Source organism: Castellaniella ginsengisoli (genome assembly GCF_040955415.1).
GTDB lineage: Bacteria > Pseudomonadota > Gammaproteobacteria > Burkholderiales > Burkholderiaceae_B > Castellaniella > Castellaniella ginsengisoli.
Genome location: NZ_CP158257.1, coordinates 616,035 through 1,065,827, shown reverse-complemented (window position 1 = coordinate 1,065,827; position 449,793 = coordinate 616,035). Strand labels below are relative to the sequence as shown.

404 protein-coding genes, 4 tRNA genes, 3 pseudogenes and 2 riboswitches (2 of these 413 running past the window's edge) are annotated in these 449,793 nt (G+C 66.9%); of the genes and pseudogenes, 224 read left to right on the top strand and 187 right to left on the bottom strand.

The window, feature by feature from the left end; translation table 11 throughout:
* Positions 1-588, top strand: partial view of a TRAP transporter large permease gene (locus ABRZ00_RS04955; protein ID WP_343837517.1) — the final stretch only. Its footprint begins 690 nt before the window's first position; 588 of the gene's 1,278 nt are visible here — the last part of the coding sequence; its start codon lies off the left edge, out of view; its stop codon occupies positions 586-588.
* 83 nt (positions 589-671) lie between these two features.
* Here the strand turns inward: ABRZ00_RS04955 and ABRZ00_RS04950 are convergent, their stop codons facing one another.
* The 4 genes from ABRZ00_RS04950 to ABRZ00_RS04935 are packed head-to-tail and all read right to left on the bottom strand — an operon-like array spanning position 672 to position 4,075.
* Positions 672-1,706 (bottom strand): TRAP transporter substrate-binding protein, encoded by a 1,035-nt coding sequence (locus ABRZ00_RS04950; protein ID WP_343837520.1) that lies wholly within the window; start codon positions 1,704-1,706, stop codon positions 672-674.
* A 28-nt stretch (positions 1,707-1,734) separates the two neighbouring features.
* Positions 1,735-3,015 carry a TRAP transporter large permease gene (locus tag ABRZ00_RS04945; RefSeq protein WP_368640917.1) on the bottom strand — a complete coding sequence of 427 codons (1,281 nt, stop codon included), beginning with the start codon at positions 3,013-3,015 and terminating at the stop codon, positions 1,735-1,737.
* Positions 3,016-3,027: 12 nt separating this feature from the next.
* The gene (locus tag ABRZ00_RS04940; RefSeq protein ID WP_368644531.1) at positions 3,028-3,519 is read right to left on the bottom strand and encodes a TRAP transporter small permease; all 492 of its coding nucleotides are present in this window, start codon (positions 3,517-3,519) and stop codon (positions 3,028-3,030) included.
* Positions 3,506-4,075, bottom strand: a complete 570-nt coding sequence (locus ABRZ00_RS04935) for a gluconokinase (protein WP_368640918.1) — start codon at positions 4,073-4,075, stop codon at positions 3,506-3,508. The genes ABRZ00_RS04940 and ABRZ00_RS04935 overlap by 14 nt, the downstream gene beginning before the upstream one ends.
* Before the next feature lie 132 nt (positions 4,076-4,207).
* Here ABRZ00_RS04935 and ABRZ00_RS04930 point away from each other — a divergent pair, with 132 nt between their 5' ends.
* Positions 4,208-5,272, top strand: coding sequence for a LacI family DNA-binding transcriptional regulator (locus ABRZ00_RS04930; protein ID WP_368640919.1), 1,065 nt, complete (start codon positions 4,208-4,210; stop codon positions 5,270-5,272).
* A gap of 8 nt (positions 5,273-5,280) precedes the next feature.
* Here ABRZ00_RS04930 and ABRZ00_RS04925 read toward each other — a convergent pair whose 3' ends face one another.
* Complete coding sequence (locus ABRZ00_RS04925) at positions 5,281-7,902, bottom strand: DNA topoisomerase III (RefSeq protein ID WP_368644530.1); 2,622 nt, start codon at positions 7,900-7,902, stop codon at positions 5,281-5,283.
* A 311-nt stretch (positions 7,903-8,213) separates the two neighbouring features.
* Here ABRZ00_RS04925 and ABRZ00_RS04920 point away from each other — a divergent pair, with 311 nt between their 5' ends.
* From ABRZ00_RS04920 to ABRZ00_RS04895, 6 genes are read left to right on the top strand one after another with little or no spacing between them, the layout of a single operon-like run.
* A complete protein-coding gene (locus tag ABRZ00_RS04920; protein WP_368640921.1) occupies positions 8,214-9,461 on the top strand; it encodes a branched-chain amino acid ABC transporter substrate-binding protein in 1,248 nt (415 codons plus the stop codon).
* 26 nt (positions 9,462-9,487) lie between these two features.
* On the top strand, positions 9,488-10,429 hold the full coding sequence (locus ABRZ00_RS04915) for a branched-chain amino acid ABC transporter permease (protein ID WP_368640922.1): 942 nt from the start codon (positions 9,488-9,490) through the stop codon (positions 10,427-10,429).
* Between the two features lie 4 nt (positions 10,430-10,433).
* Entirely contained in the window at positions 10,434-11,717 is a 1,284-nt protein-coding gene (locus tag ABRZ00_RS04910; protein WP_368640923.1) for a branched-chain amino acid ABC transporter permease, read from the top strand.
* Positions 11,714-12,472: an ABC transporter ATP-binding protein gene (locus ABRZ00_RS04905; RefSeq protein WP_368640924.1), complete on the top strand. Its 759-nt coding sequence runs from the start codon at positions 11,714-11,716 to the stop codon at positions 12,470-12,472. Before ABRZ00_RS04910 ends, ABRZ00_RS04905 begins: the two co-directional genes overlap by 4 nt.
* A complete protein-coding gene (locus tag ABRZ00_RS04900) occupies positions 12,469-13,188 on the top strand; it encodes an ABC transporter ATP-binding protein (protein ID WP_368640925.1) in 720 nt (239 codons plus the stop codon). Before ABRZ00_RS04905 ends, ABRZ00_RS04900 begins: the two co-directional genes overlap by 4 nt.
* A gap of 44 nt (positions 13,189-13,232) precedes the next feature.
* Positions 13,233-14,174, top strand: coding sequence for a 3-keto-5-aminohexanoate cleavage protein (locus ABRZ00_RS04895; protein WP_368640926.1), 942 nt, complete (start codon positions 13,233-13,235; stop codon positions 14,172-14,174).
* A 52-nt stretch (positions 14,175-14,226) separates the two neighbouring features.
* On the opposite strand, the gene ABRZ00_RS04890 is transcribed toward ABRZ00_RS04895, so the two are convergent.
* The gene (locus ABRZ00_RS04890) at positions 14,227-15,018 is read right to left on the bottom strand and encodes an SDR family oxidoreductase (RefSeq protein WP_368640927.1); all 792 of its coding nucleotides are present in this window, start codon (positions 15,016-15,018) and stop codon (positions 14,227-14,229) included.
* Position 15,019: 1 nt separating this feature from the next.
* Positions 15,020-15,760 carry a 3-oxoacyl-[acyl-carrier-protein] reductase gene (fabG, locus tag ABRZ00_RS04885; RefSeq protein WP_343837537.1) on the bottom strand — a complete coding sequence of 247 codons (741 nt, stop codon included), beginning with the start codon at positions 15,758-15,760 and terminating at the stop codon, positions 15,020-15,022.
* A gap of 131 nt (positions 15,761-15,891) precedes the next feature.
* Between fabG and ABRZ00_RS04880 the strand changes: the two genes are divergently transcribed.
* The gene (locus ABRZ00_RS04880; protein WP_368640928.1) at positions 15,892-16,938 is read left to right on the top strand and encodes an AraC family transcriptional regulator; all 1,047 of its coding nucleotides are present in this window, start codon (positions 15,892-15,894) and stop codon (positions 16,936-16,938) included.
* Between the two features lie 11 nt (positions 16,939-16,949).
* On the opposite strand, the gene ABRZ00_RS04875 is transcribed toward ABRZ00_RS04880, so the two are convergent.
* Positions 16,950-17,888: a 3-hydroxyacyl-CoA dehydrogenase family protein gene (locus ABRZ00_RS04875; protein ID WP_368640929.1), complete on the bottom strand. Its 939-nt coding sequence runs from the start codon at positions 17,886-17,888 to the stop codon at positions 16,950-16,952.
* 104 nt (positions 17,889-17,992) lie between these two features.
* Between ABRZ00_RS04875 and ABRZ00_RS04870 the strand changes: the two genes are divergently transcribed.
* The gene (locus ABRZ00_RS04870) at positions 17,993-20,524 is read left to right on the top strand and encodes a GDYXXLXY domain-containing protein (RefSeq protein ID WP_368640930.1); all 2,532 of its coding nucleotides are present in this window, start codon (positions 17,993-17,995) and stop codon (positions 20,522-20,524) included.
* A 55-nt stretch (positions 20,525-20,579) separates the two neighbouring features.
* Here the strand turns inward: ABRZ00_RS04870 and gluQRS are convergent, their stop codons facing one another.
* The 8 genes from gluQRS to ABRZ00_RS04830 all read right to left on the bottom strand — a co-directional run bounded on the left by gluQRS (position 20,580) and on the right by ABRZ00_RS04830 (position 30,444).
* Positions 20,580-21,506: a tRNA glutamyl-Q(34) synthetase GluQRS gene (gene gluQRS / locus ABRZ00_RS04865; RefSeq protein ID WP_368640931.1), complete on the bottom strand. Its 927-nt coding sequence runs from the start codon at positions 21,504-21,506 to the stop codon at positions 20,580-20,582.
* A 35-nt stretch (positions 21,507-21,541) separates the two neighbouring features.
* On the bottom strand, positions 21,542-22,009 hold the full coding sequence (locus tag ABRZ00_RS04860; protein WP_368642781.1) for a DUF494 family protein: 468 nt from the start codon (positions 22,007-22,009) through the stop codon (positions 21,542-21,544).
* A 60-nt stretch (positions 22,010-22,069) separates the two neighbouring features.
* Positions 22,070-24,088, bottom strand: a complete 2,019-nt coding sequence (locus tag ABRZ00_RS04855) for a biotin carboxylase N-terminal domain-containing protein (RefSeq protein WP_368640932.1) — start codon at positions 24,086-24,088, stop codon at positions 22,070-22,072.
* A 10-nt stretch (positions 24,089-24,098) separates the two neighbouring features.
* Positions 24,099-25,700: a carboxyl transferase domain-containing protein gene (locus tag ABRZ00_RS04850; RefSeq protein WP_368640933.1), complete on the bottom strand. Its 1,602-nt coding sequence runs from the start codon at positions 25,698-25,700 to the stop codon at positions 24,099-24,101.
* 78 nt (positions 25,701-25,778) lie between these two features.
* Positions 25,779-26,960: an acetyl-CoA C-acyltransferase gene (locus ABRZ00_RS04845; RefSeq protein ID WP_368640934.1), complete on the bottom strand. Its 1,182-nt coding sequence runs from the start codon at positions 26,958-26,960 to the stop codon at positions 25,779-25,781.
* Between the two features lie 15 nt (positions 26,961-26,975).
* Positions 26,976-28,838, bottom strand: coding sequence for a bifunctional isocitrate dehydrogenase kinase/phosphatase (gene aceK, locus ABRZ00_RS04840; protein WP_368640935.1), 1,863 nt, complete (start codon positions 28,836-28,838; stop codon positions 26,976-26,978).
* A gap of 23 nt (positions 28,839-28,861) precedes the next feature.
* Complete coding sequence (locus ABRZ00_RS04835; RefSeq protein WP_368640936.1) at positions 28,862-30,040, bottom strand: isovaleryl-CoA dehydrogenase; 1,179 nt, start codon at positions 30,038-30,040, stop codon at positions 28,862-28,864.
* Complete coding sequence (locus ABRZ00_RS04830; RefSeq protein WP_343837561.1) at positions 30,037-30,444, bottom strand: MerR family DNA-binding transcriptional regulator; 408 nt, start codon at positions 30,442-30,444, stop codon at positions 30,037-30,039. The genes ABRZ00_RS04835 and ABRZ00_RS04830 overlap by 4 nt, the downstream gene beginning before the upstream one ends.
* Before the next feature lie 120 nt (positions 30,445-30,564).
* Here ABRZ00_RS04830 and ABRZ00_RS04825 point away from each other — a divergent pair, with 120 nt between their 5' ends.
* The 3 genes from ABRZ00_RS04825 to ABRZ00_RS04815 all read left to right on the top strand — a co-directional run bounded on the left by ABRZ00_RS04825 (position 30,565) and on the right by ABRZ00_RS04815 (position 34,042).
* On the top strand, positions 30,565-31,641 hold the full coding sequence (locus ABRZ00_RS04825; RefSeq protein ID WP_343837564.1) for an MBL fold metallo-hydrolase: 1,077 nt from the start codon (positions 30,565-30,567) through the stop codon (positions 31,639-31,641).
* Between the two features lie 103 nt (positions 31,642-31,744).
* The gene (locus ABRZ00_RS04820) at positions 31,745-32,959 is read left to right on the top strand and encodes a PLP-dependent aspartate aminotransferase family protein (protein WP_343837566.1); all 1,215 of its coding nucleotides are present in this window, start codon (positions 31,745-31,747) and stop codon (positions 32,957-32,959) included.
* 12 nt (positions 32,960-32,971) lie between these two features.
* The gene (locus ABRZ00_RS04815; protein WP_368640937.1) at positions 32,972-34,042 is read left to right on the top strand and encodes a metal-dependent hydrolase; all 1,071 of its coding nucleotides are present in this window, start codon (positions 32,972-32,974) and stop codon (positions 34,040-34,042) included.
* A gap of 1 nt (position 34,043) precedes the next feature.
* On the opposite strand, the gene ABRZ00_RS04810 is transcribed toward ABRZ00_RS04815, so the two are convergent.
* The 6 genes from ABRZ00_RS04810 to ABRZ00_RS04785 all read right to left on the bottom strand — a co-directional run bounded on the left by ABRZ00_RS04810 (position 34,044) and on the right by ABRZ00_RS04785 (position 43,616).
* Positions 34,044-35,636, bottom strand: coding sequence for an Eco57I restriction-modification methylase domain-containing protein (locus tag ABRZ00_RS04810; protein ID WP_368640938.1), 1,593 nt, complete (start codon positions 35,634-35,636; stop codon positions 34,044-34,046).
* 2 nt (positions 35,637-35,638) lie between these two features.
* Positions 35,639-36,601 carry a XamI family restriction endonuclease gene (locus ABRZ00_RS04805; RefSeq protein ID WP_368640939.1) on the bottom strand — a complete coding sequence of 321 codons (963 nt, stop codon included), beginning with the start codon at positions 36,599-36,601 and terminating at the stop codon, positions 35,639-35,641.
* Between the two features lie 135 nt (positions 36,602-36,736).
* Entirely contained in the window at positions 36,737-37,366 is a 630-nt protein-coding gene (locus ABRZ00_RS04800) for a thiol:disulfide interchange protein DsbA/DsbL (RefSeq protein ID WP_368640940.1), read from the bottom strand.
* A gap of 22 nt (positions 37,367-37,388) precedes the next feature.
* A complete protein-coding gene (locus ABRZ00_RS04795; RefSeq protein WP_343837570.1) occupies positions 37,389-38,042 on the bottom strand; it encodes an SPOR domain-containing protein in 654 nt (217 codons plus the stop codon).
* A 4-nt stretch (positions 38,043-38,046) separates the two neighbouring features.
* The gene (gene argS, locus ABRZ00_RS04790) at positions 38,047-39,729 is read right to left on the bottom strand and encodes an arginine--tRNA ligase (RefSeq protein ID WP_368640941.1); all 1,683 of its coding nucleotides are present in this window, start codon (positions 39,727-39,729) and stop codon (positions 38,047-38,049) included.
* A gap of 41 nt (positions 39,730-39,770) precedes the next feature.
* Positions 39,771-43,616 (bottom strand): phospholipase effector Tle1 domain-containing protein, encoded by a 3,846-nt coding sequence (locus ABRZ00_RS04785; RefSeq protein WP_368640942.1) that lies wholly within the window; start codon positions 43,614-43,616, stop codon positions 39,771-39,773.
* A gap of 92 nt (positions 43,617-43,708) precedes the next feature.
* Between ABRZ00_RS04785 and ABRZ00_RS04780 the strand changes: the two genes are divergently transcribed.
* Together ABRZ00_RS04780 and ABRZ00_RS04775 are read left to right on the top strand one after the other, a co-directional pair.
* Positions 43,709-44,053, top strand: coding sequence for a DUF1840 domain-containing protein (locus tag ABRZ00_RS04780; RefSeq protein ID WP_343837576.1), 345 nt, complete (start codon positions 43,709-43,711; stop codon positions 44,051-44,053).
* Positions 44,054-44,082: 29 nt separating this feature from the next.
* Complete coding sequence (locus ABRZ00_RS04775) at positions 44,083-44,400, top strand: hypothetical protein (RefSeq protein WP_368640943.1); 318 nt, start codon at positions 44,083-44,085, stop codon at positions 44,398-44,400.
* A gap of 149 nt (positions 44,401-44,549) precedes the next feature.
* On the opposite strand, the gene leuA is transcribed toward ABRZ00_RS04775, so the two are convergent.
* A complete protein-coding gene (gene leuA, locus ABRZ00_RS04770) occupies positions 44,550-46,253 on the bottom strand; it encodes a 2-isopropylmalate synthase (protein WP_368640944.1) in 1,704 nt (567 codons plus the stop codon).
* 384 nt (positions 46,254-46,637) lie between these two features.
* On the opposite strand from leuA, the gene ABRZ00_RS04765 reads away from it, so the two are divergent.
* Positions 46,638-47,654 (top strand): hypothetical protein, encoded by a 1,017-nt coding sequence (locus ABRZ00_RS04765; RefSeq protein WP_368647852.1) that lies wholly within the window; start codon positions 46,638-46,640, stop codon positions 47,652-47,654.
* Positions 47,655-47,737: 83 nt separating this feature from the next.
* Here ABRZ00_RS04765 and ABRZ00_RS04760 read toward each other — a convergent pair whose 3' ends face one another.
* Both ABRZ00_RS04760 and ABRZ00_RS04755 read right to left on the bottom strand, forming a co-directional pair.
* Complete coding sequence (locus ABRZ00_RS04760; RefSeq protein WP_368640946.1) at positions 47,738-49,906, bottom strand: TonB-dependent receptor plug domain-containing protein; 2,169 nt, start codon at positions 49,904-49,906, stop codon at positions 47,738-47,740.
* 224 nt (positions 49,907-50,130) lie between these two features.
* Positions 50,131-50,673, bottom strand: a complete 543-nt coding sequence (locus ABRZ00_RS04755; protein WP_368640947.1) for a hypothetical protein — start codon at positions 50,671-50,673, stop codon at positions 50,131-50,133.
* A 21-nt stretch (positions 50,674-50,694) separates the two neighbouring features.
* On the opposite strand from ABRZ00_RS04755, the gene rpoN reads away from it, so the two are divergent.
* The 3 genes from rpoN to ABRZ00_RS04740 all read left to right on the top strand — a co-directional run bounded on the left by rpoN (position 50,695) and on the right by ABRZ00_RS04740 (position 54,974).
* The gene (rpoN, locus tag ABRZ00_RS04750; RefSeq protein WP_368640948.1) at positions 50,695-52,041 is read left to right on the top strand and encodes an RNA polymerase factor sigma-54; all 1,347 of its coding nucleotides are present in this window, start codon (positions 50,695-50,697) and stop codon (positions 52,039-52,041) included.
* Between the two features lie 61 nt (positions 52,042-52,102).
* Positions 52,103-53,494, top strand: a complete 1,392-nt coding sequence (locus ABRZ00_RS04745; RefSeq protein WP_368640949.1) for a DUF2868 domain-containing protein — start codon at positions 52,103-52,105, stop codon at positions 53,492-53,494.
* On the top strand, positions 53,487-54,974 hold the full coding sequence (locus ABRZ00_RS04740; protein ID WP_368640950.1) for a DUF3482 domain-containing protein: 1,488 nt from the start codon (positions 53,487-53,489) through the stop codon (positions 54,972-54,974). Before ABRZ00_RS04745 ends, ABRZ00_RS04740 begins: the two co-directional genes overlap by 8 nt.
* Positions 54,975-54,980: 6 nt before the next feature.
* Here ABRZ00_RS04740 and ABRZ00_RS04735 read toward each other — a convergent pair whose 3' ends face one another.
* Both ABRZ00_RS04735 and ABRZ00_RS04730 read right to left on the bottom strand, forming a co-directional pair.
* Positions 54,981-55,895, bottom strand: coding sequence for a YgcG family protein (locus ABRZ00_RS04735; protein WP_368640951.1), 915 nt, complete (start codon positions 55,893-55,895; stop codon positions 54,981-54,983).
* A complete protein-coding gene (locus ABRZ00_RS04730; protein ID WP_368640952.1) occupies positions 55,892-56,506 on the bottom strand; it encodes a LemA family protein in 615 nt (204 codons plus the stop codon). Before ABRZ00_RS04730 ends, ABRZ00_RS04735 begins: the two co-directional genes overlap by 4 nt.
* A 233-nt stretch (positions 56,507-56,739) precedes the next feature.
* On the opposite strand from ABRZ00_RS04730, the gene ABRZ00_RS04725 reads away from it, so the two are divergent.
* From ABRZ00_RS04725 to ABRZ00_RS04710, 4 genes are all read left to right on the top strand, one after another.
* A complete protein-coding gene (locus ABRZ00_RS04725; RefSeq protein WP_368640953.1) occupies positions 56,740-58,182 on the top strand; it encodes a DEAD/DEAH box helicase in 1,443 nt (480 codons plus the stop codon).
* A 28-nt stretch (positions 58,183-58,210) separates the two neighbouring features.
* Entirely contained in the window at positions 58,211-58,843 is a 633-nt protein-coding gene (locus ABRZ00_RS04720) for a LysE family transporter (protein ID WP_368640954.1), read from the top strand.
* Positions 58,844-58,862: 19 nt separating this feature from the next.
* The gene (locus ABRZ00_RS04715; protein ID WP_343837606.1) at positions 58,863-60,461 is read left to right on the top strand and encodes a peptide chain release factor 3; all 1,599 of its coding nucleotides are present in this window, start codon (positions 58,863-58,865) and stop codon (positions 60,459-60,461) included.
* Between the two features lie 102 nt (positions 60,462-60,563).
* Positions 60,564-61,199, top strand: a complete 636-nt coding sequence (locus tag ABRZ00_RS04710) for a hypothetical protein (protein WP_368640955.1) — start codon at positions 60,564-60,566, stop codon at positions 61,197-61,199.
* A gap of 76 nt (positions 61,200-61,275) precedes the next feature.
* On the opposite strand, the gene bfr is transcribed toward ABRZ00_RS04710, so the two are convergent.
* Both bfr and ABRZ00_RS04700 read right to left on the bottom strand, forming a co-directional pair.
* A complete protein-coding gene (gene bfr / locus ABRZ00_RS04705) occupies positions 61,276-61,740 on the bottom strand; it encodes a bacterioferritin (protein ID WP_343837610.1) in 465 nt (154 codons plus the stop codon).
* Positions 61,741-61,866: 126 nt separating this feature from the next.
* Positions 61,867-62,118 carry a (2Fe-2S)-binding protein gene (locus ABRZ00_RS04700; RefSeq protein ID WP_343837612.1) on the bottom strand — a complete coding sequence of 84 codons (252 nt, stop codon included), beginning with the start codon at positions 62,116-62,118 and terminating at the stop codon, positions 61,867-61,869.
* A 238-nt stretch (positions 62,119-62,356) separates the two neighbouring features.
* Between ABRZ00_RS04700 and ABRZ00_RS04695 the strand changes: the two genes are divergently transcribed.
* Genes ABRZ00_RS04695 through thpR form a run of 3 tightly spaced genes read left to right on the top strand, consistent with a single transcriptional unit; the run spans position 62,357 to position 66,241 of the window.
* Entirely contained in the window at positions 62,357-63,805 is a 1,449-nt protein-coding gene (locus ABRZ00_RS04695) for a chloride channel protein (protein ID WP_368640956.1), read from the top strand.
* Positions 63,792-65,630, top strand: a complete 1,839-nt coding sequence (locus tag ABRZ00_RS04690) for a cation:proton antiporter (protein WP_368640957.1) — start codon at positions 63,792-63,794, stop codon at positions 65,628-65,630. The genes ABRZ00_RS04695 and ABRZ00_RS04690 overlap by 14 nt, the downstream gene beginning before the upstream one ends.
* Positions 65,627-66,241 (top strand): RNA 2',3'-cyclic phosphodiesterase, encoded by a 615-nt coding sequence (gene thpR / locus ABRZ00_RS04685; protein WP_368647851.1) that lies wholly within the window; start codon positions 65,627-65,629, stop codon positions 66,239-66,241. Before ABRZ00_RS04690 ends, thpR begins: the two co-directional genes overlap by 4 nt.
* Before the next feature lie 34 nt (positions 66,242-66,275).
* Here thpR and ABRZ00_RS04680 read toward each other — a convergent pair whose 3' ends face one another.
* Entirely contained in the window at positions 66,276-67,328 is a 1,053-nt protein-coding gene (locus ABRZ00_RS04680) for a cytochrome-c peroxidase (RefSeq protein WP_368640959.1), read from the bottom strand.
* 70 nt (positions 67,329-67,398) lie between these two features.
* Positions 67,399-68,556, bottom strand: coding sequence for a S1C family serine protease (locus ABRZ00_RS04675; protein ID WP_368642782.1), 1,158 nt, complete (start codon positions 68,554-68,556; stop codon positions 67,399-67,401).
* Positions 68,557-68,648: 92 nt separating this feature from the next.
* On the opposite strand from ABRZ00_RS04675, the gene ABRZ00_RS04670 reads away from it, so the two are divergent.
* The gene (locus ABRZ00_RS04670) at positions 68,649-69,428 is read left to right on the top strand and encodes a Nif3-like dinuclear metal center hexameric protein (protein ID WP_343837626.1); all 780 of its coding nucleotides are present in this window, start codon (positions 68,649-68,651) and stop codon (positions 69,426-69,428) included.
* Positions 69,429-69,463: 35 nt separating this feature from the next.
* Here ABRZ00_RS04670 and mscL read toward each other — a convergent pair whose 3' ends face one another.
* Positions 69,464-69,913, bottom strand: coding sequence for a large conductance mechanosensitive channel protein MscL (gene mscL / locus ABRZ00_RS04665; RefSeq protein ID WP_343837628.1), 450 nt, complete (start codon positions 69,911-69,913; stop codon positions 69,464-69,466).
* Between the two features lie 150 nt (positions 69,914-70,063).
* On the opposite strand from mscL, the gene petA reads away from it, so the two are divergent.
* From petA to ABRZ00_RS04630, 7 genes are all read left to right on the top strand, one after another.
* Positions 70,064-70,708 (top strand): ubiquinol-cytochrome c reductase iron-sulfur subunit, encoded by a 645-nt coding sequence (petA, locus tag ABRZ00_RS04660; RefSeq protein ID WP_343837630.1) that lies wholly within the window; start codon positions 70,064-70,066, stop codon positions 70,706-70,708.
* A 47-nt stretch (positions 70,709-70,755) separates the two neighbouring features.
* The gene (locus ABRZ00_RS04655) at positions 70,756-72,141 is read left to right on the top strand and encodes a cytochrome bc complex cytochrome b subunit (protein ID WP_368640960.1); all 1,386 of its coding nucleotides are present in this window, start codon (positions 70,756-70,758) and stop codon (positions 72,139-72,141) included.
* A 31-nt stretch (positions 72,142-72,172) separates the two neighbouring features.
* Entirely contained in the window at positions 72,173-73,021 is an 849-nt protein-coding gene (locus tag ABRZ00_RS04650; RefSeq protein ID WP_368640961.1) for a cytochrome c1, read from the top strand.
* 140 nt (positions 73,022-73,161) lie between these two features.
* The gene (locus ABRZ00_RS04645) at positions 73,162-73,770 is read left to right on the top strand and encodes a glutathione S-transferase N-terminal domain-containing protein (protein WP_343837637.1); all 609 of its coding nucleotides are present in this window, start codon (positions 73,162-73,164) and stop codon (positions 73,768-73,770) included.
* 4 nt (positions 73,771-73,774) lie between these two features.
* Entirely contained in the window at positions 73,775-74,203 is a 429-nt protein-coding gene (locus ABRZ00_RS04640; RefSeq protein WP_368640962.1) for a ClpXP protease specificity-enhancing factor, read from the top strand.
* A 32-nt stretch (positions 74,204-74,235) separates the two neighbouring features.
* A tRNA-Thr gene (locus ABRZ00_RS04635) sits at positions 74,236-74,311 on the top strand.
* Positions 74,312-74,574: 263 nt separating this feature from the next.
* The gene (locus ABRZ00_RS04630; RefSeq protein ID WP_368640963.1) at positions 74,575-76,065 is read left to right on the top strand and encodes a diguanylate cyclase; all 1,491 of its coding nucleotides are present in this window, start codon (positions 74,575-74,577) and stop codon (positions 76,063-76,065) included.
* 38 nt (positions 76,066-76,103) lie between these two features.
* Here ABRZ00_RS04630 and hemB read toward each other — a convergent pair whose 3' ends face one another.
* Together hemB and yihA are read right to left on the bottom strand one after the other, a co-directional pair.
* Entirely contained in the window at positions 76,104-77,120 is a 1,017-nt protein-coding gene (hemB, locus tag ABRZ00_RS04625; protein WP_368640964.1) for a porphobilinogen synthase, read from the bottom strand.
* A 65-nt stretch (positions 77,121-77,185) separates the two neighbouring features.
* Complete coding sequence (gene yihA, locus ABRZ00_RS04620; protein WP_368640965.1) at positions 77,186-77,809, bottom strand: ribosome biogenesis GTP-binding protein YihA/YsxC; 624 nt, start codon at positions 77,807-77,809, stop codon at positions 77,186-77,188.
* Positions 77,810-77,961: 152 nt separating this feature from the next.
* On the opposite strand from yihA, the gene ABRZ00_RS04615 reads away from it, so the two are divergent.
* From ABRZ00_RS04615 to ccsB, 3 genes are all read left to right on the top strand, one after another.
* Positions 77,962-78,651 (top strand): c-type cytochrome, encoded by a 690-nt coding sequence (locus ABRZ00_RS04615; RefSeq protein ID WP_343837647.1) that lies wholly within the window; start codon positions 77,962-77,964, stop codon positions 78,649-78,651.
* A gap of 190 nt (positions 78,652-78,841) precedes the next feature.
* Positions 78,842-80,833, top strand: a complete 1,992-nt coding sequence (locus tag ABRZ00_RS04610) for a cytochrome c biogenesis protein ResB (protein ID WP_368642783.1) — start codon at positions 78,842-78,844, stop codon at positions 80,831-80,833.
* Positions 80,823-82,175, top strand: coding sequence for a c-type cytochrome biogenesis protein CcsB (ccsB, locus tag ABRZ00_RS04605; protein ID WP_368640966.1), 1,353 nt, complete (start codon positions 80,823-80,825; stop codon positions 82,173-82,175). The genes ABRZ00_RS04610 and ccsB overlap by 11 nt, the downstream gene beginning before the upstream one ends.
* A 66-nt stretch (positions 82,176-82,241) precedes the next feature.
* On the opposite strand, the gene ABRZ00_RS04600 is transcribed toward ccsB, so the two are convergent.
* The 4 genes from ABRZ00_RS04600 to ABRZ00_RS04585 all read right to left on the bottom strand — a co-directional run bounded on the left by ABRZ00_RS04600 (position 82,242) and on the right by ABRZ00_RS04585 (position 89,163).
* Positions 82,242-85,154 (bottom strand): putative bifunctional diguanylate cyclase/phosphodiesterase, encoded by a 2,913-nt coding sequence (locus ABRZ00_RS04600; RefSeq protein WP_368640967.1) that lies wholly within the window; start codon positions 85,152-85,154, stop codon positions 82,242-82,244.
* An 84-nt stretch (positions 85,155-85,238) separates the two neighbouring features.
* Positions 85,239-86,510 (bottom strand): diaminopimelate decarboxylase, encoded by a 1,272-nt coding sequence (lysA, locus tag ABRZ00_RS04595; RefSeq protein ID WP_343837654.1) that lies wholly within the window; start codon positions 86,508-86,510, stop codon positions 85,239-85,241.
* Between the two features lie 5 nt (positions 86,511-86,515).
* Positions 86,516-86,710: a hypothetical protein gene (locus tag ABRZ00_RS04590; RefSeq protein ID WP_368640968.1), complete on the bottom strand. Its 195-nt coding sequence runs from the start codon at positions 86,708-86,710 to the stop codon at positions 86,516-86,518.
* Entirely contained in the window at positions 86,710-89,163 is a 2,454-nt protein-coding gene (locus ABRZ00_RS04585; RefSeq protein WP_368640969.1) for a penicillin-binding protein 1A, read from the bottom strand. Before ABRZ00_RS04585 ends, ABRZ00_RS04590 begins: the two co-directional genes overlap by 1 nt.
* 158 nt (positions 89,164-89,321) lie before the next feature.
* Between ABRZ00_RS04585 and ABRZ00_RS04580 the strand changes: the two genes are divergently transcribed.
* The 3 genes from ABRZ00_RS04580 to ABRZ00_RS04570 are packed head-to-tail and all read left to right on the top strand — an operon-like array spanning position 89,322 to position 92,161.
* Entirely contained in the window at positions 89,322-89,909 is a 588-nt protein-coding gene (locus tag ABRZ00_RS04580; protein ID WP_368642784.1) for a shikimate kinase, read from the top strand.
* 5 nt (positions 89,910-89,914) lie between these two features.
* Positions 89,915-90,994, top strand: a complete 1,080-nt coding sequence (gene aroB / locus ABRZ00_RS04575; RefSeq protein WP_368640970.1) for a 3-dehydroquinate synthase — start codon at positions 89,915-89,917, stop codon at positions 90,992-90,994.
* Between the two features lie 30 nt (positions 90,995-91,024).
* Positions 91,025-92,161: a deoxyguanosinetriphosphate triphosphohydrolase gene (locus ABRZ00_RS04570; RefSeq protein ID WP_368640971.1), complete on the top strand. Its 1,137-nt coding sequence runs from the start codon at positions 91,025-91,027 to the stop codon at positions 92,159-92,161.
* Positions 92,162-92,501: 340 nt separating this feature from the next.
* On the opposite strand, the pseudogene ABRZ00_RS04565 reads toward ABRZ00_RS04570, so the two are convergent.
* Positions 92,502-92,786: pseudogene (locus ABRZ00_RS04565) on the bottom strand (response regulator); the annotation flags it as partial.
* 99 nt (positions 92,787-92,885) lie between these two features.
* Between ABRZ00_RS04565 and ABRZ00_RS04560 the strand changes: the two are divergent.
* On the top strand, positions 92,886-95,600 hold the full coding sequence (locus ABRZ00_RS04560) for a diguanylate cyclase (RefSeq protein ID WP_368640972.1): 2,715 nt from the start codon (positions 92,886-92,888) through the stop codon (positions 95,598-95,600).
* Here ABRZ00_RS04560 and uvrA read toward each other — a convergent pair.
* Positions 95,597-98,515, bottom strand: a complete 2,919-nt coding sequence (gene uvrA / locus ABRZ00_RS04555) for an excinuclease ABC subunit UvrA (protein WP_368642785.1) — start codon at positions 98,513-98,515, stop codon at positions 95,597-95,599. The genes ABRZ00_RS04560 and uvrA overlap by 4 nt on opposite strands.
* A 147-nt stretch (positions 98,516-98,662) precedes the next feature.
* Between uvrA and ABRZ00_RS04550 the strand changes: the two genes are divergently transcribed.
* Together ABRZ00_RS04550 and ssb are read left to right on the top strand one after the other, a co-directional pair.
* On the top strand, positions 98,663-99,856 hold the full coding sequence (locus tag ABRZ00_RS04550) for an MFS transporter (RefSeq protein WP_368640973.1): 1,194 nt from the start codon (positions 98,663-98,665) through the stop codon (positions 99,854-99,856).
* A gap of 129 nt (positions 99,857-99,985) precedes the next feature.
* On the top strand, positions 99,986-100,471 hold the full coding sequence (gene ssb, locus ABRZ00_RS04545; RefSeq protein ID WP_343837685.1) for a single-stranded DNA-binding protein: 486 nt from the start codon (positions 99,986-99,988) through the stop codon (positions 100,469-100,471).
* Between the two features lie 47 nt (positions 100,472-100,518).
* Here ssb and ABRZ00_RS04540 read toward each other — a convergent pair whose 3' ends face one another.
* A complete protein-coding gene (locus ABRZ00_RS04540) occupies positions 100,519-102,696 on the bottom strand; it encodes a TonB-dependent receptor (RefSeq protein WP_368640974.1) in 2,178 nt (725 codons plus the stop codon).
* Between the two features lie 43 nt (positions 102,697-102,739).
* Positions 102,740-103,837 carry a YncE family protein gene (locus tag ABRZ00_RS04535; RefSeq protein WP_368640975.1) on the bottom strand — a complete coding sequence of 366 codons (1,098 nt, stop codon included), beginning with the start codon at positions 103,835-103,837 and terminating at the stop codon, positions 102,740-102,742.
* Positions 103,838-104,087: 250 nt separating this feature from the next.
* Between ABRZ00_RS04535 and ABRZ00_RS04530 the strand changes: the two genes are divergently transcribed.
* The 11 genes from ABRZ00_RS04530 to ABRZ00_RS04480 all read left to right on the top strand — a co-directional run bounded on the left by ABRZ00_RS04530 (position 104,088) and on the right by ABRZ00_RS04480 (position 117,996).
* Complete coding sequence (locus ABRZ00_RS04530; protein ID WP_368640976.1) at positions 104,088-105,017, top strand: patatin-like phospholipase family protein; 930 nt, start codon at positions 104,088-104,090, stop codon at positions 105,015-105,017.
* A 158-nt stretch (positions 105,018-105,175) separates the two neighbouring features.
* Entirely contained in the window at positions 105,176-106,384 is a 1,209-nt protein-coding gene (locus tag ABRZ00_RS04525; RefSeq protein ID WP_368640977.1) for a PLP-dependent aminotransferase family protein, read from the top strand.
* On the top strand, positions 106,381-107,334 hold the full coding sequence (ubiA, locus tag ABRZ00_RS04520) for a 4-hydroxybenzoate octaprenyltransferase (protein WP_368640978.1): 954 nt from the start codon (positions 106,381-106,383) through the stop codon (positions 107,332-107,334). Before ABRZ00_RS04525 ends, ubiA begins: the two co-directional genes overlap by 4 nt.
* A gap of 100 nt (positions 107,335-107,434) precedes the next feature.
* A complete protein-coding gene (locus tag ABRZ00_RS04515) occupies positions 107,435-109,048 on the top strand; it encodes a GMC family oxidoreductase (RefSeq protein ID WP_368640979.1) in 1,614 nt (537 codons plus the stop codon).
* 32 nt (positions 109,049-109,080) lie between these two features.
* Complete coding sequence (locus tag ABRZ00_RS04510; RefSeq protein WP_368640019.1) at positions 109,081-110,358, top strand: putative Na+/H+ antiporter; 1,278 nt, start codon at positions 109,081-109,083, stop codon at positions 110,356-110,358.
* A gap of 51 nt (positions 110,359-110,409) precedes the next feature.
* The gene (locus ABRZ00_RS04505) at positions 110,410-110,685 is read left to right on the top strand and encodes a zinc ribbon domain-containing protein (RefSeq protein ID WP_343837699.1); all 276 of its coding nucleotides are present in this window, start codon (positions 110,410-110,412) and stop codon (positions 110,683-110,685) included.
* 11 nt (positions 110,686-110,696) lie between these two features.
* Entirely contained in the window at positions 110,697-111,347 is a 651-nt protein-coding gene (locus ABRZ00_RS04500) for a DUF502 domain-containing protein (RefSeq protein WP_368640980.1), read from the top strand.
* 31 nt (positions 111,348-111,378) lie between these two features.
* Positions 111,379-113,172 carry an aspartate--tRNA ligase gene (gene aspS / locus ABRZ00_RS04495; RefSeq protein ID WP_343837703.1) on the top strand — a complete coding sequence of 598 codons (1,794 nt, stop codon included), beginning with the start codon at positions 111,379-111,381 and terminating at the stop codon, positions 113,170-113,172.
* 16 nt (positions 113,173-113,188) lie between these two features.
* Positions 113,189-114,040, top strand: coding sequence for an endonuclease/exonuclease/phosphatase family protein (locus ABRZ00_RS04490; RefSeq protein ID WP_343837705.1), 852 nt, complete (start codon positions 113,189-113,191; stop codon positions 114,038-114,040).
* Between the two features lie 112 nt (positions 114,041-114,152).
* The gene (gene rpoH / locus ABRZ00_RS04485) at positions 114,153-115,058 is read left to right on the top strand and encodes an RNA polymerase sigma factor RpoH (protein ID WP_343837708.1); all 906 of its coding nucleotides are present in this window, start codon (positions 114,153-114,155) and stop codon (positions 115,056-115,058) included.
* 355 nt (positions 115,059-115,413) lie between these two features.
* Positions 115,414-117,996 (top strand): cation:proton antiporter, encoded by a 2,583-nt coding sequence (locus tag ABRZ00_RS04480; protein ID WP_368640981.1) that lies wholly within the window; start codon positions 115,414-115,416, stop codon positions 117,994-117,996.
* 51 nt (positions 117,997-118,047) lie between these two features.
* On the opposite strand, the gene ABRZ00_RS04475 is transcribed toward ABRZ00_RS04480, so the two are convergent.
* From ABRZ00_RS04475 to ABRZ00_RS04450, 6 genes are all read right to left on the bottom strand, one after another.
* Positions 118,048-119,064 carry a papain-like cysteine protease family protein gene (locus tag ABRZ00_RS04475; RefSeq protein ID WP_368640982.1) on the bottom strand — a complete coding sequence of 339 codons (1,017 nt, stop codon included), beginning with the start codon at positions 119,062-119,064 and terminating at the stop codon, positions 118,048-118,050.
* Between the two features lie 160 nt (positions 119,065-119,224).
* On the bottom strand, positions 119,225-119,836 hold the full coding sequence (locus tag ABRZ00_RS04470; protein ID WP_343838385.1) for an SCO family protein: 612 nt from the start codon (positions 119,834-119,836) through the stop codon (positions 119,225-119,227).
* 89 nt (positions 119,837-119,925) lie between these two features.
* Complete coding sequence (gene cyoE, locus ABRZ00_RS04465; RefSeq protein ID WP_368640983.1) at positions 119,926-120,837, bottom strand: heme o synthase; 912 nt, start codon at positions 120,835-120,837, stop codon at positions 119,926-119,928.
* A 34-nt stretch (positions 120,838-120,871) separates the two neighbouring features.
* Positions 120,872-121,939 carry a COX15/CtaA family protein gene (locus tag ABRZ00_RS04460; protein WP_343837716.1) on the bottom strand — a complete coding sequence of 356 codons (1,068 nt, stop codon included), beginning with the start codon at positions 121,937-121,939 and terminating at the stop codon, positions 120,872-120,874.
* Positions 121,939-122,550: a hypothetical protein gene (locus ABRZ00_RS04455; protein WP_343837718.1), complete on the bottom strand. Its 612-nt coding sequence runs from the start codon at positions 122,548-122,550 to the stop codon at positions 121,939-121,941. The genes ABRZ00_RS04460 and ABRZ00_RS04455 overlap by 1 nt, the downstream gene beginning before the upstream one ends.
* Entirely contained in the window at positions 122,547-123,326 is a 780-nt protein-coding gene (locus ABRZ00_RS04450) for an SURF1 family protein (protein WP_368640984.1), read from the bottom strand. The genes ABRZ00_RS04455 and ABRZ00_RS04450 overlap by 4 nt, the downstream gene beginning before the upstream one ends.
* 35 nt (positions 123,327-123,361) lie before the next feature.
* On the opposite strand from ABRZ00_RS04450, the gene ABRZ00_RS04445 reads away from it, so the two are divergent.
* On the top strand, positions 123,362-123,559 hold the full coding sequence (locus ABRZ00_RS04445; RefSeq protein ID WP_368640027.1) for a twin transmembrane helix small protein: 198 nt from the start codon (positions 123,362-123,364) through the stop codon (positions 123,557-123,559).
* Positions 123,560-123,659: 100 nt separating this feature from the next.
* Here ABRZ00_RS04445 and ABRZ00_RS04440 read toward each other — a convergent pair whose 3' ends face one another.
* From ABRZ00_RS04440 to coxB, 5 genes are all read right to left on the bottom strand, one after another.
* Positions 123,660-124,535 (bottom strand): cytochrome c oxidase subunit 3, encoded by an 876-nt coding sequence (locus tag ABRZ00_RS04440; protein ID WP_368640985.1) that lies wholly within the window; start codon positions 124,533-124,535, stop codon positions 123,660-123,662.
* A 29-nt stretch (positions 124,536-124,564) separates the two neighbouring features.
* Positions 124,565-124,759: a DUF2970 domain-containing protein gene (locus ABRZ00_RS04435; RefSeq protein ID WP_343837727.1), complete on the bottom strand. Its 195-nt coding sequence runs from the start codon at positions 124,757-124,759 to the stop codon at positions 124,565-124,567.
* Positions 124,756-124,872, bottom strand: a complete 117-nt coding sequence (locus tag ABRZ00_RS04430) for a cytochrome oxidase small assembly protein (RefSeq protein ID WP_343837729.1) — start codon at positions 124,870-124,872, stop codon at positions 124,756-124,758. Before ABRZ00_RS04430 ends, ABRZ00_RS04435 begins: the two co-directional genes overlap by 4 nt.
* A gap of 10 nt (positions 124,873-124,882) precedes the next feature.
* Positions 124,883-126,493 carry a cytochrome c oxidase subunit I gene (gene ctaD / locus ABRZ00_RS04425; RefSeq protein WP_343837731.1) on the bottom strand — a complete coding sequence of 537 codons (1,611 nt, stop codon included), beginning with the start codon at positions 126,491-126,493 and terminating at the stop codon, positions 124,883-124,885.
* An 84-nt stretch (positions 126,494-126,577) separates the two neighbouring features.
* Complete coding sequence (gene coxB, locus ABRZ00_RS04420) at positions 126,578-127,738, bottom strand: cytochrome c oxidase subunit II (RefSeq protein WP_343837733.1); 1,161 nt, start codon at positions 127,736-127,738, stop codon at positions 126,578-126,580.
* Between the two features lie 389 nt (positions 127,739-128,127).
* Between coxB and ABRZ00_RS04415 the strand changes: the two genes are divergently transcribed.
* The 4 genes from ABRZ00_RS04415 (at position 128,128) to ABRZ00_RS04400 (ending at position 132,135) form a co-directional block, all read left to right on the top strand.
* Complete coding sequence (locus tag ABRZ00_RS04415) at positions 128,128-128,970, top strand: NUDIX domain-containing protein (protein ID WP_343837735.1); 843 nt, start codon at positions 128,128-128,130, stop codon at positions 128,968-128,970.
* Between the two features lie 61 nt (positions 128,971-129,031).
* Positions 129,032-129,631, top strand: coding sequence for a PhaM family polyhydroxyalkanoate granule multifunctional regulatory protein (locus tag ABRZ00_RS04410; protein WP_343837738.1), 600 nt, complete (start codon positions 129,032-129,034; stop codon positions 129,629-129,631).
* A 59-nt stretch (positions 129,632-129,690) separates the two neighbouring features.
* Positions 129,691-131,058 carry a bifunctional UDP-N-acetylglucosamine diphosphorylase/glucosamine-1-phosphate N-acetyltransferase GlmU gene (gene glmU, locus ABRZ00_RS04405; protein ID WP_368640986.1) on the top strand — a complete coding sequence of 456 codons (1,368 nt, stop codon included), beginning with the start codon at positions 129,691-129,693 and terminating at the stop codon, positions 131,056-131,058.
* Between the two features lie 21 nt (positions 131,059-131,079).
* The gene (locus tag ABRZ00_RS04400) at positions 131,080-132,135 is read left to right on the top strand and encodes a glycosyltransferase family 4 protein (protein ID WP_368640987.1); all 1,056 of its coding nucleotides are present in this window, start codon (positions 131,080-131,082) and stop codon (positions 132,133-132,135) included.
* A gap of 6 nt (positions 132,136-132,141) precedes the next feature.
* Here ABRZ00_RS04400 and ABRZ00_RS04395 read toward each other — a convergent pair whose 3' ends face one another.
* Complete coding sequence (locus ABRZ00_RS04395) at positions 132,142-132,663, bottom strand: gamma carbonic anhydrase family protein (RefSeq protein WP_343837745.1); 522 nt, start codon at positions 132,661-132,663, stop codon at positions 132,142-132,144.
* Positions 132,664-132,792: 129 nt separating this feature from the next.
* Here ABRZ00_RS04395 and waaC point away from each other — a divergent pair, with 129 nt between their 5' ends.
* Entirely contained in the window at positions 132,793-133,797 is a 1,005-nt protein-coding gene (gene waaC, locus ABRZ00_RS04390; protein WP_343837747.1) for a lipopolysaccharide heptosyltransferase I, read from the top strand.
* Between the two features lie 42 nt (positions 133,798-133,839).
* On the top strand, positions 133,840-135,189 hold the full coding sequence (locus tag ABRZ00_RS04385; RefSeq protein ID WP_343837749.1) for a 3-deoxy-D-manno-octulosonic acid transferase: 1,350 nt from the start codon (positions 133,840-133,842) through the stop codon (positions 135,187-135,189).
* 15 nt (positions 135,190-135,204) lie between these two features.
* Here the strand turns inward: ABRZ00_RS04385 and galU are convergent, their stop codons facing one another.
* Both galU and ABRZ00_RS04375 read right to left on the bottom strand, forming a co-directional pair.
* Entirely contained in the window at positions 135,205-136,044 is an 840-nt protein-coding gene (gene galU, locus ABRZ00_RS04380) for a UTP--glucose-1-phosphate uridylyltransferase GalU (RefSeq protein WP_368647850.1), read from the bottom strand.
* A complete protein-coding gene (locus ABRZ00_RS04375; RefSeq protein ID WP_343837753.1) occupies positions 136,044-136,217 on the bottom strand; it encodes a hypothetical protein in 174 nt (57 codons plus the stop codon). The genes galU and ABRZ00_RS04375 overlap by 1 nt, the downstream gene beginning before the upstream one ends.
* Positions 136,218-136,419: 202 nt before the next feature.
* Here ABRZ00_RS04375 and ABRZ00_RS04370 point away from each other — a divergent pair, with 202 nt between their 5' ends.
* Positions 136,420-137,691, top strand: coding sequence for an alanine racemase (locus tag ABRZ00_RS04370; protein WP_343837755.1), 1,272 nt, complete (start codon positions 136,420-136,422; stop codon positions 137,689-137,691).
* Here the strand turns inward: ABRZ00_RS04370 and ABRZ00_RS04365 are convergent.
* Both ABRZ00_RS04365 and ABRZ00_RS04360 read right to left on the bottom strand, forming a co-directional pair.
* Positions 137,663-138,511 (bottom strand): type III pantothenate kinase, encoded by an 849-nt coding sequence (locus tag ABRZ00_RS04365; protein WP_368640988.1) that lies wholly within the window; start codon positions 138,509-138,511, stop codon positions 137,663-137,665. The two genes, ABRZ00_RS04370 and ABRZ00_RS04365, sit on opposite strands and share 29 nt — an antisense overlap.
* On the bottom strand, positions 138,508-139,380 hold the full coding sequence (locus ABRZ00_RS04360) for a biotin--[acetyl-CoA-carboxylase] ligase (protein WP_368640989.1): 873 nt from the start codon (positions 139,378-139,380) through the stop codon (positions 138,508-138,510). Before ABRZ00_RS04360 ends, ABRZ00_RS04365 begins: the two co-directional genes overlap by 4 nt.
* 46 nt (positions 139,381-139,426) lie before the next feature.
* Here ABRZ00_RS04360 and ABRZ00_RS04355 point away from each other — a divergent pair, with 46 nt between their 5' ends.
* The 8 genes from ABRZ00_RS04355 to ABRZ00_RS04320 all read left to right on the top strand — a co-directional run bounded on the left by ABRZ00_RS04355 (position 139,427) and on the right by ABRZ00_RS04320 (position 145,865).
* Positions 139,427-140,071, top strand: coding sequence for an alpha/beta hydrolase (locus ABRZ00_RS04355; RefSeq protein WP_368640990.1), 645 nt, complete (start codon positions 139,427-139,429; stop codon positions 140,069-140,071).
* 167 nt (positions 140,072-140,238) lie between these two features.
* Positions 140,239-141,471: a D-alanyl-D-alanine carboxypeptidase family protein gene (locus tag ABRZ00_RS04350; protein ID WP_368640991.1), complete on the top strand. Its 1,233-nt coding sequence runs from the start codon at positions 140,239-140,241 to the stop codon at positions 141,469-141,471.
* 7 nt (positions 141,472-141,478) lie between these two features.
* Complete coding sequence (locus tag ABRZ00_RS04345) at positions 141,479-141,754, top strand: DUF493 family protein (RefSeq protein WP_343837768.1); 276 nt, start codon at positions 141,479-141,481, stop codon at positions 141,752-141,754.
* Between the two features lie 9 nt (positions 141,755-141,763).
* Positions 141,764-142,468: a lipoyl(octanoyl) transferase LipB gene (gene lipB, locus ABRZ00_RS04340; protein ID WP_368647890.1), complete on the top strand. Its 705-nt coding sequence runs from the start codon at positions 141,764-141,766 to the stop codon at positions 142,466-142,468.
* Positions 142,434-143,225, top strand: a complete 792-nt coding sequence (locus ABRZ00_RS04335; protein ID WP_368640992.1) for an enoyl-CoA hydratase — start codon at positions 142,434-142,436, stop codon at positions 143,223-143,225. The genes lipB and ABRZ00_RS04335 overlap by 35 nt, the downstream gene beginning before the upstream one ends.
* A 161-nt stretch (positions 143,226-143,386) precedes the next feature.
* Positions 143,387-144,235 (top strand): formylglycine-generating enzyme family protein, encoded by an 849-nt coding sequence (locus tag ABRZ00_RS04330; RefSeq protein ID WP_368640993.1) that lies wholly within the window; start codon positions 143,387-143,389, stop codon positions 144,233-144,235.
* 195 nt (positions 144,236-144,430) lie between these two features.
* Entirely contained in the window at positions 144,431-145,495 is a 1,065-nt protein-coding gene (nirK, locus tag ABRZ00_RS04325; RefSeq protein ID WP_343837775.1) for a copper-containing nitrite reductase, read from the top strand.
* 52 nt (positions 145,496-145,547) lie between these two features.
* Positions 145,548-145,865 carry a c-type cytochrome gene (locus ABRZ00_RS04320; protein WP_343837777.1) on the top strand — a complete coding sequence of 106 codons (318 nt, stop codon included), beginning with the start codon at positions 145,548-145,550 and terminating at the stop codon, positions 145,863-145,865.
* Between the two features lie 90 nt (positions 145,866-145,955).
* On the opposite strand, the gene ABRZ00_RS04315 is transcribed toward ABRZ00_RS04320, so the two are convergent.
* From ABRZ00_RS04315 to ABRZ00_RS04300, 4 genes are all read right to left on the bottom strand, one after another.
* Positions 145,956-147,278 carry a type III secretion system effector BopA family protein gene (locus ABRZ00_RS04315; RefSeq protein WP_368640994.1) on the bottom strand — a complete coding sequence of 441 codons (1,323 nt, stop codon included), beginning with the start codon at positions 147,276-147,278 and terminating at the stop codon, positions 145,956-145,958.
* A gap of 42 nt (positions 147,279-147,320) precedes the next feature.
* Complete coding sequence (gene sicP / locus ABRZ00_RS04310; protein ID WP_343837781.1) at positions 147,321-147,707, bottom strand: chaperone SicP; 387 nt, start codon at positions 147,705-147,707, stop codon at positions 147,321-147,323.
* 95 nt (positions 147,708-147,802) lie between these two features.
* Entirely contained in the window at positions 147,803-148,837 is a 1,035-nt protein-coding gene (locus ABRZ00_RS04305; protein ID WP_368640995.1) for a C45 family autoproteolytic acyltransferase/hydolase, read from the bottom strand.
* Positions 148,834-149,679: a MurR/RpiR family transcriptional regulator gene (locus ABRZ00_RS04300; RefSeq protein WP_368640996.1), complete on the bottom strand. Its 846-nt coding sequence runs from the start codon at positions 149,677-149,679 to the stop codon at positions 148,834-148,836. Before ABRZ00_RS04300 ends, ABRZ00_RS04305 begins: the two co-directional genes overlap by 4 nt.
* Positions 149,680-149,782: 103 nt before the next feature.
* On the opposite strand from ABRZ00_RS04300, the gene ABRZ00_RS04295 reads away from it, so the two are divergent.
* On the top strand, positions 149,783-151,108 hold the full coding sequence (locus ABRZ00_RS04295) for an aspartate aminotransferase family protein (protein ID WP_368640997.1): 1,326 nt from the start codon (positions 149,783-149,785) through the stop codon (positions 151,106-151,108).
* Positions 151,109-151,169: 61 nt separating this feature from the next.
* Positions 151,170-151,697 carry a carboxymuconolactone decarboxylase family protein gene (locus tag ABRZ00_RS04290; protein WP_368640998.1) on the top strand — a complete coding sequence of 176 codons (528 nt, stop codon included), beginning with the start codon at positions 151,170-151,172 and terminating at the stop codon, positions 151,695-151,697.
* Between the two features lie 10 nt (positions 151,698-151,707).
* Here ABRZ00_RS04290 and ABRZ00_RS04285 read toward each other — a convergent pair whose 3' ends face one another.
* Positions 151,708-152,256 (bottom strand): cob(I)yrinic acid a,c-diamide adenosyltransferase, encoded by a 549-nt coding sequence (locus ABRZ00_RS04285; RefSeq protein WP_368647849.1) that lies wholly within the window; start codon positions 152,254-152,256, stop codon positions 151,708-151,710.
* A 31-nt stretch (positions 152,257-152,287) separates the two neighbouring features.
* Complete coding sequence (locus ABRZ00_RS04280; protein WP_368641000.1) at positions 152,288-152,794, bottom strand: N-acetyltransferase family protein; 507 nt, start codon at positions 152,792-152,794, stop codon at positions 152,288-152,290.
* 51 nt (positions 152,795-152,845) lie between these two features.
* Here ABRZ00_RS04280 and ABRZ00_RS04275 point away from each other — a divergent pair, with 51 nt between their 5' ends.
* A complete protein-coding gene (locus ABRZ00_RS04275; protein ID WP_368641001.1) occupies positions 152,846-153,214 on the top strand; it encodes a copper-binding protein in 369 nt (122 codons plus the stop codon).
* Positions 153,215-153,249: 35 nt separating this feature from the next.
* On the opposite strand, the gene hslU is transcribed toward ABRZ00_RS04275, so the two are convergent.
* The 7 genes from hslU to ABRZ00_RS04240 all read right to left on the bottom strand — a co-directional run bounded on the left by hslU (position 153,250) and on the right by ABRZ00_RS04240 (position 158,874).
* On the bottom strand, positions 153,250-154,584 hold the full coding sequence (gene hslU, locus ABRZ00_RS04270) for an ATP-dependent protease ATPase subunit HslU (RefSeq protein WP_343837792.1): 1,335 nt from the start codon (positions 154,582-154,584) through the stop codon (positions 153,250-153,252).
* Positions 154,585-154,594: 10 nt separating this feature from the next.
* Positions 154,595-155,128, bottom strand: coding sequence for an ATP-dependent protease subunit HslV (hslV, locus tag ABRZ00_RS04265; RefSeq protein ID WP_343837794.1), 534 nt, complete (start codon positions 155,126-155,128; stop codon positions 154,595-154,597).
* Positions 155,129-155,291: 163 nt separating this feature from the next.
* Positions 155,292-155,732 carry an RNA polymerase-binding protein DksA gene (dksA, locus tag ABRZ00_RS04260; RefSeq protein WP_368641002.1) on the bottom strand — a complete coding sequence of 147 codons (441 nt, stop codon included), beginning with the start codon at positions 155,730-155,732 and terminating at the stop codon, positions 155,292-155,294.
* A gap of 77 nt (positions 155,733-155,809) precedes the next feature.
* Positions 155,810-156,919 carry a GTP-binding protein gene (locus tag ABRZ00_RS04255; protein ID WP_368641003.1) on the bottom strand — a complete coding sequence of 370 codons (1,110 nt, stop codon included), beginning with the start codon at positions 156,917-156,919 and terminating at the stop codon, positions 155,810-155,812.
* Between the two features lie 151 nt (positions 156,920-157,070).
* Positions 157,071-157,367, bottom strand: a complete 297-nt coding sequence (locus ABRZ00_RS04250) for a hypothetical protein (protein ID WP_368641004.1) — start codon at positions 157,365-157,367, stop codon at positions 157,071-157,073.
* A 68-nt stretch (positions 157,368-157,435) separates the two neighbouring features.
* Entirely contained in the window at positions 157,436-158,224 is a 789-nt protein-coding gene (locus ABRZ00_RS04245) for a molybdopterin-dependent oxidoreductase (RefSeq protein WP_368642787.1), read from the bottom strand.
* A complete protein-coding gene (locus ABRZ00_RS04240) occupies positions 158,218-158,874 on the bottom strand; it encodes a cytochrome b/b6 domain-containing protein (RefSeq protein WP_343837805.1) in 657 nt (218 codons plus the stop codon). Before ABRZ00_RS04240 ends, ABRZ00_RS04245 begins: the two co-directional genes overlap by 7 nt.
* A gap of 95 nt (positions 158,875-158,969) precedes the next feature.
* On the opposite strand from ABRZ00_RS04240, the gene ABRZ00_RS04235 reads away from it, so the two are divergent.
* Positions 158,970-159,686 (top strand): response regulator transcription factor, encoded by a 717-nt coding sequence (locus ABRZ00_RS04235; RefSeq protein ID WP_368641005.1) that lies wholly within the window; start codon positions 158,970-158,972, stop codon positions 159,684-159,686.
* On the top strand, positions 159,680-161,176 hold the full coding sequence (locus tag ABRZ00_RS04230) for a sensor histidine kinase (protein WP_368641006.1): 1,497 nt from the start codon (positions 159,680-159,682) through the stop codon (positions 161,174-161,176). Before ABRZ00_RS04235 ends, ABRZ00_RS04230 begins: the two co-directional genes overlap by 7 nt.
* 21 nt (positions 161,177-161,197) lie before the next feature.
* Here ABRZ00_RS04230 and ABRZ00_RS04225 read toward each other — a convergent pair whose 3' ends face one another.
* A complete protein-coding gene (locus tag ABRZ00_RS04225) occupies positions 161,198-161,665 on the bottom strand; it encodes a Fur family transcriptional regulator (RefSeq protein WP_343837810.1) in 468 nt (155 codons plus the stop codon).
* Between the two features lie 59 nt (positions 161,666-161,724).
* Here ABRZ00_RS04225 and ABRZ00_RS04220 point away from each other — a divergent pair, with 59 nt between their 5' ends.
* From ABRZ00_RS04220 to ABRZ00_RS04210, 3 genes are read left to right on the top strand one after another with little or no spacing between them, the layout of a single operon-like run.
* Positions 161,725-161,868 carry a hypothetical protein gene (locus tag ABRZ00_RS04220; RefSeq protein ID WP_368641007.1) on the top strand — a complete coding sequence of 48 codons (144 nt, stop codon included), beginning with the start codon at positions 161,725-161,727 and terminating at the stop codon, positions 161,866-161,868.
* Positions 161,859-162,599: an ABC transporter ATP-binding protein gene (locus ABRZ00_RS04215; protein ID WP_343837815.1), complete on the top strand. Its 741-nt coding sequence runs from the start codon at positions 161,859-161,861 to the stop codon at positions 162,597-162,599. The genes ABRZ00_RS04220 and ABRZ00_RS04215 overlap by 10 nt, the downstream gene beginning before the upstream one ends.
* The gene (locus tag ABRZ00_RS04210) at positions 162,599-163,501 is read left to right on the top strand and encodes a metal ABC transporter permease (protein WP_368641008.1); all 903 of its coding nucleotides are present in this window, start codon (positions 162,599-162,601) and stop codon (positions 163,499-163,501) included. The genes ABRZ00_RS04215 and ABRZ00_RS04210 overlap by 1 nt, the downstream gene beginning before the upstream one ends.
* A gap of 30 nt (positions 163,502-163,531) precedes the next feature.
* On the opposite strand, the gene ABRZ00_RS04205 is transcribed toward ABRZ00_RS04210, so the two are convergent.
* The 5 genes from ABRZ00_RS04205 to ABRZ00_RS04185 form a co-directional block, all read right to left on the bottom strand.
* Positions 163,532-164,554: a tyrosine-type recombinase/integrase gene (locus ABRZ00_RS04205; RefSeq protein ID WP_368641009.1), complete on the bottom strand. Its 1,023-nt coding sequence runs from the start codon at positions 164,552-164,554 to the stop codon at positions 163,532-163,534.
* Between the two features lie 22 nt (positions 164,555-164,576).
* Positions 164,577-165,257 (bottom strand): DUF484 family protein, encoded by a 681-nt coding sequence (locus ABRZ00_RS04200; RefSeq protein ID WP_368641010.1) that lies wholly within the window; start codon positions 165,255-165,257, stop codon positions 164,577-164,579.
* Positions 165,254-166,150 (bottom strand): diaminopimelate epimerase, encoded by an 897-nt coding sequence (gene dapF, locus ABRZ00_RS04195; protein WP_368641011.1) that lies wholly within the window; start codon positions 166,148-166,150, stop codon positions 165,254-165,256. The genes ABRZ00_RS04200 and dapF overlap by 4 nt, the downstream gene beginning before the upstream one ends.
* 66 nt (positions 166,151-166,216) lie before the next feature.
* A complete protein-coding gene (locus ABRZ00_RS04190) occupies positions 166,217-167,107 on the bottom strand; it encodes a lysophospholipid acyltransferase family protein (protein ID WP_368641012.1) in 891 nt (296 codons plus the stop codon).
* A gap of 49 nt (positions 167,108-167,156) precedes the next feature.
* Positions 167,157-168,029: a lysophospholipid acyltransferase family protein gene (locus ABRZ00_RS04185; RefSeq protein ID WP_368641013.1), complete on the bottom strand. Its 873-nt coding sequence runs from the start codon at positions 168,027-168,029 to the stop codon at positions 167,157-167,159.
* Between the two features lie 288 nt (positions 168,030-168,317).
* Between ABRZ00_RS04185 and metK the strand changes: the two genes are divergently transcribed.
* A complete protein-coding gene (gene metK, locus ABRZ00_RS04180) occupies positions 168,318-169,481 on the top strand; it encodes a methionine adenosyltransferase (protein WP_343837829.1) in 1,164 nt (387 codons plus the stop codon).
* Between the two features lie 73 nt (positions 169,482-169,554).
* On the opposite strand, the gene ABRZ00_RS04175 is transcribed toward metK, so the two are convergent.
* Positions 169,555-170,187: a TetR family transcriptional regulator gene (locus tag ABRZ00_RS04175; protein ID WP_343837831.1), complete on the bottom strand. Its 633-nt coding sequence runs from the start codon at positions 170,185-170,187 to the stop codon at positions 169,555-169,557.
* Positions 170,188-170,379: 192 nt separating this feature from the next.
* On the opposite strand from ABRZ00_RS04175, the gene ABRZ00_RS04170 reads away from it, so the two are divergent.
* The 6 genes from ABRZ00_RS04170 (at position 170,380) to metF (ending at position 178,896) form a co-directional block, all read left to right on the top strand.
* Positions 170,380-171,513 (top strand): efflux RND transporter periplasmic adaptor subunit, encoded by a 1,134-nt coding sequence (locus ABRZ00_RS04170; RefSeq protein ID WP_368641014.1) that lies wholly within the window; start codon positions 170,380-170,382, stop codon positions 171,511-171,513.
* Positions 171,510-174,638 (top strand): efflux RND transporter permease subunit, encoded by a 3,129-nt coding sequence (locus ABRZ00_RS04165; protein ID WP_368641015.1) that lies wholly within the window; start codon positions 171,510-171,512, stop codon positions 174,636-174,638. The genes ABRZ00_RS04170 and ABRZ00_RS04165 overlap by 4 nt, the downstream gene beginning before the upstream one ends.
* Positions 174,635-176,089: an efflux transporter outer membrane subunit gene (locus ABRZ00_RS04160; protein WP_368647848.1), complete on the top strand. Its 1,455-nt coding sequence runs from the start codon at positions 174,635-174,637 to the stop codon at positions 176,087-176,089. The genes ABRZ00_RS04165 and ABRZ00_RS04160 overlap by 4 nt, the downstream gene beginning before the upstream one ends.
* A 32-nt stretch (positions 176,090-176,121) precedes the next feature.
* A riboswitch (S-adenosyl-L-homocysteine riboswitch) is annotated at positions 176,122-176,219 on the top strand.
* Between the two features lie 62 nt (positions 176,220-176,281).
* The gene (gene ahcY, locus ABRZ00_RS04155) at positions 176,282-177,688 is read left to right on the top strand and encodes an adenosylhomocysteinase (RefSeq protein ID WP_343837839.1); all 1,407 of its coding nucleotides are present in this window, start codon (positions 176,282-176,284) and stop codon (positions 177,686-177,688) included.
* A gap of 27 nt (positions 177,689-177,715) precedes the next feature.
* Entirely contained in the window at positions 177,716-178,051 is a 336-nt protein-coding gene (locus tag ABRZ00_RS04150) for a phage holin family protein (RefSeq protein WP_343837841.1), read from the top strand.
* On the top strand, positions 178,048-178,896 hold the full coding sequence (gene metF / locus ABRZ00_RS04145) for a methylenetetrahydrofolate reductase [NAD(P)H] (RefSeq protein WP_368641017.1): 849 nt from the start codon (positions 178,048-178,050) through the stop codon (positions 178,894-178,896). Before ABRZ00_RS04150 ends, metF begins: the two co-directional genes overlap by 4 nt.
* A gap of 48 nt (positions 178,897-178,944) precedes the next feature.
* On the opposite strand, the gene ABRZ00_RS04140 is transcribed toward metF, so the two are convergent.
* Positions 178,945-179,574: a 5-formyltetrahydrofolate cyclo-ligase gene (locus ABRZ00_RS04140; RefSeq protein ID WP_368641018.1), complete on the bottom strand. Its 630-nt coding sequence runs from the start codon at positions 179,572-179,574 to the stop codon at positions 178,945-178,947.
* 118 nt (positions 179,575-179,692) lie between these two features.
* Between ABRZ00_RS04140 and ABRZ00_RS04135 the strand changes: the two genes are divergently transcribed.
* Positions 179,693-181,747, top strand: a complete 2,055-nt coding sequence (locus ABRZ00_RS04135) for a transglycosylase SLT domain-containing protein (RefSeq protein ID WP_368641019.1) — start codon at positions 179,693-179,695, stop codon at positions 181,745-181,747.
* The gene (locus ABRZ00_RS04130; RefSeq protein ID WP_368641020.1) at positions 181,744-182,889 is read left to right on the top strand and encodes a CCA tRNA nucleotidyltransferase; all 1,146 of its coding nucleotides are present in this window, start codon (positions 181,744-181,746) and stop codon (positions 182,887-182,889) included. The genes ABRZ00_RS04135 and ABRZ00_RS04130 overlap by 4 nt, the downstream gene beginning before the upstream one ends.
* Here the strand turns inward: ABRZ00_RS04130 and ABRZ00_RS04125 are convergent.
* Together ABRZ00_RS04125 and ABRZ00_RS04120 are read right to left on the bottom strand one after the other, a co-directional pair.
* Positions 182,886-184,949: a TRAP transporter permease gene (locus ABRZ00_RS04125; RefSeq protein WP_368647847.1), complete on the bottom strand. Its 2,064-nt coding sequence runs from the start codon at positions 184,947-184,949 to the stop codon at positions 182,886-182,888. The genes ABRZ00_RS04130 and ABRZ00_RS04125 overlap by 4 nt on opposite strands.
* Before the next feature lie 24 nt (positions 184,950-184,973).
* Positions 184,974-185,933 carry a TAXI family TRAP transporter solute-binding subunit gene (locus ABRZ00_RS04120; protein WP_368641022.1) on the bottom strand — a complete coding sequence of 320 codons (960 nt, stop codon included), beginning with the start codon at positions 185,931-185,933 and terminating at the stop codon, positions 184,974-184,976.
* 306 nt (positions 185,934-186,239) lie between these two features.
* On the opposite strand from ABRZ00_RS04120, the gene ABRZ00_RS04115 reads away from it, so the two are divergent.
* Both ABRZ00_RS04115 and murI read left to right on the top strand, forming a co-directional pair.
* The gene (locus tag ABRZ00_RS04115; RefSeq protein WP_368641023.1) at positions 186,240-189,272 is read left to right on the top strand and encodes an autotransporter domain-containing protein; all 3,033 of its coding nucleotides are present in this window, start codon (positions 186,240-186,242) and stop codon (positions 189,270-189,272) included.
* 76 nt (positions 189,273-189,348) lie between these two features.
* A complete protein-coding gene (gene murI / locus ABRZ00_RS04110; protein ID WP_368641024.1) occupies positions 189,349-190,155 on the top strand; it encodes a glutamate racemase in 807 nt (268 codons plus the stop codon).
* A 46-nt stretch (positions 190,156-190,201) separates the two neighbouring features.
* On the opposite strand, the gene ABRZ00_RS04105 is transcribed toward murI, so the two are convergent.
* The 3 genes from ABRZ00_RS04105 to ABRZ00_RS04095 all read right to left on the bottom strand — a co-directional run bounded on the left by ABRZ00_RS04105 (position 190,202) and on the right by ABRZ00_RS04095 (position 193,809).
* The gene (locus ABRZ00_RS04105) at positions 190,202-191,383 is read right to left on the bottom strand and encodes a class I SAM-dependent methyltransferase (RefSeq protein ID WP_368644472.1); all 1,182 of its coding nucleotides are present in this window, start codon (positions 191,381-191,383) and stop codon (positions 190,202-190,204) included.
* Between the two features lie 56 nt (positions 191,384-191,439).
* Positions 191,440-193,053 carry a DEAD/DEAH box helicase gene (locus tag ABRZ00_RS04100; protein ID WP_368644471.1) on the bottom strand — a complete coding sequence of 538 codons (1,614 nt, stop codon included), beginning with the start codon at positions 193,051-193,053 and terminating at the stop codon, positions 191,440-191,442.
* A 279-nt stretch (positions 193,054-193,332) separates the two neighbouring features.
* Positions 193,333-193,809, bottom strand: coding sequence for an Lrp/AsnC family transcriptional regulator (locus tag ABRZ00_RS04095; RefSeq protein ID WP_343837867.1), 477 nt, complete (start codon positions 193,807-193,809; stop codon positions 193,333-193,335).
* 239 nt (positions 193,810-194,048) lie between these two features.
* On the opposite strand from ABRZ00_RS04095, the gene glmS reads away from it, so the two are divergent.
* A complete protein-coding gene (glmS, locus tag ABRZ00_RS04090) occupies positions 194,049-195,881 on the top strand; it encodes a glutamine--fructose-6-phosphate transaminase (isomerizing) (RefSeq protein WP_368642788.1) in 1,833 nt (610 codons plus the stop codon).
* Between the two features lie 39 nt (positions 195,882-195,920).
* Here glmS and ABRZ00_RS04085 read toward each other — a convergent pair whose 3' ends face one another.
* Entirely contained in the window at positions 195,921-196,838 is a 918-nt protein-coding gene (locus tag ABRZ00_RS04085; protein ID WP_368644470.1) for a LysR family transcriptional regulator, read from the bottom strand.
* A 166-nt stretch (positions 196,839-197,004) separates the two neighbouring features.
* Between ABRZ00_RS04085 and ABRZ00_RS04080 the strand changes: the two genes are divergently transcribed.
* The 5 genes from ABRZ00_RS04080 (at position 197,005) to maiA (ending at position 201,613) form a co-directional block, all read left to right on the top strand.
* A complete protein-coding gene (locus ABRZ00_RS04080; RefSeq protein WP_368641028.1) occupies positions 197,005-197,565 on the top strand; it encodes a TRAP transporter small permease in 561 nt (186 codons plus the stop codon).
* Complete coding sequence (locus ABRZ00_RS04075) at positions 197,562-198,839, top strand: TRAP transporter large permease (protein ID WP_368641029.1); 1,278 nt, start codon at positions 197,562-197,564, stop codon at positions 198,837-198,839. The genes ABRZ00_RS04080 and ABRZ00_RS04075 overlap by 4 nt, the downstream gene beginning before the upstream one ends.
* Before the next feature lie 40 nt (positions 198,840-198,879).
* Complete coding sequence (locus tag ABRZ00_RS04070) at positions 198,880-199,860, top strand: TRAP transporter substrate-binding protein (protein WP_368641030.1); 981 nt, start codon at positions 198,880-198,882, stop codon at positions 199,858-199,860.
* Between the two features lie 68 nt (positions 199,861-199,928).
* On the top strand, positions 199,929-200,948 hold the full coding sequence (locus ABRZ00_RS04065) for a fumarylacetoacetate hydrolase family protein (RefSeq protein WP_368644469.1): 1,020 nt from the start codon (positions 199,929-199,931) through the stop codon (positions 200,946-200,948).
* Between the two features lie 23 nt (positions 200,949-200,971).
* Positions 200,972-201,613, top strand: a complete 642-nt coding sequence (maiA, locus tag ABRZ00_RS04060; protein ID WP_368642789.1) for a maleylacetoacetate isomerase — start codon at positions 200,972-200,974, stop codon at positions 201,611-201,613.
* 62 nt (positions 201,614-201,675) lie between these two features.
* Here the strand turns inward: maiA and ABRZ00_RS04055 are convergent, their stop codons facing one another.
* Positions 201,676-202,806 carry a homogentisate 1,2-dioxygenase gene (locus ABRZ00_RS04055; RefSeq protein ID WP_368641032.1) on the bottom strand — a complete coding sequence of 377 codons (1,131 nt, stop codon included), beginning with the start codon at positions 202,804-202,806 and terminating at the stop codon, positions 201,676-201,678.
* Between the two features lie 79 nt (positions 202,807-202,885).
* Here ABRZ00_RS04055 and ABRZ00_RS04050 point away from each other — a divergent pair, with 79 nt between their 5' ends.
* Entirely contained in the window at positions 202,886-203,647 is a 762-nt protein-coding gene (locus tag ABRZ00_RS04050) for an IclR family transcriptional regulator (RefSeq protein ID WP_368641033.1), read from the top strand.
* A 15-nt stretch (positions 203,648-203,662) separates the two neighbouring features.
* On the opposite strand, the gene ABRZ00_RS04045 is transcribed toward ABRZ00_RS04050, so the two are convergent.
* Entirely contained in the window at positions 203,663-204,202 is a 540-nt protein-coding gene (locus tag ABRZ00_RS04045) for a cytochrome b (RefSeq protein WP_368641034.1), read from the bottom strand.
* Positions 204,203-204,309: 107 nt separating this feature from the next.
* Positions 204,310-205,068, bottom strand: coding sequence for a phosphatase PAP2 family protein (locus ABRZ00_RS04040; protein WP_368647846.1), 759 nt, complete (start codon positions 205,066-205,068; stop codon positions 204,310-204,312).
* Between ABRZ00_RS04040 and ABRZ00_RS04035 the strand changes: the two genes are divergently transcribed.
* Positions 205,052-205,891 (top strand): undecaprenyl-diphosphate phosphatase, encoded by an 840-nt coding sequence (locus ABRZ00_RS04035; RefSeq protein WP_343837894.1) that lies wholly within the window; start codon positions 205,052-205,054, stop codon positions 205,889-205,891. The two genes, ABRZ00_RS04040 and ABRZ00_RS04035, sit on opposite strands and share 17 nt — an antisense overlap.
* Before the next feature lie 16 nt (positions 205,892-205,907).
* Here the strand turns inward: ABRZ00_RS04035 and ABRZ00_RS04030 are convergent, their stop codons facing one another.
* On the bottom strand, positions 205,908-207,293 hold the full coding sequence (locus ABRZ00_RS04030) for a nucleobase:cation symporter-2 family protein (RefSeq protein WP_368644467.1): 1,386 nt from the start codon (positions 207,291-207,293) through the stop codon (positions 205,908-205,910).
* 319 nt (positions 207,294-207,612) lie between these two features.
* Here ABRZ00_RS04030 and ABRZ00_RS04025 point away from each other — a divergent pair, with 319 nt between their 5' ends.
* Positions 207,613-209,082 carry a diguanylate cyclase domain-containing protein gene (locus tag ABRZ00_RS04025; RefSeq protein ID WP_368644466.1) on the top strand — a complete coding sequence of 490 codons (1,470 nt, stop codon included), beginning with the start codon at positions 207,613-207,615 and terminating at the stop codon, positions 209,080-209,082.
* 30 nt (positions 209,083-209,112) lie between these two features.
* Here the strand turns inward: ABRZ00_RS04025 and ABRZ00_RS04020 are convergent, their stop codons facing one another.
* Positions 209,113-209,730 (bottom strand): FmdE family protein, encoded by a 618-nt coding sequence (locus ABRZ00_RS04020; protein ID WP_368641038.1) that lies wholly within the window; start codon positions 209,728-209,730, stop codon positions 209,113-209,115.
* A gap of 237 nt (positions 209,731-209,967) precedes the next feature.
* Between ABRZ00_RS04020 and acnA the strand changes: the two genes are divergently transcribed.
* Together acnA and ABRZ00_RS04010 are read left to right on the top strand one after the other, a co-directional pair.
* On the top strand, positions 209,968-212,643 hold the full coding sequence (gene acnA, locus ABRZ00_RS04015) for an aconitate hydratase AcnA (protein WP_368647845.1): 2,676 nt from the start codon (positions 209,968-209,970) through the stop codon (positions 212,641-212,643).
* 120 nt (positions 212,644-212,763) lie between these two features.
* Positions 212,764-214,158, top strand: coding sequence for an MFS transporter (locus tag ABRZ00_RS04010; RefSeq protein ID WP_368644464.1), 1,395 nt, complete (start codon positions 212,764-212,766; stop codon positions 214,156-214,158).
* Positions 214,159-214,198: 40 nt separating this feature from the next.
* Here the strand turns inward: ABRZ00_RS04010 and ABRZ00_RS04005 are convergent, their stop codons facing one another.
* On the bottom strand, positions 214,199-215,038 hold the full coding sequence (locus ABRZ00_RS04005) for an aldo/keto reductase (protein WP_368641041.1): 840 nt from the start codon (positions 215,036-215,038) through the stop codon (positions 214,199-214,201).
* A 92-nt stretch (positions 215,039-215,130) separates the two neighbouring features.
* Here ABRZ00_RS04005 and panB point away from each other — a divergent pair, with 92 nt between their 5' ends.
* The 4 genes from panB (at position 215,131) to ABRZ00_RS03985 (ending at position 219,640) form a co-directional block, all read left to right on the top strand.
* On the top strand, positions 215,131-215,958 hold the full coding sequence (gene panB, locus ABRZ00_RS04000) for a 3-methyl-2-oxobutanoate hydroxymethyltransferase (protein WP_368644463.1): 828 nt from the start codon (positions 215,131-215,133) through the stop codon (positions 215,956-215,958).
* A gap of 100 nt (positions 215,959-216,058) precedes the next feature.
* A complete protein-coding gene (locus tag ABRZ00_RS03995) occupies positions 216,059-217,030 on the top strand; it encodes a LysR family transcriptional regulator (RefSeq protein ID WP_368644462.1) in 972 nt (323 codons plus the stop codon).
* A 103-nt stretch (positions 217,031-217,133) separates the two neighbouring features.
* Entirely contained in the window at positions 217,134-218,585 is a 1,452-nt protein-coding gene (locus ABRZ00_RS03990) for a DNA recombination protein RmuC (protein ID WP_368644461.1), read from the top strand.
* A complete protein-coding gene (locus ABRZ00_RS03985) occupies positions 218,582-219,640 on the top strand; it encodes a 5'-methylthioadenosine/S-adenosylhomocysteine nucleosidase (RefSeq protein ID WP_368644460.1) in 1,059 nt (352 codons plus the stop codon). The genes ABRZ00_RS03990 and ABRZ00_RS03985 overlap by 4 nt, the downstream gene beginning before the upstream one ends.
* A 26-nt stretch (positions 219,641-219,666) precedes the next feature.
* On the opposite strand, the gene ABRZ00_RS03980 is transcribed toward ABRZ00_RS03985, so the two are convergent.
* A complete protein-coding gene (locus tag ABRZ00_RS03980; RefSeq protein ID WP_368644459.1) occupies positions 219,667-223,083 on the bottom strand; it encodes a DUF748 domain-containing protein in 3,417 nt (1,138 codons plus the stop codon).
* A 255-nt stretch (positions 223,084-223,338) separates the two neighbouring features.
* Between ABRZ00_RS03980 and ABRZ00_RS03975 the strand changes: the two genes are divergently transcribed.
* From ABRZ00_RS03975 to ABRZ00_RS03965, 3 genes are read left to right on the top strand one after another with little or no spacing between them, the layout of a single operon-like run.
* Positions 223,339-223,728, top strand: a complete 390-nt coding sequence (locus ABRZ00_RS03975) for a helix-turn-helix domain-containing protein (RefSeq protein WP_368641047.1) — start codon at positions 223,339-223,341, stop codon at positions 223,726-223,728.
* 5 nt (positions 223,729-223,733) lie between these two features.
* Entirely contained in the window at positions 223,734-224,837 is a 1,104-nt protein-coding gene (locus ABRZ00_RS03970) for a carboxynorspermidine decarboxylase (protein WP_368640094.1), read from the top strand.
* A gap of 39 nt (positions 224,838-224,876) precedes the next feature.
* Positions 224,877-226,151, top strand: a complete 1,275-nt coding sequence (locus tag ABRZ00_RS03965; protein ID WP_368644458.1) for a saccharopine dehydrogenase family protein — start codon at positions 224,877-224,879, stop codon at positions 226,149-226,151.
* On the opposite strand, the gene ABRZ00_RS03960 is transcribed toward ABRZ00_RS03965, so the two are convergent.
* Positions 226,141-226,692: a pseudouridine synthase gene (locus tag ABRZ00_RS03960; protein WP_368644639.1), complete on the bottom strand. Its 552-nt coding sequence runs from the start codon at positions 226,690-226,692 to the stop codon at positions 226,141-226,143. The genes ABRZ00_RS03965 and ABRZ00_RS03960 overlap by 11 nt on opposite strands.
* 245 nt (positions 226,693-226,937) lie before the next feature.
* On the opposite strand from ABRZ00_RS03960, the gene ABRZ00_RS03955 reads away from it, so the two are divergent.
* A complete protein-coding gene (locus tag ABRZ00_RS03955; RefSeq protein WP_343837930.1) occupies positions 226,938-227,270 on the top strand; it encodes a hypothetical protein in 333 nt (110 codons plus the stop codon).
* 3 nt (positions 227,271-227,273) lie between these two features.
* On the opposite strand, the gene ABRZ00_RS03950 is transcribed toward ABRZ00_RS03955, so the two are convergent.
* Entirely contained in the window at positions 227,274-228,251 is a 978-nt protein-coding gene (locus tag ABRZ00_RS03950) for a serine hydrolase (protein ID WP_368644457.1), read from the bottom strand.
* 77 nt (positions 228,252-228,328) lie between these two features.
* Entirely contained in the window at positions 228,329-229,195 is an 867-nt protein-coding gene (locus tag ABRZ00_RS03945) for a DMT family transporter (RefSeq protein WP_368641051.1), read from the bottom strand.
* 103 nt (positions 229,196-229,298) lie between these two features.
* On the opposite strand from ABRZ00_RS03945, the gene queG reads away from it, so the two are divergent.
* The gene (queG, locus tag ABRZ00_RS03940; RefSeq protein ID WP_368644456.1) at positions 229,299-230,378 is read left to right on the top strand and encodes a tRNA epoxyqueuosine(34) reductase QueG; all 1,080 of its coding nucleotides are present in this window, start codon (positions 229,299-229,301) and stop codon (positions 230,376-230,378) included.
* An 11-nt stretch (positions 230,379-230,389) separates the two neighbouring features.
* On the opposite strand, the gene arfB is transcribed toward queG, so the two are convergent.
* From arfB to ABRZ00_RS03920, 4 genes are all read right to left on the bottom strand, one after another.
* On the bottom strand, positions 230,390-230,800 hold the full coding sequence (gene arfB, locus ABRZ00_RS03935; RefSeq protein ID WP_368644455.1) for an alternative ribosome rescue aminoacyl-tRNA hydrolase ArfB: 411 nt from the start codon (positions 230,798-230,800) through the stop codon (positions 230,390-230,392).
* Between the two features lie 281 nt (positions 230,801-231,081).
* On the bottom strand, positions 231,082-231,399 hold the full coding sequence (locus ABRZ00_RS03930) for a cupin domain-containing protein (protein WP_368641054.1): 318 nt from the start codon (positions 231,397-231,399) through the stop codon (positions 231,082-231,084).
* Positions 231,399-232,274 (bottom strand): restriction endonuclease, encoded by an 876-nt coding sequence (locus tag ABRZ00_RS03925; protein ID WP_368641055.1) that lies wholly within the window; start codon positions 232,272-232,274, stop codon positions 231,399-231,401. Before ABRZ00_RS03925 ends, ABRZ00_RS03930 begins: the two co-directional genes overlap by 1 nt.
* A 262-nt stretch (positions 232,275-232,536) precedes the next feature.
* Positions 232,537-232,612, bottom strand: a tRNA-Phe gene (locus ABRZ00_RS03920).
* A gap of 134 nt (positions 232,613-232,746) precedes the next feature.
* On the opposite strand from ABRZ00_RS03920, the gene hemA reads away from it, so the two are divergent.
* The 6 genes from hemA (at position 232,747) to ABRZ00_RS03890 (ending at position 238,337) form a co-directional block, all read left to right on the top strand.
* On the top strand, positions 232,747-234,024 hold the full coding sequence (gene hemA / locus ABRZ00_RS03915; RefSeq protein ID WP_368641056.1) for a glutamyl-tRNA reductase: 1,278 nt from the start codon (positions 232,747-232,749) through the stop codon (positions 234,022-234,024).
* An 82-nt stretch (positions 234,025-234,106) separates the two neighbouring features.
* On the top strand, positions 234,107-235,186 hold the full coding sequence (gene prfA, locus ABRZ00_RS03910; protein ID WP_368641057.1) for a peptide chain release factor 1: 1,080 nt from the start codon (positions 234,107-234,109) through the stop codon (positions 235,184-235,186).
* A 66-nt stretch (positions 235,187-235,252) separates the two neighbouring features.
* Positions 235,253-236,083, top strand: a complete 831-nt coding sequence (gene prmC / locus ABRZ00_RS03905; protein WP_368641058.1) for a peptide chain release factor N(5)-glutamine methyltransferase — start codon at positions 235,253-235,255, stop codon at positions 236,081-236,083.
* Positions 236,084-236,094: 11 nt separating this feature from the next.
* Positions 236,095-236,436, top strand: a complete 342-nt coding sequence (grxD, locus tag ABRZ00_RS03900; protein WP_343837948.1) for a Grx4 family monothiol glutaredoxin — start codon at positions 236,095-236,097, stop codon at positions 236,434-236,436.
* Between the two features lie 22 nt (positions 236,437-236,458).
* Positions 236,459-237,073 carry a UbiX family flavin prenyltransferase gene (locus ABRZ00_RS03895; protein WP_368644454.1) on the top strand — a complete coding sequence of 205 codons (615 nt, stop codon included), beginning with the start codon at positions 236,459-236,461 and terminating at the stop codon, positions 237,071-237,073.
* A 34-nt stretch (positions 237,074-237,107) separates the two neighbouring features.
* The gene (locus ABRZ00_RS03890) at positions 237,108-238,337 is read left to right on the top strand and encodes an HD-GYP domain-containing protein (protein WP_368641060.1); all 1,230 of its coding nucleotides are present in this window, start codon (positions 237,108-237,110) and stop codon (positions 238,335-238,337) included.
* Here the strand turns inward: ABRZ00_RS03890 and ABRZ00_RS03885 are convergent.
* On the bottom strand, positions 238,327-239,559 hold the full coding sequence (locus tag ABRZ00_RS03885) for a CynX/NimT family MFS transporter (RefSeq protein WP_368641061.1): 1,233 nt from the start codon (positions 239,557-239,559) through the stop codon (positions 238,327-238,329). The two genes, ABRZ00_RS03890 and ABRZ00_RS03885, sit on opposite strands and share 11 nt — an antisense overlap.
* A gap of 6 nt (positions 239,560-239,565) precedes the next feature.
* Entirely contained in the window at positions 239,566-240,756 is a 1,191-nt protein-coding gene (locus tag ABRZ00_RS03880) for an MFS transporter (RefSeq protein WP_368641062.1), read from the bottom strand.
* 245 nt (positions 240,757-241,001) lie between these two features.
* Between ABRZ00_RS03880 and ABRZ00_RS03875 the strand changes: the two genes are divergently transcribed.
* The 3 genes from ABRZ00_RS03875 (at position 241,002) to ABRZ00_RS03865 (ending at position 244,498) form a co-directional block, all read left to right on the top strand.
* Positions 241,002-242,090 carry a TRAP transporter substrate-binding protein gene (locus tag ABRZ00_RS03875; RefSeq protein WP_343837960.1) on the top strand — a complete coding sequence of 363 codons (1,089 nt, stop codon included), beginning with the start codon at positions 241,002-241,004 and terminating at the stop codon, positions 242,088-242,090.
* A 114-nt stretch (positions 242,091-242,204) separates the two neighbouring features.
* The gene (locus tag ABRZ00_RS03870) at positions 242,205-242,816 is read left to right on the top strand and encodes a TRAP transporter small permease subunit (protein WP_368640101.1); all 612 of its coding nucleotides are present in this window, start codon (positions 242,205-242,207) and stop codon (positions 242,814-242,816) included.
* Between the two features lie 2 nt (positions 242,817-242,818).
* Entirely contained in the window at positions 242,819-244,498 is a 1,680-nt protein-coding gene (locus ABRZ00_RS03865; protein WP_368641063.1) for a TRAP transporter large permease subunit, read from the top strand.
* Positions 244,499-244,606: 108 nt separating this feature from the next.
* Here the strand turns inward: ABRZ00_RS03865 and ABRZ00_RS03860 are convergent, their stop codons facing one another.
* Positions 244,607-247,201, bottom strand: a complete 2,595-nt coding sequence (locus ABRZ00_RS03860; RefSeq protein ID WP_368641064.1) for an EAL domain-containing protein — start codon at positions 247,199-247,201, stop codon at positions 244,607-244,609.
* Between the two features lie 280 nt (positions 247,202-247,481).
* On the opposite strand from ABRZ00_RS03860, the gene ABRZ00_RS03855 reads away from it, so the two are divergent.
* Together ABRZ00_RS03855 and tdh are read left to right on the top strand one after the other, a co-directional pair.
* Positions 247,482-248,711 carry a glycine C-acetyltransferase gene (locus tag ABRZ00_RS03855; RefSeq protein ID WP_368642791.1) on the top strand — a complete coding sequence of 410 codons (1,230 nt, stop codon included), beginning with the start codon at positions 247,482-247,484 and terminating at the stop codon, positions 248,709-248,711.
* A 66-nt stretch (positions 248,712-248,777) separates the two neighbouring features.
* Complete coding sequence (gene tdh / locus ABRZ00_RS03850; RefSeq protein WP_368641065.1) at positions 248,778-249,818, top strand: L-threonine 3-dehydrogenase; 1,041 nt, start codon at positions 248,778-248,780, stop codon at positions 249,816-249,818.
* A 129-nt stretch (positions 249,819-249,947) separates the two neighbouring features.
* On the opposite strand, the gene ABRZ00_RS03845 is transcribed toward tdh, so the two are convergent.
* On the bottom strand, positions 249,948-250,913 hold the full coding sequence (locus tag ABRZ00_RS03845; RefSeq protein WP_368641066.1) for an asparaginase: 966 nt from the start codon (positions 250,911-250,913) through the stop codon (positions 249,948-249,950).
* Positions 250,913-252,202, bottom strand: coding sequence for a Glu/Leu/Phe/Val dehydrogenase (locus ABRZ00_RS03840; RefSeq protein ID WP_343837977.1), 1,290 nt, complete (start codon positions 252,200-252,202; stop codon positions 250,913-250,915). Before ABRZ00_RS03840 ends, ABRZ00_RS03845 begins: the two co-directional genes overlap by 1 nt.
* A 212-nt stretch (positions 252,203-252,414) precedes the next feature.
* Between ABRZ00_RS03840 and ABRZ00_RS03835 the strand changes: the two genes are divergently transcribed.
* From ABRZ00_RS03835 to ABRZ00_RS03800, 8 genes are all read left to right on the top strand, one after another.
* Positions 252,415-253,188, top strand: coding sequence for a phosphoadenylyl-sulfate reductase (locus ABRZ00_RS03835; protein WP_368641067.1), 774 nt, complete (start codon positions 252,415-252,417; stop codon positions 253,186-253,188).
* Complete coding sequence (gene cysD, locus ABRZ00_RS03830; RefSeq protein WP_368641068.1) at positions 253,185-254,096, top strand: sulfate adenylyltransferase subunit CysD; 912 nt, start codon at positions 253,185-253,187, stop codon at positions 254,094-254,096. Before ABRZ00_RS03835 ends, cysD begins: the two co-directional genes overlap by 4 nt.
* Positions 254,097-254,117: 21 nt before the next feature.
* Entirely contained in the window at positions 254,118-255,416 is a 1,299-nt protein-coding gene (locus ABRZ00_RS03825) for a sulfate adenylyltransferase subunit 1 (RefSeq protein ID WP_368641069.1), read from the top strand.
* A 122-nt stretch (positions 255,417-255,538) separates the two neighbouring features.
* On the top strand, positions 255,539-256,450 hold the full coding sequence (locus tag ABRZ00_RS03820; RefSeq protein WP_368640107.1) for a LysR substrate-binding domain-containing protein: 912 nt from the start codon (positions 255,539-255,541) through the stop codon (positions 256,448-256,450).
* Positions 256,451-256,593: 143 nt separating this feature from the next.
* On the top strand, positions 256,594-257,808 hold the full coding sequence (locus ABRZ00_RS03815) for an ABC transporter substrate-binding protein (RefSeq protein WP_368641070.1): 1,215 nt from the start codon (positions 256,594-256,596) through the stop codon (positions 257,806-257,808).
* Positions 257,809-257,913: 105 nt separating this feature from the next.
* On the top strand, positions 257,914-258,789 hold the full coding sequence (locus tag ABRZ00_RS03810; protein WP_343837990.1) for a branched-chain amino acid ABC transporter permease: 876 nt from the start codon (positions 257,914-257,916) through the stop codon (positions 258,787-258,789).
* Positions 258,790-258,796: 7 nt separating this feature from the next.
* The gene (locus tag ABRZ00_RS03805; protein ID WP_368641071.1) at positions 258,797-260,734 is read left to right on the top strand and encodes an ATP-binding cassette domain-containing protein; all 1,938 of its coding nucleotides are present in this window, start codon (positions 258,797-258,799) and stop codon (positions 260,732-260,734) included.
* On the top strand, positions 260,728-261,447 hold the full coding sequence (locus ABRZ00_RS03800; protein ID WP_368641072.1) for an ABC transporter ATP-binding protein: 720 nt from the start codon (positions 260,728-260,730) through the stop codon (positions 261,445-261,447). Before ABRZ00_RS03805 ends, ABRZ00_RS03800 begins: the two co-directional genes overlap by 7 nt.
* A 7-nt stretch (positions 261,448-261,454) precedes the next feature.
* Here the strand turns inward: ABRZ00_RS03800 and ABRZ00_RS03795 are convergent, their stop codons facing one another.
* Positions 261,455-262,129 (bottom strand): Crp/Fnr family transcriptional regulator, encoded by a 675-nt coding sequence (locus ABRZ00_RS03795; protein WP_343837998.1) that lies wholly within the window; start codon positions 262,127-262,129, stop codon positions 261,455-261,457.
* A 148-nt stretch (positions 262,130-262,277) separates the two neighbouring features.
* On the opposite strand from ABRZ00_RS03795, the gene ABRZ00_RS03790 reads away from it, so the two are divergent.
* From ABRZ00_RS03790 to ABRZ00_RS03755, 8 genes are all read left to right on the top strand, one after another.
* Positions 262,278-264,239, top strand: coding sequence for a long-chain fatty acid--CoA ligase (locus tag ABRZ00_RS03790; RefSeq protein WP_368647844.1), 1,962 nt, complete (start codon positions 262,278-262,280; stop codon positions 264,237-264,239).
* Between the two features lie 9 nt (positions 264,240-264,248).
* Positions 264,249-265,070 carry an ABC transporter ATP-binding protein gene (locus ABRZ00_RS03785; RefSeq protein WP_368647889.1) on the top strand — a complete coding sequence of 274 codons (822 nt, stop codon included), beginning with the start codon at positions 264,249-264,251 and terminating at the stop codon, positions 265,068-265,070.
* A 28-nt stretch (positions 265,071-265,098) separates the two neighbouring features.
* On the top strand, positions 265,099-266,028 hold the full coding sequence (locus ABRZ00_RS03780; RefSeq protein WP_368647843.1) for a branched-chain amino acid ABC transporter permease: 930 nt from the start codon (positions 265,099-265,101) through the stop codon (positions 266,026-266,028).
* A gap of 16 nt (positions 266,029-266,044) precedes the next feature.
* Positions 266,045-267,106 carry a branched-chain amino acid ABC transporter permease gene (locus ABRZ00_RS03775; RefSeq protein WP_343838004.1) on the top strand — a complete coding sequence of 354 codons (1,062 nt, stop codon included), beginning with the start codon at positions 266,045-266,047 and terminating at the stop codon, positions 267,104-267,106.
* Positions 267,107-267,186: 80 nt separating this feature from the next.
* Positions 267,187-268,518 carry an ABC transporter substrate-binding protein gene (locus ABRZ00_RS03770; RefSeq protein WP_368641074.1) on the top strand — a complete coding sequence of 444 codons (1,332 nt, stop codon included), beginning with the start codon at positions 267,187-267,189 and terminating at the stop codon, positions 268,516-268,518.
* A gap of 55 nt (positions 268,519-268,573) precedes the next feature.
* Complete coding sequence (locus ABRZ00_RS03765; protein WP_343838008.1) at positions 268,574-269,401, top strand: ABC transporter ATP-binding protein; 828 nt, start codon at positions 268,574-268,576, stop codon at positions 269,399-269,401.
* A 14-nt stretch (positions 269,402-269,415) separates the two neighbouring features.
* The gene (locus ABRZ00_RS03760) at positions 269,416-270,687 is read left to right on the top strand and encodes a phenylacetate--CoA ligase family protein (protein ID WP_368641075.1); all 1,272 of its coding nucleotides are present in this window, start codon (positions 269,416-269,418) and stop codon (positions 270,685-270,687) included.
* Positions 270,688-270,843: 156 nt separating this feature from the next.
* Positions 270,844-271,863 carry an amino acid ABC transporter substrate-binding protein gene (locus tag ABRZ00_RS03755; protein WP_368642792.1) on the top strand — a complete coding sequence of 340 codons (1,020 nt, stop codon included), beginning with the start codon at positions 270,844-270,846 and terminating at the stop codon, positions 271,861-271,863.
* A 91-nt stretch (positions 271,864-271,954) separates the two neighbouring features.
* On the opposite strand, the gene ABRZ00_RS03750 is transcribed toward ABRZ00_RS03755, so the two are convergent.
* The 3 genes from ABRZ00_RS03750 to dprA all read right to left on the bottom strand — a co-directional run bounded on the left by ABRZ00_RS03750 (position 271,955) and on the right by dprA (position 274,676).
* Entirely contained in the window at positions 271,955-272,428 is a 474-nt protein-coding gene (locus ABRZ00_RS03750) for a hypothetical protein (protein WP_368641076.1), read from the bottom strand.
* Between the two features lie 83 nt (positions 272,429-272,511).
* Positions 272,512-273,414: a hydroxymethylglutaryl-CoA lyase gene (locus ABRZ00_RS03745; RefSeq protein ID WP_368641077.1), complete on the bottom strand. Its 903-nt coding sequence runs from the start codon at positions 273,412-273,414 to the stop codon at positions 272,512-272,514.
* Between the two features lie 62 nt (positions 273,415-273,476).
* Complete coding sequence (gene dprA, locus ABRZ00_RS03740; RefSeq protein WP_368641078.1) at positions 273,477-274,676, bottom strand: DNA-processing protein DprA; 1,200 nt, start codon at positions 274,674-274,676, stop codon at positions 273,477-273,479.
* Between the two features lie 123 nt (positions 274,677-274,799).
* Between dprA and msrP the strand changes: the two genes are divergently transcribed.
* From msrP to fmt, 4 genes are all read left to right on the top strand, one after another.
* Positions 274,800-275,765 carry a protein-methionine-sulfoxide reductase catalytic subunit MsrP gene (gene msrP / locus ABRZ00_RS03735; RefSeq protein ID WP_368641079.1) on the top strand — a complete coding sequence of 322 codons (966 nt, stop codon included), beginning with the start codon at positions 274,800-274,802 and terminating at the stop codon, positions 275,763-275,765.
* A gap of 9 nt (positions 275,766-275,774) precedes the next feature.
* Positions 275,775-276,419 (top strand): sulfite oxidase heme-binding subunit YedZ, encoded by a 645-nt coding sequence (locus tag ABRZ00_RS03730; RefSeq protein WP_368641080.1) that lies wholly within the window; start codon positions 275,775-275,777, stop codon positions 276,417-276,419.
* Between the two features lie 71 nt (positions 276,420-276,490).
* Positions 276,491-277,015, top strand: coding sequence for a peptide deformylase (gene def / locus ABRZ00_RS03725; RefSeq protein WP_343838024.1), 525 nt, complete (start codon positions 276,491-276,493; stop codon positions 277,013-277,015).
* A 55-nt stretch (positions 277,016-277,070) separates the two neighbouring features.
* Positions 277,071-278,015, top strand: a complete 945-nt coding sequence (gene fmt / locus ABRZ00_RS03720; RefSeq protein WP_368647842.1) for a methionyl-tRNA formyltransferase — start codon at positions 277,071-277,073, stop codon at positions 278,013-278,015.
* A gap of 30 nt (positions 278,016-278,045) precedes the next feature.
* On the opposite strand, the gene ABRZ00_RS03715 is transcribed toward fmt, so the two are convergent.
* The 4 genes from ABRZ00_RS03715 to rsmB all read right to left on the bottom strand — a co-directional run bounded on the left by ABRZ00_RS03715 (position 278,046) and on the right by rsmB (position 283,097).
* On the bottom strand, positions 278,046-278,762 hold the full coding sequence (locus tag ABRZ00_RS03715) for a response regulator (protein WP_368647841.1): 717 nt from the start codon (positions 278,760-278,762) through the stop codon (positions 278,046-278,048).
* Positions 278,763-278,780: 18 nt separating this feature from the next.
* Positions 278,781-281,102: an ATP-binding protein gene (locus ABRZ00_RS03710; RefSeq protein ID WP_368647888.1), complete on the bottom strand. Its 2,322-nt coding sequence runs from the start codon at positions 281,100-281,102 to the stop codon at positions 278,781-278,783.
* Entirely contained in the window at positions 281,102-281,671 is a 570-nt protein-coding gene (locus tag ABRZ00_RS03705) for a DUF4390 domain-containing protein (protein WP_368641082.1), read from the bottom strand. The genes ABRZ00_RS03710 and ABRZ00_RS03705 overlap by 1 nt, the downstream gene beginning before the upstream one ends.
* A gap of 103 nt (positions 281,672-281,774) precedes the next feature.
* On the bottom strand, positions 281,775-283,097 hold the full coding sequence (rsmB, locus tag ABRZ00_RS03700) for a 16S rRNA (cytosine(967)-C(5))-methyltransferase RsmB (protein WP_368647840.1): 1,323 nt from the start codon (positions 283,095-283,097) through the stop codon (positions 281,775-281,777).
* Positions 283,098-283,199: 102 nt separating this feature from the next.
* Here rsmB and rimO point away from each other — a divergent pair, with 102 nt between their 5' ends.
* A complete protein-coding gene (gene rimO, locus ABRZ00_RS03695) occupies positions 283,200-284,522 on the top strand; it encodes a 30S ribosomal protein S12 methylthiotransferase RimO (RefSeq protein ID WP_368647839.1) in 1,323 nt (440 codons plus the stop codon).
* A 20-nt stretch (positions 284,523-284,542) separates the two neighbouring features.
* On the opposite strand, the gene ABRZ00_RS03690 is transcribed toward rimO, so the two are convergent.
* Positions 284,543-285,499, bottom strand: coding sequence for a methyltransferase domain-containing protein (locus tag ABRZ00_RS03690; protein ID WP_368641085.1), 957 nt, complete (start codon positions 285,497-285,499; stop codon positions 284,543-284,545).
* A gap of 74 nt (positions 285,500-285,573) precedes the next feature.
* Here ABRZ00_RS03690 and ABRZ00_RS03685 point away from each other — a divergent pair, with 74 nt between their 5' ends.
* Both ABRZ00_RS03685 and ABRZ00_RS03680 read left to right on the top strand, forming a co-directional pair.
* The gene (locus tag ABRZ00_RS03685; protein WP_368647838.1) at positions 285,574-286,338 is read left to right on the top strand and encodes a ComF family protein; all 765 of its coding nucleotides are present in this window, start codon (positions 285,574-285,576) and stop codon (positions 286,336-286,338) included.
* Between the two features lie 40 nt (positions 286,339-286,378).
* Complete coding sequence (locus tag ABRZ00_RS03680; RefSeq protein ID WP_368647837.1) at positions 286,379-286,849, top strand: tRNA (cytidine(34)-2'-O)-methyltransferase; 471 nt, start codon at positions 286,379-286,381, stop codon at positions 286,847-286,849.
* A 30-nt stretch (positions 286,850-286,879) separates the two neighbouring features.
* Here ABRZ00_RS03680 and ABRZ00_RS03675 read toward each other — a convergent pair whose 3' ends face one another.
* The 4 genes from ABRZ00_RS03675 to ABRZ00_RS03660 form a co-directional block, all read right to left on the bottom strand.
* A complete protein-coding gene (locus ABRZ00_RS03675) occupies positions 286,880-287,920 on the bottom strand; it encodes an NAD(P)H-dependent glycerol-3-phosphate dehydrogenase (protein ID WP_368644450.1) in 1,041 nt (346 codons plus the stop codon).
* A gap of 19 nt (positions 287,921-287,939) precedes the next feature.
* Positions 287,940-288,449, bottom strand: coding sequence for a protein-export chaperone SecB (gene secB / locus ABRZ00_RS03670; protein WP_343838044.1), 510 nt, complete (start codon positions 288,447-288,449; stop codon positions 287,940-287,942).
* A 63-nt stretch (positions 288,450-288,512) separates the two neighbouring features.
* Positions 288,513-288,770 (bottom strand): glutaredoxin 3, encoded by a 258-nt coding sequence (gene grxC, locus ABRZ00_RS03665; protein WP_343838046.1) that lies wholly within the window; start codon positions 288,768-288,770, stop codon positions 288,513-288,515.
* A gap of 15 nt (positions 288,771-288,785) precedes the next feature.
* Positions 288,786-289,196, bottom strand: a complete 411-nt coding sequence (locus ABRZ00_RS03660) for a rhodanese-like domain-containing protein (protein WP_368641089.1) — start codon at positions 289,194-289,196, stop codon at positions 288,786-288,788.
* 144 nt (positions 289,197-289,340) lie between these two features.
* On the opposite strand from ABRZ00_RS03660, the gene gpmA reads away from it, so the two are divergent.
* The 4 genes from gpmA to ABRZ00_RS03640 all read left to right on the top strand — a co-directional run bounded on the left by gpmA (position 289,341) and on the right by ABRZ00_RS03640 (position 293,894).
* Positions 289,341-290,093 (top strand): 2,3-diphosphoglycerate-dependent phosphoglycerate mutase, encoded by a 753-nt coding sequence (gene gpmA / locus ABRZ00_RS03655; RefSeq protein ID WP_368644449.1) that lies wholly within the window; start codon positions 289,341-289,343, stop codon positions 290,091-290,093.
* Between the two features lies 1 nt (position 290,094).
* Entirely contained in the window at positions 290,095-291,468 is a 1,374-nt protein-coding gene (locus ABRZ00_RS03650) for a murein hydrolase activator EnvC (protein ID WP_368641090.1), read from the top strand.
* 108 nt (positions 291,469-291,576) lie between these two features.
* Positions 291,577-293,097, top strand: a complete 1,521-nt coding sequence (locus ABRZ00_RS03645) for a S41 family peptidase (RefSeq protein ID WP_368644448.1) — start codon at positions 291,577-291,579, stop codon at positions 293,095-293,097.
* Positions 293,098-293,114: 17 nt separating this feature from the next.
* Entirely contained in the window at positions 293,115-293,894 is a 780-nt protein-coding gene (locus tag ABRZ00_RS03640; protein WP_368642794.1) for a ThiF family adenylyltransferase, read from the top strand.
* Here ABRZ00_RS03640 and ABRZ00_RS03635 read toward each other — a convergent pair.
* From ABRZ00_RS03635 to ABRZ00_RS03610, 6 genes are all read right to left on the bottom strand, one after another.
* On the bottom strand, positions 293,824-294,573 hold the full coding sequence (locus ABRZ00_RS03635; protein WP_368641092.1) for a pyrimidine 5'-nucleotidase: 750 nt from the start codon (positions 294,571-294,573) through the stop codon (positions 293,824-293,826). The two genes, ABRZ00_RS03640 and ABRZ00_RS03635, sit on opposite strands and share 71 nt — an antisense overlap.
* A gap of 46 nt (positions 294,574-294,619) precedes the next feature.
* A complete protein-coding gene (gene argB / locus ABRZ00_RS03630; protein ID WP_368644447.1) occupies positions 294,620-295,525 on the bottom strand; it encodes an acetylglutamate kinase in 906 nt (301 codons plus the stop codon).
* Between the two features lies 1 nt (position 295,526).
* Positions 295,527-296,021: a TlpA disulfide reductase family protein gene (locus ABRZ00_RS03625; protein WP_343838059.1), complete on the bottom strand. Its 495-nt coding sequence runs from the start codon at positions 296,019-296,021 to the stop codon at positions 295,527-295,529.
* Positions 296,018-296,731, bottom strand: coding sequence for a BON domain-containing protein (locus ABRZ00_RS03620; protein ID WP_368641094.1), 714 nt, complete (start codon positions 296,729-296,731; stop codon positions 296,018-296,020). The genes ABRZ00_RS03625 and ABRZ00_RS03620 overlap by 4 nt, the downstream gene beginning before the upstream one ends.
* On the bottom strand, positions 296,731-297,324 hold the full coding sequence (locus tag ABRZ00_RS03615) for a phosphoheptose isomerase (RefSeq protein ID WP_343838064.1): 594 nt from the start codon (positions 297,322-297,324) through the stop codon (positions 296,731-296,733). Before ABRZ00_RS03615 ends, ABRZ00_RS03620 begins: the two co-directional genes overlap by 1 nt.
* Before the next feature lie 143 nt (positions 297,325-297,467).
* Positions 297,468-297,953 (bottom strand): YraN family protein, encoded by a 486-nt coding sequence (locus ABRZ00_RS03610; protein ID WP_368641095.1) that lies wholly within the window; start codon positions 297,951-297,953, stop codon positions 297,468-297,470.
* A gap of 36 nt (positions 297,954-297,989) precedes the next feature.
* Here ABRZ00_RS03610 and rsmI point away from each other — a divergent pair, with 36 nt between their 5' ends.
* Positions 297,990-298,928 carry a 16S rRNA (cytidine(1402)-2'-O)-methyltransferase gene (rsmI, locus tag ABRZ00_RS03605; RefSeq protein ID WP_368641096.1) on the top strand — a complete coding sequence of 313 codons (939 nt, stop codon included), beginning with the start codon at positions 297,990-297,992 and terminating at the stop codon, positions 298,926-298,928.
* A 34-nt stretch (positions 298,929-298,962) separates the two neighbouring features.
* Here the strand turns inward: rsmI and ABRZ00_RS03600 are convergent, their stop codons facing one another.
* From ABRZ00_RS03600 to ABRZ00_RS03555, 10 genes are all read right to left on the bottom strand, one after another.
* Positions 298,963-299,916, bottom strand: coding sequence for a septal ring lytic transglycosylase RlpA family protein (locus ABRZ00_RS03600; protein WP_368647836.1), 954 nt, complete (start codon positions 299,914-299,916; stop codon positions 298,963-298,965).
* Complete coding sequence (gene rapZ, locus ABRZ00_RS03595; protein ID WP_343838073.1) at positions 299,913-300,788, bottom strand: RNase adapter RapZ; 876 nt, start codon at positions 300,786-300,788, stop codon at positions 299,913-299,915. Before rapZ ends, ABRZ00_RS03600 begins: the two co-directional genes overlap by 4 nt.
* 28 nt (positions 300,789-300,816) lie before the next feature.
* Entirely contained in the window at positions 300,817-301,755 is a 939-nt protein-coding gene (hprK, locus tag ABRZ00_RS03590) for an HPr(Ser) kinase/phosphatase (protein ID WP_368641098.1), read from the bottom strand.
* A complete protein-coding gene (locus tag ABRZ00_RS03585) occupies positions 301,727-302,224 on the bottom strand; it encodes a PTS sugar transporter subunit IIA (protein WP_368640129.1) in 498 nt (165 codons plus the stop codon). The genes hprK and ABRZ00_RS03585 overlap by 29 nt, the downstream gene beginning before the upstream one ends.
* A gap of 104 nt (positions 302,225-302,328) precedes the next feature.
* Positions 302,329-302,652: a ribosome hibernation-promoting factor, HPF/YfiA family gene (raiA, locus tag ABRZ00_RS03580; protein WP_343838079.1), complete on the bottom strand. Its 324-nt coding sequence runs from the start codon at positions 302,650-302,652 to the stop codon at positions 302,329-302,331.
* 247 nt (positions 302,653-302,899) lie between these two features.
* The gene (gene lptB / locus ABRZ00_RS03575) at positions 302,900-303,679 is read right to left on the bottom strand and encodes an LPS export ABC transporter ATP-binding protein (RefSeq protein ID WP_368641099.1); all 780 of its coding nucleotides are present in this window, start codon (positions 303,677-303,679) and stop codon (positions 302,900-302,902) included.
* 5 nt (positions 303,680-303,684) lie between these two features.
* On the bottom strand, positions 303,685-304,284 hold the full coding sequence (gene lptA, locus ABRZ00_RS03570; RefSeq protein ID WP_368641100.1) for a lipopolysaccharide transport periplasmic protein LptA: 600 nt from the start codon (positions 304,282-304,284) through the stop codon (positions 303,685-303,687).
* The gene (gene lptC, locus ABRZ00_RS03565) at positions 304,281-304,898 is read right to left on the bottom strand and encodes an LPS export ABC transporter periplasmic protein LptC (protein ID WP_343838086.1); all 618 of its coding nucleotides are present in this window, start codon (positions 304,896-304,898) and stop codon (positions 304,281-304,283) included. The genes lptA and lptC overlap by 4 nt, the downstream gene beginning before the upstream one ends.
* Complete coding sequence (locus ABRZ00_RS03560) at positions 304,895-305,497, bottom strand: phenylphosphate carboxylase subunit delta (protein WP_343838088.1); 603 nt, start codon at positions 305,495-305,497, stop codon at positions 304,895-304,897. Before ABRZ00_RS03560 ends, lptC begins: the two co-directional genes overlap by 4 nt.
* The gene (locus tag ABRZ00_RS03555; protein WP_368641102.1) at positions 305,497-306,483 is read right to left on the bottom strand and encodes an SIS domain-containing protein; all 987 of its coding nucleotides are present in this window, start codon (positions 306,481-306,483) and stop codon (positions 305,497-305,499) included. The genes ABRZ00_RS03560 and ABRZ00_RS03555 overlap by 1 nt, the downstream gene beginning before the upstream one ends.
* 89 nt (positions 306,484-306,572) lie before the next feature.
* Between ABRZ00_RS03555 and ABRZ00_RS03550 the strand changes: the two genes are divergently transcribed.
* Positions 306,573-307,136: an adenine phosphoribosyltransferase gene (locus tag ABRZ00_RS03550; RefSeq protein ID WP_343838093.1), complete on the top strand. Its 564-nt coding sequence runs from the start codon at positions 306,573-306,575 to the stop codon at positions 307,134-307,136.
* A 53-nt stretch (positions 307,137-307,189) separates the two neighbouring features.
* Here the strand turns inward: ABRZ00_RS03550 and ABRZ00_RS03545 are convergent, their stop codons facing one another.
* The 3 genes from ABRZ00_RS03545 to ABRZ00_RS03535 all read right to left on the bottom strand — a co-directional run bounded on the left by ABRZ00_RS03545 (position 307,190) and on the right by ABRZ00_RS03535 (position 312,786).
* Positions 307,190-311,122 carry a DUF3683 domain-containing protein gene (locus tag ABRZ00_RS03545; RefSeq protein WP_368641103.1) on the bottom strand — a complete coding sequence of 1,311 codons (3,933 nt, stop codon included), beginning with the start codon at positions 311,120-311,122 and terminating at the stop codon, positions 307,190-307,192.
* A 123-nt stretch (positions 311,123-311,245) separates the two neighbouring features.
* The gene (locus ABRZ00_RS03540; RefSeq protein ID WP_368647835.1) at positions 311,246-311,833 is read right to left on the bottom strand and encodes a YqaA family protein; all 588 of its coding nucleotides are present in this window, start codon (positions 311,831-311,833) and stop codon (positions 311,246-311,248) included.
* 56 nt (positions 311,834-311,889) lie between these two features.
* Entirely contained in the window at positions 311,890-312,786 is an 897-nt protein-coding gene (locus ABRZ00_RS03535) for a diguanylate cyclase domain-containing protein (RefSeq protein ID WP_368647834.1), read from the bottom strand.
* 1,024 nt (positions 312,787-313,810) lie between these two features.
* Between ABRZ00_RS03535 and ilvA the strand changes: the two genes are divergently transcribed.
* Positions 313,811-315,319, top strand: coding sequence for a threonine ammonia-lyase, biosynthetic (gene ilvA, locus ABRZ00_RS03530; protein WP_368642795.1), 1,509 nt, complete (start codon positions 313,811-313,813; stop codon positions 315,317-315,319).
* Between the two features lie 17 nt (positions 315,320-315,336).
* Here ilvA and phoR read toward each other — a convergent pair whose 3' ends face one another.
* On the bottom strand, positions 315,337-316,674 hold the full coding sequence (gene phoR / locus ABRZ00_RS03525; protein ID WP_368641106.1) for a phosphate regulon sensor histidine kinase PhoR: 1,338 nt from the start codon (positions 316,672-316,674) through the stop codon (positions 315,337-315,339).
* Complete coding sequence (phoB, locus tag ABRZ00_RS03520; RefSeq protein WP_368641107.1) at positions 316,671-317,366, bottom strand: phosphate regulon transcriptional regulator PhoB; 696 nt, start codon at positions 317,364-317,366, stop codon at positions 316,671-316,673. The genes phoR and phoB overlap by 4 nt, the downstream gene beginning before the upstream one ends.
* 266 nt (positions 317,367-317,632) lie before the next feature.
* Between phoB and ubiE the strand changes: the two genes are divergently transcribed.
* From ubiE to rfaE2, 5 genes are all read left to right on the top strand, one after another.
* Positions 317,633-318,409 (top strand): bifunctional demethylmenaquinone methyltransferase/2-methoxy-6-polyprenyl-1,4-benzoquinol methylase UbiE, encoded by a 777-nt coding sequence (gene ubiE / locus ABRZ00_RS03515; RefSeq protein WP_368641108.1) that lies wholly within the window; start codon positions 317,633-317,635, stop codon positions 318,407-318,409.
* Positions 318,410-318,586: 177 nt separating this feature from the next.
* Positions 318,587-319,564 (top strand): Tim44 domain-containing protein, encoded by a 978-nt coding sequence (locus ABRZ00_RS03510; RefSeq protein ID WP_368644442.1) that lies wholly within the window; start codon positions 318,587-318,589, stop codon positions 319,562-319,564.
* A 243-nt stretch (positions 319,565-319,807) separates the two neighbouring features.
* Positions 319,808-320,434 carry an SCP2 domain-containing protein gene (locus tag ABRZ00_RS03505; protein WP_368644441.1) on the top strand — a complete coding sequence of 209 codons (627 nt, stop codon included), beginning with the start codon at positions 319,808-319,810 and terminating at the stop codon, positions 320,432-320,434.
* On the top strand, positions 320,428-321,993 hold the full coding sequence (ubiB, locus tag ABRZ00_RS03500) for a ubiquinone biosynthesis regulatory protein kinase UbiB (RefSeq protein WP_343838117.1): 1,566 nt from the start codon (positions 320,428-320,430) through the stop codon (positions 321,991-321,993). Before ABRZ00_RS03505 ends, ubiB begins: the two co-directional genes overlap by 7 nt.
* Positions 321,993-322,478, top strand: a complete 486-nt coding sequence (rfaE2, locus tag ABRZ00_RS03495; RefSeq protein WP_368641111.1) for a D-glycero-beta-D-manno-heptose 1-phosphate adenylyltransferase — start codon at positions 321,993-321,995, stop codon at positions 322,476-322,478. The genes ubiB and rfaE2 overlap by 1 nt, the downstream gene beginning before the upstream one ends.
* Before the next feature lie 7 nt (positions 322,479-322,485).
* Here the strand turns inward: rfaE2 and ABRZ00_RS03490 are convergent, their stop codons facing one another.
* The 9 genes from ABRZ00_RS03490 to ABRZ00_RS03450 all read right to left on the bottom strand — a co-directional run bounded on the left by ABRZ00_RS03490 (position 322,486) and on the right by ABRZ00_RS03450 (position 332,150).
* On the bottom strand, positions 322,486-323,166 hold the full coding sequence (locus ABRZ00_RS03490; RefSeq protein WP_368642796.1) for a protein-L-isoaspartate O-methyltransferase: 681 nt from the start codon (positions 323,164-323,166) through the stop codon (positions 322,486-322,488).
* A 75-nt stretch (positions 323,167-323,241) separates the two neighbouring features.
* Entirely contained in the window at positions 323,242-324,066 is an 825-nt protein-coding gene (gene thiD / locus ABRZ00_RS03485; RefSeq protein WP_368640141.1) for a bifunctional hydroxymethylpyrimidine kinase/phosphomethylpyrimidine kinase, read from the bottom strand.
* Positions 324,067-324,127: 61 nt separating this feature from the next.
* Entirely contained in the window at positions 324,128-324,931 is an 804-nt protein-coding gene (locus ABRZ00_RS03480) for a thiazole synthase (RefSeq protein WP_343838125.1), read from the bottom strand.
* Positions 324,932-325,047: 116 nt separating this feature from the next.
* Positions 325,048-326,397: a CsgG/HfaB family protein gene (locus ABRZ00_RS03475; RefSeq protein ID WP_368647833.1), complete on the bottom strand. Its 1,350-nt coding sequence runs from the start codon at positions 326,395-326,397 to the stop codon at positions 325,048-325,050.
* Between the two features lie 6 nt (positions 326,398-326,403).
* A complete protein-coding gene (gene lpoB, locus ABRZ00_RS03470; RefSeq protein ID WP_343838131.1) occupies positions 326,404-327,018 on the bottom strand; it encodes a penicillin-binding protein activator LpoB in 615 nt (204 codons plus the stop codon).
* Positions 327,019-327,058: 40 nt separating this feature from the next.
* Positions 327,059-328,408, bottom strand: a complete 1,350-nt coding sequence (locus tag ABRZ00_RS03465) for a hypothetical protein (RefSeq protein ID WP_343838134.1) — start codon at positions 328,406-328,408, stop codon at positions 327,059-327,061.
* Positions 328,409-328,671: 263 nt separating this feature from the next.
* Entirely contained in the window at positions 328,672-329,571 is a 900-nt protein-coding gene (locus ABRZ00_RS03460) for a helical backbone metal receptor (RefSeq protein ID WP_368647832.1), read from the bottom strand.
* 56 nt (positions 329,572-329,627) lie between these two features.
* Positions 329,628-331,574 (bottom strand): TonB-dependent receptor domain-containing protein, encoded by a 1,947-nt coding sequence (locus tag ABRZ00_RS03455; protein WP_368647831.1) that lies wholly within the window; start codon positions 331,572-331,574, stop codon positions 329,628-329,630.
* A 101-nt stretch (positions 331,575-331,675) separates the two neighbouring features.
* Positions 331,676-331,831: riboswitch (cobalamin riboswitch) on the bottom strand.
* 163 nt (positions 331,832-331,994) lie between these two features.
* On the bottom strand, positions 331,995-332,150 hold the full coding sequence (locus tag ABRZ00_RS03450; protein ID WP_343838140.1) for a hypothetical protein: 156 nt from the start codon (positions 332,148-332,150) through the stop codon (positions 331,995-331,997).
* Between the two features lie 268 nt (positions 332,151-332,418).
* On the opposite strand from ABRZ00_RS03450, the gene metH reads away from it, so the two are divergent.
* Positions 332,419-336,192, top strand: coding sequence for a methionine synthase (gene metH / locus ABRZ00_RS03445; RefSeq protein WP_368641116.1), 3,774 nt, complete (start codon positions 332,419-332,421; stop codon positions 336,190-336,192).
* Positions 336,193-336,228: 36 nt separating this feature from the next.
* Positions 336,229-337,023: a helix-turn-helix transcriptional regulator gene (locus ABRZ00_RS03440; protein WP_368641117.1), complete on the top strand. Its 795-nt coding sequence runs from the start codon at positions 336,229-336,231 to the stop codon at positions 337,021-337,023.
* 13 nt (positions 337,024-337,036) lie between these two features.
* Here the strand turns inward: ABRZ00_RS03440 and ABRZ00_RS03435 are convergent, their stop codons facing one another.
* On the bottom strand, positions 337,037-338,464 hold the full coding sequence (locus ABRZ00_RS03435; RefSeq protein WP_368644438.1) for a DHA2 family efflux MFS transporter permease subunit: 1,428 nt from the start codon (positions 338,462-338,464) through the stop codon (positions 337,037-337,039).
* Between the two features lie 72 nt (positions 338,465-338,536).
* Here ABRZ00_RS03435 and ABRZ00_RS03430 point away from each other — a divergent pair, with 72 nt between their 5' ends.
* The 4 genes and pseudogenes from ABRZ00_RS03430 to ABRZ00_RS03415 form a co-directional block, all read left to right on the top strand.
* A complete protein-coding gene (locus ABRZ00_RS03430; protein WP_343838404.1) occupies positions 338,537-338,728 on the top strand; it encodes a DUF3460 family protein in 192 nt (63 codons plus the stop codon).
* Positions 338,729-338,737: 9 nt separating this feature from the next.
* Positions 338,738-339,610, top strand: a complete 873-nt coding sequence (locus tag ABRZ00_RS03425) for a ScpA family protein (RefSeq protein ID WP_368647830.1) — start codon at positions 338,738-338,740, stop codon at positions 339,608-339,610.
* 25 nt (positions 339,611-339,635) lie between these two features.
* Positions 339,636-340,478 (top strand): pantoate--beta-alanine ligase, encoded by an 843-nt coding sequence (panC, locus tag ABRZ00_RS03420; RefSeq protein ID WP_368641120.1) that lies wholly within the window; start codon positions 339,636-339,638, stop codon positions 340,476-340,478.
* Positions 340,479-340,570: 92 nt separating this feature from the next.
* A pseudogene (locus ABRZ00_RS03415) lies at positions 340,571-340,780 on the top strand (LuxR C-terminal-related transcriptional regulator); the annotation flags it as partial.
* A 103-nt stretch (positions 340,781-340,883) separates the two neighbouring features.
* Here the strand turns inward: ABRZ00_RS03415 and ABRZ00_RS03410 are convergent.
* Positions 340,884-341,561 (bottom strand): hypothetical protein, encoded by a 678-nt coding sequence (locus ABRZ00_RS03410; RefSeq protein WP_368641121.1) that lies wholly within the window; start codon positions 341,559-341,561, stop codon positions 340,884-340,886.
* A 58-nt stretch (positions 341,562-341,619) separates the two neighbouring features.
* Between ABRZ00_RS03410 and ABRZ00_RS03405 the strand changes: the two genes are divergently transcribed.
* From ABRZ00_RS03405 to ABRZ00_RS03375, 7 genes are read left to right on the top strand one after another with little or no spacing between them, the layout of a single operon-like run.
* Positions 341,620-342,339 (top strand): prepilin peptidase, encoded by a 720-nt coding sequence (locus tag ABRZ00_RS03405; RefSeq protein ID WP_368641122.1) that lies wholly within the window; start codon positions 341,620-341,622, stop codon positions 342,337-342,339.
* A gap of 43 nt (positions 342,340-342,382) precedes the next feature.
* Complete coding sequence (gene coaE, locus ABRZ00_RS03400) at positions 342,383-343,015, top strand: dephospho-CoA kinase (protein WP_368641123.1); 633 nt, start codon at positions 342,383-342,385, stop codon at positions 343,013-343,015.
* A gap of 12 nt (positions 343,016-343,027) precedes the next feature.
* Complete coding sequence (gene zapD / locus ABRZ00_RS03395; RefSeq protein ID WP_368642797.1) at positions 343,028-343,780, top strand: cell division protein ZapD; 753 nt, start codon at positions 343,028-343,030, stop codon at positions 343,778-343,780.
* 8 nt (positions 343,781-343,788) lie between these two features.
* Positions 343,789-345,054 (top strand): efflux RND transporter periplasmic adaptor subunit, encoded by a 1,266-nt coding sequence (locus tag ABRZ00_RS03390; RefSeq protein ID WP_368641124.1) that lies wholly within the window; start codon positions 343,789-343,791, stop codon positions 345,052-345,054.
* Positions 345,051-348,131 carry an efflux RND transporter permease subunit gene (locus tag ABRZ00_RS03385; RefSeq protein WP_368647829.1) on the top strand — a complete coding sequence of 1,027 codons (3,081 nt, stop codon included), beginning with the start codon at positions 345,051-345,053 and terminating at the stop codon, positions 348,129-348,131. The genes ABRZ00_RS03390 and ABRZ00_RS03385 overlap by 4 nt, the downstream gene beginning before the upstream one ends.
* A 1-nt stretch (position 348,132) precedes the next feature.
* The gene (locus ABRZ00_RS03380; RefSeq protein WP_368641126.1) at positions 348,133-351,243 is read left to right on the top strand and encodes an efflux RND transporter permease subunit; all 3,111 of its coding nucleotides are present in this window, start codon (positions 348,133-348,135) and stop codon (positions 351,241-351,243) included.
* Positions 351,236-352,693 (top strand): efflux transporter outer membrane subunit, encoded by a 1,458-nt coding sequence (locus ABRZ00_RS03375; protein WP_368647828.1) that lies wholly within the window; start codon positions 351,236-351,238, stop codon positions 352,691-352,693. Before ABRZ00_RS03380 ends, ABRZ00_RS03375 begins: the two co-directional genes overlap by 8 nt.
* On the opposite strand, the gene ABRZ00_RS03370 is transcribed toward ABRZ00_RS03375, so the two are convergent.
* Positions 352,686-353,681 (bottom strand): Nudix family hydrolase, encoded by a 996-nt coding sequence (locus ABRZ00_RS03370; protein ID WP_368641128.1) that lies wholly within the window; start codon positions 353,679-353,681, stop codon positions 352,686-352,688. The two genes, ABRZ00_RS03375 and ABRZ00_RS03370, sit on opposite strands and share 8 nt — an antisense overlap.
* Before the next feature lie 122 nt (positions 353,682-353,803).
* Positions 353,804-354,643, bottom strand: a complete 840-nt coding sequence (locus tag ABRZ00_RS03365) for an ATP-binding protein (protein ID WP_368642798.1) — start codon at positions 354,641-354,643, stop codon at positions 353,804-353,806.
* A gap of 114 nt (positions 354,644-354,757) precedes the next feature.
* On the opposite strand from ABRZ00_RS03365, the gene ispB reads away from it, so the two are divergent.
* Together ispB and ABRZ00_RS03355 are read left to right on the top strand one after the other, a co-directional pair.
* Positions 354,758-355,723 (top strand): octaprenyl diphosphate synthase, encoded by a 966-nt coding sequence (gene ispB / locus ABRZ00_RS03360; protein WP_368647827.1) that lies wholly within the window; start codon positions 354,758-354,760, stop codon positions 355,721-355,723.
* 67 nt (positions 355,724-355,790) lie between these two features.
* Positions 355,791-355,867: transfer RNA gene (locus tag ABRZ00_RS03355), tRNA-Pro, on the top strand.
* Between the two features lie 564 nt (positions 355,868-356,431).
* On the opposite strand, the gene ABRZ00_RS03350 is transcribed toward ABRZ00_RS03355, so the two are convergent.
* Positions 356,432-356,884: a MarR family winged helix-turn-helix transcriptional regulator gene (locus ABRZ00_RS03350; RefSeq protein ID WP_368644433.1), complete on the bottom strand. Its 453-nt coding sequence runs from the start codon at positions 356,882-356,884 to the stop codon at positions 356,432-356,434.
* Between the two features lie 115 nt (positions 356,885-356,999).
* Between ABRZ00_RS03350 and ABRZ00_RS03345 the strand changes: the two genes are divergently transcribed.
* The gene (locus tag ABRZ00_RS03345; protein ID WP_368641131.1) at positions 357,000-357,401 is read left to right on the top strand and encodes a nuclear transport factor 2 family protein; all 402 of its coding nucleotides are present in this window, start codon (positions 357,000-357,002) and stop codon (positions 357,399-357,401) included.
* 9 nt (positions 357,402-357,410) lie between these two features.
* Here ABRZ00_RS03345 and ABRZ00_RS03340 read toward each other — a convergent pair whose 3' ends face one another.
* Entirely contained in the window at positions 357,411-358,571 is a 1,161-nt protein-coding gene (locus tag ABRZ00_RS03340; RefSeq protein WP_368644431.1) for a PQQ-dependent sugar dehydrogenase, read from the bottom strand.
* Between the two features lie 180 nt (positions 358,572-358,751).
* Here ABRZ00_RS03340 and ABRZ00_RS03335 point away from each other — a divergent pair, with 180 nt between their 5' ends.
* On the top strand, positions 358,752-360,194 hold the full coding sequence (locus tag ABRZ00_RS03335) for an NAD-dependent succinate-semialdehyde dehydrogenase (RefSeq protein WP_368642799.1): 1,443 nt from the start codon (positions 358,752-358,754) through the stop codon (positions 360,192-360,194).
* 48 nt (positions 360,195-360,242) lie between these two features.
* Here ABRZ00_RS03335 and ABRZ00_RS03330 read toward each other — a convergent pair whose 3' ends face one another.
* From ABRZ00_RS03330 to ABRZ00_RS03320, 3 genes are all read right to left on the bottom strand, one after another.
* The gene (locus tag ABRZ00_RS03330) at positions 360,243-360,473 is read right to left on the bottom strand and encodes a glutaredoxin family protein (RefSeq protein WP_343838186.1); all 231 of its coding nucleotides are present in this window, start codon (positions 360,471-360,473) and stop codon (positions 360,243-360,245) included.
* A 69-nt stretch (positions 360,474-360,542) separates the two neighbouring features.
* A complete protein-coding gene (locus ABRZ00_RS03325; RefSeq protein WP_343838189.1) occupies positions 360,543-361,661 on the bottom strand; it encodes a ribonucleotide-diphosphate reductase subunit beta in 1,119 nt (372 codons plus the stop codon).
* A gap of 98 nt (positions 361,662-361,759) precedes the next feature.
* Positions 361,760-364,225 (bottom strand): ribonucleoside-diphosphate reductase subunit alpha, encoded by a 2,466-nt coding sequence (locus ABRZ00_RS03320; RefSeq protein ID WP_368641133.1) that lies wholly within the window; start codon positions 364,223-364,225, stop codon positions 361,760-361,762.
* A 252-nt stretch (positions 364,226-364,477) separates the two neighbouring features.
* On the opposite strand from ABRZ00_RS03320, the gene ABRZ00_RS03315 reads away from it, so the two are divergent.
* Positions 364,478-365,599, top strand: coding sequence for a hypothetical protein (locus ABRZ00_RS03315; RefSeq protein ID WP_368641134.1), 1,122 nt, complete (start codon positions 364,478-364,480; stop codon positions 365,597-365,599).
* A gap of 56 nt (positions 365,600-365,655) precedes the next feature.
* Here ABRZ00_RS03315 and ABRZ00_RS03310 read toward each other — a convergent pair whose 3' ends face one another.
* A complete protein-coding gene (locus tag ABRZ00_RS03310) occupies positions 365,656-366,174 on the bottom strand; it encodes a GAF domain-containing protein (RefSeq protein WP_368641135.1) in 519 nt (172 codons plus the stop codon).
* A 127-nt stretch (positions 366,175-366,301) separates the two neighbouring features.
* Here ABRZ00_RS03310 and ABRZ00_RS03305 point away from each other — a divergent pair, with 127 nt between their 5' ends.
* Complete coding sequence (locus tag ABRZ00_RS03305) at positions 366,302-369,433, top strand: EAL domain-containing protein (protein WP_368644430.1); 3,132 nt, start codon at positions 366,302-366,304, stop codon at positions 369,431-369,433.
* A gap of 97 nt (positions 369,434-369,530) precedes the next feature.
* Positions 369,531-370,130, top strand: a complete 600-nt coding sequence (locus ABRZ00_RS03300; protein WP_368641137.1) for an NUDIX domain-containing protein — start codon at positions 369,531-369,533, stop codon at positions 370,128-370,130.
* On the opposite strand, the gene ABRZ00_RS03295 is transcribed toward ABRZ00_RS03300, so the two are convergent.
* The 8 genes from ABRZ00_RS03295 to ABRZ00_RS03260 all read right to left on the bottom strand — a co-directional run bounded on the left by ABRZ00_RS03295 (position 370,115) and on the right by ABRZ00_RS03260 (position 378,469).
* Positions 370,115-370,753 carry a carbonic anhydrase gene (locus ABRZ00_RS03295; RefSeq protein WP_368647826.1) on the bottom strand — a complete coding sequence of 213 codons (639 nt, stop codon included), beginning with the start codon at positions 370,751-370,753 and terminating at the stop codon, positions 370,115-370,117. The two genes, ABRZ00_RS03300 and ABRZ00_RS03295, sit on opposite strands and share 16 nt — an antisense overlap.
* Positions 370,735-371,691 carry a LysR family transcriptional regulator gene (locus ABRZ00_RS03290; protein WP_368641139.1) on the bottom strand — a complete coding sequence of 319 codons (957 nt, stop codon included), beginning with the start codon at positions 371,689-371,691 and terminating at the stop codon, positions 370,735-370,737. Before ABRZ00_RS03290 ends, ABRZ00_RS03295 begins: the two co-directional genes overlap by 19 nt.
* A 155-nt stretch (positions 371,692-371,846) precedes the next feature.
* Positions 371,847-373,415, bottom strand: a complete 1,569-nt coding sequence (locus ABRZ00_RS03285; protein ID WP_368641140.1) for an aldehyde dehydrogenase (NADP(+)) — start codon at positions 373,413-373,415, stop codon at positions 371,847-371,849.
* 19 nt (positions 373,416-373,434) lie between these two features.
* Positions 373,435-374,379 carry an aldose epimerase gene (locus ABRZ00_RS03280; protein ID WP_368641141.1) on the bottom strand — a complete coding sequence of 315 codons (945 nt, stop codon included), beginning with the start codon at positions 374,377-374,379 and terminating at the stop codon, positions 373,435-373,437.
* Positions 374,376-375,272 carry an ABC transporter permease gene (locus ABRZ00_RS03275; RefSeq protein ID WP_343838220.1) on the bottom strand — a complete coding sequence of 299 codons (897 nt, stop codon included), beginning with the start codon at positions 375,270-375,272 and terminating at the stop codon, positions 374,376-374,378. The genes ABRZ00_RS03280 and ABRZ00_RS03275 overlap by 4 nt, the downstream gene beginning before the upstream one ends.
* Before the next feature lie 5 nt (positions 375,273-375,277).
* Entirely contained in the window at positions 375,278-376,153 is an 876-nt protein-coding gene (locus tag ABRZ00_RS03270; RefSeq protein ID WP_368641142.1) for an ABC transporter permease, read from the bottom strand.
* The gene (locus ABRZ00_RS03265) at positions 376,150-377,229 is read right to left on the bottom strand and encodes an ABC transporter ATP-binding protein (RefSeq protein WP_368641143.1); all 1,080 of its coding nucleotides are present in this window, start codon (positions 377,227-377,229) and stop codon (positions 376,150-376,152) included. Before ABRZ00_RS03265 ends, ABRZ00_RS03270 begins: the two co-directional genes overlap by 4 nt.
* A gap of 67 nt (positions 377,230-377,296) precedes the next feature.
* On the bottom strand, positions 377,297-378,469 hold the full coding sequence (locus ABRZ00_RS03260) for an extracellular solute-binding protein (RefSeq protein ID WP_343838228.1): 1,173 nt from the start codon (positions 378,467-378,469) through the stop codon (positions 377,297-377,299).
* A gap of 331 nt (positions 378,470-378,800) precedes the next feature.
* Between ABRZ00_RS03260 and ABRZ00_RS03255 the strand changes: the two genes are divergently transcribed.
* Complete coding sequence (locus ABRZ00_RS03255) at positions 378,801-380,075, top strand: glucarate dehydratase family protein (protein ID WP_368641144.1); 1,275 nt, start codon at positions 378,801-378,803, stop codon at positions 380,073-380,075.
* A 94-nt stretch (positions 380,076-380,169) separates the two neighbouring features.
* Here the strand turns inward: ABRZ00_RS03255 and garD are convergent, their stop codons facing one another.
* Positions 380,170-381,690, bottom strand: coding sequence for a galactarate dehydratase (garD, locus tag ABRZ00_RS03250; RefSeq protein WP_368642800.1), 1,521 nt, complete (start codon positions 381,688-381,690; stop codon positions 380,170-380,172).
* Between the two features lie 208 nt (positions 381,691-381,898).
* Here garD and ABRZ00_RS03245 point away from each other — a divergent pair, with 208 nt between their 5' ends.
* The 4 genes and pseudogenes from ABRZ00_RS03245 to ABRZ00_RS03230 all read left to right on the top strand — a co-directional run bounded on the left by ABRZ00_RS03245 (position 381,899) and on the right by ABRZ00_RS03230 (position 385,543).
* Positions 381,899-382,663 carry a FadR/GntR family transcriptional regulator gene (locus ABRZ00_RS03245; protein WP_368641145.1) on the top strand — a complete coding sequence of 255 codons (765 nt, stop codon included), beginning with the start codon at positions 381,899-381,901 and terminating at the stop codon, positions 382,661-382,663.
* 218 nt (positions 382,664-382,881) lie between these two features.
* Complete coding sequence (gene kdgD, locus ABRZ00_RS03240) at positions 382,882-383,787, top strand: 5-dehydro-4-deoxyglucarate dehydratase (RefSeq protein WP_368641146.1); 906 nt, start codon at positions 382,882-382,884, stop codon at positions 383,785-383,787.
* A gap of 16 nt (positions 383,788-383,803) precedes the next feature.
* Positions 383,804-384,619, top strand: a pseudogene (locus tag ABRZ00_RS03235) (NAD-dependent epimerase/dehydratase family protein); the annotation flags it as partial.
* Between the two features lie 51 nt (positions 384,620-384,670).
* Entirely contained in the window at positions 384,671-385,543 is an 873-nt protein-coding gene (locus tag ABRZ00_RS03230; protein ID WP_368642801.1) for an SMP-30/gluconolactonase/LRE family protein, read from the top strand.
* Between the two features lie 3 nt (positions 385,544-385,546).
* On the opposite strand, the gene ppc is transcribed toward ABRZ00_RS03230, so the two are convergent.
* Positions 385,547-388,402: a phosphoenolpyruvate carboxylase gene (ppc, locus tag ABRZ00_RS03225; RefSeq protein WP_368641147.1), complete on the bottom strand. Its 2,856-nt coding sequence runs from the start codon at positions 388,400-388,402 to the stop codon at positions 385,547-385,549.
* A gap of 115 nt (positions 388,403-388,517) precedes the next feature.
* On the opposite strand from ppc, the gene ilvD (ABRZ00_RS03220) reads away from it, so the two are divergent.
* Positions 388,518-390,374: a dihydroxy-acid dehydratase gene (gene ilvD / locus ABRZ00_RS03220; RefSeq protein ID WP_368641148.1), complete on the top strand. Its 1,857-nt coding sequence runs from the start codon at positions 388,518-388,520 to the stop codon at positions 390,372-390,374.
* Between the two features lie 56 nt (positions 390,375-390,430).
* Here the strand turns inward: ilvD (ABRZ00_RS03220) and ABRZ00_RS03215 are convergent, their stop codons facing one another.
* The 4 genes from ABRZ00_RS03215 to ABRZ00_RS03200 are packed head-to-tail and all read right to left on the bottom strand — an operon-like array spanning position 390,431 to position 395,044.
* Complete coding sequence (locus ABRZ00_RS03215) at positions 390,431-392,548, bottom strand: TonB-dependent receptor family protein (RefSeq protein ID WP_368641149.1); 2,118 nt, start codon at positions 392,546-392,548, stop codon at positions 390,431-390,433.
* Positions 392,549-392,602: 54 nt separating this feature from the next.
* Entirely contained in the window at positions 392,603-393,274 is a 672-nt protein-coding gene (locus tag ABRZ00_RS03210) for an ATP-binding cassette domain-containing protein (protein ID WP_368641150.1), read from the bottom strand.
* Entirely contained in the window at positions 393,267-394,052 is a 786-nt protein-coding gene (locus tag ABRZ00_RS03205) for an ABC transporter permease (protein WP_368641151.1), read from the bottom strand. Before ABRZ00_RS03205 ends, ABRZ00_RS03210 begins: the two co-directional genes overlap by 8 nt.
* Positions 394,049-395,044 (bottom strand): ABC transporter substrate-binding protein, encoded by a 996-nt coding sequence (locus tag ABRZ00_RS03200; RefSeq protein WP_368641152.1) that lies wholly within the window; start codon positions 395,042-395,044, stop codon positions 394,049-394,051. The genes ABRZ00_RS03205 and ABRZ00_RS03200 overlap by 4 nt, the downstream gene beginning before the upstream one ends.
* Before the next feature lie 52 nt (positions 395,045-395,096).
* Here ABRZ00_RS03200 and ABRZ00_RS03195 point away from each other — a divergent pair, with 52 nt between their 5' ends.
* The 4 genes from ABRZ00_RS03195 (at position 395,097) to nadE (ending at position 400,479) form a co-directional block, all read left to right on the top strand.
* On the top strand, positions 395,097-395,807 hold the full coding sequence (locus ABRZ00_RS03195) for a Crp/Fnr family transcriptional regulator (protein ID WP_368640180.1): 711 nt from the start codon (positions 395,097-395,099) through the stop codon (positions 395,805-395,807).
* A 119-nt stretch (positions 395,808-395,926) separates the two neighbouring features.
* Entirely contained in the window at positions 395,927-397,639 is a 1,713-nt protein-coding gene (gene ilvD / locus ABRZ00_RS03190) for a dihydroxy-acid dehydratase (RefSeq protein WP_368641153.1), read from the top strand.
* A gap of 261 nt (positions 397,640-397,900) precedes the next feature.
* Positions 397,901-399,520: a patatin-like phospholipase family protein gene (locus ABRZ00_RS03185; RefSeq protein ID WP_368644427.1), complete on the top strand. Its 1,620-nt coding sequence runs from the start codon at positions 397,901-397,903 to the stop codon at positions 399,518-399,520.
* A gap of 152 nt (positions 399,521-399,672) precedes the next feature.
* Entirely contained in the window at positions 399,673-400,479 is an 807-nt protein-coding gene (nadE, locus tag ABRZ00_RS03180; RefSeq protein WP_368642802.1) for an ammonia-dependent NAD(+) synthetase, read from the top strand.
* 12 nt (positions 400,480-400,491) lie between these two features.
* Here the strand turns inward: nadE and ABRZ00_RS03175 are convergent, their stop codons facing one another.
* On the bottom strand, positions 400,492-401,478 hold the full coding sequence (locus ABRZ00_RS03175; RefSeq protein ID WP_368641155.1) for an LLM class flavin-dependent oxidoreductase: 987 nt from the start codon (positions 401,476-401,478) through the stop codon (positions 400,492-400,494).
* Complete coding sequence (locus ABRZ00_RS03170) at positions 401,475-401,924, bottom strand: PaaI family thioesterase (RefSeq protein ID WP_368641156.1); 450 nt, start codon at positions 401,922-401,924, stop codon at positions 401,475-401,477. Before ABRZ00_RS03170 ends, ABRZ00_RS03175 begins: the two co-directional genes overlap by 4 nt.
* Before the next feature lie 39 nt (positions 401,925-401,963).
* Here ABRZ00_RS03170 and ABRZ00_RS03165 point away from each other — a divergent pair, with 39 nt between their 5' ends.
* The 7 genes from ABRZ00_RS03165 to ABRZ00_RS03135 all read left to right on the top strand — a co-directional run bounded on the left by ABRZ00_RS03165 (position 401,964) and on the right by ABRZ00_RS03135 (position 411,695).
* Positions 401,964-402,902 carry an EamA family transporter gene (locus tag ABRZ00_RS03165; RefSeq protein WP_343838267.1) on the top strand — a complete coding sequence of 313 codons (939 nt, stop codon included), beginning with the start codon at positions 401,964-401,966 and terminating at the stop codon, positions 402,900-402,902.
* Positions 402,903-402,998: 96 nt separating this feature from the next.
* A complete protein-coding gene (locus ABRZ00_RS03160; RefSeq protein ID WP_368641157.1) occupies positions 402,999-405,278 on the top strand; it encodes an MFS transporter in 2,280 nt (759 codons plus the stop codon).
* The gene (locus tag ABRZ00_RS03155) at positions 405,275-406,336 is read left to right on the top strand and encodes an ABC transporter substrate-binding protein (RefSeq protein ID WP_368641158.1); all 1,062 of its coding nucleotides are present in this window, start codon (positions 405,275-405,277) and stop codon (positions 406,334-406,336) included. The genes ABRZ00_RS03160 and ABRZ00_RS03155 overlap by 4 nt, the downstream gene beginning before the upstream one ends.
* Complete coding sequence (locus ABRZ00_RS03150; protein WP_368641159.1) at positions 406,333-407,007, top strand: hypothetical protein; 675 nt, start codon at positions 406,333-406,335, stop codon at positions 407,005-407,007. Before ABRZ00_RS03155 ends, ABRZ00_RS03150 begins: the two co-directional genes overlap by 4 nt.
* Positions 407,004-408,131, top strand: a complete 1,128-nt coding sequence (locus ABRZ00_RS03145) for an alanine racemase (protein ID WP_368641160.1) — start codon at positions 407,004-407,006, stop codon at positions 408,129-408,131. The genes ABRZ00_RS03150 and ABRZ00_RS03145 overlap by 4 nt, the downstream gene beginning before the upstream one ends.
* Positions 408,128-408,874 carry a hypothetical protein gene (locus ABRZ00_RS03140; protein WP_368641161.1) on the top strand — a complete coding sequence of 249 codons (747 nt, stop codon included), beginning with the start codon at positions 408,128-408,130 and terminating at the stop codon, positions 408,872-408,874. Before ABRZ00_RS03145 ends, ABRZ00_RS03140 begins: the two co-directional genes overlap by 4 nt.
* Complete coding sequence (locus tag ABRZ00_RS03135; RefSeq protein ID WP_368641162.1) at positions 408,864-411,695, top strand: PP2C family protein-serine/threonine phosphatase; 2,832 nt, start codon at positions 408,864-408,866, stop codon at positions 411,693-411,695. The genes ABRZ00_RS03140 and ABRZ00_RS03135 overlap by 11 nt, the downstream gene beginning before the upstream one ends.
* A gap of 51 nt (positions 411,696-411,746) precedes the next feature.
* Here the strand turns inward: ABRZ00_RS03135 and ABRZ00_RS03130 are convergent, their stop codons facing one another.
* Both ABRZ00_RS03130 and ABRZ00_RS03125 read right to left on the bottom strand, forming a co-directional pair.
* Positions 411,747-412,172: an ATP-binding protein gene (locus ABRZ00_RS03130; protein ID WP_368641163.1), complete on the bottom strand. Its 426-nt coding sequence runs from the start codon at positions 412,170-412,172 to the stop codon at positions 411,747-411,749.
* 25 nt (positions 412,173-412,197) lie between these two features.
* A complete protein-coding gene (locus tag ABRZ00_RS03125; protein WP_368641164.1) occupies positions 412,198-412,725 on the bottom strand; it encodes a preprotein translocase subunit SecD in 528 nt (175 codons plus the stop codon).
* Positions 412,726-412,988: 263 nt separating this feature from the next.
* Between ABRZ00_RS03125 and ABRZ00_RS03120 the strand changes: the two genes are divergently transcribed.
* From ABRZ00_RS03120 to ABRZ00_RS03110, 3 genes are all read left to right on the top strand, one after another.
* Positions 412,989-415,784 carry an inositol phosphate phosphatase SopB gene (locus ABRZ00_RS03120; protein ID WP_368641165.1) on the top strand — a complete coding sequence of 932 codons (2,796 nt, stop codon included), beginning with the start codon at positions 412,989-412,991 and terminating at the stop codon, positions 415,782-415,784.
* Between the two features lie 45 nt (positions 415,785-415,829).
* Positions 415,830-416,312, top strand: a complete 483-nt coding sequence (locus tag ABRZ00_RS03115; RefSeq protein WP_368641166.1) for a type III secretion system chaperone — start codon at positions 415,830-415,832, stop codon at positions 416,310-416,312.
* Between the two features lie 134 nt (positions 416,313-416,446).
* Entirely contained in the window at positions 416,447-416,887 is a 441-nt protein-coding gene (locus tag ABRZ00_RS03110; protein WP_343838294.1) for a type III secretion system chaperone, read from the top strand.
* A 34-nt stretch (positions 416,888-416,921) separates the two neighbouring features.
* Here the strand turns inward: ABRZ00_RS03110 and ABRZ00_RS03105 are convergent, their stop codons facing one another.
* From ABRZ00_RS03105 to sctW, 8 genes are read right to left on the bottom strand one after another with little or no spacing between them, the layout of a single operon-like run.
* Complete coding sequence (locus tag ABRZ00_RS03105) at positions 416,922-417,188, bottom strand: EscF/YscF/HrpA family type III secretion system needle major subunit (RefSeq protein ID WP_343838296.1); 267 nt, start codon at positions 417,186-417,188, stop codon at positions 416,922-416,924.
* A 28-nt stretch (positions 417,189-417,216) separates the two neighbouring features.
* On the bottom strand, positions 417,217-417,474 hold the full coding sequence (locus tag ABRZ00_RS03100; protein WP_368641167.1) for an EscE/YscE/SsaE family type III secretion system needle protein co-chaperone: 258 nt from the start codon (positions 417,472-417,474) through the stop codon (positions 417,217-417,219).
* A gap of 14 nt (positions 417,475-417,488) precedes the next feature.
* Positions 417,489-418,856: a type III secretion system inner membrane ring subunit SctD gene (gene sctD / locus ABRZ00_RS03095; RefSeq protein ID WP_368641168.1), complete on the bottom strand. Its 1,368-nt coding sequence runs from the start codon at positions 418,854-418,856 to the stop codon at positions 417,489-417,491.
* A 49-nt stretch (positions 418,857-418,905) separates the two neighbouring features.
* Positions 418,906-421,002 carry a type III secretion system export apparatus subunit SctV gene (gene sctV, locus ABRZ00_RS03090; protein ID WP_368641169.1) on the bottom strand — a complete coding sequence of 699 codons (2,097 nt, stop codon included), beginning with the start codon at positions 421,000-421,002 and terminating at the stop codon, positions 418,906-418,908.
* Between the two features lie 11 nt (positions 421,003-421,013).
* Positions 421,014-421,403, bottom strand: a complete 390-nt coding sequence (locus tag ABRZ00_RS03085) for a hypothetical protein (protein WP_368641170.1) — start codon at positions 421,401-421,403, stop codon at positions 421,014-421,016.
* A 4-nt stretch (positions 421,404-421,407) separates the two neighbouring features.
* A complete protein-coding gene (locus tag ABRZ00_RS03080; protein ID WP_368641171.1) occupies positions 421,408-421,809 on the bottom strand; it encodes a hypothetical protein in 402 nt (133 codons plus the stop codon).
* A 13-nt stretch (positions 421,810-421,822) separates the two neighbouring features.
* A complete protein-coding gene (locus ABRZ00_RS03075; protein ID WP_368641172.1) occupies positions 421,823-422,206 on the bottom strand; it encodes a CesT family type III secretion system chaperone in 384 nt (127 codons plus the stop codon).
* Positions 422,206-423,309 (bottom strand): type III secretion system gatekeeper subunit SctW, encoded by a 1,104-nt coding sequence (gene sctW, locus ABRZ00_RS03070; RefSeq protein ID WP_368641173.1) that lies wholly within the window; start codon positions 423,307-423,309, stop codon positions 422,206-422,208. Before sctW ends, ABRZ00_RS03075 begins: the two co-directional genes overlap by 1 nt.
* A 280-nt stretch (positions 423,310-423,589) precedes the next feature.
* Between sctW and ABRZ00_RS03065 the strand changes: the two genes are divergently transcribed.
* The 23 genes from ABRZ00_RS03065 (at position 423,590) to sctC (ending at position 440,973) form a co-directional block, all read left to right on the top strand.
* Positions 423,590-424,216 carry a hypothetical protein gene (locus tag ABRZ00_RS03065; RefSeq protein ID WP_368641174.1) on the top strand — a complete coding sequence of 209 codons (627 nt, stop codon included), beginning with the start codon at positions 423,590-423,592 and terminating at the stop codon, positions 424,214-424,216.
* A gap of 79 nt (positions 424,217-424,295) precedes the next feature.
* A complete protein-coding gene (locus ABRZ00_RS03060; protein WP_368641175.1) occupies positions 424,296-424,916 on the top strand; it encodes a hypothetical protein in 621 nt (206 codons plus the stop codon).
* Positions 424,917-424,996: 80 nt separating this feature from the next.
* Entirely contained in the window at positions 424,997-425,617 is a 621-nt protein-coding gene (locus ABRZ00_RS03055) for a hypothetical protein (protein WP_368641176.1), read from the top strand.
* 15 nt (positions 425,618-425,632) lie between these two features.
* The gene (locus tag ABRZ00_RS03050; protein ID WP_368641177.1) at positions 425,633-425,920 is read left to right on the top strand and encodes a hypothetical protein; all 288 of its coding nucleotides are present in this window, start codon (positions 425,633-425,635) and stop codon (positions 425,918-425,920) included.
* 48 nt (positions 425,921-425,968) lie between these two features.
* Positions 425,969-426,472 (top strand): SycD/LcrH family type III secretion system chaperone, encoded by a 504-nt coding sequence (locus ABRZ00_RS03045; RefSeq protein WP_368641178.1) that lies wholly within the window; start codon positions 425,969-425,971, stop codon positions 426,470-426,472.
* A 102-nt stretch (positions 426,473-426,574) separates the two neighbouring features.
* Positions 426,575-427,465: a type III secretion system translocon subunit SctB gene (gene sctB / locus ABRZ00_RS03040; protein WP_368641179.1), complete on the top strand. Its 891-nt coding sequence runs from the start codon at positions 426,575-426,577 to the stop codon at positions 427,463-427,465.
* 30 nt (positions 427,466-427,495) lie between these two features.
* Positions 427,496-428,773, top strand: coding sequence for a type III secretion system translocon subunit SctE (gene sctE, locus ABRZ00_RS03035; protein WP_368641180.1), 1,278 nt, complete (start codon positions 427,496-427,498; stop codon positions 428,771-428,773).
* Positions 428,774-428,800: 27 nt separating this feature from the next.
* The gene (locus ABRZ00_RS03030; protein WP_368641181.1) at positions 428,801-429,277 is read left to right on the top strand and encodes a SycD/LcrH family type III secretion system chaperone; all 477 of its coding nucleotides are present in this window, start codon (positions 428,801-428,803) and stop codon (positions 429,275-429,277) included.
* 74 nt (positions 429,278-429,351) lie between these two features.
* Positions 429,352-429,738, top strand: coding sequence for a hypothetical protein (locus ABRZ00_RS03025; protein ID WP_368641182.1), 387 nt, complete (start codon positions 429,352-429,354; stop codon positions 429,736-429,738).
* A 15-nt stretch (positions 429,739-429,753) separates the two neighbouring features.
* On the top strand, positions 429,754-430,179 hold the full coding sequence (gene sctI, locus ABRZ00_RS03020; protein ID WP_368641183.1) for a type III secretion system inner rod subunit SctI: 426 nt from the start codon (positions 429,754-429,756) through the stop codon (positions 430,177-430,179).
* Between the two features lie 17 nt (positions 430,180-430,196).
* Positions 430,197-431,033 (top strand): type III secretion system inner membrane ring lipoprotein SctJ, encoded by an 837-nt coding sequence (gene sctJ / locus ABRZ00_RS03015; RefSeq protein ID WP_368642803.1) that lies wholly within the window; start codon positions 430,197-430,199, stop codon positions 431,031-431,033.
* On the top strand, positions 431,030-431,668 hold the full coding sequence (locus tag ABRZ00_RS03010) for a SctK family type III secretion system sorting platform protein (protein ID WP_368641184.1): 639 nt from the start codon (positions 431,030-431,032) through the stop codon (positions 431,666-431,668). Before sctJ ends, ABRZ00_RS03010 begins: the two co-directional genes overlap by 4 nt.
* Positions 431,638-432,276 carry an HrpE/YscL family type III secretion apparatus protein gene (locus ABRZ00_RS03005; RefSeq protein ID WP_368641185.1) on the top strand — a complete coding sequence of 213 codons (639 nt, stop codon included), beginning with the start codon at positions 431,638-431,640 and terminating at the stop codon, positions 432,274-432,276. The genes ABRZ00_RS03010 and ABRZ00_RS03005 overlap by 31 nt, the downstream gene beginning before the upstream one ends.
* A 13-nt stretch (positions 432,277-432,289) precedes the next feature.
* Positions 432,290-433,627: a type III secretion system ATPase SctN gene (sctN, locus tag ABRZ00_RS03000; protein WP_368641186.1), complete on the top strand. Its 1,338-nt coding sequence runs from the start codon at positions 432,290-432,292 to the stop codon at positions 433,625-433,627.
* Positions 433,624-434,130, top strand: coding sequence for a type III secretion protein (locus ABRZ00_RS02995; RefSeq protein WP_368641187.1), 507 nt, complete (start codon positions 433,624-433,626; stop codon positions 434,128-434,130). Before sctN ends, ABRZ00_RS02995 begins: the two co-directional genes overlap by 4 nt.
* A 2-nt stretch (positions 434,131-434,132) precedes the next feature.
* Complete coding sequence (locus ABRZ00_RS02990; RefSeq protein ID WP_368644426.1) at positions 434,133-434,705, top strand: type III secretion HpaP family protein; 573 nt, start codon at positions 434,133-434,135, stop codon at positions 434,703-434,705.
* Positions 434,706-434,718: 13 nt separating this feature from the next.
* A complete protein-coding gene (gene sctQ, locus ABRZ00_RS02985) occupies positions 434,719-435,801 on the top strand; it encodes a type III secretion system cytoplasmic ring protein SctQ (RefSeq protein ID WP_368641189.1) in 1,083 nt (360 codons plus the stop codon).
* Positions 435,791-436,471 (top strand): type III secretion system export apparatus subunit SctR, encoded by a 681-nt coding sequence (gene sctR / locus ABRZ00_RS02980; protein ID WP_368644425.1) that lies wholly within the window; start codon positions 435,791-435,793, stop codon positions 436,469-436,471. Before sctQ ends, sctR begins: the two co-directional genes overlap by 11 nt.
* A 7-nt stretch (positions 436,472-436,478) precedes the next feature.
* Entirely contained in the window at positions 436,479-436,745 is a 267-nt protein-coding gene (sctS, locus tag ABRZ00_RS02975; protein ID WP_368641191.1) for a type III secretion system export apparatus subunit SctS, read from the top strand.
* Positions 436,746-436,786: 41 nt separating this feature from the next.
* A complete protein-coding gene (gene sctT / locus ABRZ00_RS02970; protein ID WP_368641192.1) occupies positions 436,787-437,587 on the top strand; it encodes a type III secretion system export apparatus subunit SctT in 801 nt (266 codons plus the stop codon).
* Entirely contained in the window at positions 437,584-438,636 is a 1,053-nt protein-coding gene (gene sctU, locus ABRZ00_RS02965; RefSeq protein ID WP_368641193.1) for a type III secretion system export apparatus subunit SctU, read from the top strand. Before sctT ends, sctU begins: the two co-directional genes overlap by 4 nt.
* A 4-nt stretch (positions 438,637-438,640) precedes the next feature.
* Positions 438,641-439,039 (top strand): CesT family type III secretion system chaperone, encoded by a 399-nt coding sequence (locus ABRZ00_RS02960; protein WP_368641194.1) that lies wholly within the window; start codon positions 438,641-438,643, stop codon positions 439,037-439,039.
* 71 nt (positions 439,040-439,110) lie between these two features.
* Complete coding sequence (gene sctC / locus ABRZ00_RS02955) at positions 439,111-440,973, top strand: type III secretion system outer membrane ring subunit SctC (protein WP_368642804.1); 1,863 nt, start codon at positions 439,111-439,113, stop codon at positions 440,971-440,973.
* Positions 440,974-441,034: 61 nt separating this feature from the next.
* On the opposite strand, the gene ABRZ00_RS02950 is transcribed toward sctC, so the two are convergent.
* Both ABRZ00_RS02950 and ABRZ00_RS02945 read right to left on the bottom strand, forming a co-directional pair.
* Positions 441,035-441,616: an RNA polymerase sigma factor gene (locus ABRZ00_RS02950; RefSeq protein WP_368641195.1), complete on the bottom strand. Its 582-nt coding sequence runs from the start codon at positions 441,614-441,616 to the stop codon at positions 441,035-441,037.
* 188 nt (positions 441,617-441,804) lie between these two features.
* Positions 441,805-442,383: a hypothetical protein gene (locus ABRZ00_RS02945; protein ID WP_368641196.1), complete on the bottom strand. Its 579-nt coding sequence runs from the start codon at positions 442,381-442,383 to the stop codon at positions 441,805-441,807.
* Positions 442,384-442,617: 234 nt separating this feature from the next.
* On the opposite strand from ABRZ00_RS02945, the gene ABRZ00_RS02940 reads away from it, so the two are divergent.
* A complete protein-coding gene (locus ABRZ00_RS02940; RefSeq protein WP_368641197.1) occupies positions 442,618-442,953 on the top strand; it encodes an STAS domain-containing protein in 336 nt (111 codons plus the stop codon).
* 62 nt (positions 442,954-443,015) lie between these two features.
* Here the strand turns inward: ABRZ00_RS02940 and ABRZ00_RS02935 are convergent, their stop codons facing one another.
* Positions 443,016-444,404, bottom strand: a complete 1,389-nt coding sequence (locus ABRZ00_RS02935) for an L-serine ammonia-lyase (protein ID WP_368641198.1) — start codon at positions 444,402-444,404, stop codon at positions 443,016-443,018.
* Positions 444,405-444,649: 245 nt separating this feature from the next.
* Between ABRZ00_RS02935 and ABRZ00_RS02930 the strand changes: the two genes are divergently transcribed.
* Both ABRZ00_RS02930 and ABRZ00_RS02925 read left to right on the top strand, forming a co-directional pair.
* Complete coding sequence (locus tag ABRZ00_RS02930; protein WP_368647825.1) at positions 444,650-445,639, top strand: GlxA family transcriptional regulator; 990 nt, start codon at positions 444,650-444,652, stop codon at positions 445,637-445,639.
* Between the two features lie 42 nt (positions 445,640-445,681).
* A tRNA-Leu gene (locus ABRZ00_RS02925) sits at positions 445,682-445,766 on the top strand.
* A gap of 118 nt (positions 445,767-445,884) precedes the next feature.
* Here the strand turns inward: ABRZ00_RS02925 and ABRZ00_RS02920 are convergent.
* Positions 445,885-446,847 (bottom strand): LysR family transcriptional regulator, encoded by a 963-nt coding sequence (locus ABRZ00_RS02920; RefSeq protein WP_368644423.1) that lies wholly within the window; start codon positions 446,845-446,847, stop codon positions 445,885-445,887.
* 133 nt (positions 446,848-446,980) lie between these two features.
* On the opposite strand from ABRZ00_RS02920, the gene chvE reads away from it, so the two are divergent.
* The 3 genes in view from chvE to mmsB are tightly spaced (at most 39 nt apart) and all read left to right on the top strand, a layout consistent with a single transcriptional unit that may run on beyond the window.
* Positions 446,981-448,033 carry a multiple monosaccharide ABC transporter substrate-binding protein gene (gene chvE, locus ABRZ00_RS02915; protein ID WP_368641201.1) on the top strand — a complete coding sequence of 351 codons (1,053 nt, stop codon included), beginning with the start codon at positions 446,981-446,983 and terminating at the stop codon, positions 448,031-448,033.
* A gap of 39 nt (positions 448,034-448,072) precedes the next feature.
* Entirely contained in the window at positions 448,073-449,593 is a 1,521-nt protein-coding gene (gene mmsA / locus ABRZ00_RS02910) for a multiple monosaccharide ABC transporter ATP-binding protein (protein ID WP_368641202.1), read from the top strand.
* Positions 449,594-449,600: 7 nt separating this feature from the next.
* A protein-coding gene (gene mmsB, locus ABRZ00_RS02905; RefSeq protein WP_368641203.1) for a multiple monosaccharide ABC transporter permease crosses the window boundary here: on the top strand, positions 449,601-449,793 show its beginning. It continues 998 nt past the right edge of the window; only the first 193 of its 1,191 coding nucleotides appear in the window; the start codon lies at positions 449,601-449,603; its stop codon lies off the right edge, out of view.

Genomic DNA, 449,793 nt, shown 5'->3' with positions numbered 1-449,793 from the left:
GGCGGCATCTTCACCCCCACCGAGGCCTCGGCCGTGGCGGTGGTGTATGCGCTGTTCGTGGGCGTCTTCATCTATCGGCGGCTGAGCTTCGCCACGCTGGGCCGCACGTTCCACCGCTCCGTGGTGTCCACGGCGATCATCATGTTCATCATCGCCAATGCCGGCGTGTTCGGCTTCCTGCTGAACCGGGCCGGGGTGCCGATGATGCTGGGCGAATGGCTCGGCCATCTGTTCGCCAGCGAATTCAGCTTCCTGATGGGGATGAACGTCGCCCTGTTCCTCATCGGCATGTTCATCGAAACCTCCGCATCCATCGTGGTGCTGGCGCCCCTGCTGCTGCCTGTGGCGATGCAGTTTGGCGTTGATCCGGCGCACTTCGGCGTGATCATGGTGGTGAATCTGGCCCTGGGAATGGTGACGCCGCCCTTCGGTGTGAACCTGTTCGCCGCCTGCACCGTCGCCAACGTGCCCATCGAACGCCTGATCCGGCCGCTGCTGCCCTTTGTCGGCGTGGTGCTGCTTTGCCTGATGGTGATCACCTACTGGCCGGACCTGTCACTCTATTTCCGCGACCTGGTGTACCGCTGAGCGGCGTGCCCCGGGCCGCCCGATGCGCAAAGCCCCGGACGGGTCTGCATCCGTCCGGGGCTTTGTTTGGGCCGGGGCCGGGCTCAACCGCGAGGGCGGTCCGTTCCCTGGCGGATGGCCTTCAACTGGTTCTGCACCGCCTGCCAGATTGCGGGGCCGACGTTCTGCTTGATCTGCTCGTTGACGGGCTTGATCGTTTCACGCATGCGCTCGACTTCTTCGGGTGACACTTCGTTGACCTGCATGCCCTCCGCCTTCAACTGGGCCAGCGCCTTTTCGGCTTCCTGGCGGGTGTCTTTGCGCTCGAAGTCGCGGCTGGCGACGGCTGCCTTGAGCAGCACATCGCGCTCGTCGGCGCTCAAGGTGTCCCACCATTGCTTGCTGGCGAGGACGATCCAGGGGCTGTAGACGTGGTTGGTGACGCTCAGGTATTTCTGGACCTCGTAGAACTTGCTCGACAGGATGGTGTTGTAGGGATTTTCCTGGCCGTCCACCGTCTTGGTCTCCAGCGCGGTGAACAATTCCGAGAAGGGCAGCGGCACGGCATTGGCGCCCAGGCGCTGGAAAGTATCCAAGAAGATGTTGTTCTGCATGACCCGCAGCTTCAGGCCGTCGAAGTCCTCCACCCGGGTCACGGGCCGCTGGCTGTTGGTCAGGTTGCGAAAACCGTTCTCCCAATACACCAGCCCGACCAGCCCTTTGTCGTCCAGTTTCTCGATGAGCATCTGGCCCGCCCGGCCGTCGAGGATCTTGTCGGCCTCTTCACCGGAGTTGAACAGGAAAGGCGTGTCCCACATGGCCATTTCCGGGGTGATCCCCACCAGGGTGGCGGTGGAGCCCACCATCATTTCCTGGGCCCCGCCGATCAGCGCCTGCTGCATCTGGATGTCGGACCCCAGGGCGGCTGCGCCGATGGCGCGGATCTTCATCTTGCCGTCCGACAGCTTGGCGACTTCGTCGGCGAACACCTGGGCGGCGCGGCCCTGGTTCGAATCCTGGTTCAGACCGTAGCCGAAGCGGATCAGGCGGGTCTGGATGTCGGCGGCCTGCGCCTGCGGGGCGATGCCCTGCAGGCCGAATGCCAGCCCCGCGGCGAGCAGGATGGTCTTTATCTTCATGGTAAGTCTCCTTGGTGGATGAATGGCTTCAATAGAGCCAGCGGGCCGGAACAATGACCAGCTCCGGAAAGAGGATGAACAGGGCGAGCAGCGCCAGGTAGACGCCCAGGAAGGGATTCACGCCTTTGACAACGGTTTCCATGGGGACCTTGCCGACCCCGGCCACGACGTTCAGGACGGTGCCCACCGGGGGCGTGATCAGGCCCAGACAGCCGGTCAGCACGAAGATGAAGCCGAAATAGATGGGATCCACGCCGGCCTTGACCGCCAGCGGCAGGCAGACCGGAGCGAAGATCAGGATGGTCGGCGTCAGGTCCATGGCGGTGCCCACCAGGATCAGGAACAGCACCATCAGCACCATGAACAGGATCTGGTGGTCCATGACCGGGCCGAACAGGTCGGCCAACTGATTGGGCAGATCGGCGAGCGTGATCATGTAGGCGGCGGCCGTGGCGGCGCCGCACAGGAACATGACGATGGCGGTGGTCTTGCTGGAACTGATCAGCACGCGGTAGCAGTCGGCCCAGCGCATTTGCCGGTAGACGACCGTGGCGACGAACAGCGCATAGACGGCGGCCACTACGGCGGCCTCGGTGGGGGTGAAGATGCCGAAGCGGATGCCCCCCAGGATGATGACCGGCATGAGGATCGCCCAGGTGCCGTCGGCGATGCTGCGGGCGCGCTCGGCGGCGCTGGCGCGGGGCATGGCGGGCAGGTCGCTGTTGCGCGCCATCCAGCGCCAGGCCAGCAGCAGCGCCGCGCCCATCATCAGGCCGGGGAATACGCCGCTGATGAACAGCTTGCTGATCGAGGTGTTGGTGGTGACGCCGTAGATGATGAAAGGCAGCGAGGGCGGGATGACCGGCGCGATGATGCCGCCCGAAGCGAGCAGGCCGGTGCTGAAGGTGTCCGGATAGTTCTGCTGGCGCATCATGGGCAGCAGGATGGTGGACAGCGCGGCGGTGTCCGCAATGGCCGAACCGCTCATCGAAGCCAGCAGGATGGCCGCGAATACGGTGACGTAGCCCAGGCCGCCGGGGATATGGCCGACGAAGGCGCGCGCCATGTCGATGATGCGCTGGCTCAGGCCGCCGGCGTTCATCAGTTCGCCGGCCAGGATGAAGAACGGCACGGCCAGCAGCGGGAAGCTGTCGAAGCCGGCCATCAGGTTCTGGGCCAGGAGCTGGGTGTTGAAGAAGTCCAGTTGCCACATCATGGCGATGGCGGACAGGACCAGGGCGATGGCGATCGACAGGCCGATCGCCATGCCGCCGAACAGGGTGCCGAGAAAGATGAGGGTCGTGATCATGGGAAGGGCCGCCTATCGGTGGAACCCGAAGAGGGGCGCGGCCTCTTTCAGGAGCAGGATCATCATGACGGCGGCCATCAGCAGGATGGCGGCCGAGCCCAGGGCCAGCGGGTAGCCCATCACCGGGCTGAAGCTGTGCATGCCGGCCAGGACCTGGTCCCAGGCGCCTTTGGCGATCATGCCGAGGATGGCCAGGCCCAGGGCGCTGGCCAACCGGCGGCAATGGCGCAGCATGCGCGGCCCCAGGCGGTCGACCACCAGCGTGAAGGCGAGGTGCTTGTCTTCGGCGGCGGCGACGATGGTGCCGATGCAGACCAGCCAGACGAACAGCAGGCGGGACAGCTCTTCGTAGATCACCAGCCCTGTGTCGAAGGCGTAGCGCAGCACGACGTTGCTGAACACGGCGATCACCATGAGGGCGAGCGTGATGGCCATGAAGGCTTCGGCGGCTTCGACGAGCCGGGATTTGCGCGGCGCGGCCTCGGGGGTGTCAGGCGTGTGCATGGGGGTTCCTTTGCAGCCATTCGGCGGCTTGTACAAGCAGTGCTTCCAGGGGGTGTTCACTGTCCAGATGGAGCAGCCCGGCCTCGTCGTGGGGCGGCTCCAGCGCGGCGAACTGGCTGTCGATCAGCGCGGCGGGAAAGAAATGGCGCTCGCCCCGGCTGGCGACGCGCTGGCGGGCTTCGTCGCGGCCCACTTCCAGCCAGATGAAGGCCAGATCGGGGACGTGCGCGCGCAGCCGCTGGCGGTAGGCGCGCTTCAGGGCCGAGCAACTGAGGACGACACCGGCGGCGGCGTGACGCGCCAGTTCCCGGCCCAGGGCTTCCAGCCAGGATTCCCGGTCTTCGTCGGTCAGGGGGGTGCCGGCCTGCATCTTGGCGTGGTTCTGTTTGCTGTGGAAGGCGTCGCCTTCGATGAAGATCCAGCCTTGGCGCAGCGCCAGCCTCTCGCCGACCGTGGATTTGCCGCTGCCGGAGACGCCCATCACGACCACCGCGCGGGGCGGACAATCGGGTGCGCCGGTATCGCCGACGAGAGAAGATAGCGCTATCTTTTGCATTGAAAAAAAACGGCCCTTACGTAAAATGGTGCCCGAAGTATCGGTTCCGGCATGTGCCGGCCGGTATGCCCGAAGGCGGTGAGACGCAAAGATAGCGCTATCCCGTTCTGGCCGACATTAGGGAATTCCTGTATGAACGATTCTTCCTCCACCGGCGGGGGCGCCGCCCGGGCTCCCGCAGCCCGGAGCCGTCGCCGGGCCACGGGCCGGACCACGCTGGCCGACGTGGCGGCCCTGGCCGGCGTCAGCCCCATCACGGCATCGCGCGTGGTGGCGGGCAAGACGACGGTGCGCCCGGAGCTGGTCGAACGGGTGCGCGCGGCGGTGGAGCACCTCGGTTACCGGCCCGACCCCTCGGCCCGCGCGCTGGCCTCGGCCAAGAGCAGCCACGTCGTGGTGCTGATTCCCCTGCTGTCCAATACGCTGTTCACGGAATTGCTGGAGGCTGTCCAGGACGTGATGTGGGACGCCGGCTATCCGATCTTTGTCGGGATCACCCAGTACCGCCCCGAACGCGAGGCCGCGCTGCTGGACAGCTATCTGTCGCACCGGCCGGCGGGCCTGATCCTGACAGGCTTCGATCGCAGCGAGTCCCAGCGCCGCCTGATCGAGTCCAGCCGCACGCCCTGCGTGCACGTGATGGAGCTCAGCGACGATCCGGATGTGCATTGCGTCGGTTTTTCCCAGGTCGGCGCCGCGCAGGCGGTGGCCCGCCACCTGCTGGAGCGGGGACGGCGGCGCATCGCCTTCGTCGGCGCGCAACTGGATCCGCGCACGCTGGAGCGTGCCGAGGGGTTCCGCAGCGTGTTGCAGGCGGCGGGCTGCCATGATCCCCGGCTGGAAATTCTTGACTCCCGGCCTTCGTCGGCCGCGCTGGGGGCCGAAGTGTTTCGCCGTCTGATGGCGGCGCATCCCGACCTCGACGCGGTGTTCTTCTGCAACGATGACCTGGCCCATGGCGGCCTGCTGGAAGCCTTGCGGCTGGGCGTTCCTGTGCCCGGCCGGGTCAGCGTGGTGGGCTTCAACGACCTGCCGGGCAATGCCCAGATGCTGCCCGCGCTGAGCAGCCTGCGCACGCCGCGCCGGGAAGTCGGCGACGTGGCGGCCCGGATGCTGCTGCGGCTGATGCGCGGCGAGCCCGTGGACATGCCCGCCGTGGATCTGGGTTTCGAGTTGAAGGTCCGCGCCAGCAGTTGACCGCGTCTTCAGAAGGCCGGGCCGTCGTCCTCCGGGGCGGCGGGCGCCGCCTTCTTTGCCGCAGCCTTCTTGACGGCGGTTTTCTTGGCTGTGGCTTTCTTTGCGGCGGTTTTCTTGGCGGCCGGCTTGGCGGCGGTCTTCGACGCGGTCTTTGCGGCGGTCTTGGCGCCCGCCTTGGACGGGCGCGGCTCGAACTCGAAACCGACCTTGCCGTCGGCCTGGCGCACCAGGAAGGCCTTGAACTTGCGGTTGGTGCGGCTGGACACGAAGCCGTCGAGCAGGTCGGTCTTGCCGGTGGCCAGCAGCTTGCTCATTTGAGCGGCGGGAATTTCCTGCTGCAGGATGACCTTGCCGCTGCGGAAGGTGCAGGATTTTTCGGGCCCCACGGCGCGCTCGCAGACGTAGTTCATGCCGTGTTCGAAGACGCGGCCGCCGCATTTGGGGCAGGCGCCCAGCGGGGTGTGGCCGGAGAAATCCACGGGCTCGGCGTCTTCGTCGTCGCGTTGGCCGAAGTCGAATTCCAGTTTGTACTCGTCGGTGATGCGCAGCACGGCGGCGAAGGGCCGGCCCATTTTGCTGATGAACCCGGTCAGCGGGCCCAGTTCGCGCCTGGTCAGCAGTTCCTCGACCTCGGGCACCTCGAAGGTGCGCCCGCCGGGATGCTTGCCGATGGAGAAGTCGCACGCCGTGCAGGCGTAGCGGCGGTAGTTTTCCTTGACGACGCCGCCGCATTTGGGGCAGGGCACTTGCAAGGTGGCGTAGTCGCCGGGCACGGTGTCGCGCTCGTATTCCTTGGCGCGCTTGACGATCACCTGCGTCATCTGGGCGATCTCGCGCATGAAGGATTCGCGGTCCAGTTGGCGCTGTTCGATCAGCTTGAGCTGATGCTCCCATTCGCCGGTGAGTTCGGGCGAGGTCAGTTCGTTGACGCCCAGGCCGGCCAGCAGGGTCATCAACTGACGGGCCTTGGCGCTGGGGATCAGGTCGCGGCCTTCTCGACGCAGGTAGCCTTCATTGAGCAGGCCTTCGATGATGGCCGCGCGGGTGGCCGGGGTGCCCAGCCCCCGCTCGGACATGGCTTCCCGCAGGGCTTCGTCGTCCACCAGCTTGCCGGCCCCTTCCATGGCCGACAGCAGCGTGGCTTCGTTGAAGCGGGCCGGGGGCTTGGTGGCCAGGCCGCGCGCCTCGATGTCTTCGGTCCGCACCCGTTCGCCGTCGGCCACGGCCGCCAGCGAAGCCTCATCGCCCTGGGATTCGCGGCCGTAGATGGCCAGCCAGCCGGGCGACACCAGCACCTTGCCCTCGGTCTTGAAGTGATGGCCCGAGACCTGGGTGATGCGGGTCGTGAGGCGGAACTCGGCCGCCGGGAAGAATACGGCGAGGAAACGGCGCGCGACCAGCTCGTAGATCTTGAATTCGGCGTCGCTCAGTTCGCGCGGCACCTGCAAGGTGGGGATGATGGCGAAGTGATCGGAAACCTTCTTGTCGTCGAAGATGCGCCGGTTGGGTTTGACCCAGGCCTGCTTGACGACCTGGGCGGCATAGGGGCGCACCGAACGGGCCACGCCCGAGTCGCTGTCGGCCAGCACGTGCATGGTCTGCTCGACGGTGCCGACGTAGTCCTGGGGCAGGTAGCGCGAATCCGTACGGGGATAGGTCAGGGCCTTGTGGCGCTCGTACAGGGATTGAGCCAGGGACAGCGTGGTCTTGGCGGAAAAGCCGAAGCGCGAGTTGGCCTCGCGCTGCAGGGTGGTCAGGTCGAACAGGGCCGGGGACAACTGCGTGCTGGGCTTGGATTCCTCGGTGACGCTGCCGGGCTGCTCGCGGCAGGCGGCCACGATGGTCTGGGCGGCTGACGCGGACCACAGGCGCGAGTCGCGGGCGTCGGAGTCCTGTTCGTTCTTCTTGAAATCGGGATCGAACCAGCGGCCTTCGTACAGGCCGGCGGCCGCGACGAAGGTGGCGTGGACCTCCCAGTAGTCGCGCGACACGAAGCGCCGGATCCGGTCCTCGCGCTCCATCACGATCGCCAGGGTGGGCGTCTGGACGCGGCCCACCGGCGTCTTGAAGAAGCCGCCGTCCTTGCTGTTGAAGGCCGTCATGGCGCGGGTGCCATTGATGCCGACCAGCCAGTCGGCCTCGGCCCGGGAGCGGGCGGCGGCTTCCAGCGGCTTCATGGTTTCGTCGTCGCGCAGGTTGGCGAAGGCTTCGCGGATGGCGGCCTGGGTCATGGACCGCAGCCACAGGCGCTGGATGGGTTTCTTGACCCCGGCGTATTGAATGATATAGCGGAAGATCAGCTCGCCCTCGCGGCCTGCGTCGCAGGCGTTGATGACGGCGCCGACATCCTTGCGCTTGAGCAGCTTGACCAGCAGCTTGAGCCGCTCGGCGGAACGCTTGTCGGTCGGCCCCAGCTCGAATTGCGGCGGGATGACCGGCAGGTGGGTGAAACTCCATTTGCCGCGCACCGGGTCGTTGGGCGCTACGAGGCTGAGCAGGTGACCGACGCTGGAGGACAGTACGTATTGCTCGCTTTCGAAGTAGTCGCCTTCCCGGGTGAAACCGCCGAGCGCTCGGGAAATGTCCAGGGCGACCGACGGTTTTTCAGCAATGATCAGAGTTTTTGTCATGAGGTTCCAGTGGCGGCCGTTTTGCGACCACGATAGCGCGGATCATACGAGGGGGCACCGCCGCATGCAAGTCGCGCACGCTCGACGGGTGGCCGGTCTCGCCATTCTGGCAGGCCGGATTCGGGTTCCGGCACCCGGCGTGCCAGGGGCCGGGAAGGAGGAATGCCCTTAGGGTAAGCCATAGGATGGCATGTCCGTTAAAGATAGGGCGATGTCCTGATTTGACCTGTAGAGGAGCCAGGCCAGTCTCTAACATGGTTTCAGCCGGCGCATGGATACGCCGGTTGATTGCTCTCATGGAGGAGACACTCATGAAAAAGTCGCATGCTGTGTTGAAGGGGGCGTTGCTGCCCGGCGCGCTGCTGGTTTCGGCGCTGGCGACCGCCGCGCCGGTCAAGATCGCCATCGTGGAGACGCTGTCCGGCCCGCAGGCATCGACGGGCCTGACCTACCGGGCCGCCGTGCGCTACGCGGTGGACCGCATCAATGCCGAGGGCGGCTGGCATGGACAGCCGCTCGAATTGATGGAATACGACAACCAGGGCGGGCCGGCGGGCGCGGCCGCCAAGCTGAAGGCGGCCATTTCCGACGGCGCGCAGGTCGTCGTACAGGGGGCGTCTTCCGCCATCGGCGGCCAGATCACGGAGGATGTGCGCAAATGGAATCTGCGCAATCCCGGGCGCGAGCTGATCTACCTGAACGTCGGCGCTGAAGCGCAGTCGCTCACGGGCGACAAATGCCAGTTCTACCATTTCCGCGTCGCCGGCAATGCGCCGATGCGGGTCAAGGCGCTGGTGGCCGGCATGAAGCAGGATGGGGCGTTGGGCCGGCGGGTCTATTCCATCAATCAAAACTATTCCTGGGGACAGGACATGGAACAGGCCATCGTGGATGCGGCCGGGCCGGGCGGCTATACCGTGGTCGAGAAAACCCTGCATGACGTCGGCAAGATCCAGGACTTTTCCCCCTATGTGAACAAGATCGCGGCCGCGCAGGCGGATACGGTGATGACCGGCAACTGGGGCAGCGATCTGTTGCTGCTGATGAAGGCCGCCAAGGCGGCCGGCCTGAAGACCCGCTTCGGAACGGTCTACCTGGACCAGCCCGGCAACATCGCCAATGCGGGCGAGGTGGCGCTGGGCGGCTACGTCGCGCAGGCCTTCAACCCCGAGGCGGCGGGAGAGGCGGGGGCTGCATTCGTGAAGGATTACGAAGCCAAGGTGGGCCACGCGCCGACCTTCATCGAGCCGCAGACGGTCTTCGGGGTGCTTCTGGTGGGCGAGGCATTGAAGCAGGTGCCGGCCGGGGACGGAAAGCTGGACGTGCGCAAACTGGCGCAGCGGATCGAGCAGGTTTCGATCGAGACGCCCATGGGCACCCTCAGCATGCGGGCCGAGGATCACCAGGCGCTGCTGCCGCTGGCCGTGTCGGTCGTGTCCCGCGAAGCCCGGTACAAGGCGGATGGCACCGACCTGGGCTTCAAGCCGGTGAAACGGTTCACGGCTCGGGAAGCCGCCGTGCCCGTCCAGGCCACCTGCCGGATGCAGCGCCCCGGCTGAGCGTCGCGTGACACCAGGGGAATCTCATGGAACATCTCGCCACCCCGCTGCTCAATGGCGTCGTCTACGGCCTGCTCCTGTTCATGGTGTCGGCCGGCCTGACGCTCATCTTCGGCATGATGGGGATACTCAATTTCGCGCATGCTTCGTTCTACATGCTGGGGGCTTATTTTGCCTATGCCTTGCAGGCGTCGATCGGCTTCTGGCCGGCGGTCATCGTCTCGCCCGTGCTCGTCGGGATCCTCGGCGTCCTGGTCGAGCGCTATATCCTGCGGCGCGTGCACCGGCATGGGCATGCCCACGAATTGCTGATCACCTTCGGGCTGTCGTTCATCATCGTCGAACTGGTCAAGCTGTTCTTCGGCGACTACCCCGTGAACTACCGCGTGCCGGCCGACCTGGATTTCGCGGCCTTCACGCTGGGCGGCCTGGACTACCCGGCCTACCGGCTTTTCATGGGGGCCGTGGCCATTGGCATGTTCGGGGCGCTCTACCTGCTGCTGTCGCGCACCCGGGTGGGGATCATCGTGCGTTCCGCCATCCACCGGCCGCAGATGGCGGAGGCGCTGGGCCACAATGTGCCGCGCGTCTTCATGGGGGTCTTCGGCGTGGGCGCCGTCATGGCCGGGCTGGCCGGCGCGGTCGCCGGCGCGTTCTACACCACCAGTCCGAACATGGCGCTGGAGTTGGGCGTGCTGGTATTCGTGGTGGTGGTCATCGGCGGCCTGGGATCGCTGGAAGGCGCGATGCTGGCTTCGCTGCTCATCGGGGTGGTGACGTCGGTGGCGGTCGGCGTCGACGCCACGCCCGCCGATCTGCTGGCCTGGCTGGGGCTGGGGGGGCTGGCGGAGGATGCCGGCGGCATCCTCGCCCTGAAGGTCTCCAGCCTGGCCGCCAGCTTGCCGTTCGCCCTGATGCTGCTGGTGCTGCTGGTGCGCCCCAGCGGGCTGATGGGCGAGAAGGAGTGAAGCCATGAACATCCGCACGATTCTGCTCGCCGGTGGCGTGGCGCTGCTGATCGCCGCGCCCCTGGCGCTTTCGGACGGCCTGGTGAATGCGGCGATTTCCATGTTGATCGCCGCGCTGTTCGCCTGCGCCTACAACCTGCTGTGCGGCCATGCCGGCATGCTGTCCTTCGGACATTCGGCTTATTTCGGCGTGGGCGCCTTCGCCACCATCCACGCCATGAATGCGCTGGGGGGCGCGGGTCTGCTGCCCACGCCATGGATGCCGCTGGCCGGTGCGGCGGGCGGCCTGCTCGCCGGCCTGGTGGCGGGCTGGTTCTCGACCCAGCGCACAGGGGCGTATTTCGCCATGATCACGCTGGCCATCGCCGAACTGCTGCACGCCATCGCACCGCAGCTCAAGGGCGTCTTCGGCGGCGAAGCCGGTATTTCTTCGATGCGCATGCCGGCCTGGGGCCTGACGTTCGGCTCCACCGTGGAAGTCTATTACCTGACCCTGGCCTGGGTTCTGGCCAGTCTGGCGCTGCTGTATCTGCTGACACGCACGCCGCTGGGTCGCCTGGCCCTGGGGCTGCGGGAAAACAGCCACCGTCTGCGCTTCCTGGGTTATGACGTGCACCGCATCAGCGTCCTGATCTTTGCGCTGTCGGGCATGTTCTCGGGCATTGCCGGCGGTCTCCAGGTCCTGAGCAATGAATCGGCCAACTACGTCATGTTCGACACCTCGCTGTCGGCCGCCGTCGTGCTGAACACCTATATCGGCGGCGTGCATGCCTTTCTAGGCCCCGCCCTCGGGGCGGCCCTGGTGACCTTCTTCGGCTATGCGGTCTCGGACCTGACCCAGTCCTGGCTGCTGTACCAGGGGGCGTTGTTCGTGCTGGTCATCATGTTCATGCCGACCGGGCTGGCGGGCCTGTTGGAACTGGCCGGCCGCTTCATGAAACAGCATGGAGGCCGCGCCGTGGCGCCGGGCGCCGGCCTTTACCTGCTGGCGGGCCTCAGCTTTGCGGCGGCCGTCGTTTTCCTGACCGAGTTGCTGCAGCGTCTGTTTTCGCAGGACTACCGGAATCTGGCCCGGGCCACGGACGCCTGGCCATGGCCTGCGGTCGAGTTGTTCGGAGGCGCCTGGCGGCCCACGGACGTACTGACGTGGCTGGTTCCCGCCGCGTTGACGGCGCTGGGGTGGGGCTGCTGGCGGGCCGCGTCGGCCGCCATCGGCCGCCTGCGCGAGACGGCTGCCGATGCGTCTGGGCCGCAGGCGGGCACGCTTGCGGAACGGAGGCTCACATGACGCATACAGCCGTTCTTTCCCTCGAAGGGGTCCGCAAGTCCTTCGGTCCGGTGGAAATCATCCGCGGCGTCGGCCTGGAAGTGGGCCCGCACGAGCGGCACGCCATCATCGGCCCCAATGGCGCGGGCAAGTCGACGCTGTTCCATCTGGTGTCGGGGCACCTGCGTCCGAGCGCGGGCGACATCCGGCTGGCGGGCCGGCCCATCGCGGGCTGCAGCCCGCAAGCGGTCAACCGGCTGGGCCTGGCGCGTTCGTTCCAGATCACCAACCTCTTTCCGCAACTGACGGTCTTCGAGAACATCCGCCTGGCGGTGATGCGCTCCTACGGCCTGCAGTATTGCTTCTGGCGGCTGGTCGACCGGTACGGCCCGGTGCGGGAACGCAGCGAATACCTGCTCGAAAGCGTCCGCCTGGGCGGGCGGGCGGGCGCCCTGGCCGGCGAGCTGTCCTATTCCGAGCAGCGCTCGCTGGAAATCGCCATGACGCTGGCTTCGGAGCCCCGGATCATCCTGCTCGACGAACCCATGGCCGGCATGTCGCGCGAAGAGACCCGCTACACCACCGCGCTCATCCGTGAGGTCACGGAAGGCCGCGCGCTGCTGATCGTCGAGCATGACATGGAGGTCGTGTTCGCCTTGAGCGATCGTATCAGCGTGCTGGTGTACGGCGAAATCATCGCCAGCGGGACACCCGAGGAGATCCGCCGGGATCCCCGCGTGCGGGAAGCCTATCTGGGCGAGGAGGCCATGGCATGAATACAGAAGCACCGGTGCTGCGGGTCGGGGACCTGCACGCCTATTACGGCAAAAGCCACGTCCTGCGCGGCGTGACCCTGGAGGTGCGGCGCCGCGAAGTCGTCGGGCTGGTCGGGCGCAACGGGTCGGGCCGGTCCACCGCCCTGAAAGCCATCATGGGGCTGGTGCGGCCTTCGTCAGGCCGGGTGGTGCTCGATGGCCGCGAACTGGCCGGGCGGCGCCCGTATGAGATCGCCCGGGCCGGCATCGCCTATGTGCCGGAGGAGCGCGAAATCTTTGCCAATCTGACGGTCGACGAGAATCTGCGCATGGGCATGCAGCCCTGCCCCGAAGGGGTGCCGGCCTGGACCGCGGCGCAGATGTTCGATTATTTCCCCCGCCTGAAAGAGCGGCGCGGCACGCTGGCGGGCAGTCTGTCCGGGGGCGAGCAGCAGATGCTGACGATCTGCAGATCCCTGCTGGGCAATCCGCGGGTGTTGCTGATCGACGAACCCACCGAAGGGCTGGCGCCGCAGATTGTCGCCGCCGTCAGCGAGTGCATCGCGGACGTCCATCGGCAGGGCGTATCGGTCGTTCTGGTGGAGCAGAAGCTGACCATCGCGCTGCGCGTGTCCACGCGCATGTGCGTGATGGGCCACGGCCGGGTCGTGCGCGAGGGCACGCCGCAGGAAATTGCCGGAAATGAGGAACTGCTGGCGCAATGGCTGGCGGTTTGAACCCCGCGGCCCGGCGGGCCGCGCAGATGCCTGGATACATGGATATGAAACACGCGACTGACAAGGTCATCATCACTTGCGCCATCACGGGCGGCATCCATACGCCGTCGATGTCGCCCCACCTGCCCCTGACGCCCGAGCAGATCGCGCAGCAAGCCATCGCGGCGGCCGAGGCGGGCGCCGCCATCCTGCATCTGCATGCCCGCGATCCGGCCGATGGCCGGCCCACGCCCGACCCGGAGGTCTTCCAGCGGTTCGTGCCGCGGATCAAGGCGGCCACGGATGCCGTCATCAACATCACGACGGGCGGCACGACGCGCATGAGCCTGGCCCAGCGTCTGGCCTATCCGCTGCTGGCCAGACCCGAGATGTGTTCTTTGAACATGGGATCGATGAACTTCTCCATCCACCCCGTCGCACGGCGCATCGGCACCTGGAAGCACGCCTGGGAAAAGCCCTATGTCGAAGGCATGGAAGACCAGATCTTCCGCAACTCGTTCAAGGACATCGCGCATATCCTGCAGGCCCTCGGGCAGACCCATGGCACGCGCTTCGAGTTCGAGTGCTACGACGTGGGGCATCTCTACAACCTGGCCCATTTCGTGGACGAGGGCCTGGTGCAAGGCCCCTTGTTCATCCAGTTCATCTTCGGCGTGCTGGGCGGCATCGGCGCGGATGCCGAGAATCTGGCGCATATGCGCGGCGTCGCCGATCACCTGTTCGGCCGGGATCGCTACCGGTTTTCCGTCCTGGGCGCAGGCCGGCACCAGATGGCCTTGTCCACCCTGTCGGCGGTCATGGGCGGCAACGTGCGCGTGGGACTGGAAGACAGCCTGTTCCTGTCCCGGGGCGAGCTGGCCCCTTCGAATGCGGACCAGGTGCGCAAGATCCGCCGTATCCTGGAAGAACTGTCGCTGGAGATCGCGACGCCGGAGGAGGTGCGGCGGATGCTGGATCTCAAGGGTGCCGGGGCGGTTGGATTCTAGACGTTGGATTTCAGGAGAGCGCCCGGCGCTGCGCGCCGCCCTGAAGAGCGGGCTACAGGTATTCGACGTGGCCGTCCACGCTGATGGCCTGGCCGGTGACGTTCGCGGCGGCCGGGGTGGCCAGGAACAGGACCATGGCGGCAATGTCTTCGGCCGAGACCATGCGCCGCAGGGAAATCCTGTCGAGGTATTGTGTCCGTACGGTCGCATCGTCCAGCCCCAGGGCCTGGGCGCGGGCGGCGATGACACGGTCCATGCGCGGCCCGGCGACGGGGCCGGGCAGGACCGCGTTGATGCGGACTCCCTCGGGGCCGAGCTCTGCCGCCAGGGATTTCATGAGCCCGATGATGGCCCATTTGGATGCGGCGTAAGGCGTGCGCAAGGGATAGCCGAGGCGGCCCGCCACAGAGGACATCGCGACGATGAGCGGGTTGCGGCTGGATTGTTTCAGGTAAGGGATGGCATGGCGCAGAAAATAGAATTGGCTGTTCAGGTTGGTCTGGATCGTCTGTTCCCAATCCGGAACGGACAGGGTTTCGATGCCGCCGGCCGGGCCGGCGATGCCGGCGTTGTTCACCAGCACGTCCAGGCCGCCCAACGCCTGGGCCGCCTCATGCACCGCCTGGGCGGCCGCGTCTTCCCGGCCGACGTCGGCGGCGGCGCCCAGGCAGCCGGGGTGGCGCGCCTGGAAGGCCGCCAGCGCCTGCGCATCGATGTCGCACACATAGACCCGGGCGCCCGTTTCCAGAAAGCCCGCCGCGATGGCGGCGCCGATGCCGGCCGCGCCGCCGGTGACCAGTACGTTCAGTCCCTCGGGGACCTGCAGGCGTTGTGTGATCGACATGTCAGAGCCTCAGTCCGCCGGTGACCTCGATCACCGCGCCGTTGATGTAGCTGGCTTCGTCGCTGGCCAGGAAAGCGTAGAGATTGGCGACTTCTTCGGGCTGGCCCAGGCGGCGCAGCGGGACTTGCTCGTTCATGCGCGCCAGAACGGTCTCGGGCACGCTGTCGAGCATGGGCGTCTGGATGAAACCGGGCGCCACGGCATTGACCCGGATGCCCTTGGGGCCCAGTTCGCGGCACCAGGTCCGGGTGAAACCGATGACGCCGGCCTTGGCGGCCACGTAGTTGGTCTGGCCGAAATTGCCGTACAGCCCGACCACCGAACTGGCATTCAGGATGACGCCCCGGCCGCGCTCGATCATGCCGGGCACGACGGCCTGGGCGGCGTTGAAGATGCCTTTCAGGTTCACATCGATCACTGCGTCGAACTGCGCTTCGGTCATGTTCACGAGGCGTGCGTCGCGCGTGATGCCGGCGTTGTTCACCAGGATGTCGACCCGGCCGAACTGCGCCAGGATCGTGTCGACGGCCTGGCCGAAGCCGGGGCGGTCCGTGACGTCGGCGGCGAGGCCGATGGCGGCGGCGCCGGCGGCGCGGCAGTCTCGCAGCGTATCCTGCACGGCGTCTTCGTGGATGTCGCAAGCGACGATTGTGGCGCCCTCCCGCGCGAATTTGAGGGCGGTGGCTGCGCCGATGCCGCGCCCGGCGCCCGTGATCAGTGCGACCTTGTGCTGTAGTTTCATGCCGATCCCTGTCTCCCAAGAGGGGGTGTCGCGGGCCTGATGAGGCCGCCGGAAAAGAGTAATCGAGTCCCGGATGGATGATAAGATCAATTCCGGACGACTGCAGATCATCATCGGAAGCACCACGACGTATGCGGCACCGCCCTCCTACCTATAACGAACGCATTTACGCGCCCTACAAGATCGCCGCGCTGGTCGAGGTGCTGGCCGAGCAGGGCATCCCGCCGCGGCGCAGCCTGCAGGGCACCGGGGTGGACGAAGGCGGCATCTACGATGCCGCGGCGCTGACCTCGATCCGGCAGTACGTCGAGGTCTGCGGCAATGCCTTGGCCCTGGGCGCCGATCCCGCCACGCCGTTCCTGACCGGTGCGCGGCTGCACCTGTCGGCCTACGGCATGTACGGCTACGCGCTCATGTCATGCCTGCAAATGCGCGATTATTTCCTGCTGGGCGTGAAATATCATTCGCTGGCCACGCCGACCCTGGCCATCGAGTGGACCGAGCGCGACGACCGGGCGGTCTGGTCCTTTCCCGACGCCCTCGTGTGCAACGAATCGCCGGACATCCGCCGCTTCCTGATCGAGCAGCAGTACATGCAGCACGTGACGCATCTGCAAGATGTGTTCGGCCGCCCCCGCTTTCCCATCAGGGCGTATTTTTCGTATGCCGCGCCCGCCTATGCCGAGATCTACGAGCGCTTCCTGGGCTGCCCCTGCGAGTTCGACCACCCGCAGTGCGAACTTCACTATGACGCCGCCATTCTGGACCAGCGCCCCTTGCTGGCGCATCGGTTGACGGCCACCGTGCTGCAGCAGACCTGCGAAGGTTTGATCAGCAATGCCAGAACCTTGTCGGGCATGGCCGGCGAGGTCTATCGGCGTCTGCTGCGCCGGCCGGGCGAGTTTCCCGGCATGGAGACAATCGCGGCCCAGTTGGGCATGACCTCGCGCAATCTGCGGCGGCACCTGAGCGCGGAGGGTACGTCTTTTTCAGCGATCCTGGACGATGTGCGCAGTTCGCTGGCGGTGGAGTATGTGCGGACCACCCGGATGAACGGCGATGATATCGCCTTGCTGCTGGGGTTTTCGGAATCCACGAATTTTCGCCGCGCCTTCAAGCGCTGGACGGGCAAGACGACGCGTGACTATCGGCGGGCGGGCGAGCCCGGCCAGGGGTAGGCGCCAGCGGCTCAGGTATCGGGGGATGCGCCGGCCCGCAGGGCGATCAGGTGGCGCGCCAGCCGGTCCCGCACCGCATCGGCCTGTTCGGGGGGCCAGTCGAGCAGGCCCTGGCCGGCCCGCATGCCCGAGCGGCCCTGGTCCAGCAATTCGGTCAGCAACGGCGAGGGCGTCGCGCTGCCGTCCAGGTCCGGAAAAAGCAGCTGATGGACGCTGCGGATCAGCTCAAGCCCCACGAGGTCGGCATTTTCCATGGGGCCCAACACGGACATCCGCAGGCCAAAGCCGCGCTTGACGACCTGATCGATGGTGCCGGCATCGCACACCCCCTGGTGCACGAGCGAGAGAGCCTCGCGCCACAAGGCGTGCTGCAGCCGGTTGCCGATGAATCCCGGCACGTCCTTCAGAACCTTGACCGGCTGTTTGCCGGCGGCCCGCAGCAGTGCGATGGTGTGTTCGAATACCGCGTCGGTCGTGAAGGCGGTGCGCACCACTTCGACCAGCGGGATGAGATGCGGGGGGTTCCACCAATGCGTGCCCACGAGACGCGCGCGGGCGGCCGGATCGAGATCGCGTCCGATCCGCGTGATCGGGATGACGGAGGTGTTGCTGGCCAGGATCGCCGTTCCGGGGGCGGCCGCCGCGATGTCGGCGAAGAGCTGCTGTTTGAGTTCGATGCGTTCGGCCGCCGCTTCGATGACGAGCCCGGCATGCGCGACGGCGCGTGCCAGCGAGACCTCCAGGCGCAGCTTCGCGAGGACCTCATCGGGCGCCATGGCCATTTGCTCCAGGTTGCGGGCGATCTGCCTGGGCGCCGCCCGCAGGGTGTCCGCATGGATGTCGGTGAGGGTCGTGGCGTGGCCGGCGGCGGCGAAGACCTGGGCGATGCCGTGCCCCATGAGGCCGGCGCCGACGACGGTGACGGGGAGTTTTTCCTGAGAAGTCTTCAAGGCCGTGTCTCCGGTCATGGATGCGTGAGCCTATGCTACGGGGGGGCACTGCCCGCGATAAGATCATGAAAGGACATTTCCGTATGCCTACAGGACATCACGACATGCACGCTGCCGATTCCGTGCCCGGGCGGGCCTTCGAGACGACCGGGTGGCGTCTTCCGCTGAGCCGGGCGGCGGTGCTGCTGGCCGTGGTGCTGGCGGCTACGGCCCTGGTGTTCTGGGTGGCGTCGCAGTGGGGGCGGCTGGGGCCCGATGCCCGCCTGTGGCTGGTGCGCGGCGCGCTGGCCGGCTCCGCCCTGGCGGCAGCCGTCCAGGCCTGGCGCGGGCGGCGGGGAGCCGCGCCGGCGGCGGGCCTGTCGGCTTTCTGCACAGGGGCGCTGCTGGCGCTCGTGGGCCAGATCTATCAGACCGGGGCCGATGCCTGGCCGCTGTTCCTGCTCTGGGCTGCGTTGACCCTGCCTTGGGTGGCTTTGCTGCGGTCTGTGTCCCTGTGGCTGCTGTGCGCCGCTTTGCTGAATGTGGCCCTGGGGCTGTACCTCTGGGCCGGCGCCCCCGTCTGGCTCGGGCCGGACGAGCCCTGGGCCTTGCTCGGGCCAGCCGTCCTGAACGCCGGTTTGCTGGTGCTGGCCGAGCGGGCTGGCGACTGGCTCGGAGACCCTTGGCGCCTGGCCCGGCGAAGCGCCGCGGCGGCGCTGCTGGGGGCGTTGTGGAGCGCCAGTTGGCAGGTCTGGCTGCAGACGGCTCCCCGGATGTCGGCCGACGGTTCGATGCTCTGGCTGACTGCGCTGTCGGTGGGGGTGCTGGCCATGCTGTACTGGGTCTACGTCCGCCGGCGCCGCGACTTGGCCGTGGGCGCGCTGACGTTGTTCACGGGCCTGGGGCTGTTGTGGCAATGGACCTGGCCCCGTGTGGACGATGGCTGGGCGATGCTGGGCGTGATTCTGCTGCTCTTGGGGCTGGGGCTGGCGGCGCTGCGCCACCTGAGCGGGATTTGGCGGGCGGTGCGGCCCGGCCCCGGCGAGGCCGTGGCGGATCTTGCCGGTATTCCGGAGACGCATGCCGCAGCGCCCGTGCCGCAAAGCGCCGCGCATCGCGATCCCTGGTTCCTGACCCTCCTGCGGGCAGGCATCCTGGGCTTCATCGTGCTGTTGCTGGTGATATGGGTGGTGTTCGTCGGAGGCATCCAAGAGGCGGAAGGCGCCCTGCTGCTGGGCGCCGTTCTGCTGCTGCCGGGGCTGTGGCTGGCGCGCGGGCCTCGGGGCGCCCTGCGCAGCCAACTGGGCGAAGTGCTGGCCTGCGTCGGGCTGGTGCTGGCCGGTGGCGGCTTCCTGTTCCTGCAGACGCCCGCCGAAGGGCCGTTGCCGTCGCTGGCCGCGATCCTGGTCCTGGGGGCCGTGATCTTTCGCGCCAGCGCCTTGCCGGTCTTGCGCCTGGCCACCGCACTGGTGGTGCTGGCGGTGGTTTTGTGGTTGACCTGGCCGGCCGTGGCTGGCAGCCGGGGCCTGTTCGATCCCCTTGAGCCGGGAGACTGGCCTCCGGGCCTGATGTTGCGCCTGTGGTGGTGCCAGGCCGGGGCGGTGCTGGCCTGGGTGCTGTCGCTGCGGGCCGGGCGCCGGGCGGTGTGGCGGCCGCTGGCCTGGGCCCTGCTGCTGTGCACGCCGCCGCTGGCCTGGCTGGCCACGGCCTTCGGGGCCGGTGCCGTCTGGGCGCTGCCGCCGGCCGACCGGCTGGCCGGCCTGGCGTGCGCCTTGCTGCCCGGCCTGATCCTGGGCGCCTGGTTGGCCGCGCGCCGGGCCTTGCCGGCGCGGGGGTGCTGGCTGGCCGCCGGTGTCCTGTGTCTGGCCAGCCTGGGGTGGCTGGAGGCGCCGGGCCTGTCGGTGGCCCTGACCTGGATCCTGCTCGGCCGTCTGGCCGGACACCGGCCGCTGCAATGCCTGGGAGCCGCCGCCGTGCTGGCGGGGCTGGCTGTCTTCTACCTGGACCCGCTCGTACCGCTGGCGCACAAGGCGGCCGGCCTGGGGCTGGCCGCACTCTGGCTGGCGGCGGCGGCCGGGCTGGCCGCCTGGCCGGACCACCGGAGTGCCCTGCGCCCGCCTGCCCGGCTGGCGGCCTGGCCGCGGCCGCTCGGCATGTTGGCCGCCGGCGCGCTGGCACTGGGCGCGGCGCAACTCCAGATCCACCAGTATCGGTCGATCCTGGCCGAGGGCCGGCCGATCGTGCTGCAGTTGGCGCCCGTGGACCCGCGCTCGCTGATGCAGGGAGACTACATGGCGCTGGATTATGCCGTGCGCCGGCCCGTGTCCGGCTGGCTGGCCGGGCACCCCGCCGTGCGCGAGCAATTGGCGGCTGCGGGGCGTGGCTGGCTGGTGCTGCGGCCCGATGCGCAGGGGGTCTGGCAACTGGCGGAGGTGACGGCTGTGCCCCCGGACGCGGCCGCCGGCCAGGCAGCCGGGCGGACGGCGCTGGCGTTTCATTGGCGTTCGGGCGAAGCGGATTGGGGCGCCCGGAGCTGGTTCTTCCCCGAGGGCGAAGGCGAGCGCTATGCGCAGGCCCGCTATGGCGTGCTGCGGGTGGCGGCGGATGGCACCGCGCTGCTGGAGTCTTTGTTGGACGAGCACCGGACACCGTTGTAAGGCCTTGGGTCCGGTGCGGCGTTTGGGCCCCGCGCCGGCTTGCGCGGGGGGCGCATCAGGCGCCGCGCGCCGGAGGCGGGCCGAAGCGTTGCGCCCAGCCGGCGGTCGCCGCCGACAGGAAAGCCTGCGGCGTGGCCGCCGGCAGCGCGGCGAAGCCCAGGGCCCGCCAGGCCTCCCGCAGACAGTCCAGAGGCCGCGAGACGTCCAGCGCGGGCGCGTGGTTCTGTTTGGACAGCTTGTGGCCGGCGGCGTCCAGGATCAACGGCACGTGCAGGACGCGGGGCGGGGCCAGGCCCAGGGCGCGGGCAAGCTGTCGCTGGCGGGCCGTCGAGTCCAGCAGGTCGGCGCCGCGCACCACGTCGGTCACGCCCTGTGCGCCATCGTCCACCACCACGGCCAGTTGGTAGGCCCACAGACCATCAGCCCGGCGCACGATGAAATCCCCGACTTCGGCAGCCACGTCCTGGGATTGCGGCCCCAGCCAGCGGTCGGTGAAGGTCTCCAGACCCGGCGCGACCCGGAAGCGCCAACTGCGGACGGGGCGGCGCCCGGCGGGCGGGGGGGTGACCGCGCCGGCAGGCATCGAAGCGCCGTCCGGCGGCCGGCAAGTGCCGGGATAGGGGCCGGGAGGCAGTTCGCGCCGCGCGCAGGCGCAACCGTAGATGAGTCCGGCGGCGCGCAGCCGGGCGAAAGCCTGTTCATACAGGGCATGGCGCCGGGTCTGCCAGACCGGGGCCTCGTCCCAGTGCAGGCCGAGCGCCTGCAATTGATGCAGGATGATCCGGTCGGCGCCGGCCACGGCGCGGGGCTCGTCGATGTCCTCGATGCGCAGCAGCCAGCGGCCATGGTGCGCCCGGGCGTCCAGGAAGCTGGCCAGGGCCGCCACCAGAGACCCGGCGTGCAGGGGGCCGCTGGGGCTGGGCGCAAAGCGGCCCGCATAGGCCTGGCGGGCGGGGGGGACGGACGGGATCGGGCGGGACACGCGGACCACCGGGCCAGGCGCTAGTGGGACGGCCGCTAGTGGGACAGCCGGCCTTCGTCGTCGGTCAGCAATTCCTCGAAGACCAGATGGTCGACCTCGGCCTCCTGGCTCCAGAGGACCATCAGCGCCAGGACCTTGATTTCGGCCAGGGACAGGGGCGAGTGGTCTGCCGCCTGGGCCGCCTCGATCAGGATCTCGCGCAGGACCGGGGGCAGGCTGCCGGAGTTTTCCAGGAAGCTGATGAAGCCGATGGCCTCGGTGCCCAGGGAGGCGTATTCCGCATGGGTGTAGATACGCGCGGCATCGCGCTGGGCGTCGCGCATGACGGCCAGCGGCAGGCAGCGCTCGGTGGTGCTGGCCAGATCGCGCAGCCAGTTCAGCGCGTCGTCGATGTCTTCGTGCTCGAACCCGGCGGCCGCCAGCTTGTTGGCCAGGACCTCGGCGCGTGGGCAGGCCTGGGGCGTGTAGTAATTCTCGAACAGATAAACCAGGATGTCGTACATGGCGGTCATGAAGCGGTTGCCATCCAGTGTACCGGATTCCCCTCCGGATGCGGTCGGCGCTCAGGCGGTTTCGGTGGCCTCCAGGTCGATCAGCGTCACGCCTTCGGTCACCTGATCGCCGACCGCATAGAAGACCTCCTTGACCGTCCCGTCGTGGGGCGCCTCGATGGTGTGCTCCATTTTCATGGCTTCCATCACGATCAGGGGCGCGCCCCGCGTCACGGCCTCGCCCGGCGCGACCAGAACCGACAGGATCTTGCCCGGCATGGGGGCGGTCAGCCCGCCGGCCTCATCGGCGGCGCCGGCCGCCGCCAGAGCGAGCGGATCGCGCCACTCCAGGGTCTGGCGCCGGCCGTCGGCGAAGATGTCCAGGCGGGCGCCGTCGCGGTGGACATCGCCGCGCGCTTCCGCGCCGCCCAGGCGGATGCGCACCCGGGCCGGGTGGCGGCCTTCGGCCTGCCAGCGGAAGGCCTGTGCGGGGTGCTCGTCCACCGCCAGGGTCCAGTCGCCGCCGTCGCGGCGCAGGCGCACGGCGCGCTCGCCGCACGCGTCCCTCAGGGTCAGAGTACGCGCGTAGCGACCGCCGACGCGCCAGCCATCGGCCTGCTGCCAGGGGCCGGCGCCGCCCGCCCCGTCGGGGCGGGCCAGGCCGTCGTGGTGCAGCAGGGCGGCGGCGGCCAAGGCCAGCGTGCCGTCCTCGCTGGCACGGGGAGCGGGAAACAGGCGGTCATGCCCGCGTTCGATCAGGCCGGTGTCCAGATCGGCGGCGGCGAAGGCCGGATCGTCCATCAGCCGGCCCAGGAAAGCGATGTTGGTCTGCACGCCGGTGCAGCGCACCGCGCCCAGCGCGCGCAGCATCCGCTGCCGGGCCTGTTCGCGGTCCTGGCCGTGGACGATCAGCTTGGCGATCATCGGATCGTAGTGCGGCGTGATCATGTCGCCTTCGCGCACGCCGCCGTCCACGCGCACCGGTCCGGTCTGGAAGATCACGTGCGGCGGCCATTGCAGGGCGTCGAGACGGCCGATGCTGGGCAGGAAATCCTTGTCCGGGTTCTCGGCGTAGATGCGCGCCTCGATGGCATGGCCCTGGATGCGCAACTGGTCCTGGCGCAGCGGCAGCGGCTGGCCGGCCGCCACGCGCAGTTGCCATTCCACCAGATCCTGGCCGGTGATGGCCTCGGTGACCGGATGCTCGACCTGCAGCCGGGTGTTCATCTCCATGAAATAGAAGCGTCCGTCGGGTTCTGCGATGAACTCCACCGTGCCGGCGCCGACGTAGCCGACGGCCTGGGCGGCCGCGACGGCCGCGCGGCCCATGGCCTCGCGGCGTTCGGGCGTCATGCCGGGCGCGGGGGCTTCCTCGATGACCTTCTGGTGGCGCCGCTGCACCGAGCAGTCGCGCTCGAACAAGTAGACGCACTGGCCGTGGGTGTCGGCGAAGATTTGGATTTCGATGTGGCGCGGCTTGAGCAGATAGCGCTCGATCAGGACCTGGGCGTTGCCGAAGCTGCTGGCGGCTTCGCGCTGGCAGGAGGCCAGGGCCGCCGGGAATTCGGCATCGGCGTGGACGATGCGCATGCCCTTGCCGCCGCCGCCCGCGCTGGCCTTGATGAGCACGGGGTAGCCGATGGCGCGGGCCTGGTCCTGGAGGAAATCGGCTTCCTGGCGCTCGCCGTGATAACCCGGCACCAGGGGCACGTCGGCGCCGGACATCAGGGTCTTGGCGGCGGATTTGCTGCCCATGGCGGCGATGGCGTCGGCCGGCGGCCCGACGAAGACCAGGCCGGCGTCGGCGCAGGCGCGGGCGAAACCGGCGTTTTCGGACAGGAATCCGTAGCCGGGGTGGATGGCCTGGGCGCCGGTGCGGCGGGCGGCCTCCAGGATGGCGTCGGCGCGCAGGTAGCTCGCGGCGGGTTCGGGACCGCCGATGTGCACCGCGCGGTCGCAGGCCTGGACGTGGCGGGCGTCGGCATCGGCGTCGGAATAGACGGCGACGGTGCGGATGCCCATGCGTCGGGCGGTGGCTGCGATGCGGCAGGCGATCTCGCCCCGGTTGGCGATCAGGAGGGTATCGAACATGGTGGTTTCCTTACATTCTGAACACGCCGAAGCGCGTGGCTTCGGCAGGCGCGTGTCGGGCGGCGGCCAGGCCCAGGCCCAGCACCCGCCGCGTGTCGGACGGCGCGATGATGCCGTCGTCCCACAGGCGCGCGGTGGAATAGTAGGGATGGCCTTCGCGCTCGTACTGGTCGCGGATGGGAGCCTTGAAGGCGGCTTCCTCGTCGGCGGACCAGGCGCCCCCCTTGCGTTCGATGCTGTCGCGCCGCACGGTGGCGAGGACGCTGGCGGCTTGTTCGCCGCCCATGACCGAGATGCGCGCGTTGGGCCACAGGAACAGCAGGCGCGGCCCGAAGGCGCGGCCGCACATGCCGTAGTTGCCGGCGCCGAAGGACCCGCCGATCAGCACCGTGAATTTCGGCACCGAGGCGGTGGACACGGCGGTGACCATCTTGGCGCCGTGGCGGGCGATGCCTTCGTTTTCGTATTTGCGGCCCACCATGAAGCCGCTGATGTTCTGCAGGAAGACCAGGGGGATGTTGCGCTGGCAGCAGAGCTCGATGAAATGCGTGCCCTTTTGCGCGGCTTCGGAGAACAGGATGCCGTTGTTGGCGATGATGCCCACGGGCATGCCGTAGATCCGGGCAAAGCCCGTGACCAGGGTGGTGCCGAAGCGCGCCTTGAATTCTTCGAAGTCGGAACCGTCCACGATGCGTGCGATGACTTCGCGCACGTCGTAGGGCTTGCGCGTGTCCTGGGGGATGATGCCGTCCAGCTCGGCCGGATCGTACAGGGGTTCGGCCCAGGCGCCGGCGTCCGGCGGGACCGGGCGGTTGAGCCGGGCCACCGCGTCGCGCGCCAGGCGCAGCGCGTGGGTGTCGTTCTCGGCCAGGTGGTCGGCCACGCCCGAAAGGCGGGTATGCACGTCGCCGCCGCCCAGGTCCTCGGCCGAGACTTCCTCGCCGGTCGCGGCCTTGACCAGGGGCGGGCCGCCCAGGAAAATCGTGCCCTGGTTGCGCACGATGATAGATTCGTCGCTCATGGCGGGCACGTAGGCGCCCCCGGCGGTGCAGGATCCCATCACCACGGCCAGTTGGGCGATGCCCATGGACGACATGACGGCCTGGTTGTAGAAGATGCGGCCGAAGTGGTCGCGGTCGGGAAAGACCTCGTCCTGGTTGGGCAGGTTGGCACCGCCCGAGTCCACCAGATAGATGCAGGGCAGGTGGTTCTGCTGGGCGATTTCCTGGGCGCGCAGGTGCTTCTTGACCGTGAGGGGATAGTAGGTGCCTCCCTTGACCGTGGCGTCGTTGCAGACGATCACGCATTCGGTGCCGCCCACCCGGCCGATGCCGGTGATCAGGCCGGCGCCGGGCGAGGCGTTGTCGTAGACGTCCAGCGCCGCCAGCGGCGACAGTTCGAGAAACGGCGTGCCGGGGTCGAGCAGGCGCTCGACCCGTTCGCGCGGCAGCAGCTTGCCGCGCGCCAGGTGCCTGGCCCGGGCCGTCTCGCCGCCGCCCTGGGCGGTCTGGGCGATGCGCGCACGCAGATCGTCGATCAGCGTGCGCATGACGCGGGCGTTGTCCTGGAATTCCTGGGATCGCGGGTTGACGCGGGACTCGATGGCCGGCATGTCGGTTCCTGTTCTGGTGCCTGGAAAGCGCAGGCCGGTCGCTCGTGACGGCCGGGCTGCGGGGACTGCGAAGGGTGCTTACGGCATTTCGATGGCCAGGGCCACGGCCTCGCCGCCGCCGATGCACAGCGAGGCGATGCCGCGCTTGCCGCCGGTCTTGCGCAGGGCGCCGATCAGGGTGACCAGCAGGCGCGCGCCCGAGGCGCCGATGGGGTGGCCCAGCGCCGTGGCGCCGCCATGGACGTTGACACGGTCGTGCGGCAGGTTCAGTTCCTTCATCGCGGCCATGGTGACCACTGCGAAGGCCTCGTTGATTTCATAGAGGTCCACGTCTTCGGCTTTCCAGCCGGTCTTGGCCAGCAGCTTCTGGATGGCGCCCACCGGCGCGGTGGTGAACCACTCGGGTTCCTGGGCGTGCTGGGTATGGGCCACGATGCGGGCCAGGGGGGCGGCGCCCAGTTCCCGGGCCTTGGACTCGCGCATCACGACCAGCGCCGCGCCGCCGTCGGAAATGGAGGAGGAATTGGCCGCCGTGACGGTGCCGTCTTTCTTGAAGGCGGGCTTCAAGGTGGGAATCTTTTCCGGCATGGCCTTGAAGGGGGCTTCGTCGGTATCCACGATCGTGTCGCCCTTGCGGCCGGTGATCGTCACCGGTGCGATTTCCCATTTGAAGCTGCCATCCTCGCTGGCCTGGCGGGCGCGTTTCAGGGATTCCAGCGAGAAATCGTCCTGCTGCTCGCGCGTGAAGCTGTATTTCGACACGCAGTCTTCGGCGAACACGCCCATGGCCGTGCCGCGCTGGTAGGCGTCTTCCAGGCCGTCCAGGGCCATGTGATCGTAGACCGTGGAGTGGCCGTAGCGGTAGCCCTGGCGGCCGCGCAGCAGCAGGTAGGGGGCGTTGCTCATGCTTTCCTGGCCGCCGGCGACCACCACGTCGGCCGATTCGGCCTTGATCAGGTCGTGGGCCAGCATGACGGCCTTCAGGCCCGAGCCGCAGACCTTGTGCAGCGTGCTGCACGGGACGCTCTTGGGCAATCCCGCGCCGAGCGCGGCCTGGCGGGCCGGCGCCTGGCCCTGGCCGGCCTGCAGCACGTTGCCCATGATGACTTCCTGGACGGCGTCGCCGGGGATGCCTGCGCGTTCGACGGCGGCCTTGATCGCGATGGCGCCCAGTTCATGGGCGGCCAGGCCGGACAGGCTGCCCATCATGCTCCCCATGGGGGTGCGGGCGGCGGATACGATGACGATGGACTCGGACATGAGGTGCTCCTTGGTTCAGGGGGTGTCCCGTGATTCGGGCGGGTTCGGCCGCGCGAGGCCGGTCTGCGGCTGCAGTCTGCGCGCGTGATCGTAGGGGAAGATGTCTTCGATGCGGCCCTGGGCGGCGCGCGCCCGGCAATCCTGCCACCATTGTGCATCCAAAAGCGGCGCGTGGTGCTTCATGAAGGCGGCGCGCACACGGGCATCGCCCAGCAGGAACCGTTCGAATTCCTCCGGGAAGACATCGTTGGCCCCCACCGGGTACCAGGGTTCGCCGGACAGCTCGGCTTCTTCGTTGGGGGCGGCCGGAATGCGGCGGAACTGCATTTCCGTCATGCGCTGGATTTCGTCGTAGTCGTAGAAGACCACGCGGCCCAGGCGGGTGACGCCGAAGTTCTTGTACAGCATGTCTCCGGGGAAGATGTTGGCGGCGGCCAACTCGCGGATGGCCTGGCCGTACTGCTGCACGGCGGCTTCCAGAGCGGTGTCGGAGGCGCCGGTCAGGAAGATGTTCAGCGGCGTCATGCGGCGCTCTATGTAGACGTGGCGCAGGACCACCAGGTCGCCGGTTTCTTCGAGCAGGCTGGGCACCTCGCGGCGCAGGCCTTCGAGCAGGCGCGGCGAGAAGCGCGCGCGCGGCAGGGCGACCTGGGAATATTCCCAGGTGTCGGCCATGCGGCCGACGCGGTCGTGCTTCTTCACCATCTGGTATTTGCGCCGCACCGTGGCCTCGTCCATGCCGTCCTTGGCGATGCGGTCGCGGATCAGCTTGAACACATACGGGTAGGACGGCAGGGTGAACACCGTCATCACCATGCCCTCGATTCCCGGGGCGTAGTCGAAGGCGTCGCGCGAGTGCGACAGATGGTGAAGAAAGTCGCGGTAGAACAGGGTCTTGCCCTGCTTCTGCAAACCGATGGTGGTGTAGATCTCGGCCTTGGGTTTGCGCGGAAATAGCGAGGACAGGAAATCAACGTAGGCCGCCGAGGCTTCCATGTCGACCAGGAAGTAGGCGCGCGTGAAGCTGAACAGCGTGCTCAGGTCGTCGCTGGTGTGCAGCAGGGCGTCGAACTGGATGCGGCCCGACGGGGTGTGCAGCAGCGCCACGGCGAATGGATGGATGGCGGTCTGGTTGATCAGGCGTCCGACGATGTAGGCGCCCTTGTTGCGGAAGAACAGGGTGTTGAGCACCTGGATCTGGCAATCGGGCGCCAGGCGCTTGCCCTGGCCGCGCGGCAGGGTCCGGCGCAGGTGGCGCAGGCCCATGCGGGCCATGCGCCGCACATCGGCCGGCAGGTCATGATAGGGCGCGGCCAGACCGAAATCGGCGGCCATGCGGATCAGGCTGGGCAGCAGGCCCTCGGTCAGCGGGTAGTAGACCCGGTAGGACGGATGGTCGCCATCGAGATAGTCGGTCGCCACGGCCGGGCGCACGAACAGGAAGTCGTTGTTGAAATAGTTGCGGTGCAGAATGCGGCAGGAGACCGAATTGAAGAAGGTCTCCGCGCACTCGGGCTGGCGATGGCCGGTCAGCAGCGTGATGTAGCAGATCTTGGCGGCTTGCCAGAATTCGATCTGCTCGTCGGTCAGGGCCGTGTCGGGGGCGGTGCGGGCCGGCGTCGTGCCGCGCAGCGCCTGACCCAGGGCGGCCGCGCATTCGCGCACCCGGGTGTCGTAGTACTCGATGCGTTCGCGCGAGAGTTGCTGGATGCCGTGCCAGTCGCCCGACTCGAATAGGGATTTGGCCCGTTGCGCGCTGTAGCGAAACAACGCGTAGTGGCGGTCGAACCCGGCCAGGATCATGCGCGCCACCGCCTCCGGGGACTGGCCCCGGGGCGTGACGGGTTCGATGTGGCGGTGATCGCCGGTGTCGTTCATGGCGGCGCGGTTCGCGAAGCGGGCTAGGCGGTTTCGCCGAAGAGTTCGCGGCCGATCAGCATGCGGCGGATCTCGCTGGTTCCGGCGCCGATTTCATAGAGCTTGGCGTCGCGCCACAGGCGGCCGGTGGGGTAGTCGTTGATGTAGCCGTTGCCGCCCAGGATCTGGATGCCCTCGCCGGCCATCCAGGTGGCCTTTTCGGCGCAGTACAGGATGACGCCGGCGCAGTCCTTGCGCACTTGGCGCACGTGGCCGGCGCCCAGGCTGTCCAGGTTCTTGCCGACCGCGTAGCAGTAGGCGCGGCAGGCCTGCAGGGTGGTGTACAGGTCGGCCAGCTTGCCCTGGATCAACTGGAACTCGCCAATGGCCTGGCCGAACTGCTTGCGCTCGTGCACGTAGGGCACGACCACATCCATGACCGCCTGCATGATGCCCAGGGGGCCGGCCGCCAGCACGGCGCGTTCGTAGTCCAGGCCGCTCATCAGGACCTTGACACCGCCGTCGACCTGGCCCAGCACATTCTCGGCGGGCACCTCGCAGTCCTGGAAGACCAGTTCGCCGGTGTGAGAGCCGCGCATGCCCAGCTTGTCGAGCTTCTGCGCCACGGAAAAGCCGGGGAAGGTCTTCTCGACGATGAAGGCGGTGATGCCCCGCTGGCGGGCCTCGGGGTTGGTCTTGGCATAGACCACCAGGGTGTCGGCGTCGGGCCCGTTGGTGATCCACATCTTGGTGCCGTTGAGCACGTAGCGGTCGCCGCGCTTTTCGGCGCGCAGCCGCATGCTGACGACGTCCGAGCCCGCGCCGGGTTCGCTCATGGCCAGGGCGCCGATCTGTTCGCCCGAAATCAGGCCGGGCAGGTATTTCTGTTTCTGGGCTTCGGTGCCGTTGCGGTGGATCTGGTTGACGCACAGATTCGAGTGCGCGCCGTAGGACAGGGCGATGGAGGCGCTCGCGCGCGAGATTTCCTCCATGGCGACCATGTGCGCCAGGTAGCCCAGGCCCGCGCCGCCGTAGGCGTCGGATACCGTCACGCCCAGCAGGCCCAGCTCGCCGAACTTGCGCCACAGGTCCATGGGGAACTGGTCGTCGCGGTCGGCCGCCGCCGCGCGCGGGGCGATTTCAGCTTGGGCGAAATCGCGGACCGCCTCGCGCAGCATGTCGAGGTCGGCGCCGAGATCGAAGTTCAGGCCGGGCAGGTTCATGGAGTGGTCTCCTGGTGTCGTGGGTGACGGGCCAGCAGCAGGGCTTCGCAATCGGCCTGCTGGCGGCGGATTTCTTTCAGGGTTTCGTCCAGATCGCGGCGCTGCCGTTCGAGTTTTTCGCGGTGGCTGGCGAGCACCTCGGCATACTGCCGCAACTGGGCGTCGGTGCTGTCGCCGCCCTGGTCGTACAGGTCGATCAGGGTGACGATTTCAGCCAGTTGCAGCCCCAGCCGCCGCCCGCGCAGGGCGAGCTTGAGCCGCGTGCGGTCGCGCGGAGCGTAGACGCGGTTGCGGCCTTCGCGCGCCGGGCTGACGATGCCCTGATCCTCGTAGAAGCGGATCGTGCGCGGCGTGATGCCGAATTCGCGGGCAAGCTCGGAAATCGTCCAGGTGGCTTGGCTCATGGGAAAAGCGCGGAACGAAGGATGGAATCAATCCCTATTATGTATGACGTTTACGTTAACGTAAAGCATGAATTCTGACATAATGATGAGAGAAAACCCGCATCTTCATGGAGACACGGCATGAATCCGTTGGAGCAGGAACTGGATTACCCCTGGGGCGATGTCCTGCCCGAAGCCGGCTGCGCCCTGGACGTGGCCGATGGCGTGCGCTGGATCCGCATGCCGCTGCCCTTCGCCCTGGACCACATCAATCTGTGGCTGCTTCGCGACCGGATCGGGGGGCGCGACGGCTGGACCGTGGTCGATTGCGGCATCGATCGAGCCGAAGTCCGCGCTTGCTGGGAACGCGTGTTCACGCAGGCGCTGGACGGCCTGCCGGTGCTGCGCGTGCTGGTGACCCACATGCATCCGGACCACGTCGGCCTGGCCCACTGGCTGTGCGGCCGCTGGCAGGCGCCGCTGTGGATGTCCATGACGGACTACGCGCTGGCCCGGCTATGGGCGGGCGCGTCGGTGCCTGATTCCTCGGTCGAGGGCAGCGGCCCGGCCGGCGGCGCGGCGGTGCGGCATTTCGCGCGTCACGGCCTGGTCGACCCTCAGGCGCAGGACATGATCCGCGCCCGCCATGATTACTATGCCCGCCTCGTGCCCGACATGCCGCCGCGCTTCCACCGCTTGCTGCACGGCCAGGAAGTGTCCATCGGCGGCCGCGGCTGGCGGGTCATCGTCGGCTACGGTCATGCGCCCGAGCACGTCTCGTTGTGGTGTCCGGACCTGGCCGTCCTGATTTCGGGCGACATGGTGCTGCCGCGCATTTCCACCAACGTCAGCGTGTTCGACCAGGAGCCGGAATCCGATCCCCTGCGCCTGTACCTGGAATCGCTCCATGGCTACGACGAACTGCCCGGGGATGCCCTGGTGCTGCCCTCGCATGGCCGGCCTTTCCGCGGCCTGCACCGGCGCATCGCCCAGCAGCAGGCGCACCACGCCGAGCGCCTGGCCGAGGTGCTGGCCGCCTGCGGACAGCCGCGCAGCGCCCACGACCTGCTGCCGGTGCTGTTCCGCCGTACGCTCGACCTGCACCAGTTGTCCTTTGCCATGGGCGAATCCATCGCCCATCTGCACGCCCTATACTTCCAGGGTTCCTTGCAGCGCATCCTCGGCGAAGACGGGGTATACCGCTTCCAGAGAATTTAGGCCTGCGCGCGGCCCGGGTTCGCCCGGCGCGAAATCGTCCGCCGCGACGGTTTCGCGTCCTGGCGCGTCCCGTCGGCGAGCCGGCGACTCTATGGCAACCATCATGACTTCTCACGCTTCCGACCGTATCGATACCCTGCTGCAGCACATCGGCCAGGCGCCCCTGGATCCCGACACCGGCGCCGGGCCGGTGGCCCTGCCTTCCTACCGCACCAGCACGGTGCGCTTCGCCTCGATGGACGTGCTGGACCGCGCCCAGGCGGCCAAGCAGCGTGGCGAACGTGTGCCCACTTATGGCCGGGTCGGCCTGCAGACCCATGAAGCCCTGGAGACGATGCTGTGCCGCCTGGAAGGCGGCGACCGGGCCTTTCTGGCGCCCTCGGGCATGGCCGCCATCAGCATGGCGCTGATGGCCCTGCTGGATCAGGGCGAACATGCCCTGGTCGTGGATTGCGTCTACGGGCCGGTGCGCTATCTGCACAAGGCCATCCTGTCGCGCATGGGCGTGTCCATGGATTTCGTGCGCGGCAACCTGGCCGCCCTGCAGGCCGCCCTGCGCCCCGAAACCCGGGTGCTCTACCTGGAATCCCCGGGATCGCTGCTGATGGAAATGCTGGATCTGCCCGCCCTGGCGGGCTGGGCGCACGAGCACGGCCTGACCGTCGTGGTGGACAACACCTGGGGTTCCGGCTACATCTACCGGCCCCTGGCGCTGGGCGCCGACGTCTCGGTGATCGCGGCCACCAAGTATATCGGCGGGCATTCCGACCTGATGCTGGGCGCGGCCGTGGCGCGCGACCCGGGGTTGATCGGCAAGCTGCATGCCACCCATTACGCCCTGGGCAACACGGTCAGCGCCGACGATGCCTGGCTGGCGCTGCGCGGCGCGCGCACCCTGGGCGTGCGCCTGCGCGCCTGCGCCGGCCACGCCATGGAAGTCTGCCGCTGGCTGGATGCCCAGCCCCAGGTGTCGCGGATCTTCTTTCCCGCGTGGCCGGGTGATGCGGGCCACGCGCTGTGGCGGCGCGATGCGACGGGTTCCAATGGCCTGCTGTCGGTGGCCGTGGATTTCGACGAGGCGCAGGTGCGCCGCCTGATCGACAGCCTGCGGCTGTTCGGGATCGGATATTCCTGGGGAGGCTACGAGAGCCTGGTCACGCAGGTCGAGCCCGGCGCCCTGGCCGTGCACGGCTACTGGGCCGAGGTGGCCGATGCGCGCATGAAGGCCGGAACGGTGCTGCGCCTGCACATCGGGCTGGAAGACCCCGCCGACCTGATCGCGGACCTGGCGCAGGCGTTCGCGGCGGCGCGCGGATAGCGGCCGGCCGGCATGGATTCCCTGACCCAGGTTGTGCTTGGCAGCAGCGTGGCTGCGCTGGCGGTGCCCGGGCGGCATCGGCGCGCCGCGCTGGTCGCCGGCGGTCTCCTGGGGACTTTGCCGGACCTCGATGTGTTCTGGTTCAGTTGGGCGGGCAGCGATGTCGTCACCCAGGTGACGTGGCATCGGGGGCCCTCGCATTCGCTCCTGGTGCTGACGGGCGTCGGGTGGCTGCTGTGGTGGTGCATAAAGCGGTGGAGCATCCCGGTCAGGGAGGCGCCCCGGCGCTGGCTGGGGGCGATCTGGCTGGCCTTGCTGACGCATCCTTTGCTCGATGCCTTTACGGTCTACGGCACGCAGTTGCTGTGGCCCTTGCCGATGCCGCCCGTGATGTGGTCATCGATCTTCATCATCGATCCCGTGTACACGCTGCCCCTGCTGGCCTGCGTGATCGCCGCCTGGAGAATGTCTCCGGGCCGGGCGTCCGCAGGCCCGGATGCTGCCCGGCGGGATGCCGCGGCGCGCCGCTGGCTGGTGATCGGCGTGTCGGTCAGCTCGGCCTATCTGGCCTGGAGCGTGGCGGCCAAATATTGGGTGGATCGCGTGGCGTCGCACGATCTGGCGGCCATGGGTCTGCAGGATGCGCCCCGTTTTTCCACGCCGTTGCCGTTCAATACCTTGTTGTGGCGCGTGATCGTGATGGCGCCGGACGGCTATTGGATCGGCGACCGCTCGCTGCTGGCGGATCGCGGCAAGATGCGGTTCACCTTCCAGCCCAGCGACCGCAAGGCGCTGGAGCCATTGGCCGCCGTGCCGCCGTTGCGGCGCCTGCTGTGGTTTACGCATGGATTCGTCGGGGTACGGACGCTGCCGCGTGGCGACGGCGAATCCCGGCTGATTTTGTCGGACCTGCGGATGGGCCTGGAACCGAACTATTTCTTCCGCTATGACATTGCCGGCCTGGATGCGGGCGGGCGCTGGAGGGCGGCGCCCGAGATTGTCAGGCTGCCCGCGCCCCCCGACCGCATGGCGGGGTTGGGCTGGGTCTGGCGCCGCCTGTTCGACAGTGACGCCCGGCCTTGAGTCAGGGAGCCGTCATTACTTCAAATTCCATCTGCATCTTAGGGTTTTTGCCATTGAGTCCGACCATGGCGGCAAGATCGTCAGCCGGCACGTTGGACAGTTCGCGGGGTTCCAGCTTGTGCATCCCTCCGCCGTATACCCGGCCATTATCCAGCAGCACAGTATGATCAAGAGTGTTGAGTGCATGCCATAGTGTGCGCAGCTTGGTGGGGTCGGTTTGCAACCTGTTCATCAGCAGTGAAGACGGATACAGCATGAGATAAACATTAGTTGCCGTCGCTTGGCTGTGATTCAGCAGAAAACGAAAGGGTTTGCCGTCGTGGTCGCTGCGGCCAATGTAGGTACAGACTATGGGCGCCGCAGGGCGGCGCTCTTGGGCATACCAGTAACGTCGCGAGCGACAGAGATAGCGTTGCGCGACTTGTTCGCGCCCAGTTTGAAGATAAGCCCAAAGAGACGGGTGTTCGTGCTGAACCTCATGTTCTGGCAGGACGCAATCAAGCAGAAACAGGCGCTTTTCGAGCAGAGGAACTCCGTGGCTGTCGGCCATGATTTCATCGCCTTTCACATATCGGGCACTAGGCAATATCGGGCGTAAAAACTGTGATGGAATATTAAGTTCGAGGGCGCGTTTTTCATCCAGAATGAAGAAATTGTTGTCTCCCGTGGCAAGCCCCCGCTTGATGGTGAACAAGTCGCCAAGTCGGTAACCTGTGTGCGTAGATTCGGCGCCTCGTTTGGGGTATCTGGACCACTTGTTTGTGCGTCCCAGTTCGTCTGTGTTGATTTTCCTGATCAGTGCGGGTTGCCGCAGAGTGCCGCCGAAGGAAAATGTGACTTGATGACTCGCGGGCGGCTTCTGTTTTTTGAACCAGATGACAGCAGAGGACACCAATGCATCATCGAATTGGACGTCGTTAGGGTCGAAGCGGTGGATATGCAGCAGCGTAACTTCTCGCAGTAAGTAGGCCTTAAGAGCCTTGCCATAGTTCACGTCCATGAATTCGCTGGGAATAAGCCATCCAGCGATTCCGCCCTCGCTCATCCATTTGTGCGATAACGCCAAAAAGTAGCAATAAAGCCCTGATAGCCCGGAAGCCTCAATGTTGGCAGCATCTCGAGCGGCGTTTTGCAGTCGACGCTTGTCGATGCTATCAATGTGATGATGTCGCACATAGGGAGGGTTGCAGATGAGCAGGTTGGACTTTGCTTCATCGTGCGTTGGCGGCTCTTGCCGTGTGAAGTCTGCGAGCGTCAGGTCAAGAGACGTTGTCTTCCAAAATTCTTGGGCTGGCTCGCCATAGTGGGGATCGATTTCGAAGCCGCAGGCCCAAGCCACAGGGCGCTGGCCGTGCGTTGCTCTCAAGGCTGAATAGAACGAACCTGTGCCGATCGCCGGGTCGAGAAATCGAATCGCTTTGTTTTCGGGGAGCAGACTCAGGCCATAGGCAAGTATTTCTTGGGCAAGTCGGGTGGGTGTGGCGAATTGACCAAATTTGTTCCGCTCGATCTGGGTCTTGTGGCGGTCGAGTTCTGTTTGGAGAGTCAGGCGCCGGTCTTCCACGAGGTCGTGTGTTTCGGTTGTGCGGATCATGGTCATATTCCGAACAATGCGAGATCGTCGATGCGGTGTTCCCATACCCAGTCGATACCTTCCGCAGCCTCATAGCCCAGATAGCCGCTATCAAAATAGCCGCACAAGAACAGGTTGAAGCGCACGTCGGGGCCATAGGTATGGCGAAGTTGGGCCATCTTGACCGCTTCTTCTTTACGACGCTTGTTGGTGTTGGTGAAGTCGCCTGCGGATTTTGCCTCGAAGAACAGCGGTAGATCCCCGTGCTTTGCCGTTTTCGGCATGATGACGACATCAACAGGGATGTTGATGGATCGCGTGCCGGTCGTTTGCGTGATCGGGACGTTCATTCGGAAGCTGAACGTCCCGGGAGACATGATGTCGAACCTGGCGCCATCTCCGGGAGGAAGCCACTTGTAGCCGTGCTGCTCTAGGTAGGCTTGGATCACGGCAAGTTGCCGTTGCTCTTGGGCGTTTCGGATGATCGGATTCGTCACGGCGCCGCACAGTCTGTCGGCGATGATGGTCGCTGCTCGATGAGTTTCGGCTTTGGTGGCTGGCGCCGCGCGGTTGAGCCAGACGAAAATATCTGGGTCCGCCAAGCTTTCAATCACGGCGGCGATCTTTCCAAGCTCATGATCAGCCCTGGCGCTGGACATTCGCACCGGCAACCGTTGCTCTTTCTCCATGCATTTGACGAGGTTCGGTGAAGCGCCGGATAAGCCGATGAGCCGGTCTACGGCGAGTGGAGGGCACATCGACATCCGGAGTGTCGGCAGGATTTCGGGGCTTTGGCGCAGCAGGGCAGGTTGAACGTTGGTCAGATAGGCGGTGGCGCGGAGCGCTTCTTGCACGCTTAGAGTGGTTCGGACACGCGTGTCGCGAAAGGCGGCTGGCGCAAAATCTATGAACCAGCGGTTGTACATATCGACGGACGTTGCCACGTCAGTCTTCCAGAGGTGCGGCTTGTCGAGGTTGACGGGCATATTGCAGATCGCCTGGATTCGTTCCGAGTACCCCGAACGGGGCCTCACAGCAACCTGATTGTACTGGCGAGTGAATTCCGGCTCCATGTGAAGCCGGACAAAATAGCCAAGGTGAGAGGCGAGCTCTGGTCCGCCTTACTTCTTTTTCGCCAGCACTTGCTTGACCAGCTTGTCGGCCTCGTCGATGGCGCCTTGATAGGTGCCGGTGTTCGAGGGTGAAGTCAGATAGCGGCCGCCGATGGCCAGGGTGGGCGTGCCTTCTATGCGGTAGGACTTGGTCAGTTCGTCGGCGCGGACGACCTTGGTCTGCACGCCGAAGGAATTGAACGTATCGGTGAATACCTGGCGGTCCAGCCCCTGCCCGACGGCCCAGTCGATGATCCCCTTGGCCTGGGTCAAGTCCTTGCCCTGCTCGTGGATGGCCTTGAAAACCTGCGGGTGCAGGTCCAGGCGATCCAGCGCTTCCAGGGTGTAGTACAGCTTTTGCATGTCGCGCATGCTGGCGTTGAAGGCCACCGGCACGCTCTTGAAGACCACGTCGTCGGGCAGGGTCTTGCGCCATTTCTCGACCAGCGGCTCAATGCGATCGCAATGCGGGCAGGTATAGAAGAAGAACTCCAGCACCTCGACTTTGCCCGGGGTGTCCGAAGGCTGGACCGGATCCAGCGTATCGTAGGGTGCCGCCTGGACCGCAGGCGCCATGGCCAGTGCAGCCAGGCCCAGGACCAGGCCTGGCAGCAGGCGGGAAAACAGCGTGATTTTCATGGAATCTCCTTCGAGAGAGGGTTCAGGGACGGACGACCGTCGATTCGATCTTCTCGTCGCCCAGCCGGGCCCGGGCGCGGTTCATTTCATCGATGCCCTTGAAGGGGCCGACGCGCACGCGATTGATGGGGGCGCCGTTGGACTCGCCGGCCTCGATGCGCACCGGCAGGCCCAGCAGCACGACCCGGGCCAGCATGGCCTGGGCTTCATCCTTCGACCGGAAAGCCCCGGTCTGCAGGTAATAGGTGGTCTGCGTGCCGGGCGCCGGCCGGGCGGCGGGCGGCGGCGGGGGCGGTGGAGGAATCGGCAGGCTCGTCTGCGGTGCGGGCGGGGCCTTGTCCAGCCCGGCGATGATCTGGCTGATGCCGTCGGCCGGCGCCGGGCCGGGTTCGGGCGCAGGAGCGGGCGGCTGGGCGCCGCTGCCGCCCTGGGCGGTCGAGCGGGTGCCGGCCGGGCCATCTTTGCCGTACAGGGCGATGTTCGGGTCCGGGGCGTTCTTCACGTCCGGCAGCAACGTGGCCGGCGCATTGCGGCTGGCCTTGTCCTTGAAGGGCATGGGCGCCTGGGTGACGAACAAGGCCACAGCCACGGCGGCCGCGACCCCCAGCACCATGCCGAGGATCAGGCCGAACCAGGCGCTGCCGGAACGAGCGGGTTTTTTCTTGCGTGTGGCCATGGCGTTACATGCGCTCCGGGGCGCTGACCCCAAGCAGGCCCAGGCCGTTGGCGATCACCTGGGCGGTGGCGCGGGCCAGGCGCAGGCGGGCGGCGCCCAGAGCGGGGTCGTCCACCAGAATGCGTTCGGCGTTGTACCAGGCGTGGAAATCGGCGGCGCAGTCGCGCAGCCAGAAAGCCAGTTGGTGCGGCGCCAGCTCGCGGGCGGCCTGCGTGAGCACGCCCGGGTATTCCGCCAGGCGCTGGAGCAGGGAGATTTCAGTGGACGCGGTCAGCAAGGAAGGGTCTGCCGCCTGCGTCTGGCTGCCCGCGTCGTGCTGGCGCAGCAGCGAGTGGATGCGGGCGTGCGCGTACTGGATGTAATAGACCGGGTTTTCCTCGCTGTGCGACAGGGCCAGGTCGATGTCGAAGACGAATTCGGAATCGGCCCGGCGCTGGGCCAGGAAGAAACGCACCGCATCGCGCCCGACCCAGTCGATCAGGTCGCGCAGCGTGACGTAGCTGCCTGCGCGCTTGGAGATCTTGACTTCGGCGCCGTCGCGCATGACGCGCACCATCTTGTGCAGCACGTAGGCTGGATAGTCGGCCGGGATGCCCAGCCCCAGCCCTTGCAGGCCGGCGCGCACCCGGGCGATGGTGCCGTGGTGGTCGGTGCCCTGGATGTTGATGGCCTGGTGGAAGCCGCGTTCCCATTTGGCGACGTGGTAGGCGACGTCGGGGACGAAATAGGTGTAGCCGCCCTCGGACTTGCGCATGACGCGGTCCTTGTCGTCGCCGGTGCCCAGCCCGGTCGTGCGCAACCACAGCGCGCCGTCCAGCTCATAGGTGTGGCCGGCGTCGATCAGGGCCTGGACGGTGCGTTCGACGCGGCCGCTGGTATAGAGCGAGCTTTCCAGGTAGTAGTTGTCGAAACGCAGATCGAAGGCCTGCAGATCCAGATCCTGCTCGCGGCGCAGATAGGCGACGGCGAACCGCCGGATGGCGTCCAGGTCGTCGAGATCGCCGGACGCCTGGATGGGGTCGCCGTCGCTGGCCTGGACGGTGGCGCGGGCGAGGTAGTCGCGCGCGATGTCCTGGATGTATTCGCCCCGGTAGCCGTCGGCGGGAAAGGCCGGGTCATCGGGCTCGATGCCGCGCGCCCGCGCCTGGACGCTGATCGCCAGGTTGTGGATCTGGTTGCCGGCGTCGTTGTAGTAGAACTCGCGCGAAACCTGGGCGCCCTGCGTGGCGAACAAGCGGCAGATGGAATCGCCCAGCGCGGCTTGGCGCGCATGGCCGACATGCAGCGGACCGGTGGGGTTGGCGGAGACGAACTCCACCAGCACGCGCTGGTCGTGGGCGGGACGATGCCCGTAGCGCTCGCCCTGGGCCTGGATGGCGTCCAGGACCGCCTGGTGGGCGGCCGCCGACAGGCGGAAGTTGATGAACCCCGGCCCGGCAACCTCGGCCGAAGCGATCAGTCCGGCCGCATCGGGATGCGACAGGACGCCGTCTGCGACCGCCTGGGCCAGCTCGCGCGGATTGCGCCGGGCCGCGCGTGCGGCCTGCATGGCCACATTGCTGGCCACGTCGCCATGGGCGGCGACTTTCGGTCGTTCGAGAGTGATCTCCAGGGAATGGTCCGGGATCAAGGTATCCAGGACGGCGCGCAAAAGGGCGGTGAGCCGGGTATGTTGCTCGGGTAGCATGGTGTCCGTATCTGAGGGTATCCCGAAATGATAGCCCGATTTCAGGGCTGTCGTGCCGGGCCGGCCATGCCGGGCAGGCCGTAAGTCGTCTCCAGCCAGGCGCCGTAGGCCGCCATGTCCACGGTGCCGGCGACGGCATCCGGGCCGCCGGCGGCGCTGTCGGCGCGGCGGATGAAGGCTTCCATGATCCGCCGCTGCGCATCGCCCAGACGTGGATCGCTGCCTTGCGGGCCGATCGTTCGCAGAGAGGCGTCCTGCAGCATCCGGTCGCCGGGCGGCAGATGGCGCAGGGCCCGGCTGCGCTCGTCGTGCAACAGCGGGTTCGTCACAGTCCGGTCGTCCGCCGCCGGTTCCGCCAGGGGCACCAGGGCGGCCTGGGCCTGCCAGCGCATCCAGTGCAGGGCCACATCCGACAGATCGCCGTCGGGAACGGGCCGCAACTGATCGTCCAGCAGCAGGCCGCCGCCGATGTCGGCGTGGGCGCCGATGAAGGGCGTCTCGACCGTATTGAGCGTGTCGCCGGCGGCCGACACCAGGGGAAACAGGGCGCGCAGTTCGTGCAGCGCCACAGCGTGCGCCACCCAATGCCAGGCGCCGGCGATGCCCAGGTCGAAGCCGGCGTTGGCCGCGCCCAGCAGACCGAATTGCGCCACGGTGTCGAACAAGCCCAGGAAGCGCAGATCCACGCACAGGCCGATGGCGCCGCGCAGCGGGTCGTCGTAGGAAAACCAGCCGTTGCGGGTGTGCCGGGCGATGCGGTTGGCGAAGTCGCGGGCCAGGGCGGCCCCGCGCGAATACCCCAGGATATCGATGGGCACGGGCGCGGCGGCGCCTTGTGCGCGGACCAGCGCGTTCAACAGGGACTGCCACTGGTTGCTCAGGATCTGGCGGCTGCCGGCGGCGGTGACCGCGTTCCAATCGGGGTAGTAGCTGTTGCCGGGGCCTGCGTGATAGTAGGCCGGGCCGTCCTCGTAGGCCTGGGCGAGCTTCCAGACGTTGCCCTGATTGCGCGGGCCGTAGCGCGTGCCGTCGAAGGCCAGCAGGATCAGGCCCAGGGGATCGACATGGCGCAGCGGCTGCTGGGCGGCGTAGCCCAGGGCCTGCTGGCCGGGCAGCGGCCCCAGAGGGTCGGGTTCCAGGTAATGGCCGCGTGCCGGCAGGAACGTGCGAAAGACGTTGTCGTGCCAGCCGGTCGCGGGGTCTTCGTCCTGGCCGGGTCGGCGCAGCATCAGCCGCAGGTCGCCGCGCACCTGGGTGGCATATCCCAGCGCATCGTAGGCGGCGGCCCAGCGCACCGCGCGGCTGTCGTCGGTCGCCAGGACGGGGGCGCCCAGCAGGTCGGAATGGAGGTAATACAGGCGGGTGCGGCCGTCGGCCTCCGTCTGCAACAGACCGACCGGCACCTCCTGGGCATACAGATAGCGCTGGGTGACGCCGAAGGCCCGCGGCCGGGGCGGCCCGCCGGCTGTGGCGGCAGACGGGTTCACGTTCGCGGGCGGCGCGGCGGGTGCGGGCCGCCGCCAGATCGCCGCCAGGCGGTTGTCCAGGTAGTAGCGTTCCGTCTCCACGCCGTCCAGGACGCGGCGGATCTGCTGGCCGCGGGCGTTGTAGGCGTAGCGGGCCGTTGTCCGGCCGCCCTCCTGGATCTCGGCCAGCCGGCCCTGGGCCTGGTAGCGCAGCGCGCGGACTCCAATGGCCAGCGGCCGTCCGGCGACGTCGCGCAGGATGGCGTGCAGGGCCGGTCCGGCGTCCGGAGCGCCCGCCGTGCCCGGAGCCGGCTGGTCGCGGCGGGCGCGCAGGTGGCCATCCTCGTCCCAGGCCAGCCAGGTCCGCACGGCTCCGTCCTGGATGCCGATCAGCCGGTCCCTGTCGTCGTGGGCAAGCGCCTGATGCCGCCAGGCGGCAGGCATGGCGCCGGCGGCGCGGCGGTCCGTGCCGTGCGCCAGGAACGTGCTGCGGTGCACGACCCGGCCGCGCGTATCGTGGCGCCGCCGTTCGCCCCACAGTACGCGCGGTCCGTCGGACAGGACCAGAGTGTCGGCCCGCCCATCCGCGCCGATGGCGGTGCCCAGCCACAGGCCGTTGCCGTAGCGGTAGCCGGCCAGGCCAGGCGTCGAGTCGATCACGGTGCGGCGCGTGCCGTCGGCGGCTTCCCACTCCAGGCGGCGCAGGCGGCCCGCTCCGGACCAGGCGTAATGCAGCGCGCCGCCTTCAGGCAGATCGTGTCGCGCCAGTCGGCCGTGCGGGTCGTAGGCGAATCGTTCCCGGTAGCCGAGGGCGCCGCGGGGGTGGGGGCGATGCAGGGTGCGGGCCGTTACCCGGCCGTGCGCGTCGTGTTCCAGGTATTCGGTTTCCTCGGGGTGCGTGAAACGGATCGGCCGGTCGCCTCGCCAGTGCAGGCCGATCTCCAGCGGCGCCTGATCCGGCGCCGTATGCGTCAGCCGGTCTGGGCGGCCGACGGCGTCGCGGCGGATGTCCAGGCGGCCGCCGTGCGCCTGCTGGCGGCCGATCAGGCGGCCCTGCGCGTCGTGCGTCAGCCGGACCATGCCCGTCAGCCGGCTGGCCCAATGCGCGAGCCGGCCATCGGCGCCGTAGTCCAGACGCAGGCCGGGCCAGCCGCCGCTGGCCTGCGTCAAGGCGAGGATCCGGCCGTCCGGCGCGCGATGGATGCGCAGATCGCCGAGCGCGCTCAGCCGGCCTTGGGTGTCGTGGCCGATGCGCCAGGCGGTGACGGGGCAGGCGGGGCAGGCGGCCGAGCGAACCGAGTGCGGCACGGCCTGGCCGTTGCGGACGATGAAATCGAGGCCGGCGAGACCGCCGGCTGCGCGGATCCGGGTCTGGCCGGTGCCGGGCGGGCCGTCCGGGTAGTGCAAGTCCAGCCTGCCCGCCGTCTCACCGGGGGCGCCGGGGATCGCCTGGATGACACGGCCGCGCGTATCGTAGGCCCAACTGCGGGCGCGCCAGCGGCGCCCGTCGCCGGTTTCCAGGGTGATCCCCGTCAGGGCGGCAGGATGCCCCGCCTGACGCCCGGATTCGTAGTGGTAGTGCCGGCGCATGCCGTCGGGGCGCCGCACGCCGGTCAGCAGCCTGGGCGCGGGGCCGGTTCCGGCGAGGGTTTTGTCCCCGCTGCTTGCGGGCGTTGCGGGGGCCTGGATATAGCGGAACACCCCCAGCGGGGTGTCCAGCGTGTGCAGCCAGGGGCGCGGGCCGGACACGTCGTAGCCAAGCCGCAGCGCGGCGGCGCCGCGCCGGATGGTATGCATCAGGCCGTCGAGCGGACCGTGCGCATGGTAGTCGATGGTGATGTCCGTCCGGCCGGGCGCGGCGATCGTCCGCAGCCGGCCTCGCGAGTCGAAGACCAGCCGGTTGCCGCCGGCGCCCAGCCAGGCCGCGCGGCCATCTCCGGCCTCCCGGGCGGGCGCCTCGAGGCGTCCGTCCATGGGTCCGGCGCCCCGGCCGTCGCCATCGAAGCGCACGCGGCGCCCATCGGGCAGATCCAGCCGCCAGCCGTCCGGAGTCCGGTGCAGCCGGACATCATATTCGCTGCTCCAGCCCCGGCCCAGCGGACCGTCTTCGGCGGACCCCGAGCGATACAGGCGAATGAAGGACGGCCGTTGGCCTGAGACGGCTTCCGGCAGATCGATGTCCCGCAGAAATTTTTCGCCGGTGGCCAGGTGCACGGGATTGGCGATGCCCGGGTCGAGGGCGGGCTCGGCCGCCGGCCCCCGGGCCGAGCCCGCGCCGCAGGGTATCCGGGCCTGTGGGACGGGGCAGCTCAGGGCGGGTGCGGCGGTCTGGGCCGTGACCGCCGCGGGCCAGGGGGCGAGGGCCAGCGGCAGGCCGGCCAGCCAGGGCGGCAGGCGGCGCCGGACAAGGGTTTCGGGCATGGGCGGACTCCTGTCGGAGCGTCCATTGTGCGGCTTGGCAGGGGGGGTGAGATGGGTTAGTGTATGAATGTGTCCATTGCGGGAAGCCCATCATGCTTATCTTGTTCCAGTCGAAATCCGCAGCGGAAATCCTGATGTTCGCCCAGCATGCGCGGCCCATTCTGCAAGCCGCCGGCAAGACCTTCGACGAGCCCGGCCTGCCGGTACGCGGGGTCATCACCCGGGCGCAACTGGATGTGGCCATCGCCGGCATCGAGGCGCTGGTGGCCGCCGACCCGGGTCATGACGACGCGGCGGGCGATCACGACGATACGGTCGAGCATCCCATTGCCCAGCCGGTCGGCATGCGCCGTCGGGCCTGGCCCTTGCTGGCCATGCTGCGCCTGGCCCGTGAAAAGGGCGAGGACGTCACCTGGGAACCCGCCCCCGCCTGGTAAATTCACGTTTTTCACCCGGAGAACTTCCCATGCAGGGTCATGTGATCGTGATTTTCGATGCCCACCGTTCGCTCGAGCTGTCCGTGGACGCGCCGGTGGATCCCGAGCGGGCGCGCGCGGCGCGCGAATGGTTCGAGACGACCTGGGAATCCCTGGGCTGCGAGCCCCTGCGGGTCAGCGGCAAGGTTCTGCTGCTGGACAAGATCCTGGGCGTGGCCGATGCGCTGGGCCACGCCCGCCTTGCGTCGCAGCCCGAGCTGGCGCAGGAATTCGCGGGCCATGCCATCCAGGCGCTGGAAAAGCCCCGGATTACGGTGGATCTGCCCGGCCTGTCCATCGTGTACTGACGAAAAAACCTCGCCGGGTAGGGCGAGGTTCGGTGAGGCGGGCGCTTGTGGTGCCAGGTAAAACCCCGGGGTACGGGGGTGGCGCTGCCCGCGGGCGCTGAAGCTCCGGAGAGCGGGCGTTCCGGATGGAACGCCCGGACCGTTCTGGATCAGGCTGCGGCCGAGGCGCGGGGCTGGATGCTGCCGCCTGCGGCCGCGTGGCGGTTGACTGCGCTCAGGATGGCCAGGAAGGACGACGTCACGATGTCTTCGTGGATGCCGACGCCGTACCCGTTGGCCGAATCCTGGATCCGCATTTCGATGTAGGACGCCGCACGGGTGTCGGTGCCGGTGCCGATGGCGTGTTCCTGGTAGTCCATCACGCGGGCATCGATGTCCAGCGCGCAGAGGAAGGCCGAGATCGCGCCGTCGCCCTGGCCCGAAAGATGGCGGACCTCGCCATTGATCTCCAGCTCGACTTCGATCATGAATTGCTTCTGGCCGGTTGTCTTGGGGCTGCCGGTGATGCGGTGCCGGATCAGTTTGATCGGTGTTTCGCGGTCCAGGTATTCGCTGGAGAAGACCTCGAACACGTCGTGCGGCGTCACCTCGCGACCGGTCTCGTCGGTGACGCGCTGGATGGCGCGGCTGAATTCGATCTGCAGGCGGCGCGGCAGGATCAGGCCGTGCTCCTGTTCGAGCAGGAAGGACACGCCGCCCTTGCCGGATTGACTGTTGACGCGGATGACCGCGTCGTAGCTGCGGCCCAGATCGGCCGGGTCGATGGGCAGGTAGGGCACTTCCCAGAAGGTGCCTTCCTGGCGCACCGCGAAGCCCTTCTTGATGGCGTCCTGGTGCGACCCCGAGAAGGCCGTGAAGACCAGATCGCCGGCATAGGGATGGCGCGGATGCACGGGCAACTGGTTGCAGTATTCGACGCAGCGGCGGACTTCGTCGATATCCGAGAAATCCAGGCCAGGATGGATGCCCTGGGTGTACAGGTTCAACGCCAGGGTGACCAGATCCACGTTGCCGGTGCGTTCGCCGTTGCCGAACAGGCAGCCTTCGATGCGGTCGGCGCCGGCCATCACGGCGAATTCGGCGGCCGCCACGGCGGTGCCCCGGTCATTGTGCGGGTGAACGCTGAGGACGATCTTGTCGCGCTGCGCGAGATGGGTGTGCATCCATTCGATCTGGTCGGCGTACAGGTTCGGCGTGGTGGCCTCGATCGTGGCCGGCAGGTTCAGGATGATCTTGTCCTGGACGGTCGGCTGCCAGGTTTCGACCACGGCATTGCAGACCTCCAGCGCGAACTCGGGTTCGGTGGTGCTGAAGACTTCGGGCGAATATTCGTAGCGCCAGTGGGTTTCCGGGTGCTTGGCGACTTCGGCCTTGACGAGCTTGGTGCCTTCGACGGCGATGGCGCGCACCTCGTCGCGGCTCATGCGAAAGACGATCTTTCGGAACGCCGGCGCGCAGGCGTTGTACATGTGGATGATGGCGTGCTTGGCGCCCGCGCAGGCCTCGACCGTGCGCTGGATCAGATCCTCGCGGGCCTGGGTCAGGGCGATGATGGTGACGTCGTCGGGAATGCGCTTGTCGTCGACCAGCTTGCGCACGAAGTCGAAATCGGTCTGGGATGCGGACGGGAAGCCGACTTCGATTTCCTTGAAGCCGATCTTGATCAACTGCTCGAAGAAGCGGAGCTTGCGCTCGACGCTCATGGGCTCGATCAGAGCCTGGTTGCCATCGCGCAGGTCGGTGCTCATCCAGATCGGCGGGGTTTCGATGCGGCGGCTGGGCCAGGTGCGCTCGGCAAAGTCGCGCGTGAAGGGCGCGAACGGAACGTATTTCTCGGCGGGGTTCTTGATCATGTCGTTACCTGTCTGGGCGGGTGCGCCCGGATCACGGACGCGGAAATGCATGGGTGTGGCGAAACAGGTTGCCGAACTGCCACGCGGCGCTAGGCCCGGCAACCGATCGCTAGCAGCAGTAGACCCGACAGGGGAAGAGAGAGCGACGCGCGCGCGCGCCCGGCAGCGGCGGGCTGCGGGGATTCACGAAAGGAGGCGCGCGGGGTGTTCATAGCTGCAAGTCAAACATATTTTCCGTGTTTCCGCAAGTGCCAGCGCTAATATATTTAGGCACAATGGCGCGGTTTATCCAACGTTTTGAGACGTCCGGCGGGCCGGTCCGGCCCGTGAGGGGTGTGTGAGGACATCATGAATCGACAGGTTCTTCAGTTAGCTTCCGCGTACATGAGCGTGATCATCGGCGGCGGGTTCGCTTCCGGACAGGAAGTGTTGCAGTTTTTCACGCACTTCGGTCTCTGGGGCGTGGCGGGCACGTTGGTGGCGGGGCTGCTGTTCGCCTTTCTGGGTATGCAGGTGGCGCGTATCGGCACCCAGTTGCAGGCCCATTCGCACAAGGTCGTGCTGAACGCGATCTTCGGCGACAAGCTGGGATCGCTCATCGACCTGGCGCTGATTTTCTTTTTGTTCGGCGTGGGGGTGGCCATGCTGGCGGGCACGGGCTCTCTGTTTCAGGAGCATTTCGGTCTGCCGAAGCTGGCCGGCGGTCTGTTCATGGCCCTTCTGGTGTCTCTGACGCTGTGCCTGAACGTGCAGCGCATCGTGGATCTGATCAGCGCGGTGACGCCGCTGCTGCTGGCCCTGGCGATCGTGCTGGTGACCTATGCGCTGTTCCGCAGCGATACGGACGTCGAGACGCTGAATGCCCTGGCGGCGCAGCAGCAGGACCGCGCCGCGCCCAACTGGTTCCTGGGCGGTGTGCTGTACGCGTCCTTCAACATCGCCGTCGGCTTTCCGCTGCTGGCCGTCTTGTCCGGCGGCAGCACCAATCTGCGCAACACCACGCGCGGCGGGGTGTTGGGCGGGCTGGGCCTGGGCGTGCTGATCCTGCTGCTGAACGTCGGCCTGTTCGCCACGCTGGATCAGATCCAGGGCGCGGAGATGCCGACCGTGATGCTGGCCAAGGGCCTGAGCCCCTGGCTGGGCTGGCTGATGATGGTGTCGTTGTGCTGCATGATCTACAGCACGGCGGTGGGCATGTTCTTTGCCTTCAGCGCACGCTTTGCCGATCCCGAGACGCCGAAATTCCGCCTGATCAGCGTGGTGTCCTGCTTCGTCGGCCTGGGGCTGAGCTTCGTGGGTTTCACCACCCTGGTCGGCACGGTCTATCCGTTGCTCGGTTATCTGGGGATCGCCCTGATCGTGGGCGTGGTCGTGTACTGGTGGCGGCATCGCCGCGCGTGATCGTCACGTGTCATCGCCGGCGGCCGACAGGCGGCATGCGCCTGCCGGTGCGGTCTCAAGAAGGATCGGCGGCGCACCCCGGATCAGAAGGTCGTGCGCAGGGTGACTTCCACGCTGCGGCCGGTGCCCGGCAGGGAATCGAGGGCGGAGCGGTATTCCTTGTCCAGCAGGTTGTTGAACTGCACGCCGACCTGCACTTTGCGCGCCTTGCCGTGCGTGCCGCCGAAGGCCAGGTTCAGCGTGCCCCAGCCCGGCAGGCGCTCGGTCGTGAGGGTGGCGCCATCCAGACTGGTCTGCCGGACCGGCGTGGCGGCCCGCACGAACAGGTCGGCCCAGAGGTCGGCGCCGTACAGCGTCGTGTCGTAGCGCACTCCCAGACGGCCCGATAAGGCCGGCACGCCGCTGTCCGTGGTCGAATAGGTCGCGTATTTCAGCTTGCGCTGCATCCACGCGCCGGTCACGTAGGGTGTGAAGTTCGTGCCCGGCAGCGCGTATTCGGCGGCCATCTCGAAGCCGTGGGTGTCGGCGCGGTCGGTGTTGATGTAGGTGCGGTCGCTCGCGGCATGGCCCGCCGGGCAGGTTCCCGCGGAGGCGCACGGCGCCGTGCCGATGTAATCCTTGGCTCGGGTGTAGAAGGCCGCGACGTCCAGCACCACGCCCGCGTGCTGGTAGCGGGCGCCGAGCTCATAGTTCTGCGAGGTCTCGGGTTTCAGACCGGGATTGGCCCGGATCAGATTGCCGCTGCCGGCCGTGGTGTCGGTGTACATCTGCGCCAGGGTTGGCATGGTGTAGCCTTCGGAATACAAGGCGCGCAAGGTGGCGTGCTCCAGGCCGGACCAGGTCAGGCCCAGGGACTTGACCAGGCGGTTGGTGGTGCTGTCGCTCTGGCCTGCGAGGGCGGGATTGGTCGTTTTGTCCAGGTTCGAACGCACGTGGTAGTAGCGCAGGCCGGCGGTCAGCTTGAAGTCCTGAGAGAAAGACCACTCGTCCTGGGCGAATATCGAAGCCGTTTCGAGCGAGGCGCGGGTGTGCGTCGGATTGGCCCTCACCGTGGTGGCGGGAAACGGTATCGTCCTGTACGTGGTCGTGATGCTGTTCTTGCGGGTGTCCAGATCGTCCATCAAGTATTGCACGCCGGCGATCGTGTAATGGTCGGGATACAGCGCCAGATCGACCTGTGCGGAGCCGCCGTAGTTCAGGTTGCGGTCATCCGAGGTGGCGGTGTTCTTGACGTTCATGAAGAAGGTTGGCTGCACCTCCACACGGTTCTCGAACAGCCGGTCCACGGTCTGATGATAGGCGTCCACGTGGATCTTGCGCACCACCGGGCCCAGGTCCTTGGCATCGTAGTACAGGCCGACCTTGCGCAGGTCGCGCTTGGGCAGGTCGATTCCGAAATCGCGGATCGGGGCTTGCAGGTACGCCGGATCCGTCCAACTGTCCGTGCTCAAATTGTGCTGTTCGGCCTTCAGCGCCAGAGAGTGATTGCGGTTCCGGCCGAAGGCATAGCCCAGATGCAGCGAGACGTCGCTGTCGCGGTAGCTGGAGCCGTCCAGATATCCGGTCCGGGTGTAGAGGCCCATGGGCACCTTGCGGTCGTGGTGGCGGTCGGCGCTGCCCGAGAGACGGTAGTCGAAATCGCCCACGGTGCCGGACACGGCGGTCCAGCCTTGCCAGCCGCGCGAGCCGGAATAATAGGTGCCGCCCACTTCGAGCTGGATGGGTTTGGGTGCGCCGCGCTTGGTGATGATGTTGACCACCCCGCCGATGGCTTTGGCTCCGTACAGCACCGAGGCCGGTCCGCGGATGACGTCGATGCGCTCGACGTTGGCCGGATCCACCAGGATAGGCGTGCCATAGTCGCTGTGGTCGGTGATTTCCTGGCCGTCCACCAGGATGGTGACGCGGTGCGATGATTCGCCCCGGATGCGCAGGCGCTGCATGCCGGGGGCGGATGCGTCGATGACCTCGACGCCCGGCACGTCGCGGACCAGGTCGGCGATGCTGCGCGGCGCCTGACGTTCGAGTTGCGCCTGGCCGATGACCGACACCGAGGCAGGGTTGTTCATGACGGAGGTTTCGGTGCGCGTGCCCGTGACGGTGATGGTGTCGAGCCAGGTGGCGTTCGGCGTGCCGGCGGCCTGGGCGAAGACCGTGCCGGTCAGCGGCAGACTGAATGCCAGCGTAAGTGCGCGCGCGCCAAGGCGCCGCCCTGCGGATGCTTCTCCCCGGCCCATGATCGCATGGTTCATTTTTGAATTCCTGTGTGATTCAGTAACAGGAGTGTCGCAAGGCGGTCATGACTCGAGGGGTGGGAGAAAAGCAAATGGCGTGGATCGTCCGGCGCGGGCCTACTATAGAGAAACCAATCGCATTTATCAATGATTATGATAATTATTCTCATGCGTAGTCAGAGCGGGGCATATCCAGACCCGGATGGCGTGGGCCTGCGTGCGGGCGGGGATGGCCCCGGGGGCTATTGCCGCTGGCGAGCGTTTTCCAGGATGGCGAGCTGCTCGGCCGCGCGATGCAGCCGGGCGGCGCGGCCGGCGGAGAGTTCGTCCCGGGCCAGCATCAGGTCGCCCACGCGCAAGGGCTCGTCGCGCGTTTGCCAGGCCCACAGGAGCACGTCCAGGGTGGCGCCGGAGAGTTGATCGGCCAGCAGGTGGAAAGAGGCCGGATCGACGGGCCGCAGGCGTGCGCGCGCCAGGATTGCGCGCACGGCCAGCCAGGTGAGATAGGCCAGCAGCAGAGAGCAGAGCGTGACCACCGCGCCCCAGAAGTAGGGGTTGTAGCGCTGAAGCAGCGCAGTGGCTTCCGCCCCCATGAGCCGGTTTCCGGCATAATCGATGCCGTTGCCAAAGGCCAACAGCCGATTCAGTACGTCGTACCAGATCAGGGCGACGGCCGCGACCAGCGCGGCCGCGATGATCTTGGACGTGGCTGTGAGCTTGAGCAGGACCCTGCGCAGCAAGGCATGGTCTCGACGGCTGGGGGCTTCGTTTCGTTCCGGTTTCATGACCCGTATTCTAGATTGAACATGCGCGCGCAACCATCCCTGGAGCTGGGCCAGCATCAACACCTGACGCTGACGCCACAGTTGCGCCAGGCGCTGGCGCTGCTGCAATGCTCGTCCCAGGAGCTGGACCAGGAGATCGCCCAGGCGCTGGCCGACAATCCGCTGCTTGAAATCGCCGATCCAGAGCCGGCGGTCCAGGCCGAGCAGTTGGACCGCCTGTGGTCGCAGCCCTCGCGCGCCGCCCTGCCAGAGGATCTGCCGGAACCGGGGCAGCCGCTCGGCCTGATCGATCATCTGCTGCAGCAATTGCACACCACCCGCGCCACGGAGCGCGATTGCCTGCTGGTCATCCGGCTGATGGGCGAACTCGATGAGCGCGGTTACCTGGAATTCGATCCGGCCGCGCTGGCCGACGGCCTGCCGCCGGGCCTGGAGGTCGAGGACGAGGAGTGGCTCACGGCGCTGAGCTTGCTGCAGTCCTTCGATCCCGCCGGGGTCGCCGCGCGGGATCTGCCCGAATGCCTGCGGCTGCAGTTGCGCGCGCGTGCCGATGAATGGCCGCCGGACGTGCTGGCCTGTGCCCGGCGATTGACGGAACACCTGGAGGATCTGGGCGCGGGCCGCTGGGGCCGGTTGTGCGCGGCGCTGGGCTGCGAACGCGCATTGCTGGATGCCGCCCATCGGGTTCTGCGGTGCCTGGACCCCCGCCCGGCGGGCGCCTGGCGCACCGACCCGGTGCATTACGTTGTGCCCGATGTCCTGTTCCATCGCGCGGCCGGCGGCTGGCGGGTCAGCCTGAATCCCGCCGTCGAACCCCGCGTGCGCCTGAATCCCGAACTGGCCGATGGCCTGGAGGGGCAGGCCTTGTCCCCCGAACTGCGGGACAGGGTGCGCGAGGCGCGCAGCTTGATCCACAATCTCGATCAGCGTCGGCAGACGATCCTGCGGGTGGCGGAATACCTTGCGCAGCATCAAAGAGCCTTTCTGGAATCCGGCGTGGCGGCGCTGCGACCGCTCACACTGAGGGAAGTCGCCCAGGCGCTGGAATTGCATGAGTCGACGATTTCCCGCGCCACGCGCCTGAAGTATGCGCAGACGCCTTGGGGCGTTCACGAGTTGAAATTCTTCTTCGGGACCGTGGTGCAGACCCGCTCGGGCGAGGAGACGTCGGCGCTGGCCGTGCAGGAACTGATGCGCGGGCTGCTGGCGGCGGAGCCGGCCGGCAAGCCCCTGTCCGATATGCGGCTGGCCCAGATGCTGAGCGAGCGGGACGTGGTGATTGCGCGGCGCACCGTGGCCAAGTATCGCGAAGCCATGGGCGTGCCCCCCGCCAGCGTGCGCAAGGCACGCGGCGCGGCCGATCGCTGAGCCGCCCCGACCGGGCCCGGTAAAACTCGGTATCATCCTGTTTTCACCCGCACGCGTCCTCATGTGGCATCGTTCGTCCTCTTTCGCGCGTCCCGCTAGCCCGCTGCTCCGGTATTGGCAGGCCGAGGCCGTGCGCCTGCGCGAGGCTCACTGGGGGCCGCTGGAAGACCGCGCCGCCTGCCAGGCCGCCCTGCGCCAGCCCGCCGATCTGCAGGCCCGCATCCTGGCGCGGGCCGCCTGGCTGGCCGAACACGACAATCTGCATGAACGCCTGATCCAATGGGCTGCCGGCGCCCGCTGGGCCTTGATCGCCGTGTGGCTGGCCGCGTGCCTGGCGGGCATCGGCACCGCCGCCGCCGTTCTGGGCCAGGGCCAGGTCAATCTGGCGCTGGCGCTGCTGGGGCTGCTGGGCCTGCACGTGCTCACCTTTCTGATCTGGCTGGCCGGCTGGCTGCCGGGGGTGTCCGGCTCGACCGCCTTGTCGAGCCTGTGGCTCTGGTTCACGCGGCGGCTGGTCCGGGGGGCCGATGGCGCTCTGGCGGCCCAAGCTTTTCTGTCCATGCTGGGCCGGGCGCGGGCCTGGAAAACCGCGATCGGGCTGATCAGCCACGGGGCCTGGACGGCCGCGTTCCTGGGGGCGGTGCCGACGCTGCTGCTGTTGTTGAGTACGCGCCGCTACACCTTTCATTGGGAAACCACCCTGTTGTCGTCGGATGCCTTCATCCGTGTGACGCGCCTGCTGGGCCATGTGCCCGGGCTGCTGGGCTTCCCTGCACCGGACGACGCCCAGATCGCCGCCAGCCTGGGCGCCCGGCCGGCGGCGGCCGGCATCCAGGCCGACTGGTCGTTATGGCTGATCGGCTGCATCGTCGTCTGGGGGCTGCTGCCCAGGCTGCTGGGTCTGATCGCCTGCGCGCTGCATGTGCGCCGCCGTCTGGCGCGCCTTGCGGTGGATCCGAATCTGCCAGGCTGGCTCGATCTGCGCGACCGCCTGATGCCCACGCATGCCAGCCTGGGCATCGACCGTCCGGCGCCGGCGCAGGGCGGCGGCGCCGGCCCGGCCATGCCGCCGGCCGCCATCGTCGACCAGACGGCGGTGCTGGCCTACGAACTGGGACCCGGCCTGGACTGGCCGCCGGCCGGTCTGCCGGCCGGCGTGGTGGATCTGGGCCGCTGCGACAGCCGCGAGGACCGTGCCCGTATCCGCGCATGGCTGAGCACACCGCCTGCGCACCTGCTGTTCGTCTGCGATGCGCGTCTGACGCCGGACCGGGGCGCCGTGGCCTGGCTGGACGAATTGCGCCGATCATGTCTCGACTTGCGCGCTCTTTGCCTCGAGGGCTCGCCGGCACGTTTGCAGGCCTGGCAGGATATCCTGTCGCAGCAGGCCGTTCCCCGGGTCGCCAGCCTGAGCGGCTGGCTCGAACACATCGGAAGTCTTCGCCATGACTGACGTCTCGCATCCCATCGACCTGGCGGTCGTCGGCCATACCAACACCGGCAAGACCTCGCTGTTGCGCACGCTGCTGCGCGACGAGTCCTTCGGCGAAGTCGCAGACCGCCCCGGCACCACCCGGCACGTCGAAAGTGCCCAACTGCTGGCCGAGACGGGCCAGGCCATCCTGGTGCTGCGCGACACACCGGGCCTGGAGGACGCCATGGGCGTCCTGGACTACCTGGATCAATTATCCCCGCCCCAAGAAAGACACGAGGGCCCGGATCGCATCCGTCTCCTGCTCGACAGTCCGGAGGCGGTCGGACGCTTCGAGCAGGAATGCCGGGTTCTGGATACGGTGTTGCGCACGGACGCCGCCCTGTACGTGATCGACACGCGCGATCCGGTGCTGCCCAAGCACCGCGACGAGCTCCTGCTGCTGGCCGCTTGCGGGCGCCCCATCCTGCCGGTGCTGAATTTCACCCGCGCGCCGTTGGCGGATCCGGCCGCCTGGCGCGACGCGCTGGCCCGGCTGGGCCTGCACGCGACCGTGGATTTCGACACGGTCGCGCCCGCGCTGGATGGCGAGGGGCAACTACTGGACCGCCTGGCCTTGATGCTGGATCAACACGCCTTCGCCCTGCAGGCCCTGCGCACGGATCTGGCCCGGCAGCGCTTGCGCCGGCTGCAGGACGCCACGCGCCTGATCGCCGAACTGCTGGTGGATGCGGCGGCGCTTCGGCTGCCGTGTTCGCAGGATCCGACCGACATGGCGGCGATCACCCTGGGACTGCGCAAGCGCACCCGCGACCGTGAGCAGGACTGCGTGCATGCCTTGCTCAAACGCTACCGCTTCAGCAAGGCGACCTTTCCCCACCATCCTCTGCCGCTGGAAGGCGAGCGCTGGGGCATGGATCTCTTCAATCCCCAGGCGCTGCGCACTTTTGGCATTCAGGTCGGGAAGGGCATGGCCACCGGCGCCATGGCGGGAGCCACCATCGACGTGCTGACCGGGGGGCTGAGCCTGGGCGCCGCCGCACTGCTGGGGGCAGCCATCGGCGGCGCCTGGCAAGGCGCCAGCCAATGGGGCAAGCGCCTGGTGGGCCGGCTGGCGGGCAATACGGAAATGACCGTGGATGATCCGGTGCTGCACCTGCTGGGGCTGCGCCAGTTGGCCCTGGTGCGGGCGCTGGAATGCCGGGGGCATGCCGCCATGCGCCCCATCGACGGCGATCTGCTGGCGCAGATGGAGGCGCCCGAACCCGCGTCGGCGGCCGAGGCGGACGCGCCGGAGGCCCGGGATCCCGACGAAGGAGAAGCGCCGGCGCCTGAAGCGCCTCCCGAGCCGTTGCGGCGCCTGCCGCCTGCCGTGCAGCGCCTGCTGGACGAGGCGCGTGGCCATCCGGGCTGGTCGTCGATCGGCGAAGAGCCCGTGCCGGATGCCCGGCGGGAAGCGCTGGTTGGGGCGATGGCCCAGGCGCTGTTCGCTGCCCTGTAGGCTTCGCTACCAGCTTCCGGACGCGCCTCCGCCGCCGCCCCGGCCGCCGCCTCCGCCTCCCGACGAGCCTCCGCCGAAGCCGCCTCCGCCGAAGCCGCCTCCGCCGAAACCACCGCCTCCGCCACCGCCTCCGCGCGGCAGGCGGTCCGCGATGTGCAGCACCCGGCCCAGGATGCCCAGGGCCAGGCCGGCCAGCACCCCGGCGCCGGCCCACAGCAGGCTTTCGGTCAGAATCAGGACAAAGCCGCCCATCAGCAGGGCGCCGAGCAGCGGCGGCATCACCAGGGAGAAAAGCGTCAGGGGCAGGAACATGAACCATTCATCGCTGTCGTCCTCTTCGGCGGACTCGGGCGGCGGCAGGGGTTCGCCCGCGATCAGATCCGACAGGGCCGAGACGCCGGCCTCCACGCCGCCGAAGACATCGCCTTCGGCGAAGCGCGGTGTGATCCGCTCGCGGATGATCCGCCCGGCGTCCACGTCCGTGACGGCGCCCTCGAGGCCATAACCGACGTCGATGCGCAGCCGGCGGTCTTGCAGGGCGACCAGCAGCAGCACGCCGTCGTCCACCCCTTTGCGGCCCACGGCCCATTGGTCGAAGACCCGGCGCGCGTACTGCTCGATGGAATCGTTGCCGGTGCCGGGGACCAGCAGCACGAACAGTTGTGCGCCGTGTGCCTGCTCCAGGGCCCGGACCTGTTCCGTGAGGGCGCGGATCTGTTCGGCCGTCAGCACGCCGGCCAGATCCATCACCGGCCCGGTCCAGGCCGGGACGGGGACGAGATCGCCCTTGTCCGGCGCGGCGGGCGCCGGGGCGGCCGCCGCCCCCGCCGCCTGGGCTGCGGCGGCGCCTGGCGCCAGGCTCGCGCCGGCCAGCAGGCCCATCGCCAGCAGGCTGCCCGCGAACCAGCGGCGCAGGCTCATTTCGCCTGCCCCTGGGGCAGGTCGAATTTCACCTCGGGGTCGCGCGTGACGGCGTCGGCCTTGTCCAGGCCGTACTGGGCCTTGGGCTGGTAGCCGAACGCGCGCGCCGTGATCAGTGTGGGAAATTCCCGGATCGTCAGGTTGTAGGATTGCACCGCGCCGACGTAGCGTTCGCGTGCCACCGCAATACGGTTTTCCGTGCCCTCGAGCTGTGTCATCAAGTCGCGGAACAAGCCGTCGCTTTTGAGCTGGGGGTAGTTTTCCGAGACCGCCAGCAGGCGCGACAGGCCGGAGGACAGGGCGCCTTGCGCCTGCTCGAAGCGGGCCATCAGGGCCGGGTCGTCCAGGTCGTCCGCGCTGACGCGGATCTGGCCGACCCGGGCGCGTGCTTCCGTGACCTGCTGCAGTACGGCGCGCTCGTTCACCATGTAGGCATTGACCGAGGACACCAGCTTGGGGACCAGGTCGGCGCGGCGTTCGTACTGGTTCAAGACTTGGGACCAGGCCGCCTTGACCTGTTCGTCCTGGCGCTGGATTTCGTTGTAGCCGCAGCCCGAAAGCAGCAGCGTCAAGGCTGCCAGCGCAGCCAGATTCAGGTAACGTCGGAACATCCGGGCCTCTCGTGTGGCGCCCCTGCGGGGCGGATCGGTTCATTTTAAGGGCGCGGGAGCGGCAGTCACGTTATAATGGGCCGCTTCGCGCAGCCTACCAGTCGCTGCGCGGTTTCTTTTCCGCCACGGCGGGCGTTCGCGCGCCGGAGGCGTCCCTTCCTGACATTCTTCATACGTCGGCCTCGATTGGTATCTCTCGGCTCGAGCGATAGGCGGTCGCTGGAGTCATTTTCTTGAACACTTCGATTACTTTTGCCTCGCTCGGCCTGGCGGAACCCTTGCTGCGCGCCGTTCACGAAGCGGGCTATACCCATCCCACCCCGATCCAGGCCCAGGCCATCCCGCGCGTGCTGGAAGGCGGCGACCTGCTGGCCGCCGCCCAGACCGGGACGGGCAAGACCGCCGGCTTCACGCTGCCGATCCTGCACTATCTGCTGAGCCATCCCGCCGCGCCGCGCCCGGGTCGCCCCCGCGTGCTGGTGCTGACCCCGACGCGCGAACTGACCGCCCAGGTCGAGGAGTCCGTGCGTCTGTACGGCCAGCATACGGCCGTGCGTTCGATGGTGATGTTCGGCGGGGTCAACATCAATCCCCAGATCGCGGCGCTGAGAAAGCCCGTGGACATCCTGGTGGCCACGCCGGGCCGCCTGCTGGATCATGCGCAACAGAAGACGCTGGATCTGTCCGGCATCGAGATCCTGGTGCTGGACGAGGCCGACCGCATGCTGGACATGGGTTTCATCCACGACATCCGGCGCGTGCTCAAGCTGCTGCCGGCCAAGCGCCAGAACCTGCTGTTCTCGGCGACGTTCTCCGACGAGATCCGCAGCCTGGCCCAGGGCATCCTGAACAACCCCGGCGAGGTCTCGGTCGCCCGGCGCAACACCGCCTCCGAGTTGGTCAGCCAGCGCGTGGTGATGACCAGCCAGTCGCACAAGCGCGACCTGCTCAGCCACATCATCCGTGAAAGCGGCTGGCACCAGGTGCTGGTGTTCACGCGCACCAAGCATGGCGCAAACCGCCTGGCCGAAAAGCTGGTGAAAGACGGCCTGACCGCCGCCGCCATCCATGGCAACAAGAGCCAGGCTGCGCGCACCAAGGCCCTGGCCGGCTTCAAGGATGGCAAGGTGGCCGTCCTGGTGGCCACCGATATCGCTGCGCGGGGTCTGGATATCGACCAACTGCCTCAGGTCGTGAATTTCGAACTGCCCAACGTGCCCGAAGACTACGTGCACCGCATCGGCCGCACCGGCCGCGCGGGCAGCGCCGGCGCCGCCCTGTCGCTGGTGGACTCCTCCGAGGTCAAGCTGCTGCGCGCCATCGAGCGCCTGATCAAGCAGACCATCGAACCGATCACTGTGGAAGGCTGGAATCCGTCCGCCATGGTGACGGCCGATTCCGCGCCCGATGCCCGGGAAAAGCGCGCCATCGCGCGCCTGCAGGACGACTTCGGCGGCCGGCGCAATGACGGCGGCCGGCGCGAAGCGTCCGGCCGTGACGGTCGCCGGCCGGGTTCGCCCGCGGCCGACCGCCGTTCGGGCCCGGATGCGCGCCGCGGCGGCGGCCGCGCGCCGGGCAGCCGCCCGGCCCGCGAAGGCGGCACGCATCAGGCGCCGCGCCGGGATGCGCGTCCGGCCACGTCCGGGCGCCCCGCGCTGCTGCACAAGGGCGATTGATCGGGGCCAACGACGCAGGAGCATCCCTATGGCCTGGTCCACCTGGCTGGCTTTCTTCGCGGCGTCCTGGGCGATTTCTTTCTCGCCCGGCCCGGGCGCCGTCTGCTCCATGGCCTCGGGGCTGAAATACGGCTTTCGCCACGGCGTCTGGACCATCGCCGGCCTGCAGGCCGGCATCATCTGCCAGCTCGTCATCGTGGCGCTGGGCGTGGGCGCCCTGCTGGCCACGTCCGAACTGGCCTTCACGATCGTCAAGTGGATCGGTGCCGTTTATCTGGTCTACCTGGGCGTGCGGCAGTTCCGCACCGATGCGGCGCCGGTGGCGGTCGAGGCCCGTCCGCCGCAAAGCGTGCATCCGGTCCGCGACCAGTTGCTGCGCGGCTATCTGGTGAACATCACCAATCCCAAGGGCACCATGTTTCTGCTGGCCGTGGTGCCGCAATTCCTGGACCTGGGCCGACCGTTGCCGCTGCAGTATTTCCTCATCGGCGCCACGCTGTGCCTGACCGATCTGGTGGCCATGAGTTGCTATACTTCGCTGGCTTCGCAGATCCTCCGGATGCTGCGCAAGCCAGGCCACATCCGCTGGCTGAACCGAGGTTTCGGTTCGATGTTCATCCTGGCCGGCACCGTCCTGGCCTCCTTCAGTCACAAGCACTGAAGCCTATCCGACCCTTCCCATGAATTTGAACGACGAAGTCGCCCGCCGACGCACTTTTGCCATCATTTCCCACCCCGACGCGGGAAAGACGACGCTGACCGAAAAACTGCTGCTGTTCGCAGGCGCGATCCAGATCGCCGGGAGCGTCAAGGCGCGCAAGGCCAGCCGCCATGCGGCGTCGGACTGGATGGAAATCGAGAAGCAGCGCGGAATTTCGGTGGCGTCCTCGGTGATGCAGATGGAATACCGCGACTGCGTCATCAATCTGCTGGATACGCCGGGCCACCAGGACTTCTCCGAAGACACCTACCGGGTGCTGACGGCCGTGGATGCCGCCCTGATGGTGATCGACGCCGGCAACGGCGTCGAGCCCCAGACCATCCGCCTGCTGCAGGTCTGCCGCGCCCGCAACACCCCCATCATCACCTTCATCAACAAGCTCGATCGCGAGGTGCGCGAGCCCCTGGACCTGCTCTCGGAGATCGAGGGCCATCTGGGCATGGATGCGATCCCTTTTTCCTGGCCGGTCGGCATGGGGCGGAGTTTCGGCGGGGTGTTCGATCTGCGCCACGACCGGATGCGGGTCTTCCGGCCGGGGGCGGAGCGCCATCGGGATGATGACGAGACCATCGAAGGGCGGGACAATCCGGCGCTGGCGTCCCGCTTTGGCGACGCCCACGCCAAGGCCGCCGAGGAAATCGAGCTGATCACGGGGGCCATGCCCGCGTTCGACCAGGCCGCCTTCCTTGCCGGCCGCCAGACGCCCGTGTTCTTCGGGTCGGCCATCAACAATTTCGGCGTGCGCGAGGTGCTGGACGCCCTGGTGGAACTGGCGCCTGCGCCCGGGCCGCGCGCGGCCCTGGAGCGCAGCGTGCTGCCGGCCGAGCCCAAGTTCACCGGCGTGGTCTTCAAAGTCCAGGCCAACATGGATCCGGCGCACCGCGACCGCGTGGCCTTCGTGCGTGTCAGCTCCGGCCGGTTCGAGCGCGGCATGCGGCTGAAAGTCGCCCGCAACGGCAAGGAAATTCGGCCCAACAACGTCGTATCCTTTCTGTCGCAGCGGCGCGAGATCGTCGAGGAAGCCTTTGCCGGAGACATCATCGGCATTCCCAACCATGGCATTTTGCAATTGGGCGACGTGCTGACCGAAGGCGAATCGCTGACCTTTACGGGGCTGCCGTTCTTCGCGCCGGAGTTGTTCCAGGCGGTCGAGGTCAAGGATCCCCTGCGCACCAAGCAGTTGCGCACCGGGCTGACGCAACTGGGCGAAGAGGGCGCCATTCAGGTGTTCCGCCCCGAAGCCGCCGGCGGTGCGCTGCTGCTGGGCGCCGTGGGCCAGTTGCAGTTCGAGGTGGTCGCGCATCGCCTGAAGACCGAATACGGCGTGGACGCGCGCCTGATGCCGTCGCGCTACAGCCTGGCGCGCTGGATCACCTGCCCGGACGCCAGGATCCTGAAGAAATTCATGGACGCCAACGCGGCCAATATCGCCTATGACGTCGTGGACGCGGTCGCCTTCCTGGCCGGTTCGCCTGCCCAACTGCGGGTTGCCCAGGAGCGCTACCCCGAGATCGAGTTCCACACCATGCGCGAACATGCCGGCCAGGTCTTTGCGTAAGCCCGCGCGGTCGGCCCGCATCCGGACACACGCCGTATCCGGATGCGCCAATCGCATCCTATACAATGCAGAATCCGCATTGATCGACGAGGCGATCCGTCCATGTCCTGGCGTCTGATTTTCGCTTTTCTGCTGGTAGCCGCAGGCGCATCCGCCTGGGGCGGCCTGCAGTTGGGCGACTGGCTGATCGCGCATGGGCCGTCCCAGATCCAGGCGCCGGCGCCGCACCCCGAGCTGGACCAGGACGTCGTGCTGGGCGCCGACGGCAAGCCCTACGTGGCGTCCGCGCCGCAGGTGCTGCCGGACGGCCGCCAGGGGGTGCCGCAACTGGCGCCGCCCGTCGACTGGAAGATCCCGCAGGTCTCCTTGATGGAATCCGGCGGGCCGATCGCCCTGGCGACCACCACGATCTCCATGGACGAAGCCATCGAGCTGGCTTCCCGGAACCAGTTGGGCGACGGTTTGCAGGGCATTGCGCAATTCGGGGGGCTGGGCGGCAGCCAGGTGGTTCAGCCCATCGACGTCACCACGCCGCCGCCGGCGCCGCCGCAGCAGGCCCAGGCAGCCTCCAGCGGCTCCCAGTGGCAGGCGGCTTTCCAGGCTGAACTCAAGGCCTGCGAGTCACTGGGGTTCTTCTCGCGGCCCTCATGCGCCTGGGCGGCCCGCAACAAATACTGCGAGCCCAACGCCGCCTGGGGCCGTGTGCCCGATTGCCCGGCGAAAAAATCCACATTCTGACCTAACCCGGCGAACCAGATCCCGGGCGGGCGGGGCCGCACCGGCAGGCGGATGCGTCCTCACGCCGCCGGCGGGATCACATCTGCGATTGCAGGTAGTTCTGAAGGCCGAGCTGCTCGATCAGGCCGATCTGCGTCTCCAGCCAGTCGATGTGTTCTTCGGTGTCGTTCAGGATGGTCAGGAAGAGATCCCGCGAGGCGAAATCCTGCACCGATTCACAGTAGGCCATGGCTTCCTTGACCGTGGCCTGGGCGCTGGTTTCCAGCTTCAGGTCGCAGGCCAGGATCTCGGGAACGGTCTCGCCCACCAGCAGCTTGTGCAGATCTTGCAGATTCGGCAACCCGTCGAGCATGAAGATGCGCTCGATCAGCAGGTCGGCGTGTTTCATTTCGCCGATGGATTCCTTGTATTCATGTTCGCCCAGCTTGTCCAGCCCCCAGTGGCGCAGCATGCGCGCATGAAGGAAGTACTGGTTGATGGCCGAGAGTTCGTTCTTCAGCTGCTGGTTCAGATAGCGGATGACGGTTTTATCGCCTTGCATGGCCTGTGCTCCTTGGTGCGAGGCCCGACCGGAATCGGACAGGTCAAATCACAAGGCTAGCACGACCCGCGCCCCTCGGGAACCAAGGGGCGGAAAGAATGTGCCGCCGATCAGCGCGGCTAGACCCTAGGCGACGCGGCGGGCGGAGGCGCGCGACAGAACCGTGACTTCGAGCGGCCCGGTCAGTCCGGCAGCGGCAGGGCCGACGTCAGCCGCATAGCGGCCGCCCGGCAGGTATTCCGTCGCGGTGTCTGCGCAGTGGCCGCAACAGGTCGCCACGCCCAGTTGGGCTTGGAGGTCGCCCAGATCCGCCGCCCCCTGGGCGATGGCATCTTGGACCTGGCGTTCGCTGATCGCGTTGCATACACAAATATACATGAGAATGATTATCATATTTTTTAATATGGATGGCAAGCGCTATTTTGACCGGCGGAGCCGGTGCAAGCGCCTGACGGGGCGGAGCCCGCGGCCGCCTCGGCTATACTGCCCGGGACCAGGCCTGCAACGGGTGTGCCGGGCGGTTCGCGTCCCTTTCGTGTGACGCGCATGTCTCCATCCGGTCTGCCGGCCGCGTCCTGATCGAGGGCTTCGTGGCCCCCGAGCGCCGTCCGCTCCCATGAAACTGCCCCCCGCGCCCCGTATCGATCTGCTGGAACCCGCCGTGATGCTGGCGACCGTGCTGCAATGGCTGGTCCTGGCCTCGTTGACGGGGCTGGTCGTCGGCGCCGGCACCAGCCTGTTCCTGCATACGCTGTTCTTCGCGACGGGGCATGCTCAAGCCATGCCCTTGTGGGCCTATTGGCTGCTGCTGCCTCTGGCGGGGCTGGCCAATGGCTTGCTGATGGGCCACATGCGTCGCCGCCTGGCGGCATCGGGCCTGAAGGACTCCATCTTTGCCGCCGTGCACGAGCAGGACGGGCGCATGCCCTGGAAAACCCTGTGGATCAAGCCGGTGGCGGCCATCATCACGCTGGCCAGCGGCGGTTCGGCCGGCAAGGAAGGCCCGTGTTCCCACCTGGGCGCGTCCCTGGGCGCTGTGATCGGTCAGGTGTTCCGGCTGAACGCCGACCTGCGCAGGCGGATCGTGGCCTGCGGCGTCAGCGCCGGCTTCGCCAGCGTGTTCGGCACCCCCATCGCCGGGGCTTTGTACGGCGTGGAAATGCTGATCATCGGCCGCATCCGCCACGATTTCCTGTTTCCCGCCCTGATCGCGGGGGTGACCTCGTACCAGGTCAGCAAGGCGCTGGGCATTCCCTACGACCAGTACGCCGTCGATGTGCTGCCGGTGTTTTCCGAGTCGCTGTTCCTGCGCACCATTCTGGTCGGCATGTTGTGCGGTCTGGTGGCGCGCGTGTTCGTGGACCTGATCTATGCCGTGCGCAACGCCTGCCAGCGGCTGCAAGCCCGCTGGAACGTGTGGCCGCCGCTGATGCCGCTGGCCGGCGGTCTGACGCTGGCGCTGCTGGTGTCCGTGGCCATCCCGACGGACTATCTGGGCCTGAGCCTCCCGCTCATGGACCGGGCTCTGGCGGGCGAGGCGATGCCCTATACCGGCTTCTTGTGGAAAACACTTCTGGTGGCGGTCACTTTGGGCTCGGGCTTCTACGGCGGCATCGTCACGCCGCAGTTCGTCATCGGCGCAGTGGCGGGCAATGCCTTTGCCCATCTGTGCGGCATCAGCCCGGCATTGGGGGCCGCCGTGGGCTTGGTGTCGGTCGTGGCGGCCGCGTCCAATACGCCGCTGGCCGCCATCCTGATGGGCGTGGAACTGTTCGGCGGCGCGGTCGGCACGCTATACGCGGCCGGTGCGGCCATCGCCGCCTACCTGATCATCGGCCATCGCAGCGTGTACCCGGACCAGCGTCTGGGCCACGCCAAATCATCCTGGATGCGCGTGCGGACGGACATTCCGGTCGGCCAGGAAAAAACTCATCTATCCTACGGGCTGCTCAAGGGGTGGCGTCAGTGGCGGGCGCGCAAAGAACGGTCCGAAGCGGATGCGCGGCGGCAAACAGGCGATGGACGGGCCCCCGACGGAGGAAACCGCAACGATGCACAACCCTGAACTGATGCTGGCCGGAATCGGCCTGGTGGCCATGGGCGCCCAGTGGCTGGCCTGGAGTCTGCGGGTGCCGGCGATCCTGTTCCTGCTGCTGGCAGGCATTGCCATCGGGCCGCTGGCCGGCTGGCTGGATCCGGATGCCTTGTTCGGCGACCTGCTGTTTCCCCTCGTCTCGCTGTCGGTGGCCGTGATCCTGTTCGAAGGCAGTCTGACGCTTGAATTCCATCAGACGCGCGGCCTGGCGCGGGTGGTGCGGCGACTGGTGACGGGCGGCACGCTGATTGCGTGGTCGGTCGCGGCCGTGGCGGTGCACTTCTTTTTGGATTTTCCCTGGGACCTGGCGATCTTGTTCGGCGCCATCACGGCCGTCACCGGGCCGACGGTCATTGCGCCGCTGCTCAAGACCGTGCGCCCCGTGGCGCCCGTGGCTCACGCGCTGCGCTGGGAAGGCATCCTGATCGATCCGATCGGCGCCCTGCTGGCCGTGGTCGCCTACGACCTGATGGTGGCCTTGCGCATGACCCACGAATGGGGCCATGCGCTGTGGGCATTCGGCGCCACGCTGGCGACCGGGGCCTGCATCGGCGTGGCGGCCGGCTGGCTGCTGGGAACGCTGCTGCGTCGCAACTGGGTGCCGGATTCCCTGGTCAATCTGTCGGTGCTGGCGCTGGTGTTCACCGCCTTCGCCCTGTCCAATTCGCTGCAGCATGAGTCCGGCCTGCTGGCCGTGACCCTCATGGGGATCTGGCTTGCCAATCAGCCCGGCGTGCCGGTCGACGACATCCTGGAATTCAAGGAGACCCTCAGCCAGATCCTGCTCTCGGCCTTGTTCATCCTGTTGGCGGCGCGCGTGGCGCCGGGCCAGATACTGGACCTGGGCTGGCCTGCGCTCGCCGTGCTGGCGGTGATGCTGTGGGTGGGGCGGCCGTTGAAAGTCCTGTTTTCCACCTGGGGATCGACGTTGAACTGGCGCGAACGCGGCCTGCTGGCCTGGATTGCGCCGCGCGGCATCGTGGCGGCGGCGGTGTCTGCGCTGTTCGCCCTGCGCCTGGAGAAAATGGACGTGCCGCATGCCGAACGGTTGCTGCCGATGACCTTTCTGCTGATCATCGGCACGGTGATCTGGCAAAGCCTGACCGCGCGTCCCGTGGCGCGCCTGTTGAAGGCGGCCGAACCGGACCGGGTGGGCTTTCTGATCGCGGGCGCCAATCCCGTGGCCCGCGCCATCGGCCAGGCGCTGCATGAGCAAGGCGTGCCGGTGCGCCTGTGCGATAGCGACTGGTACAGCCTGTCGCAGGCCCGGATGATGGGGTTGCCCACCTATCACGGCAGCCCGGTGTCCGCGCATGCCCAGCGCAACCTGGACACCACCGGCCTGGGGCGCTTGCTGGCCCTGGGCGTGCGCGACGACGTCAACCAGTTGATCACGGCGCGAGGCCGCGATGAATTCGGTAAAAGAAAGGTCTTCAGCCTGCCCCGCTCCCAGGATGTCGGCCAGGCCGAGAAACACCTGCTGGACGCCGCCTATCGCGGCCGCACCCTCTTCGCTCAGGATCTGGGCTATTGGAAACTGTCCGCCCGACTGGCGGCCGGCGCCCGGGTCAAGGCCACGCGCCTGTCGGACAGCTTCAACTTCGAGCAGTACCGGGCCGAGCGGCCGGGCCACCGCGTGGTGCCCTTGTTTGCCATCAATCCCAAGGGCTATGCGCAGCCGTTCACGCTGGACCAGACGCTGCAGCCCCTTGCGGGATGGACTGTCATCGGGCTGCACGAGGACGACGCGGACGGAATCGAACTGCCCGCCATGCCGGCGCGGGACGCCGCATGACGGCCCAGTCTGGCGCTTCGCGGCGCCCGGCCGCTTCCCCTGGCGCCGCTGCCGGCCCTTCTGGCCGGCGCGTATTTTTCGCCCTGTGGCCAGACCGCGAGACCGCCGGGCTGCTGTCCGGCTGGGCGCGGCATGCCCATGCGGCGTTCGGCGGGCGCATCATGCGGGCCGACACCCTGCACCTGACGCTGGCGTTTCTGGGTTCCGTGCCCCATGACCGGGTGGCGGAGTTGGCGGCCCTGCTGGACGAAGCCGAACTGACCGGAGGCACGCTGCGCCTGGACCGCTATGGGCGTTTTCGCGGCCCGCAGATCGTCTGGGCCGGCCCTTCGGCCCCGCCCCCCTGGCTGGAGGCGATGCATGGGTGGTTGTGGCGCGCTTTGGCGCGCCGGGGGTTTGACCGCCCGGAAGAGCCCTTCCGTCCGCACGTATCGTTGTTGCGCCGGGCGGCGCCGGGCGATCCGGCCATGCTGCCGCCGCCCCGGCCGCTGGACTGGACGCCGCGCCGCTGCGTGCTGGCGGCCTCGGCGCCGCGTCCAGAGGGTTCCTTTTATGAAATCCTGGCCGAATCCGCCCTGCGCGGGCCGGACCCCGGGGTGCAAAGGGAGTGACCGCCCCGGGGTCCGGTCCGCGCCGGCGGATGGGCTACTTCTGCGGCCGGGGGGTGGCGGCCGTGCTCGGCGGCAAGGTGGGGTAGATCACCTGGGGCTGTTCGCCGGTCAGGGTGTGCAAGAAGCGGGTGATGGCCTTGACCTCGGCGTCGTCCAGTTCCTGGCCCAACTGGCTGGTTCCCATGATGGCCACGGCCTGTTCGAGTGACCAGACGTCGCCGCTGTGGAAGTAGGGGGCGGTCAGGGCGATGTTGCGCAAAGGCCCCGCGCGGAACACGTATTCATCGCTGGCGGTATGGGTCACCGTGAAGCGGCCCTTGTCGTCCGGCGGCAGGATGTCCGCGCCGGGTTTCTTCACCACGCCGAAGGGAAAGTAGCCCTGGCCGCCGACGTTGACGCCCCGGTGGCAGGCCACGCAGCCCTTGTCCATGAACAGTTCCAGGCCCTTGAGTTCAACCGTATCCAGGCTGTCGGCGCCGTTCAGGAACTGGTCGAATTTCGAGTGGGGCGTCACCAGCGTGCTCTCGAACGCCTCGATGGCGTGAGCCATGTTCTCGAAGTTGACCGGGTCCGGATCGTCCGGGTAGGCCTTCTGGAACAGGGCGACGTATTCCGGCAGGCTCTTGAGCGTTTCTTCGACCTGGGCCGGGGTGTTGTTCATCTCGACGCTGGCCTGCACGGGGCCTTTGGCCTGTTCTTTCAGGTCGGCGGCGCGGCCGTCCCAGAATTGGGCCTCGTTGAACAGCGCATTGAGGACGGTCGGCGAGTTGCGGGGCCCGTGCTGCCAGCCATGGCCGATCGAAGTCTGGATGTTGTCCGCTCCGCCGGTGCCGACGCTGTGACAGCTATTGCAACTGATGATGTGGCTGCGCGACAGGCGCGGCTCGAAGAACAGCCAGCGGCCCAGCTCCAGGCTGTCCGCGGAGATGTTGCGCTCCTTGATGACGGTCTCTGCCGTGGGGATGGGCTGGAAGTGTTGCCGTGCGGCTTGACGCACGGCATCGGCGGCCGGCGCCCCGGCGGCCAGGGCCGCCGATCCGCACAGGGCGAGGCCGGCGGCCAGGAGACGAATCGCGTGCTTTCTCATGACGTTCCCCTTGTGGAGTGGTTATATCCACTATGGGAACATGGTTATTGGGCCTCGGTATTGATGGGGGTCAATGAACCGTCCGCCGCGCGGCCGGGCGCACGCCCACCGGAACGTCCAGCGTCGTGAGCCTGCCATTGCGCCAGACGTCCAGGCGGGCGGGGCTGCCCGCCGGCAAGGGCGCCAACCGGTTGACCAGGTCGTAGGCGTCTTCCACCGGCTGTCCGTTCAGCGTACGGATGACGTCGCCCACCCGCAGGCCGGCGCGTGCCGCCGGGCCGTGCGGCAGCACGCGGGCGACGATGGCGCCGCGCGTGTCTTTCAGATGGAAGGCCCGCGCCAGATCGGGGGTGAGATCCTGGGGTTCCAGGCCCAGCCAGCCGCGCCGGACGCGGCCATGGGCCAGAATCTCGTCCAGGATGTGGTGCGCCGCCGCCGCCGGGATGGCAAACCCGATTCCCAGCGATCCCCCCGTCTCGGAATAGATCGCCGTATTGATGCCGACCAGTTCGCCCCGGGTGTCGATCAGCGCGCCGCCCGAATTGCCCGGATTGATGGCGGCGTCGGTCTGGATGAAGTCTTCGTAGGTGTTCAATCCCAGGCGGTTGCGCCCCACGGCGGAGACGATGCCCTGGGTCGTGGTCTGGCCTACGCCGAACGGATTGCCGATCGCCAGCACCACGTCGCCCACCCGCACCGAAGGGGTCGGGTCGAAGGCAATCGCGGGCAGGTCCGGCAGGTCGATCTTCAGCACCGCCAGATCGCTTTCCGGGTCGGCGCCGATCAGTTTTGCGGACGCGCGGCGTCCGTCGCGCAGGCGCACTTCGATCGCATCGGCCGCCTCGATCACGTGGTAGTTGGTCAGGATCGCGCCATCGGCGCGCACGATCACCCCCGAGCCCAGGCTGGTGGTGGCCTCACGCCGCGTGAATCCTGGCAAACCGCGCAGGAACTGCTCCAGCCGGGGGTCGGCGGGCAGCGGCACCAACGGAACATCCACATGCTTGGCGGTGTAGATGTTGACCACCGACGGCGCGGCCCGCGCGACGGCGGCGGCATAGCTGACAGGCGCCGTGCCGGAAACGGCGGACGCCGCCGGGGAACCGTCTGCGATCCGGGGAGCCGGCGTCCCGCCAGGCAACCATTGGGGCCGCAAGGTGGCCACCAGGAACAGGATGCCCAGGCAGACCGTGACGGCCTGGGCGAAAATCAGCCACAATCGTCTTATCAGCATGGGATGACTCGATTTTTCTCGGGTGCGCCTGCCGTCTTGCGGCGTGGCGAATACGAATGGCAAAAAGACATACTAAAGGAGATCATATGAATGCGCCCCTGTCTCGCCAGGTCTTGGCGGATTGGCTGAACGATGCGCTGCAGCCGGGACGCTTCCGGGATTATTGCCCGAACGGCTTGCAGGTCCAGGGGCGCGATGAAATCCGCCGCATCGTCACCGGCGTGACGGCGTCTCAGGCCCTGATCGAGGCCGCCGCCGACCGTGGTGCGGATGCCATCCTGGTGCATCACGGCTGGTTCTGGAAGAACGAAGACCCCTGCATCCGGGGGGTCAAGCACCGCCGGCTGTCTGCCTTGATGGCGCATGGGATCAATCTGTACGCCTACCACTTGCCCCTGGACGCCCATCCCGAATGGGGCAACAACGCGCAATTGGCGCGCGTCATGGGCTGGACGCCGGACCTGGATGCTGAAGGCGCGCCCCGGCGTTGCGGCCCCGATGACCTGGTCTGGCTGGGCGCGCCCGTCCATGGCTCGACGGTGGGCGCGCTGGCCGCCGACATCGCCCGGCGGCTGGGGCGCGAGCCTCTGGTGATCGGCGACCCCGGCCAGACGGTGCGGCGGCTGGCCTGGTGCACCGGCGCCGCGCAGGGCATGATGGATGCCGCCCTGGCGGCAGGCGCGGATTGCTACATCAGCGGGGAAATTTCCGAACCCACTGTGCATCTGGCCCGGGAAACGGGCGCGGCCTATATCAGCGCGGGTCATCATGCCACCGAGCGTTACGGGGTCCGCGCCCTGGGCGAGGCCGTCGAAGCCCGTTTCGGCGTGCCTTGCGAATTCGTGGACATCGACAACCCCGTGTGAGGCCCGCCGCGCACCCCCGCGGGGCGGTGTGCGGCCTACTTCTTGAGGGCGTCGCGGATTTCTCGCAGCAGCAGGATGTCTTCGGGGGTGATGTCGGCGACGGGGGCCGGCGGGGCCTCGAAGCGCCGGCGGGCGCGGTTCACCAGCTTGACCATCAAGAACACCACCAGGGCCAGCAGCAGGAAGTTGACGAAGATGGTCAGGAAATGCCCCCAGGCGAACACGACCGCGCCCGCTTTGCTCAGCTCGGCCGCCGTCATGGCGCCCGCGTAGCCTTCGGGCAGGCGCAGCACCCAGAACAGATTGTCGAAATTGACGTCGCCGCCGAGAATGAAGTTGATCAGCGGCATGAACAGATCGGCGACGATCGAGTCGATGATCTTGCCAAAGGCGCCCCCGATGATGACCCCGATGGCCAGGTCCATCATGTTGCCTTTGATGGCGAATTCCTGGAATTCTTTGATGAAACCCCTGGTTGCGCTCATTTCGGTCTTCCTCCATCCATTTACCCCACTGGGCGTAACGCTATAATACGCGGTTGAAGACCCTCGCGGGGAGACGGTTTCACGGCCCCGCATACAGGCAGATCACGTTCAAAATGCTCCGCCCGCCGGGCGGCAACCAGGGATAACAGAATGAGTCAGCATCCGACACAGTCCGACGAGCAGGGCGCAGTCGACCCGAACCTGCCCCCCGATCCTTCGCGCCGCTTCTGGGTCGCTTCGGCCTGTACGCTTGGCGGCGTCGCCGGCGTCGCGACGGCCGTGCCTTTGGTCGGCTCGTTCGCTCCCTCCGAAAAGGCCAAGGCGGCCGGCGCCCCGGTCGAAGCCGACATCTCGGGCCTGGCCGAAGGCGAAATGATGACCGTCGAGTGGCGCGGCAAACCCGTCTGGATCCTGCGCCGCTCGAAAGCCGCCCTCGAAAACCTGCCCAAGCACGATGCCGAGCTCGCCGATCCCCAGTCCGATCGCCCCGGCTATACGCCGGAGTGGGCCAAGAACGAATACCGTTCCCGCAAGCCCGAATACTTCGTCTGCATCGGCATCTGCACCCACCTGGGCTGCTCGCCGACCTCGCATTTGCAGGCCGGCGCCCAGCCGGGCCTGCCCGGCGACTGGCCCGGCGGCTGGCTGTGCCCCTGCCATGGTTCCACGTTCGACCTGGCCGGCCGGGTGTTCGCCAACAAACCGGCCCCTGACAATCTCGAAATCCCGCCCTACGTCTTCTCCGCCGACGGTACCCGCATCACCATCGGCGTCGAAGAAGACAACAAGGCCTGATGGACGCCCCGTTCATCTTTTTGCGATATTGAATCTAGGAGCCTTCCATGGCCGATAAAAACGTCGAGACGACCGGGTTGCTGGGTTGGGTGGACAACCGCTTCCCGCTCACCAAAATGTTCAAAGAGCATATGTCCGAGTACTATGCTCCGAAGAACTTCAACTTCTGGTATTTCTTCGGTTCGCTGGCCCTGCTGGTGCTGGTGATCCAGGTCGTCACCGGGATTTTCCTGGTGATGAACTACAAGCCCGACGCGCGCTTCGCCTTCGAGTCCGTCGAGTACATCATGCGCGAAGTGCCGGGCGGCTGGTTCATCCGCTACATGCACTCCACCGGGGCCTCGATGTTCTTCGTCGTGGTCTACCTGCACATGCTGCGCGGCCTGTTCTACGGCTCGTACCGCAAGCCGCGCGAGCTGGTCTGGATCTTCGGCGTGGCTATCTTCCTGTGCCTGATGGGCGAGGCCTTCTTCGGCTACCTGCTGCCCTGGGGCCAGATGTCCTACTGGGGCGCCCAGGTGATCGTGAACCTGTTCTCGGCGATCCCCTTCATCGGCCCCGAGCTGTCCCTGTGGATCCGCGGCGACTACGTCGTGTCGGATGCCACCCTGAACCGCTTCTTCGCCTTCCACGTGATCGCCATCCCGCTGGTGCTGATCGGCCTGGTCGTGGCGCACATCATCGCCCTGCACGAGGTGGGTTCCAACAACCCCGACGGCGTCGAAATCAAGAAGGGCCCGAAGGATGCGCACGGCCGTCCCGTGGACGGCATCCCGTTCCATCCCTACTACTCGGTGCATGACATGGTCGGCGTGGCGGGTTTCCTGATCGTGTTCGCGGCGATCATCTTCTTCGGCCCCGAGATGGGCGGCTACTTCCTGGAGTACAACAACTTCATTCCGGCCGACCCGCTGAAAACCCCGCCGCACATCGCCCCGGTCTGGTACTTCACGCCGTTCTACACCATGCTGCGCGCCACCACCAGCGACTTCACCTGGGTTCTGGCCGCCGGCGCCCTGCTGGCCGCCGCGGCGCTGTTCGCCAAGGGCAAGCTCTCGGGCGTCTGGCGCCTGGCCGTGCCCGGCATCCTGGTCGTGGTCGCCATCCTGCTGAAGGTCCTGGACGCCAAGTTCTGGGGCGTGGTGTCCATGGGCGGCGCCGTCGTCATCCTGTTCTTCCTGCCGTGGCTGGATCATTCTCCGGTCAAGTCCATCCGTTACCGGCCCAATTGGCACAAGGTCCTGTACGCGATCTTCATCATCGACTTCCTGATCCTGGGCTGGCTGGGCACGCAGCCGGTTTCTCCGGCCGCCACGCTCGTCGGGCAGGTCGGCACGGTCATCTATCTGGCGTTCTTCCTGGCGATGCCCGTCTGGAGCCGTCTGGGCACCTTCAAGCCGGTTCCCGACCGCGTCACCTTCCGGGCCCACTGAAGGCCGAACCACTGACTGTCACGGAAAGATCATGCTGAAAAAACTGCTCGGTGCCCTGGCCCTGTCCCTGACCTGCTCGCTGACCCTCGCTGCCGAGGGCGGTGCGCACCTGGACCGCACGCCTGATCGCATCACCGATATGGCCGCTCTTCAAAACGGCGCCAAACTGTTCGTCAATTACTGCCTGAACTGTCACAGCGCGAACTCCATGCGCTACAACAAGCTCATGGATCTGGGCCTGTCCGAGGACGACATCAAGAAGAATCTGCTCTTCACCCGCGAGAAGGTCGGCGATCTGATGACGATCTCCATGACCCCCGAGGACGCGAAGAAATGGTTCGGCGCCGCGCCGCCGGATCTGTCCGTGATCGCCCGCGCCAAGAGCGCCAATTTCGGTCCGTCCGGCGTGGATTACATCTACACCTACCTGCGCACCTTCTACCGCGACTCGACCAAGAAGACCGGCTGGAACAACGTCGTCTTCCCCAGCGTCGGCATGCCCAACGCGCTCTGGGAGCTCGAAGGCCCGCGCACCTTCACGGATATCGAAGTCCACCAGGTCGCCGACGACCAGGGCAATACGCACTGGGAGCGCACCACCACGGTCTACGACGCCGATGGCATCCCCACCGTCAAGAGCGAGGTTCTGCAGGGCTACACCGGCGGGGCCACCCGCGTCACCCGCTTCGACTCCGACGACGCCAAGGCTTTCAGCAAGTTCGAAAGCGACGTCGCCGACCTCAGCAACTTCCTGGGCTGGATGGCGGAGCCCGGTCAACTGGCGCGCAAGCAGATCGGCGTCTGGGTGATGCTGTTCCTGTTCCTGTTCCTGTTTGTCGCCATCCGCATGAATGCGGCATACTGGAAGCATGTCCGTTAAGGTCGGACGCGCCCTCCGGGGCGCATGACCCTCTTCCGGCCGCGCGTATGCCGGGATGCCAGCCAGGCGTTGCCACGCCTGGCTTGGCGTTTTCCGGCTTCCCGCGCGTTCTTCGAATTCTTTGCATTGGAACCCACGACATGATGGTGCTCTATTCCGGGACGACCTGCCCTTTTTCGCAACGCTGCCGCTTCGTGCTGTTCGAAAAAGGCATGGATTTCGAGATCCGCGACATCGACCTGTACAACAAGCCCGAAGACATCGCGGTGATGAATCCTTACGGTCAGGTGCCCATCCTCGTCGAGCGCGATCTGGTTCTGTACGAGTCGAACATCATCAACGAGTACATCGACGAACGCTTTCCGCATCCGCAATTGATGCCGGCCGATCCGATCATGCGGGCGCGCACCCGCCTGTTTCTGTACAACTTCGAAAAAGAGCTGTTCGTCCACGTCTCCACCCTGGAAAGCCGCAGCATCACCGATGAAAAGGTCCGCGATGTGGCCCGCGCCAACATCCGCGACCGCCTGGCCCAACTGGCTCCGCTGCTGGTGAAGAACAAATTCATGTTGGGCGAGGAATTTTCCATGCTGGACGTGGCCGTCGCCCCGTTGCTGTGGCGCCTGGGCCACTATGGGATCGAACTGCCCAAGAGCGCGGCGCCGATCCAGAAGTATGCCGAACGCCTGTTTTCGCGTCCGGCCTACATCGAGGCGCTCACCCCTTCCGAAAAGGTCATGCGCCGCTGAGCCTATGCAGGAATCTTCGACCAAACCGTACCTGATCCGTGCCCTGCACGAGTGGTGCACGGACAACGGCTACACCCCCTACCTGGTGGTGACCGTCGATGAAAACACCGTGGTGCCGCCCGCCCATGTCCACGACGGCCAGATCACGTTGAACATCAGCCACCTGGCCACCAATCGCTTGACGCTGGGCAACGACTACATCGAGTTCGAGTCCCGTTTCAACGGGGCGGTGGAGCATCTGTTCATTCCCGTGGGGGCGGTGTCGGCGGTGTATGCCCGCGAAACCGGTGCCGGCATGGGCTTCGAGGTGGTGGCCTCGCGGCCCTATCCGGGCGGGGAAGATGCGCCGGAGCAGCCCGCGCCGCCCGCAGGGCCGCCGCCGGACGATGGGCCCGATGCGCCCAAGCCGTCCCACCTGAAAGTCGTCAAATAGGGCGCCCGCGTCCTGTAGAATGACGATCCTTGGCCGGCTTAGCTCAGTTGGTAGAGCAGCTCACTTGTAATGAGAAGGTCGGGGGTTCGATTCCTCTAGCCGGCACCAATGCGATCCACATCGCACTGTTTCATTGCCATTGCCCCGCAGGCCGGATGCCATCCGCACTGCGGGGTGTTTTTCATGGCGCGCCGTGCAATGGCGGGAGCTCCTCTCTGTGGCTGGGAATGGCGCGGCCGGCTACATGACGAATGTGGTATCACCTGAAGCCGAAACCGGCTATCATGCACAGCTACATTTGAGTCGAGGCGATCCCGGCGCTGAGGAGGTGGGCCGCCGGCCTGCGGACGACACTCGGACAGCATGCGGACATGAGCCAGACCATTTCCCTTGACACGAACCCTTCACGGCCGATGCTCCAGGCGGCATGGGTCTCGGCGGCCGCATTCTTGCTTGCGCTGGTCAGTCTGCTCGTACAACCGGCGTTCGCCGGCGCATTCCTATGGCCGGCCAATGCGATTCTGGCCGGGCTGCTGCTTCGCCACACCAAACCGATCCGCTTTCTGGCGTGGGTGCCTCTGGGCGCCGCCCTGGCCGTTGCCCGTTTCAGCCTGGGCATCGCCTGGCCCCGGGCCTTGGCGGACGGCCTGGCCGATCTGGCGGGAATCTGGGTGATCTGGCTTATCCTGGCGCGTTTCTGGCCGCTCGACAATCTGCGGACGCCCAGGGCGGTGCTCCGGATGCTGTTGGCCGGGCTGGCGGCGGCGGTGGTGACGGCGGCGGCCGGGCTGCCCGCCCGTTTCCTGCTGCAGGCCGCGCCGGCTTCCTGGGAGGCGGTCGCCAGCGGCTGGCTCGGCCAATGGCTTGGCTACTGCATCTTCCTGTTGCCGGTCCTGCTGTTGCCCAAGATGGAAATTCCCGGAATCGATCGCCGCCACCGCGAGCACGGCCTGCTGCGCGGGCCGGGTGCATGGGCCGCGCGGATGCCGGCGCTGCTGCTGGCGGCCAGCCTGGTGCTGTGCTTCCTGCTGGGCGGGCCTGGCGCCCTGCTGCTGCCTTTCGCCGCCTTGCTGTATTGTGCGCATGCCTATCAGCAATGGACTTCGGCCTGGCTGGCGCTGGCGTCCGCCCTCGGAGTCCTGCTTGCCTTCGGCGCCGGCTGGACCCTGGCGCCGGGCGATCCGTCGGCGCAGTGGCCAGTCTGGACCCGGATATCCCTGCAGGTGGGCGTCCTGTTGCTGATGACAGTGCCGTTGCTCATGTCCAGCGCGCTGGCGGCGCGCGGCGATCTGATCGTGTCGCTGAACCGCGCCCTGGATCACGACGATCTGACGCAGGCCTTGTCCCGCCCGGCTTTCACGCGAGGCGCCCAGGAGTATCTCCGGCGGATTCCTCCGGCGCCGTACGGCAACGGGCTGATGATGCTGGACATCGATCATTTCAAGCGGCTCAACGACCGGCACGGCCATGCGGCCGGAGACAACGTGCTGTCCGAGTTCTCCCGCACCATCCGGGAGGCCATCCGCCCTGAGGATCTCTTCGGGCGGCTGGGCGGCGAAGAGTTCGGCGTCGTCCTGCCGGATTGTTCTCTCGAAGACACCGCCGAGATCGCGGAGCGGCTGCGGGTGTGTGTGGAAAAGATCCGTCTTTACTACGACAGCGACGAGCCCCTGAGAATCACGGTCAGCATCGGTATCGCGCACGACAGGCAGGGGCCGTCCCCCAATCTGGAAACGCTGCTGTCGCATGCGGATCAGGCGCTCTATCAGGCCAAGCGCCTGGGCCGCAACCGCTTTTGCACCTACAGGGCCGATGCGGATGACGCGGCCGAAGGCTGTCTGACGCATGCCGTCAGGGCTTGACGCGGTCCCCCGGGGCGGGAGGCCGCCCGGAGGGGGGCTCAGCCGCAGTCGCGCAGGATCTTGGCCGCCGCGATGGCGAAATACGTCAGGATGCCGTCGCCGCCGGCGCGCTTGAAGGCGAGCAGGGATTCCATCATCACTTTGTCGTGATCCAACCAGCCGTTGGCGGCGGCGGCCTTGATCATCGCGTATTCGCCGCTGACCTGATAGGCGTAGGTGGGCATGCCGAAGGCATTCTTGACCTCGCGCAGCACGTCCAGATAAGGCAGGCCGGGCTTGACCATCACCATGTCCGCGCCTTCGCGGATGTCGGCCGCAACCTCGCGCAGGGCTTCCAGGCGATTGGCGGGGTCCATCTGGTAGGTGGCTTTGTTGGACGCGCCCAGGTTGGCGGCCGAGCCCACCGCGTCGCGGAAAGGGCCGTAGAAGGCGCTGGCGTATTTGGCGGAGTAGGCCATGATGCGGGTGTGGATGCGGTCCTGGGCATCCAGCGCCTGGCGCACGGCGCCGATGCGGCCGTCCATCATGTCGCTGGGGGCGACGATGTCCGCGCCTGCCTGGGCGTGGGTCAGCGCCTGGCGCACCAGCATGTCCACCGTGGGGTCGTTCAGCAACTGTCCGTCGGCGTCGATCAGGCCGTCCTGGCCATGGCTGGTGTAGGGGTCCAGGGCCACGTCGGTCAGCACGCCCAGCTCGGGGAAGTTCGATTTCAGCAGCGCCACGGTGCGCGGGATCAGGCCGTCGGGATTGGCGGCTTCCCGGCCGTCCGGTGTTTTCAAGGACGGATCGATGTGCGGAAACAGGGCCAGCACGGGAATGCCCAGCTCCAGGCATTGCTCGGCCGTGCGCAGCAGGATATCGGGGGATTGCCGGGCCACGTCGGGCATCGAGGCCACGGGGTCGTGCACGTCGCGGCCCTCGCAGACGAACACCGGATAGATCAGGTCGTCCACCGACAGGCGGGTCTCGCGCACCAGGCGGCGGGAGAAATCGTCGCGCCGGTTGCGGCGCAGGCGCGCGGCGGGAAAGTCGACGGGAGGCAGGAAGGCAGTCATGCGGAACTCCGGAAAACCCCGGCCGTACGCGGCGGGGCGATGCTGGATGGCAGGGGGCGGTGCGCTCAGGGCACGGCCTGGGGCGAGATCCAGTTTTCGATGTGGACGGCGGCCTCGTCCAGGCCGATGCGGTGGGTGGCGGAAAAGGGCAGCGCGGTCAGCGTGCCGATGTCGGCCAGTTCTTTGCGCACGCGGGCGGCGGCCTGAACGCGCTGGCCGTAGGGCAGTTTATCGGCCTTGGTCAGCAGGGCCAGGGTCGGCAGCCCGCGCAGCGCGATCCATCGGGCCAGGCGCCGGTCCAGGTCGGTGACACCCCGGCGGATGTCGATCAGCAGCACGACGCCCGCCAGGCTGGCGCGTTCGTGCAGGTAGCCGCCCAGAACCTCGGCCCATTCGTCGCGCGAGGAACGGTCCACGGCGGCGTAGCCGTAGCCGGGCAGGTCCACCAGGAAGCCGAGCCAGGCGTCCGGCGTGATCGGATCGGGGATGCCGAAGAGGTTGATCAGGCGGGTGCGGCCGGGCGTCTTGCTGGAAAAGGCCAGGCGGCGCTGATTGGCCAGGACGTTGATGGCGGAAGATTTTCCCGAGTTGGAGCGGCCGACGAAGCAGACTTCGGCGGTGGTCGGGGCGGGCAACTGATCCAGCCGGGCGGCGGACACCGTGAACTGGGCGCGATGGAGAAGAGACACGGAGGCGGGCTCGACAAGAAGGGCGGGTGAAGCCTATTGTATAATTTCAGATTGAATGTTGCGCCGCGCATCGCGTGTCCCGGGCGGATCCGGTGTCGGCCTTGTCAGGCGCCGGTCCCCGGCGTCGCGAACGAATCACCACCGAGGATCTCATGAAGCGTGCGCTTTCCAGTGTGTTCATGGCCGGCAGCCTGATTCTCGCCGGCGCTCTGCCCGGCCTCGCCCATGCCGAAGACGCCCCGAAACCCGATGCCAAGGCCGGCGAGCAACTGTTCGTCAACGGCGATCCCGCGCGCGGCGTGCTGGCCTGTGTCACCTGTCATGGCGAAGGCGGCAACAGCACCATTCCCATGAATCCCAATCTGGCCGCGATGCCCCACGAATACATCGCCAAGCAGTTGCGCGACTTCGCGCCGCAGGGCGACAAGCCCGCCGTGCGCACGGGCGCCGAGGGCGCGCCTTCGATCATGACGGCCATCGCCGCGGCCCTGACCCCCGAGGACATCCAGAACGTGGCGCTGTACCTGTCGCATCAGAAGATGGATTGGGACAAGGCCGCCACGGCCACGAACGAAGACACCACGGAGCGCGGCCAGACCATCTGGCGCGCCGGCATCGCCGATCGCAAGGTTCCGGCCTGTGCCGCGTGCCACTCGGCGAACGGCGCCGGCCTGCCGGCCGAATTCCCGCGGCTGGCCGGCCAGCATCCCGAATACCTGCTGGAACAGCTCAAGCTTTTCCGCTCGGGCGACCGGGTCAACGCGATCATGTTCGACATCGCCGACCGCATGAACGACAAGGATCTGGCCGCCGTCGCCGATTACGCCGCCGGCTTGCGCTAGGCGGATTTCCCGGTCGCGCGCAGGGTCTTGAGGGGGGCCTGGCGCCGGCCGGTGTATCGTTAAAACATAAAGTATTTGAACCGAGGGGGCGCGCACAAGCGAACCCTCATTTTTTATGAGCCGGGCTGCCGTGGCGTCTCTTTCCCGTTCCCGCGCTTTGGGCGCTGATCTCATCGAACTCCTGGGTTCGATGCGCTTTGCAATCAGCCTGCTGGTGTTCATCTGCGTGGCCAGCTTGATTGGCACCGTACTGCCCCAGAACCAGGGCGCCAACACCTACGTCGATCAGTTCGGGCCCTTCTGGTTCGCGGTCTTCGACCAGTTCTCCATCTGGCACGTCTACAACAGTGCGTGGTTCCTGCTCATCATGGCGTTCCTGGTGGTGTCGACGACGCTGTGCGTGCTGCGCAATGCGCCGAAGATGCTGCGCGACATGCGTTCGTTCCGGGAATACGTGCGCGGCTCCAGCCTCAAGGCCTTCCATCATCGGGTCGAACTGAGCAGCGGCCGCACGCCGGACCAGGCCTGCGCCGAGGTGGGCGCGCTGCTGCAGGCGCAGGGCTTCCGCTACCGGGTGCGCGAAGACGGCGAGAGCCGCATGGTGGCGGCCAAGAAGGGCGCGGCCAATCGCCTGGGATACATCTTCGCGCACGTGGCCATCGTCGTGATCTGTCTGGGCGGCCTGCTGGACAGCGAACTGCCGGTCCGGGTGCAGACCTGGTTGTTCGACAAGCAGCCCGTGACCGGCAACATGCTGATTTCCGATGTGCCTGAATCCGGCCGCCTGTCCGCGCGCAATCCCAGCTTCCGCGCCAACATGCTGATCCCCGACGGCAAGCAGAGCAGCATGGGCATCGTGGCGGCGGACCAGGGCGTGCTGCTGCAGCCCCTGCCGTTCACGCTGAAGCTCAATAAGTTTCACATCGACTATTACGACACCGGCATGCCCAGCGATTTCCGCAGCGACGTGACGGTGACCGATCTGGCGACCGGCGAGTCGTTCGATCAGACGATCCAGGTCAACGAACCGCTGCGCTATCGCGGCGTGACGGTCTACCAGTCCAGCTTCGACGATGGCGGCAGCAGCCTGCAACTGAAAGCCTGGCCGCTGCGGGGCCCCGCCGCGCAGCCCGTGGATATCTCCGGCACGGTCGGGCGCGAGGCCAGGCTGCCCGACGCGCTGGGCGGGCTGACGGTGGACTACACCGGCCTGCGCGTGATCAACGTCGAAAACATGGGCGACGGCCAGGATCCCCAGCCGTCCGACGTGGTTGCGCACGTGGCCGCCGTGACCGGCAGCGCGGCCCGGCAGCGCAACGACGATCTGCGCAACGTCGGCCCGAGCGTGCAATACCGGTTGATCGGCGCCGACGGCCAGGCGCACGAGTTCAATCAGTATCTGCTGCCGGTGATGCTCGACGGCTTGCCGACATTCCTGCTTGGGGTGCGCGATACGGCCTCGCAGCCGTACCGTTATCTGCGCATCCCCGCCGACGGGCAGGGGTCGATGGCGGAATTCATGCGGTTGCGCGCCGCACTGGACGACGCCGGCCTGCGCGAGCAGGCCGCGCAGCGCTTTGCCGACCGCAATGCGCCCGCCGGCGAGCAGCGCGATCTGATGTTCCAGGCCGCGCGCGGGGCGCTGCGCACCTTTGCGCGCGATGGGTTCAACGGCATCATCGACGCCGCGCCCGCCGAGCAGCGGGAAAAGATCCTGAACTTCGCCGTACCCATGATCCAGCTCAGCCTGACCGAGCTGCGCGATCTGGTGCGCTCCAGGCAGGGCGAGCCTGCGCTCGACCTCCAGGGGGCCGAGGCGGAACGCGCGCGCCAGTGGATGCGCCAGGCCGTGCTGGCGCTGGCGTCGCTGCCGGACTATCCTGCTTCTGTCGCCCTGCAACTGACCGGCTTCGAGCAAGTCCAGGCGAGTGTCTTCCAAGTGGCCCGCAGTCCGGGCAAGGCCGTCGTCTATTTCGGCTGCCTGCTGTTGGTGCTGGGGGTGTTCTCGATGTTCTACATCCGGGAGCGCCGCGTCTGGGTGTGGATCCGGCCGCAGGATGGGGGCAGCGCCTGGCTGGCCGCCATGACCACCCAGCGGCGCACCCTGGATTTCAACCACGAATTCGAGCGGCTGCGGGATGCCCTGCGCCGCCTCTCCGGAGAACCCGATCATGACGCCTGATTCCGTTGCCGCTGCCGCCTGGCCCCAGAGCATGAATGCCAGCGGCGATCACCGGGGCCGCCGGGGCCGGCCCGACTGGACCGATTTCGGTTTCTTCCTGCTGCTCGCGGTGGGCGCGGGCCATGTGCTGAGCGAATACGGCACATTCATGGATGACTACGAAAAACTGATCCTGATCGGCGCGGTCGGCCTGTTTAGCTGGATGGGCTGGCTGTGGCGGCCCTTGCGCACCCTGATGCTGGCCAGCGGCCTGACGGCGCTGCTGGCGATCTGGCTCTACAGCCCCACGGGCGTTCTGCTGCAGGGCGACCTCTCGCTGGCCGAAGACCGCTTCTTGCTGAAATACCTGATTTCCTCGCAGTCGGCCATTTTGTGGATGTGCGCCCTGTTCGTTCTGGCGACGGTCTGCTACTGGGCGGGGTTCGCCAGCCGCACGGCTGCCTGGCTGGGCACCATCCTGACCTGGGCGGCGGTCTACGCCGGCGTCACGGGACTGCTGGTGCGCTGGCGCGAAGGCCATCTGCTGGGGCCCGACATCGGCCACATCCCCGTCAGCAATCTGTACGAAGTCTTTGTCCTGCTGTCCCTGGTCACCGCCCTGTTCTACCTGTACTACGAGCGCCGCTACGCCACGCGCGCCCTGGGGGGCTTCGTGCTGCTGGTCATCAGTTCCCTGGTGGTGTTCCTGTTGTGGTATTCCTTCACCCGGGACGCCTACCAGATCCAGCCTCTGGTTCCCGCCTTGAAGAGCTGGTGGATGAAGCTGCACGTGCCGGCCAACTTCATCGGCTACGGAACCTTCAGCCTGGCCGCCATGGTGGGCTTCGCCTACCTGGTCAAGTCGCACGGCGAGACCCGCACCTGGAAGCCGTTGGTGCCGGTGTTCGTCCTGGGCGCGGTCCTGTGCGCCGAGCCGCTGATCTTCGGCTCGCGCGAGCTGTCGGCCACCTGGATGCTGTATTTCGGCATCGGCGCATTGATCGTGGGCACGATCCTGGCGTTCCGCGCGCCGATCGCCCGGAAATTGCCCGCCCTGGAAATTCTCGACGACATCATGTATCGGGCTATCGCGGTGGGCTTCGCTTTCTTCACCGTGGCCACGATCCTGGGGGCGCTGTGGGCGGCCGATGCCTGGGGCACCTACTGGCAATGGGACCCCAAGGAAACCTGGGCGCTGATCGTCTGGCTGAATTACGCCGCCTGGCTGCACATGCGCCTGATGAAAGGGCTGCGCGGCGCCATGGCCGCCTATTGGGCGCTGTCGGGCCTGCTGGTGACCAGCTTCGCCTTCCTGGGGGTCAATATGTTCCTGTCGGGCCTGCACTCGTACGGCGAGCTGTAATCCCGCCAGGCGAACCGGGCCGGGCAAACGTGCCGCCGCCCGGCTTGCGCCCGTAGCGGGCGCATTCTACGACAGGCGCCGGCCGCTGATTTCTTCGATATAGGCGCGGACGGCAGGGTCTCCGACCAGCGGCAGGATGTTGTCGCAGGCCAGGATGTCCATCGGCGGGCGTGATCCCGAAATCACATAGCCCTGGACGTAATCCACGCCCATGTCGGTGAGCGCGCGCAAGGTGGCGACGTCCTCGACCCATTCGGCGATGCACTCCATGCCCAGGTTATGGGCCAGATCCACGATGCTGTTGACGATCGCGATGTTGGCTTCGCTGGCCAGCATGTCGCGGATCAGGGTGCCGTCGATCTTGATCATGTCGGCCGGCAATTCCTTGAGGTACGAGAACGAGGTATAGCCGGCGCCGAAATCGTCCAGGGCCACGCGCGCGCCCATGCGCTGCAGGCGCCGCATGAACTGGCGGGTGCGCTCCAGGTCCTGCAGGGCGACGCCTTCGGTGATTTCCACGCACAGGCGCCGGGTGAACTGCGGCTGCTGGTTGAGAATGCCGAACAGGACGTTGATGAAGCGATCATCGTTCAGCGAGACGCCGCTGAGGTTGACGTTGACCTGGCGGGTCTGGCCGAGCTTCAGGTGGTGCTTGGCCATCCACTCGAGCAAGGTGGTGAAGACCCATTTGTCGATGGCGGTGACCATGCCGCTGTCTTCCGCCGCCTGGATGATCTTGCCGGTCTGGAGCGGACGCGCGCCGGTCGTGCGCACGCGCAGCAAGGCCTCGAAATTGAGAGTCTGCAGTGGGTGGCGCAGCGACATGATGGGCTGCATCTCCAGGTAGATGTCTTCTGAGGTGCCGGTGCTCTCGAGCTGCTCGAACAGGTGCATCTCGTCGATGTGGTCGAACAGCTCGCGGGCGTTTTCCTCATACAGGACGACGTCCTGGTGTTGCTTGCGAGCATCGCGGCAGGCGCGGCTGGCGGCGGCGATGGCGTCCTTGGGGCTCATGGTGCGGTCGATGTCGATCAGCCCCATGGCGCTCTTGAGCTGGAAGGCCCGCTCTCCGACATACAGGGCCGAGCTGTTCAGGCTTTCGATCATGTCCTGCGCCACGCGGCGGACTTCGCTGGCCCGCTTGCCCGGGAACAGGATGAGGAATTCGTCGTTGCCGATGCGGCCCAGATGCTGGTCTTCCGTGATGGAGTATTTCAGCCGTTCGCAGACCATCTGCAGCAGCGTGTCGCCGGTGGAGTGGCCGAACAGGTCGTTGACGCGCTTGAGGTGGTCCAGATCCAGGAAGGCCAGCGCGCAGGGCGTCTTGGTCTGCTGCAGGTCTTCGATGGCCGTCTGCATGGTTTTCTCGATCCCGCGCCGGTTGAGCGTATCGGTCAAGGGGTCGTTGTCGGCCATCAGGCGCAGTTTGCGGATGGTTTCGGTCCGGGCGCTGATGTCTTGCAGCGAACCTTCGATGCGGCTGCCGACCAGCGTGGCGCGCAGCAAGAAGCTGCGGGGCGTCGCGTCGGGCGAGGCCTGGATGCGCTGGATCTCGGTGTCGCGGCCCTGTTCCGTGGCCACGGAGATGGCCAGCCAGTCGACCTTGGGAAAGAAGTCGTTCCAGGCAAGCGCGTGCAGGTCCGCCTGCCTGCCGATATCCAGGATGTCGCGCGCGTTGGGGCTCAGGTGCTCGAAATGCCGCGTGGCCCCCAGCGTGAACAGGCCCAGCGGCGTGAGCGTGTCATGGGCGATCAGGTCGTTGCGTTGGCGCAGGCGCAGTTGGCGGTCTTCGCGCATCCGGTCGGCCGCCGCCAGGGCAATCAGCAGATTGCACAGCAGCAGCGCGCCCGCGCCCGGGAAGGGGGAGATCAAGGACGTGCGCCCCAGGCCCGCCAGGATCAGGCCGGTCAACAGGATCGCCAGGGCCAGGCAGACGCCGATCGTATGCCAGAGCTGGGAGCGCGTATTGAACCGGAACAGGCCATAGGTCAGGGTGACCGCGACCAGGGCCGTTGCCAGCCAGGCGGTGAGGAAGGTGATGAACTGGACCCAATCGGCGGGCAGCGCCAGCAGCGCCAGGAACAGGGCGATTGCGCTGATGCGGCCGACCCGGCGCAGGCGGCGCGTGATGGCGGCATCCAGGCTGGGCTGGAACAGCATGGTGAAGAGCTGGACCGTCAGAATGTAATGAAGCAGGATGGTCAGCTTGCGGACCCAGGCCAAGGCGTCGGGCGGGATGATGGCGCCCAGGAACTGGTGGTCCCATCCCAGCGCCCAGGCGCCCAGGCGCATGCTGCAGAGGATCCAACAGGCCAGCACCAGATAGGGCGGCTCGCGCATGGTCAGGGCGATGATGGCCAGGAAGGCGGCCAGGGCCAGCAGGCCGCCTTCGAGCAGGCCGATGGCCTGGGCGGTGTGCGCGGTGGCGCCGGCCAGCGCAGGGCGCGGCCATTGTTCGATGGACAGCCGGGCCGGTATGGACAGATCCAGGCGGCACAGAACCTGATCGGCCGCTGGGGGATGCGGCAGGCGCATCTGCTGCCCGAGCAGGCCATTCTGAACCGAGAGCGCCGTCAGGGGCTCTCCGGCGGAGGCCAGCCAGCACGCGGGCGCTTGGGCCGTATGGACGGGGAGCAGCAGGGCGGATCGCCGGGTTGCGTCGGCGGAATGATCCGCCGGCAGATCGGCCAGCAGCCAGACCGGACCGGCCGGAACGGATTCCGCCAGTCGGGTGGGGCGGCTGCGTAATTGCGCCAGGGCCTGCTGCGTGGACAGTGCGGAGGCCGCCGGCAGGAAGCGGGCCGTCAGCGGCTGGCCGGTGGCGTCTGTGTAGCGTGGCTGCAGCAGCAGCGAGGCCGCCAGGGTCAGGGCGATCAGCAGGGGGATGCCGATATACAGCAGGAACGACCAGATGCGCCCAGTGGCCGGGTGGGGGGGGGTGGGACTGGACGAGCGGGAAAAAAGCGTCTTGATCGCCATGCAGCAAGGAGGAGGAACGACCTTCCGGTGCGTCAGTGCCCAAACCGGGGCGATGGGTGATTGACGTCCCGGATGGGTCGAAGTTTAGGCCCGGTGGGGAATACGCTCCTGAGCATACAGTTCCTGGAGGGTTTCGCGGGGGCGGATCAACCAGGAATTCTGCCCATCCACCAGGACTTCCGCCGCCCGGGGACGGGTATTGTATTGACTGGACATGGAAAAGGCGTAGGCGCCGGCGGACTGGATGGCCAGCAGGTCTCCTTGCTCCAGGGGCAGTGCGCGGCCGCGGGCCAGCCAGTCGCCGCTTTCGCAGATCGGGCCGACGATGTCATAGGTTTCGATGGGCGTGCCGGTGCGCGGAGCGACCGGCACGACGCCATGCCAGGCCTCGTACAGGGCCGGGCGCATCAGATCGTTCATGGCCGCGTCCACAATGGCGAAATTGCGCGCTTCGGTCCGTTTGAGGTATTCGATCCGGGTCAGCAGCACGCCCGCATTGCCAACCAGGGACCGGCCCGGCTCCAGGATGAGCTGCAGGTGGCCCATTCCCCGGGCGGCGAGCGCGGCGAACACCGGGGTCAGCAGTTCCGCCGGGTCGGGCGGGTTCTCGTCGGTGTAGCGGATGCCCAGGCCGCCGCCCAGATCCAGGTGCCGCAAGGCGATGCCGTCGGCCGCCAGGACGTCGATCAGGTCCAGCAGCTTGTCGAGCGCATCCAGGTAGGGGGCGATCTGGGTGATCTGGGAGCCGATGTGACAGTCCACGCCGACGATTTCCAGGCCGGGGTGCTGCAGCGCCTGGCGGTACAGTTCGGGCGCCTGGCGGATGTCGACGCCGAATTTGTTTTCTTTCAGGCCGGTGGAGATGTAGGGATGGGTGCGCGCGTCGACGTCGGGGTTGACGCGCAGGGACACCGGCGCGCGCACGCCGAGTTCGCGGGCGATGTCGGCCAGGCGCTCAAGCTCGGCGGCGGATTCGACGTTGAAGCATTTGATGCCCGCGGCGAGCGCCTTGCGGATTTCCCAGCCTTGCTTGCCCACGCCCGAGAACACGACGAGGCGGGGATCGGCGCCCGCCGCCAGGATGCGTTCGAGTTCGCCGCCCGACACGATGTCGAAGCCGGCGCCCAGTTGCTGGAATTCGTGCAGCACGGCCAGGTTGGAGTTGGCCTTGACCCCGTAGCAGATCAGCGCGTCGTGCCCGGCGATGGCCCGCGCGTAGCGGTGCCAGGCGTCGTGCAGCGCCGCGCGGGAATAAATGTACAGGGGGGTGCCGTAGCGGTCGGCGAGTTCGGGCAGCGGGATGTCTTCGGCATGCAGGATGCCGTCCCGGAGGGGAAACTGGGTGTCTGCGGTCATGAAGATCAAGGGCGCGGAGCGGAACGAGGGTCCGGCGCGGGCGCCGGCGCGAGGGTGGGCGGAGCCGCCAGCGCGGCGTCGGCCGGTGGCGGATCGGGCAGGCGCAGTTCGCCTTTCATGCCGCAGCCCGCCAGTGCGAGGGCCAGGCCGGCACCGGCCAGCAGGCGCGTGAAGGGCAGCAACGTGGAATGGGTCGTCATCAGAAGGGCACGCGGACGGGTTGGGGAATGGCGGCGCCGGAGTCTGGAGCGGTATCGTCGTTGCGCAGTTGGTCCAGCAGGCTGCCGATGCCATCCAGGCCGTCGGCGGGCGCGCCCGGGACGGGATCGCCAGGCGCGGGCAGGCCGACGCGGGCGATGGCCGTGCCCGGAGGGAATTCGGCGAAGTAGAAATCACCGTTGATGCGCGACAGGCCGCTGGGCACGGGGCCGGGCGGAATTTCCGGCTGGTCCGCCAGGGCCGTGCGCATGTAGTTCGCCCAGATGGGCAGGGCGGCGCCGCCGCCGGTCTCGCCCTGGCCCATGGACTTGGGCTGGTCGAAGCCCATCCAGGCGACCGCCACCAGCTTCGGCGTGAAGCCGGCGAACCAGGCGTCCTGGGAGTCGTTGGTGGTGCCGGTCTTGCCGCCGATGTCGTTGCGTTTGAGTTCGCGGTGGGCGCGCGCGCCGGTGCCGACGGTGGCGACGCCGCGCAGCATGTCGTTCATGACATAGGCCGTGCGTGGATCGATCACGCGCGCCAGCGTGTCGCCCGCCACGGTGGGGCGCGAGCGCATGATGATCTTGCCGGAGCTGTCGGTGACGTAATCGATCAGGTAGGGCGGCACGCGATAGCCGCCGTTGGCAAAGACGGCATAGCCGCCCGCCAGTTGCAGCGGCGTCACGCTGCCGGCGCCCAGGGCCAGCGGCAGCACGGCCGGCTGGCGCGAGCGGTCGAAGCCGAAGCGGGTGACGTAATCCTGTACGTATTGGGGCCCCACGGCCTGCATGATGCGGATCGAGACCATGTTCTTGGACTTGTACAGCCCCTGGCGCATGGTCAGCATGGGCTCATAGGATCGACCGTAGTTCTTGGGATTCCAGGCCTTGGAGCCGGTCTGCTCCGCCGTTAGGGAGAAGGGCTCGTCCGAAATCTGCGTCGCGGGCGTCAGCCCCCGCTCCAGGGCGGAAGCGTAGATGAAGGGCTTGAAGGACGAGCCCGGCTGGCGCCAGGCCTGGGTGACGCGGTTGAACTTGCCTTCGTCGAAGTCGAAGCCGCCCACCATGGCCCGGACGGCGCCGTCCTGGGTGGCGACCGAGACGAGGGCGGCCTGGATGGTGGGTTTGTTGATGAGTTCCCAGTATTCCGGCGTCTTGTGCACGTAGACCACCGAGCCGCGCCGGATGCGCACGGCTTCCTTGGCGTTGGGGACCAGGCCGCGCGCCACGATACGCAAGGCGCGCTTGTCGGTGATGTCGATGATCTGCTTGGCGGTGCGGGCGACCCGGATTTCGGTCGGACTGGCCGACAGGACGATGCCGATGAGCAGATCGCCGTTGTCCGGATGTTTGTCCTGCTGCTCGTCGAGCAGTTCGTTGAGCGCCTCGGGATCGGATTCGATGCCCTGGGGCAGGTCGATGTTCTCTTCGGGGCCGGTATAGGGCGCGCGGCGGGTGTAGTCCAGGATGCCCTCGCGCACGGCCTGGTAGGCGGCCTCCTGGTCCTTGGAGTGGATGGTGGTGTAGATATTGAAGCCGCGCGAATAGATATCGTCCTGATAGACGCCGTACAGCAACTGGCGGGCGAGTTCCGCGGGGTAGTCGCCATGCACACCATAGCGTCCGCCGGGGGTGTTGGCCGCCGAACGGATCACGATGGGCTGCTCCTGGGCCTGCTGGTATTCGGCATCCGTGAGATAGCCCAGGGAGCGCATGCGGCCGAGGACGTAGGCCTGGCGCGACTTGGCGCGCTCGAAGTTGGCGATGGGGTTGAAGCGCGACGGGGCCTTGGGGATGCCGGCCAGCATGGCGGCTTCGGCCGGGGTGATTTCGGACAGCGGCTTGCCGAAGTAGGTGCGGCTGGCTGCGGCGAAACCGTACGCGCGGTGCCCCAGAAAGATCTGGTTCATGTAGAGATCGAGGATCTGGTCCTTCGTCAGGGTGGCCTCGATCTTGAAGGTCAGCAGCAGTTCGTAGAATTTGCGCGTGTAGGTTTTTTCCGACGACAGGTAGAAGTTGCGCGCCACCTGCATGGTGATGGTGCTGGCGCCCTGCGTCTTGGACATGTGGATGGTATTGGCCAGGGCGGCGCGCAGCACCCCTGCCCAGTCGATGCCGCCGTGCTGGTAGAAGCGGTCGTCTTCGGCGGCAAGGATGGCGGATTTCATGACGTCCGGGATCTCGTCGAACCGCAGGACGTTGCGGCGTTCTTCGCCGAATTCGCCGATCAGGACCTTGTCGGCCGTGTAGATGCGCAACGGCACCCGGGGCCGGTAGTCGATCATCGCCGTCAGATCCGGCAGATTGGGCCAGGCCAGCGCCAGCGCCAGACTCATGAGCAGCGCCCCGCACAGGCCCAGGCCTGCGAACAGCACAAACGCTTTGAGGACCAACCGCGTGAACCAGGAGCGTGCCGCCGGGGCCTTCTGCTTGGAAGAGGTAGTGGTGGATTTCATCAGAGGCGATTGTAAGCCCTGGCTGGAGCGGGCCAGGAGGCGGTGCAGAAGTCTGTGTAACAGGATGATGCGTCCATGGCGCGGGCGGACGAGGCTGGCCGGGGGACGGCTGATGCGATAATACACGTAAACGAACAGCCCGATGCCTTGCCATGACGATGGAATGCGCCCCCGATTCGACCCGGAGTCCCCCTGAGGGGCTGGACGAGGCGCGGCCGGTTTTCCTGGTCGGCATGATGGGTGTGGGCAAGACCACGATCGGCCGCCAGTTGGCGACGGCGCTGGGGCGGGAATTCGTCGACCTGGATCATGTCATCGAGGCGCGGTGCGGCGTGCGCATCGCCACCATTTTCGACATCGAGGGCGAAGAAGGGTTCCGCCGCCGCGAAACGGCCGCCCTGGATGAATACACGCGCCGGCCCGGCCTGGTGCTGGCCACGGGCGGCGGCGCCGTACTGGCCGAGGAAAACCGCCGCATGCTGAGCGAGCGCGGCTGCGTCGTCTATCTGCGGGCCGGGGCCGACGAGCTCTACCGGCGCGTGGCCCGCGACCGCAACCGCCCGCTGCTGCGCACCGCCGATCCGCGTCAGCGCATCGTCGACCTGCTGGCCTGCCGCGAACCGTTGTACGAAAGCGTGGCCGCCATTACGCTGGACACCGGCGACCAGCCGGTCGCCCAGGTGCTGCGCAACCTGTTGCCGCAGTTGCCGGTCCGGCCGGCGGTCCAGGTTCCTTTTACGGAATGACCCCCATGCATACAGTCCAGGTTGAGACGCCCGGCGGACACTATCCCATCCATATTGGCGCAGGCCGGCTGGACGCCGTCGCGCACAGCATTCCGCCCGACGCCACGGCGATTGCGGTCGTCACCAACACCACGGTGGGCGCCCTGTACGGCGCGCGGCTGCGCGCCGCCCTGGAAGCCGCCGGCAAGCCGTTGCTGACCATCGAGCTGCCCGACGGCGAGCAGTACAAGACCTGGGAGTCCCTGGACCGCATCTTCGATGCGCTACTGGAGGCGGCCCTGGACCGCAAAGCCGTGCTGGTGGCCCTGGGCGGCGGGGTGGTGGGCGATGTCTGCGGCTTCGCGGCGGCGTGCTACATGCGCGGCATCCGCTTCGTCCAGGTGCCTACCACGCTGCTGGCGCAGGTGGATTCCTCGGTGGGCGGCAAGACGGCCATCAATCACCCGCGCGGCAAGAACATGATCGGGGCGTTCTACCAGCCCCTGGCCGTGGAAATCGATCCGGGTGTCCTGGCGACGCTGCCGGCCCGCGAGATCTCCGCCGGCCTGGCCGAAGTCGTCAAGTACGGCATGATCGCCGACCCCGGGTTCTTCGATTGGTGTGAAGCGCATGTCGATGCCCTGCGCGCGCTCGACGGCGAGGCCATCCGGCACGCCGTGCGCCGTTCTTGCGAACTCAAGGCCTGGGTCGTTTCCCAGGACGAGCGCGAATCGGGCGTGCGCGCCATTCTCAATTTCGGCCACACGTTCGCGCATGCCATCGAATCCGGCCTGGGCTACGGCCAGTGGCTGCACGGCGAAGCCGTGGGTTGCGGCATGGTCATGGCGGCCGAGCTGTCCGCCCGGGTCTGCGGCCTGGAAGCCGGGGCCGTGGAGCGCATCCGCGCGCTGGTGCAGGCCATCGGTTGCCCGACCCTGCCTCCGGGGCTGGGCGCCGGCCGCTGGCTGGACCTGATGCGGGTGGACAAGAAAAATGAAGGCCGCCACATCCGGTATGTATTGTTGCCAGCCCTGGGACGGGCCGAAGTCCGGGCGGTCGACGACGAGATCGTGCGGCCGCTGCTGCCGGATGTTCCGGAGGCGTAGAGTCCGCTTGCACCAAGGAGTCGCGAAGGCATGAAGAATCGGATCGAACCGGCCTCATACGCCAGCCGCCCGGAGGGTTCCCGGGGGCGCCGCCATCCAGAGCCGCCGCCGGCCGGCCGCACCGATTTCCAGCGCGACCGCGACCGCATCATCCATTGTTCCGCCTTCCGCAGGCTGGAATACAAGACACAGGTTTTTCTCAACCACGAAGGCGATCTGTTCCGCACCCGCCTGACGCACAGCATCGAGGTGGCGCAAATCGCGCGCACGCTGGCACGCAATCTGGGCGTGAACGAAGACCTGACCGAAGCCATTGCCCTGGCGCACGATCTGGGCCATACGCCTTTCGGCCATGCGGGCCAGGATGAGCTCAATGCCTGCCTGCGCGAGCTGGCGCCCGCCGCCGGGGGCTTCGAGCATAATCTCCAGAGCCTGCGGGTGGTCGACGAGCTTGAAGAGCGCTATGCCGGCTTCAATGGCCTGAACCTGTGCTTCGAGACCCGCGAGGGCATTCTCAAGCACTGCTCGCGCAGCCATGCGCGGCGGTTGGGTGAAGTCGGCGCGCGTTTCCTCGACGGCACCCAGCCTTCGCTGGAGGCGCAACTGACCAATCTGGCAGACGAGATCGCCTACAACAACCACGATGTGGACGATGGCCTGCGCTCGGGGTTGATCACGGTGCCTCAGTTGCTGCAATTGGATATTTTTGCCTCGCATCACGAGCAGGTTCTGCGCCGCTATCCGGATGCCGAGCCCAAACGCCTGGTGTCCGAGGTCATCCGCGCCATGATCAATACGCTGGTGCAGGATCTGACGCGCACCACGGCGGACCGCATCGCCCGGCTGCGCCCGCAATCGGCCGATGAGGTCCGGGCAGGCCCGCCGCTGGCGGCTTTCTCGGACGAGATCCGCGCCCAGGCCGATGCGCTCAAGCAGTTCCTGCTGAAAAATCTGTACCGGCATTCGCAAGTCATGCGCATGACCTACAAGGCGCGGCGCATCGTGCGCGACCTGTTCCGCGTTTTCCTGGACGATCCCCGCTTGCTGGCCGACGAATACCGGCGCGACGACGCGACGGCGCAGGCCCGCGCGATCGCGGACTACATCGCCGGCATGACGGACCGCTACGCCATCCGCGAGCACCGCGCAATCAACAGAATGGATTAGCCTGGCACGCGACAGTCCCCTGCGGACTGTCGCGTGCCAGGCTAATCCGAGCGGCGTGCCAGCCGCGAGGTGGAGAGCTGCTGCGGCATGAGAAGTCCCCTGCGGACTGTCGCGTGCCAGGCTAATCCGAGCGGCGTGCCAGCCGCGAGGTGGAGAGCTGCTGCGGCATGAGGGGCCCTGGATTGGAGGACGCGCAATGACACACCTGATGTCGCCTTCGGATCATGTCGGCATGCTGGAGTCCATGTTGTCCGCGATAGGCGTGGAGGCGCCGCCCGGATCGGTGTGCGTGGCCGGCCGGGCCGGGTTGGCCTCGCGTTATCCGGTCAGTGGCCTGGCCTGCGCCGCGCTCGGTGCGGCCGCGCTCGGGCAGTGAATCGCGCGCGGTCAGCACCAGCACCGGACAGCGGTCGTCGCGCCCGCGCAGGCGGCGCAGGAACTCATGGCCGTCCATTCCCGGCAATCCCAGGTCGAGGATCAGCGCATCGAATTCCTCGACCGCCAGGCGGTGTTCGGCCAGTTCGGCGTCGTCGGCCCAGTCGACCGTGAACCCGCCGTGGCGGGCCAGGCCGCGAGCCAGCCACGTGGCCAGTTCGGATTCGTCTTCGATCAACAGGATGCGCATGCTGCACATCATAAGGTCCGCTATCCGGGTTTCATAGTGGCGGGAATTGTGTGTAAATGCGAAACTGCCGGCAACAGGGCTTGGGTGCCGGAGGACTGGGTGAAGCGTACGTTGTCCGTCGTGGTCCTGCTGCTTCTGGGCATCGCCGTGGTGCTGGGCGCGGAGCGTCTCGACCGCGCCCGCAGCGATGCGCGGGCCATGGCCGACGTGAGCCGGCAGCTTGACGACCGCGTTCTGCGCTTGCAGGCCGATCTGCGCGTGCTGCAGGACCTGAACGGCCAACTGGCCGGCGCGCTGGCGGCCGAGCCCGGCGCGGAGGAAGGGCCGTTTTCCCGGATGGCGCCGCGCATGGCCCAGGAACGGCCCGACATCCGCAGCATCGTGTTCGTCCGCAAATTACGGATCGAACGCGTCTATCCGATCGCCGGCAATGAGCCCATTCTTGGGCTGGATTACAGCCTGCGGCCCCAGTTCATGGCCAAGATCACCCACATGATCCGGCACCGCGTGCCCGTGATCGACGGCTCCACGCGCCTGGTGCAGACTGGCCGGACCGGCCTGATCTTTCGCATGCCGATCTTCGATGTCGCGCAGGGCGACGACCGCGATTACCGGGGCATGACGGCGCTCACGGTCGATCTCGAAGAGATCCTGCGCCGCGCGGGGCTGCTCGGCGCGGAAGCGGGTTTCGATGTGGCGATCCGCAGCCGCGAAGCCGCACAGCCCCTCTATGGGCTTTTCGGCGACAGCCGGCTGTTCGAGCAGCCGCACGCCGCCGCGGTGATCGAGCTGCCGGATGCGGTCTGGGAATTGGCCGCCGTGCCCAAGAAGGGGCTAGCCGATGATTCCGCGCGCGCCTGGCTGATCCGGGGAGGCGGGGCCGCCGTGACGCTGGTTCTGGTGCTGGCGGTGCTCTATCGCAGCGGCGGCTGGCGATGTCCCCGGCCGGGCCGCCGGGATGGCCTGGCGTCCCTGCGCACGCTGTTGCTGGCCGCCACTTTGGCGCCGATGCCGCTGATGGTCGGCCTGGCGGGCTGGCTGGTGTTCACGGCTTCGATCGAGGCCGTCCAGGATCTTGAACGGGGGCAGGTCGATGAACTGGCGGATCAGCTCAAGAACAAGGTCGTCGATTTCTTCGAGGTGCCGCGCGCCGCTGCGACGTTCAATGCCGGCCAGGTCCAGAGCGGGCTGGTCGGTCTGGACCAGCGGGAAGCCCTGTTGCGCAGCTTTCTGCTGCAACTGCGCCAGCAGCCCCTGCTGACGCTGCTGTCCGTCGGCACGGCCGAGGGCGGCTACCTGGCGGCGGGCCGGCCGCCCACCGGGGCCGAACACAGCCTGCACGTCCTGCAGGCCGACCCCGGCGATGGCGGCGTGTTGCGCGTCGACCGCGTGGGCGACGACAACCGGCGCAGCACGTCGGTGGCGGGCAGCGGCAGTCTCCGTTTCGATCCGCGCAAGCAGCCGTGGTTCGAGTCCGCTGTGCGGACCGACACCCTGGGCTGGTATTCGGCCGATCGCTACGCCTTTCACCACCAGGACAATTTTTTCGAAGGTATGGGCATGGGCATGTCGGTGGCCTTGCGCGGAGCGGATGGCCGACTGGCTGGTGTCCTGAGGGCCGACGTGGCGCTGTCGCAGATCAGCCGGTTCTTGCATGCGGAAATGAGCCGTACCGGAGGCATCGCCTTTCTGGCGGAATCCGGCGGAGCGCTGCTGGCCAGCTCAGGTCTCGAGCCGGTCTACCGCCTGGAGGGCGATGAAACCCGCCGGGTGTCTGCGGATCAAAGCGAGGCGGAAGGCACCCGCTTGCTGGGGGCGCGCATTCTGCAGTCGGGTCTGAGCCAGGGGCGCCAGGCCCTGTCGTTCGAAGGCCGCCGGTTCTTGGCCCGCTGGCAGTCGATCCAGTTGCCGGATGGCCCCAGGCTGATCATCGCCCTGGCGTTGCCGGAAAGCCGCTATGCGGAACCGGCCGAGCGGGCCTTGAACCGCATCGGTTTGCTGATCCTGGGCTTCTGGGTGGTCGGGGTCGTGACCGCCTTGCTGGCGGCGTGGTGGCTGTCTCGACCTTTGCTGTCCCTCAGCCGCTGGGCCGAGGAGCTTGCCGAAGGCGCAGGGCACGACAGCCCCTCGGTCCGCAGTCCGGTGCGCGAGATCGTCGTTCTGGCGGATGCGCTGGACCGCATGGCCAGCCGGCAGCGCAGCCACGCCAGGGATCTCGAACGCCAAGTGGCCGAGCGCACCCAGGCGCTCGTGGAGGCCAACCAGCGCCTGGTCGGCCTGTCGCTGACCGATGGCCTGACCGGGCTGGCGAACCGCCGCCATTTCGACGAGGTGCTGGCGCGCGAGGGCGACCGGTCCCGGCGCGAGCGCCGGCCGATGAGCCTGCTGATGCTGGATGTGGACTGGTTCAAGTCTTACAACGACCAGTACGGGCATCCGGCGGGCGACGTCGTCTTGTGCCAGGTGGCCCGCATCCTGCTCGAATCCGTACGCCGCCCCGGGGATCTGGCGGCGCGTTACGGCGGCGAGGAATTCGCCGTGATCCTGCCGGGCCTGGACGTCGAGGCGGCGAGAAACCTGGCCGGGCAGATCCGCGCCCGCGTCGAGGCGCTGGCCATCACGCATGCGCATGGCTTGTCGGGCCGGGTCACGATCAGCATCGGCGTGGCGGAGATGGACCTGGACGACGCCCATGCGGCCGAAACGCTGGTCGGCCAGGCCGATGCGGCGCTTTATCGGGCCAAGGACAACGGCCGCAACCGTGTCGAGGCCGCCCGCGCGGCTTCGGCGCCTTTGGCGGCGGAGCCCTCCTAGGCCCCGGGCTGCTGCGCCAGCACGCTTTTGAGCCAGCGGCCCGTGTGGCTGCCGGGCGTGGCGGCGACGGCTTCCGGCGTGCCCTGGGCAATGATCCGGCCGCCGCCCGCGCCGCCCTCGGGGCCCAGGTCCACGATCCAGTCGGCGGTCTTGATCACGTCCAGATTGTGCTCGATCACCAGAACGGTGCTGCCCGCATCCACCAGGCGCCGCAGCACGCCCAGCAGCACTTCGATGTCGTGGAAGTGCAGGCCGGTGGTGGGTTCGTCCAGCACGTACAGGGTGCGCTCCGAGCCGCGCCGGGACAGCTCCTGCGACAGCTTGATGCGCTGCGCTTCGCCGCCCGACAAGGTCGTGGCGCTCTGGCCCAGGCGGATGTAGGACAGGCCCACGTCCGCCAGGGTCTGCAGCTTGCGGGCCACGGCCGGCACCGCCTGGAACAGATCCAGGGCCTGGGCCACCGTCAGGTCCAGGATCTCGCTGATGGACAGACCCCGGTAGCGGATGTCCAGGGTTTCGCGGTTGTAGCGGCGGCCTTCGCAGACTTCGCAAGGCACGTACATGTCGGGCAGGAAATGCATTTCGACGCGCACCACGCCATCGCCCTGGCAGGCTTCGCAGCGTCCGCCCTTGACGTTGAAGGAAAAACGCCCCGGATCGTAGCCGCGCAGGCGGGCTTCGGGCACCCCCGCGTACAACTCGCGGATCGGCGTGAACAGGCCGGTGTAGGTCGCCGGGTTGCTGCGCGGCGTGCGGCCGATGGGGTTCTGGTCGACGCTGATGATCTTGTCGAACGCGCCCAGCCCTTCGATGCGGTCGTGCGGCGCGGGATCGGCCTGCGCCCGGTTCAAGGCCTGGGCCAGGGCGGCCACCAGCGTATCGTTGATCAGGGTGGATTTCCCGGATCCCGAGACGCCGGTGATGCAGGTCAGGCGTCCCACCGGGATGGCCAGGTCGACCGATTGCAGGTTGTTTCCCCGGCATCCCAGGGCGCGCAGCCAGACCTGGTCGGGTCCGACCGGCCGGCGCGGCGCAATGGCGATCCGCCGGGCGCCCGACAGGTACTGGCCGGTCAGCGACTGGGGGTCCGCCATGATTTCCGCAGGGGAGCCCTGGGCGATCACGCAGCCGCCCTGCTCGCCCGCGCCCGGCCCCATGTCCAGGACGTGGTCGGCGGCGCGGATCATGTCCTCGTCATGCTCGACCACGATCACGCTGTTGCCCAGGTCGCGCAGTTGCCTCAGGGTCTCGATCAGGCGGTGGTTGTCGCGCTGGTGCAGGCCGATGGAGGGCTCGTCGAGCACGTACATGACGCCGGTCAGGCCTGAACCGATCTGGCTGGCCAGGCGGATGCGCTGGGCCTCGCCGCCGGACAACGTGTCGGCGCCCCGGTCCAGGGCCAGGTAGCCCAGGCCGACGTTGACCAGAAAATCCAGCCGCGCGCGGATTTCCTGGATGATGCGGTCGGCGACCTCGCGCCGGGCGCCGTCCGGCGTCCAGTCGAGGAACCACTGCCGGCAGTCGGCCAGCGACAGGGCTTCGATTTCGTACAGGGCGCGGCCGCGCCGCGGGCCCGGATCCGTGGGGGCCTCCGAGCCGGCCGCCCCGGCGTCCGCCTTGCGCTCGACGTGTTCAGAGATTCCCGGACCGATGAAGACGTTGCGGGCTTCGGCGCACAGACGGGCGCCGCGGCATTCCGGGCAAAGAACCAGATGCCGCAGCCGGCCGAGTTCCTCGCGCACGGCGTTGGAATGCGTTTCGCGCCAGCGCCGCTCAAGGTTGGGGATGATGCCTTCGAAGGCATGCCGCCTCAGGGTGGGGACGCCGCCTTCGCCCAGATACTGAAAGGCGATTTCCTGGCCGTCGGAGCCGTGCAGGATGTCGTGCCGCACGGCCGGGTCCAGCGCCTGGAAAGGGGTATCCAGGTCGAAGCCGTAATGTTGCGCCAGGCTCACCATCATGGCGTAGCTGAAGGCGTTGCGGCGGTCCCAGCCGTGGATGGCGCCGGCCGCCAGGCTCAGTTCCGGGAAGGCGACGACGCGCGCCGGATCGAAGGATTCCACCTGGCCCAGCCCATTGCAGGTCGGGCAGGCGCCGGCCGGGTTGTTGAAGCTGAACAGACGCGGTTCCAGCGTGCCCATGCCGCGCGCGCAGACCGGGCAGGCGTAGGCGGCGGAAAAGGCTTGCTCCTGCTCCGTGTCCAGATCCAGCGCCAGGGCGCGGCCGTGCGCCAGTTCCAGGGCGGTCTCGAAGCTTTCGGCCAACCGCTGGCGGCTGTCGGGGCGTACGCGCAACCGGTCCACGACCACGTCCAGATCCCAGGGGCGCTCGGACGCGGCCGGCGGCGGGCCGCCGTCCAGCGACTGGATGACGCCGTGGATGCGCACCCGCACGAAGCCCAGCGCCTGCAGGCGGCGGCATTCGGCCGCCAGGTCGTCCTGGCGGGCGCGCGCCACCGGCGCCAGGATGGCCACGCGGGCGTCCTCCGGCCGGGACAGGACATGGTCGACCATCTGGCTGACGCTTTGCGCTTGCAGTGGAAGAGCGTGATCCGGGCAGTAGGGGGTGCCGACCCGGGCGTATAGAAGACGCAGGTAGTCGTGGATCTCGGTGACCGTGCCCACGGTCGAGCGCGGATTGTGGCCGGCGGTCTTCTGTTCGATGGCGATGGCGGGCGACAGGCCGGTGATGACGTCCACGTCGGGCTTGTCCATCATCTGCAGAAACTGGCGGGCGTAGGCCGACAGGCTTTCGACATAGCGGCGCTGGCCCTCGGCGTACAAGGTGTCGAACGCCAGGGAAGACTTCCCGGATCCGGACAGGCCCGTCAGCACGACCAGTTGCCGCCGGGGCAGGTCGACCGAAATATTCTTCAGATTGTGGGTGCGCGCGCCGCGGATGCTGATGGCGTCCATGCTCTTGTGCTTTGTGCCTGATTCGTTCATGTGTCCTGGATTCCCGGACTCGCATGAGGCTTGCCCAGAGGGTCTCTAGGGGAGTTCAGGTTTTTCAAAGGCCAACTTGATACTATAACGCGCAGCACCTCTTCTTTTGGCGTCTCCATGTCCGCATCTTCCCGTCCGCGCACGCCCCCGCTTCGCCTGACCCCCCTGGAACGACGCAGCAGCATCGCTCTGGCGACGCTGTTTGCCGCCCGGATGCTGGGGCTGTTCCTGCTGACGCCCATCTTCGCCGTCGCGGCGGGCGCCCTGATCGGGGGCGACGATCCGGTCCGGGTGGGGCTCGCGCTGGGGGCGTACGGCCTGACCCAGGCGGTCATGCAAATACCGCTGGGCATGGCCTCCGACCGCTACGGTCGGCGCCCCGTGATCGTATTCGGCATGTTGCTGTTCGTGGCGGGCGGGGTGATCTGCGCCCTGACCAACGACGTCGACTGGGTGACGGTCGGGCGCGTGATCCAGGGCCTGGGGGCGGTGTCGGCCGCCATCACCGCCTGGATCGCCGATGCCACCCGCCCCGAGGTCCGCACGCGCGCCATGGCCATGGTGGGTGGGTCCATCGGGCTCTCCTTTGCGCTGTCGCTGGTGCTCTCTCCGCTGCTGGTGGGCGAGTTCGGCCTGTCGGGGCTGTTCTGGGCCATCAGCCTGCTGGGCTTCGTCTGCCTGCTGATCGCGATGTTCTTCGTCCCCGATGTGCCGCGTTCCGAAGCCGACATCGTCCAGGCGACGGTGCGCGACGTGCTGGGCCATCGCGACTTGCTGCGCCTGAATTTCGGCGTCTTCTGCCTGCACTTCATCCTGATGTCGCTGTTCATGGTGGCGCCCGGCCTGCTGGGCAGCCTGGGGGGCTACGATTCCGCCACCCTGTGGCAAATCTACCTGCCGGTCATCCTGGCGTCCTTCGTCCTCATGGTGCCGGCCGTCTTCTACACCGAGACGCACAAGGCGCACAAGCCCGCGCTCGAGTGGGCGGTGCTGGGCCTGGCCGTGGTGCTGGGCCTGCTGCCCTGGCTGACGGGCTCCTTCTGGCTGGTCGTGGCGGCCTTCATCGCCTTCTTCGTGGCCTTCAATATCCTCGAAGCCCTGCAGCCCTCGCTGGTCTCGCGCGTGGCGCCGCCCGCCTACAAGGGCCTGGCGCTGGGGTTCTACAACACCGCCCAGTCCCTGGGCGTGTTCGCCGGCGGGCTGCTGGGTGGATTCCTGGCGCGCAGCGGCGGCGCGTCTCTGGTGTTCTGGGCCGGCGCCATGCTGGCGGCGGTGTGGCTGTTTACGGCGCGCGGATTCAAGGGGTCCTGAGCTGGCGGGGCTGCTTGTAGGGGTTGACCCGCGTAGGCGATAATGATCATTTGATGCATTTCGATGTGCCCAGGGCGGCTTCAGTCTCCGATAATGGCAGCCACATCGTTCACTACAGGATTTTCCGCCATGGCCTCCGTCAATAAAGTCATTCTCGTCGGCAACCTGGGGCGCGACCCCGAAGTCCGCTACAGCCCGGACGGCGCCGCCATCTGCAATGTCTCCATCGCCACGACCTCCCAATGGAAGGACAAGGCCTCGGGCGAGCGCCGTGAAGAAACCGAGTGGCATCGCGTGGTGTTCTACAACCGCCTGGCCGAGATCGCCGGCGAATACCTCAAGAAGGGCCGCGCGGTCTACGTCGAGGGGCGCTTGAAGACCCGCAAATGGCAAGACAAGGAAACCGGCGCCGACCGCTACAGCACCGAAATCGTCGCAGACCAGATGCAGATGCTGGGCGGCCGCGATAGCGGCGACTCGGGCGGCGATTCGGGCGGCTTCTCCCAGCCGCCGGCCCGGCGCGCGCCGCAGCAGCAACAGCAGCCCCGTCCCGCCGCTCCGGCGGCGGCTCCGGCCAGCAACCTGTCCGATATGGACGACGATATTCCGTTCTAGAACCCGCTTGGCTCAGGAATACGTCGCCATCGAACGGACGCGGGGCTTCAGAAATCCACGGAGGCGGAGAGCATGACCGTGCGGCCGGCGCCGTTGGTGGCGAACGTGCCGCTGGCCAGCCAGTAGCGCTCGTTCGTCAGGTTGTCGACGTCGGCCCGCAGGACGACCGCCTTGCCTGCCACCTTCGTGCGATAGCGGGCGCCGAACCCGAACGTCGTCACACTGGGGAGCTCAAGAGTATTGGCGCTGTCGAGGTAGATCGACGAGGTGTGGGCCACCCGGCCGTTCAGGCTCAGGCCGTTGAGCCAGGGGGCATCCCAATCCAGCCCCAGGTTGAATGCCTGGCGGGGCACGCCCGGCGCTGAATTGCCCTCATGCAGGCCGCCGGGGGTCTTGGTCAGACGGCCTTGCACGAAAGCGGCGCTGGCCAGCACGCGCAGGCCGGGCCGGATTTCGCCGTACGCGGATAATTCCAGGCCGCGATTGCGCTGTTCGCCGAAGTAGCCGTAGACATTCCCGGCATTGGCCTGGGCCGAGGGGCGGGCCAGTTGATAGACCGCCAGCGTGGTCGTCAGGCGGCCCCAGTCCATCTTGACGCCAGCCTCGTATTGCTTGGATTTGTAGGGGGCGAGGATTTCGCCGGTGTTGGCGTAGCCCGGGCCTACGATGCGGCCGCTGGTCAGGCCCGCCGTGTAGTTGCCGTACAGTGAGAGATCGTCCAGCGGCTTGATGACGAATCCGGCCACGGGGGAGACCGCGCTGGCCTTGTAGCGGCTGGTCCGGGCTTCGGTCGTCGTGTCGTAGCCGTCATTGATGACGGTCTGGCGGCGTGCGCCCAGCGTCAGCAGCATCCGGTTCTGGGCGAAGGAAAGCGTGTCGGCGATCGCCAGGCTTTCCAGCGTCGTTTCCGCGGCGCGCCGCATGTCTTGCCGCACCGCCGCGCTCGGGGGCAGAGGCGAGGGATCGTAGATGTTGGACGGGACGATCACCGTGCCCGGAGAATAGGCATTGCCGGCCTCCTGATCCAGGCGGGTGGCGCCGAGCGTGAGGGCGTGCCCGATGCCCGCCGTGGTAAAGCGCGCCTTCAGGCCGATGTCGCCGCTCCAGGTCTTGGAGTAGGAGTCGTAGTACGTGTTCATCACGTTGAAGTCGCCTTCGACCGTACGCGGCGCGAGGGAAATGGGGAATTCCTGCTTGACGGTGTTGTCCCGGTAGCCCAGGCCTGCATAGACCGTCAGGGCATCGGTCAGGTCGTACTCCAGCCGGGAGGCGACCGTCCGGTCTCGCTGGAGCAGTCTGGCGTCCGGGTAGAAAGTGATCCGGCCATCGGGGGCGTCGGGTACGGCTGGCAAGCCGGTGAAAGACATCTGCCCCCGGAAACCATCGATATCGTCGTCCTGGTAGAGGGCGTCCAGCGACCAGCGCAACCGGCTGCCCCGATAATCCAGCGCGAGCGCGCCCAGACCTAGTTTCTGGCCGCCCCCGTTGATGGACGCCTCGCCGCCGCGCAGCACGCCATTGAAGCGCACGCCCCAGGCATGATCCTCGCCAAACCGCCGGCCCACATCCAGGTGGGAGGACAGATTGGCCTTGCTGGCATAGGTTGTGGTCAACCGGGTCAGCGGCTCGTCCTGCGCGCGTTTGGTGACGATATTGACGCTGCCGCCGATACCGCCGTTGGGCGGAATGCCGCGCATCAGGGTGCCGGGCCCTTTGAGCAGTTCGACCCGCTCGACCATTTCCATGGGAATCCGGTTGGCCGGGAGCAGGCCGTACAGGCCATTCAGGCCTGTGTCGCCCGTGGTGATCGGAAAGCCCCGGATCGTGAAGTCTTCGCCGAATCCCCCTGTGGACGTCGTGGCGCGGACCGAAGCGTCATTCACGATGACATCGGCCAAGGTGCGGGCCTGGATGTCTTCCAGCATCTGTGCGGTGTAGTTGACCGTGCTGAAAGGCGTGTCCAGGGCGTCGGCGGTGCCCAAAATGCCCAGGCTGCCGCCCCGGGCGACTTGCCCGCCGGCGTAGGGCGGGGGCAGTTCCGATGAGCCCCGTTCGCCCTGGATGGTGATGGGCGACAGCGTGGCCGTCGCCGCGGTTTGCGCCGCGGCGCTCGACGCCAGCAGGAGGCTTGCGGTGGCGGCGCCGCACAGCAGCGGCCGCAATGTGTCGTTGAGGCGCGGGTTGCGGATCGGGAGGAGTGCGGGAACAGGCCTGGAATCGGTCATTGGATAGGGGATGGCGTATTGGCGGGAGGGAAATGGGGGCGCCTCAGGGCAGCGTGATGCGGGCGATGCTGCCGTCGCCGGCGGCGGAGTAATCTTTCTGATGCGGAGTCTTGATCGTGACGTAAGCGGCCTTGCCGTCGGGGCGCAGCAGGATGCTGTTGGGCAACTCGGGCAGCGCGTAGGTCTTGGTGACGTGCAGGCTGCCGGCGTCGATGGCGCTGAGGGTGCCCTGTTGGCGGTGCGTGACGTACAGAGTGTCGCGCTGCCGGTCGAAGGCGATGTCCAGCGAGTCTCCGATGTCGATGCGGCCGGTCAGCTTGCCGGTGCGGGTGTCGAAGATCGCCACGGTCTTGGACTTGGAGTTGTCGGTCACGAACAGGCGATGGCGTGCGGCATCCAGCGCTACGTTCAAGAGCAGCCATTCCTTGCCGTCGCCCGGAGTCCAGCGGTCGGCGATTTCGTTTTTCCGGGTATCGACGACGACGATCTCGCCGTCGCCATTGGCCGCGTATAGGCGGTGGGCCTGCGGATCGAGCGCCAGTCCCGTGACCCATTTGCCCGCATTGTCGATGGTGGCCCTGGTGTCCAGCGTCTTGGCGTCGAGCAGCCAGATCTTGCCGGGGTTGCCCACGGCGCCGACATAAATGCCGTCTTGCTGTGCATCGTAGATGACCTGACGAGGACCGTAGGGGAATCCATCCTTGCCGATTCCGGGGAATGTCGTGCGCGCGGTGATGCGGCCTGTCCCGGTGTCCATCGCACTGACTCCGTGGCCGAGACTGTTCGTGATGTAGAGCGTCTTGCCGGCCGGATCGGTTGCCAGCCCGAAGTTCTTCTCATCGGTGTGGGTGATGCCCAACGTCTGGAGCGTATCCGGGTCGATCTTGTAGATCATGCCGCCGTTGACGCCCGTGACGGCTTCCGCAGAGGCGATGTAAAGCGCCTTGGCGGCCGGACTGTAGGCCGCCTCGTAGATGCCCGGGGCCACGGGGCGCCGGGTGGCGCCATCGGCCGTGATGATCACGGGCTGCACGCCGGTCAACTCCGCAAGGGTCGCTGCGCGGGCGGCTCCGCTGCAGAACAGGGCCAGCGTGAGGGCGGCGGCGAAAGACACGGTTGAAAGAAGTGAAGATGAGCGCATGGAGAGCCTGAGGAGGACGATGGGGGCCTTCCGACGGAAGGCGGGCCGGGCGCAGGGAAGCAGTGCGCCGGATAGATATTGAATAGAATTGATTTAACTAATGAGAACGATTATCAATATTTAAGGCTTGAGCGAAGTATAGGGATGCGGGCGAGGCTTGGTCAAGAATCGGTTTCAGCGCGATGCCGGGCCTTCACGCCTGTGCTACAACGTGAGCGATGACCACTCGGCGCGCCCAGCGAGGATTTCCATGAATGCACCCCGGCCCCGGATCGGACTGGCCCTCGGCAGCGGGTCGGCGCGCGGCTGGTCGCACATCGGCGTGATCCGCATTCTGGAAGAGGCCGGCATCGTGCCGGACATCATCTGCGGAACCTCGATCGGCGCCCTGGTCGGGGCGGTCTATGCGGACGGGCAACTGGAGAAATTCGAGGCCTGGGTGCGCAGCCTGACTTGGCAGGGCGTCGTGGGCCTGCTGGATTTCACCATCACAGGCGGCTTGATCCACGGCGAAAAACTGTTTTCTTTTCTGCGCTCGCACCTGGATGACAAGACCGTCGACGCGCTGCCCAGGCCCTACGGGGCGGTCGCCACCGAATTGGCCACGGGGCGCGAAGTCTGGCTGCGCGAGGGTTCCGTCATCGACGCCGTGCGCGCTTCCGCAGCCTTGCCCGGGCTGTTCACGCCCGTGCGGCGCGAGTCGCGCCTGCTGGTCGACGGCGCGCTGGTGAATCCTGTGCCGGTCTCCCTGTGCCGCGCGATGGGGGCGGATGTCGTGATTGCGGTGGATCTGAATTCGGAGCTGATCGGGCGTCACTTCAAGCCGGACGAAACGCCCGCAGCGGCCCCCGAGGCCGCGCCTTCCGGCGCCCTGGCCTCGGTGCTGAGCAGGCTGCCCCTGGGGTTCGGGGGCGCCCGGGGCGGGGCGTCCGAAACGCCGGGCCTGCCGTCGATCTTCGATGTGCTGAGCATGAGCCTGAACATCATGCAGGTGCGCATTACGCGCAGCCGCCTTGCAGGCGAGCCGGCGGACGTGCTGATCCGGCCCCGGCTGGCCGATTTCGCCCTGATGGATTATCACCGCGCATCGATCGCGATCGACGAGGGCGAGCGCGCGGCGCGGCGGGCATTGCCCGAGTTGCGGGAGATGCTCGGGCAGGAGACGAGGCCATCCCCGTGAAGGCCGGTTTTCCGGGGTTTCTGAAAACCCTCATGGCCGCCGGGTCGCGCGTGATTTAATATAGCCAGCTTCACCTGCGCCGACCGCCCGCGGATCCGGGTAGGCCGGCAATTTCCAATCAGTCGGCCCACAAGGCAGGCTCCCATTCGGAATCAATCATGGACACGTCCGTCTCCCGCACGCTTTTTTCCCATCGCGCCAATCAGCTGACCAGTTCGGCCATCCGCGAAATCCTCAAGATCACCGAACGGCCCGAGGTCATCTCGTTTGCCGGCGGCTTGCCTTCGCCCGAAGGGTTTCCGATCCCCGAATTGCGGGCGGCCTTCGACCGGGTGTTGTCCACCCAGGGCGCCACGGCGCTGCAGTACGGCCGCACCGAGGGCTACACGCCGCTGCGTGAATGGGTGGCCCAGGATCTGTCGCGTCCGGGCCTGGCCGTCGATCCCGAGGAAGTCCTGATCGTATCGGGCTCTCAGCAAGCGCTGGACATGCTCGGCAAGCTGTTCATCGACCAGGGCTCGCCCGTTCTGGTCGAGGCTCCCAGCTATCTCGGGGCGCTGCAGTCGTTTTCCCAGTTCCAGCCGGAATACCGGGCCGTCCCCACCGATGAGCGCGGCCTGGTGCCCGAGGCCTTGAGCGATGGCCTGGTCCGGGATGCGCGGTTCATCTACGTGCTGCCCAATTTCCAGAATCCCACCGGCCTGACGCTGGACCGCGCGCGCCGCCAGGCCCTGGTCGAACGCTGTGCCGCCGTGGGCTTGCCCATCATCGAAGACGATCCCTACGGTGAATTGCGCTACGCGGGGGAACCGCAGCCAGGCCTGCTTGAGCTCGGCCGCCCGGCGGGCGCCACGGTCATCCGCCTGGGGACGTTCTCCAAGGTTCTCGCGCCCGGCATGCGCCTGGGCTATGTCGTGGCGCCGCGCCACATCATTTCCAAGCTCGTGCAGATCAAGCAGGCGACCGACCTGCACACCGCGACGGTCACCCAGATGGCGGTCTACGAGGCTGTGCGCAACGGCTTCTTGCGCGAGCACCTGCCCAAAGTGCGCGAACTCTACCGTCGCCAGTGCGGCTACATGCTCGACGCCCTGCAGGAATACTTCCCCGCCGACGCGCGCTGGACGCGCCCGGAAGGCGGCATGTTCATCTGGGTCACGCTGCGCCCATCCATCGACACCACGCAATTGCTGCAGGCGGCGATCCAGCGCAACGTCGCTTTTGTGCCGGGCGCGCCGTTCTATGCCGGCGCCGATGCGCCGTCCAACACCCTGCGGCTGAGTTTCGTGACCGTGCCTGAAGACCGCATCCGCCACGGCGTGCGCACGCTGGGCGAGCTGATCGGTCCGGCGCCCGCGCGAGAATGACGGCGGGCGGCACCCCCTCCGGTCCGGGGCAGGCCGGCTCCGACCTCTCGGACATGCGGTTCGACGACTGGGTGGCCCGCTGGCTGCCCGCGTCCTGGGGGCCGTATGCGCGCCTGTGCCGGCTGGACCGGCCCGTCGGAACCTGGCTGACCTTGTTGCCGGCGCTGGCCGCGCTGGTCCAGGCGGCCGACGGCCTGCCCACCCTGTGGCGCCTCGTGGTGTTCTCTCTGGGGGCGCTGCTGCTGCGCGGCGTGGGCTGCACCTTCAACGACATCTTCGACCGCGATTTCGACCACCGGGTCGAGCGCACGCGCTTCCGCCCCCTGACCAGCGGCCAGATCACCTTGCGGGCGGCGCTCTGGTTCGTTTTCGCGCAGTTGCTGGTCAGCGCCACGCTGTTGCTGGCCATCAACGCCACCAGCCGCTGGCTGGCGCTGGCGCTGATGCCGCTGGTGGTGATCTATCCCCTGTGCAAACGTTTCACCTATTGGCCGCAGGCCGTGCTGGGCGCGGCCTTCAACTGGGGCATGCTGATGGCCTGGTCCGACACGCGCGATGCGGTGCCCTGGTATGCCGTGGCCATGTGGCTGGGGGCGGTGCTGTGGCAGATCGGCTACGACGCCATCTATGCCTACATCGATCTGCGCGACGACCGCATGCTGGGCCTGAAGTCGGTGGCGATGCGCTTTGGCGACCGGGGGCGGGTCTGGATCGGCGGCATGTATGCCGCGACGGCGGCCCTGTGGCTGGCGGCGGGCTGGGGCATGGGCATGGATTGGCCCTACTACCTGGTCATGGCCGCCATCGCCGGCCATTTCATCTGGCAGATGCGGGTGTTCGACGTGCGCCATCCGGAGCGCGGGCTGCGCCTGTTCCGCTCCAATATGCAGGTCGGCGTGCTGCTGATTGTCGCCGCCCTGGCCGGAACGGTGCTGCGCCCCTGGCTGTAGAAAATCCGGGGCGGGGCCTCGCGATGGCGCCGGTCTGGCGTTCCCGCTAGACTGAGGGCAGAAAGGGGCCGCTCGAAGACCCCGCTGGAGACCATCAGCCATGAGCGCAGGAACACCGGATGCCGACGCATTGGAATTCGATTACGTCATCGTGGGGGCCGGTTCGGCCGGTTGCCTGCTGGCCAACCGCCTGTCCCGTTCGCACCGCGTCCTGCTGCTCGAAGCGGGCGGTGTCGACGACTGGCGCTGGATCCATATCCCGGTCGGCTATCTGCATTGCATCGGCAACCCGCGCACGGACTGGTGCTACCACACCCTGCCTGATCCAGGGCTGAACCATCGTTCTCTGGGCTATCCGCGCGGCCGGGTCCTGGGCGGCTCGTCCTCGATCAACGGCATGCTCTACTTGCGCGGTCAGGCCGCCGACTACGATGGCTGGGCGGCGCTCGGCAATCCCGGCTGGGCCTGGTCCGACGTGTTGCCGTTGTTTCTCGACGTGGAAGACCACCATGCGGGGGCCAGCGAATTTCACGGCGCCTCGGGCACCTGGCGGGTCGAGCCCCAGCGCCTGCGCTGGGCAGTGCTCGATGCCTTCCGCGAAGCGGCGGCGCAGGCGGGCATCCCGAGCACCGACGACTTCAACCGGGGCGACAACACTGGCTGCAACTATTTCGAGGTCAACCAGCGGCGGGGTGTGCGCTGGAATGCCGCCAAGGCCTTCCTGCGTCCCGTCATGCACCGGGAGAACCTGCGCGTGATGACCGGTGCCCGGGTGGAGCGCATCCGCTTCTCGGGGCGCCGGGCCACCGGGGTCGACTGCGTGGTCGACGGCGGCCGCCTGCAAGCCGTGGCGCGGCGGGAGCTCATCCTGTCGGCCGGGGCGATCGGGTCGCCCCAACTGCTGCAGGTCTCGGGCGTGGGCTCCGCCGAGCGCCTGCGCAAGCTCGGCATTCCGATGGTGCTGGATCTGCCCGGCGTGGGCGAGAATCTCCAGGATCATCTCCAACTGCGCATGATTTACCGCCTGCGGAGCGCCCGCACCTTGAATACCCTGGCCAACGCCTGGTGGGGCAAGGCCTGGATGGGGCTGCAGTACGCGCTGTTGCGCAGCGGCCCGCTGTCCATGGCGCCCTCGCAACTGGGCGCCTTCACGCGTTCGGATCCGTCGCGGCAACGGTCCAACCTGGAATACCACGTCCAGCCTCTTTCGCTGGACAAGTTCGGCGATCCCCTGCACGACTTCCCGGCCCTGACGGCCTCGGTCTGCAATCTGCAGCCCGGCAGCCGCGGCTATGTGCGCGTGACGTCGCCCAATGCCGCCGATGCGCCGGACATTCTCTGCAATTATCTGCAGACTCCCGAGGACCGCGCCGTGGCGGCCGACGCCCTGCGCCTGACGCGGCGCATCATGGCCCAGCCCGCGTTGGCGCGCTACCAGCCCAGCGAATACCTGCCGGGCGACGCGGTCCAGACGCAGGCCGAACTGGAGGCGGCGGCGGGCGATATCGGCACCACCATTTTCCATCCGGTGGGGACATGTAAAATGGGCGTCGATCCGTTGGCCGTGGTGGACCCGGAACTGCGTGTCCGGGGCCTTGAGAACCTGCGGGTGATCGATGCATCCATCATGCCGGTCATCACTTCGGGCAATACCAATTCGCCGACGATCATGATTGCCGAAAAAGGCGCTCACCTGATTCTGGGCGGTGCCTGACTCCCCTTTCAGTCTCTCCACAGGACCCGGACATGGTCAGTCATACCGAGGTTGTGGCAAGCATTCTATTTGCCATCGCCATCATCCATACGTTTTCCGTTCCCGTTTTCGCGCGCCTGGCCAACCGGGGCGGACCGCACGCGGGCCTGTGGCACCTGTTGTCCGAGGTCGAGGCCGTGTTCGGTGTCTGGGCCTGTGCGCTGTTCGTCTGGATGGGCCTGACCCTGGGCGTGAAGGACGCGGTCGAATACCTCGATACACGTAACTTCACCGAGCCGGCCTTCGTGTTCGTGATCATGGTGGTGGCGGCCAGCCGGCCCATCATCGAGCTGGTCCGCCTGCTGGTCGACCTGGTGTCGCGCCTGCTGCCGGTGGCGCGCGAGCTGTCGCGTTTCTTCGTCATCATGACGCTGGTCCCATTGGCGGGCTCACTGATCACGGAGCCGGCCGCCATGACCCTGGCGGCCCTGCTGCTGCGCCAGGCGTACTTCCGCCGGCCCGGCCAGGACGGGTTCAAGTACCTGACCGTCGGCGTGCTGTTCGTCAATGTGTCCATTGGCGGGGTGCTGACGGCCTACGCCGCGCCGCCGGTCTTGATGGTGGCCCATACCTTCGGCTGGGATACGGCCTTCATGGCGACGCATTTCGGCTGGCGCGCGGCGCTTGCGGTGCTGGTCAACGGGCTGGGGCTGACGCTGATCTGCAGGCCGTTCCTGCTCAACGGCAGCATCGGCGTGCCGGAAGACGAGGGCGAGCGCCGCCCGCCGGTATCGCCCGTGGTCATGGCCGTGCACGTGCTGTTCCTGCTGGGCGTCGTGCTGTCTTCGCATCATATGCAGATCTTCATGGCCCTGCTGGTGCTGTTCATCGGCTATGCCCATGCCTACAAGCGGCATCAATCGCCCCTGCTGCTGCGCGAAGGGCTGATGGTCGGTTTCTTCCTGGCGGGCCTGGTGGTGCTGGGCGGCCTGCAGCAATGGTGGCTTCAGGATCTGCTGGGCGGTCTGTCTCCCTATATCTTGTTTGTGGGGGCCACGGCCCTGACGGCGGTCACCGACAATGCTGCCCTGACCTATCTGGGGTCGCTGGTCGAAGGCACCGGCGATCTCTGGCGCTACATGCTGGTGGCCGGGGCCGTGACGGGCGGCGGCCTGACCGTGATCGCCAACGCCCCGAATCCGGCCGGTTTTTCCATCCTGAAGGGGTGCTTCGGCGACGGAACCATCTCGCCGTTGCGCCTGCTCGGCGCCGCGGCCGTGCCGACGCTGATCGCGGCCGTGATGTTCCTGCTGCCCAATTCGTTTGGTTGACGCGGCTTGGGATTAAAATCCAGACGGTCGATCTTTTTGGAATGAAGTGCTGTGCCTATCTATGCCTATCGTTGCAGCCGCTGCGGTCATGAGCAGGACGTGCTGCAGAAGCTCTCCGATCCGTTGCTCAAGACCTGCCCGGCTTGCGGGCAGGACGCCTACGAAAAGCAGGTGACGGCGGCCGGGTTCCGCCTGAAGGGCTCCGGCTGGTATGAAACCGATTTTCGCGGGGGCGGAAAACCCGCGCCGAAAGCCGCCGATGCGGCGGGCGGGGCCTCGTCCAGCAGCGGCAGCGCCCCCGCCACGCCCGCGGCGACGTCGGGCTGACACCCGGACCCATGCGATTTCTAAAACGCTATTTCATCACCGGCCTGCTGATCTGGCTGCCGTTGGTGGCCACCCTCTGGGTGCTGGCCGTGCTGGTCAGCACGCTCGGTTCGCTGGTGCCCTCGTTCCTGTCGCCCGAGGCGCTGTTCGGAGTCGCCATTCCGGGTTTCGAGTTGGCGCTGGTCCTGGCGATCATCCTCGTCACCGGCTTGTGCTGCGCCAATTTCATCGGCCGCGCCCTCTTGTCGCGCTGGGAATCCCTGCTGGGACACATCCCTTTAGTGCGCTCCATTTATAATTCGGTCAAGCAGGTCAGCGACACCGTGTTCGCGCCCAACGGTCAGGCCTTCCGCGAGGCCGTGCTGGTGCAGTATCCGCGCCAGGGCGCCTGGACCATCGGTTTCCTGACCGGCACCCCTTGTGCCGAGGTCGCCGCGCTGCTCGACGGCGATTTCGTCAGCGTCTATGTGCCGACGACGCCCAACCCGACGTCGGGCTTTTTCCTGATGATGCCACGCGCCGATGTCCGGGTGCTCGACATGCCGGTTGAAACGGCACTGAAGTACATCGTGTCCATGGGCGTGGTGGCGCCGCCCGCCCTGCCACCCCAGGCACAGATGGATCTGCCGGCCGTGGAATCCCCCGACCGGCGGCCCCATTGAATCTCGAACAATTCCTCTGACGGAGCCATTCTTGAACCGCACTTGCTATACCGGCGAGGTGTCCAAAGCCCACCTCGACCAGACCGTCACCCTGTTTGGCTGGGTGCATCGCCGCCGCGACCATGGCGGCGTGATTTTCATCGACCTGCGCGACCGCGCGGGCCTGGCCCAGGTGGTGGTGGATCCGGACAATCAGACCGCGTTCGAAACCGCAGAGCGGATCCGTAACGAATACTGCCTGCGGATCACCGGCCTGGTTCGCCTGCGCCCCGCCGGGACCACCAATCCCGACCTGCTGTCGGGCGAGGTCGAAATCCTGTGCCGCGAGATCGAGATCCTCAACGCCTCGGTCACGCCGCCGTTCCAGTTGGACGACGACAATCTGTCCGAGACCACGCGCCTGACGCATCGGGTGTTGGACCTGCGCCGCCCGCAAATGCAGCGCAACCTGATGCTGCGCTATCGCGTATCCATGGTGGCGCGCAATTACCTCGACGCCCTCGGCTTCATCGACATCGAAACCCCGATGCTGACCCGCAGCACGCCCGAAGGCGCGCGCGACTATCTGGTGCCCTCGCGGGTGAATCCGGGCGAGTTCTTCGCGCTGCCCCAGTCGCCGCAACTGTTCAAGCAGATGCTGATGGTGTCGGGTTTCGACCGCTACTACCAGATCACCAAGTGCTTCCGCGACGAAGATCTGCGCGCCGACCGCCAGCCCGAATTCACCCAGATCGATTGCGAAACGTCCTTCCTGGATGAAGTCCAGATCCGCGAGATCTTCGAGGGCATGGTGCGCGAGATCTACCGCCAGGTGCTGGACGTGGCCCTGCCCGATCCCTTCCCCACCATGAGCTGGGAAGAAGCCATGCGCCGCTTCGGCTCGGACAAGCCCGACCTGCGCGTGAAGCTGGAATTCACCGATGTGGCCGACCTGATGCGCGACGTGAGCTTCAAAGTCTTCGCCGGCCCGGCCAATGATCCGGCCTGCCGTGTGGTGGCCCTGCGCGTGCCCGGCGGCGGCAGCCTGCCGCGCAGCGAGATCGATGCCTACACCCAGTTCGTCGGCATTTACGGTGCGCGCGGCCTGGCGTACATCAAGGTCAACGACGCCGCCTCGATTCCCGAGGGCCTGCAGTCGCCCATCGTCAAGAATATCCATGCCGACGCGCTGCGCGCCCTGATCGAGCGCACCGGCGCACAGAACGGCGATCTGATCTTCTTTGGCGCCGACCGCGCCAAGGTCGTCGCCGATGCCATCGGCGCCTTGCGCGTGAAAATCGGCCAGAGCGAGTTCGGCCGCGCCAACGGGCTGTTCGAGCCGGGCTGGAAACCGCTGTGGGTGGTGGATTTCCCCATGTTCGAGTACGACGAGGGTGAAGGCCGCTATACGGCGGCGCATCATCCTTTCACTTGCCCCAAGCCCGGCCACGAGGATCTGCTGGAAACCGAACCGGGCAAGGCCCTGGCGCGCGCCTACGACATGGTCATGAACGGCTGGGAGGTCGGCGGCGGTTCCGAGCGCATCCACCGCGCCGATGTCCAGCGCAAGGTCTTCAAGGCCCTGAAGATCGACGAGGAAGAAGCCCGCCTGAAATTCGGCTTCCTGCTCGATGCCCTGCAGTACGGCGCGCCGCCGCACGGCGGCCTGGCTTTCGGCCTGGACCGCCTGGTGACCTTGATGGCGGGGGCCGAATCCATCCGCGACGTGATTGCTTTCCCCAAGACGCAGCGCGCCCAATGTCTGCTGACGCAGGCTCCGTCGTCCGTGGATGAAAAGCAGTTGCGTGAACTGCACATCCGGCTGCGCCAGACGGAAGCCAAGTAGGGCGGAGGAGCCGGCCATGCCCGTCCTGCGGGTCGTCAGCTACAACATCCACAAGGGCCGCTCGGCCACGGGTGGGCGGGAGTCGTTGGCCGACCTGCGGCTGGGCCTGTACGGCTTGCAGCCTGATTTGTTGTTCCTGCAGGAAGTCCAGGGCCGCAACCAGGTGCGCGGCAGCCTGGACGCCCAGCACGAATCCCTGGCCGCCGCCCTGCACATGCAGGCCGCCTACGGGTGCAACGCCGTGCACCAGGCGACCGACCACGGCAATGCGCTGCTGTCGCGCTACCCCATTCTGTACCACGAGAACCAGGATGTATCCGACCACCGCCTGGAGCAACGCGGCCTGCTGCATGGCGTGGTGCAGGTCGGCGATGTGCAGGTGCATTGTCTGGTGGTGCACCTGGGCCTGCTGGCGGGTGGCCGGTCGCGCCAGGTACAGGCGCTGGCTGATCGCATCCAGCGCCTGGTGCCCGCGCACGAACCCTTGTTGATCGCCGGCGATTTCAATGACTGGACCAACCGCTTGGCGCCGCTGTTCGTCGAGCAACTGGGGCTGGTCGAGGTCTTCGCCGCCGCCCCTCAGGGCTCGGGCGAGATCTATCGGTTGCGCCGCACCGTGACGCGCTTGCGCGAACGCATGGCCTGGCGGCCGGGGCAGGCCATGCACCCCTTGCCCGAACTGTCCATCAACGGCCTGGCGCGCCTGACGCCACCGCCGCGCACGTTTCCGTCCGTGTTCCCCTGGCTGCGCCTGGATCGCATCTACCAGCGCGGCTTTGCCGTGCGCCGCGCGCGGGTGCTGCACGGTTCGCCCTGGAAAAAATTGTCTGATCACGCCCCGCTGGTGGCGGAGCTCGAACTGCCCTGAAGCCAGCGGAACTTCCCGCTCCAGGGCAAGTCTAATGTTTGTTACCTTGGAATTAGCACTCTTTCACGAGGAGTGCTAACATGAATTCATTCAGTACGAGGACATTGTCACGATGAGTTCTTCTTCGTCCGCCCTGTCGCTCGCGCCGTCCCAGTTGTCGCTGGCGATCGCCAATCCCGGAGCGCTCGGCACCATCGATGCGTACATCGGCGCCGTAAACCGGCTGCCGATGCTGACCGCGGAGCAGGAAACCGACCTGGGCCGCCGCCTGCGCGACGAAAACGACCTGGGCGCCGCGCGCGATCTGATTCTGTCGCACCTGCGGCTGGTGGTTTCCATCGCCCGCCAGTACCTGGGCTACGGCCTGGCGCACGCCGACCTCATCCAGGAAGGCAACATCGGCCTGATGAAGGCCGTGCGGCGCTTCGATCCTGATCGGGGCGTGCGGCTGGTGTCGTTCGCCGTGCACTGGATCCGCGCCGAAATCCACGAGTACGTGATCCGCAACTGGCGGCTGGTCAAGGTCGCCACCACCAAGGCGCAGCGCAAACTGTTCTTCAATCTGCGCCGCATGCGGCCCGATGGCCGCAGCCTGGGGCCGGATCAGGTGGCCGACATCGCCCGCGAACTCAATGTGCGCCCCGAGGACGTCACCGAAATGGAAGTCCGCCTGTCAGGCGGCGATTTCGCCCTGGATGCGCCCTCCGACGACGAGGACCGCTACGCGCCGTCCGACTGGCTGGCCGACGAGGCCCAGGCGCCCGATCAGGTGCTGGCGCGTCGCAGCATGGATACGCTGCAGGGCGAAGGCCTGGAGCACGCCCTGTCGTCCCTGGACGCGCGTTCCCAGCACATCGTGCGCGCCCGCTGGCTGGCCGACGAGGGCGGCGCCACGCTGCACGATCTGGCCGCCGAGTACGGGATTTCCGCCGAACGGGTCCGCCAGATCGAGGCCGCCGCCCTGAAGAAGCTGCGTACCGCGCTGAGCGGCCGGCAAGCCGATTTTCAGGCGGCCTGAGCCTCGTTGCCTGCCCGGCGCCAGGCGAGGCCGGAACCCGCTCGCACCGCTGCCCGGTGTCGTGTGGAATCGTTTCGTGCGCCGCGCACCGGCCAGTCATACTCTCTTGCATCTTTCCCGCTGCGGACGTGAACTTTTGGCTCGGCGGACGGACCAACACTCCATGAACGTACGCCGGCTTCGCCGGCTCCCGCGTTCTGTCGTCCGCTTCTGCTTCTCCTCTTCCCCTCCCTATCGAAGCGGATGTTCACGGGATGCCGCCAGGCATCCCTTTTTTTTGTGCGAATTTTTCTGGGAAACCGGGTTTCCAGGCCTGTAACATATCACCCGGGCGTTCCAATCTCATCCTCCCATCATGAAAATCGGCCTTTTAGTGTTCGGCCTGGCTGGCCTTCTGGCCCTGGTCTCTTTCATGCCGCCGCTGGCGGGGCGGTTGCGCCTGCCTTATTCCGTTCTGCTGGCCATCGTGGGTTTCATCCTGGGCGTCATCATCCACGTGCATGGCTGGGCGCCGGGCCTCGTGGCCGACTTTCTGGATACGCTGCAGCATTTCGAGATTTCTTCGGAGACTTTCCTGTTCGTCTTCCTGCCGGTGCTGCTGTTCGAGACGGCGCTGGCCACGAACCTGAGGCGGCTGATGGACGACATCAGCCCGATCCTGGTGATGGCCATTGTGGCCGTCGTGGTCTGCACCGTGGCAGTCGGGTTCTCGCTGGCCGCGATTTCCACCTATGGACTGGTGATCTGCCTGATGCTGGGCGCCATCGTCGCCACCACCGACCCGGTGGCGGTCGTGGGCATCTTCCGCGAAGTCGGCGCGCCGCGCCGCCTCACGACATTGGTCGAGGGCGAGGCCTTGTTCAACGATGCGGCTTCGATCGCCCTGTACTCGGTGCTGCTCAGCGTCCTGCTGGGCGGCACCACGCCCGCGGTGACGGATATCTTCCGCAGCTTCATGGTCAGCTTCCTGGGCGGCGGGCTGGCCGGCTTCGTCATGGGACGGGCGGCCATCGAGCTGTTCCGCTGGCTGCGCGGCTGGCCCACGGCCGAGGTGACGCTGACCGTGGCGCTGGCCTACCTGACTTTTTTCGTCGCGGAGCACTACCTGGGGGTTTCGGGGGTGGTGGCCACCGTGATCGCCGGGCTGGTGGTGGGCTCCAGCGGGCGCACGCGCATGTCGCCCACGACCTTCGAGCAGCTCGAGGGTTCCTGGGCGCAGTTCGGCTTCTGGGCCAATTCCCTGATCTTCCTGTTCGCCGCCATGCTGATTCCGCGCATGATGGCGGAAATCACCTGGATGGAAGTCCTGCTGATCCTCGTCGTGTTCATCGTGACGTTGTGCGCGCGCGCGGTCATTGTCTATGGCTTGCTGCCCTTGCTGGGGCGCGTGCGGCTCAGCACCGAGGTCAGCCCATCCTACCGGGCCGTGATGCTGCTGGGCGGCTTGCGCGGCGCCGTGTCGCTGGCCCTGGCCCTGGCCGTCACGGAGCAGCCGGCGGTGCCGCACGAGGCCCGGCAGTTCATCGCCGTGGCCACGACCGGGTTCGTGCTCATGACGCTGTTCATCAATGGGTTGACTCTGCGGCCCCTGATCCACCGGCTGGGTCTGAACCAGCTTTCGCCGGTGGACCGCGCCCTGCGCGATCAGGCCCAGGTCGTGGAGCTCGAAGCGCTGCGTCTGAAGATCGACGAGATCGCCCACAACGAACACGTCGGCGGCGAAGTCCTGGATCGCTTGCATGCGGTGTTCGACGCCAGTCAGACCGGCGTGGATGCGGCGCAGGTGCATCAGTTGTCCCTGGACCAGAAGGTTGCCGTTGGCATGGGCATGCTGGCGGGCCGCGAAGAGAAAATGTTCTTCGAGACGCTCAAGGCCCAGGTCGTGGACTGGCGGACGGCCGAATCCCTGCTGGCGCGCGCCGAGCGGCTGGGCGATGCGGTGCGCTCCGGGGGATTGCGCGGTTTCGAGGCCGCCGTCGAAGGCGATCTGCGGTATTCGCTCCCGCTGCGCCTGGGACTGCGGCTGCACTACCTGACCGGCTGGCAGGGCCTGCTGGTGCGCGAACTGGCCCAGCGGTTCACGAACCTGATGTGCAAGTGGTCGGTGGCGCGGCGTCTGATCCAGTTCGCCCGCACCGACGTGCAGCCGCTGCTGGGGGCCGAGGTCACGGAAATCATCATCGCCGCGCACCAGCGCCGCCTGACGCTGCTGGAAGGCGCGCTGCAGGCATTGGCGCTGCAGTATCCCAATTACGCCCAGCATCTGCAGGAAGCCTATCTCGCGCGCATGGCGCGCTCCATGGAACGCATCCGCTATCGCGACATGCTGGCGCACAATCTCATCAGCGGGGAAACCTATTCCGACCTGATCCAGCAGGCCGATGCGCGCTGGAGCACCATGGAAAGGCCCGGCGCGCTGGACATCACCATGAGCGCGGCATCCCTGGTGCAGCGGGTGTCGATGTTCGAAGGTATGGACGCGCGGACCATGGCGGCCATCCGCCGCGTGCTCAAGCCCCGGTTGTTCATGCCTGGCCAGGAAATCCACACTCGTTCCGGGCGCAGCCGCGCCATGTATTTCGTGGCTTCGGGCGCCGTGGTCCTGGATCTGCCGGACGGCACCACGGCGGAACTGGGCAGCGGACAGATCTTCGGGGAAATGGCGCTGGCCATGGATGATGATTTCCAGGCGCGCGCCCGGTCGTTGGGCTATAGCCGTTTGCTGATGCTGCAGGAACGAGATTTCAAGCGCCTGCAGCAGCGTTATCCCATGCTGCGCGAGAAGATCGATCTGATCGTGCGTCAACGCCTGCGGGCGATGGAGGTCTGGCGGCAGTTCGAGTCCGGTGAGCGCCAGCACGAACCGCTGCCGGACCTGGGACGGGCGGCGGCGCCGCTGGTGCAAGGCGATGGCAGCGGCGAACCCGCATGTCCGTGAGACCGGCGTCCGCAAGGGCGTGCCCAATCTGCGGAACAGCCCGGCTCGGGCTTACAGCGTTTTCTCGAAGGCTTCCGGTGTCTTGAGCCAGCCATTGCCGATGCCATAGCCGGTTTTGAGCACCTGAACCCCTAATCGATCAATGATGCCTGGACGAAAGTCTGGATCCAGGCTTGTCCCCTGCGAGGGCGAGGTCGTATCGGTCTTATTCAGCTGGAACCCGATCAGAGGCAGCGTATCGTCGTCCCAGTCGAGATGTTCGTTGAGATCCTGTATGCTGCAGCAGCGCTCGCCGAGCAGGGGGCAGTAGATGTCGACCCGACCTTGCGCCTGGTTGACGCCGTAGACCACGACGAAGTGTCCGGTCAGGGTGCAGAGAAGCGGGCCGTTTTTGAGTCCCGTGCGGATATCGTCGCATGAATAAGATTGGTGGTGTCGCGGTTGCACCTCTTGTGGCCGTAACTGCTGCTTGCCCAGTGTCTCAAGGACTTCATCTTTGTAGCGGCCTTCGAGCAGGGGGCGGGAGTTCGTGGCTGGGGCGTAATCCTGCCCGTGATATTTCAGAATCATGCTGATGCTGGCATCGCCGCATGCATTGGCGCGTTCCTGACGCATGCCGTGCAGGTCTACGCGAACGGAGGAGTCGCGAGCCATCCGTTGCTCCATCGCTTCGAAGAAGTCCTGGTGATGCATCAGATCGGAGAAAATCGTCGTGCGGATGTCTTTCAGGCTCAGGCCATCGATCTCTTTGGCGCTGCCGGTGCGTGTGTCCAGAATCCGTACGCTGTTCGATGCAGTATCGGATAGTTCGTATGACTTGCCCCGGATCTCGATGGACAAGGGGAGGTCGGGACGCGCCGGATCCCATTGCAAGAATGCCTTGCCCAAGTCAAGCAGTTCGTTGCGTGTCTTTTCTTCCGCGCTGCTTTTGTAGAGCGCGTAGATGCCGAACGTGACCACGCTCAGGAAAATATCCATGCCGCTTTTCTTGGGCTGAATCAGGTTTTCAGTGGAAACGGATTCGGGCTTCAGTGCACCCACTGTGCTGCTTAATGACTGTAGGCTCATGTTTGTGTCTCCGACAAAAGGAGGTTTGACATTGAGGGCAGAAATTTACGATTGCGCCTCTGGGCACTACATATGTTACTTATGGGTCAGGTCGGTTCCATAAACCCGATCAGTCGGAGAATGCGGTGTCGCGCGGCCTGGCTCTGGGCCGCCGCGCCGCCTACAGCAACAACTGGATGTCGTGGGCCATGTCCTCGGGCGTGAGGGAGGGGCCGAGCAGGGCCCGCGCCTCGCCTTCGCCGTCCATCAGGTAGAAGGCGGACGAGTGGTTCATGGCGTAGTGCTCGGGCGAGGGGCCGGGCTCTTTGGCGTAGAAGGCCTTGAAAGAACGCGCGGTCTTGTCCAGTTGCTCGGGCGTGCCCGTCAGGCCGATGAAGGACGGATCGAAGGCCTGCACATAAGCGCCCAGGATCTCGGGCGTGTCGCGGGCGGGATCGACCGAGATCATGATGACGCGCACGTCGCGGGCCTGGTCGCCCAACAGCTCCAGGGCCTGTGCGGCTTGCGCCATGGCCGTGGGGCAGACGTCCGGGCATTGCGTGTAGCCGAAGAACACCAGCAGAACCTTGCCCTCGTAGTCGGCCAGCGTGCGCCGCTGGCCCGTGGTGTCGATCATGTCCAGGTCGCGTCCCAGGTGGGAGCCGGTGATGTCGTTGCCTTCGAAGGGCAGGGGTTCGGCTTGAGAAGTGCACGCTGGCAGGGCCAAAGCGAGGGGAAGGGCGGCAAGCGCGCCGGCCAGGAGCCTGCGGCGCGGGAGTGAGAACGGCATGATTCCATCTTCCAGATCGGTCAGTCGGCCGGGGCGGCGCCGGGGCGCCGTCCGGGTCGGGCATTCGCCGGGTCGGACGGGGGAGGTTCCGGTCAGGCGGTTCCCAGGGCCAGGCCGACCCAGTGATCCAGCAGCAGCGCGGCGAACAGCAACGCCAGGTACAGGATCGAATAATGGAATAGTTTACGCGCCCTGGCGTCCGAGTAGTTTCGATATAGAGCAAGGGATTGCCACACGAAGCGGCCGCTGAGCAGGCAGGCGGCGGCCAGGTAGGCCGGGCCGCTCATGCGCACGACGTAAGGCATGACCGATGCGGCGAACAGCGCAATGCTGTAGAGCAGGATATGCAACTGGGTGAAGTTCTGGCCGTGGGTGACGGGCAGCATGGGCAGGCCGGATTTTTCGTAGTCGTGGTGGCGGTACAGGGCCAGCGCCCAGAAGTGGGGCGGCGTCCAGATGAAGATGATCAACACCAGCAGCCAGGCTTCGGCCGGCACGGCGTCCGCCATGGCGGCCCAGCCCAGGGCCGGGGGCATGGCGCCCGAGAGGCCGCCGATGACGATGTTCTGCGGCGTCAGGGGCTTGAGGATGGCGGTGTAGATCAGGGCGTAGCCGACGAAGCTGGCGAAGGTCAGCCACATGGTCAGCGCGTTGACCTGGGTGTACAGGATCCACATGCCGGCGCCGCCCAGCACGCCGGCCATCATCAGCACCTGATGGCTGCCGATCTGGCCGGAGGCCGTGCCCCGCCGCGCGGTGCGCAGCATGCGCGCGTCGGTTTCGCGCTCGACCAGGCAGTTGATAGAAAAGGCGGCTGCCGACAGGAGCCAGATGCCCGCCGTGGCGTTCAACGCCAGCCAGGGATCCGGCAGCCCCGGCGTGGCCAGGAACATGCCGATCACCGCACAGAACACGGCCAGTTGCGTGACGCGCGGCTTGGTCAGCGTCAGGTACTGGCGCAGCAGGGAGGGGGGGCGGTGCGGTGCGGCGGCTGTCGTGGGCATAGTGGCATTCTAGGCGCTTCGGAACGCGCTGCGGTTAATGGGTTTCCCTGCTTGCGACGGCGGGTTTTCCGGCCCGGGACAGGCGCCACAGCAGGGTGACGCCCACCAGGACCAGGCCGGCGGCGCCGCCGTTGTGCATCACGGCGATCAGCAGCGGCCATTGGAAGAAGATCGTGGTCAGGCCCGTCAGCAGTTGCAGCGCCAGCAGGGCCAGCAGCAGGCGCGCCGGACCGGCCAGGCCGGGCGTGCGCCGCCAGCGCCAGGCCAGGATGCCCAGCAGCGCGATGACGAGGAAGGCAAAGTTGCGGTGAGTCCAGTGAATGGCGGTGAGCGCGTCCTGGGAAATGAGCTCGCCCGTCGAGAGCTGGCCCAGACCGCGCAGCAGGGCATAGCCCTCGCGGAAATCCATGGGCGGCACCCAGGCGCCGTGGCAAGTGGGGAAATCCATGCAGGCAAGCGCCGCGTAGTTGGTGCTGACCCAGCCGCCCAGCGCCACTTGCAGGAACAGCACCGCCAATCCAAGCGCCATCCAGGCGCGGCCCGCGCCCGGGTCTTCGGGTACGGGGGCGTGGGTTTTTTCCCGGGCGGCCAGCCAAGTCATCAGGGCCAGCAGGCCCATGCCCAGCACCAGGTGCGTGGTCACCACCAGCGGCATCAGCCGATGGGTGACGGTCCAGGCGCCGAAGGCGCCCTGCACGCACACCATGACCAGCACGCAGCCGGCCAGCACCGGGCTGCGGCCCGGCAGACGCCGCAGGCGCCAGGCGCATACGGCGATGGCGATGATCATCAGGCCGAGAAAAGCGCCCGCGTAGCGGTGGATCATCTCGACCCAGGCCTTGAAGGCGCTGACGGGGCCGTAAGGCATGGCCTCCAGGGCGGCGCGGATGTGTTCGCCGGCGCCCAGGGGGCTGAGATGGCCGTAGCAGCCCGGCCAGTCGGGGCAGCCCAGCCCGGAATCGGTCAGGCGCACGAAGGCGCCGAACATGATTAGGTCCAGCGTCAGGAACCAGGCCAGGAACACCAGCTTGCGGTAGCGCGCGAGCAGGCGCTGGCCGGATCCGGTGCGCGCGGCGGAAGACGGTGCGACCGAGCCGTCCATCAGCCGATCCTTGAGTTTTTCAGCAGCGTGCGGATGTCGTCGCGCACGTCTTCGGGTTGCTGGGCGTCGGGAAAGCGCATCATCAGGTGGCCCAGGGGATCGACGATCCACAGCCCTCGCGCCAGCGCTTCGACGGGATCCTCGGCCTCGGGCGCCAGCCAGGCCGCCAGGCGGGCGGGGTCGGCGCGCAGGATGTGCGTGCCGGCGTAGGCTTCGCCGACCACGGGCGCGGCCGGCGCATCGTCGATGATGAACCAGACGCGTTCCAGGCGTTCGACGGCCTTGCCTTGGCTGGCATGGGAATTGCGCAGCACGAACAACCCGCGCACGCAGGATTCGGGGCAGGCGCCCGGGCCTGCGCTGATCAGCAGCCATTGGCCCTTGAGCTGGTTCAAGTCGTAGGGCCGGCCCTGCTCGTCCCGCAGCGCCAGGTCGGCGGGAATGGGGCGCTGCGGGTTGACCAGCTCGCCATAGTGCGTGCGCGATTCGGGCCGCAGCCCCAGGGAGGGCACGTAGTAGGCCAGCAGGGCGAGCACGACCGGAGCCAGGCAGACCAGGAGGATGGCGATGAGGGGGCGGATGGAGCGGGTGGGAGCAGGTGCGGTCGTCATGCGTGGGAGGCCGGTGAGGGCCGGCGCAGGATGCGCCAGGCCGTGATGCAGGCCGCAATCAGTGCGATCGCGGCAAAGCTGAACCATTGCAGGGCGTAGTTGTAGTTCTGGCCGGCGTCCGTCGAGGGGCCGGGCCAGTCCTGGATCAGGCCGGAGTCGCGCGTGGGGGCCTGTTGCAGTACGACCGGCAGCAGGCTCAGGCCGGTGGCCGTTTCCAGGGCTTCCAGCGGCAGGTTCTGTACGCGCGGCGGCTGTCCGTCGCCTGTGGGGAAAGGCCGGGGCAGGACCGTATCGGCCGGGCCGGTGAGGCTGCCCAGGTCGAACAGTCGGGGCACCCGGTGCAGCAGCGTGCCCTCGACCTGGACGAGGCCGGCTTCGGCGTCCAGGTCGGGCAGCCCGGCGGGCGGCATCGGGCGTGCGATCCATCCTCGCAGCACCAGCACGGCGGTGCCGGGGCTGTCCTGCAGCTCCAGCGGGGTGGCGACCCACAGGCCGGGCTGTCCTTTGAGATTGCGATTGTCGAGGAGTACAGTAAACGGATTCAGCCAATGTCCGCGTGCGTTGGCCGGATGCCAGTCGGGGCCGTCGCGGTGCTGGGCATCGAGCGTCAGGGCCGGCGCCCGGCGACCCGCCTCGATGGCGGCCTGCAGCGTTTCGCGTTCATGGGCGCGGCGCAACTGCCACTGGCCGGCGCCGATGCAGACCGCGCCCAGCAGCACCAGCAGGACCAGGGCCAGGAAGGCCTTTGTGCGGGGTGCGGGCTGCTGCGGGGTCATACGATGCTTACATCCTGGTGTTGCGGGGAACGCCCATGAAAATTCTGATTGTCGTGCTGTTCCTGGGGGTGCTGGTCAGCCTCGGATCGGCCATGAAGTATCTCATGCAGGACCGGGGCCGTACCGACCGGATGGCCTGGGCCCTGACGTGGCGGGTGGGGCTGTCGATCCTGCTGTTCCTGTTTTTATTGCTGGCGTACGCCCTGGGCTGGATAAGCCCGAACATGGGATAGCCCCTGCGGACGATCCTGTGTCGGGCGAATCCGGGCGGCGTGCAAGCCGCGGGGCGCGGGGGTGCCCCGGCTGGAGGCGAAACCCGCTTTCTCCTGGCGCCTACAGCCAGTACACGAAGAGATACAGGCCCAGCCAGACCACGTCCACGAAGTGCCAGTACCAGGCGGCGCCTTCGAAGCCGAAGTGGTTTTCGGCGGTGAAGTGCCCGCGCACCAGACGCAGCCAGATCACGGTCAGCATGGTGGCGCCCAGGATCACGTGGAAGCCGTGGAAGCCGGTCAGCATGTAGAACAGTGCGCCGTAGGCGCCCGACGTGAAGCGCAGGTTCAGCTCGGTGTAGGCGTGGTGGTACTCGTAGGCCTGGCAGGCGACGAAGGTGAAGCCCAGGACGACCGTGAGGCCCAGCCAGAAGATGGCCTTGGAACGATGTGCCGCGCGCAGGGCATGGTGGGCGATGGTCAGGGTGACGCCGGATGACAGCAGCAGCGCGGTGTTGATGGTGGGCAGCCAGAACGGCCCCACGGTCTCGAAGGGCGCGATGGTGCCTGCCGGCCCCAGATTCGGCCAGGTGCCGCTGAAGCCCGGCCACAGCAGCGTCTGGGTGTCCAGGCTGCTCAGCCACGGCGTGGTGACTTCGCGGGTGTACCAGAGCGAACCGAAGAAGGCCGAGAAGAACATGACCTCGGAGAAAATGAACCAGGCCATGCTCCAGCGGTAGGAGTGGTCGATGCGCTGGCTGTTCATGCCGCCTTCGGATTCGCGGATGGCGTCGCCGAACCAGCCATAGAGCACCACGAACATGCAGAGGATGCCCGCCAGGCAGAGCCAGGGGCCGATGGCGTAGCTGTTGACCCACAAGGCCGCGCCGACCAGGGTGGCCAGCATGCTCAGGCTGGCCCGGATCGGGTGCACCGAATCGGGCGGGACGTAATAGTAGGGGGCCTCGCCGGCATGGGCTATCTGGGCTGTCGTCATTGTTGTCTCTCCTCTGGATCTTCCGTCTTTCAGGCCGTCGCCAGGCGCACGGCCAGTATCAGCAGCAATACGAACACCACCCCGCCGATCAGGCCCGCCACGATCAAGTGCGAGGGGCGGATGTGCGACAGGTCCTCGTCGTGGCCGGAGCGCTTTCGCAGCCCCAGGAACGCCCAGGCGACCGTGCGCATCGAACGCAGGAAGGTGTTGCGCGGTTCCGTCATGAATCGAGTCCGTACAAGTTCGCGCGCACAAAGGTCCAGACCAGGATGGCCACGGCGAACAGGGCCAGGATCCATCCGGTGCGGCGGTTGCGGCGGCGTTGCTCGGGCGTCATGTCATGCATCTCAGTGGCTGGCCTCGTACTGGGGCGGGGTCACGAAGGTATGGTAAGGCGCGGGCGAAGGCACCGTCCATTCCAGGCCCTCGGCGCCTTCCCAGGGGTTGGCGGCGGCCGGCGCGCCGTTGCCGCGCGCCGCCTTGATCACGATGTAGGCGAACAACAACTGCGACAGGCCGAACCAGAAGGCGCCGATCGTAGCGATCTGATGGAAGTCGGTGAACTGGGCGGAGTAGTCCGCATAACGGCGCGGCATGCCGGCCAGGCCGAGGAAGTGCATCGGGAAGAAGGTGATGTTGAAAGAGATCATCGTCATCCAGAAGTGCCACTTGCCCAGACGCTCGTCGTACATATGGCCGGTCCATTTGGGCAGCCAGTAGTAGGTGGCGCCGAACAGAGCGAACAGCGACCCGGCGACCAGCACGTAGTGGAAGTGCGCCACCACGTAGTAGGTGTCCTGGACCTGGATGTCGATCGGCGCGACCGCCACCACCAGGCCGGTGAAGCCGCCGATGGTGAACACGAAGATGAAGCCGATGGCGAACAGCATCGGGGTCTCGAACGTCATGGAGCCGCGCCACATGGTGGCCGTCCAGTTGAAGACCTTGACCCCGGTGGGGATGGAGATCAGCATCGTGCCGTACATGAAGAACAGTTGGGCGGTGACCGGCATGCCGGTGGTGAACATGTGGTGCGCCCACACCAGGAACGACAGGATGGCGATGGCGCAGATGGCATACACCATCGACGCGTAGCCGAACAGCCGCTTGCGCGCGAAGGTCGGCACGATCTGCGAGACCATGCCGAAGGCCGGCAGGATCATGATGTAGACCTCGGGGTGGCCGAAGAACCAGAACACGTGCTGGTACAGCACCGGGTCGCCGCCGCCCGCGGCATTGAAGAAGTGGGTGCCGAAGTGGCGGTCGGTGAGCAGCATGGTGACGGCGGCGGCCAGCACGGGCATCACGGCCAGCAGCAGGTAGGCCGTGACCAGCCAGGACCAGCAGAACAACGGCATCTTCATCAGCGACATGCCCGGGGCGCGCATGTTCAGGATGGTGACGATGATGTTGATCGCGCCCATGATGGACGAGGCCCCCAGGATGTGCACGGCGAAGATGGCGAAGTCCATGCCCGGACCCATCTGCAGCGACAGCGGCGCGTACATCGTCCAGCCCGAGGCGTTGGCTCCGCCCGGCACGAAGAAGGATGTGGTCAGCAGGATCGCGCCCACCGGCAGCAGCCAGAAGCTGAAGTTGTTCATGCGCGCGAACGCCATGTCCGAGGCGCCGATCTGCAGCGGGATCATCCAGTTGGCGAAGCCCACGAAGGCGGGCATGATCGCGCCGAAGATCATGATCAGCCCGTGCATGGTGGTGAACTGGTTGAACAGTTCGGGCTGAAAGAACTGGATGCCGGGCTCGAACAGTTCCGTGCGCAGCAGCAGGGCGAGCGTGCCGCCCTCCAGCAGCATGCAGAACGAGAAGATCAAGTACATCGTGCCGATGTCCTTGTGGTTCGTGGCGAACACCCAGCGCCGCCAGCCTTGCGGGGCGTGGTGGGCGTGTTCGTCATGCCCGGCTTGGGGCGGAATGTGGTCGACCGTGACGCTGCTCATTGAATGCCTCCTTCCTGGAGCGCGCCGCCTGCGGGGCGGCGCGAGGGAATATCGTGTGAATTCGCGTGTGGATTGCGGCTCGGATCAGCGCAGGGCCTTGACATCCGAGGGCTGGACGACGGGGTCGGGGCCCTTGCCGGCATTGTCCCACGCGTTGCGCGTATAGGTGATGACCGCGGCGATCTGCGTGTCGCTGAGCTGGTCGCGGAAGGCGGCCATCGCCGTCCCCGGATGCCCGTTCAGGACGGTCAGGATCTGGTCCTTCATCGGCGCCAGCACGAATTTGGTGTCTCCGTTCAAGGCGGGGAACGTGCCCGGGATGCCCTGGCCGTTGGCCTGGTGGCAGGCCACGCAGGTGGTGGAGAAGACTTCCTTGCCCTTGGCGATCAGCTCGTCGGCGGACCAGGTCTTGTTCGGGTCTTCAGCGGCGGCCGCCATGGCGACTTTTTGCGCTTCAGCCCATTTGGCGTAGTCTTCCTGGGTCTTGACCTCGACCACGATCGGCATGTAGGCGTGGTTCTTGCCGCAGAGTTCGGCGCACTGGCCGCGGTAGGTGCCCGGTTTTTCGGCGCGGAACCAGGTGTCGCGCAGGAAGCCCGGTACGGCGTCCTGCTTGACGCCGAGCTCGGGCACCATCCAGGCGTGGATCACGTCGGCGGCCGTCAGCACGATGCGGACCTTCTGGTCGACCGGCACCACCAGGGGGCGGTCGACTTCCATCAGGTAAGTATTGCCGATGGGCGCCTGGCCATCGATCTGCTCCTGCGGCGTGGACAGATTCGACAGGAAGTGCACGCCTGTCGCCGGGCCGTCCAGGTATTCGTAGCCCCACTTCCATTGGTAGCCGGTGGCCTTGATGGTGAGGTCTGCGCTGGTGGTGTCCTTCATGGCGACCACGGTGCGGGTGGCGGGGATGGCCATGCCGACGATGATCAGGAAGGGGATGACCGTCCAGGTGAGCTCCAGGCCGAGGTGCTCGTCGAACTTGGCGGCCTTGTGGCCCTTGTCCTTGCGGTGGCGGATGATGGAATACAGCATCACGCCGAACACGCCGATGAAGATCAGCGTACAGATGATCAGCATCATCCAGTGCAGGGAATAGATATCCCGCGCGATGGGCGTCACCCCGGTGGGAAGATTCAGTTGATTGACTGCCGGCCCTCCGGGCATGTCTTGAACCTGTGCCCCGGCTGCTGTCGCCCATGACAGCGCGATCATGCCCAACGACCCTCTGACCATCTTCATGTTGTCCCTTTGGTTGGCGTGTATTTTTTTCCAGGACGGTTTGACCTTCGTCAAAGAAAGGCGAGGGCGCGACCGGATCCTGCACACATGGCTGGATCGCCAGACCGTACAATGAACTGCGGGTGCTGCGGCCTGAGTATCCTTATAAACCTGAAGGGATTATAGCCACTGGCTGCGGCTTGTGTAGCCGCGTTCATGTCCTGTTCATCCGCTTTCGGGGTTTCCACCAATCCTTGCCGCGTGCGGACGACTGCGGATTGGCCGGGCGCGCGGCATCCCCGGCCATGGCGTCTCCCCTGCCTCGCGCCTTGCTAGGCGCCCGGATTCGTCCCGCACGAGCGGGCCGCAGGGACTGCCCCGAGTCCGGACTCATCCACTACAATCCCCGGATGAATTTCTCTTCAGCGGCCTTTGCCTTGGACGACCTCCTGGCGCGCAACGCGCGCCTGGTCCGTCGCGCCCAGCAGTTGCCGCCCGCCGGCGCCCGGCCGGCCACGATTTCGGGCCGGGTCGGGGGCTGGATCGGCCCCGCCGCCTTGCAGGCCGTCACCGGTCTTCCGGGCGTGCGCATCGAGCCCGAGGCCGTGCATTTCACCGCCGCGCCGGCCGCCCGGCTGAACCTGAACGCCGTGCTGCGCGGGGCGGCGATGGCCTTGCAGGCCGCCGGCTGCATCCGCACCTGGCGCGATGAACTGCTGGACGTCATGGCCGAAGGCCGGCCGCTGGCGCGCATCGAACGCGGCGCCGTGCGGCCCCTGGGCCTGTTGACCCAGGCCGTCCATCTGAACGGCTGGTCGCCGGACGGCCGCCTGTGGGTGGCGCGCCGCGCCCTGAACAAATCCACCGATCCGGGCCTATGGGATACCTTGTCGGGCGGCCTGGTCGCCGCGGGCGAAGACCCTGAAGCCGCGCTGCTGCGCGAAACCCTTGAAGAGGCCGGCCTGCCGGCCGTGGCGTTGGCGGGGCACGGCCCCCTGCGCACGGTGCTGCGCATGCACCGCCGCCTGGACGACGGCTACCAGGTCGAAAACGTGCTGCTCAGCGATTGCGTGCTGGACGCCGGCGCCGCGCCCAGGAACCTGGACGGCGAAGTCCTTGAATTCCGATGCCTGGCGATGCCAGAGCTCTGGGATATGATCGTTCACGGAGCCTTCACGCTGGAGGCCGAGCTGGCCATCCTGGATTCGCTGAGGCACCGCTTTCTGGCGGCTTCCGGTCGAACGGCCCCCTGAGGTCCGGCGCGCAGACCGCCATTCAATCATTCCGGCATGATGCCGGCGGAGGCAATCCATCATGGTCCAAGACTCCACCAATCCTTTTGTGCTCCCCGGCTTCGGCCAGCAGGGCGAAGCCGCCCACAATCCGTTGTTCGCCGGCCTGGACATGATGCGCCAGGCCTGGCAGAACATGGCGGGCGCCGGCAGCCTGGATTCGGCATCGCTGGCGCCGATGTCGCTCGAAGATCTCGACCGGCGAATCCGCGAATTGCAGACGGTCCAGAATTGGCTGCAGTTGAATGCCACGATGCTGGCCAACACCATCCAGGGCCTGGAAATCCAGCGCAGCACCCTGAGCACCCTGAAATCCTTCGCCGGCGGCGCGTTTCCGGGCGGGACGGCGGCCGGTGCGGCCGAGACGGCGGATGCGGCCGGCGCGGACTACGCCCGTGCGGCGGGCGACTGGTGGGGCCTGGTGCAGCAGCAGTTCGAGCAACTGGCGAGCGCGACCGCGGCCGGCCTGCAAGGGATGGCGGAATCCGCCGGGCAGGCCGCACCTCCCGCCGCCAAGCCCAAGCGCGCTGCGGCGCGCGAAAAGCCGGCCGCCCCGGCCCGCAAGGCCGCCGCCAAGAAGGCCGCCGCCAAGAAGACGCCGGCCCGCCGGTCCCGCAACTGATCCGTCCGTGTCCGGCCTGAGCGGCCGGGCTTTCCGATTCAATCTCCACGCGTCATTTCATGCTGAACATCATCATTCTGGCCGCCGGACTGGGCAAGCGCATGCAGTCCGAACTGCCCAAGGTGCTGCATCCGATCGCCGGCAAACCCATGCTGGCCCATGTCCTGGATTCTGCGCGCGCCTTGTCTCCCGACCGGATCGTGGTCGTCACCGGCCATGGGGCCGAGCGAGTCCAGGCGGCCTTTGCGGAGCAGGATCTCCGCTTTGCCTTGCAGCAGCCCCAGTTGGGCACAGGCCATGCCGTGATGCAGGCGTTGCCCCAACTGCTGGAAGGCGGTGCGGACGACGTCAGCCTGGTGCTCTATGGCGATGTGCCCCTGGTGCGCGCGGACACCCTGCGGGCGTTGCTGCGCGCGCGCGGCACGGGGCTGGCCCTGCTGACCGAGACCCTGGCCGATCCCGCCGGCTACGGACGCATCGTGCGCGATGGTCAAGGCCGCATCTGCCGCATCGTCGAGCATAAGGATGCCGATGAGCAAGAGCGTGCCATCCGCGAGGTCAATACCGGCATCCTGGCCGCGCCCACGGCCGCGCTGCGGGATTGGCTGGGCCGGATCGACAACCGCAACGCCCAGCAGGAATACTATCTGACCGATGTCGTCGGCCTGGCCGTCGCCGACGGCGTGCCCGTGTCGCACGCCCAGCCGTCCGCCGGCTGGGAAACCCTGGGGGTCAACAGCCGCGTCCAGCAGGCGCAACTCGAACGCGTCTGGCAAGGCGAGCAGGCCCGCGTGCTGCTGGAGCAAGGCGTCACGCTGGCGGACCCGGCGCGGTTCGACTTGCGCGGGACGCTCACCTGCGGGCGCGACGTCTTCATCGACGTGGGCTGCGTATTCGAGGGCGAAGTCCGCCTGGCCGACGGCGTGCGCATCGGGCCGCATTGCGTGATCCGCGAAGCACGCATCGGCGCGGGTACCGTGCTGGATGCCTATAGCCACGTCGACGGCGCGCAGGTCGCCGAGGACGCCCGGATCGGGCCTTACGCCCGCCTGCGGCCGGGCGCCGACATCGGGCCGCAGGCCCACGTGGGCAATTTCGTCGAACTGAAGAAAACCCGCCTGGGCCGGGGCTCCAAGGCCAATCATCTGGCCTATCTGGGCGATGCCGAGATCGGCGAGCGCGTCAATGTGGGCGCGGGCACCATCACCTGCAATTACGATGGCGTCAACAAATTCCAGACGGTCATCGAAGACGAGGCCTTCATCGGCTCGGATACCCAGTTGGTGGCGCCCGTGCGGGTGGGCAAGGGCGCCACGCTGGGCGCCGGCACGACGTTGACGCGGGACGCGCCCGCCGGCGAGCTGACCTTGTCGAGAGCGCGGCAGCAGACCGTGCCGGGCTGGAAGCGGCCGACGCGCAAGTCGTGATGGCGTAGGCGCGAGACCGTCGTGCGCATCCTGCATCTGAATCTGGAGAAAGGCTGGCGGGGCGGTGAGCGCCAGACCCTGCTGACGCTGCGCGGCCTGCGCGCCGGCGGCCACGAGGTCGCCCTGGCGGCGCGGGCCGGCGGGCCGCTGGCCGGGTGTGCCGCGGCCGAAGGCATTCCGGTGCTTGGCTGCGGCGGTGCGCCGGGCCTGGTACGCATTTTGTTGATGGCCGGGTGGCGCTACGACGTGTTGCATGCGCAAACGGCCCAGGCCATGAGCCTGCTGGCGGTGCTGCGCCCGGTGCTGCGCGCCGCACTGGTGTTCACGCGTCGCACGGCCTTCGATGCCTCGGGTGCCGAAGGCCGCCATCGCTGGAAGTGGGCGCGAGCCGATGCGTTGGTGGCGATCAGCGAAGCGGCGGCGGCGGCGCCCCGTGCGCTGGGCCTGCCCGTGACCGTCATTCCCAGCGCGGTCGAGGCCGTGCCGGCCAATCCTCAGCGCATGCGCGATCTGCAGGCGCGCTTCAGCCTGCAAGGCCGGCGGGTGCTGGTCACGGCGGCTGCGCTCAGCCCCGAAAAGGATCCGCTGACCCTGATCGACGCGATCGGCATTCTGCGTCGCGATCATCCCGATGTGCTGTGCCTGCACTGCGGCGCCGATGGGGCGGCCGCCGATGCGGCGCGCGCGCGCGTGGCCGGTCTGGGCCTGGAGAACCATTACCGGTTCGCGGGTTTCCAGCCCCATGTGACCGACGCATTGGCGTTGGCCGATGTCTACGTCAGCAGTTCGCGATTCGAAGCGCTGGGCACCAGCGTGCTGGATGCCTGCCTGGCCGGGCTGCCGGTGGTGGCCACGGACGTGGGGGGGCACCGGGAAATCCTGGCGCCGGACCGGGGGCTGCTGGCGCCGGCGGGCGATGCGGCGACTCTCGCGCGGCGCCTCGCCTGGGTGCTGGAGCACCCAGAAGCCGCCCGCGCCATGGGCGAACGGGCGCGGGCGATGGCCGCACGGGAATACGCCGTGCCTGCCATGGTGGCGCGCTATGAGAGCCTGTATCGCGGACTGCAGCGGATCTAGGGGGCGTTACAGCGGCCGCAGGGTTTCGCGGTACCGCTGCGCCCGTTCGGCGTAGCTGCGGGCGCTTTCTTCCAGGCCGGCGATTTCCTCGTCGCTGAGCGTGCGAACCGCCTTGGCCGGCGCGCCCAGGATCAGGGAGCGCTCGGGAAAGATCTTGCCTTCGGTCACCAGGGCGCCGGCGCCGACCAGGCTGTGGCGGCCAATCACGGCGCCGTTCAGGACCACGGCCTGGATGCCGATCAGCGCGCCGTCCTCGACGGTACAGCCGTGCAGCATGGCCTGGTGGCCCACCGTGACGTTGCGGCCGATGTGCAGCGGCTTGCCGGCATCCACGTGCAGGACGGCGCCTTCCTGGATATTGGTGTTCTCGCCGATGGCGATGGGCTCGTTGTCCGCGCGGATCGCGGCGCCGGGCCAGACGCTGGCGCCGGCCTGCAGCGTGACGGCGCCGATCAGGGTGGCTTCGGTCGCCACGAAGGCGGAGGGGTCGATCTGCGGGGTCAGATTTCCCAGGGCGTAGCAAGTCATCGGGGGTCTCCGGGCGGGGCACCCGACAGCGTTGCGGCCTGCGGACAGGTGGCGCCGATGCGGGTGGCGGGGCATCGCTTCGATGGTAGCACGCCCGTCCGGACGCCTGCCCGGCCCTATAATCGCGCCATGACGACCCGCATCCTCATCGTACGCACGTCCTCGCTCGGGGACCTGGTGCACATGCTGCCCGCCATCAGCGACATCGCCCGGCACGTGCCGGGCGCGTCCATCGACTGGCTGGCCGAGGAGTCGTTCGCCGATATTCCGTCCTGGCACCCGGCCGTGCGCGAGGTCATTCGGGTGGCGCACCGGCGGTGGCGCAAACACTGGTGGGCGGCCGAGACCCGGCGCGAGCGCGCCGCGCTGCGCGCCGCCCTGGGCGTGCGCCGCTACGATGTCGTCCTGGACATGCAGGCCTTGATGAAATCCATCTGGCTGGTCCGCCAGGCGCACGGCGTGCGCCACGGGCTGGATTGGAAGTCCGCCCGCGAGCCGTTGGCTTCTTTGTTCTACGATGTGCGCCACCGGGTGGAGTTCTGGCAGCCCGCCATCATTCGCCAGCGCGCCCTTGCCGCAGCCGCGTTCGGCTACACGGTCGAGGGCGAGCCGGATTTCGGCCTGCAGGCCCTGACCGATGGCGTGGAGATCGAGCCGGCCGCCCTGATCATGCCCTCCGCCAGCCGCGACGACAAGCTCTGGCCGCAGGCCGACTGGCAGCAGGTTTTCGACGATCTGCAGGGCCGCGGCCTGGCCTTGCGGCTTCTGGCCGGCAACGAGGCCGAGCAGGCGCGCGCGCGGGCGCTGATCCGGGGACGGGCCGATGCGCTTGTCCTGCCCCGCATGAGTTTGCGCCAGGTGGCCGATCAGCTTGCCAGGGCGCGCATCATGGTGGGGCTGGACAGCGGTCTGACGCACCTGAGTGCGGGTCTGGGCCGTCCCACCATCGGTATCTACAAGGCATCGACCCCGGTGCGTACGCCGTTGCAGGGGCCGGCCTATACCGCCAGCCTGGGCGAGCGCGGCCAGGCGCCCGATGCCGGGCGCGTACTGGCCGCCATCGACGAAGCGCTCGACGAGGCGCGCGCCGGGGGGCTTGCCCCGGGCGCCCCGGCGCCGGCCGGCGCGGCCTGAGATGGGCGGCGCGCCAGCGGCAGCCGGGACGGACGAGGGGATGTGATGCGCAGGCTGTATTCCTTATTGTTGTATCTCTTGTCGCCGTTGCTGCTGGGCTGGATGGCCTTGCGCGCCCGCCGCGCCGGCGGCCGGTGGGCGGTGCTGGACGCGGCGCGGTTCGGCCGCTACGGGCGGACCCGGGGCGACTCCGGCGCCGTCTGGGTCCATGCCGTCAGCCTGGGAGAAACCCGGGCCGCCCAGCCATTGATCCGGGCGCTGCTGGATCGCGGGCATCGTGTGCTGCTGACACACCTGACGGCCACCGGCTGGGCCGAGGGCGAACGCGCCTATGCGGCGGAGCGGGCCGACGGCCGGCTGCGCCAAGCCTGGCTGCCGTACGATTTTCCGGGCGCCACGGGCCGTTTCATGCGTCATCACCGCCCGGCGGTGGGCGTCTTGATCGAACGCGAGGTCTGGCCCAACCTGGTGCATGCGGCCTTGCACGCAGGCGTGCCCCTGGTGCTGGCCAGCGCCCGCATGTCGGACGCCTCGTTGCATCGCACCTTGCGCCTGGGCGCGCTCCTGCGTCCCGCCTACGGTGCATTGACCCGGACGTACGCCCAGTCGCTGGAGGATGCCAGGCGGCTGGAGCGGGCCGGTGCGCGGCAGGTCGCCGTGTCGGGCAATTTCAAGTTCGATGTGCAGCCGGATCGCGGGCGGATGGCCCGGGGTGCGGGTTTCGCCGCCCGGCTGGCGCGGCGGGTCGTGGTGATCGCCAGCACCCGGGAAGGCGAAGATGCGCCCTTCATCGAAGCCATCCGTCGAGCGACCGGGCAGCGGCGCGCCCGGGGCGACGATGCCTGCCCGCCGCTGCTGTTCATCCTGGTGCCGCGCCATCCGGAGCGCTTCGAGCCCGCCGCCGGATTGCTGCAGGCGGCCGGCCTGGCGTATGTGCGGCGCAGCCACCTGCTGGATCTGGGCGACGACAGCAGCACCGCCATCGAGGCATGTCGTGATGTCGCCGTGATGCTGGGCGATACGCTGGGCGAAATGGCCTGGTATTACGCCTGCGCCCAGGTCGCCGTCGTGGGCGGCAGCTTTGCGCCCCTGGGGGGACAGAACTTCATCGAGGCCAGCGCCCAGGGACGGCCTGTTCTGGTGGGGCCGCATACGGCCCATTTCGAGCAGGCGGTCAACGATGCCCTGGCCGCAGGCGCCATCGCCCGGGCGGCTGATCCGGCCCAGGCTGTACGGCAGGCACTGCAGTGGCTGGATGATCCCGCCGGGTTGAACCGCATGGGAGAAGCCGCACGCGACTGGGTCAGGCGGCACGCAGGCGCCGTGGCGCGCGTGGTCGATGGGGTCGAAGCCCTGCTGCTGCAGGCGCCGCAGCGGCCTCCGGGGGGCTGAGGACTGCCCCGTGGATCAGGCCGGTGTCAGGCCGTGGTATTTCCCGCCCAATGCCAGCGTCGCCTGGAAGAAGCCTTCTTTGCTGCCGCAGTCGTAGCGGACACCGTCGTAGCGGTGCGCCATCACGCGGCGTTGCTTGAGCAGTTCGGCAATGGCGTCCGTGAGCTGGATTTCGCGGCCGGCCCCGGCCTGAGTGCGGCGCAGGTGATCGAAGATCTCGGGTTCCAGGATGTACCGGCCGACGACGGCCTGATTCGAAGGCGCGTCCCGCGGTTCGGGTTTCTCTATGATCCGTTCCACGCGTGTGTTGCGGGCGTCGACGGCGGTGCCGGCGATCATGCCGTATTTGCGGGAATCGGCCGGGTCGATGGTCTGGATGGCCAGTACGCTGCCGTCATGCTGGTGGGCGGCGTTCACCAACTGGCGCGTGACGGAAGTGTCGGCGTCCAGCAGGTCGTCGGCCAGCAGCACGGCGAACGGCTCATTGCCGACGATGGGCTCCGCGCACAGCACGGCGTGGCCCAGGCCCAGCGGCTGGGCCTGGCGGGTGTAGATGCAATGGACGTGCGGCGGCAGGATCGTGCGGATCGCCTCCAGCAGGGCCTGCTTGCCCTTGGATTCCAGCTCGGCCTCGAGCTCTGGCATGCGGTCGAAGTGATCCTCGATGGCCCGCTTGTGGCGGCCCGTGACGAAGATCAGCTCGGTGATGCCTGCGGCCAGGGCTTCTTCGACGGCATACTGGATCAGGGGCTTGTCGATGACCGGCAGCATTTCCTTGGGCATGGCCTTGGTGGCCGGCAGAAAGCGGGTGCCCAGGCCCGCGACGGGGAAGACGGCCTTGCGGATCGGTTTCATCAGGGAGTGACGACGGGAGGGATGGGGGCGCCCAGGGACAGGGTCTGCTGGTTGTGCTGCGACAGCGGCCGGGGCGTGCGCCCGGCTTCGGCCGGCGGCGGGCCGAAAAAGCCTTGTCCGTAGGCCAGCAGCGCCAGATTGGCGATGACGGCGAGGGTCAGCAGAAAACGCATGCGACGGCCCGTGGGGGGTGAAAAGATACTTGTCAGTATATCAGCGGGGCGTGGGGCGTCCGGGCGATGGCGCTGCGCGATACTATGGTCGCTGTGCGTTTCGCCTTGCCGCTGGAATCCGTCCGGCGGTCTGCGCGTTCCGCCCCCGCCGCGGCCTGCGGAAAGCCGGTGCGGCAGGCTGGCAACGAAAGGGACCGACACCATGCATCCGGATTTTTTGATCGATGGCACGTACAAGAGCTTCCCGCCGGCGGCCCAGCCCGTGCGCGCCTCCCGGATCGCCGAGCGGGGCTGGAATGTGCTTGCGGATGATCTGCCCTATCCGCTGGCGGTGATCCGCCGGTCGGCGCTGGAGCATAACGTGAGCTGGATGCAGGACTATGCCCGCCGCCGCGGGATTGCGTTCGCGCCGCATGGCAAAACCACCATGTCGCCGCAGTTGTTCGAGCTTCAACTGCAAGGCGGCGCCTGGGGGTTGACCTTCGCAACGGTCTACCAGCTTGCCGTCGGGGTGGAGGCGGGCGCACGCCGCGCCATCATTGCCAATCAGGTCGTGGCGTCCGCCGACCTGGATGGGCTCGATGACTTGCTCGCCCGGCATGATGGCCTGCGCGTGTGGTTCCTGCTCGATTCCCTGGCGCAACTGCGCGGCATCGAGGATTGGGCGCGTGTGCGCGGCAATCGCCGCGTCTTCGATGTCCTGCTGGAGGTCGGCATCCCCGGTCAACGCACCGGTTTGAGGGATGCCGGCGATGCGCTGGCGTTGGCGCAAGCCGTCCAAGCCAGCCCATCGGTGCGCCTGGGGGGCATCGAATGTTACGAAGGCGGACTCGCGCAATGCGACAGTGCGCATGATGCGCCTGCGGTGACCGGACTCGTGCACCGCGTGGTCGAGATCGCCCGCGCCTGCGATGCGCAAGGGCTGCTGCCGGCGCAGGAGCCGATCCTGAGCGCGGGCGGCTCCGCCCTCTTCGATCTGGTGGTGCCGCTGCTGCAGAGCGCGGGTTTGTCGCGGCCCTTTCTGGGCGTGCTGCGTTCAGGGTGCTATGTGACGCATGATCACGGCCACTATCGGCGGCTGCTCTCGTTGGTCGAACAGCGCGGCGGCCTGCAGGATTCGTTGCAGGCCGCGCTTGAGGTCTGGGCCATGGTGCAGTCCGTGCCCGAGCCCGGTCTTGCGCTGCTGACCTGCGGCCGGCGCGATATTTCCCATGACCTGGAACTGCCTTCCGTTGAGCGTTGGGCGCCGCGCGGCGCCGTGTCGGCGCAGGCGGCGCCCGCGTCCTGGAAGATCGGCGCCCTCAATGACCAGCATGCCTACCTGCGGTTCGATGCGGCGCAGGCCGGCCCTGCGGTGGGCGACCGGGTCGCGCTGGGTATTTCCCATCCCTGCACCACCTTCGACAAGTGGCGCTGGCTGCCGGTGGTGGATGATGCCTGGACGCTTACCGGGGCCGTCGAAACCCGGTTTTGAAATCCTCCTGATTCGCCAGGCAGGCCAGGCCATCCAGGACGGGGCTGTCCAGCCAGCGCGGCGGTTGCGCCGCCGGCCCGGGATCGGTGTGCTCCAGTGCCGTCCGCAGTTCTTCCTGGACGCGCGGCCAGTCGCCTCCGCTGACGAACAGCAGCGGAGGCACGCCGGGATAGGCGCGTGCAGCCCGTTGCCGCTGGCGCAGCAAGGCCCCGATCTGGGCGGCGGCGATGCCGCTGGCGATGGCGGCCTCGGTGTCGGTCGGAAAATCGACGGGGTCGCCCTGGGCCAGGGGCAGATCGGCCGTGCCCTGGGACAGGCTGCGGGCCATCAGGGCCGCGCCCGGCAGGATCAGACCGCCGATGAATGCGGCGCGGCGTGTGCCGTCGGGTTGGATCTGCCAGGCCAGGGTGTCGAGGGTGGTGGCAGTGCCGAAGCTGGCCAGGATGCAGGGTGCGCCCGCTTGCCAGGCCGGATCGCCCCGCAGGTGCCGCAGCAGGCCCAGCAGGCCCAGCCAGCGGTCGGCACCCAATCGGGCCGGCTGGCGGTAGCTGTTCAACAATTGATCGTGCCCGTCGCGGGCGTCGTGCCACTGGATGGGCAGGCGCCAGGCCGTCTGGCAGATGCGCTCCAGTGCGTCGCGCATGGCGCCGCCGGCCACATTGGAGGCCAGGATGCGGCGCGGGGTGAAGTCCAGGCGCGCGGCGAGGCCGGGCAGTTCCGCGTGCGTCAGGCTCAGGGGCGCCGCGCCGCGCCACTGCGACCCCGGGGCCAGCCAGGCGATCTTGACCCGGGTGTTGCCCGCATCGATCAGCAGGATCATCGCTGCAGCCGTACGGAGATCTCGCCGACGGAGATGGCCTGCACGCCGTCGGCGTTGCGCAGCAGCAGGCGGCCGTCGGTATCGATGCCGCAGGCCGCGCCCGTGTGGCGCAGGTGGCCGTCGTCGAGCACGTCGAGCATGCGGCCCGTCAGGGCGTCGACCTCCGCGTAGCGGGCGGGCAGGTCGGCGAAACCCCGGGCGGTCGCGTCGTTCAAGGCGTCGTACCAGGCGCGGGCGGCGCAGGCCGCCAGGTCGGCGGCGCCAATGCGGGCGGCCGCGGAGTCGTTGGCGGCGATCTCGGCCCAGTCCGCGATGCGCCGGTCCAGGGATTGCGAAAGAGCGCGGGCATCGTCCAGGTTCAGGCCCATGCCGATGATGATGAGGTGGTGGTCGGCGGCCTGGGCTGTGCCCGAGCGGGTGGATTCAATCAGGACGCCCGCCAGCTTGGCTTGATCCCAGAGCAGGTCGTTGGGCCACTTCATGGCCAGCCGCTGGCGGTGGCGGGGTTCGAGGCGCGTGCGCAGGGCCAGGCAGGTTGCCATGCCGATCAGGGGAGCCAGGGTGGGTAGCTGGCGGGCCGGCAGGAAGACGTCGAATGCGCAGGAAAACATCAGGTTGGCGCCGATGCGGTTCTGCCAGGTGCGGCCGGCGCGGCCGCGGCCCTGGGATTGCAGATGCGAGCCCAGCAGCCAGGGGCGGTCGGGAGGGCCGCCGGCGCGGCGCGCGCGGGCCAGCAGGTCGGCGTTGGTCGAGCCGGTGCGTTCGAGCCAGTCCACCTGGCGGAATCGCGGCAGGGCCTCGCGCAGGGCGCCGGTCATGGCCTCGTGCGACGGCAGGATACAGGCGGGATCGGGGCATGGGCCGGTCATATGGGTAGAATGGGCTTTGTAGCAGACAGGAGGCATCCGCGCAGCCATGAGTTTACGCACAGAACAAGCCACGTGCCAGGGGCCGGCGGGCCTGATCGAGTACACCGCGGACCACCCGGAGGGCGAGCCGTCCGGGTGGTCCCTGGTGCTGCATCCGCACCCCCTGCACGGCGGCACCCGGGACAACAAGGTCGTCACCACGGTCTCGCGCGCCTGCGTGCAGCATGGGTTGCTGGCGATCCGCCCCAATTTCCGGGGGGTGGGCGCATCGCAGGGGGCGTTCGATCAGGCGGTCGGCGAGACGGCCGATATGGTGGCCGTCGTCGAGCATATCTTCCAGGCCTGGCCACGGGCCGCCTCGGGCCCCTGGGTGTTGGCGGGTTTTTCGTTCGGCTCTTCGGTGGCTGCCCAGTTGTACGCCGAGCTGGCGGAGCGGGAACTGCCGCTGCCGTCCCGCCTGATGCTGGTCGGCTGCGCGGTCGAGCGGTTCCGGCACCGTTCTTTGTCCATGCCGCCCGACACGCTCATGATCCATGGCGAGCACGACGAGGTCGTGCCGCTGTCCGAGGGCATGGATTTCGCCCGGGCGCATCAGTTGCCCATGACGGTCGTGCCGGATGCGGGTCATTTCTTTCATGGGAAGCTGCTGATCCTGCGCCAGATCGTCCAGTCCGGGCTGGCAGGCCTTTAGCCCGCCGCCGCTCCAAGGGCGCCTTGACCGGCCCCCCGCATGGGCCGGGCGCTATGTTTCAGTTGCTTTCGTTTTGTCTCGAATTGCCCGGGCCGTGCGGCTGTGACGGTTTTTTACGCTGCCTATAATGGGCGCTTGTCGTCTTTTCCCGAATTCTTCCGCCGCCTATGCCCATGAATGCCCTTTCGCTGTTTCTTCGCCGTTCCCGTCTGGCGCCCCTGACGCTGGCCTGCTCGCTGCTGGTGTCCGGCGCGGCCTGGTCGCAGACGGCGCCCGAACCCGCCGCCGCAACCGCGTTGGCGCCGGCGGGGATCGATATGGTCAACACCCTGTCCGGCATTCCCGCCCCGACGCTGGGCGCCAAGGCCTGGCTGACGCTGGACGCCACCAGCGGCCAGGTCATCGCGGCGCAGCATCCCCAGGAAGCCGTTGAACCGGCGTCCTTGACCAAGCTGATGTCCGCCTATGTGATCTTCGAGGCCTTGGAAACCGGCCGCCTGCAGCTCGACCAGAAGGTCCGCATTTCCGAGAAGGCCTGGAAGACCGAAGGTTCACGCATGTTCGTCGATCCGAACACGGAGGTGGCGGTAGACGATTTGCTGCAGGGCATGCTGGTGCAGTCGGGCAACGACGCCACCGTGGCGCTGGCCGAGGCCGTCGCCGGCAGCGAGTCGGCCTTCGTCGCGCTGATGAACCAGCAAGCCAAGGCGCTGGGCATGAAGCACACGCATTTCACCAATGCCCCCGGCCTGCCCGATTCCGACCACATGACCACGGTCGAGGATCTGGCGATCCTGGCGCAGGCGCTGGTTCGGCGCTTTCCGCAATACCGGCACTACGACAGCCAGAAAGAATTCACCTATAACAATATCAAGCAGAGCAACCGCAACCGCCTGCTCTGGGCCGACTCCACCGTCGACGGCCTGAAGACCGGCCACACCCAGTCGGCGGGCTATTGCCTGGTGGCCACGGCGCTGCGCGACGGCCGGCGCGTGGTCACGGTTCTGGTGGGGGCTGCCAGCGACGCCGCCCGCACCGAAAGCAGCCTGAAGCTGCTGAACTGGAGCTTTAAGAATTTCGATACGGTCAAGTTGCTGGACAAGGGCACGCCGGCCGTGTCCGCACGGGTCTGGGAAGGCGCGACAGAGACCGCCGAGCTGGGCTTGTCCGAGGCGCTGTGGGTGACGGTGCCGCGCGGCCGCGCCGCCGACATCAAGACCGAGGCACGCTATGCCCAGCCGCTGATGGCGCCCCTGATCGAGGGCGGTCAGGCCGGGACGCTGGTGATCACCCTGGACGGCAAGGAACTGGAGCGCAAGCCGCTTCTGGTGCTGCATTCGGTGGACGAAGCCGGGTTCTTCGGCCGGCTGCTGGACAAGATCCGCCTGATGTTCCAATAATGAGCGCATGAAGCCGATCCGCCCCGAAGACTCGCTGATCAAGTACCCGTGCGACTTTCCCATCAAGGTCATGGGGCGTGCGCACGACGATTTCGCGCGCGTCATGGCCGAAGTGGCGCTCGGCTTCGATCCCGCCTTCGATCCCGCCACCATTGAAATCCGGCCCAGCGCCAGCGGCAATTATCTGGGCCTGACCCTGACGGTGCGCGTCACGTCGCGCGAGCAACTGGACGACCTGTACCGCGCATTGCACGGACACGAGATGGTGTCCGTGGTGCTCTAGGCCGTGACGATGCCGGACATGCAGGTGCGCTGGCTGGACCGTCCGGCCCCCTACCAGCCCGTCTGGCAGGCCATGCAGGATTTCACCGAACAGCGCGACGACGAAACGCCCGACACGCTCTGGCTGGTGGAACACGCCCCCGTCTATACCTTGGGCCAGGCCGGCAAACCCGAGCACATCCTCAACCCTCATGGGATCCCGGTGGTGCATTGCAACCGGGGCGGGCAGGTCACTTACCACGGGCCCGGCCAGGTGGTGCTCTACACGCTGGTCGATCTGCGCCGCCGGGGGGTGTTTGTGCGGGAGTTCGTCACCCTGCTCGAACAGGCCGTGCTCGACCTGCTGGCCGAGGCGGGCGTCGAAGGCGCGTGCCGCAAGCCCGGCGCGCCAGGCATCTATGTGCCCCAGTCGGCGCTGAGGCGGCCACGGGGCGAGGCTTTGGCCAAGATCGCGGCGCTGGGCGTGAAAATCCGCAACGGCCGCGCCTATCACGGGGTGGCCTTGAATGTCGCCATGGACCTCGACCCTTTCCTGGGCATCAACCCCTGCGGTTACGAAGGCCTGCAGACCGTGGATCTGCAAGCCTGCGGCATCGAGGCCGATCTGATCCCGACCGGCGACCGGCTGGCGGAGATTTTTTCGGCGGCCTGGAAGGCCGCCGGACATCAAGGAGACGGACATGACGCAAACCCCGACGGATCTGGTGCTGGATGAGCGCCGCGAGGGCGTCCTGACGCTGACGCTGAACCGGCCCGATCAGTTCAATGCCTTGTCCGAAGAAATGCTGGCGGCGTTGCAGTCCCGCTTCGATGCGTGCCTGGACGACACGGACCTTCGGGTCGTGGTGCTGGCCGCGAACGGGCGCGCCTTCTGCGCCGGCCACGACCTGAAGCAGATGCGCGGCCGTGCCGGCGACCAGGCGTACTACCGCGATCTGTTCGCCCGCTGCGGTCGGCTGATGCAGTCCATCGCACGCTGTCCCGTGCCGGTCATCGCGCGGGTTCACGGCACGGCGACCGCCGCCGGGTGCCAACTGGTGGCCAGTTGCGACCTGGCGGTGGCCGCCGAAAGCGCACGGCTGGCCGTGTCCGGCATCAATGTCGGCCTGTTCTGCGCCACGCCGGCCGTGGCGCTGACGCGCAACGTGCCCTTGAAGAACGCCTTCGAGATGCTGGTGACGGGGCAGTTCATCAGCGCCCGCCAGGCCGCCGAGCACGGCCTGGTCAATCATGCGGTGCCCGATGCCGACCTGGATCGAGCCGTCCAGGGGCTGGTCGGTGCGATCCTGTCCAAGAGCCCGGTGGCGGTGCGCGCCGGCAAGGCCATGGTCTACCGGCAGTTGGGCCTGCCGCTGGACCGAGCCTATGACTATGCAGCCGACGTCATGGCGCAGAACATGATGGCCGAGGACGTGGGCGAGGGCATCGATGCGTTCATGCAGAAACGCCCGCCGCACTGGCGAGGCCGCTGAGTCCCGCGCCGGGACGACGCGCCGGCGTCGGGCGTCCGGGATCCCGGCATTCCTGGATTGCCTGGCGGACGTGTTCGGCACGCGGATGATTTGAGCCTGGACAAGGCGCCGCGTCGCGCTTGCGTGTCCAATGAAAGGCATCCTGCAACGGAGCCTTTCCCATGACCGTCACTTCAGGCGCATCCCCCGCCCCGGCCACTTCCTTTGATCGCGCGATGCACGCCGGCCTGCTGGCGGTTTCGCTGGCCTTCGGCGCCGCGGTCTGGCCGGCGGCCGGCGCCGCTACCGCCGCGGCGATCGACGTCGTCCCCATCCCGGCGGGCGAATTCACTTACCAGGCCGCCGGCGAATTCCTCGATCGGGGGCGTCCGGTGGATGCACCGCGCGTCCAGGGACGGGTCGAGGCCGGCCGTGTCATCATGCGCCGGCAGGTCAGCCAGGCGGAATATGCGCGTTGCGCGCAGGCTGGCGCCTGCAAACGCCTGGACAAGGGGTTCCGCCACCTGGATGCCTCCGACCGGCCGGCGGTGGGGGTCAGTTGGGCGGATGCCACCGCCTATGCGGACTGGCTGTCGCGGGAGACCGGGCAGCGCTGGCGGCTGCCGGCGTATGCCGAATGGGTGCGCGCCGCCGCTGATCGCTATCGCGAAGAGGGTGCCCTGCCCTCGGATCCGGCCAACCCCGCCGTGCGCTGGCTGGCCGAATATGAGCGCGAGATCGCCCGCAGCCGGGGACGGATCAAGCCCGCGCAGCCTTTCGGGCATTTCGGCGTCAATGCGCTGGGCGTGAGCGACATGGGCGGCAATGTCTGGGAATGGACCGATACGTGCTTTGCCAGCCACAGCGTGGGCGCGCTGCCGCTGGCGCCACGCGAAAACTGCGGCGTGCGCATTCTGGCGGGCGCCCATATCGCCGCCATGGCCGATTTCATCCGCGATCCGCGCAATGGGGCCTGCTCGATCGGTTTGCCGCCGGCCAATCTGGGTTTTCGCCTGGTGCGCGAAGAGTGAGCGGGCGGCCGACCGTCCGGGCCGCGCGCCGCCCCGATTTGCGGCATATCAAGACTTTTCACAAAACCTGAATGAGGGCTGAATCGGGTTGATCCAGCGCAACAAGGGTAAACCCGAGCCATGACAAGATGGGTACGTCGAAACAAGACGACACATTAAATCAGGGAGTTGAACATGAAGGTATTTCGTCTGTGTATGGCTGCCACCGCTCTGGCGTCCTTGCTGGCCGGCGGTGCCGCGTTGGCTGATCCGGCCGACAAGCTGGAACACATCAAGCCCGTGCTGGTTGCACCGCCCCATGTGATGGCGCACGAGCAGGCGACCAAAGCCAAGCCGCGCGTGGTCGAGTTCACGCTGACCATCGAGGAAAAGAAGATCGTCATCGACGAAGAAAACGGCACGACCCTGCAGGCGATGACCTTCAACGGCACCATGCCGGGTCCGACCATGGTGGTGCATGAGGGCGACTATGTTCAGCTCACCCTGATCAATCCGGCCACCAACGCGCTGGAGCACAACATCGACTTCCACGCGTCCACCGGGGCGCTGGGCGGTGGCGGCCTGACCAAGATCAAGCCGGGCGAGCAGACCGTGCTGCGCTTCAAGGCGGACCGCACGGGTACGTTCATCTATCATTGCGCCCCCGAAGGCATGGTGCCCTGGCACGTGGTGTCCGGCATGAGCGGCACCCTGATGGTGCTGCCCCGCGACGGCCTGAAGGACGAAAGCGGCAAGCCGCTGCACTACGACAAGGTCTACACCATCGGCGAGTTCGACCTCTACATTCCGAAGGATGAGGAAGGCAACTACAAGTCCTACGACACCGCCCTGGAAAGCTACGGCGACACCACCGAAGTGATGCGCGGCCTGATTCCGTCGCACATCGTGTTCAACGGCAAGGTCGGCGCGCTGACCGGCGAAGGCGCGCTGCAGGCCAAGGTGGGCGAGACCGTGCTGTTCATCCACTCCACGGCCAACCGCGACACGCGTCCCCACCTGATCGGCGGCCATGGCGACTACGTCTGGGCCACGGGCAAGTTCATCAACCGGCCCGAACGCAATCTGGAGACCTGGTTCATCCCGGGCGGCACGGCCGGCGCGGCGCTCTACACCTTCAAGCAGCCCGGTATTTACGCCTACGTCAACCACAACCTGATCGAGGCCTTCGAGCTGGGCGCCGCCGGCCACGTCAAGGTCGAAGGCAAGTGGGATGACGATCTGATGAAGCAGGTCGCCGCCCCCGGCCCCATCAAGAAATAAACCCTGTATCCGGGGCGGCCGAAACGGCCGTCCCGACTCTGGAGAGTGACAAATGTTGAAGATCGTGAGTGCGACCGCCCTGTCCCTGGCTTTGCTGCCGGCCCTGTCGATGGCCAGCGATGCCGGCACCTTGAAGACGGGTGAGAAGCTCTACAAGTCCGCGTGTGTGGCGTGCCACAGCACCGGCGCGGCCAACGCCCCGAAGCTGGGCAACAAAAAGGCCTGGGAGCCGCTGATCGCCAAAGGCATGGACGAAATGATGAATGTGGCGTTGCACGGCAAGGGCGCCATGCCCGCGCGCGGCGGCACCAAGGCCGATGACGCCACCCTGCGCGCCGCCGTGGAGTACATGGTCAGCCGGGTGAAGTAAGCCTCAGCCCGCTTCGTGACGGACCGGGCATGCTGCAAGGGCGATGAAGCCGGCGGTTGCGTCTTCATCGCCACGAGGCGGATGCCGGGCTTATGCTTCTGAGCCTGAGCCCTCGTCAGGCTCCATAAGCACTTTCTGCTTCACGGAAAAACCGATCAGTTTGGCCTGCTCCTTGGGGCCGGGGCCGGCGCATGCGTGCACTGTGCTGTCGTCGTGCCGCACCCAGTCGCCGTCGTCCTTTTTGGCATACATGTAATAGTGGCCGGCGTTGGCGCTCCCTTGTTGGATGACGATCTCTTTCGGCTCGAAGGTGACCCTCCATTTCCGGCCGGTTTTTTCGTCCAGGACACTGAGCGTGACCTCGTCGGTGAAATTCGCTTTCTCCAGGGTTGCCTTGCGCAACTGGAAGGTTTCGAGGTCATATTCCAGGGTGTTTAGGTGGAGGTTGAATCTGTGAAGCGTGGACACGTCCGGCACAGTCCATTGCTTGACCTTGGTGACCTCCGTGTTCTTTTGATCCGCGGGGTCCCATTTCAATTCCATTTTTTCCGCCCGGTGGGTTTCATCCACGATGTCTTGCAGCGTGAATTTCGGGTTTGTCGCAGTGATGTCGTGGCAATAGGCCGGCTCGCTGGATAAGGAGCGGTGCAGCTTGCCGTTGACCACCGATTCCTTGCACTCCATGGCGCAGCCATCGATTTGGGAAAGGTTGAATGCTTCCGTCAGCTTCGCCAGGAATTCTTGCGCATCATTCTGCGTGCCCACGATATTGAACGAAAATTGACCGTTTTCGTCTTTATTGCTGAACATGTCCAGCTTCTGCAGGCTTGAAAACAGCGCCCGAAGCTCCTTTTCAAGCGGCTTGTCCATGTCGAAAGACGCTTTGACGACATGCATGAATTTTTCCGCAGCATCACGCTTGCCTGCGTCTGCGGTGGTCTTGCTGAAGTTTTCAAGATGCCCGAGCAGACGGTCGGGCCCCAGAGAGCAAAGCAAGAGTTTCAGCGTGGAGTTGGCGTAGCAGGTATTTCCGAGGTTCCTGAATCCGCAAATTTGAGAGCTTTGGGCGTCATTGATGATCTGCGCGACGATCCGTCCCTGGAGCGGGGTTCCGCCCGACAAGTCCACGTTGTTCTTCGTCAGGGCGAGTTCTGTCGCCCTGCCGCCGAATTTCTGCGATAGAGCGAACAAAAACAGCCCCAGCGCCTGGGCATTGTCGGTCCTGACCTGCTGGCGGTATTCCTCGACGGCGTGCAGGTTCCTGAGGAAGGGCACGTGGCTGAGCGCCGATAGTATCCTTCCCTTGAAGCTTTGCGGGGCGGCCTGCAGCACCGGTACGCCTTCATCATTGTCGCGGACCGCGATTCTGTGCCCAAGACTGGCCAGATCGGAAAATTTTTCCAATTGAATCATGATTTTTCCTTTCCCGGATAAGGGGAAGATGCCTGGTTCTTTTTACTGGGAATGGAGATGAGTTCTTACTTTTTCGAGTTGATTGGCGAACGCCCCCAGAAACTCATAGGCATCATCGACATCCAACTGGGCGGCGGGGAGGCGATGCGTATACAGCAAGGCATCCGATGCGGGCTCATAGGCGATCGCGCCGGCCTGCTGCTCGGCCAGCGAGAGGTTGAGCGCCAGCAAATCCCGCCAGAAATCTTTTTCTTGCCAGCCGGCGCTGCTTTGCAGCAGCCCATAAAACAGCCAGCCCGACGATTTGCTCTCGATCGAGATGATCAGGGTCTGGTCCAGCAAAAGGCAGCACTTTCCGTTCTCGCCAAATGACAGATTCAACCCCAGCCGGTCCCCCAGCCTGGACAAAATGTCGTTCTGTTCTTCCATGCCCATGTCTCCTTGTGCGGTGCGAGCCCCGGTCGATGGAGCTAAGTAACCTGGGCGTGTGCAGGGTTCCGCCATCGGCGGGCGGGAGGGCGCGTTTACAGGCGCCGCAGGCCCTCGAAGCGGTGATGGGGGGCTGCCGCCCCGGGCGCGTAGACCGCCCAGCGGACAATCGGCCCGGACAGGTCGATGTCGGCGGTGGCCAGGGTGTTTTCCTGGTCGGTGTCGGCAGGAGACCGCCGCAGGATGGGCTCGGCGGCATCTCCCGTATCAGCCAGGATCGTCAACGCCGGAATGTCTTGCGCCAGCAAGGCTTCGCCGCGTGCCTGCCGATGCGCCGATGAAGCGGTGATCACTTGCGGCAAGGCTTGCTGCGCTTCGTGGATGGCGTGGTTGGCATGCAGCAGGGGGGCGCCGGCCACCAGACGCACGGAGACGGTTGTCCGGCTGAACTCCACGCTCCAGGTTTGCGCGTGCCCCGCTTGACCCAGGCCCAGGTGAAAGGCGCCCATGCGGGGGTGCGCCTGCAGGATCGAGACGGCCTCGCGCGCCGATCCGGCGGCCAGCAGTGCGCGCGTCAGGGCCATGCGGGGCATGCCGGCCTCGGCCCGGCGGGCGCGGATATTGTTGACCGTCATCGCCAATCCCGACGCATTGACGGCGAAGGTGTGGCCCGGCAGCGAGCCCGGATAGACGAAGGCGGCGAAAGCGGGCGCGTCGGCGGGCTGCGCCTCGAGCAGGCCGCAGGCCCCGGCAAAGCCGGGATCGCCATCTTCGTTGTGGCTCAGGCGCCGCGGCGCCAGCACCGTGGTGCAGCCGTCGGGCGCCAGCGCCCACAGGTCGCCTCGGGAATTCCACAGGAAAACCTCATCGGGAGGCAGTTCCAGGCCTTCGGCCAGGCCCGCCAGCTCTTCTTCGATCCAGGGGAAAGCCGCGTGCAGCAGCGCGCGCATGGCCGGAATTTCAGGGCGATCGCGGCATGCCATGACCTGCGCCCAAGCGTCTGAGCGGACCAGGTGGCGATGGCAGGCCTCGGCGCCCCAGCGCCCCAGCGCGCGGCCCAGATCGCGGTGGGCGCCCCGGGCCTGAACCCGGTGCAGTTCAAGGAATCGGGAATCAATGGCGTCGTTCATCGGTAGGCGCCGCTGGCATGGAGCCTGGCTTCGGTGTGGTTGAGTTCGGACAGCGCGTGGTCGCCGGAGCGCACCAGCAGAAGCTGGGCCAACATTTCCGCCAGGGCCTGGATGGCGACGGTGGAGGGAAAGAACGAATGTCCCTCGGTGGAGAAGGTCAGCACGCAGTCGGCATGCAGAGCGATCGGCGCGAGCTGGCTGTCGCACAGGGCCAGCACGCGGCAGCCCTGGGGCTGGATGGCGTCGGCCAGTTCGACGATTTCACGGGAATACGGCGCGTAGCCGATCAGGACCGCCGTGTCTTCGGGGCGCAAGTGGTGCGCGTCCAGGTTCAAGGTGCCGCCGGTGTTGTCCAGCAGGTGGACGTCGGGGCGAAACAGGTTGCACAGATAGCGCAGGCTGAAGGCCGCCGGATGGCAGGACCGGAACCCGGCGACCATGATGCGGCCGGCGTCGGCCAGCAGGGCAACCGCTTGATCCAGGGCGGCCGGGTTGATCGCTTCCAGCGCTTGCAGGTTGAGGATTTGCCGGTGGAGGGCGCTCTGGCGGGAGGCCTGGGCGGATTCCGGGCGGTGGAGCAGGGTCCGCGCACGGGCCGCGTAGGTGCCCGGCGGGTGCAGTTCCTGGGTAAAGACGGCTTTCAGCGCATCCCAGCCGGCGTAGCCCAGGTGTTGGGCCAGCCGCACCAGCGTGGCCGGTTGCACGCCGGCCAGGGCGGCTAGCTTGCGTGCGGACAGGGTCGATACCTGGGTCGGGTGGTCGATCAGATAGCGGGCCCCCGTCTGGAACTGAGGGCTGAGGTCCGGGTAGCGGGCCTGGATCAAACGGGTGAGTTCATCCAACGAGTGTGGTGCCGACATAACGTCTGTATGAAAAGAATCTGCCCGGATATTGCATTATATGTTTCATGTTCTATGATACACGAAACGTTTGTTGGATCGTGTCATGACCCATGTCTTCCATCGCAATCCTCAGCATACGCTGAACCGCGCCGTGCGCGCCCAGGGGATATCCCTGTTCGACCAAGACGGGCGCCAGTACCTGGACGCCTCGGGTGGCGCGGCCGTGTCCTGCCTGGGACATGGCCATCCCGACGTGATTGCCGCCATCAAGGCGCAGCTCGACCAGGTGGCCTACGCCCATTCATCCTTTTTCACTACCCAGGCCTGCGAAGAGCTGGCGGACTTCCTGGCCGTCCGGGCGCCGGGCGATCTGGACCACGTCTATTTCGTGTCCGGCGGGTCCGAAGCGATCGAGGCGGCGCTGAAGCTCGCCCGGCAGTATTTCGTCGAGCGCGGCGAAACCGAGCGCAGCCAGTTCATCGCCCGACGCCAGAGCTATCACGGCAATACGCTGGGCGCGCTGGCGATCGGCGGCAATGCCTGGCGGCGCCAGCCCTTTCTCCCGTTGCTGGCGCCCGCGCATCATGTGTCGCCCTGCTATGCCTATCGGGATCAGCGGCCCGGCGAGACCGAGGAGCAGTATGCCGCCCGCCTGGCCGATGAATTGGAGCATGCGATTCTCGAGATCGGGCCGGGCCGCGTGGCGGCCTTCGTGGCGGAAACGGTGGTGGGCGCCACGGCGGGTGCGCTGCCGCCGGTGCGTACCTATTTGCAGCGCATCCGTGAAGTCTGCGACCGGCATGGCGTGCTGCTGATCCTGGACGAAGTGATGTCGGGCATGGGACGCACCGGCTACCTGTACGCCTGCACCGAGGACGGCGTCGCGCCGGACATCCTGGCCATCGCCAAGGGCCTGGGGGCGGGCTATCAGCCCATCGGCGCCATGCTGGCCAGCCGCCGCATCTACGATACGCTCGTCAACGGCAGCGGGTTCTTCCAGCATGGTCACACGTACATGGGCCACGCCACTGCCTGCGCCGCCGCGCTGGCGGTGCAGCGGGTGATTGAGCGCGATGGTCTGCTGGCCAATGTCCTGGCGCGCGGCGAGCAGTTGCGGGCGCGCCTGCGCGAGGTCTTCGCCGATCATCCCCATGTCGGCGACGTGCGCGGACGCGGCCTGTTCGTGGGGGTGGAGTTCGTGCGCGACCGGGCCGACAAGTCGGCGCTGGATCCGGACCTGAAAACGCATGCGCGCCTGAAGCGCCAGGCGATGGAAAACGGTTTGATGATGTACCCGATGGGCGGCACCATCGACGGCATCCATGGGGATCACGTGCTGCTGGCGCCGCCTTTCATCTGCACGGCGGCCGAGATCGACGAGATCGTCGCGCGCCTGGATCGCACCGTGCGCCAGGTGCTGCCCGCCTGAACGCGCCGCCTTCACGCTTATCGCTCCGGTCCGCGGGCCTGAGCCCCTCACGGAGACTTTCATGGCACGAATCGAGTATGCCGACCTGAACCGGGGCGAGGCCGCCGCCCTGGCCCGCCGCATCGAAGCCGAGCGCGGCAGTGTCCTGCATCTGTACCAGATGTTGCTGCACAGCCCTCCGGCGGCCGAAGGCTGGCTGACCTACCTGACCTCCATCCGCCATCGCTGCCTTCTGGACGGCGCGATCCGCGAGCTGGTCATCATGCGCATCGCGCACCTGAACCGCGCGTCCTACGAAGCCGACCAGCATGCGCCGATCGCCTTGCGCGAGGGGCTGCGCCAAGATCAACTGGATGCGCTGGGGCGGGATGAAATCCCGGCGGACCGGTTCGATGCGCGCGAGCGGGATGTGCTGGCCTATGCGGATGCGATGACGCGCACCGTGCAGGTGCCCGATGCCGTATTCCAGGCGGTGCGGCGGCATTTCCAGGATCGGGATCTCGTCGAGCTGACGGCCACCATCGCAGCCTACAACATGGTGTCGCGTTTTCTCGAGGCCCTGCAGGTGCATTCCGACGACCGCCGTTGAGGCGTCGGTTTCAGGCGTCGCGCCGGTTCCATAACGTATTGGCCATGCCGGCGGCGCGGTTCAGGAAGCGCGCCAGGACGAAGCACAGGTCCGAGAGGCGGTTCAGGTAGTGCAGGACGGGCGGATTGACCGTGTCCGCCCGGGACAGTGTCACCACGGACCGCTCCGCCCGCCGGGCGAGGGTGCGGGCCATGTGGGCATGGGCGGCGGCCGGGCAGCCCCCGGGCAGGATGAACTCCTGCAGCGGGCCCAGTTCGGCGTTGTAGTGCTTCAGTGCGTCGTCCAGGCGCAGCACGTGTGCGTCCTTGAGCGCCGTCCAGCCCGGAATGCAGAGCTCTGCGCCCAGGTCGAACAGATCGTGCTGGATGAGGTCCAGCAAGGTATCGATCTCGGCCGGCAGCGGCGCCGTGCGCCACAGGCCGATGGCGCTGTTCAGCTCATCGACGTCGCCCAACGCCATGATGCGCGGCGCGTCTTTGGGCACGCGGGTCTTGTCGCCCAGGCCGGTGGTGCCGTCATCGCCGGTGCGGGTGGAAACGATGGAAACGCGGATCGACATGGCAGGCTCCGGCAGGTGAAGGGACGGCGGCTCAGGCCTGGCTGGCGAGCCGCTGCAGGGCTTCGCCCGTGACGCGCACCACCCGCCAGTCGTCCAGGATTTCGCCGCCATGGTGCTTGTAGAATTCGATGGCGTTCTCGTTCCAGTCCAGCACCACCCATTCGAAGCGGCCGCAGCCCAGTTCCACGGCCAGCGCCGCCAGATGCTTGAGCACCCAGCCGCCCAGGCCGCGTCCGCGGTGGGCGGGCGTGATGTAGACGTCTTCCAGGTACAGGCCGCGCCGGTCCAGGAAGCTGGAATAGTTGTGGAACCACATGATGTAGGCGATGGCCGTGCCTGGGTCTTCGAGGGTCGTGATGACCAGGCAGCGGGCGGCCGGCTCCGGGCTGAAGAAGCTGTGCGTCAGGCTGGCGTGCGTGGCCTGGAAGATATCGGTGAGTTTCTCGAATTCGGCCATTTCGCGCATCAGGGCGTGGATGGCGGGGATGTCGGATTCGGTGGCGGGCCGCAGATCGTAGCCGGGGACGGAGGCAGGCAAGGGAGTCTCTGTTTCGCTGTATGCTTGGATCAATCAACAGGAGTGTAGCCCATGCTTTTTCGTGCTCAGCAGGTTCGGCATCCGATGCGTTTCGGCGCCCTGATCCTGGCGGGCGGGATGGTGGCAGCGCCCGCCGTGCCGCCGCTCGCGGCCGTGGGCGCCTGGGCCCTGCCAGGCGTGGCGCTGGCGGCGGCGCCCGCGCAGGCCCGGGCCAGCGGCGAGGTCGTGCGCGTGGATGCGGCGGCCGGCAAGATCGCCATCCGCCACGGCGCCATCCCCAAGCTGGATCTTCCCGCCATGACGCTGGTCTACCGCGTCGATCCGTCGCGCCTGGCGGGGATCGCGGTGGGTGACCGGGTCGATTTCACGGCCGAGCGGGCCGGCGGCCAGTACCGGCTCGTCGAACTGGAGAAAGACTAGGCGGCCGCCTCCGCCCGACGCGCCGGGGGCGGACGCTACAGCACGTAGCGGGCCAGATCCTGGCTGCCGGCCGTTTCCGCCAGCTTGTCCTCGACGTAGGCGGCGTTGACCACGACGGTTTCCGCCCCGGGGCTGGCCGCTTCGAAGGACAAGTCCTCCAGCAGTTTTTCCATCACCGTGTACAGGCGCCGTGCGCCGATGTTCTCGGTGCGTTCATTGACGTCGAAGGCCAGTTCGGCCAGGCGCCGGACGCCGTCTTCGGTGAAGTCCAGCGTCACGTCCTCGGTGGCCAGCAGGGCGGCGTACTGCTTGGTCAGCGAGGCGTCGGTTTCGCTCAGGATGCGCACGAAGTCTTCGGCCGTCAGGGAATCCAGCTCCACCCGGATCGGGAAGCGCCCCTGCAGTTCGGGGATCAGGTCCGACGGCCTCGACAGATGGAAAGCGCCGGAGGCGATGAACAGGATGTGATCGGTGCGCACCATGCCGTACTTGGTGTTGACGGTGGTGCCTTCGACCAGCGGCAGCAGATCGCGCTGCACGCCCTGGCGCGAGACGTCGGCGCCGCCCTGCTCCTGGCGCGCGGCGATCTTGTCGATCTCGTCCAGGAAGACGATGCCGTGCTGCTCGGCCAGCGTGACCGCGTGAGCGCGCAGCTCTTCCTCGTTGATGCGCCGCGCGGCTTCTTCCTCGACCAGCAGGCGGAAGGCTTCCTTGACGGACAGCTTGCGCGATTTGGTCTTGCCCTGGGCCAGGCCGGCAAACATGCCGCGCAATTGTTCGGTCATTTCCTCCATGCCGGGGGGCGCCATGATTTCCATGTGCGGCGGCGTCTGGGCGATCTCGATATCGATCTGCGTGTCGTCCAGCTTGCCCTCGCGCAGGCGCTTGCGGAAGATCTGGCGGGTGTTGTTTTCCTCGCGCTCGGGTTCGCCATGGGCGTTGCGCGGCGGCGGCAGCAGGGCGTCCAGGATGCGGTCTTCGGCGGCGTCCTCGGCCTGGGTGCGCACGCGGCGCATCTCGGTCTCGCGCGTCTGCTTGATGGCGACCTCGACCAGGTCGCGCACGATCGTGTCCACGTCGCGGCCCACATACCCCACCTCGGTGAACTTGGTGGCCTCGATCTTGATGAAGGGGGCGTTGGCCAGGCGGGCCAGGCGGCGGGCGATCTCGGTCTTGCCCACGCCGGTCGGCCCGATCATCAGGATGTTCTTGGGCACGATTTCGTGGCGCAGGGGCTCGGGCACCTGCTGGCGGCGCCAGCGGTTGCGCAGCGCCACGGCCACCGACCGCTTGGCCTTGTCCTGGCCGACGATGTGCTTGTCCAGCTCCGAAACGATTTCCTTGGGGGTCATGGGGGTGGCATCAGACATGGGGATGGGCCTAGAGCGTTTCGACGATGTGGTTCTGATTGGTGTAGATGCAGAGCTCCCCGGCGATTTCCAGGGATTTCTTGACGACCTCGGCGGGAGAGAGTTCCGTGGCGTCCAGCAGGGCGCGCGCAGCCGACTGGGCATAGGCGCCGCCCGAACCGATGGCCGCGATGCCGTGTTCGGGCTCCAGGACGTCGCCGTTGCCGGTCAGGATCAGGGTGTGTTCGCGGTCGGCCACGATCAGCATGGCCTCCAGCCGGCGCAGCACGCGGTCGGTTCGCCAGTCGCGGGTCAGCTCCACGGCGGCGCGCATCAGGTGGCCCTGGTGTTTTTCCAGCTTGGCCTCGAAGCGTTCCTGCAGGGTGAAGGCGTCGGCCGTGGCGCCGGCGAACCCGGCCAGCACCTTGTCGTGATAAAGCCGGCGGATCTTGCGGGCCGTGCCCTTGATGACGATATTGCCCAGGGTGACCTGGCCGTCGCCGCCCAGGGCGACGTCATTGCCGCGCCGGACGCAGACGATGGTGGTGGCGTGAAATTGTTCCATGCGGTCCTCTTGGGTGGAGAGAACTACATGGGGGCGGGAGCGGGAACTTCAAGCGCCTCCTGGAATTTGGCCGTCCGGGCGTGCCGGGTGGAGTGCGCATCCCGCGAGGGGGCGATGATTGCGCGAGGTGCCGCGCGGTACACGGTGAGGCCGTGCGCCCCCCTCAATCCCCGTAGAGTTTCTGGCGCATTTCGCGGCGCTCCTGCGCTTCGAGGGAGAGTGTGGCCGTGGGCCGGGCCAGCAGGCGGGCGATGCCGATGGGCTCGCCGGTTTCCTCGCACCAGCCGTATTCGCCGGAGTCGATGCGGGCGATGGACTGCTGGACTTTCTTCAGCAACTTGCGCTCGCGGTCGCGGGTGCGCAGTTCCAGTGCGTGTTCTTCTTCGATCGTCGCGCGGTCGGCCGGATCGGGCACGTACTGGGTTTCGCGCAGGTTCTCGGTCGTGGCGCCGGCATTGGTCAGGATTTCGTGTTCGAGCTGGTGCAGGCGTTCACGGAAGAACGCCAGTTGGGCTTCGTTCATGTAGTCCTTTTCAGGCATCGCCAGCAGTTCTTTTTCCGTGAGCGGTTTGCCCGGAGACTTGATGCTGGATTTGGTAGCCATGTTGCGTCCTCTTTTTTATGTGCCTGGGCCTGTCTGCCGCGATCGTAGGGTACGGCGGGGCAGCGGTGTCGCGGTATTCAGGCCAGGCATTGTTCGAGCCCCTGGGTGAAGATGTCCTGGGGCAGTTTACGGCCGATGAAGACCATGCGGGTATTCGGTTTTTCACTGGCTGGCCAGGGCCTGCCGGGTTCGGCGCCGAACATCATGTGAACGCCCTGGAACAGCATGCGCCGATTGATGCCCTTGATGTACAGGATGCCCTTGTAGCGCAGCAGATCGGGGCCGTAGACCTGGACGATGCCGCTCAGGAAGTCTTCCAGGCGTTCCGGATCGAAGGCGCAGTCGGAGCGGAACACGAAGGCGCCGATCTCGTCGTCGTGATGGGCATGATGATGATCGTGGTGGCCATGGCCGCATGCGGGGCCGCAGTCGTGGTGGCCGTCCTCGTCGTCGTGATCATGATCGTGGTGATCGTGCCCATGCGGGCCGTGGTCATGGCCGGCGGCGTCCTCGGCCAGGAACGCCGGGTCGATGTCCAGGATGGCGTCCAGATCGAAGCCGCTGACGTCCAGCAGGGCCTTCAGGTCGGTTTCCCCGAAGTGCACGGGCATGATGGCGGCGCGCGGATTGATCCGAACCAGGCGGGCGCGCAAGGCCTGGTAGTCGGTTTCGTTGACCAGGTCTTTCTTGGAAATCAGGATGCGGTCCGCGAACCCGACCTGGCGCTGGGCCTCTTCCTGGCGGTCCAGGGTGGCCATGCCGTGCTTGGCATCCACCACCGTGACGACGGCATCCAGCCGATAGGCGGCGGCCACGTCGTCGTCCATGAAGAACGTCTGGCAGACCGGGCCGGGGTTGGCCATGCCCGTGGTCTCGATGATCACGCGGTCGAAGCGGACTTTGCCCTCGGCGCGCCGGCCGGCGAGGTCGTTCAGGGTACGGATCAGGTCGCCGCGCACGGTGCAGCAGACGCAGCCGTTGCTCAGTTCCACGACCTGCTCTTCGCTGTCCTGGATGATCAGGTCGTTGTCGATGTTTTCTTCGCCGAACTCATTTTCGATGACGGCGATGCGCTGGCCGTGGAATTCCGTCAGAATGCGGCGCAGCAGGGTGGTCTTGCCCGCGCCCAGGAAACCGGTGAGCACGGTGACCGGGATCAGGGCGTCGGCGGATGGAGCAGTATTCATGATGGCCTCGAATGCGATGCGACGTTCCCGCCCTTGTGCTGGCTGCGTCGGGTGCCGGTGGACGTGACCGTCCCGGCAGCGGGCAGGGTGCGGCGATCAGCATGCGATTACATCATAGGCTCGGGTTTAGGGCAAACCCGGGATCCGGAACTTATTTCTGCATGCTGCCTTTGTCCATCGATCCCTTGTCCATGGGCGTTTTGCCCATGTGGTCCATGGCGGCCTGATGCGTCATGCCTTCCTTGGCCATCGATGCCGGCGAGGTGCTCGTTTTGTCCATGCCCATCTTGTCCATGCCCATCTGGCCCTTGTGCGTGGCTTGCCCGGCCATCGGGGTTTTGTCCATGACCATGTGATCTTGCTGGCCCATCGGACCGGCGGCGAAGGCCGGGAAGGCTCCCAGTGCGAGGCATGCGGAGAGTGTGGCGGTGGCGAACGTGGTTTTCATGATGTTTCCTTTTTCAAGGTTGGTCAAAATTGCGGCGGGCGCCGCAGGGAAAAGAGGACGCGCTCGTGTCAACTGCCGCCGAACCAGTTGTAGCCCTGGTCTTCCCAGTAGCCGCGGTTGAAGGTGTTGCTCACGAAAATGGCCTGGATGTGCTTGGGGTTCTTGTAGCCAAGCTTGGTGGGGATGCGCAGCTTCATGGGGAAACCGTATTTCGGCGGCAGCGGCCGGTCGTCCCAATCCAGGGCGATCAGCGTTTGGGGGTGCAGGGCGGTCGCCATGTCGATGCTGGTGTAGTAGTTGTCGGCGCAGTGGACGCCGACGTAGCGCGCACTCAGGTCGGCGCCGATCATGCGCAGGAAGTCGCTCAGGCGTGGGCCTCCCCATTTGCCGACCGCGCTCCAGCCCTCCACGCAGATGTGGCGCGTGACCTGCGAGTATCGGGGCAGCGTGCGCAGGTCGGCCAGCGACCACGGCTGTTTGCGGGCGACCAGGCCGGAGACCTCCAGCCTGAAATCCCCGGCATCGATGCGCGGCGCCTGGTCTTCTCCGTAAAACGCATTGAACGGAAAGGGGCGTGCGATCATGGAGTCCGGGTAGGTGGGCGCGAGTTGCGAAGGATCGAACAGCCGGCCCTGAACCCAGTCGTTGATCCGTGAGATTCGCGTCAATGCCGCCTCGGCCGTCGTGTCGTCGTCGATGACGCAGCCGCTGAGCAGGGACAGCCCGCCCAGTGTCAGTCCGCGCGTCAGGAACCGGCGGCGCGCCGCCAGCGGCAACCGCTTGCGCAGCAGGTTCTGCGCCTCGGCCGTGACGGCCTCGGCGTGGTCCTTGTGCCAGAAGGTGAAAGGCTTCACGATGCGCTCTCCTTGTCGCAATGGGGCGGGCGAGGCCCGCCGGATATCATGGCGAGCAGGGATCTGGGCACCAGCACGGCCATGCCGACATGGCCGGCTGCGAAGGCGACGAGGGCGGCCATGCCGTAAAAGTGCATCCGCCGGGCGGCGTCATAGCCGCCGAAAAGCTCGCGCAGTGTCGGGAATTGCACGGATTTCCAGACGGCCAGGCCGCTGAGCACCGCCAGGACGAGAGCCAGGATCGCGAACAGATAGGCGGCGCGCTGCACTTGGTTGTAGCGGCGCGGGTCCGAGTGATCGAGGCGTCCGGCCAGCGCACGCCGCGCGTCGTCCAGCACGCCGCGCGGCGTCACGGGAAACAGGCGCCGGGCCAGCCGGCCCGTGACCAGACCGAGACCCAGGTAGAGCAAACCGTTGAGGACGAGCAGCCACATGCCGGCAAAGTGCCACTGCAGCGCCCCGCCCAGCCAGCCGCCCAGCGTGATGTCGGCCGGAAACGTGAAATCGAACAGGGGCGATGCGTTGTAGATGCGCCAGCCGCTCATGGCCATGATCAGCAGGGCCAGGGCGTTGAGCCAGTGCGTCGTGCGCAGCCACAGAGGATGGGGCGGGCCATCGTGCGCGGGGAGGAAAGAAGCGGGAGCGGATTTCATGGACGCAGTATGGGAGGGCGGCGATCCCGGAATCCTCGCCGAAAGTTCAAAAAAACGTGATAAACCGGCGCGCCGTCCTGTCGGATAATGGACGAATGGACACGCCCAAACGGATTCTGATCGTCGAGGATGACGATGACATCGCCGAACTTCTGCGCATGCACCTGAGCGACGAAGGCTATGACGCCGTGCGCGTTGCCGACGGCACCCAGGGCATGGCTGCGCTCGGGCAGGGGGGCTGGCATGCCCTGGTGCTCGATCTGATGCTGCCGGGCGTGGACGGCCTGGAGATCTGCCGTCGGGCGCGGGCCATGGCCTACTACATCCCCATCATCGTGACCAGTGCGCGGTCCAGCGAGGTGCACCGCATCCTGGGGCTGGAGCTGGGGGCCGACGACTATCTGGCCAAACCGTTTTCCATGCTGGAACTCGTGGCGCGCGTGCGTGCGTTGTTGCGGCGCAGCGACGCCCTGGCGCGCAATGCCCGGCTGGATGCCGGGGTGCTCGTGCTGGGCGGGCTCAGCATCGATCCGATCGCGCGGGAAGTGCGTCTGGACGGGCAGCCGGTGGAACTGACGCCGCGTGAATTCGATCTGCTGCATTTCTTTGCCCGCCATCCCGGCAGGGTGTTCTCGCGCCTCGACTTGCTCAATCAGGTCTGGGGCTATCGGCACGATGGCTACGAGCACACGGTGAATACGCACATCAACCGGCTGCGCATGAAGATCGAAGGGAATCCGTCCGAGCCCCGCCTGATCCTGACGGTCTGGGGGCGCGGCTATAAATGGGCGGAGGGCCCGGCGCCATGCTGATGCGTGAATGGTCTCTTTCGCAGCGCCTGTCGGCCGTGTTCGTCGTGCTGCTGCTGGCCTGCTGCGCCGCGTCGGTCGCCTTGCAGATGCGGGGCGGAGAACGCCATGAGCAGGAGGTCGTTCAGCGCCTTTCGCTTGCCTTGGCCCCGCAGATCGCGGGCTATCCGGAATTGGTGGCCGCCGGGGGATTCAACCCTCCGGCGGTGCGCGGCCTGTTCGACAAACTCATGGCGGTGAACCCCAGCGTCGAAGTCTACCTGCTGGACGCGACTGGGCGCATCATGGCCTACTCGGCCCCCGAGGGGGCCGTCAAGCGTACGCGGGTGGACCTGGCCCCCATTGAGTCGCTGCTGGGCGGCGGCACGCTGCCGATCTTCGGCGACGATCCGCGCAATCCCGGTGGGCGCAAGGTCTTCAGCGCCGCGCCGCTGGAATCGGCGAGTCCCGAGGCGGGCTTCGTCTATGTGGTTCTGCAGGGGGCGAGCCATGACTCGCTGGCCGCGCATGTGAATGCCGGCGGGGCGGCCAATGCGATGCTGTGGTCCATGGGGCTGGTGGCCATGCTGGGCCTGCTGGCCGGTCTGACGGCGTTCCATCTGATCACGCGCCCGCTGCGCACGTTGACCGAGGCCGTGCGGGGTCTCGAAGCCCACGGCATGTCCTGGCTGCCTCAGGCCCGGCCGCTACTCAGGCAGGCGGCGTACAGCGGCAGCGACTTGAGGCTGCTGAGCCGCAGCTTCGAAGATCTGGCGCAACGCATCGACGAGCAATGGCGCGCGCTGCGCGACCAGGACCACCTGCGGCGGGAGCTGTTTGCCAACCTCTCGCACGATTTGCGCACGCCGCTTACATCGCTGCATGGCTACCTGGAGACTTTGCGGATGAAGTCCGGCGCGCTGGGCCCGCGCGAACAGCAGCGCTACCTCGACATCGCCCTGGAGCAAAGCCGCAAGGTCGGCCGCCTGGCCCAGGAAATGTTCGAACTTGCGCGGTTGGAGTACGGCATGGTCAAGCCGCAGATGGAGCCCTTCTTCCTGACCGACCTGTTGCAGGACGTATTCCAGAAATTCGAATTGGCGGCGGAGGCGCGCGGACAGCGCCTGGTGGCCGACATCGTGCCCGGCTTGCCACAGGTGAGGGCCGATCTCGCCATGATGGAGCGCGTGCTGGTCAATCTGGTCGACAATGCGGTGCGGGCGACCCCGGAGGGCGGGGACATCACCGTGCGGCTCAGGCCGCATGGGCGCGATGGCATCGAGGTCATCGTGTGCGATACCGGGCCGGGCATTGCGCCCGCCTTGGCGCAGCATCTGTTTGAACGCCCGGCCTTCACGGGCTATGCGGCCGCCCAGGAATCGCGTTCGGGCGGGTTCGGGCTGATGATCGTGAGCCGCATCCTTCAATTGCACAAAAGCGCGATCCGGCTGTTGCCGCAATCCGGTGCGGGCGCGGTCTTCCAGTTCGTGTTGCGGTGCGAGGCGGATCGGTAGCCGCGCAGCCGTCCGGCTCGTTCAGGCCTGCCGGCAGCGAGGGCAGAGTGCGCGCAGTTCGGTTTCCTGGCCGCTCAAGGCATAGCCGGCCTGGGCGACGCAGTCGGCCAGGCGGCGGCCCAATTCGGGGTCGCTGAGCTCGGCCACGCTGCCGCAGCGGGTGCAGACGACCAGCACGTCGTGGGGCTGGCCGCCCGCGTCCGTGCAGGCGCTCCAGGCGTTGATGACATCGAGCCGGTGGATCAGGCCTTGCTCCGTCAGGAAATCCAAGGCGCGGTAGACCGTGGGGGGCGCGGCGCCGGGCTGCGCGGCCCGCAGAGCATCGAGCAACTCATAGGCCTTGAGGCTGCCGGAATGATGCAGGAGGGTTTCCAGCACCAAGCGCCGCAAGGGCGTCAGCCGCGACCCGCGCTGGGCGCAGAGCCGTTCGGCCGTGTCCAGGCGCTCGGCGATCTCGTCTGGCGAGTGGGAATGGGCCTTCATATTCATTGGGTTATGTTATAACGTAACGCATTCAATGCGCCATCACGCGTGTGCCACAGACGATTATGTCCCATTTCCCATTCTTCATCAGAGCGGGCCGCTATCGCGGTTCTTCCCTGCTGATGTCGGCCGGCCGGCGCATGCGCCGCGCCGCAGCGGCCGTATTGTTCCTGTGGCTGTTGACCGGGTGGGCGCTGCAATGGTGGTAAGCCCGGCGCCCGCCGCGGCGCCGCCCGCCATCGAGCTGCAACGGGTCTGGCTGGGCTGGCGCGACCGGATCGCGGTGCGCGACGCCAGCGGCGTGTTTTCCCGTGGATCGCTGACGGCGGTCGTAGGCCCCAATGGGGCCGGAAAATCCACGCTGATCAAGGCCATGGCGGGCCGCTTGAGTCCCGCCCGGGGCCGTATCCGGATCGATCCGGAGATCGCGGGCGACCTGGCCTGCCTGCCGCAGTCGGCCGAACTGGATCTCGACTTTCCCGTCAGCACCTTCGATTTGGTGGCCATGGGCGCCTGGCACCGGCTGGGCGCCTGGCGCGGGCTGAGCGCCGAAGGCCGGGATGCGGTCGAGGCGGCCTTGCAGGCCGTGGGCCTGGCGGGCCTGGGCCGGCGGTCCGTGGACACGCTGTCCGGCGGCCAGCGGCAACGGGCGCTGTTTGCGCGGCTGATGCTGCGCGATGCGCAGGTGATCCTTCTGGACGAGCCGTTCGCCGCCGTGGACCGGGCGACGACCGAGGATTTGCTGGCGCTGCTGCACCAATGGCATGGCGAGGGGCGCACGCTGATCGTCGTGCTGCACGACCTGGACATGGTGCGCGCCTATTTTCCGCAGGCGCTGTTGCTGGCCGGCCAGGTCGTGGGCTGGGGAGACAGTGGCCAGGTGCTGTGTGCGGCCAATCTGCATCTGGCGCGGCATTTGTGCGCCGGGGGGGCGGTCTGATGGATCTGTGGAACTGGCTGGTGCAGCCTTTCATCGAGTTCGGTTTCATGCGCCGCGCCCTGGCGGGCGCCTGGGCGCTGGCTTTCGCCGCCGGACCGCTGGGGGTGTTTCTGGTGCTGCGCAGGCTCAGCCTCATGGGCGATGCCATGGCCCACGCCATCCTGCCGGGCGTGGCGGTCGGTTTCCTGACGGCGGGGCTGTCGATGACGGCCATGACGCTCGGCGGGCTGGTGACAGGCGTGGCGGTGGCCGTGCTGGCCGGGCTGGTGTCGCGCATGACGCCGCTGCGCGAAGACGCCAGCTTCGCGGCTTTCTATCTCGTCTCCCTCGGGCTGGGGGTGTTGCTGGTGTCCCTGAAGGGCACCAATATGGACTTGATCCACGTGCTGTTCGGCACCGTGCTGGGGCTTGGCGATGCGGCCCTGATCCTGGTCACGGCGGTCAGCAGCGTGACGCTGCTGGCGTTGGCGGCCCTGCTTCGAGTGCTGGCGCTGGAGTGCCTGGATCCGGGTTTTCTGCGTGCGCAGGGCCAGGCGGGGGCCTGGGCGCACATCGGTTTTCTGCTCCTGCTGGTGTTGAACCTGGTTGCAGGCTTCCAGGTGCTGGGCACCCTGATGGTGGTGGGGATCATGATGCTGCCCGCGACGGCGGCCCGGTTCTGGGTGCGGCCGGTCGGTTCCCAGATGGCGCTGGCCGCCGCGCTGGGCGCCTTCGCATCCTACGCGGGCCTGCTGGTGTCCTATCACGCGGATGTGCCCGCGTCGCCGGCCATCATCCTGGCGGCCGGCGTCCTGCATTTCATCTCGGTCGGGTTCGGGCCGCACGGCGGCATCCTGCTGGCCTGGCGCGCAGCGCGGGCGCGGCGCCAGCAACTGCTGCAATCCCTGGAAGACAACCCGTAGCCGGCCCCGGGCCTGCCCGGCGTGCCGCATTCAGTCTTTCGACTTGCGCTGCGCCCTGGGGTGGGCCTGATCGTAGCTGGCGGCCAGGTGCTGGAAATCCAGGCGGGTGTAGATCTGGGTCGTGGAGATGTTGGCGTGCCCCAGCAGTTCCTGGACGGCGCGCAGATCCTGGGCGGATTGCAGCAGGTGGCTTGCGAAGCTGTGCCGCAGGCTGTGCGGATGCACGTGCAGCGGCAGGCCCACGCGCTGCGCCAGGGCCTGCAGACGCAATTGCACGACGCGCGGGCCGATGCGCTGGCCGCGTTCGCCCAGAAACAGCGCCGCCCGGGCATCCTCGTCGGATCGTGGGTTCAGCAGTTCGGCCCGGACTTCGAGCCAGGCGCGCAGGGCACCCAGCGCCTGGCGGCCCAGCGGCACGATGCGGGTCTTGCCGCCCTTGCCCCGGACGACGGCCTCGCCCTCGTCGGCCTGGATCCAGCTATGCGAGGCGTGGCCGGGCGTGCGTACCGGCTGCCAATCCAGGCCGATCAGCTCGGACAGCCGCAGGCCGCCGGAGTACAGGATCTCGAACATGGCCATGTCGCGGCGTTCGACCGGGGTTTCGGCGGGCGGCAACTGGCGGCGGTCCAGCAGGGCCTGGGCCTGATCCACGGACAGGGCCTTGGGCAGGCTGTGCGGGATGCGGGGCGCGCGCACGCCGTGGGCCGGATTGCGCGTCAGGCCGGCGGCTGGCGCCCGCCATTCGTAGTAGCCGCGCCAGGCGGCCAGGGCGCGCGCCAGGCTGCGGGGCTGCAGGCCCGAGGCATGCAGCCGGCCCAGGGCTTGGCGGATCTGGGCTTCGCCCAGCGTGTCCAGGGCCTGGTCGGGAAAGCAGCGCTGCAGCGCCTGCAGGTCGCGGCGGTAGGCGGCGAGAGTGTGGCTGGAATAGCGCTGCTGGGCGCCCAGTTCGGACAGCCAGGCTTCGGCCAGGACATCGTCTGCCGCCGTGTGGCCGGCGGCATCCGCGGCGGGAGCCGCCCGGCCCGGAGGGCGCCGGCCGGAGTGCGCGTTCATGGCGGTCCGCCGTCCGGCCCGCTCAGGCGGCCTCGGGCGCCGGGCGGGCCAGCCGCCCCAGCGCCGCGCCCGCCAACGAGGCAATCAGCGAGAGAAAGGCCGTGCCCATGTCGGGGGTGAAGCGCCCGGCGTCGTCCGAGCCCAAGACCAGCAGCCCGACCGGGGCGGCGCCATTCAATGTGCGCAGAGGCAGGATCGCCAGCGAAGCGGGCTCCGAGGCCAGCCAGCGGGAGGGTTCCTGGTCCTTGTTCGGGCCGCAGTAGGGCTGCGCCAGACTTTCGGCATAGGCGCGGATCCCGGCATCGATGTCCTGCGCGAATTCGCTGTCTTCCAGCGCGGGCAGATCCCAGACCCGCAGGGCAATGGCGCTGAGGTCGAACTGGTCGGACAGGCTGCGGATGATGTGGGCCGGAATGCGGCCGGCCTCGGGCTCGGCCAGCATGCGGGCGCACCATTGCATGAGCGACTGGTTGATGCGCTCGTTGCCCCCGGCGTTGTGCAGCAGTTGCATCAGCCGGTGCTCGTGTTCCTTGACGCGGGCGCGCAGGGTCAGGATCTGCCGCTCGCCCAGCGAGATCGCGCGGGCCTGGTGGGGATGGGGCACATGCAGCGAAGAAAAAACGTCGGCGTGCGCCTCGAAGAAATCGGGGTTGCGGCTGAGGTAGTCCGCCACGTCCTGGGCGGTGAAGGCATCTTGTGTCATGTGGGCGTTCCGTCCGTGAGAGCGTCGATGTCGATCTTGCCATGGAAAACCGTGGTCGCCGGGCCACGCATGCACAGCGCCTGGCCGTCCCATTCGATGTGCAGGACGCCGCCGCGCGTGTCCACCCGCACGGGGCTGTCCAGCAGGCCGCGCCGGATGCCGGCGACGGCGGCGGCGCAGGCGCCGGTGCCGCAGGCGAGGGTTTCGCCCGCGCCGCGCTCGTAGACCCGCAACCGGATGTGGTGGCGGTCGATCACCTGCATGAAGCCGGCGTTGACGCGCTGGGCGAAACGGGGGTGGGATTCGATGGCGGGCCCCAGGCGTGCGACCGGATGCGTATCCACCTCATCGACCAGGGTCACGGCGTGCGGGTTGGAAATCGCCACCAGCGAACACCAGACCTCGCCCGGCTCCTGCGGGAAGTCCAGCCGGTACAGCGTGTCCTTGCCGTGGGCGCGGGTTTCCAGGCCGGCCGGGTCGAAGGCCAGATCCCGGGGTGTGAAGGCGGTGCGGCCCATGTCCACGCTGACCTGGCCGTCGCCGGATTCGTGCAGGACGAGCAGGCCGGTGGCGATCTCGGCGCGAAGCGGATTGCGCCGCGACAGGCCCTGCTCGTGCACGAAGCGCACGAAGCAGCGCGCGCCGTTGCCGCAATGCTCGACTTCGCCGCCATCGGCATTGAAGATCCGGTAACGAAAATCGGCATCCGGGTGCAGGGGCTCTTCGACGAGCAGGATCTGATCGGCGCCAATGCCGCGATGGCGATCCGCCAGGGCGCGCGCTTGCGCGGGCGTCAGGTCGATGGACTGGCGCACGCCGTCCAGGACGACGAAGTCGTTGCCGGCGCCATGCATTTTGGTGAAGTTCCAGATCATCGCCGCATTATCCTGCAAAAGCGGGCCTCCAGGCAGGAGCGCCTGTCTGTGTGCCGTGGTGAAGTGCGCAACGAGCGTGTTTGCTCAATAAAGCCCCGCCTCACCCTCGGGCCGCGTCTTGAAGCGCCGATGCACCCAATAATACTGGGCCGGATCGCGCCGGACCTCGGCCTCGATCAGGGCGTTCAGGCGGGCGGTGGCGGCCTCGGGGCTGTGCCGGCCTGGGAACTCTTCGACGGGCGGACCGATATCCACCCGGTAGCGGCCCGTGTCGAGGTCCAGGCGGCTGATGACCGGGACCACGGCGGCGTCCCAGGCGGCGGCGATCTGGGCGGCCGACAGCAGGGTGGCGGCGGGCACGCCGAAAAAGGGGATGAAAGCGCTGCCCTGGCGGCCGAAATCCATGTCCGGCAGGTAGTACACGGGGACGCCCTTGCGCAGGTGGCGGATCAAGCCTCGCACGCCGTCGTGGCGGCTGACCAGGTGCACCCGGTTGAAGCGGCCGCGCCCCTGGCGCACGATCTCGTCCACATCGGCATCGCTCTGGCGCGTGTACATCGTGGCCGATTCTTTCAGGTACAAGGTCAGGCGCGTGGCGGCGGCGTCCAGGGCGATGAAGTGCGGCGCGAACATCAGGATGCGCCGGCCCTGGTCCAGCAGCGCCTGCAGGTGGTGCTCGCCGTGCAGTTCCACCGTGTCCAGGATGCGTGCGGGCGCGCCGAACCAGCACAGTCCCCGGTCGATGAAGGATTGGGCCAGCAGTTGGAAATGGCGGCGCGCCAGGGCGTTCCGGTCGGCCGGCGGCAGATCGGGGAAGCAGCATTCCAGGTTGACGCGCACGACGTGGGCGCGGGAGCGCAGCAGATGCGGCGTCAGCCACCCCAGAAGGCGGCCCCAGCGCAGTCTCGCCGCGGTGGAACAGCGGCCGAAATGACCCAGGACGGCGCGCAGCAGAGGTTTTTTATCAAAGGCCATGGTCGGAGTGAAGAAAGACGGCGGCGTGGGGCGGGCGCTGCCCGCGTGCTCAGGCCCGCCCCCGGGATGCCGGCGCGGATTCGTCGGGCAGGGGCGGGGCGTCGTCCGGTTCTTTGTAGCGGTTGTAGCTCCACAGATATTGTTCGGGAAAGCGCCGGATCAGGGTTTCCATGGCCTGGTTGATGGCGGCGGCCAGGGCTTCCGGCGCAGCGGGCAGAGGTTCGGGCAGGCGCAGGTAATGGATGCGCCAGCCGCGTCCGCCCGGCAGGCGTTCGCCGGCGGTCAGGATCACGGCCACGCCCGTCTGCAGCGCCAGGCGCGCGGCCAGAGTCATGGTCAGGGCGGGACGGCCGAAGAACGGCAGCCAGACGCCGTCGCCTTCGCGCGGCACCTGGTCGGGCAGCATGCCGACGGCCTCGCCGCGCTTCAGCGCCCGCACGAACTCGCGTACGCCATGGCGGTTGGCCGGCACGGCGCGCAGGTTGCGCATGTCGCGCGCGGATTCGACGATGGGGTCCAGCAACGCGCTGCGCGAGGGGCGGAACATCACCGTCAGCGGCCCGTGCTGGGTCAGGTGCCGGGCGGTGATCTCGAAGCAGCCCAGGTGCGGCGTCAGGTACAGCACGCCCCGGCCTTCGGCCAGCGCCTCGCGGACCACGGCCTCTTGATCGCTGTGCGTCAGGGCCAGGCAATGCGGTGTGCGCCACCAGACCTTGGGGATCTCTAGGATCATGGCGCCGGATTCGGCGGCGGCGCGGCGGGCGAAGGCGGGGTCGGCGTAGCCGGCCTGGCGGGCGTTGGCCTGCAGACGGCGGCGGTAGCGGCCCGGGAACCGGTAGACGATGGCGCCGAGCAGCCGGCCGGTGGACTGTAGCCAGGACAGGGGCAGCGCGGCCAGCAGGCGAACGAGAAACAGCAGCATGCGAAATCTGGGAAACGGTCTGGTCCGGCACATCCCGCGGACCGCGCGGATGCGCGCAGCGGGCAAACACCACACCGGGGAATAAGCTTTCTTTCTGACAATCGCCATTTTCGCTTAAAATGAAAGGGATCGCTGAGTTAACCGACAACTTGCGGAGCGATCCCCCGGCGGCGCCGTTGTGCCGGGTCCTTTTCCGCTAAAGCGTCGCGCCCCGATACATCCAGAGGTGCAACGCGTTTCGTTCAACCTCTCGCCGGCGCAACCGGCGTTCTTACAGGACGTATCGCTGTGGCAAACAACGATTTTCTCTTTACCTCGGAATCCGTCTCCGAAGGCCATCCCGACAAGGTCGCCGATCAGATTTCCGACGCGATTCTCGATGCCTTGCTCGAGCAAGACCCGCATTCCCGGGTCGCCGCCGAAACCCTTTGCAATACCGGCCTGGTCGTGCTGGCCGGCGAGATCACCTCGCGCGCCAATGTGGATTACATCCAGGTCGCCCGCGACACGATCCGCCGCATCGGCTACGACAACACCGACTACGGCATCGACTACAAGGGTTGCGCGGTGCTGGTCGCCTACGACAAGCAATCCCCCGACATCGCCCAGGGCGTGGACCGCACGCCCGAGGAAATCCTGAACCAGGGGGCCGGCGACCAGGGCCTGATGTTCGGCTATGCCTGCGACGAAACCCCCGACCTGATGCCCGCGCCGATCTGGTATTCGCACCGCATCGTGCAGCGCCAGGCGGAACTGCGCAAGGACGGCCGCCTGCCCTGGCTGCGCCCGGATGCCAAGTCCCAGGTCACCTTCCGCTATCTCGACGGCAAGCCGGCCGAGGTCGATACCGTGGTGCTGTCCACCCAGCACCACCCGGATATCTCGCAGGCCGACATCCGCGACGCCGCCATCGAGCACATCATCCGCCCGGTCTTCGCCGACGGCCTGCTCACGGACAAGACCAAGTTCTTGATCAATCCCACGGGCAAGTTCGTCATCGGCGGCCCGCAGGGCGATTGCGGCCTGACGGGCCGCAAGATCATCGTCGACACCTACGGCGGCGCCTGCCCGCACGGTGGCGGCGCGTTCTCCGGCAAGGATCCTTCGAAGGTGGACCGCTCCGCCGCCTACGCCGCCCGTTACGTGGCCAAGAACATCGTGGCGGCCGGCCTGGCGCGCCAATGCCAGGTGCAGGTCAGCTACGCGATCGGCGTGGCCGAGCCGATCAACATCACGGTCTATACCGAAGGCACGGGCGTGATCCCCGACGAACAGATCGCGCGTCTGGTCCGTGAGCATTTCGACCTGCGCCCCAAGGGCATCATCAACATGCTCGACCTGCTGCGCCCCATCTATTCCAAGTCCGCCGCCTACGGCCATTTCGGCCGCAGCGAGCCGGAATTCAGTTGGGAAGCGACCGACAAGGTCCAGGTTCTGAAGGCCGCCGCCTGAAAAACGCCCCCTTCCGGGGGCGGCAAGCGGGCCATGGGCGGCGCAGCGCGGGGCTTCGTCGCCGGCCGGGCCCTCAGGGCTCGAACACCATGCGCTTCATGAAGGCGCGCAGGATCCGTCCGGTATCCTCGTCGCCCGGCCGGCTGCCGGCCAGCCGGTGAAGGGCACAGCCGTCGCACAAGGCCACGAAGCCGAACGCGAGGTCTTCCGGGCTCATGGAGAGCGTCAGCCCCGCGCGTCGGGAGAAGGCCTGGGCGTAGCGCCCCACCGCATCCAGCAGATCTTCCCGGAAACGGCGGAAATGGGGGGCGAAATCGGCATCCCGCGCGGCATGCAGCCGGGCTTCTAGCATCAGCGCCAGCAATTGGGAATCCTGGTGCATCCGGGCGTAGTGCGCCAGCAGCCGGGCTTCCAGCAAGTCCCGCGGCGGCGGGCCCTCTGCCTCGGGCGCCGGCTCGTCCAGCAAGGCCTGGAATTCCCCCATGATGCGCCCATGCTCGCGCCGCAGCAGCGCGAGGAAAATATCCGCCTTATCCTGGAAATTGGAATAAAAAGCGCCCCGGGTATAGCCGGCCTGCAGGGCGATCTGCTCGACGCTGGTGGCGGCGAAGCCTTGGGTGGCGAACAGGGCGTGCGTGGCGTCCAGCAATCGCTGCCGGGTCTGCTCCCGGCTCTGTTCGCGGGTCAGGCGAAGTTTTGTCTTCATGATGTCGAATTGTAGGAACAAACCGGGCGGCGCGCCCATGCGCCACCCGGAGATGAGCCATCCACAACGATACGACGATACATAAATGTATTTGAATCCATTTATGTATTGAAATAAACTCCTCGACGACGCACAGGCCATCGACCTCGGGGGCGGTGCCTGGCCTTTCGTCTGTCGCTCGCTGGGACGCCCATGAAAGACACTCTTGTCCGCCCGTCGTATCGTTCGGCCCGGCAGGCCGCCCTGATGGCTGCCTGCGTCGTGCTGGCCGCCTGCGGCGCCCGCGATCCGGCCGAGCCGCCGCCGCGCCCGGCGCCGACGGTGGAAATCCAGCCCGATGCGCACGCCGTCGCCTGGACCTCGCCCGGCGTGATTGCCGCGCCTGAATCCACGCCGTTGTCGTTTCGCCAGGCCGGCCTGGTCCTGCGCCGCCATGCGGGGTTGGGCGAGGCTGTGCGCGCCGGGCAGGTGCTGGCGGAGCTGGATCCGGCGCCCTGGCGCCAGAACCTGGCCTCGGCCCAGGCCCGGTACGAGGCCGCGCGCGTGGCGCGGGACGTGGCGGAACGGCAATGGCGGCGGGATCGGGCGCAGGGCAGCGAGGGATTGATCGCCCAGGCCCAGGCCGAGCAGACGCGCGGGCAATGGGCCCAGGCGCGCGCCGAGTTCGAGCAGGCCAGCCAGGCTCTGGCGCACGCGCGCGACCAGATGGTATACACGCGGCTGACGGCCGGGCATGATGGCGTGATCGTCGCCGAGCAGGCGGCGGCGGGCCAGAATGTGGCGGCCGGCCAGCCCGTCTATACCCTGGCCTGGGGTGACGGCCTGGAGGTGGTCGTCGATTTGCCCGAGCGGCGGGTGGCGGGGGTCGAACTGGGCCAGGCGGCCGAGGTCGAGCCGGTGGCGCGCCCGGGCGTGCGTCTGACCGCCCGCGTGCGGGAAATCGCCCGCGCCGCCGATCCGGCGAGCCTCGGTTTCCGCGTGAAGCTGCGCCTCGACGCCCCCGACCCGGCGTTGCGTCTCGGCATGACGGCCACGGTCCGCTTCCTTGCTTCCGCAGCCGCCGGCGCCCGCTACACCTTGCCCGCCACGGCGTTGTTCCATCAGGGTGATCGGCCGGCGGTCTGGGTGCTGGATGACCAGGGTGCGCTGGCCTTGCGGACGGTCGAGGTCGCCGCCTACGGCACTGAGACCGTGACGCTGTCGGCCGGCGTCGCGCCCGGGCAAATCGTGCTCGCCCAGGGCGCCCACACCGTGTCCGAAGGCCAGCGGGTCGAGGCCGTGCCCTACCAGCCGCGCGCCGCCGCGCCGGGCGGGGACGGCCAGTGAGCGGGCCGCCGGGATCCGGGGCCGGGGGGTTCAATCTCTCGCGCTGGGCGATCCTGCATCGCTCCCTGGTGATCTACCTGATCGCCGTCATGGTGGTGGCCGGGGCGATTGCGGGCCTGCGCCTGGCGCAGTCCGAAGATCCGCCTTTCACCTTCCGCGTCATGGTGATCCAGACCCTGTGGCCCGGCGCCACGGCGGAGCAGGTGCGCGCGCAGGTCACCGACCGGATCGAACGCAAGCTCCAGGAAATGCCGCACCGCGACTACACCACCAGCTATTCGCGGCCGGGGCAGTCGACCCTCTTCTACTTCATGAGCGAGGCCGCCGCGGCCGACCAGGTGCCCGAGGAGTGGTACCAGGTGCGCAAGAAGGTCGGCGATATGGCTGCCGAGCTACCGGCCGGGGTGGCCGGGCCTTTCTTCAACGATGAGTTCGGCGACGTCTACACCAACATCTATGCGCTGGCGGGCGATGGCTATACGCCGGCGCAACTGCGCGAGCAGGCCGACATCCTGCGCACGGTGCTTTTGCGGGTGCCGGGGGTGGCCAAGGTCGATTATTTCGGCGACCAGGAAGAGCGCATCGAAGTCCGTATCCCCAATGCCGTGATGGCCCGGTCCGGGCTGACGCCTGCGCGGATCGGGCAGGCGATCGCCGCGCGCAACGCCGTGGCCGACCCCGGGGTGGCCTCGACCGCGTCCGACCGGCTGTACGTGCGCCCCACGGGGCAATTCCACAGTCTGGACGACCTGGCCGATACGCTGATCCCCATTGGCGACAGGCTGGTGCGCCTGGGAGACATCGCCGAGATCCGGCGCGGCGCGGCGCAGCCGCCGTCCACGCAGATGCGTCACGGCGGCCAGCCGGTGCTGGGCATCGGCGTGACCGCCGCCGAAGGTCACGATGTGGTGGATCTGGGGCGGGCGCTGCGGAAGGCGGTGGATGGCCTGCAAGCGCGGCTGCCGACGGGCCTTGCGCTGGAGGAAGTCGCCAGCATGCCCGATGCCGTGACGGCCTCGGTCGATGAGTTCCTGCGCGCCGTGGGCGAAGCCGTGGCCATCGTGCTGCTGGTCAGTCTGGTGTCGCTGGGGCTGCGCACCGGCCTGGTGGTCGTGATCTCGATCCCGGTGGTGCTGGCGCTGACGGCGCTGCTCATGGGATGGATGGGGATCGGCCTGCACAAGGTGTCCCTGGGGACCCTGATCCTGTCGCTGGGCCTGCTGGTGGACGATGCCATCATCGCCGTCGAGATGATGGCCGTGAAGCTCGAACAAGGCTGGGACCGGCTCAGCGCGGCCGCTTTTGCCTACACCAGTACGGCCTTTCCCATGCTGACGGGTACGCTGGTGACGGTCGCGGGCTTCCTGCCGATCGCCCTGGCGCGTTCCAATACAGGGGAATACACGCGCTCGATCTTCCAGGTATCGGCGATCTCGTTGCTGGTGTCCTGGCTGGCGGCCGTGATCCTGATTCCGTTGCTGGGCCACGCCCTGCTGCGTCCGCACGCGCATCCCGCGCCGGCGGGCGGTCCGGTACGGGATCTTTATGATTCGCCCTTTTACCGCCGCTTGCGGCGCTGGCTGCATGCCTGCGTGCGCCGCCGCGCCCTCGTCGTCGCGGCGACGCTGGCGCTGTTCGTCGTCGCACTGGCAGGTTTCCGGCTGGTGCCGCAGCAGTTCTTTCCCGATTCCGCCCGCCCGGAACTGCTGGTGGATTTGCGCCTGCGCGAAAGCGCCTCGTTCGAGGCGACGCTGGCGCAGGCGAAGCGCCTGGAGGCCTTGTTGAAGGACCGCCCGGAGGTGGCGCGCGTGGCCGGCTTCGTCGGCACCGGCGCGCCGCGCTTCTACCTGCCGCTGGACCAGCAGTTGCCCTCGCCGAATTTCACCCAGTATGTCGTGACGGCCAGATCCATCGAAGACCGGGAAGCGCTCAAGCGCTGGCTGGAGTCGACGCTGGCGGCGGCTTTCCCGGCCGTGCGGGGGCGGGTGTCGCGTCTGGAATCGGGGCCTCCAGTCGGCTATCCGGTCCAGTTCCGCGTCAGCGGCGACGACGTGCCGCGCGTGCGCCAGGCGGCGGAAGCCGTGGCTGCGGTGCTGCGCGCCGATCCCCGCGCCCGCAACACGCAGTTCGACTGGGACGAGCCCTCGGCCCGCGCGTCGCGTTTCGAGATCGATCAGCAGGCCGCGCAGCGGCTGGGCATCAGTTCACGCGATATTGCGGATTTCCTCGCCATGACTTTGTCGGGCCGGCCCGTGTCCCAGTACCGGGAAGGCGACCGCCTGATCCGCATCGACCTGCGCGCTCCCGAATCCGAGCGCGGCGGCCCCGAAGCGCTGGCGCAGTTGTCCCTGCCTTCGCCCCGGGGCCCCGTGCCCCTGGAGGCGCTGGGCGGGATGCGGGACGGGCTGGAGCACGCCATCATCTGGGAGCGCGACCGGCAGCCCACGATCACGGTGAGGGCCGAGGTGGCGCCGGGCGTGGAAGGGATCGACCTGACCCGGGCCGTGGATGCGCGGCTTGCGGACATCCGCGCCGGCCTGCCGGTGGGCTACCGCATCGAGGTGGGGGGCGCGGTGGAAAACAGCGCCAAGGCGCAGGCCTCGATCGGCGCCGAGGTGCCGATCCTGATCGTGACGGTGCTGACGCTGCTGATGATCCAGTTGCAGCGCTTTTCGCGGGTGGTGCTGGTCGTCCTGACCGCCCCGCTGGGCTTGATCGGCGTGGTCCTGGCGCTGCTGCTCTTTGGCAAGCCTTTCGGGTTCGTCGCCCTGCTGGGCGTGATCGCCATGTTCGGCATCATCATGCGCAACTCGGTCATCCTGGTGGACCAGATCGAGCAGGACATCGCCGCCGGGCACCGCCGTATCGACGCCATCGTGGATGCGACCGTGCGGCGTTTCCGCCCCATCGTGTTGACGGCGGCGGCGGCCGTGCTGGCATTGATCCCGTTGCTGCGCAGTGATTTTTTCGGGCCGATGGCGACCGCCCTGATGGGGGGCATCACCAGCGCCACCGTTTTGACGGTTTTCGTGCTGCCTCCCTTGTATGCGCTGATGTTCCGCGTCCGGGACGAGGATGAACCGCCGGTCGCGCAGGTGGATCCCATGCCGGAGGGAATGCGATGAACGGGTGGCGGATCGCCGGGGCGGCTGTTCTGGGGCTGGGCCTGGCGGGCTGCGCGCCGGGGCCTTCCGGCCAGGCACCGGTCATGCCCGAACCGGCACGGTACGCCGCCGGCCCGCCGCCGGACGGCGGCGCATCGGCGGCGGGCCCGGAACTGGTGAGGGTGCATGCGCCGGCGGCGGCATGGTGGGCCCGGTTCGGCGCCCCCGAACTGGATGCGCTGGTGGCGGAAGCCTGGGCGGCCAATCCCGATCTGGCCGCCGCACGGCAGCGCCTGGAAGCGGCCCGTGAAGTGCTGCGGGCGCAGACCGGCGCGACCACGCTGCCTTCGATCGACCTGGGCGCCCAGGCGGCGCGCCAGCGCGCGCTGGGCCTGCCGTTGACGCTGCCGCCGCCTTTGCCCGAGCTGCCCCGGACCTCGATTTACGATACCTTCGTCGGCCAGGCCCAGGTCCGCTATGCCTTCGACCTGTTCGGTTCGATCCGCGAGCGCAACCGCGCCCTGGCCGACCGGGTGGAGCAGCAATCGGCCCAATGGCGCGCCGCCCGGGAAGCGCTGGCGGCGAACGTCGTGTCTGGCGCGTTGACCCTCTCCGCGCTGCAGGCCCGCCTGGATATCCTGGCTTCCGTGGCGGCCGGATTGCGGCGCGACGAGGCCGAGGCCGCCCGCCGGCAGGCCTTGGGCGCCGCGGCGCGCGCCGCCGTCCTGGACGCGCGCCGCCAGGCCGAAGCCATGGCGGCGCAGATTCCCGGTCTGCAGGCCCAGGCGTTGTCGATCCGGCATGCGCTGGCCGTGCTGCTGGGCCGCACGCCCGATCAGGCGCCCGAGGCGATCGCGTTCGAGCGCTTGGCCCTGCCCGCGCAGATTCCCGTCCTGGTGCCGGCCGCGCTGCTGGCGGCGCGGCCCGACATCCAGGCGGCCGCGGCCGCCCTGCGCGCGGCCGCCCACGATGCGGGAGCGGCCAGCGCGGACCGCTTGCCGGGCCTGACCCTGACGGCGGCCATGGGGCGCGGGGGCTACGACTGGTCGTCGGCGCTGTCGCCCGCGGGCGCCTTGTGGAGCCTGGCGGGCGGCCTGACGGCGCCGCTGTTCCACGGCGGCGCGCTGCAGGCCCGGCACCGCGCCAGCTTGCAGGCCCATGCGGCGGCGCAGGATGATTACCGGAGCACGGTGCTGGCCGCTTTCCGTGAAGTGGCCGACGCTTTGGCCTCGCTGGAGCAGGGCGGCGCGGCGCAAGCCGCCGGAGAGGCCGCCGCCCGCGCGGCCCGGGCGGCGGCTGCCGATGCCGCCCGGCGCGCCGCTCTGGGCGCGGTGCCGCCGGCGGCGGCCCGGGCGGCCGGGCGCCAGGCCGACCTGACGGCGCTGGACGCTCTGGATGTGCGCGCGCAGCGGCTGCTGGATGCCGCGCGCCTGTTTCACGCCCTGGGCGCGCCGGCGCCGGATGGCGCGTAGGCCGGCGCCGGCTCACGGTATAATGACCCCCTTTTCCTGAGGGGCGCTGCACCGGTCCCGCCACCCGTCCCGGGTGCGCATGCGGATCGCCAGGCTCAGGAACCTTCTTCATGAACGGCGCCCATCGTTGCCCTGCGCGGGCGGGGATGGGTTTCAGCCGTCATCGCCGCGCGCAGGCTCTACAGGATCATCATGAGCACTGCACACGACTACGTCATCGCCGATATCGCCCTCGCGGATTGGGGCCGCCGCGAACTGGCCATCGCCGAAACCGAAATGCCCGGCCTGATGGCCACGCGTGAGGAATTCGCCGCCTCGCAGCCCCTGAAAGGCGCGCGCATCGCAGGCAGCCTGCACATGACGATCCAGACGGCGGTGCTGATCGAGACCTTGAAAGCCCTGGGCGCCGAAGTCCGCTGGGCCTCCTGCAACATCTTCTCCACCCAGGATCACGCCGCCGCCGCCATTGCCGCCGGCGGCACGCCGGTGTTCGCCGTCAAGGGCGAATCGCTGGAAGACTATTGGGCGTACACGCACCGCATCTTCGACTGGCCGGGCGAGCAGGCCAACATGATTCTGGACGACGGCGGCGATGCCACGCTGCTGCTGCACCTGGGCGCCAGGGCCGAGACCGACGCGTCGGTGATCGCGCAGCCCGGAAACGAGGAAGAGCGGGTGCTGTTCGCCGCCATCAAGGCGCAACTGGCCCGCGATCCGAAGTGGTATTCCACCCGCCTGGCGCAAATCAAGGGCGTGACCGAGGAAACCACCACCGGCGTGCACCGCCTGTACCAGATGTCCCAGCGCGGCGAGCTCAAGGTCCCCGCCATCAACGTCAACGATTCGGTCACCAAGTCCAAGTTCGACAACCTGTACGGTTGCCGCGAATCCCTGGTGGACGGCATCAAGCGCGCCACCGATGTGATGGTGGCGGGCAAGATCGCCATCGTCTGCGGATTCGGCGACGTGGGCAAGGGCTGCGCCCAGGCGCTGGCCGCCTTGCGCGCCCAGGTCTGGGTCACGGAAGTCGATCCCATCTGCGCGCTGCAGGCCTCGATGGAAGGCTACCGGGTGGTGGATCTGGATGAGGCGGACGTGGTCGAGCAGGCGGATATCTTCGTGACCGCTACAGGCAACTACCACGTGATCGACCGCGATCACCTGTACCGCATGAAAGACCAGGCCATCGTCTGCAACATCGGCCACTTCGACAGCGAAATCAACGTCGCTTCGGTGGAAGACCTGCAATGGGAAGAAATCAAGCCCCAGGTCGATCACATCATCTTCCCCGATGGCAAGCGCGTCATCCTGCTGGCCAAGGGCCGCCTGGTCAACCTGGGCTGCGCGACGGGGCACCCGTCCTTCGTGATGTCGGCTTCCTTCACCAACCAGACCATCGCCCAGATCGAGCTGTTCACGCGCGGCGATCAGTACAAGACCGGCCAGGTCTATGTGTTGCCCAAGCACCTGGACGAAAAGGTCGCCCGCCTGCACCTGAAGAAGCTTGGGGTGCGCCTGTCGACGCTGACGCAAAAGCAGGCCGATTACATCGGCGTGCCGGTCGAAGGTCCGTTCAAGCCGGATCACTACCGCTATTGATACCGATCCATCTCCGGGAGTTCCCTCATGCTGCTGCTCGTCTGGATACTCAATGCCGTGGCCCTGCTGGTCGTGGCCTACATCCTGCCCGGCATCACCGTGGCCTCGTTCGGCTCGGCGCTGATTGCCGCGCTGGTGCTGGGCCTGCTCAACGCCGTGGTCAAACCGCTGCTGATTCTGCTGACGCTGCCGCTGACCATCGTCACCCTGGGTCTTTTCCTGCTGGTGCTCAATGCCCTGGTGTTCTGGTTCGCGGGCTCGATCCTGAAGGGCTTCCAGGTGGACGGCTTCTGGTGGGCGGTGATCGGCGCGATCGTCTACAGCCTCGTCTCCACGGCCTTGGCGGGGTTGCTGGCCTCATGAGCGCTTCTTCCCCCTTCGTCATCAGCCTGGAATTCTTTCCGCCGCGCGACATCGCCGCCCAGGAGCGCCTGGTGCGCTCCGCCAAGCGGCTGGCGGCCTTGCGGCCGGCCTACGTCAGCGTGACCTTCGGCGCGGGCGGTTCCACCCGCACCGGCACGGCCGACACCGTACAGATGCTGCAGAACCTCGGCGTCGACGTGGCGCCGCATCTCTCATGCATCGGCGCCACGCACGCGGATCTGCGCGTCATCCTGGACGACTACCGCGCGCGCGGCATCCGCCGGCTGGTGGCCCTGCGCGGCGATCTGCCCTCGGGCATGGGCGGCGACACGGGCGAGTTGCATCATGCCGTCGATCTGGTGCGTTTCGTGCGCGAGCACTACGGCGATCATTTCCACATCGAAGTCGCCGCCTACCCCGAGATGCATCCCCAGGCCGAAAGCGCGCAAGCCGATCTGCGGCACTTCGTGGACAAAGTCCGGGCCGGCGCCGACGGCGCCATTACCCAGTATTTCTTCAATCCCGACGCCTATTTCGACTTCGTCGACCGGGCGCGCGCGCAAGGGGTGGACATCCCGATCACGCCGGGGATCATGCCGGTCACCAACTACACCCAGTTGGCGCGGTTTTCGTCCATGTGCGGGGCGGAAATTCCGCGCTGGATGCGGTTGCGGCTGCAGGATTTCGGGGACGACAAGGCGTCCATCCGCGCCTTCGGCATCGATGTCGTCACGCGCCTGACCGAACGCCTGCTGGAGCAAGGCGCGCCGGGGGCGCACTTCTATACCCTGAACAACGCCGATTCAGTGGCGCAGATCTGCGCCAATCTGGGGCTCGAAGCCTGATCCGATCCCTTCCGGGCGGGGCGGCGCCATCCTTCGGCATCGTCCTGCTTACAGTTCCGGCGCCGGCACGGCCCAGCCCTTGTCGGTCAGGACCGTGTCCAGCCGCATGTCGTGCGCGGCCGGCGCGTAGGGTTCGGCGCTCAGGTCGCCGCAGGCCCAGGCCACACCGACCGATGTGAAGGCATGGCCGGCTGCCCGCAGCGCGGCCAGCGTGCGATCGTAGTAGCCGCCCCCGTAGCCCAGGCGGTCGCCCTGGCGCGTATAGCCCAGCGTGGGCACCAGCACGATATCGGGCGCCGGCGCCCCCGGGCCTTCGGGCTCCAGGATGCCGTAGGCCCCTGGCTTCATGGGGGTGTCCGGCGTCCAGGCGCGGAATTGCAGCGGCTGGCCGGGTGCGGCGACGACCGGCAGCGAGACCGTCAAGGTTTCATCCTGCGCCCACTGGCGCAGCAGGGCCTGCAGGGCGGGCTCGTCGGCCATGGACCAGAAAGCGGCGATGCAGCGGACATCGGGGCGGCCCGATTCGCGCAGCCGGGTGCGATTGGTCGCCAGCCAGGTGTACAGACGGCCGCGGATCAGCAGGGCGCCCCGGTCGCGGTCCTGGGGCGGCATCCCCGCGCGAAGCCCCTTGAGTCGCGCCCGCAGGGCGGCTGCGTTATCCTGTGCGTTCTGATTCATGTCGTGACTGGTTTTGAGGTGGGTGGCTATGCAGTGGAGCACTCTAGGATATCCGGGATTCGCAGGAGATGCAGGGCAGACCGCGTCCCGGACGCGCCAGGCGTTCCCGGCTTGGGGCGTGGCGATTCTGCTCGGCCTGACGGGGTGCGCAGGCGCCCAGGCGCCCACGGCGTCTGAACGGCAGGCGGGCGAGGCGGCCAGCGTCGTTCTGGCCGCGCCGGCCGCCGGTGCGGCTGCTCCGGCGAGGACGCCCGAACCCGCGCCGCCTGTCGTCCAGGCGTCCCCGCCGGTCTCCGTGCCGCCCGCCGCCCGTCAGGCCGTGCTTGACGCCTACGACGCGGTCCAGAAACGGCGCTGGTCCGATCTCGACCGCCTGGCGCCGCTGGCCGCCGCCGATCCGGTGCTGGGCCTGTATCCGCGCTACTGGGCCTTGCGCAACCAATTGCAAAACCGCGCCCGTCCCGTCCCGGACGACGAAGTACGCCAGTTCCTGGCCGACTCGGCGGGCACCTATCTGAACGAACGCATCCGCTCGGACTGGATCCTGGCTTCCGCGCGCGCCGGGAACTACGCCCAGGCGCTGCAGGTGCCGGCGGTGGCGGATCCTTTCTCCTCCGTGCGCTGCGCCTTGCTGCTGTCGCGCCACCAGACCGGCAAGCACGCCCGCTCGGCTGAGGTTCTGGACGTGTTCCAGCCGAATGCGGACTGCTGGGATCTGCTGGACCAGGCGGCGGCCGACCATGTGCTCAGCCGCAAGGAACTGAACGGCCTGCTGCGCGATATTCTGGAAACCGGCAAGCAAGGCCATGCTGATCGCATGGCCGGCGTGGTCTTCGACGATACGGCCGTGGTGCAGTACGCCGCGTTGATGAAGAATCCCCGCAAGTGGCTGGAATCCCGCAGCCAACCGCGCGCCGCCGTCGATTTCGAGCTTGCCGCCATCGCCTTGTCGCGCCTGGCGCGCAGCGACGACCGCGCCGAAGCCGCCCGCTACATCCAGGAACGCTGGGCCGGCTGGATGCCCAAGGCCGACCTGCAATGGGTCTGGGGGCAATTCGGCCTGGTGGCCGCCTTGAACGTCGATCCCGAAGCGGCGCGCTGGTACCGCCAGTCCGGCTTCGTGCCGATGACCGATTACAACCACGCGTGGGAAGTCCGCGCCGAGCTGCGGGCGGCGCCCATCGACTGGGGCCGGGTGGCGACCGCCATCCGCAAGATGAGCGCGCGTCAGGCCGACGAACCCGTCTGGCGCTATTGGTACGGCCGCTCCCTGGCGGCCCAGGGCAATACGGAAGCCGCGCGTCAATACTATGAGTCTATCGTCGGAGACCAGGGCTTCTACGGTTTGCTGGCGGCCGAAGAACTCGGCCGCACGCCGGCGTTGCCCGCCCAGCCGGCCCCCCTGGATCCGGCCTGGGTCGCCCAGGCCCGCGCCAATGCCGGTCTGCAGCGCGCCGTGGCGCTGTTCGACCTGGGCTGGCGCCGTGAAGCCGTGCCCGAATGGAATTTCGCCCTGCGCGGCATGAGCGACGCCCAACTGCGTGGCGCGGCGGAGTTCGCCCGCGAGGAGCACATCTACGACCGGGTGGTGAATACCTCTCAACTGACGCAGGACGTGGCCGATTTCAGCCAGCGCTTCATCGCGCCCTTCGAGGGCCAGGTGGCCGCCAAGGCCCGCCTCATCGATCTGGACCCCGCCTGGGTCTACGGCCTGATCCGCCAGGAATCGCGCTTCATCACCGATGCCCGCTCGCGCGTGGGCGCGTCCGGCCTGATGCAACTGATGCCGGCCACCGCGCGCCATGTGGCGCGCAAGATCGGCATGAAAGACTTCAAGCCCAGCCAGGTCAATGACTTCGACACCAATACGATCCTGGGCACCCATTACCTGAACATGGTGTTGCAGGATCTGAACGGCTCCGAACTGCTGGCGACGGCGGGCTACAACGCCGGGCCGGGCCGGCCTAAACGCTGGCGGGCCCAGCTCCTCGCGCCGGTCGAAGGGGCGATCTTCGCCGAGACGATCCCTTTTACCGAGACCCGCCTGTACGTGAAGAACGTACTGTCCAATGCGGTCTATTACGCCATGATGTTCTCGGGCCAGCCGGATTCGCTGAAGACGCGCCTGGGCACCGTCAGCCCCTTGAGCGGGACGCGGACGGCGCGGCCGTGAGCTTGGCGCGGGATGGGGGACAGCGGCTGGGCGCGGGCGATCCGGCCATCGAGGGCCTGGAGGTCTACATCGTGGGCGGCGCGGTGCGCGATGCGCTGCTGGGCCAGCCTGCGGGGGACCGCGACTGGGTGGTTGTGGGCGCCAGCCCCGAAATCATGGCGGCGCGCGGCTTTACGCCGGTGGGCGGGGATTTTCCCGTGTTCCTGCACCCGCGCACCCACGAGGAATACGCCCTGGCGCGCACCGAACGCAAGTCCGGACGGGGCTACCGGGGTTTCGTCTTTCAGGCCGGGCCGGACGTCACGCTCGAAGAAGACCTGCGCCGCCGGGATCTCACGGTCAACGCCATCGCGCGCGCGCCCGACGGCACGCTGATCGACCCCTTGGGCGGCGCGGCCGATGTGCGCGCCCGCGTGCTGCGCCATGTGGGGCCGGCCTTCGTCGAAGATCCGGTGCGCCTGTTGCGGCTGGCGCGCTTCGCCGCCCGCTTCCATGATTTTTCCATCGCCCCGGAAACCCTGGAGCTGTGCCGCGCGCTGGTGCGCGACGGCGAGGTCGACGCGCTGGTGCCCGAGCGCGTCTGGCAGGAATTCGCCAAGGGCTTGATGGCGGATCATCCCGGCCGCATGCCGGAAGTGCTGGCCGCGTGCGGGGCGCTGGAGCGGGTGGCGCCGGGCCTGGTGTGGAATGCGGATGTATCCGCCGGGCTGGCCCGGGGCGCGGCCCTGGGCCTCGATCTGGCCCAGCGCTACGCGTTGCTTTGCCGGAGCTCGGATCCCGGGCTGCAGGAGCGGTTGCGGGCGCCTTCCGCCTGCCGCGACCTGGCGCGCTTGCTGCCGGGCCTGCTGGACCGTCTGGCCGCCGCCGGTGCGGCGGAGCGGGAGGCCTCGGAGCGTCCCGCCGTCTGGCTGGCGCTGCTGGAGTCCTGCGATGCGCTTCGCCGCCCGGATCGCTTCGAAGCTTTGCTGGCGGCGGCCGATTGCGTGCGCGGCGACATCGATCCGGCTGCCTGGATGCGGCGTCTGGCGGCGGTGCGCACGGTGGATGCCGGTGCGGTCGCCCGCGCGGCGGGAAGCGATCCGGGTCGCATCCGCGACGCGTTGCGCGCGGCACGGATGCAGGTGCTGCAGGCGGTCTCTTAGCCCGGCCTGCCGGTTGCCTGCGGGCCGGTCCGGCCCGCGCCCGGCGGTGTGCCCGAACGGGCGCGGCGCCAGTGCAGCACCAGTGCGATGAATCCCAGCCCGAAGCCGATCGCATGAGACTCCAGGCCGGGATAGACCAGTGCGCAGCCGGCCGCGATCAGCAGGCAGCGCTCGGCCAGGGTGGTGCGGATACGCAGCCAGCCTTGGAATCCCGTCGCCAGCGCGAAGATGCCGGCCGCCGTCGTGAGGGTGACCTGGAGGATCGACCAGGCATCGGCCGTCGCCAGGGTTCGGGTCGAACCCGTCAGCAGCAGGCCTTGCCCGCTGGGATCCAGCACGAACACGAAGGGCACCAGGAAGGCGGGGATGGTGTATTTCCAGCATTGCATGGTGGTCTTGTACGGATCGCCGCCGGTGATGGCCGAAGCGGCGAAGGGCGACAGCGCCGTGGGCGGTGAAACCTCGGAGAGGACGGCGTAGTAGAAAATGAACATGTGGGCGGCGAAGTCGGGCACGCCCAGCTTGATCAGCGCCGGTGCGGCGATGACGGCGCAGATGATGTAGGAGGCCGTCACGGGCACCGCCAGGCCGATGATCCAGACCACCAGGGCGGTGTAGACCGCGGTCAGGAACAGCGACCCGCCGGCGTAGTCGATGACGATGCCGCTGAATTTCAAGCCCAGCCCGGTCAGGGTGACCACGCCCACGATGATGCCCGCGCCGGCGCAGGTGGCACCCACGCCCAGCATGCCTTCGGAGCCGGCCCTGAGGGCCTGGATCAGCGGCGATTGGCGCAAAAGCCGCCAGGTCTGGCCCGGGTCGCGAAACAGCTCGCGAGAAATCATGGCCGTGTCCGGCCGCAGGAAGCTGGTCAGGAAGGACACGATGGTTGCCCAGAACACCGCCAGCACCGGTGAAAAGCCCATCAGCATGAAGACCACGATCGAAATCAGCGACAGGAAGTGAAACCAGTAGTGCCGTGTCAGGTTCCACACCGTGTCCGCCTTTTTGAAGATCGTGCGGCCCATGCCGTACTTGCGCACGTCGATTTCGACCATGAGAAACAGGGCCAGATAGAACAAGGCCGTCGGGATGACCGCCATCAGCAGGACATCGAGATACGAGATCTTGAGGAACTCGGCGATGATGAAAGCGGCCGCCCCCATGACGGGCGGCGAGATGATGGCGCCCAGGCCGCCGGCCGCCAGCAGGCCGCCTGCGGCGTTGCGTTCGTACCCGACCTTGGCCAGCATGGGCCAGGCGACCGAGCCGAGGGTGACCGTGGTGGCCACGCCCGAGCCCGACGGGCCGCCCAGCAGAAAGGATGCCAGCACGACGGTGCGCCCGGCGCCGGCGGGCTTGCCGCCCATGGCCGAGAAGGAAAAGTCGATGTAGAACCGCCCGGCGCCGGAGAATTGCAGGAAGGCGCCAAAGATCGTGAACAGGATGATCAGAGAGGATGAGACGTCCACGGCGACCCCGTAGATGCCTTCCAGTGTCATGTACATGAATCCGACGAGCCGGCCGATGTCGTAGCCCCGGTGCGTCCAGGGGTGCGGCAGGTAGGGGCCCAGAAAGGCGTAGAGCAGGAAGCAGATCGAGATCACCGGCAGGATCCAGCCGATGGTGCGGCGCATGGCTTCCAGCACGAGCAGGATCAGTGAGACGCCGAAGAAAACATCCCAGCCGTTGGGCAGCGTGTTGCGGTCGGTGAAGTCGTCGCCACCCTGGATCAGGTAGACCACGATGGCGACCGACAGCAGCGCGGCCAGCCAGTCCCACCACATGATGCGGTGGCGAAAGCGGCGGGCGACGGGAAAGAGCAGGAGCGACAGGCTCAGCACGAAACCCACGTGGATGGGGCGCAGCGTCTGTGTCGGGACGATCGAATAGGCGGCATACAAGTGGAACAGGGACATGGCCACCGCCGCGGTCGCCATGAAGGCGCCCAGCCAGCCGGCCAGGTGGTTGGCGGCGCCTTCTTCTTCCTCGATGTATTGCTCGGCCTTGTGCAGGGCCTCTTCGCTGACGGTGACTTCGGTTTCTCGGGAGTCGGTCATCGGGGCGTCTTTCCTCGTGGCGCGTCAGTCGAAGGCGGCGCCGTGTTCCTTGAAGTACTTGACCGCGCCCGGATGGAAGGGGATCGGCGAGGAGGCGGCCTTCTGGTTTTCGAGCTTGAATTCGGCCGTGTCCTTGTGCACGGCGATCAGCTCTTCGCGGCTGTCGAAGATCGTCTTGACGATGTCGTAGGCCACCTGATCGGGCATCGAGGCATTGGCCACCAGCACGTTCATGACGCTGGCCAGGTGGTAGTCCTTGTCCATGCCCCGATAGGTACCTTTCGGGATGACGTCCTGGACGTAGAGGTTGCCGTATTTCTGGTTCATCGCCGGCACCAGGTCGGCGTTGTCGATCAGCATGAGCTTGGTGCCCGGGGTGTTGGCCAGGTCGGTGACGGCGGCCGTGGGCACGCCGCCCACCCAGAAGAACGCGTCGATCTTGTTGTCCTTGGTGGCGTTCACGGATTCGGCGACGCTCAGCCGCTCGCGCTCCACATCCTTGTCCTTGTCGAGACCGGCGGCTTCGAGCATGCGCAGGGCCATGACCTCGGTGGCGCTTCCCGGAGAGCCGGTGGAGATGCGATGGCCCTTGAGGTCGGCGATCTTGGCGATGCCGCGGCCCTCGACCGTGACCAGGTGCAGGCGGTTCGGATACAGGATCATCAAGGTGCGCGCATCGACCGGGGCGCCCTTGAATTTGCCTTCGCCCCGATAGGCGTCCTGGGCGGCGTCGTTCATCGAAAAGCCGATGTAGGTCGGATCGTTGGACAGGAGCTTGAGGTTGTCGACCGACCCGCCGGTGACTTCGGCGGTGGCCTCCATTCCGGAGACTTTCTTGGACAGCATGGCGGCGATGCCGCCGCCAACGGGGTAGTAGACGCCGCCGGTGCCGCCGGTGCCGATCGAGATGTTTTCAGCGGCGGCGGGCTGCAGGGCAGACAGGAAAAGGCAGAGTGCGCAGGCAAGCAGTTTCGCGGGGTTCACGGAAGGTCTCCTGGGTGGGGTCGCGCGGATGGCGCGATATTTTTTATGTTGGATTTACCCGTACGGTGCGGGTGGTTTCTTGAAGGTTTAACCTGCGAGGTCATGAGCGTCAATCCGCATTTAAAGCAGGTTCCGCCGCCTGGAAAACCGCAGCGGGCGCGGCTGCGGGCCTGGCTCATGTCCCGTGAAGCGCATGAATCCCTGCTGTGAACGCGGGTTTTCTCGGGTAGGGAGCGCTGTTTCTTTTTGCAAAAATGCCGGCAGACCGTGCCTCTTGCCGGCCTGCCGATCATCACGGATCAGACCATGCCGCCATTTCCGCGAGCCGGCTGCCGTGCCGCCGCCGTTTCCCTGCCCGTTCGATTGCCTTTGCGCCGCCGGGCATCCCTGCCGAAGCGCCTGATCGCCTTGTTGGCCGGCCTGGGGATCTCCGCCGCCGCATCCGCCGCGCCCGGTGACTTCCCCTCTGATTCGGCCGGCTTCGTGGATGCGGAATTCCGGGCCAGCGGCGCGCTTGAAATGATCAAGGCCCAGTATGCGTATGCGCGCGGCTATACGGGCAAGGGCGTCCTGGTGGTCGTGCTGGATTCGGGTTTGTATGCCCGGCATCCTGAATTCGCCGGGCGTGTCGCCGGTGGATGGAATTTCCATCCGGATCAGCCGGCTTGGGATTTCTCCGATACGAAACTCGACGCCGGAGGCCAGATCGATGGGCATGGTACGCATGTGGCGGGCATCATCGGCGCGGCGCGGGACGGCGCGAAGATGCAGGGCGTCGCCTACGACAGCCGCTTGCTGGCCGTGCGGCTTGATACGGATCTCGACGGGCCGGGCATCGACTACGCCATTCGCCAGGGCGCCCGGGTGCTGAACGGCAGCTATGGGCCGGATGCCACGCCCCCCGTGACGCTTGAGGATGGCAGCCCCAATCCAGGTTACTGGGACAATGTGGGCGGGCCGCTGCTGAAATACCAGAAGCTGCCTCTGAGCGAATTGCAGACCCAGGCGGCGGCCCTGCGGCGGGCCGCGGATGCCGACATCCTGATGGTCTTTGCCGCCGGCAACGACTACGCAAGATATCCGGAGCAGGCCTCCCATGTCGTGGGCTATGGCATGTACCACTTGATCACGCCGTCGTTCTTCATCGACAAGCCGTCCGGCATCGACCCCATGTTCCGTTTCGTGGACGACACGGCGGCGGGCACCGATGAGAATGATCCTGCGACCTATGCGGTCCTGGATTTTTCGGATGAGCGCGTCCGCAGTCTGGATTTTTCCGGCCTGGGCGGCAGCATGCTGTCGGTGGTCGCCGTGGGGTCGGCGGGCGGAATCGCTTCTTACAGCAACCGCTGCGGCCAGGCGGCGATGTGGTGCCTGGCCGCCCCGGGCGGAGACCACGCGGCCGTCTACGGGCCGGAGGCGCCGATCTGGTCCACGCACCCCGATCCCGCCCAAGGGTATTACGCTACGATGCAGGGCACCTCGATGGCCGCGCCGGTGGTGGCGGGAGCCGCCGCCGTGCTGCGCCAGGCCTTTCCCTACATGAGCGCGCGCCAGATCATCGAAGTCATCCTGACGACCACGAATGATGGCGGGCTCTATGCGGATCACGAGATCTACGGCCGCGGCCTGCTGGACCTGGGCCAGGCGATCCGGGGGCCGGGATCATTCGGCGCGGACGGCTTTGCGCCCATGTTCCGGGCCGATACAAAAGGCTATGACTCCTGGTTCGGCAATGACATCGAAGGCGACGGCGGGCTGATCAAGGCCGGCGCGGGCACCCTGGTCCTGGACGGTGTCAATACCTACACGGGCGATACGATCATCGAAGGCGGGCGCCTGGCCGTCAACGGCGACACGCGCGCGTCCGCCTTCACGGTGCGGCCCGGCGGGACGCTGGGCGGAACCGGCACGGCCGGGCGGACCGTGACGTTCGGCCGAGTGGCGCCGGGCAATTCGATCGGAACGTTGACGGTGGCGGGCGATTACGTCCAGGCGCCCGGCTCCGTCCTGGAGATCGAAATCGACGACGCGGGCCATGCCGATCTGCTGGACGTCCAGGGCGATGCCGATCTGCAGGGCGGCGAAATCCAGGTGCTGGGGCTGCGAGGCGGATCGCTGGGACGCACGGTGACCTTCATGACGGTCGCGGGGAACGTGACGGGGCCAGGCCTGTCGCTGCGCGATGATTACGTGTTCGCCGATCTGAGCCTGCTCCAGCCGGCGGCGGGGCAGTTCGATCTGGCCGTGACCCGCAATGCGGCGTCGTTCGCTTCGCTGGGGCGCACGGCCAATCAGCGCGGCGCGGCGGCAGCGATCGAATCCATGGGGGTGGGGGCCGTTCCGTACGAGGCCTTGATCGGTCTGCGCGACGCCGGGCGGGCGCCGGATCTGTACGATCAGCTTTCGGGTGAACTGCATGCGACCGTGCGCACGATGCTGTTCGAAGAGGCCCGCTGGATGCGCGACGAGATCATGGGGCGCCTGGCGATGGACGGCGGCTCGTTCGCGCCGGCGGCGCGGGAAGGAAACGGCCTGTGGGGCCGGACGATGGTCGCCTGGAGCCGGCATGATGGCGCCGGCGTGGCCCAGGACGCGGACCGGCGGACAAACGGGCTGATGGTGGGCCGGGACGTGTCGTGGAATTCGGGGGCGCGCGCGGGCGTGGCGCTTGGCTACACGCGAGCGCGCGTGCGCGCGGAAGCCCGCAATGAAGCGCAACTCGATGGCTATCATGCGCTCGCCTACGGGGGCCTGGTCTTCGGACGCTGGCGTCTGCGCGGCGGCGTCGGGCAATCCTGGCATGTGGCGGACACGCGCCGCGAAGTGGCCGTGGCGGGATCGGGCCGGCAGACGGCGCGTTACGATGGCCGGACGACGCAGGTGTTCGCCCGGCTCGGGTATGCAATGGCGCTGGGCGCGGCCGCCATCGAACCTTATGCCGAGGCGGCGCGAGCCTGGCAGCATGTGCGCGGATTCGACGAAGACGGCGATGTGGCGCTGTCGGGGCGTCCGGGCCGGTCTGCGAGCACCGAGACGACGCTGGGCGTGCGCGCGGACTGGCGCCTGGAGACCGGCGCCGGCGATCTGAGCCTGACGGCGGAGGCCGGCTGGATCCACGGTTGGGGAAGCCTGTCCCCGCAAGCGCGGCTGGCGTATGCCGGCGGGCCCGCATTCGAGGTCTCGGGCGTGCCGGCCGCGCGCGACGGCTTCAAGCTGGAGGCGCGCGCGAGCCTGGCGCGCACGCGCACGACGCACGTGGAGATCGGCTATGCCGGCCGCCTGGGCGGCGGGGTGCGGGATCACGGTCTGCACGTCCAGGTGAATCACGCATTCTGAGCGCCGGCCGCCTCGCCTCGGCATCCCGCCGTCCTCAAAAAAGAGGACAATCCTCTTTTTCCGCACAGAATTCCTCATGCTTGAACTGAATGCCGGTCCGGATCGGCCCGTTCTCGTTTTCGATTCCGGCATCGGCGGCCTGACCGTGCTGCGCGAGGCCCGCGTCCTGATGCCTGAGCGGCGCTTTGTCTACGTGGCCGATGATGCCGGGTTTCCCTATGGGGGCTGGGATGAAGGCGCCTTGCGCGAGCGCATCGTGCGCCTGTTCGAGGGCTTGTTGCGCGAACACGGCCCGGCCTTGTGCATCGTCGCCTGCAATACCGCATTCACGGTGGCGGGCGCTGCGCTGCGGGCGGCATATCCGGGCATGACGTTCGTCGGCACCGTGCCGGCGATCAAGCCGGCGGCCGAGCGCACGCATTCCGGCAGGGTGTCCGTGCTGGCCACGCCGGGTACGGTGCAGCGCGACTACACGCGCGACCTGATCCAGTCCTTCGCTTCGCAGTGCCAGGTGAATCTGGTGGGCTCGCCCCGGCTGGCCCGCATGGCGGAGGCCTATGTGCGCGGCCTGCCAGTGAGCGATGAAGCCGTGGCGGCCGAGATCGCCCCCTGTTTCACGCGGGATGGCGATGCGCGCACCGACATCGTGGTGCTGGGTTGCACGCATTACCCTTTCATGGTCAATGTGTTCAGGCGGCTGGCGCCCTGGCCCGTGGACTGGCTGGACCCTGCCGAGGCCATCGCCCGGCGCGCCCGCAGCCTGTTGCCCCGCCGGGCCGACGCCCTGCATCCGGCGCAGGACGATGCGGCGCTGTTCACCGGCGGCCAGCCGGACTTCGCCACGCGGCGCTTGATGAACAGTTTCGGGCTGAAGGTGGGGTAGGCGGGCAGGCCGTTCCCGGCCTGGACGCCGGGGCCGTGGCGCCGGACTACAGCCGGTCGCGCCGGTCCCCGCGCGCAAAGCCCAGCAAGGGCGCATCCAGACCCTTGCCGAGGGCCAGCACCTTGAACAATTCGCCCATTTCGGCCTCGGACAGCAGCGTGTTCAGGGCGGTCAACTGGCGCGCGCGCCGTGCGGGGTCGTCGCCCGGCGCATGGATCAGGTCGATCAGGCCCGCGTTCATCAGAAAGCGCGCTTGGGAGGTGTAGCCCAGCACGCTCAGCCCGCCGTCCAGCGCGGCATCGGCCATGGCGGTGAAGTCCACGTGGGTGGTGATGTCCTGCAGGCCGGGCAGGATGAGCGCCTGGTCATGGGCATGGTGGCGGAAGTGGCACATCAGCGTGCCGCGCAGGCGCTGGGGGTGGTAGTACTCGGCTTGCGGAAAGCCGTAGTCGATCAGCAGGGCGGCGCCCCGCTGCAGCCAGCGGCCCATGTCGCGCACCCAGGCCTCGGCCTGGAAGTTGATTTCCGACTGATAGCCGGGCAGGGCGGGCATGCGGGCGGCCAGCGCCGCCGCCGTGGGGGGCGGCGCTTCGCGGGTCGCCCAGCGAAAGGGCGCGACGGCCTCGGGCCGGGCATCCAGGGCGACGCCCAGCAGCTCGGCCGCGCCCGCGGCGTTCCAGCGGAACAGGACGGCAGGCATGGCGTCCAGAACCTCATTGGCGATCACGCAGCCATTGAAGGACGACGGCAGCGCATCCCGCCAGCGCACCCGGCCTTTCCAGGCCGACAGGCGGTCCTGCTGGCGGGCGCGCAGGTCGGCGGACAGTTCCAGGATTTCGTATTCGACTTCGACGCCCTGCTCCCGCAAGGCGGGAATCAGCGCGGCGGCGAGAGCGCCCGATCCCGCGCCGAACTCCAGGACGCGGGCGGATGCGCTGGCCTGCAGCACCTGGGCAACCTGGCGGGCGAGCGCCCGGCCGAACAAGGGGCTGGTTTCGGGGGCGGTGGTGAAATCGCCGTCCCGGTGGAACTTGGCGCTGCCCGCGCTGTAGTAGCCCAGGCCGGGAGCGTACAGAGCGGCTTCCATCCACCGCTCGAACGGCAGCCAACCCCCGGCGTCGCGGATGCGTTCCACGAGCATGGCCTGGACGCGGGCGCCGTGGGCGCGTGCGTCGTCGTCGGGCTCGGGCAGGCCGGAGGGCGTATAAACGGCGGGCAGTTCGATCATGCGCGAAGCATAACAGGACGTATCCGGGCGCCGCTCAAGGCGCCCGGAGGATCGGATCAGGCGAAGCGGGGGCGCGGCGCACGCGCCTGGTCCTGACGGGCTTGCCGTTTGAAGGCCGGCTTGGCGCCGGTCTTGCCGGCGGCGGGCCGGGCCGCGCGCGGCCCGTCGCCATCACGGCCCTGACGCGGCGCGGCGCTGCGAGGCGCGCGGTCGGCCTTGGGGTGAAAGCTGGGGCGGCCTTCGCCGCGGTCCGGGCGCGAGAAGGCGGGCTTGTCCTGTTCCCAGGGCTTGCGGGCGCGGGCGGGGCGGGTGTCGTCGGTGGCCTGCCCGTCTTGCTGCCAGGCGGGTTTGCCGCGGGCGTAGGCAGGGCGGGTGTCGGCGCCTGCTTGGCCGTCTTGCTGCCAGGGCTTGCGCGCGCGCGGCGCGGCGCCGCTGGCGGGGCCGTCCTTGTGCCAGGGTTTGCCATGGGGCTTGCCGCCTTGCGGGCGTGCGCCTCGGGCGGGCTTGTCCCTGTAGGTGGGCCGCACGGACCGCTGCGGCTCCAGGCCGGGGATGGTTTCCATGGGGATGGCCTGGCCGATGAAGTGCTCGATGCGGCGGACCTTGTGGCGCTCCGCATGCACGGCAAGCGTGATGGCCTGTCCGTCGCGTCCGGCGCGGCCGGTGCGGCCGATGCGGTGCACGTAGTCTTCGGCCTGCAGGGGCAGGTCGTAGTTCACGGCGTGGCTGATGGTCTGCACGTCGATGCCGCGCGCGGCCACATCGGTGGCCACCAGGACGCGGACCTGGCCTTTTTGCATCAGGCCCAGGGTGCGGGTACGCTGGCGCTGGTTCATGTCGCCATGCAAGGCGGCGGCGGCGAAGCCTTCCTCGCTCAGGTGGTCGGCCAGGTCATCGGCGCCGCGCTTGGTGGCTGTGAAGACGATGGCCTGATCCAGGCTGGCATCGCGCAGCAGATGGTCCAGCAGGCGCAGCTTGTGGGCCTTGTCGTCCGCGTACAGCAGGTGCTGGGTGATATTCGTGTGTTTCTGCCGATGGGTAGTGATCTCGATGCGCTTGGGATCGTGCATCAGGTTCGCGGCCAGATGAGCGACCGTGCCGTCCAGCGTGGCCGAGAACAGCAGCGTCTGGCGCTCGTCCGGCGTGCTGCGGACGATGGTCTCGATATCTTCGATGAAACCCATGTCCAGCATGCGGTCGGCCTCGTCCAGCACCAGGGTCTGGACGGTGGACAGGTTGACGCGGCGCGCTTGCAGGTGGTCGATCAGGCGGCCCGGGGTGGCGACCAGCACATCCACGCGGCGCGACAGGGATTTGATCTGGGCGCCGTAGGGCATGCCGCCGACCACGGTGGCGATGCGCAGGCCGTCGATCTGTTTGCCGTAGGAGCGGGCGGCGTCGGCGACCTGCATGGCCAGTTCGCGCGTCGGCGTCAGGACCAGGACCTGCACGCCGCGTCCGCCCGCGCCGGCGCGGTGGCTCAGGCGCTGCAGGGCGGGCAGCATGAAGGCGGCGGTCTTGCCGCTGCCGGTCTGCGAAGAGACCATCAGGTCGTGGCCGGCCAGCGCCTGCGGAATGGCGGCGGACTGGACGGAGGTGGGGGTGTCGATGCCGAGGTCGCGCAGGGCGGCCACGAGCTGGGGGTTGAGCCCCAGGGAGTCGAAGGACATAGGTTTCCTTGCGTCCGCGAAGGCGGACGGTGTGCCGCAGGGAGCGAATGAGCGTCCCCGCTGGGTTGCTGCCGCGGATGTCTGCCGGGCAAGAATCAGTCGCATGTGCCGACCGAATCAACCCTAACGGCGCACTTGGCGTGAAACCGAGGTCAGAAGGTCAGAAAACAAGCAATCCGGCAGTTTGACATGGGGATTTCCCTGAGTCAATGGGCGGTTGTGCAAATCCTGTGGTTTGTCTTGCTCGTGTTGGATCGGTGTTGAAACGCAGGAGGCGGATCAGGCGGCAGCGAACGGAATCCGGGTGTCGAACTTGCTGCGCCGCGTAGCAAAGAAGCTGCGCACATTGCGCACGCGCGGGTCGCCCGTCAGGCAGCGCAACGCCAGGGCCTGGTAGGCCGCCATGTCGGCCACCAGGGCCACCAGGATGAAATCCGGCCCGCTGCTGACGGGATAGCATTGCTGGATGGCGGGTTCGGCCAGCAGCCGGGCCTCGAAGGCGTCGGCCTGGTCGGCCGCCTGGGCATCCAGCGTGACCTCGATCAGCACGGTCAGGGCTGCGCCCATCAGGGCGGGATCCAGGATCGCCACCCGTCGCTGGATCACCCCGGCCTGCGTCAGGCGGCGCACGCGCCGCAGACAGGTCGGCGGCGAGGCGTGCACGCGGGCGGCCAGATCCTGGTTGCTGAGCGCGGCGTCCCGCTGCAAGACATCGAGGATGCGGCGGTCCAGGTCGTCGAGTTCCATCAGGGGCATGGGGGTGTTTCCGGTTTGCAACAGGTGTGAGGAGGAGCGATTCATCGAGCCTGGATTTGTTCGATGGAATTCAAATAGGTGTTTGATATGAAATTAAATTTCATTCTTATCAATAGTAAAAATTATATTTCATTATGGATGGAAAATAGAAATCAAATTTCCTCCATGCCGATCCACAATAGCGCAAAACCAGGCCGGCATCCTGCCGGCCCCTGTCATTCCGAACCAGGAGCATGTCCATGTGTGGCATCGTCGGCGCCGTGGCGCAGCACAATATCGTTCCCGTTCTGCTCGAAGGCCTGCGCCGCCTTGAATATCGGGGCTATGATTCTTGCGGCGTGGCCGTGCACACGGGCACTGGCCTGCAGCGGGTGCGCAGCACCCAGCGCGTCGCCGAACTGGCGGCGCAAGCCGGGCAGGACGATGTTCAGGGGCTGACCGGCATCGCCCATACCCGCTGGGCCACGCATGGCGCGCCGCTGACGCACAACGCGCATCCCCATTTTTCCGGGCTGGACCCGGAGGCGCCGCGCATCGCGCTGGTGCACAACGGCATCATCGAGAATCACGACGTCCTGCGGGCGGAACTGCAGGCGGCCGGCTATGCCTTCCAGAGCCAGACCGACACCGAAGTCATCGCCCACCTGGTGGATCACCTGTATGACGGCGACCTGTACGCCGCCGTGCAGCAGGCGGCGCGCCGTCTGGAGGGCGCCTATGCCATCGCCGTGTTCTGCGCCGAAGAGCCGCACCGCGTGGTCGGCGCGCGCCAGGGCTCGCCCCTGGTCGTCGGCCGGGGCGCCGACGGCAACTATCTCGCCTCCGATGCGCTGGCGCTGGCCGGCACCACCGACCAGATCATGTACCTGGAGGACGGCGACGTGGTGGATCTGCAACTGTCGCGGGTCTGGGTCACGGATGCCCAGGGCGCGGTCGTGGAGCGTGACGTGCACACCGTGCAGGTTCACACGGGTGAAGCCGAACTCGGCCCCTATCGGCATTTCATGCAGAAGGAAATCTTCGAGCAGCCGCGCGCCGTGGGCGACACCCTGCAAGACATCGACGCCGTCATGCCGGAGCTGTTCGGGGATGGCGCGCACGCCGTGTTTCAGGCCATCGACCGCGTGCTGATCCTGGCGTGCGGCACCAGCTACTACGCAGGCCTGACGGCGCGCTACTGGATCGAATCCGTGGCCGGCATCCCCGTCAATGTGGAAATCGCCAGCGAATACCGTTACCGCACCAGCGTGCCCGATCCGCGCACCCTGGTGGTCACCATTTCCCAGTCCGGGGAGACCGCCGATACCCTCGCGGCGCTCAAGCACGCGCGCGGCCTGGGCATGGAGCAGACCCTGACCATCTGCAACGTGGCCACCAGCGCCATGGTGCGTGAATGCAAGCTGGCCTTCATCACCCGCGCGGGCGTGGAAATCGGCGTGGCCTCGACCAAGGCCTTCACCACCCAGTTGACCGCCCTGTACCTGTTGACCCTGGCGCTGGCCCAGACGCGAGGCCGCCTGGATGCCGCCGCCGAAGAACTGGCGGTGAAATCCCTGCGCCATCTGCCGGCGGCGGTGTCCGCCGTGCTGGCGCTGGAGCCGCAGATCATCGCCTGGGCCGAACGTTTCGCCAGCAAGGAAAACGCGCTGTTCCTGGGGCGCGGCATGCACTATCCCATCGCCCTGGAAGGCGCGCTCAAGCTCAAGGAGATCAGCTACATCCACGCCGAGGCCTACCCCGCCGGGGAACTCAAGCACGGCCCGCTGGCCCTGGTCACCGACGCCATGCCCGTCATCACCATCGCCCCGCACGACGAGCTGCTGGAAAAGCTGAAGTCCAATATGCAAGAAGTGCGCGCGCGCGGCGGCGAGTTGTACGTTTTCGCCGATGCGGATTCACAGATCGCCAGCGCCGAGGGCATGCATGTCATCCGCATGCCCGAACACTACGGCAAGCTCTCGCCCATTCTGCATACCGTGCCGTTGCAACTGCTGGCTTATCACACCGCCTGCGCGCGCGGTACGGATGTGGACAAGCCGCGCAACCTGGCCAAGAGCGTGACGGTGGAGTGAGCGGGGCGCGGGTCCCGCGCGCAGGCGCTCGAAGAGGGTTCAGGCCTCCGCCGTTGCGCCCCAGTCCCGTTCGCCCACATGCTCGTGCAGGTGCCGCACGAATGCCTGGGTGGCCGGCGGCGGGCTGGCGTGCAGGCGGCTGTAGATGAAGAACTGGCGGCGGATCACGGGATCGAGCAGGGGACGCATGCGCAGACCGTACAGATCCACCAGGGTTTGCGCATAAGGCAGGCCGGCGGTCACGCCCAGGCCCGCGCTGACCATGCTCAGGGCGGTGCTCATGAAGGCCACCTCGTGGCTGGGATGGATGGCGGGGATGTCGGCCATCCGGTATAGATCCAGCGCCAGCCGGTCGGTGAACTGGCCTTGCAGAGCGATCAGGGGATAGCGCACCAGGTCGGTCCAGCGGATGCGCGGCAAGGATTCCAGCGGATGTCCGGGCGGAAACACGGCCATGAACGGCAGGTCGAAGAGAGGATCGGCCGCCAAATCGGCCAACCCTTCCCGGTGGGGGCCGATGCTGATGTCCACTTCTCCGCGCACCGCCTGGGTGATGGCGTTCTCGACGGCGCAGTCCAGCAGGTGGACCTGGATGTCGGGATGCGCTTGTTGGAAGCTGGCGATGACTTCCGGGATCAGGGTGCTGGCCATCAGTTGGGGGGCGGCGATGCGCACGATGCCACGCTGCAGGCGCTTGAGGTTGTCGATGTTCTCCAGCGCGCCGTCCAGGTCGCGCAGGATGCGGGTGGCGACGGAATGGAATTCGCGCCCGACCTCCGAAAGCTGGATGCGCCGGGTGTTGCGGTCCACCAGGCGCACGCCCAACTGGGATTCCAGTTCCTTGATCAGACCGCTGAGCGCCGATTGAGTGATGTGCAGGGATTCAGCCGCCCGGGTGAAACCCCCGGTGCGGGCCAGCGCCGCAAAAGCGCGTAATTGGCGCAGTGTGACTTCCATCGGATCATCCTATGAATCGATGAATAAAAACTGTTTGAATGATAGTTGGAAACTGCGTTTAATGGGGCATTGAACAAAAACGGGCAAGGGCGCGCCGCTCCGGCGGCGGCGCCCGCACCCGGACCGGAGACAACGCCATGCCCGAGACTTTCCGCAGTGAGCGCCGATGCTGAACCATGCCGCACGCCTGATCATCCGGGGGTTCGAGATCCTGATCGTCGCCTGCCTGGCGATCATGGGCATTCTGGTCTTCGGCAATGTCGTACTGCGCTATGCCTTCAATTCCGGCATTGCGATTTCCGAGGAGCTGTCCCGCCTGCTGTTCGTCTGGCTGATCTTCATGGGGGCGGTGCTGGCCTCCGCGCGGCGCATCCATATCGGGTTCGATACGCTGCAGCAAGCGGTCGGGCCCCGCGTGCGTCGGTCGCTGGTGGTCTTCACCGGAGCGCTGATCCTGGCCGGCTGCGGAATCTTCATCGTCGGCGGCTGGCGCCAGACCCTGATCAATCTGGGCAATACCTACCCGGTCCTGGGCATTTCCTACGCCTGGCTGTACGGGGCGGCGCTGGTATTCGGCGTGGCGCTGATCTTTCCCGTGTGCCACAACATCTACCGGGCGCTCATCGGCATCGATGACGGCCTGACGGAAGACCTGGCCGACCGTATCGAGGAGCTGGCCGACCGCATCGAAGGCGATGAGGCCGCCCTGAAGGGAGACCGGCCATGACCGCATTCGTCTTCCTGGGTTCGCTGCTGGGCCTGATCGCGCTGGGCCTGCCGATCGCTTTCGCGTTGATGTTCGCCGGGGTGGCGCTGATGGTGCTGATCGGGCAGTTCGACGCCCAGATCGTCGTGCAGAACGCCATCGCCGGCGCCGACAACTTCGTGCTGATGGCCGTGCCGTTCTTCATTCTGGCGGGCGAGTTCATGAACGCCGGCGGGCTGTCCAAGCGCATCGTGAACATGGCCAGCGCCTTCGTCGGGCATCTGCGCGGCGGCCTGGGCTATGTGGCGATCTGCGCCGGCATCCTGCTGGCCAGCCTGTCGGGCTCCGCCGTGGCCGACACGGCGGCGCTGGCGGCAATCCTGGTGCCCATGATGCGCCAGGCCGGCTACGACCCCGCGCGCGCCTGCGGCTTGATGGCCGCCAGCGGGATCATCGCGCCGGTCATCCCGCCGTCGATCGGGTTCCTGATCTTCGGCGTGGTCGCCAATGTATCGATCACCCGGCTGTTCCTCGCCGGGATCGTGCCCGGCATTCTGATGGGATTGTTCCTGACCGTGGCCTGGTGGTTCGTCGCCCGGCGGCAGAAGGCGGCGCTTACGCCCCGGGTGCCCTGGAAGCAGCGCCTGCGCCTGCTGGGCCAGGGCGGATGGGCGCTGATGCTGCCGGTCATCATCATCGGCGGTCTGCGCTTCGGGATCTTCACGCCGACCGAGTCCGCCGTGGTGGCGGCCGCCTATGCGCTGTTCGTCGGCGTGGCGGTGTACCGGGAGCTGAGCTGGCGCAAGGTCTACGAATGCCTGCTGTCCACGGCGCAGACGACTGCGGTCGTGCTGCTGCTGGCCGCGTTGGCGATGGTGGCGTCCTACATGATCACCATCACCGATATTTCCGGCCAGGTGGGCGGCTGGCTGTCTTCGCTGTCGGATCATCCGCTGGTGCTGGTCTCGGCCATGATGCTGGTGGTGTTTTTCGCCGGGATGGTGCTGGACTTCATTCCCATCGTGCTGATTTTCACGCCGGTGTTCATGCCCATCATCCAGGCGGCCGACATCGACCCCGTCTATTTCGGCGTGATCTTCATCATGAACTGCTCGATCGGCATGATCACCCCGCCCGTGGGCGTGGTGCTGAACGTCGTCAGCTCCGTGGGCAAGGTGTCCATGGCGCAGGCCTCTCGCGGCATCGCGCCGTTCTTGCTGGCGCTGGTCGCGCTGCTGATCGCTTTGATTCTGTTCCCCGAACTGGTGACCGTGCCCGCCCGGTGGTGGCGCTAGCACCAGGCGTTCCGTCCGATTCCACCCAAGGAGACATCCCATGAAAATCCGTACCACTCTGTTCGTCGGCCTGCTGGCCGCGACGCTGTCGGGCTCGGCCTGGGCGGCCGTCACCGCGAAGTTCGCCGTCACCCTGCCGGAGAAATCCCACCAGGGCCAGGGCGTGGCCAAGTTCATCGAACTGGTCAAGGCCAAGAGCCAGGGCGAGATCGACATCAAGGCCTACTACAGCGGCGCGCTGGGCAACGACGTGCAGGTGACTTCCGCCCTGCAGGGCGGCACGATCGAATTCACCGTGCCCCAGACCACCACCCTGACCGGCATGGTCAAGGCCTACGAGATCCTGGATTTCCCTTTCTTGTTCAAGAACAGCGGGCAGGCAGAGAAAGTGCTGGACGGCCCGGTGGGCCAGAAACTGCTGGAGACCTTGCCGGAGCATGGACTGGTGGGGCTGACCTATTGGGAGAATGGTTTTTTCAATGCCACCAACAGCAAGCATCCGATCGCCAAGGCGGAGGACTTCGAGGGCCTGAAGTTCCGTTCGATCCAGGCCAAGATCACGCAGGAAACCATCAAGGCGCTGGGCGCCAACCCGGTGCCGCTGGCCGTGCCCGAGCTCTACACTGCGCTGGAAACCCGCACCATCGATGGCCAGGGCACGCCCAATGCCGTGATCGCCGCGCTCAAGCTCTATGAGGTGCAGAAGTACCTGTCCATCACGCGCCACAGCTACGGCGCGTTCATCCCGCTGGTGTCCAAGGTCTTCTGGGACAAGCTCACGCCCGGACAGCAACAGATCCTGAAGGATGCCGCCATCGAGGCCCGGACCTACCAGCGCGAGGTCGCGCGCGCGCAGGCGCAGTCCGCCAAGGACGTCATGGCCAAGCACGGGATGGAAATCAACGAAGTCAGCGATGCCGAGCACGAACGCATGCGCGAGCGCGTCCAGCCGGTGTGGCAGATGTTCATCCCCAGCGTGGGCCAGGCCTTGTTCGATCAGGTCCAGGCCGAACTGAAGTAATCCAGCCCTTGCGCGCGGCCCGCCCCGCGCACCGGGCGCGCTTCGCGGCCCGGGAAACCGGAGTTCCCATGAAGCTTGCCACCCTGAAAAACGAATCGCGCGACGGCCTCCTGGTCGTCGTGTCCCGGGACCTGGCCCGGTGTGTCGCCGTGCCTGAGATTGCGCCCACCCTGCAGGTGGCGCTGGACGACTGGGATGCCTGCCTGCCGGCCCTGCGCGCCGCCTATGACCGGCTCAATGCGGGGCGGGACGGGGCGGCCCGCGCCTTCGACCAGGCGGCCTGCCATTCCCCGTTGCCGCGCGCCTATCAGTGGGCCGATGGCTCGGCCTACCTGAACCACGTGGAGCTGGTGCGCCGCGCGCGCAACAGCCAGGTGCCGGAATCTTTCTTTACCGATCCGCTGATGTACCAGGGCGGCTCGGACAGCTTCATCGGCCCGCGCGATCCGATCATCGTCGACACCGAGGACTGGGGCATCGACATGGAGGCCGAGCTTGCCGTCGTCACGGGCGACGTGCCCATGGGCACGTCTGCGGCGCAGGCCGCAGGCGCGATCCGCCTGCTGATGCTGGTCAACGATGTCTCCCTGCGCGGCCTGATTCCGGGGGAGTTGGCCAAGGGTTTCGGGTTCTTCCAATCCAAGCCGGCCAGCGCGTTTTCCCCGGTGGCCGTCACGCCCGACGAACTGGGGACGGCCTGGCGCGACGGCAAGGTGCATCTGCCGCTGCGCGTCGAGCTGAACGGCGAGCCCTTCGGCTGCCCGAACGCCGGCCAGGACATGACCTTCAATTTTCCGCAACTGATCGCGCACGCCGCCCGCACGCGGCAACTGGCGGCAGGATCCATCATCGGCTCGGGCACGGTCTCCAACAAGCAGGGCGGGCTGCATGGCTCCAGCATCCGCAACGGCGGCGTGGGCTATTGCTGCATCGCCGAAGTGCGCATGTACGAAACCATCGAGGGGGGCGCGCCGGCCACGCCCTTCATGCGTTTTGGCGACCGGGTGCGCATCCATATGAGCGATGACCGGGGCGAGGATCTTTTCGGCGTCATCGAGCAGACAGTCGCCCGGCGCGCGCAAGCCTGAAGCCTATGCAGGAAGCATCCATGCTGCAACTCTATTCTTATTTCCGCAGTTCGGCGGCCTATCGCGTCCGGATCGCGCTGGCGCTCAAGGGGCTGGATTATCGGGTCGTGCCGGTGCATTTGCTGCGCCACGGCGGCGAGCAATTCGGCGACGACTACCAGCGGCGCAATCCGGAAGGCCTGGTGCCGGCGCTGGGCGAGGGCGGCCGGGTGCTGACCCAGTCGCTGGCGATCATCGAATATCTCGACGAGACGCACGGCCCTGCGACCCTGCTGCCGGCCGATGCGCCGGGCCGTGCGCGGGTGCGTGCGCTGGCGCTGCACATCGCCTGCGACATCCATCCCCTGAACAATCTGCGGGTGCTGCGCTGGTTGGCCCGCGAACTGAAAGTCGACCAGACCGTCCGCGACGACTGGTACCGGCATTGGGTCACGCTGGGGTTTCGTTCGCTGGAGGCCCAGTTGCAATCGTCCGCGACGGGGCTGTGCTGCCATGGCGACGAGCCCGGGCTGGCCGATTGCTGCCTGGTGCCCCAGGTCTACAACGCGCGCCGCTATGAGGTGGATCTATCCGCTTTTCCGGTCATCGCGCGCATTGCGGCACATTGTGAAGCGCTGCCGGCCTTCCAGGCGGCGCATCCGGATGCGCAGCCTGATGCCGAATGAGCGCATCCGGCGCGGGATGGGGCGACTGCCCCATCCCGCGCGCGTCCGTTCGTGTGCCGCCTTTACTCCTTCCACGAGTCCAGGTATCCCGGCACCTTGACGCCGTCCGGCAGGGTATCGAGCTCCAGCGGATAGCGCGAATCGATCATGACCGCGACCTCGTCGGTGTACTTGCGTTCTCCCTGGTTGTTGGCCGCGGCCGCCGCGTAGGCCTTGGGATGCGGGCCGTGGTGAAAGCCCGAAGGATGCAGCGTGAACATGCCCGGCTTGATGTTGTCGCGGCTGAAGAAATTGCCCTGGTGATAGAAGATCGACTCGTCGAACTCGTCGTTGTTGTGATAGAAGGGCACCTTGAGCGCGCCCGGATCGCTTTCGATGGGGCGCGGGGCGAAGGTGCAGACGATGATGGTGTTCGACAGAAAGGTCGCGTGTACCGTCGGCGGCAGGTGGTAGCGGTCCGACAGCAGTTCGCGGATGTCGCGCCAGTTCAGCTTCACCGGCACGCAGTCGCCGTGCCAGCCGGCCGTATCCAGGAAGTTGTAGGGGAAGGTCACGGTCGTGACCTGCTGGCGGCGCTTGGCGCGCACGCGGGTCTCGTGTTCGCCGTACTGGGCTTTATAGGCCTCGTCGATCTTCGGCGTGTCCAGCACGGCCAGGTCGAATTGCGCATGGCGGCCGGTGATGCCGCGCTCCGGTAACTGGAACAGGTCTTCGGTGGCCTCGATGGTCAGGACTTCATTGCGCACGGAGGTTTCCAGGCGCCAGGTCGTGCCGCGCGGGATGTTGATGTAATCGCCCTCGCGGTAGCTCATGTGGCCGTAGTCGCAGAAGAATTCGCCCTCGCCCCGGTGGAAGAACAGGATCATGTCGCCGTCGCCGTTGCGGGCCAGGTCGGGCATGGAGACGTCGAATTTCCAGAAACAGACCTGGGTCTGGCCGTTGTGCATGAAGCGCCGTGCTTTCCAGGGGCATGGGGCGCTGTCGTCCAGGCGGTTCAAGTCCAGCAGGGTGAGCTCCAGCGGGCCCTCCCATTTCGTCCAGCCCGTGGGCTTGTGCGTGTGCAGGATATGGCTGGCCGGGCCGAAGAAGCCGTTGCGGCCGTGCTCGCGCTCGTACAGGCCCTCGGGAATGTCGCAGTGGGCCTGGCGGGTGTAGATGCCTTCGGCCTTGGGGAAAGTGATGGGGTTCTTCATCAGGGTCTCCGGAATTGTTATTCAATGATTAACATCGTTATGATTTAAACAACGATACCAATCTAAGGCCCCGGAAACAATGCGTCCAACAGTTTTTCCCCATGAATCGATCGGCCCGGCTTCTGGCGAAGCGGCTGCCTGGCCCGGCGATGTGCCGGGCATCCAGTCGGTGGAGGTCGGGCTGGCGTTGTTCCGCCTGCTGGCGGAGGGTGAAACGCCGTGCGGCCTGTCGGATCTCGCCCGGCGGGCCGGCATGCACCGGGCCAAGGCCTATCGCTACCTGGTCAGCCTGGCGCGCGCCGGCTGGGTCGTCCAGGACGCCGGCGCGGGGCGGTACGACATCGGCCCCGCCGTGCGCCATCTGGCCTTGTCCTGGTTGTCGAGCCAGGATCCGCTGCGGCTGGCCGGGTCGGAAGTCCGCGCCTTGTCGCAAGCGCTTGGGGAAACCTGTTTCGTCGCAGTGCGCGGCCAGGGGGGGGTGACGGCCGTCCGGGTTTGCCAGCCTGGCCAGGGCGTATCCATCGGCGTGGCCGAAGGCGCCTTGTTCGATCTGGAATCCTCGGCCACGGGGCGCGTCTTTGCCGCCTGGCAAGAGCCGCCGGCACGGCAGCTCGCCGCCGCGCTGCGGCGCGATATCCGCGCGCGCGGCCTGGCGATGGTGGAGGGCGAACACGTTCCGGGCATCAACGCGTTCAGCGCGCCGGTGCTCGATGGTCAGGGCCAGTTGCTGCTGGCCCTGACCGTGGTGGGGCACGCCGCATCGTTGCGGGCCGACCCCGAAGGTCCGGCCGCCGAGGCGCTGCGGGCGGCTGCCCGGCGCATCTCGGCGGCATTGGCCTGAGGCGCCGCCGGGTGGTCAGGCACGCAGCGGCAGCATCCGCCGCAGGGTGTCGTCGCGGCGGACGTAATGGTGCTTCAGTGCTGCCAGGGCGTGCAGGCCGATCAGGAAATAGCCGGTGTTGGCGATGAGCCGATGAGTGTCGAGGATCGTGCTGCCCAGGGCCTTGTCCACGCCGATCAGGGCGGGCAACGCGATGCCCCAGACCTTGACCGTGCCGCCGAAGGCATTGATGCCCGTCCAGGCCAGCAGGGGCAGGGCGAGCAGCATGGCGTAGAGCGCCGCGTGCATCAGGCGGGCGGCGAACTGTTCCCAGGCGGCGGGCGCCGGGGTGATCGCGGGGCTGCGCCGGGCCAGGCGCGTCGCCAGGCGGACCACGGTCAGCGCCAGGATGGTCAGCCCGCACGAGGCATGGATCATTTTCATGAAGCCCTGTTCGGGGCTGTCCTTTGGAAACAGGCCCTTGAGTTCCATCATGGCGTAGACCACCACGATCAGGAGCAGGGTGATCCAGTGCAGGGCAATGGCGGGACGGCTGTAGCGGGCGGGAGCGGGCATGGGATGAGTTCTGGAGAGACAGTTTGCAACGGCATCATGATCGCCCGCGCTGCATGAACCGCAGATGAATGCGGGTTGCGGCCCGCGCGCGGCGCTGTGGGCCGATGTCAGGCACGCGCCCAGCCCAGGCGGATCGGCCAGGCGAAGATCAGGCGGTAGGCGGGCTCGATGCACCGCCGCAGGGCGGGGACCAGCGTGCCGCGCAACGGCAGGCCGATCCCCGCCGCCGCCAGGGCGGTCAGCATTGCGCCGGCCATGTCCAGCGGGAAATGCACGCCCATGTAGATGCGCGCCCAGGCGATCGGCAGGCCGGTCAGGGCCAGGAGCAGGGCCGCCGTGCGCCGGGCCGGATGCAGGGCCAGGCCGGCGCAGACCGCCCAGACGAAGCTCAGGTGGTTGCTGGGAAAGGAGGCGGTCGGCGCATGGTGCATGTGTAGATGGCCCAGTCCGACGACGAAGGGGCGCGGGTGGAACCAGACCTTTGAGATCGCCCAGGACAGCAGCATGGCGATGGCCGCGCTGACGGCGGCCTGCAGCAGGGCCTCGCGTCCGGCGGTATCCGCCCGCAGCCAGTTCAGCGCCAGGTACAGGGGAAACAGATAGATCAGGTCGTTGGCCAGGAAGCGGCCAAGCAGCAGTGCGGCGGTCGAGGGGTCGGCGCCATTGATCCACAGGAACAGCGTGTCGTTCAAGGTTTCCATGCGGGCGGCAAGGGGTGTCGTGTCGGGGAAGGCAGGATAGCACCGGTTCCGGGCGGGCATCGTATCCGGATGATGCACGGCGCGCCGACGGGCGTCTGCGCAGGCTGCTGTAAACTGCTTTCCTCGATCAAACAGGGGGCCGCCCGTCATGAGCAGCGTGAACATGTGGCTGGAAGCCACGATCCTGGGACTGGTTCAGGGCTTGACCGAGTTTCTGCCGATTTCTTCCAGCGCGCACCTGCGCATTCTGGGCCCGCTGCTGCCTTCGGGCGGGGATCCGGGGGCGGCCTTCACGGCGATCACCCAGATCGGCACCGAGACCGCCGTGCTGCTGTATTTCCGCCACGACATCCTGCGCATTTTGCGGGCCTGGCTGGCTTCGCTGGCCGTGCCCGCGCGCCGCAGCGATCCCGATGCCCGCATGGCCTGGCTGATCCTCGTCGGCACGCTGCCCATCGCCGTGCTTGGCCTGCTGTTCAAAGAGGCCATCGAGGGCAGCCTTCGCAACCTGTACATCACGGGAACCGTGCTGGCGCTGTTCGCGCTCATCCTGGGGGTTGCCGACCGGATCGGACGCAGGCGGCGCACGCTGGGCGAACTGACCTGGGGCCATGGCATATTGTTCGGTTTCGCGCAGGCGCTGGCGCTGATTCCCGGGGTGTCCCGTTCGGGCGGGACGATCACGGCGGGCCTGCTGCTGGGCTATACCCGCGAGGCGGCGGCGCGTTATTCATTCCTGCTGGCGCTGCCGGCGGTCTTTGCCGCAGGTTTCTACCAGCTCTTTCGCAGTTGGGGCCAGGCCGGGCCGATGGCGGCCGGGCCGACGGCCTGGGCGACGCTGGTCGCGTTTGGCGTGGGCTATGGCGTCATCGTCGTGTTTCTGCGCTTCATTTCCACCCACAGTTATCTGCCGTTCGTGCTCTACCGCATTGTGCTGGGCGCGCTGGTGCTGGCGCTGCTGGCAGCGGGGATCCTGAGCCCGCTCTGAGCCTGGCTGCGGGTTCTCAGGGGTCTCCGGCGGCGTGGCCCGTGCCGGCCACGAACACGGACTGGCGCTCGGAATTGCCGAGGCTCAGGTGGTTGAACAACAGATTCAGGGTGACGGCCATGAGGGCGGCCGAGCTGATGCCGGAATGGAAGATCGTGGCGACCCAGGCCGGGAAGCGGGCGTAGAAGTCGGGCGCCGCGATGGGGATCATGCCGAAGCCCACGGAGGTCGCCACGATGATCAGGTTCATGTTGTTTTCATAGTCGACCCGGGCCAGGGTGCGAATGCCGCTGGCGGCCACGGTGCCGAACAGCACCAGGCCCGCGCCGCCCAGCACGGCCGTGGGCACGGCGGCGATGAAGCGGCCGATCACCGGCAGCAGGCCCAGGGCCAGCAGGATGAGGCCGCTGGTGGCGACCACGTAGCGGCTCTTCACGCCGGTGACGGCCACCAGACCCACGTTCTGTGCAAAAGCGCTTTGCGTGAACGAGCCGAAGACCGGCGCCACCACGCTGGAGATCATGTCGGCGCGCAGCCCATCGCCCAGGCGGCGCGAGTCGATCCGGGTGTCGATGATGTCGCCGACCGCCAGGATGTCGGCCGAGGTCTCCACCAGCACCACCAGGATGACGATGAACATGGAGAGGATCGCGGCGGGGTGGAATTCGGGCCAGCCGAAATGAAACAAGGTGGGCAAGGCGAAGACGGGGCCGTCGCCCGCTTCGGAGAAGTCCGTCATGCCGGCGGCCCAGGCGATGAGGGTTCCCAGCACCATCGCCAGCAGGATCGACAGGCGCGAGATGGTGGCGTTGCCCAGCTTGCTGAGCAGCAGCACGATGAGCAGGGTGACGGCGGCCAGGCCGATGTTGGCCATGCTGCCGAAATCCGCCGCCCTGGGATTGCCGCCCATGGACCAGTGCGCGGCCACCGGCATCAGCGACAGGCCGATGGTGGTGATGACCGAGCCCGTCACCAGCGGCGGGAAGAACCGGATGATGCGGGAGAAGACCGGGGTGATCAACAATCCGATCAGGGCGGCCGCCATGACGGCGCCAAAGACCGTGGGCAGGCCGCCGCCGGCCGTCAGGATGGCGACGATGGTGGCCACGCTGGCGAAGGACACGCCCTGGACCAGCGGCAACTGACAGCCGAAGAAGGGAATGCCCAGCGTTTGCAGCAGGGTGGCCAGGCCGCCCATGAACAGGCAGGAGGCGATCAGCACGCCGATTTCCGCGCCTTCGAGGCCGGCGGCCTGGCCCACGATCAGGGGGACGGCGATGATGCCGCCGTACATGGTCAGGACATGCTGGAATCCGTACATCAGATTGGCCGTCAATCCCAGGGCTTCGTCTTCGGGGCGTTGCAGCGTCGTGCGGGCGGGCGTGTTCAAGGCAGTCTCCATCCTCGTCGTTCGTCGTGGACCGGTCGCGAAGCGGGGCTGGGTGGCGGGCGGATCCGGTGGCGCGGCCACCGGCGGGGCCGGGGCGCGGGTCATGCGTGAGGTTCGATGGTCTTATTGTGAACCGCCGGATGGGGTTCGGGATCGCGCCCCCTTCATATTGCTCATTTCCATGTATTTATTGTGAAATTTGTCCATTGGTGTTTACTCAGGTGTGCCGATGAGCCTCACATGGACGGCCCGCCGGCGGGTTTCTCCGGCGACAGACCGGCGGGTGATTTAGAATGCCCGCTTTCCAAGCGCAAGCGTGAGCGGGGCCGATATGGATGAAAGTCGGATGGCGTCGACCGGGGCAATAGGGGCCGGCCAGCCGGATTTCTTCGAAGCCACGCCCATGGCTTTATGGCTTGAGGACTACAGCGCGTTGCATGCGCAGTTCGAGTGCTGGCGGGCTGAGGGCGTCACGGATCTGCAGTCCTGGCTGAACCAGGACCGTGGCCGGCTGCGGCATTGCGCGGATCTGATCCGCATCGTGCGCGTCAATCGCCAGGCGCTGTCCCTGTTTGGCGCTCGCACGCAGACCGATCTGATGGACCGGCTGGCGGATGTGCTGCGCGATGAGACGTTCGAAGGCTGGGCGGATGAACTCGAGCAGCTCTGGCGTGGCCATGGCGGGTTTCACAGCCAGACAGTGAATTACGCGCTGGACGGCCGGCGGCTGGATCTTTCGCTCAAGGCGGTGATCCTGGCCGATGAACGGCAGCCTTGGGATCGGGTGCTGGTGGCCATGGAAGACGTCACCCTGCTGCAGGAGGCCCGGCGCCAGGCCCAGGCCAGCGCGCGCGATGCGCGCGAGTTCTTTCAGCAGGCGCCCGTTTCCTTGTGGGTCGAAGATTTCAGCGCCATCCGCCATCTGTTCGACGAATTGCGCCAGCAAGGCATCAGCGACTTCCGCACCTTCCTGGACGTGCATCCCGATTTCATCGAGCGCTGCCTCCAGGAAATCCGCATCATCGACGTCAACGACTACACCCTGAAACTTTTCAAGGCGGAGTCCAGGGAGCAGTTGATCGGCCGGATCGGCGATGTGTTCAGCGCGGAATCCCGCGACTCGTTCGCCGAGCAGTTAATCGAGCTATGGCATGGCCGGCTCTTCCATCAGAAAGAGGTCCAGAACAACACCCTGGAAGGCGATGCGCTGCACATCCATCTGCAGCTTTCGGTGTTCGAGGGGCATGAAGACGACTGGAGCCTGGTGCTGTTGTCCCTGACCGACATCACCGCGCGCAAGAAGGCCGAGGCCTATCTGGAATACCTGGGCAAGCATGATGTGCTGACTCAGTTGAAGAACCGGTCTTATTTTGTCGACGAACTGGGCCGACTGCAGCGCAAGCGCACGCCGCTGGTGTCTTTCATCGCTTTGGACCTGAACAACCTCAAGCAGGCCAACGACGAGGGCGGGCATGCGGCGGGCGACGACCTGTTGCGCCGGTTCGGCGAAGTCCTGAACAAGGCGGTCGATCAGCCCGGCCAGGCGGCGCGCATCGGCGGCGATGAGTTCGTGGTGCTGCTGCCCGGCTATGACGAGGCGGCGACCCGCAAGGTGCTGGACAACATCCACTCTCTGATCGAGCTGAACAATCAGTACTACGGCGGCGTCGCGCTGAGTGTCGCGGCCGGGGAATCAAGCTGCCGCAATCCGGATGCGCTGGAGCAGGCCCTGAAGGACGCCGACCGGTCTTTGTACGAGTCCAAGCGCCGCTACTACAGCACCCACGAACGCCGCCGGTGAAGCCGGCCCGCCTGCGGCGCGGCCGGTGGATCAGGCCGCGCGCGGCAGCGGACTGACGGTGACCAGGCCGGGCTGATCGATGGCTTCGAGGATGCGGCGCACGCGGTCCTGCCAGAGCTGCGCGAAATCCTGTTTTTCCGTGTCGCTGGCGCCGCCGGCGAGGATTTTCTGCAGCATGGGCATGGCGGCGGGCGAGCCGGGCACGCCCTGGGCGCTGAAGGACACCGCCACCTGGTCGCCCGTGTCGCGGCGGGTGAAGACGATTTCTCCGGGGATGTCGCCCTGGAAATGCAGCAGATTGCGCCGGTCGTGCTGGCCGGCCAGGCCTTTGAAGCCGGTATCCGTGGTGGCCCCGGTGATCAGGCTGACCACGTTGGCGATGACGCCGGTGACGCCGCTGGTCGCGCTGTCTGCGAAGGTGGCTTCGATGTCGCCGCGTTGCGGTGGGGCGTCGGGATACAGGGCGCGCAGGGCGCGCACCGTCATCAGCCAGGCCCCGGCCACGGTGGGGCAGGAATGGCCGGCCAGACGCACGGCGTCTTCGTAGCCGTATTCGATCAGGCCGTCGTCGGATGCGCCCAGCAGTTGAGCCAGCGGATCGTGCAGCGCAATGCGGGGGGCCTGGGCGAAGAATGCGGGAAATGCCATGGAAGGGCTCCAGGAAAACGGGAACGGAACCAGTGTAGACGGGCATGGCGAAGAATCCCCGCTTAACCCTGGGGCGCATCCGGTCGTTGGCTTGCCGATGCGGCGCGCCCGGGCGCAAGCCCATGTTTGCGGGTTGCCGGAGCGTTTCCCACGCGCCCGGGGGTGTAAGATGGGCCGGATCAGCGGTCCCGCGGTGCCGCACTGCGGGCCGGGCCTCAACCGACAGGAGGATACGTCATGGCACACCCCAATAGCTTCGGCGCGCGCGCGACCCTGGATGTGGGGGGCAAGTCCTACCGCATCTGGCGGCTGGACGCCCTGAAAGACCATGGGTTCGATCCCGGCCGCCTGCCTTATGGACTCAAGATCCTGCTGGAAAACCTGTTGCGCACCGAAGACGGCGTGGCGGTGCGGGCGGATGAAATCCGCGCGCTGGCCGGCTGGGATCCCGCCGCCCAGCCCAGCCGCGAGATCGCCTTCACGCCCGCGCGGGTCGTGCTGCAGGACTTCACCGGGGTGCCGGCCCTGGTGGATCTGGCCGCCATGCGCGATGCCATGCGGGCATTGGGCGGGCAGCCCGACCGCATCAATCCCCTGGCGCCGGTGGAACTGGTCATCGACCACTCGGTGATCGTCGACGACTTCGGCCATAACCAGTCTTTCCGCCGCAACCAGGAAATCGAATACCGGCGCAACGTCGAGCGCTACAAATTCCTGCGCTGGGGGCAAACGGCCTTCGACAATTTCCGCGTCGTGCCGCCCGACACCGGCATCGTGCACCAGGTCAACCTGGAACACCTGGCGCGCGGCGTGTTCACGCGCGACGCCGACGGCGTGACCGAGGCTTATCCCGATACCTGTGTGGGCACGGACTCGCATACGCCCATGGTCAACGGCCTGGGGGTCGTCGCCTGGGGGGTCGGCGGGATCGAGGCCGAGGCCGCCATGCTGGGCCAGCCCATCTCGATGCTGATTCCGCGTGTGGTCGGCTTCAAGCTGTCCGGCGCCCTGCCCGAAGGCACCACCGCCACCGACCTGGTGCTGACCATCACCGACTTGCTGCGCAAGCACGGCGTGGTGGGTAAGTTCGTCGAGTTCTACGGTCCCGGCGTGGCCGCCGTGCAGCTGGCCAATCGCGCCACCATCGGCAACATGAGTCCGGAATACGGCTCCACGATCTCCATCTTTCCGATAGACGAAGAAACCCTCGCCTATCTGCGCTTCACCGGCCGTCCGGAAGAGCAGGTCGCCCTGGTCGAGGCCTATGCCAAGGCCCAGGGCCTGTGGCACGATCCCGCGCACGAGCCGCAGTATTCCGAACGCCTGGAACTGGACCTGAGCACCGTGGTGCCTTCGATCGCGGGCCCCAAGCGGCCCCAGGACCGGATACCGCTCACCGAGGCCAAGCCCGCGCTGGCCAAGTCCCTGGCCGCGCTGCCCGGCGCACCCCAGTCCAATCCGGCCGTCGTGCAGCTGCCGGACGCGGGCGAGTTCCCGATCGATCACGGCGCCGTGGTCATCGCCGCCATCACCTCGTGCACCAATACCAGCAACCCGGCCGTCATGATGGCCGCCGGCCTGTTGGCGAAAAAGGCCGTGGAGCGCGGGCTGCGCCGCAAGCCCTGGGTCAAGACCAGCCTCGCGCCGGGATCCCGCGTGGTCACCGACTACTACGAGAAGGCCGGGCTGACGGCCTACATGGACCAGTTGGGCTTTAACCTGGTCGGCTACGGCTGCACCACCTGCATCGGCAATTCGGGCCCCTTGATCCCCGAGGTTTCCGAAGCCGTGCGCGCCAACGACCTGGCGGTCGTCTCGGTGCTTTCGGGCAACCGCAACTTCGAAGGCCGCATCCATGCCGAGGTCAAGCTCAACTACCTGATGTCCCCGCCGCTGGTGGTGGCCTATGCGTTGGCCGGCACCATGGACATCGATCTGTTCAACGATCCGCTGGGCCGGGATGCCGAAGGCCGGGACGTCCACTTGCGCGATCTCTGGCCGTCGGCCGAGGAAATCCAGGCCGTGATCCGGTCCTGCATTTCTTCCGACATGTACACGCGCGGCTACGAGAGCGTGTTCGACGGCGGCGAGCTCTGGCGCGGCCTCGATACGCCCGAGGGCAGCCTGTTCGATTGGCAGGACGATTCCACCTATGTGCGCAATCCGCCGTACTTCCAGGGCATGCCCCGCCAGCCGCAGCCCGTGAGCGACATCCGCGGCGCCCGGGTGCTGGCGCTGCTGGGCGATTCGGTCACCACCGACCACATCAGTCCGGCCGGCTCCATCGGCAAGGACACGCCCGCCGGCCAGTATCTGCGCGAGCAGGGGGTCGAGCCCCAGGACTTCAATTCCCTGGGATCGCGGCGCGGCAACCACGAGGTCATGATCCGCGGCACCTTCGCCAATGTGCGGCTGCGCAACCAGATCGCGCCGGGCACCGAGGGCGGCTGGACGCGCGACTTCACCCGCGACGGCGCCCCGGTCGCCACCATCTTCGAGGCTTCGCAGAACTACCTCAAGGCCGGGACGCCGCTGGTGATCCTGGCCGGCAAGGAATACGGCTCCGGCTCTTCGCGGGACTGGGCGGCCAAGGGCACGGTGCTGCTGGGCGTGCGCGCGGTGATCGCCGAGTCCTACGAGCGCATCCACCGTTCCAACCTGATCGGCATGGGCGTGCTGCCACTGCAGTTTCCCGAAGGCCAGAATGCGGCGTCCCTGGGCATCCGGGGCAAGGAAACCTTCGAGATCATCGGGGTCGAGGCGTTCAATGGCGGCGTGACGCCCGAGACCGTGCGCGTGCGCGCGGGCGACATCGAGTTCGATGCCTTGGTGCGTATCGACACCCCGACCGAGGCGGCCTACTACCGCCATGGCGGCATCCTGCAATACGCGCTACGGCAATTGCTGGAATAACGCGGCCGGCCCGCCGGCGTCTTGTCTACAATGCGGGTTTCGGCCCGCATTGTTCTTGCGGCCGCTGTTTCTCCGGATCGGGCAATCCGCCTTGCCGGGTCCGCTTCCACCGGTCGACGCATGACATCCTCTTCTCCCGCCTCCTGGGGGGCCCTGCTGTGGGGCCGCAATGGCTTGCGGTCTCTCGCCCTGGCCGGCGGCGTGGCCGTGCACGCGGTCAATATGTTCATCGCCACCACCATCCTGCCTTCGGTCGTTCAGGATATCGGCGGCCTGCCCTGGTATGCGTGGAACACCACCCTGTTCGTGGCCGCCTCGATCATGGGCTCCTCGTGCGCTCCCCTGGGCATTCGCTGGTACGGTTTGCGGCGCACCTTTCTGCTGGCGCTGCTCGCCTTCATGGGCGGCACCGTGATCTGCGGGCTGGCGCCCAGCATGCCCTGGCTGCTGGCCGGCCGGGTGGGGCAGGGCCTGGGCGGCGGCATGCTGCTCAGCCTGAGCTATGCCACGGTGCCTTTGGTGTTCGACCAGTCTTTGTGGTCCCGGGCCATGGCGCTGATCTCCGGCATGTGGGGCGTCGCCACGCTTTCGGGGCCGGCCGTCGGCGGCCTGTTCGCCGAATCCGGGCACTGGCGCTGGGCCTTCTGGGCCGTGCTGCCGGTCTGCGTGTTGCTGGGGGCGCTGTTGGTGACGCAACTGGGGCCCATGGGCCGCGACCGCCGCGCCCGGCTCGAAGCGCCGTTGTTGCGCATGGGGCTGCTGGTCGTGTCCGTGCTGGTCGTGTCGGCGGCCAGCCTGTATGCATCCTGGCTCGTCCAGTTCGCCGGTGTGGCGGGCGGCTTGCTGCTGGTGCTGTGGCTGGCGCGCATGGACGGCCGGGCGCCCCGGCGCTTCCTGCCCGAGGGCGCCTGGTCGCCGCGGCATCCTCTGGGCCGCCGCTACGCCATGATCGGGCTGCTGAGCATCGGTGTGACGACGGAAGTCTTCGTGCCCTATTTTCTGCAGGTGCTGCACGGGCAGTCGCCCTTGCATGCGGGATATCTGTCGGCGCTGATGTCGGCTGGCTGGTCTCTGGGGACGTTCGCCAGCTCGGGTCGCGGGCCCGCCTGCGTCGGCCGCCTGCTGGTGCTGGGGCCGATTCTATCGGCGGCGTCCCTGGCGGGTCTGTACGTCTTCATGCCCGACCCGCAGGCGCCAACGGCGCTGCTGGCCGCGCTGCTGCTGGGCGTGGGCACCGGTGTCGGGTTGTGCTGGCCGCACTTGCTGACCGGCGTATTCCGCGCCGCGCCGCCGGACCAACAGAATATCGCCTCGGCGGCGATCACGACGCTGCAGTTGTACGCGATCGCACTGGGCGCCAGCGTGGCGGGCATGGTTGCCAATGCGGGCGGTTTCACGGATCCGGGCGGCTGGCAGGGCGCGCGGCAGGCCGCGTGGGCGGTCTACGGCGTGTTCGTCTTCGCGCCGGCACTGGCGATCCGCCTGGGCTGGCAGGCGCGGCGCGAAGTCGCTTAGCGCCGCGCGGGCCGCCGCGGCTCCAGGAGCGCGGCCCCTCTCATTTCATCAGGCTGAAGTTATCGGGGTCGGGGCCGATGCGGCCGTCGGCGCGGTCCAGGGACGCGATCCGGTCCATGGCGGCTTCGTTCAGGTGCAGGCTCCATAGATTGAAGTTTTCCCGGATCCGTTTCGGATTCGAGGATTTCGGGATCACCATATGGCCCATCTGGATGTGCCAGCGCAGGATCACCTGGGCCGGGCTGGCTTGCAGTTGGTGGGCCAGTTCCTGAATCACGGGATCCTGCAGCGCCTGGGTGCGTCCGAGCGGACTCCAGGCCTCGGTGCGGATGTCGTGGTCGTCGTGGTAGGCGCGCAGCTCGGCCTGCTGAAAATGAGGGTGCAGCTCGATCTGGTTGACCACCGGCAGCACGCCGGTGCCGTCCAGCAGCTTTTGCAGATGGTTCAACTGGAAATTGCAGACGCCGATCGACCGGGCGCGGCCTTCGTCGCGCAACTGGATCAGGGCTTCCCAGGTTTCCAGGTAGCGTTTCTCGCGGGGCACAGGCCAGTGGATCAGGTACAGGTCGACGTAATCCAGGCCCAGCTTGTCCAGGCTCTCTTGCAGCGCGGTCTTGGTACTATCGTGACCGTGCCGGTCGTTCCAGACCTTGGTGGTCACGAACAGGTCTTCGCGCGGGATGCCGCATTGGGCGATGCCGCGGCCGACCTCGGCCTCGTTGCCGTAGATGGCTGCGGTGTCGATGGAACGGTAGCCGGTCTCGACGGCGGCCTGGATGGCGGGAACGACGGCTTCGCCGGTCAGTTGCCAGGTGCCCAGGCCCAACTGGGGTGCGCGGCGGCCATCATGGAACGTGAGCATGGGTTGATTGGTGGACATGCGGATCTCCTGTGGGGCGCAGCAGGCTGCGGCAGGCCTGGCTGGCCGCTGTGCGGCCAGCCGGCGTTGAACGAATCTTTGGAGTCAATCAAATGAGTGTACATAGTCAGGCGAAACGAGTCACGGTGCCTCAACTCGTCGCCGCCAAGGGCGAGCGCAAGATCGCCGCGCTGACGGCCTACATCGCGCCGATCGCCAGGCTGCTGGACGAGGCCGTGGACATGCTGCTGGTGGGGGATTCCACCGCCATGGTCGGCTATGCGATGCCCGACACGCTGTCGATTACGGTCGAGATGATGGCCGCCCACTCCGCCGCCGTGGTCAGGGCCACCGGGCATGCCTGCGTCATCGCCGACATGCCCTTTGGCAGCTACCAGCAGTCCCCGGCCCAGGCGTTCGCCAATGCCGCGACTTTGCTGTCCGCCGGCGGCGCCTCCGGGGTCAAGCTCGAAGGCGGCCAGGCCCTGGCCGACACCACTCGCTTCCTGGTCGAACGCGGCATCCCGGTGCTGGCTCATGTGGGGCTCATGCCCCAGTACGTCAACACCATGGGCGGCTTCAAGGCCCAGGGCATGACCGAGGCCGCCGCCAGGCGCATCATGGACGATGCCCGGGCGCATGCCCAGGCCGGCGCGTTCGGTGTGGTGCTGGAAGGCATCAGCGAGCCGCTGGCGCGCGAAATCACGGCGGCGTTGCCCATCCCCACCATCGGCATCGGCGCTTCGCCCGCTTGCGACGGCCAGATTCTGGTCACCGAGGACATCCTGGGGCTGAGCGGCGACCGGATCCCGAAATTCGCCCGGCGTTTCGCCGACGCGGGCCAGGTCATCCAGCAGGCGGCCCGGGATTACGCCCAATCCGTGCGGGAGGAGACTTTTCCCACGCTAACTCATTGTTTTGGCGTGCGGTCCGAGCAGTAATATTCATATAACTGTCATTTCAAAATATTTCGCCTGGGCCGTCACTGGCTGATCCGGGCGTTTTTTTGCCGCCGGCGGGGACAGCCCCGCTTCGGATGCCATGGAAATACGCCAACTCGAGGCCTTGAACGCCATCGTGACCAGCGGTAGCGTCACAGCGGCGGGCCGTATGCTGGGCCGCTCCCAGCCTGTCGTCAGCCGCCAGATCAGCGATCTGGAGGCCGAACTGGGGTTCCTGCTGTTCGCCCGTACCCGGCCCGCCATCACGCTGACCGAGGAAGGCGCCGAGTTCCATCAAGAGGTGCGCGGCATCCTGGCCGACCTGCACCAGTTGGAAGCGCGGGTCCAGGGCATGCGCAGCGGTCAGGTCAGGCCCTTGAGAATCCTGGCCTCGGTCGATCTGGCGCGCGGGCTGCTGCCCGAGGCGCTCGCCCGGGTGGACCGCTTCAGCTCCGTCTTTCATCAACGGCTCATCATCGAGGAAGTCGTGCATGAAGCCCCCGCCAGCGCTCTCGCGGAGGGGCAGGCGGATTTTGCGCTCATCAACCTGCCGGTGGATGCCGATGCCATCCGCGTGCACTGGTGCGGCCAGGCGCCTTGCATGCTGGCGATGCCCGCGGCGCACCCCCTGGCTTCCCGTGACGTGGTCGCCCTCGAAGACATCCATAATACCGACGCCATCACGCTCCTCAGTCGCTATCGCATGCGCTACCACCTGACCAGCAGCCTGGCGCGAGCCACGGCGGGCGAGTCCCGGCGCCATATCGAAGTCGGCAGCCAGCAGTCGGCGCTGGCGCTGGTGCGGCTTGGCCTGGGCGTGGCGCTGATCGATCCTTTTTCGATCCGGGGCGCCCAGCTCGATGGCATCGTGCTGCGGCCCATCCAGACCGAGATCGCCTATATGATCGGCGCCGTTTCCCAGGCGACGCACGAGTTGCCGGAAGGCGCCCAGCGCCTGATCCAGGGGCTGCACCTGTACGTCCAGAGCACCATCCCGCACTATGTCGATACCGACCCCAGCGGGCTGCGCCAGAAAGCGTCCCGCAAGGCCGAGGCCCTGCGCTCGGCTTGAAGCCAGGCGGCGGCGTGCGGCGGAAGCGGCGCTCCGCCGCAGATTCCCGCATCCCGCTTGTGCGATGATGTCGGGTCTTCTTCATGCGGCATAGGACGACATCGTGATCCCGCTTTCTCCGGAAATCCTGGCGGCGTTGGCGCTGGCCCTGCTGGCCGGCCTGGTGGCCGGCGCCTGGCCCGCGAGGCGGCGCCTGCTGGCCCAGGCGGCCGAAGCGGCCCGGCAGGCCGAGCGCGCCGCCCAGTTGCAAGACCGGGTCGCACAACTCGAGCGGGATTTGTCCGCCCAGGCCGATGCGCTGGAAAGCTGGCGCGCCCGGGCACAGGACGGCAGGCTCGAATTGGCGCAGTTGCAGGCGGCTCATCACGAAAAGCTCGCCGCCTTCGAGGAACTGAGGCAGGCCTTCGATCAGTCGCGCGCGACGCTGCGGGCGGAATTCCAGCACCTGGCCGGCCAGGTGCTGGAAGAAAAAAGCCAGGGTTTCTCGCGCTCCAGCCAGGATGCGCTCGGCAGCTTGCTGCGGCCGTTCCGCGAGCAGATCGAAAGCTTCCAGCGGCGCGTCAACGAGATCCATGATGCCTCGGTGAGCGGGCAGGCCAGGCTGGATACGGAAATCCGCCGCGTCCTGGAAACCGGCCTGAAAATGAGCGATGAGGCCCAGTCCCTGGCCATGGCCCTGAAGGGTGACAAGAAAGCCACCGGCAACTGGGGCGAGGTCCTGCTGGAGCGCAGCCTGCAACTGGCCGGCTTGATCGCGGGCGATCATTACCAGGCCCAGGCGTCCTTCCGGGACGAAGCGGGCAACCGGCGGCAGCCGGATTTCATCGTCCGGCTGCCGGACGGCAAGCACCTGATCATCGACAGCAAAGTGTCGCTGGTGGACTACGACCGCGCCGTCTCGGCGGCCACGCCCGAAGCGCGCGAAGCCGCGCTGGCGGCGCATGTGCGCGCCGTGCGGCAGCATATCGACGACCTGGCCCGCAAGGATTACAGCAGCCTGACCGGCATGAAAAGCCCGGGATTCGTGCTCATGTACCTGCCGATCGAGCCGGCCTACATCGAAGCCATGCGGCGCGACCGGGAGTTGTTCGACCATGGTTATCGCCACAATGTCGTCCTGGTGTCCCACACCACGCTGATGCCGGTCCTGCGCACGGTCGCCGCCTTGTGGATGCTGGCGCGCAGCAACGAGCAGGCCCGGGCGCTCGGAGACCAGGCCGGCGGGCTGTACCGGCAAGTCGAGATGGTGGCGGTCCGGCTGCAGAAGCTGGGCCATGCGCTGGGCGCGGCCGCCGCGCACTATAACGGCACGGTCACGGCCGTGGCGGGGCAGCGCGGCCTGTACGGCAAGGTCGGCCGTTTTGCCGAACTCTCGGCCAAGGCCGGGCGGCCGCTGCCCGCGCTGGAGCCCCTGCTCGCGGATTTCGAAGTCCAGCGGCTGGACGGTATTGCGCCCGGAGCGGATCACGTGCCGGAAACCGGCCGGGCGGATGCCGGGTCGCCGCCGGGGGCCGTGCCTGAAGACCTCCATCCGCCTGGGGAGCCGAATCCATGACACATCGTTCTGATCTTCACGCTGGGCGTTTCGCCCTGGGAACCCGCCTGCGCCTGTGCGCATCCGCCCGGGTGCGGCGGCTGGGCATGCTGGCCGCCGCCGTCTTGGTCTGCAGCGGCGCATGGCTGGCTTGGCCGGGGCCCGTGCTGGCGTCGTCCGGGCCTGTCGAGGCCACGGCCGCGCCGTCCGCCGCCGCGCCGTCCGCCGGCCGGCTGGACGAGACGCCGCGCATGGCCATCCTGTCCGCCTTTGCGCCCGAGCTCGAACTGCTGCGCGCCCGTTTGCGGGATGCCCGCGTTCACACCGTCCAAGGGGTCGATTTCTTCACCGGGCAGCTCGAAGGCCGGCCCGTGGTGCTGGCGCTCAGCGGCATCAGCATGGTGAACGCGGCCATGAACACCCAACTGCTGTTCGACCGTTTCCGGGTCACGCATCTGATCTTCAGCGGCATTGCCGGCGGCGTGAATCCCGAATTGCACATCGGCGACGTCAGCGTCCCCGAGCGTTGGGGCCAGTACCTGGAGGTGGTCATGATGCGCGAGATCGCCCCGGGCCAATACCGCGCACCGGCCTCCAAGGGCGAGTTCGATTTCCCGCCCTACGGCATGATGCAGCCGCGCGCCGTGCGCGTGCGCCAGGCCGATGGTGCCGGCATCCAGGAAAAGTTCTGGTTCGAAGTTGATCCGCAGATGCTGGCCGTGGCACGCAGCGTCCAGGCCGTGCCTTTGCGCGGCTGCGACCGCCAGGACCGCTGCCTGGACAAGCGCCCCCGCCTGGTGGTGGGCGGCAGCGGCGTATCCGGGCAGGCCTTCGTGGACAATGCGGATTTCCGCCGCTACGCCTTTCGCACCTTCCGGGCCAATGTGCTCGACATGGAAAGCGCAGCGTGCGCCCAGGTCGCCTGGCGCGCGGGCGTGCCTTTCATCGCTTTCCGCTCGCTCAGCGACTTGGCGGGCGGCGGCCCGGGTGAAAACGAGATGAACGCCTTTCTGCATATTGCGGCGGACAATGCCGCGCAGGTGCTTCTGGCGTTTCTCAGGGCCTGGCGGGATTAGTGGAATAGGCGCTGGCCGACGTTCGGTCAGTGCAGCGCGAAATCCACGCGCGTCGCCGCGCCGCCGTCTTCGATGCCGCTGGCATCGGGCTTGGGCGCCACGATGAAGACCCGGTCGGTCAGTTCGGGCGCATCCGCCAGGATCTGCTCGTACACGGCTTGAGCGCGGGCCTGCGCCAGCCCGAGCAGGGGCTGTTTGTCCAGCGGGGCGGCGGCCAGCAGCAACGCGTGCATTTGCTCGGGCGGCAGCGACTTCGCGAAGCCGATGGCATTGCGCGGTTTGTTCTTGATCTTGGCGTCGTCGTAGACATCCTCCAGGTATTGCGCGCGGTCGGCGTCGGTCAGCTCGACGTCCGCTGCGGCCTTCTTGCCGCCGCCGGTTGCCTTGGCCTTGGCGGCGCGGATCTTGTCATCCAACCAGGCCTGGCGCAGGCCTGCTTCGTCGGTCGCTGGATCGGCCCGGCCGATGATGTCCATTTTCAGCGCGGGGCGGTCGGCCAGCGCCTTGACCAGGGTGGCGATGCTGGATTTCGCGGTGTCGTCGAGCGTGGCGCGCCCTGGGGCGAATTCGATGCGCGACAGATCCTCACCGCCGCCGAAGGCCGAGGCCAGGAGCGAGAAAGGTGCCGTCACCGCCTTGACGACCGTGTTCACAATCACCCTCACGATGATGCCGCCCACCGAGAACTCCGGATCGTCCAGCGAGCCGGAAACCGGCAGGTTGATGTCGATGTTGCCATTGGCGTCTTTCAGCAGGGCGACGGCCAGCAGCACAGGCAGTTTGAGCGCGTCGGGGCTGCCGGACGGTTGGCCGAAGGTGAGCTGGTTGAGCAGCACCTTGTTGCTGGCCTGCAGGGCGCGGTCCTCGATCTCGTAGTGCAGGTCGACCGACAGCTTGCCGCGTTCGATGGCGTAGCCGACATATTTGGCCGAGTAGGTGGTGAAGCGGGGCAGATCCACGCCTTTGGCAGAGGCCTCCAGATCCAGCGCCAGGTAGCGCGCGAACGGCTGGACCGTGCCAGCCAGCGAGAAAGGCGCGGTGCCGTATACCCGGCCCGAGACGCGGACCTTGGCGGGCGCGGGCCGTGTCGAGGACACGGCCGTGAGCGTGCCTTCGATGGCGGACAGCTCCGCGCGATAGTTGGGGCGCACGAAATGGTCGTTGAACGTCACGCGGCCGCGCTTGAGCGTGACGCTGCGGATCGAAACTTCGGGTGCGGCGGGCGTCTTGCCGCGCGCCGTCGTCCCGGCGGCGCGGACGCGGCGGGTTTGCGTGTCCTGGGTGATCGAGCCGCCGGCCGTGCCCTCGTCGACCAGGATGTCCATGACGTTCAGGCGGGCCTTGTCATTGAGCAGGATGTTGCCGTAGAAGTCGGCGAGCTGGATGTCGCCTAGGCCCAGAACGAGTTTCGGGCCCGCCATCGAGACGTGCATCTTGCTGAGCCCCAGGTGCTTCCAGTTGAGGAAGGGGGTCTTGTTGACCCGGTCCTGGAGATCCAGGCCGTCGAGCTGGATTGCGCCGCGCCAGTCCGCCCGCATGGCCCGGCCGTCTTGCGGCGCGGTGAATTCCGCCTGGCCGCGCGCTCCCAGGGTTGCGCCGCGTACCGTGGCGTTCAGGCTGGAGGCGATGTAGGGCGCGAGGGAGGCGGCGTCGAAGCGGGCCAGGTCGACCGAGGTCTTGACCGACAGCGGCTGCGCGGTCCAAGATCCGTCGAGCGCCAATGTGCCCTGTTTCTGGATCCCGTCGGCCTTCAGGGTGAAGGACGCCGGCGCGTCGTCCAGCGCCAGGCGGTCGGCTGCCAGGGCGAGCGAGCCGATGGACAGATTCACGCCGGGCTTGACGGACTCGTCGCGCGCCGCCAGGTGTTGCAGGCCGAGGGTCACGTCGCGGGCTTCGATCCGCGTGTCGGCCACCATGACCGTGCCTTCGAGGTCCAGCCGGCCGCCCAGCAGGGCGATGGGTGAGACGTGGCGCACCGCCGCCGCAAACGGCGCCAGCGCCAGATTGCCCAGCCTGACCTGCGCCTGGGCCGACAGCGGCTGCAGCGAGATGGGCGACTCGATTCGCAGCGTGCTGCCGTCCAGGCTGTTGTCCAGGCTCAGCCGCGCCTGCATGGGCTGACCGGGGGCCTGCGGCCAGGTGATGTGCGCGACTTCGGCGTTCAGCCCGTCCAGGGGATAATCGAGGCCGCTGGGCCCGTCGCTCAGGTGGAGGGCGCCGGCTTCGAGCTTGAAGGCGCCCAGGGCGAACCGCCAGGCGGGCGCGGCGGGCTGTCCGGGTCTGGTTGCGGTCGGCGCAGGTGCTTTCGGCGGCGTGGCTGCCGGAGCCGGGTCGCCCGGGGCCTGCGGCGCCGGTTCCTGCGTGCCGGGCCCGGCGGCGCCCAGCTTGGCGAAACCCTCGGCCACCCGCTGCCAGTTCAACTGCTGCGCATCGCGGTGCGCCGTCACCCGGGGGCCGCTCAACGTCACCGTATCGATGGACGCCGTGCGCGTTTCCAGGTCGAGCGCCAGGCCCTCCGCCCTGAGGTTGTTCCAGGCCAGCAGCGGAGCATCTGAGATCTCGGCCAGGTCCAATGCGCGCAGGCCCAGGCTGCCTTGCACACGAATGCGCGGCGCAGCCGCCGGCGGCTGTTCGAACAGCACCTGCAGCCGCGAATCCAGCAGGGCGCTCTTGAGTCGCACGGGCAGGGGCAGGGGCCAGAAATCCGCCCATTTGTCGAGCGCCACGTCATCGAGCGTGACGTCCAGCGTGGACGTGGGGATTGTGTCGAACGGCCGCGCCTTGCCGCGCAGATCGAATGGGCTGCCGTTGATGCGCAGATGCACCGCGGGCTGCACATCGATGTCGGCGGCGTAGCCGAAGGAGGAAAGAAAGGGGATGCCCAGCGTGATTTCGTCGACCGTCTGCCGCCGGCCGGTGACCTGGTCGTCCAGATGGATCTCGCCGCCGGTCAGCGACAGATTGTTCAGGGAAAACCGTGGCGGGCCCGCATCGGCGGGTTCCGGTTCAGCGGGCTGCTCGGCCGCTCGCGCCGTCAGGCGATCGATGATGTCGGAGAAGTTGAAACGCGCGATGTCTTGGCGGACCAGGGCGACATGGGGGCGATCCACGCGGATCCGGTCGACGACCGGCGCGAACAGCACGAGGGATCGCCAGGCTACCCGCAGGTCGATTTCGCCGACCCGAAGCAGCGGCTCTGACTGAGGCTGTCCGATGACGAGATCCTGAGCGCGCAGCGCCAGCGTGAAAGGGTTGAAACGGATTTCACCCACCTGGACCTGGCGGCCCAGGAGTTCGGAAACATCCTGGGTGAGCGCGCCGCGCACGGCCTTGGGCACCCACCAGGCGGACAGCGCCGCCAGCGCCAGCAACGCCAGTACGATGCCGGCCAGGATCCTGATGCCCCGGCGGCCAAGTTTCAACACAGGCATTCGCCACTGCATTGCATGCGCTCCGATTGTTTTTTTTGTGGATGGTCGTGGCCCGCAGGCGCCGCCTTCCGACCGTTCGCCGTTCGTGCACATTATTCCAGCCCGGCGCGGGAGCGTCCATGGGGGCGGAAGGGGCTTTGCATGGTTTGACGGTGCGGCCGCTGCGGAAAGAGGCGCCGGCTCCCAGTAAATATGCCTTGGATTGCATATTCATTCTAAAGCATATATCATTCGGTCCTCATGCCGGGAAGGGGTGAAAACCGAATCATGCCGAAAAAGCCGAAGCGCATCGCCGCCGCGCCTGAGCGGCCCGGGGCCGGGCGCAGTGCGCATCGTGAACCGCCCCCCGGCATTCCCGCGGTCGACACCGTCGCCACGCTCAGGGAACTGCGCAAGGCGACGCACCACACGCAGGACGACCTGGCGTATGCCATGGGGGTCGGGCAGGGCACGATTTCCCGCATCGAAAAGCGCCATGACATGCTGGTGTCCACCCTGCAGCATTACGTGGAAAGCATGGGCGGAACTTTGCAGATCGTGGCTTCGTTTCCCGATCGTCCGCCCCTGCGCGTCGAGCGTCTGGGGAAAAAGGCGGCGACGCCTTCCCGGGCATCTTCCAAGAAACCCGCCGGCCCGGGCCGCCCGGCCCCCGAGTGATCCTCATGCAGACTCTTTCCACTCCTTACTACCTGATCGACAAGCCGGCTTTGCAGCGCAACCTGGACATCATTGACCGGGTGCGCCGGCAATCGGGCGCCAAGGTCCTGCTGGCGCTGAAGTGTTTTGCCGCCTGGTCCGTCTTCGATCTGATGCGGCAGCACATGGACGGCACCACTTCGTCGTCTCTGTACGAGGTCCGGCTGGGCCGCGAGAAATTCGGCGGTGAAACGCATGCCTACAGCGTGGCCTACGCCGACCACGAAATCGCGGAGGTCGTCTCGCATTGCGACAAGATCATCTTCAATTCCATCGGGCAGTTGCAGCGCTATGCGTCCTTTGCCCAGGGCAAGCCGGTCGGCCTGAGGCTGAATCCGGGCGTCAGTTGCGCCGGCTTCGATCTGGCCGACCCGGCGCGCGCGTTCAGCCGCCTGGGCGAAAGCGATCCCGAGCGCATCCGCGCGGTGGCCGGTCAGCTCGATGGGGTCATGATCCACAACAATTGCGAGAACGGCGATCTGGCCCGTTTCGATGCGCTGCTCTCGCAGGTCGAGCAGCGCTACGGCGATGTATTGGCGCGGCTGGACTGGGTCAGCCTGGGGGGCGGCATCAGCTTCACTGCGCCGGGCTATCCGGTCGACGCCTTCTGCGAGCGCCTGCGTCGTTTCGCACAGACGCATGGCGTGCAGGTCTATCTCGAACCCGGCGAGGCCGCCGTGCGCCACAGCGCCACGCTCGAAGTCAGCGTGCTGGACGTGGGCTACAACGGCAAGCACCTGGCCATCGTCGATGCCTCCACCGAGGCCCACATGCTCGATCTGCTGGTCTATCGCGAGACCGCCCCGCTGGGTGAAGACGCGGGCGGCCACACGTACATGATCTGCGGCAAGACCTGCCTGGCCGGGGATATCTTCGGAGAGGGCCGTTTTGCCGCGCCATTGCAGATCGGCGATCGTCTGTCGATCGGCGATGCCGCCAGCTACACCATGGTCAAGAAAAACTGGTTCAACGGCGTGCATATGCCGTCGATCGCCGTGAAAGAAGCCGATGGCTCCGTGCGCCTCGTGCGCGAATTTTCCTTTGAGGATTATGTGGGCAGCCTGTCCTGACGAGGCGGCCCAGACACTGAAAGCCGGGAGGGTATCCAGATGAAACGCAATGTCCTGATCATTGGCGCGGGCGGTGTCGCGCATGTCGTGGCGCACAAGTGCGCGCAGCACAATATCCTGCTGGGCGACATCCACATCGCCTCGCGCACTCTCGGCAAGTGTCGCGCGATCATCGATTCCATCAAGGAAAAGGGCAGCCAGTGCGGCCCGGGCCTGCTCAAGGCGCACCAGATCGATGCCATGGACGTCGAGGCCACCAAGGCCCTGATCCGTGCGACGCGCAGCCAGATCGTCATCAATGTGGGCTCGCCCTTCTTGAACATGTCGGTCCTGGCCGCCTGCATCGAGACCGGCGCCGCCTATCTGGATACGGCCATCCACGAGGATCCCGACAAGGTGTGCGAAGCGCCGCCCTGGTATGCCAACCATGAATGGAAGCGCCGTGACGCCTGCCGCGCGGCGGGCGTCACGGCGGTGCTCGGCGTGGGTTTCGACCCCGGCGTGGTGAATGCCTACGGGCGTTACGCCATGGACGCTTATTTCGATGAAGTGCAGTCCATCGACATCATCGACATCAACGCGGGCAGCCACGGCCGCTATTTCGCCACCAACTTCGACCCGGAAATCAACTTCCGCGAATTCACGTCCACCGTCTGGTCATGGGAAGACTCGCAGTGGAAGGCCAACGCCATGTTCGAGCGCCGCCAGGACTGGGACCTGCCGGTCGTGGGAAAACGCACGGCCTACCTGACCGGTCACGACGAGCTGCATTCCATGTCGAAGAACCTGGGGGTGCCCAACATCCGTTTCTGGATGGGTTTCGGCGATCACTACATCAATGTGTTCACGGTGCTCAAAAACCTCGGTCTGTTGTCCGAGAAGCCCGTGCGCACCGCCGAGGGGCTGGAGGTCGTCCCGCTCAAGGTCGTCAAGGCGGTCCTGCCCGATCCCGCATCGCTGGCGCCCACCTATGCCGGCAAGACCTGCATCGGCGACCTGCTCAAGGGCACGCGCCACGGCAAACCCCATGAGACCTTCATCTACAACATCTGCGATCACGAAGCCAGCTATGCGGAAGTCGGCAGCCAGGGGATTTCCTACACGGCGGGCGTGCCCGCCGTTGCGGCGGCCATGCTGATTGCCGAGGGCGCCTGGGACGTCGGCCAGATGGTCAATGTCGAAGAGCTCGACCCCAAACCGTTCATCCGGTTGATGAACCGCATCGGGCTGGAGACGCGGGTGCGCGATGCGGATGGCGACCGTGTGCTGGATCCGTACGAAGAAAGCCCGGCGATGGCGAGCATCACCTCGTAGAGAAGGCTTCGTCCGGAGACGCCTCGCGCCACGCCCCCGGCGTCAGGCCATCGAGGCGCCAGGGGCCGATGCGCATGCGCACCAGGCGCAGGGTCGGCAGGCCCACCGCAGCCGTCATGCGGCGCACCTGCCGGTTGCGGCCTTCGCGCAGGGTGATTTCCAGCCACGCGGTCGGGATGCTCTTGCGAAAACGCACGGGCGGTTCGCGTGGCCACAGCCCAGGTTCGTCCAGGCGCCGGGCCTGCGCCGGCAGGGTGAGTCCGTCCTTGAGGTCGATGCCGGCGCGCAGGCGCTGTAGCTGGTCTTCGACCGGCTCTCCTTCGACATGCACCCAGTAGGTTTTCTCCATCTTGTATCGGGGGTCGGCGATGCGGGCCTGCAGACGGCCGTCGTTGGTCAGCAGCAGCAGGCCTTCGCTATCGCGGTCCAGCCGTCCGGCCGGGTAGACGCCGGGCACGTCGACGAAATCCTTCAGCGTCGCGCGCCCCTGGTCGTCGCTGAACTGCGTCAGCACGCCATAGGGCTTGTTGAGCACGAGCAGGCGGGGCTGCGGGGGCGACGCCCTGGCGGCCCGGCGTGGGTTGGCGGGCGGGCGGCGTGGCGTGGGCCGGGGTTCGGTGGGGGTCACGGCAAGGCCTGGCGGTGGATGAAGACGGACGGCATGGCTGCCAGTGTATCGGTTGCCGGCCGGGACGCCCAGGCGGCGCGGCATCCCGGCCTCGCCTCTGCGCTGCGCATTCCTGCTTTTATGACAAAATAGCTTTGATCACTGAGTGGGTGTCGCACATGAAACTTCTGCCGTTTTCCATCCTTCCCGCCCTCCTGTTGCTGGCAGCCTGCTCGTCTGAGCCTTCGCAGGCCGATCTGCAGGCGGCAGTCCAGAAGGCGGTTGATCGGCAGAATGAGTCCATGCAAAGCATGGTGGGCGGCGTTCTCGACATGCCGAAATTCGCGCTCAACGGGGTCGAAAAGCTCAGTTGCACGTCAAGCCGCGACAAGCCTGGCTACGTGTGCGACATCCGGCTCGACATCACGCGGCCCCTGGTCGGGCGCACGGTCGATCAGGCGACCGCTCGCTTCATCAAGACGGATCAGGGCTGGGAACAAATGGAACCCTGAGGCTCATTGGCGGCCGGCAATCAACGCGAGTGCATGGCGGCTGCGCCGAATGAAGGCCGCCATCGTATCGGCCACCGACTCGTCGGGGCCTGTCCAGTTGAGGATGAAGCAAAAGCTCGTGCGTTGGCCGGGCTGCGCCATCTGGCCTGCTCCACAGAGGCAGTGAAAGTCTTCCCAATCGATGCTGCCACCCTTGCCGTAGCCCACGATGTCTTCGGGCACCATCATGGGCATGGCGTCGGCCATCGCCGAGATACGCTTGAATTCGAGCCGCGTTTCCGGTTTCTGGAAGAACGCGCCGGCCAGGGCCTGCTCGTACCAGCGGGCCATTTCGGCGGCGGTGCTCATCATGGTCTGATGCTCGTTGATGGCGGGGCGCGGCTTCCCCGGCATGATGCCTTGCGCCATTTTTTCCATGCCCTCCCAGCCGATATCTGTGCCATTGGGCGCGCCGGCCAGGTACGAGAACAGTTTGCGCGTGGAATCGGGGATGCGCGTGTTCGCCAGCCCTGCCGAAGCGATCAGTTGGCGCGTCCGGTCGGCTCCGACGGCGTTCAGGGCGATGTCGGTAGCTGTATTGTCGCTGTGGGCGATCATGGCCTCGAGTACGCTTTTCGCGCTGGTTGTGCCCTGCAGCCGCAGCAGGACGGGGCTGCCGGGCGACCAGACTTCGGGGCCCACGGCCATCTGAGTGTCCTCCGAAAGCCGGCCAGTCTCGACGTCTCTGAGGTATTGCGCCAGGATGAACGTCTTGACGGCGCTGCCCACGAACAGCGGCCCGTCCGAGCCCGCTTGGTGAGTGATGCCGGCTCCGGTGCTTGCGATGGAGACGAACGCGGCCGATTGCCCCGGCGACAGGGCGGTGAAGTCATTCAGGGCTTGGCTGATCGCGGCGGGGTCGGTGCCTTGGGCCATGCCGCGCGGTGTGATGCCTGCGGCAAAGAGCCCGGCGGCCGTCTGGAATAGACGTCTGCGGTTCATGGCGCTGTCTCCGTAAGGGGTGTGATCATGGCCGCCTTGCCGGGCGGCTGTCCGGCCATGATAATCCCTGCCGCGCCTCAGCGGCGCCTCAGCAGGACGGCGCTGATGGCGACCACCACGCACACGGCGGCCAGGCCATCTTGCCAACTGGGCTGTTCGCCGATCAGCATGCTGCTCAGGATGCCGACGATCGGGATGGCGGTGACGCTCATGGCGCTGGTCGAGGGCGGCAAGGCGCGCGCCATGGCAAACCAGATGACCTGGGCCGCGCCATAGTTCAGCAGCATCGACCACGCCAGCACGCCCCACATGAGAGCGCCGGTGGGCCAGTGCGGCGCAGGTTCGAGGGCCGAGGCCAGCAGCCCCAAGGCCAGCGAGGACAGCCCCAGCATCCAGATCAGCAGGGTTTCGGGCGCCAGCGTCAGGTTCGCGCGCTGCATCCAAACCGTGCCCAGGGCCCAGCAGAACGCGGCGGCCTGCATCCACACGATGCCCGCGGGGCTGCCGGCCAGCGAGCTGAGTTCATTCCACAGCAGCAGGGCGATGGCGATCAGGACGGCCGCGACGGCCAGACCCAGGCGCGTCGTAAAGCGCTCGCCGTAGAACAGCACCGACAGCAAGACGGTGAACACGGGCATGGTGAAGCCCAGGATGGCTGCGCGCCCGGCCGGCAGGTGGGCGACCCCGATGATGGACAGGCCGTGCCAGCCCATCACGTTGGGCAGGCCCAGCGCCACGACGCTGCGCCATTGCCGGGCGCCGCGCGGAAGCAGCGCAATCCCCCGCCGCCCGTAGTAGGCCAGCAGCACCAAGGTGCCGCCGGCCATCGTGAATGCGCGAAACCACAGCGGGCTCCATTCGTGCAGGCCCAGCTTCATCACGGGCCAGTTCAGGCCCCACATCAGCGTCAGCAGAACCAGGCCGAACAGTTGGCGGGCATTCAAGGGGATACCGGAAGGGGGATGGACGATTGCAAAGCTTAGCACCGCCGTGCGCGCGCCGTCCGCCACAGTGGGGCGGGCGGTGCCGATTCCCTATAATTTCCGGATGAACGGGCACAGTCAATGGATCCACCAGATACGGGCATGGGCCCGGGAACTGGGCTTTTCCGAAATCGGCGTCTCGGGGGTGGATCTGTCCTCTGCCGAGCCGCGCCTGCTGCAATGGCTCGCACAGGGCTACCACGGCGATCTGCATTATATGGAGCGGCATGGCCTCAAGCGTGCGCGTCCGGCCGAACTGGTGCCCGGCACGCTGAGCGTGATCACCGCGCGCATGCCGTATCTGCCGCGCGGCACCGGGCCCGGCTGGCAGTCCCGCGAGCTCGCCCGGCTGGCCGATCCCGGCGAGGGGGTGGTCTCGCTCTATGCCCGGGGCCGCGACTATCACAAGGTGGTGCGCGGGCGCCTGCAAAAGCTGTGCGACCGCATCGAGGCGCTGGTCGGCCCGTTCGGCTACCGCGTCTTTTCCGATTCGGCCCCGGTGCTGGAAAAGGAATTGGCCAGCCGCAGCGGCCTGGGCTGGCGCGGCAAGCATTCCATGGTGCTCTCGCGCGATGCGGGATCGATGTTCTTCCTGGGCGAGATCTTCGTGGACTTCGCGCTGGAGCCGACCGATCCGGTGAGCGCGCATTGCGGCACCTGCACCGCCTGTATCGACGTCTGTCCCACGGGGGCGATCGTCGCGCCCGGCGTGGTGGACGCGCGCCGCTGCATTTCCTACCTCACCATCGAGAATCACGGTCCCATCCCCGAGGAATTGCGCCCGCTGATGGGCAACCACATCTATGGCTGCGACGACTGCCAGACGATCTGCCCCTGGAACAAGTACGCGCAAACCACGGAGCTGCCCGATTTCGACGAGCGCGCGCCGCTGGTCGGCCAGCGGCTCGTCGAGCTGTTCGCCTGGGACGAAGAGACTTTCCTGAAACGGACCGAGGGCGGACCGATCCGGCGTATCAACCATGAACGTTGGTTACGCAACATCGCCGTGGCGCTGGGCAATGCGCTGCGCGCCGCCGATGCGGCGCAGGCCCTGGAACTGCGCGCCGCCTTGCTCAGCCGCGTGGACCATGAAAGCGCCCTGGTGCGCGAACACGTGGCCTGGGCGCTGGCGCAGCGCCCCTGAATTGCGCTTGATCACCCCTCCGTCACTTTGGCACGCAGTTGCTTGAGGGCGCTGCGCCCGGTCTTTTCCTGTTGACGGCGGCGCCTGGCCCCTTGCGTAGGCCGTGTGGAGCGCCGGATCTCGGGGATGTCGCCGGCCCGGTCGATCATTTCCTGCAGGCGCGCCAGCGCTTCCAGCCGGTTCTGGGCCTGGTTGCGGCTGGATTGCGCCTTGATCACGATGATGCCCGCTGTCGTGATGCGGTGGTCTCGCAGGTCCAGCAATCGTTCGCGGACGGGTTCGGGCAGCGCAGACGCATGGATGTCGAAGCGCAGATGGACGGCGCTGGAAACCTTGTTGACGTTCTGGCCGCCCGCACCTTGCGCGCGGATGGCGGTGAATTCGACGTCCTGCGCCTGGATCGGGTATCGGTGTCGTGTCATGGGTGGGACTCGTGCGTCCGCGAATCACTGGGCGGCGGGTCGTATGGCCGGCGATGGAGTGCCGCCCTTTGGGGTGGGTGCCCAGGCCCGGCAGCGGGTCATGCCGGGCCTGACGGCGCAGTTCTTGCAATTGCGTGTTGCAGATCCGGTTGACTTCGGAGATCTCGTCAGGCCACTCGGCGGGGATGGGCTCCAGCGTCATGGACTGTAAGGCCGCTCGCCGTCAAACTGTTGCTGTCCCATGTAGTCAGTCAGTACCGGCTGGCGATCTACCCAAATCATCATCTGTGGACGGCCAGCCAGATCGTAGGGCCATCCGGCGCCGTCGAATTGATACGATGCCGCAGGCCCGCAGGGAGCCAGTGGTGGTCGCCCTGTTTCAGCGTGACAAGGGTATCGTGGCCCTCCACTTGCAGTACAGCCGCGCCCTGCAAAACAATGACCCATTCATCTTCGTCCTGCTCATACCAGAAGTCGGGTGGACTAGCCTGCCCGTGAGACACGATGCGCTCAATCCGTAGGCCAGGGACATTCAGCAAATCGTCGAATGTCTCGCAACCGGTGTCAGTTGGCAGGGCTGCAAAGATGTTTTTCAGCATTATCGTGCGGTGAACTCTGCGAAGAAAGCTTCGTCGATTTCATAGGTGGTCACTGGTCTGAGACCCAGTTCCAGGTGCTCCAGCATGTCGATGAGTTTTTCGCTATCCACCAGTTCGATGGGCGGTGCGCCATCGCGATTAGCCTCACGGCGGGCTTCGGCGGTAAACGTACCCGTGGTGATGATGATGCCTTTGTCGGCTCGTCCTGACATGGCCCCTCGGAAATCACGCACGATAGACGGTGTGACGGAGTTGGCATAGCGCTTGCACTGAAACAGCACCTTGAAGGACACCAGCGGGTTGACTTGCAGAATACCGTGGCCATCAATGCCGCCGTCATTACTTTGGCCAGTGACTTCCACGTGGGTGAAACCGGCCTCGCGCAGCAGGCGCTGTGACAAGCGCTCAAATCCGGCGGGTGGCAGGTTACGCATGATTTCCAGGGCAGCAGTCCGGAAATCGGTCATGAGGGCTTCAGCGTCTTCGATGCCCGATTCTTCCGTAGCCGTAGTGTTGACAGCTTTTGCCCGCCGCTGATCCTGGAATATGGCTACCCAGCGGCGGAAAATTTTGTGTGCCTGTTCGTATGTCAGGGTGGTAGCACGACCACGCTCGGTCAGGTTCCAGACCCCCCGCTTGGACGAGCCCAGTAGGCCCTCTTTGGTCAGGTAAAACCGTGCCCAGGCCACCTGGTTCTTGAAACGGGGCTGACCGGAGGAGGTGAGTTCGTTCTGAACGTCGTCGGATACGCTTTGGGCGACTGCAATTTGTTCGGTCACTTCGTCTGGCGTGCCGGATCCGCCCAGGTGACGCAATGCGTCCAGTAAAGGTCCGAACCAGTTGACGAACTGTGCTCCCTCGCTGTGCCCCCCCATACTGCGACCCTTATTCTGTGCTTGGATCGGGGTATCGTATCACCAGATTTCAACTCCAGTCGCCACAGCCCACCAACTCCCAACGCCAACCCGTAACCTGGAAACCCGCATAAACACTGGCCACAACCTCGCGCGCGCTCGTGAGACAAATAGATGAAAACGGGGTAACAGAGAGGCCAGATGCAGCCAGAAGGGGGCGATCAGGGTATTGGCGTTCCAGACAACAAAAAACCCAGCCGAAAACGGTTGGGTCATTTGCAACTGGTGGCCCGGGGCGGAATCGAACCACCGACACAAGGATTTTCAATCCTCTGCTCTACCGACTGAGCTACCGGGCCAAGACGCAGAATCATACATGAAAATTTGATCCTGTGCAGACAACGGCCTCCTATGGGCGACGGCCGGCATTCCCCGTCTGGCCGCAACGCCTTATAATACAAGCCATCTTCGTGTGCAACTTCTTCTTGCGGACATGTCTGTCGACGTCCTGACCTTTGGCTTGAACCACGTTTCCGCTCCGGTTTCGGTGCGGGAGCGCGTGTCGTTTCCGCTCGAAGTGGTCAAGCCCGCGCTGGCCGCGCTGCGGTCCACCTTCGGCAGCGGCGTGCGCGAGGCCGCCATCCTGTCCACCTGTAACCGCACCGAAATCTACTGTGCGGCCGATCCCGGCGTGGCCTCCGAACTGCCTGCTTGGCTGGCCGAATTCAACCGCCTGGAAACCGGCCTGCTGGCGCCCCACCTGTATCAGTACCAAAAGAACGACGCCGTGCGTCACGCCTTTCGCGTGGCCAGCGGCCTGGATTCCATGGTGCTGGGCGAACCCCAGATCCTGGGCCAGATGAAAGAGGCCGTGCGCGCCGCCGAGCAGGCCGGCACGCTCGGCACGCTGTTGCACCAGCTCTTCCAGCGGACCTTCTCCGTCGCCAAAGAGGTCCGTTCGCAGACCGCCATCGGCGCGCATTCCGTGTCCATGGCCGCCGCCGCCGTGCGCCTGGCCGAGCGCGTGCTGGGGGATCTGTCCTGTAGCAACGTGCTCTTCATCGGCGCGGGCGAGATGATCGAGCTCTGCGCCACCCACTTCGCGGCGGTGCGGCCGCGCCAGATCGCGGTCGCCAACCGCACGCTGGAACGCGCCGAGACGCTGGCCTCCCGGTTCGACGCCCGTACGCTCAAACTCTCGGAACTGCCCGATCATCTGGCCGAATTCGACGTGGTCGTCTCCTGTACGGCCTCATCCTTGCCCATCCTCGGCCTGGGGATGGTCGAAAGGGCTGCGCGCACGCGGCGCCATCGGCCCATGGTGATGGTCGATCTGGCCGTGCCGCGCGATATCGAACCCGAAATCGGCCGCCTGGCCGACGTCTACCTGTACACGGTCGACGATCTGGGCCGCATGGTGCAATCGGGCACCGATGCGCGCCGCGCCGCCGTGGTCCAGGCCGAAGCCATTATCGAGGCCCGGGTGCGGCATTTCATGCACTGGCTCAGCAACCGCGCCATCGTGCCGGCGATCATCGATTACCAGCAAAGCGCCGACGCCCTGCGCCAGGCAGAACTGGATCGCGCCCGGCGGCTGCTGGCGCGCGGCGACGACCCGGAAGTCGTGCTCGAACACCTGGCGCACAGCCTGACGCATAAATACATGCATGGCCCGCTGGCCGCCCTGAACCGCAGCGAAGGCGCCGAGCGCGACCAGCTGCTGACGCTGCTGCCCCGCCTGTTGCCCGAATCCGGCGTTCGCCGCCGGTAGCGGCGCCCTCCTTCTTTTCGTGCCGATCCGGCCCTGCGCGGCCGGGTCCCGCTTCTCTTTTGACTCCCCGGAACCCTCCTTCATGAAAAGTTCGATGCGCAGCCGCCTGGAACAGCTCGGCCATCGCTTGGCCGAGATCGACGCCTTGCTGGCCGAACCGGACAGCGCTGCGGACATGGACCGCTTTCGCAAATGGACGCGCGAGCGCGCCGAGCTGGAACCCGTGGTGCGGGTCTTCGAGTCCTGGCAACGCGCGTCCGAGGACCGGGACGCGGCGCGGGAGATGCTGTCCGACCCCGACATGAAGGCGTTGGCCGAAGAAGAGCTCGCTGGCGCCGACGCGCGCATCGAGGCGCTGGAAGGCGAATTGCAGATCTTGCTGCTGCCCAGGGATCCGGACGACGATCGCAGCGTGTTCCTGGAAATCCGCGCCGGCACGGGCGGCGATGAAAGCGCCCTGTTCGCGGGAGACCTGCTGCGCATGTACAGCCGTTACGCGGAGGTTCGCGGCTGGCGGGTGGAGCTGATGTCCGAGAGCGTGTCCGAGCTGGGGGGATACAAGGAAGTCATTGCCCATATCGAAGGTGACGGCGTTTACGGCCGGCTGAAGTTCGAGTCCGGCGCCCATCGCGTCCAGCGCGTGCCCGAGACCGAATCCCAGGGCCGGGTGCATACCTCGGCCTGCACGGTGGCGGTGATGCCCGAGGCCGACCCTCAGGCCGACATCCGGGTCGATCCCAACGACCTGCGCATCGATACCTTCCGCGCCAGCGGGGCGGGCGGGCAGCATATCAACAAGACCGACTCGGCGGTGCGCATCACCCACCTGCCGACCGGCCTGGTGGTGGAATGCCAGGACGATCGCTCCCAGCATCGCAACAAGGACAAGGCCATGCAGGTGCTGGCCGCCCGTCTGAAAGACCGCCAGCAGCAGGAAGCCCACGCGCGCGAGGCCGCCCAGCGCAAGAGCCTGGTGGGTTCCGGCGACCGGTCCGAACGCATCCGCACCTACAACTTTCCGCAGGGGCGTGTCACCGACCACCGCATCAACCTGACGCTCTACAAGCTGGCGCAGGTGATGGACGGCGATCTGGGCGAACTGACCGATGCCTTGCTGGCCGAGCATCAGGCCGAGCAGCTCGCCGCCCTGGCGCTGGACTGAATCCATGCGGTGCCGCACGCATCCATGGAAGGGGTTCGCCGCGGCGGCGGCCCGCGTGGACCGGCCATGATCGGGACTGTGCGCGAATCCCTGGCGGTCAGTCCGTTGCCGCGCCTGGAGGCCCGCCTGCTGTGGCAGCGGGTGCTGGGCGTGCCGCATGCCTGGCTGATTGCGCATGATGCCGATCCGCTGGAGCCGGCGCAGGTCGCCGCCTATCAGGCTCTGGAAGCTCGCCGGCTGGCGGGAGAGCCCATGGCCTATATCCTCGGCGTGCGAGAGTTCTTCGGCCGCGATTTCCAGGTGACTCCGGCCGTGTTGATTCCCCGCCCGGATACCGAGTTGCTGGTCGAGTGCGGGCTGCGCGCGGTGGGGGCTCTGCGCGCTCCCCGAGTGCTGGATCTCGGCACGGGCAGCGGCATCGTGGCGGTGACGCTGGCGCTTGAGCGGCCCGATGCACAAGTGCGGGCCACCGATTGCAGCGCCGAGGCCCTGGACGTGGCGCGGATGAACGCACGCGCCCTAGGGGCAAAACTATTGTTTTCACACGGGAATTGGTACGATACAGAGTTGGGTTCGGCAGGGTTCGATTTGATTGTCTCGAATCCTCCGTACATTGATGCGCAGGATGCGCACCTGGGGCGAGGCGACCTGCGCTTTGAGCCTGCGGGTGCCCTGACCGATGGGGCCGATGGCCTGCAAGCCCTGCGCGAGATCGTGCAGGGCGCGCCGGATCATCTGGCGCCTGGCGGATTCCTGTGCGTGGAACACGGCTGGGACCAGGCGGCGGCCGTCCGGTCCCTGTTTTTACGCCGAGGGTTCGCCGACGTTGCCAGCGAGCGTGACCTGTCCGGCACCGAACGCGTCACCCGAGGCCGCCTGCCGGCCGGATTTTCTTGAGCGAGACCACCATGAGCGAAGCAGTCCAATCCGAAGTCCAGAATTTCATCCGTGAAACGGTCACCGGCCATCCGGTCGTCCTGTTCATGAAGGGCACGGCCCAATTCCCGCAATGCGGTTTTTCCGGCCGCGCCATCCAGGTCCTGAAGGAAATCGGCGTCACCAAGCTGGTCACCGTCAACGTGCTGGAAGACCCCGAAGTCCGCCAAGGCATCAAAGACTATGCCAACTGGCCGACGATCCCCCAGTTGTATGTCAAGGGCGAGTTCATCGGCGGCACCGACATCATGAACGAAATGCACCAGAACGGCGAACTCGCCCAGCTGCTGAAGGACGCCGGGGCGATCGAGTGAATCCCCGGATGCACGCGGCGCGATGACTCGTACAGAGGATCACAAGCGGCTGGTCGTCGGCATCAGCGGCGCCACCGGCGTCCGGTACGCCACGCGCCTGCTGGAAATCGCGCGGGCGCACGGCGGGGTGGAAACCCATCTCGTCATGTCGCCCTCGGGCGTGCTGAACATCCGCCATGAATTGGGCCTGGATCGCCAGGCCGTTCATGCGATGGCGGATCACGTCCATAGCCATCGGGACGTGGGGGCGGTGCTGGCCAGCGGCAGCTTCCGCACGGCCGGCATGGTGGTGTCGCCCTGTTCCATGCGCACGCTGGCTGCCGTGGCGCACGGCCTGTCGGATAACCTCATCACCCGGGCGGCGGACGTGACGCTCAAAGAGCGCCGCAGGTTGGTGCTGATGGTGCGGGAAACCCCCTTCAATCTGGCGCATCTGCGCAACATGACGACCGTCACCGAGATGGGCGGGGTGATCTTTCCGCCCCTGCCCGCGTTCTATATGCGCCCGGCGTCGTTGGACGATCTGATCGACCATACCGTATGCCGCGTGCTGGATTTTTTCGATATTCACGTGCCTGGGCCTCGCTGGGAAGGCCTTGACGACCCGAGCGTTCATTCGCGCGCCGGAGCTGCCTGAGGCGCCGCCACCATCTGTTTCCAGGGAATCACGCATGATCAAGAAGGTACCTGTCTCCCAATTGTGCGTCGGCATGTACGTGCATGACCTGGGCGGCTCTTTCCTCGACCATTCCTTCTGGCGCTCGCGCTTTCTGATCCAGAACGAGCGCAAGCTGCGCCGTGTGCAGGAATCGAAGCTGGACTGGGTGCTGATCGATACCAGCCGGGGGGTGGACGTGCCCACCGGCGCTCCGGCGACCGCTGCGCCCGCGGCCGCTTCCGTTTCAGCGGCCGCCGGGGCGCAGCAGCCGCCCGCGCCGGCGGTGGATGCCGCGCCCCAGTCCGCCTCGACGGAACAGCAGGCCTTCGACGATGCCAAGGACATCATCGAAGGCTCGCGCGCGCAAGCCAAGCAGTTGTTCGCCGACGCGGAACTGGAGGGCAAGATCGATCTGCGCCAGATCGAGGGGCTGGTGCAGGACATGGCCGATTCCATCGAGGGGCATCCGGATGCGCTGACCAGCCTGGCCCGCATCAAGCGCGCCGATCAGTACCTGTACGCGCATTCCGTGGCGGTGGCGGCGCTGATGACTTCACTGGCGCGCACGCTGGGCCTGTCCGATGATCAGATCCGCCTGGCCGGCATGGCCGGCCTGCTGCACGATATCGGCAAGGTCCGCGATCCGAGCGAAGCATCCGGCAAGCTGGGCCGCCCGATCCAGCCGGTGCAGGAGATACAGCAGAAGCATCCTCAAACCGGCGCCGAGATGCTGCGCCAGGATTCCAGCGTGCCGCCCGAGGTGGTCGACGTCTGCCTGCATCATCACGAACGCATCGACGGCAAGGGTTTTCCGGACGGCCTCGCAGGCGAGAACATCAGCCTGCTGGCCCGGATGGCGGCCATCTGCAATTTCTACGACGAGGTCACCTCGACGCGGCCCTTCAAGAAAGGCTGGGATCCGGCCTTTGCGTTGTACAAGATGATGAAGGCCGAGGGGCAGTTCGACCCCGACGTTCTGGGGGCTTTCGTGCGGACGGTCGGGCGCTACCCCCTGGGATCCATCATCAGCCTGACGCAGAGCGAATTGGGGCTGGTCGTGGCGCAAAACCCCGATACGCCTGAGCTGCCCGTGGTCAAGATTTTCTATTCGATCCGCTGGAGCCACGCCATCCCCGAGCGTCGGGTGAACCTCGCCGATCCCGATTGCCCCAGCCGTATCCTGCCTGTGGTGGCGCCGGTGGATTGGGCCCAGTCGGGCCTGCCGGTGCCCCCTATCGTGTAGCGGAAGCCCGAGGCTTCGCACGCAGGCCGATCAGGATCGCCAGGACGATGCCTGCCGCAGCGAAAGCGGCGGTGGCGGTCCAGGTCCATTGCCAGTCTCCGCCGGACCGGTTGACGGTCCAGGCCACGACGGGGGGGCCGACGAACTGGCCCAGCGACGAGCATTGCTGCATCCAGCCGATGGTCGTCGACGTGGTTTGCGGCGTGGGTGCCAGGGTCAGCGCCAGCACGAACAGCGTGGCCGGCACCAGCCCGCCCACCATGGAAAACACCAGCACGGCCGCGAACTGGGCCGAGGCGGGCAGGCCAGCACCGAAGGCGGCATAGGCGCACAAAATCATCGTCCCCAGACCGGCCACTAGCAAGTGCCAGCCCGGTGCGCCACGGTGCAGCAAGCGGCCGGCGGCGAGGTTGCCGATTGCGTTGGCGCCTGCGACGATGGCCGTGAGCAGTCCGGCCGTGGTGCCGCTCACGCCTTGGGCGGCATAGATCGTCGGCAGGAAGCCGATCACCGCCATCCATTGACCCGCGTACAGTCCGAAAATCAGCGCGATCAGCCAGACGTTCACCGATCCGAGGGTCGTGCGCGCCAGTTGCAGCAGGGAGTCCCGTGGCCGCCCGGCACCGGCCGGGGCATCGGCCGGCACGAGGCGCAGGGTGAGCAGCAGGCACCCCACGGTCAGCGCCGCCAGCAGCCACCACAGCAACTGCCAACTGCCCAGGCTCAGCACCCAGGATCCTCCCAGCAGGATGATCACGGTGCCCAGCGGCATATAGCTGCCCCACAGCCCCATGATGCGGCTCAGCCGGTCCGGCGGAACGAGCCGGCGGATCAACGCGGGTATCGGCATGGCGACCATCAGGACGCCGCACCCTTCCGCTGCGCGAAACAGCAGCACCAGCAGGCTGGAATCCAGCCAGGCGCCCAGCATCGAGGCCGTCGCCAGAATGCCCAATCCGGCCAGGACGCAGCGGCGCAGGCCAATGCGCTCGGCGACCAGCGCGACCGGCAGGCCCAGGAACAGCCCGCCGAGCTGCACGGCCGACAGCAAGAAGCCCGATTCCACCAGGCTGAGCCCGAGCTCGACCTGAAGTTGGGGCAGGGCCGGCGGGACTTTCCAGATGTGCAGCGCGGCGCACATGCCGACCAGCACCAGGAACAGAGCGGCGCGGATGGCGGCATGAGTCTCGGCGGCGCGGAGTCCGGGGGCGGTGTGCGGCATGGGCGGTCAGGAAAAAGGAGGGGTGCGGGGCAGCCAGCGCCAGAACATCCAGGCGGCGATGAACCCCAGGGCGCCGATGGCGGTGATGCCGCTGGCGAGCGAGAGCGCGGCGGTGACGCCGGACAGCAACAAGGGGCCGCCGCCGCCCCCTAGGTCGGTGATCAACCGCCAGATGCCCAGGAAGCGGGTGCGGTCGGTGGCGGGCGAGGCGTCGGCGCCGATGGTCATGATGATGCCCGAGCCGATGCCATTGCCCACGCCCAGAATCATGCTGACGGCCAGCAGAGCTGAAAATCCCGCTGTCCAGGGAATAGCGATCAGGCTTGCGCCCATGATCAGCATCGAGGGCAAGGCCACCCAGAGGCGGCCGCGCAGATCCATGATCCGGCCGGCCGGGTAGAACAGCAGCATATCCACCCCGCCCATGATGCCGTAGATCAGGGCGGTCGCCGTGGCTTCCAGCCCGATCTCGTCGGCCCAGAGCGGGATGACGATCTGGCGGCAGGCGCGGATCGCCGAGACCAGCGCCGTGGCCACGCCCAGCGTCAGGAAGATGCCCGCGTGCGCGCGCGCCAGGCCCGCCAGGGACAGGTGCGGCACGTTGCGATGAGCGATGCGGTCGCGTGCTTCCAGGTCGGGCACGGCGAGGGCCAGAAGCCCCGCGCCCAGAAAGGCCAGAAGAGCAGCCCAGTAGGCGCCTTGCAGTCCCATCAGGTGAATCAGCCCGGCGGAGACGAAGGGGCCGGCGAACAGGCCCACCCGCATGGTGCCTCCCAGGGTGGACATGGCGCGCGCGCGCATGTGCACCGGCACGGCCTCGATGAGATAGGTCTGGCGCGCCAGCAGGAAAATGGAACTGGCCAGGCCGATCATCAGGACGCCCAGGCCGAAGATCCAGGGGGTGCGGGCGGCCAGGCACAGGGCCATGGCGGCCATGCACAAGAGGGATGCGCCGACCATGGCGCGGCGTTCGCCGTAGCGGTTGGCCAGCATGGCGGCCGGCAGGTTGGCCATCATCGAGCCGATGCCGATCAGGGCGACGATCAGGCCGGCCAGCGCCGAGCTGGCGCCCAGGTCTCGGGCGCTCAGGGCGAGCACCGGGTAGATGGCGCCTTCTCCGAGGCCGAAGAGGAGAGAGGGGCCGAAGGCCGGCAGGGCGATTCGGGCCAGGCTGAATGAATCGGGAGAAGGAGGCACGCCGCAGGTCGCAATGACCAAAACGGCATTGTCGCATACAGGTTGCGAAAGCGCGCGGATACGGCTTGATCGGGGGTTCCCCTATTGTTTGTATGGAAGTTGGCAGATTCAATCCAAAACGCCACTAGGCGTTATTACCGATTGCGAGGTGTGCTGGTTTGCATGCATCATTCACGCGCTCTCGACCGTTTACAAAACGGCACATATTTGCACGGTTTATCAACCAACCTTAGGGGCTCTCTCTCATGCAACGTCGTTCCTTCCTCAAGAAGGCTGCCCTCGGCGCGGCCGCCGGCGGCGCCACCCTGGCTGCACCTGCTTTCGCCCAGGAATCGCCCGCCATTTCGTGGCGCCTGGCCTCCAGTTTCCCCCGTAGCGCCGACGCCATCTATTCCGGCGGCGAAAACGTCGCCAAGTTCGTGTCCGAAGCGACCGGCGGCAAGTTCCAGATCCGCGCCTTCCCCGGCGGCGAACTCGTGCCCGCCCTGGGCGTGCTCGACGGTGTGCAGAACGGCACGGTCGAATGCGGCCACACCGCGTCCTACTACTATTTCGGCAAGGATCCGGCCCTGTGCTTCGACGGCGCCGTGCCCTTCGGACTGAACACCCGCCAGTACAACGCCTGGGTGCGCCATGCCGGCGGCCTCGAAGTGCTGCGCGAGCTGTTCGCCAAGTTCAACATCGTCAACTTCCCCTGCGGCTACACCGGCTGCCAGATGGGCGGCTGGTTCCGCAAGGAAATCAAGACGGTCGAAGACCTCCAGGGCCTGAAGTTCCGGACGGCGGCTTTTGCCGGCGCCGTGCTGATGAAGCTTGGCGTGGTGCCCCAGCAGATTGCCGGCGGCGATATCTACCCGTCCCTTGAAAAAGGCACCATCGATGCGGCCGAATGGATTGGCCCTTACGACGACGAGAAGATGGGCTTCCACCGCGTGGCGCCGTACTACTACTTCCCCGGCTGGTGGGAAGGCACGCTGCAAGTGTCCCTGTACGTCAACAAGGACAAGTACGAAGCCTTGCCCAAGCACTACCAGGCCGTCCTGGACCAGGCCTCCGCGCTGGCGACCAACACCATGATCGCCACCTTCGACGCCGAAAACCCCAACGCCCTCAAGCGCCTGATCGGCGAAGGCGCCAAGCTGCGCGCCTTCCCCAAGCCCGTCATGGATGCCTGCTACAAGGCCGCCCAGGAAACCTACGCGGAACTCTCCGCCAAGGATCCGGCCTTCAAGAAGATCCACGATTCCTACATGGGCTTCCGCGACCACGAAATCCCGTGGTTCCGGATCGCGGAAGGCAGCTTCGACCAATACATGGCCACGGCTGCCAAGTAATCAAGGCCTCTTCCGGCCTGGCTCAAGGCCGTTCATGACCGGTTCGCGCCCAGCCCCCCCTCGAGGGGGCTTGCGCGTGTCCGGGCGTAATCCTTTCTTTCATTGGCTCTCACCATGAATGCACTTCTCGCCCTGTCGCGAGTGATTGACGCCGTCAATCGCCGCGTGGGCCGGGCCGTGACCTGGCTGATCCTGCTTGCCGTACTCGTCAGTTCCACGAACGCGACGGTTCGCAAGCTGTTCAACGTCAGTTCCAACGCCTGGCTCGAATTGCAGTGGTATCTGTTCGGCGCCGTCTTCCTGCTGGCGTCCGGCTATACCCTGCTCAAGAACGAACACGTTCGCGTCGACGTCCTGGCTTCGCGTTTTTCCCGGCGCACCCAGCTCTGGATCGAAGTCATCGGCGTGCTGTTCTTCCTGATGCCCGCCTGCGTCCTCATCATGTGGCTGTCCTGGCCCTTCTTCATGGACGCCTTCGTCAACCACGAGCAATCCTCCAATGCGGGCGGCCTGATCCGCTGGCCGGCCAAGCTGCTGATCCCCATCGGCTTCGCCCTGCTGGTGGCGGCGGGTGTCTCGCACCTGATCAAGAGCATCGGCTGCCTGCTGGGCCGCTGCCCCGATCCCCGCGAGGTCCACACGGGCAAGTCCGCCGAAGAACTGCTTGCCGAAGAAATCGCCCGCGAGGCGCAAGAGCGCGAGGCCGCCTCGCATGAGAGGCACTGACGATGGAAGCATTACTACTCGCATATATGGCGCCGATCATGTTCGGCATGCTGGTGTTCCTGCTGCTGCTGGGCTTCCCGGTGGCGTTCTCGCTGGCCGCCAACGGGATTTTGTTCGGCCTGATCGGGATCGATCTCGGCCTGCTGTCTCCGGCCCTGTTCCAGGCGCTGCCCCAGCGTGTGTTCGGCGTGATGGGCAACGAGTCCCTGCTGGCGGTGCCGTTCTTCACCTTCATGGGGCTGATCCTGGAGCGTTCCGGCATGGCCGAGGATTTGCTGGAAACCGTCGGCCAGCTCTTCGGGCCGCTGCGCGGTGGCCTGGCGATCGCGGTCATCCTGGTGGGGGCGATGCTGGCGGCGACCACCGGCGTGGTGTCCGCCTCGGTGATCTCGATGGGCCTGATCTCGCTGCCCATCATGCTGCGCTACGGCTATGACCGCCGGCTGGCAACCGGCGTGATCGCTGCCTCCGGCACGCTATCGCAGATCATCCCGCCCTCGTTGGTGCTGATCGTGCTGGCCGACCAGTTGGGCCGTTCCATCGGCGATATGTACAAGGGCGCCTTCTTGCCGGGCTTCGCCCTGACGGGACTGTACGTCCTGTACGTCGTCGCGGTGGCCTTGCTCAAGCCGAAGTCGGCGCCGGCCATCCCGCCCGAGGCGCGCACCTTCGTCGAGCCCAATGGCGGGCACGGCATTCCGTCCCTGCTGGTGCTGATGGCCATTGCCGTCGGCATTTCCGTCGTGGGGGTGGAGATCCTGCTCGTGGAAGGGGCGCACGTGGACGAGCTGATCGTCACCAGCATCCTGATCTGGGGCGGCGCGGCCTTCGTCATGGCCCTGATCAACAAGACGCTGCGCCTGGGCCTGCTGTCGCAGATCGCCGAACGCGTGACCTTCGTCATGATCCCGCCGCTGGCCTTGATCTTCCTGGTGCTGGGCACGATCTTCATCGGCGTGGCCACGCCGACCGAGGGCGGCGCCATGGGGGCGGTCGGTGCGCTGATCATGGCGATCATCAAGCGCCGCCTGAACTTCAAGCTGCTGCGCCAGGCCATGGATACCACGACGACGCTGACCTGCTTCGTCGTGTTCATCCTGATCGGCTCCTCGGTGTTCAGCCTGACCTTCCGGGGCGTCAATGGCGACTTGTGGGTCGAACATCTGCTGACCGGCCTGCCGGGCGGCGAGATGGGCTTCCTGGTCGTGGTCAGCATCCTGACTTTCCTGCTGGCCTTCTTCCTGGATTTCTTCGAGCTGGCCTTCATCATCGTGCCGCTGATCGGTCCCGTGGCCGACAAGATGGGCATCGATCTGATCTGGCTGGGGGTCCTGCTGGCCGTCAACATGCAGACGTCCTTCATGCACCCGCCGTTCGGCTTCGCGCTGTTCTACCTGCGGTCGGTGGCGCCCAAGGAAGACTACCAGGACAAGATCACCGGAAAGACCATCGCCAAGGTCACCACCGGCCAGATCTACTGGGGGTCGATCCCCTTCATTGTCATCCAGATCGCCATGGTCATCCTGGTGTTGCTGTATCCCGGCATGGTCACCCACTACAAGGCGGACCGTCCCGAAGTCAACCTCGAAGAGGTCAAGCTCGACATGGGCGACTTCAGCGGCTACGGCTCGGCGGCCGGAGGGGGCACCTCCGACCTGGACTACAACAATATGTTCAAGTAGGGCGCATGCCCTTGCGGCCGGTCCCGCCGAGGCGGGGCCGGCCAGTGAAAGGCCCGGCAACGTGCGTTGCCGGGCCTTTTTTTCTGGCGGAGGGGTGCCCGGAGGCCGTCAGGCGGAAAGGCCGGGGCCCGGGCGTTGCCGCGTGCGGACCACGTCCAGCCAGGCGTCGAACGGCATGGGACGGGCCAGCAGATAGCCCTGCAGGGCGTGGCAAGCATGTTCGAACAGGAACCTGGACTGCGCCTCGGTCTCCACGCCCTCGGCCACCACGCGCAGGTTGAGCTGATCGGCCATCGCCAGGATCAACTGGACGATGGCGATGCTGTCGCTGTCGTTGGGCACATCCTGGACCAGGCTTTTGTCGATCTTCAGCTCGTACAGCGGCAGCCGTTTCAGGTAGGCCAGGTTGGAGTAGCCGGTCCCGAAATCGTCGATGGAGAAGCGGATGCCCAGCAGGGACAGCGCCTGCATGCGTTGCGCGACGGCCTGGATGTCCCGGATCAGCACGCCCTCGGTGATTTCGAAAATCAAACGGTTGCCCGGGACGCCCTTGCTTTCCAGCGTGTCGCGGATGTATTCGGTGAATTGGGGTTCCATCAGCTGTTTGGGGCTGATGTTCAGAGACAAGGGGTAGGTCTCGCCCAGCTTCTGCAGCAACAGTAGTGCATCGCAGGCGAACTGGAGCGACCAGGATCCCAATAGACCGATCAGGCCGGTTTCCTCGGCGACGGGGATGAACAGGGCGGGCGATACGGCGCCCCGGGCGGGGTGCGTCCAGCGCGCCAGCAGTTCGCCGCCCGTGACGCGCCCGTCGCAGCCGAACTGCGGCTGGATGTGCAGGACGAGCTGCGGTGTGCCGATGGCTTGCAGCAGATCGTGTTCCAGCCACAGCCGCTGCTCGACCTCGGATTGCAGGCCCTGCTCGTAGAACGTGACCTGATTGCCGCTGTGCTGCTTGGCGCGGTGGGTGGCCATGTCGGCTTCGCGCATCACGGAATCGGAAGTCTGGCTCTCAGCCTGGATCAGGGTCAGGCCGATGCTGGCGGTGACGTAGGCGGGTTTGTTCTGGATGGAAAACGCGCTGTTGCAGATGGCGAGCCGGATTTTTTCAGCCACATGCATGGCGTTGCGGGCCGCATCGTTGACGTTGCCGCCCAGGCTGTCGAGCAACACGAGGAATTCGTCGGCGCTGACGCGCGAGACCAGGTCCCGATCCCGCACGCTCGCACGCAGGCGGTCGGCGATGCTGCACAGCACCTCGTCGCCGGTGGCGTGCCCATGCATGTCGTTGATCCGCTTGAAGCCGTCCAGGTCGATCAGCAGCAGGGCGCCGATGGATCGGCCCTGCTGGGCCGCTTCGATCATCTGCGTCAGATGGGTCAGCGCCGTGCGCCGGTTGGGCAGGCCGGTGAGCGTATCGTAGACGGATAGGTGATGGGCGGTTTCCTCGGCGCGCAGCCGTTCGGTGATGTCGGTGGCCACCGTGCAGATGGCCTCCAGGGCGCCGTCCGGATCGCGCATGGGCGCCTTGATCGTCAGGAAGACGCGCGGCTCGCCCTGGCGTGGCCTGACGGTCATTTGGGAGACGCTGCGCTCGCGGGAGGCGATGACGGCCTGGTCGCTGCGCGCGATGCTGTCCAGGGAATCCGTGTCCGTCAAGGTGTCCTCGTCGCGCAGCCCGATCAGCCCGCCTTCGCCCAGACCCAGGAATTCCTCGTGCTTGCGGTTGGCGAAGGTATAGCGGCGGTCCAGGTCCTTGATGCTGACGGCGGCATCGATGGCTTCCAGAATCGCGTCCAGGCGGCGTTCGGTGCGCCGCAGGAGACGCCGCTGGCGGCCGAGCTGGATGCGCAGCAGCAGCGTGGCGAACAGGGTCAGGGCCAGCAGTCCGCTCAGTCCGCCGACGATCCACAGGCCGTAGCGCCCCAGCAAGGATGGCGTGCGGGGCAGGCGCCAGGAATCCAGGGTGCGGTAGTAGAACGAATCGGGCTCCGACTGCCAGGCGCTGAGGTGGCGGTCGATTGCCGCCAGCACCTCGGGATGGCGGCCTTTCGGCGCGGCATAGAACGCCTGGGTCGGCTGGAAGATGATGGGCGTGGCGACGAGCTGGTATTGTTGGGCGAACAATTCGCCGACGTAGAAATCGGCGGCCACCGCATCGGAGAGCCGAGCCTGGACTTGCTGGAAACCCGTCTCCAGGGTCTGGACGGGCTCGGTGCGGGCTTCGATCTGCAGACTCGAGAGCGTGGTCTGTAGGTAGTCCTGCTGGGTCGAGCCCTCCAGGACCGCGATCATGTGGTTGCGCAGATCCTCGATCGAACGCAGGGCATGCTCGGGACGGGCATAGACCTGGGACCAACTGTGCAGCGCCGGGACATGATGCAGGCTGAACGTCTTGGACCGTTCGGGGGTGTAGTAGACATCGGGCAGCAAATCGATGTCGCCCTCGGCCAGCAGTTTCAGGCAATGCGCCCAGTTGCAGGACCGGGTGTGGATCGTCCAGCCCTCCTGGCGGGCGATTTCGTTCAGCAGTTCGCCCAGGATGCCGGCCGGACGGCCGTCCTTGGCGATATAGACGTCCGGTTTCTGCTCATAGATGCCGACTTCCAGCGTCAATCCGTGCACGGCCGGAACGTACAGGCCCAGGCACAGCGCAAGAGCCGGCAGGAAAATGCCACGATACGGACGGTCGAGAGAGGCCATAGGATTCGGTCCGGTATCCGGATGCCAGGATGGGCGGTGCGCGGGTTCCTGGGGCGGGAGGCTGCCCGGCAGGCCCGGGCATGAGGCCAAAAGAGAACATCATAGTGCCGGGCCGGGCGCGGCAAAGTGTTGCATAGCACGCAGGTTTGTCATCAATTGTCGAGATTGTCGACAATCTCGTCGCCGCCGGCGGGGCGCCCCGCCGGAGCGTCCGGATCCCGGTCGGTCCGTGGGGGGGGCGGGAAGGCGGCGTACAATGCCGGCACGCATTTCCATTCCGATGTATTCCCCCAAAAGGTGGATCATGTCCCAACGATTTTTTGCGGATGCGCATGCCCGGATCGGGCAGTTGCGCGAAGAGGGTTTCTACAAGTCGGAGCGCGTCATCGCGGGCCAGCAATCCGCGCGTGTGCGCTTGGCCGACGGCGCCGACGTGCTGAATTTCTGCGCCAACAATTATCTGGGCCTGGCCAACGACCCGCGCCTGATCCAGGCGGCCGGCGAAGGCTTGGCCGCCGACGGCTTCGGCCTGGCGTCGGTGCGTTTCATCTGCGGCACCCAGACGGGGCACAAGGCGCTGGAAGCCGATCTGGCCCGCTGGCTGGGCATGGGCGACGCCATCCTGTATTCCAGTTGCTTCGACGCCAATGGCGGCCTGTTCGAGGCCTTGCTGGACGAGCAGGACGCCATCGTCAGCGATGCGCTGAACCACGCCAGCATCATCGACGGTATCCGCCTGTGCAAGGCGCGCCGCTACCGCTACGCCAACAATGACATGGACGATCTGCGCACGCAGCTTCAGGCGGCGCGGGACGGCGGCGCCCGGCACGTCATGATCGCCACCGACGGCGTGTTCTCCATGGACGGCATCATCGCCGACCTGGCGGCGATTTGCGACCTGGCCGATGAGTTCGATGCCCTGGTGATGGTGGACGATTCCCATGCCGTGGGCTTCATGGGCGCGGGCGGGCGCGGCACGCCGGAACACTGCGGCGTCGCGGGCCGGATCCATATCCTGACCGGGACGCTGGGCAAGGCGCTGGGCGGGGCCTCGGGCGGCTATGTCGCGGCCGATTCCGTGATCGTCGACCTGCTGCGCCAGCGTTCGCGTCCCTATCTGTTTTCCAATACGCTTGCCCCGGCCATCGTGGCGGCGTCCCGGCGGGTGATCGAGCTGCTTCAGGATGCCGAAGGCGCCGAGCTGCGCGCCCGCGTCCACCGCAACGGCGCGCATTTCCGCCGCGAGATGCAGGCGCTGGGCTTCGACCTGGTGCCTGGCGAGCATCCGATCATCCCAGTGATGCTGGGCGATGCCGCCCTGGCCGGCCGCATGGCCGACGCCCTGCTGCAACAGGGCATCTACGTGATCGGCTTCTCGTATCCGGTGGTGCCCAAGGGCCGTGCCCGCATCCGTACCCAGATGAGCGCGGCCCATACCCCGGAGGACATCGACCGGGCCGTACAGGCGTTCGCCCGTGTGGGAAAGAGCCTGGGCACGTTGAAGTCCTGAAACGCGCCGGGCGAGTCCGGACCGCGTGCGCGCGGCGAGGTGGATGCAATTCAATAGGGAAATTTCATGAGAGCTTTGGCCAAAATGCAGCCCGCCGTCGGGCTGGAACTGGTGGATGTCCCCAAGCCCGTCATCGGGCACAATGATCTGCTGATCCGTATCCGCAAGACCGCCATCTGCGGCACCGACATCCACATCTGGAAATGGGACGACTGGGCCGCGCGCACCATTCCGGTGCCCATGCACGTGGGCCACGAATACGTGGGCGAGGTGGTGGAGATCGGCCAGGAGGTCCAGGGCTTCCAGATCGGCGACCGCGTGTCCGGCGAGGGCCACATCACGTGCGGCCATTGCCGCAACTGCCGCGCAGGCCGCCGACACCTGTGCCGCAATACCGAGGGCGTGGGCGTCAATCGCCCCGGCGCCTTCGCCGACTACCTGGCGATACCGGCGTTCAATGCCTTCCGCATCCCGGACGATGTGCCCGACGATCTGGCCGCCATCTTCGACCCCTATGGCAACGCCACTCATACGGCGCTCGCCTTCGATCTGGTGGGCGAGGACGTGCTGATCACCGGCGCCGGGCCGATCGGCGCCATGGCGGCGGCGATCGCCCGCCACGTGGGGGCGCGCAACGTCGTCATCACCGACGTCAACGACTACCGCCTGGACCTGGCTTCCCGCATGGGCGCCAGCCGCACGGTGAACGTGGCCCGCGAGGATCTGCGCGACGTCATGCGCGAACTGGGCATGACCGAGGGGTTCGACGTGGGCCTGGAGATGTCCGGCGTGCCCAGCGCCTTCGCCTCGATGCTGGACCAGATGAACCATGGCGGCAAGATCGCCATGCTGGGCATTCTGCCCGACGGGGTGGGAATCGACTGGAGCCAGGTGATCTTCAAGGGCCTGGAGATCAAAGGCATCTACGGCCGCCAGATGTTCGAGACCTGGTACAAGATGGTCGCCATGCTGCAAAGCGGCCTGGATTTGTCGCCCATCCTGACGCACCGCTATCCGGTGTCGGATTTCCGCCAGGGCTTCGACGCGATGCTCTCAGGCCAAAGCGGAAAAGTCGTATTGGATTGGATAAGCCCGGACGCTGAATAGTCCTTGAGGACTATTCAGCGCCTGGCGAATCCGAGCCGCTTGCAAGCGGCGAGGTGGAGAGATGCCCCGGCTGGATACTATCCCAGGCCTGGCGAAATAGTCCTTGAGGACTATTCAGCGCCTGGCGGATCACAGTTGCCGCAGCAGATCGTGGATCGCGGCGCGATCCATGCCGCGCGCCAGCGCCAGCCGCAGGGCGGTGCGCGCCTGCAGGGGATTGAGCGCATGGGCTGCGATCGGACCGTCGGCGGCTTCGGTGACGGGGCCGTCCGGCACCCGGCTGGCGCGCACGCACACCAGGCCGTGGCGGGCCGCCCGGGCGCACCCCCGTGCGGCGGCCGGGCTCAGGCTGCCGTTGCCCATGGCCGCCACCACGATGCCGCCCGAACCGGCCTGGATCGCCGCGGCATAGGGGTGCGCCGGCGCATCCTGGTAGTCGAGGATGATGTCCACCGGCGGCAGCGTGCGCAGGCCGGCCAGGGAAAACGCGGCCGTATCGGAAAGCTCGGGGCGCATGGCGTAGCGGACCCGGCCGTCGGTGACCGCGCCCAGCACCCCGGTGCCGTCCGCCCCGAAGGCGTCCACGCGGGTGGTGTGGCGCTTGGCGGCATGCCGTGCGGCCACGATGCAATCGTTCATGACCACCAGCACGCCCCGGTCCCGGCTGGCGGGATCGGCGGCGGCCAGCAAGGCATTGACCAGGTTCAGCGGGCCGTCCGCGCTCAGGGCCGAGGCCGGGCGCATGGCGCCGGCCAGCACCACGGGCTTGGGATGGCGCACCGTCAGGTGCAGGAAGAAGGCGGTTTCTTCGAGGCTGTCGGTGCCGTGGGTCACCACCACCCCGTCCACGTCAGGATCGCGCAGGTGGCGGTCGATGGCGCGCGCCAGGCGCAGGACCCGGGCGGTGGTCAGGTCGCGGCTGTCCACGTTGAACGGCTGCTCGCAGCGGATGTCGGCCACCTCGGCCGCGCCGGGGATCGCCGCCAGCATGGCGTCGATCCCCTGGGTAACCCGGTAGCCGGTCAGCGTGCGGGCGTCGCCGGCCGTGGCGGCGATGGTGCCGCCCGTGCCGATCAGGACCAGGCGTGGCCGCATCAGGGATACAGGCCGCGCACCTGGCGGGCTTCGAGGATGCGGGAGCAGGCCACGATGAAGGCCGCCGTGCGCAGCGACACCCCGTGCTGGCGCGCGACGCCCGACATCGAGGCGTAGGCGGCGCGCATCATGGCTTCCAGCCGGTGGTTGATTTCCTGTTCCGTCCAGAAGAAGCTGGAGAAATCCTGCACCCATTCGAAGTAGCTGACCGTCACCCCGCCCGCGTTGGCGACCACGTCGGGAACGATGACCGTGCCCTTGGAGGAGATGATGTCGTCGGCTTCGGGAGTGGTCGGGCCGTTGGCGCCTTCGACCAGGATGCGGGTGCGGATCAGGTTGGCGTTGTCGCGGGTGATCTGGCCTTCCAGGGCGGCGGGAATCAGGATGTCGGTTTCCAGCGACCAGAACTCTTCGGGAGTGAGCGTCTGGGCGTCGGCGGCGCCCGCCACGCCGCCGTTTTCGCGCACGTGGTCGAACAGGGCCAGGACGTTCAGGCCGTTGTCGTTGTGGACGATGCCGGTGTGGTCGTAGACCGCGACGACCTTGGCGCCGGCCTCCTGGAACAGGCGTGCGGCGGTGCCGCCCACGTTGCCGAAGCCCTGGATGGCGATGCGCGCGCCCTTGATGTCGATGCCGGATTCGCGGGCGGCTTCGCAGGCCGTCACGTACACGCCGCGGCCGGTCGCCTCGACCCGGCCCAGGCTGCCGCCCAGCGAGATCGGCTTGCCCGTGACCACGCCCGTGGTGGTGGCGCCTTCGTTCATGGAGTAGGTGTCCATCATCCAGGCCATGACCTGGCCGTTGGTGTTGACGTCCGGTGCGGGGATGTCCTTGTTGGGGCCGATGATGTCGTGGATTTCGCTGGTGTAGCGGCGCGTGATGCGTTCCAGCTCGCTCTGGGAGTGGTTGCGCGGATCGATGCGGATGCCGCCCTTGGCGCCGCCGAAGGGCAGGTTGACGGCGGCGGACTTGACCGACATCCAGGCCGACAGGGCCATGACCTCGGACAGGGTGACGTCCTGGTGGTAGCGCACGCCCCCCTTGCCGGGGCCGCGCGAGGTGTTGTGCTGCACCCGGTAGCCTTCGAAGTGGGCGACCGTGCCGTTGTCCAGTTCCACCGGGATGTCCACGATCAGGATGCGTTTGGGGCGCTTCAGGGTTTCGACCCAGCGCGCCAGGGAGCCCAGGTAGGGCGTGACGCGGTCGACCTGCTCCAGGTAGATGCCCCAGGGCCCGGGGTGCGACGGGTCCAGGTAAGAGGGCAGGGTTGAGGGAATTGTCTCGGGCATGGCTTATAACCTTTTATATAAGTACGGAACAGTCAGGGACATACGACCGACCCTATTTTAGTGCGGCGGTGGTGCCCTGTGTCCAGGGCCGGCGCGTATATCAAGCCGGCTTATATCGAACCAACGTTTTTTTCGTTCCGCCCGGGGCGGGGCGGAGGCACACTGGATGCTCCCGTCGGCGGCTAGCCGGCTTTTTCCATCGGAGAAGAACCGTGTCGCTGACGCTGTCCCCACCGCTGGAGGCACGCTGGGAGGCCCTGCTGGCCGGCCTGGCGCGCATCGCGGACATGCATCCGGACGCTCTGCTGGCATCGTCCATGGGGGTCGAGGATACCCTGCTGATCCACGCCGTGGCGCAACTGCCCCGGCCGCTGGGCGTGTTCATGCTCGATACCGGCCGCCTCCACGCCGAAACCCTGGCCATGGTGGACGTCGTGCGCGAGCGCTACGGCATCGAGACGCGCGTGGTGCGCCCCGACGCCGGGGCCGTGCGCGCCCACGTGGCCGAACACGGCGAATTCGCTTTCTACGAGAGCGTGGCATTGCGCAAGGCGTGTTGCGGCATCCGCAAGGTCGAGCCGCTGCGCCGCGTGCTGGCGGGGCGCTCGGCCTGGCTCACCGGCCAACGGCGCGAGCAATCCCTGACCCGGGTCGAGTTGCCCGAAACGGAATGGGACGAAACCTTCGGATTGCAGAAGTTCAATCCCCTGGCCTTCTGGACCACCGACGAAGTCTGGGCCGTGGTGCGCGCGCTGGGCGTGCCCTACAACCCGCTGCACGACCGGGGCTACCCCTCGATCGGATGCGAGCCCTGTACGCGCGCCGTGCGCCCCGGCGAAGACCCGCGCGCCGGCCGCTGGTGGTGGGAACGGCGCGACAGCCGCGAATGCGGCCTGCATGCCGGCAATCTGCGGGCCCGCGCACACCCCGGGGTGCGTCCGCGCGACCCTCTCTCCACGGATACTACGGAAACGACGACATCATGAGCACTGCCCTTCTCGCACGGACCCACCTCGACTGGCTGGAATCCGAAGCCATCCATATCCTGCGCGAAGTGGCCGCCGAGTGCGCACGGCCCGTGCTGCTGTTTTCGGGCGGCAAAGATTCCTGCGTGCTGCTGCGCCTGGCTGAAAAGGCGTTTCGCCCGGGCCGCTTCCCCTTTCCCCTGATGCATATCGACACCGGCCACAACTATCCCGAGGTGATTGCCTTTCGCGACCGCCGCGCGGCGGAACTGGGCGAAGAGCTCATCGTGCGCAGCGTCGAAGACTCCATCGCGCGCGGCACGGTCGTGCTGCGCCATGCGCATGATTCGCGCAATGCGGCCCAGGCCACGACCCTGCTGGAATCGATTGCGGAATTCGGCTTCGACGCCTGCATCGGCGGTGCCCGCCGGGACGAGGAAAAGGCTCGCGCCAAAGAGCGCATCTGCTCGTTTCGCGACGAGTTCGGCCAGTGGGATCCCAAGGCCCAGCGCCCGGAGCTCTGGAACCTCTACAACACCCGCGTGCATCCGGGCGAGAACATCCGCGTCTTCCCGATCTCGAACTGGACCGAACTGGATGTCTGGCAGTACATCGAGCGCGAAGGCCTGGACCTGCCGTTGATCTACTACGCGCATGAGCGCGAGGTGGTGCGTCGCAACGGCCTGCTGGTGCCCGTCACGCCGCTGACCCCGGCGGGCGAGGGCGAGCCGGTCGAGCGCCTGGTCGTACGCTTTCGCACGGTGGGGGATGTGTCCTGCACCTGCCCGGTGGCCTCCACGGCGGCCACCCCCGCCGACATCATCGCCGAGACGGCCGTCACCACCATCACGGAGCGCGGCGCCACGCGCATGGACGACCAGACCTCCGAGGCATCGATGGAACGGCGCAAGAAACAAGGCTATTTCTAATCGGCCGCCCAAGGAATCCCCATGAATGCAATCAACGAACAATGGCAGGCCGCATCGGACACCAGCGTGCTGCGCCTGATCACCGCAGGGTCCGTGGACGATGGCAAATCGACCCTGATCGGCCGCCTGCTGCTCGACAGCAAGGGCGTGTTCGCCGATCAGCTCAAGGCCATTGCAGGTTCGAAATACACCCGCGCCCCCGATCGCGCGCTGGACCTGGCGCTGCTGACCGACGGGCTGGAGGCCGAGCGCGAGCAAGGCATCACCATCGATGTGGCCTACCGCTATTTCGCCACGCCGGCGCGCAAGTTCATCGTGGCCGATGCGCCTGGGCACGAGCAGTACACGCGCAATATGGTGACGGGCGCTTCGACGGCCGACGCCGCCGTGATCCTGATCGATGCCAGCCGCGCGAGCGACGGCGTTCTGCTGCCGCAGACCAAGCGCCACAGCGCCCTGGCGCGCCTGCTGGGGTTGCGCCATATCGTCGTGGCGGTCAACAAGATGGATCTGGTCGGCTGGGATCAGGCTGTGTTCGAGCGGATCCACGCGGCGTACCGGGATCTGGCCGAACGACTGGACATTCCGGCCTTTCATATCGTGCCGCTGTCGGCCCTGTCGGGCGATAACGTGGTGCAGCGCAGCGAACGCGCGCCCTGGTACCAGGGACCGCCGCTGTTGGCCCTGCTGGAAAGCCTGCCTGTGGACCCGGTGCGCGACCAAGACCAGGCCCGTTTCTTCGTCCAGTGGGTGATCCGCCACAACGGCAGCGGGGCCGATGCGTTCCGGGGCTACGCCGGACAGCTCCAGGGCGGGGCCTGGCGAGTCGGCGATGCCCTGCAGGTGCTGCCGAGCCGCGAATCCGTCCGCATCGCGGGCTTGCTGCGCGGCGCGCGGGCGGTCGACCAGGCCTTGCCGGGCGACAGCATCACGGTGGTGCTGGATCGCGATGTCGATCTGTCCCGGGGCGATGTGCTGGTCAATGCCGAGTCGCAGCCGTCGCTGGACAAGGACTTCGAGGCCGACTTGTGCTGGCTGGACCAGCAGGCGCTGAATCCGGCGCGGTTGTACTGGCTGAAGCAGGGCACCCGCCTGACCCAGGTCCGCATTCAGGCCGTGCTCACCCGGCGCGACATCCACGAACTGCGGTCGGTGGACTGGAGCGGCACCCTGGCGATGAACGACATTGGCCGCGTGCGGCTGCGGGCCCGCGACCCGCTGGTCCTGGACGACTACGATACGCAACGGGCCACGGGCGCCTTCATCCTGATCGACACGGCCACGAACCAGACGGCGGCGGCGGGCCTGGTCCGGCGTTGATCGCGGGCCTTCCGTCCCGCGCTCCGCGGGCCGGGCTGGGGTGAATCCCGATGGGCGCTCTTGGGGCTTCGTGCCATCATGACGGCGGGTGGCCGGCGTCCGGCCCGTCGCCGTGAAGCCGTATGCTCCGATTTGCCCATCAGAATCTCCGCCTGCCTTCCCTGGCCACCATCCAGGCGTTCGAGTCCGCCGCCCGATTGGGGTCGTTCGGCCGGGCCGCCGAAGAACTCTGCATCACGGCCAGCGCCGTCGGCAAGCGCATCAGCCAGCTTGAGGCCGCGCTCGGCCAGCCGCTGTTCGACCGGGGCAGCCGAGGCGTCTCGCTGACCGCGTCGGGGCAAGAATACCTGGACCAGATCGAAACGGCGCTGCACCTGCTGTCCGACATCTCCCTGCATCGCCGGGCCAGGCCGCGAGAGCGCATCCGGCTGGTCACGACCCCCACCTTCGGGCATTTCATCCTGGGGCCGCACCTGCACGAATTCACCTCGGCCCACCCCAATGTGGACATGAGCGTGGTGCTGTCCATTCCCTATCTCGACATCGGTCCCACCCAGGCGGATTTCTGGGTGCGTTTCGGCCTGGGCCGGTATCCGGGCGCGCTGTCCGAGCGCCTGACCGACGATGCCGTGTTTCCGGCGTGTTCGCCCGACTACCTCAAGCGCCACGGCGCCCTGCGGCGGCCCGCCGATCTGGCCGGCGCCAACCTGCTGCGCTGTCCCCTGGATCCCTGGAAACCCTGGTTCGACGCCGCTGGGCTCGACTGGCCGGAGCCCGAAGGGGGCGTAAGTTTTTTCGATGTGGGCCTGGCGATGGCTGCCGCGCGGGCCGGGCAGGGCGTCATCATTGCCCGGCACAGCCTGGCGGGCCCTTGGCTCGAAGAAGGCAGCCTGGTGTCGCCGTTCGACATCCAGGCGGCGCCCGATTCCCATTACTACTTGTGCCGCGAAGCCGCCACGCCGCTGACCGGCGCCCACCTAGCGTTTTCCCTATGGATCAAGGCGCTTTGCGCCCGGAAATCCTCGTCTTCCTAGGCTTTGCCCAAGGGTACGGAATTTCTTTCCACCCTGGCCCGATGCAATTTCCGACAGCGCGGCGAGACGGTCGATAGACTCTTCGCCATGCATGTGAAAACCGGCCGGCGCCTTCGCCGGCCGCATCGAAAACAGGAGACGACATGACATTTCACAAGACTTGCCTGGCCCTGGCCATCACCCTGTCGATGGCAGCGACCGCCCAGGCGGCCGATGCCATCAAGATCGGCGTGTCCGGGCCCTTCACGGGGGGGTCCTCATCCATGGGCGTGAGCATGCGCGACGGCGTGCGTTTGGCCGTCCAGGAGGTCAACGCCAAGGGCGGCGTGCTGGGCCGCCAGATCGAGTTGATCGAGCGCGACGACGAGGCCAAGAACGAACGCGGCGTGCAGATCGCCCAGGAACTGATCAACCGCGAAAAAGTCGTGGCGACCGTGGGGCTCATCAATACCGGCGTGACCCTGGCTTCGACCCGTTTCTACCAGAATGCCTCGATTCCGGCGATCGTGAACGTCGCCACGGGCTCGGTGGTCACCCAGCAGTTCCTGCCGCCCAAGTACGAGCACAACTACGTGTTCCGCATGTCGGCCGCCGACAATATCCAGGCGCCCATGATCGCGGCCGAAGCCGTCACCAAGCGCGGCTTCAAGAAGGTCGCCATCATGGCCGACTCCACCAACTACGGCCAGTTGGGCCGCGAAGACATGGAGAAAGCCCTGGAAAAACTGGGCGTCAAGCCGGTGGTGGTGGAAAAATTCAACATCGGCGATGTAGACATGACGGCGCAACTGCTGCGCGCGAAGGAAGCCGGCGCCGAGGCGCTGCTGACCTACGGCATCGGCCCCGAACTCGCCCAACTGGCCAACGGCATGGCCAAGCTCGGCTGGAAGGTGCCCCTGATCGGCAGTTGGACGCTGGCCATGGCCAACTTCATCGATACCGCGCGCGCCAACGGCGATGGCGCCCTGATGCCCCAGACCTTCATCCAGAACCCCAACACGCCCAAGCGCAAGGCGTTCATCGACGCCTACGTCCAGACCTTCAAGCCCAAGCACGATCGGATCGAATCGGCCGTGTCCGCCGCCCAGGGATATGACTCGGTGCTGCTGCTGGCCGCCGCCATCGAACAGGCCGGCGACACCAAGGGCGACGGCATCCGCGCCGCGCTCGAAAACCTGCAGAAACCCGTCGAAGGCGTGATCATGACCTACAAGGCGCCTTTCTCGGCGTCCGATCACGAGACCATCGATGGCCCCGACCTGGTCTACATGGGCGAGGTATCCAAGGGCCGCGTGGTCTTCGCCCACCCCGAAGACGAGCAGCGCAGCGTCGCCAACGCCGGCCAGTCCGCGCAGTAACGCCGCCGCACCGGCGCGTCCCGCCGCCTGGCGCAGGATGCGCATTCCGACACGCGATTCCCGGGGCGCCACCGCCCCGGGCGGCGCGTTCCCGCTGGAAAGAACATGACGATTTTCTTGCAACTGGCCTATAGCGGCATCGCCCTGGGTATGATCTACGCGGTCATTGCCTTCGGCTATCAACTGACCTACGCCACGTCCGAGACCTTGAACTTCGGCCAGGGCGACGCCCTGATGCTGGGGGGGCTGGTCGGCCTGACCCTGGTCGGGATGGGTGTCAGCTACTGGCTGATGATTCCCCTGGTCTGCATCTTCGGCATGGCGCAAGGCGCCGTGGTCGAACGCGTGGCCGTGCGCCCCGCGATCCAGGCGCGGTCCGAATTCGGCTGGATCATGGCGACCATCGCCCTGGGCATCATTTTTCGCAATACGGCCGAAAACATCTGGGGCCGCGATGCGCTGCATTTCCCGTCCCCCGTCTCCGAGACTCCTTTCAGCGTGCTGGGCGCCAACATTCTGCCGATGGAACTGCTGGTGGTCGCGGGTGCGCTGCTCATCATGGGCGCCATCGAGCTGTTCAACCGCACGTCGATCTATGGCAAGGCGGTGGTGGCGACCTCCGGCGATCGCGACGCGGCCGGACTGATGGGCATCAACACCAAGCTGGTCATCACGTTTTCCTATGCGCTGTCCTCCCTGACGGCCGCCTTCGCGGGCGTGCTGGTGGCCCCGCTGACGCTCACCGGCGCCTCGATGGGCGCGGTGCTGGGCCTCAAGGCCTTCGCAGTGGCCATCGTGGGCGGCCTGAACAGCGGCCTGGGCGCCATCGTGGGCGGCCTGTTGCTGGGCATCATGGAAACCACCACCGGTTTCTATCTCTCCACCGGCTACAAGGACGTACCCGGCCTGATCCTGCTGCTGCTCGTCCTGACCCTTCGGCCCGCCGGGCTGTTCGGCAAGACCGCCATCAAGAAGGTCTGATCCCACCATGAACAAGAAGCATCTGCTGTCTTTTGTCGCGCTCGCCGCCGTGTTGGCGATGGTGCCGCTCGGCGTCGAGAATCCCTACTATCTGCACCTGATCGAAACCATCCTGATCTATGCGGTCCTGCTGCTCGGGCTGGACATCGTGGTCGGCTATACCGGCCAGGTGTCCCTCGGCCACGCCGGCCTATTCGGGATCGGCGCCTATGTCGTGGGCACCCTGGTCCTGCATCTGGACATGCCGTTCTGGGTCACCCTGCCGGCCGCCATCGTGATCACGGCGGGCTTTGGCGCCATCCTGGCGCTACCGGCGCTGCGGGTGACTGGGCCCTACCTGGCCATGGTGACCCTGGCCTTTGGCACCATCATCCAGATTCTCATCAACGAGATGAGCTTTCTCACGGAAGGCCCCATGGGAATCAGTCTCGACAAACCCGCCGTGGCCGGCCACATGCTGAGCGGTTCCGAGTTCTACTGGCTGGTGCTGGCGTTGCTGGCGTTGTCGGTGCTGTTCACCGAGCGCGTGGCGCGGTCGCATTACGGGCGCGCCTTCGAGGCGCTGCGCGACAGCCCCATCGCCTGCGATTGCATGGGCGTGTCGGTCTATCGCTACAAGGTGGTGGCCTTCGTCATCAGCGCCGGTCTGGCCGGTTTGTCGGGCGCGCTGCACGCCTACTCCGAGCAGTACATCTCGCCCAATACCTACACCTTCGAGCTGATGGTGCTGTTCCTGCTGGCCCTCATCATGGGCGGGCGCAAGACCCGCTCGGGCGCGCTGCTGGGCGCGGCCATCATCGTGCTGCTGCCCAAGATGCTCGACGACGTCGCCACCTTCCGGCCGCTGGCCGTGGGCCTGGCGGTGCTGGTCACGGTGGGCGCGATCATGGCGGTGCGGCGCGGCCGCGCCACGCCGGCGCGCATGGCGGCGCCCGTGATCGGCGCGCTGGTTCTGGCCGGCGGTTCGCTGGCGCTGGACCAGATGACCGACTGGCGGTTGTCGATCTTCGGCTTGATGATCCTGTTCGTCGTCTATTACCTGCCCGACGGCATCGTCGGCTTCGTGTCGCATGCCTTGGGCCGCGCGCCGCAGCCCCCGGCGCCGGCCGGACCGCCGCAGGCAGCGCCCGCGTCCGAGGCCGGCGGGCTGCCGGACGCTTCGCATGGCGTGCTGCTGGCCGTGGGCCAGGCGGTGATGCAGTTCGGCGGGCTCAAGGCGCTCAATGGCGTCGACCTGGAAGTCCGGCGCGGCACGATCCATGGGCTGATCGGGCCGAATGGATCGGGCAAGAGCACCATGATGAACGTGCTCACGGGCATCTATGTGCCTACGTCCGGCTCCGTGGTGTTCGCCGGCCGCGACCTGGCCGGCCTGACCTCCGCGCAGATCGCCGCGCGAGGCGTGGCGCGCACCTTCCAGAACGTGCAGTTGTTCGGCGAAATGAGTGCGCTGGAAAACGTGCTGGTCGGGCTGCATCATTCCTTTGGCACCGGCCTGGCCGGGATTGCGTTGCACACGCCCGGATGGCGGCACGAGGAACGCCAGGCCCGCGCCCGGGCGCTCGGGCTGCTGGAATTCGTGGGCCTGGCGCCGCTGGCCCACGAAGAGGCGCGCAACCTGCCCTACGGCAAGCAGCGCCTGCTGGAGATCGCCCGCGCATTGGCGCTCGACCCCCAACTGCTGCTGCTCGACGAGCCGGCGGCAGGCCTGACGGCGCCGGATATCGAAGAGTTGCTGGCCATCATCCGCAAACTCAAGGACCGGGGCCTGACCGTCATCCTGATCGAACACCACATGGACGTGGTGATGGGGGTCTGCGATGCCGTGTCGGTGCTGGATTTCGGACAAAAGATCGCCGAGGGGCTGCCCGCCGACGTGCAGGCCGACTCCCGGGTTATCGAAGCCTATCTGGGCGGAGAGCAGGTGGGAGCGCAGGCATGCTGAAGATCGAAAACCTGGAAGCCGGCTATGGCAAGGTCAAGGTGCTGCATGGCATCAGCCTGGACGTGCCCGCCGGCAAGGTCGTGACGCTGATCGGGTCCAACGGCGCGGGCAAGACGACCACCATGCGGGCCATATCCGGCATGCTGCGTCCTTCGGCGGGCACCATCGCCCTGGGGGGGCGGCAGATTCAGGGGCTGGAATCCCACCGCATCGCCCGGCTGGGCCTGGCGCATTCCCCCGAAGGCCGGCGCGTCTTTCCCACGCTGAGCGTCACCGACAACCTGTTGCTGGGGGCCTTTCCCCGTCTGACGGGCAGCCGCACGCGCGGCGATGTGGCGCGCGACCTGAATCGCGCCCTGGAACTGTTTCCCCGCCTCAGCGAACGGCGCACGCAACTGGCGGGCACGCTCTCGGGCGGCGAACAGCAGATGCTCGCCATGGCGCGCGCCGTCATGCTCAACCCCGAGGTCGTGCTGCTGGACGAGCCGTCCATGGGGCTGGCGCCCATTCTGGTCGACGAGGTCTTCCGCATCATTTCGCGCCTGAAGTCAGAGGGCGTGACGATGCTGCTGGTAGAGCAGTTCGCAGCGGCGGCGCTGGCCGTGGCCGACTACGGCTACGTGCTGGAAAACGGCCGCATTGCCATCGAAGGCCCGGCGCGGAAACTGCGCAGCGATCCCGCCGTGGCGGCGGCCTATCTGGGCGGGCATTAGCCGCGCTTTAGATCCCGTAGTGTTTCAAGCCGTCCAGGTCCAGCACCTGGACGGCGCCGTATTCGATCTTCAGCAAGGCCGCCGCTTCCAGCGTGCGCAGGGCCTGGTTGGTGCGCTGGCGCGAGATGCGCGCCAGATAGCCGATTTCTTCCTGCGTGATTTCCAGGCGCATGGAATTGCCCGGATACAGCAGCGGATTGAACAGTTCCGCCAGGCAGCGCGCCACGCGGGCGTCGGGCGCCAGGAGGCGGTCGTATTCGGCCTTGCCGATGAACTGCGCCACGCGTTCGTTGAGCTGGTGCAGCAGGTAGCGGTTGAACGGGATGCTGGCGTCCAGCAGCCAGTAGAACGTGTCGCCGCGCAGGCGGGCGATGGTGCTGCGGCGCAGGGCGATGATGTCGTATTTGCGGGCTTCTCTTTTCAGCAGCGAACCCTCGCCGATCCAGCCGCCGGCGGGCACGCCGGTCAGGGAGGCCAGCTTGCCGTCGGCGTTGCCCACCGAGACCTTCACCAGCCCGTCGAGCACGCCGATCCAGGCGCAGGCGATCACGCCCTTGTGCTCGACGATGGTGCCGGCCTCGACGTGCGCCACGGCGGTGTCCCGCAGGACGCGCGCCTGCTGCGCATCGTCGAGCAGATCGAACCAGGCGGCGCGCGCCGGCAAAGCCTGAGTCAGATTCATGGGGACTTACCCTAGATCGAGATCGAATGTCATATGTGCGACAGTCGGGGAGGGATGGCAGCCTGTACCTTAGTCTGCGACACCGCCCCTCAGAGGCGCACTGAAGGCCCTGCGCACCGCAGGCTGTATGCAAGGCCGAGGAGACATCATGGTACAGGAAACCACCGCCGCGACGACGTTCCCCGCACTGCTGATGCACCATGCCCGGGTGCGCGGCGCGCGTCCGGCGATCCGGGAAAAGGATCTGGGCATCTGGCAGACGCTGACCTGGGCGCAGGTGGCGGCCGAGGTCCGGCGCGTGGCCTCGGGGCTGGCCGATCTGGGCGTCGTGGCGGGCGAGCATGTCGCCGTCGTCGGCGAGAACCGCCCCCGCCTGTACATGGCGATGATGGCGGCCCAGTGCCTGGGCGCCATCCCCGTGCCGCTCTACCAGGACGCCGTGGCCGAGGAAATGGCCTTTGTGCTCCAGGACGCCGAGGTGGGCGTGGTGGTGGCCGAGGACCAGGAGCAGGTCGACAAGATGCTTGAAGTCTCCGGGCGCTGCCCGGCCCTGCGCCATGTCGTCTACGACGATCCGCGCGGCCTGCGCCACTACGACGATGCGCGCCTGCTGGCCTGGGATGCCTTGCTGGCGCGCGGCGATGCGCGCGCAGGGCGGCAGCCCGAAGAACTCGATGGCCGTATCGCCGCGATCGGGCCGCAGGATACGGCGGCGATGTTCTATACCTCCGGGACCACCGGCAAGCCCAAGGGCGTGGTGCTCAGCCACCATGCGCTCATCGATCGGGCGCGGGCCATTGAGCAGTTCGAGGGCCTGACCGACCGCGAAGACGTGCTGGCTTACCTGCCGCCCGCCTGGATCGGGCAGAACATGTTTTCCTACACCCAGTTCCTGACCACGGGCTTCACCGTCAACCATCCCGAATCGCCCGAAACCGTGTCGATCGACATGCGCGATATCGGTCCCACCTATTATTTCGCGCCGCCTCGCGTGCTCGAAGGCTTGCTGACGCACGTCACGATCCGCATGGAGGACGCCGGCCGCTTCAAGCGCTGGCTGTACCGCCAGGCGATGGGCGTGGCCCGCAGGGTGGGGGCGAGCATCCTGGACGGCCGTGCGGACGTCAGCCTGTCCGACCGCCTGAAATACGCGTTGGGCGACCTGCTGATCTACGGCCCGCTGCGCAACACCCTGGGCATGAGCCGGGTGCGCGTGGCCTATACGGCGGGCGAGGCCATCGGCCCCGATCTGTTCGTCTTCTACCGCTCCATCGGCATCAACCTGAAGCAGCTCTACGGTTCCACCGAGACCTCGGTCTTCGTCTGTGTTCAGGCCAATGGCCAGGTGCGCGACGACACGGTCGGCCCGCCTTGCGAGGGCGTGGACATCCGCGTGGCCGACAACGGCGAGATCCAGTTGCGCAGTCCGGGGCTGTTCTCCGGGTACTACCGCAACCCGCAGGCGACGGCCGAGTCCTACACGGAAGACGGCTGGTATCACACCGGCGACGCGGGCTACCTGGACACCGACGGCCAACTGAAAATCATCGATCGCGCCAAGGACGTCGGCCACTTGGCCGATGGCAGCCTGTTTGCGCCGAAATACATCGAAAACAAACTGAAGTTCTTCTCCTTCATCAAAGAAGCCGTGGCCTTCGGAGCGGACCGCCCCGAGGTGTGCGCCTTCATCAACATCGACCTGGAGGCCGTGGGCAATTGGGCCGAGCGCCGCGGCCTGCCCTATGCCGGCTACACCGATCTGGCCGGCAAGGACGAGGTCTACGACCTGATCCGGGACTGCGTCGAGCAGGTCAATGCCGACCTGGCGCAAGATCCGAAGCTGGCGGCTTCGCAGGTCAGCCGCTTTCTCATCCTGCACAAGGAACTGGACCCGGACGACGATGAACTGACCCGTACCCGCAAAGTCCGCCGCGCCTTCATCGCACAGAAGTACGCCGTGCTGGTCGAGGCACTGTTCGCGGGCCGGTCGAGCCAGTTCATCGAAACCGAGGTCAAGTTCGAGGACGGCCGCACCGGCCATATCTCCGCCGACCTGCGCATCGAGTCCGCGGCCGTCATGCCGCCCGAACCGCTGAAAAAGGTAGCCTGAATGACCCAGATGGCAACACAGCAGGCGCCGGCGGACGGCGCCCCGGCCCGGACCGCCCGCATCGGCGACGTGATCCTGGACCTGCAGAACATTTCCCTGTCTTTCGGTGGCGTCAAGGCGCTCACGGACATTTCCTTCGATGTGCGCGAGCACGAAATCCGCGCCATCATCGGCCCCAACGGCGCGGGCAAGAGCTCGATGCTGAACGTCATCAACGGGGTCTATACGCCCCAGGAAGGCCGCATTCTGCTGCAGGACCAGCAGTTCGCCCGGATGAATCCTCGCCGCGCCGCCGAGATGGGCATCGCCCGCACCTTCCAAAACCTGGCTTTGTTCAAGGGCATGAGCGTGCTCGACAACATCATGACGGGCCGCAACCTGCGCATGAAAAGCGGCGTGCTGGCGCAGGCGCTGCGTCTGGGCTCGGCCGAGCGCGAAGAAATCGCCCACCGCGAGGTTGTGGAGAACATCATCGACTTTCTGGAAATCCAGGCCTGGCGCAAGACCCCGGTCGGGCGTCTGCCCTACGGCCTGCAGAAGCGCGTGGACCTGGGCCGCGCGCTGGCCATGGAGCCGCGCATCCTGCTGCTCGACGAGCCGATGGCGGGGATGAACATCGAAGAAAAACAGGACATGAGCCGCTACATCCTCGATGTGAACGACGAGTACGGCACCACGATCGTGCTGATCGAGCACGACATGGGCGTGGTCATGGATATTTCCGACCGGGTCGTGGTGCTCGACTACGGCCGCAAGATCGGCGATGGCGCGCCCGACGAGGTGCGCAGCAACCCCGAGGTCATCCGGGCTTACCTGGGCGCCAGCCACTAGGGCCGGCCGCGCCATTCAAGGAGTCGCAATGGGATTCTTTCTGGAAACAGTGATCGGCGGCCTGATGAGCGGCATGCTCTATGCTCTGGTGGCCCTGGGCTTCGTGCTGATCTTCAAAGCCTCGGGGGTGTTCAATTTCGCCCAGGGCGCCATGGTGCTGATCGCGGCGCTGGCCATGGCGCGCCTGTCGGGCTGGCTCAATGACTGGCTGGGGGGCGGATCGCCGATACTGGCCAATTTGCTGGCCTTCGTCCTCAGCGCCCTGTTCATGTGGCTGATCGCCGTGCTGGTCGAGCGTCTGGTGCTGCGGCACTTGGTCAACCAGGAGGCCACCACGCTGCTGATGGCCACCATCGGCATCAGCTATTTCCTGGATGGCATCGGCCAGATCCTGTTCGGCAGCTCGGTGTATTCGATCGACGTGGGCATGCCCAAGGACCCGGTCATCGTGCTCGATTCCGTATTCGAGAGCGGCGTGCTGATCAGCCTCGAAGACCTGACGGCCGCCGTCGTCGCCGCGGTGCTGGTGGCGGTGCTGGCCTTCTTCTTCCAGTACACCACGGTGGGCCGGGCGCTGCGCGCCGTGGCCGACGACCACCAGGCGGCGCAGTCGGTGGGCATCCCCCTGAACCGCATCTGGGTGGTGGTCTGGACAGTCGCCGGGCTGGTGGCCCTGGTCACGGGCATCGTCTGGGGATCGAAGTTCGGCGTGCAGTTCACCCTGTCCACGGCCGCGCTGCGGGCCTTGCCGGTGGTGATCCTGGGCGGCCTGACCTCAGTGCCCGGCGCCATCGTCGGCGGCCTCATCATCGGTGTGGGCGAGAAACTGTCCGAGGTCTACCTGGGGCCTTTCGTGGGCGGCGGCATCGAGATCTGGTTCGCCTATGTGCTGTCCCTGGTGTTCCTGCTGTTCCGGCCCCAGGGCCTGTTCGGCGAAAAAATCATCGACCGCGTCTAGATAGGGGCAGCCATCCATGTTCTATCGTGAAAACGGCCAGTTCAAGAGCACCTACCGATCGGATCAGCAGATCTTTCCGATCCGCCAGGACCGCTGGTTCATCGGCGCCCTGCTGCTCGTCGCCTTCGTCGCCGTCCCGCTGAGCGCGTCGGACTACTTCCTGCAGGCGATCTTCATCCCCTTCCTGATCCTGTCGCTGGCCGCCATCGGCCTGAACATCCTGGTCGGCTATTGCGGCCAGATTTCCATCGGTTCGGGCGCCTTCATGGCGGTGGGCGCCTACGCCGCCTGGAACTTCGGCGTGCGGCTGGATCTGCCGCTGGTGATCCAGATCCTGCTGGGCGGCGTGTTCGCCACGCTGGCCGGCGTGGTGTTCGGTGTGCCCAGCCTGCGCATCCGCGGCCTGTACCTGGCCGTGACGACGCTGGCCGCGCAGTTCTTCATGGACTGGGCCTTTCTGCGCATTCCCTATTTCACCAATTATTCGTCCTCGGGCAACGTCTCCGTGCCGGCCCTCGAAGCCTTCGGCCTGCCGGTGGTCTCGCCCGTGCAGAAATACCTGTTCGTCCTGTGTTTCGTGGCGGTCATCGGCCTGCTGGCCAAGAATCTGGTGCGCGGCGCCATCGGCCGGCAGTGGATGGCGATCCGCGACATGGACGTGGCCGCAGCCGTCATCGGCATCCGGCCGGTGTACGCCAAGCTCACCGCTTTCGCCGTCAGTTCCTTCATCATCGGCGTGGCGGGCGCCCTGTGGGCCTACATCCACCTGGGCTCCTGGGAACCCCTGGCCTTCGACCTGAACCGCTCGCTGCAGTTGCTGTTCATCATCATCATCGGCGGCCTGGGCTCCATCATCGGCAGTTTTTTCGGCGCGGCCTTCATGGTGCTGGTGCCGGTGTTGCTGACCAACGTGCCCCACTGGCTGGGTTTGAGCATCCCGGTGGACGTGGCCTCGCACATCGAGCACATGGTTTTCGGCTTCCTGATCGTCTTCTTTCTGATCGCGGAGCCGCATGGCCTGGCCAGGCTGTGGAGCATCGCCAAGGAAAAACTCAGGATCTGGCCGTTCCCTCACTGAGGGGGCTTTCGGGGCGGCGTTCCATCGGACCCGTTCTTTGTTGACACGATAGGTGCCACACGCACCAGGAGGAGCTACAAATGAAGCATGCACTGACGAAGACCGCCGCCACCGCCTTGCTGGCCGCCGTCGGATTCACCGGAGTCGCCGGTACAGCGCAGGCCGCCGAGGAGCAGTTCATTCCTCTGCTGGTCTACCGGACCGGCTCGTTTGCCCCGCTCGGCATTCCCTGGGCCAACGGCAAGATCGATTATCTCAAGCTCGTCAACGAGCGCGACGGAGGCGTCAACGGCGTCAAGATCGTCTACGAGGAATGCGAGACCTCTTATTCCACCGACAAGGGCGTGGAATGCTACGAGCGCCTGAAGAACAAGAATGGCGGGGCTTCCGGCTTCGATACGCAATCCACGGGCATCACCTTCGCCGTGACCGACAAGGCCATCGTCGACGGGCAGCCGGTGATCACGGTGGGCTACGGTCTGTCGCAATCGGCCGATGGCCGGGTCTTCAAGTGGAACTTCCCGCTGCTGGGCACGTACTGGACGGCGGCCGACGTCATGATTCAGGACATCGCCAAGAAGCTGGGCGGAGAAGACAAGCTCAAGGGCAAGAAGATCGCCCTGATCTACCACGACTCCCCCTTTGGCAAAGAACCCATTCCGCTGCTGCAGGAACGCGCCAAGGACAATGGCTTCGACCTGCAGCTCTATCCGGTGGCCGCTCCGGGAGTGGAGCAGAAATCCACCTGGCTGCAGATCCGCAAGAACCGTCCCGATTATGTGATTCTCTGGAGCGCCGGGATCATGACCCCGACGGCCATTCGCGAAGCGCAGGGCGTGGGCTATCCGCGCGACAAAATGTACGGTATCTGGTGGGCCAGTTCCGAGACCGACGTCAATGACCTGGGCGATGTGGCCAAGGGCTACAACGGCATCACCATCCAGAACAGCGCGGAACACGGCCGGGTGCACGAGGACGTGAAGAAATACGTCTACGACAAGGGCGAGGGCGCCGACAAGGATGGCACCACGTTCGGGTCGCTTGCCTACACGCGCGGCATGATGATCTCCATGCTGCAGGTCGAGGCCATCCGCGCCGCCCAGGAGAAATTCGGCAAGGGCAAGCACATGACGCCCGAGCAGGTGCGCTGGGGGTATGAAAACCTGAACCTGGACCAGGCCCGCCTGGAAGAACTTGGATTTGCCAAGTTGATGCGGCCGGTGAAGACTTCGTGCGAGAACCACATGGGCGACGACTGGGCGCGCATCATCCAGTGGGACGGCAAGAAGTTCAATGTCGTGTCCGACTGGTACCAGTCCAATCCGAAGTACGTGCAGCCGCTGGTGAAATCCCTGGGCGACAAGTACGCCGCCGAGAAGAAACTGCCGACGCGCGACTGCGCGGCCGAGTAAGCCGTGCCGGGGCCGGCTCCGGCACGGCCCCGTCCGGCTCCTGGGAGAGGAAACCATGGATAGCGCACAGGCGTCCGAACCCGCGGTGCTGTTGAATGTCAACGGCATCGAGGTCATCTACAACCACGTCATCCTCGTGCTCAAGGGCGTGTCCCTGGTCGTGCCCGAGGGCAGGATCGTGGCGCTGCTGGGCGCCAACGGCGCCGGCAAGACCACGACCTTGCGGGCGATCTCCAACCTGCTGCGCGGAGAGCGCGGCGAGGTCACCAAGGGTGAAATCGAATATCGCGGGGAGCGCATCGAATCTCTGTCGCCGGCCGATCTGGTGCAGCGCGGCGTGATCCAGGTCATGGAAGGCCGCCATTGCTTCGCTCACCTGAGCATCGAGGAAAACCTGCTGACGGGCGCTTATACGCGGCGCCTGGGGCGGGCCGACCTGGATGCCGCCCTGGAGCGGGTCTACCGTTATTTTCCGCGCCTGAAGCAGCGCCGGAAGACGCAGGCGGGCTATACGTCCGGCGGCGAACAACAGATGGCGGCCATTGGCCGCGCCCTGATGGCCGACCCGCGCATGATCTTGCTGGATGAGCCTTCGATGGGCCTGGCGCCGCAGATCGTCGAGGAAATCTTCGAGATCGTGCGCGACCTGAACCAGCGCGAGGGGGTGAGTTTTCTGCTGGCGGAGCAAAACACCAACGTGGCCTTGCGCTACGCGGACTACGGCTACATCCTGGAAAACGGCCGCGTGATGATGGATGGCGCCGCCCGTTCGCTGGCCGAGAACGAGGATGTCAAGGAATTCTATCTGGGCGTCTCGGGAGCGGGCCGCACCAGCTTTCGCGAAACCAAGTTCTACCGTCGGCGCAAGCGCTGGCTGGCCTGATACGGGAGAATGGCATGCAGGCATACTACGACGCGCGCGAAACCCTGCCCGCCGACGAGCGCGAGCGGCGGCTGTTTCAGCGCCTGCCCGCCGCCCTGGCCCAGGCCCGTGCGCGGGCGCCGGCCATTGACCGGCAACTCGGGGACATCGATCCGGCATCGCTGGATTCCCGCCAGGCCCTGACGCTCGTGCCGGTGCTGCGCAAGAGCGAGCTGCTGCAGGTCCAGCATGCGGCCCGCATCGCCCGGGCGAGCGATGCAGACGACGCCGAACGCCTGCGCGTGTTCGGCGGCTTTTCCGCCATCGGCTGGGGCGAGGCGCGGCGCGTGTACGCCTCGCCGGGCCCCATCTACGAGCCCGAAGGACCGCGCCCCGACTACTGGGGTTTTGCCCGCGCCTTGCATGCGGCGGGGGTGCGGCCCGGCATGCTGGTGCATAACTGCTTTTCCTATCATTTCACCCCGGCCGGATCCATGATGGAAACCGCCGCCCACGCGCTGGGCTGCACCGTGTTTCCCGGCGGGGTCGGGCAAACCGAACAACAGGTGCGGGCCATGGCGGATCTGGCCCCGCAGGCTTACACCGGGACGCCCAGCTTCCTGCGCATCATTCTGGAAAAAGCCGACGAGATGGGGGTTGCGCTGCCGTCCCTGACCCGGGCGCTGTTTTCAGGTGAAGCCTACCCGCCGTCGCTGCAGGCCTGGTTCCGCGGGCGCGGCATCCAGGGCTTTCAGGCCTATGGCAGTGCGGACCTGGGCATGGTGGCTTTCGAGACGTCCGCGCGCGAGGGGCTGGTCGCCAACGAGGACTTGATCCTGGAAATCGTCCGGCCCGGCACCGGCCAACCCGTCCCCGATGGCGAAGTCGGCGAACTGGTGGTGACGACCCTGAATGCAGACTATCCGCTGCTGCGGTTCGGCACGGGCGACCTGTCTGCGCTGATGCCCGGGGCGTCGCCCTGCGGCCGGACCAATCTGCGCATCCGCGGCTGGCTGGGACGCGCCGATCAGACGACCAAGGTGCGCGGCATGTTCGTGCATCCGGAGCAGATCGCCCGGGTGCTCGAGCAGCACCCCGAGATCGGGCGCGCGCGCCTGGTGGTGTCCGGAGAGTCCGGCCACGACATCATGACGCTGCGGGTCGAAGCCGGCGCCGCGCTCGACGCCGGGGCCGTGGCCGACACGGTGCGCGAACAGACCAAGCTGCGCGCCGTCATCGAGGTCGTCGCCTCCGGCGCATTGCCCAACGACGGTAAAGTGATCGAGGACGTCCGCCGCTACGATTGAGTGGTGATGTGGCTTGGCATGATCTTTTCGCCGCAGGGCCGTCCCAAGGAGAAAAACGCCCCCTCAGGGGGCAGCAAGCGGCCGTAGGATGCACAGCGTGGGGGAGGCTCGGTTACTATGCTCGAATCCGTGAAGCAGACCGAGGGAGACACTTCCATGCGTGGATTCAAACTGATCGCCGGCCTGGCCGTCCTGCTGGGCGCCGGCATGCCACTGGCCCAGGCCGACACCCTGTCCGTGGTCAAAGAACGCGGCGCCGTGCAGTGCGGCGTCACCACCGGTTTCGCCGGATTCTCGGCGCCCGACGCCCAGGGCGCATGGAAAGGCCTGGATGTGGATATGTGCCGCGCCGTCGCGGCGGCCGTCCTGGGCGATGCTTCCAAGGTCAAGATTGTGCCGTTGAATGCGCAGCAGCGCTTCACCGCCCTGCAATCGGGCGAGATCGACCTGCTGGCGCGCAACACGACGGTGACGCAGTCCCGTGACACCGCGTTGGGCTCGATCCATGCTGCCATCAATTTCTATGACGGCCAGGGGTTCATGGCGCCCAAATCCCTGGGCATCACATCCGCCCGCGACCTGAACGGCGCCACGGTCTGCATGCAGACCGGCACGTCCAACGAGCAGAACATGGCCGATTGGGCGCGCGCCCACAAGGTGCAGTACACGCCTGTCGTGATCGAGCAGTTCAATGAGGTCGTCAACGCGTTCGCCGCCGGCCGCTGTGATGTGTTCACCACCGACGCCTCGGGCCTGGCCTCGATCCGCATTGCCAAGCTGACCAATCCCGGCGATTACGTGATCCTGCCGGAAATCATCTCCAAAGAGCCTCTCGGCCCCTTCGTGCGCCAGGGCGATGACGCCTGGCTGAACGTCGTCAAATGGGCTTTTCACGCCATGGCCGGCGCTGAAGAGCTGGGGGTGAGCTCGGCCAACGTCGATGCCCAACTGAAAAGCGAGGATCCCAACGTCCAGCGCTTGCTGGGCGTGACCGGCAACGCCGGCAAGAACCTGGGATTGGACGAGCAATGGGCTTACCGCATCATCAAGCAGGTGGGCAACTACGGCGAATCGTTTGACCGCAACGTGGGCATGAGCAGCCCGCTGCAAATCCAGCGTGGCCTGAACGCGCTCTGGAAAGACGGCGGCCTGCTGTATCCGCTGCCGATCCGCTGATCGGTTCGCATGTGTGGCCAAGGCCCTGTTTCCGAAAGGATGCAGGGCCTTTTTTTCAAGGCGCGCGCCTGGCTCGGGGCGGCGTGAGGGCTTACGTTCTTTTCCGGTAGACCAAGCTGATGCGGGCGAAGGCCGCCTGCAGTTCCGGCGTGCCGGCCTGGAAGGTCACAGGCCGGCCCTTCTGCACGAAGCACACCAGTTTTTTCGAAGCGAACAGCGGGATGAACTTGGTGGACTGGATCTCGGACCAGGGCACTTCGCGACGCGTGATCCAGGACTGCCGGATGCCCCAATCGGAGATTTCCGTGACCGAGGTCCACATATGGGCGCTCATCCAGATCAAAGCGCCGACGCAGACCATGATGCTGAGGATCACCGGCATGGGCAGTGCCTGATCGGGCGAGAGCTGCAGCACCATGGCCAGCCGGATGACGATGATGGCCATGATGAGCCAGGCGATGACGGCGATCCAGCGCGGCCAGGCCCGGCCGCGCAGCGGCAGGGGGCCGATCTGGGCCAGGAGGGCATCGTGTTCTTCAGGAGAGGGACGACCGAATGGAGACATCGGGGATTTTCAGGTGGGTTCGGGAAGGCCGCGCGGCCGCGCGGTGCGAAAGCCCCGGACGGGCCGGGGCATGGAAGGGTAGGTCAAGCCCGCTTCAGCGCCAGGGCGCGGCCTGCGCGGCTGGATGTGGGGCGGCCGATGCGTTCGGAAATCCACTGGCCGATCTCCACGACGGCATCCAGGTCGACTCCGGTGGAAAGCCCCTGGCCGCGCATCAGATAGAGCACGTCTTCCGTGGCGACGTTGCCGGTGGCGCCCTTGGCGTACGGGCAGCCGCCCAGTCCGGCGACCGAACTGTGGAAGATGCGCACGCCGCACTCCAGCGCCGCCAGGATGTTGGCCAGGGCCTGGCCGTAGGTATCGTGGAAGTGTCCCGAGACCCGGGTTCCGAGGTCGGCGACCTGGCCTACGGCACGCAGCACACGCCCGACCTGGGCGGCCGTGCCCACGCCGATGGTGTCGGCCACGTCGATCTCGTCGCAGCCCAGGCGCAGCAGGCGCTCGGCCACGTCGACGACGGCGGCCACCGGCGTCTCGCCCTGGTAAGGGCAGCCCAGCGCGCAACTGATGCTGCCGCGCAAGCGCAGCCCGGCTGCCTTGGCGGCGGCGGCCACGGGCTCGAAGCGGGCGATGGATTCGGCGATGGAGCAGTTGATGTTGCGTTGGGAGAAGGCTTCGCTGGCGGCGCCGAAGATCACGACTTCGTCCGCCTGGGCGGCCAGGGCGCCTTCGAAACCGCGCAAATTGGGCACCAGGGCGGAATAAAGCGTGCCCGGGCGGCGGCGGATGCCGGCCATGACCTCGGCGCCATCGGCCATCTGCGGCACCCACTTGGGGGAGACGAATGAGGCGGCTTCGATATTGGCGAAGCCGGCGGCCGACAGACGGTCGACGAGTTCGATCTTGACGGCGGTGTCGACGAACTGCTTTTCATTTTGCAGGCCGTCGCGCGGCCCGACTTCGACGATCTTGATGTGCTCGGCCATGAGGGGCGTCCCAGGGGATTCGTGGTGATGCTTGACAGGGGTCCATCATAGCGCAGCCGGACTCAGTTTCCGCTGCTATAGCGGCCGTCGGCGGTCCGGGCGATCAGCCCGGAGATTTCCAGCAGAGTCAGTTGGTGCTGCAAGCGGTCGATGGGCCAGTCGAGATCCCGGCGCAGGGTATCCAGATCGACCGGGTCGCGACCGATTCGCTCCAGCAGGGCTTTGGCGTCGGGGCCTGTGGCGGCTGGGGGCATGGCCTCGGCGGGCCTGGCGGAGGTTTCGGAAGCGGGAGACGCGGCCTTCGGGGCGTGATCCGATGCGGCGGGTTCCGCAGCCGGCATCGTCAGGGCGCCTGGCGACGCGCCCTGACGCAGTTCCTCGACGATATCCTGTCCTGATTCGACCAGTTTGGCGCCCTGGCGGATCAGGGCATGGCAACCGCGCGACAGGGGGGAGTGGATGGAGCCCGGGATGGCGAAGACCTCGCGCCCCATTTCGCCCGCCAGCCGGGCGGTGATGAGCGAGCCGCTGCGCGCGGCGGCTTCGACCACCAGTACCCCCTGGCTCAGGGCGGCGACGATCCGGTTGCGCTGCGGGAAGTGGAAACGCAGCCCTGGGGCGCCCAGGGGAAATTCCGACAGCAGCAGGCCCTGGGAGGCGATGCGGTGAGCCAGGGCATGATGGGACGGCGGATAGACCCGGTCGATGCCGGTGCCCAGCACCGCCAGGGTGCCGCCGCCGGCTTCGCCGGCCTCCAGGGCGCCGGCATGGGCGGCCCCGTCGATGCCGCTGGCCAGGCCGCTGACCACGCACCAGCCCTGTTGGGCCAGGTGGCGCGCGAAGGCGCGGGCGTTGCGTTCGCCGTCCGCCGTGGCGTGGCGCGCGCCGACGATGGCCAGCATGGGCCGCTCCAGGATGTGGAGCCTGCCGTGGGCGTAAAGGACCGGCGGCGGGTCGGTCAGGGCGTACAGTGTGCGTGGATACAGAGGGTCGGCGAGCGTCAGCAGGTGATGGTCGTCGGCCCGCAGCCAGTCCAGCGTGTCGTCGATGGCGGCCTGCAGGCCGGGTTCGGGCGGTTGGCGCAGACGGGCGGCCAGGGCCGGATCCAGATAGCGGGCGAGGCTGCCGGTCGTGGCCGAGACGATGTTCTGCGGCATGCCGAAGACTGAGAGCAGCAGCCGGACCCGGGCGGCGCCCAGCTCGGGTTCGAGGCTCAGGCGGAGCCAGGCGCGCAGTTCGTTCGTGTCGGCAAGAGGCGGCATGCGGGCAGTGTGCCACGGTTTGTCAGTCCTGCGCATGCCGGCGTGGTCAAATCATCCGGTAACCTGTTTGTCAGCATAATGGCGCTAAAGTAAGTGTGTGCCGGCTTGCCAGGAGCCCAGATCATGCCGCGTTTGAAACTGCCCCCCATTCCCCCTTCCGAGATCACGCCAGAGCCTCGATGGGCCGCTCGCCGCGAGTGGATGCTGCGGGCGGGAAAGGGCGCGCTGGCGCTGGGCGCGGGCGGCTTGCTGGCGGGCCGCGCTTCATGGGGGCAGGCGGCGCGCGGCGTGCTGGCCGGCACGCCGAATCCGCGCTACCGCCTCGACGACGCGCTCACCACCGAAGAGGACGTGACCGGGTACAACAACTTCTACGAGTTCGGCACCGGCAAGTCGGATCCGATGCACTATGCGGGCCGGATGCAGACGCGCCCCTGGACGCTGCGCATCGAGGGCGAGGTCGAGAAGCCCGTGACCCTGGATATCGACGATCTGCTGAAGCTGGCGCCCATGGAAGAGCGCATCTACCGGTTGCGATGCGTAGAAGCCTGGTCGATGGTGATCCCCTGGAGCGGCTATCCGCTGTCGGCGCTGCTGGCCCGGGCACGCCCCACCAGCAAAGCAAAATATGTCCAGTTCATCTCTGCGGTCCAGCCCGAGCGGATGCCTGGCCTGGGCGCGCGCATCATCGATTGGCCGTACCGGGAAGGCCTGCGGATGGACGAGGCGCTGCATCCGTTGACCTTGCTGGTGTTCGGGCTGTACGGCAAGATTCTGCCCAACCAGAATGGCGCGCCCATGCGGGTCGTCATCCCCTGGAAATACGGTTTCAAGTCGGGCAAGTCCATCGTCGGGATCCGGCTGCTTGAAAACCAGCCGCCGACCAGTTGGTCGGAGATCGCGCCGCACGAATACGGCTTCTATGCCAACGTCAATCCGACCGTGCCTCATCCCCGATGGAGCCAGGCGACAGAGCGGCGGATCGGGAGCGGCTTCTTTGCGCCGCGCCTGGAAACGCTGATGTACAACGGGTACGGGGACCAGGTGGCCGGCCTGTATGCCGGCATGGATCTGCGGGCCCATTACTAGGATCGCGTCATGGGCGTGCGGGCATCGGCATCTGGGCGCAGGCGCTGGACGGCGCAGGAAATCGGCCGCATCAAGCCGCTCGTCTTCGCGCTGGCCTCCTATCCCCTGGCGCGATGGATCTGGCTGGCCTTCGGGACGGGGTTCGGCGCCAACCCCCAGGAATTCCTGATCCGGTCCACGGGCATCTGGTCGTTGGTCCTGCTGCTCGTCACCCTGGGCGTCACGCCGCTGCGCCGCCTTGTGGGCCAGCCCGCGCTGGTGCGGGTGCGGCGCATGCTGGGCCTGTTCGCATTCTTCTATGCCGTGTTGCATGTGGCGGGCTGGGCCTTGTGGGAAAGAAGCCTGTCGCCGGCGCTCATGTGGGACGACGTGGTGCAGAGAACGTTCGTGACCGTGGGCGTGGCGGCTTTCCTGCCCATGCTGGCGCTGGCGTGGACGTCCACCCAGGGCTGGATGCGCCGGCTGGGTCCGCTTTGGCAGAAGCTGCACCGCAGCGTGTATGCCGTGGGCGGCCTGTCGGTGTGGCACTTTTGGCTCGTCCGGGCCGGCAAGAACGATTTCTTCGAGCCCTATGCCTACGGCGGCGTGCTGGCCGTGCTGTTGGCGTGGCGGCTGGTCTTTTCCTGGCGCGGGCGGGGCGCGTCGGGGCCGTAGGGGGTGATTCCACGGGGCCTGGCTCTTGTTCTATGATGGAACCTAGGTTTTTATCGAATCAGGCAATCACCATGGCTTTGCTCCCCATTCTCAAGTATCCGGATCCCCGGCTGCACAAGGTCGCCGCGCCGGTGCAGCAGGTGGACGACCGTGTCCGCCAATTGGTGCGCGACATGGCGGAAACCATGTACGCCGCGCCGGGCGTGGGCCTCGCCGCGACCCAGGTGGACGTTCATGAGCGGATCGTGGTCATCGACGTCTCCGAGGATGGCAACGACCTGCATGTGCTGATCAACCCCGAAATCACCTGGAAGAGCGAAGAGCTCCAGACCTACGAGGAAGGCTGCCTGTCGGTGCCCGGCGTCTACGACGAGGTCGAGCGTTCCGCGCGCATCCACGTGCGTGCCCTGGACGAGCGCGGCGAACCTTATGAATTCGATGCCGAAGGCCTGTTGGCGGTGTGTGTCCAGCACGAGCTGGACCATCTGCTGGGCAAGGTGTTCGTCGAATACCTGTCCGTTCTCAAACAGAGCCGCATCCGTACGCGCCTGCGCAAGCAGCAGCGCGATGCCCAGCGCGAGTCCGCCGGAGCCTAGTGCCTGCACGGCTTGCATGCACATACCCTCGGCGCCTCATCGAACAGGACACTGAATGCGCATTGCCTTTGCGGGAACGCCGGAATTCGCCCGGCAGGCGCTCGACGCCCTCATCGCGGCCGGGCATGAGGTCGCCTGCGTGCTGACCCAGCCGGACCGGCCCTCCGGACGCGGCATGAAACTGATGCCCAGCCCCGTCAAGCAGGCGGCGCTGGATGCCGGCATTCCCGTGCTGCAGCCGCGCAGCCTGCGGCTGGACGGCAAATATCCCGGTGACGCCTCAGCCGTCCGGGCCGCATTGCAGCGCCTGGCGCCGGATGTCATGGTGGTGGCGGCCTATGGGTTGATCCTGCCCCAGTGGGTGCTGGATCTGCCCCGGCACGGCTGCCTGAACATCCATGCCAGCCTGCTGCCGCGCTGGCGTGGGGCGGCGCCCATCCAGCGGGCGATCGAGGCCGGCGATGCGGCCAGCGGCGTGACCATCATGCAGATGGATGCGGGGCTGGACACGGGCGCCATGCTGCATCGGGTGGAGCGGCCGCTGGCCGCCGACGAAACCGGCGCCAGCCTGCATGACGGTCTGGCCGCCGATGGCGCGCGCGCCATCGTGGACGTTCTGGCGCGGCTGGCGGCCGGAGAAGGGCCGGCGCCGGTGCCCCAGCCGGCGGCGGGCGTATGCTATGCCGACAAGCTCCTCAAGTCGGAATCGGCGCTGGATTTTTCCCGCCCGGCCGCCGAACTGGCGCGCCGGGTGCGGGCCTTCGACCCGTTTCCCGGGACCACGATGAGGCTGCCGGGGCTCGACCAGCCGGTGAAGGTCTGGGGGGCGCAGGCGCTGCCGGCCGACGCCGGCATGCCGGCGCCCGGCACGATCATGGCCATGGATCCGGGCGGCATCGACGTGGCGACTGCGGATGGCGTGTTGCGCGTGACGCTGCTGCAGCGGCCCGGCGGGCGGCGCCAGCCAGTGGCCGAGTTCATGCGGGCGTATCGCGGGTAGGCGTACCGCCGGGCGTGAGAAAGCGCCGGCTCAGGCGCTTGACGATTTCTTGCGGGAAGTGTCGATGCCGAGCTGTTTGAGCTTGCGGTACAGGTGGGTGCGTTCCAGGCCGGTGCGCTCGGACACCCGCGTCATGCTGTGATTTTCGTGCAGCAGGTGATATTCGAAATAGATGCGTTCGAATTCGTCGCGCGCCTCGCGCAGCGGCTGGTTGAGCGAGATCCGGCCGAGGTATGAGTCGTCGTGGGGCGGGGCGCTTGGCGTCGTGCCCATGGGCTGCGCAACGGCGGGGCCGCCCGCCAGCGGGGGGGGCTGGGTGAAGACCGGATCGGCGGCCAGGGCGGCCGGGCGCTCGGTGCGGCTGCGCATGGAAGCCGGGATCACCGGGCGCGCCAAGCCGGCGGCGACGGTCTTGAGCAGCTTCTGTAGGGTGATGGGTTTTTCGAGAAAATCGACGGCGCCGATGCGGGTGGCCTCGACGGCGGTATCCACGGTGGCGTGGCCGCTCATCATGATGACAGGCATGTTCAGCAAGCCCTGGCCGGACCATTCCTTAAGCAGGCTGACGCCATCGGTGTCGGGCATCCAGATGTCCAGCAGCACCAGATCGGGTCGCTGGCGGAGACGGGATTCGCGGGCTTGCGCCGCATTCTCCGCGAGCTCGACCGTGTGGCCTTCATCGTAGAGAATCTCGGACAGCAGTTCGCGGATGCCTATTTCGTCGTCCACCACCAGAATTCTGGCCATATCACCTCACTTTGTGTTCTACGTATTATCGTGTGCTTGTCTGGATGCGTCCAGCGGCGCCGGTTCCGTCGCGAGACGGGAGAACAGGATGGAGATGCGCGCGCCCCCTTCGGTCCGGTTGGAGATATCCACCTGGGCGGCGTGTTCCTCGGCGATCTTCTTGACGATGGCAAGCCCGAGCCCGGTGCCGGTGGGTTTGGTCGTGACGTAGGGCTCGAAGACACGGTGCAGGACCTCGGGCGCGAAGCCGGGGCCGTTGTCCGAGACGGTCAGGCGGACGCGGGCGGGCCCCGCATCGTCGTCCGGCCTGATCAGGCGTGTCTGTACACGGATTTCCGCCGCGCCTGGCGCAGCCTGCTGGCAGGCGGCGTCGCGGGCGTTGGCCAGCAGATTGTGGAACACTTGGCGCAACTGGGCCGGATCCCCCTGAATCATCGGCAGGCCGGGCGCCAGCAGGGCATCGAAGCGGGTCGTCCCCGGCGCAGTCTGCGGCGCGGCGGGTTCGGCGGGATCCCAGCCGTACAAGGACAGGACCTCGGCCAGCAGCGCGTTCAGATCGATGTCCTGCATTTGCGCCGGCGGCGTGCGGGCATATTCGCGGAAATCATCCACCATGCGTTTCAATGACGCGACCTGATTGACGATGGTCTGGGTGGATCGCTGCAGCATGGCGGCCTCGTCCGGCGCCAGCCGGTCCGCCAGTTTCATGGCCAACCGCTCGGCCGACAACTGGATGGGCGTGAGCGGGTTCTTGATTTCGTGGGCGAGGCGGCGGGCGACTTCGCCCCAGGCGACCGTGCGGTTGGCGGAAATGACTTCGCTGATGTCGTCGAAGACGACCAGATAGCCATCCTCGTGGCCGTCCATGAGCAGCCGGGTGCCTCGGGCCAGCAGGGTGACGACGTGCTTCTTGCGCTCGTTGTCCGGGGCCTCCTGGAGTTCCACCTCGAATTGCTGTTGCCAGTAGGGGCGTGTGGATTCCACGGCTTCGTGGGCGGAGAACGCCTGGCGGATCAGGGTGGCGACCGGCAGGGCGCCGTTGGCGGTTTCCAGCGGCCGGCCTTGGATCGTGCGCAGGTCGACGTGCAGGATGCTCTGGGCGCCCTGGTTGAACAGCGTCAGGCGGAAGGAGCGGTCGAAGACCAGCACGCCCGAGGACAGGTTGCTGAGCACGGATTCCAGGTACAGATTGCTCTGTTCCAGTTGGCGGCGATGGCGGTCGACCATCCGGCGGGCTTCGTCCAGTTGGCGCGTCATGGCGTTGAAAGAGCGCGTCAACTGGCCGACCTCGTCGCGCGCCGGCGGCTCGGGCAGGGGCCGGTAGTCGCCGACTCCGACGGCCTGGGTGCCCGAGGCCAGGCTCAGCAGGGGCCGCACCAGGCGCCTGGAGACCGCCAGGGCCACGACCACGGCGGCGAAGACGGCCAGGATCAGGGCCAGGGTCAGGGTAATGCCGTACAGCTTGCGTAGCCCCAGGCGCGACAGGGCCAGTTCCTGGTAATCGCGGAATCCCTGCTGGACTTGGCTGGCATTGCGGGCGATGCGCTCGGGCACGGCCTGGATCACCTGCAGCCAGCGCGAGTCGCTGCCCAGACTCATGGGGTTGCCCAGCCGGTCCGAGGCGGCGGTGCCCAGCGGGATGATGACCCGCACGTGCAGGCCGTCGCTGGTCGGGCCGTCGCCGGAGGCCACGTCGGCTTCGGCCGCCGCATATCCCTGGGCGACCCGCAACTGATTCATGACGCTGCTGGGCGGGAGATCGGGCAGGAGCTGGCTGAAGGCCGAGGAGGAAAAGGCAACCAGGCGGCCGGTGCCGGTGAAGACCAGGGCCTCGTCGATTTCATTGGCGGCGCGCAGCGAGGTGATCAGCAAGGCGATTTCCGCATCGCTGGCGGAGTTCAGCCGCAGGGCCATGTTGTGCGCCCGGTTGCTGAGTTCGGTAATCTGGGTGTCCAGGGCGGCGCGGCCCAGGTTCAAGCCCGATTCCAGCGCGGTGTCCACCCGCACGTTGAACCAGGATTCGATCGACCGGGACATGAACTGCACCGAGAGTACATAGATGAGTACGCCCGGCAGGATGCCGATCAGCGTGAAGTACAGCGTGAAGCGGGCCGTCAGCCGGGCGCCGAACTGGCGCCGCCGGATCTGGCGCAGCAGCCGGATCGCGAGCATGGCCACCCAGGACATCAAGGCGATGGCCAGCACGCCGTTGAGCAGCAGCAGCACGTCGTACTGCTGGGCGTAGCGCGAGGCGTTGCCGGTGGACCAGACCAGCAGGCCCAGCAGCGCGATGGCGCTGACGGCCGCGACCCCGAGCGCGGAGCGCAGCGCCCAGCGGATCAGCCGCGGGGCGTTGCGGCGGAAATCGAAAAAGTGAATTCTTTCCATGGGGTCGTCAAGGACCAGGTTCCGCTATTGAGGGCGTCGACCTGGAAGGGGCGGGCCAGGCGCGATGTATCCAGCCGCAGCCGCAGCCGCCCCTGGTACGTCTGGTCCGGCGTGAAGCGGCCGGCGTCTCCGAGCGGCCAGTTGCGGATGTGGCGCACCAGGTCGAGCGCTTCGTCCAGGGTCGTGGCCGGCAAGGACAGGTCGCCGGTGCCGACGCGCCATTGGCGCGTCAGGGCGTTGTACTGGATGCGCCAGGTCTGGCTGACCGACAGGATCGTCTCGTCGAACCACCACCAGCGCGGATGCTGGATGCTGAGGTCCGCCGTGAAGTACAGCGGCACGCCCTTGCGGGCGGCCTCGTGCAGTTCGCCGCTCAGGGTGAAGTCGATGTCGGCGTCCAGCAGGAGTTCGCCCTGGCGCAGCACCGGTTCGATGCGCGTGACCCGGCCCTCGTCGGCCCGGGCGGCCGGGGCGGCCAGAAACAGGAGACTGAGGGCCAGGAAGATCAGGAAGCGTGGCATGCGCTGGGGGTGGAGCGGAAAATCACTGACAGTCGCAGTATTGTTGAGCCTGCGCCAAAGCGCAAGCCGCGGCGGCTTTGCGTTCCCGCTCAGCCCGGCGCCGTCATGGCGGCTTGCGCAACAGCGCGTAGAAGAAACCGTCGCCGTCATCGGGGCCGCCGGGCAGGATGTGGCTGGGGGCCGGCAGCCGCTGCGCCTCGGGGTGGCGGTCCAGGAAAGCCCGGACTTGCTGCTCGCCTTCCTGGGGGAAGATCGAGCAGGTGGCATACAGCAGATGGCCGCCGGGCGCCAGCAGCGGCCACAGCGCATCGGCAATGCGGGCCTGGAGGGCCGCCGTACGGGCAAGGTCGTCGGCGCGGCGCAGCCAGCGGATATCGGGATGGCGGCGCACCACGCCCGAGGCGGTGCAGGGCACGTCGGCCAGGATGGCGTCGTAGGGTTGCCCATCCCACCAGTCGTCGGGCCGTGCCGCGTCGGCGCAGCGCAGGACGACCTCGGGCGAGTCCAGGCCCAGCCGCCGCAGCGTGTCGCTCACGCGCGCCAGCCGGCCCTCGTCGCTGTCCAGCGCCGTCAGGCGCAGCGCGTGGCGTTCGAGCAGATGGGCCGTCTTGCCCCCGGGGGCGGCGCAGGCGTCCAGGACGCGCTGGCCGTCTTGCAACGGCAGCAGCCGCGCGGCTCGTTGGGCCGAGGGATCCTGCACCGACCACCAGCCTTCGGCGTAGCCGGGGATGCCGGTCACGGGGCGGGGGGTGTCCAGGACCAGCCCATCCTCGCCCACGGCGCGCGCGGCCAGCCCGGCCTCGTCCAGGCGTGCGCGCAGCGCATCGCGGGTGATGCGCCGGATGTTGGCGCGCAGCGCCATCGGCGGCGGGCGGTCGGCGGCTTCGAGAATCGTGCGCCAGTCGTCCGGCCAGGCGTCGCGCACGGTATCGACCCACCAGGCGGGATGATTCCAGGCCGCTTCGGGCTGGCTGGCCAGCGCCGCCAGCAGCGTTGCGCGTTCGCGCGCATAGCGGCGCAGCACGGCGTTGATGAGGCCTTTGGCCGGCCGGGTGCGGCGGTCGGCGGCAGCCGCCTCGACCAATTGATGGACCAGGGTGTGTTCGTGATAGATCGGCGTGCCGGGAGGCTGCCCGGTGCCCTCGGCCTGGCGCATGCCGGCTTCCAGCAGGCTCAGGCCCAGCAGGATCAGGGCCTCGGCCAGGCGTTCCGGCGGCCGGCGCGGGACCAGCCGTTCGCGCACGGCTCGTGCATGGCCCAGCCGGCGCATGGCATGGAAGGACAGCGCCTGTGCGGCGGGGCGCAGCGCGGCTGGCGTCGCTCCCAGCGCTTCCGACAGAGATTGGCCGCCCAGAACCGCCCGGATGGCGCGGGCGGCGGCCAGCAGTTGATCGGACAGGACGGCGGGTTGTGGCGATTCCGGCACGGAAGGCGTGTTGAATGGGGGGTTGCAAGACAGATTCCGGGGACTTTAGCACCGATTGGCTAAAATTGAGGGTTTCCCCCGCCGCTTTCCGCCGAGTACTCCATGAGCCAATCTCCCCGCGTCGGTTTCGTCAGCCTGGGCTGTCCCAAGGCCCTGGTCGATTCCGAACGTATCCTGACCCAACTGCGCACCGACGGCTACACCATCAGCCCCGATTATGAGGGGGCCGACGTTGTCGTGGTGAACACCTGCGGCTTCATCGACAGCGCCAAGGCCGAATCACTGGACGCCATCGGCGAGGCCGTCGTGGAAAACGGCAAGGTGATCGTCACCGGGTGCCTGGGCGTGGAAGCCGACATGATCCGCTCCGTGCACCCGGCGGTGCTGGCCGTCACCGGTCCGCAGCAGTACGAGCAGGTGGTGCGGGCCGTGCACGAAGCCGCTCCGCACGAACGCCCGCACGATCCGTACATCGACCTGGTGCCGCCCCAGGGCATCCGCCTGACGCCGCGCCACTACGCCTACCTGAAGATCTCCGAGGGCTGCAACCACAACTGCAGCTTCTGCATCATTCCGTCCATGCGCGGGCGCCTGGTCAGCCGCCCGATCGGCGACGTGTTGGGCGAGGCGCGCCGCCTGGCGGAGGCCGGCGTGAAAGAGCTGCTGGTGATTTCCCAGGACACCAGCGCCTACGGGGTGGACGTCAAGTACCGCACCGGCTTCTGGGACGGGCGCCCGGTCAAGACCCAATTGACCGCGCTGGCGCGCGCCCTGGGCGAGTTCGGCGTCTGGGTGCGCATGCACTATGTCTATCCCTACCCGCACGTCGACGAGTTGATCCCCCTGATGGCCGAAGGCCGTATCCTGCCGTACCTGGACATCCCCTTCCAGCATGCCAGCCCGCGCATCCTGAAGGCCATGAAGCGTCCAGCCTTCGAGGATCGCACCCTGGCCCGCATCCGCCAATGGCGCGAGGTCTGTCCGGATCTGACGCTGCGCTCCACTTTCATCGTCGGCTTTCCTGGCGAGACGGAAGCAGATTTCCAGTATCTGCTCGACTGGATGACCGAGGCCCAGCTCGACCGTGTCGGCTGCTTCCAGTATTCGCCGGTCGAAGGCGCGCGCGCCAACGAACTGGCCGATCCCGTGCCCGACGAAGTCAAGGCCGAACGCTGGGAGCGCTTCATGGCGCACCAGCAGGCGATCTCGACGCAGCGGTTGGCGGCGAAGATCGGCCGCACTCTGACGGTGCTGGTGGACGAGGTCGATGCGGACGGCGGCGCCACCGCGCGATCCATGGCGGATGCCCCCGAAATCGACGGCAGCGTGCTGCTGCGCGATGCCGCCGGCCGCGCGCCGGGCGACCTGGTCCAGGTGCGCATCGAGGACGCGGACGAATACGATCTGTACGGCGTGCCGGTCTAGGGCGCCGCGCGCATCCTCTTTCAGGTTTCCCCGTCGGGTTTGCGCGGCACCACGCGCGGAGGCGGCTTTCCGGCTTCCAGCGGCTGGGCGCGCTTGAAGGTGGCCACGGGCAGGTCGCCGAACACGCCGCGCCGCGCCGCGACGCGCCAGGCGTGGCCATAGGCGACTTCTAGGCTCAGGTGGATCGTGCCGTCGGCGTGGCGGCGGCGCTCCAGGGCGCGAACCAGGCGCTCGCGCCAGGCGCGCCCCGGCAGGCCGCGGCGGCGTTCGGGGTGGGGGTTGCCGCCCAGCGCGCGCACGTCTTCCAGCAACTTGTCGGCGGTCTTGTAGGTCAGGGTGATGATTTCTTGATCCATGACCGGGTCGGCGAAGCCGACCTGCAGCATCAGATCGCCGAAATCGTGCATGTCCACGAATTCCATGGGCCGCGTGTCCAGATCGGCCTCTGCCAGGGCATCGCGCAGTTCGCGGAAAGTGCCGGGCCCCAGGCTGGAATACATCGCCAGGGCGTCGTTGCGCAGGATGCGGCGCCATTCCTGCAGCACCATGTGGGGTTCCGGGTGCCAGTGCAGGGCCAGGTTCGACCAGACCAGATCCAGACTTTCGTCCGGCAGGCCGGTTTCGGCCAGATCGGCCTGCCGGAAATCGGCGGCCGGCGTGGGTTTGTTGCGCAGCCGGTGCCAGAAGCCAGGCTTGGCCGCGTAGCGTTCGCGCGCCGCGTCCAGCAACGCGCCGCAGGCGTCCAGGCCAATGTAGCGCTGGTCGGGATAGCGGGCCCGCAGAGGGTCCAGCGCGTGGGCGGCGCCGCAGCCTGCGTCCAGGATGTCGTGCGGCGCGATGCGGATGTAGCTCAGGCGGCGCAGCATGCGTTGGGCGATTTCCCCGTACAGGAATTGGGGGGCGTCCAGGGGCGCGCGTCGGGCGAATTGGCGCGTGACGGCTTGGGGGTCGATGGGGAGGCGGGGGAGCTGTGGCATAAACGATCAAGGCCGGCTCCGGGCTGATCCGAAGCGTGCTGTGATGGAGTTTTCCTGCGGAAGGACACGCCATTATGCTGCATCTGCCGCCGAACCGCTGGCGCGACTGGGTGCCGGCCGATTGCCCGGGGTGCGGACTGCGCCAGCGCGGCCAGGGGCTGTGCGCCGCGTGCCTGGGCTGTTTGCGCCTGGACGCAGCGCGGCCGCGCTGCCGGCGCTGCGCGCACCCTTTGGCCGATGGGGGTTGTCCCGATTGCGGCGCCGGAGCGCCGGCCTACGACCGCGTGGTGGCGGCGTTCGATTACGAGGGATTGGGGCGTGAACTGATCCGGGATTACAAAGTGCGCCGCCGCGTGTCCCTGGCGCGGCTGCTGGCGGATCTCCTGGCGCGGTCGGTTGGTGCCGCCGGTCCATCTGCCGGGACGATGCCGGATTGGGTGGTGCCGGTGCCGGCCCGGCGCGAGGCGTTGCGGCGGCGCGGTTTCAGCCCGCCGGCCGAGGTGGGGCGCCTGCTCGCCCGGGAACTGGGGTTGCGCTACCGCCTGGACGGCGTGCGCCGGGTGCACGAAGGCCCCCGGCAGGCGGGGCTCGAGCGCGCCCGGCGGCTGTGGGCCCAGGAAGGAGTCTTTGCCGTGGGCGAGGCCGGGCGCCGCCAGGCCGCGGGCCGGCGGATTGCCGTGGTGGACGATGTGCTGACCACGGGCGCAACGCTGCAGGCGGTGGCGGCGGTGCTGAAGGACGCCGGCGCCGTCCATGTCGAAGGTTGGGTGCTGGCGCGCGCCATGACCAGTCTGGGTGTGACGCCTGACCGGCCGGCTTGCGTCCGGGCTCTACAATGAGGGCCGCCGGGCCGCCGTGCGGCCCTCATTGATCCCCGCCATGTTCCACATCGTCCTCGTCGAACCCGAAATTCCGCCCAATACCGGCAATGTGATCCGTCTCGCGGCCAATACCGGCGCTTTCCTGCATCTGGTGCGGCCGCTGGGCTTCACGCTGGATGACGCCCGCATGCGGCGTGCCGGGCTGGATTATCACGAGTGGGCGCGGATGCGGGTGCACGATGGCCTGGACGAGGCGCTGGCGGTGATCGGCGGCGATCCGTCGCGCCGCTTCGCGTTGACCACGCACGGATCCGTCCTGATCGGCGAGCGCGCTTTCGAGGCGGACGATGTGTTCGTATTCGGGCGGGAAACCGCCGGGCTGTCGGAGGCGCAACTGGCCGCCTTTCCCCTGGCGCAGCGCATCCGCCTGCCCATGCGGCCGCAGCAGCGCAGCTTGAACCTGTCCAATGCCGTGGCGGTCACGGTCTTCGAGGCCTGGCGCCAGGCGGGCTACGCCGGCGGCGTCTGAACAGGCCCGGATTCAGACACGCCTGGGCGGCTATTCGTCGCGCGGATCGCGCGCCAAAAGGGCGGCGACGGCCTGGGTCGGTGCGACGCCATCGAACAGCACGCCGCAGACGGCGTCGGTGATGGGCAGGTCCAGCCCGTGCCGGCGGCCCAGCGCCTGCGCGGCCCGGGCGCAGCGCACGCCTTCGGCGGTCATGCCGCCCGCCAGGATGTCTTCCAGTGTGCGGCCCTGACCGATGGCCACGCCCACCTGGCGATTCCGGGACAATTCGCCCGTGGCGGTCAGCACGAGATCGCCCAACCCCGCCAGGCCGATGAAGGTATCCGCCTGGCCGCCCAGCGCCACGCCCAGGCGCTGGATTTCCGCCAGGCCGCGCGTGATCAGGGCGGCGCGGGCGTTGGTGCCCAGCCGCAGGCCGTCGCTGATGCCGCAGGCGATGGCCATGACGTTCTTCAGCGCGCCGCCGACCTCCACGCCCATGACGTCGCGGGTGCCGTAGATGCGTGCCCGGGTGCCGTGGAAGGCCGCCTGGGCGGCGCGGGTGGTGTCCGGGTCGCGGCCGGCGACCGTCAGGGCAACCGGCAGCCCCTGGGCCACCTCGCGGGCGAAGGACGGCCCCGACAGCACGCCCGTGCGCAGCCACGGGCGGCCGGGCAGCGTCTGGGCCACGATCTGATGCGGCCATTCATGGGAGTCGGGACTGATGCCCTTGCAGGTCCACAGCAGATGGACGGGCGCGGCGCCCGGGCCGAGGGCCGACAGCGCTTGCGCGATGCGCCTGCAGACGTCGGCCAGCCCGGCCATCGGCACGCCCAGCACGATCAGGCGGTCGGCCGGATCGGGGCCGTCCAGCACATGCGCCAGCGCGGCATCGAAGTCGTTGGTCGCCCGCAGCGCGGGCGGCAGGTCGATGCCGGGCAGGTAGCGGGGATTGAGATGCTGCTGGTTGATCGCCCGCGCCTGTTCGGGATCGCGAGCCCAGATCAGGGCGTCGGACCGGGCGCTGGCCAGGGCCGCCAGGGCGGTGCCCCAACTGCCCGCTCCCAGGACGCAAAGCCGGACCGGCGCCATGGCGTGACGGCTCCGCCGATCAGTTGCGCGCGCCGGGAGGCAGGATCAGGCCGGAGTCCTCGCCCTGCTCCGGCGCGCCGGATTGCTGCTGCGCCAGGCGCTGTTCGTACAGCGCCTGGAAGTTCATTTCGCTCAGGTGAAGCGGGGGCAGCGAGGTGCGCGTGATCGCGTCGGCGACGTTGGCGCGCAGGTAGGGATAGAGCATGGTGGGGCAGACGATGCCCAGCAGCGGGTCGAGCTGCTCGGCCGGGATGTTGGCGGCCTCGAAGATGCCGGCCTGGGTGAGTTCGATCAGGTACAGGACCTTGTCGCCGATGCGCGTGGTGACCGTCGCGGTCACCGAGGATTCGAACACGCTTTCCGCCAGGCGCTGGCCGCCGACCTGGATGGAAACCTCGACGGTCGGGCCTTCCTGCTCAAGGAAGATTTCCGGCGCGTTGGGCATTTCCAGCGACAGGTCTTTGACGTAGGTGCGCTGCAGGCCGAAGCTGGGGGCCTGGCCATTCTGGGTTTGGTTTTCTTCAGACATGAGGAGTTCCGGTGAGGGTGGGGAAGCCGCGCCGGGAGGGCGCGGGGTGCATGTGGGCGGGGCCTAGGCTTGCAGCAGGGGGACCAGGCCGGCGGCGCGGTCCAGGGCCGACAGGTCGTCGAAGCCGCCGATGTGGCGTTCGCCGATGTAGATCTGCGGCACGGTGCGCCGGCCGGTGCGCTCCATCATCACAGCGCGCTGCTCCGGGTCGCGGTCGATGAAGATCTTGTGGATCTCGGCCACGCCGCGCTGCTTGAGCAGCATTTCGGCGCGGACGCAATAGGGGCACACGGAGGTGCAATACATGGTGACTTGAGCCATGACGATCCATTCAGGTCAGGATTTTTTCAGGGGCAGGCCGCCTTCGGTCCAGGCGCTCAATCCGCCCTCGAGGCAGAATACCTGATCGAAGCCTTGCTTGCGCAACTGGGCCGCCGCCTTGGCGCTGTCGCGGCCGTGGGCGTCGACCAGTACGATGGGCTTGTCCTTGGGCAGGCTGTTGAGATGCGATTCCAGCGTGTCCAGGGGGATGTTGCGGGCCTGGGCGATGGCGCCGGTCTTGAACTGGTCGGCCGGGCGCACGTCCACGAACAGGCCGTGTTCCTGGTTGACCTGGCGAATGGCCTCGGCCAGGGCGATCCGCCCGGTCGAGCGTCCTTTGGACAGGCTGGGCCACAGCAGCAGAGCCCCGGACGCCAGGGCGATGAGCAGAATCCAGAGGTTGTTCTGGCTGAGTAAGAAGTCCACGGCGGTTCCTGTAACGGCGATAGTAGAAAGGTGTCCCGTGCCTGTGCGGGGCACTTTTTGCCTCGGGCGGACCGGCGGCAAAAAAACAAATGCCCCGGGATTATAAAATGGTCGGCAGTTTTGAACTTTGCGGGCTGGCCGATCATGCACAAACTGGTACTCATGCGCCATGGCGAAAGCCAATGGAACCTCGAAAATCGCTTCACGGGCTGGACCGACGTGGATCTCACCGACACCGGCCGCGAGCAGGCACGCCTGGCGGGGGAACTGCTGCGCGCCCAAGGCTATGAGTTCGACCTGGCCTACGCCTCGGTGCTCAAGCGCGCCATCCGCACCCTGTGGATCGCGCTGGACGCCATGGATGCCATGCATACGCCCATCGGCCTGCACTGGCGGTTGAACGAGCGCCACTATGGGGCGCTGCAGGGGCTGAACAAGGCCGAGACGGCCGCCCGCTACGGCGAAGCCCAGGTGCTGCAATGGCGCCGCGCCTATGCGATCGCGCCCGATCCCCTGGCCGAGGATGATCCGCGCCATCCGCGCTTCGATGCCCGCTACCTCCGGGTGCCGGCCGCCGAACTTCCCGCCACGGAATGCCTGCGCGACACGGTAGACCGCGTGGTCCCTTTCTGGAACGAGTCCATCGCACCCGCCATCCGTTCCGGACGGCGGGTGCTGGTCTCGGCCCATGGCAACAGCCTGCGCGCCCTGATCAAGCATCTGGATGGCATTTCCGATGATGACATCATCGGGTTGAACATCCCCACGGGCCAGCCGCTGGTCTACGAACTGGATGAAGACCTGCGCCCCCTGCGCCATTACTACCTGGGCGACGAGGACCAGATCCGCGCCGCCATGCAGGCGGTCGCCAACCAGGGCAAGGCAAGCCAGGCCTGATATGCGCCACATCGGCCTGGGGCTGCTGCTGTGCCTGGCTGCGGCCTGCGCCCAGGCGCAGACATCCTTGCAGGCGCGCCAGGCGCAGGCCCGCGAAGACCGGCAGGCCCTGCGCGCGCAGATCGATGCGCTGCAAAAGCGCATCGAAGCGTCGGAGTCCTCGCGAGAGGACGCCAGCCGCGCGCTGCGGGCCTCCGAACAGGCGATTTCCGATATCAGCCGCGAGCTGGCCGAACTGGACCGGCGCCAGACGGCCTTGCAGGATGCGCTGCACCGGCTGGATGCCGCCCGCGGCCAGCAATCCGAGGCGCTTGAACGCCAGCAAGAGGCGCTGGCGGACCAACTGCGCGCCCAGTACGCCAGCGGCCTGTCGCCCTGGACCGCCCTGCTCTCGGGGCGCGACCCCCAGGATATCGGCCGCGAACTGGCCTGGCTGGCCTACGTCACCCGGTCCCGTACCGAGGCGCTCGATGCCTTGCGGGCCACGCTGGACCGGTTGGCCGAACTGAGGCGGCAGACCGATGAGGGGCGTCGGGATCTGGAGGCCGTGCAGGCCGACGTCCGGCAGCGCCGCCAGGAGTTGCAGGCCCAGCAGGCGCAGCGCCGCGAGGTGCTGGAGAAAATCCGGGCTCAGTTGGACGACCAGCGTGTCCAGGCCAAACAGCTCCAGACGCGCGATGCGCGCCTGGGAAGCCTGATCAAGGACCTGGATGCTGAGATTGCCCGGGCCGAAGCCCGGCGCCAGGCGGCCCTGAAGGCCCAGGCCGAGCGCCGTGCGCGCGAGGCGGCCGAACGCGCCAGGGCCGAGCAGGACCGCCGCGCGCGCGCCGCCGAGCAGGCCCGCCAGGTGCGCGAACAGGCTGAACGGCACCTGCGGGAAGATCAGGCCTCCACGGGCCAGGAAAGCACGGCCGGGCGGCCGCCGCCCGCCGAGCGCGCCGAGCGCGCGCCGGCGGCGCGGATCGAACCCGACGACGGTTTTCCGGGGTTGGCCAAGGGCCTGCCCCGCCCCGTGGCGGCGAGCGAAGTCCAGGGCCGTTTCGGCGCGCAGCGGCCGGAGGGCGGCCTGTGGCGCGGCATTGTGCTGCGCGCGCCGGCCGGCACGCCCGTGCGCGCCGTGGCCGCCGGCCGCGTGGTGTATGCCCATTGGCTGAGCGGGTTCGGCAACCTGCTGATCATCGACCACGGCAAGCAATATCTCAGTGTTTATGCCTACAACCAGTCCCTGATGCGCGAAGTGGGCGACGTGGTGGCGCGCGGCGACGAAGTGGCGCGGGTCGGCGCCACGGGCGGGCAGGTCGAACCCGGCCTGTATTTCGAGCTGCGGCACCAGGGCGCGCCGATCAATCCTGAAATCTGGTTGAAACCGGATTGAGCCGGGGCCTGCGGACTATTTCGTGTTTAATTTCTGTACTATGTACCATTCGTCGCCCGGGCACATGCTGCGCCGTCGCGGCGGTTCGATCATCGCTTAGGAACGTGCATGGGCACTCGAAAAAATCGTTCGTTGAACTGGATGCTGGCGGGTTTCCTCGGAGGGGTGCTGGTCAGTCTCGGCATCTCGGCGGCTGCCCAGAGGGGCGAACCCTTGCCGCTCAAGGCCCTGCAGCAGTTCGCCAACGTCTACGGCGCGATCAAGTCCAGCTATGTCGAGCCGGTGCCCGATCAGACGCTGATCGACGACGCGATCAAGGGCTTGTTCACCGACTTGGATCCGCATTCGGTCTACCTGGACGAAGAAGCCTACAAGCAGATGCAGGACATCACCCGAGGCGGTTTCGGCGGGCTGGGGATCGAGATCGGCACCCAGGACGGCATGCCCAAGGTCATTGCCCCGATCGAGGATACGCCGGCGGCGCGCGCCGGCATCCTGACCGGCGATCTGATCATCCAGATCGATGGCGAGACCACCAAGGGCATGAGCCTGAACGATGCCGTGAAGAAAATGCGTGGTGAGCCCGGCACTCCGATCGACCTGTCGATCCAGCGCGCCGGCAGCCTCAAGCCCCTGAAATTCCACATCGTCCGGGAAATGATCAAGACCCGCAGCGTACGCGGCAAGATGCTGGATCATGGCATCGCCTACGTGCGCATCAGCCAGTTCCAGGACCGCACCACGTCCGACCTGGTGAAGATGCTGGCCGACCTGTCCAAGCAGCAGGCTCCCAAGGGGCTGGTGCTGGATCTGCGCAACGATCCGGGCGGTCTGCTGGATGGCGCCATCGGCGTGTCCTCGGCCTTCCTGGAGCCCGGCAAACTGGTGGTGTCCACCAAGGGCCGCATCCCTTCCTCCAACGAAGAGTTCTATGCGCGTTCCCTGAACGGCAGTCATGGCGTGGAAGGCAACGTGCAACTGCCCGCCTGGACACGCACGGTGCCCATGGTGGTGCTGGTCAATGTGGGCTCGGCCTCGGCCTCGGAAATCGTGGCCGGCGCCCTGCAGGACTACAAGCGCGCCCGCATCATCGGCAACCGCACCTTCGGCAAGGGCTCCGTCCAGTCCGTCCTGCAACTGGACAAGGACACGGGCATCAAGCTCACCACGGCGCGCTACTACACGCCCAGCGGCCGTTCGATTCAGAATACGGGGGTATCGCCCGATCACGTCGTGGACGACAGCGCCGCCGGCAACTTGTTCCGCATGCAGCGCGAGGTCGATCTGCAGCACCACCTCGAGACTCAGGCGAATCCCTCGGGCACGGACGATCCGGAAGACGGCGATTTCGTTCAGGGCGAGATCAAGATGTTCGAGTTCGGCGGCGCCGATGACTGGCAACTGCGCCAGGCCATCAACGCCCTGCAGGGCCGGCCGGTTCTGAAGTCCGATCCTGCCCTGGTGCGCCAGGCGCGCGCCGCCGCGGCGGAGGACAAGTCCGGCATGGCCGCGGCGAAGCCCGCAAGCGATGCGCCGCCCGCTCCGGAGGAAAAAAAAACGCTGAATGACGCCGGTGACGGAGTCGAGCGCTACCGCGTAACCCCGGACGGCCTGATCCGGATTCCGTGATGGAAGACGCGTCCGCCCTGGACGACGCGCGGCTGACGCGCTACGCCCGGCATATTCTGCTCGACGAACTGGGCATCGAAGGGCAGGAGCGCCTGCTGGCCGCCCGGGTGCTGATCGTCGGCGCGGGCGGGCTGGGGTCTCCGGCGGCGTTGTATCTGGCCGCCGCGGGCGCGGGCCGGATCACGCTGGTGGACGACGATGTCGTCGAGCTCAGCAATCTGCAGCGCCAGATACTGCATGCCATGGCCAGTCTCGGACGGCCCAAGGCCGAGTCGGGCCGGGACGCCCTGCTGGCCTTGAATCCCGATATCCGGGTGCGGGCCGTGGTGGAGCGTCTGGACGAGGCCCGCCTGCGAATCCTGGCGCAGGATGCCGATGTGGTGCTGGACTGCTGTGATAATTTCGCCACTCGGCATGCCATCAACCGCGCTTGTGTGGCGACTTGCAGGCCGCTGGTTTCGGGGGCGGCCATCAAGTTTTCTGGCCAGATCAGCGTCTACGATCTGCGCGACGCGGACGCGCCCTGCTATCACTGCCTGTTCCCTGAAGCCGACGATGTCGAAGAACTGCGCTGCGCCACCACGGGCGTGCTGGGACCGCTGGTGGGCATGGTGGGCAGCGTTCAGGCGGCCGAAGCCATCAAGGTGATCGCCGGCATGGGCGAACCCCTGGTCGGCCGGCTGCTGTCGGTCGACGCCTTGCGCATGCAGTGGCACACGATCCGTTTCAGGCGCGATCCCGACTGCCCGGTATGCGCCCGGCGCGGGCCTGCAGCAGCAGCGTTCCCAGGCGGTTGATCCGCGTGTCCACGTACAGGTCGCGGCCGCTGCGCTGACGGCAGAAAGGCGTGCCGGGATGGTACAGCCAGACCGTTCGCATGCCGGCCTGGCGGGCGGATTTCAGGTTGCGTTCGGTATCCTCGACCAGGATGATCCTGCGGGCGGGCACGCCCAACCGGGCAGCCACCATGCGCATCAGGCCCGGCGACGGCTTGGGCCGCGCCAGCCCCATGGGCATCATGTGGTCGATGGCCCAGAGGCCGTCGAATTCCTGCAGAATGCCCAGGGCGTCCAGTACGCGGCGGGCGTAGTGCGCCGGCGCGTTGGTCAGCACGATGCGCCGGCCCGGCAAGCCGCGCAGGCGGGCGGCCAGGCCGGTTTCCGCATGCACCAGCGGGGCGACGTCGAAATCATGGCAGCGGGCCAGGAACTGGCGCAGGTTGACCCCGTGGTGGCGCGCCAGGCCGATGGCCGTGGCGCCGTAGCGTTGCCAGTAGCGCAGGCGCAGCGCGTTGGCCTGATCCGCGGGCAGAGCCAGCGCCCGGGCCACGGCGTCGCCCATGCGCCGGTCGATGGCATTGAAAATGCCGCGCGAGGCGTCATGCAGGGTGTTGTCCAGGTCGAACAGCCAGACCGGGTCGTCGGGATGGATGTCCCGCCGGCGGCGCAGGGGGCTGGGCGCGCGCAGCGGGTTCATGAGGCCTTCTGGGCGCGCGGGAGGCGGCCCGGCGCGCTCGACGCCATCAGTGCGAACTGATCATGGTGCCCACGCCGCGATCCGTGAGGATCTCGAGCAGCAGGCAGTGCGGCACGCGGCCGTCGATGATGTGCACGGAATTCACGCCGTAGCGGGCGGCGTCCAGCGCCGAGGAAATTTTCGGCAGCATGCCGCCCGACAGGGTGCCATCCTGGAACAGCGCGTCGATGGTCTGGGCCGACAGGCTGCGCAGCAGCTTGCCGCTCTTGTCCAGCACCCCGGGGGTGTTGGTCAGCATGACGAGCTTCTCGGCGCCCAGGACCTCGGCCATCTTGCCGGCGACCACGTCGGCGTTGATGTTGTAGGCTTGGCCGTCCTCGCCGTAGCCGATGGACGAGATGATGGGAATGAATTGGTCGTCCTGCAGCGCCTTGACCACGGCCGGCTCGATGCGCTCGATGTCGCCCACGAAGCCGATGTCCAGCGTGGCGCCGGGATGCTCGAGGTCGGGCATGAGCTTCTTGCGGGCCTGGATCATGCAGCCGTCCTTGCCGGTCAGGCCCACGGCCTTGCCGCCGGCTTCGTTGACCATCATGACGATGTCCTGCTGGACCTGGCCGCCCAGCACCCATTCGACGACTTCCATGGTTTCGGCGTCGGTGACGCGCATGCCCTGGATGAAGGTGCCTTCCTTGCCGATGCGCTTGAGCGCGCTGTTGATCTGCGGGCCGCCGCCATGCACCACCACCGGGTTCAGGCCGACGAGCTTGAGCAGCACGACGTCGTGGGCGAAGCTGCGCTGCAGGTGTTCGTCCGTCATGGCATTGCCGCCATACTTGATGACGACGGTCTTGCCGTGAAAGCGGCGGATGTAAGGCAGGGCCTCGGAGAGGACTTCGGCCTTGAGGGCGGCCGGTGTCTGGGAGGCAGTGTCCTGGGCGGTGTTCGTCATGTCAAGAAGCCAGAGCCTGTTCGACCGTAGCCATGAAGGCCTGTTCGTCGTAGTTGCCGAGATAGCGCTTGATGATGTGGCCTTGCTTGTCGATCAGGAAGGCCGTGGGGGTCAGGCGCACGTCGCCGAAGGCCTGGGCGATCTTGCCCTGGGCGTCGATCACCACCGGAAAGGGCAGTTGGCGCGTTTCGGTGAAATTCTTGACGTAGCTGGGCGGATCGTATTGCATGGCCACGCCGATGGTGTCGAAACCCCGGGATTTGAGTTCCTCGTAGTGGCGGATGGTGTCGGGCATCTGCGCCACGCAAGTGGTGCAACTGGTGGCCCAGAACTTGACCAGCACGACCTTGCCGCGCAGTTCCTGCATGGTGACGGTGCGGCCGTTCAGGTCGGTGAAGGCGACGTCCGGCGCCGCCTGGGCGGCGCTCTGGAACTGCCAGAGGGCGGCGGCGCCGATCGCCACGACGGCCGCCAGGCCGATGAGTATTTTCTTCATTGCACGGGCATGGTCTGGGCGCCGCCGTCATGGTTCGCGGGTGACGGGGCAGTGGCGCCGGATGAACTGGAATCGCTGACGGGGGCTGCGGCCCCTTGCTGGCCAGGCTCGGTCAACAGGGTTTCGCGCGCCACGATCATGAACAATTTTACGACTTTGTTGACCCCGGAGATACCGGCGACGACGGTTGCGGCGCGCTGGCCTTCTTCCTGGGTGACCTTGCCCATCAGGTAGACGATGCCGCGCTCCGTGGTGACCTTGATGGTGCGGAAAGGCACGTTCTCGGTGGCGACCAGTTGGCTCTTGACCTTGGAGGTCAGCCAGGTGTCGTTGGTGCGCACACTGAGCGGCGTGATGTCGCCGACGCGGATATGGTTGTCCACCGTGCGGACCTTGGTGATGCCCCGGGCGATGGTCTCGGCCTGTTGCCGGTCGGCTTCGGTGGGCACGTCGCCCACCAGCAGCAGCCGGCCCGCGTAGGACATGCCCAGGACGCGGGCCTTGTCGCCGAACGCCTTGTTCATTTCACTGGCGACGCGCAGTTCGATCGTTTGGTCGTCGACCTGTTCGCCGGCGGTGCGCCGGTCCGTGGCCACGGTTGCGGACGTGGCGGCCACGCCGCCCACGACGAACAGGCCGCAGGCCGACAGGGTGGACAGGCAGGCCAGGCCGATCAGGAGGCGGGCGAGGGTGCGGGCGTGAACGGGCATCAGAGAGGGTCTCCCAGGAGCAGGGCGTCAATGCCGTCGCACAGCGCATGCAGCAGCAGGATGTGGACTTCCTGGATGCGCATGGTGCGGTCGTGCGGGACGCAGAGATGGATATCGGTCTCGTAGAGCAGGGTATTGAGCTGGCCGCCGCCCTTGCCTGTCAGGGCGATGATCTGCATGTCGCGTTCATGGGCGGCTTCGATGGCGCGCAGGACGTTGGGCGAGTTGCCGCTGGTGGTGATGGCAACCAGGATGTCGCCGGGCTGGCCCAGGGCGGCCACTTGGCGCTCGAACACGGCGTTGAAGCCATAATCGTTGCCGACGGCGGTCATGATCGAGGTGTCGGTGTTCAGGGCGATTCCGGCCAGCGGCAGGCGGTCGCGCTCGAAACGGCCCACCAGCTCGGCCACGAAATGCTGGGCATCGGCGGCCGAGCCGCCATTGCCGCAGGCCAGGATGCGAGCGTTGTTTGTCAGGGCGCCGAACAGCAGGTCGACGGCAGCCGCCAGGGCGGGAGCCAGTTCGCGGGCGCTGGCGCGGAACGTATCGACGGCGTCGTCGAAATGCGACGTCATGCGGGAGGTCATGTCCATGCCGCCGATTATCGCATGAGCGCGCGCCGCTGTTACACGTGAACGTAACAGTTTCCGGGATGAGCCCGGACGCCCGGCAGTCCCTGCGGACTGCCGGGTGCCTGACGAATCCGAACCGCGTGCGGGCGGTGGGGTGGGTGAGGTCAGGGGCGGAAGGCGTCGCGGATCCAGCAGGGGCCGTCCGCACCGAAAGTCACCACATCGAAGCGGCAGGCCGGGGCGGCGCCGCCGAAGTGCCGCCGGGTCAGCCGAGGCAGAAAATGACGCGCCGCGCGGACGATCCGGGTTTGCTTGGCGCGGTTTACACTGGCGGCGGCGCCGCCGAAGGCCGGGTTGCGGCGCTCCCGTACCTCGATGAACAGCAGCAGGGCGTCTTCGCGGGCCACGAGGTCGATTTCACCGGCGCGGCAGTTCAGGTTGGCCGCCAGGATGCGGATGCCGCAAGCCTCCAGATGGCGCGCCGCGCGCGCTTCGGCCGCACGGCCCTGGCGCTGTGTCGGAGAACCGCCTGGCGCTTCGATGGCCGGCCGGGCTTGGCCGGCGCCCGCGGCGCGCCGCAGGCGCCGGCGTCGGCGCGTCACCGCCCGGCGCTGGGCCTGCCGGGCGGTTTCATAGGGGTCGACGGACATGGCGGGGCATCCAATCCACAAGAGGAAGAATCGAGTATGACGGACAGTGCAGACTGGGAAAAGGCCGGGCCGACGTGGAAACGTCACGCCGAGCTGGCGGCGGGGCAATCCTGGCCGGCGGGCTGCTTGTATGTGGTCGCCACGCCGATCGGCAATCTGGAGGATCTGAGTCTGCGCGCCTGGGAGGCGCTGCGCCGCTGCGATGCGATTGCGGCCGAGGACACGCGCACCACCCGGACGCTGCTGGACGCCTGGGGCCTCGCGACGCCGCTGCTGGCGGCGCATCGCCACAATGAACGCGACGCCGCCCAAGCGGTGATCGGCCGATTGGCCCGGGGCGAACGCATTGCCCTGGTGTCCGATGCCGGCGCGCCCGCCGTCAGTGATCCGGGCGCGCGGGTGGTGCGCGAAGTCCGGGCGGCCGGCTACCGGGTCGTGCCTTTGCCGGGGCCCAGCGCCGTCATCGCCGCGCTCATGGCGAGCGGCGCCACCAGCGACGAGACGCCTGAGTTTGCCTTTGCCGGTTTCATGCCGCCCAAGGCCCAGGCGCGCCGCAAGTGGCTGGACCGGTGGCTCGCCTGGCCGGTGCCGGTGGTGATGTTCGAGGCGCCGCACCGGCTGCGGGCAGCGCTGCAGGAGCTCGCGGCGGCGGCCGGACCGGCGCGGCGGGTGACGATCGCGCGCGAGCTGAGCAAACGTTTCGAGGAGATCCATACCTTGCCGGCGGGCGAGGCCCTGGCCTGGCTGGATGAGGACGCCCATCGGGAACAGGGTGAATTCGTGCTGGTGGTGCATGCCGGCGAGCGGGCGGCCGAGCCGGACGAGGCGTTGACGCCCGAGCAGCGCCGGCTGATGGAATCCTTGCTGGAAGACCTCTCTGTGCGCGATGCCGCGCGGATCGGCGCACGGGCCACGGGCCTGGCGCGCGATCGGCTTTACGCCTGGGCTTTGGCCCGGGAGCGGGCGGACCGCTGATCGGGCCTTGCCCGGCGCCTGTCGCGGATGCGGGTCAGAGCCCCTGGTCCAGGGCGATCACCGGATTCAGATCGACGGATTCCGCCAGTTGCGAGGCGGCCCGGGCGGCTTCGTCGCGCGACAGATAGGGCCCCATGCGGACTTTGTAGAGCGGCGGCTGGTGGGACACGGTTGCGGTGCCGGCCAGCCCGGAGGCCTCGATGTTGACGCGGCTGGCCAGCGCCTGCGCGTTTTGTGCCGACGAGAACGCACCGAATTGCAGGTAGATGCCGCCCGCCTGCGGCGCAGCGGAGATGGGCGCCATCGGTGCCAGCGGCTCCAGAGGTTCGGCCGTCAGAAGGGCCGGCTGGGTGGGGGCCGGCTCGGGCGGCGGGGCCGCCGATGCTGTCCGCGGAGCGCCCGGATAGCGTCCGGCGCGGATGTCGGCATTGGTGATGGCCTGGACGACCACGCGGCCGCTGCCGGGGCCGATCAGACCCAGCTTGGCGGCGGCCACATAGGAAAGATCGATGATGCGCCCCGGGTGGAAGGGGCCCCGGTCGTTGATGCGCACGACCACCGAGCGGTTGGTGCCGACCCGGGTGACCCGGGCGTAGCTGGGAATCGGCAGGGTCGGATGCGCTGCCGTCATGGCGTACATGTCGTAGGTTTCGCCGTTGGCGGTTTTCTCGCCGTGGAACTTCCGGCCGTACCACGAGGCGATGCCTTCTTGGCGGTAGGGCTGGTTTTCGGCGATCGGTACGTAGCGCACGCCGAACACCTCATAGGCGCGGAAATTGGCCGGGGCATGCCGTTCGAGGCGCGGCACGGCATCGGGGATGGAGGCGATGTCGGCTGGGATGTCGCGGCCGGGGCCGTCGTCCTTGTAGTAGCCGCCCGAGCGCGAAGCGCAGCCCGCCAGGACGACCAGCGCGGCGCCCAGCAGGCCCAGCGCTAGCCGTTGCGCCAGGCGAGTGTGGGCCGCGGCGCGAGGGTTCGGGGCATTCATGGCCGGGTCTCCTGCAGCATGGGGTTGCGATGGCGGACCAGTAGGGGGGAATGGTCGGCGAAGCGCCGGGCGAGCTGTTCGGTGACGTAGACGGAGCGGTGCTGGCCGCCGGTGCAGCCGATGGCCACGGTCAGATAGTTGCGTGTGTCTTGCATGTACAGGGGCAGCCACTTGCGGATGAAGGCGGCGATGTCCTCGATCATGGCTTCGACGCTGCCGAACTGTGCCAGCCAGGCGGCGACCGGGGCGTCCCGTCCCGTCAGGGGGCGCAGTTGCGCGTCGTAGTGGGGATTGGGCAGGCAGCGCACGTCGAAGACCAGGTCGGCATCGTGAGGCACGCCGCGCTTGTAGGCGAAGGATTCGAAGGTCAGGATCACCGAGGCGCGGTCCGTCTGGACCAGGTCGCGCATCCAGGCGCGCAATTGGCCGGGCGTCAGGTCGGACGTATCGATGACGTGTTCCTGATTGCGCAAGGGAGCCAGCAGTTCCCGTTCGCGGGTGATGCAGTCCTGCAGCGAAGGATCCAGGCCCTGGTGCCGCAGGCGGTCCGTCAGGGGATGGCGGCGCCGGGATTCGGAATAGCGCTGCATCAGGGTGTTGTCGTCGGCGTCCAGGAAGATCACGTGCAGCGCCGTGCCCATGGCGCGCAGGCTGGTGAGGATGCCGGGCAGGTCGTCCAGGTCGCCCGGCGTGCGCACGTCGATGGCGACCGCGATCCGCTCCAGCCCGCTGTCGCGGGTGCTGGCGATGAATTCATGCAGGAAACGCACGGGCAGGTTGTCGATGCAGGTGTAGCCGGTGTCTTCCAGCATGCGCAGGGCCACCGACTTGCCGGAGCCCGAGATGCCGGTGATCAGGACGATGTTCAGCATGGCGTGCGCCGCGCCGCCGGGCGTCGGTTCATGGGCGGGCCTCCCGCGAGCTCTCCATGATGGCCAGGGCCTGGCGCTCGATGAATTCGCCCATGGTGTCGATGCCGCGCAGATTGAGGATGGTGTTGCGCACGGCGGCCTCGACCAGCACGGCAAGGTTGCGGCCGGCCGCCACTTGAAGCATCACCCGGCGGATCGGGATGCCGAGGATGTCCTGGTATTCGTCCTGCGTCGGCAGGCGTTCGAAGGTGTCCGGCGTCATGCGGACGAGATGCACGATGAGCTTGATCTTCATTTTCCGGCGGACCGAGGTCTCGCCGAAGATCGTGCGGATGTCCAGCAGTCCCAGGCCGCGGACTTCGAGCAGATTCTGCAACAGGGGCGGGCACTGGCCCTCGACGAAGTTCGGCGCGGTGCGGGACAGCTCGACGGCGTCGTCGGCCACGAGCCCGTGGCCGCGGGAGATGAGTTCCAGCGCCAGCTCGCTCTTGCCCAGGCCCGACTCGCCGGTGATCAGTACGCCCAGGCCCAGGACGTCCATGAAGACGCCGTGCACCGTGGTCTTGGGCGCCATGCGCTTGCCCAGGTAGATGCGCAGCAAGTCGATCAACAGGGCGGCGTCGGTGGGCGTCGCCAGCAGGGGGATGCCATTTTTCTGGCAGTAGTCCCGGAGATCGTCCGGCGCCCGGGTGTCGGCCGCCAGAAAGATGGCCGGCACGCCGCCGGCCACCAGTTCGTCCAGGTGGTGCTGCCTGCGGCGCGGATCGAGCCGCAGGTAGTAGGACATTTCCTCGGCGCCGAATACCTGGATGCGCCCCGGGTGGATCAGGTTCAGGTGGCCGACCAGGTCGGCCGCGGCGCCGCCGGTGTCGGAAATCAGGCGCTGCTCGGCGCCGTCCCGCCCCGCAATCCAGGAGAAGGGGATCTTCTCGGTGTTGTCACGAATCAGCTCTTGGATGGTCAGCATGTTCAGAGGCCGGGGCGCTCGCGCCAGTCAGGATGAGTTGATGGACTTCCTGGGGGTCCGTGGACTGCGCCAGGGCCTGGCGGATGCCGGCGTCGGACATCAGGCGGGCGATGCCAGCCAGCAGATCCAGGTGGGTCTGGGTGGCGGTTTCCGGGATCAGCAGGAAGAACAGCAGTCGGGCGGTGCGCCCGTCGTTGGCGTCGAAGCGGACCGGGTCGGCCAGCCGGATGAAGGCGGCGTGCGGTTCACGCAGATCTTTCAGCCGTCCGTGCGGAATGGCGACCTCGTGGCCCAGCGCGGTCGATCCCAGCCGTTCGCGGGCCAGCAGGCTGTGGAAGACCGCCGTGCGGGCGACGCCTTGGTGGTTTTCGAACAGCAGGCCGGCGTGCTCGAAGGCGCGCTTCTTGCTGGTGGCTGCCAGATCCAGAACGATGTTCTCCGGCGGCAGGATGCGAGGTGTGAGATTCATGGCGTCCATTATAGGGAAATGGGCCGTCAACAATATGGCCCCGGACGGGCGTCTCGAGGCCATGTGTCGTGCCGGGCCGACGGAATCGGCCCTCGGGGATCCCGTCAGGCGGTCATTTCCTGACGTTTTGGGGGTTCGTGGGCGTAACTCTGAGCCTTGGTCTTGTACTTGATGACCTGGCGGTCGGCTTTGTCGACCAGCAGATCGATGGCCGCGTACAGGTTTTCATCCGAGGCTTCGCAGTGCAGGTCTTTGCCACGCAGGCGCATGGTAATTTCGGCGGTGTGCTTCAGAGGTTCGATGGAAAGCATGACCTGGGTGTCGATGACCTGATCGAAGTGCCGCAGGACGCGCGCCGTCTTGGTGTGGACGTATTCGCGGATGGCCGGGGTGATTTCCAGATTGCGACCGGTGATTGTCAGGCTCATATGCAGACTCCTTGCGGAAAGACGGGAAGGGTTCCGGGAGGAACCGGGTACGGATGGGGTTGGCCTCCTTTTGACGGTTTGATGACAAGCCCAGTGTACCGATTACCTCCGCCACATCAAGCGCCTGCTTCCGGTGTAAGATACTAAGATCGATTCGCAGAGACTGTGTCTGGATGCGCCTCTTGCAGCGGCTTTGTCGCCGCCGGGCCGCCCCAAGACGAAAAAGGCCCCCTCGGGGGCCTTTTCTTTACATCCGGAAGTTCTTCCCCAGGTAGACCTGGCGCACGGCCTCGTTGTCCACGATTTCGCTGGGGTGGCCGCTGGTCAGGACGCAGCCTTCGCTGATGATGTAGGCGCGGTCGCAGATCCCCAGGGTTTCCCGCACGTTGTGGTCGGTGATCAGCACGCCGATGTTGCGGCTCTTCAGGAATTGCACGATGCGCTGGATCTCGATCACGGCGATCGGGTCCACTCCGGCGAACGGTTCGTCCAGCAGGATGAAGCGCGGATTGGTGGCCAGGGCGCGGGCGATTTCCACCCGGCGGCGCTCGCCGCCCGACAGAGAGATCGCCATGTTGCGGCGGATGTGTTCGATCTGGAGTTCGTCGATCAGGGATTCCAGGCGGTCTTCCAGGGCGGCGGCCGAAAGCGCATGGCCTTCGGCATCGCGCTGCAGCTCCAGGACCGCGCGGATGTTCTGTTCCACCGTCAGGCGGCGAAAGACCGAAGCATCCTGGGGCAGATAAGACAGGCCCAGCCGGGCGCGCCGGTGCATGGGGATGCCGGTGACCTCGTGGTGGTCGATCAGGATGCGGCCGGTGTCGGCCGGGATCAAGCCGACGATCATGTAGAAGCTGGTGGTCTTGCCGGCGCCGTTGGGGCCGAGCAGGCCGACGACCTCGCCGCTGTCCACCGACAGGGAAACGTCCTGGACGACGGCGCGCCGGCCGAAGGTTTTGCCCAGGCCGATGGCCTGGAGGCTGCCGGAGGCCTCGGCGGCGGAGAAGGGGGGCTCGTGTGGAGGCATGGGAGTTACGGGCGGCCTGATTTCTTGGCCTTGCATTCCGCGATGGCCTGATCGATGCGGGACTGGGGTTGGGCCAGAGAGCGCACGCGCCCGCCGGCGGCCGCCGAGTTCTTGCCGCCGAACGCTTCGTAGGTGCCGGTCTTGTCGTGGTAGATGATGCGGGCGCCGCGCACGGTGTCGAAGGTCTTGCCGCAGACCTGGCGGATCACGGTGGCCTGGCCCGTCAGGGTGATGTCGCCCGCCGCGCCCGCATAGTCGGCTTGCTGGCCGGTGGCGATGAGGGTTTCGAATTTCTCGGGATTTTCCTGGCGGATGGTGACGACCCCGCCGGGCACGGCCGTGGCCGTGCCGAACTGGTTGCCCTGGGCGTCCTCGCGGGTGACGAGCTTATCGCTGCGCAGCGTCATGGCGCCCCGGGTCAGGACGACATTGCCGGTGAACGTGCTGGTCTTGTTGACGTCGTCGTAGTGCAGGGTGTCGGACAGGATCACTGTATCGGGTTCGTCCCCCGGCGCGGTCGTGTTCTGCGCGTGGGCCGCCTGGGCAGCCAGAAGCAGGGCGCAGGCGGCGATCGAAGCGATCGAGGCGAAAGGCGAGGTTTTCATGGCTGTGCGTTCTTTTTGGATCCGGCGTTGCGGGCGGCCTGGTCTTCGCCCGAGATCTTGACGTCGCTGGCCGCGGTGACGGTCAGTTGGCGCGTGCGGTTATCGTAGCGCATGCCCTTGCCTCGCAGCGTGGAGTGGCCGTTGATGACCACCGCGGGCCGGTCCGTGTGGACCAGATCACGATCGGGCTCGATGATGAGCTGGGTGCTGCGCACGTCGAGCAACTGGTGGTCGGCGTCGGGCAGGCGTTTCAGGTGGGCGTTGCCATTGAGCACGATGCGGTCGCTGCGCTCTTCGAGCGTGCCGTGGTCGGCGGTGCCTTCGGTGATGGGCGAGCCGGGCTGATGTCCGACGGCGCGTGGCGCGGTGATCTCATAGGCGCCGGTATCGGGGAAGTGCTCCATGGCCGCGCCCTCGAGCCGGTTGATGGCGCGCCCCTGGGCATCGGTGCGCACCATCGTGAACCGGTCCGACCAGGAGTCGCGTTCATGCGTGATGCGCCGGGGCGGGTCGATCTGGATTGAGCGCAAGGCGTAGTCGGACGCCCACCAGGTGCCCAGCACCAGCAGGCCGAGCAGGAGCACGGCGACGAGGCTGGGCAGGCGTTCTTTCACTGGATGGCTCCGCCCAGTGTGGACAGGGAGGCCGTGAAACAGGCGCCCAGGCGGCCCTGGGCCGCCAGGATCAGGTCGCAGCATTCGCGCACCGCGCCCGCGCCGCCGCGCAGCGTGCTGATCCAGTGGGCCGTCTGGCCGATGTAGAAGGGGGCGTTGGGCACGCTGGCGGCAAAGCCGACCCGCTGCAGTACGGGCAGGTCGATGATGTCGTCGCCCATGTAGCCCACGGCCTGCAGCGACAGGCCGGCCTCGCGGGCGAGTTCCTCGACCGTGGTGATCTTGTCGCGGACGCCCTGGAGGGCGGGCGCAATGCCCAGCTCCGCCGCCCGGCGGGCCGTGATGGCGCTCTTGCGGCCACTGACCCAGGCGACGCGGATACCCTGTTCGCGCAGCAGCCGCAGGCCATGGCCGTCGAGCGCGTTGAAAGGCTTGACGGCCTCGCCCTGCTCGCCGTACCAAAGGCTGCCGTCGGTCAGGATGCCGTCCACGTCGAACACCATCAGGCGCACGGCGCGGGCGCGCTCGCGGACCGCTTCCGGGATGCGGGCCAGGATCTGGGCTTCGGCGGGGTGGGAGAAACCGGGCAGTTCGTTCATCAGATGACCTTTGCGGCGAGGAGGTCGTGCATGTGCAGAGCCCCCAATAATAGCCCGTCGCCGTCGAGCACCAGCATCTGGTTGAGCTTGTGCGCGTCCATGATGGAGGCCGCCTCGATGGCGGGCGCCTCGGCCGGGATCGAGCGCGGATGGCGGCTCATGCCGGCCGAGACCGGCAGGGCGCGGATGTCGCCGTGCTGGGCGATCATGCGGCGCAGGTCGCCGTCGGTGAACAGGCCCACGGGGCGCTTGTCTTCCAGGACGATGGCCATGCCCATGCCCTTGGCGGACATTTCGGTGAGGGCGTCCGGGATCAGGGTTCCGGGGGCCACGCGCGGCAAGGCCGCGCCGCTGCGCATGATGTCGGCCACGGAAGTCAGCAGCCGCCGGCCCAGGGCGCCGCCGGGGTGCGAGCGGGCGAAGTCTTCGCGGTTGAAGCCGCGGGCCTCCAGGCAGGCGACGGCGATGGCGTCGCCCAGCACCAGGGCGGCCGTGGTGCTGGCGGTGGGCGCGAGGTTCAGGGGGCAGGCTTCCTGGTCCACGGCGGCGTCCAGCGCCAGGTCGGCGTTGCGGGCCAGTTCGGAGCCGGCATGGCCGGTCAGGGCGATGATGCGCGTGCCCATGCGCTTGGCCACGGAAATGATGGTGATCAGTTCGTGCGCCGAGCCCGAATAGGAAATGGCCAGCAGGATGTCCTGGCCGGTGAGCATGCCGAGGTCGCCGTGAATGGCTTCGGCCGCATGCATGAAAAAGGCCGGCGTGCCGGTGGAGGCCAGCGTGGCGGCGATCTTGCGGGCGACGTGGCCGGATTTGCCGATGCCGGTGACGACGACCCGGCCCGGGCAGTCGAGGATCATGCCGACCGCCTGGACGAAGCGCGCGTCGATGCGGCGCTGCAGCGCCTGCAGGGCCTGGATTTCGATGCCGAAGGTGCGGTCGGCGCTGGCGCGGACCGCCTCCGGGCTGGGTTGGGGATGGGGATGCATCCCGCGATTTTAAGCGGAATAGGCCCCCCGGTGAGGGGGAGGGCTTGTTAAACTGTGCCCGCCCTCATGCCTTTGCCCCAGGACTTCCCATGCAAACCGATCCGGCCCAGTACATCCGCGATACGATCCGCACCGTGCCCGATTGGCCGAAGCCGGGCGTGCAGTTTCGCGACATCACCCCGGTTCTCCAGGATCCGCGCTCGTTCCGGGTGCTGATCGACCTGTTCGTCTACCGCTACATGCGCCAGCGGCTGGACCTGGTGGCGGGGATCGACGCGCGCGGTTTCATCGTGGGGTCGGTGCTGGCCTATGAGTTGAACCTGGGGTTCGTGCCGGTGCGCAAGCAGGGCAAGCTGCCGTTTCGCACGGTCGCGGAGGAATACGCGCTGGAATACGGCAACGCCACGGTGGAAATGCACACGGATTCGGTGCGGCCCGGCCAGCGCGTGCTGCTGATCGACGATCTGATCGCCACCGGCGGCACGATGCTGGCGGCATCCCGCCTGTTGCAGCGCCTGGGGGCCAATGTGGCCGAGGCCGCCGCCATCATCGACCTGCCCGATCTGGGCGGCTCGAAGGTGGTGCGTGACTCGGGCCTGCCGGTGTATACGGTCTGCGAGTTCGAGGCGGGCGCGGAATCAACGGCTGGATAGCCCCCCTGCGGCCCCGACGCGCCGCGGGACCGCAGGGGGCTTGACCCCGGCCGCTACACCAGCACCCGTTCGATACCGCCCGCGTTGGCGGCCTTCACGTAGTCCGGCATCCAGTTCTCGCCCAGCAGGTGTTTGGCCATCTCGACCACGATGTAGTCGGCCGACAGCCCCGTGTCCTGTTCGTAGCGCGCCAGGCCCTGGAGACAGGACGGACAGGATGTCACCATCTTCACCTCGCCCTGGAAGCCGTCGGCGCGGATGGCGGCGGTGTTCTTCGCCAGTTCTTCCTGCTTGCGGAAGCGGATCTGGGTGGAGACGTCCGGCCGCGAGACTGCCAGCGTGCCGGATTCGCCGCAGCAACGGTCGGTCTTGATGGCATTGTCCTCGCCGAGCAGGGATTTCACCGTCTTCATCGGATCCTGCTGTTTCATGGGCGTGTGGCAGGGGTCGTGGTAGATATAGCGCACGCCCTGCACGCCGGCGATATCCACGCCTTTTTCCAGCAGGTATTCATGGATGTCGATCAGCCGGCAGCCGGGGAATATCTTGTCGAACTGGTAGCTTTCGAGCTGGTCGTAGCAGGTGCCGCAACTGACCACGACCGTCTTGATGTCCAGATAGTTCAGCGTGGTGGCCATGCGGTGAAACAGCACGCGGTTGTCCGTGGAGATTTGCTCGGCCTTGTCGGCCATGCCGTTGCCGCGCTGGGGGTAGCCGCAGCACAGATAGCCGGGCGGCAGCACGGTTTGCACGCCCACGTGCCACAGCATGGCTTGGGTCGCCAGGCCGACCTGGGAGAACAGGCGCTCGGACCCGCACCCCGGGAAGTAAAACACGGCCTCGCTGTCGGGAGCGGTGGCGGCCGGATTGCGGATGATCGGGATGATGTGCGGATCTTCGATATCCAGCAGTTTGCGGGCGGTCTGCTTGGGCAGGCCGCCGGGCATCTTCTTGTTGACGAAGTGGATCACCTGCTCGCGCACCGGCGCCTTGCCCACGGTGGCCGGGGGGTGGGCCACCTGCTTTTTCGCGACCGGGGCCAGCAGGTCGTGGGCCAGGCGCTGGGCCTTGTAGCCCATGCCGATCATGGCGGCCCGCGTGGCCTTGATGACGCGCGGGTCCTTGGCGTTGAGGAAGAACATCGACGCGGCCGTGCCCGGGTTGAAGGATTTCTTGCCCATGCGGCGCAGCAAGGCGCGCATGTCCATGGATACGTCGCCGAAGTCGATGTCCACCGGACAGGGGTTGAAGCACTTGTGGCATAGCGTGCAGTGGTCGCCGACGTCCTCGAATTCTTCCCAGTGCCGGATGCTGACGCCACGCCGGGTCTGCTCCTCGTACAGGAAGGCCTCGATCAGCAGCGAGGTGGCCAGGATCTTGTTGCGCGGGGAGTAGAGCAGGTTGGCGCGCGGCACATGGGTGGCGCACACGGGTTTGCACTTGCCGCAGCGCAGGCAATCCTTGATGGCGTTCGAGATGGCGCCGATCTCGGTGCGCTGCATGATCAGCGATTCATAGCCCAGCAGGTTGAAACTGGGCGTCCAGGCGCGCGACAGGTCGGCGCCGGGCATCAGCTTGCCGGCGTTGAAGCGGCCCTCGGGGTCGATGCGGCGCTTGTAGTCCTGGAAGGGGGCGAGTTCGGCCTCGCTGAGGAATTCGTATTTCGTCAGGCCGATGCCGTGTTCGCCCGAGATGACGCCGTCCAGGCTGCGGGCGATGTCCATGATGCGGGCCACGGCGTCGTTGGCCTCGCGCAGCATTTCATAGTCGTCGGAGTTGACGGGAATGTTGGTGTGGACGTTGCCGTCGCCCGCGTGCATGTGCAGGGCGACGAAGACCCGGCTTTTCAGGATGCGGTCGTGGGTGGACTGCAGGCCGGCCAGGACGGCGGCGCATTCGGCGCCCGCGAAATGGCGCTCCATGGCGCTGCGGATGTCGGTCTTCCAGGAAATCCGCAGGGTGTGATCCTGGACCAGATCGATGATGCGCGCGTCGGGCTGGGCGGTCAGGCGCTCGGCCAATTCGGGCAGGCGCGCGTCCAGGCCCAGAGAGGACAGGGTGTCCAGACTGTCGGCCAGCGGCGCGTCCAGGTGATCCAGCAGCCAGGCCCAGCGGCGGCGTACGGCGGCCAGCGTGTCCAGGGCGTCGCGGCGGCGGGCGGACAGGATGGTGTCGCGCGTGTGTTCGGCGTCGTCGGGGTCTTCGGTCTTGCCGATCGGCAGATCGCCCTGCAGGTAGGTTTCCAGGGCATCGACCAGGCGCAGCTTGTTGCGGGTGGACAGCTCGATGTTGATGCGCTCGATGGCGTCGGTGTATTCGCCCATGCGCGCCAGCGGGATCACGACGTCTTCGTTGATTTTGAAGGCGTTGGTATGGCGCGCGATAGCGGCGGTGCGGGCGCGGTCCAGCCAGAACTTCTTGCGGGCCTCCGGGCTGGCGGCGATGAAACCTTCGCCATGGCGCGAATTGGCGATGCGCACGACTTCGCTGGCGGCCAGGGCGACGGCGTTTTCGTCGTCGCCGACGATGTCGCCGATCAGGATCATCTTGGGCAGGGTGCCGCGCTTGCTCTTGGTGGCGTAGCCGACGGCGCGCAGGTAGCGCTCATCCAGGTGTTCCAGCCCGGCGAGCAGCACGCCCTGGCCGCGGCCTTGGATGTCCAGGTAGTGCTTGACCTCGACGATGGAGGGGACGGCCAGCTTCGCCTGGCCGAAGAACTCCATGCAGACGGTGCGCGTGTGCGCGGGCATGCGGTGCAGGATCCAGCGCGCGGCGGTGATCAGGCCGTCGCAGCCTTCTTTTTGCACGCCGGGCAGGCCGGCGAGGAACTTGTCGGTGACGTCCTTGCCCAGGCCGGCCTTGCGGAAGCGCCGGCCCTCGATGGCCAGGATTTCGGTCTTCAGCAGCGTGTGGCCCGGAGGCTTGGCGCCGTCGAACCATTTGAGCTCGAAGCGGGCCTCGTCGGCCTCGTGGATCTTGCCCAGGTTGTGGTCCAGGCGGGTGATTTCCAGCCAGTTGCCCTGGGGGTCCACCATGCGCCACCAGGCCAGGTTGTCCAGCGCCGTGCCCCAGAGAACGGCCTTCTTGCCGCCGGCATTCATGGCGACGTTGCCGCCCACGCAGGACGCGTCGGCCGAAGTCGGATCCACGGCGAAGACGCGGCCGGCGGCTTCGGCGGCCTCGGCCACGCGACGCGTCACCACGCCCGCGCCGGTCAATACCGTGTGCACGGGGGTGTCGACCCCGGGCAGCGTGATCGCCTCGACCGGTCCGATGGCATCGAGTTTTTCGGTATTGATGACCACGGACCGCCAGGACAGCGGGATGGCGCCGCCGGTGTAGCCGGTGCCGCCCCCGCGCGGGATGATGGTCAGGCCCAGCCGGATACAGGCGCGCACCAGGGCGGCGATCTCGTCCTCGGTGTCGGGCATCAGCACGACGAAGGGGTATTCCACGCGCCAGTCGGTGGCATCGGTGACGTGGGAGGCCCGCGACAGGCCATCGAAGCGAATGTTGTCGCGGCGGGTCAGGCGGGACAGTTTCTTCAGGGCCGCCTGGCGCAGACTGGCCGTTTCCACGAAGCGGGCTTCGAAGTCGGCCACGGCGGCCCGGGCGGCTGCCAGCAGTTTCTGGACCTGGGCGTCGCGCGGGCCGTGATCGTCGTCCCGGCGGTGGTCGATTTCGGACAGGCGATGCGCCAGGGCCTCGATCAGCAGATGGCGGCGCTTGGGGTCGTCCAGCAGGTCGTCCTGCAGATAGGGATTGCGCAGCACGACCCAGATATCGCCCAGCACCTCGAACAGCATCCGGGCCGAGCGGCCGGTGCGCCGCTGCGAACGCAGTTCCGACAGCACTTGCCAGGCTTCTGCGCCCAGCAGCCGGCAGACGATCTCGCGATCCGACCAGGAAGTGTAGTTGTAGGGGATTTCGCGCAGGCGCGGCGCCTGGGGAGATGCGAGCAGTTCGCGGGCAACAGGGGCGTTCATGAGGGGGTCGAGGGTCAGTGCCCCTGAGGACCGGAGGGGCAATGGCTTAGTGTAAGGGTAAAACGTCCCGGATTCGGGATGAGCTTATAGCCGGGGGTGATGAACGAACGGAAAAAAAGCCGTTCAAAACCATGTGCTCACCCAGGGCCAGGCCTGCATCAGCGTGGCGGTCAGGATCACGTAGCGCAGACATTTGCCGGCGGCCATGTACAACACGCAGGGCCAGAAGGGCAGGCGCAGCCAGCCGGCCACGGCGCACAGCGGGTCGCCAATGCCGGGCAGCCAGGACAGCAGCAGCGCGGGAGGCCCGAAGCGGTGGAACCAGCGGGAGATCAAGGCATGCCAGCGGCCGCCGGGTGAAGGCCGGTCCGCAGGCCCGCTTGCCGGCGGACCGGGCGGCGGATCGATGCCGTCCGGAGATGCGGCCGCGCCGGCCCGCCGGGCCCGCCAGCGGTGCCAGGCGGCCTCCGCTCCGGCGCCCATGGCGTAGCTGATGGCGCCGCCGATCGTGTTGCCCGCCGTGGCGACCAGGACGGCGGGCCAGAACATGGACGGCACGATCTGCACATAGGCGAAGACGGCCGGTTCCGACCCCATGGGCAGCAGGGTAGCCGAGATCAGGCTGACGAGGAAGATCGCGGGCAGGCCCACCTTGGGCAGCGCGAACAGGGCCAGCAGGGTGTGGATCGAGGATTGCAGCCAGAATTCCATGGTGGTGAAGTGTAGCCCGCCGCGGCGCCGCGCATCCGCCCATGCCGCCAAGCGCGCTAGGATTGCGCCGTTTCGGCGCTGTGGACGGCCGGCCCGTTGGGCAGGAGCTCCCAACTGAACCGGTTCTTGCCGGAATGCTTGGCCGCATACATGGCGGCGTCGGCATGGGCCACCAGGGCGTCGGGATCCTGCCCGTGCTCCGGGTGGCGTGCCGCCCCGATGCTGGCGGAAATGGAGACCTGGATGTCGCCGTTCAGGTCAAAGGGCAGAGCCAGGGCTTCCAGAATCGTGCGGACAATCCGCTCGCCGCTCTCGATGCTGTCCAATCCCGCCAGGACAATGCCGAATTCGTCGCCGCCGAACCGGGACACCGTGTCCTCGGACTCGGCGCGTACGCAGTGTTCGAGGCGCCGGGCCACCTGTTGCAGCAGGATGTCTCCCATCGCATGCCCATGGCTGTCGTTGACTTCCTTGAAGCCGTCCAGGTCCAGGTACAGCACGGCCGCCAGGCCGTTGTGACGGCGTGCGGATTCCAGGGCTCGGGCGCAGCGGTCCTGGAACATGACGCGGTTGGGCAGGCCGGTCAGCGCGTCATGCAGGGCGTCGTGCGACAGCCGGGCCTCCAGATCCTTGCGGGCCGTGATGTCTTGTACGGCGGCCACGAGGAAGTCCGGCATGCCGGCCGCGTCGCGCACGACGCTGAGCGCCTCGCAAACCCACAGCTCGCTGCCGTCGCGGCGCCGGTAGGGTTTCTCGATCTCGGGCGGCGGACCGAGGAAATGCGCCTTCAACCGGGCCTTCAGGAACGCGCGGGCCTCGTCCCGGGCGCCCGGGGCCGCGAGATCGAACAAAGTCTTCTCCAGCAGCTCGGCCGCATCATAGCCCAGCATCCGGCAGAGCTTTTCATTGACTTCCAGGAAGCGGCCATCCGGCGCGATGCGGGCGATGCCCATGGCCGCCTGGTGAAAAGTGGTCCGGAAGAGCGCCTCATTGGCTTCCAGGGCTGTTTGCCAGGGTCCAGGCCGAAGGTGGCATGCGTGCCGATCAGGCGGCTGCGCAGGATACCGTCCAGGCCGGCGATTTCCAGCAGATCGGAGGCGCCCAGGGGGAGCCCGCCATAGGAAGTGATGAGATGGGCGGGGTCGATCGCCAGGACGACCACGCCGCCAAAGTTGCCATCAGGCTTCGAGATGCGCAAAGACATGGGCACGCGCCACTGGTGTGAAATCCGCCCCAGGACGGGATGGCCCATGTAGAGCACGTCCTCGCGGGCGGCGCGTTGCCGCGTGAAGAAATTGCGGTCGGCGTAGTTGACGTCGCTCGGGCCCTGCGTGCTGGTGACGATGGCGCCGGTTTCATCGACGATGCTCAGGATGGTGAAGGCATCGTCCCGGATCACGCGCGCCTGAGCCCAGCGCGTCAGATCCATGCGGCTGCCTTCGCGCCGGTATTCCAGGCGGGCAAAGGCGGCGACCTGCTCGGCTTCCTTCAGCGTGCGGGTGACTTGTTGTTCGAAGGCGATGGCCAGGCTGGCGTTGGAGCGCATGGCGGCCGCCACGGCCTGGGCGCGCTCGAAGGTTGTGCGTTGCAGGGTGGCGAGCCAGATCAGGGCGATGGCGACGGCGCAGACCAGCAGGATCAGCAACTGCAGGGGTGACAGGCAGGGCAACCGGCGCCCCGCCCGGCTGGAAGCCGAAGTCATGGTTGGGCTGCCCGGCTTGGCGGACAGAGTCATCGCAGGGGTCTCCCGTTTTTATCCGGCGCGGTCCGCGCCTCTTGTTCGCCCACAAAGTAACTGGACTTTACGGCCAGCCTTCGGGTTTGTCGAGCCATTGCATCCAGGCCGGAAAGATTTTTCCGGCCCGCGTGAACCGCCCTGGATGCGCCCGGCACCGTTCAGACCGCGAGGGGCGGATCGGCGCCCGGGCGCACCGCTGTGATATTCTTTTTGATTCCCTGTCCATCGCTGCCTGCGCCATGTCCGTCGATTATCTGAAACGCATTCTGACGTCCAAAGTCTATGACGTCGCACACGAGACCTCGCTGGACCTGGCGCCCCGAATTTCCAAGCGGATCGGCAACACCGTATTGCTCAAGCGCGAAGATACCCAACCGGTGTTCAGCTTCAAGCTGCGGGGGGCCTACAACAAGATGGCCCACCTCGGGGAAGAAGAACTGCGGCGCGGCGTCATCGCGGCTTCGGCCGGCAACCATGCCCAAGGGGTCGCGCTCTCGGCCAGCCGCCTGAAATGCCGGGCGGTGATCGTCATGCCGGTGACCACGCCCCAGGTCAAGATCGATGCGGTGCGCGCCCTGGGCGGCGACGTTGTGCTGTTTGGCGACAGCTTCACCGATGCCGCCGAGCACGCCGCCGAGCTGCAGAAGCGCGACGGCCTGACCTTCGTGCATCCCTTCGATGATCCCGACGTGATCGCGGGCCAGGGCACCGTGGGCATGGAAATCCTGCGCCAGCATCCCGGTCCCATCGACGCGGTCTTCGTCGCCATCGGCGGCGGCGGCCTGATTTCGGGGGTGGCGGCCTACATCAAGCAATTGCGCCCGGACATCAAAGTCATCGGGGTGCAGACGGTGGATTCCGACGCCATGGTGCGCAGTGTGCAGGCCGGGCGCCGGATCCGGCTGGCCGATGTGGGGCTGTTTTCCGACGGCACGGCGGTCAAGCAGGTGGGCCAGGAAACCTTCCGCCTGGTGCGCGAATACGTGGACGACTTCGTGACCGTGGATACCGATGCGATCTGCGCCGGAATCAAGGATGTCTTCCAGGACACCCGCAGCGTGCTGGAACCCGCCGGCGCCCTGGCGCTGGCCGGCGCCAAGCGCTATGCCGCCCAGAACAAATGGAAAGGCAAGACGCTGGTGGCCATCACCTGCGGCGCGAACATGAATTTCGATCGCTTGCGTTTCGTCGCCGAGCGCGCCGACGTCGGCGAAGCCCGCGAGGCCTTGTTCGCCATTACCCTGCCTGAAAAGCGCGGCAGCTTCCTGCGCCTGTGCGAAGCGGTGGGCCAGCGGGCCGTGACTGAATTCAACTACCGGATTTCCGATGCCGAGCAGGCGCACGTCTACGTCGGTCTGCAGATCCGCTCCGAGCCTGAAATCGAGAAACTGGCGGCGCATTTCCGCAAGCTGGACTTCCCCACGCTGGATCTGACCGGCAATGAGATGGCCAAGACCCACCTGCGCTACATGGTGGGCGGGCACTCGGGTCTGGCCGACAACGAAGTCCTGTACCGTTTCGAATTCCCCGAGCGGCCCGGCGCCCTGATGAAGTTCCTGGGCGCCATGAATCCGAACTGGAACATCAGCCTGTTTCATTACCGCAACCAGGGCGATGACTACGGACGGATTCTGGTGGGCATCCAGGTGCCGCCGGCCGACAAGAAGGCCTTCAAGGAATTCCTGTCCACGCTGGGCTATCCCTGCTGGAACGAAACCGATAACCCGGCCTACCGGCTGTTCCTGTAGCGCGGCGGGCCTGCGGCTCAGGCGGCGCGGGTCGAGGGTGATCCGGCGGCTGCCGGCGGCTCGGCGGGCGGGCACATGCGCGCCGCGGGGAAAAGAATACTGAAGACACTGCCTTCGCCCGGCGTGCTCTGGATGTCCAGCACGGCGTCGTGGCGCATGGCGACGTGCTTGGCGATGGCCAGGCCCAGGCCGGTGCCGCCCGTGGCCCGCGACCGGCCGCGGTCCGCCCGGAAGAACCGCTCTGTCAGGCGCGGAACGTCGGCTGGATCGATGCCGATGCCGGTGTCCTGGACACGGTAGGCCGCGCCGCCGTCCGGAGTCGGCTCCCAGATTACCGTGATGGCGCCGCCCGCCGGCGTGTAGCGCACGGCGTTGGTCAGCAGGTTGCCGATGGCCGAGGCCAGTTCGGTATCCTGGCCGCGGACGCGCAGCGTCTCGTCGAGCCGGATGTCGAACGCATGCTGTCCGCCCGACAGCGCCTGGGCCTGGGCCAGCGCGGTGCGCGCCAGAGCCGTGACGAAAACGGGGCCGCCTTCGCGATTGGGCGTCGACTCCAGCGAGGACAAGGTCAGCAGGTCGGACACCAGCGCATGCATGTTGCGGGCCTGCTGCGACATCAGTTCCAGGTAGTGGCCGCGCTGCGCGTCGGTCAGGGCGTTGCCGGGCATGTCCTGCAGTGTCTCGATGAACCCCGACAACACAGTCAGCGGGGTGCGCAGTTCGTGGGACACATTGGCCACGAAATCCTTGCGCGTGTTTTCCAGCCGCTCGATCTGGGTGATGTCGCGCGTCACCATCAGGAACTGGCCGACGCCGTAGGGGGCGAGGTGCAGCGACAGGGTGCGTGCCTGGCTGCTGCGGCCCAGGTGCAGGATCAGGGGATGGCTCCAGGCTTGCTGGTCGGCGTAGCGGGCGAATTCAGGCGCCCGCACGATATTGAGGATGCTGTGGCCGCGGTCGCGGTCGAGGTCCAGTCCCAGGTGGCTGGCCGCCGTCTGGTTGCACCACAGCAGGGATTTGTCCGGGGCCAGTGTCAGGGCGCCGTCGGGCAGCGCCTCGGCGGCCAGCAGGGCGCGATTGAAGTTCCGCGCACGATCTTGCAGGTCCAGGCGGTTCTGCTTGAGTTTGCGGTAGATGGGCGCCAGGATTTCGTCCCACGGACCGACCGAGGGCGGCGGCGGCTCGTCGATCGAGCAGACCCAGCGGGCGATGCGGGACAGTTGCAGGCCGCTGACGAGCACCATCAGCAGCAGGCCCAGGGCGAATAGGGCCCAGCCCGTGGCGGGGCCCAGCCAGGCGCCCAGCAGCCAGCCGCCGAGCGCCCAGAGCGCGATGGAAACAAGAGTCTTGCTCATGATGGATGTTTGGTGCTGAAACGGTAGCCCGCCCCGCGTGAAGTCTGGATCGTGCCTTCCAGGCCGGCGGGCGACAGGGCCTTGCGCAAGCGGCGGATATGGACGTCCACCGTGCGCTCCTCGACGAAGACGTGATCGCCCCAGACCTGATCCAGCAACTGGCTCCGGCTGTACACGCGCTCCGCATGCGTCATCAGGAAGTGTAGCAGGCGGAACTCCGTAGGCCCCATGGACAGCGGCTGGCCATGGCCGGATACGCGCCGGGAATCCGGCTCCAGCCGCAGTCCGCCCGCTTCGATGGGATCGGGCGTGTGCTGAGGCGACCGGCGGCGCAGCAGGGATTTGATGCGCGCCAGCAGTTCGCGCGGAGAAAAAGGCTTGGTGATGTAGTCGTCGGCCCCCGCTTCCAGGCCGTCGACCTTGTCCTGCTCGGCGCTGCGCGCGGTCAGCATGATCAGCGGGATCTCGCGGGTGCGGGCGTCGCCGCGCAGTTGCCGGGCCAGGCGAATGCCGGGTTGGTCGGGCAGCATCCAGTCCAGCAGGATCAGGTCGGGCCGCACCTGTTGGATCTGTTCCAGGGCCTGGCGCGCGTCCGGCGCCGTGCGTACGGTGTAGCCGGCGTGTTGCAGATTGATGGACAGCAGTTCCTGGATCGCGGGTTCGTCTTCGATGAGCAGGATGGTGGCGGGCATGGGGCAGATCTCGCAAGGAAGCGGGGCCCGTGCGGCCCGCGCCGTTCCGGGCGCGGGGGGCGCCGGCATGCAGTCATCATACGGTCACATTATTTCATTGATGTGACGTTGTCATATTGGGGGCAGCAAGCGGGCGTAGCCTGCGCAGCGTGGGGCCCTTTTTTGCCGCCGGGCCGTCCCAAGGCAAAAAGCGCCCCCTCGGGGGCAGCAAGCAGCCGCAGGCTGCGCAGCGTGGGGGCCTTTTACGGTGGTACGATACGCGGATCATGAGTACAACCGCACGTACATCCGCACCCGACGCCGGCCAGGAGCCGCAGACGCATTTCGGTTTCGAGACCGTCCAAGAAACGGAGAAGGCCCGCCGCGTGGCCGAGGTCTTTCATTCCGTGGCTTCGCGCTACGATGTGATGAACGACCTGATGTCGGTCGGGCTGCACCGCGTCTGGAAAGCGTTTACCATCGGCCGCGCCCAGGTGCGCCCGGGCATGCGGGTACTGGACATCGCCGGAGGCACCGGCGACTTGTCGAAGGCCTTCGCCCGCCGCGTCGGCCCCGAAGGCGAGGTCTGGCTGACCGACATCAACGACTCCATGCTGCGCGTGGGCCGGGACCGTCTGCTGGACCACGGCGTGGTCACGCCGGCGGCGGTCTGCGATGCCGAGTGCCTGCCGTTCCCCGACCGGTATTTCGACCGGGTCTCGGTGGCGTTCGGCTTGCGCAACATGACCCACAAGGATCGTGCCCTGGCCGAAATGCGCCGCGTGCTGAAACCGGGCGGCAAGCTGCTGGTGCTGGAATTCTCCCGCGTGACGCCCGCCCTGGCGCCCGCGTACGACTGGTACTCCTTCAATATCCTGCCGAAAATGGGTCAACTGGTCGCCGGCGACGAGGCCAGCTACCGTTACCTGGCCGAATCCATCCGTATGCATCCCGATCAGGACACCCTGGCCGGCATGATGCGCGAGGCCGGGCTCGACCGGGTGCAGTATTTCAACATGACGGCCGGCGTGGTCGCCCTGCACGAAGGCGTCCGGCTCGCCTGATCCGGCGCCACCGTTCCCGCTTTGCCGAACCGGGCCGCCCGAGGGCGGCTCTTCGCATGTCGTGTGCAAGCGGATGTTTCCTCCCTGCGGGCCGCTTCGATCTGTGGTAACTTTCACGTTCATTCAGCTTTATGTCAGGTTTCCGGGATACGCCCGGGCCTGCCCCCAGGAGACTCCATGAACCTTCGCCTCCCCCGCTGGGCCGCCGCCTCGGTGCTGCTGATGGCAGCATTGACCATGATGGCCGTGACCCAGGAAGCCGAAGCCCGCCGCATGGGCGGCGGCATGAGCTTCGGCCGCCAGTCCTCCAACGTCATCAAGCAGCGCCAGGCCGTCACGCCGCCGGCCGCCCAGACCACACAGCGCGCGGCCGCGCCGGCTGCGGGCGCCGCTGCGGGCACGGCTGCCGCGGGCGCTGCCAAGTCGGGCATGTCCCGCTGGCTGGGCCCCATCGCCGGCATCGCCGCCGGCCTGGGCATCGCCGCCCTGCTGTCCAGCCTGGGGCTGTCGGGGGCGTTCCTCGAATTCCTGTCCAGCGCGCTGCTGATCGGCCTGGTGATCTTTGCGGTCATGTTCCTGGTGCGTCGTCTGCGCGGGTCTCAGCGTCCGCTGGCCGGCGCCGCCGCAGGCGGGGCCGCGTCGGGCAACAGCTACCGCCAGTCGGCGTCGCAGAATGGGGGCTTCGATCTGTCCGGCAGCCGCCCGGCGCCTGCCCAGGCTGCGGCCGCCGCCCCGGTGATTGAATCCGCGCCCTCCGTCCAGGCCCATGATCCGTCCTGGTTCATTCCGGAAGGCTTCGATGTCCCGGCCTTCCTGGACCAGGCCAAGCAGCAGTTCACGCGCGTGCAATCCCTCTGGGATGCGGGCAACCGCGACAGTCTGCGCGAGTTCCTCACCGACGATCTGCTGACGGAAATCACGCCGCGCCTGCCCAGCCCCGAGGAAGGCAACCGCACCGACGTCGTGCTGCTGAATGCCGAGCTGCTGGGCATCGAGACCGTGGCCGGAGGCCATCTGGCCAGCGTGCGTTATTCCGGCATGCTGCGCGAATCGGCCGGGTCCGAGGCTTTCCACTTCGAGGAGGTCTGGAACCTGTACAAGGCCGATGGCGCCGGCTGGCTGCTGGCCGGCATCCAGCAGACCAACGCGCGCTGATCCGCAGCGCCGGCCCGGCTTGCCCCGTGCGGCCGCCGCCCCGGATTTCCGGGGCAGGCGGCCGTTTGCTTGAGGGCAGGGCGGTCTGTCCGGGCGCACGCGCGCGCGGCACAGGCGCGGGGCACAGGCATGGCCGCCGGACCGCCTGCCGGTGCGCAAAACCGGTAAACTGGCACTTGCGCCCGGCCCCTCAGGCCGGGCGAGTCCGCGCACTCAGGGCCTTCGTGTCCGGTTCCGTTGCCCATGATCATGCCCCTTCCCTTTCTCTTTCCCGCCCCGGCCGACGTCCTGCTCCGCGGCTTGAATGCGCTGTTGCGCCGCGAGCCCTGGGCGCGTGATCGGCTGGCGGCCCAGGCAGGCAAATCGCTGCGCCTGACGGCGGGCGAGCCCTGGACGCTGCAATGCGCGATTGCTTCCGACGGCACGCTGCAGGCCTGCGACCGCGCCGTGACGCCCGACGTGGTGCTCGCCATTCCGCCCGAACGCCGCCGCGACCTGCCGGGCGCCTGGCGCGCCGATGGCCTTGCGGGGGTCACAGGCCTGGCCCGCATCCAGGGGGATGCCGGGCTGGCGCACCTGGTGTCCGACCTGGCGCGCAGCCTGCGCTGGGATGTCGAGGACGACCTGTCACGCCTGGTGGGCGACGTGGCCGCCGTGCGGCTGACCCGGGGGGCGCGCGCGCTGGCGGACGGCCTGAGGCAGGCCGCGTCCCGGGCCGGGGACAACGTCACCGAGTACCTGGGCGAGGAGTCCGGCCTGGGCGTCCGGGGTGGGGATTTCCGGGCCTGGGCAGCGGCCCGCGAGGCGCTGGAAACCCGGCTGGAACGCCTCGATGCGCGGCTTCGCCGGTTGGAGAACAGGGCATGCTGACGTTTTTGCGATTGGCCTACATCCTGTGGATCAGCCTGCGTTACCGGCTCGACGAGCTGGTGTTGTCCGGCATCCAGCACCCCTGGGCGCATGCGCTGCTGAAAATCGTCTGCCTGGGGCGCCGTCCGCGCCGTGCGCGCGGCGAACGCCTGCGCCTGGCGCTGGAAACCCTGGGGCCGATCTACGTCAAGTTCGGCCAGGTTCTGTCCACGCGCCGCGACCTGGTGCCCCAGGACATTGCCGACGAACTGGCCCGGCTCCAGGATCGGGTGCCGCCGTTCCCGTCCGACCAGGCGGCCGACATCATCCGCGAATTTCTGGGCGACACCCCGCAGAATCTGTTTGCCGCGTTCGAGCGCGACCCCGTGGCCTCCGCATCCATCGCACAGGTGCATTTCGCCGTGCTGCACGATGGCCGAGAGGTGGCCGTCAAGGTGCTTCGCCCGGGGATGCGCGAGGCCATCGAGCGCGACCTGACCCTGTTGCGGGCCTTGGCGGGCCTGGTCGAGCGCCTGGCGCCCGACGGGCGGCGGCTCAAGCCGCGCGAGGTGGTGGCGGAATTCGACAAATACCTGCACGATGAGCTGGACTTGATCCGCGAAGCGGCGAACTGCAGCCAGTTGAGGCGCAATTTCGGTCCCGATACCGGCCGCGCCCACCTGCTGCGCGTGCCCGAGGTCGTCTGGGAATACTGCGCCAGCCAGGTCTTCACCATGGAACGCATGCGCGGCGTGCCGGTCAGCCAGGTCGGGCGTTTGCGCGCGCTGGGCGTGGACATCCCGCTGCTGGCCCGCCAGGGGGTCGAGATCTTCTTCATGCAGGTGTTCACGGACGGCTTCTTCCATGCCGACATGCACCCGGGCAATATCTACGTGTCCGACGATCCGGAATCCCTGGGGCGCTACATCGCGCTGGATTTCGGCATCGTCGGCTCCTTGTCCGAGTTCGACAAGAACTACCTGGCGCAAAACTTCCTCGCCTTCTTCCGGCGCGACTATCGCCGGGTCGCCCAGTTGCACATCGAATCGGGCTGGGTGCCGCCGACGACGCGCGAAGAAGAACTCGAGGGCGCCGTGCGCGCCGTCTGCGAACCCTATTTCGACCGGCCGCTTTCGGAGATCTCCCTGGGGCAGGTGCTGCTGCGATTGTTCCAGACCTCCCGGCGCTTCAACGTGGAAATCCAGCCTCAACTGGTCCTGCTGCAGAAAACCCTGCTCAACGTCGAGGGCATGGGGCGAGAGCTGGATCCGAACCTGGACCTGTGGCAGACGGCCAAGCCTTTCCTTGAAAAATGGATGCACCAGCGCGTGGGCCTGCGTGGCTTGCGCCAGCGCCTGGACCAAGAAGCCAGCCAGTGGGCGCAGATCCTGCCGCAGATTCCCCGCCTGGCCTACGCCCGGCTGAACCATCCCGATGCCGGGCCGGCCATGCGGGCCGAGCTCGAACGGTTGCGCCGCGCCCAGGACCGCTCCAATCGTCTGTTGGCCGTGCTTTGCGGCATCCTGGCGGTCGGCCTGGGGGTGGCGGTCTGGGCACTGACGCATGGAGGCGGCCTCTGATGGCGGCCGCCCGCTTCGAGGCCAAGATCCTCGACCGCGCAGCCTGTGAACACGCGGTGCGCGAGGGGCGTTTTCCGCGCCCGCTGGTATTCACCAACGGAGTGTTCGACATCCTGCATCGCGGGCACGTCACCTATCTGGACCAAGCCGCCCGGCTGGGGGCTTCGCTGATCGTGGGGGTGAATACGGACGCCTCCGTGCGGCGCCTGGGCAAGGGCGATGACCGGCCCCTGAACGGCCAGGACGACCGGGCCGCCCTGCTTGCCGCGCTGTCCTGTGTGGATGGGGTGGTGCTGTTTGCCGAGGATACGCCGCTGGAACTGATCCAGGCGCTGCGCCCCGACGTGATCGTCAAGGGCGGCGACTACGACATGGATGCGCTGCCTGAAACCGCCGTGGTGCGCGGCTGGGGCGGGCGGGCCGTGGCGATTCCGTTCGAGCACCAGCGCTCGACCACCGCGCTGCTGCGCAAGATCCGCGCCTGATCCCGCCTCAGAACTTGAACCGCGACCGCGCCGTGCCGCGCAGAGGCTTGGTGTAGGTGTCGAAGATCGTCACGGTGTCGAAGTTTGCCGCGCTGGTGCGCGTGATGCGGCACACCGTCATGATGGGATTGTGGCCGACGATGGCGACCAGGCGGCCGCCCACGGCCAACTGGTACTTGAGGGCGTCGGGCACCGAGGGCACGGAGCCGGTGATCAGGATGGCGTCGTATTCCGCCGTGCCCCAGCCGGCATGTGCATCGCCTGTTTCCAGGGCGACGTTGGTGATCTGGGCGCGGGCGAGATTGGCCTGGGCGAAGGCCGTCAGGCGGCTTTCGAGCTCGATGCTGGTGACCTGCTGGCACAGCCGCGACAGCAAGGCGGCCTGGTAGCCCGAACCCGTGCCGATTTCCAGCACGCAATCCGTGGACTGGAGCTGAAGCTCTTCGGCCAGCTTGGCCTCGACCTTGGGGGACAGCATGGTTTCACGCGTATCGACGCCATCGATCACCAGCGGCAATTCGGTATCCGCGAAAGCCAGGGCGCGCAGTTGCGGCGGGACGAAGCGTTCGCGGGGCACGTCGAAGACGGCCTGCAGCACGCGCTCATCCTGGACGTTCCAGGGGCGGATTTGCTGCTCGACCATATTGAAGCGGGCACGATCGGCGTCGGTGATGTCGTTGACGTTCATGTCGCGTAGGGGCACCTAGGGGTTGATCCGAGTCCGATTATAGGCCAGCCGTCCGCTGGATGGGCTTGAGCGGGATCAGTCCTGCGGGTCGGGCCAGAGGGCGTGGAAATGATGCACCGGCCCATGGCCGGAGCCGACTTGCAGCCGGTCGGCGGCGGCGATGGCGCGTTCCAGCCAGGCCTTGGCATGCCGGGCGGCCTCGGGCACGCCCGGGGCGCGCGGCAGCAGGGCGGCCAGCGCCGCCGACAACGTGCAGCCCGTGCCGTGGGTATTGCGCGTGTCGATGCGCCGCCCCGGCAATTCGATCAGACGGTCGCCGTCGTGCAGCAGATCGATGGTGTCGCGGCCAGGCAGATGGCCGCCCTTCAGGAAGACCCAGCGCTCGCCGTCGTCGGCCAGCAGCCGGCGCAGGCGTTCGGCGACGCGGCGCATGTCTTTCAGGTTGTCGACCGGGCTTTGTCCCAGCAGTACGCCGGCTTCCGGCAGATTTGGGGTGATGATGGTGGACAGCGGGATCAGGCCCTCGCGCAGCGCGTCCACGGCCTGGCGCTCGAGCAGGTGGTCGCCGCTCTTGGCGACCATCACGGGGTCCAGCACCAGGTGCGCCGGCCGCCAGTGGGCCAGCCGGTCGGCCACGACGCGGGTCACGCCCGCCTGGCCCAGCATGCCGATCTTCACGGCGTCCACGCGCACGTCGGCGAACAGCGTGTCGATCTGAGAGGCGACGAAATCCGGCGGCACCGGAGAAATGCCGGTGACCGCCTGGGTATTCTGCGCGGTCAGTGCGGCGACCACGGCCATGCCGTAGGCGCCCAGCGCGCTCATGGTCTTGACGTCGGCCAGGACGCCGGCTCCGCCCGAAGGGTCCACGCCGGCAATCGACAAAGTATTGGGAATCATCGCAGGCTCCGAGCGAATAGGAGATCGCCGGGGCTGAACGCCCCGGCCTGTGCGGTTGGAATCAGGCCGCCCGGGTCGAGGGCAGCAGGCCTTCGGCGGGCGAGCTGGGGTCGGCGTCGTAGTACTTGCGCTTGATGCGGCCGGCCAGATAGGCCTCGCGGCCGGCTTCCACCCCCAGACGCATGGCGCGCGCCATGCGGATCGGGTCGCGCGCACCGGCGATGGCGGTGTTCATCAGGATCGCATCGCAGCCCAGCTCCATGGCGATGGCGGCGTCCGAGGCGGTGCCCACGCCGGCGTCGACCAGCACGGGGACGCGGGCCTGGTCGATGATCAGGCGCAGGTTCCAGGGGTTGACGATGCCCATGCCCGAGCCGATCAAGGAGGCCAGCGGCATGACCGCCGCCACGCCGATGTCTTCGAGCATGCGGCATTGGATCGGGTCGTCGCTGCAGTACACCATGACCTGGAAGCCGTCAGCCACCAGGGTGCGGGCGGCGGCCAGGGTTTCGGGCATGTTGGGGAACAGATTGCCGGCATCGCCCAGGACTTCGAGCTTGACCAGGTTGTGGCCGTCCAGCAGTTCGCGCGCCAGGCGCAGCGTGCGCACGGCGTCGTCGGCCGTGTAGCAGCCGGCCGTGTTGGGCAGAATGGTATAGCGGTCCGGGGACAGGAAATCCAGCAGATTGGGTTCGCCCGGGTTCTGGCCGATATTGGTGCGGCGGATGGCGACGGTGACGATTTCCGTGCCGCTGGCTTCGATGGCCTCGCGGGTCTGCTCGAAATCGCGGTATTTTCCGGTGCCGACCAGCAAGCGTGAGTGGAAGACGCGGTCGGCGATGGTGAGGGTATCTGGGGTGGTCATGGTGGCAAGGATCGAAGCTGGGCGAATGGATCGGGCCGCCGTGGAGCGCGGCGGCCCATGTCGCAAGGATAATCCATTTGGCGGACCGGGGGCGGGCGGCGTCCCGGCCCGGATGCTCAGTGCAGGATGATGCCGCCGCCTTCTTCGACCTGCTGGTCGGATCCGGCCGCTTTCTTGCGGACGGGTTTCTTGGCCGCGGGTTTGGCTGCGGGAGCGGGCGCCTGCAGACGCGCAACCGAGCCCCGCGGGATGGCGTCCGCGCTGCCGCTGACGACGTCACCGTAGGCGATCTTGGCCTGGACGGTGCCGATCCGGATCGTGGCGACGCGCTCTTCGGCGGCGCCTAGCTGCTCGCCGGTGTCGGGGTCGATCAGCGCCTCGCCTTGCGCGTAGATGTCGTAGGTCTGGCCGCTCGCGGCCAGGCCCTGGCCCCGGTTGATGATGACCCGGCCGTTGGTCACGGCGACGACCTTGGGCGGGCTGACGACCTCGGAGATGTCGCCGATGATCTTGTCCAGAAAGCCGTCCAGGGCGGCGCTGAGCCTGTTGCCGCTGGAACTGAAGCGGCTGGAATCGGACCAGCGCACGGCGCGGGTGGCCGATTCGACCAGGGTGTAGCGCACGGAGGCGCGGGTCGAGGTCGAGACCTCGCGGTTGGTTTCTCCCGTCAGGTCGATGAATTCTTCCTTGACCTGGGTGGACACGCCCGCCTGGGTGAGGTTGACGATCAGCATGAAATCGGCGCCCAGGGCCTGGCCGAGCTTGCCGCGCTGCTCGTCGGAAACCTGGCCGCTTTCGAGCAGACTCATTTCCTGGCTGATGGCATCGTCGTTGTTGCGGTCCAGCACAGTGAAGCGGCCGCTCTTGACGAGCTTGTCGGTCAGCGCCTGGCGCAGCCGGTCGGCATTCGCGCTCTTGCGCAGACGACCGGTGGCGACGACGGCGATACTGTCGCGCTTGGCCTGGGGCGCTTTGGACTTGAACTCGATCTTTTCGACCGTGACCTCCAGATCGACCTCGCAGCCCTTGTTTTCGCAGGCTTGCCTGATGACCTTGTAGCCCTTGACCTTGCCCTGGCTGGTGACGCGGTTCTCGCTGCCGATGCCCGCCTCGATCGTGGTGCGCGACGCGCCCTCGCCCTCGATGTGGGCGCTGCCGCTGGCGGTCTTGGCCGCCCCCTTGCCGGGGGATTGGAGTTTGCCCTCCGTGCTCAGGCTGCTGTAGCCGGAAGTGATCTCGCCTTCGCCGGACTCTTTGATCGAGAGCGTGGCCTTGGGGCCGGCCGACCGGGTGGCGACGCGCGCGCCGGTCACCTGGCGCACGGCGTCGCCCAGGGCGGACTCAACGGCCTGTTCGTATGTATCGCCGTAGCCGTGGGCCTGGACGACGACTTCTTCGGCCTGTTGCGCCTGGACTGCGAACGGCCAGGCCAGCGTCAGGCACACGGTCAGTAGAAAGGTCTTCATCGCGGCTTACCAACTGACGGTCCGGTTGTCCCCGCGCTTCACGATGGGGTATTCGCCTTCCCAGTAGGCCAGGCCATCGTCCAGATTGGTCATGGTCAGTTGGAAGTAGTAATCGACCTGCTGCGTGCGGCTGCTGACGCGGTTGTTGCGCTGGATGATCTTGCCCGAGAGCGAGAAATCGGGGGCGATCACGCGGCCGTTCTTCTTGACGGTGCGCTGGTTGATCATCTTCGAGGATTTCAGTTGACGGGACTTGGCCGTCATTGCGTCTTCGGGGCCGTTCAGGCCGACGGCCGTGGTGACGATGAAGCGGCCGGAATTCAGCATGCTGATGCGGATCTTCTTGGTCAACTGGTCGGTGTCGATGCGTTGCGCGGTGTCGTTGACGATGTTGGAGACCGTCAGCACGTAGCGTGCGCCCTGGTTGGACTTGGGATGCACCATCAGCGGAGACGCCAGCATCTGGTTGACCAGTTCGGTGGCGGCGTTTTCGAAATCCTTGTAATCCAGACCCATCACGGCGACCTTGTCGTTTTTCATGTCGACGTAATGGGTGGGAGTGGCGCAGCCGGCCAGGGCCAGGCAAAGCGCGGAGACGGAGAGCAGGGCGCGAGTGTTCACGGATGTACCTCTGGGCATGATGAATGGAAGGGCGTGTCGTTCATTTCGAAGCCAGGATCTGGATGCTGGGCGCCGCCGCCGCATTGAGCGCGCGCACGTAGACGACGACCGGGGCTTTCTGCCCGGGCAGCGGCACTTCGATGTCGGCCTCGGTGCCGGGCAGTGTCAGCGTCAGGACGTTGTCCTTCGGATAGGGCACCTGCATCAGATGGAAGTCGTGCGGCAGCGTGATCCAGCCGCGCAGGTCGGCCTGGGTGGATGCCGCCTGGGCGACGGCGGCCGCCAGCCCCAGCCAGGGATTCTGGTCGTTCAGTTGCTTTTGCAACACGGTCTTGGCGGTTGCGCGGATGATCTCGCGCACCAGGATCGCATTGAAACGTGTCTTGAACTCGCCCTTGATGATGGTGTCCATGTTGGCCAGGGGCTGGCTTTTCTGGCGGCCCACGGCGATGTGCGGGTAGGCCGGGACGCCGTCTTCCATGATGGGCAGCGCGATGCCGGTGTAGTGCAGGGCGCCCGTCACCAGGAACAGCGGCAGGTCGATGCGCAACTCGCGCTTCGAGGCGGCCAGGCCGTTTTCGAACAGCACCCATACGGCAGGCTTCAGCGTCTTGGGCCTGCGCGCCGAGGCCAGGTCCGCCTTGACCTGGGCGTGATTGGTGAGCGCGAAGGCGCGCTCCAGGCTGGTTTTGGCCTTGTCGTAGTCGGCCTTGCCTTCGCCGTTGAGCAGGAAGTACAGGCCGTGCAGGTACAGCGCGGCCGGGTTGATGTAGCCGGCGTAGGGCGTCCATTGGCTGACGTCCACGCCGGCCTTTTCGAACGCCGCATCCGAACCGGCCAGGCTGCGGTTGACCAGGTCGGCGTTGTCGCCGGTTTCGACTTCGTCACGCTGCTTGGCGATTTCGGCCTCGAAGTGCTCTGCGGCGCGACGCTGGCGGTCGTCGACGCGGTTCCATTCGACCCGGGCGTTGGCGTAGTCGCCCTGCTGCCAGAAGTTCAGCGCCTTGTAGGTGTTCAGCATCACCGTGTCGTATACGTTGGGCGAATACGGCAGGGCGTTGTCGTTGGTCAGGACGGCGGCGACCTGCTGGCCGCCGCTGGCCACCACGTTGCGCGTGTCGTCGTCCTTCATCAGCGCTTCGGCGCCGTCGAGCATGCGGGTCGAACGTTCGCTGAGCGTGTTGTAGCGCAGCAGCGTGCCGGCCTCAAGCGCCCAGAGCAGGTCTTCGGGCTGGTCTTCCTTGTTCAGGTCGGATTCCGTGACTGCCCGTTCGGTGGCGGCGGGGATGTTGCCCGCCTGGAGTTCGAGTTTGAAGTTCCGCGTGGATTCCGGCGTGGCGCAGCCCGCCAGAACGGCGGCGGATATGCAGGTGATGAGTAGCCGCCTCATGTGCGTTGTCCCCTGGAGTGATTGGTTTTTTATTGATTGGATTTTGTGCGGCTTGCGGATCGAGCTCCCCGTGCCGGATCGGCAATTGTCACATAATGTTTTTGAATAAACAACAGATGTTTCCGTTGTTAGATAATGTATTCAACCAACTTATTTTTATATAAATCGTCGACTTCTGAGGGGAAAGTGGCGTCTTCCTGGGCGATTCCCAGGATGGGTGGTGTGACGCATGCGGCGCGCGCCTCGCCGGGCCGGAAGGGGTCTCAGGGCCGGCCGAGGCTGTCGCGCAAATCCGCACAGATCGCCTCGGCCGCATCGACCAGGCGCGGCCCGGGGCGATGCAGGTGGTCGGGGTCGATGGCGTAGATGCGGCCCGCGCGGGCCGCAGGCAGACCGTGCCGCACCCACCAGGCGGTGCGGGCCGCCAGGGTTTCACCGCCGTAGGGCGACATGATCAACACCCGCGGGTTCAGGTGCAGCACCGCTTCCACGCTGACCTGGGGGGCGGCCAGGGCGCTGTCTGCGTAAGGGTTGAGGCCGCCGCAGCGGGCCAGCAGATCGTTGGTCAAGGGGTCCTTGCCCAGGGTGTACAGCGGATCGGCGCTGATTTCGATGAAGACGGTTTGCGGCGGCGCCGCCGCCGGACGCAGGGCGCGGATGCGCCGCGCCAGATCGCGCGCGGCCGCATCGGCCGTGGCCTGGGTACCCAGGCGTTCGCCCAGCATGCGGACCAGGGCGGGGATGTCGTCCAGCGACTGCGGATCGGTGTAGATCAGAGGCACGCCCAGCGGGGCCAGGCGCCGCGCCAGGGACCGCGAACCATCGGACGGCTGCCAGCCGACCACCAGGGTCGGGTGCAGGGTCAGGATGGTTTCTTCGCTGAACTGGATGCCGTCGCCGATGCGCGGGATGGACAGCGCATCGGCGGGGTAGTCGCTGCGCAGGACCGTGCCGACGATATCCGCGCCCGCGCCGGCGGCATAGACCAGTTCCGTGGCGCTGGGCGCCAGGGTGACAATGCGGTGTGGGGCGCGCGGGGGCTGCGGCGTGACGGCCTCGCGGATGGCCGCGGCTTGTGTGGCGCCGGCCTCCGCAGGCGGGGCGGCCGCGCCGGTCATGCCGACCCAGGCGGCGCCCAGGACGAGGCCGAAAACGGCAGCCAAGCGCGTCAGGCGCCGCGGCCATCCGCCAAGGCCGCCCGCCCCCCGCCGTTTCATGCCTACATCCGCCAGGACAGATTGACGAACACGTTGGAGCCCGGCGTGTTGTAGCCGTCCACCAGCACGTAGTCCTTGTCCAGCACGTTGTTCCAGCGCACCTGCACGCCCAGCGATTTGCTGAAATCGTAGGCGGCGGTCAGGTTGACCAGGGAATAGCCGCCGAGGCGGGTCCGGTTGGCGGCGTCCGCGTAGCGGTTGCCCGTGTACTGGTATTCCGCGCCCAGCTTCAGGGCTTGGATGCGGTGCTCGGCGCCGAGATGGAAGACCTGCCGGGCGCGGTAGGGCAGGGTAGAGCCTTCTGCAGGAGTGAACCCCTTGGCCAGCTGGGGATCCTCATTGCGAGGATTGAGGAGGTCCGCGCTGGCGCGCAACGTCGTATTTCCGAACGTATGTTCAGCCGTCAGGGTCACGCCATGGATCGTAGCCGCGTCCAGATTGCGCATTGTGCCTTCGGTGAAAAAGGGCACGGGTTCGGTGACGTCGTAGATGATGAGATTGCGGATCCGGTTCTGATAGATCGCGGCTCGCAGAAGCGTATCGTCCGTCCGGTACTGGATGTGGGCTTCGATATTTCTTGATTTTTCCGGCTTCAGGCCTGGGTTGCCCGTGTAGGAACCGGTGGGGATGCCTCCCCACGTGTAAAGTTCGAATGGATAGTACAGGTCATTGAATGTGGGCGCGTGAAAGCCGGTGTTGCCGGCGATGCCGATTTGCCAAGCGTCCGTCAAGTCGAAGTCCAGCCCCAGGCTGCCCGTGGGCTGATTGCCGTAGCCGGAAATATTGTCGTTGCGCACGCTGGCCTGGGTGTGCAGACGGCGAATCCTGCCCTTGTAGATGAGTGCCGCCGCGTTTGTGTCGCGAGCGTCTTGGGCGTACCGGGTCGTTGATGCCTGGACCCGTTCTTCCTGCCGTTCCAGCAAAACGGATATTCGGTGGTTGGCATTCGGTTTGAAGGTATTGGTCCAACTGTAGTGCCTTTTGAGCGAATTGAACACGCTCGACGAGTCGCTGCGATTGTCGTTGTTGTCCTTGGTGAGGCCGAACCGCAGGTCGCTTTCCCACCAGTCCGTGATGGTGTCCGTGCTGGTCAGGCTGTAGGCTTGTTGTCGGTAGATGGCGTGAGTGTTCGGATACGGTGTGTATTCATTGTCGTAGTCGCCATCCGTATAGCCGTTGTAGGCCGTCAGGCCGATGCGGTGGCCTTCTGCCCAGCGGTAGCCTAGCGTGCCGGAAACGGCATGGCTGCGGTATCCATCTTTGTCCGGGTAGTAGCCGGCGATGGCGTTGTTGTTGGCCTTGCGCCGCCGCAAAGCATCAAACCCCTTGCTGGACGCCGCGCTCGTCGAAAGGCTGTAATCCCAGCCTTGAGCCGCGCCGGACAGGCCCAGGCTGGATTTGGCGGTTTCATACGTGCCGTAGCCCACGTTCGCCCAGGCGGACAGAGGGCGGTCCTGTCCGCCTTTCTTCGTGATGATGTTGACCACGCCGCCGATGGCGTCGGATCCGTACAGGCTGCTGGCGGCGCCGCGCAGGATTTCGATGCGTTCGACCATGGTCGGGTCGAGCGCGGGGAAATGGATGCTGCCTGCGGTCGAGCCATTGATCCGCATCCCGTCGATCAAGACCAGCGTATGGGCGGAATTCGCCCCGCGCAAAAACAGGCTGGTCACTGTTTGCGGACCGCCATTCGAGGTGAACTGCACCCCCGGCGCGCGTCCGATGATCTCGACCATGCTGTCGCCGCGCGCCTCGGTCAATTGATCCTGGCCGATGACGGTGACGTCGCCGACCACGTCGGCCAGGGATTCGGGGCTGCGGCTGGCCGTGACGACAATATCCCCCAGCGTCGGTACGGCGGTGCCGGGGGCGGTGGTGTGTTGGGCCGTGGCGGCCAGGGGGAACAGACAGCAGACGGCCGCAAGGCGGCGCGGGAAGGAAGCAGACATGACGAGGCCCTGTGTGGCGCGCGTCCCCGCACGCCGGAATGATCAACGCCTGCTGGCCGTGGAGGATCTGCCTGGATGGTCGGCAGCCGTGCGCGGCAGGCAATCAGGAGGTCGAAGCAGGCCGGTATCGGGCTGGCATGGGGGCATGCGCACCGTTGCGGGGGCAGCACAGCTAGGCTCGCGGACGAGCCGTCTGTTTCCCGTTTGAATGCGTCGGCGTGGTCGGCGCGGCGCATACCTGTTTCGTCGCGGACTATAGCACGCGGCTTTTCAGGGCAAGGCCGATAACCTTATGGCCGGATTGGGCAAGGCCATGGCGGCGAGGGGGGGCGGGTCGCGCCAGCGCCGGCCTTTGGGGCCGGATGCTGCGGATGCCGTGGATGTCTGGTTCCGGGCGCGGTCTTCTCCGCGCCTCGGGGATCAGGCGTGCGCGGCGGCGCAGCGGCTGCCGAACAGGGCGTTCAGGATGCGCCGCATGAGACTGGCGTGCGGTTGGGCCACGCGGGCGGCGCGCTCTTCGGCCATCAGGCGTTCGAAGGCCTCATTGACGGGAAAGTTCGAGAAGGGTGCCAACATGGTGCTGTCCTTGGTGCGTACGGCGGTTAGGTATAAACCCTTATGGGGTTTACCCTAGGATACCCGATTTCACGCAAATCACCAAGCAGTCGTCCGAACCTTCGAGCGCCTCTTGCGGATCAGCCACACGGTTGCCGATCGCGCTGCTGAGCATCGCCGCGATGCTTGAGCCATAAAGCGCAGGCGGCCGGAACCGCCATCCGGCGGGCCTGGACGCGGCACGCGACGATACAATGAGACCTTCCCCATTCCTTGCCTGGATCGTCCCGTGACCTATCCCGCCTTGCCCTATCCCGTCGAATCCTATACGCGCGGCGCCGAGTTCGTGCGCCTGCTGGGCCGGCGCATCGTGGTGCTGGACGGGGCGATGGGCACCATGATCCAGCGCTACAAGCTGACCGAGGCCGATTTCCGGGGCGAACGGTTCGCTGATCACGACCGTGATCTGAAAGGCGACAACGAATTGCTTTCCCTGGTGCGGCCCGACGTCATCCGCGAAATTCACCGAAACTACCTCGAAGCCGGGGCCGACGTCGTAGAGACCAATACCTTTGGCGCCACGCGGGTAGCCCAGGGCGACTACGGCCTGCCGGAGCTGGCCTATGAGTTGAACGCGGCCTCGGCGCGGTTGGCCCGCGAGGCGTGCGATGCGGTGGCGACGCCCGATCACCCGCGTTTCGTGGCCGGTGCCATCGGGCCGCAGCCCAAGACGGCCTCCCTGTCGCCGGACGTCAACGATCCCGGGGCGCGCAACGTCACCTTCGAGGAACTGCGCGTCGCCTATACCGAACAGATCAACGGCCTGATCGATGGCGGCGCCGACCTGCTGCTGATCGAGACCATCTTCGATACGCTCAACGCCAAGGCGGCCATCTTCGCCATCGAAACCATTTTCGAGGAGCGCGGCATCCGCCTGCCCGTGATGATCTCGGGTACGGTGACCGATGCGTCCGGACGCATTCTGTCGGGCCAGACGGTCGAGGCCTTCTGGAATTCCGTGCGCCATGCGCGCCCCGTCACCATCGGCCTGAACTGCGCGCTGGGCGCGGCGCTGATGCGCCCCTATGTAGCGGAGCTGTCCAAGATTTGCGATACCTATGTCTGCGTCTATCCGAATGCCGGGCTGCCCAATCCGATGGCGGAAACAGGCTTCGACGAGACCCCTTCCGATACCTCCGGCCTGCTGGAGGAATTCGCCCAGGCCGGGCTGGTGAACGTGGTCGGGGGCTGCTGCGGCACCACGCCCGAGCACATCCGCGCCATTGCCGAAAAAGTCCGCGCCCTGCCGCATCGCCAGCCGCCCGCCATTCCGGTCAAGACCCGGCTGTCGGGCCTGGAGCCGCTGAATTTCGACCGCGATACCTTGTTCATCAACGTGGGCGAACGCACCAACGTCACCGGCAGCAAGATGTTCCTGCGCCTGATCCGCGAGGAGAAGTTCGACGAAGCCCTGTCCGTGGCGCGGCAGCAGGTGGAAAACGGCGCCCAGATCATCGACGTCAACATGGACGAGGGCATGCTCGATGCCCTGGCGATCATGCCGCGTTTCCTGAACCTGCTGGCATCCGAGCCGGACATCTCGCGCGTGCCGGTGATGATCGACAGCTCCAAATGGCCGGTGATCGAGGCCGGCCTGCGTTGCGTGCAGGGCAAGTGCGTGGTCAATTCGATTTCGATGAAGGAGGGCGAGGGCCCCTTCATCGAGCAGGCCAAGCTGTGTCGCAAATACGGCGCGGCGGTGGTGGTCATGGCCTTCGACACCGAGGGCCAGGCCGACAGTCTGCAACGCCGCATCGATATCTGTTCCCGGGCCTACGATATCCTGGTCAATCAGGTGGGTTTCCCGCCCGAGGACATCATTTTCGATCCGAACGTCTTTGCCATTGCCACGGGCCTGGAAGAGCACAACCGCTACGGCCTGGATTTCATCGAAGGCGTGGGCTGGATCACGGACAATCTGCCGCATGCCCGCACCTCCGGCGGCATCTCGAACGTCAGCTTCTCGTTCCGGGGCAACGAGGCCATGCGCGAGGCGATTCACGCCGTCGTGTTGTATCACGCCACCCGGCGCGGCTTGAGCATGGGGATCGTCAACGCCGGCCAATTGGGGGTGTATTCCGAACTCGATCCCAAGGTGCGCGATCTGATCGAAGACGTCGTCTTCAACCGCGAGGAGCCGCTTGGCAGGACCGACCCGGCGGATGAGCGCACCCCCACCGAGCGCCTGGTCGAACTGGCGGATACGCTGCGCGGCTCGGGCAAGAAAAAAGAAGAAGACCTCACCTGGCGCGAAGGCGCGGTGCGCGAACGCCTGACGCATTCGCTGGTGCATGGCATCACCACCTTCATCGTCGAGGATACCGAAGAAGTCCGCCAGGAAATCATGTCGGCGGGCGGCCGGCCCATCGAGGTCATCGAAGGCCCGCTGATGGACGGCATGAACGTGGTGGGCGATCTGTTCGGCTCGGGCAAGATGTTCCTGCCCCAGGTGGTCAAGTCCGCCCGCGTGATGAAGCAGGCCGTCGCGCATCTGCTGCCTTTCATCGAAGAAGAAAAGCGCCGGACGGCCGAGGCCGGCGGCGATGTGCGCTCCAAGGGCAAGCTGGTCATCGCCACCGTCAAGGGCGATGTGCACGACATCGGCAAGAACATCGTCACCGTCGTCCTGCAATGCAATAACTTCGAGGTCGAGAACATGGGCGTGATGGTGCCCTGCGCCAAGATCCTCGAAAAGGCCAAGGAGATTGGCGCCGATATGGTGGGCCTGTCGGGCCTGATCACGCCCAGCCTCGAGGAAATGGCCTACGTGGCCTCTGAAATGCAGCGCGATCCGTACTTCCGCGAACGCAACATCCCGCTGCTGGTGGGCGGCGCCACCACCAGCAAGGTCCACACGGCCGTGAAGATCGCGCCCAACTATGAAGGACCGGTGATCTACGTGCCCGACGCCAGCCGTTCCGTGGGGGTGGCCACCAGCCTGATGTCCGATCAGGCGGAGGCCTACCTGAAGGGCGTCGCCGAGGAATACGAGCTGGTGCGCACGCGCCATGCCAACCGCCAGGCGACGCCGATGCTGACGATCGGGCAGGCGCGGGCGAACAAGCCGGCGATCGACTGGGCGAATTACACGCCGCCCCGTCCGAAGTTCATCGGCCGGCGCGTGTTCAAGCATTACGATCTGAACGAAATCCTGAAATTCCTGGACTGGACGCCGTTCTTCCAGTCCTGGGGTCTGATGGCGCAGTTTCCGGCCATTCTCACCGACAAGGTCGTGGGCGAGGAGGCCAGTAAACTTTACGCGGAAGGCCAGGCCATGATGAAGCGCATCGTCGAAGGCCGCTGGCTGACGGCCAACGGCATCGTCGCCTTCTATCCGGCCAACAGCGTCAACGACGACGACATCGAAATCTACCGCGACGAGACCCGCAGCGAAGTGCTGCTGACCTGGCGCGGAGTGCGCCAGCAGACACAGAAGCGCGACGGCGTGGACAACAAGTGTCTGGCCGACTTCATCGCGCCCAGGGAGTCGGGCGTGACGGACTACATCGGCCTGTTCGCGGTCACGGGCGGGATCGGCATCGAAAAACACGAAAAACAGTTCCAAGACGCCGGGGACGACTATTCCGTCATCATGCTCAAGGCCCTGGCCGACCGCCTGGCCGAAGGCTTCGCCGAGACGCTGCACGCTCGCGTGCGCCGCGACCTGTGGGGCTACGTGCCTGACGAGACCTTGTCCAACGAGGCCATCATCGGCGAGCAATACCAGGGCATTCGCCCGGCTCCCGGCTATCCGGCCTGTCCGGAGCACCTCGTCAAACGGGAAATGTTCGACCTGCTGGACTGCGACGAGATCGGCATGCAGCTCACGGAGGGGTTCGCCATGATGCCGGCCTCCAGCGTGTGCGGCTTCTATCTCAGCCATCCGCAGGCCAAGTATTTCAACGTGGGCAACATCGGCGCCGACCAGGTGGCCGATTATGTGCGCCGTACCGGCCGCGACGAGGAAGACGTGCGCCGCACGCTGGCCAGTACGCTGCGTTGATGCGGACGACGCCCCGCCCCGCCCCCGGAGGCCGCCGTGCCGCGTGATGACGCGGCCCGGCGCCGGGCGCTGGGCGCTTTTCTGCGCAGCACACGGGCGCGCGTGACGCCGGCACAGCATGGTCTGCCGCCCGGCGTGCGGCGTCGCACGCCGGGCCTGCGGCGAGAGGAAATCGCCCATTTGTGCGGCATCAGCACGACTTGGTATACCTGGATCGAGCAGGGGCGCGAGGTGTCCGTATCCGTGGACGTCTGGTGCCGGCTGGCCGACGCCCTGCGCCTGGCGCGCGCCGAACGGCACTACCTGTTCAGCTTGGCCGAATGCGCCGACCCGGAGGCCGGCCGCCTGGACGCGATCGCCCTGCCCGATGGCCTGCAGGACTGCGTCGACAGCATCCGCTGTCCGGCCTACATCCTGGACCAGTCCTGGAACGTGCTGGCCTGCAACGCCCCCTTGCTGCGGGTGTTCGATGGCTGGCCCGCGCGCGGGCAACCCAATCTGCTGCGTTATATCTTTCTTGATCCGGCCGCCCGCACGCTGGTGGTGGATTGGGAAGATCGCGCCAGCCGGGTGGTGGCCGAGTTCCGCGCCGATGTGGCGGCGCTGGCGGGCGAACCCGGCATCAGCGCCCTGGTGGCCGAGCTGCAAGCCGGCAGTTCGCTGTTCGCCCGGGCCTGGACGCGCCAGATTGTGGTGGAACGGGAAGGCGGTTCGCGTGAATTCCAGCACCCCGAGGACGGGTTGCTGCGTTTCCGGCAGTTCACTTTCCGGCTGGCGGTCCGTCCGGATTGCAAGCTGGTGATGCTGTTGAACGAGCCAGGCATTGAATAGCCCCTGCGGGCAATCAGTCCCGGGTGCGCAAAGCGTGGCCCGCGCGCGCAGGCAGGCGCGCAAAGGACAAGGCCGAGGCCGCCACGGTCAGGGCAATGATGGCAAACCCCCACATCACATCGATCCGGTCGGGCGCGATGCCCCCGCGCAGCGCCATGCTGAAATTGAGTGTCATCGCCGCGCAGGCTACGCCCAGGCTGATGCCCAATTGCTGAGCTGTGGCGGCGAAGCTGCTGGCGCGGCTCATCTGGGCGGCATCCAGGTCGGCGTAGGTCAGCGCGTTGACGGCAGTGAACTGCAGTGAACGGAAGAAGCCGCCGACCAGCAGGACCGCCACCATGGCCCAGACCGGCGTATCGGCCCGGAATAGCGCGCAGGCGGCAATAAAGGCCGCCGCGATCAGGGCATTGACAACCAGGACGCGGCGAAAACCGAAGCGGCGCACGATGGGCGTGGCCACGAGCTTCATCAGCATTGCTCCGGCGGCTGAGGTGAAGGTGATCATCCCGGCCGAGAATGCCGACAGGCCGAAGCCCACCTGCAGCAGGATGGCCAGCAGGAAAGGCGAGGCGCCGATGGAGAAGCGGCACAGGTTGCCGCCCAGCACCGAGACGGCGAAGGTGCGGATGCGCAGCAGGCTCAGGTCGATGATGGGATAGGCGGCGTGGCGGGCATGGCGGACGTACAGGACGCCGCAGGCCAGGCCCAGGCCCAGCAGCCCCAGGGTCGGCCCGGCTCCCAGGCCGCCGTGGCCTGCGGCCTCCAGGCAGGTCATGAGCGCCGCCATGGCCACGCTGCTGAGCAGGAAACCGGCCATGTCCAGCCGGGGCCGGCTGTCGGGCACGTCGCGGGCGATCCAGCGCCGCACCATGTAGAGGCCCAGGAGACCCACCGGAATATTGATCAGGAAGATCCAGTGCCAGGAGGCGTAGGTGACCAGAAAACCGCCGACCGGGGGACCGATGACCGGCCCCAGCAAGGCGGGAATGGTCAGAAAGGCCATGGCCTTGAGCAGCTCGGCCTTGGGAATGCGGCGCAGCAGAATGATGCGCCCGACCGGCACCATCATGGCGCCGGCGGCCCCCTGGGCGAGCCGGGCCGCGACCAGTTGGCCCAGGGTGCCGCTGGCCGCGCAGGCGATGGAGCTCAGGGTGAACAGCGCGATGGCGGCGAGGAACACGGTGCGAGCGCCGAACCGGTCCGCCGCCCAGCCGCTGACGGGCACGAAGACTGCAGTGGCCAGCAGATAGGACGTGATGGTGATGTTCATGTGCACCACCGTGGTGCCGAAATCCAGCGCCATGGCGGGCAGTGCGGTGGCGACGACCGTGGAATCCAGCATCTGCATGAACAGCGCGCAGCCGACGATGAAGGGAATCATCCGGATTTCGCGGGGCGAGACGGCGGGCGGTGCGGGAGCGCGGGGCTGGGATTCGGGCATGGGTGGGCTGGAGAAGGCCGAGTGCAGTAAACTTGGGGCCCATCGGTCATGGAGATCGGCTACGGCACTATTATGGCAAACAACCACACCTCGGAATTGACCCAATTCCTGAATCAGTACAAGACTGAGCACCCCGATACTGAAGCGCGCCAGTTCGCCGGCCGCGCCCGCCTTTGGGACAAAGAATTGGATCCTGAACTGCAGGAAGGTTTCCGGGCGGCCCGCGTGCCCCAGGATCCCTACGTTTATTACCAGAAGGCCTGACCGGGCCCCATGTCGTCCCAGCCGCCCGCTCCCGGGCTGGACGCCCTGATGGCGCCTGTGGAAGACAGTACGCCCGACGTGATTGATCACGTCGCTCTGGCGCGCCTGTACGGCGAACCGCTGTTCGCCATTCCCCAGGATCTCTACATTCCACCCGATGCGCTCGAAGTCTTCCTGGAAGCCTTCGAGGGGCCGCTGGACCTGCTGCTCTATCTGATCCGCAAGCAGAATTTCAACGTGCTCGACATCCCCATGGCCGAGGTCACCGCCCAGTACCTGGCCTACGTCGAGCAGGTGCGGCAGTCCAACCTGGAGTTGGCGGGCGAGTACCTGCTGATGGCGGCGATGCTCATCGAGATCAAGTCGCGCATGCTGCTGCCCGTGCGCCAGTCCGACAGCGGCGAGGAGCCTGAGGATCCGCGCGCCGAACTGGTGCGCCGCCTGCTGGAATACGAGCGCATGAAGCTGGCGGCCCGGCGGCTGGATGAGATGCCGCGCGCGGGGCGTGATTTCCTGGTGGCGCATGCGACGGCCGATTTCGAAGTCTTGCGCGCGTTGCCGGAAGTGTCGCCCGACGATCTGCGCGAAGCCTGGGACGCGATCCTGCACCGGGCGCGCCTGAATGCCAGTCATCGCATCACCCGGGAGCAACTGTCCGTGCGCGACCATATGAGCCACATCCTGCGCCGCCTGTCGGATGTGCGCTTCATGGAGTTCACCGAGCTGTTTCTGGAGCGCGTGCGCCTGGGCGAACCCGCCGCCGTCATCGTGGTCCACTTTCTGGCGCTGCTGGAACTGGCACGCGAATCCCTGCTGGAAATCACCCAGGCGGCGCCTTACGCGCCGCTGTATGTCAGACTGTCCTATACGCGCTCGGCCTGAGCCCGCGCGCCGGAGATCCCCCCCCGTGAAAGTCGTTCATTCCATCGAGGCGTTGCGCGATCAGTTGCGCGGCCAGTTGCGCGTGGCCTTCGTGCCCACCATGGGCAATCTGCATGCCGCGCACCTGTCGCTGATGCGGCTGGCGCGCCAGCACGGCGATCCCGTGGTGGCCAGCATCTTCGTCAACCGGCTGCAGTTCGGCCCGAACGAGGACTTCGACCGCTATCCCCGCACGCTGGCCGAAGACATCGAGAAGCTCGAAGCCGAGCGCGACGTCTATGTGCTGTTCGCGCCGGACGAACGAGAGTTGTATCCGGAGCCGCAGAATTTCCGCATCCAGCCCGGCGAGTCCCTGGGCAATATCCTGGAGGGCGAGTTCCGGCCTGATTTCTTCATGGGTGTCAGCACCGTGGTGCTGAAGCTGTTCTCTTGCGTCCAGCCGCGTGTGGCCGTATTCGGCAAGAAAGATTACCAGCAGTTGATGGTGGTGCGCGCCATGTGCCGCCAGTTTCAACTGCCGGTCGAAATCCTGGCCCATGAAACCGTCCGCGACGCCGACGGTCTGGCCCTGTCCTCGCGCAATCGCTACCTTAGCGCCCAGGAGCGCGCCGAGGCGCCCAATCTGTACGGCCTCCTGCAGCGCGTGCGCGACGAAGTCCAGGGCGGACGCACGGATGCCGCGATGGCGGAGGGGCAGGCGATGCAGACTCTGCGCGATCGCGGCTGGGATCCCGATTACGTCGCCGTGCGCCGGCAGCGCGACCTGCAGCCGCCCACGGCCCAGGAAATCCGCGATGGCGAGCCCCTGGTCGTGCTGACGGCCGCTCGACTGGGCGCCACACGCCTGATCGACAATCTGGAGTTTTAGGCCGCTGCAAGCTGTCAGAACTGACAGGTGCGCAGCCTGGCCGGGTCGTGCAGAATTCCCCTGAATACAAACCAAAAACGGGGGAGCCATCCATGCTGGAAAGCGATTCGATCCGGGAATGTCCTTGCAGCCAGGAAACGCCGTTGAGCCGCCTGACGCTGCGCGAGCGGGAAGTGACCGCCTACCTGACGCGGGGGCGGTCCAATAAATACATTGCCGTAGAACTCGGAGTCACGCAGCGCACGATCGAAGCCCATCGTGCGCGGATATTTCAGAAACTGCGCGTACGCAATGCGGTCGAACTGACCCGTTATTGCCTGTCCAGGCGCGCGGGACCGGACGAGCCCGATGCCGGCTCGGGCAGTTCGGGGCCGCCTGCCGGAGGCGCCGTCCAGGCGTCCGGGCTCATTGCGCGCAGGCTTCGGCCGGTGATGCCGCCAGCTCCTGGATGGGGTCGATGTCCGCCTGGCGGGTCAGGCGCGATTCCAGCAGAGGGGCCTGGCCGTTCAACTGCGCCAGCCGCAAGACGTTCGCCTGGATGAATTCCAGTGTGGCATGGGCCCGGTCGCCGGCTTGCAGCACGATCCGCACCGGATCGGTCGAGACCAGATGCCAGCAGCCCATCGAGGCGGTGGCGGCTGCGCCGTCCAGAGGGGCGCTGCGGGCACGCCATTGGCCGTCCGGTGCGAGGGTCACGGTCATGCGCCGCGGCGGGCAGGCTTGTTGCCCTGCGGGGCAGGCGATGGTGCCCAGATAGGTGCGGGTTTCGGCCAGCGCCTGGGGCGTTCCGCCGGCGCTGGCCGGCGTGGCCTCCTGGCCTGGCGCGGCTTGTGCCGCACCGTCGTCCGGCGCCGCCTTTTTCTGGCTGTCGGCGCCGAATCCGAATTGCAACTGCGCAGGGGCGACCGTACCGGCATCGCCGTGGGCGCGATGCCGGGCGTCGGACACCGTGTCGCCGCGCGGGACATCATAGAAGCCGGGTTCGCGCTGCTGGGCGCAGGCGGCCAGCAGGGCCAGCAGCCCCAGGCTGAACAGGCGGATAAGGGTATGGGAAAGGGCGCGCGGCATGGTCGTGACGGACAAGGTCGTGAAGCCGCCATTCTACGCATTTGCGGGGGGCTTGGCGATGGGATGCGGGGCAATGGCCGGCTGGCCGGGCGGCATATGGCAAGGATTGCCGGCGCTGGCGGACGCCGTGCACGGTCTGTCCGGATGGGTCGCCTGGGGCGTGACCGTCGCGGCGGGAGCAGGCGCAGGCTCGCTGCTGGGGCGCTGGTCTCTGGCCTATGCGGACCGCCTGGCGGGCGGTGCGCCGGCCACGGCGCGCACGCTCTGGGGCGCCGCCGCAGAGTCCGCCGCACGCCCGTGGCAGCCGGCGCGGGATACGGCGATGGCGGCGGTGCTCGGCCTGGTGGCGGGCCTGCTGGCCGCCGGTGCCGGCCCGGGCCCCGGGCTGGTGCCCCTGGCGCTTGCCGTGGCGGCGCTGGGCTGGATCGATGCGCGCAGCGGCCTCCTGCCGGATGCGATCACCTTGCCGCTGATGGCGGCCGGCTGGCTGCTGGGCGTCCAGGGCTTCGCGGATGCCGTGGTCGCCTGCGCGCTGATGGGGTCGGGCCTGGCCGGCGCCGCCTGCTTGTATCGCCGTGTGCGAGGGCGGGATGGCTTTGGCGGCGGCGATGTGAAATGCATGGCGGCATTGGCGGGCTGGCTGGGGCTGGAAGCCGCCGTCGGCATCCTCTGGCTGGCCTGCGTGCTGGGCGTGGCGGCCAGCCTGGTCCGGCGCGGCGGCCGGCTGCGGCCGTATCCCTTCGGGCCTTGCATCGCCCTGGCGGCGGGGGCGTGGATGCTGGGATGCCCCTGAGGTGCGGTACATTCATGGTTTCAAGTCATCGTGCGGGGATGCCATGTTTTCCATCGGCCTGACCGGCGGTATCGGCTCGGGGAAATCCATGGTGGCCGACTGGCTGGCCGAATGGGGGGCTGCGGTCATCGACACCGACCGGATTGCCCACGACCTGACGGCGCCGGGCGGCGCCGCGATCGAACCCGTGCGCGCGGCATTCGGCGCGCAGGCGATCACGCCCGAGGGCGCGTTGAACCGCAACTGGATGCGCGAACGCGTCTTCGCCGATCCGGATGCGCGGCGGCAACTGGAATCCGTGCTTCATCCCTTGATCGATCAGGCCGTGCGCGCGCAGGCCGAACGGGCCCAAGGGCCTTATGTGGTCTTTGTGGTGCCGCTGCTGGTCGAATCGGGCCGTTGGCGAGACCGGGTGGATCGCATCTGCGTGGTCGACTGCGATCCCGAGACTCAGGTCCGCCGGGTGCAGGCGCGCAGCGGGCTGACGCGCGACACCATTGGGCGTATCATGTCCGCTCAGGCGTCCAGAGCGGATCGCTTGGCGGCGGCCGACGACGTGATCGTCAACGATGAATCGACCGATCCGGGCGCGCTGCGCCGGCGCGCGTTCCAGCAACACCAGCGCTGGTGCGCCCGCGCCGCCCAGTCGACGGATGGGCGCATCACTCATGGATAGGGCCTTTTGCGCGTGATTCTGTACGAGTATCCCTGCAATGAACGTGTACGCACCCTGCTGAGGGTCGAATACCTATTCGACCGCCTGTTCTTCTTCGCCAGAGGCGAGGATGCCCATTGCCACCAGATCGCCATGGCCACGCTGTTCGATCTGCTGGACATCTGCGAACGTGCCGACGTCCGCACGGCCGTGCTCCAGGACATGGACCGCCATCGCTCCGCCTTGGCGGCGCTGCGCGAACATCCTGGTGTGGACGGCGTCACGCTGGACAAGCTCCTCGGGGAAATCCAGGCAGTGTCCGCAGCGCTCGCCGGCCAGGGCCGCATCGGCCAGGGCCTGCGCGACAATGAATGGCTCGCCAGCCTGCGCGGGCGGATCACGATGCCGGGCGGATCCTCGCCCGTGGACATGCCTTCCTATTATTCCTGGCAACTGAAGCCGGCGCAGACGCGCGTCTCCGATCTGCACGGCTGGATCGAGCCGTTGATGCCGCTGCACCGGGCCATGGCCCTGATCCTGCAGATGCTGCGCGACGCCGGCGACGCCCAGGACCAGATGGCCGGCCAGGGCGCCTACCAGGAAATGCTGGGTGGCAAATCCTTCCAGTTGCTGCGTGTCTGGGTCGATCCTGACCTGGGCGTCTTTCCGGAAGTCAGCGCCAACAAATACGTGATCTGGGTGCGTTTCTCGACCCAGGACAACGAGCTCAAGCCCCAGCCGGTTGGTCGCGACGTTGCGTTCCGCCTTGCCCGCTGCAATCTGTAGGACCTCTCATGATCAACGCAACGACGCGTCTTCGTGGCACGCGCCGCATCATCCTGGCGTGGGCGGCGGCCTGCGCGCTGGCGGCTTTTGCTCTGTGGTATTTCTGGCCAAGCGACAGGGCTGCGCCGGGAGGGCGGGGATTCCGGATGAGCGGACAGGCGACGCCGGTGTCCGTCACGCAGGCCGAGATGGGCCGGATCGACCGTGTCTTGCGGGCACTGGGTACCGTGACGCCGTTGGCGACCGTCACGATCCGCGCGCGCGTGGACGGCCCGTTGCAGGCCTTGAATTTCGCCGACGGCCAGGCCGTGCGGGCGGGCGACGTGCTGGCGGTGATCGATCCTCAGCCCTTTCGCATCCAGCTCGACCAGGCGCTGGGACTGCAGATGCAGCATGCCGCCCAATTGGAGCAGGCGCGCCGCGATCTGGCGCGCTACGAGCAATTGTTCAAGCAGGATTCGGTCGCCCGCCAGCAATTGGACACCGCGCGCGCGCTGGTGCGCCAGTATCAGGGGCAGGCGAAATCAGACCAGGCGGCGGTGGCCGATGCGCGCTTGCAACTGGGCTACACCGAGATTCGCGCCCCCGTCGACGGACGCCTGGGCCTGCGCAAGGTCGATGTGGGCAATATGATCCGCTCTTCCGATGCCGACGGTCTGGTGGTGCTGACGCAAAGCCGGCCGATCGATGTGGTGTTCTCCATCCCCCAGACACGCCTTCAGGTCTTGCTGGAAGCGCGCCAGACCGAACCGGACCTGGAGGTGCGCCTGTTCAGCGATGCTGCCGGAACGATGCTGGCCGTCGGCACCCTGGTGGCGGTGGACAACCAGATCGACGTGGCAACCGGCACGGTCCGGCTCAAGGCCCGGTTCGACAATGCCGATGAATCCCTGTTTCCCAACCAGTTTGTCCAGGTCCGTCTGCGCCTGGGCGCGCAAGACGGGGTGACGTTGCCCTTGCGGGCGGTGCAGCGCGGCTCGCAGGGCGAATATGTCTATCGGGTGGCTGCCGACAACGAAGCGCACGTGGTGCCGGTTGTGACCGGCGTGGATGACGGCGAGCGCGTGGTGATCGAATCCGGCTTGCAGGCGGGCGACACGGTGGTGATCGAGGGCACGGATCGGCTGCGCGAGGGCAGCGTCGTGGAAATCATTCAGCCCGATGCGGCAGGCGGCGGGTCCGGCGCCGATCCAGCCGCCGCCGAGGCCGCCGGCCAGTCGCGGGCCGGATCGGCGGGGGCACGCCAGGGTGTGGGCGGGAGCCCCGCCTCGTGAGCCTGTCGCGGTTGTTCATTCTGCGACCGGTCGCCACGACTCTGGCGATGGTTGCACTGGCGCTGTCAGGCCTGCTGGCTTATCGCGAATTGCCGGTGTCGGCGCTGCCCCAGGTCGATTTTCCCACCATCCAGGTCACCACCTTATATCCAGGCGCCGGGCCGGAGGTCATGACCGCGCTGGTGACCTCGCCGCTGGAGCGCCAGTTCGGCCAGATGCCGGGCTTGGCGCAGATGCTGTCTTCCAGTTCAGGCGGTTTGTCGCGCATCACCTTGCGTTTCGACCTAGGCCTGCCGCTGGACGTGGCCGAGCAGGAAGTGCAGGCGGCCATCAACGCAGCCTCGAATTTGCTGCCTCCGGACATGCCCTCGCCGCCGACTTATCGCAAGATCAATCCGGCCGACGCGCCGGTGATGACGCTGGCGGTGACGTCTCCCACGCTGCCGCTGCCCCTGGTGCGCGACCTGATCGAGGTGCGGGTGGCGCAGAAGCTGTCCCAGATCAGTGGCGTCGGGCTGGTCAGCGTGGCCGGGGGCCAGCGGCCGGCCGTGCGCATCCAGGTCGATCCCCAGGCGCTGGCCGCGCACCGGCTGACGCTGGCCGACGTGCGCCGGGTCGTGACCCAGGCCAACGTCAACCAGCCCAAGGGCAACCTGGACGGGCCGCAGCGTTCGATCACCATCAGCGTCAACGACCAGCTCAAGGATCCGGCCGAGTATGCACGGTTGATCCTGGCCTATGAGAACGGTGCGCCGCTGCGTCTGGGCGACGTGGCGCAGGTGCGCCGCGCGGCGGAAAACCGCGACCAGGCTGCCTGGTTCGGCCGCACGCCGGCCATTCTGTTGAACATCCAGCGCCAGCCCGGCGCCAACGTCATCGAAGTGGTGGATCGTGTCCAGGCCCTGCTGCCCGGTTTGCGGGCGATGCTGCCGACCGGCGTGGAGCTGCAGGTGGCCTCGGACCGGACGCGTACGATCCGGGATTCGGTGGCCCATGTGCAAGTCGAGATGCTGCTGGCCATCATTCTGGTGGTGGCGGTGACCTTCGTGTTCTTGCGCACCTGGCGGGCCACCCTGATTCCCGGCGTCGTTGTGCCGCTGTCCCTGGTCGGGACGTTCGGCCTGATGGCGTTGCTGGGCTTCAGCATCAACAATCTGACCCTGATGGCCCTCACCATCGCCACGGGATTCGTGGTAGATGACGCCATCGTCATGGTGGAGAACATCGCCCGCCGCATCGAGGCGGGGGAAAACGCCATGACGGCCGCGCTGCGCGGATCCAGGCAGATCGGCTTCACCCTGGTGTCGCTGACCTTGTCGCTGATCGCGGTGCTGATCCCCCTGCTGTTCATGGGCGATGTGGTGGGGCGGCTGTTCCGCGAGTTCGCCGTCACCCTGGCCGTCGCCATCCTGCTGTCGCTGCTCATCTCCCTCACGCTCACGCCCATGATGTGCGCCCGCATGCTGCGCTCCGAACACGGTGGTCAGGCGGAGCCTGCGCGGCGTGGGGGCCATATCTCCTGGATGAACCGACTGATCGCCGCCTACGACCGGGGGTTGCGCTGGGTCCTGGCGCACCAGCGGGCGACCCTGTGGGCGGTCGTGGCGACGCTGCTCGTCACGGCGGGCCTGTATGCCGCCATCCCCAAGGGTTTTTTTCCGCAGCAGGATACGGGGGCCGTGCAGGCCATCACCCAGGGGCCGCAGTCGGCTTCGTTCCAGGTCATGAGCCGCCTGCAGCAGCAGGCGGTCGAGCAGGTGCTGGCCGATCCGGCCGTGGCGACGGTGGCTTCCTTCATCGGCATCGATGGCGACAATACGACGCTGAACACCGGGCGCCTGCAGATTACGCTCAAGCCGTTGGCCGAGCGCGGTGAACGGACGGACGCCGTGATCGATCGGCTGCAGGCGGCCTTGCAGCCGATCGTGGGCCTGGAGGCCTGGCTGCAGCCGGTGCAGGAGCTCTCCGTCGAGGACCAGGTCAGCCGCGGCCAGTTCCAGATGACGCTGTCCAGTCCGGATGAAGCCGCCCTGGCGCGCTGGACGCCCCGGCTGATCGATGCGCTGCGCGCGTTGCCGGGGTTGCGCGATGTGGCCGGGGACCTGCAGGACCGGGGCCTGGCGCTGGCCGTGACGGTGAATCGCGATGCGGCGGCGCGTTTGGGCGTCACCCAGACGGCCATCGACGACGCACTCTACGATGCTTTCGGCCAGCGGCTGATTTCCACGATCTATACGCAGTCGGCCCAGTACCGGGTGGTGCTGGAGGCCGATGCGGGCCTGCTCGACGGCGGCCCCGCCGCGCTGGAGCTTCTGCACGTGCCGACGGCCTCGGGCGGGGTGACGCCGCTGTCCAGCGTGGCGAGTTTCGAACCCGGTCTGGCGCGCCTGGCCGTGCAGCGCCTGGACCAGTTCCCGGCCGTCACCGTCTCGTTCAGCCTGGCGCCGGGCACCGCTCTGTCCGGTGCTGTGCAGGCCATTGCATCGGCGCGCGCGGCGCTGGGCATGCCGGATTCCATCGAAGTCCGCTTTCAGGGGGCGGCCCGGGCCTTTCAGGCTTCCTTGTCGAGCACGCTGTGGCTGTTGCTGGCGGCCGTGGTGACCATGTACATCGTGTTGGGGGTGCTGTACGAAAGCCTGATCCATCCGGTCACCATTCTGTCCACGCTGCCTTCGGCGGCCATCGGGGCGCTGCTGGCGTTGTGGCTGGGCGGCGCGCACCTGGACATGATCGGCGTGATCGGCATCATCCTGCTGATCGGCATCGTCAAGAAAAACGCCATCCTGATGATTGACTTCGCCCTGGATGCCCAGCGCGAACGCGGCCTGGGGCCCCAGGCCGCGATCCACGAGGCCGCGCTGCTGCGGTTTCGCCCCATTCTGATGACGACCCTGGCCGCTTTTTTTGGCGCCATCCCACTCATGCTGGCCTCGGGCTCGGGGGCGGAACTGCGCCAGCCGCTGGGCCTGGCCATGGTAGGCGGGCTGCTGTGCAGCCAGGTGTTGACGCTGTTCACCACGCCCGTGATCTACCTGTTGTTTGAACGGCTGGGGCGCCGGCGTGCGGCAGGTCGCTGACATGCGGTTCTTTGCTCTGTTCTTGCGGCGGCCGGTGGGCACATCCCTGCTGTGTCTGGCGCTGGCTTTGACCGGGGCGCTGGCGTTGCGCTTCTTGCCGGTGGCTCCATTGCCACAGGTGGATCTCCCGATGATTACGGTCTCGGCCTCGCTGCCGGGTGCCAGCCCCGAGACCATGGCCTCCAGCGTGGCCATGCCCCTGGAACAGTCGCTGGGCGCGATCGCGGGACTGGACAGCATGAATTCGCGCAGCAGCGAAGGCCGGACCACGATTATTCTGGTGTTCGAGCTCGACCGCGACATCAACAGCGCGGCGCGCGATGTCCAGGCGGCCATCAACGCCGCGCGGCCCATGCTGCCCTCTGGCATGCGCGGCAACCCCACCTATCACAAGGTGAATTCTTCGTCGTCGCCCATCATGACGCTGGCGCTGACTTCGGATACTGCGACGCGCGGGGAGCTCTACGACCTGGCTTCCACCGTGCTGGCGCAGAAATTGGCGCAGGTGAAGGGGGTTGGGCAGGTGACACTGGGGGGCAGTTCGCTGCCCGCCGTGCGCGTCCTGGTCGATCCGCGCGCGCTGGAGTCGATGGGAATTCCGTTGGACCGCATACGTCAGGTGCTGCAAGACGTGAATGCGCTGCGCCCCGGCGGGCAGGTGCGCCGCGGCGACACTCAATGGCAGATCCGCCCTAGCGATCAGTTACGCACGGCAGCAGACTATGCCCGCTTGATCGTGGAATGGCGCGATGGCCGCCCGGTGCGGCTGAGCGATGTCGCGCGTCTCGAAGATTCGGTCGAGGACATCAACCAGGTCGGCTATTTCAATGACCGCCCCGCCGTTCTGCTGCTCATCCGCCGCCAGGCCGATGCCAACATCATCGAGACTGTCGATGCCATCCGTGCGTTGCTGCCGGAATTCCAGGCGCTGCTGCCGAAGCAGGCGCGCCTGACTGTGGCTCAGGACCGTACGCCCAGTATCCGGGCCTCGCTGCGCGAGGCCGAACTGTCCCTGGTGCTGTCGGTCGTGCTGGTCGTGGCCGTGGTGCTGGCCTTCCTGGGCAACTGGCGCGCCGCCCTGATCCCGGCCGTGGCCGTGCCGGTCTCGCTGATCAGTACTTTCAGCGCGATGTGGTGGTTCGGCTTCACCCTCAATACGATTTCCCTGATGGCTTTGATCGTGGCCACCGGCTTCGTCGTGGACGACGCCATCGTGGTGCTGGAAAACATCATGCGCCACATCGAGCGCGGCATGCGTCCGGCGCGGGCCGCCCTGAGCGGCGTGGCCGAGGTCGGCTTTACAGTGCTGGCCATGAGCGTGTCTCTGATCGTGGTATTCAGCCCCCTGTGGCTGGTGGGCGGCCTGGTGGGGCGGCTGTTCAAGGAATTTGCCGTCACCCTGTCGGTGGCCATCGCCGTATCGCTGCTGGTGTCGGTGACACTGACGCCGGTCATGGCGGCGCGCCTGCTGCGCGCGCCAGCCGGGCACGAGGCGCCGCCCGGCGGCCTTCTGCGGCGCGGGCTGCGGCGCTTCGGCCGGGCAAGCGAGGCCGCCTACCAACGGTCGCTGCGCTGGTCGCTGGATCACGGGCGCCTCGTGCTGCTGATGCTCCTGGCGACGGTGGGCTTGAACGTCTACCTGTACGCCAGCATTCCCAAGGGGTTCTTCCCGCAGCAGGATACGGGCCAATTGATGGGCTTTTTCAGGGTCGATACCGGGACGTCCTTCGGTGAGACTCAGGTCCGGCTCGATGCTTTCCGCCGCGTGTTGCTGGCCGACCCGGCTGTGGAGACCGTCACCGCCTACGCCGGCGGGCGGGGCGGCAGCAATTCCAGCTTTGTCCAAGTGGAGCTCAAGCCCTTGAGCGAGCGCAGCGCCAGCGCCGCCGAGGTCGTCGACCGGCTGCGGCCCCGGTTCGAGCATACGCCCGGCGCACGCATGTTCCTGGTGCCTCAGCAGGACATCTTCGTGGGCCATTCTTCGCGGGCGGGCTCTTATTCCTACGTGCTGATGGGCAGCGACCTGGCCTTGCTGGGCCAGTGGCTGCCGCGCGTGCGCGACGCACTGGCCGCGCTGCCCGAACTGGTCGATGTGGACGACGACGTCGAGAACAAGGGCCGCCGGGTGGAACTGGTCGTCGACCGGGACGCCGCCCGGCGCCTGGGGGTGCAGATGACGGATCTGGCGGGGGTGCTGAACAACGCCTTCAGTCAACGGCAGGCGGCCGTGCTGTACGGCGCTTTGAACCAGTATCACGTCGTCATGGCCGTGCAGCCGCACTATGCCCGCGACCTGCATTCCCTGCGGGCTCTCCAGGTGCTCAATGCCGACGGCGAGCGCGTTCCCCTGACGGCCTTTACCCGCATCACCGAGGGTTCCGCGCCTCGCTCGGTGAATCATGAGGGTCTGCTGGCGGCCGATTCCGTGTCCTTCGGGCTGGCGCCGGGGGTCTCCCTGGACCAGGCTTTGTCGGCCATCGACCGGGCCGTGGCGCGCATAGGGCTACCGTCGCAGGAACTGCAGGGGGGGCTGGACCAAAGCGCCGGCATGATGCGCGATGCGGTGGCGCAGCAGCCCTGGATGCTGGCGGCGGCGCTGGTGGCCATGTATCTGGTGCTGGGCATGCTGTACGAAAGCACCATCCATCCAATCACGATCCTGTCCACCTTGCCATCGGCCGGTGTGGGCGCCCTGCTGGCCTTGAGGTTGGTGGGGATGGAGTTCACCCTGATCGCGTTGATCGGTGTGCTTCTGCTGATCGGCATCGTCAAGAAAAACGCCATCATGATGGTGGATTTCGCTTTGCAGGCGCAGCATCGCGAGGGTCTGGATCCCCGTGAGGCCATCTATCGCGCCTGCCTGGCGCGCCTGCGCCCCATCCTGATGACTACGCTGTCGGCCATGCTGGGCGCGTTGCCGCTGCTGCTGGCCACGGGGGCGGGGGTGGAGATGCGTCAACCTCTGGGGCTGACGATCGTCGGCGGCCTGTTGGTCAGCCAGGTGCTCACGCTCTACACTACGCCCGTCGTCTATCTGAGTCTGGATCGTCTGCGCCGCAACCGCCGGCGCGTGCCTCCAGCGCCGCAACAGGAACCCACCCCCCATGTTTGATCGCGCGCCCCCGCATGTCATCGCGGATGCCGCTTCGCCGCCCGCATCCGTCCGCCGCGCGGCACGGGGGCTGCTGGTTGTTATCACGGTGCTGGCCTTGTCGGCCTGTGCCGTCGGCCCCGATTACCGGCGCCCTGCACAGGATGTCGGAACCGCTTACGCCCATGCGCCGGAAGGCCGCTGGATTCCGGCCGATACGCCACCGCGCGACCTGCCCGCCGATTGGTGGACGCTGTACGGCGATGGCGTCCTGAACGATCTGATGGCGCGCATGTCGCAGGGCAATCTGGACCTGGCCCGGGCCGAAGCGCAGTATCGGGAGGCCCGTGCCGCGCTGGATTCCGCCCGCGCGGGCTTGTTTCCGACGGTGGGCGCATCGGGTTCCATGACCCGCTCCGGGCAGGGTGCGCCCCAGGCGGGCGGCCCCTCCGATACCTACAATCTGTCGGCCACCGCCAGTTGGGAAGTCGATCTGTGGGGCCGCGTGCGGCGCGGCGTCGAGGCGGCCCGCGCCGGCGAGCAGGCCGGCGCCGCCGACCTGGGCGCCATGCGCCTGAGCCTGCGGTCCACTCTGGCGCAAGCCTATTTCGGCGTGCGCGCCAGCCAGTTGCAGGATGCCCTGCTGGCCCGCACACTGGATGAATACGCACGCGCGCTGGAGATGACGCGCAACCGCCTGGCGGCGGGCGTGGCGTCTTCCGCCGATGTGGCCGCGGCCTCCGCGCAGTTGGATCAGACACGCGCCCAGCGCATCCGCCTGGGCTGGCAGCGCGCGCAGCAGATTCACGCCATTGCCGTATTGCTGGGCGAGGTGCCGGCCGGGTTCCGCCTGGCCGGCGATGCCGGCTTGCCGGCGGTGCCCGGTGTGCCGGTGGGCGTGCCCTCGGCCCTGCTGCTGCGCCGGCCCGACGTGGCGGGCGCAGAGCGCCGGGTGGCGCAGGCCAATGCCCGCATCGGCGTGGCGCAGGCCGCCTGGTTCCCCGACCTGACCCTGAGCGCCCAGGGCGGCTATCGGGCGGCGGAATTCGCGTCGTGGATCATGACGCCTGCGCGCTTCTGGACGCTGGGGCCGACCCTGGCCTTGAGCCTGTTCGACGGCGGTGCGCGGGCCGCCGCCGTGGCTTCCGCCCGAGCGGCCTACGACGCCCAGGCAGCCGCCTACCGCAAGACCGTTCTGGACGCCTTGCGCGAAGTCGAAGATGCCCTGGTGCAGTCGCAGGCCCTGGCCGAGGAGCAGGCGGCCCGGGACCGGGCGCTGGCGGCTGCCCGTGAAAGCCTGCGTCAGGTCAGCAACCAGTACCGGGCCGGCCTGGTGGATTACCTGAGCGTGGTCCAGGCCCAGACCAGCGCCTTGAGCGCCGAGCAAGCCTCATTGGACGTGCGCGCCGAGCGCTTGAAGGCCTCCACGCAATTGATCGCCGCCCTGGGTGGCGGCTACGCGCTCAACTGACCAGCCGGCCCCGGACCGCCGCGATCCCGTGCGCGCCGTGTCGGCGCGCCGCCTCCTGCGTATCCAGCGATTGGCCGCCGATGGCGAAGACCGGACGGCCGGCGGCGTCGGCCAGGGTGCGGAACCGCTCCCAGCCCAGGGCCGGGAGGCCGGGGTGGCTGCTGGTGTCGAGCGCATGCCCCAGCACCACGAAATCGGCTTGCAACTGGCGTGCGCATTCGATGTCCTGCGCCGTGTGGGCCGATACCCCCAGCCAGCCCGGCGGCCGTGTGTCGTCCTGGAGGATGCGCGCCGCATCGGCCGCGCGCAATTGCACTCCGTCGGCCTCGGACCACCAGGCGGCGGGGTGGGCGCTATTGACCAGGCATCGGGCGCCGTGCTGGCGGCACAGGGCGAGCACGGCAAGAAAGGCTTCGCGCAGCGAGGCCGGGTCGCCTTGCCAGGTCGGCTCGCGGAACTGCACCAGTTGCAGGCCGCGCAGCAGTTCCTGGCGTAGATCGGACAGCCAGTCGGCCAGCCGGTCGGGGTGGCCGATCTTGCTGAGACGGTAGTGTGTGGGCAGGCGCAGCCAGCGCAGCGGCGGCGCGGCGGCCGGCAGCAGCGAACCGCCGCCCGGGCCGATGGGGTGTTCGGACTCGTCCAGGCGAATTTCCCAGGGATCGACCCAGTCCAGCGCTTGGTCCTCGCGGCCATGGGGCTCGCCTTCCCAGGCAGTCACCTGGCAGAAGGCCAGTTCAACGATGGTCTTGGGATACTCATGCACATGCACGACCCAGGGGTAGACGCGCGTGGCGCGGATGCCGAGTTCCTCGTCCAGTTCGCGCACCAGGGCCTGCTCGACAGTCTCACCGGCTTCGATCTTGCCGCCGGGAAATTCCCACCAGCCGGGCCAGGCCTTGCCTTCGGGGCGTTGGCCCAGCAGCAGCCGGCCCCGGGAATCGATGATCAGGCCGGCGGCCACGCGGATGTAGGGCTTGGATTCAGTCATGGCGGATCGGACCCGGTATCGAACAAGAACCCACGCGCAGCGCCTTCGGCGCGCTGCTGTCGGTGGGAGTGCTGGGTGCGCCGGGGCTGCCCGGCGGCAAGAAACGGACGGACGGAATGGCGTCAGACATGGTGTGCCGCCCAGTCGCGCGCGAATTGCCGGGCGACACGTCCGGAGCGGGAGCCGCGCTCCAGTGCCCATTGCAGCGCTTCGGCACGCGCGTCGAGGACCTGGGCATCGCTGCAGCCGTGGGCCCGCAGCCAATGGCCGACGATGTCCAGGTAGTCGTCCTGGGTGAAGGGGTAGAACGACAGCCAGAGGCCGAAGCGTTCCGACAGCGAGATTTTTTCCTCAACAGTCTCCCCCGGATGGATTTCGCCATCGGGCTGGTGCCGGGCTTCGAGGTTCTCGTGCATGTATTCCGGCATCAGGTGGCGCCGGTTCGAGGTGGCGTAGATCAGCAGATTGTCGCCCGGCGAAGCCACTGAGCCGTCCAGGGCCGATTTGAGGGCCTTGTAGCCGGCCTCGCCTTCCTCGAAGGAAAGGTCGTCGCAGAACACGATGTAGCGTTCCGGGCGGTCGTGGATGAGTTCGATGACCTGGCCCAGGTCGCCGAGATCCGATTTGTCGATTTCGATCAGGCGCAGGCCGCGGCCGGCATGCGCGTCGAGCAGCGCGCGCACCAGCGAGCTTTTGCCCGTGCCGCGCGCGCCGGTCATCAGGACGTTGTTGGCCGGTTTGCCGCCCAGGAAGGCCAGCGTATTGCGTTCAAGGACGGCTTTTTGCCGATCGACGTGCCGCAGGTCGTCCAGGCTGATGGGGGCAATGCGGCGGACGGCTTCGAGCCAGCCGCGCGTGCCCCGGCGCTGCCAGCGGTAGGCATGGGCAGTCCAGTCGATGGCGGGCGGGGCGGGGGGCAGCCAGGCTTCGAGCTGCGCCAGCACGCCCATCGCCCGGTTCATGAGTGCCTGCAACTGGGGGTCGGCCACTGAATTCTCCTGATCATGATCCGGAAAGTATAATCTGGCTCTTTGCGGCCGCTTTCGTGCGGGCGCCCATCAGCATCCGGGTCTGTCTTGAACTTCTCAGAACTGTTCGCCCCCATCGTGTCCGACATGCAGGCAGTCGACGCCGTCATCCGCGCCCGCCTGGATTCCGAGGTCGTCCTCATTCGCACCATCGGTGATTACATCGTCGGCGCCGGCGGCAAGCGGATGCGTCCGGCCATGGTGCTGCTGGTGGCGGGGGCGCTGGGCTACCGGGGCGACAACCATCACCGCCTTGCGGCCGTGGTGGAATTCATCCACACCGCCACCTTGTTGCACGACGACGTGGTCGATGAATCCGACATGCGCCGCGGCCGCGAGACGGCCAATGCCGTGTTCGGCAATGCCGCCAGCGTGCTGGTGGGCGATTATCTGTATTCCCGCTCGTTCGAAATGATGGTCGAATCCGATTCCATGGCCGCCATGGCGGTGCTGTCGGCCGCGACCACCATCATCGCCGAGGGCGAAGTCCTGCAGTTGCTGAACGTGCACGACCCCGATGTGTCGTTGGATCGCTACCTGCAGGTCGTGCGCTACAAGACCGCGAAGCTCTTCGAGGCGGCCGCCCAGGTGGGCGCCATCATTTCCGGCGCCACGCCCGGCCAGGAAGACGCCGCCGCCGCCTACGGCCGGCACATTGGCACCGCCTTCCAACTGATCGACGATGTGCTTGATTACAGCGGCGACGTCCAGGCCCTGGGCAAGAACGTGGGCGACGACCTGCGCGAGGGCAAACCTACACTGCCGCTGATCCGGGTGTTGGAAACCGGCACGCCCGAGCAGCGCGACCTGATCCGTACCGCCATCGAGACCGGCGACGCCGACTTCGAGGCCGTGGCGCGGGCGATCCATGCCACCGATGCCCTGGATTACACCCGGCAGGCTGCGCGGGTCGAAGCCGGGCTCGCCCGCGAGGCGCTGTCCGCCTTCCCGGATTCCGTTTATCGGGAAACTCTGCTAAAATTCTGTGCTTTCGCGGTCGAGCGCGACCGTTGAAGTTTTCCCGCTGGCGGGTGCAACCTGGTTTATTGCCGGGCTTGCGTGCCTGCCGAAGCAGCACCGTCGGGGTGTAGCTCAGCCTGGTAGAGTACTACGTTCGGGACGTAGGAGTCGCATGTTCGAATCATGTCACCCCGACCATTTCTTCTTTCTCCCTCCCCCTTCTTCCGAGCCCAGGCTTCATGCGGTTTCGCATCAGCCCTGGACAAGATCCGGCCGCACGGTCAAAAAAGCCCGCCCCTGTCATGAGGCGGGCTTTGAACTTGTGCGGCAAGGCCTGGCCGGCCATTGCCGCAAAGGCTCCGCCGCTTGATCCGCGGCGCGCCCACAGTCCGGAGCAGACAGGAACCTTACTTGTCGGCGCTTTGCTCTTCCTTGTCTTGCTTATCCTGGCTGGATTCTGAGTCTTGGTCGGACATCTTTGGGGCTTTCCAGTTAAGCGGCGGCGCGACGATATCCTTCCAGGCGACACGTTTAGGTGTTGACATGGTGTTCTCCCAAAGCAATGTGGCAGCACACTGTGCGCCGCCACGATCGCTGTATAAAATATCAGTATTATTATATTATGTCAAATAAACGAGGCGACGGAGCGGTGTGCCGCCCATCGGGCCATGACGCCATGGGCTCATGTTGCCGCGTTGATCCGTGCTTCGTTTTCCGCCCAAATCCGCTTGGTTTGGAAACGCGGGCCAACCCCGGGCCCGGTCACGGCGAAGTTTCAGCGCCCGTGAGTTGATCGAGCTGATCGATCAGCCGCGTCAGCAGATCCGCGAGTTGCGACGCTTCCGTGGCCGTGAATCCGGCCAGGGCCTGGCGATTGCCTTCGTACAGCGTCGCGATGGCTGCGGGCAGGCGTTCCCGCGCGGCGCGCGTCAGTACGATCCGGCTGCTTCGGCCGTCCGACGGATCGCGTGTCCGTTGAATCAGGCCATCCCGTTCCATGCGGGCCAGCATTTGCGCCATCGGCGGCTGCCCGATTCTGGCAAATCGCGCCAAGTCGCGCTGGGTATGGGCCTTCCCGTCGCGCAGCGCCACCAGCACGGGCAAATGCCCGACGCCGAAACCAAGCGGCTTGAGACGGGATTCGCTCAGACGCGCAAAGCCCCGGGCGGCGAGGCTGATCAGATGTCCTGGCGTGGAAAGCACCTCGTCGGCCATATCGTTCCTTTGATTCATGCTTGACTTAAATATATACGTACATATATATTAACCGCAGTGATGACGGATGCCCATGCGCCGTCAGCCTCTTTCAATTCATTCCGGGGACACGGCCATGCCGGGAAGCGACATCGACATCGTCAAGAGAATGTACGACTGTTTCAACGTGAAGGACATCGAGGGCATTCTTGCCGTGCTCGACAAGGAGGTCGCCTGGGCCAACGGCATGGAGGGCGGCCACGTGCACGGACACGAGGCGGTGCGCGACTATTGGACTCGCCAGTGGGCGCTGGTGAGCCCCCGCGTCCAGCCCGTCGCATTCCAATGCAGGGGCGATGGCGCCATCGTCGTCGAAGTGGTCCAGTCGCTCTTCGATCTGGAGGGCCGGCCGCTGGACGGCCAGGTCCAGGGACTGAAGAACAAGACCGTGAAGCATATCTTCCGGATGGACAAGGGTGTTGTCACGCACTTCGATATCCAGTCGGATGGGTCCGGCGGCTCGCGCCGGGGCGGATGAACGCGCGTTTCATTCGCTCGATGACCGCGGCGTGAGCCGCAGCAGCCCCGCCTCGACGCCGTCCTCGATCAGCCACACCGCGCCGTCGGGCGCCACCGCCACGTCGCGGATGCGCCGGCCCAGCGCCCAGCGGTCCGCCTGGTGCGCGGCGCCGTTTGCACGGAAAGCGACGCGCACCAGGCCTTCGCCTCGCAGGCCGCCGATCAGGGCCGAGCCTTTCCATGCCGGGAATGGTGCCCCCTGGTAGAACGCCAGCCCCGCCGGGGCGATCACCGGGGTCCAGTAGAGGCTGGGCGGATCGAATTCGGGGCGGGTGGCGTGCCGGGGGATCGGCCAGCCGCTGTACTGGTCGCCGTTCGAGACCTCCGGCCAACCGTAGTTTCCTCCGGGCCGGATGCGGTTCAGCTCGTCGCCGCCGCGCGGCCCCATTTCGTGCGACCAGAGCGTGCCGTCCGGCGCGAAGGCCAGGCCGTAGGGGTTGCGGTGGCCTGTGCTCCAGGTCAGGGCGCGGATGCCGTCCTGGCCGGCCAGGGGATTGTCCGAGGGCGTGGAGCCGTCCCGGTTCAAGCGCAGGATTTTGCCCCGGGCTGCATCGGGATCCTGGGCCGAATCGGGTTCCATCCGGTCGCCGACGCTCAGGAACAGGTGTGCGCCGTCGGGCGAGAAGGCAATGATGCCGCCCGGCTGTCCGCCCCGGCTGGCGGGCTGCTGGCGCCACACGGTCTCCAGGCCGGCCAAATGGGCGCGGCCCTTGGATTCAATCAACCGTGCGCGGGACAGCACCAGGACGCCGCCGCCGTCCGCGGGCGCCACGCGGGTGAAATACAGCAAGCCGTCCCGGGCGAAATCGGGTGAAGGCGCGATGTCCAGCAGGCCGTTCTGGCCTCGGTCGTAGACCGCCGGCACGCTGTCGATGGGCGTCTTGGCGCCTGCCTGGGTGACGAGGAACAGGCGGCCGGCCTTTTCCGTGACGGCCAGGCGGCCGTCGGGCAGGAAGGCCATCGCCCAGGGGCGGTCGAAGACGGCGGTCCGCCGGACGGTAAAGGGCGCGGCGTCCCGCGCCGGGAGGGCGCCTGCGTTTTCCGCAGAGGCGGTGCGGGCGGCCGCCGGTGCCGGCGCCAGCAGCGACGTCAACGCGCAGGCGCCCAGGAGAGCATGAAAAGCATTCATCGTGCGTCTGCCTGAAGAGGATGGCCCGATCCGGTTTGCATGCTGCCTTTATAGTCGGCGCGCGTCGGCGGATCAAGCAAGAGGGGGGATGGGCCGGGGACTATACTCGATCGGGCCGGACGAGGTTTCGTCCATGCAGATTCCATCCCAGGTGCTGAAACAATGACGACTGCCGAGACAATATCCATCGACTATCCCGATACCCGACTTCTGATCGACAACCAATGGGTCGACGCGGCCGATGGCCGGGTGATCGACGTGCTCAATCCGGCCACCGGCCAAGTGATCGGAACCGTGGCCCATGCAGGCATTCCCGATCTTGATCGTGCCTTGGCCGCCGCCCGGCGTGGCTTCGAGGCCTGGCGCGATACGCCGGCGCACGAACGCGCCGCCCTGATGCGGCGGGCGGCGGGCCTGCTGCGCGAGCGTGCGGAGGGTATCGCCCGCCTGCTGACGAGCGAACAGGGCAAGCCGCTGGCCGAGGCGCGGGCCGAGACCCTGGCCGGCGCCACGCTTATCGAATGGTTCGCCGACGAAGGGCTGCGCGTGTACGGCCGGATCGTGCCTTCGCGCAATCCTTCGGCCTTGCAATTGGTCATTAAAGAGCCCGTGGGGCCGGTGGCGGCTTTCACGCCCTGGAATTTCCCCATCAATCAGGTGGTGCGCAAGCTGGGCGCCGCGCTGGCGACCGGCTGCTCCTTTCTGTGCAAGGCGCCCGAGGAAACCCCGGCCTCGCCGGCCGCGCTGCTGCAGACTTTCGTGGACGCCGGCCTGCCGCCCGGTGTGGTCGGCCTGGTGTTCGGCAATCCGGCGGAAATCTCAGGCTACCTGATCCCTCATCCCGTCATTCGCAAGGTGACGTTCACCGGCTCCACGCAAGTGGGCAAGCAACTGGCCGCGCTGGCGGGCGCTCATATGAAGCGGGTCTCGATGGAGCTGGGCGGCCATGCGCCGGTGATCGTCGCCGAAGACGCCGACGTCGAGCTGGCGGCCAGGATCTCCGCGGCCGGAAAATTCCGCAATGCGGGCCAGGTCTGCATCTCGCCGACGCGGTTCCTGGTGCATCGCAGCCTGGTCGAGGCGTTTTCCCAGGCTTTCGTACGCCGCGCCGAATCCCTGAAGCTGGGGGACGGCCTGGAAGAAGGCACCACCCTGGGGCCGCTGGCCAATGCGCGCCGCGTCACGGCGATCGCGCAGGTGATCGAGGATGCGCGCCGGCGCGGCGCCGAAATTCTGACGGGCGGCGAACGCGTCGGCAGTGCGGGCAATTTCTTTGCGCCGACCGTGATATCAGGGCTCACCACCGAGGCCGATCTGTTCAACAACGAGCCCTTCGGCCCGGTGGCGGGCATCCGCGCCTTCGACCGGCTGGACGAGGCCATTGCCGAAGCCAATCGCTTGGCTTACGGTCTGTCCGCCTACGCTTTCACCCGCTCGTTGCGCAATGCGCAGCAGTTGATGGGGCGGATCGAAGCCGGCATGCTGTGGATCAATCAGCCGGCTACGCCTTCGGCCGAACTGCCGTTCGGCGGGGTGAAGGATTCGGGCTATGGTTCGGAAGGCGGCCCCGAGGCGCTGGAGGCCTATCTCAACACCAAGGCGGTGTCGGCCGTGGGGATCTGACGGGCTGGGCGCGCGAATCTTGCCGTCGTCGCGCGCCGGCCCACCCGCTCAGGCGTACGACACCAGGCCCTTGATTTTTTCCTGGTTGTAGCCCGACCAGGTCTCGCGTTCGGTTTCCACCACGGGCGCGCTGCGGTGGCCCAGGCCGATCAGGCGTTCGAGCTGATCGTGGCTCTGGGTCAGGTCTACGGTCTCGTACTCGATGCCCAGGATGTCCATGTCGCGTTTGGTGAGATCGCATTGCGGGCAGTTGGGCTTCGAATAGACGGTGATGGACATGGCGTCTCCTTGAGTGTGTCGGTCGGGGTTTGATCGGGTGCGGCAGGGGGCGCAACGCGCCGGCGGCGTTCAGAAATCCACGTCGAACACTTCGTTCTCGTCGTCGCGCTTCATCACGCCGACCTTGTACTGGGCGGTGTCCTCTTCCTGGTTGGACGCCTGGACCTTGCTCATGTTGAGCCAGCTTTCCATGTATTTCAGCGGATTCTCGGTGATGATCGGGAAGGACACCTGGTCTTCGACATTGAAGAAGCGGGCCACGTCGGTGGCGCTGAAATGGACCCAGTCCTTCATCATCTGGCAGGTCACGCCGGTGAGTTCGCGGCCTTCGGAGAAGGCATAGTCGGTCCATTCGACTTCGCTGGCGGTGACTTCGTCGAGGATCTGGACGATCTTGGTCCGGCACTGCTCGAAGGCGGTGCGGCCGCGCTCGGTCTTGAACATCGCGCGCAGGACTTCCTTGCCGTACTGGACGTGGACTTCGAATTCGTCCTGGGCGATCTTCTGGACCGCCTTGCCGATGGGCTGGAACAGGCCCGTGCCGTCGCAGATGCCGAAAGTCACGGCGAACGAGGCCAGGAACTGGATGCGCTCCATGCACAGGATCGCGACGATGAACAGGTAGATGGCGTTGTAGGTTTCCTGGTCGTTCTCGCGCTGGCCCCGGGCATAATCGTAGCTGACTTCGAAGGCGTGGTTGAAGACTTCGCTGACGACGCGCAGGCGGTTCATGGCCTCCTTGACCGACAGGATTTCATTGAGGATGTCGTCCGGGTTGTCGAAGCTGTTGCGGACGATTTCGGAATAGGTGGCGGCGTGGACGATTTCGTTCTTGGTGATTTCCACCCAGCCGGACCAGGCCTCGCTGCTGGTGCACACAGGGGCCAGCACGGCGGCGATGGAGCGCGACGCCACGCTGTCGGCCTCCCATTGCCAGGCCAGGGTCTTGACCATCATGTCGTAGGTATGGCGGTCGCAGGTCTTGAACTGCACATTGCAGGTGGAATAGTCGAATTCGTTCTCGTCCCAGTCCTGGTTCTTCAGCGTCTTGTAGAGCTTCCAGATTTCGGGGTAGAACTTGTTGATCGTATCGAACAGGCCCAGGTCCTGACCCAGGATGATTTCCGGGAAGGCGTAGTCGGATTTTTCGGTGTTGAAGATCTTGGTGGGCAGGGCTTTTTGGCTCATTTTGGTCGGAATGCCTGAATCGGGTCGGTCGGAGGCCCGGAGCGGATGTCCGGGCCGGTGCAGGGGGCCATGGGCGCGCGGAGCACGCGGGAAAGAGCCTACATCGTGCAGCTTTCGCAGACGACTTTGTCTTCCACGTGGTCGTGGATGCTGCCGGCGTGATCGAGTGTCTTGTCCGAAGCCACGTTCGAGTTGTAGTAGTAGCGGGTTTTCATGCCGTACTTCACCATGGCGAAGTAGTGGGTCAGCAGCTCGCGGCTGGAAACCTTGTCGTCGTCCTTGATGCGGCGCCACAGGTCGGCGGAAATCCCCTGGTCGGTGAACTTCTGGAACACGGCGTAGGCCTTGATCATGTCCACTTCGGAAATATCCCAGGCCGACTGGTAGAAGTAGGCCGGGTTGTCGCTTTCGGGGGCGGCCCAGCGGATCGTGACCGAGCCGTCCGTCTTGTTCAGCGTGATGTCGCGCACGGGATAGAGCGAATTGGGCTTGCCCAGCGCCTTGGAGGACGATTCGCCCGGCATGTAGGCCACCAGGCAGGAATGGCCGATGCCGCCGTTCTGCATGATCTCGGTGCGCAGGGCCTCCCAGTCGTAGCGGTTGTGGAAATCGCCCAGTTCGTCGACGTTGCGGTTGTACGTGTCGAGAGGCAGCCAGCCTTCGGGCCAGCGGGTCTTGTGCATCCAGGGGGCGACGCCGCGTTCCTTGCTGATGCGCAGCGAGGCCCGGATGGCGTGGTACATGTGACGCTCGGCGACGCGGTGCAGCTCTTCGCGGCCCTCGACGGTATCGTAGCGCAGGCCCTTGCGGGCCATGTGGGTGGCCACGCCCATCAGGCCCACGCCGGCGTTCATGCGCGCCTTGGCGGTCACGGCCACGTGGGGCAGCACGTAGTGCGAGTTGAGGATGCAGTAGTCGATCATCTTCAACGTCAGGTACATCGCTTCCTGGTAGGTCTCGTCGTCGTCCTCGGCGATGGCGTCGTACGCGATGGCGCCCAGGGAGCACAGGGCGATTTCGGGCTCCTCGTGGGCCTCGACCACGCGCACGACCCGCCCGCCCTTGCCCGGCTCGTCGGACAGGATGTCGTCGCCCGCCTTCAATTCGCCGGCGAAGATGACGCGCGGCAGCGTGGAGTCGGCAACCGCGACGGTCAGGGCCGCGTTGAAGTTGAACGTCTGCGTCGCGCCGTCGGCCAGCTCGACCGTGATGAAGCCGACCTCATGGTCGGAGTACAGATCCTGCATGTCCTGGTAGGGACGGTTGGGTTCGCTGATTTCCAGGCACAGGTTGCTGGAATGGATCGGCTCCTTGAAGGGCGTGTGGCGGTTCATCTCGTCGATGTTGGCCAGGTAGGCCACGCCGGTCTCCAGCGCCTCGTTCAGCGAAGTCAGGATCAGGTCGCGCGGCTTGAAGGTTTCCTTCTTGAAGGACGGATCGCGCTCCAGGCGTTCGTATTCGCGCTTGAAGGCGGCCGAATCGGGGCCGAAGAACAGCCGGGTGAGCTCGGGCGCGGTGCGCACGTTGAAGGAAAAGGCTTCTTCGTTGCGGGCGACCTTCTCGGCGAAGAGCTTGTTGGTGACCAGCGCATAGTGCAGGTCGCGGTTCTTGCGGTCTTCGGTGCTGCGCGGGTTGCGCAGGTAGGCGATGACCTCGGCTTCGGGATCGAAACCGGAGTAGTAGGTGGTGCAGGCGCCGCCGCGCCCGGCCTGCATGTTGGCGTGGACCGCCTTGCCCAGGGAGGCCAGGTAGGGCAGCTTGCCTTGGTGCTGGATCAGGCCGCCGCGTACCGGATCGCCCTTGCTGCGGGTGATCAGGTGGCTGCCGATCCCGGCCGATGCGGCCGTCATGCGGTAGGCGATATGGTCGCCGATGGCGAGGGACGCCTCGTTGTCGTCCACCACGTACAGGCAGCACGAGGCGAAGCCGCGCAGCTTGGTGCCCAGGTTGACGTAGTTGGGCGTGGGAGCCGAAATCCGCTTGGCCGAGAACTCGGTGTAGAAGCGTCGCACCAGGTCGATCCGGCGCTCGGCGGGCTCGTTTTCCGACAGGGCCATGGCCATGCGCATGTAGACGAACTGCTGCGTTTCGTATTCCTGGCGGGTGACGCGGTTTTGCAGGCTGTACTTTTTGCGGATGTAATGCAGCGAGAAATGGGGGGTGTCGTAGTCCTGCTCGTGGTCGATGAAGGACTCGATCTCGGCGTATTCGGCGTCGCTGTAGTTCATGCGCACCATCACGCCGTCGGCTACCATCCGGTCGTGCAGCGCCTTGACGCTGGGGATGCTGGAGCCATGGATGATCTTGTGCAGGTGGGACGCGTAGAGCCGGCCCGCCATCAGGTAGTAGGACCACGTGTCCTTGTCCAGGCAGTTCTGGATCAGTTTTTCCTGCAGATCGGCGGTCGAGACCGTCTCGGGCATGGTGCTGACGGCCTGCAGGACAATGCTGCTCCAGTCGACTTTCTGCCCCAGGTTGGCGGCGGCCCATCGACCCCAGCCGTTGAGCTTGCTGGGGATGTAAGGTTCGATGCGTCCATCACGCTTGACGATGTTCTTGATCACGGCCGGATGTCCTTGGTGGGAGTGCTTTGTTTTCTACATGTAGTGCGGTTGAAAATGATAAACACAATATATGGTGTGGGCAAGCGGGGTTTCAATTTCGATACAGAAATCTTTCGAGGGTGACGAAGGCCTCCCTTCTCGTGATACCCTGGGCCGCTTTAGGGGAATTCGCGGCGCTGTTTTCAGGGGCCGCGGCATTCCCGGGTTTCATGATTCGGGCCGTTGCGGCCCGATGGTTCCGTGCGTCATCCCATGAATCGAATCGTCCGGCTGCTGACCGTGTCGGCCCTGCTGGCCGGCGCCGCGCCGGCCCATACCGGGCCGATGGCCGATCCGGATCCGGCGCTCATCGATCTGGCTCCCCAGCGCTACGCTGTCCCGGATGTGCCCCGAGACATCCCGTCCGACGTGCCGGCCGCCGCTGCGGCTGATTCGCCGGTTGACGGCGCCGGCCTTCGCTACGACTCGCTGATGCTCGACAGGCCGGTGTACGACTACGGCTACCGGCCGGACGGAATCGGCCTGCGCTGGTTCGGCCCTGCCGACGATCCGGCGGCGGGGGCTTCGGGCAGTCTGGATCCTCTGGATTCCACCGGCCTGGATACCTGGTCCCTGGGAGCGCGAAACTGGCGCTACCGCAGTTCGGCCGGGTATGGGGTGACGCTGGGCAGCATGGCGTCGGGCGCGCCGCTCTGGGGGAGGTCCGTGCGCCTGGCGGGCGTGGGTCTGTCGCGCGCCGCGCCTCGGGGGCGCCTGCCGGCCGGATCGTGGGATTACACCGTGGCGGCCGGCGCCCTGGACGGGGCCGCCGGTCGCGCGCCGGTCGAAGGAGACCTGGCGTACGGGCCGGTCGTATTCGACGCCACGACGCGTTACGCGGCGGACGGCGATTTGATCCTGGCTTCCCGGCTGCAGGGAGGGCGGGGTCTGACGGTGCTGGGGTTGGGCGGAGACTATGCGATGGACGGCGCCGGCACCTGGCGGTTCGGGGTGTCCGGGTCGCGCCAGGCGCTGGCCGAGGGCTGGCGCCGCCAGTTGGGTTATACCTTGAGCCTTTATCCTGGCCTGGACGCGGCCTGGGTGAACGCGCGGCAAGGGGCGGGCTACGCGGACCTGTCGACGATCGGCCGCGCGAGCGGCTGCGGTTGCGTCAGCAATCAGTGGCGCCTCGACCTGGCCGCGGGCCGTTGGGGGGCGATCAGCGGTTCGTTCGAGCGGCGGGTGGATGCGGCCGGCGGGCTGGACGAGCGAGTCGGGCTGGTCCACGGTTTCCGCTACGGGCCGTACCTGCGGGTGCGCCTGGAGACGCGGCGCGATCTGAACTCCGGGGACTACGGCGTGGGCGCGCGGTTTTCCCTGCCGCTGGACTGGTAGGCCGGGGACGCTGCTTGATCGCGGCCCGCATGCCGCTCCGATTCGTCAGGCGCCGATCAGGCCGCGGGGGCGGATCGGCGTCCGGATTCATCCAGGTGATCCATGAAGACCCGGCACAGGGCTTCCATGCCGTGCCGGTCGTCTTCGTCGAAGCGGCCCGTGACGGGGCTGTCCACGTCCCACACGCCCAGCAGCGAGCCGTCCGCGCGCACCAGCGGCACGACGATTTCCGATTGCGAGGCGGAATCGCAGGGAATGTGCCCCGAGAACTGGTTGACGTCGCGCACGACCTGGGTCTGGCGCGTGCGCGCCGCCGTGCCGCAGACGCCCGACCCCAGCGCGATGCGGATGCAGGCGGGTTTGCCTTGGAAGGGGCCGACGACCAGTTCCCGGCCATCGTACAGGTAGAAGCCCGCCCAGTTAATCTGCGGCAGGCTGTCGAACACCAGGGCGCTGAAGTTGGCGGCATTGGCGATCAGGTCGGGTTCCCCCGCGATCAGGCCGCGCGCCTGGGCGGCCAGGTCGACGTAGTGTTCGGCCTTGCTGGCGTAGGTTCGGGGGGTGAAGGTGAACATCGAGGAGGTCCGAAGAAGGGTACGAGGGAAAGCCCTATTGTAGGGTGGGCCGCCGCCGGGTCCGTGTATATTCCTCCCTGTCGGCCCTATTCCTGGTGCCGGACATGACACGCAGGGGAGGCACGGATTGTCCGATTCTCGCGGCACGAATCCCCGCGCAGGATTGTTCGATGATCTCCGGACGCGCCTGTTTCTGGCGGCGCTGGCGGTCATCGTGCCGATCCTCTGCGGCCTGGGCTACTATGTTTGGCACCAGTACCGGGCCTTGATGGCCAGCAGCGAGCACACGGCCGAGAGCCTGGTCAGCATCACGGCGGCCTATGATCGCGCCTTGATCAACGACGCCAGCGACGTGCTCCATGCCTTGTCGAATTCTCCCGTCCTGCGCCAGCAGCGCTGGGGCGAATGCCGCGGCTACCTGTCGACCCTGCTGAGGCGTTTGCCGCGCTATCTGAACCTGGGCGTCACCGACGCCGATGGCTATCAGGTCTGTTCGGGGCTGCCCGACCCGGTTCCCGGCGGGGTCTACCTGGGCGACCGGGCCTATGTCCGCAAGGCCATCGGGCAGAGCGAGGTCACGTTGGGCGGCTTCATCATCGGGCGGATGTCCAATCTGCCCACGCTGGTCCTGGCCGTGCGTGTACCGGGCGAATCCGGCATCAATAGCGGCGTCGTGTTCGGCGGCATGAACCTGGGCTATCTGCGCGCGGGTGCGGTCATTCCCGATCTGCTGCCCAGCAGCCGGTTGTGGATCCTGGACCGCGATGGGCACGTGCTGCAGCGCGTGCCCGACGATGCCAGCCATCTGGGCGAGCGGCTGGAGCCGCATCCTCTCCACACGGCCGGGCTGGTGCGCGAGACGCATGTCGATGCCGATGGTCGCCGCTGGGTCGTGTTGTCCGCGACGGCCGGCCCTCTGGGTGATCCGCATGGCTTGTCCGTGCGCTACGAGGTGCTTGAATCGGTTCTGTACGCCGAAGCGCGCCGCGCCTTGTGGATCGGCATCTTCATCATTGCGCTGTTCCTGTGCGTGGCGGCCCTGGCGGCCTGGAACCTGCTCCAGTTGGCGGCGGGCCGCAGCCTCGAACATTTGCGCGCGGCCGTCCGGCGGCTGGCGTCCCAGGATTTTTCCGGCCGGGTGGCGGACCTGCTGAGGGGGCAGGATCTGCAGGAAATCGGCAAGCAGTTCGACGACATGGCCGATGCGCTGCAGTCCTACCAGCGGTCGTTGGCCCAGTCCGAGCAGAGCTACCGGCTGCTGTTCGAGAGCAGCCCCAATCCCATGCTGGTGCTCAGTCTGGACAGCGGGCGCTTTCTGGCCGTCAACGACGAGGCGATGCGCCGCTACGGTTACGACCGCGATGAGTTCCTCAACTTGAGCCTCGATGACCTGCGCATCGAGGTGCTCGATCACCAGCCGGATACGGCCTACTCTTACGAGCGCCACCGGCGACGGGACGGGCAGCCGCTGTTCGTCGAGATCCGCAGCCTGTCCCTGATGTTCACCGGCCAGACGGCCCATGTGCTGGTCGTGCGCGACCTGACCGAGCGCGAGACGCTGAGCCGGGGGCTTCAGGAACGCGAGCGCCTGATCAGTCAGTTGATGGACGTCACGGCGGAAGCCATCTACGGACTGGATGCGGCGGGCTGCTGCATCTTTGCCAATCAGGCCTGCTCGAACCTGCTGGGCTATGACCACCCCGACCAATTGGTGGGGCAGCATTTCCACAGCCTGGTTCATTATCAGCATGAGGACGGTCGGCCTTATCCCCTGGAAGAATGCCGCATGCACCTGGCCCTGAGCGAAGGCCAGGGGGTCCATGTGGACGACGAGGTCCTGTGGCGCCGCGACGGCACGTGCTTCCCGGCGGAGTACTGGTCCTATCCGATCTGGCGGGATGGCCGGCTGGAATTCTGCCTGGTCACCTTCCTGGACATCAGCGAGCGGCGTGCGCAGCAGCAAGCGCTGGCCTACCAGGCCGCGCACGATCCCCTGACGGGCTTGCTGAATCGGGGCGACATCCTGCGGCGCCTGCAGGCCCGCTCGGGCAGGGCGCCCCAGGCGCCCTGGACCCTGGTCATGTCCAATCTGGACGGCTTCAAGGAAGTCAACGAGGCGCTCGGGCACGACGCCGGCGACCGGCTGCTCCAGGCGGTGGCGCAGCGGCTGCGGGAATTGCTGGGGCCGGAGTGTCCGCTGGCCCGTCTGGGCAGCGACGAATTCGCTTTTCTGCTCGAAACGGGAGACGAAGACCTCGCTCAGGAGCGGGTGCGCGTCCTGCTGTCCGCCTTGCGCGATCCCTTTCCGGTGAACGAGCTGCAGATCCGCATCAGTTGCAGCTTCGGCTTGGCGATGCATCCCGGGCATGCCCGCGATCCCGACGAGCTGATCCGCTGCGCCGATACGGCGATGCGCCGGGCCAAGCGCGACGGCCTGGGCATCGCGGTGTTCAGCCCCCAGGATCGGGCCAGCGTCCATGATCACCTGCTTTTGCGGGGCGAACTGCGCACGGCCCTGGCGCAAGGCCAGTTCCTGCTGCATCTGCAGCCCAAGATCTTCCTGAACGACGGCCTGCAGCCGGCGGGTTCGCCGATGGGTTTCGAGGCCCTGGCCCGCTGGATGCACCCCGAGCGCGGGCTGATCCCGCCGGGCCGGTTCATTCCCGTGATCGAGGTCAGCGATCTGATCCACCCCTTCACTCTCTGGGTCGTGGATCAGGCGGTGGCCTGCTGCGCCCGGCTGCAGGCCGTCCATCCCGGGATCGGCATGGCTGTGAACGTCTCCGCGCGCAACCTGCTGGACGATCATTTCCCGGGCCAGGTCGGCGATGCCCTGCAGCGCCACGGCCTGGCGCCTGCGCTGCTGGAGCTCGAAGTCACGGAAAGCGCCATCATGGCGGATCCCGCCCGGGCGCTGGATACGCTGCATGCGTTGAGCGCCCTGGGGGTTCGTCTGTCGATCGACGATTTCGGGACCGGCTATTCCTCGTTCGCCTACCTCAACCGGCTGCCCGTCAATGCGCTCAAGATCGATCAGTCCTTCGTGGTGGGGATGGCCGCCGACACCGATATGCGCGCCATCGTGCGTTCCATCATCGAGATGAGCCATACCCTGGGCCTGCTGGTGATCGCCGAAGGCATCGAGACGCAGGAGACGCTGGAGCTGCTGCGGGACATGGGCTGCGACGTCGGCCAGGGCTATTTCATTGGACGGCCCGCGCCTGAGCTCAGCGCCAAGGCCTGGCTGCATCGTCGCTGAAGCCCGTCCCGGCGCCGCGTTCTATGATGGAGGTTGCCGGGCGCCTTCGACCCCGCGCTCCCCATCGATCTCTGTTTCTTCCGATTCCGGCCCAGTCATGACTCATTCTTCCGACGCGCATCTGATCGAGACGCTGATCCGCAGCGAAACCCTGTGCGAGGGCGGCTTCCTGAAGGCGCGCCGCGACACGGTGCGCACGCCCGACGGGGGCGTCTCGACGCGCGAGTACATCGTGCATCCCGGAGCGGTGGTGGTGATCCCTTTGCTGGACGATCATCGCGTCCTGGTCGAGCGCCAATTCCGTTATCCCGTGGGCCGCGTCATGACGGAGTTTCCGGCCGGCAAGCTCGAGCCGGGCGAAGACCCCTGGGCATGCGCGCGGCGCGAATTGCGGGAGGAAACCGGCTATACGGCGACGGAATGGGCCCATGCCGCGCGCATGCACCTGGCCATTGCCTATTCCACCGAAATCATCCACGTTTTCTTTGCCCGGGGCCTGGAAGCCGGCGAACGGCATCTGGATGCGGACGAGTTCCTGGATGTCCGCGCTTTGTCTGATGACGCCTTGTTCGAAGCCTGCCGCGACGGCGCGGTCACCGACGCCAAGACTCAGACCTGCCTGTTATGGCTGCAGAATGCGCGCGCCGGCCGCTGGGCCCTGGACTGGCGCCGGAGCCCGGATCAGGATTCCGCGTAGGGCTCGAAGCGCCCGGTCTCCGGGTTGCGTGTGAACAAGACGCCGGTGGCGACGCCGAAATAGGCGCCGTGGATGGTGAGCTTGCCGGCCTCGACGCGTTCGCGCACGGCGGGGAAGGTCATCAGGTTGCGCATGCTGTATTCCACCACGCCCCATTCCATCCTGCGGATCCAGTCCGCGCGATCGCCGGTGCAGGGGCCGACCAGCTCGGCCACGGGTTTGATCTGGGACATCCACTTGCCGATGAAGTCGCGCTTGGACAGCGGGGCGGCCTGGTTGGCGTAGGCCGACACGCCGCCGCAACTGGCGTGTCCCATGATGACGATGTGGCCGACTTCGAGCGCGTTGACGCCGAACTCCACGCAGGCGCTGGTGCCGTGGAAGGCGGATTCCGGATCTTCGTCGCATGGGGGCACGATGCCGGCGATATTGCGCACCACGAACATTTCTCCGGGGCCCGCATCGAAGATGGTTTCGGGCGCCACGCGGGAATCCCCGCAACTGATCAGCATGATGTCCGGATGCTGCCCGTGTTCGGCCAGGTCGAGATAGCGCGCGCGTTCTGCGGCTAGGCGGCCGTGCAGGAAAGAACGGTAACCGTCGGTCAGTCTTTTCGGGAGCACGATGAAGTCCTTGTCGGTGATGAAAAATCGGTTGAGTCGGCAAACACGCCGCTGGCCGCCGTGCGCGTCAGCAGTTGGTCGAGCGGGCCCGTCAGGTGGCTGTGCTGCGCCGTGATGGCATAGAAATGCTCGGTCAATTGCGAGGACTGGCCTACGTGCACCAGTTCACCCGAGAGCAGTTCGTCCTGCACAACGACTTCCGGCAAGACCGTGATCCAGCCGCTGTCGCGGGCGATCAGCCGCAGCATCGTCATGTCGTCGATCTCCGCGCGCAGCCGGGGTTGTACCCCGGCCGCGAAGCACAAGGCGTCGAACTGCAGGCGCACGCCGTGGCGCGCGCTGGGCAAGGCGGTGTCGACCGCGTCCAGGTCCTCCGGAACGCGCAAGGCGATGCCGGCCCAGTGATCGGCACGGCCGACCAGCGAGATGTCCTGGCTGCCCAGGAAGCGTGAAGACACCGGGCGGGCCGGGTCGGAGGGAACGGGCTGGTTGGCGAGCACCACATCCAACTGGTGGCGCAGCAGGCGCTCCACCAGTGTCTGCAGCGGCCCGGACTCGACGGACAGCACGACGGTTGGATCCTGCAGCAGGGGGCGCAGCCAGTTGACCTGGAAATTGCGCGACATGGTCGAGACGCTGCCGACACGGACGTGGGCCGTGCCGGTGTCGCGGCCTTCGAGTCGCACGAGCATCTCTTCGCCCAGCTCGAAGATGCTTTCGGCATAGGCGAAGACCTGGCGGCCCGTCGCGGTGAGCGTCAATTGGCGGCCCTGCCGGTCGAACAAAGAGGTGCCCAGGCGGGTTTCGAGCTGCCGGATCTGGGTGGACAGGGCGGATTGCGAAGTCTGGATCTGTTCGGCTGCGTGCGTGAGCGAGCCTTGCTTGGCCACGCGCCAAAAGTAGAACAGATGCTTGAAGTTGAGCTGGTTGAGATCCATTGTTCTGTTTTATAGAACTTCATTCAATTATATATCTGATTTAAAGAACGTATGAGCGGCATGGCCGCAAAAAAATACGCCCTCCTGATGAAGGAGGGCGTATCGGGGCCGCCCGGGGGCGGCGGGGCGCATGCGCGCCGTCGCCGTCGTGCCGTTTACCGTTCGGCGCGCACGATACCCCACGGATTGTCCGCGCGCAGCGCCGGAGGCAGCAGCGTGTCGGGCATGTCTTGGTAGCACACAGGTCGCAAAAAACGGGTGATCGCCAGCGTGCCCACCGAGGTGGTGCGAGGATCGGACGTGGCCGGGAACGGGCCGCCATGGACCATGGCGTCGCAGACTTCGACGCCGGTCGGAAAGCCATTGATCAGGATGCGGCCCGCCTTCAGCTCCAGGACCGGAATCAGCCCGGACGCCAGAACGTCGTCGTCGCCGGCCTGGAGATGCAGGGTCGCCGTCAACTGGCCCTCCAGCGCGTGCGCCACGGCCGCCAGATCTCCCGGTCCCGCGCAGCGCACGATCAGGGCGCTGGCGCCGAACACCTCGGCGCCCAGTTCGGCCGGCGCCGCGAGGAATGCCTGGGCCGTCGTCTCTGCCAGGCCGGCCTGGCAGGGGGCGGGGCCTGTGCCCGCCGCGCCGCGCGCCAAAGGCTTGACCTCCGCGTGGCTGTGCAGGCGTTCGACGCCTTCCTGGTAGGAGCGGGCGATGCCCGTTGTCAGCATGGTCGCGGCCGGTGCGGCGCCCACGCCCTCCGCGGCCAGGCGCACGAAGCGGTCCAGGTCCGGGCCGTCCAGGCCGACGATCAGGCCCGGATTGGTGCAGAGCTGGCCTGCGCTGCCCGTCAGCGAGGCGACGAAGCCCCGGGCGATGTCCTCGGCGCGCGCGGCGAGCGCGCCGGGCAGCAGGAACACCGGATTGGTGCTGCTCATTTCCGCATAGACGGGGATCGGAACGGGGCGCGCGGCGGCGGCGCGCATCAAGGCCAGCCCGCCCTGGCGGGAGCCGGTGAAGCCCACCGCCTGGATGGCGGGGTGCCCGACCAGCGCCAGGCTCAGGTCGTGGCCCGCGCCGGCCAGCAGGGAAAAGACGCCTTCGTGCAGGTCGCATTGCTGGACGGCCCGGCGGATCGCGCGGCCCACCAGTTCCGAGGTGCCGGGATGCGCGGGGTGCGCCTTGACGACGACCGGCGCCCCGGCCGCCAGGGCCGAAGCCGTGTCTCCGCCCGCGACCGAAAAGGCCAGGGGAAAATTGCTGGCGCCGAAGACGGCTACCGGCCCCACGGGGATGTGGCGCAGCCGGATGTCGCTTCGCGGCATCGGCGTGCGCCCGGGCAGGGCGCGATCGATTCGGACGCCGAGCCAGTCGCCGTCGCGCACCACGCGGGCGAACAGGCGCAACTGGTTCACGGTGCGGCCGCGTTCGCCTTCCAGGCGCGGGCGGGGCAGGCCGGTTTCGCGCATCGCGCGCTCGATCAGCGCATCGCCCAGGTCCAGGATGGATTGGGCAATGGTTTCCAGGAATGCGGCACGCGCCTCCAGGCTGGTTTCGCGGTAGGACGCGAATGCGGCCTCGGCCAGCCGCGCCGCCTGATCCACCTGGCGCGGATCCGCGCTGCGCCAGGCAGGCGCGAGTGTTTCGCCCGTGGCCGGGTCGAGCGCGTGGAATTCGGCGCCGGTGCCGGAGACGTCCTGGCGGCCGAGGAGTTGGGTGCCGGTGACTTGCATGATGCGATCCTTTTTCATGTCAGAGGGCCGCGCCCGCAGCATCCGCGCGGGCGGGGGACGGTCGGACATCGAGCCTGAGGCCGATGTCCAGAGATTCATCGGGGGCCAGAATGCGCCACCCGGTGCCGGAAACTCCGGCGGCGGCCAGGTTGGCGGCATCGCACACATGGGTGGCAGGCTCGACGCACAGGTAGCGCCCGGCATTGGCGTGCAAGACCAGATGCTCCAGAGGGCCTTCGGCGGACAGGACCAGGCCCGGGCCGCGTCTCCAGTCTACCTGAGCCCGGCCCTCCCATCCGCCCAGGAACGCGGTCCATGTCCGCTCGCCCCGCGGCCAGTCCGTTCGGCGGTTGGGTTGGGAAGCACGCGCCAGCTCCGCCTCATGGCGCCATTCGGCCGAAGCATTCAGCCGGACGCCGGTCGCGGTGAAATAGGGGTGCAGCCCCAGTCCTGCGGGCATGGGCGTGTCCGACACGTTGCGCAGCGACAGGCGGATGTGCAGACCGCCGGTCCGCAGCCGGATCGTCTGCCGCAATCGCCATGCCCAAGGCCAACCGCCCACGCCGGCCGGGTGGTCCAGCGCCAGTTCCGCGTGATCGGCGCCTTGCTCCCGGACCGTCCAGGCCATGGCCTGGGCTTGGCCGTGCAAGGCGTGCGGGTGGCCGGGCAGGGTCTCCAGCGCCAGCGTGCCGGATCCCCAGCGCATCCGGGCGTTGCGCACGCGGTTGGAAAAGGGCGCCAGCGGAAACAGGCCGCCCTTGGGCCAGGCCGGGGCGGGCCAGCCGTCGGCGTCGTCGATCGGCGCCAGCCAATCGCGCGCCCCCTCGGGCAGGGCCGTGGTCCAGCGCAGAATACGGCCGCCGGCCGTCGGTGCGACCACGACCCGGTGAGGGCCGTGGCGCAGCACCAGGCGGCCAGGCGCTGCCGCGTCCATCCATGCGGCGTACAGAGGGGGCTGGCTCATGCCTCGCGAGGCGCCTCCTTGACGCGGCTCACCAACTGCGTCGGGCTGACGAAGCGCAGGGCGATCAGAACCCACAGCAGGGTGATGGCCATGTAGATCATCGCCATGGCGTCGATGGCCTGCGGCGCGCGCACGCCGGTGGAGAACACGGCGTAATACAGGGCCACCACCAGGGTCTGGGAATCCGGCCCCGCCGTGAAGAAAGTCAGCTCGAACATGCCGATGGTACGCACCAGCACGAGCAGGCCCGCCGCCAGCATGCCCGGCACCAGCAGCGGCAGCAGCACATGGCGGAAATACTGGAACGTGTTGGCGCCGAAGATACGTGCGGCGGATTCCAGCCCCGGGTCGATCTGCTCGATGAAGGGGGTCATCACCAGGATCACGAAGGGCAGGGCGGGCACCAGGTTGGACAGGATGACGCCCGTCAGCGTGCCGCCGACGCCGATCTGGTACATCGCCGTGGCCATGGGGATGCCGTAGGTGACCGGCGGCACCATCATGGGCAGCAGGATCAGCAGCATCGCCAGGCGCTTGCCGGGGAACCGGGCGCGCGCCAGCGCATAGGCGGCGGGTACGCCCAGCAGGATGGACAGCAGGACCGTGGCGCCGACGACTTCGAGCGTCACCACCAGGACGTGCGCCAACTGGAAATCATCCCAGGCACGGCCATACCATTGCAGCGTAAAGCCCTCGGGCAGCGGCGTGCCGAACCAGCGCGTCGCGACCGAGTTGACCACCACCGTGGCGATCATGAAGACGACGTTCAGCAGGAAAAAGCCCATGATCGTCCAGATCGAGGCGCGCCACAGCCAGCCCCAGCGGCGCGAGGACGAGGCGGGGGCGGCGGCGGATGCGCCGGGCCGGGGGGTCGAAAGTGTATTAGCGTTCATGATCGTCAACCTTTGCCGCTGGTGGCCGGCCCGCTGTAGAAAGCGCGCCGGAACGCGAAGATCGCGCAGACAATGAGCAACTGCACGAATCCCATGACGATGGCGATGGCCGACGCCATGCCGTAGTCGTATTGCTCGAAGGCCGCTTCATAGGCGGCGATGGAAATCACCCGCGTCGGGCCTGCCGGAGCGCCCAGCAGGATGGCCGACGGGAACACGGCGAAGGCCTGGACGAAAGACAGCGCGGCCGCCATCGACAGCCCCGGCACCAGCAAGGGCAGGTAGATCAGCCGGAACTGGCTCCAGGGGCCGGCGCCCAGCGTGCCTGCCGCCCGCGCCAGCGTCGGGTCGATGCCCGAGATATAAGAGAGCGTCAGCAGGAAGGCGAAGGGAAAGCCGGAGATCACCAGGGAAATCAGCACGCCCCAGAAATTGTGGGTCAGCCGGACTTCGTCCATGTACAGGTGCAGGCCTTGCAGGAATTGCGGGAACCAGCCCGCCGGCCCGTAGAAGGTCAGCATGCCGTCGGCGACCAGCACGGTGCCCAGGGTGATCGGGATCACCAGTAGGGTCGTGACGATGCGCTGCGCGCGGCTGTTGCGGCGCAGGGCGAAGGCGACCGGAATGGACAGGCCGACGTTGATCAGCGTGGCGGGCACGGCCAGCTTCAGCGTCACCCAGAGCGTGTTCCATTGAGACGGCGTGGTGAAGAAGTGTTCGTAGTTGGCCCAGAAGCCGCCGCCTTCCAGGGGCTGCGTCGAAATGACGACGCCGTAGAAGAAGGGGTAGATGAACAGGGCAAGCAGCACCAGGACGGCGGGCGCCACCAGCCAGCCGCGCCGATCCCCGGTCGGCGCAACCGTCAATGCCGGCGCGCTCATGCCGCCTCCGCATAGGCAAGGACGCGGTCGGCCGGGATGTGTAGCCGGATGCGGTCGCCCGGCGCGAAGGCGCCCGGCAGGCGCACGTACAGGTCGCCCAGGTCGGAGGCCACGAACAGGAGCGAATCCCGCCCGCCGAACTCCAGGGTCTTGACGGTGGCGTCGATGCCGTTTGCCTGGCCTGCCGCGGCGATCTGGAAATCGTCGGGCCGCATGGCGACGGCCACTTCCCGGCGATCGCCCAGGTCGCCGATCGCCGTGCCGTTGAGCTGGACCTGGTCGCGTTCGAGCGACAAGGCCTCGCCGGCCAGCCGGATGACGCGAAAGGCGAGCACATTGCGATAGCCCATGAAGCGGGCCACGTGCAAATTGCGCGGCCGGCCGTAGACTTCGCGGGGCGCGCCGATCTGCTGCACCGAGCCGGCGCGCATGACCACGATGCGGTCGGCCATGGATAGGGCCTCGTCCTGATCGTGCGTCACGTAGATGGTGGCGCGTTCGAGCTGGCGATGGATGCGGCGGATTTCCGCGCGCATTTCAATGCGCAGCTTGGCGTCCAGGTTCGACAGCGGCTCATCCATCAGGATCACGGGCGGTTCGATGACGATGGCCCGGGCGATGGCGACGCGCTGCTGCTGTCCGCCGGACAACTGACCCGGCAGTTTGTGTTCGTGGCCTTCCAACTGGACCAGGGCCAGAGCCGACTGGACGCGGCGGGCGATCTCGTCCTTGCGCACGCCGCGCATCCGCAGTCCGAAACCCACGTTGTCGCGCACCGACATATGGGGGAACAGCGCGTAGTTCTGGAACACCATGCCGAAGCCGCGTTGTTCCGGAGGCAGCACATCGATGCGCGTGTCGTCGAGCCAGATGCTGCCCTCGCTGAGCGAGGTCAGGCCGGCCAGGCAGTTCAGGGCGGTCGATTTGCCGCAGCCGGAAGGCCCCAGCAAGGCAATGAATTCGCCGCGCCGGATATCGAGGCTGAGATCGCTCAGGGCGGCGACCGCCGAGCCCGAGGCGGTGTCGAATTTCCGGCCCACGGCATCCAGGCGCAGCTGTTGGAAAGAGTGATTCATGATTCTTGATCCAGGGAGGTCGGGCCGCCCGCCGGAGGCGGACGGCCGTTCACGGGAAAGCGACTGCTTATTTCTTCAGGGCGCCGACTTCGGCATCCCACTTGTGGAAAGCCTCGACCATGGCTTTGGCATCCAGGGGCACGGCGTTCGGGCGGCGGGCGATCAGTTCGTCATATTCCGGGCGGCCGAACTTCTTGATGATTTCCTGGCTTTCGGCCGGCGCGGCGGACAGCGGCACGTCGCGGATGGCGGGGCCCGGGTAGAAGTAGCCCGAGTCGTAGGTCATGGCCTGCTGCTTGGGCTCGAGCATGAACTTCAGCAGCTTGAACAGAACCTTCTGCTTTTCCTCGGACACCCCCTTGGGGATCACCATGTAGTGCGCGTCGTTGACCCAGGTGAAATTGTCGAAGGCCTGGATCTTGAAGTGGGCGGGCACCACGCCCAGCGCGCGCGGGTTGATGTCCCAGCCGGTGACGGTCACCGTCATGTCGCGGCTGCCTTCGCCCAGTTCCTTCATCACCGCCGAGGTGCCGCCCGGGTAGTAGGGCACGCAGTCGTTCAGTTCCTTCAGGAATTTCCAGGTCTTGTCCCAGCCGTTGATCGGATCGTAGGGATCCTTGTCGCCCAGCAGATAGGGCAGGCCCATCAGGAAGGTGCGGCCCGGCCCCGAGTTGGCCGGACGCGCGTAGATCAGCTTGTTGGGATTGGCCTTGCACCAGGCCAGCAGCTCGGCGGGGGTCTTGGGCGGGTTCTTGACCTTGTCGGGGTTGTATTCCAGCAGCGGGCCGGCCGGCATGAAAGTGACTTCCAGGCCGTAGCCTTGCGCCAGTTCCTGCATGCGTGCAGGGCCGCGGGCATACTTGTTGAGGATGTCCTTGAATTCGGCCTCATGGTCGGGCAGCAGTTTCAGCCAGAGACCCTGCTCGATGCCGGCGGCCAGGGCGTCCGTGCCGGTCAGGACCAGATCGATATCCGAGCGGCCGGCGTTTTGCATGGCCTTGATCTTGCCGGGCAACTGAGGCGAGGGGGCATTGGTGAAGGTGATCCTCGAGACCAGATCGGGGTTCTGATCGCGGAAGGCTTCAAGGGCCTTTTGCGTCAGCGCCAGGTTGCCGGCGACGTCGACGACGTTCAGCGTGACCGGTTCGGCCTGGGCCGTCAGGGCGGAGCCGGCCAGGGCCAGGGCGGCCGCCAGCGTGTGGAATCGTCCCCGTCGCGGGGACTGCTTGATGCCTTTCATGAATTGTCTCCTAGGGTGTTCGCCTATGGGTGGAAGAAGCCGGGGCTGGAAGGTCCTGTCCGACCGCAACCCGGGATATCCGAGTCGTTCTTCTCGTAAGTCATCATATAAGTTGATGGTCTTCGAGGACAACATTTTTTTGCATCAAATCACCGGGGGAGGGGTCTTTCTTAAATTCTACTCATTGAATAAATAATTGTTTTAAATAATAAAAATCGATTTTTACCCTGCGTATCAGTATATTCCCTAGTAGTCCGGTGTTTCTCTGTGAATCTACAGTCTGCATGTCATATGACAACATGATTTTTTTCCGTCCACGCAAGGCCGCCTCATGAAACTCAAGACCATCAAGATCACTCCCATCGCATTCAAGGACCCTCCGTTGCTGAACGCCGCTGGCATCCACGAACCTTATGCGTTGCGCACCATCATCGAGCTGGAAAGCGACACCGGCCAGATCGGTCTGGGAGAAACCTATGGGGATGCGCCCATCATCGAATTGCTGCAGGCCTTGCAGCCCAGCCTGATCGGCCTGGACCCGTTCGATCTGAACGGCCTGCGCCGGCGCGTCCAGGATACCGTCAACCGCACGCAGGTCAGCGCCAACACGGCCTACAAGCTTGCGCCGGGAACCGATCCGGCCAAGAACGTGCAAAAACTGTATTCCGCGCTGGAGGTGGCTTTGCTGGACATGCAGGCCCGCCACCTCGGCGCGCCGCTGGTGGATCTGCTGGGCGGGCGCGCGCGTGATGCCGTGCCTTTCAGCGCCTATCTGTTCTTCAAGTATGCCCGACATGTCGATGCCGCCTATCCCGACGATGCCTGGGGCGAGACGCTGACGCCCGCGCAACTGGTGGCCCAGGCCGAGACCATGATCGGCCGTCATGGCTTCCAGAGCATCAAGCTCAAGGGCGGGGTGCTGGAACCCGAACAGGAAGTCGAATGCGTCCGGGCGCTGGCGGCCCGCTTTCCGGGCATGCCGCTGCGCATCGATCCCAACGGCAACTGGTCGTTGGCGACGGCGATCGAGATGGGCAAGCGGCTCGACGGCTTGCTGGAATACTACGAGGATCCCTGCCCGACGCTCGCCGACATGGCCGCCCTGCACAAGGCGACCGGCCTGCCCCTGGCCACGAACATGGTCGTCACGGACATGGCCCAGTTCCGCGACAACGTGTCCGCCAACGGTTGCCAGATCATCCTGTCGGACCATCACTACTGGGGCGGACTGCGGGATACGCAGTTGCTGGCGCGCATGTGCGAGGTATTCGGCATGGGGCTTTCCATGCACTCCAACTCGCACCTGGGCATCAGCCTGACGGCCATGGCGCATGTGGCGGCCAGCGTGCCGACCTTGAGCTATGCCTGCGATACGCACTATCCCTGGCTGGATCCCGATGAGGAAGTCGTGGCCGGGGGGCAACTGGGCTTCCGGGACGGGGCGCTCGTGCTGAGCGATGCCCCCGGGCTGGGGCTCGAAATCGACCCGGACGCCCTGGCGCGGCTGCACGAGCAATATCTGGCCTGCGGTATCCGCTCGCGCGACGATGCTGCGCAGATGCGCAAGTACCAGCCCGGCTGGAGCGGCAAGGCGCCGCGTTTCTGAGCCCTTACTGGCCCGCATCCGGAACCGGGGCGGATCAGGAGGGGCGCATGAGGCGGACCAACGACGTGATCCGCCCCTGATCTGCCCGGTCAGCTCAGGTGACGGGGCCGGGGTTGAACAGCACCAGATCATTGGTGATGCCCCAGTGCTCGGCCCAGGTCTTGCGGCCGCTGGCGACTTCCAGAATGTGTTCGAACAGCTCCTGGCCTAGTTCCTCGATGCTGGCCTCGCCAGCGGCGATCCTGCCGGCGTCGATGTCCATCAGGTCGTGCCAGCGGCGCGCCAGATCCGAGCGCGTCGCGACTTTGATCACCGGCACCTCGGCCAGGCCGTAGGGTGTGCCCCGGCCGGTGGTGAAAATGTGGACATTCATGCCCGCCGCCAGTTGCAGCGTGCCGCACACGAAGTCGCCGGCCGGCGTGGCGGCGTACAGCAGGCCCTTGTCTTTCGCGCGTTCTCCTGGGGGGACGACGCCGCGGATCGGCGTGCTGCCGGATTTCACGATGGACCCCATGGCCTTCTCGACAATGTTCGACAGGCCGCCGCGCTTGTTGCCCGGCGTGGTGTTGGCGCTGCGGTCCGCCTGGCCGCGCTGCAGGTAATCGTCGTACCAGGCCATTTCCCGGATGAGGTCGCGGGCGACCTCGGGGGTGGCCGCCCGCGCCGTCAATTGATCGATGCCGTCGCGCACCTCGGTCACCTCGGAGAACATCACGGTTGCGCCCGCGCGCACCAGCAGGTCGGCGGCATGGCCTACCGCCGGATTCGCGGTGGCGCCGGAAAAAGCGTCGCTGCCTCCGCATTGCACGCCTACCACCAGATCCGAGGCCGGGCAGGTCTCCCGGCGTCGTTGGTTCAGGCGCTCCAGGTGGATCTCGGCCATCGCCAGGATGTCGTCGATCATGCTGCCGAAGCCGACGTGCCGTTCGTCTTGCAGGCGCACCAGATCCGGATGCGTGGCGCCGCGATCCTTGAAGCGCTCGGGCAGCAGGCGTTCGGGCTGCAGCTTCTCGCAACCCAGGCTGACCAGCATGACTTCGCCGCCGAAATTCGGATTCTGGGCGATGTGGCGCAGGGTCTTGACGGGAATCGAGGCGCCGGGGGCATCGATGGCTACGCCGCAGCCGTAGCCGTGGCGCAGCGCCACGACGCCGTCCACGTTCGGGTAGCGGGGCAGCAGTTCGCGGCGGATGCGGTGCAGGGCGATGTCCGCCACGCCGGCCACGCACTGCACCGTCATGGCGATGGCCAGAACGTTGCGGGTGCCCACGGAGCCGTCGGCATTGCGATAGCCTTGGAACGTATGGCCGGCCAGCGGCTCCAGATCGGGCGCGGGGGCGGTGCAGATCGGCAGGTCGTCCAAGGACGGCGCCGGGGGCATGCGCATGACGGCCTCGTAGATCCAGCTTCCGGCCGGCAGCGGCCTGGTCGCGTGGCCGATGACGACGCCGTAGCGGATGATGGCTCCCCCCTCGGGGATGTCGAGGAGGGCGACCTTGTGGCCCTGCGGGATGGATTCGAGCAGCGTCGGGCCGTCGGCGATGCGGGCGCCGGCGGGCAGTCCCCGGTCGTTGGCGATGATGGCGACATTGTCGCCCGCGCGCATGCGGATCATGCGGGGGACCTGGACGGTCGGTTTTGGGGAATGCACGGGGTGTCTCCTTGTGATGATCTCATCATACAACTAGAGATTTATACTGACAATATTCCTGGGAATCATGCGTGATAACTATTGATTATTGAGGGTTTTGATCTTCCTGGCAGTCTTGTGAAGATTCAATAATCTGTCGTCATATGAGTTATCACTTCAGGAATGCAGTATCATGAATCGTTCGAATCCACAGACTTCATCCATGGCCTCCGTTCCCGCCCGCCGTTCGCGCAATCTCACCCAGAATGTCGTGGCCGCATTGTCCGAGCGCATCCGCCACGGCGAGTTCCACGTCGGTGAAAAACTGCCGACCGAGTCGGCGCTGATGGAGTCCTTCGGCGTCAGCCGCACGGTGATTCGCGAGGCGATTTCGCGTCTGCAGGCCGCCGGCCTGGTCGAGACCCGGCACGGCATCGGGACCTTCCTTCTCGAGCCGCGCAACGAGCAGCAATTGCGCATCCGCACGGAAAGCATCCTGACCATGCTGGATGTCCTGGCGATCCTGGAGTTGCGGATCAGCCTGGAAACCGAGGCGGCGGGACTGGCCGCGCTGCGGCGTACGGATGCCCAGGTCCAGCAGTTGCGCGGCATCTTGGATGAGTTCTCCGAGCACATACGCAAGAAGACCGGCAATGCGGTGGTTTCGGACGTGGCTTTCCATCTGGCGGTGGCCACTGCCACGGGCAACCGCTATTTCCACGATATCCTCAAACAGCTCGGCAAGGCCATCATTCCCCGGACGCGCGTCGATTCGGCGGCCCTGGCGGAAGACGATCGCGTCGGCTACCTTGGCCGGGTCCATGTCGAGCACGAGGACATCTACAACGCCATCGTGCGCAAAGATCCGGATGCGGCCCGGGCGGCGATGCGCACGCATCTCACCAACAGCCGGGAGCGCCTGCGCCGTGCGCAGGAAGCCGCCGAGCAGGGAACCTGACGATCCCTTCATAGGTATGTCATCGTATAAGAGCGCCGTTGCCAAGCGCTCTTTTCGTTCTGGGCGAGACGGGAAAGCAATACAACCTTACATAAGGGTATACGCTAGCTAGGATCAATTCCGCTTGTTGCTTGTCGTCTGATGTCATATGATAACGTACGACTTGAACAACAGAAAAGCGTAATGCACGTTTTTCCAGATCAGAGGACACCACGCACATGACGACTTGCCAGGAATTGAAAGACATCCTGAAGGACGGGCTCTTGTCGTTTCCCGTCACGGATTTCGATGCCCAGGGGAATTTCGATCCCAAGGGCTATCGGGCCCGCCTGGAGTGGCTGATGCCCTACGGCGCCCGGGCCTTGTTCGCCGCCGGCGGCACGGGCGAATATTTTTCCCTCACCCTGGACGACTTCTCCAAGGTGGTGCGCACGGCCGTCGAAACCTGCCGCGGCCATACGCCGATCCTGGCCGGTGCGGGCGGCCCTACGCGCAATGCCATCGCCTTCGCCCAGGAAGCCCAGCGCCAGGGCGCCGCCGGCCTGTTGCTGATGCCGCACTACCTGACCGAAGCCCCGGAAGACGGCATCGCCGCACACGTCAAGGAGGTCTGCCAGTCCGTCGAGATCGGCGTGGTGATCTACAATCGCGGCCAATGCCGGCTGTCGGCGTCGGTGCTGGAGCGGCTGGCCGACGAGTGTCCGAACCTGATCGGGTTCAAGGACGGCGTGGGCGACATCGAGAACATGGTCCGGGTGCGTCGCCGTCTGGGGGATCGCTTCTCCTACCTGGGGGGGCTGCCCACGGCCGAGGTCTTTGCCGAAGCCTACCGCGCCCTGGGCGTGCCGGTGTACTCGTCCGCGGTGTTCAACTTCATCCCGGCGACGGCCATGAAGTTCTATGAAGCGGTCCGGGCCGGGGATCACGAAACCACCGCCCATCTGCTGGATACCTTCTTCCTGCCCCTGCTGGAAATCCGCAACCGCAAGCAGGGCTACGCGGTCAGCATCGTCAAGGCCGGCGCGCGGATCGTCGGCCATCCGGCCGGCCCGGTGCGCCCCCCGCTGACCGACCTGAACCCCCAGGAAGAGGCCGAACTGCGTCAATTGATCGAGGCGCTCTGAACGAACGAAGGCGAACATGACTGAAGACTCCGGCACGATCCAGCGCTACGACCGCATTCTGCTGACGGGTGCCGCCGGCGGCCTGGGCAAGGTGCTGCGCGAGACCTTGCGGCCTGATGCGCGGATCCTGAGGCTTTCGGACATCGCCGCCCTGGCGCCATCGCAGGGGCCGCACGAGGAAATCGTGCTCTGCGACCTGACGGACAAGGATGCGGTCGATGCCCTCCTGGAGGGTGTCGACGCCGTCGTGCACCTGGGCGGAATCTCGGTCGAGCGGCCTTTCGAGGAAGTCGTCGAGGCGAACATCCGGGGCACGTACCACCTGTATGAGGCTGCGCGCCGCAACGGCGTGCGCCGCGTGGTGTTCGCCAGTTCCAACCACGTGATCGGCTTTCACCGGCAAGGCGTGCGCTTGGACAGCCAGTCGCCGCGCCGGCCCGATGGCTATTACGGTTTGTCCAAGTCCTTCGGCGAGGATTTGGCCTCCTTCTATCACGACCGCTACGGGATCGAGACCGTGAGCCTGCGCATCGGCTCGTCCTATCCGAAGCCGCGCAACCGCCGGATGATGCATACCTGGCTCAGCTACCGCGATCTGACGGAGCTGGTGCGCTGCGGCCTGTACGCGCCGGGCGTCGGCCATACCGTGGCCTACGGCGCATCGGCCAATCGCGGCGGCTGGTGGGACAATCGCGGCGCGGCCGTCCTGGGTTATGCGCCGCAGGACAGTTCCGAAGCCTTTCGCGAGGAGATCGAACGCCTGCCGGCGCTGGCGGCCGACGATCCCGACGGAATCTATCAGGGAGGCGCCTTTACCGCCGCCGGACCTTTCGAGCGTGTGCCGCCCGTGCGGCGGGCAACCCGCTCGGCGGGCGAAGCCGAACTGGTGCTGCACGTGCGCAACCAGACGGGTGAAAGTCCGGTCTGGCATGCGCAGGAGCAGGCGCTGTACTGGGTGGATATCCCGGCAGGCGCATTGCATCGCTGGCGCGTGCACGATCAACAGCATGCCAGTTGGCGAGCGAACCAGCCGTTGGGCTGCATCGCCCGGGCGTCCGAAGGTGGCTGGATCGGCGCGATGGAGGACGGCATTTATCGCCTGGTGCCGGGCCCGGACCAGATCCTGTCGGCGCAGGCCTGGGCGCGGGTCGATCATGCACGGTCCGGCATGCGTTTCAACGACGGGCGATGCGACCGCCAGGGCCGTTTTTGGGCGGGCACCATGCTGACGGACATGGCGCAAGCCGCGCCGGTTGGCGCGCTGTACCGTTTGACGGGCCGCGGCGACGCGCTGCGTCTGGAGCGGATGGCCGGAGATCTGATCGTGCCCAACGGGCTGGCGTTCAGCCCGGACGGCCGCACGATGTACCTGTCGGATTCACATCCGCAGCGGCAATGCGTGTGGGCGTACGACTATGACATCGATGCGGGGGAGCCGGGACGGCGCCGCGTGTTCATCGACAGGCTGGTGGCGGGCCGCCCGGACGGCGCGGCCGTGGATGCCGAAGGGTGCTACTGGATCTGCGGCAACGATGCCGGGATGGTTCATCGCTACACGCCGGACGGCCGTCTGGACCGCAGCTTGCGCGTGCCGGTGGCCAAGCCCGCCATGTGCGCGTTCGGCGGCAAGGACCTGGACACGCTGTTCGTGACCTCGATCCGCTTGCCCGACGCGGCGCCGCACGCGCTCGACGGCGCGGTGTTCGCCTTGCGGCCGGGGGTGGGCGGGATCGAGGAGCCGGTGTTTACGGGCTGAGCCTCACCCCGAGTTCCGCAAGCCCGCGGCGATGCCGTTGATGGTCATGTGAATGGCGCGTTGATCGCGCGATTCCTGCTCGTCGGCGCGACGCGTCGACGAATGGCCCGCCCGCACGCGGCGCAGCAGCTCGACTTGCAGATGGTTCAACGGATCGATGTAGGCGAAGCGCTCGGCCAGGGCGTTGCGCAGGGGTTCGTCGTGCGCCAGCAGATCGTGCCCGGTGATGGCGCAGAACGCGTCGCGCGTTGCCTGGTATTCGGCGGCGATGCGCTCGAAGATCCGTTTGCGCAGGGGTTTGTCGGGAACCAGTTCGGCGTAGGCGCGGCCGATGGCCAGGTCGGTCTTGGCCAGCACCTGTTCCATATTGGACAGCAGGGTGCGGAAGAAAGGCCAATCCCGGGCCATGGCCTGCAGCCGTTCGAGACGCGCTTCGCGCGACAGGGCGCCGTCGGGCCCGCCTTCCGACAGATAGCGTCCGAGCGCCGTGCCCATCCCGTACCAGCCGGGCAAGGGCAGGCGGCACTGGGCCCAGGAAAACGACCAGGGGATGGCGCGCAGATCCTCGATGCGCTGCAGCGCCTTGCGCGAAGAGGGGCGCGAGCCGATGTTCAGGCCGGCGATCTCGCGGATCGGCGTCGAGGCGAAGAAATAATCCGTGAAGCCTTCAGTGCCGTAGACCAGGTCGCGGTAGGCGTGGCGGGCGGTGTCCGACATCCAGGCCATGGCTTCGCCGTAGCGGGCGGCGTGGCCGTCTTCCGCCTGGGTGGCGGGCGAGCCCGACGCCAGGCTGGCTTCCAGGGTGGCGGCGACGAAGAGTTCCAGGTGCGAACGGCCGACCTCGGCGTCCTTGTAGCGGCCCTGGATGATCTCGCCCTGTTCGGTCAGGCGGATCTGATTGTTCACGGTGCCCGGCGGCTGCGACAGGATGGAGTCGTAGCTGGGGCCGCCGCCCCGGCCCACGGAGCCGCCGCGCCCGTGAAACAGGCGCAGGCGGGTGCGGTGCTTGCGGAAAACCTCCACCAGGCGCCGCTCGGCCTGGTAGAGCGACCAGTTCGAGGTCAGATAGCCGCCGTCCTTGTTGCTGTCGGAATAGCCCAGCATGACTTCCTGGATGCCGTGCTGGGCCTGGCGCACGCGCACGGCGACCTCGGGCAGCGACAGCCAGGCGTCCATGATCTCGGGGCCGCGCTCCAGGTCGGGGATGGTTTCGAACAGCGGCACGACCATCAGCCCGCCCTCGGCCGCCGCATCGCTGGCCGTCGTGGGGGCGATCAGGCCGGTCTCCTGCTGCAGTACCAGGACTTCAAGCAGGTCGCTGAGGGTCTCGGTGTGGGACACGATGGCCTGGCGCAGGGCGGCTTCGCCGAAGCGGCGTCGGCAATCCGCGGCCATGCGCAGGATGGCCAGCTCTTTGGTCGTTTCGGCCGAATATTCGATCCAGGGCGACACCAGGGGACGCGGTTCGCGCAGTTCCTGGCGCAGCACGCGGATGCGGTCCGCCTCGGACAGGCGCGCATAGCGCACCGGCTTGCCGTCGAGTGTCACGCGGGCGTGGCGCATCAGTTCGTCGAGCACGCGTTCGTGGACGTCGGAGCTTTGCCGCAGGTCGACCGTCGCCAGGTGCAGGCCGAAGATTCTGACCGCCTGGCACAGGTGCGTCAGGCGCAGCCGCGCCACCAGGGCGCCATGATGCGCATCCAGCGATTCGGCCACGGTGTCCAGATCCGCCGCCAGTTCGGCGGCCGTGCCGTAGGCCGGGGCTTCGTAGATGTTGCGGCGGGCCAGGCGGCGGCCGGTCAGGGCCAGCGCGGTGGCGGCCAGACGGGCGTAGATGTGGATGCAGGCGCGCCGGTAGGGCTCGTCCTGGCGGTGCGGGGACGGATCCTGGCTGGCGCCGGCCAGCTCGGCCAGGGCGGGGGTGACGCGCATCAGGGAATGCGAGACGGACAGCTCCGATCCCAGAGCATGGACCTCGGTCAGGTAGTAGCGCAACGCATGGGCGCACTGGCGCAGCAGCGCTTGTTCCAGCGTGCCGGCGTCGACGTTCGGGTTGCCGTCGCGGTCGCCGCCGATCCAACTGCCCATGTGGACGAAGGGCGGCAGCGGCGTGTTGTCCACGTCGAATACGGTGCGCGCCGGCTTGCGCAACAGCGCCCCCATGTCCAGATGCAGTTGGGGCAGGGTGCTGAAAAAGGTGCTGGTGTAGTAGGACAGCGCGTTGTCGATCTCGTCGAGCACGGTGAGCTTGCTCTGGCGCAGCATGCGGGTCTGCCACAGGGCGGCGATCAAGCCGGTCAGGCGTTCCCGCAACCGGGCGGCCTCCAGGGGCGCATGCGGGGTGTCGAGCTGGCGCAGGTGTCCGGCGATGGCCTGATGCAGATCCAGCGTGCTCTTGCGCTGGACTTCGGTGGGGTGCGCGGTCAGCACGGGCACGATGCAGGCCGAAGCCAGGTGCTGGCGAATGCGGGCGCCCGATAAGCCGGCGGCCTGCAAAAGCTCGACGGCATGCCGCAGGCTGCCCGGGACGGAGACCCCCTCGGTCTGCCATTGCAGGCGCTGGCGGCGGGTCTGGTCGCGGTCTTCGGCGATATTGGACAGGTGCAGGAAGTAGCTGAAGGCGCGGGCGACGGAATTGGCCTCGCCGTCGGCCAGGCGGCGGATCTGGCGCTCCAGCATGCGGCCGTCGCGGTCCAGGCCTTCGCGGCGGAATTTCACGGCGGCGCGGCGCAGCTTTTCGATCACGTCGTAGACGGCGCGGCCTTCGCAATCCCGGATGACTTCCCCCAATGTACGGCCCAGCAGCCGGATGTCTTGTCGCAGGGGGGAGAGGGTTTCATTCGGGATTGCGGGTTTCACGGGGTCTCCAGCGTAGGGAATCGGAACGTGCGCATCCTGCCCGCCCCATCTTGCCGGGCGGGAGGAACCGTTTATCATAAGCGCTTTTGCTCCTTCCGTTTCCAGGACCGCCGCCATGCCGCATTACCGTTCCCGCACTTCAACCCACGGCCGCAACATGGCCGGCGCCCGCGCACTCTGGCGCGCCACCGGCATGAAGGACGGGGACTTCAGCAAGCCCATCATCGCCGTGGTGAACTCCTTTACCCAGTTCGTGCCGGGCCATGTGCACTTGAAGGACATGGGCCAACTGGTGGCGCGCCAGATCGAGGCGGCCGGCGGCGTGGCCAAGGAATTCAACACCATTGCGGTGGACGACGGCATCGCCATGGGACACGGCGGGATGCTGTATTCGCTGCCCTCGCGCGAATTGATCGCCGATTCGGTGGAATACATGGTCAACGCGCATTGCGCCGACGCCATGGTCTGCATCTCGAACTGCGACAAGATCACTCCGGGCATGCTGATGGCCGCCATGCGGCTGAACATCCCCGTCGTGTTCGTGTCCGGCGGGCCGATGGAGGCCGGCAAGGTCATCGCCAAGGACGGCAAGACCGTGGTGCGCAAGCTCGACCTGGTCGACGCCATGATCGAGGCCGCCGACCCGGACATCACCGATGAGCAGGCCGAAGCCGTCGAACGCAGCGCCTGCCCGACCTGCGGATCCTGTTCGGGCATGTTCACGGCGAATTCCATGAACTGCCTGACCGAGGCCCTGGGCCTGTCGCTGCCGGGCAATGGCACAGTCGTGGCCACGCATGCCCGCCGCAAGGGGCTGTTCGAACTGGCCGGCAGCCTGATCGTGCAGTTGTGCAAGCGCTGGTACGAGCAGGACGACGCCTCGGTGCTGCCGCGCAGCATCGCCACGTTCGAGGCCTTCAGCAACGCCATGACGCTGGACGTGGCGATGGGCGGGTCCACCAACACGGTGCTGCACCTGCTGGCGGCCGCCCAGGAGGCCGGCGTGCCCTTCACCATGGCCGACATCGACCGGATCTCGCGCCGCGTGCCCTGCCTGTGCAAGGTGGCGCCGGCCACGCCCGACTACCACATCGAAGACGTGCACCGCGCCGGCGGCATCATGGGCATCCTGGCGGAGCTCGCCCGCGCGGGCCTGCTGGACCTGTCCGTGGGTAATGTGCATGCCGGCACGCTGGGCGAGGCCATCCGCCGCTGGGATGTGTGCGGCGAGCACGGCGCAGGCGTGGCGGATTTCTACCGCGCGGCGCCCGGCGGCGTGCCCAGCCAGACCGCTTTCAGCCAGGACCGCTACTACGAGACCCTGGACCTGGACCGCGAGGCGGGCTGCATCCGCGACCGCGCGCACGCCTATTCGCAAGACGGCGGGCTGGCCGTGCTGTATGGCAACCTGGCGCCCAACGGCTGCATCGTCAAGACGGCCGGGGTGGACGACAGCATTCTCACCTTCACCGGCCGCGCCCGCGTCTACGAAAGCCAGGAAACCTCGGTCAAGGGCATCCTGGACGGCGAGGTCGTGGCTGGCGACGTGGTCATCATCCGCTACGAAGGCCCCAAGGGCGGCCCCGGCATGCAGGAAATGCTCTATCCCACGTCCTACCTGAAATCCATGGGCCTGGGCAAATGCGCGGCCCTGTTGACCGACGGCCGGTTTTCCGGCGGTTCGTCGGGCCTGGTGATCGGCCACGCCTCGCCCGAGGCCGCCGAGGGCGGCAACATTGCCCTGGTCGAGGACGGCGACACCATCGAGATCGACATCCCCAACCGCCGCATTCATCTGGCGATCGACGACGAGACCCTGGCGGCGCGGCGCGCCGCCATGGAGGCGCGCGGCGCGCAGGCCTGGAAGCCCGCCGACCGCCAGCGCGAAGTCTCGCAGGCGCTGCGCGCCTACGCGGCCCTGGCGACCTCGGCCGATCGGGGCGCGGTGCGCGACGTCGGCCAACTGAAATGAATCGGGCGCCGCACAGCCTCTGAGGACTGGGCGGCGCCCGGAGGGGCCGGTCAGGATCAGAACTTGTAGCTCACCCCCGCGGTGATGCTGCGGCCGTTGCCGGGCAGGAAGGTGGGCATCGCGGTCGTTCCGGTGTTGCGGATGACGAAAGCGCTGGCATAGGTCTCATCCGTCAGGTTGTCCGCCTGCAGGTAGGCTTGCCAGTGCTTGCCCATCTGGTAGTCCACCTTGAAGCCGAGCAGGGCGTAGCTGTCTTGCTGAGTGTCCGGCGTGTTGGCATGGTTGGTTTCCGTGTCGGCCGGCATCCAGCGCACGTTCGGGCCGAAGCGCAGTCCGCCGATACGGTAGAGCAGTTCGGCGCTCACCAGGTGGCGCGGCACGCCGGCGATGCGGTTGCCGGCGTATTCGCCGCCCTTGAAGCGGAAGTCGCTGAAGGTGTAGGCCATGCGGTAGTCGAAGGCCGCGCCCGCGCCAGGGGCGGGCAGGCTGCCATTCAGGCCCAGTTCGATGCCCTGGTGGCGGGTGCCGCCGCGGTAGTTGTAGGTGCCTGACGGTGTGCCGTTGGCGGTGCTGACGGCCATCAGCTCGTCCTTCACATCGCTGTGGTAGAACGTCAGCGCCCAGTGCGGCGCGGATGGGCCGCTGCCCAGCAGGCCTTCGCCGCCGATCTCGACGGTGTCGGCGCGCTGCAGCTTCAGTTTGTTCAGACCGGTTTTCCCGAGCGTATCGTTGAGGGGCGAGGGCGGGCTGCCCGCGCTGATGATTTCCCAGTAAGTGGGCGCTTCGTTGCTGCGGCTCACGTTCACGAAGAATCGCTGCGTGTCGACGGGCTGCCAGACCAGGCCCAGCTTCGGGCTGACGTAGTTCCAGTCCTGATCCAGCGTATTGCCCGAGGTCCGTTCGCGCGCATCGCGGATCGCCTGGGTGAACTTGGCGTCGCCCACGACCGTCCATTGCGGGTTGACGTGCCAGGCGAAGCCCAGCAGGGCGCTGCGGTTTTCCGCCTGCAGGTCGTAATTGCCGTAGTGAGTCTTGCGGTTGCCCGTCTCTTTGTTGACGGTGTACAGGTCGCGGTCCATGTTGCTGCGGGACCAGTCCAGGGCCACACGGTAGTCGATGGCGCGGTACTTGCCCGCGAGCTGCCACTGCGCGCCGTAGGTCATGCCGTCGGTCACGGTGGAGGTCATCGGATCCTGGAAAGTGTCGTCGATGGTCTGCGCGTAGACGCCCAAGATGTTGTTCAGGGTTTCGGTGCCCCAATAGGTGCGATTGGCGGCGCGCAGTTGCGAGGACTTGCGGTGCGGGTGGCGCTTGCCGATATCGAGCTGGTTGAAGGGCGAGCCCACTGCGACCCCTTCGCCGTTGGTTTGGCGCGGGTCGTATTCCATCTGGGCGCGCGTCACCACGAACGGGATATCCACATCCAGATCCACATACGACAGATACGTGCAGTTCTCGAAACCGTCGCCCTGGACGCCGAAGTTGCCTTGCACGCCGGTGCGGTCGGAGTCTGAGTGATGGCGGTAGCCGTCGTACTGGTCGCGGGTGACGCTCAGGCGGCCATCCAGGTTGCCGCTGCGAAAACCCTTGGCGGCCTGGGCGCCAAAGCGCCCGAAGCTGCCGCCTTCCACGCGCAGCAGATCGCCTTCCGTGCCCGTCAGCGATTGGAAATCCAGTTCGCCGCCCAGGGTGGTGGCGGCCGGCGACAGGGCGTTGGCGCCCCGGCGCGCGCTGATCAGGCGGGCATTGCGCGGCTCGAGAAAGCCGATCACGAAAGAGCCGTCGGCCTCGTTCAGCGGCAGGCCGTCCTGCAGCAGCATGACACCCCGGTTCACAGGATTGCTCTGGATGCCCGAGCCGCGGATGTTCAAGCGCGGCTGGTCCAGGCCGCCGAAGAATTCCTGGACGACCAGGCCCGGCTGGTAGTCCAGGGCGTCCTTCAACGTGACCAGGCGGCTTTCCCTTTGCGGTTCGATCAGGTTGGTGCCGCCGGCCACGCCGTCCAGGCGGGCGCGTTCGGCCGTGATGCCGGGATTCAAGGGGGTAGCCTGGGCATCGCCGCTGACGGTGATGGGATTGAGGCGCTGGACTTCCTGGGCATGAACCGGCGTCAGGCCGGCGGCGACCAGCGTCAAGGCCAGGGCCAGGGGCGTGCGGGCGTAGGGGGCGCTCATTTTTTGGGAATCCTCGGTCGAAGGAAAAGTGAAGAAGAGAGTGGAAAAATTCCGCTAGCTGCCGGAGGCGGGCGGCGCGTCGTGGTCGGGCGCGCCTAGCCGGCCAAAGGGCGCGGGCTGCTCCGCGATGCGGCCATCGGCCACCCGCCAGATGCGGTCCACCAGGCCGGCGAGTTCCCAAGGCTGGTGGCTGATGCAGATCAGGGCGGCGCCGGTGGCGCGTGCTTGTTCGGCGCAGAGCCGTCCCAGATCGGCCCGCAGGGCGGGGTCCAGCGCGCTGAAAGGTTCGTCGAGCAGCAACAGGTCGGGCTCCAGCGCCAGGGCGCGGGCCAGGGCGGCGCGTTGGGCCATGCCGCCGGACAGTTCACTGGGCCAGGCTTGCGCCGAGTCGGCCAGTCCCACGCGGCCCAGCCAGCGGTCCCGCCGCGCGGCGATCTCGCCGGCGGCGACGCCGCCCGCCCGCAGGGCAATGTCCAGGTTGTCGGCCACGTTGCGCCAGGGCAGCAGGCGGGGCTCCTGGAAGACGAGACGGGTGCATTGGAAGGTATTGCGGCAGGTTCCGCCGTCCGGCTTCAACAGGCCGGCCGCCACGCGCAGCAGGCTGCTCTTGCCTGCGCCGCTGGGGCCGATCACGCCGATGCGTTCGCCGGGACGGACCTCCAGGCGGATGTCGTCGAACACGGCGCGCGGCCCGAAAGCCAGGCTCAGGTTGCGCATCTCAAGCATGGCTGGGCTCCTGCCAGCGGGTCAGGCGGCGCTGGAGCGGTTGCAACAGCAGGAATTCCAGCAGCGCCACCAGCCCCAGGATCAGCAGCACCCAGGCGTAGAGCCGGCCGCTGTCGAAGGTGCTGCGCGCATTGGCCAGCGCGTAGCCCACGCCGCTTTCGGCGCCCAGGACTTCGGCCATGACCACCAGCCGTACGCCGCCGCAGGCGGCGATCAGCAGCGCGGCGGTCAAGGGCGCCGCCAGCGCGGGCAGGTAGATGTGGCGCAGCCGTGTCCAGGCGCCGAAGCGGTAGACGTGGCCCATTTCCAGCAGGCCGGCGTCGATCATGCGCATGCCCTTGACCGTGTTGACATACATGCCGGGCGCCATCATCAGGATGGTGATGAAGATCACCATGCCCGAACCCAGACCGAACCAGAGCATCGCCAGCACCACCACGACCACGGGCGGGATGGCCATCAGCAGCCAGCGCAGGGGTTCCAGCAAGCCGCGCAGGCGCGCGTCGTGGCCGGCCAGCACGCCCAGGACGAAGCCGATGCTGCAGCCCACGCTCACGCCGAGCGCGATGCGCGCCAGGCTGTCCCGGCTGTGCGACCAGAAGCCCGGATCGCCGGCCAGAGAGCCGATCGTGCGCAAGGCCTCCAGCGGCGTCGCCATCAGCATGGGTCCCATGAGGCGGGCGGCAAGCTCCCATCCGCCGAAGATCAGGACCACGCCCAGCGTGGACCAGAGCCTGGAGGTGCGCTTGAGGCGGTCCGGCGCGGTCATCCGGTTCATGGTCCGTAGAATCCGGCATCGGGCAGGCGGGCGCCCACGGCTTCGGGGTTGTGCTGCAGAATCAGGCCGTAGAGGGCTTCCAGGTCGGGCCGCACGGCACGGGCTTCGCGGCTTTCCAGGCGGGTGACCCGGATCGACGCCTCGATGGCCTCGACCGGCAGGAAGTCCAGGTGCTTGTGCGCCAGGCGGGCGCAGGCGGCGGGCTCGGCCTTGCACCAGCGCGCCGAATGGTCATAGGCGCGCACGAAAGCCGCGCCCAGCGCGCGGTCGTCGGCCACGCCGGTATTGGCCATGATGCCGGCCTGAGGCAGATCGGGATGGCCGGGGAACGTCTCGCGCCAGGCGGTCTCCAGGCTCTGCACTCGGTGCAGCGCGGCGCCGCCCTGGCGCGCGTTCTGTGCCAGCAGGAGCGAAACGGACGGCTCGGGCAACAGGGCGCTGGAGGCTTCGCCTGTCAGCAGCAGGGCGATGGCGTCCTGGGCGTCGCGCGCATAGCGGAGGACCGGTGCGCGTTCGCCGCTCAGGCCTTGCGCATCCAGCAGGCGTTCGAGCAGCAGGGCAGGCAGGTCGCGCTGGAAGGTCGTCAACAGCGGCTTGCCGGCCAGATCGCCCACCGTGCGCACGTCCGGATCGGCGCTGATGAACCACAACAGGCCCCAGACCGAGACGTTCAGCAGGCGCACGGGCATGCCGCGGTTGGCCATGATGGCGGGCAGATTCACCGGCGTGGCGCTGAAATCGACTTCCTGCTTGGCGAGCAGCACGCGCAACTGGTCGGGGCTCTTCCAGTGGCGGAACTGGACAGCGCCGGCCCACTCCGCCAGGGCGCCGGTCTCGACCATGTGGATCAGCGGGAAGCTGACGGCGGCCGTGGGGCCGGCCAGGATCAGGTGTTCACGCGGGGCGGCCGACACGGACAGGCCTGCGCCCAACAGGGCGCAGAGCAGGCCGAGCCGGGCCAGGCGGTATGATGCACGAAGGGATTCCCACATGATTGAATGCGAATTATTATCAATCGCGTATAGTCACATCCTGAGACACTGAATGACAATGACAAAAGTCAATTCCGCCGCAGATTCTCCCGGCCGGGTGCTGGGGCACCCGCTGTTTCGCGACGCGCCGCCGGAAGTGGCGCGCCTGCTGCTGCGCGACGCCGCCGTTCTGCATGTCGAGGACGGGGACGTCCTGTTTCGCGAAGGCGAGGACGCCATCGAATACCTGTATGTCCTGAGCGGCGGCATCGAGGTGCTGCGCCACACCCAGGACGGGCAGGAGCGCGTCTTCCACATCTTCCGCTCCGGGCAGTTGCTGGCCGAGACCGCCATGTTCATGACCCATGGCCGCTATCCGATGAATGCCCGGGCGCGCGGCGATGCGATCACGCTGTGCCTGAAACGGTCCGGCCTGCAGGCGGCCTGCCGTGCCTGGCCGGACCTGTCCATGCGATTGCTGGCGCGCTTGAGCGACCGGGTCTATCAGCGGGTGAACGAGGTCGAGTGGTTCAGCGACAGCACCGCCGCGCAGCGCCTGGCCGACTACCTGCTGAGGCTGCGGCCCGGGCAAGACGCATCCGTGCGTCTGCCCCTGACGCAGCGCCAGCTCGCCGCGCACCTGGGCGTGCGCGCGGAAACACTGAGCCGGCTGCTGGCCGACTGGGTGGCGCAGGGCCGCATCACCGGCGCGCGCCGGGATTGGACCCTGCACGATCTGGCCTTCCTCGACGATCTGGCGCAACCGGTCCGGCGCAGCTTCTGAGCCCCGGGGCTCGCCGGGCAAGACCAATACCCGCGCCCGGTGTGCGCGTGTCCGGCCTGATCGGAAGAAGTCGCCTTAAACTGAAAGATTGCGTACCGACTTCCCGAAAGGATCCCGCCATGGCCAAACCGCTGCGTTCCTCGAACATTACCCAGGGCGTCGCCCGGGCGCCGAATCGCTCGATGTATTACGCGCTCGGCTATACCGAGTCCGACTTCGACAAGCCCATGATCGGCATCGCCAATGGCCAGAGCACCATCACGCCCTGCAACAGCGGCCTGCAGCCCCTGGCCGACGCGGCCGCGGCCGCCATCAAGGAAGCCGGCGGCAATCCCCAGATGTTCGGCACGCCGACGATCTCCGACGGCATGGCCATGGGCACCGAAGGCATGAAATATTCCCTGGTGTCCCGCGAGGTCATCGCCGATTGTGTCGAGACCTGCGTCCAGGGCCAATGGATGGACGGCGTGCTGGTGATCGGTGGTTGCGACAAGAACATGCCGGGCGGCATGATGGGCATGCTGCGCGCCAACGTGCCTTCGATCTATGTCTACGGCGGCACCATCCTGCCGGGCAGCTATTGCGGCCAGGACCTGAACATCGTCAGCGTCTTCGAGGCCGTGGGCGAGCATGCGGCCGGCCGCATGTCCGAGGCCGACCTGCGCAACATCGAAACCCATGCCATCCCCTGCAGCGGATCCTGTGGCGGCATGTACACGGCCAACACCATGAGCTCGGCCTTCGAGGCCCTGGGCATGAGCCTGCCGTATTCCTCCACCATGGCCAACGTGCACCAGGAAAAGACCGATTCCGCCGCCGAATCGGCCCGCGCGCTGCTCAAGGCCGTGGCGCTCGATCTGAAACCGCGCGACATCGTCACGCGCAAATCCATCGAAAATGCCGTGGCGGTGGTGATGGCCACCGGGGGGTCGACCAACGCCGTGTTGCACATCCTGGCGATCGCGCACGCCGCCGAGGTCGAATGGACCATCGACGATTTCGAGCGCGTGCGCCGCCGCGTGCCGGTCATCTGCGATCTCAAGCCCAGCGGCCAATACCTGGTGGTCGATTTCCACCAGGCGGGCGGCGTGCCCCAAGTCATGAAGCTGCTGTTGAATGCGGGCCTGCTGCATGGCGATTGCATCACCATCACGGGCAAGACCATGGCCGAGACCTTGGCCGATGTGCCCGATGTGCCGCGCGCAGATCAGGACGTCATCCGCACGCTGGACAAGGCGCTGTACGCGGAGGGCCATCTGGCCATTCTGAAAGGCAATCTGGCCGAGCGGGGCGCCGTGGCCAAGATCACCGGCTTGAAGAATCCGGCCATCACCGGTCCGGCGCGAGTGTTCAACGACGAGCAGTCCGCCATGGATGCCATCCTGGCGGGCAAGATCCATGCGGGCGACGTCCTGATCCTGCGCTACCTGGGGCCCAAGGGCGGGCCGGGTATGCCCGAGATGCTGGCGCCCACCAGCGCCTTGGTGGGCGAGGGCCTGGGCGATTCCGTCGGCCTGATCACCGACGGCCGCTTTTCCGGGGGAACCTGGGGGATGGTGGTGGGCCATGTGGCGCCGGAGGCGGCCGTGGGCGGCACGATCGCCTTGGTCGAAGAGGGTGATTCCATCACCATCGACGCCCACCGGCAGTTGCTGCAGGTGAATGTATCCGAAGAGGTCCTGGCCGCGCGGCGCGCTTCCTGGACGCCGCCCGCGCCGCGCTACACGCGCGGGGTTCAGGCCAAGTTCGCCTTCAACTGCTCCGACGCCAGTACCGGCGCGGTGCTGGACCGCTTTGAAGGCAGGGCGGCCGCGGGCTCCCCCAAGGGATGAGCCCGCGGCGGGGAGCCCGAGGCGTTTCGGCCGCGGCCTCGCATCTTGGGCGGGGAACCATTACGCGCTTCAAGTGACTCATGTAGAAAGCAGGCACTGCTGCACATAAAAAATAAAAGGAGCGCACATGAGTCGGAGGACATCGCCGGCCGAAGCCGGAGCCATGAATGCTGGAAGGCTGCTCGTGAGAAGGAGGGGCGCCGGCCTTGCCGGTCGGACCATGGGCCTTGCCTATCGATCTTGATGGATGGGAGGGCAGCCATGTCTCTCGACCGGATCGATTCGCACGGTGTTTTTGTCGGCCTGCCACGCAAGCCGGAGTTCCATCTCGGGAATGCGGGGCCGCTTTCTGCGCCCATCAACCGCAGTCCAGCCGGTTCCGGCCCGTTCCGGCGCAGCGTCGAACTTTCCCCAGAGGGCGTCCGGGCAGCGTCCCTGCAGGCCAATGACGACATGCAGCGCCAATTGCAAGAACTGCAAGGGCGCAATCCGCGATCGGTCGATGCGTCGACCTACGACATCCGGCCGCAGGGCATCCCCCGCTACGATGCCGGGAACAGGCTGGTGGGCTTTACCGTCATCCGTCAGGCCCCGCCATTGGAAACCCTGGTGTTTCGTGGCGGCGGCGCCAAGGGGGTCGGCAATACGAGTGTTCTGGCCGAAATGCGGGATGCCGGCATGCTCGGCGGGATCAAGCATCTGGTGGGCTCCTCGGTCGGCGCGCTCACCGCGCTGGGCCTGGCGTCGGGTCTGGATATCCAGGCATTGCAGGCGCTTGCGGACAAGTTCGATGGGAAGGCGATGCGGGGCTCGCCAGACGACGGTTTTCAAGCCCGTTATCCCATGTTCGATACGAGCTGGCGGCCCGGTTTCCAGGCCGGGCGAGTCCTGGAACTTCTGGATCGGACTACGGCGGAGCAGGTATCGGGCTACCTCAGCGCGCATTGGGCGGGTGACGCCTTCCAGACCAGGCTCGAACGCTTGCGCCTTGCCGAGGGGGACGGGGCCGTTGATCGTCTCGCACAATTGCGCCATCAGGATGATGGCGCCGACCGCAGCGGGCGGATGATCACCTTCAATGATCTGCGCTTGCTGCATCGGCTGGAGCCGGACCGGTTCAAGAACCTGACCCTCACGGGTTGGGATGTGACCCGAGGCCGGACAATGTACTTCGATGCGCAGACGACGCCGGATGTGCCGGTTGCGGTGGCGGGCCGCATATCGATGGGGTTTCCCGTCTATTTCAAATCGGTGGACTTCGATCCCGGCGACGGCCACGGCCTCAGGACGTTCACCGACGGCGGCGTGGGCAGCAATATGCCCGTCGAAGTCGTCACGCAAGGCTTGCAAGGCAAGAGGCTGGAGCATGCGAGGGCACGCACGGCCGTATTGACCTTCGATAATGGCGGAGAGGCCTATCGGATATTGCATCAGACGCCCCAACCGCCTTCGTTCGGCCTGGAGTGGGTAAAGGACAAGCTTGCGGGGTTGGTGGCACGCAATCCAGACTACGGATGGTCGGCTTACCAGGACAGGCTCAAGCTGCATGAAGCGGGCCCCAATGCCTTCGTCGTCTTCCACGGCGATATGGGCACGCTGGATCTGGATGCGTCTTCGACGCGGCGGGGCCTCGCGCAAGCGCAAGCTGCGCTGAAAATGCGCGAGCAGATCGCATTGCGGCGCGGCCAGGCCTATGCCGAGGAGTTCTCGTCGCCCCTGGAGTGCTTCATGCAACTGAATGATCGGGAAAAGCGGGCCATTCTGGAAGGACCGGTACCGGAACCGGGGGCTTATCCCAAAGGCCGTGACGATGCGGGTTATCAATTCGAGTTGATGCTGTTCGAGCTTGCGCAGCACGAGACGCAGCAGCGCAAGTCTTGAATTCCGGGGCGTCTCGTTGCATGGGGCGGATGTTTATTTGGTATCTTATTGAGTTCGATCCCCGGCGGGGGCCGAATCCTTCCGTCTCATATGCCTTGCTGGTCGGTTGACCAGCCCGGAGTGCCGTCTTGCTGAATGAAGAACAACGCGCATTGCAGCTTCATATCCGCCTCGCCCTGGGCGTGGGGGATGCCTTCGATGCCCCGGCTGAAATCGAGCGGCGGGTGGAATTCCTGGCTGAATTGCTGCGCGCCACAGGCGCTCGCGCCTTGGTGCTGGGCATCAGCGGCGGCGTCGATTCCCTGACGGCAGGCTGTCTGTCCCAGCGCGCCGTTGAGCGCGTGCGCGCGCAAGGCGGGGAGGCCCGCTTCGTGGCCATGCGGCTGCCCTACGGCGTCCAACTGGACGAAGCCGATGCCCAGGCGGGCCTGGCGGTCATCCGGCCCGACGATCTTCTGACCGTGGATGTGCGGCCGGCTTCGGATGCGATGCTGGCCGCGGTGCGGGCCGGCGGCCAGACTTTTCGCGATGCGGCCCAAGAGGATTTTCTGCATGGCAACGTCAAGGCGCGGCAACGCATGATCGCGCAATACGCCGTGGCCGGCGCGCGCGGCGGGCTGGTGGTCGGAACCGACCATGCCGCTGAGGCGCTGATGGGGTTTTTCACGAAATTCGGCGACGGCGCCGCCGACGCCACGCCGCTGGCGGGCTTGAACAAACGCCGCGTGCGGGCGCTGGCGGCCGCCCTGGGGGCGCCTCGTGAGCTGGTCTTCAAAGTGCCCACCGCCGATCTCGAACTGCTCACGCCGCTCAAACCCGACGAGGACGCCTTCGGCGTGAGCTACGAGCAGATCGATGATTTCCTGGAGGGCCGGGACGTCCCGCCCGGCATTTTCGATATCATCGTCTCCGCCTGGCGTCGCAGCGCTCATAAGCGCGCCCTGCCGATCGCACCCTGACCCTTCGCGGCGTCAGGCGGCCAGCCCGGCGGTGATTTCGTAGGATCGCAGGCGGGCCGCATGGTCGTGCATATTGCTGGTGATCATCAGTTCATCCGCCCGGGTGCGCTCGATGAAGGCGCCGATCTGCGCGGCGACGGTGTCCGGCGAACCGATGGCGGCACAGGACAAGACACTGTCCAGCAGCGAGCGGGCGGACGGCGGCAGGGATTCCAGATAGCCCTCGACGGGCCGGGGCAGCAACCCCGGCCGGCCGGCACGCAGGTTGACGAAGGACTGCTGCCAGGATGTCGCCAGGAAACGGGCCTGCTCATCCGTATCGGCGGCGAACACATTGAAGCCCAGCATCGCGTAAGGCCGGTCCAGGTGGCGCGAGGGGCGGAAATGGCGCCGGTACAGGGCGATGGCATCCATCATCTGCGCCGGCGCGAAATGCGAAGCGAAGGCGTAGGGCAGGCCCATCAAGGCGGCCAGTTGAGCCCCGAACAGGCTGGATCCCAGGATCCAGACCGGCACGGCGCAACCCTCGCCGGGCACGGCGCGCACCGTCGCGCGGCCCTCGAAATAATCCATCAGCTCGGCCACGTCGCGCGGGAAGGCGTCGGGGTCCGAATCCAGCGTCCGGCGCAGCGCCCGCGCGGTGGCCTGGTCCGACCCGGGGGCGCGTCCCAGCCCCAGGTCGATGCGGCCGGGATGCAGCGTGGCCAGCGTGCCGAATTGCTCGGCGATCACCAGGGGGGAGTGGTTGGGCAGCATGATGCCGCCTGCGCCCACGCGGATGCGCGAGGTGGTTGCGGCGACATGGCCGATCAGCACGGCGGTGGCCGCGCTGGCGATGCCGGGCATGCCGTGGTGCTCGGCCATCCAGTAGCGGCGGTAGCCCAGGGCTTCGGCGTGGCGGGCCAGGTCTGCGGTGTGTGCGAAGGCCTCGGCGGCGTTGCCCCCTTCGGCGATGGGGGCCAGGTCCAGGACCGAAAACGGGATCGAAGGACGGGTCATGCGGGTTCCGGCAGATTCATGAGGGTTTGCTGCATCAGGGCCACGGGCGTCTTCTCGCCGGCATTCAAGGCGTAGACATCGACCTGGACGATGGTCAGCGTGCGCCCCGCGCGCACGACGCGGCCAACGGCTTCCAGGGATTCCCCGCGCGCGGGGGCCAGCATATTGATCTTGAACTCCACCGACAGCACCGTGTGGCCCGGCTGCGACCGCGTCATGGCGGCGAAGCCGCCGGCGGCGTCGGCGATCGAGGATGTCGCGCCAGCGTGAAAATAGCCCAGGTGCTGGGTCAGGTTGGGGCCGTAGGGCAGATGGACGTGGACGCGGCCCGGAGCCACGTCGCCCAGGCGGGCGCGCAGGTGGCGCATCAGGCCCGAGCGGTCGAAGTGGTCCTGGATGAGGGCGCGCAGGGCGGCGGTGTCCGGTGCGGCGGTCGGTGGCGTCATGAGTGTCCTGTATAGTCGTGAATCGCAAGCATTCCGGTCATGGAATCCAACTTCGCTGTGTCCTACGATAAGCCATTTTCTTCCGCTTCCCAACATCCGGCCGGGGCTGTCCGCCGTCCGGCGGCCGGCCTGCCCGGCCCGGGCATCGGCCTGGCGGTCTGTCTGGCCGTGGCCGCCATGATCAGCGTCCAGACCGGCGTGTCGCTGGCCGTGCCGGTGATCCACGATTACGGCGCGCTCAGCACGTCCAGCCTGCGTCTGTGCTGGGCCGCGCTGGCCCTGTGGCTGTTCGTGCGCCCGCCCTTGCACCGCTACGGCGCCGCCCAGTGGCGGGCGGCGTTGATCCTGGGGGCCGCCATGGCCGTCATGTCCCTGGCCTTCTTTCTGGCGATCGAGCGCCTGCCCCAGCACTTGACCGTCGCGCTGGAATTCTGCGGCCCCTTGGCGGTGGCCGCTCTGGGTGCGCGCGGCTGGCGCGCCTTGGCCTGGCCGCTGCTGGCGGCGATCGGAATCGGGCTGCTGGTGCAGGGCGACACGCATCTGCCCGGCGGCACCGATGCGGTGGGCATCGCGTTCGCTTTGCTGGCGGCGGTCGGCTGGGGGGTCTATATCGTCATGATGAAGCGGATCGGCCCGGCGTTTCCAGGCCTGCAGGGGCTGGCCGTCTCTTTGGCGGCGGCCGCGCTGCTGTCTCTGCCTTTTGCCGTGGCCGAGACCGGCTCCGCCCGCTTTCCATGGGAGCAACTGCTCTTCACGGCGGGTCTGGCGGTGCTGGTGCCGCTGGTGCCCTATATCCTGGAGATCACGGCGCTGCGGCGCATGCCGGCCGCCATGTTCGGCGTGTTGATGAGCGTGGAGCCCGCCGTCGGCGCGATAGCGGGCTGGCTCTTTCTGGGCCAGGGCATGGGGATCGGCCAGATGCTGGGCACCAGTCTGGTGGTGGCCGCCAGTGTGGGGGTCGTGCGGGCGGGCCGCTGAACACGTGCAGGCTGGAACTTTTCGGGCGATTTTGTGACTCAGCATCAATCATGCTTCCCGCCCCGGGCGGGCGTTTACAAGGGCACGACCTTTTTCATGCGTTTTCCGCTGATTCCAGCATTCCTGTTCAGCTTGTTGATTGCGGCTTGCCTGGCCGCAGGCGCCTGGATGACGGAAGGCTCGCTGCTCAAGGCCTATCGCGGCATCCTCGAATCCCGTTTCGCCATTGCGCTGGACCGTACCGCCGAAGGCGCCATGCATGCCGCCTCGCTGGGGGTGAGCCTCGACAGCCAGGAAGGCACCCTGGGCGCCGCCCTGCGGCGCGAACGCGCCCTGGATGCCGACATCCTCGGCATGGCCGTCCAGGATGCCCGGGGGCGGCGGCTCTACAGCGAGGGCGTCATGCCCGAACCCGCGCCGCCCGGTACGCTGGGGCAGACGCTGCTCGACGATATTGGGCTGCCCGCCGGGCGGATCCTGCTGCGCTACGATCCCCGTGCTCTGGAGGTTCCCTCCGCGGCGATCCGCCAGGACATGCGCGGGTACGCCCTGCCTGTCGTGACAGGCGCCGCTTTGCTGGGTTTCCTGGCTGCGTTGGCGTTGCGCGCCGGCCGCGCCGGGCGAGGCCGGTTGCGCCTGCCTTTGGCGCTGGCCCTCATCCTGGGAGGGGGGCTGCTCTTGATCGATCATCAGGCCTCGCGCATTATCGACCGCACGCTGAACCCCTTGATCGAGGCCAAAGTCGAGTCGATCGGCAACGGGGCTCGTTCCTTGATCGACAAGGCGCTGGCGCTGGGGATCCCGTTGGATCAATTGCAGGGCGTGCCCGAGTATTTCGAGTCCCTGAGGCGGCATTACCCCGAGCTGGAACGGATCGAACTGCAGGTGGTCCCGCCCGACGGCATTGACGAGGCGGACGCTCCGGAAGGGCGCCTGCTGCTGCCGATTCCTGCCCAGGGGGCCGCAGTGGCCGCTCTCGCAGTAGCCGTCCTGGAGGTGGTGCCCGACAACCGCCATGCCGCCGACCAGATCCATGGCCTGCTGCTGGACACGGCCTTTCTGGGCCTGGTGGCTTTGCTGATCGGTTTCGAGCTGCTGTCGCTGCTGACACAGACGAGTGCTTTCCGGCGGCCGTCCGGTGCGGTCGCCGCGCACGCCGGCGCTGCGCCGCCGGCTGAACAAGTCCGTAGCGTCCTGTTCGTCTTCATGATGGCCGAGGAGTTGAATCGCCCCTTCCTGCCCAGCCTGACCGAGGGGCTGCTGCCGGCCGGCGGCGCCCATGCGCCGCTGCTCGTCAGTCTGCCCATCGTCGTTTTCATGGCGATCGTCGCGCTGGGTCAGATCCCCATGGCCCTCTGGTCCGAATCGCTGGGCCGCCGCCGCGGGCTGATGCTGGGCGCGGGCATGGCGGGTCTCGGCTACGGCCTGTGCGCTTTCGCCGACTCCTATTCGGGCCTGCTTCTGGCCCGGGCCTTCAGCGCCCTGGGTTTCACGCTGGTCTTCACCTCGGCGCAGGGGTACATCGTCGATCAAGCCGATCCCGGCGCCCGCACGGCGGGGCTTGCCCTTTTCATTCGCGCCATTCTGACCGCCGCTTTGTGCGCGCCGCCTATCGGCGGTTTCCTGGCCGAGCACTTCGGCACCGGCGCGGCATTCCTGGCTGCCGCCGGCCTGTGCCTGACTGCGCTGTGCCTGGCGCGGGCCATGATGTCTGCAACCCGGTCGTCCGGACGGCCGCATGCCGTCCGGACGGCGCCGGGGGTGTTCCGCGATATCTGGCGCATTCCCGGCTTGCGCGCCCTGCTGCTGGGTTGCGCGGTGCCGACCAAACTGATTCTTGCGGCCTTGTGCTTTTTCCTGGTTCCGCTGATCCTGGCCGAAGAAGGCTATTCGCTGTCCAGCATCGGCCGGGTCCAGATGATCTACCCGCTGATGATGGTTCTGTGTGTGCCGCTGTTCGCCCGCTGGGGGGAACCGCCCGGGCGCGATACCCGGCCTCGCAAGATCATTCTGGGCGGGCTTATTGCCGGCCTGGGGGTGGTTCCGGCTGTGCTCTGGCCCGGCCTGGGCTCGATCATGGCTTTCCTGTTTCTCCTGGGGCTGGGCCAGGCTTTGTCGATTACGCCCCAGTCGTCCATGATGGCCACCTACGCCCACCATGGCCAGGGCCGCCATTCCGCCCAGGTTTTGGGGCTGTTCCGCCTGGTCGAGCGCGGCGGATCCGCCGCCGGTCCGGCCCTGGCCGGCGCGGCGCTGGGTCTGCTCGGCGCGGCGCCCACGCTGGCTTTGTTCGGTTTGTTGACCACCGGCGGCGCCCTGCTCTACGGTTATGGTCAATGGCGCTCCACTTTCAATCCCTCCGGCCGTCTCTCATGAAAGCTTCCGCTCCCTCTTCTCTTTTCCGCCGGCGCCTGTTGCGAGCCGCCCTGTCCACCGGCTTCCTGGGAGGCGCCGCGCCCCTGGTGGCGCGTGCGGCGGGCCGGCGCCGCATCCTGATGATCACCTACCGGGGGCGCACGGAAGTCGAGGACGGCTTCCTGGAATACCTGCGGGGGCAGGGCAAGAACCCGGATATCGTCCACCGGGATGTCGGCCAGGACATCCGTCGGCTGCCCGCTATCCTGGACGAGATTCCCGGCCTGGCGCCCGATCTGATCTACACGTGGGGCACGCCGTTGACCCTGGGCGTGGCGGGAACGTGGCGCGATCCCGATCCGTCCGGCCATGTGGGCGGCATCCCGGTCGTATTCGCCCTGGTGAGCGCGCCCGTGGCCGCCGGCATCGTGCCGGCGCTCACGCAGCAAGGCCGCAACATCACCGGGGCCGTGCACGTGGTGCCCACCGAAACCCAGGTCAAAGCCATGGCGGCCTACCGGGGATTCGACCGGGTCGGCTTGCTGTACTCCACGACCGAGCCCAACTCCCGGGCGATTGCCGCCGAGATGGATGCCTTGTGCGCCGCCACCCACCGCACGGCCATTCATCGCCATTTCGTGCTGGATGACGCGGGCCGTCCCACCGCAGAGGGCGTCGAGCGGCTGATCGCCGAATTGCGGGAAGAGGGTGCCGAATGGTTCTATCTGGTGCCCGATACCTTCCTGGGCACGGTCTACGACCGGGTGATCCCCGCCAGCATCGAGCAACAGTTGCCGACCTTCGGTGTCACCGAGCTCGCCGTCCGGCAATTCTCGGCGCTGACCGGCCTGGTCAGCCGCTATCGTTCCGTCGGGCGGCTGGCCGCCGTGCAAGCCGAGGCCATTCTTTACCAAGGCGTTCCCGCCGGGCAGATTCCCATTGAAACCCTGAAGCGGTTCGCCCTATTGATCAACCTGTATACGGCCAAGGCGCTGGGGGGGTTCTACCCGCCCATTGAAATGCTGAACTACGCCGATGTGATCACCCGGGCTCCGGTGACGACGGAGCATATTGGATGACCCGCCACGTGTCTTCCGAGTTGCATTGGGGTCTTCTCGGTCCGGGGGATCTCGACCGGATCGTCGCGCTGCACACGCAGGCGATCCGGGGTATGTGCCCCGATCAGGTCCGGCCCGAGAGTCCCGAATTCTTCGCCGCGCTTCTGGAGGGAGCGGGAAGGATCGTCGGTGTCTGCGACCCGGCCGGCGATCTGGTGGCCTATGGTGTGCTGCAGGATGGCCCCGACCCAGGCACCCGTCCGGATCTCTGGCTGGGCTGGCCCGAGGATGCGCGCATCCAGAAGCTGGCTGGGTCCTCGGTCGCTGAAGCCTATCGTGGTGTGCGTCTGCAATGCGCGCTGATCCGGCGCCGCATCGAACTGGCCGATCCCGACGCTTACCTCTACGCCACGGCTGCGCCGTCGAATCCGGCGAGCTGGCGCAGCCTGCTGCATGAAGGCTTCGAAATCCGGCGCCTGCGCCGGGTCTATCAGGATTCGCTGCGCTACCTGATGGCCCGCCGCGCCAGGATGGCGGACACATCCGCAGCGGGGGGGGATGCGTCCGCCGCCCGTTCGCTGGATGAATTGCTGCTGGACGAACAAGACCGGTTGTTGTCACAGGGCTGGCGCGGGAGGCTCTTGGCGCAGGCCGGCTGCGTCCTCGTGCCTCCGGAGGGCGCCGGCTCATGACCGTGGCTGCGCGTGCGGATTCCCCCTTGATGGAGATCGACCTGGATCGTCTGGCGAACAATTGGCAGACGGTCCGCGACCGATACACCGGCGCCGCTCTGGGCGCCGTCGTCAAGTGCAATGCCTACGGGCTGGGGCTGGAACCGGTTGTCGCGACACTGTCGCACCGAGGTTGTCGGCAATACTGGACCCTGGGCTACGATGAGGCCTGTCGCGTGCGCGCGCTGGCGCCGGCCGCCGAAGTCTTCGTTCTGACCGGCCTGCGCGGTGCGTCGGCGAGAGACTGCCGGACTCAGCGCCTGATCCCCGTGCTCAACGATCTGGATGAGATCGCGCAAGCGCGCCGCGCGGGCGCCTTGACGGTCGCCATCGCGCTGGACACCGGCCTGGGGCGCCTGGGCCTGAGGCCCGAGGCGGTTGCGCGCCTCGCGAAGCAGGGGTTGGCGCCGTTGCGGGTGCGCGCCTGGATCACCCAGCCGGCCAGCTTCAGCGCGCCCGAGGGGGCGGACGGGCAGAATCTGCACGACCGCTTTCTGGATTTGATCGCGCCGTTGCCCCGGGCCGCCCGCAGCCTGGCCATCTCGGCAAGCGTCTTCACATGCCCCGAGCATCATCTCGACATGGCCCGCGTGGGCAGCGCCCTGTACGGCGTGGACACGAGCCCCTCGCTGGACCTGCCCCTGCTGCCCGTAGCCAGTTTGCGCGCGCCGGTTCTGCAGGTCGCCGACCTGCCTGCCGGGGCCGGTATTGGCTATGATCGGCAATTCCGCTGCCCGGGCCCCATGCGCGTCGCAACCCTGGGCATCGGCTACGCCCATGGCCTGCCCTATGCCTTGATGAGCCGCGGCGCGGTGTATTTTGGCCCGTATCGTGCGCCTGTCGTGGGCGGCGTTTCCATGGGGCTGATCGGCGTGGACGTGACCGGGCTGCCGGTCGACCTGGCCATTCCGGGACAATGGGCCGAGATATTCGGCGAACACCAGCGGCTCGAAACCCTGGCGGCGCTGGCCGGCCTGCCCGCCAACGCTATGCTGATCGCGACCGCCACCGGGTGTGGCAGACGCTATCATGCTGCTCGTCCTGACCAGCCCTTTGCCTCTCGTCTGTCGGAAAGCCTGCCATGAAGACTCCATTGCTCCTGATCCTGACCTTGGCCTGCTGCGCGCTGGTCGCCGTATTCGGCGCCACCCTGTTGACCGTGCGCATCGAGCAGCAGGCCATCGACCAGACGCGCGAGGCCCATGAAGAGTACGTGCTCGGAAACCTGCGCAATACCGTCGAGGCCAATCTGACCCTGGGGCTGAGTCTGGAGCAGAGCTCCAGCCTGCAGCGGCTGATCGAACGCGAAAAATCCGGCATGCCGGACATCCGGGACATCAGCATCTATGGCGAGTCGCAGCAGGTGCTCTACAGCACGGACCAGGGAAAACTGGGCGGCGCCATACCGCAGGCCTGGGCGCAGGGGGCCGATTCCAAGGGCGTCTGGTGCATCGATGATCAGCATGCACGCAGTTGCGGCGTCGTGTTGCGCGATGAACTGGGGCGCAAGGCGGGCGGCCTGGTCCTGGTGGCGCCGCATACGGAGCAGGCCTACAGCCTGCAGGCCTGGCTTGCCCGGGGTTTGCCTACGCTGGCGCTGGCGGGGCTGGCCATGCTGGTGTCGGGCCTGGGGGGGGTCTGGCTGGCGCGCCGCCGCCTGAGGCCGTTTGCGCAGGTCGGCGCAATTCTGCGGGGCGAGGCTTCTCCCGGCGGGGATCGGGATCCCCTGGTCGCCGCCGCACGAAGGGCCAGCGAACGCCATCGGGCCACCTCGCAGGCCCTGGACGGGAAGTTGCAGCAGATGAAGGAGCTGGACCATGCCGAATAACCGTGGTGTCCGTGCCTGGCTGCGCGATGCCGCCGGAGGGTTCCTGATCGTTCTGGTTGCGGCGAGCCTGGCCAGCGGCATTCTGCTCGGGCGTCTCCAGGATACCGTGGCATCCGCCGTGCAAGAGCAATCCCGCGATCTGGCCACATCGGTCGGACGCGCCCTGGGCAGACAGTTCATCCGGGCAGCCCAGTTGGGCATTCCGCTGGACGCCATCCCGGCCATCAGCCGCAGCCTGGAGGGCACGCTGGAGCACGTGCCCCAGCTCACCCTCATCGAGCTGACCGATGACAGTGGCAATATCCTGGGGGTCGCCCGGCGCTCCGGTGTGGGAGCGGCGGCGTCCGTCAGCACGGAGCTGCAGGCCGGCTCACAGCGGATCGGCACCCTGAAGGTCGAGGCGTCTCCCCCGGTGCTGAACGGTTCGTACGCCTCCCTGCTGGGCAGTATGCTGTGGCTGATCCTGCCCTTGGCGCTGCTGGGCGGTCTGAGCACCGCGCTTCACGGCGCCCGTCTCCGGCGTCACCGGCGCGCCTTGACAACCCTGCTCGAGACGGCGCCCGATGATCTGATTGCATCGGTCCCGGGGCCTCGTCCCGAAACGTACGACATTCTTGGGCAGGCCTGGGACGGCCTGCAGGCGGTGGCGGCCAGCGTCGCGCGACGGCGGGCCGATCTGGCGCATCAGGCCGAATCCCTGCTGGCCGTCGATTTCGACGGACGGGCGCGGCCCCGGCTCGAAGCCCTGGGCATTCTGCCTCCGGAGCCCGCGCCGCGCGTGCAGATCGCTCCGCCGGACCGCTCCCGCCGCCTGTCGTTGCGCCTGCGCCTGACGCTCATCATCGCTTTGGGCTTCGCCTTGGTGATCGGGTCGCTGTCGGGCCTGCAGGCGCTGAGAGAACACTTGCTGCGCCAGCAGGCCGCCAATCTCGGTCTGGAAGACCAGAGCGCCCTGTGGTCGCAGTTTCTGGTGTCCCAGACGCGGGATATCTCCGGCCGGCTGCATGCCCTGAGCCCTCGGCTGGATATCTCGGCCGGCCCCTCGAAGGCGCGCCCCGGCCCGGAACCTTCGTTGGACTACCTGGCCCTCGTCGACCCCAATCGCCAGGTGTATGTCCTGCAGGGCGCCGCCACAGAGGCGGCCCCGCTGGATGCCGGAACGCTGGACAACGTGCTGTCCGGAGGGAAAGCCAGGGGATTGCGCAATCTGGACGGCAACCTGACCATGCTGCTGGCCGCTCAGCCCGTCAAGCTTCAGGGAGGAACCTGGGCGTTGATCGGCGGGCGCACTCTGGAACGGGCCATCCAGCAGATCGATCCCTTCAGAGACGACGAAAGCTATAGCGTCCACTTCCTGAATTCCCGGGGGCGCATGGTCGCCAGCACCGGACCCGGCCTGTGGTCGCGTCTCGGCCTGGCGCTGACGACGCAGGATGTGCAATACCGGACTCTGGAGGACCAGGGCAAGATCCTGCTGTTGACGGCGACGCCCGTCACCAGCATCTCCGGCAGCGCAGGCGGTTTGTTCCTGTCGCTCAAGGATGTCACGACCCTGATGAAACCCAGCATGACGCTGGGCAGGCTGACGCTGCTGCTGGCCGCTGGTCTGGCGATCCTGGGGCTGGTGCTGATCCACCGGATCATCTGGCGCAGCTTCCGGCCGCTGCAGGATTCCCTCCAGACGCTGGATGAGCTCAGCGGTTCGCCGGAAAAAACGGCCGGGCGATCCGCAACGGGCGGCCGGGACGAGATCGAAAGCGTGGGGCGCAGCATCGCCGCCTTCCGCCACAAGACGCAGCAACTGGCGCGCGATCAGGCGCAGCAGGCGCGTATTCGCCGTCTCCAGGAGGCCGTCATGGCCAGCGAACTGCGGGCCCTGGCCGATTCGATGGATTCGGTGAGCCGCCAGGAGGTCCAGGCGCTGATCGACCGGCTGGGTCATTCGTCCGAGGAAGGCGGCGGCTTGCGGCGTCTGGCCGAGGTCATGGGCGACCTGCGCCGCCGGCTGGTCGAGCAGCACCAACGGTTGTCCGACATGGTGATCGAACTGCGCGATGCCCTGATCACCAAGACGAAGCTGGCCGGGCTGCAGCAGGAGCTGCAGATCGCCAGCGCCGTGCAGCTCAGCATCCTGCCGCGCACCATGCCGGACGATCCACGCATGGAGCTCGATTGCCGGATCATCCCGGCCCGCGACGTGGGGGGGGATTTCTACGATTTCTACATGCTCGACCCGCATCATCTGGGGTTCGTCATCGCCGACGTCTCGGGCAAGGGCATCCCCGCCGCCCTGTTCATGGCCATCTCGCGCACCTTGCTGAAGTCCACGGCGCGCTTCGTCCGCCGGCCGGCGGACTGCGTCCAGCGCGTCAATGCGCTGCTGGCCGCCGAGAACGAGCAAATGTTGTTCGTGACCCTGTTCTACGCAACGCTGGACCTGCGCGATGGCCGGCTGGACTACGTCAATGCCGGCCACCATATGCCTTGGCTGATCGATGAACGGGGCGAGTTGTCGGTCGTGCCGCCGACGCAGGGCATTGCCGTGGGGATCGAAGAAGACATGCCCTATGTCCAGAAGACCCTGTACCTGAAGCCGGGCGATCGCCTGTACCTGTATACGGACGGCATCACCGAAGCCTTCAACCCCGAGGGTCGGGTTTTTGGCGAGGAGCGCCTGGCCGGCCTGTTGCGCGCGCAAGATCCGGATGCGCCGCTGGACGTTCTGATCGACGCGGTGATCGCCGACGTGCGCGCATTCGAGGACGGCACCGATCCGACCGACGATGTGACCAGCCTGTGCCTGCGTTATCGGGGCGGATGACGCGTGTGGCCGCGGGCGGCCGTGTCCGGGGCAGGGTTCGCGGACGGCGCCTCAGGCGATGGTCATGACCAGCGTCAGGCAGTTCCAGCCGTCCTGGTGCTGGTAGTCGAGGGTGTCCAGGTAATGCCGCATCAACCGCACCCCGTGCCCGCCGACCTGGGCTTCGTCCAGGCAGGCGACCAGGGACGGCGGGTTGCCCGCCGTGGGGTCGTAGGGGCGCCCGTTGTCGCGCAGTTCGATCTTGACGCGCGTGTCGTCGGCCTGGCAGGAGACGGTGATGGCCGGTGTGCCAGGTCCGGGAGGATCGAAGGCATAGGTCACGACATTGGTCAGCGCTTCGTCGAGCGAGAGCGTCAGGCCGAACGTGACCCGGGGGGGCCAGCCCAGGCGTTCGGCGAGATCCTCGATCCATTGCAGGGCGAGCGGGATCGCACCCAGGTCGGCGGGCAGGGCGAGCGTGTCGTGGCTGTCGGGCATGGGAGATCCGGTGCGAGCCGGCGGCTTATTGAGGCGCGTCGCCCCGGATGCGTGCGGCCAGGTCGGCGGCCACCTCGGCAGAAGGGACCTCGAAGGCCAGAATGCCGCGATCCAGCGTGCCGGAAATGCGGGGGGCGGCCACCAGTTCGCGGCCAATGACCAGGGCCAGCAAGCCGCCGATATTCTGGCGGCTGACGGCGCCGAGCCGTTCGGCGCCGGCGGGCGTCAGGCGCAACCCGACGAAATGCCCGCCTTGGCGGTCGGAGAGGGCGGCGGCTTCGGTCAGGTCTTCGCGGGCGAGAATGGGGCGGGTATGGAGATAGACCGTGCCCTCTGGAACCGGAACGGCGACCAGTTGGTCGCCGGGCGCCGATTGGGCGAGGTAGATGGCGACCGGCTGCACGATGCGCATGGCGTCAGCGGTCGAGCCGGAGGCGGCTTGTTGCGTGTCGAGCGGCGCTGTACGGGATGCCGAGGGGAGATTCTGGCATCCTGCGAGGACCAGCAAGGAGAACAGCAGGAAGAGAGCGGAGAAACGGGTTGTCACGTGCATGGTGATGGCTTGGAAGGCCTGAGGGGGTGGAAACCGTCCGCCGCATGAATGCCGCCCTGTGGGAATTGCCGTCGGGGGCTGTGATTCGGTAGCCGGTCGGCGTGTAATCGCGCCGTCATTAGAAACTATACACATGGACCGTTCCCAAGCCAATGGCCATGTTGAGCTCGGGGATTAAACGTCGCACCGTGATGGAACTTGCCCTATGAGGCGGGTTACTCATCGCCATGTAATGGACTTTGAGCAATAGATGGAGAGATGCGATGGCACTCGGTCTCGAGGGTTTCAGACAACTGGGCAGCGGAGTCTTCGAGCGGGAAATCCGCCGGAATCCCCAGGGGCAGGAGGGTGTGCGCCAAAGCGGCCTGTCGCGTCTGGTCGGCCGCATCCAGGGCTGGTTCCGCTCGCCCCAGGAGCAGCAGGCACGGGTCCAGGAGCGCATTCAGGTCAAACAGGCTTTCCTGGGCCTGCTTGAGAAGACCGAGGGCCAGGCCGGCGCCCTGCGGGCGCTGCGGGCTTGCGGCCTGCCGCGCGATTGGGCCAACAATGACCGCCCCCTGACGAATCACCAGATTGGCAAGATCCTGAACAAGGCCCAGGAATACCGGCTGCAGGTGGTGCGGCACAACGAATCCTTGCTGGGCCAGACGCTGCGTGGTCTGGAAGGCCCGGAACTGCGCGACGAGCGGGCGGCCGTCATCCGTGCCGTGCGCAACGACTCCCGCTATGGCAACACCCCCTTGAGCCGGACGGACGTCCAGTCCCTGCGGACCCGTGCCGAGACCGAGCTGCGTGAATTGCGCGCCGGGCAGTGCGGGGAGCGTTTCCCGGAGCTCACGCAACTGATCCAGGATGCGCCCAAGGGCAGCCCGCTGTCGCGGATCGAGCTCAATCCCGCGCGTCTCACCGAAGGCCTGCGCCAGGTGTATGGCGGAGGCCCGCGGCATGATCCGCAGGTGGCGCAGGCCCTGGAGCATCTGGACCGGACCACGGAATTGCTGGGGCGGCAAGCCTGGAACCAGGACAGTCTGCAGGGGCTGTCCGATGAATTGGGGCATCAGCGCGACGACCTGGGCGTCTGCCAGGGCGGTTTGCGCGATGGCATGGAGACGCTCCGAAACGAGTTGGACACGCTGACGGAAGAACTGAACGAGGTCGATCGGGGTCTCCAGGAGGCGCTCGTGGGCTCCCGCGAGGCGAAAACGCTCCAGGCGCGCAAGGACGCGCTCGAGGGGCAGATCCGGTTCGGCAATGAAAAACTGTCCGTCAGCCAGGCGCTGGTTCACGAGATGGACCGCCAGATCGGCCTGCTCGATGCCAAGCGCGGCTATGTCGATGAAATGCGCCTGACCGATCCGCTGACCAACCGCTCCGTCAAGCATAGCGACCTGATCTGGGCTCAGGCGGGTAATTATTTGCTGGATCGCTTGAGCGAGGAGGCCCGGGGGGGAGATCCCGCGCTCACGGAAGAGCAGTTGGGCGCCTTGGCGCAGGTCCGCGGCCAGTGGACGCAACTGTGCGAAGCGCGCAGCCAGGCCTACCGGGACAGTGACGATGTCAGTACGCTGCAGCCCATTGAGGCGCCCAGCAAGTCGAACAAGGACACGCACCCCATCGTCCAGGGAAAGCGCGACACGATGCAGGACTTGCGCGCCCGCCTCGAGGGCATCGGTATCCCCCGGAATACGCTCGATGCGCTGTTCTCCAAGTCCAGCATGACGCGCAGCGAACGTCAGGCCCTGGCGGGGCTGGAAACCTGGCAGCCCGTGATGCGCGACATGCCGGTGATGCGCGACGGTGTGATACGCACCTACAAGAGCGAGGTCGTGCCGGCCCAGTTCATTGGCCACGAATTGGGCGTCGATCTGGGCGAGGGCCGGATCGGCGGGGTGTCCGCGGGCGTCAAGGACAGCGAGGATCATGCCCGCAACCTCAAGGTCAGCCGCTTGCGCGATCCCGATGGTCAGGTGATGACCACGGTGGTGGGCCATGGCGTGCTGGATATGTGGGGCGTGGAAGGCGGCAATGATCGGCAGACCTCCAATGAGCGCGGCGCGCGTGAAGTGCTTGAGGTTGCCCTGACCAGCAACGAACGCCTGCGCGGCGTGCTGACCGATCCCGAACGGCCGCAGGATGCCCCGCCCCCCCGGCTGGTGCACGTCAGCGTCAACCTGATCTCGCCCGATTCGCTGCGCGACAATCTGGGCATTCGGGATTACCAGGAACGCACCTACACGCAAAACCAGTTCCGGGCCTTCGAGGCTAATTCGGGGCCGGGGCAGACTTTGCGGGTGTTTGATCCGAACAATCCGGCGCAGCGGGGCGAGGCTCGGACGGTGAATGTGGACGCCATCACGTTCTCGTTCGGCATCAACGCCATTTCCACCGGCGGACGCGAAATGTTCATGCGCGTCTGGAACAATGTGCACAAGCACAACACCGCCAACATGATCAAGCTGGTGGGCGATCTGGGCGAGGGGGGGTTCGGCGCCCGGGGCGTTCGGCCGGGCGGCTTCGTCGGCGAGGTCTATGATCGCCTGGAGGCTGTGGTCAACGATCCGGGCACGCCGCCCGGTCAGTTGGCGAAGGCCGAGGGTCTCATGGCCCAATTGCGCGGCCAGACCGATCTGGTGCGCACCCTGTTCACGGAGGAATCCTTCCGGACGGGCAACGGCGACACGGCCAAGATGGGCCGCGAGATCCTGGTGCTGCAAGGCCTGGCCGAACAGGGTCTGGGTCTGGTCGGGGCCACCGACTTGGCCGGTACGATGTCCAAGGGCTGCAAGAGCGACAAGGACCGGGGCGGCGTCACCGATGTCGAACTCAAGGCCAAGCTGATCCTGCGCGATCTGGGCGGCGAGATGAATCCCGACGAACGCCTGCAGGGCGACGACCAAGGCGTTTACTATACGGTCAGCTCCAGTTCGGGACAGCTCGAGAACCAGCGCTGGAACACGGGCATGGGCGGCAGCAAGGAAGCCGGCCACCTGAAAGACCGGCTGCCCGATCCCGAAGTCCGGCAATTTCTCTGCGGGCTGGGCAAGTTCGCCAAGGCTTGATCCCGCTGCACCGATCCGATATTCCTCGATTCACAGGAGCACTGCATGTCTCTCTCTTCATACCAGGCCTTGATCACCGAACTGGGCCAGTCGCTGGGCATGGCCGACATGACGGCGGGCGAAGACGGCTATGTGGGCCTCATGATCGATGATCACGAAGTCCACCTCCAGTACGAGGCGGACGACGATCTCGCGATCCTGTTCGCCCGCCTGCCCGAGGCCGATCCCGACCGCCGCGACGCCATCTACGCCATGCTTCTGTCGGCCAACCTGTTCTGGCAGGGGACGCGAGGGGCGACCTTCAGCGTCGATTTCGACACGGGGCGCGTCTTCCTGGCGGATCGGCGCGCACAGGCGGGCCTGGACCTGGATTCGATCTCGGCCTGGATCGAACAATTCGCCAACGTGGCGGCCTACTGGCGCGAGCGCATCGAGGATGCCAACGACGGCGGCCCGCTGCGCACCGGCGCGGCGCCCGATGCGGCCCCTGCGGGCTCGGCGGGCATGCCCCCCGGCTCGCTGGCCTGAACCGAGGCTCCGGCAGAAACCAGGGGGCGCCTTGCGGCGCCCCCTGGTTTCTGCCCCTGTTCAATCGCGCCGGTCTGGCGTATTTTTAACAATCCTTGATACATCCATGCCTGCTTGCCGCAGGCAGGTCTTCCATGTCCGCCGATTCGCCTTATGCTCGTGTGATCTCCGATCTGGGCCGTGCCCTGGGCATGGCCGACCTGGCCCCCTCGGACGAGGGGGTCTGCCAACTGGTGTTCGACGGCCGGCAGGTGGTGCAAATCATGCAGGTGGGGGCTCGCGGGCTGGTGCTGCTGTCGTGCCGGCTGGCCGATCACAGCATCGACGCGCTCCAGGCCGATCGCATGGCCCGGGCCAATTTCATGCAGGCGGGCCATGGCGTGGTGCTGTGTGTGGCGCCCGATGGCCGGCCGCACATGCAGATGGCCCTGAAACTGGCCGAATGCACCGCCGAGACGCTGTGCCCCGCTCTGGAGTCCTTGCTGGACCAGGCGGAATCCTGGGTCCGCGCCCAGACGCAGCTCGCCGGCCAGCCCGGCACACGCGACCCCGCCGTTTTCCTGCAGTCCGTCTAATCTCGGGTTAAGAGGCGCCGGAACGCCCGCGGATTCAGGACGACTTCTGGATGATGCCCTTGAGCGAATCGGAAATTTGCTTGGTGAGCGTGCTTTGCAGCTCGATCATCATCGTCCACTGCTGAGTCTGCTGCTGCAGCAAGAGCAAGTCGGCCTGCGAGATGTTGCCGTCGGCGTCCGTCTCCAGGGTGGAAAGCGTTGTGCGCAGCTTGGCCTCTTGAGTGCGGATGGCGCTGTAGATGGTGTCGTTGATTGCGTTGTAGTTCAGACCGGCGGAGCCGGAGAGACCGTTCAGTGCCATGGTGAGCTCCTTGGGATAAACAGGGTGGTCAAAGAAGAGAGGGTGCCGCCTGCGGATCCGCAGGCGGCGTGTCGTTGACGGGCCATGAGGCCAGGATAGCCTGCGCGGCGGCCGCGGCGGCGGCCACGGCCTGCCAGGTCTGGAAATCCTTGCGCGGCAGGCCATCGGCCATCTGTATGCGCAGGGATGCTTCCATGCGGGCGGCTCGGGCGGCCAAGGTGTCGCGCAGGACGGCGCCTCCGGGGGCGGCCAGTCGGGCTTCGAGATCGGTCAGGGTGGTGGTCATGGGGCGCTCCGGATTCAACGCAGCACGATCGCAGGGCGGGGCCCCTCGAAGGTCAGGCGCTTGTCTTCGATGCCGGTCAGACGGTAGCGTCGGTAAGTCCCGCCTACGAGCAATTTACTCCCATCTTCCAGCACGATAAAGGGTGTTTTCCCGCTGACCACGCTGAGGATGCCGAAAGGGACTGTGTCGGTGGCGGCGCGCTCGGTATCGGGCTGCGCGGCGACGTCGAAGAAACGGCGGTTGAAGTCAGCCAGAATATGATCGAACGGGATCATCTGATCGTCGTCCAGCTTGGAGGCATCCACATCCAGGCGGTGGCGCTCCCAGGTCAGGGTGACGCCGCTCAAGCCGGCCGCCGCGAGTTCCCGGGTCAGGGCGCCGGCGACGGCGGGGGCAAGCTGGATGGTGTTGCCCAGCACGACCATGCCTGGCAGTTGCGCGCGCACGGCCTCGATCGCCTCTGTGCGCACCGCATCGTCGGGCGCGATGCCCAGGATGCTCAGGCGACCCTCGCCATCGTAGCGGGGCTCGTATGTGACGGCGTGGCCGCTCAGGATCGTCCGGGCGGTCCTGAGTACCTCCGTTTCGATGCTGATGCTCATGGCAGGCATGGGCCAGACCTGCGCCAGCGCGGCGGCCAGCGCATCGCGTTCGGCCGGGTCGCGGACCCAGCCCGTGACCTGCGCCGTCGCACCGCCGGGCGCCAGGGCCACCCGCAGGCGCGAGGCCAGGCCCAGGTGTTCGAGGGCCGCCTGGATTTTCGGTATCGATTGCTCGGCTGCGATGCGCGGATCGGTGCGCGCAGGCGCGGTCGGAACGGATGATGGCAGCCAGGCGAGGATCAACGCGACTGCGATGGCCAGGCCGACGGCGGCCAGGCTCAGGGACCTGAGCCAGGAATGCGTGCGGCCGGGACGCGCGGCGGGCTCGGCGGTGGCCGGACGAGCGCCCGCGGGGAAGGCGGGCGCCGCCTCGTTGCCGCGGTCGGCATCGGGATCCTGGCCGGGTGCGGTATCCATTGCCGGGGGGGCGGTCGCGTCAGCCTCTGCGGGCGCGGCGTCGGCCGCCCCGGAGGCCTGGGCATCGGGCGGCGTCGCCCAGGGGGCATCGGCGGGGGCCACGGTGAGCCAGACGGGCCCGAGGGGCAGGGGTTGATTGTAGGGTGTGGCGGCGACGGCATCCGGGTTGGGCTCGCTGTCGCCGGGCGACAGATCCCAGCCTTCCGCGCCCAGGACCAACCGCGCCGCGCGGGCCGGCAGGCCGGTGTCGGCCAGGACGATGTCGCATGCCGGATCCGCACCCACGAGATGGCCGTGGGCGGCCGGGCAACGGGCCTCGCGGTGCAGGCCCGAGAGCACGCGCAGTTCGAGCGTCGCGCTCATCCGGCCCTCCGTTCAGAGAACCGTGCGGGCAGGAGGTGCAGGGGCGGGATCATAGATCCACCCGGGCCAGGGGCTGCACGTTGATTTCCTGGGTCAGTTCCTGGTAGGACAGCACGGGCAGCTCGTACAGGTCCTGCTCGATCATTTTGCGCAGGTAGCGGCGGATATCCATGGAGGTGAGCATCACCGGCTTGCGGGTGTTGGCCGAGATGTCGCCGACCGCGTTCTTGATGTTGTCCACCAGCTTCTTCGTGGTGTTGGGATCCAGCGCCAGGTAGCTGCCGGCCGAGGTCTGCCGGATCGCGCCGCGGATGGTTTCCTCGATGTTGGGCGCCAGCAGGTAGGCCGGCAGGATGTTCTGGCCGCTGGAGTATTTATGGCTGATGTGCCGCTTGAGCGAGACACGCACGTATTCGGTCAGCAGGACGGAGTCCTTTTCTTTCTGGCCCCATTCGATCAGCGCTTCGAGCACGGCGCGCAGGTTGCGCACCGAAATGTCCTCGGAGACCAGCCGTTGCATGATCTCGGCGATCTTCTGCACCGGCATCACGCGCAGGGCTTCCTTGACCAGGTCGGGGAAGCGTTCTTCCATGGCGGTCAACAGGAAACGGGTTTCCTGGATGCCGATGAAATCCGAGGAGTATTTCTTCAGGACGAAGGCCAGGTGCCAGGTGAGGATCTGGTGGGAGTCCAGGCTGGGGATGCCGGCCGCCGCGAGCATGGGGACGTGCGAGACCGCGGTCCAGAGAGAGGGGATGCCCGGCAGGAAAGGCTTGTCGGCCTCGTAGGGCACCTGCAGCGCCTGGAGATTCTGCTCGGTGTCGCGCACCAGGACATGCCCGGGCCGCAACTGGCCCTGGGACACCGGGACTTCGGAGAGCAGGATGAGGTAGGTGTTTTCGGGCAGCGCGTCGTTGAAGCGCAACTGGATGCCGGGGAAGGGGACGCCCAGATCGAAATACAGGGCGCGGCGGATCTTGATCAGTTCTTCGTTGAGCTCGTCGGCGTTGAAGTGCTGCTGCAGGCCGGCGGCCACATCCATCATCAGCGGCAGGGTCGGCGCGAATTCGGCGCCGCCTTCGGTGCGGGGCTTGGGCGCGGGCTGGCCATCGGCCGCCAACGCGGAAATCTCGGTGATTTCCCCGGTCTTCTCGTCGACGACCTTGCGCGTGCCGCGCAGCAGCACGAAGCCGACCGTGCCCACGGCGGCCGCCAGGGCGAGGAAAGTGAGGGTGGGCATGCCCGGAATCAGGCCCATGCCCAGGGCGACCGCCGCTGCGATCAGCAGGGCGCGGGGCTGGGCCAGCACCTGGGCGCCGATATCCTTGCCGACGTTGGAGGGGCCGCCCTCGCCGGTCTGCACGCGGGTCACGATGATGCCTGCGCAGATGGCGATGAACAGCGCCGGGATCTGGGCGATCAGGCCGTCGCCGATGGTCAGGATGGAATACACCTGCACGGCTTCGCCGGCGGTCAGTCCGCGCTGCATCGTGCCGATCAGGATGCCGCCCAGCAAGTTCACCGCCACGATGATGAGGCCCGCGATGGCATCGCCCTTGACGAACTTCATGGCGCCGTCCATGGCGCCGTAGAGCTGGCTTTCCTTTTCGACCACGCTGCGGCGTTTGCGCGCTTCGTCCATGTCGATCGTGCCGGCGCGCAGGTCGGCATCGATGGACATCTGCTTGCCCGGCATGGCGTCCAGGGAAAAACGGGCCGCGACCTCGGCCACGCGCTCGGCCCCCTTGGTGATGACCACGAACTGAACGATGGTCAGGATCAAAAAGACGACCAGGCCGACGATCAGGTTGCCGCCGACCACGAAATTGCCGAAGGTCTCGATGATGTGGCCGGCATCGCCCTGCAGCAGAATCAGGCGCGTGGTGGCGATGGAGATGCCCAGGCGGAACAAGGTCGTGACCAGCAGCACCGAGGGGAACGAAGAGAACGACAGCGGCGAGGGCAGATACATGGCCACCATCAGCAGAATGGCCGACAAGGTCATGTTGGTGCCGATCAGCACATCCACCAGCGCGGTCGGCAGCGGCAGGATCATCATGAAGATGATCGAGACGATCAGCACGGCCAGAACGATGTCGTTGCGGCTGGTGAGGAGAGTGACGGCGCGATTGAGTGCTTGTTGCATGGAGTGGTGGCTCAGCGGGGATCGACGAGTGCGGCCTGCTGCGCGCGCAGGTTCATGTAGGCCCGCATGGCGGCTTCGGCCTCGGTTTCGCGCCCCAGCGCGACCAGGGTCTGGGCGCGGACCAGGTGGAAGGCGCTGGTCAGGCCGCCCTGCAGGGCCACGCGATCCAGCGTGCCGAGGGCGGTCTCGGGTTTGCCCGAGCGCAGTTGCGCCAGCGCCAGGGAAATGCGCTGGCGCGCATTGGCCAGGCCCAACTCATCGAGGGCCGCCAGCAGCACGGCGGCTTTTTCAGGACGGTCGTTTTCCAGGTAGATGTAGGACAGCAGATCCAGCAGCGCGGGACCGCGCTCGCCCAGCGGATGGGCGGCTTCGGCATGCGGGTCGGACAGTGTGCTGCTCATGGTTTCATCCCTGATATAGAGCGCTGCGGTACATGGCCACCAGATCGCGCAGGTTGGTTTCCTCCTTGAGCAGGCGCACTGCGCGGTTGAGCACGCGGCTGTCGCCGCCCCCGTGTTCCGCCAGGCCGGCGAGAGCTTTCAGGGCTTCGCGCAGGGCCTCGGCGAATTCCGAAGGCATGAGCAGGTCGCGGTTGCCGATGTCGGGGCGCAGCGCTTCTTCAAGGAAGTGGCCGATATTGGGCTTTTCGAGCAACTGCGTCAACTGGGCGCGGACCGGATCGTCCGTCGGCATCAGGTTGCGGCGGTCGGGCAGCCCCTGAGTGGCTTGCTCTTCCTTGCGGGCATAGGTGATGGTGTCGATGCCGTGATCGAAGCTCATGAGCCGGTTCAGGCTGATGTCGGGCATGGGAGACTCCGGTTCAGGTGTCGGCGCCGACTGCGTCGAGCCATTGGGTCAGGTATTCGAGCGCCTGGCGCAGGAGCGGTTCGGTGAATTCGCGCGCATCCAGGCGCACCAGGACCAGCAGGTGCGGGGTGCCGTCGTATTCGCGCAGCGCCGACTGCACCGGCCAGTCGCCCAGTCGGCTGTGATGCGCGCGTTTGCAGGCGCGCAGCAGCCAATCGCCGCTGTCGTAGCGGGCCGGCAGCGCCGCATAGATCAGGATTTCCCCGTCTGCCTGTTCCAGTCCCAGCAAACAGCCCGGCCCGGTCCGGAAGACGGCCTGACCCCGGGCGTCGAATCGCAGGTCCGGGATGCCCGCCGCTTCACCGAATTGTTGCAGAATGGCTGCGGGATCGCTCATCAGAGATCCTCCTCGTCGATGGCCATGTCCAGAGCGCCCTGGATGGCGTTCAGCGTGCCCTGCCGGGATTCGGCGTCCGGGAACACTGGAATGGGGAGATCGTGCATCAGGGACTTGATGCCGGCCAGGAACACCACCCGGCCTTCGGGCGAGGCGACACCGTGCTGCTGGGCCAGGGCCGTGAAGCGGGACTCGGTGAGCCATTTGTCTCCGGTCAGCCCCACCAGGTCGCGCATCAGGCGTTCCCCGTCCGGCGCGCCCTGGTTCCTGGCGCGGAGATCGTTGGACAGGCCGGCGCAGCCATCGAGCACGGTGACGGCCACCTGCAGATGGTACAAGTCGCCGGTGAGCGCTTGCAGCCGCTGGGGCGAGACGGAAGGCCGGGCGGCCGCCAGGTCCTGTCCCAGGGCCTGGACCAATTGTTTCAGGCCGCGGCCCACGTCCTTGCCGCCAAACCGCTTCAGGGCCAGGTCGAGCGTCCGGTTCAGAGAGTCTTCGCCCAGGACGAGGTCGCGGTAGGTGTCCTGGAAGTCGCGCACCCCTTGGGCGCTGGATGCGAATGCGCCGGCGGTGCCCAGGGTATTGATCCCCGCGCGGATCCGGGGGCCGCTTTCGGTTTCGAAATCGGCCAGCGCATCGCGCAGGGACTCCAGCAGCTCAGGCGCGGCGCCTTCTTGCTCGCCCTTGCGCAAGGTGTACTGCAAGGCCAGGTATTGCTGCGACACATCGCCGAAGGCCTGGGCCGCCTGCTGCCTGGGCGAGCCTTGGCCCGAGAGCAGCCGGGCGGTCAGCTCTTCGAGCTTGGCCTGGGCATCCGGATCCTGGGTTTGCTGCAGCATCTCGAGGATTTCCTCGAGCCGCATCAGCTCCACGGGGCGCTCGGACTTGATCTTGCGCTGCGCGTGGTGCTTGTTTTCGGCCTTTTCAGCCATGTGCAGGCTGATTTCCTCGGCTGCGTCTCCTAATGAGGAAACCTCGCCGTCCAGCAGCACCGCTTGTTCACCCAGCAGGGTGCCGGTCCGGGACTGTCCAGCGTCGAACCCGGCCTGCTGGCCGAGCAAACTTAACCCGGGGGCGGATCCTCCGGTGTCGATGCGATTCATGATGGCGGCGCTCCGCGTGGATGCTGTGCCCGAATAGTAACCGTGGCGAACGAAAGGTTCCCAGGGAGCGCGCAAGAGCGCTTCGCAGCATCGTCGTCTCTAGGGTTTCTCGGGGAGGGAAACGGGGATGGAACCGCCGGGAAACAGATGATACTAATGCTCTCGAAGGCGGTTTCGCCGGGCCTGGTTTCTCTGATAGGAACTCCCGGATGGGATCGGTTACTGACCGGGTAGCTGTATTTTGTATGAATGCAGCCCCAAACAATAGGATGATCCAGCGATGAACTCTCCCGTCACTAACTCCGGTGGTGTCAATTTCCAAGCCATGCTGGCTACTGGCGATATCCAGACTCTGATCCAGATGGTCCAGAGCGAACGCGTCAGGCTGTTGGATACGCAACTGGTGGATCAGGTCAAGGCCGTGCAGGCCCGCAACGACCAGATCGCCAAGCTCAACAATGTGCTGTCCGGGCTCAATTCCGTGCTGGCCCGCGCCAAGGATACCAACGCAACCACGAAAATCAACGACGGCAATTGGAATGCCGATGCGGTCAAGGACATCGAACTGCCGCTGAACGACCAGATCCGCGAACTGGGTATCGACAATCTCACGGGCAACTCCAATGTGGGCGGGCAGTGCACCCCGGGACCCGGCATGCCGAAGGATGGCGGCCAAGGCCATTCCATCAAGGGTAGCAGCGTCATTTCGGGCAATTCGACCCGGGGCGAGATTGAGGCCGCCATCACGAAGGTCAAGGGCATGATCGATGCCGAAAGCAACAACCAGCAGATGGATATGCTGCGCCTGCAGAGTCTGAACAACAAAAAGAATGAGTCCATCGAGATCCTGACCAACACGCAGAAAAAGCACACCGACGCCAATTCCAACATCATCCGCAACATCTGACGCCCATTCCGGCCCGCATCCGCGGGCCGGCGTCATCATTTACTCGACCGCCCAGGCGGTTTGACTCAAGAGGCACGTCATGAATACTTCCGGTGTAAACAATTCCTTTGCCATCGATTTCAGCCAGGCGATCGCTTCCGGCGATATCCAAACCTTGATCCAGATGGTGCAGAGCGAGCGTGTTCGCCTTCTCGATACCCAATTGGTGGATCAGGTCAAGGCGGTGCAGGCCCGTAACGACCAGATCGCCAAGCTGAATAACGTGCTGGCGGGGCTGAATTCGTATGCCTCCCAGATCGCCGGCACCGATGCCGGCAGCAAACCTAAGGGATGGAGTAACGATAAGATCCGTCAGTATGAGATGCCGCTGAATGATGCCATTCAAGATGCGGGTATTGCGGATCTGGGATTCCAGAACCGCACGGGCCAGCGTACGCCGCAACCCGGCGAAACCCAGGATGGCAGTGCCGGCAAGCTGTTGACCGGGACCAATGTGATCACCGGCAGTGTCACCAAGGGTGAGATCGACGCGGCGATCACGAAGGTCAAGGGCCTGATCGATGCCGAAAGCAACAACCAGCAGATGGATATGCTGCGCCTGCAGAGCCTGAACAACAAAAAGAACGAGTCCGTCGAAATTCTGACCAACACGCAGAAAAAGCACACCGACGCCAACTCCAATATTATTCGCAACATCTGACGCCCATCCCGGCCCGCATCCGCGGGCCGGCGTCATCATTTCACCTGACCGCTCAGGCGGTTTGATTCAAGGAGCAGGCCATGAATACTTCCGGCGTAGGCAGTTCTCTTCCCATCGACATCAGCCAGGCGATTGCCTCCGGCGACATCCAGACCTTGATCCAGATGGTTCAGGGCGAGCGCGTGCGGCTGCTGGATACGCAACTGGTGGATCAGGTCAAGGCCGTGCAGGCCCGCAACGACCAGATCGCCAAGCTCAACAATGTGTTGTCCGCCCTGACGAAATTCCAGGGCGCGATCAGCGGCACCGACGCCGGCAGCAAGGTCAAGGACTGGAACTGGGATAAAGTCGACCAATATGAGATCCCGCTGAATGACGCTATCCAGGAAGCGGGCATCTCCGACATCGGCTTTACCGGGAATGGCCGCGTGACTCCGGGGCCGGGCCAGAGCGTGGACGACGGGCACGGCCACGTGATCAAGGGTCAGAAAAACACCTGCAACGGCGGCACGACCAAGGGCCAGATCGACGCGGCGGTCACGAAGGTCAAGGGCATGATCGATGCCGAAAGCAACAACCAGCAGATGGATATGCTGCGCCTGCAGAGTCTGAACAACAAAAAGAACGAGTCCATCGAGATCCTGACCAACACGCAGAAAAAGCACACCGACGGCAACTCCAACATCATTCGCAACATCTGATGAGAGGTAATTGATATGGCCAAAAAGACCCCCGAAGAAATCATCCAGGAAGCCGACGCGTTGATTCGGCAGGTCCAGCAGAGCCTGGAAGATACCCCCGAGATCTATCGCGCCCACGGGCTGGATGCGGGCCAGCTCAACGCATCCATGGGGCCGAAAGAGCAGGCCGAGGCAGAAGCCGTGTTCCGCAAGGACATGGAAGATATCGAGCGCGAGGTGGCTGAAGAGGCGGCCCGTCTGAGCTTCGCCAATGCCGAGCCACGGACGGGCGGCGGCATGCGCAAGATGCGCAACATGATCTGAGGACAACCCGCCGCAGTGAAACGGCAAGCACACGACAAAGGAACGCCCATGAATGCACAAACGGATCCCGAGATCACCGAACAGGAAGCCGCGGGTATCGCCGAGAATTTGTTCGGCCTCTGGAAGGCGGGCGGCACGCTGGCCCAGGCGATGGGCCTGTCGCCCCGGGAATGCGAAGCCATGTACGCCTACGGCCATGCGCTCTATGCGCAAGGCAAGTACAACGATGCCTTCAAGATATTCGCCCAGTTGGTCTCCTACGACCATATGGATTCACGCTATCAACTGGCCTTGGCTTCCGCGCTGCAGATGACCAAGCGCTATGAAGAAGCGCTGCAGCATTACATGATCGTGACGGTGATGCGCCTGGACGACCCGGTGCCGGTCTACCATTGCGCCGAGTGCCTGCTGGCCCTGGGCAAGCCCGACGAAGCGGCCGAATCGCTGGAACTGGCGCTCGGCACCTTGTGCAAGCCGGGTGAACACGACGCGATCAAGGCGCGGGCCGAGATGCTGCTCAAGGCAGTTCGGGCAAAGGCGTCGGCCAAATAACAGGCCCGGCATGGAACGACTTTGCCCCTGATGTCCACATAATCAGCATGGGCGCCGGAGACGGCGCGGAACGAAAACCAAGACAGCATTCCGGAGCACATTATGACTATTTCCCTGCAGTCCACTTTCCCGCCGGGTTATATCCCTCCCGGCGTTGACCCGAAGTCGCTGGATGCCGCCACCAAGAAGATGGTGGAGACCACAGGCATCACGCTGGATACCGCGCTCAAACTGATCGGGGTGGAGGTCAACGAATCCAACGCGGGCCGTCTCGATGCCCTGCTGAAGTCCATGCTTCCGGAGCCCTCCGGCGGCAAGAACACGGGTGATCCCTTCGGCAAGCTTGGGTCTGAAACGGTGGCCATCGACATTTATTCGGTGATGGCGCTGTTCCAGAAGTGCGCTCAGGAAATGCGCAACCAGGCGCGCGAAGTGCGCAATTCCGAAACGCAGGCGCAGGTGGCCAGCCTGAAGAACGCTGCCCAGGAAATCCGCAATGCGGCCGAGGACCGCCTGCAGCAGGCCATCGTCCAGGGGGCGTTCCAGATCACGGGAGGCGCCGTGTCGGTCGGCATGGGTATTGGGGGCGGGCTGCTCGCGGCCAAGAGCATCCGGAGCGGCGGCCAGCTTGATCCCGCCGCCAAGGTCCAGGTCAATCCCAAGACCAACGAGCCGATCGCCCTCGATGTGCTCGAGAAAAGCCAGTTGCAAGGCAATCGGGCCGGTATGTTGAGCAATTCCGCGCAGGGCGCGGGCAGCATTTTCAGCGGCATCGGCACCATGGCGAGCGCTGGCAAAGAGCAGGATGCGGCCGAGCACGACGCCAAAAAGTCCGAGCTCGAATCCGATGCCCGCGTACACGAGCAAAGCGTGCAGCAGGCCAACGATCTGATGCAGCAGATGATGGACGTGATCCGCGACGTGCGTGAAAAGCTGGGTGCCATCGACCAGGCCCGCAGCGAAACCAACCGCGGCATTGCGCGCAACGTCTGATCTACGTGTATACGATAGCCAGGAGCGAACATGACTACGACGATTTCGAACGGACCGGGGTATACGCCGCCTGTGGGGGGGGCGACGCCCGAGCAGACCAACGGATTGGGCGGCGCGACCGGTGCCGGGAAGACGGGGCAGGTCGATATTGAAAAGTTCTACGAAGATATCCTGAGCCTCGTCAAGCAGCAGGACGAGTCCGGCGCGTCGGGCCGCAGCGGCAACCCGTTGATCGACAAGAACGGCGCGCCACGCATCGACACGCCGTCCGAGGTCTTCAGCGCCAGCGACATGGTCGATCTGCTGCGCAGCCTGCGCAGCAAGACGCAAGACGAACAGCTCAACACCGCGCAGAAGGGCCTGGAGTCCGCGCGCATCAAGGCCGAGAAGAACACCGAGCACCAGCTCGAAAAGATCCAGGAATGGATCAACAAGTGCAAAGAGGCCGAGTCCAAGGGGGCGCTGGGCAAGATCTTCGGCTGGGTTGGCAAGATTTTCGCCTTCGTCGCCGCGATCGTGGCGGTGGTCGCTGCCGCAGCCGCGACGGCCGCCACGGGCGGTGCGGCCGCGCCGCTGCTCGCCCTGGCCATCGTGGGCGCCATCAGCGCCACCATGACGCTGGCCAGCGCCATTTCCCAAGAGTGCGGCGGGCCGGAGCTCAGCATCAACAACCTGATCCAGCAGACGGTCGGCAAGTTTCTGACGGAAGTGTGCGGCGTGGACCCCGAGCAGGCGGAAAACATCTGCAAGATCGTGGGCGGCGCGCTGGCGATCGCCTGCCCCGTCATGCTGGCCCTCGAGCCCTCGCTGTTGGGCAACATGGCGCAGAGCATCGCCCTGATGGCCGGTGCGGACGAAAAGACCGCGGGTTACATCGGCATGGCGCTGACGATCGCGGCCGCCATCGGCGTGGGCATCGCCATGGCGGTGATGACGGGCGGTTCGTCCGTGGCATCGACTGCGACGCAGGTCGGCAACAAGGTGCTACTCTCCTCCATCAAGACCTTCAATACGGCCATGACCGGTGCGAATGCGGCCGTATCCGGCGGGACGCAGATCGCGCAGGGGAGCTTGAACATCGTCAAGGCACAGAAGGAAGAACAGGCTCAGAAGGCGATCGCGGACAAAAAGGATCTCGAGGCCATGATGCTCAAGTTGCAAAAGCAAATGGAAGAGGGGCGCGAGGAGATGAAGAAAATCATCCAGCAGATCGAGGAAAGCACGCAGCTCGTCAGCAAGATGATTGCCGGCACGACCGACAACATGACCCAGATCGCCATGAACATGGGCAGCCGCTCGACGGTCTGACCGGCCAGACGTACACAGGAGAATCATATGTCCCAGCAAGCCACCGCATCCCGCAGCCCGTTCGGCCGCCAGCTTTACGACGGACTGCAGGCGCTGCCGGCCAACTCCCGCATGAGCAACGCGCAGCTCGAGGTCATCTACGCCCTGGCCTACGCCCATATCACCCAGGGGCAGTATGCCCAGGCGCTGCCGGTGTTCTCGATCCTGGCCACCTACGGCCCCACACGGCGGCACTATATCGCGGGTCTGGCCCTGTGCCTGGAGCAGTGCGGGCGCTATGAAGAGGCCATCAGCATGTATTCGCTGCTGATCACGCTCTTTCCGGGCAGTCCGGAGCCTGCCTTGCAGGTTGCCGAGTGCCTGCTGATGCTGGGCCGCACGGCCGAGGCGGTCGAGGAGCTGGACCGCGTGCTGCGCGGCATTGCGGAATCGGGCGGCGAATACGATGCGCTTCGACCGCGCGCCCAGATATTGCGCGACTTGGCCGGGCGAAGGGCCTCTTGATGCGGGCGGGACGAACACCGTCTTCCGGCGCGCCTGCGCCCGGTTCTCAAGCCGTCTCTCCGGAGACGGCTTTTGTGCTTGAAGCCGATGACGCCCGTTTCCTCACTGAAGTCGGCATGCTGGCCGCAGGCTGCGGGGATGTGCGACATGCGGATACAATTTTCAATGCGTTGCGCCGCGTCAGGCCGGATCGCGCCTATCCCCTGGTGGGGCTGGCCGTCGCGCGCTTGAACGCCGGTCGGGCCGCCGAGGCGGCCCGCCTGCTGGAAGCCGCGGATCTCGCCGATCCGCAGGAGCGGGCGGTGGCCCATGCCTGGAGAGGCCTGGCCTTGCAGTTGGCCGGCTTCGGCGCCGAAAGCCGCCGGGTGCTGGCCGATGCCTGCGCGCTGCCCGGTGAAGGCGGAGCGCTCGCCCGGCAGATGCTGGGGCTGGCGCCGGAAGTGCCGAATGATGATGTTTGATCAAGGAGTCTGATCATGGAAATCGCTTCCCTGACCGCTGCGCTGGGTACCCAGGCGCTGCCCGCTGCCGGCGCTGTGGCTCGCGCCGAGCCTGCCAGCCTGGCGACCGAGCGTTTCAATGCCCTGATGAACGCGCCCCAGGAGCCCTCGTTGAGCGGCGTCTCGGCGGCGCTGCAATCGGCCTTCGCCGCAACCCCGCCGGATGCCGCGCCTACGCTGGGCGGCCAGATCCTTTCGGGGTTGAGAGGCGTGGCGACCGAATTCTCGGATAAATGGCAGAATGTCGCACGCAGCTTGGATGGCATGGGCGCGCGGCCGGCGATCAGCGACATGCTGCGCCTGCAGACCGATCTGATGCAGGTTTCGGTGCAGTACGAGTTGGTGGGCAAGGCGGTGTCGCGCTCCACGCAGAATATCGATACGCTTGTCAGGATGTCTTGATGGTTTTTTCACTTTCGATGCCGTTCCCGGCCTCTGCTTGCATCCGTGCGTTGCGTCTGGCGCTTGCCGCTCTGGTTCTGGCCTTCTTGGCGGCTTGCGGCTCCAACGTCACGCTGTATTCCGCCGCCAGCGAAGGCGAGGCCAACGAGTTGCTGTCGGTGCTGCTCGATGCCGGCATCCGGGCCGAGAAAACCATCGGCAAGGAAGGCGCGGCCATTGCGGTGGACGGCGCCCAGGTGGCCCGCGCCCTCGACATTCTGCGCTCGCAGGGGCTGCCGCGCGAACGCTTCGACGGCATGGGCCAGATCTTCCGCAAAGAGGGCCTGGTGTCCTCGCCGCTCGAAGAGCGCGCCCGGTATATCTATGCCCTGTCCCAGGAACTGACCAATACGCTGTCGCAAATGGACGGCGTGCTCGCCGCTCGCGTGCACGTGGTGCTGCCCGAGCGCGGCGAGATCGGCGAATCCGCCACGCCCTCGACGGCGGCCGTCTTCATCAAACACCAGGTTGGCTATTCCTTCGATGCGCTCCGGCCGCAGATCCGCCAATTGGTCACGCACGCCATTCCGGGCCTGACGGAAGACCGGGTCTCCATTACCCTGGTGTCCGCCCAGCCGGGCGCCGGGACGGCGCATGAAGCGCCCGTCCAGGTTTCGGTGCTGGGATTCCAGGTCGCCCAGGGTTCCGCCGGCGGCCTGGGGCTGTTGCTGGGTGTGCTCATCCTGCTGGTTCTGGGCTTGGCGGGCGGGCTGGGCTACCTGTTGTGGCGCGGGGGCTGGACGCTGCCGGGCAGCGCGCCTCGCGCGCGGGCCGAGCCGTCGGTCCACCAGCCTGCGCACGAGGGTTCCGAATGAACTCCGCCTTGTTCGGCGCCCGGATGCTGGAATTCAATCTGTTACCCAGCCTCACGCTTCATCCCAGCCGGCATGCGGCCTTCGGCGCACCCTCCCGGCCCGTGCCGGCGGCCTGCTCGCCCGCCTGGCATCGGCTCTGGTCGGCGGTGATCCTGCGCCGGCTGAATCTGCGGGATCGCCCCGTGGTCGATGCCGCGCGCCCCGAGCTGGCGCTGGCCCTGTTGCCGCCGGACCGGCTGGCCCGGGTCGCCCGCCATCTGGGCGCCGTGTGCTGTGCGCCCCGCCTGCGCCGGGCCATCGCCGGCGGCGAGGTGCGTGAATTGGCGACGGCGCTGGGCGCCGACGTGCTGGATTTCGCCCGGCACGCCGAGGCCGGCCCATGGTCCCGGCCTGTGGAGCAGGACGTCGGGCAGGGGGCTGCGCTGGCGGAACGGGTGGACCGGATCGGCCGCTCGGCCTTGCGCGCCCTTTTCCAGGCGGCGGGGCCTGAGCTCGCCCTGCGCGCCGACCTCAGGCTCGCGGACGATCCGCAAACCGATGCTTCGGAAGAGACCCGGGCGCCCCTGGACCTGACTTTGGCTGTTCTCGAAACGATCGAACCGACATGGTATTCCTCATTTCTCGCAATGCGCTGAACCCGCGCTCCCTGGCGGCGGTGCCGGATCCGGCGGCCCGGGTGCTGCGCGCGGCCGATTATGCCGCGCTGATCCAGGCCCAGGCGCTCATCGACGAAGCGCACGCGCAGGCCGACGCCATCCTGGCGGGCGCCCAGGATGCCTTCGAGGCCGAGCGCCGCCGCGGCTACGAGGACGGCAAGCAGGAAGCCCTGCTCGACCAGGCCGAGAAGATGATCGAGACCGTCGGCCGCACGGTCGATTACTTCGCGGGTGTCGAAAACGAGATGGTCGACTTGGTCATGTCGGCCGTGCGCAAGGTCATCGATGAGTTCGACGACCGGGAGAAAGTCATGATCGTGGTGCGCAACGTGCTGGCCGTGGTGCGCAACCAGAAACACATGACCCTGCGGCTGCATCCGGACGACGTCGAAATCGTGCGGGCGCGCATCAACGACATCCTGGCCGACTACCCCGGGGTCGGCTACCTGGATTTGCTGGCCGATGCGCGGCTGGCGCCGGGCGCCTGCATCCTCGAAAGCGAGATCGGCATGGTCGAGGCCAGCCTGGAAGGGCAGATCGCAGCCTTGCAGGGCGCATTCCAGCGCACGCTGGGCAGCCGGGTCTAGGGCGGGTAAGGCCATGCGTCAGTTCGACTACATCACCGAAATGATGGAAATGGCGCTGCACGACACGCCAACCCTGCGGATCAAGGGGCGGGTGACGCAGGTCATCGGCACCATCATCAAGGCGGTCGTCCCGACGGTGAAGATCGGCGAAGTCTGCATCCTGCGCAATCCGGGCGAGGCTTTCGAAATGAAGGGCGAGGTCGTGGGCTTCGCGCGGGACGCGGCCTTGCTGACCCCGTTGGGAGACATGTACGGGATTTCCTCCGCAACCGAGGTCATTCCCACCGGCCGGGCGCACATGGTGCCCGTGGGTGCGGGGCTGCTGGGCCGGGTGCTCGACGGACTGGGCCGGCCCCTGGACGAAGCCGAGCGCGGCCCGCTGGAGGCTAGCAAGTTCTACCCGGTGTTCGCCGAGGCGCCCGATCCGCTCAAGCGCCGCATCATCGACAGGCCGTTGGAGCTTGGCGTGCGGGCGCTGGACGGCGTGCTGACCTGCGGCGAAGGACAGCGCATGGGGATTTTCGCGGCGGCCGGCGGCGGCAAGTCCACGCTGATGGGCATGCTGGTCAAGGGCGCCGATGTGGATGTGACCGTAGTGGCGCTGATCGGTGAGCGGGGCCGCGAAGTGCGCGAGTTCCTGGAGCACGAGTTGGGGCCGGAAGGGCGGCGCAAGAGTGTCATCGTGTGCGCCACCAGCGATAAGTCCTCGATGGAGCGCGCCAAGGCTTCCTACGTCGCCACGGCCATTGCCGAGTACTTCCGCGACCAGGGCAAGCGGGTGCTGTTCCTGATGGATTCGGTCACGCGTTTTGCCCGCGCGCAGCGTGAGATCGGCCTGGCGGCGGGCGAGCCGCCGACGCGCCGGGGCTACCCGCCGTCCGTCTTCGCAACCCTGCCCAAGCTCATGGAGCGGGTGGGCATGAACGAGCACGGCTCCATCACCGCGCTGTATACCGTGCTGGTCGAGGGCGACGACATGACCGAGCCCATCGCCGACGAGACGCGATCCATCCTGGACGGGCACATCGTGCTGTCGCGCAAGCTGGGCGCGGCCAACCACTATCCGGCCATCGACGTCCTGGCCTCGGCCAGCCGGGTCATGAACGCCGTGGTGACGGGCGAGCACAAGCGGCTGGCCGGGCGTGTGCGCGAACTGATGGCCAAATACCAGGAAGTCGAGTTGCTGGTGAAGATCGGCGAGTACAAGCGCGGCGGGGATGCCGTGACGGACGAGGCCATCGATAAGATCGATGCCATCAACCGATTCCTGCGGCAGAAGACCGACGAGCATTCGACTTTGTCCGAGGCGATCGAGGCCATGGCGTCAATCGTCGGGGAGACTGCGACATGAACGTGTTCCGCGAACTGATGGCCATCAAGCGTTTTCGCGAGGGGCAGGCGGAACTGGCCGTGATGCGGCAGCGCCAGGCGCTGGCCGAGGCCGAACGGCTGAGACTCCAGGCGCTGGAGCAACTCGAGGAATTCCGGCGCTGGTCGCGGCAAAGAGAACTGGACATGTACCGGGATCTGTGCAGCCGCCTGGTGCGCGCCAGTGAAATCGAGGACGTCCTGGAGGATGTGGCCGGCCTGCGCGAAGGCGAGCACGATCGCGAAAACCGCGCCGAAGAAGCCGGAGACCAGGCGCGCCGCGAGGCGGAGCAACTGGCCCAGTGCCGCGAGGCGCATCGCGAGGCCTCGCGCATGGTCGACAAATTCGTCCAACTGGCCAGTCTGCACGCGGCCGAAGAATTACGCGAGATGGAGCGCAAAGAAGACGTGGAAATGGAAGAAGCCGCATCGGTGACGCGCGACCACGACGAGTGGGTGCGGCATGACGATTATGAGCCTGCGTGAACATGACTGAACGCCGCATTGATCTGGACATCGGTCTGGCCCGAAGCATGCCGGACCTGGGGCAGCAAGGTGCCGGCGCATCGCGCCGCGAGGCGTCCGATGCGGATCAGCGCGCTTTCGAGCAAGCCTTGGCGCAAGAGGGCGAAGCAGAAGCGCCGGCCGCGAAAACCGCCGGATCATCGGCCGAGGCGCCCAAGCCGTTCGCTTTGTTTCCTGGCGCGTTGACGCCTCCCGGGCGGCAAGAGCCGGCCGCGGCCCCGGCCGGCCTGGCGCAGACATTGAGCGAGGCGGCCGACCGCATGCTGGTGGGCGACGGCAGCAGCGGCCGGCGCGAGGTGCGCCTGGACTTGAAGGCCGAGGTGCTGCCGGGCGTGACCCTGTCCGTCTACGAGGAAGAGGGCAGCCTGGTGGCCGCGTTCGTGTGCGCCAGCGAGCCCTCGCGCGAAACCCTGAACCGCTGTGCGCAGGCGTTGGCCGAAGAGCTTGCCCAATCGCTCGCGCGCGCCGTGCGGGTGCGGGTCAGCACCGATGACCCCGAAGACCTTTGCCTGTTGGAGGCGGCCGCGGCCGCATGATGAAGATGGTTTCATGGATGCAATGAACACCTTGTCCCCCCGCAGCGCCGCCTTGCCGCGCTTGACGGCCAACCAGGCGCAGGCGTTGACGTTGGTTGCGGCCCACGGCTCGGATCTGAAGGTCGCGCTGCCGGCGCCTGAGGGTGCCGACGCCGCTTCCGGCGCCTGGCGCCTGGGCCTTGCGCCGGGGGCGCCCGACGCCTTGCGCCAGGCAGCCTCTTATCGGGCCGACCTGGAGTGGGCGGGCGCGGCCCTGCGCCTGAGCCTGCCGCCCGCCGCGCTGTCGGCCTGGGCCGATGCCCGGCTGCCGGATCTGGGGGCGGGAGAACTGCCCGAGGCATTGCGGGCAGCCGCCCTGGAGACCCTGCTGGCCGAGGCTGCGGCGGCGCTATTGCCGGTATCTCCGGGAGGCCCGGTGCGTGTGCTGGCCGAGCCCCGCGAGGCGGCGCTGCCTCATGCCTGGACCTTGGCCGCCCGCGCCGAGGCGCGCGGCGAAACGGTGCTGGCGGTGCTGGAGGCCGACGACCTGGGCCTGATGCTGCTGGCCGGGCTGCTGAGCCGGGTGCCGCCGGGCGGATCGGATGCGTGCGATGACGCGGCCCTGCCGGTACGCCTGCGCGCCGAGATCGGGTGCGCCGAGCTGCCGGCCGCCGAGCTGCGCGCCCTGGGCGCGGGCGACGTCGTCTTGCTGGACCAATACCTGGTCGGCCCCGAAGGCGAGCTATGGCTGGGCATTCCGCAGGGCCAGGGTCTGCGCGTGCGCGCCGAACATTCTTCTTATCTCGTGACACAAGGCTGGACACCACTCATGACTCAGACTGTTCCATCCGCCGAAGACGCACCGTCCGCCGAGCCGCTGGATCTCGACGCCGTGCCGGTGAAACTGACCTTCGATCTCGGTGACCGGGCTCTGTCGCTGGCCGAATTGCGTCAGTTGCAGCCGGGCGCCATATTCGATCTTCAGCGCCCGCTCACCGACGGCCCGGTCATGATCCGCGCCAACGGCGCGTTGATCGGTACGGGCGACCTGGTCGATGTGGACGGCAAGATCGGCGTGCGGGTCGGCGCACTGGGCCAAAGATCCCATGAGCGGTAATTTCGATCCCGTCAGCCTGGCCATTGCGCTGGCGCTGCTGGCGCTGTTGCCGCTGGCCGCCGTGATGACCACGTCCTTCCTGAAACTGGCGGTCGTGTTTGCGCTGGTGCGCAATGCCCTGGGCGTGCAGCAGGTGCCGCCCAATATGGCGCTCTACGGCCTGGCTGTGATCCTGTCGGTTTACGTCATGGGGCCGGTGGTGATGCAGGTCGGGCAGGAGTTGCGCGCGGTGAGTGCGCCGGCCAGCCAGTCCGCCGCCGCCGAATCCCGCAATGATCCCGTGGGCGCCATGCTCGATGCCGTGACGCGGGGCATTGAGCCGCTGCGCGGCTTCATGCTGAAGAACAGCCGGCCCGAGCAGCGGGATTTCTTCGTGCGCACCGCCCGGCATCTGTGGGGCGAGACCCAGGCGCGCGATCTGCGCCAGGACGACATGATCGTGCTGATCCCGGCCTTTCTGGTGTCCGAGCTCACGGCGGCGTTCCAGATCGGTTTCCTGCTCTACCTGCCCTTCGTCATCATCGATCTGATCGTGTCCAACATCCTGTTGGCGATGGGCATGATGATGGTGTCCCCGGTCACGATCTCCATGCCGCTCAAGCTCTTTCTGTTCGTCATGATCGATGGCTGGACGCGGCTGATCCAGGGCCTGGTCCTGTCCTATTCCTGAGGCGCGCATGGGTACCGTCGATATCGTCTCCTACATGACCCAGGCTTTGTACCTGACCCTGTGGCTGTCGCTGCCGCCGATCGCCGTGGCGGCCATCGTGGGGACGCTGTTTTCGTTGTTCCAGGCGCTGACGCAGATACAGGAGCAGACCCTGTCCTTTGCGATCAAGCTGATCGCCGTGTTCATCACCCTGCTGCTCACGGCGCGCTGGATCAGCGGCGAGCTCTACAACTACGCCGTGTCCGTGTTCGAACTGTTCCACAAGATACGCTGAGAACCAGGGTCTGTTCCTACTGATCAAGGAGTTGCGAAGACATGCTCACCGGCGCGGCCTATGCGGAAATCAACGTGTTCCTGGGGTCCTGGGCGCTGACGCAGCCCCGGCTCCTGGCCATGTGCGGCATGCTGCCCCTGTTCAACCGGCAGTTGCTGCCGGGCTTGCTGCGCTACGGCATCTGCGCCGGGCTGGGGCTGGTGCTGGTGCCCATGGTGATGCCGCGCTATGCGGAGATGGACCTGGGCACGGTCGGCCTGCTGCTGCTGATTGCCAAGGAGGTCTTCATCGGCCTGGTGATGGGCTTCATGGTGGCGATTCCCTTCTGGATCTTCGAGGCGGTGGGCTTCGTCGTCGACAACCAGCGCGGCGCCAGCCTGGGCGCCGTCATCAATCCGGCCACGGGCAACGATTCCTCGCCCCTGGGCATTCTGTTCAATCAGGCGTTCATGGTGTTTTTCCTGGTGGCCGGCGGTTTCACGCTGATGTTGTCGCTGCTCTACGACAGCTTCCGACTCTGGGACCTCTGGTCCTGGTCGCCGACCTTGCGCACCGATAGCATCCCGCTGATGCTGGACCAGCTCAGCCGTTTCATGCGCATGGTGCTGCTATTTGCCGCGCCGGCCATCGTGGCGATGTTTTTGGCCGAACTGGGTCTGGCCCTGGTCAGCCGTTTCGCGCCGCAGTTGCAGGTGTTCTTTCTGGCCATGCCCATCAAGAGCGCCCTGGCGTTGCTGGTGCTGGTGCTGTACATGAGCCCGCTGTTTGAGTATGCCGGCGATACGGTGCGCGGCATTCCCGGCATCCTGCCTTTCCTCGACGAACAATGGAGGCTTCCATGAGCGGAGAGAAGACCGAACAGCCGAGCGCCAAGCGACTGCGGGAATCCCGCGAAAAGGGCGACGTCGCGCACAGCAAGGATTTCACCCAGACCTTGCTGATCCTGGCCCTCTTCGGCTATATGCTGGGCAACGCCACGAACTTGATCGAATCGCTGGGCCGGATCCTGCTGGTGCCGGCGGGCCTGACGGGCATGCCCTTCGACATCGCACTCAAGACCGCGCTGGACGCCACCTTGCGCGAGGCCCTGACGCTGTTGCTGCCCTTCTTCCTGATCGTGCTGGGCATCGGCATGTTCAGCGAATTCCTGCAGGTCGGCATCGTGCTGGCTTTCAAGAAGCTGATTCCCTCCGGCCAGAAGCTGAACCCCGCGTCCAATCTTAAGAACATCTTCTCAAAGAAGAACCTGGTCGAATTCCTCAAATCGGCGCTCAAGATCATCTTTCTCTCGGTGCTGGTCACACTGGTGGTGCGCGATGCGCTGCCGCAGTTGATGTCGGTGCCGCATAGCGGCCTGGCCGGCCTGCAGACCGGGGTGGGCGGCATGCTGCGCACGCTGATCACCAACGTGGCGCTCGCCTACGTCATCATTTCCCTGGCCGATTTCGTCTGGCAGCGCATGCAGCATCGCAAGCAACTGATGATGAGCAAGGAAGAGATCAAGCAGGAATACAAGGAAATGGAAGGCGATCCCCACATCAAGGGCAAACGCAAGCACTTGCACCAGGAAATGGTCATGCAGGGCGCCGTCCAGAGCGCGCGCAAGGCCACGGTGGTGGTGACCAACCCGACGCATCTGGCGATCGCTCTCTATTACGACGAGGACGAGACGCCGCTGCCCGTGGTGCTGGCCAAGGGCGAAGGCGCGCTTGCGATGGAAATGATGCGCGCCGCGCGCGAGGCCGGTGTGCCCGTCATGCAGAACATCCCCCTGGCGCGGGCCTTGATGGCCGACGCCCAACTGGATCAATACATCCCGAGCGAACTCATCGAACCCGTCGCCGAAGTGCTGCGCCTGGTGCGCAAGCTGGCAGCGGAATCACCGGAGTAGAACGATGACCGTCCCATCCCATCCCCTGATCGCGCACTATGCCGCCCGCCATGGCCTTGCCGACGGCGTGCGCGCCGACGGACGCCTCACGATCCGGATCGACGACAAGTACCGCGTGCACCTGCTGGGGGCGCGCAACGGCTGGCTGGCGATCAGCGCGCGGCTGTGCTCATTGCCGTCGGACAGACTGGAGCGCGAACGGCTTCTTGCCGAAATCGGCCGGCAGGCCGCCGGCATGCTAAGCAATCATCCCTCGACCTGTGTGGTCGATCCGGACGAAGACGCCGTGTGGCTGCAACAAATGGTGCGTCCCGATACCGATGCCGTGGGACTGGACGAAGCCGTGGGCGACTTCGCCAATGCCCTGTCGTTCTGGACGAATGCGGTGCGTCGGGCGGCATGATGATCACACGATATACAGGAGCTGCTTTGTTTACACGTTGGATTCCCGCCTGCGCGCTGGCCTTGTGCCTGATGGGCACGACCGCCCGGGCCGCGCCGAACTGGCCGATGGCCGCCTACAGCTATTACGCCGAGGAGGAAAGCCTGCAGAGTGTCCTGCGGCAGTTCGCCGGGGGGTTCAGCCTGGCCCTGGAACTGGCCCCCGGCGTCACGGGCACGGTCAACGGCCGGTTCAACGCCGCCACGCCCACCGAGTTCATGGACCGGCTGGGCGGCGTGTACGGCTTCAATTGGTTCGTCTATTCGGGCACGTTGTTCGTCAGCCCCGCCAGCGCCATGGTGACGCGCTCGATCAGCGCCATGGGGAGCTCGATCACGGCGTTGCGCGATGCCTTGATGGAATTGGGCGTGCTCGATCCTCGCTTCGGCTGGGGAGAGCTGGATGACCAGGGGATCGCCCTGGTCTCCGGCCCGCCCGCCTATGTCAAGCTGGTGCAGAAAATGGTGGCGGCATTGCCGCTGGGCGCGGGTGGGCAGCAGGTGGTGGTATTCCGCCTGAAACACGCCTCGGTCAATGATCGCACCGTCAGCTACCGCACGGAAAGCGTTGTGACGCCGGGCTTGGCGACGGTTTTGCGCAATCTGATCCTGGGCTCGGGCTCCGGCGCCAACAATGAAACCCTGACTGCGGTGGCCGCGCCGCTGCGCGAGAATCCGCCGGTGTTCGCCGGCCCGGATGGCGAGACGAGTGGCGCCCCGGCTGCGCCTGCCGGAGGCGGCTCGACGGCGTCGGAGCCCCGGCGCCGCGCTTCGGGATTGCGGTTCCGTGAGCCGACGGTTCAGGCGGACCCCCGCTTGAACGCCATCATCGTGCAAGACATACCTGATCGCATCCCCATCTACCGGCAGCTCATCGAGCAGCTCGACGTGCCCAGCACCTTGATCGAGATCGAGGCGATGATCGTGGATGTGAACTCCGACAACGTCAGCGAACTGGGCGTGACCTGGGGGGCGCATGCGGGGAACGCGACCTTCGGCTACAGCGATTTCGGCCTCAGCCCCAGCAATGGACTGCCATTGGACAGCGCCGCCTCGCTGTCCCCCGGCACCCTGGGGTTGTCCATCAGCAATGTGCTGGCGGCCCGCCTGCATGCCCTGGAAACCAAGGGGGCGGCCAATATCCTGTCGCAGCCATCCATCCTGACGGCCGACAACATGGGCGCTCTCATCGATCTGTCGGATACGTTCTACATCCAGACCACGGGCGAGCGTGTGGCCACGGTCACGCCTGTCACGGTGGGCACATCGCTGCGCGTGACGCCGCGCTACATCGAGGGCAGCGGCGATCGGCGCCAAGTCGAGCTCACGGTGGACATCGAGGACGGCCGCATCCAGGATGAGCGCAGGATCGGCACGCTGCCGACGGTGCGCAAGAGCAGCATCAGCACGCTGGCCATCGTGAACGACGGGCAAACCTTGCTGGTCGGCGGCTATAACAGCAGCCAGGACAGCCAGCAGATCGACAAGGTCCCCGGGTTGGGCGACATCCCCTTGCTGGGTGCGCTGTTTTCCAGCAAGAGCAAGACCACGCAGCGCCGCGAGCGCCTGTTCCTGCTGCGGCCGCGCGTGGTGTCGATCGAGGGCCATCCCGTGGCGCCGCCGCGCCTGCAGTCCGGCGACACCGGTCCCGCCCTGAGCGCTACCTGGCCCGATCATGGCAAGCCCATGAGCGCAGGCGAATACCTCGATCTGATCCAGGGGCAGCAGACGCGCGTGCGCTTCGAAGCCGTGCGCGAGGCGGCGGTGACCGGCCCCGTGCGGGTCGGGTCCGCGTATGTCGAATCCAAAGCGTTGGGGGATGCCGACATGCCGCGCGGGGGGGCCGCCGCCGTGGCCGGCACGGCCGTGCATGTGGAGTTGCAGCCGGTCCGGTGAAACGGCAGGGCCGCGGACGGATGTCCTGCGGCCCGTTTTTCCGATGCCGGCCGGCGGGGTGCTAGAAATTCAGCGTCAAGCCTTTTTTCTCGAGCCTGTCGCGCAGCGCGGTGCGTGCCCGCGACAAGCGGCTGCGGACCGTGCCGATAGGAACCGACAGCAGGGCGGCCGCTTCCTCGTAGGACAGGTTGTCCAGCCCGACCAGCAGCAGGATGCTGCGCATGCTTTCGGGGAGCTCGTCCAGCGACTCCTGCAGCAGGCGCATGGATTGGGATTGTTCGGCGGCTTGCTCGGGCGTGACCGATTCGGAGGCCAAGTCGGCGAGGCCGCTGTCTCCGACAAAGTCGTAGCGGCGTTCCGGCGCCCGGGACAGATGGTTGCGGACCAGGTTCAGCGCGATGCCGTACAACCAGGTCGACAGCTGCGACTCGCCGCGGAAGGTCCGGTAGGATCGGGCGGCTTCGGTAAAGGCCTGCTGGGCGAGGTCTTCGGCTTCGCTGGTGTTTCCGATATGCCGGACGATGAAGCGTTGCAGGCGAACGCTATGCTCTTGAACCAGGTCGCGAAAAAGCCTTTCTTCGGCCGAGGCCGTTGGAGAGGCGGATGGCGCCAGGGCGTCATCAGGATCAAAAGAGGAACTCATGGAGAGACTCAGCGGCCAACACAGTTGCTGAAGCGACAGGCCCATGCCGTGAAGCTTAGCAACAAAGGTAAGTATGTTTATACCACTGATCTCAATGGGGTTAATCGCTGGATTTACCCCTAGAACACCGGATATGGGCGTTCTTGAAACATGCTGATACCACAAGCCGTTGAAGGCTTTGCCGGTGCTCAGCCTTGCCGCAGCAGGTCGCGCATCCAGCCTTGGGCCGTCTCGGCCGCAACCGGACTTTGCCCTTGGGCGGCCGCCTGATCGAAGCGAAGCTGCATGGCCGCATCGACCTCCTGGAGGCGCTGCGGGCTCAGGGAGGACGGGTCGATCGCCAGCGCACGGCAGGCGGACAGGAATCCGGCGCCCCGGGCGCTGGCAGAATGATCCAGCCGGGTCACGAAATCCACGCCCGAAAGCGCCTGGCTTGACGTCTGCGCCATGTCCAGCGCCTGCGACACCGCGCGCGAAGACAACGGCTTGCCGGGGCTGGGTTCCAGCCCCAGTTCGCGGGCAACGGCCTGGGTGATGCCGGTACCGTAGCTGTGCGCAAGCGCCTCGGTGAACAGGCGGGTCGTATCGACGTCGGGGGCGACCCAGGCGACGCTGCGCCCGCCGGGGGTCGTGCCGGTGCCCAGCACCTGCATGGATTGCCCCGAGACGGAAATATAAACGGCTTCGGATCCCAGCGCTGCGGTCTCGAAGTGTTCCAGGCTCGGGCTTCCTTGCGAGGAAAGCGAAGTGGTTGGGTTGATATTCATAAGAAAGACATGTTGGACGGACGGGGTGTCGGACCACATGCTAAAAAACCGGCACCGCACACTTGGTAACCAGGGTATCGGAAAGGTTCCACCCGTGCTGTACCTTGATCTTTCCAAGGTATCTTTTGCTTGCGCGCCCTCGCAAAGCCGGCCCGCGCGCCCGGGCACGGCGCGCCACCGGACGGTTGTTTCGCGTATGATAAGGGTCGGTTTCCTCGTCCATTCCAATCAGCCATGCCCTTTGCCATCGAAAAGTCCGGAACCGCGCTTATTTTCCAGCCCGAGGGTCTGATCAACAGCGCCAATGCCGCCGCCTTCGAGGCCGACCTGATGGCGCAGGTCGATAAAGGCGAGCAACGCATCGTACTCGACCTGGCTCGATTGGACTATATCTCCAGCGCCGGCCTGCGGGTCGTGCTGCTGCTTGCAAAAAAACTCAAGCAGGCCGGCGGCGCGCTGATCCTGTGCGACATCCAGCCCAATGTGCGGGAAGTCTTCGAGATCAGCGGTTTTCTGGCCATCCTGAAGGTCTGCGATACGCGCGCCGAAGCCGTCGCCGCGCTCAACTGAGGGTCAGCCCCGTGCGCATGGGCCGCCCGGGCCGATGCGGCAGGCCCGCCTAGGGGCGGCGTTCAGCACTCCACGACGTTCACGGCCAGGCCGCCGCGCGAAGTTTCCTTGTATTTCGACTTCATGTCGGCGCCGGTCTGGCGCATGGTCTCGATGACCGTGTCCAGCGAAACGTGGTGCTTGCCGTCGCCGTGCAAGGCCAGGCGCGAAGCGTTGATGGCCTTGTTGCCGCCCATGGCGTTGCGTTCGATGCAGGGGATCTGCACCAGGCCGCCCACCGGATCGCAGGTCAGGCCCAGATTGTGCTCCATGCCGATTTCCGCGGCGTTCTCGATCTGGGCCACGGTGCCGCCTTGCACGGCGGTCAGCCCGGCTGCCGCCATCGAACAGGCCACGCCCACTTCCCCCTGACAGCCGACCTCGGCCCCCGAGATCGAGGCGTTTTCCTTGTACAGGAAACCAATGGCCGCCGCCGTCAGCAGGAAATCCACCACGCCATCCTCGGACCAGCCGGGAACGAACGTGCGGTAGTAACGCAGCACGGCGGGCAGCAGGCCGGAGGCCCCGTTGGTCGGCGCCGTCACCACCTGGCCGCTGGCGGCGTTTTCTTCGTTCACGGCCATGGCGTACAGATTGACCCAATCCATGGCGAACATGACGTCGTCTTCCCGCTTCGGGCTGGCTTTCAACTGGGCATACAGTGCCGGGGCGCGGCGGCGGACCTTCAGCCCGCCCGGCAGGATCTCGTCAGTGACGGAGCCCCGCAGGCCGCAACCCCGGTCGATGGCGGCGTCCATCACCTGGGCGATGCGCAGCACCCCCGCGCGGACCTCCTCGGGCGTGCGCAGGGTGGATTCATTGGCCATCATCAACTGGGCGATGGTCAGGCCGTGCCGTTCACAGGCGGCCATCAGCTCGTCGCCCGTGGAAAAAGGGTAGGGCATCGGATCGTGCTCGGGCACGGTCTCGTCCGTCTCGATGCTGTCCAGCGCACGGATGAAGCCGCCGCCGATCGAGACATAGCGTTCGTCCAGCACGGTCGCGCCGCCGGCATCCAGCGCAATGAAGCGCATGCCATTGGGATGCTCCGGCATGGGCTTGACCCGCCCCGAAAAGGCCTGCTTGGGATCGAAATCAATCGTGTGGCTGCGCCAGAGGGTGATCTGGCGAGTGCGCGCCACGGCGCTGACCAGCGCGTTGATCGCGGCGGGATCGACTGTATCCGGGGCCTCGCCCATCAGGCCCAGCATGATGCCCATATCGGTGCGGTGCCCCGCCCCGGTTTCCGCCAAAGAACCGTAGAGCTGGATATTGAGGCTGGCGACCCGGGGCAGCAGCTTGCGGGCGTCCAGATTGCGGGCGAAGTTGCGGGCGGCGCGCATCGGCCCCACCGTGTGTGAACTGGATGGCCCGATGCCGATTTTGAAGATGTCGAAGACCGACAGCGCCATGATGGTTCTCCTGTGCGCGTAGACGGTTGGAGGGATGCCGAGGCGAGAGCCGGGTTGCTGGAACCTGCGCCCCCGCCCAGGTGCTTTGCTCCGATTCTAGTGATTTGGCAAATTCTTGATTGAATAAAAGCGACATAGCACATGAATATCATGCGCTATGATTCATTGAGCGATGGAGCACTCGCTTCATGAAGAAAAGTAAATCTGTTTTCTATAGAATAGAAACGACCTGAAATAGGTTTTAGATGAACAGAGACGACATTTCAGTCCGCATAGGTTTCGTCCTGCTGCCGCAGTTCACCATGGGGGCATTTGCCGCGTTTGCCGATCTGCTGGGATCGCTGGACGCCCAGACCGACACCGCCGGCCCCTGCGCATGGGAAGTGGTTGCCGACACCCTGATTCCCGTGCGCTCGGCCAGCGGCATCCAGGTCGTGCCGACCGATCTGCTGGGCGATCCCTTGCGGTTCGACTACGTGGTGCTCGTGGGCGGCCCGCTGGCGCCGGCGGCCGAGGCCGGACCGGCGCTGGCGGCCTGGCTGCGCCAGGCGGCCCGGGGAGGGCGCCACCTGGTGGGGCTGTGCAATGCCGTCTATCCGCTGGCGCGGGCCGGCGTGCTGGCAGGCCATCGGCTGTGCGTAGGCGGCGACCAGTACCGCGATTTCACGGACCGCTTTCCCGCCAGTGCACCCGAGCGGATCGTCACCGAACGCCCGGCCGTGTTCGACCGCCGGCGCATCACCTGCGCCGGCGGGGCCGCCGTCACCGACGTCGCCGCGCGCATCCTGCGCCGCCACCTGCCCGAGGCCGACGTGCGCCGCGCCCTGCGCTGCCTGCAGTTCGAGGCGGGCGGCGCGCCAAGCGGGCAGATCCAGCCCCCGCCGCCCGGCATCCCCGCCGACAGCCCGCCCGCCGTGCGCCGCGCCGCACTGGTCATCGAGCAGTACGCCGGCCAGATCCCCGGCCTGGACGACCTGGCGGGGCGCCTGGGCTTGTCCGCCCGCCAGTTGCAGCGCTTGTTCCGCCAGCACCTGGACACCACGCCGCAGGCCTACGCCCGCGGCGTGCGCCTGCGCCAGGCGGCCTGGATGCTGCGCCACACCGACAAGACCATTGCAGCCATCGCCTCGGATTGCGGTTTTGCCGATGCCGCCCACATGGGGCGGGCCTTTCGCGCCATCCACGGCATGGCGCCCGGCGCCTGGCGGCGAGCAAACGAGAAAAACACCGTATAATGACGATCCTTTTCCGGTGCGATGCTCTATCGCGCCGACCCTGCCCGGGTGGTGAAATTGGTAGACGCAGGGGACTCAAAATCCCCCGCCGCAAGGCGTGCCGGTTCGATTCCGGCCCCGGGCACCACTCTCAATCCCCCGCCGCAAGGCGTGCCGGTTCGATTCCGGCCCCTTCGTATAAATAAAAAGCTTGGGCTAAATTCCTGCCGGAGCGATGAGCGGTAGATGCTTTGGCATGGATTCCTCTACAGATCACTCGCATAACAACGGGCCAGGTCGGGGTCGTTGGACCGTGCAAGCAAGCCGTCGCGCAGGGACAAGGCCAGCGGCGTCAATGGCCGGCGCCGCAGACGAAGCAGGTAATAGGGCGAGACGCGGATGTCGTGAGGCAGGTTCAGCACGGAAAAACCCGCCCCTATTGGGGGCTGAATCAGCAATGAGGCCACCTCCTGCACCATGGGGGTGACCGCATCGCTTTGGGCCAGGTAGGCCATGCTCAGCAGGGCCGAAGGGCTGCTGACGACATTGTGCGGTTCGGGTAATCCCACTTGGGCGAATGCATTCACTATCGCTTCTCGAATCGGCGCTCCGCGCTGTTGCATGATCCATTCGTAACTGGATAGTTCTGTCAGCGTCACGACGTGCGCGCGGGCCAGGGGGTGGTTGGCGCGGGCCACGATCACGATTCTTTCATCGCGCATCGGCGTAATTTCGAAAGCATGGCTGTCGAATTCAGGCAGGATGCGGGCCAGCACGAAGTCCATTTTCCCCGCCATCAACTGGTGCAGCAGGTCACGCGATGGCATGACATCGACGGAGATCTCGGCGCGGGGCGCGGTGGACTTGATCTCTCGGATGGCTGCGACCAGATGGCTCACGGCCGGCCCGGTCACCGCCCCCACGCTGACCGAACCCGCCAGGCCCTGCTGCAGCAAATCCACATCCGCCACCATGCTGCGCATCTCGCGCAGCACCACCTCGACCCGGCGCAGGACGGCACGCCCCTCCTGCGTCGGTTCCATCCCCTTGGGCCGGCGGACGAACACGGGCGCCCCCAGTTGCCGCTCGACTTCAGCCAGCATGCGCGAGGCGGCAGGCTGGGTCACGGCCATGGCGTCCGCCGCCAGCTGTAATTGTCCATGGGTCGCAATTTCCGAGAGCAAGTGCAATTGCGATGGCTTGAGCCACCTGGCTGGATGTTTATTCATATCCATTTTGCTATGTTAAATGATGAATATATTATTTTACCGTTATGTCAGTGGATTGCTACCATGCTTGCAAGGCCCGGTGAGAGGCCAATGCGGCGGTATTCCACCAGCCGGCTACAACCAGGAGGAAGACATGCTTTATAAGAAGATAGCGCTAGCATTGCTGGCAACCCCCCTTATTGCTTCGGGCGTTCAGGCTCAGACGGTCGGCATTTCGATGCCGACCAAGTCGTCGGCACGCTGGATCGCGGACGGTCAGTCCATGGTCGAGCAGTTTCAGGCGGCCCACTACAAGACCGATCTGCAATATGCCGAGGATGACATCCCGAACCAGTTGTCGCAGATCGAGAACATGATCACCAAGGGCGCCGATGTTCTGGTCATCGCCGCCATCGATGGCACCACACTGTCCAACGTACTGGAGAATGCCGCGGCAGCCGGCATCCCGGTCATTGCCTATGATCGCCTGATCCGCGAAAGCCCGAACGTGGATTACTACGCGACTTTCGACAATTTCAAGGTGGGTGTTCTCCAGGCCACCAGCCTGGTCAATGGCTTGAAGGCCCGCTTCGGCAGCGTGCATCCGTGGAATGTGGAGTTGTTCGGTGGCAGCCCGGATGACAACAATGCCTACTTCTTCTACGACGGCGCCATGTCGGTGCTGCAGCCGTTGATCGATGCGGGGGATATCGTCATCCCTTCGGGTCAGACCGGCATGGACCGCGTCGGCACGCTGCGCTGGGATGGGTCGGCTGCCCAGGCGCGCATGGATAACCTGCTGTCGGCCAACTACACCAAGCAGGCCGTGCACGGCGTTCTGTCGCCCTACGATGGCATGTCCATCGGCATCCTGTCTTCGCTCAAAGGGGTGGGCTACGGCTCGGGCGGCCAGACGATGCCGATTGTGACGGGGCAGGATGCCGAAGTGCCTTCGATCAAATCCATCCTGGCGGGAGAGCAATACGCCACTGTATTCAAGGACACTCGCCGGCTGGCGGCGGTGACGGTCGGCATGGTCGATGCCCTGCTCAAAGAGGGCGAGCCGGAAATCAACGATAAGACCACCTACGAGAACGGTGTGAAAGTCGTTCCCGCCTATTTGCTGGATCCGGTGCCCGTGGACGCTTCCAATTGGAAAAGCGTGCTCGTGGATTCGGGTTATTACAGCCTGGATCAGGTTCAGTGAGCCGTGCGTGCCCATACATTCCACGCATCGGGGGACACCATGATGCCGTTACTGGAGATGCGCGCCATCACCAAGGCCTTTCCAGGGGTCAAGGCGCTCGATCAGGTCAATCTGCAGGTCAGGGAAGGCGAGATCCATGCCATCTGCGGCGAGAACGGTGCGGGCAAGTCGACGCTGATGAAGGTGCTGTCCGGCGTCTATGCGGCGGGCAGCTACGAAGGTGAAATCGTCTACGAAGGCGAGGTGGCCCGTTTTCGTTCCATCCGTGACAGCGAAGCCTGCGGAATCATCATCATTCACCAGGAACTGGCCCTGGTGCCCTTGCTGTCCATCGCGGAAAACATCCATTTGGGCAACGAGCGAGGCCGGTATGGCTGCGTCAACTGGGCCGAGGCGTTTCAGGCGACCCGGGAACTGCTCGATAAGGTCGGGCTGAAAGAAGCGCCCGGCACTCGTGTGGAGACGCTGGGCGTCGGCAAGCAGCAATTGGTCGAAATCGCCAAGGCACTGTCGCGCAACGTCCGGCTGCTCATCCTGGACGAACCCACCGCCGCGCTATCGGAAACCGACAGCCAGGCCTTGCTGGACCTGCTGCTGGATCTCAAGGCCCAAGGCGTGACGTCGATCATCATTACCCACAAGCTCAACGAAGTGCGCCGCGTGGCCGATCGCGTCACCGTGATCCGCGATGGCGCCAGCATCTCCACGCTGGATGCCGGGCGCGAAGCTATCACAGAAGATCGCATCGTGCGTGACATGGTGGGGCGCGATATGTCGCATCGTTACCCGGCACGTGAGCGGCGATGCGGCCCGGTCGCCATGGAGGTCGACCACTGGAACGTCTGGCACCCCGAGTATCGCGATCGCCAAGTCATCCGGGATTTGTCGATGCGGGTGCATGCGGGCGAGGTGGTCGGTATTGCGGGGCTGATGGGGGCGGGACGCACGGAGCTGGCCATGAGTCTGTTCGGCCGTTCCTGGGGCAGCCGCATCACCGGCAGCGTCTTCATGCACGGCAAGCCTGTCGACACGTCGTCCGTGCCTCGTGCCATTGCCGCCGGCCTGGCCTATGTCACGGAAGACCGCAAGAGCCTGGGCCTGATCCTGGAGGAAACCATCCGGTGCAATACGACGATGGCCCATCTGGAGGCCGTCGCTTCGTGGGGCGTCATCAGCGGTGCTCAGGAAACCGCCGTCGCCGAGCAATACCGCCAGGCCATGCGCATCCGCACCCCTTCGGTCTTTCAGAAGGTCGCGAATCTGTCCGGCGGGAACCAGCAAAAGGTCGTGCTTTCGAAGTGGCTGTTCACGGCACCCGAGGTGCTGATCCTGGATGAACCCACACGCGGCATCGATGTGGGGGCGAAATACGAAATCTACGGAATCATCAACGACTTGAGCAAGGCCGGGAAAGGTGTGGTCATGATCTCCTCGGAGCTTCCCGAGCTGCTGGGCATGTGCGACCGCATCTATGTCATGAGCGAGGGGGCTTTCGTCGGTGAAGTGTCCGCGGACGAGGCTTCGCAAGAACTCATCATGTCATTGATCGTCAGGAAATAGGAGCATCATGAACCGCTCGGAAACACTCAATCCGCCGAATCGGATCGGCGCCTATCTGGCGCAGCACATGCGCGATTACGGCCTGATATTCGCCCTGATCGCCATCATGGCCTTCTTCCAGGTGGCCACGGACGGTACGCTGCTGCGGCCGGTCAACATCACGAATCTGGTCCTGCAGAACAGCTACATCATCATCATGG

What these genes read in the sequence shown, in the direction of transcription:
- ABRZ00_RS04455 (WP_343837718.1), bottom strand. Translation starts at nt 122,550, where the DNA reads ATGACGACCGCACCTGCTCCCACCCGCTCCATCCGCCCCCTCATCGCC.
- ABRZ00_RS04920 (WP_368640921.1), top strand. Translation starts at nt 8,214, where the DNA reads ATGAAAAAGTCGCATGCTGTGTTGAAGGGGGCGTTGCTGCCCGGCGCG.
- sctS (WP_368641191.1), top strand. Translation starts at nt 436,479, where the DNA reads ATGGGTACCGTCGATATCGTCTCCTACATGACCCAGGCTTTGTACCTG.
- coxB (WP_343837733.1), bottom strand. Translation starts at nt 127,738, where the DNA reads ATGAAGATGGTCAGAGGGTCGTTGGGCATGATCGCGCTGTCATGGGCG.
- ABRZ00_RS04225 (WP_343837810.1), bottom strand. Translation starts at nt 161,665, where the DNA reads ATGAATATGAAGGCCCATTCCCACTCGCCAGACGAGATCGCCGAGCGC.
- ABRZ00_RS04805 (WP_368640939.1), bottom strand. Translation starts at nt 36,601, where the DNA reads ATGCCCGTCAACCTCGACAAGCCGCACCTCTGGAAGACTGACGTGGCA.
- ABRZ00_RS04585 (WP_368640969.1), bottom strand. Translation starts at nt 89,163, where the DNA reads ATGAAATCCACCACTACCTCTTCCAAGCAGAAGGCCCCGGCGGCACGC.
- ABRZ00_RS04080 (WP_368641028.1), top strand. Translation starts at nt 197,005, where the DNA reads ATGCTGAACCATGCCGCACGCCTGATCATCCGGGGGTTCGAGATCCTG.
- ABRZ00_RS04320 (WP_343837777.1), top strand. Translation starts at nt 145,548, where the DNA reads ATGTTGAAGATCGTGAGTGCGACCGCCCTGTCCCTGGCTTTGCTGCCG.
- ABRZ00_RS04615 (WP_343837647.1), top strand. Translation starts at nt 77,962, where the DNA reads ATGAAGCGTGCGCTTTCCAGTGTGTTCATGGCCGGCAGCCTGATTCTC.
- ccsB (WP_368640966.1), top strand. Translation starts at nt 80,823, where the DNA reads ATGACGCCTGATTCCGTTGCCGCTGCCGCCTGGCCCCAGAGCATGAAT.
- ABRZ00_RS03110 (WP_343838294.1), top strand. Translation starts at nt 416,447, where the DNA reads ATGTCCGCCGATTCGCCTTATGCTCGTGTGATCTCCGATCTGGGCCGT.
- ABRZ00_RS03115 (WP_368641166.1), top strand. Translation starts at nt 415,830, where the DNA reads ATGTCTCTCTCTTCATACCAGGCCTTGATCACCGAACTGGGCCAGTCG.
- ABRZ00_RS04775 (WP_368640943.1), top strand. Translation starts at nt 44,083, where the DNA reads ATGCAGGGTCATGTGATCGTGATTTTCGATGCCCACCGTTCGCTCGAG.
- ABRZ00_RS03375 (WP_368647828.1), top strand. Translation starts at nt 351,236, where the DNA reads ATGTTTGATCGCGCGCCCCCGCATGTCATCGCGGATGCCGCTTCGCCG.
- grxC (WP_343838046.1), bottom strand. Translation starts at nt 288,770, where the DNA reads ATGGCTCAAGTCACCATGTATTGCACCTCCGTGTGCCCCTATTGCGTC.
- ABRZ00_RS03980 (WP_368644459.1), bottom strand. Translation starts at nt 223,083, where the DNA reads ATGCAGTGGCGAATGCCTGTGTTGAAACTTGGCCGCCGGGGCATCAGG.
- ABRZ00_RS04860 (WP_368642781.1), bottom strand. Translation starts at nt 22,009, where the DNA reads ATGTACGACATCCTGGTTTATCTGTTCGAGAATTACTACACGCCCCAG.
- ABRZ00_RS04755 (WP_368640947.1), bottom strand. Translation starts at nt 50,673, where the DNA reads ATGAAACCGGAACGAAACGAAGCCCCCAGCCGTCGAGACCATGCCTTG.
- arfB (WP_368644455.1), bottom strand. Translation starts at nt 230,800, where the DNA reads ATGACACGACACCGATACCCGATCCAGGCGCAGGACGTCGAATTCACC.
- ABRZ00_RS04815 (WP_368640937.1), top strand. Translation starts at nt 32,972, where the DNA reads ATGGATTCCCTGACCCAGGTTGTGCTTGGCAGCAGCGTGGCTGCGCTG.
- ABRZ00_RS04550 (WP_368640973.1), top strand. Translation starts at nt 98,663, where the DNA reads ATGTCCGCATCTTCCCGTCCGCGCACGCCCCCGCTTCGCCTGACCCCC.
- ABRZ00_RS04205 (WP_368641009.1), bottom strand. Translation starts at nt 164,554, where the DNA reads ATGAACGCGCACTCCGGCCGGCGCCCTCCGGGCCGGGCGGCTCCCGCC.
- thpR (WP_368647851.1), top strand. Translation starts at nt 65,627, where the DNA reads ATGACGGCCCAGTCTGGCGCTTCGCGGCGCCCGGCCGCTTCCCCTGGC.
- ABRZ00_RS04530 (WP_368640976.1), top strand. Translation starts at nt 104,088, where the DNA reads ATGAATGCACCCCGGCCCCGGATCGGACTGGCCCTCGGCAGCGGGTCG.
- ABRZ00_RS03715 (WP_368647841.1), bottom strand. Translation starts at nt 278,762, where the DNA reads ATGGCCAGAATTCTGGTGGTGGACGACGAAATAGGCATCCGCGAACTG.
- ABRZ00_RS03200 (WP_368641152.1), bottom strand. Translation starts at nt 395,044, where the DNA reads ATGTGGGAATCCCTTCGTGCATCATACCGCCTGGCCCGGCTCGGCCTG.
- ABRZ00_RS03140 (WP_368641161.1), top strand. Translation starts at nt 408,128, where the DNA reads ATGAAGACTCCATTGCTCCTGATCCTGACCTTGGCCTGCTGCGCGCTG.
- phoR (WP_368641106.1), bottom strand. Translation starts at nt 316,674, where the DNA reads ATGAGCAAGACTCTTGTTTCCATCGCGCTCTGGGCGCTCGGCGGCTGG.
- ABRZ00_RS03280 (WP_368641141.1), bottom strand. Translation starts at nt 374,379, where the DNA reads ATGAGCCAGCCCCCTCTGTACGCCGCATGGATGGACGCGGCAGCGCCT.
- ABRZ00_RS03600 (WP_368647836.1), bottom strand. Translation starts at nt 299,916, where the DNA reads ATGAATGCCCCGAACCCTCGCGCCGCGGCCCACACTCGCCTGGCGCAA.
- galU (WP_368647850.1), bottom strand. Translation starts at nt 136,044, where the DNA reads ATGAAACCGATCCGCAAGGCCGTCTTCCCCGTCGCGGGCCTGGGCACC.
- ABRZ00_RS04880 (WP_368640928.1), top strand. Translation starts at nt 15,892, where the DNA reads ATGCGGCACCGCCCTCCTACCTATAACGAACGCATTTACGCGCCCTAC.
- ABRZ00_RS04075 (WP_368641029.1), top strand. Translation starts at nt 197,562, where the DNA reads ATGACCGCATTCGTCTTCCTGGGTTCGCTGCTGGGCCTGATCGCGCTG.
- ABRZ00_RS03010 (WP_368641184.1), top strand. Translation starts at nt 431,030, where the DNA reads ATGAACTCCGCCTTGTTCGGCGCCCGGATGCTGGAATTCAATCTGTTA.
- ABRZ00_RS03210 (WP_368641150.1), bottom strand. Translation starts at nt 393,274, where the DNA reads ATGCTTGAGATGCGCAACCTGAGCCTGGCTTTCGGGCCGCGCGCCGTG.
- ABRZ00_RS03205 (WP_368641151.1), bottom strand. Translation starts at nt 394,052, where the DNA reads ATGAACCGGATGACCGCGCCGGACCGCCTCAAGCGCACCTCCAGGCTC.
- fmt (WP_368647842.1), top strand. Translation starts at nt 277,071, where the DNA reads ATGCGCATTGCCTTTGCGGGAACGCCGGAATTCGCCCGGCAGGCGCTC.
- dprA (WP_368641078.1), bottom strand. Translation starts at nt 274,676, where the DNA reads ATGCCGCCTCTTGCCGACACGAACGAACTGCGCGCCTGGCTCCGCCTG.
- ABRZ00_RS04825 (WP_343837564.1), top strand. Translation starts at nt 30,565, where the DNA reads ATGAATCCGTTGGAGCAGGAACTGGATTACCCCTGGGGCGATGTCCTG.
- ABRZ00_RS03285 (WP_368641140.1), bottom strand. Translation starts at nt 373,415, where the DNA reads ATGCAAGTCACCGGCACCCAACTCCTCGGCCGCCAGGACGTCTCCGGC.
- sctW (WP_368641173.1), bottom strand. Translation starts at nt 423,309, where the DNA reads ATGAATCGCATCGACACCGGAGGATCCGCCCCCGGGTTAAGTTTGCTC.
- secB (WP_343838044.1), bottom strand. Translation starts at nt 288,449, where the DNA reads ATGTCTGAAGAAAACCAAACCCAGAATGGCCAGGCCCCCAGCTTCGGC.
- ubiE (WP_368641108.1), top strand. Translation starts at nt 317,633, where the DNA reads ATGAGTACAACCGCACGTACATCCGCACCCGACGCCGGCCAGGAGCCG.
- sctJ (WP_368642803.1), top strand. Translation starts at nt 430,197, where the DNA reads ATGCCGTTCCCGGCCTCTGCTTGCATCCGTGCGTTGCGTCTGGCGCTT.
- ABRZ00_RS03885 (WP_368641061.1), bottom strand. Translation starts at nt 239,559, where the DNA reads ATGCCGCACACCGCCCCCGGACTCCGCGCCGCCGAGACTCATGCCGCC.
- sctC (WP_368642804.1), top strand. Translation starts at nt 439,111, where the DNA reads ATGGGCACGACCGCCCGGGCCGCGCCGAACTGGCCGATGGCCGCCTAC.
- ABRZ00_RS02935 (WP_368641198.1), bottom strand. Translation starts at nt 444,404, where the DNA reads ATGGCGCTGTCGGTCTTCGACATCTTCAAAATCGGCATCGGGCCATCC.
- ABRZ00_RS04655 (WP_368640960.1), top strand. Translation starts at nt 70,756, where the DNA reads ATGGCCGATAAAAACGTCGAGACGACCGGGTTGCTGGGTTGGGTGGAC.
- ABRZ00_RS03475 (WP_368647833.1), bottom strand. Translation starts at nt 326,397, where the DNA reads ATGAAGACCTTTCTACTGACCGTGTGCCTGACGCTGGCCTGGCCGTTC.
- ABRZ00_RS04355 (WP_368640990.1), top strand. Translation starts at nt 139,427, where the DNA reads ATGAGTTTACGCACAGAACAAGCCACGTGCCAGGGGCCGGCGGGCCTG.
- ABRZ00_RS04510 (WP_368640019.1), top strand. Translation starts at nt 109,081, where the DNA reads ATGGTCAGTCATACCGAGGTTGTGGCAAGCATTCTATTTGCCATCGCC.
- ABRZ00_RS03405 (WP_368641122.1), top strand. Translation starts at nt 341,620, where the DNA reads ATGGCCGGCTGGCCGGGCGGCATATGGCAAGGATTGCCGGCGCTGGCG.
- ABRZ00_RS04290 (WP_368640998.1), top strand. Translation starts at nt 151,170, where the DNA reads ATGGCACGAATCGAGTATGCCGACCTGAACCGGGGCGAGGCCGCCGCC.
- ABRZ00_RS03465 (WP_343838134.1), bottom strand. Translation starts at nt 328,408, where the DNA reads ATGAGGCGGCTACTCATCACCTGCATATCCGCCGCCGTTCTGGCGGGC.
- ABRZ00_RS04305 (WP_368640995.1), bottom strand. Translation starts at nt 148,837, where the DNA reads ATGAACGACGCCATTGATTCCCGATTCCTTGAACTGCACCGGGTTCAG.
- ABRZ00_RS04870 (WP_368640930.1), top strand. Translation starts at nt 17,993, where the DNA reads ATGCACGCTGCCGATTCCGTGCCCGGGCGGGCCTTCGAGACGACCGGG.
- ctaD (WP_343837731.1), bottom strand. Translation starts at nt 126,493, where the DNA reads ATGAGCAGCGTCACGGTCGACCACATTCCGCCCCAAGCCGGGCATGAC.
- sicP (WP_343837781.1), bottom strand. Translation starts at nt 147,707, where the DNA reads ATGGAAGAACAGAACGACATTTTGTCCAGGCTGGGGGACCGGCTGGGG.
- ABRZ00_RS04370 (WP_343837755.1), top strand. Translation starts at nt 136,420, where the DNA reads ATGCATCCGGATTTTTTGATCGATGGCACGTACAAGAGCTTCCCGCCG.
- ABRZ00_RS04035 (WP_343837894.1), top strand. Translation starts at nt 205,052, where the DNA reads ATGAGCAGCGTGAACATGTGGCTGGAAGCCACGATCCTGGGACTGGTT.
- ABRZ00_RS04810 (WP_368640938.1), bottom strand. Translation starts at nt 35,636, where the DNA reads ATGATCCGCACAACCGAAACACACGACCTCGTGGAAGACCGGCGCCTG.
- ABRZ00_RS04670 (WP_343837626.1), top strand. Translation starts at nt 68,649, where the DNA reads ATGAATGCGCCCCTGTCTCGCCAGGTCTTGGCGGATTGGCTGAACGAT.
- sctB (WP_368641179.1), top strand. Translation starts at nt 426,575, where the DNA reads ATGACTATTTCCCTGCAGTCCACTTTCCCGCCGGGTTATATCCCTCCC.
- ABRZ00_RS03730 (WP_368641080.1), top strand. Translation starts at nt 275,775, where the DNA reads ATGGGCGTGCGGGCATCGGCATCTGGGCGCAGGCGCTGGACGGCGCAG.
- ABRZ00_RS04335 (WP_368640992.1), top strand. Translation starts at nt 142,434, where the DNA reads ATGACGCAAACCCCGACGGATCTGGTGCTGGATGAGCGCCGCGAGGGC.
- ABRZ00_RS04005 (WP_368641041.1), bottom strand. Translation starts at nt 215,038, where the DNA reads ATGTCCACCAATCAACCCATGCTCACGTTCCATGATGGCCGCCGCGCA.
- ABRZ00_RS04255 (WP_368641003.1), bottom strand. Translation starts at nt 156,919, where the DNA reads ATGAATACTGCTCCATCCGCCGACGCCCTGATCCCGGTCACCGTGCTC.
- ilvD (WP_368641148.1), top strand. Translation starts at nt 388,518, where the DNA reads ATGCCGCATTACCGTTCCCGCACTTCAACCCACGGCCGCAACATGGCC.
- ABRZ00_RS04040 (WP_368647846.1), bottom strand. Translation starts at nt 205,068, where the DNA reads ATGTTCACGCTGCTCATGACGGGCGGCCCCCTGTTTGATCGAGGAAAG.
- def (WP_343838024.1), top strand. Translation starts at nt 276,491, where the DNA reads ATGGCTTTGCTCCCCATTCTCAAGTATCCGGATCCCCGGCTGCACAAG.
- ABRZ00_RS04395 (WP_343837745.1), bottom strand. Translation starts at nt 132,663, where the DNA reads ATGACTTGCTACGCCCTGGGAAATCTGACCCCGCAGATCGACCCCTCC.
- ABRZ00_RS03765 (WP_343838008.1), top strand. Translation starts at nt 268,574, where the DNA reads ATGGATAGCGCACAGGCGTCCGAACCCGCGGTGCTGTTGAATGTCAAC.
- ABRZ00_RS03175 (WP_368641155.1), bottom strand. Translation starts at nt 401,478, where the DNA reads ATGACCCGTCCTTCGATCCCGTTTTCGGTCCTGGACCTGGCCCCCATC.
- ABRZ00_RS04295 (WP_368640997.1), top strand. Translation starts at nt 149,783, where the DNA reads ATGACCCATGTCTTCCATCGCAATCCTCAGCATACGCTGAACCGCGCC.
- ABRZ00_RS03085 (WP_368641170.1), bottom strand. Translation starts at nt 421,403, where the DNA reads ATGAGCAGCACACTGTCCGACCCGCATGCCGAAGCCGCCCATCCGCTG.
- ABRZ00_RS03310 (WP_368641135.1), bottom strand. Translation starts at nt 366,174, where the DNA reads ATGTTCACCTTCACCCCCCGAACCTACGCCAGCAAGGCCGAACACTAC.
- ABRZ00_RS04930 (WP_368640919.1), top strand. Translation starts at nt 4,208, where the DNA reads ATGAACGATTCTTCCTCCACCGGCGGGGGCGCCGCCCGGGCTCCCGCA.
- sctV (WP_368641169.1), bottom strand. Translation starts at nt 421,002, where the DNA reads ATGCAACAAGCACTCAATCGCGCCGTCACTCTCCTCACCAGCCGCAAC.
- msrP (WP_368641079.1), top strand. Translation starts at nt 274,800, where the DNA reads ATGCCGCGTTTGAAACTGCCCCCCATTCCCCCTTCCGAGATCACGCCA.
- ABRZ00_RS04055 (WP_368641032.1), bottom strand. Translation starts at nt 202,806, where the DNA reads ATGAAGAACCCCATCACTTTCCCCAAGGCCGAAGGCATCTACACCCGC.
- lipB (WP_368647890.1), top strand. Translation starts at nt 141,764, where the DNA reads ATGCCGGACATGCAGGTGCGCTGGCTGGACCGTCCGGCCCCCTACCAG.
- ABRZ00_RS03245 (WP_368641145.1), top strand. Translation starts at nt 381,899, where the DNA reads ATGAATCGTTCGAATCCACAGACTTCATCCATGGCCTCCGTTCCCGCC.
- ABRZ00_RS04125 (WP_368647847.1), bottom strand. Translation starts at nt 184,949, where the DNA reads ATGACCGACTCCCGAGAAACCGAAGTCACCGTCAGCGAAGAGGCCCTG.
- ABRZ00_RS03890 (WP_368641060.1), top strand. Translation starts at nt 237,108, where the DNA reads ATGATCAAGAAGGTACCTGTCTCCCAATTGTGCGTCGGCATGTACGTG.
- ABRZ00_RS04160 (WP_368647848.1), top strand. Translation starts at nt 174,635, where the DNA reads ATGAACGGGTGGCGGATCGCCGGGGCGGCTGTTCTGGGGCTGGGCCTG.
- ABRZ00_RS03055 (WP_368641176.1), top strand. Translation starts at nt 424,997, where the DNA reads ATGAATACTTCCGGCGTAGGCAGTTCTCTTCCCATCGACATCAGCCAG.
- ABRZ00_RS03330 (WP_343838186.1), bottom strand. Translation starts at nt 360,473, where the DNA reads ATGTCCATCACCGTCTATTCGAAGCCCAACTGCCCGCAATGCGATCTC.
- ilvD (WP_368641153.1), top strand. Translation starts at nt 395,927, where the DNA reads ATGGCCAAACCGCTGCGTTCCTCGAACATTACCCAGGGCGTCGCCCGG.
- ABRZ00_RS03125 (WP_368641164.1), bottom strand. Translation starts at nt 412,725, where the DNA reads ATGCACGTGACAACCCGTTTCTCCGCTCTCTTCCTGCTGTTCTCCTTG.
- ABRZ00_RS04715 (WP_343837606.1), top strand. Translation starts at nt 58,863, where the DNA reads ATGAATTTGAACGACGAAGTCGCCCGCCGACGCACTTTTGCCATCATT.
- ABRZ00_RS04910 (WP_368640923.1), top strand. Translation starts at nt 10,434, where the DNA reads ATGAACATCCGCACGATTCTGCTCGCCGGTGGCGTGGCGCTGCTGATC.
- ABRZ00_RS04010 (WP_368644464.1), top strand. Translation starts at nt 212,764, where the DNA reads ATGACATCCTCTTCTCCCGCCTCCTGGGGGGCCCTGCTGTGGGGCCGC.
- ABRZ00_RS03165 (WP_343838267.1), top strand. Translation starts at nt 401,964, where the DNA reads ATGGAATCCAACTTCGCTGTGTCCTACGATAAGCCATTTTCTTCCGCT.
- sctT (WP_368641192.1), top strand. Translation starts at nt 436,787, where the DNA reads ATGCTCACCGGCGCGGCCTATGCGGAAATCAACGTGTTCCTGGGGTCC.
- argS (WP_368640941.1), bottom strand. Translation starts at nt 39,729, where the DNA reads ATGCTACCCGAGCAACATACCCGGCTCACCGCCCTTTTGCGCGCCGTC.
- ABRZ00_RS04415 (WP_343837735.1), top strand. Translation starts at nt 128,128, where the DNA reads ATGAATTTCTCTTCAGCGGCCTTTGCCTTGGACGACCTCCTGGCGCGC.
- ABRZ00_RS04850 (WP_368640933.1), bottom strand. Translation starts at nt 25,700, where the DNA reads ATGCCGGCCATCGAGTCCCGCGTCAACCCGCGATCCCAGGAATTCCAG.
- ABRZ00_RS04645 (WP_343837637.1), top strand. Translation starts at nt 73,162, where the DNA reads ATGATGGTGCTCTATTCCGGGACGACCTGCCCTTTTTCGCAACGCTGC.
- ABRZ00_RS03955 (WP_343837930.1), top strand. Translation starts at nt 226,938, where the DNA reads ATGAAACTTCTGCCGTTTTCCATCCTTCCCGCCCTCCTGTTGCTGGCA.
- ABRZ00_RS04275 (WP_368641001.1), top strand. Translation starts at nt 152,846, where the DNA reads ATGCTTTTTCGTGCTCAGCAGGTTCGGCATCCGATGCGTTTCGGCGCC.
- ABRZ00_RS04515 (WP_368640979.1), top strand. Translation starts at nt 107,435, where the DNA reads ATGAGCGCAGGAACACCGGATGCCGACGCATTGGAATTCGATTACGTC.
- ABRZ00_RS03030 (WP_368641181.1), top strand. Translation starts at nt 428,801, where the DNA reads ATGTCCCAGCAAGCCACCGCATCCCGCAGCCCGTTCGGCCGCCAGCTT.
- ABRZ00_RS03170 (WP_368641156.1), bottom strand. Translation starts at nt 401,924, where the DNA reads ATGACGCCACCGACCGCCGCACCGGACACCGCCGCCCTGCGCGCCCTC.
- ABRZ00_RS04450 (WP_368640984.1), bottom strand. Translation starts at nt 123,326, where the DNA reads ATGACCCCGCAGCAGCCCGCACCCCGCACAAAGGCCTTCCTGGCCCTG.
- prmC (WP_368641058.1), top strand. Translation starts at nt 235,253, where the DNA reads ATGATCGGGACTGTGCGCGAATCCCTGGCGGTCAGTCCGTTGCCGCGC.
- ABRZ00_RS03005 (WP_368641185.1), top strand. Translation starts at nt 431,638, where the DNA reads ATGGTATTCCTCATTTCTCGCAATGCGCTGAACCCGCGCTCCCTGGCG.
- ABRZ00_RS03435 (WP_368644438.1), bottom strand. Translation starts at nt 338,464, where the DNA reads ATGCCCGAATCCCAGCCCCGCGCTCCCGCACCGCCCGCCGTCTCGCCC.
- hslU (WP_343837792.1), bottom strand. Translation starts at nt 154,584, where the DNA reads ATGTCTGATGCCACCCCCATGACCCCCAAGGAAATCGTTTCGGAGCTG.
- acnA (WP_368647845.1), top strand. Translation starts at nt 209,968, where the DNA reads ATGGCACACCCCAATAGCTTCGGCGCGCGCGCGACCCTGGATGTGGGG.
- ABRZ00_RS04740 (WP_368640950.1), top strand. Translation starts at nt 53,487, where the DNA reads ATGACTGACGTCTCGCATCCCATCGACCTGGCGGTCGTCGGCCATACC.
- ABRZ00_RS03775 (WP_343838004.1), top strand. Translation starts at nt 266,045, where the DNA reads ATGTTCTATCGTGAAAACGGCCAGTTCAAGAGCACCTACCGATCGGAT.
- ABRZ00_RS03255 (WP_368641144.1), top strand. Translation starts at nt 378,801, where the DNA reads ATGAAACTCAAGACCATCAAGATCACTCCCATCGCATTCAAGGACCCT.
- cysD (WP_368641068.1), top strand. Translation starts at nt 253,185, where the DNA reads ATGAGCACTGCCCTTCTCGCACGGACCCACCTCGACTGGCTGGAATCC.
- ABRZ00_RS03995 (WP_368644462.1), top strand. Translation starts at nt 216,059, where the DNA reads ATGGAAATACGCCAACTCGAGGCCTTGAACGCCATCGTGACCAGCGGT.
- ABRZ00_RS04230 (WP_368641006.1), top strand. Translation starts at nt 159,680, where the DNA reads ATGCTGATGCGTGAATGGTCTCTTTCGCAGCGCCTGTCGGCCGTGTTC.
- cyoE (WP_368640983.1), bottom strand. Translation starts at nt 120,837, where the DNA reads ATGCCCACGACAGCCGCCGCACCGCACCGCCCCCCCTCCCTGCTGCGC.
- ABRZ00_RS03810 (WP_343837990.1), top strand. Translation starts at nt 257,914, where the DNA reads ATGACGATTTTCTTGCAACTGGCCTATAGCGGCATCGCCCTGGGTATG.
- ABRZ00_RS03510 (WP_368644442.1), top strand. Translation starts at nt 318,587, where the DNA reads ATGAACCTTCGCCTCCCCCGCTGGGCCGCCGCCTCGGTGCTGCTGATG.
- ABRZ00_RS02920 (WP_368644423.1), bottom strand. Translation starts at nt 446,847, where the DNA reads ATGAATAAACATCCAGCCAGGTGGCTCAAGCCATCGCAATTGCACTTG.
- ABRZ00_RS04330 (WP_368640993.1), top strand. Translation starts at nt 143,387, where the DNA reads ATGACCGTCACTTCAGGCGCATCCCCCGCCCCGGCCACTTCCTTTGAT.
- murI (WP_368641024.1), top strand. Translation starts at nt 189,349, where the DNA reads ATGCTTGAACTGAATGCCGGTCCGGATCGGCCCGTTCTCGTTTTCGAT.
- ABRZ00_RS04365 (WP_368640988.1), bottom strand. Translation starts at nt 138,511, where the DNA reads ATGATCCTGCTGATCGATGCGGGCAACACCCGGGTCAAGATCGCCTGG.
- ABRZ00_RS03480 (WP_343838125.1), bottom strand. Translation starts at nt 324,931, where the DNA reads ATGACCACCCCAGATACCCTCACCATCGCCGACCGCGTCTTCCACTCA.
- sctQ (WP_368641189.1), top strand. Translation starts at nt 434,719, where the DNA reads ATGGATGCAATGAACACCTTGTCCCCCCGCAGCGCCGCCTTGCCGCGC.
- ABRZ00_RS02930 (WP_368647825.1), top strand. Translation starts at nt 444,650, where the DNA reads ATGAACAGAGACGACATTTCAGTCCGCATAGGTTTCGTCCTGCTGCCG.
- ABRZ00_RS03780 (WP_368647843.1), top strand. Translation starts at nt 265,099, where the DNA reads ATGGGATTCTTTCTGGAAACAGTGATCGGCGGCCTGATGAGCGGCATG.
- ABRZ00_RS04025 (WP_368644466.1), top strand. Translation starts at nt 207,613, where the DNA reads ATGGATGAAAGTCGGATGGCGTCGACCGGGGCAATAGGGGCCGGCCAG.
- rpoN (WP_368640948.1), top strand. Translation starts at nt 50,695, where the DNA reads ATGCGCGCGCAACCATCCCTGGAGCTGGGCCAGCATCAACACCTGACG.
- ABRZ00_RS04690 (WP_368640957.1), top strand. Translation starts at nt 63,792, where the DNA reads ATGCACAACCCTGAACTGATGCTGGCCGGAATCGGCCTGGTGGCCATG.
- ABRZ00_RS02940 (WP_368641197.1), top strand. Translation starts at nt 442,618, where the DNA reads ATGCCCTTTGCCATCGAAAAGTCCGGAACCGCGCTTATTTTCCAGCCC.
- lysA (WP_343837654.1), bottom strand. Translation starts at nt 86,510, where the DNA reads ATGACCGCAGACACCCAGTTTCCCCTCCGGGACGGCATCCTGCATGCC.
- ABRZ00_RS04800 (WP_368640940.1), bottom strand. Translation starts at nt 37,366, where the DNA reads ATGAAAATCACGCTGTTTTCCCGCCTGCTGCCAGGCCTGGTCCTGGGC.
- ABRZ00_RS03130 (WP_368641163.1), bottom strand. Translation starts at nt 412,172, where the DNA reads ATGCCCGACAGCCACGACACGCTCGCCCTGCCCGCCGACCTGGGTGCG.
- rimO (WP_368647839.1), top strand. Translation starts at nt 283,200, where the DNA reads ATGAGCCAATCTCCCCGCGTCGGTTTCGTCAGCCTGGGCTGTCCCAAG.
- ABRZ00_RS03615 (WP_343838064.1), bottom strand. Translation starts at nt 297,324, where the DNA reads ATGGACATGACCTCCCGCATGACGTCGCATTTCGACGACGCCGTCGAT.
- ABRZ00_RS03185 (WP_368644427.1), top strand. Translation starts at nt 397,901, where the DNA reads ATGTCTCTCGACCGGATCGATTCGCACGGTGTTTTTGTCGGCCTGCCA.
- ABRZ00_RS04190 (WP_368641012.1), bottom strand. Translation starts at nt 167,107, where the DNA reads ATGGCCTTTGATAAAAAACCTCTGCTGCGCGCCGTCCTGGGTCATTTC.
- ABRZ00_RS03705 (WP_368641082.1), bottom strand. Translation starts at nt 281,671, where the DNA reads ATGCCACGCTTCCTGATCTTCCTGGCCCTCAGTCTCCTGTTTCTGGCC.
- ABRZ00_RS02960 (WP_368641194.1), top strand. Translation starts at nt 438,641, where the DNA reads ATGACCGTCCCATCCCATCCCCTGATCGCGCACTATGCCGCCCGCCAT.
- ABRZ00_RS04435 (WP_343837727.1), bottom strand. Translation starts at nt 124,759, where the DNA reads ATGACGGAACCGCGCAACACCTTCCTGCGTTCGATGCGCACGGTCGCC.
- hemB (WP_368640964.1), bottom strand. Translation starts at nt 77,120, where the DNA reads ATGACTGCCTTCCTGCCTCCCGTCGACTTTCCCGCCGCGCGCCTGCGC.
- ABRZ00_RS04570 (WP_368640971.1), top strand. Translation starts at nt 91,025, where the DNA reads ATGAAGAATCGGATCGAACCGGCCTCATACGCCAGCCGCCCGGAGGGT.
- ABRZ00_RS04285 (WP_368647849.1), bottom strand. Translation starts at nt 152,256, where the DNA reads ATGTCGATCCGCGTTTCCATCGTTTCCACCCGCACCGGCGATGACGGC.
- ABRZ00_RS04925 (WP_368644530.1), bottom strand. Translation starts at nt 7,902, where the DNA reads ATGACAAAAACTCTGATCATTGCTGAAAAACCGTCGGTCGCCCTGGAC.
- ABRZ00_RS02995 (WP_368641187.1), top strand. Translation starts at nt 433,624, where the DNA reads ATGAACGTGTTCCGCGAACTGATGGCCATCAAGCGTTTTCGCGAGGGG.
- ABRZ00_RS03690 (WP_368641085.1), bottom strand. Translation starts at nt 285,499, where the DNA reads ATGCCACAGCTCCCCCGCCTCCCCATCGACCCCCAAGCCGTCACGCGC.
- ABRZ00_RS03855 (WP_368642791.1), top strand. Translation starts at nt 247,482, where the DNA reads ATGTATTCCCCCAAAAGGTGGATCATGTCCCAACGATTTTTTGCGGAT.
- ABRZ00_RS04235 (WP_368641005.1), top strand. Translation starts at nt 158,970, where the DNA reads ATGGACACGCCCAAACGGATTCTGATCGTCGAGGATGACGATGACATC.
- ABRZ00_RS04735 (WP_368640951.1), bottom strand. Translation starts at nt 55,895, where the DNA reads ATGAGCCTGCGCCGCTGGTTCGCGGGCAGCCTGCTGGCGATGGGCCTG.
- ABRZ00_RS04020 (WP_368641038.1), bottom strand. Translation starts at nt 209,730, where the DNA reads ATGGCATTTCCCGCATTCTTCGCCCAGGCCCCCCGCATTGCGCTGCAC.
- ABRZ00_RS03120 (WP_368641165.1), top strand. Translation starts at nt 412,989, where the DNA reads ATGGCACTCGGTCTCGAGGGTTTCAGACAACTGGGCAGCGGAGTCTTC.
- ABRZ00_RS02950 (WP_368641195.1), bottom strand. Translation starts at nt 441,616, where the DNA reads ATGAGTTCCTCTTTTGATCCTGATGACGCCCTGGCGCCATCCGCCTCT.
- ssb (WP_343837685.1), top strand. Translation starts at nt 99,986, where the DNA reads ATGGCCTCCGTCAATAAAGTCATTCTCGTCGGCAACCTGGGGCGCGAC.
- ABRZ00_RS04830 (WP_343837561.1), bottom strand. Translation starts at nt 30,444, where the DNA reads ATGAGCCAAGCCACCTGGACGATTTCCGAGCTTGCCCGCGAATTCGGC.
- glmU (WP_368640986.1), top strand. Translation starts at nt 129,691, where the DNA reads ATGCTGAACATCATCATTCTGGCCGCCGGACTGGGCAAGCGCATGCAG.
- ABRZ00_RS04820 (WP_343837566.1), top strand. Translation starts at nt 31,745, where the DNA reads ATGACTTCTCACGCTTCCGACCGTATCGATACCCTGCTGCAGCACATC.
- queG (WP_368644456.1), top strand. Translation starts at nt 229,299, where the DNA reads ATGAACGGGCACAGTCAATGGATCCACCAGATACGGGCATGGGCCCGG.
- ABRZ00_RS03985 (WP_368644460.1), top strand. Translation starts at nt 218,582, where the DNA reads ATGACACATCGTTCTGATCTTCACGCTGGGCGTTTCGCCCTGGGAACC.
- ABRZ00_RS03560 (WP_343838088.1), bottom strand. Translation starts at nt 305,497, where the DNA reads ATGAACGAACTGCCCGGTTTCTCCCACCCCGCCGAAGCCCAGATCCTG.
- ABRZ00_RS03685 (WP_368647838.1), top strand. Translation starts at nt 285,574, where the DNA reads ATGCTGCATCTGCCGCCGAACCGCTGGCGCGACTGGGTGCCGGCCGAT.
- ABRZ00_RS03545 (WP_368641103.1), bottom strand. Translation starts at nt 311,122, where the DNA reads ATGAACGCCCCTGTTGCCCGCGAACTGCTCGCATCTCCCCAGGCGCCG.
- rfaE2 (WP_368641111.1), top strand. Translation starts at nt 321,993, where the DNA reads ATGGCGGCCGCCCGCTTCGAGGCCAAGATCCTCGACCGCGCAGCCTGT.
- ABRZ00_RS04765 (WP_368647852.1), top strand. Translation starts at nt 46,638, where the DNA reads ATGAGCGTGATCATCGGCGGCGGGTTCGCTTCCGGACAGGAAGTGTTG.
- ABRZ00_RS04115 (WP_368641023.1), top strand. Translation starts at nt 186,240, where the DNA reads ATGCCGCCATTTCCGCGAGCCGGCTGCCGTGCCGCCGCCGTTTCCCTG.
- ABRZ00_RS04220 (WP_368641007.1), top strand. Translation starts at nt 161,725, where the DNA reads ATGTCCCATTTCCCATTCTTCATCAGAGCGGGCCGCTATCGCGGTTCT.
- ABRZ00_RS03650 (WP_368641090.1), top strand. Translation starts at nt 290,095, where the DNA reads ATGCGCCACATCGGCCTGGGGCTGCTGCTGTGCCTGGCTGCGGCCTGC.
- ABRZ00_RS04430 (WP_343837729.1), bottom strand. Translation starts at nt 124,872, where the DNA reads ATGACGCCCGAGCAACGCCGCCGCAACCGCCGCACCGGATGGATCCTG.
- fabG (WP_343837537.1), bottom strand. Translation starts at nt 15,760, where the DNA reads ATGAAACTACAGCACAAGGTCGCACTGATCACGGGCGCCGGGCGCGGC.
- argB (WP_368644447.1), bottom strand. Translation starts at nt 295,525, where the DNA reads ATGACGAACACCGCCCAGGACACTGCCTCCCAGACACCGGCCGCCCTC.
- ABRZ00_RS04540 (WP_368640974.1), bottom strand. Translation starts at nt 102,696, where the DNA reads ATGACCGATTCCAGGCCTGTTCCCGCACTCCTCCCGATCCGCAACCCG.
- lptB (WP_368641099.1), bottom strand. Translation starts at nt 303,679, where the DNA reads ATGCCTCCACACGAGCCCCCCTTCTCCGCCGCCGAGGCCTCCGGCAGC.
- ABRZ00_RS04210 (WP_368641008.1), top strand. Translation starts at nt 162,599, where the DNA reads ATGGATCTGTGGAACTGGCTGGTGCAGCCTTTCATCGAGTTCGGTTTC.
- ABRZ00_RS04065 (WP_368644469.1), top strand. Translation starts at nt 199,929, where the DNA reads ATGAAGCTTGCCACCCTGAAAAACGAATCGCGCGACGGCCTCCTGGTC.
- ABRZ00_RS04780 (WP_343837576.1), top strand. Translation starts at nt 43,709, where the DNA reads ATGCTTATCTTGTTCCAGTCGAAATCCGCAGCGGAAATCCTGATGTTC.
- ABRZ00_RS03050 (WP_368641177.1), top strand. Translation starts at nt 425,633, where the DNA reads ATGGCCAAAAAGACCCCCGAAGAAATCATCCAGGAAGCCGACGCGTTG.
- ABRZ00_RS04785 (WP_368640942.1), bottom strand. Translation starts at nt 43,616, where the DNA reads ATGCCCGAAACCCTTGTCCGGCGCCGCCTGCCGCCCTGGCTGGCCGGC.
- ABRZ00_RS04795 (WP_343837570.1), bottom strand. Translation starts at nt 38,042, where the DNA reads ATGGCCACACGCAAGAAAAAACCCGCTCGTTCCGGCAGCGCCTGGTTC.
- ABRZ00_RS03370 (WP_368641128.1), bottom strand. Translation starts at nt 353,681, where the DNA reads ATGACTGAATCCAAGCCCTACATCCGCGTGGCCGCCGGCCTGATCATC.
- ABRZ00_RS04600 (WP_368640967.1), bottom strand. Translation starts at nt 85,154, where the DNA reads ATGGCGATCAAGACGCTTTTTTCCCGCTCGTCCAGTCCCACCCCCCCC.
- ABRZ00_RS04610 (WP_368642783.1), top strand. Translation starts at nt 78,842, where the DNA reads ATGCGCTTTGCAATCAGCCTGCTGGTGTTCATCTGCGTGGCCAGCTTG.
- ABRZ00_RS04915 (WP_368640922.1), top strand. Translation starts at nt 9,488, where the DNA reads ATGGAACATCTCGCCACCCCGCTGCTCAATGGCGTCGTCTACGGCCTG.
- ABRZ00_RS03625 (WP_343838059.1), bottom strand. Translation starts at nt 296,021, where the DNA reads ATGAAGAAAATACTCATCGGCCTGGCGGCCGTCGTGGCGATCGGCGCC.
- ABRZ00_RS04945 (WP_368640917.1), bottom strand. Translation starts at nt 3,015, where the DNA reads ATGATCACGACCCTCATCTTTCTCGGCACCCTGTTCGGCGGCATGGCG.
- ABRZ00_RS04680 (WP_368640959.1), bottom strand. Translation starts at nt 67,328, where the DNA reads ATGAGAAAGCACGCGATTCGTCTCCTGGCCGCCGGCCTCGCCCTGTGC.
- ABRZ00_RS03865 (WP_368641063.1), top strand. Translation starts at nt 242,819, where the DNA reads ATGGAAGCATTACTACTCGCATATATGGCGCCGATCATGTTCGGCATG.
- ABRZ00_RS03260 (WP_343838228.1), bottom strand. Translation starts at nt 378,469, where the DNA reads ATGAAAGGCATCAAGCAGTCCCCGCGACGGGGACGATTCCACACGCTG.
- phoB (WP_368641107.1), bottom strand. Translation starts at nt 317,366, where the DNA reads ATGCCCGCCACCATCCTGCTCATCGAAGACGAACCCGCGATCCAGGAA.
- ABRZ00_RS03770 (WP_368641074.1), top strand. Translation starts at nt 267,187, where the DNA reads ATGAAGCATGCACTGACGAAGACCGCCGCCACCGCCTTGCTGGCCGCC.
- ABRZ00_RS03265 (WP_368641143.1), bottom strand. Translation starts at nt 377,229, where the DNA reads ATGAATCACTCTTTCCAACAGCTGCGCCTGGATGCCGTGGGCCGGAAA.
- ABRZ00_RS04140 (WP_368641018.1), bottom strand. Translation starts at nt 179,574, where the DNA reads ATGAATCAGAACGCACAGGATAACGCAGCCGCCCTGCGGGCGCGACTC.
- dksA (WP_368641002.1), bottom strand. Translation starts at nt 155,732, where the DNA reads ATGGCTACCAAATCCAGCATCAAGTCTCCGGGCAAACCGCTCACGGAA.
- sctN (WP_368641186.1), top strand. Translation starts at nt 432,290, where the DNA reads ATGCGTCAGTTCGACTACATCACCGAAATGATGGAAATGGCGCTGCAC.
- waaC (WP_343837747.1), top strand. Translation starts at nt 132,793, where the DNA reads ATGACGACCCGCATCCTCATCGTACGCACGTCCTCGCTCGGGGACCTG.
- ABRZ00_RS04350 (WP_368640991.1), top strand. Translation starts at nt 140,239, where the DNA reads ATGCCCATGAATGCCCTTTCGCTGTTTCTTCGCCGTTCCCGTCTGGCG.
- ABRZ00_RS03345 (WP_368641131.1), top strand. Translation starts at nt 357,000, where the DNA reads ATGCCGGGAAGCGACATCGACATCGTCAAGAGAATGTACGACTGTTTC.
- ABRZ00_RS03635 (WP_368641092.1), bottom strand. Translation starts at nt 294,573, where the DNA reads ATGAACCCGCTGCGCGCGCCCAGCCCCCTGCGCCGCCGGCGGGACATC.
- ABRZ00_RS03505 (WP_368644441.1), top strand. Translation starts at nt 319,808, where the DNA reads ATGATCATGCCCCTTCCCTTTCTCTTTCCCGCCCCGGCCGACGTCCTG.
- raiA (WP_343838079.1), bottom strand. Translation starts at nt 302,652, where the DNA reads ATGAGCCTGACAATCACCGGTCGCAATCTGGAAATCACCCCGGCCATC.
- ABRZ00_RS04175 (WP_343837831.1), bottom strand. Translation starts at nt 170,187, where the DNA reads ATGAAGACAAAACTTCGCCTGACCCGCGAACAGAGCCGGGAGCAGACC.
- ABRZ00_RS03365 (WP_368642798.1), bottom strand. Translation starts at nt 354,643, where the DNA reads ATGAACCGGGCGATGGGCGTGCTGGCGCAGCTCGAAGCCTGGCTGCCC.
- ABRZ00_RS03820 (WP_368640107.1), top strand. Translation starts at nt 255,539, where the DNA reads ATGCTCCGATTTGCCCATCAGAATCTCCGCCTGCCTTCCCTGGCCACC.
- ABRZ00_RS03870 (WP_368640101.1), top strand. Translation starts at nt 242,205, where the DNA reads ATGAATGCACTTCTCGCCCTGTCGCGAGTGATTGACGCCGTCAATCGC.
- ABRZ00_RS03610 (WP_368641095.1), bottom strand. Translation starts at nt 297,953, where the DNA reads ATGTCCGTCGACCCCTATGAAACCGCCCGGCAGGCCCAGCGCCGGGCG.
- ABRZ00_RS03150 (WP_368641159.1), top strand. Translation starts at nt 406,333, where the DNA reads ATGACCCGCCACGTGTCTTCCGAGTTGCATTGGGGTCTTCTCGGTCCG.
- ubiA (WP_368640978.1), top strand. Translation starts at nt 106,381, where the DNA reads ATGACGGCGGGCGGCACCCCCTCCGGTCCGGGGCAGGCCGGCTCCGAC.
- ABRZ00_RS03215 (WP_368641149.1), bottom strand. Translation starts at nt 392,548, where the DNA reads ATGAGCGCCCCCTACGCCCGCACGCCCCTGGCCCTGGCCTTGACGCTG.
- rsmI (WP_368641096.1), top strand. Translation starts at nt 297,990, where the DNA reads ATGACGGACAGTGCAGACTGGGAAAAGGCCGGGCCGACGTGGAAACGT.
- ABRZ00_RS03975 (WP_368641047.1), top strand. Translation starts at nt 223,339, where the DNA reads ATGCCGAAAAAGCCGAAGCGCATCGCCGCCGCGCCTGAGCGGCCCGGG.
- garD (WP_368642800.1), bottom strand. Translation starts at nt 381,690, where the DNA reads ATGATCCGCATGCGCGCGGGCGACAATGTCGCCATCATCGCCAACGAC.
- coaE (WP_368641123.1), top strand. Translation starts at nt 342,383, where the DNA reads ATGTTTTCCATCGGCCTGACCGGCGGTATCGGCTCGGGGAAATCCATG.
- ABRZ00_RS03060 (WP_368641175.1), top strand. Translation starts at nt 424,296, where the DNA reads ATGAATACTTCCGGTGTAAACAATTCCTTTGCCATCGATTTCAGCCAG.
- ABRZ00_RS03930 (WP_368641054.1), bottom strand. Translation starts at nt 231,399, where the DNA reads ATGCTGAAAAACATCTTTGCAGCCCTGCCAACTGACACCGGTTGCGAG.
- ABRZ00_RS04445 (WP_368640027.1), top strand. Translation starts at nt 123,362, where the DNA reads ATGAAAATTCTGATTGTCGTGCTGTTCCTGGGGGTGCTGGTCAGCCTC.
- ABRZ00_RS04640 (WP_368640962.1), top strand. Translation starts at nt 73,775, where the DNA reads ATGCAGGAATCTTCGACCAAACCGTACCTGATCCGTGCCCTGCACGAG.
- ABRZ00_RS03800 (WP_368641072.1), top strand. Translation starts at nt 260,728, where the DNA reads ATGCTGAAGATCGAAAACCTGGAAGCCGGCTATGGCAAGGTCAAGGTG.
- ABRZ00_RS04460 (WP_343837716.1), bottom strand. Translation starts at nt 121,939, where the DNA reads ATGGACGGCTCGGTCGCACCGTCTTCCGCCGCGCGCACCGGATCCGGC.
- ABRZ00_RS03790 (WP_368647844.1), top strand. Translation starts at nt 262,278, where the DNA reads ATGGTACAGGAAACCACCGCCGCGACGACGTTCCCCGCACTGCTGATG.
- ABRZ00_RS03675 (WP_368644450.1), bottom strand. Translation starts at nt 287,920, where the DNA reads ATGGCGCCGGTCCGGCTTTGCGTCCTGGGAGCGGGCAGTTGGGGCACC.
- sctR (WP_368644425.1), top strand. Translation starts at nt 435,791, where the DNA reads ATGAGCGGTAATTTCGATCCCGTCAGCCTGGCCATTGCGCTGGCGCTG.
- ABRZ00_RS03425 (WP_368647830.1), top strand. Translation starts at nt 338,738, where the DNA reads ATGTCGTCCCAGCCGCCCGCTCCCGGGCTGGACGCCCTGATGGCGCCT.
- ABRZ00_RS03100 (WP_368641167.1), bottom strand. Translation starts at nt 417,474, where the DNA reads ATGACCACCACCCTGACCGATCTCGAAGCCCGACTGGCCGCCCCCGGA.
- mmsA (WP_368641202.1), top strand. Translation starts at nt 448,073, where the DNA reads ATGATGCCGTTACTGGAGATGCGCGCCATCACCAAGGCCTTTCCAGGG.
- ABRZ00_RS04525 (WP_368640977.1), top strand. Translation starts at nt 105,176, where the DNA reads ATGGACACGTCCGTCTCCCGCACGCTTTTTTCCCATCGCGCCAATCAG.
- uvrA (WP_368642785.1), bottom strand. Translation starts at nt 98,515, where the DNA reads ATGGACGCCATCAGCATCCGCGGCGCGCGCACCCACAATCTGAAGAAT.
- ABRZ00_RS04700 (WP_343837612.1), bottom strand. Translation starts at nt 62,118, where the DNA reads ATGTATATTTGTGTATGCAACGCGATCAGCGAACGCCAGGTCCAAGAT.
- ABRZ00_RS03105 (WP_343838296.1), bottom strand. Translation starts at nt 417,188, where the DNA reads ATGGCACTGAACGGTCTCTCCGGCTCCGCCGGTCTGAACTACAACGCA.
- ABRZ00_RS03755 (WP_368642792.1), top strand. Translation starts at nt 270,844, where the DNA reads ATGCGTGGATTCAAACTGATCGCCGGCCTGGCCGTCCTGCTGGGCGCC.
- ABRZ00_RS04935 (WP_368640918.1), bottom strand. Translation starts at nt 4,075, where the DNA reads ATGCAAAAGATAGCGCTATCTTCTCTCGTCGGCGATACCGGCGCACCC.
- sctI (WP_368641183.1), top strand. Translation starts at nt 429,754, where the DNA reads ATGGAAATCGCTTCCCTGACCGCTGCGCTGGGTACCCAGGCGCTGCCC.
- ABRZ00_RS03645 (WP_368644448.1), top strand. Translation starts at nt 291,577, where the DNA reads ATGGGCACTCGAAAAAATCGTTCGTTGAACTGGATGCTGGCGGGTTTC.
- ABRZ00_RS04490 (WP_343837705.1), top strand. Translation starts at nt 113,189, where the DNA reads ATGCCCGTCCTGCGGGTCGTCAGCTACAACATCCACAAGGGCCGCTCG.
- ABRZ00_RS04535 (WP_368640975.1), bottom strand. Translation starts at nt 103,837, where the DNA reads ATGCGCTCATCTTCACTTCTTTCAACCGTGTCTTTCGCCGCCGCCCTC.
- ABRZ00_RS03840 (WP_343837977.1), bottom strand. Translation starts at nt 252,202, where the DNA reads ATGCCCGAGACAATTCCCTCAACCCTGCCCTCTTACCTGGACCCGTCG.
- ABRZ00_RS04890 (WP_368640927.1), bottom strand. Translation starts at nt 15,018, where the DNA reads ATGTCGATCACACAACGCCTGCAGGTCCCCGAGGGACTGAACGTACTG.
- ABRZ00_RS03680 (WP_368647837.1), top strand. Translation starts at nt 286,379, where the DNA reads ATGTTCCACATCGTCCTCGTCGAACCCGAAATTCCGCCCAATACCGGC.
- hslV (WP_343837794.1), bottom strand. Translation starts at nt 155,128, where the DNA reads ATGGAACAATTTCACGCCACCACCATCGTCTGCGTCCGGCGCGGCAAT.
- ABRZ00_RS04500 (WP_368640980.1), top strand. Translation starts at nt 110,697, where the DNA reads ATGCGATTTCTAAAACGCTATTTCATCACCGGCCTGCTGATCTGGCTG.
- ABRZ00_RS03135 (WP_368641162.1), top strand. Translation starts at nt 408,864, where the DNA reads ATGCCGAATAACCGTGGTGTCCGTGCCTGGCTGCGCGATGCCGCCGGA.
- ubiB (WP_343838117.1), top strand. Translation starts at nt 320,428, where the DNA reads ATGCTGACGTTTTTGCGATTGGCCTACATCCTGTGGATCAGCCTGCGT.
- ABRZ00_RS03350 (WP_368644433.1), bottom strand. Translation starts at nt 356,884, where the DNA reads ATGGCCGACGAGGTGCTTTCCACGCCAGGACATCTGATCAGCCTCGCC.
- ABRZ00_RS02990 (WP_368644426.1), top strand. Translation starts at nt 434,133, where the DNA reads ATGACTGAACGCCGCATTGATCTGGACATCGGTCTGGCCCGAAGCATG.
- ABRZ00_RS03965 (WP_368644458.1), top strand. Translation starts at nt 224,877, where the DNA reads ATGAAACGCAATGTCCTGATCATTGGCGCGGGCGGTGTCGCGCATGTC.
- ABRZ00_RS04855 (WP_368640932.1), bottom strand. Translation starts at nt 24,088, where the DNA reads ATGTTCGATACCCTCCTGATCGCCAACCGGGGCGAGATCGCCTGCCGC.
- ABRZ00_RS03325 (WP_343838189.1), bottom strand. Translation starts at nt 361,661, where the DNA reads ATGAGCCAAAAAGCCCTGCCCACCAAGATCTTCAACACCGAAAAATCC.
- ABRZ00_RS03390 (WP_368641124.1), top strand. Translation starts at nt 343,789, where the DNA reads ATGATCAACGCAACGACGCGTCTTCGTGGCACGCGCCGCATCATCCTG.
- ABRZ00_RS03160 (WP_368641157.1), top strand. Translation starts at nt 402,999, where the DNA reads ATGCGTTTTCCGCTGATTCCAGCATTCCTGTTCAGCTTGTTGATTGCG.
- mscL (WP_343837628.1), bottom strand. Translation starts at nt 69,913, where the DNA reads ATGAGCGCAACCAGGGGTTTCATCAAAGAATTCCAGGAATTCGCCATC.
- ABRZ00_RS03270 (WP_368641142.1), bottom strand. Translation starts at nt 376,153, where the DNA reads ATGAGCGCGCCGGCATTGACGGTTGCGCCGACCGGGGATCGGCGCGGC.
- ABRZ00_RS04590 (WP_368640968.1), bottom strand. Translation starts at nt 86,710, where the DNA reads ATGACGACCCATTCCACGTTGCTGCCCTTCACGCGCCTGCTGGCCGGT.
- kdgD (WP_368641146.1), top strand. Translation starts at nt 382,882, where the DNA reads ATGACGACTTGCCAGGAATTGAAAGACATCCTGAAGGACGGGCTCTTG.
- ABRZ00_RS04045 (WP_368641034.1), bottom strand. Translation starts at nt 204,202, where the DNA reads ATGCCCGCTCCCGCCCGCTACAGCCGTCCCGCCATTGCCCTGCACTGG.
- ABRZ00_RS04315 (WP_368640994.1), bottom strand. Translation starts at nt 147,278, where the DNA reads ATGATTCAATTGGAAAAATTTTCCGATCTGGCCAGTCTTGGGCACAGA.
- ABRZ00_RS04730 (WP_368640952.1), bottom strand. Translation starts at nt 56,506, where the DNA reads ATGTTCCGACGTTACCTGAATCTGGCTGCGCTGGCAGCCTTGACGCTG.
- ABRZ00_RS04185 (WP_368641013.1), bottom strand. Translation starts at nt 168,029, where the DNA reads ATGCTGCTGTTTCTCGTTCGCCTGCTGGCCGCGCTGCCCCTGTCCTGG.
- ABRZ00_RS03340 (WP_368644431.1), bottom strand. Translation starts at nt 358,571, where the DNA reads ATGAATGCTTTTCATGCTCTCCTGGGCGCCTGCGCGTTGACGTCGCTG.
- ABRZ00_RS04095 (WP_343837867.1), bottom strand. Translation starts at nt 193,809, where the DNA reads ATGCCCCTGATGGAACTCGACGACCTGGACCGCCGCATCCTCGATGTC.
- tdh (WP_368641065.1), top strand. Translation starts at nt 248,778, where the DNA reads ATGAGAGCTTTGGCCAAAATGCAGCCCGCCGTCGGGCTGGAACTGGTG.
- ABRZ00_RS03860 (WP_368641064.1), bottom strand. Translation starts at nt 247,201, where the DNA reads ATGGCCTCTCTCGACCGTCCGTATCGTGGCATTTTCCTGCCGGCTCTT.
- ABRZ00_RS04250 (WP_368641004.1), bottom strand. Translation starts at nt 157,367, where the DNA reads ATGAAAACCACGTTCGCCACCGCCACACTCTCCGCATGCCTCGCACTG.
- ABRZ00_RS03970 (WP_368640094.1), top strand. Translation starts at nt 223,734, where the DNA reads ATGCAGACTCTTTCCACTCCTTACTACCTGATCGACAAGCCGGCTTTG.
- chvE (WP_368641201.1), top strand. Translation starts at nt 446,981, where the DNA reads ATGCTTTATAAGAAGATAGCGCTAGCATTGCTGGCAACCCCCCTTATT.
- ABRZ00_RS04410 (WP_343837738.1), top strand. Translation starts at nt 129,032, where the DNA reads ATGGTCCAAGACTCCACCAATCCTTTTGTGCTCCCCGGCTTCGGCCAG.
- ABRZ00_RS03895 (WP_368644454.1), top strand. Translation starts at nt 236,459, where the DNA reads ATGACTCGTACAGAGGATCACAAGCGGCTGGTCGTCGGCATCAGCGGC.
- ABRZ00_RS04630 (WP_368640963.1), top strand. Translation starts at nt 74,575, where the DNA reads ATGAGCCAGACCATTTCCCTTGACACGAACCCTTCACGGCCGATGCTC.
- glmS (WP_368642788.1), top strand. Translation starts at nt 194,049, where the DNA reads ATGTGTGGCATCGTCGGCGCCGTGGCGCAGCACAATATCGTTCCCGTT.
- ABRZ00_RS04050 (WP_368641033.1), top strand. Translation starts at nt 202,886, where the DNA reads ATGCGTCCAACAGTTTTTCCCCATGAATCGATCGGCCCGGCTTCTGGC.
- ABRZ00_RS03815 (WP_368641070.1), top strand. Translation starts at nt 256,594, where the DNA reads ATGACATTTCACAAGACTTGCCTGGCCCTGGCCATCACCCTGTCGATG.
- nirK (WP_343837775.1), top strand. Translation starts at nt 144,431, where the DNA reads ATGGCTGCCACCGCTCTGGCGTCCTTGCTGGCCGGCGGTGCCGCGTTG.
- rpoH (WP_343837708.1), top strand. Translation starts at nt 114,153, where the DNA reads ATGAGTTCTTCTTCGTCCGCCCTGTCGCTCGCGCCGTCCCAGTTGTCG.
- ABRZ00_RS04845 (WP_368640934.1), bottom strand. Translation starts at nt 26,960, where the DNA reads ATGTCCGAGTCCATCGTCATCGTATCCGCCGCCCGCACCCCCATGGGG.
- ABRZ00_RS04240 (WP_343837805.1), bottom strand. Translation starts at nt 158,874, where the DNA reads ATGAAATCCGCTCCCGCTTCTTTCCTCCCCGCGCACGATGGCCCGCCC.
- ABRZ00_RS03080 (WP_368641171.1), bottom strand. Translation starts at nt 421,809, where the DNA reads ATGCCCGACATCAGCCTGAACCGGCTCATGAGCTTCGATCACGGCATC.
- ABRZ00_RS04720 (WP_368640954.1), top strand. Translation starts at nt 58,211, where the DNA reads ATGGCCTGGTCCACCTGGCTGGCTTTCTTCGCGGCGTCCTGGGCGATT.
- rapZ (WP_343838073.1), bottom strand. Translation starts at nt 300,788, where the DNA reads ATGCTGAACATCGTCCTGATCACCGGCATCTCGGGCTCCGGCAAGTCG.
- ABRZ00_RS03490 (WP_368642796.1), bottom strand. Translation starts at nt 323,166, where the DNA reads ATGAACGTCAACGACATCACCGACGCCGATCGTGCCCGCTTCAATATG.
- ABRZ00_RS03585 (WP_368640129.1), bottom strand. Translation starts at nt 302,224, where the DNA reads ATGAATCTCACACCTCGCATCCTGCCGCCGGAGAACATCGTTCTGGAT.
- bfr (WP_343837610.1), bottom strand. Translation starts at nt 61,740, where the DNA reads ATGCAAGGCGATAAAACCGTCATCCGCTATCTGAACCAGCAGCTGAAG.
- ABRZ00_RS04200 (WP_368641010.1), bottom strand. Translation starts at nt 165,257, where the DNA reads ATGACACAAGATGCCTTCACCGCCCAGGACGTGGCGGACTACCTCAGC.
- ABRZ00_RS03745 (WP_368641077.1), bottom strand. Translation starts at nt 273,414, where the DNA reads ATGGCCGAGCACATCAAGATCGTCGAAGTCGGGCCGCGCGACGGCCTG.
- sctD (WP_368641168.1), bottom strand. Translation starts at nt 418,856, where the DNA reads ATGAGCGCGACGCTCGAACTGCGCGTGCTCTCGGGCCTGCACCGCGAG.
- ABRZ00_RS04745 (WP_368640949.1), top strand. Translation starts at nt 52,103, where the DNA reads ATGTGGCATCGTTCGTCCTCTTTCGCGCGTCCCGCTAGCCCGCTGCTC.
- ABRZ00_RS04475 (WP_368640982.1), bottom strand. Translation starts at nt 119,064, where the DNA reads ATGAGCCTACAGTCATTAAGCAGCACAGTGGGTGCACTGAAGCCCGAA.
- ABRZ00_RS03750 (WP_368641076.1), bottom strand. Translation starts at nt 272,428, where the DNA reads ATGTCTCCATTCGGTCGTCCCTCTCCTGAAGAACACGATGCCCTCCTG.
- ABRZ00_RS03275 (WP_343838220.1), bottom strand. Translation starts at nt 375,272, where the DNA reads ATGAACGCTAATACACTTTCGACCCCCCGGCCCGGCGCATCCGCCGCC.
- ABRZ00_RS04170 (WP_368641014.1), top strand. Translation starts at nt 170,380, where the DNA reads ATGAAAGACACTCTTGTCCGCCCGTCGTATCGTTCGGCCCGGCAGGCC.
- ABRZ00_RS03805 (WP_368641071.1), top strand. Translation starts at nt 258,797, where the DNA reads ATGAACAAGAAGCATCTGCTGTCTTTTGTCGCGCTCGCCGCCGTGTTG.
- ABRZ00_RS03875 (WP_343837960.1), top strand. Translation starts at nt 241,002, where the DNA reads ATGCAACGTCGTTCCTTCCTCAAGAAGGCTGCCCTCGGCGCGGCCGCC.
- metF (WP_368641017.1), top strand. Translation starts at nt 178,048, where the DNA reads ATGAGCGCTTCTTCCCCCTTCGTCATCAGCCTGGAATTCTTTCCGCCG.
- ilvA (WP_368642795.1), top strand. Translation starts at nt 313,811, where the DNA reads ATGTCCGTCGATTATCTGAAACGCATTCTGACGTCCAAAGTCTATGAC.
- ABRZ00_RS03155 (WP_368641158.1), top strand. Translation starts at nt 405,275, where the DNA reads ATGAAAGCTTCCGCTCCCTCTTCTCTTTTCCGCCGGCGCCTGTTGCGA.
- ABRZ00_RS04085 (WP_368644470.1), bottom strand. Translation starts at nt 196,838, where the DNA reads ATGGAAGTCACACTGCGCCAATTACGCGCTTTTGCGGCGCTGGCCCGC.
- lptA (WP_368641100.1), bottom strand. Translation starts at nt 304,284, where the DNA reads ATGAAAACCTCGCCTTTCGCCTCGATCGCTTCGATCGCCGCCTGCGCC.
- hemA (WP_368641056.1), top strand. Translation starts at nt 232,747, where the DNA reads ATGTCTGTCGACGTCCTGACCTTTGGCTTGAACCACGTTTCCGCTCCG.
- ABRZ00_RS04650 (WP_368640961.1), top strand. Translation starts at nt 72,173, where the DNA reads ATGCTGAAAAAACTGCTCGGTGCCCTGGCCCTGTCCCTGACCTGCTCG.
- gpmA (WP_368644449.1), top strand. Translation starts at nt 289,341, where the DNA reads ATGCACAAACTGGTACTCATGCGCCATGGCGAAAGCCAATGGAACCTC.
- ABRZ00_RS03290 (WP_368641139.1), bottom strand. Translation starts at nt 371,691, where the DNA reads ATGGATCTCAACCAGCTCAACTTCAAGCATCTGTTCTACTTTTGGCGC.
- ABRZ00_RS04215 (WP_343837815.1), top strand. Translation starts at nt 161,859, where the DNA reads ATGGTGGTAAGCCCGGCGCCCGCCGCGGCGCCGCCCGCCATCGAGCTG.
- leuA (WP_368640944.1), bottom strand. Translation starts at nt 46,253, where the DNA reads ATGATCAAGAACCCCGCCGAGAAATACGTTCCGTTCGCGCCCTTCACG.
- ABRZ00_RS04710 (WP_368640955.1), top strand. Translation starts at nt 60,564, where the DNA reads ATGTCCTGGCGTCTGATTTTCGCTTTTCTGCTGGTAGCCGCAGGCGCA.
- aceK (WP_368640935.1), bottom strand. Translation starts at nt 28,838, where the DNA reads ATGAACGACACCGGCGATCACCGCCACATCGAACCCGTCACGCCCCGG.
- ABRZ00_RS04480 (WP_368640981.1), top strand. Translation starts at nt 115,414, where the DNA reads ATGAAAATCGGCCTTTTAGTGTTCGGCCTGGCTGGCCTTCTGGCCCTG.
- grxD (WP_343837948.1), top strand. Translation starts at nt 236,095, where the DNA reads ATGAGCGAAGCAGTCCAATCCGAAGTCCAGAATTTCATCCGTGAAACG.
- prfA (WP_368641057.1), top strand. Translation starts at nt 234,107, where the DNA reads ATGAAAAGTTCGATGCGCAGCCGCCTGGAACAGCTCGGCCATCGCTTG.
- ABRZ00_RS03045 (WP_368641178.1), top strand. Translation starts at nt 425,969, where the DNA reads ATGAATGCACAAACGGATCCCGAGATCACCGAACAGGAAGCCGCGGGT.
- ABRZ00_RS03825 (WP_368641069.1), top strand. Translation starts at nt 254,118, where the DNA reads ATGAATGCAATCAACGAACAATGGCAGGCCGCATCGGACACCAGCGTG.
- sctE (WP_368641180.1), top strand. Translation starts at nt 427,496, where the DNA reads ATGACTACGACGATTTCGAACGGACCGGGGTATACGCCGCCTGTGGGG.
- ABRZ00_RS04900 (WP_368640925.1), top strand. Translation starts at nt 12,469, where the DNA reads ATGAATACAGAAGCACCGGTGCTGCGGGTCGGGGACCTGCACGCCTAT.
- ABRZ00_RS04105 (WP_368644472.1), bottom strand. Translation starts at nt 191,383, where the DNA reads ATGATCGAACTGCCCGCCGTTTATACGCCCTCCGGCCTGCCCGAGCCC.
- ABRZ00_RS03950 (WP_368644457.1), bottom strand. Translation starts at nt 228,251, where the DNA reads ATGAACCGCAGACGTCTATTCCAGACGGCCGCCGGGCTCTTTGCCGCA.
- ABRZ00_RS04895 (WP_368640926.1), top strand. Translation starts at nt 13,233, where the DNA reads ATGAAACACGCGACTGACAAGGTCATCATCACTTGCGCCATCACGGGC.
- ABRZ00_RS04580 (WP_368642784.1), top strand. Translation starts at nt 89,322, where the DNA reads ATGGAATGCGCCCCCGATTCGACCCGGAGTCCCCCTGAGGGGCTGGAC.
- ABRZ00_RS04150 (WP_343837841.1), top strand. Translation starts at nt 177,716, where the DNA reads ATGCTGCTGCTCGTCTGGATACTCAATGCCGTGGCCCTGCTGGTCGTG.
- ABRZ00_RS04695 (WP_368640956.1), top strand. Translation starts at nt 62,357, where the DNA reads ATGAAACTGCCCCCCGCGCCCCGTATCGATCTGCTGGAACCCGCCGTG.
- ABRZ00_RS03540 (WP_368647835.1), bottom strand. Translation starts at nt 311,833, where the DNA reads ATGGAATTCTGGCTGCAATCCTCGATCCACACCCTGCTGGCCCTGTTC.
- sctU (WP_368641193.1), top strand. Translation starts at nt 437,584, where the DNA reads ATGAGCGGAGAGAAGACCGAACAGCCGAGCGCCAAGCGACTGCGGGAA.
- ABRZ00_RS03065 (WP_368641174.1), top strand. Translation starts at nt 423,590, where the DNA reads ATGAACTCTCCCGTCACTAACTCCGGTGGTGTCAATTTCCAAGCCATG.
- ABRZ00_RS04345 (WP_343837768.1), top strand. Translation starts at nt 141,479, where the DNA reads ATGAAGCCGATCCGCCCCGAAGACTCGCTGATCAAGTACCCGTGCGAC.
- hprK (WP_368641098.1), bottom strand. Translation starts at nt 301,755, where the DNA reads ATGCTGACCATCCAAGAGCTGATTCGTGACAACACCGAGAAGATCCCC.
- ABRZ00_RS04375 (WP_343837753.1), bottom strand. Translation starts at nt 136,217, where the DNA reads ATGCGTTTTCTGCTGACCCTCGCCGTCATCGCCAATCTGGCGCTGCTG.
- ABRZ00_RS03075 (WP_368641172.1), bottom strand. Translation starts at nt 422,206, where the DNA reads ATGAGCGATCCCGCAGCCATTCTGCAACAATTCGGTGAAGCGGCGGGC.
- ABRZ00_RS03430 (WP_343838404.1), top strand. Translation starts at nt 338,537, where the DNA reads ATGGCAAACAACCACACCTCGGAATTGACCCAATTCCTGAATCAGTAC.
- ABRZ00_RS04835 (WP_368640936.1), bottom strand. Translation starts at nt 30,040, where the DNA reads ATGAACCTGCCCGGCCTGAACTTCGATCTCGGCGCCGACCTCGACATG.
- ABRZ00_RS04440 (WP_368640985.1), bottom strand. Translation starts at nt 124,535, where the DNA reads ATGACGACAGCCCAGATAGCCCATGCCGGCGAGGCCCCCTACTATTAC.
- ABRZ00_RS04905 (WP_368640924.1), top strand. Translation starts at nt 11,714, where the DNA reads ATGACGCATACAGCCGTTCTTTCCCTCGAAGGGGTCCGCAAGTCCTTC.
- ABRZ00_RS03450 (WP_343838140.1), bottom strand. Translation starts at nt 332,150, where the DNA reads ATGTTGGCACCCTTCTCGAACTTTCCCGTCAATGAGGCCTTCGAACGC.
- aroB (WP_368640970.1), top strand. Translation starts at nt 89,915, where the DNA reads ATGCATACAGTCCAGGTTGAGACGCCCGGCGGACACTATCCCATCCAT.
- ABRZ00_RS03300 (WP_368641137.1), top strand. Translation starts at nt 369,531, where the DNA reads ATGACTCATTCTTCCGACGCGCATCTGATCGAGACGCTGATCCGCAGC.
- ABRZ00_RS03620 (WP_368641094.1), bottom strand. Translation starts at nt 296,731, where the DNA reads ATGCCCGTTCACGCCCGCACCCTCGCCCGCCTCCTGATCGGCCTGGCC.
- petA (WP_343837630.1), top strand. Translation starts at nt 70,064, where the DNA reads ATGAGTCAGCATCCGACACAGTCCGACGAGCAGGGCGCAGTCGACCCG.
- ABRZ00_RS03195 (WP_368640180.1), top strand. Translation starts at nt 395,097, where the DNA reads ATGACAATGACAAAAGTCAATTCCGCCGCAGATTCTCCCGGCCGGGTG.
- ABRZ00_RS02945 (WP_368641196.1), bottom strand. Translation starts at nt 442,383, where the DNA reads ATGAATATCAACCCAACCACTTCGCTTTCCTCGCAAGGAAGCCCGAGC.
- ABRZ00_RS04940 (WP_368644531.1), bottom strand. Translation starts at nt 3,519, where the DNA reads ATGCACACGCCTGACACCCCCGAGGCCGCGCCGCGCAAATCCCGGCTC.
- thiD (WP_368640141.1), bottom strand. Translation starts at nt 324,066, where the DNA reads ATGATTCCCAATACTTTGTCGATTGCCGGCGTGGACCCTTCGGGCGGA.
- ABRZ00_RS03555 (WP_368641102.1), bottom strand. Translation starts at nt 306,483, where the DNA reads ATGCATCCCCATCCCCAACCCAGCCCGGAGGCGGTCCGCGCCAGCGCC.
- ABRZ00_RS03550 (WP_343838093.1), top strand. Translation starts at nt 306,573, where the DNA reads ATGCAAACCGATCCGGCCCAGTACATCCGCGATACGATCCGCACCGTG.
- ABRZ00_RS03925 (WP_368641055.1), bottom strand. Translation starts at nt 232,274, where the DNA reads ATGGGGGGGCACAGCGAGGGAGCACAGTTCGTCAACTGGTTCGGACCT.
- ABRZ00_RS03785 (WP_368647889.1), top strand. Translation starts at nt 264,249, where the DNA reads ATGGCAACACAGCAGGCGCCGGCGGACGGCGCCCCGGCCCGGACCGCC.
- ABRZ00_RS03535 (WP_368647834.1), bottom strand. Translation starts at nt 312,786, where the DNA reads ATGGGCATCGCCCGCATCGCGCCGGATGGCCGCTTCCTGGAAGTCAAT.
- ABRZ00_RS04760 (WP_368640946.1), bottom strand. Translation starts at nt 49,906, where the DNA reads ATGAACCATGCGATCATGGGCCGGGGAGAAGCATCCGCAGGGCGGCGC.
- ABRZ00_RS04360 (WP_368640989.1), bottom strand. Translation starts at nt 139,380, where the DNA reads ATGACCGGCCCATGCCCCGATCCCGCCTGTATCCTGCCGTCGCACGAG.
- ABRZ00_RS03455 (WP_368647831.1), bottom strand. Translation starts at nt 331,574, where the DNA reads ATGTCTGCTTCCTTCCCGCGCCGCCTTGCGGCCGTCTGCTGTCTGTTC.
- ABRZ00_RS04100 (WP_368644471.1), bottom strand. Translation starts at nt 193,053, where the DNA reads ATGTCCTTCGACTCCCTGGGGCTCAACCCCCAGCTCGTGGCCGCCCTG.
- ABRZ00_RS04950 (WP_343837520.1), bottom strand. Translation starts at nt 1,706, where the DNA reads ATGAAGATAAAGACCATCCTGCTCGCCGCGGGGCTGGCATTCGGCCTG.
- ABRZ00_RS03760 (WP_368641075.1), top strand. Translation starts at nt 269,416, where the DNA reads ATGCAGGCATACTACGACGCGCGCGAAACCCTGCCCGCCGACGAGCGC.
- ABRZ00_RS03315 (WP_368641134.1), top strand. Translation starts at nt 364,478, where the DNA reads ATGAATCGAATCGTCCGGCTGCTGACCGTGTCGGCCCTGCTGGCCGGC.
- ABRZ00_RS03380 (WP_368641126.1), top strand. Translation starts at nt 348,133, where the DNA reads ATGCGGTTCTTTGCTCTGTTCTTGCGGCGGCCGGTGGGCACATCCCTG.
- ABRZ00_RS03795 (WP_343837998.1), bottom strand. Translation starts at nt 262,129, where the DNA reads ATGAATCTGACTCAGGCTTTGCCGGCGCGCGCCGCCTGGTTCGATCTG.
- ABRZ00_RS04030 (WP_368644467.1), bottom strand. Translation starts at nt 207,293, where the DNA reads ATGGAGACTGCCTTGAACACGCCCGCCCGCACGACGCTGCAACGCCCC.
- ahcY (WP_343837839.1), top strand. Translation starts at nt 176,282, where the DNA reads ATGAGCACTGCACACGACTACGTCATCGCCGATATCGCCCTCGCGGAT.
- ABRZ00_RS03145 (WP_368641160.1), top strand. Translation starts at nt 407,004, where the DNA reads ATGACCGTGGCTGCGCGTGCGGATTCCCCCTTGATGGAGATCGACCTG.
- panB (WP_368644463.1), top strand. Translation starts at nt 215,131, where the DNA reads ATGAGTGTACATAGTCAGGCGAAACGAGTCACGGTGCCTCAACTCGTC.
- ABRZ00_RS03845 (WP_368641066.1), bottom strand. Translation starts at nt 250,913, where the DNA reads ATGCGGCCACGCCTGGTCCTGATCGGCACGGGCGGCACCATCGCCGCC.
- ABRZ00_RS04070 (WP_368641030.1), top strand. Translation starts at nt 198,880, where the DNA reads ATGAAAATCCGTACCACTCTGTTCGTCGGCCTGCTGGCCGCGACGCTG.